The sequence below is a fragment of the Pseudomonas sp. SG20056 genome (assembly GCF_031764535.1).
Taxonomy (GTDB): Bacteria; Pseudomonadota; Gammaproteobacteria; order Pseudomonadales; family Pseudomonadaceae; genus Aquipseudomonas.
The window spans coordinates 3,997,940-4,459,312 of the sequence record NZ_CP134499.1; the positions used below are offsets into that span (position 1 = coordinate 3,997,940).

Consider the following 461,373-nt stretch of genomic DNA (forward strand, 5'->3'; position numbering starts at 1 on the left):
CGGCCTGTCGATTCCGACTCTCGGCGCCAGCGGCTTTGGCTATCAGGTGGCCAAGCAGTTCGGCCACACCCTGCTGCCGACCCGCGCCGGCCTGGTGCCATTTACCATCACCGACCCGCAACTCAAGGCGCTGTGCAGCGAGCTGTCGGGCACGTCGGTGGAAGACTGTGTGGTGAGCTGCAACGGCCAAAGCTTCAAGGAAAATATCCTGTTCACCCACCGTGGCCTCAGTGGCCCGGCGATTCTGCAGATTTCCTCGTTCTGGCAACCGGGTGCGGCTATCAGCATCAACCTGCTGCCACATATCGACCTGCCCGAGTGGCTGGAGCAGCAGCAACGCGAACGCCCGAACAGCGAGCTGAAAACCCTGCTCGCCGAGCTGTTTACCAAGAAGATGGCCGGCCTGCTGGCGGACAACTGGTTCGCCTCCAAACCGATGAAGCAGTACACCCACGCCGAACTCAGGGCGATTGCCGCGCAGCTTGGTGACTGGCAACTGGTGCCGGCTGGCACCGAGGGCTACCGCACCGCCGAGGTCACGTTGGGCGGCGTGGATACCCGCGAAGTGTCATCGAAAACCATGGAGTCGCTGAAATCGCCTGGGCTGTATTTTGTCGGCGAGGTGCTGGATGTGACGGGGCATCTGGGCGGCTTCAACTTCCAGTGGGCCTGGGCGTCCGGCTACGCGGCAGCGCAATACGCCTGAAACGTCAGAGCTCAGGCCCCGGCACCAGCGGTGGCAAGGGCTCGCCCGGTAGCCATTTCTGGTGGATCGCAGCAAAACTGCCATCGTTTTTCATGCCATCCAGCTCGCGCTGCCAGCGGGCAATCAAGGCGTCGTCGGTATCGTGCGAGAAGGCAATATAGCTGTCGCTATACACAAACTCGAAGAGCAGCTGTACCTCATTCATCTGGATATCACCCTGCGCCAGTAGCGTGCTGATCGTAAGGTTGTCCAGCACCATCAGCTTGACCCGCCCGAGCTTGAGCATGCGCACCACCTGCGCAGGCCCGGTGACTGGCGTCAGGTTAGTAAAGCCCAGCGCCTGCAAACGCTGATGGCTATACCAATCACGTGGCACGGCAATCTCTCCGTACTCACGCGCCTCATCCAGACTCTTGATCGAGAGAAACGAACTGCGCAGGGCATAGAAGCTGGCGACGCTGCGGGTAATCGGGCCGACCCACTTGAACAACGCCTCGCGCTCACGGGTACGCATGGTCACGAACAATCCGGTATTGGGACGTGTCAGGGCCTGCTGATAGCCCCGCGCCCAGGGCACCACGCTGATCGGCGCGCTCTGTCCGGTGCGCTGCATGATCACTTGCACCACTTCGGTGGCCAGCCCCGCCGGTTTGCCGTCTTCGCTGAAGTTGATCGGTGGATATTCTTCGGTGTACAGGCGCAGCGGCTCGGCCTGCAGGCTCACACACGACAGGCTGGCCAGCAGCAACGCGAGCAATCCACGCACACAGGTGTACAACACGGCAGATGCCTCGCGAATGAGTGGATAGTTTCAGCGTAGCCCGGCCGCAGTGATTCACATCAACCAGCCGATCAGCGCCACATTTTAATCAGCCGAAGCACCGCTGCCGCTGCCAAGTCGGCACAGACTCCGTTAGGCTGCTACCCGTTACGGTTGATCAAGGTCGGGCCATGCCGTCCACTGCGCTGCGCCACTCGTTTCGTCGCCTCTGGGCCCAGGACAAATTCAGCTACAGCCTGCGGGTGTTTATCGCCCTCAGCGGGGCGCTGCTGCTGTGCTGGTCGCAGGGCTGGATGCATGCGCTGATTCCGTTGTTTCTCGGCGTCATCGCCAGCGCCCTGGCGGAAACCGACGACAGCTGGCAGGGCCGCCTAGTGGCACTGCTGGTCACCCTTGGCTGTTTCAGCGTGGCGGCCTATGCGGTGGAATTCCTCTTTCCTTACCCCTGGCTGTTCGTCTGCGCCCTGGCGCTGTCGAGCTTTGCCCTGACCATGCTCGGCGCACTGGGCGAACGCTATGCCACCCTCGGCGCAGCCACGCTGATTCTCGCGGTGTACAGCATGATCGGCGTGGAGCAGCGCGGCGGCGCAGCGGGCCTCTGGCAGGAGCCGCTGCTGCTGGTGGCGGGCGCAGCCTGGTACGGCCTGCTGTCGGTGCTGTGGAATGCCCTGTTTGCCAACCAGCCGGTGCAGCACAGCCTGGCGCGGCTGTTTCGCGAGCTGGGCCAGTACCTCAAGCTCAAGGCCGCACTGTTCGAACCGCTGCGTCAGCTGGATGTGGAAGAACGCCGCCTGGCCCTGGCCAAACAGAACGGTCGCGTAGTGGCCGCGCTGAATGCGGCCAAGGAAATCATCCTGCACCGGGTAGGCAATGGCCGGCCGGGACCGAAAGTCAGCCGCTACCTGAAACTGTACTTTCTCGCCCAGGACATCCACGAACGCGCCAGTTCCTCGCATTACCCGTACAACGAACTGGCCGAAGCGTTCTTTCACAGCGATGTGCTGTTTCGCTGCCAGCGCCTGCTGCGCCTGCATGGCGAAGCCTGTCAGCGCCTGGCCCAGGCCATCGAGCTGCGCCAGCCGTTCGAGTACCGCGAGCTATGCCGCCAGGCGCTGGACGACCTGCACGACTCCCTCGAACACCTGCGCGTGCAGAGCAACCCGGCCTGGCGTCATCTATTGCGCTCGCTCGGTGCCCTGGCTGGCAACCTGCGCAGCCTGGATGCGCTGCTGGGCAACGCCAGCAACCCCGACGCCATGGCGGAGCAGCAGGACAGCAGCCTGCTCGACCGCGAGCCGCAGTCACTCAAGGATGTCTGGGAACGCCTGCGCCTGCAGCTGACGCCGACTTCGCTACTGTTTCGCCATGCCCTGCGCCTGTCACTGGCACTGGCGGCCGGCTACGGCGTGCTGCACTGGATTCACCCGACCCAGGGCTACTGGATTCTGCTGACCACGCTGTTTGTCTGCCAGCCGAACTACGGCGCGACCCGGCTCAAGCTGGTGCAGCGGATCAGCGGCACGGTGCTCGGCCTGCTGCTCGGCTGGGCGCTGTTCGACCTGTTCCCCAATCCACTGGTGCAAGCGCTGTTCGCGGTGGTCGCCGGGGTGGTGTTCTTTGCCCTGCGCAGCAGCCGCTACACCTTGGCCACCGCCGCCATCACCCTGCTGGTGCTGTTCTGCTTCAACCAGGTCGGCGATGGCTACGGGCTGTTTATTCCACGCCTGGTCGATACCTTGCTCGGCAGCCTGATCGCCGGCCTGGCCGTATTGCTGATCCTGCCGGACTGGCAGGGCCGTCGCCTGAATCGCCTGCTCGCCAGCACCCTGAGCTGCAACAGCCGCTACTTGCAGCAGATCATCGCCCAATACGCCAGCGGCAAACGTGACGACCTGGCCTACCGCCTGGCCCGGCGCAATGCACATAACGCCGACGCCACACTGTCGACCACTCTGGGCAATATGCTGATGGAACCGGGGCATTTTCGTAAGGAAGCAGATATCGGCTTCCGCTTTCTGGTGCTCTCGCACACCCTCTTGAGTTACCTCTCGGGCCTTGGCGCGCACCGCGGTGAAACCAGCCTGAGCGGCAGCGACAACCCGCTGCTGGCCAGTGCCAGCCAGTTGGCCGCCAGCCTGGACGAGATTGCCAGCTGCCTCGACGACGAACGCCCGGTGGCCATCCACAGTGACGCCGAAGAGCAGCTGGCTGCGGCACTGGAACAGCTCAGCGACTACCTGGATGACCCGCAACGTCTGGTGCAAACCCAACTGGCGCTGATCTGCCGCCAGCTCGGACCACTGCGCACCCTGGCCTCACACCTGCAAAAACGCCAACCTGAGGCTTAACCCCAGGCTATACGGCGCAGCCAGCCACTATTGGCTAGCGCATAGAGCAGGCTTTCTGCCAGTATGCCAGCGCACGCATACCACTCTGGTCGCTCTATGCTCACCGCCAGGAACACCGCTAATCGATCGCTACCTATCAGCCTAAGCAGCCTGGTTCTAGCGCTCTGCCTGCTGCTGGTAATGCCCCTGAGCCAGGCTGAAATACGCCTCGACGACCACACACCCGCGCAGAACCTCAATGATCTGGCCGATTACCTGGCGGACCCCGGCGGCACACTGACCCTGAAAGATATACGGCAGGTCGACGCCGACTTTCGTCATCGCAAGGATCTCAGCTTCGGCTACACCCGCGGGCCGGTCTGGCTGCGCCTGCAGCTGCGTTCACACACCCTGCAAGCGCGTACCTGGCGCGTAGAGCTGGACTACCCCTCGCTGGATGAAGTGCGCCTGTACGATGTCGGATCAGACGGTATACGCACGTCACGCGCTGGCGATACCGTTCCCTACTCACAGCGCAGCGTCGGCCACCGTACGCCGGTGTTCGACATACCCCTACAGCCTGGCGAACACCGAACCCTGTACCTGCGCGTCGAATCGGCTGGCAGCATGACGCTGAGCGGCAGGCTGATGTCGCTCAGCGACTTCGAGCAGCACAGCCAACGCGGCTACATGGTGCATGCCACCTACTGCGGCGTACTGATTGCCCTGGGCCTTTACAACCTTCTGCTATTTCTCGCGCTACGCGAGCGTCCCTTTCTCAACTATGTGCTGTTTATGTGCGCCTTTGCCCTCAGCGTACTGTCGCTCAACGGTCTCGGCGCGCAATACCTTTGGCCGCAGGCAGCGCCTTGGAGCAACCGCATGCTGCCCGTCAGCCTGACATTGGCAGCCCTCTTCTCGGCGATATTTGCCCGCAGCTTCCTCGACACACGTCAGTGGCTACCACGCTGGGATCGTGTACTGGTCGTGCTCTGCTTCGCGACTGCCCTGGCCGTTCTGGCCACCTTGCTGTTGCCAGTACAGCGCGCCTTACAGACCATGTCGCTGACCGGGCTGACGGTCACGGTCATGCTCCTGCTCACCAGCTTCGTCTGCGTCGGCTACCGTGTGCCAGGTGCCCGTTTATTTGCCCTAGCCTGGATGATGTTGCTGACCGGCGCAGTGCTGCTGGCACTGCGTAACTTCGCCATCATCCCATCGAATTTTCTGACGCTCTATTCCATGCAAATTGGCTCAAGCCTGGAAATGATCCTGCTGTCTTTCGCCCTTGCAGCGCGTTTCAATGAGCTGAAGCGGCAGCGAGAGGCTGCGCTGCAAAACAGCGAACGGGTACTCGAACAGCGGGTGGCCGAGCGTACCCAGGCACTTGAGGAGGCCAACCAGCGCCTTAGCGAGCAAGCCATGCGCGACCCACTAACGGGCCTTGCCAACCGTACGGCACTGCAGCAGCACCTGACCCATGCACTAAGCCGCAACCAGCGCCGCCAAGAGCTACTGGCCGTGATGCTGATTGATCTGGACGGTTTCAAACCCATCAACGACCTATATGGTCACGGCTTTGGTGACCTGGTACTGGCGGAAGTCGCCCAGCGCCTCAACCTGCAAATGCGCGAGAGTGATTTGGCGGCACGTTTGGGTGGCGATGAATTCGTGATGGTCTGCGAAAGTGTGCAGTCAGCCGAGGCCGTCCAGCAGCTTGCCGAACGCTTGCTCGACCGCCTGAATCAGCCGATGACCCTCGAAGGACACACCGTGCATGTCGCGGCCAGTATCGGCATTGCCATGAGCCATGACGGAGACGACACCACAACCCTGATTCGCCGGGCCGACGCGGCGATGTATCAAGCCAAAGCGGCAGGCCGTAACCGCACCCAGTTTGGCTGAGGCCACGCTAAAGGCATTCAGCGCCAGCATGTCAGCTACCTAATGCAGCACCCGCACGACCTTGAAGGAGCTCACCTGTAGCTGCCCGCCCCAATGCTTTTCCGCTACCCTGCACGCCTGCTCTGAAAGTGCCCGCCATGAACAAGACCGAACTGCTGAAACAGGTAATCACCCGCCTCGAAGATGACCTGCTGCAGGCCCAGCAGGCGGCGCTAACCGCCTATGAAGCGGCGACCCATGAAGAAAATATCGCCGAAAACAAATACGACACCCTCGGCCTGGAGGCGTCCTATCTGGCCACCGGGCAGACCCGTCGCGCCGCAGCCATTCGTCAGACCCTGGCCAACTGGAAGCAGCTGGTGTTACGCGCTTTTGACCCACTACTGGGCATCCAGCTCGGCGCACTGATTGAGTTGAGCGACGATGAAGATCGCCGCCAATGCCTATTCCTAGGCCCGGACGGCGCGGCGATGAAACTGCTGCAGGATGGCCAGGCCGTGCAGGTGATTGGCCCGCAAGCGCCCCTCGGACAGATACTGCTGGGCAAGACCGTTGGCGACGAAGTGACCCTGCACGTGGCCAGTGGTATGCAACTGTTGGAGATTCTGTCGGTCGACTGAAGGGCTATCAGCCGATAGCGTTAAAGGGAGACCGCTATGCAAGCCAACGTCCAAGAGCTCGAAACCCTGTTTCAACAACTGGGTCTTGAACATGATCCGATCAGCATCGACCTCTTTATCAAGCGCCACTCACCCTTGCCGAAAGACTGCCGCCTGGCCGATGCGCCGTTCTGGGACCCAGCCCAGGCCGACTTTCTGCGCCAACAGTTTTTAGCCGACGCTGAATGGGCCGAGGTGGTGGATCAGCTCAACCTGCTGCTACGGGGCTGACAATACGCCTGCTGTTCCTGGCAGTTCCCGCCAGGTCAGGTATACCCGCAAATCGAACTCCAGCTGGTGATAGCCGGGCAGCATGTATTCGCAGAGCTTGTAGAAGGCCTTGTTGTGCTCAGCCTCTTTCAGGTGCGCCAGCTCATGCACCACGATCATCTGCAAAAACTCCGGCGCGGCCTCGCGGAACAATGAGGCCACGCGAATTTCCTTCTTCGCCTTGAGCTTGCCGCCCTGCACCCGCGAAATTGCCGTGTGCAAACCGAGAGCACGGTGGGTCAGATCGAGGCGATTGTCGTAGAGCACCTTGTCGATGGCCGGGGCATTGCGCAAATGCTCCTGCTTGAGCCCCTGGATATAGGCGTATAACGCCTTGTCACTCTGAATCGTGTGCTTGCCGCTATAAGACCGCGCCAGGTAATCGCCCAGGCGCTGTTCGGCAATCAGCTGGCGAATCTTGTCTTGCAGCTGAACCGGGTAGCCTTGCAGGTATTTGAGCGGGGTCATGGTCGAATGGCGTGGGCACGATAAGGCAGTGGATTATGCCGCAAGCCGCACACAACGGGGTGCGGCTTTCATAGCGCCATTCGGCGGCGCGGTTACTGACTCGGCAGCACCCGCAGCAGCCGACCATCAGCACTATCGGTAAGCAGGTACAGCGCGCCATCCGGGCCGGCGCGCACGTCGCGAATACGCTCCTCGAGTTCCTCGAACAGTATTTCTTCACCGGCCAACTTGCCATCCTGCAGACGAATGCGGCGCACGCTGCGTTCAGCAAGGGTCGATGCAAACAGATCACCCTGCCACTCGGGGAACAGTGCGCCGCGGTACTGGGTCAGGCTCGACGGCGCTACCGATGGCGTCCATTGCAACAAGGGTTGCTGCAGGCCGGGCAGCTCGGTGTAGGGTGAAATCTGCGCACCGGTGTAATCCACACCGAAGGTGATTAGCGGCCAGCCATAGTTGTTGCCGGGCTCGATCAGGTTCAGCTCATCGCCACCGCGTGGGCCGTGCTCGTGGCTGTACAGGCGCTGCAACTGGTTGTCATAAACGATGCCCTGCACGTTGCGATGGCCCAGGCTATAGATCTCCGCCGCCGCGCCGGCCTGGCCCACCAGCGGGTTGTCCTTGGGAATACTGCCATCACGGTTGAGGCGCACGATCTTGCCGAGGTGGTTGCTCGGGTCCTGGGCTTGCTCGCGCCAATCAAAACCGTCCCCCAGGGTCAGCACCAGGCTGTTGTCCGGTAGCCAGGCCATGCGCCCACCGTAATGCGCGGCACCGGACTTGGCCGGCTGCGCAGTAAACAGCACCTGCACATCCTGCAATTGGCCATCGACCAGCCGTGCCTTGCTCAGGCGGGTGTTGTTGGCCTGGGTGGTGCCGTATGCATAGCTCAGATACAGCTGCTGATTACTGGCGAACTCCGGGTCAAGCAGCACCTCCATCAGCCCGGCCTGGGCGGCGACAAACCCCTCGGGCAGGCCGCCAACCGGTTGCGGATTAAGGCTGCCGTCCGCCTCGATGATGCGCAGGCGCCCGACGCGCTCGGTCACCAGCATGCGACCATCCGGCAGGAAGGCCAGCGACCAGGGATGCTCCAGGCCTTCGGTCACGGTTTCGATGCGGTAATCCATGGCGTGCGCCAAGCTGCTGCCAAGCAGACCAGACAACAACAGAGCGCGGGACGTATTCAGCATGATTCGGGCCTTTTGCTTGCAGAGGGATAAATCAGGATTGCGCTGACGATGAGCGCCGCACCAGCACGGCAAATAACAGCGCGCCCAAGCTGCCGCAGGCCATCAGCCCAACGGTGCCGGCAAGCGTGCGGTTGGCGCCAATCAGCGTTGGCATCGGCAGCAATGCATTAGCCAGCGCCATCGCCGCCAGCACCGCCAACGCACCGGCCAGGGTAAACAGCAACCAGCGGCCCATTGGCCAGAGGCGCGCCAGCCAGCTTGCTACCGGCAGGGCAAAGATAAAACCGAGAAGAACCAGCACCGCGAAGGTCGGGCTAAAGCCCAGCAGGTCCAGGCAGGTGGTCTGCACCCGCACACCAAGCGGCATGGGCGCGCCAAGCGCCTGCAGGTTGGCCAGATTGAACTGGGTCTGCAGCACAGTGCCCATCACACTCGCCAGCAGCACAGCCAGAAAGAAGTACAACAGAGTGCGCAATTTGCTTGGCATGCAGACAGATATCCAGAGACGACGGTGGCCCGAGTATGGACCAGCGTGCCGCGCTGCACGTGGCCGGTGTTTTACATGGTTTTACCAAGCCCACAAATGGGCGATAGGCGCAGCTACAGCTGCTGTAGCAGAATGCCAGCAGCCATCCTGCCAACAACAACCCACACAAGAACCGCACGATGAAAAAACCCCTACCCCTCTGTGCGCTGATTCTCGCGCTGCTTGCCGTGGCGTTCAGCCTCGGTCCCGTGCCACCCGTCGACACCCAACTGACAGCGATCCAGCTGCCTGCCGACCTCGACCGCTACCTGACCGAGACAGAAGCACCTTACCCGGACATCACGCCCGGCGCGGAAAAGACTATCGTCTGGGCACATCCAGACCAGCGCCAGACCGACCTGGCGATCATCTACCTGCATGGTTATTCGGCCACTCGCCAGGAAACCGCGCCGCTAAGCGATCAACTGGCCCGGCAACTGGGCGCCAACCTGTTCTACACCCGCCTGAGCGGTCATGGCCGCAGCGGCGCCGCGATGGCCGAGGCCAGCGTGCACGACTGGCTGCAGGACAGCCAGGAGGCCCTGCAGATCGGTCAACGTTTGGGTAAACAGGTGCTGGTGATCGGCACCTCGACCGGCGCCACCCTGGCCACTTGGCTGGCGCTGCAGGGCGATAACCCGCAGGTGCTGGCCTATATCATGGTGTCACCGAACTTTGCCCCCAAAGACCCGGCCGCGACCGTGCTCACCTGGCCCTGGGCGACGCACTTTGTGCCCTTGCTGCTGGGCCCGGAACATCAATGGCAACCGCGCAACGCCGAACAGGCGCGCTACTGGAGCCACCGCTACCCGGTACAGGCGCTGCTGCCGATGATGGCGCTGGTGAAATACGTGCGTGAGCAGCCGCTGGAGCAGATCAGCGCACCGATTCTCACACTCTATTCGCAGGACGATCAGGTGGTCAGCGCCCCGGCCATCGAAGCGGCTTTTGCTCGCTTTGGCTCAGCGCACAAGCAGCTGATCGCCCTCAAGTACACCCAGGACCCGTCACACCATGTGCTGGCCGGCGACATCCTCTCGCCGCAGGACACGCCTCGGGTGCAGGCGGCGATTCTGGCGTTTCTCTCCAACCTGCCGCCGCGCTAGTTGATACGGCACACCGCCGCAGAGAAGGCACAAGGTTTGTCCGCCAGGTAACTGCGGTAGATCTGCAGTAGCTGCGGGGCAGTCAGGCGACAGGTCTGCACCCGGCACTGCGCATTGAAGGCAAAGGCGCTCTGCTCGGCTTCGGCCAGACGGATATAAAGCGCCGGCCAATCAGTGACGGGCACATCGGCCGGGGTAAACAGCAAGCGCCCATCGCGCTGCACCAGCGGCGCACCGGCCGCTGCATAGTCGAAGACAAACAGCAGGGTACGCGAGACCTTGGTGGTGCACTCGGCGCGGCTATCACAGCGCTGCGGATCGCTTGCCACAAACACTGGAGCAATCGGCTCACTCACATGCGACTGAGCCGCACAGCCGGCCAACAGAACCAATGCCAGCAACAGCCCGATCGATCTGTACATCTATGCCCTCCAGATAACAAAAAGCCCCGCTTCGGCGGGGCTCTCAGTACAGCAACAGGCTTAGTTGACCTTGGCGGCCAGCTCACCTTTGGCATAACGCTGGAACATGCCTTCCAGGGAGATCGGTTTGATCTTCGAGGCGTTGCCGGCGGTGCCGAAGGCTTCGTAACGGGCGATGCAGATGTCACGCATGGCGGTGACGGTGGCGCCGAAGAACTTACGCGGGTCGAACTCGCTTGGGTTCTCGGCCATCAGGCGGCGCATGGCACCGGTAGACGCCAGACGAAGGTCGGTGTCGATGTTGACCTTGCGCACGCCGTACTTGATGCCTTCGACGATTTCCTCGACCGGCACGCCGTAGGTTTCTTTAATGTCGCCGCCGTACTGGTTGATGATCGCCAGCCACTCTTGCGGCACCGAACTGGAGCCGTGCATCACCAGGTGGGTATTGGGGATGCGCTTGTGGATTTCCTTGATGCGGTCGATGGCGAGGATGTCACCGGTCGGCGGCTTGGTGAACTTGTAGGCGCCATGGCTGGTGCCGATGGCGATGGCTAGGGCATCGACCTGGGTGCGCTTGACGAAGTCAGCGGCTTCTTCCGGATCAGTCAGCATCTGGCTGTGGTCGAGTACGCCTTCGGCGCCAACACCGTCTTCTTCGCCGGCCATGCCGGTTTCCAGGCTACCCAGGCAACCCAGCTCACCTTCCACGGAAACGCCGCAGGCGTGGGCAAACGCCACGGTCTGCTGGGTCACGCGGACGTTGTAGTCGTAGTCGGCCGGGGTCTTGCCGTCTTCTTTCAGCGAGCCGTCCATCATCACCGAGCTGAAGCCCAGCTGGATCGAACGCTGGCAGACGTCAGGGCTGGTGCCGTGGTCCTGGTGCATGCACACCGGGATGTGCGGGAATTCTTCGATAGCAGCCAGGATCAGGTGACGCAGGAACGGCGCGCCAGCGTATTTGCGAGCACCGGCCGATGCCTGAACAATCACCGGGGAATCGGTCTTGTCGGCCGCTTCCATGATCGCGCGCATCTGCTCGAGGTTATTGACGTTAAAAGCCGGCACGCCGTAACCGAATTCGGCGGCGTGGTCGAGCATCTGGCGCATGCTGATAAGTGCCATGGTGTTCTTTCTCCCGGTGGGGCTCGTTAATCGTGCAAGCCTGCCGCAGGGGCAGGCGCTATTCAAGTCATTCAGACCGGGAGCAAACCCGGCCTGTATTCAAATCGTTTCAGGGTGCCTTACAGCCACGCCCGATCAGGTCGTCGTTGGCCGTCCAGTAGACCAGCCCTTCTTCGCCCTTGGTGTGGAAAGACAACATCCCGTCACTGTACAGCGCACCCGAGCCGGCGGGCTCCTGCTGCAAGCGATAAACGATATCACCGCCGCCGAGGCGCACATCGACGGACTCTGCGCTGCTGTCGGCAAAACGCCAGAGCACTTCGGTCTGGCTGTCGCACACCCAGCGCGTCCAGGTATCCGACGGCGCAGGCTGACTGGCGCAGGCGCCAAGCAGGCTGAGCAATGCCAGCAGGGTAATCCGTTTCATTATCGGGACTCGCTCCATGATCAGGCTGTTTATGCGTTAGCGCGTTGTTCCAGCACTTCAACCGCCGGCAATACCTTGCCCTCGACAAACTCGAGGAACGCGCCGCCACCGGTGGAGATATAGCTGATCTGCGCGCCAACGCCGTATTTGTCGATGGCCGCCAGGGTGTCGCCGCCACCGGCAATGGAGAACGCCGGGCTTTCGGCGATGGCCTGAGCCAGCACCTTGGTGCCGTTGCCGAACTGGTCGAACTCAAACACCCCGACCGGGCCGTTCCACAGGATGGTTTTCGAGGATTTCAGCAACTCGGCAAACTGCGCGGCAGTTTGCGGGCCGATATCCAGAATCATGTCGTCTGCAGCCACATCGGCCACCAGTTTGACGGTGGCTTCAGCGTCTTCGGCGAAGGCTTTGGCGACGACCACATCAACCGGCAATGGCACGCTGACCTTGGCCGCGATAGCCTTGGCAGTCTCAACCAGATCGGCCTCGTACAGCGACTTGCCCACTGGGAAACCGGCAGCAGCGAGGAAGGTGTTGGCGATGCCGCCGCCGACGATCAGTTGGTCGCAGATCTGGCTCAGGCTGTTGAGCACGTCCAGCTTGGTCGACACCTTGGAGCCGGCAACGATCGCGGCCATTGGCTTGGCCGGGTTACCCAGCGCTTTGCCCAGGGCTTCCAGCTCGGCCGCCAGCAGCGGGCCTGCGCAGGCGACCTTGGCGAACTTGGCCACGCCATGGGTCGAACCTTCGGCGCGGTGAGCAGTGCCGAAGGCATCCATGACGAACACGTCGCACAGCGCGGCGTATTGCTGGGCCAGTTCATCGGCGTTCTTTTTCTCGCCCTTGTTGAAGCGCACGTTCTCGAACAGCACGATCTCGCCGGCTTTCACCTCGACGCCGCCCAGGTAGTCCTTGACCAGCGGCACGTCGCGACCCAGCGCCTTGCTCAGGTAGGCCGCGACCGGCGCCAGGCTGTTCTCTTCGCTGAATTCGCCCTCGGTCGGACGCCCCAGGTGCGAGCAGACCATGACCGCTGCGCCCTTCTCCAACGCCAGTTTGATGGTCGGCAGGGAGGCGAGGATGCGCGCGTCGCTCTTCACCGCGCCGTCTTTTACCGGCACGTTGAGGTCTTCGCGGATCAGCACGCGCTTACCGGCGAGGTCGAGGTCGGTCATCTTCAGAACGGTCATATATCAGTCCTTCACGGGGGCTGGAGTAGTCAGGGAGAGAAAGTGTTCAGCAACATCGAGCATGCGGTTGGCAAACCCCCACTCGTTGTCGAACCAGGCCAGCAGATTAACCAGACGCGGCCCGGAGACGCGTGTCTGGCTGCCATCGACGATGGCCGAATGCGGGTCATGGTTGAAGTCGCAACTGGCGTGCGGCAGTTCGGTATAAGCCAGCAAGCCCTTGAGCGGGCCGCTTTCCGCGGCCTGGCGCAACACGCGGTTGATCTCCTCGGTGGAGGTGTCACGCGCGGTCTGCAGGGTGATGTCCAGACACGACACGTTCACCGTCGGCACACGAATGGCTTTGGCCTGGATACGCCCGCTGAGTTCTGGCAGCAGGCGCTCGATACCACGGGCCAACCCGGTAGAGACCGGAATCACCGACTGGAAGGCCGAACGCGTGCGGCGCAGGTCTTCGTGGTGGTAGGCGTCAATCACCGGTTGGTCGTTCATCGCCGAGTGGATGGTGGTGATCGACACATAGTCGATGCCCACCGTCTCATTCAGCAGCTTGAGCAGCGGTACGCCGCAGTTGGTGGTGCAGGAGGCGTTGGACACCAGCTGCTCGGCGCCGCTCAGGCAATCCTGATTGACCCCGTAGACCACTGTGGCGTCGATATCCGCTTCACTGGCCATCGGCTGTGACAGCAGCACGCGCGGCGCGCCAGCCTCAATAAAGCGCTGCGCCTCGTTGCGACTGGTGTACTGACCGGAGCATTCGAGCAGCAGGTCGATATCCAGCGCCGCCCAGTCGATGGCTTCCGGGCTGGCCTGACGCAGTACTTTTACGCAGTCGCCGTTGATATGCAGGCAATCGCCGTCGACCTTCACCTCACCGGGGAAGCGCCCGTGAGTGGAGTCGAAACGGGTCAGGTATTCGATGCTGGCCTGATCGGCAAGATCATTCAGCGCGACAATTTCCAACTGCGCTCCCGCACCGCGCTCATGCAACGCACGCAGCACGCAGCGGCCGATACGGCCGTAACCGTTGAGGGCAATTCGATAGGGGCGCTTGGACATGGTGGTCTCGATAGGGAGCCGTAGGATGGGTGAGCCGCAATGCGGCATCACCCATCATTCGCCGGATCAGGCGTCGAGCAGCTCGGCGGCGGTTTCCAGGATGTTTTCGACGGTAAAGCCGAATTCCTCGAACAGCGCCGGAGCCGGGGCCGACTCACCGAAGGTGGTCATGCCGATGATGCGACCTTCCAGGCCCACGTACTTGTACCAGTAGTCGGCATGCGAGGCTTCGATGGCGATACGCGCGCTGACCTGCAGCGGCAGCACCGCCTGCTTGTAGCCGGCGTCCTGCTGGTCGAACACGCTGGTCGATGGCATCGACACGACGCGCACCTTGCGGCCCTGCTCTTCCAGCTTGGCAGCCGCCTGCATGGCCAGACCGATTTCCGAACCGGTGGCGATGAGGATCAGCTCCGGCTCGCCAGCGCAGTCTTTCAGCACATAGCCACCGCGGGCGACATCAGCCAGTTGCTGGGCATCACGGCTCTGGTGCGGCAGGTTTTGGCGGCTGAAGATCAGCGCACTCGGGCCGTCGTTGCGCTCGATGGCGTATTTCCAGGCCACGGCGGATTCCACGGCGTCGCATGGACGCCAGGTGTCGAGGTTCGGCGTGCCACGCAGGCTGGCTAGCTGCTCGATCGGCTGGTGAGTCGGGCCGTCTTCACCCAGACCAATGGAGTCGTGGGTGAATACATAGAGCACACGCTGTTTCATAAGCGCCGACATGCGCACCGCGTTGCGGGCGTATTCCATAAAGATCAGGAAGGTCGCGCCGTACGGCACGAAGCCGCCGTGCAGGGCCACGCCGTTCATGATCGCGCTCATGCCGAACTCGCGCACGCCGTAGAACATATAGTTGCCGGACGCGTCGTCAGCCGAGACGCCCTTGCAGCCTTTCCACAGGGTCAGGTTGGAACCGGCAAGGTCCGCCGAGCCACCGAGGAATTCCGGCAGCAATGGGCCAAAGGCATTCAGGGTGTTCTGGCTGGCCTTGCGGCTGGCGATGGTTTCGCCCTTCTCGGCGACGTCCTTGATATAGGCAGCGGCTTTCTCGGCGAAATCAGCCGGCAGCTCTCCGCTGATACGACGGGTAAATTCGCTGGCCAGCTCCGGGTAGGCGGCGGCGTAAGCAGCGAACTTGTCGTTCCAGGCCGCTTCGGCAGCGGCACCGGCTTGTTTGGCATCCCACTCGGCGTAGATGTCCGCCGGGATTTCGAACGGGCCATGGTTCCAGCCCAGGGTGGCGCGGGTCAGGGCGATTTCGTCATTGCCCAGCGGCGCGCCGTGGCACTCTTCCTTGCCCTGCTTGTTCGGCGAACCGAAGCCGATGGTGGTCTTGCAGCAGATCAGGGTCGGACGGTCGCTGGTCTTGCGCGCGGTCTCGATGGCCATCTTGATTTCGTCGGCGTCGTGGCCGTCGACATTGCGGATCACCTGCCAGCCGTAGGCTTCGAAGCGCGCCGGGGTATCGTCGGTGAACCAGCCTTCGACTTCGCCGTCGATGGAGATGCCGTTGTCGTCATAGAACGCCACCAGCTTGCCCAAGCCCAGAGTGCCGGCCAAGGAGCAGACTTCATGGCTGATGCCTTCCATCATGCAGCCGTCGCCGAGGAAGGCGTAGGTGAAGTGGTCAACGATCTGGTGGCCGTCACGGTTGAACTGCGCGCCCAGTACCTTCTCGGCAATGGCGAAACCGACGGCGTTGGCAATGCCCTGACCCAGCGGGCCAGTGGTGGTTTCCACGCCTGGGGTGTAGCCGTATTCCGGGTGGCCCGGGGTGCGGCTGTGCAGCTGGCGGAAGTTTTTCAGGTCTTCGATGCCCAGGTCATAGCCGGTCAGGTGCAGCAGCGAATAGATCAGCATCGAACCATGGCCGTTGGACAGCACGAAGCGGTCACGGTCGGCGAAGTTCGGGTTGCTCGGGTTGTGCTTCAGAAAGTCGCGCCACAGCACTTCGGCGATATCCGCCATGCCCATCGGGGCACCGGGGTGGCCGCTGTTGGCTTTCTGCACAGCATCCATGCTGAGGGCACGAATGGCATTGGCTCGCTCACGACGGCTGGGCATCACTGAATCTCCTGCGGGGGCTGCTTGGGCAACTGAGGGTCGAAAAAGGCGGCCATTTTCGCCCAGCGGCGCCATGGGGGCAATCACAGATGGTCGTTAACCCCAGACAATCAGCGATTAGCCCCCGGCCAGCCGCCTTAAATCGATGCTTGCGTGGCCAGACAGGGAGCGCGAAACAGCTCACCGTGCCACAAGCCGTGCAGCGTACGGCGCATCACCAGCACCCAGACCAGCACCAGCTTGGCTGCCAGCAGCAGGCCCACCCAGGTGAAGAAGGCCAGACCGATCATCTGCTGCAAGGCAAAAGTGGCCAGGGTGAACACCCCCAGCGGGAAGGTGAAGCCCCACCAGCCCAGGTTGAACGGCAATTCACGGCGCATGTAGTGCTGGGTAAACAGACTGGCTGCGACCAACCACCACAGCCCCGCCCCCCAGAGCGCCAACCCACCGACCAGGCCCAGCTGCTGCGCCATCTCGGCCGCGCCCTGCAACGCGGTGCCCTGCCAGGCCTGCGGAGCCGCCTGCCCCAGGCTGATCAGTCCCAGGCAACCGGTGGCCAGCGGCCCCAGTGGCAGCCAGCTGCTAGCGGCAAAATCCATATCCGGCAATTTGTGCAGGGCCAGGCGCAGTAGCACCAGGGCGATCAGGGCAAACGCCAGGCTCAGCGACAAACCCCACAGCACATAGCCCAGACTCAGCAGCAATTGCGCCGATTCCGCAGCCAGGTGCGGTGCCAAGGCGGCCGCGCCGCTGGCCACCACTTCGGGTGCGACAATCGGCAGCAGCCAGACCCCGGTCAGGGTTTCCAGCACATGTTTTTGCCGGGTAAACATCAAATACGGCACACCGAGCGCAGCACCCAGGGCCAAGACCAGCGCCAGCCACCACAAGCCATGGGCCAGCGTCACCAGGGCGGCGCCATGCAGCGGCACGGCAAACAGCAGCAGGCCGTTGATCACCTGCACCAGCCCCATGGGGATCGCGCCGAGAAACATCGACTGCACCGGGTGATCGAGCATCGGCCACAGCGTGTCGCGAAACAGCAGCAGGCGCGCGGCAAACAACAGACTGAACAGGCCAAACAGCAGCGCGGTCAGCCACCACAGGCCTTCGGCCAGCAGCATCTGCCCCGGGAAAGACAGCGGCAACTTGGCCACCACCTGAGCCAGCACGCCGGTGCCCATGGTCATGGCAAACCAGTTGGGGGTGAATTGACGAACAAAAGCCAGCGGCTCATGCAAACGGGTAAAGGGGCGCAACATCACGGTATTCCTCACAGACAATCGCCACTGGCGATCCATGACTGGGAGGTTAGGCAGAGCCGTGCTATAGGTAAAATACATATAAAAGATACGAGGCATACCTTCTATTTATGAATCTGCACCACCTCAAGGTTTTTCTCGCCATCGCCCAGACCGGCAGCATCAGCGCGGGAGCCGCCCGCCTGTTTATCAGTCAGCCGGCGGTGACCCGTGAGATCCGCGAGCTGGAAGCCCGCCTGCGCTTGCCGCTGTTTGACCGACAAAGCCGTGGCGTCACCCTGACCGCCGCCGGGCAACGCCTGCTGCCCTATGCCGAGCGCATCTTTGCCCTTGAGCAGGCCGCCGAGCGAGACCTGCAGGCCTTCGCCAACCTCGGCTGCGGCGAGCTGCACCTGGGTGCCAGCGCCACCCTGGGCAGCTACCTGCTGCCAGCGCTGATCGCGGCCTTTCATCAGCAGTACCCTGATCTGCAGTTGAGCCTGCAGATCGACAACACCGCAACCTGCCTGCAACAGCTGGAAGACAACACCATCACCCTGGCCTTTATTGAAGGGCCATTCACCGCGGAACAGTTCAATCACCGCCACCTGGGCACGGATGCATTGCTGCCCGTCGCCAGCCCCAAGCATCCGCTGGCCAAGCAGGCGGCCGTCAGCCCAGAGGAACTGGCCGACGCCGCCCTGCTGATCCGCGAGCCGGGCTCCGGCACCCGCGCCAGTCTGGAGCAGGCCTATCAGACGCTCGGCCTGCAACCGCGTATCGCCATGGCCCTGGGCAATAGCGAGGCACTGAAACGCAGCCTGCTGGCCGGCCAGGCCGTGGCGTGGATTTCCGAGCTGGCGGTGCAGGAGGAGCTGCGCAGCGGACAGCTGCGCCACCTGCCCGTCCGCGACCTGCAGATCAGTCGCGACCTGCATGCCGTCTGGCGCCGCGAACACAGCCTAAGTCCGGCCGCTAATGCACTGCTGGAGCAGGTGGAACATGCGCTAAGCACCAGCAAGGGCAATATCAAAACTTTTTGATATTGCCCTTGCTGGATAAAAAATGACCGACTAGACTGCCCGACCTATGAATATGCGCGCCGCCCATCTGGCCTTCGAACCTGTCGATGCCCTCGCTGCCTTGTGCAAGGCCAGCGGCGATGCGCTGCGCCTGAATATTCTGCGCGCCCTGGCCAACGACTCGTTCGGCGTACTGGAGCTGGCGCAGATCTTCGCCACCGGTCAATCCGGCATCAGCCACCACCTCAAGGTGCTGGCCCAGGCCGGGTTGGTGGCAACCCGCCGTGAAGGCAATGCAATTTTCTACCGCCGCGCCCTGGCGCAGAGCGAACAGCTGGGCAGTCGCCTGCACAATGCCCTGCTCGAAGAAATTGACAGCCTGCAATTGCCGGCCGAGGTGCAAGGGCGGATTGCCGAAGTGCATGGCCAACGTGCCGCCGCCAGCCAGGAATTCTTCGCCCGTACGGCAGCGAGCTTCCAGGCTCAGCAGGACCTGATCGCCGGCCTGCCACAGTACCGCGACAGCGTACTGGCGCTGCTCGACTCCCTGGAGTTTGCCGACGCAGCCTGCGCCGTGGAAATCGGCCCCGGCGACGGCGGTTTTCTCCCGGACCTGGCACAACGCTTCCGGCAGGTGCTGGCCCTGGACAACAGCGCAGCGATGCTCGAACTGGCGCGCCTGCGCTGCGAGCAAGAAGGCCTGGGCAATGTTCAGCTGCAACTGGCCGACGCCCTGCAGGACGACTACCCGGCCGCCGACTGCCTGGTGCTGAACATGGTGCTGCACCATTTCGCCGCCCCGGCCGAGGCGCTCAAGCAGTTGGCGCAACGTGTGAAACCCGGCGGCAGCCTGCTGATCACCGAACTGTGCAGCCACAACCAGAGCTGGGCCCGCGAAGCCTGCGGCGACCTGTGGCTGGGCTTCGAACAGGACGACCTGGCCCGCTGGGCCAGCGCAGCCGGCCTCAACACCTGCGAAAGCCTCTATGTGGGCTTGCGCAACGGCTTCCAGATTCAGGTGCGGCACTTCGCCAAACCCTCAATAACTCATGGCCTCCGGGCTGCAATTACCGGTCACCAACAGGAACCCGCACGATGAGCGAATACTCCCTCTTTACCTCCGAGTCCGTATCCGAAGGCCATCCGGACAAGATCGCCGACCAGATCTCCGATGCGGTGCTGGACGCCATCATCACCCAGGACAAACACGCCCGCGTGGCCGTGGAGACCCTGGTCAAGACCGGCGTGGCCATCGTCGCCGGCGAAGTCACCACCAGCGCCTGGGTTGACCTGGAACAAATCGTCCGCGACGTGATCTGCGACATCGGCTACACCAGCTCCGACGTCGGCTTCGACGGCGCCACCTGCGGCGTGATGAACATCATTGGCAAGCAGTCCCCGGACATCAACCAGGGTGTCGACCGCGCCAAGCCGGAAGACCAGGGCGCCGGCGACCAGGGCCTGATGTTCGGCTACGCCAGCAACGAAACCGACGTGCTGATGCCGGCACCAATCTGCTTCAGCCACCGCCTGGTGCAGCGCCAGGCCGAAGCGCGCAAGTCCGGCCTGCTGCCATGGCTGCGCCCGGACGCCAAGAGCCAGGTCACCTGCCAGTACGAAAACGGCAAAGTGGTCGGCATCGACGCCGTGGTGCTGTCCACCCAGCACAATCCGGAAGTGTCGCTGAGCGATCTGCGTGAAGGCGTGATGGAGTTGATCATCAAGCACGCCCTGCCGGCCGAACTGCTGCACAAGGACACCCAGTTCCACATCAACCCGACCGGCAACTTCGTGATCGGCGGCCCAGTGGGCGACTGCGGCCTGACCGGTCGCAAGATCATTGTCGACAGCTACGGCGGCATGGCTCGTCATGGTGGCGGCGCGTTCTCCGGCAAGGACCCGTCCAAGGTTGACCGCTCCGCCGCTTACGCCGGTCGTTATGTGGCAAAAAACATTGTTGCCGCCGGCCTGGCTGACCGCTGCGAGATCCAGGTGTCCTACGCCATCGGCGTGGCCCTGCCGACCTCCATCTCGATCAACACCTTCGGCACCCACAAGATCGCCGAAGACAAGATCATCCAACTGGTGCGTGAAGTGTTCGACCTGCGTCCGTACGCCATCACCAAGATGCTCGACCTGCTGCACCCGATGTACCAGGAAACCGCAGCCTACGGCCACTTCGGCCGCACCCCGCAGCAGAAGACCGTCGGTGACGACACCTTCAGCACCTTTACCTGGGAAAAGACCGACAAGGTCGCCGACCTGCGCGCCGCTGCCGGCCTGTAAACCCAACCTGGACTGCAGAAAAAACCCGCTACGGCGGGTTTTTTATGCGTTCAACTGCCGGCTCTCTGCACTAGGGCATCGGCGTAAACCAATAGGCGGCATTATCGAAAGGATGGTTGGAAGAGAGGTGGGGATTGGCAATTCTCAATGTGCGCCGACTATCCAGGCCAAGCTGCTGGATGGTGGTCGCATATTCCTCGGTAAACAGCCGATCCAGAGTGCCATCGGCAATCAGCGCAAGCATGCCTTCTTCGACACGCTGCGCGCGCAGCCGTCCCTCATCGGTGCGAGCAAACCAGAAGTACACCGGCAACGGGTAATACAGCAGCAACTCGCTCTCGATGGCCATCTGCGGGTATTGCTTGCGCCAATGCGCCAGCTCACCGCCAACCTCACTGACACCACGCCCAAAGGCATCGAAACGCCGCAACATCAACATATGGAACAGGCCTTCATAGCTGCTGCCAGTGACCACCGGTAAACCAGCCGCCTGGTACACCGCCACATCAGACCATTCACGCTGCTGGCCAAAGCGTAGCTGGCGAAGCTGTTCAAGAGACCGCACGTCGGCAAACCGCGGCTGATCCTCGGCCTGAATCAGAAAGACCCGATAACCGAGCAACCCCTTATCGACCGGGATTTTTACCGGCTGCAGGGCTTGTTCCAAAGTCTGCGTGGCATCCAGCACCAGGGTATTGAGCCCACCATGCGCGCGCTGCATCTCAACCACCTGCAGCTTCTCGCTCATCGGCGGGCCGGGCTCAAGTCGATAATCGCCGTACTTGCTGCGCGTCACCTCCAGCGCCGCACGCAATACGCGCCAGTGATAGGCATAGCGCTGGTCACCCTCCGTCTCCGGCGCGTTGTGCACAAACCGCCACGGAGACGCCACATCGTCGGTCGCGTACACCACGCCAAACGGCGCAAAACCTGCGACAAGCAGGCACAGCGAAATACGGCCAAACCACTGCAAAGCCACTGACATAGCGACAAGCGCCCCCAAACACACGCTAAAGCTGACCCATCAAGCATAGCTGCTACGCTGGATAAACCGCTTCCGAGCAAGGATGCTCAGCATGAAAGCCGCCCTCGCGCTGTTATTGATCGCCCTGACCCCGGACACTTTTGCCGCCCCCTGCCCAGACTGGCCGGGGCAACGCGCCGAACTGGAAATCGCGGCACTGAGCCAGCAACTGGCGATCTGGGACGACGCCTACCATCGTCAGGGCCAATCACTGGTGGCGGACGAACTCTATGATCAGGCCAGCGCCAACCTGCAGCGCTGGCGTGCCTGCTTCCCTGAAAGCACAGTGGCCACGACCGATCCACTCAGCACCAGCAACGGTCGTCATCACCATCCCACCGCCCATACCGGGCTGCGCAAGTTGGCCGATAGCCACGCCGCAGGCGCCTGGATCGCCAATCGTGAGGATTTGTGGATTCAGCCCAAAGTCGATGGGGTTGCCGTCAGTCTGGTCTATCGCGACGGCCAACTGCAGCAGCTGATCAGTCGCGGCGATGGTCGCAGCGGCCAGGACTGGAGTGCCCACGCGCGCCACCTGCCGGCGCTTCCCGCACGACTACCCGAGCCGCTTAGCCTGGTGCTGCAGGGCGAGCTGTACTGGCGCCTGCCAGGTCATATCCAACACACCTCCGGCGGCCTCGGCGCGCGCAGCAAGGTGGCCGGCCTGATGAACCGGCAAACGCTGACCACCGAGGAAGCCGCCGGTATCGGCCTGTTTGTCTGGGATTGGCCCGATGGCCCAGCACTGATGCCCCAGCGCCTGCAGCAACTGGCGGAGCTGGGCTTTGCCGACAGCCAGCAGTTCAGCCAACCGATTCGCAGCCTGGAGCAGGCCGCGCACTGGCGCGAACACTGGTACAACAGCGCCCTGCCCTTCGCCACCGATGGTGTGGTGCTGCGCCAAGGGCAACGCCCGGCGGCGGCACGCTGGCAAACCGAACCACCGCACTGGGCGGTGGCCTGGAAGTACCCGGTGAGTCAGGCCCTGGCCGTGGTACAGGCGGTGGACTTTCGCATCGGCCGCAGCGGGCGCATCACCCCGGTGCTGCGCGTACAACCGCTAAAGCTGGATGATCGGCGCATCGAATATGTCAGCGCAGGCTCGCTGCAACGCTGGCAGGCGCTGGACATCCGCCCCGGCGATCAAGTGGTGATCCGCCTCTCCGGCCTGACCATTCCAGCACTGGACAGCGTGCTCTGGCGCACCCAACAACGCGCCGCCCTGCCGGTGCCTGACCCGGCGGCCTACCACCCACTGAGCTGCTGGCGCGCCACACCAGCTTGCGCCAGCCAGTTCCGCGCACGCCTGGCATGGCTCAGCGGCAAACAGGGCCTGGCGTTGCCGGGCGTGGGTCCCGGCACCTGGGAAAAACTGCTGCGCGCGCAACAACTCGACAGTCTGCTCGACTGGCTGCACCTCTCAAACGAGCAGCTCAGCAGCGTTCCCGGCCTCGGCCCACGCAGCTCCGCCGCACTGCAACAGAGTTTTCGCCTGGCCCGCGAGCGCCCTATGCAGGACTGGCTACGCGCACTCGGCCTGCCCGGCAATGGCAATCTGGCGCTGGACGCCGACTGGGAGACCCTGGCGCAACGCAGCGTAGCCGACTGGCAACGCCAACCTGGGATCGGCCCGCAGCGCGCGGAGCAATTGCGAGCCTTCTTTCAACATCCGGAAGTCAATGCTCTGCGCGCTCAACTGCGGGCGGCGCAGGTAGCGGGGTTCTAAACACTGGTCAGAACGCGCGAAACTCTTCATGACAGGCCTTGCAGCTGTCTTCAACACGCTGCATCGGTGCGGTAAGCGCCTCAGGCTTTAACGGTTGCGCGACCGTGGCGGCCACCAGCGCCGCAGTGCTGGCCTCCATGGCCTTGGCCAGTTCCTGAAAACGCGCCTGGCGCTGCCAGACGTCATCCTTGGCGCGGTTTTCTTCACCCTCTTCGCGCACCTGCGGAAAGTGCTGCCAGGGCGTGCGGGTCAGTTGATCGAGCTTGGCGGCGCCCTCAACAAACGCCTGCTCCTTGAAAGCCAAGCGCCCGCGCAGCATGCCGCCAAGGTCTTCGCTGACCTTGAGCATCTGCTTGAAAATGCTCTGACGCTGGCCTTGCGGCGAATTGGGATCGACACCGCCGCAGCCGCTTACAGCCAGCGTCAGTACAACCAGGAACAGGGTTTTAAGCTTCATAACACCTTCAAATGCCTACAACCGGGTGGATAACGGGCGACAGTATCGCCACCCACCCGCCACCGGCCAAGCGTGGTGTTTTGCCGCAGATATCAGCACCGGCGCAGATTCTCGCGAGTAGACCTCAGGCGGAGACCACAAACAGACTGACAATCAGCGCCATACCGGCGAACCACACCAGCGAACGGATTGGCCCCCAATCGGCCAGGTAGCAGAGGAAATACAACACCCGGCTGAGCACGAATGCCATCGCCAGCTGATCCAGCAGCCCCTGCTCGGCACCGCCGGCCTGGTGGGCGATGATTACCGCTGCGGCGAATGCCGGCGTCACCTCAAAGCCGTTGAGCTGGGCATTGTTGGCACGTTTGCGCCAGCCTTCCAGACCAGAGAGAAACGCCCGCGGGTCGCTGTTGGCGCGCGGCCCATAACCGGCGCCGAGGAATTTGGCGCTGGCGGTGGCCAGGTAAGGCAGGACAATGGCAATCAGCACGCACCAGTAGGCGAGGGTCATACAGGCTCCAGAGGCTAGGACAGAGAAGCTTGCAGCCTGTCTCAGGCGCAACGCAAAGACCATGGCTGAACTGGCCAGAACACACGGCGCAACAGCCAATTAGCCCGACAGAAAGCCTTGGGCTTATGCCGCAGGCTGGCTATACTTCGCCAGCTTCATGTGGTCGGCACAGCTCCGGTCGCACCCGCCACCTGTCCGAGGGGCGCTGCAGCATGCGGTAAGTTCGCTTTGAATCCCCAAGCCTCGCATTCCAGCAATGCAATCAGGCGGATTCAAATCAAACTTCCGCCTGTCAGGCTCGGATGGGGCGTTAACCATACGCATCAACGGCGCCCATTCGCAGACAACGAATGGAGAGCTTTTTATGAGCGCCGCTTTTAACGATTTCAAAGTCGCCGACATTTCCCTGGCTGCCTGGGGCCGTCGCGAAACCATCATCGCCGAATCGGAAATGCCAGCCCTGATGGGCCTGCGCCGCAAATACGCCGGCGAGCAGCCGCTCAAGGGCGCGAAGATCATCGGCTGCATCCACATGACCATCCAGACTGCCGTGCTGATCGAAACCCTGACTGCACTGGGCGCCGAAGTCCGCTGGTCGTCGTGCAACATCTTCTCCACCCAGGATCAGGCCGCTGCCGCCATCGCTGCCGCCGGTATCCCGGTATTCGCCTGGAAGGGCGAAACCGAAGAAGAGTACGAGTGGTGCATTGAGCAGACCATCCTCAAGGACGGTAAGCCGTGGGACGCCAACATGATCCTCGACGATGGCGGCGACCTGACCGAGATCCTCCACAAGAAATACCCGCAGATGCTTGAGCGCATCCACGGCGTGACCGAAGAAACCACCACCGGCGTGCACCGCCTGCTGGACATGCTGGCCAAGGGCGAGCTGAAGATCCCGGCGATCAACGTCAACGACTCGGTAACCAAGAGCAAGAACGACAACAAGTACGGCTGCCGTCACAGCCTGAGCGACGCCATCAAGCGCGGCACCGACCACCTGCTGTCCGGCAAGCAAGCGCTGGTGATCGGCTACGGCGACGTGGGCAAGGGCTCGGCGCAGTCGCTGCGTCAGGAAGGCATGATCGTACGCGTAACCGAAGTGGACCCGATCTGCGCCATGCAGGCCTGCATGGACGGCTACGAAGTGGTTTCGCCGTTCAAGGACGGCATTAACGATGGCACCGCCGCCAGCATCGACACCCAGCTGCTGGGCAAGATCGACCTGATCGTCACCACCACCGGTAACGTCAACGTCTGCGACGCCAACATGCTCAAAGCCCTGAAAAAGCGCGCCGTGGTGTGCAACATCGGTCACTTCGACAACGAAATCGACACCGCTTTCATGCGCAAGAACTGGGCGTGGGAAGAAGTGAAGCCACAGGTGCACAAAATCCACCGCACCGGCGCCGGCAGCTTCGACCCGCACAACGATGACTACCTGATCCTGCTGGCCGAAGGCCGCCTGGTGAACCTGGGCAACGCCACTGGCCACCCAAGCCGGATCATGGATGGCTCGTTCGCCAACCAGGTGCTGGCGCAGATCTTTCTGTTCGAGCAGAAGTTTGCTGACTTGTCCGCAGACAAGAAAGCCGAGCGTCTGACCGTGGAAGTGCTGCCTAAGAAGCTCGACGAAGAAGTGGCCCTGGAAATGGTCAAAGGCTTCGGCGGCGTGGTGACCCAACTGACCAGCAAGCAAGCCGAATACATCGGTGTGCCGCAGGAAGGCCCGTTCAAGCCGCACGCTTACCGCTATTGATGCGTAGGACGGGCTGACCGCACTGCGGCCAGCCCGTCGAGAACCCCGGTGGGTTATGCCTGCGGCTGACCCACCCTACGGAATTTTCTTATGTCTCAAGAACGCCGTTACAGCTTCGAGTTCTTCCCCACCAAGACCGAAGCCGGGCACGAAAAACTGATGAACGTGGCGCGCCAACTGGCGACCTACAACCCCGATTTCTTCTCCTGCACCTACGGTGCCGGTGGCTCCACCCGCGACCGTACGCTCAATACCGTGCTGCAGCTGAATAACGATGTCGGTGTCAGCACAGCCCCGCACCTGTCCTGCGTGGGCGACAGCAAGGCCGAGCTGCGCGAGCTGCTGACCCTGTACAAGAATGCTGGGATCACGCGCATCGTCGCTCTGCGCGGTGACCTGCCGTCCGGTATGGGCATGGCCAGCGGCGAATTGCGTTACGCCAACGAGCTGGTCAGCTTTATCCGCGAAGAAACAGGTGATCACTTCCATATCGAAGTGGCCGCCTATCCGGAAATGCACCCGCAGGCACGCAATTTCGAGGACGACATCGCCAACTTCGTGCGCAAGGCCAAAGCCGGCGCGGACAGCGCGATTACCCAGTACTTCTTCAACGCCGACTGCTACTTCTACTTTGTCGACCGTGTGCGCAAGCTGGGTGTAGATATTCCAGTGGTACCGGGCATCATGCCGATCACCAACTACAGCAAGCTGGCGCGTTTCTCCGACGCCTGCGGTGCGGAAATCCCGCGCTGGGTGCGCAAACAACTGGAAGCCTACGGTGACGACACCGACAGCATCCAGGCGTATGGCGAGCAGGTCATCACTGAAATGTGCGAGCGCCTGCTGCAAGGCGGCGCCCCAGGCCTGCACTTCTACAGCATGAACCAGGCTGAGCCGAGCCTGGCGATCTGGAACAACCTCAAGCTGCCACGCTGAGGCGCACAACCCCGTCCATGGCACCGCCGGTGCCATGGACGCCCAGCGGCACATCGCCTCCCCGCGTCTGTGACCTCAACAGAGCGTCCTGCCTCAGACATATCCTGCAGCGACTCGACACCGACGCCGACCTTGACCTCAAGGTCAACCCTGCATAGCTTGAAGCTCAAGACCTCCATGGAGTTGCTCAATGGTCAGCAGAAAAACCATCAATGCCTCAGTCACCCCCAAAGGCAGCCTGGAAACCCTCTCGCAGCGTGAAGTGCAACAACTGCGCGAAACCGGTTCCGGCAGCGTCTATGCGCTGTTCCGCCAATGCGCCTTGGCCATCCTCAACACCGGATCGCACAGCGATAACGCCAAGACCATTCTGGAAGCCTACCCAGACTTCGAGATCAATATCCTGCAGCAAGACCGCGGCATTCGCCTGGAGCTGTTCAACGCCCCGGCTGATGCCTTTGTCGATGGCGAGATGATCGCCAGCACCCGCGAAATGCTGTTCAGCGCCCTGCGCGACATCGTCTACACGCAGAGCGAACTGGAAAATCAGCGCATCGATTTTGGCAGTTCTCAAGGCATCACCGACTACGTCTTCCACCTGCTGCGCAACGCCCACACCCTACGCGCCGGCGCCGAGCCGAAGATTGTGGTGTGCTGGGGCGGCCATTCGATCAGCACCGAAGAATACAAATACACCAAGAAAGTTGGCCACGAACTGGGCCTGCGCGGCCTGGACATTTGCACCGGTTGCGGCCCTGGCGTGATGAAGGGACCGATGAAAGGCGCGACCATCTCCCACGCCAAACAACGTAACGTGCATGGCCGTTATCTGGGCCTGACCGAACCCGGGATCATCGCCGCCGAAGCGCCCAACCCGATCGTCAATGAGCTGGTGATCCTGCCGGACATCGAGAAGCGCCTGGAGGCCTTCGTCCGCGTCGGCCACGGCATCATCATCTTCCCCGGCGGCGCAGGCACAGCCGAGGAGCTGCTGTATTTTCTCGGCATCCTCATGCACCCAGATAACCAGAACATCCCCTTCCCGCTGATCATGACCGGGCCACGCAGCGCCGCCGCCTACCTCGAGCAGCTGCATGAGTTTATCGGCGCGACCCTGGGTGAAGCGGCGCAGCAGCGCTATCGCATCATCATCGACAACCCCGAGCAGGTCGCCCGAGAAATGGCTGAAGGGATCAAGGCCGTCAAACAGTTCCGCCGCGAACACAACGACGCCTTCCACTTCAACTGGCTGCTGAAGATCGATGAGAGCTTCCAGCACCCGTTTGAACCAACTCACGCCAACATGGCCAGCCTCAAGCTGACTCGCGAGCAACCGGTGCATGAACTGGCCGCCAACCTGCGCCGGGCGTTTTCCGGGATTGTTTCGGGCAACGTCAAGGACAAGGGCATCCGCCTGATCGAGCAGCACGGCCCTTACGAGATCACTGGGGAGCGCGACATCATGCGCCAGCTCGACCAGTTGCTGCAGGCCTTCGTCGATCAGCATCGGATGAAACTACCCGGCAACAGCGCCTATGTACCCTGCTACAAATTGACCAGCTGAACCGTTGAAACCCGCGCCATTGCAGGCCTAGCAACGGCGCGCGACCACCGAGCAGGCAGACGCTCGCACAGACCGGCCGCTCTGTTATACTCGGGCCTTCCCGCCAGGCTTGCGCCCGGATGCTAGCCCCCAGAGGCCAGTAGTACCGGACGGGATTACGCCCCCCAAGCGTGATTCAAGCCAGGCAATACACCCCATAGGGCTGCGCCCTCACTAGACAGGATTACACATGTCCTTTGCCTCCCTCGGTCTCTCCGAGGCTTTAGTCCGTGCGGTCGAATCCGCCGGCTACACCCAACCCACTCCGGTGCAACAGCGGGCCATCCCCGCCGCGTTGCAAGGCCGCGACCTGATGGTTGCAGCCCAGACGGGTACAGGTAAGACAGGCGGTTTTGCCCTGCCGATCCTTGAGCGACTGTTCCCCAACGGTCACCCGGATCGCGAACAGCGTCACGGCCCGAAACAACCGCGCGTCCTGGTATTGACCCCGACCCGCGAACTGGCCGCCCAGGTGCATGACAGCTTCAAGCTGTATGCCCGCGATTTGAAATTCGTCAGCGCCTGCATCTTTGGTGGCGTTGGTATGAACCCGCAGGTCCAGGCCCTGGCCAAAGGCGTCGACGTGCTGGTGGCGTGCCCCGGCCGCCTACTCGACCTGGCCAACCAGCGCGCCATCGACCTTTCGCACGTGGAAATCCTCGTCCTCGACGAAGCCGACCGCATGCTCGACATGGGCTTTATCCATGATGTGAAGAAGGTCCTCGCCAAGCTGCCGGCCAAGCGCCAGAACCTGCTGTTCTCGGCGACCTTCTCGAAAGACATCACTGATCTGGCCGGCAAGCTGCTGCACAACCCGGAGCGCATCGAGGTCACGCCGCCGAACACCACGGTCGAGCGCATCGAACAGCGTGTATTCCGCGTTCAGGCCAGCCACAAGCGCGCCCTGCTCGCTCACCTGATCACCGCTGGCGCCTGGGAACAGGTACTGGTGTTTACACGTACCAAACATGGCGCCAACCGCCTGGCTGAGTACCTGGATAAACACGGTCTGCCGGCTGTCGCGATCCACGGCAACAAGAGCCAGAACGCCCGCACCAAAGCCCTGGCTGACTTCAAGGCCGGCAAAGTACGCATTCTGGTAGCCACCGATATCGCCGCCCGCGGCCTGGATATCGATCAACTGCCGCACGTGGTCAACTTCGAGCTGCCAAATATCGAAGAAGATTACGTACACCGCATCGGCCGTACCGGCCGTGCCGGTCGTAGCGGTGAGGCGATCTCCCTCGTAGCACCGGATGAAGAGAAGCTGCTCAAGGGCATCGAGCGCATGACCAAGCAGAAGATCGGTGACGGTGATCTGCTCGGTTTTGATGCCAGCACCGTTGAAGCTGAGCGTCCGGAAGTACGCGAGCCGCAGAAGCCACGTCAACCACGCGGCGCCAAGCCGGAAGGCGAACGCCATGGCGGTGGCCGCAAGGACAAAGGCAAGGACAGCGGTCGCGACAACAACCGCAGCAAGCCACAAGGCGGTCGTAACCAACAGCCACGCAACTCGTCCTCAGGCCGCGCCGCCGCACCGGCCGTGCCCGCACTCCCTCCGGACCGCGCGCCGGACGAGTTCCGCGACGATGAAATCGATAATTTCGGCAACCGTGCCGATTATGTAAGCCCGAACCAGAACAAGCAGCAGAACCGTGGCCGTCGGCCAGGTGCGCCTGCTTCAGGCCCGAGCGCGAGCAATGGTGTAGGCCAGGGCGCTCGCCCTGCCAAACCGCCGCGTAGCAATGGCGGTGGTGCCAATGCTGGCGGTCAAGGCCGTCGTCAGGGCTCAGGTCAGGGCGGTCAAGGTCGCAATGGCTCCGGCCGTGCGCGCCCACCGCGCGACACCCGCACCACATCGCTGAACCGCGATGAGTTGCCACGCCAGGAAGCAGCGGTGAAAAGCCCGCGCGATAAGCAACCGGTGATTGTGCACAAGGGCTCGCGCCTGGACCGCTTCCCGACGCCGGAGCAGCTCGACGAATTGGCGAGCGCACGTCCGCGTGGCGAAAAGCCGGCCCTGCTGACACGCAACCGCGAAGAGTCATAGTCAGCTAGCCGCACACAAAAACGCCGCCCATTGGGCGGCGTTTTTGTTGGCAGGTCTAAACAGACGGGTTATGCCCCGCCTGGCAGGCTTACTTGCGTACGCCTTCAACCGAGATGATCAGCTCAACGTCCTGAGAAGCCGGGCCGAGGTCTTTCTGGATATCGAAGTCTTTCAGCTTCAGCTTGGTGCTGCCTTCGAAGCCGGCACGGTAGCCGCCCCATGGGTCCTTGCCTTCGCCGATAAACTTGGCGGCAATCACCACCGGCTTGGTCACGCCGTTGAGGGTCAGGTCGCCAGTAATGTCGGCAGTGCCTTCACCGGTGGATTTGACCGAGGTGGAGGCGAAAGTCGCCGTTGGGTGCTTGCTGACGTTGAGGAAGTCACCGCTGCGGATGTGCTTGTCACGCTCAGCGTGGTTGGTGTCGACACTGGTGGTGTTCAGGGTGACATTGACCTTGCTGTCCTGCGGTTTGGCGGCGTCGAAGCTGAAGCTGCCGTCGAAGTCCTTGAACGTACCGTACAACCAGCTGTAGCCCAGGTGGCTGATCTTGAAATTGACGAAGGCGTGCTGGCCTTGCTTGTCGATGGCGTAATCAGCCGCCATCGCCTGACCAGCGCCGATCAATGCGCCACCAAGTGCCAGGGCTACGAGGGTTTTCTTCAACATGGGCATGCTCCTTGTGAGTGTGGGATGGGGCTAGTTCAGCCCCGGAAACAGCAAGCGAAACTAGCGACCGAACATCCGCGTAAGCGTACGGTCGCGATCAATAAAGTGGTGTTTCAACGCAGCCAGAGCATGAACGCCAGCAAAGATCACCAGCGCCCACGCCAGGTATTCATGCACCAGCCCGGCGACATCTTCCTGATCCGGAATGCTGGTCAGGCTGGCCGGCACTTCAAACAAGCCGAATACCGGGATACCGCGACCATCAGCTGTAGAAATCAGGTAGCCAGAAATCATCAGCACAAACAGCCCCAGGTAGAGAAAGCTGTGGCCCAGTTTGCTGGCCAGACGAGTCATGCGTCCATGATTAGGCAGGCTCGCCGGCGGCGGACTGAACCAGCGCCACAGCACCCGCCCGAGCATCACCGCAAACAGCACCAGGCCGATGCTCTTGTGCAGATCCGGTGCGGTCTGGCGCCAGCTGCTGTAGTAATCCAGACCGACCATCCAGTAACCCAGGCCAAACAGGCCAAACACGGCCACCGCCACCAACCAGTGCATCAGGATGCTGACCAGGCCGTAGTGAGAAGAACTATTACGCCATTGCATTGAAAACTTTCCGAAGGAAGAACCAGGACCGCGAGTGGAGCAAGACTAGCAACAAACTTATCGACTAAAAGCGGAATTTTTCGCTTTGAAATATCGAGAAATACGATGCGTCGCTCACTCACTCAACTCAGCGGAAATTAGTCTAGCGGCACCCGACAAAGTTCAGCCATCAGGCTACAAACGGCACGATAGAGCGGATCGGCGGAGGGCTGGGGTAATCACGCGTGGTTGTGCCGTCCATCCGCTGCAATGCTTCTGATAGGCTTGGTGCAGATGATTGCGAGCCGAGGAAGAAGTAGAGCGATGAGCCTGAATGACCAGTGGATGCAGCGTGACCTGAACGTGCTCTGGCACCCCTGCACGCAAATGAAGGACCACGAACAGCTGCCGCTTGTACCGATCAAGCGCGGCGAAGGCGTCTGGCTCGAGGACTTCGACGGCAAACGCTACCTCGATGCAGTCAGCTCCTGGTGGGTGAATGTCTTCGGCCACGCCAACCCGCGGATCAATCAACGCATCAAGGATCAGGTTGATCAGCTGGAGCACGTTATTCTCGCCGGCTTCAGCCATCAACCGGTGATTGAGCTGTCCGAGCGCCTGGTCAAGATGACCCCTGCGGGTCTGGACCGAGTGTTCTATGCCGACAATGGCTCGTCCTGCATCGAAGTCGCGTTGAAGATGAGCTTTCACTACTGGCTCAACGTCGGCAAACCCGCGAAGAAGCGCTTCGTCACCCTCTCCAACAGCTACCACGGCGAAACCATTGCGGCGATGTCAGTAGGCGATGTGGCGCTGTTTACCGACACCTACAAGGCACTGCTGCTCGACACCATCAAGGTGCCCAGCCCGGATTGCTACCACCGCCCCGAGGGTATGAGCTGGGAAGAACATTCGCGCAATATGTTCGCCGCTATGGAGCAGACCCTGGCCGAGCATGGCCATGAGGTCGCGGCGGTAATCGTCGAGCCGCTGATCCAGGGTGCGGGTGGCATGCGCATGTACCACCCGATCTACCTCAAGCTGCTACGCGAAGCCTGCGACCGCTACGGCGTACACCTGATCCATGACGAAATTGCCGTCGGTTTCGGCCGCACCGGGACGATGTTCGCCTGCGAACAGGCCGGCATTCGCCCGGACTTCCTCTGCTTATCGAAAGCGCTGACTGGCGGCTATCTGCCGCTGGCCGCCTGCCTGACCACCAACGAGGTGTACCAGGCGTTCTATGACGACTACTCGACCCTGCGCGCTTTCCTCCACTCGCACAGCTACACCGGCAACCCGCTGGCCTGCGCGGCGGCCCTGGCGACCCTGGACATCTTCGAACAGGACAATGTGATCGAGGCCAACAAGGCCCTGGCCGCGCGTATGGCCAGCGCCACCGCACACTTGGCCGACCACCCGCATGTCGCCGAAGTGCGCCAAACCGGCATGGCTCTGGCCATCGAGATGGTGCAGGACAAAGCCAGCAAGACCGCCTACCCCTGGCAGGAGCGGCGCGGCCTCAAGGTGTTCCAGCATGCTCTGGAGCGCGGTGCACTGCTGCGGCCACTGGGCAGCGTGGTGTATTTCCTGCCGCCTTACGTGATCACTCCTGAGCAGATCGACTTTCTCGCCGAGGTGGCCAGTGAAGGTATCGACATCGCCACCCGCACCTCGGTCAGCGTGGCGCAAGGCAATGCCAACTACCCTGGCTTTCGCGATCCGGGCTAAGTGTTCCTACCTAGCCGGCTGTATGCGGCACGCCTGAGGCGTTAAGCTTGCCGCCTCAACTGTGCCGCTGCAGCGATCAACCCATGCGCCTTTCTCGTTTCTTTATCGATGCCCACCTCTCACTCGGCCAGCACGAGCTGCCCGAAGCCCAGGCCCACTATATCGGCCGCGTGCTACGCCATGCCGTGGGCGATGCCGTGCAATTGTTCGATGGCAGCGGCCAGGAATACCGGGGCGAACTGATCGAAGTGGGCAAGAAAAGCGTACGCGTCGAATTGCGCGAAGCCTTTGCCGGCCAGGCCGAATCACCGTTGCATATTCATCTGGGCCAGGGCCTGTCGCGCGGCGAACGAATGGATTGGGCGATTCAGAAAGCCACCGAGTTGGGCGCCAATGAAATCAGCCTGATCGTCAGCGAGCGCTGCGAAGTGCGCCTCAAGGATGAGCGCGCCGACAAGCGCATAGCGCATTGGAGGCAGGTGGCGATCAGCGCCTGCGAGCAATGCGGCCGCTCGGTGCTGCCGATCATTCATCCGCCCATCAGCCTGAACGACTGGCTGGGGCAGGTAACCGCCGAGTTGAAGCTGGTGCTGCACCCCGTCGCCGAGCCTTGGGCCAGCCATCCGCAGCCTCAGTCGCTGGCCTTTCTGATCGGCCCGGAAGGCGGCCTGAGTGACAACGAAGTGAGTCAGGCAAAAACCCAGGGCTTTCATGCTGCCCGCCTCGGCCCACGGGTGCTGCGCACAGAGACCGCGCCGGTGGTGGCGTTAAGCGTGGCGCAGCAGTTGTGGGGCGATTTCTAAGCGCTACTTCAACACCATAAAAAAGCCCGCTGATGCGGGCTTTTGTTTTTCCTTCGGTCAGATCAATCCGGCATCCGCCAGCTTTTGCTCCAGACCGATCAAATCCGGGATCTTCAGTACGGCGTCGCCAAACTGCACCGCATCCAGCTCCAGCGGCGACAAGGTGACATCTGCGCGCACCAGCTCAGCGCCGACCTTGATCGAACGCGGGATGCCCTGCACCAGCACAGCAATAAACTTGACGTTCGGCCGGCCACCGAGGGCGTTGATCACTGCTACCCGCGAGCCAGGGCTGACACTGACCTGGCCATCCGATGCCGCTTCGAACGACAGCAGCGGCAGGCGCAGATCACGCCAGGCAATCTGCCCGAGGAACCAGCTGGGCATGCCTTCACTGACCTGCGGCGCGCGATAAGGGATCAGCTCGGCAACCGCCACGTTGGGCAGCAGCAGAGTACGGTCAGTCAACGGCATCAACAGACCGGTAAGGCTGTTGGCGCTGTTCTGCGTGGCGACGGCTTGGCTCATGGAAATTTCCTGTACAGGGCACAGCCCCGGATTATCGGCACTGCTCGGCCAGGTGATTGACCAGGGCTTCGGCCAGCTCACGCGGATCACCGCTGAAGCTGCTGTAGCCGCCTTCACGCAGGCTGTCCGGCATACTCGGGCTGGCGCAGCTGTCCGCACGCTGCGTCCAGATCACGCTGCCCTGGCGACGCACATAGGCGGCTGCGGCACTGCCGTCGCTGCCCATGCCACTGAAGGCGATTACACCGCTCAGCGCACCAAAATGCTGGGCCAGATTAAGCATCATCTGATCGATCGAAGGACTGTAGGGTTCAGGCCAGCCCCGCTCGGAAATCTGCATCTGACCGTCATCACTGAAACCCAGCTCATGGCTGATCGGCACCACAACCACTTCACCGCAACGCACCGCATCGCCATGCCGCGCCGGATTCACATGCCACTGGCTGTGGCGCCCCACCGCTTGCGGCAGCGCACTCTCGAAACTCGCATCGATATGCTGGGCATACACGAACCCCACCGGCAGACCACCCGGCAAAGCATCGAGAAAGGCTTTTACAGCAGCCGGGCCGCCCAGGGAGGCCGCCAGCAACCACACCTGCCGCGCCGGCTCGCCGGCTACCAGCGGGGTATCCGCCAGCGCGGCAGGCAGATCCAGTCGCGACGGACGCTGCGCTTCAGCCAGCAAAGCTTCCAAACTTGGGCCGACGGCTTGCGACGGGTCGCCCACCAACTTCTTCAATTTGCCGAACAGCCGACGCTCCCAGCGCGGGTAGTTCTCCGAATGACGTTCGGGCGCGTGACCTTCACCAAACAGCACCGGAGCCGAGGCGCTTTCCATCAGGCTGTCGACCAGCGGCAAGTCTTCCGACTGGGCGAGGTCAACCAACCACAGGTCAGTTTCGCAGGCGTTCAGGGTTTCCTGATCAAGACGCGCCGGGTCACTGTTCATCACCACCTGATAGCCGCTGCCGGTCAAAGCCTGCTGCAGCACATGGCGCTGCAGCGAGGTATCGGCAATCACCGCGATGCGGGCTGCAGTTTTCTCACTCATTGCGGTTTACCGGGTGGCGGCCCACCAGTTGCTGAATGGTTTCAAGCAACAAGGACTCCTGGTAAGGCTTACCAAGGTACTCGTTGACGCCAATGCTCATGGCCCGCTCACGGTGTTTTTCACCGGTACGCGAGGTGATCATGATGATCGGCAGGTCTTTCAGGCCTTCATCGTGGCGCACCAGGGTTGCCACTTCGAAGCCGTCCATGCGTGGCATTTCAATGTCCAGCAGCATGATGTCGGGCTTGCGCTCCTGCAGCTGCGAGATGGCATCGACACCGTCTTTGGCGGTCAGTACGTTCATGCCGTTTCGCTCGAGCAGACGGCTGGTGACCTTGCGCACGGTGACCGAATCGTCGACCACCATGACCAGCGTCGGCCGATCTGCTTCGATTTCTGCCGCCGTTGCCGACTGTTTGAGCAGACGCGGCGTCAGCTGGGTAAGCAAATGCGCATGCAGCACGCGGATAGTCGCCAGCAGGTCGAGAATCACCACGACGCGACCGTCACCTAGGATGGTTGCACCGGAAATCCCGTGAACGCCAGCGAACTGCGGGCCGAGGCTCTTCACCACGATCTCCCGCGAACCGGCCAGAGAGTCGACCTGCACGGCCACGGCGTGCTCTTTGGAGCGCACCAGAATCACCGGCAGCGGCAGGCTCTGGCCGACCAGCTTGGGCTGCTGACCATTGTTCAGCAGGTCGCCCAGGTAGCGCAGTTCATAACTCTGCCCGGCGTATTCGAAACGCGGCGCATCGGGGGCGTAATAGGCTTCCAGCTCGTAAGGCGACACCCGCACGATACCTTCGATGGTGTTCAGCGGAATGGCGTAGAGGTCTTCACCCGACAGCACCATCAGCGCGCGGTTGACCGACACGGTAAACGGCAGGCGAATGGTGAAGGTGGTGCCGGTGCCCGGAATCGACTCGATGCTCATCGAGCCACCGAGCTGCTTGACCTCGGAGTGGACCACGTCCATACCCACGCCACGCCCCGATATCTGCGTGACCTTCTCGGCGGTAGAGAACCCGGCCTCGAGGATAAACTGCAGCACTTCGTAGTCGGTCAGATCCGAGTCGGCGTCCATCAGACCGCGCTCGATAGCTTTCCGCTTGACCGCTTCCAGACGAATGCCACCGCCGTCATCGGCCAGGGTCAGGACGATGTCGCCACCCTCACGGCCCAGCGCCAGGCGAATGGTGCCCTGCTCCGGCTTGCCCGCAGCCCGACGCACGTCGGCGGCTTCGATGCCGTGGTCGACGGCGTTACGCAGCATGTGCTCCAGCGGCGCGACGATACGTTCGAGTACGGTACGGTCCATCTCGCCATCGGCGTTGCCAACAACAAACTCGACCTGCTTGCCCAACTCACCGGAAATCTGCCGCACGATACGGCGCAGACGCGGCACCAGACGGTCGAACGGCACCATGCGCGTGCGCATCAGGCCTTCCTGCAACTCGGAGTTGACCCGCGCCTGTTGCAGCAGCAGGGTTTCCGCATCGCGGTTACGCGCGGCGAGGGTTTCTTTCAGGTCGAGCAAGTCGGAAGCGGACTCGAACAGCGCGCGGGACAGCTGCTGCAGCTGCGAGTGACGGTCCATTTCCAGCGGGTCGAAATCTTCATAGCCGACACGCTCGGCTTCAGCCTGAATACGGCTGAGGATCTGCGCCTGGGTTTCGGTATCGAGGCGACGCAACTGATCGCGTACGCGGTCGATGGTGGCTTCCATCTCGCTCAGGGTGAAACCGAAGTCACTCACCTGCTGCTCAACCCGCCCGCGGAAAATCGAAGTTTCACCAGCCAGGTTGACCAGGCCTTCGAGCAACTCGGCAGGCACCTTGACCAGCTCCTGCGGCGCACGCCGCGAAGCAGCTTCCTGCGCAGCTTCTTCAGCACGACGGACGAACGGCAGCACTTTGGCCACCAACTCCTGCGCCGGCATGGCACTGGCTGCAACAATCGGGGTGCTCAGCTCCGGCAGGCGCGGAGTTTGCTCAGCCACTGGTGCAGGCGCTTGCTGGCTTGCCGTATCGGCCACTAGGCTGTCATTCAGACGCTGACGCAGCGCGTCCAGCTCCTGCTGTAAGCCTTCAAAGCCGGACTGCACATCGACAAACAGACTCTGCGGCCACGGCGCACCCTGAGCTTGCGCTTCGGTCAGGTGCTGTTCGAGACTGTGGGTCAGGTCGCCCAGGCGTTTCTGCCCAGCCAGACGCGCACCACCTTTGAGGGTATGCAGGATGCGCAGCATATCGTCGATGGCGGCGCCGTCTTCACGGTCAGCCTCCCAACGACCGATAGCGACTTCCATGGCTTCCAGCAGGTCATCACCTTCCTCAAGGAAGATGTCGAGGATGTCCGATTCGGCATCGTCGCCCTGCTGATCTTCGGCAGCCTTGAGGGCAACCGCAGACGGCATGCTCAGTTGCTCATCCGGGTTGGCACGGAAGCGCTTGATGGTTTCGATCAGCGCCTCGCCACTCGGTACGCCGCGCTTGCCGCGTACCGCTTCAAGCATCTCAGCCAGGCTGTCGTGACAGGCCTGAAGCAGGGTGAAGAGGTCCTCGCTGGCACGCAAACGCCCTTGGCCAAGACCTTCGTAGAGGAATTCCAGTTCGTGGGCCAGGTCACCGATTTCACGGATCTCAGCCATGCGTGCACCACCCTTGAGGGTGTGCAGATCACGCTGCAGCGACTCCAGCTCCAGGCTGTTGTTGACGTCACCCATCCAGCGTTGCAAAGCAGCACCGGCGCTGTCGATGATGTCGAAACCTTCTTCAAGGAAGATTTCCACCAGCTCAGGATCGCGCTCGTCATCAAATACAGCAGGCGCAGCAGCAACCGCTACCGGTTCGGGCTCGGGCTCGGGCTCGGGCTCGGGCTCGGGCTCGGGGGCAGCGTCGGGAAGTTCGGCAGACTCGACTTCGCTTTCAGCAGTAGCGTCGACCAATGGCAGCTCATCGAGCTCTACAGCAGGCAACTCGAACGCGTCGATCTCCGGCGTTTCGCTTACCAACGGTTCGCTATCCACCGGTTCCTGCGGTGCATCGGCCAGGATGCCAAAATCGATCTCTTCTTCAATCCCAGGCAGCTCAGCAGGCTCAGGCTCTGCCAGATCAAACGACTCGATCATCGGCAAGGCTTCGGCTTCGGCTTCGGCTTCGGCTTCGGCTTCGGCTTCGGCTTCGGCTTCGGCTTCGGCTTCGGCTTCGGCTTCGGCTTCGGCTTCGGCAACAGGCTCGGAGATGACCGGGCTCACTGGCAAGCTTTGCCCACCACTCTGGCGGAAGCTGCGAATGGCTTCGATCAGTTCCAGCGGCGAATGCATTGCCGCGCGCACCTGTAGCTGTTCCAGCAGTTGCGCCAGAGAGTCATGGCTCTGCTGCAGCAGATTCGCCAGTGGCTGCGAAAAGCTGTAGCGGCGGTCAACCAGACCTTCGTACAAGGATTCGAGTTCATGGGCGAGATCGCCAATCGGGCGAATCTCGGCCATGCGTGCACCACCCTTGAGGGTATGCAGATCACGTTGCAGCGAGGACAACGCGGCTTTGTTATCCGTGTCGGCCAACCAGCGTTCCAACGCCTGGCCGGCGCTCTCCAGAATATCGACCGCTTCTTCGAGGAAGATCGATACCATTTCTTCATCAAGCGATTCGTAAAGCGAAGCAGCCGGCGGTTCGGTCTGAGCTTCACTCACGGTCTCAGTAGGCGTAGGCAGTTCTTCAGCGTCAGGCGCGTCGAGCTCAAGCGGTTCGATCAGCTCATCTGGTTCAGCCAGGCCGAGCTCTTCCAGCGCAGCAGTGGCATCAGCCAGCTCAACAATGTCGATACCGCCGTCACCGTTGTTGGATAGCAACGCCAGGGTGTCTGGGTCCAGCGCTTCCATCAGCAAGTTGCGCAGGGCGGTCACGCGCTCAGGAGCGGCACTGACCTGCAGCCCAGCGGCAACCTGATCCATCATGCCAATCAGGGCTTCGTGGGCTTGTTCGGCTTCGCTGAAGAAGCGCTCGCTGACCGCCAAACGGCCTTCTTCAACCGCGCCATAGAGGTCGAGCAAGGCTTCGCAGAGTTCATCAATCTGCGGTAGCTCGGCCATCTCGGCGCCACGGCCAAGGGTGGTCAGCTCGTCCAGCAGGGAACTCAGTTCCTGACGCTCGGACGGGTGTTCGCGCCATTTGCGCAGCAGGTCCTCGGCATCCAGCAGGATATCCATGCCTTCGGCGAGGAAGATGCTGATCATCTGCGGATCGCGCTTCTCACCTTGATCACTCTGGCGGCTGTTTTCCGCATGTTCGAGACGATCACTGTGCAGCTTTTGTACGCGTTCAAGGAACTCGGCAGCACCCGGTAGAGCGGCCAGCGGCTGACTTTCCAGCTGTTCCAGCCCCAGCCGGAAGAGTTTTTCGGCGCTACTCAGCAGTTCGGCTTCGGCCAGATCCATCGGGATCAGGTTGGTTTTGAATTCCTTGACCAGTTTTTCCAGCGGCGAAGCGATCTCGGCTACTGGCTGAATACCGGCCATCGAGGCACTGCCCTTGAGGGTGTGCAAGGCACGCTGCAGGTCATCAGTGACCGGCTGCGGCAACTCCTGAGCACAATCAGCCAGGAAGCCAACCAAGGTGTCGAGGTGCATTTCAGCTTCGTTGCGGAAAATCTCCAGCAACTGCGGATCTAGCCCGTCTTCAACCTCTACAACTTCGCCGGTAGCAACTGGACTGCCCTCGGGCTCCGCTACCAGCTCAACCGGGGCTTGAGGTTTTGGGAGGCTTCGGCCTTTGGCCAAGGCGTGCGCCGTCGCGGCCAGGTGATCAACATCGTCACGCTGACGTTGCGCTTTATTGGCAAATTCATCGACCAGGGCCGGCATCAGCGCGACCACATCAGTGATCACCTGCTGAACCTCGGCACTGGGTTGAATACTGCGGTCGAGCACACGATTGAGCAGATTCTCAATCGACCAGCCCAGCTCACCAATCACCAAAGCGCGGACCATGCGCCCACTGCCCTTGAGGGTGTGGAAAGCCCGGCGGATTTCAGTCAGCGCATCCTTGTTGTCAGTGTCGGCGCACCACTGCGGGAAGTACTCGCCAATGGTTTCCAGTACCTCGCCCACTTCTTCGATAAAGACTTCCAGCAACTCTTCATCGATAGGCTCTTCATCAGCAGGGGGCGGCAGCAGGCTTGGCGGCACATCGTGGGCCGGCGGGTTAATCGCCTGCACCGGAGCGGCCATCACATCAGCCATCGACAAGGCTTTTTCGGCAACCGCCTGCTCGGGCTCTTCGTTCAGCGGGGCACTGGGCAGGTCGACCTCTGGTAACTCAAGGGCTGCCAGTTCGGCTTCATTCCAGTTGGCCGGGCTGTCACTTTCGTCGAGTTCAAAGCTGCCGAGCTGCAGCTCTTCGCCAGCAAACGGCTGTTCCTGCTGAGCTTCAGCGAGCGGCAGAGGCTCGGCGTCAGGCAGGTCGATACTAAAGTCAATCAGTTCAAGATCAGCCGACGGCGCTTCGCTAGCCCACGCAGCCTCACTGGATGGTGCTTCAATCGCTGTCGAGTCCAGATCGGCAAACTCGGCACTGAAATCGTCAGCCAGATCTAGCGGCAAAGGCTCTTCGACAAGCGACTCCAGGCTCGGCTCAATGTCGGCCGTTGCTTCCGGCTCGGCGCTGAGCACTTCCATATCGTCCAGTGGATCAGCCAGTGGCGCGAAGGACTCTGCTGGCGGCTCGACACGGTCGAGAATCGACGGTTTTTCTTTTAGCGGATAACCCAGGCTTTCCAGGCTTTCCTCTGCCACATCGAGAATCAGGTCGCCTTGGGTCGCATGGTCTTCAGCCAAGCGCTCAAGGTAGTACTCGACGCTGGTGATGGCGTCCGCCAGGGTGTCAAGGTTCTGCCAATTAGGCACGGCCTTGCGCGCCAGCAGCTGTTCCTGAATATAGCGATTGCAGGCATTGAGCAGGTCAGCAGCACGCTGCAGTGGGATCATTGCCAGACCGCCACGCACCTGAGTCAACAACTCGGGAACACGGGCCAGGTGCTCGTGGTTCCACTGCGAGGCAATAAATTCGATGATCGCGTCTTTGGCCTGTTCCAGACCGTTACGCGCCTCCTTGATCACCAACTGGTGAATCTGCGCCACGTCGGTGGTCGGCAGATGGCTTTCTTCGCGGCCACCATCCTGAGCGGGGCCGACCATGCCAGCCAGGGTGGCTTCGACGTACAGCAGAGCGCCGGCGACATCCATCAGCACCGCATCGCTCGGCTCGCCCTGGCCCTTGGCCAGACCGTTGACCACATCCAGCTGGTCGACAATAACTTTACGCGGCTGGCCAAAGCCGAGCACAGCAAGAGTGTCGGCAATCTGCTTGAGCGGCGCGGCCAGCGCATCCAGATCGGCGACCTGAGTACGGTCACTGCGCACGAACAGATCGAGGCTGTCCTTAACCCGCACCAGCTCTTCACACAGCGCGGCAACCACCGAACGCATGGCGTCGCGGTCCGGGCCCGCCAGGCGAGCCCGCTCTTCGTCGACAACATCGTTGTCCGGCAGTGCATCGTCGAGGCGATATTGCTCTTTGAGGTTGCGCACGCGCGGCGACTGCGCCGACGACTTGGCTACATAGAACAGCAGGTTCTTGCTCAGTTCGTCGGGAGCGGCCTGGTTAAGGCCATCAGCGCCTTGTTCGAGCAGGCGCTTGAGCTCCTTGTCGACCTGACGCAACAGAGTACGAATCGAGGTGCCATTGGCCACGCTGCCATTGGCCAAACCCTCGACCACGCCCGAGGCGATCTGCCACAGCGGGCCGAGCGGTGAATCCTTGCAGAGGTTTTCCAGACGCGCGAACACCCGCGCCATATAGCCCAGATTGGTTGGCAGGTCCTGATTACGGATTACCCCGACCAGGGCCATTTGCAGCATTTGCCGCAATTTACGCAACAACACCGGCAGTTCGGCGGTGCGCAGCTGATCGATGGTTTCATTAGGCAGCGCTGGCGTGCGACCGGACATATCCGGGGCAAACAGACTGGTTTCCGAGAGCAGTTTTTCCCCACGCGCAGCGCGCAGGTCGTTGAGCAGAGGCAGCACGACCATTGGCAGGTCGCGGCGAGCAGTCTGGATACGGTCGAGGTAAACCGGCAGTTGCAGAATCGACTGCATCAGCACTTCCAGGGCTTCACCCTGGTTGGTCACGCGGCCGTCGATCAGGGCACCAGCCAACTGCTCCATTTCCTCAGCCAGCAGCGCCGCGCCGAAAAACTCGACCATCTGCAAGGTGCCAAGCACCTGATGCACATAGGTCTGGCAGAAACGCATGCGCGTAGCGTCCTGGGGGTTCTCGACGAACGCCTCCAGCGCCTGACGCGCCTGCTTCAGGGTTTCCGCGATCTCGCCCTTAACCCATTCCAGGGCGACATAATCGTGCCGATCACCCATAGCCACTCCACTCATATACTTGGCTCTTCTGCCTTATCAAGCTGCTGAAAAACTACCTGCGTTGCCATTGCTGCGTTAAAAGCAGGCTCGAACTGCTCATTTACAACTCGTAAACTCCGCGTTCTCGCCGGCTTTTGCCTTGCACTGGCTGCCTCGCTTACGTTTTTCAACAGCCTGTTATCCCTTGCGGGTAAACGCCAGCACTCGCTCGTCGGCTACCGGGATCAACTCCGGATGCTGCCAACCTGCTACTTCGCCCACTCCCACCACCAGCAGCCCTCCAGGCACCAGGCGCTCGGCCAGGCGATTGAGGATCTCGCGGCGACGCCAGCGACGAAAATAGATCAACAAGTTCTGACAAAAAATAACGTCCATACCGGACATCGGCGCCTTGGCCAGCTCCAGCACATTGAGCCGGGCGCAACATACGCGCGCGGCCAGATTCGGCACCACCTTGAAACGTCCATCGTCCTGGGCCAGGAAGTAACGCTGGCACAGATCGTCATCCAACTGCTCCAGACGGCGCGCGCCGTACTGGCCATCACGCGCCTTGCTCAAGGCGTTCAGGCTGATGTCGGTGCCTGTTACCCCGAAATGATCCGGGTGTTCACTTTCACGCAACACTTCAGCCGCACTGATGGCCAGCGAATAAGGCTCTTCACCACTGGCACATCCCACGCTCCACAGCTCCCATGGCTGCGTCATGCCCTGCTGCAAACGCTCACGCAAGTAGCTTTCGAGCACTTCAAAGGACGGGCGATGACGAAAGAAACGGGTTTCCTGCACAGTCAGCCGATCCAGCAGGGTCGACCACTCCACCGCACCGCGGGGACCATCGGTTACCTGCCGGTAGTACGTGGCGTAATCCATCACGCCCAGCTCGCGCATGCGCGCACTCAGATTGGTTTGCAGAAACGCCCGTCGCCGTTCATTGAGAACGACCCCGGTGCGCTCCTCGAGCAGCGTCTGCCAGTCACGAAACTCCGTGGCTGTCATATCTGCCAGAGGCTGCAAGGCCCAGACGCCTGACTGCATGTCGTGCCCCTCGCTCACGGCCATAGCCCTTGTGCGACAGGCTTTTCAGCCTGCCGCGAAGCACCTGATTAAGCCTGTTCCCCACCCGGCAAGGTAAAGCCGGATACCGACTTACGCATCTCACTGGCCATCTTGGCCAGGTTACCAATGCTCTTGGCGGTGGCAGTGGTACCGGAGGAAGTTTGCGAGGTGATTTCCTGGATCACGTTCATCGTGTTGGAAATATGGCCCGCCGACGATGCCTGCTGGCGAGCAGCGTTGGAGATGTTCTGAATCAAAGCCGCGAGGGTCTTGGATACCTTCTCGATCTCTTCCAGTGCAACCCCGGCGTCCTGTGCCAGACGAGCACCGCGCACCACTTCGGAAGTCGTTTGTTCCATCGAGATAACGGCTTCGTTGGTGTCGGTCTGAATCGTCTTAACCAGCGCTTCGATCTGCTTGGTTGCAGCAGAGGAACGTTCTGCGAGGCGTTGTACTTCGTCCGCTACCACGGCGAAGCCTCGACCCGCGTCACCCGCCATAGAGGCCTGGATCGCGGCGTTCAGTGCGAGGATGTTGGTCTGGTCAGCAATGTCGTTAATCAGGCTAACGATGTCGCCGATCTCCTGGGACGATTCACCGAGGCGTTTAATACGCTTCGAGGTGTCCTGGATCTGCTCACGGATGTTATCCATGCCGGTGATGGTGTTGTGCACCACTTCGTTACCTTTGTTGGCGATGGCTACGGAACGTTCCGCTACCGCGGAGGACTCCGAGGCGTTCGCCGATACCTGGTCAATCGACACGGCCATTTCGTTGATCGCCGCAGAAGCACCGGCAATTTCCTGGGCCTGGTGCTCGGAAGCTTCAGCCAGGTGCATCGCTGTGGCCTGGGTTTCCTGGGCGGCACCGGCTACCTGAACGGCGGTCAGGTTGATCGTTGCTACCAGGTCACGCAGCTGGTCGATGGAGTAGTTGATGGAGTCAGCGATGGCACCGGTGAAGTCTTCGGTTACCGTCGCGGCTACGGTCAAGTCACCGTCTGCGAGGTCGGCGATTTCGTCGAGCAGTCGCAGAATAGCTGCCTGGTTACGTTCGTTCTTCTCAGCGGTGGATGCCAGACGACGGTTGGTTTCACGCACCATCACCAGACCGATCAGGATGATTGAACCCAGCGCCAGAGCACCAAGCACATAACCGATCAGGGTGTTGATGGCACGGCCAGTGGCCAGGTCATCAAAGCCGACGGCCAGGTCGGATGCCTTGTCCAACAGGGTCTGCGAGACAGTGAAGATCACGTTGGCCGACTCGCGCACCTGGAACAGTTCAGGCGAGGTTTCGAGAATCTCGTCCACCGAACCGGATACGAATTCGAACAGTTCAGAAATTTCCGCCAGACGCTCGAGGGCTTCCTCGTCGCTTACCTGAGTGATTTCCATAGCGGCGTTGCCTTCAAGCATCGCACTCAGTACACGACCGAAGAGGCTGGCATCGCGACCGAACATGTCAGCGGCCTGCACCGAGTCCTGGTCACCGGCCAGTACCTTGTTTACCGAACCCAGAATACGTTCTGCCAGCAAAGATTGACGCTGAGCTACCGAAACCTGAGCCGCCGGCGCACCACTTTCCAGCAGGATGTCGACTACTTCTTCGTACTCGACCTGCAACTGCGGAATGGTTTCTGCCAGGGTGGCAGCTACCTGGTGCAGCGACAATACGGTCTGTTCGTTGGCCAGGATGGCGTCGGTGTTCTGCCGCAGCGTATCCCAGTCCTGCTGTACTACAGCAATCTGTGGCTGCAAGGACTCCGGCGCTGCGGGCAGCCCGGTCTCCTCGTTACCGTCGGTCAGATAACCCCAGCGAGTCTGGAAGTCGTTACGCGCATCGCGCAGCAAGGCGAACGCTTCCGCCGTACCGGCCGCCGCTTCCGTAGAGTTTTTCGCGATACGCTGGGACAGTACGCGCAGCTCACCGGCGTGACCGATGTACTCCGTGTCGTAGTTGGATTGGGTGTTGATGTAGGCGAAGTTGGCGAACAACAGCACGATCGAGACGATCAGGACAATAAACAGCCCTGCGATCAATGTGCTACTGCGCGCACCTGCTAACAAATTACCTGCATTTAGTTTTTTCATTTACTGGCCCCCGCCTGGACCGACCGCACTACGGTTCCCATGTAACGCCAAAAGGCCGACAAAGCCGACCCCACCGATAAACTGTTAATACGCCACGTCGAGAAAACCCGGGTTCTGGGCCAGCGCGTGTGGGCTGAACACCAACCAGGGCTGTTCACGTTGAAATACTCCGTGGATAAAAGGTGCTATGGACGCCTCGAGCGGCGGCAGCTGCTCGGAGAAGGTATCCACAGGAAAGTGCTGCATGCCGAATACTTCATCGACCGTGAGGCCGGCAAAGACTTCCTGGTGGTCAACCACCAGCACTCGGCGTTTTTTGCGCAGTGGCGACAGCTCATTGCCGAAGAACCCACACAGGTCCATCACTGGCAGTAGGCGACCACGCACGTTGGCCACGCCCTTGACCCAGTTTTTCACGCCAGGCAACAGGGTATGGCGCGGCTCATGCAGCACCTCGCCAACTTCACCCATGGGCGCGACAAAAAAACGCTCGCCCATGCGAAAACCGATGCCGCTCCAGGTCTGCACCACCGCTTGCTGCGAAGGCAAGCCAGCAGCCAGCGAACGACAAAGCCTGTCGATATCCTGAAGGGTTTGAAAAGGTGTTTGCGCGTCCGACATGCCAGCTGCGGCCTTATTCTTTTTTAATTGCGGACTGACCCGGTCTTAGCCGGCCAATACCGCATTCAAGGTTTTAACCAGGGTTTCTTCATCAACCGGCTTGGTCAGGTAATCCTTCGCACCCTGGCGCTTGCCCCAGACCTTGTCGGTTTCCTGATCCTTGGTGGTGACGATAATCACCGGGATGTGACTGGTGTCCGCATCCTTGGTCAACTGGCGGGTCGCCTGGAAGCCATTGAGGCCCGGCATGACGATATCCATCAGCACGGCGTCGGGTTTTTCCTGGCGCGCCAGAGCAACGCCGTCGGCACCATTTTCCGCCTTGAGTACCTGATGGCCGTGCTTTTCCAGCATGGCGGTCAGTTTGTACATTTCAGTCGGCGAGTCATCAACAATCAGAATTCGAGCCATGGTGTTTCCCAATACTTTAAAAAGGCGCCCAGCTGTTCAGCCAGGCGTCAGGACGCTTGTTCCACCGGTACAAAGTCAGGCACATGGGCTTTAATCGCACCGAGCAGCTCTTCTTTACTGAAGGGTTTGGTCAGGTATTGATCGGAACCGACAATGCGACCCTTAGCTTTATCGAACAGACCGTCTTTGGAAGACAGCATGATCACCGGAGTGGATTTGAAAGCGCTGTTGTTCTTGATCAAGGCACAGGTCTGATAGCCATCGAGCCGCGGCATCATAATGTCGACAAAGATGATGTTCGGATGGGTATCGGCGATCTTTGCCAAAGCATCGAAGCCGTCAACTGCAGTAATTACCTCGCAGCCCACCTTTTTCAGCAGGGTTTCCGCGGTACGACGAATCGTTTTCGAATCGTCGATCACCATCACCCTCAAACCCTCGGAATGCTGTTCCATGTTTGCCCTACCATCGCCTCGGTGAGTCGTTATTTTTGCGTTATATCAGTGCGCCTGAGGCCCTGTCACCGACGGGCTACAACCCAATCGTCGGGCCTTTTTAGCACACTCTCCAGATGCAATCTATAAGCCGCGCGGGGCCAAGTTTTTTCCTTGACCACCCGACTTGTCAGCGCCACCCTGACGCCACATCACGTCTTAGCACACTTTAATCGCTGCCATTTTACGGAGAACACCGCCATGAGCGTCCGCCTCGGCATTGTCATGGACCCCATCGCCCAGATTGCCTTCAAGAAGGACAGCTCGCTGGCCATGTTGCTGGCCGCCCAAGCGCGCGGCTGGACCCTCTTCTATATGGAGCAGAAAGATCTTTACCAGGCCAAGGGCGAAGCACGCGCTCGACTGTCAGAGCTTAGCGTATACAACGACCCACAGCGCTGGTTCGAACTGGGTAACGAGCACGATATCGCGCTAAGCGAGCTGGACGTGATCCTGATGCGCAAGGATCCGCCCTTCGATAACGAGTTTGTCTACTCCACCTACCTGCTGGAACAAGCCGAGCAAGCGGGCGTTCTGGTGGTCAACCGCCCGCAAAGTCTGCGCGACTGCAATGAAAAGTACTTTGCCACCCAGTTCAGCCAATACACTCCGCCGACCGTGGTCAGCCGTAGGGCCGACATTCTGCGCGAGTTTGCCAAAGAGCAGCGTGACATCATTCTCAAACCCCTCGATGGAATGGGCGGTTCGATGATATTTCGCCACCGCGAAGGCGACCCCAACCTTTCCGTGATTCTCGAGACCCTGACCAACCACGGCCAGCAGCAGATCATGGCCCAAGGTTACCTGCCAGCAATCAAGGATGGTGACAAGCGCATCCTGATGATCGACGGCGAACCAGTGCCTTATTGCCTGGCGCGCATTCCCGCGGCCGGCGAAACCCGCGGCAACCTTGCCGCCGGTGGACGCGGCGAAGCCAGACCGCTGACCGAGCGCGACCGTGAAATCGCCGCCGCCGTCGGCCCGACCCTGCGCGAGAAAGGCCTGCTGTTTGTCGGTCTGGACGTGATCGGCGAGCACCTGACCGAGATCAACGTGACCAGCCCGACCTGCATCCGCGAGATCGACGCCGCCTTCGATACGCGTATCGGTGAGCAGTTGATGGACAAGATTGCCGAGAAGCTCAATGCGCGCAGTGCTTCATAGACTTTTCCATGCGCCCTCGGCAGACTGCGCGGCAACCTGAGCAGACCCGAAACGCGATGAACGCAGCAGCCCAACTCCCTGAACTTTCCAGCGCCGGCGTACAGCCGGCGGACCGCCTGGGCTTTACTCTGTTCCTCGCTGCCGTACTGCATGCCGCGCTGATCCTCGGCCTGGGCTTTACCTTGGCCGAGCCGAGCCAGATCAGCAAAACCCTGGAAATCACCCTATCCACCTTCAAGAGTGAAGAAAAGCCCAAAGAGGCCGATTTTCTCGCCCAGGACAACCAGCAAGGCAGCGGCACCCTGGAACACAAGGCCGCACCGAAAACCACCGAGCAGGCACTGTTTCAGGACAGCGAAGTCAAGCGCATCACCCCACCGGCCTCGCCGCAACAGCCAGCAGTACGCCAACAAGCACCAAAAGCGGCCGTCGCCACCCGCGCGCCTCAACAACAGAAAACCCCAGTCAAACGCGAAGAAGCCAAGCCCACGCCGCAAACCCGACCAGCACCGGTGTTCGACAGCGCCCAGTTGTCGTCGGAGATCGCCAGCCTGGAAGCCGAACTGGCTCAGGAAGTTCAGCAATACGCCAAGCGGCCGAAAATCCACCGCCTCAACGCCGCCTCGACCATGCGCGACAAAGGAGCCTGGTACAAGGATGAATGGCGCAAGAAGGTTGAGCGGGTCGGTAATCTAAATTACCCCGATGAAGCACGCCGCCAGGGCATTTATGGCAGCCTGCGTCTGCTGGTGTCGATCAACCGCGACGGCACCCTGTACGAAGTGCAGGTGCTGGAATCCTCCGGCCAGCGCCTGCTCGACCAGGCCGCCCTGCGCATCGTGCGCCTGGCCGCGCCGTTCGCCCCATTTACCGGCGACCTGGCCGATGTCGACCGCCTGGAAATCATCCGCACCTGGCGTTTCGAGCGCGGCGACCGCCTGTCGAGCAACTGAATCTGCGCGCACTGCTTGAGGCTTGTCGCTCGAAGCTCCAAACTAACGCCCATGAAAGACGCCAGCCCCAGCTACCTCAAGCATCACTTCCTGATCGCCATGCCACACATGGCCGATCCGCATTTCGCACAAACCGTTACCTACCTGATTGATCACAACGAACACGGCGCCATGGGCCTGGTAATCAACAAGCCCAACGGTCTCAACCTGGCTGATGTGCTGGAACAACTGCGCCCGGATGACGAACCGCCCGTGCTCTGCCAAAGCCTGCCAATCTTTACCGGCGGCCCGGTGCAGACCGATCGCGGCTTTGTCCTGCACCCCAGCGGCCCACAGTTTCAGGCCACCCTGGAGCTGGGCGAACTGGGTCTGTCGACCTCACAGGACGTGCTATTCGCCATCGCCGACGGCACAGGCCCAGAGAAATACCTGATCACCCTCGGCTATGCCGGTTGGGAAGCCGGGCAGCTGGAAGCCGAGCTGGCCGACAACGCCTGGCTGACCTGCCCGGCTGACCACGCGATCCTCTTCGACCTGCCGTTCGACCAGCGCCTGAACGCTGCAGCTGCACGCCTGGGCGTCAATCTCAGCCTGCTCACTTCGCAAGCCGGGCACGCCTGATGGCCGAGGCAAAACCACTACGCCTGCTGCTGGGCTTCGATTACGGCAGCAAACAGATCGGCGTCGCGGTCGGCCAGGTGATCACCGGCCAGGCCCGCGAGCTGTGCATCCTCAAGGCGCAGAACGGCGTGCCGGACTGGCAGAAAGTTGAAGCGCTGATCAAAGAATGGCAGCCGGATGCCATCGTCGTTGGTCTGCCACTGAACATGGATGGCACAAAAAGCGAGATGAGCGAGCGCGCGGAAAAATTCGCCCGCCGCCTTAACGGCCGCTTCAACCTGCCGGTACACACCCACGACGAACGCCTGACCACTTTTGAGGCCAAGGGCCAGCGTCTGCGCGAAGGACAAAGTGGCGGCTACCGCGAGCGCCCGGTCGATGCCATTGCTGCGGCGCTGCTGCTGCAAGGCTGGCTCGAAGAAAATTGCCTGGGCTAAGCCCGCACCAAGGAGTTTTGCCATGCATTTGCCCACACCCGCCGACCTGCTGCCGCAAATGGCCGCTGCGCTCAACCAGCACCTGAACAGCCGACAGATCAGCGAGCCGCGCTTTATCGGCATCCGCACCGGCGGTGTCTGGGTCGCCCAGGCGCTGCTGGAAGCCTTGGGCCGCGACGACGCACTGGGCATTCTCGATGTGTCCTTCTACCGTGACGACTTCACCCAGAACGGTCTGCACCCGCAGGTGCAACCGTCCGAGCTGCCATTCGAAATCGAAGGCCAGCACCTGGTGCTGATCGATGACGTACTGATGAGCGGCCGTACCATCCGCGCCGCGCTCAATGAACTGTTCGATTACGGCCGCCCGGCCAGCGTGACTCTGGTCAGCCTGCTCGACCTGAACGCCCGCGAGCTGCCGATCCGCCCGGACGTGGTCGGTGCCACCCTGTCGCTAGCCGCGGATCAGCGGGTAAAATTGTCCGGTCCCACGCCGCTGACCCTCGAACTCCAGACGCTTGCCCACTGAGACTCGCCAGATGACGACCATAGCCGCCAAGCGCCCGCTGCAGCTGAATGACCAAGGCCAACTGCGCCACTTCCTGTCCCTCGACGGCCTGCCGCGCGAGCTGCTGACGGAAATCCTCGACACCGCCGACTCCTTCCTCGAAGTCGGCGCCCGTGCGGTGAAGAAAGTCCCGCTGCTGCGCGGCAAGACTGTGTGCAACGTGTTCTTCGAGAACTCCACACGCACCCGCACCACCTTCGAACTGGCCGCCCAGCGCCTGTCCGCGGACGTGATCAGCCTGAACGTGTCGACCAGCTCGACCAGCAAGGGCGAAACGCTGTTCGACACCCTGCGCAACCTCGAAGCCATGGCCGCCGACATCTTCGTAGTGCGCCATGCTGATTCCGGCGCTGCACACTTTATCGCCGAGCACGTGTGCCCCAACCTGGCGATCATCAACGGCGGCGACGGCCGTCACGCCCACCCGACTCAGGGCATGCTCGACATGCTGACCATCCGCCGGCACAAGGGCAGCTTCGAGAACCTCTCGGTAGCCATCGTCGGCGACATCCTGCATTCGCGGGTAGCCCGCTCGAATATGCTTGCGCTGAAAACCCTGGGCTGCCCGGACATTCGCGTAATCGCGCCGAAAACCCTGCTGCCGGTCGGCATCGAGCAATACGGCGTGACCGTCTACAGCGACATGACCGCCGGCCTCAAGGACGTCGACGTGGTGATCATGCTGCGCCTGCAGCGCGAGCGCATGACCGGCGGCCTGCTGCCCAGCGAAGGCGAGTTCTATCGCCTGTTCGGCCTCACCGAAGAACGCCTCAAACTGGCCAAGCCGGATGCCCTGGTGATGCACCCAGGCCCGATCAACCGCGGCGTGGAGATTGAGTCGGCAGTGGCCGACGGCCCGCAGTCGGTGATTCTCAACCAGGTCACCTACGGTATCGCCATCCGCATGGCGGTGCTGTCCATGGCCATGAGCGGGCAGACCGCGCAGCGCCAACTCAATCAAGATGCCGAGGAGCAGAACTGATGCGTATCCGTATCCTCGGAGCCCGCGTGATCGACCCCAGCAGCGGCTTCGATCAGCAGACTGATCTGTACATCGAAGGCGGCAAAGTTGTCGCCATCGGCCAGGCACCCGCCAGCTTCGTCGCCGAGCAGAGCATCGAGGCCCAGGGCCTGGTTGCCGCGCCTGGCCTGGTCGACCTTAACGTCGCCCTGCGCGAACCGGGCTATAGCCGCAAAGGCAGCATCGCCACGGAAACCCTGGCCGCAGCCGCAGGTGGCGTGACCAGCCTCTGCTGCCCGCCGTTTACCAAACCGGTGCTGGATACTCCGGCCGTGGCCGAGCTGATCCTCGATCGCGCCCGCGAAGCCGGGCATACCAAGGTGTTCCCGATTGGTGCGTTGAGCAAAGGCCTGGAAGGCGAGCAGCTGGCCGAACTGGTTGCCCTGCGTGACGCCGGTTGCGTGGCCTTCGGCAATGGCCTGGACAGCTTCCGCAATAACCGCACCCTGCGCCGCGCCCTGGAATATGCAGCGACCTTCGACCTGACGGTGATCTTCCATTCCCAAGATCACGACCTCGCCGAAGGCGGCCTGGCGCACGAAGGCGCCACCGCCAGCTTCCTCGGCCTGCCGGGCATTCCGGAAAGCGCCGAGACGGTGGCTTTGGCTCGCGACCTGCTGCTGGTCGAGCAGACCGGCGTGCGCGCGCACTTCAGCCAGCTGACCAGCGCGCGCGGTGCCCAGCTGATCGCCGACGCCCAGGCCCGTGGCCTGCCGGTCACCGCCGACGTAGCGTTGTATCAACTGATCCTCACCGATGAGGCACTTGGCGACTTCTCCAGCCTGTACCACGTGCAACCGCCGCTGCGCACCGCTGCCGACCGTGACGGTCTGCGCGCGGCGGTAAAGAGCGGGGTAATCTCGGCGATTGCCAGCCACCATCAGCCGCACGAGCGTGACGCCAAACTGGCCCCCTTCGGAGCCACAGAGCCCGGTATCAGCAGCGTACAACTGTTACTGCCTCTGGCCATGAGCCTGGTGCAGGATGGCCTGCTAGACCTGCCCACCCTGCTCGCTCGCCTAAGCAGTGGTCCGGCGCAAGCGCTGCGCCTGCCGGCTGGCAACCTGAGCGTGGGTGCAGCCGCCGACTTGCTGCTGTTTGATCCTCAAGCATCGACCCTGGCTGGCGAGACCTGGTATTCGAAAGGTGCCAACTGTCCCTTTATCGGCCACTGCCTGCCGGGCGCCGTGCGTTACACCTTGGTAGACGGGCATATCAGCTACAAAGCCTGATTCATCGCCGCATAAAAATCGCCGGGAACGATGTTTGACGTCGCGCAGCGAGGGCCCGCAGGGTGATCGCCATGGATGGCAGAGCATAAAAAAGCCCGCCAATAGGCGGGCTTTTTTATGCCTGAACCTTAACCGCGCTCAGCGTTCTTGATCGACACCTGGGTATTCAGTGTCCAGAAGTCATACAGCACCCCGAGCAAGAACAGACCACCGGTAAACAGGTAGATGATCCCGGTGATCCACTTGCCCTGGTACATGCGGTGCACACCGAAAATGCCGAGGAAGGTCAGCAGAATCCAGGCAACGTTGTAGTCGGTGTCACCAGCGGTAAAACGCAGATCGGCCTCGCGATCCATCGCTGGGATCAGAAACAGGTCGACGATCCAGCCAATAAACAGCAGACCGAAGGTGAAAAACCAGATGGTGCCGGTCACCGGCTTGCCGTAATAGAAACGGTGCGCGCCGAGAAAACCGAAAATCCACAGCAGATAACCGATAAGTTTGCTGTGCGTGTCCTGTCGCTGCATGGGTGTGCCTCCTGATGGCTGGTAACGCTTTGACGCCACACTCTACGCAAGGTTCGCCGCTGGGGAAATCCGCCATGCTCCCGTCATATCAACGCTTGATGCCAGCCGTCGATTGCTAAATACTGTATGCATAAACAGTTAAGCAGGCAGCATCATGCAGCTGATCGAAAAACTCACCGTCCTCGCCGACGCCGCCAAGTACGACGCCTCCTGCGCCAGCAGCGGCGCGCCAAACCGCAGCTCCAAGGGCAAGAGCGGCATCGGCTCGACCAACGGCATGGGCATTTGCCACAGCTTTACCCCGGACGGTCGCTGCGTAGCCTTGCTGAAAATCCTGCTGACCAATTTCTGCCTGTATGACTGCCAGTACTGCGTCAACCGCCGCTCCAGCGATGTACCGCGCGCGCGTTTCACCCCCGAAGAAGTGGTCACCCTGACCCTGGATTTTTACAAGCGCAATTGCATCAGCGGGCTGTTTCTTAGCTCGGGAATCATTCGCTCAGCCGACTACACCATGGAGCAGCTGGTCCGTGTCGCCAAGCTGCTACGTGAAGAGCATGAATTCCGTGGCTATATCCACCTCAAGACCATTCCCGACGCCGACCCGCTACTGATCGCCGAAGCCGGCCGTTATGCCGATCGCCTCAGTGTGAATATCGAACTGCCCACCGAAAGCAGCCTGATCCGCCTGGCCCCGGAAAAGCAGGTGCGCACCATCAAGCAGGCCATGCACTCGATCCATCAGGGTGAGAGCGAGGCCCGCGCAGAAATACGTGCGCCGCGCTTCGCTCCTGCCGGCCAGAGCACGCAGATGATCATTGGCGCCGATGCCACCGACGACAGCACCATTTTGCACACCGCCGCCTCGCTCTACGGCAACTACCGCCTGCGTCGGGTGTATTACTCGGCGTTCAGCCCGATCCCGCAAAGCCCGAATACCGTGCCCTTTGAAGCGCCACCCTTGCTACGCGAGCACCGCCTGTATCAAGCCGACTTCCTGCTGCGCGGCTACGGATTCGAGGTGGGTGAGTTGCTCAGCGGCCCTGGCAACCTGGCGCTGGATATCGACCCGAAACTGGCCTGGGCGCTGAACAACCGTGAGCACTTCCCCGTCGACCTCAATCGCGCCGAACCGGCAATGATCGCCCGCGTGCCGGGTATCGGCGTGCTCAGTGCCAAGCGCCTGGTCGCCCTGCGCCGACAGAAACGCATTCGTTTCGACGACCTGACACGCCTGCGCTGCGCGCTGGAAAAGGCCAAGCCTTTTATCGTCACCCAGGACTATCGCCCACTGCAGGCCAGCCGCGAATCCCTGCTGCTGCGCCAGCAACTCAGCGAAACGCCGGCACAGATGGCGCTGTGGTAATGCACAGCGCGCCATTCGACGGCAGCTTTGCCGGCTGGCGAGAAGTCGCCAGAAGCCTGATACAACAGGGCGTGCCACCGCATCAGATTACCTGGCTGACGGACGACGACAGTGGTGGGCTGTTCGACCACGCACCAGCACCCAACAACGCACCACCCGTGACACCGCCACTGCGTATCCCCAAACAGCTGCTAGAACTGCTGCAAAGCGCTGCACGCTTTCGCGTCGAGGATCGCTGGAGCCTGCTCTATCGGATTCTCTGGCGAGTCGCTCAAGGCGACCGCGCCGCCATGCTGCCGGGAGACATCGATGGCAGCCAGCTGCATAAACGGCTAAAAGCGGTGCGCCGCGAAGCCCACCACCTGCATGCCTTTCTGCGTTTTCACCCGCGCCCCGAAGACGCCGAAGGCCCACAGCTGGTGGCCTGGCACGAACCGGCCCATGACATCCTCGCCAGTGCCAGCGGGCATTTTGCCGAACGCCTGGGGCGAACCACCTGGTTGATTGCCACACCGGATGACGGCGTGTATTGGGATGGCCAGCGCCTGCATTACCAGCGCCCCTGCCCGAGTGAGTGGCAACGCATGGCGCAAACGCCCGAGGATACGGGGGAAGCCTTGTGGCTGGCGTATTACGGCAGCACGTTCAACCCTGCGCGGCTCAACCGCAGCGCACTGGAAACCAGCATGCCGGTGCGCTTCTGGAGAAACCTCCCGGAAGGCCCGCTGATCCCGCAACTGATGAGCCAGGCCCGCGCCGGCGCGCAACGCGATGGCCAAGCGGAAGCGGTGTCGCGCCAGGGCGGCAAACGCATTCGCCGCACCAGCGCGCCACAGCCAGCAGTCAGCGGAAGCGCCGACCCGGATCTTCTTCGCTGACTTCCAGCGACAAGCCCTGGGCCATGCTGCTCAGGTGATCGCCATCGGTTTCCGAGCCGAGCTTGATCATCAGGCGCAGATCGTTGGCCGAATCGGCGTACAGCAGCGCATCTTCGTAGGTGATCTCACCCTGGCTGTAGAGGTTGTACAGCGCCTGATCGAAGGTCTGCATGCCCTGCTCGGTGGAGCGTTTCATCAGCGCCTTGAGTTCGTGCACCTCACCCTTGCGGATCAGATCGGCGGCCAGCGGGGTGTTGATCAATACCTCAATCACCGCACGGCGGCCTTTGCCATCCGGGGTCGGGATCAGTTGCTGGGCGACGATGGCCTTGAGGTTGAGCGACAGGTCCATCCACACCTGGTTCTGCCGGTCAGAGGGGAAGAAGTTGATGATGCGATCCAGCGCCTGGTTGGCGTTGTTGGCGTGCAGTGTGGCCAGGCACAGGTGACCGGTTTCGGCGAAGGCCACGGCATGATCCATGGTCTCGCGGGTACGCACCTCACCAATCAGAATCACGTCCGGCGCCTGGCGCAGGGTGTTCTTCAGCGCCACCTCGAAAGACTCGGTATCGATGCCCACTTCACGCTGGGTAACGATACAGCTCTGGTGCTGGTGGATGTATTCGATCGGGTCTTCGATGGAAATGATGTGGCCGCTGCTGTTCTTGTTGCGGTAGCCGATCATCGCCGCCAGGGAAGTCGACTTACCGGTACCAGTCGCACCGACAAACAACACCAGACCGCGCTTGGTCAGCGCCAGTTTCTTGAGAATTTCCGGCAGTTTCAGCTCGTCCAGCGTCGGAATATTGGTCTCGATACGACGCAGCACCATACCGGCCAGGTTGCGCTGGTAGAAGGCACTGACGCGGAAACGGCCAACACCACGGGCGCTGATGGCGAAGTTGCATTCGTGGTTCTCGGCAAAGTCGCGGCGCTGCTGCTCGTTCATCACCGAATGCACGGTTTCACGGGTCTGCTCAGGCGACATGGGCGTTTTGGTGATCGGCATGATCTTGCCGTTGACCTTCATCGACGGCGGTACGCCAGCGGTAATAAACAGGTCGGAGCCGCCCTTTTCCACCATCAGGCGCAGCAGTTTTTCGAATTCCATCGTTGTTCGCCCATGTGCATCACGCGGTTATGCAAGGCCAGCGGCAGGCGCGTGGATTGCCGCTGGGCTGAACCCGACAGGCAATTGCCCGCCGGGTACTGTCGATTTAGAAGTTTTCTGGTGTTTTGGCTTTCTCGCGCGCCGCTTCGCGGCTGACGATGCCCTTGGTCACCAGAGTTTTCAGGCAGGAATCCAGGGTCTGCATGCCCAGCGAGCCACCGGTCTGGATCGCCGAATACATCTGCGCCACCTTGTCCTCACGAATCAGGTTACGGATGGCCGGGGTGCCGATCATGATTTCGTGGGCCGCCACACGACCGCCGCCGATCTTCTTCAGCAGAGTCTGCGAGATAACCGATTGCAGCGATTCGGAGAGCATGGAGCGCACCATGGATTTCTCTTCGGCCGGGAATACGTCGACCACGCGGTCGATGGTCTTGGCCGCCGAGGTGGTGTGCAGGGTGCCAAACACCAGGTGGCCGGTTTCTGCTGCGGTCAGGGCCAGGCGGATGGTTTCCAGGTCGCGCATCTCGCCGACCAGGATGATGTCCGGGTCTTCCCGCAGTGCCGAGCGCAGGGCTTCGGAGAAGCCGAGGGTGTCGCGGTGCACCTCACGCTGGTTGATCAGGCACTTCTTCGATTCGTGAACAAATTCGATCGGGTCTTCGACCGTCAGGATGTGGTGGTACTTGTTGCTGTTTATATAGTCAAGCATCGCCGCCAGGGTGGTCGACTTACCCGAACCGGTTGGCCCGGTCACCAGCACCAGGCCGCGCGGCACATCGGAAATCTTGCGGAAGATTTCGCCCATGCCAAGGTCTTCCATGCTCAGCACTTTCGACGGAATGGTCCGGAATACCGCGCCAGAACCGCGGTTCTGGTTGAAGGCGTTAACCCGGAAACGCGCCACGCCCGGCACTTCGAAGGAGAAATCGGTCTCGAGGAACTCCTCGAAATCCTTGCGCTGCTTGTCGTTCATGATGTCGTAGATCAGCGCATGCACCTGTTTATGGTCCAGCGCAGGCAAATTGATCCGGCGAACATCACCGTCGACCCGAATCATCGGAGGCAGGCCAGCGGAGAGATGCAGGTCCGATGCACCTTGCTTGGCGCTGAAGGCCAGCAATTCAGTGATATCCATGGGACTCCCTAATGACAGACAAGCAGGTAGAATGCCGCGAAACCCAGGCGGCGGGCGCAAGTAATGTCCACGATAGCAGAGAATATTGCAAAGGTCGGAGTGCGCATCCGTGAGGCGGCGCAAGCCTCGCAGCGAGATTGTGCAGCGGTTGGCCTGCTCGCGGTGAGCAAAACCAAACCGGCCGAAGCGATTCGCCAGGCCTTTGCAGCCGGCACCTGCGATTTCGGTGAGAACTACCTGCAGGAAGCCCTGGAAAAGCAGGCCGAATTGAGCGACCTGCCGCTGACCTGGCACTTTATCGGTCCGATCCAATCGAACAAAACCAAGCCCATCGCCGAGCACTTTGCCTGGGTGCATTCGGTGGATCGCCTGAAAATCGCCCAGCGCCTGTCTGATCAGCGTCCGGCGCATCTGCCACCGTTGAATATCTGCCTACAGGTGAATGTCAGCGGCGAGGCCAGCAAATCTGGCTGCAATCCGGATGAGCTGCCGGAGCTGGCATACGCCGTTACACAACTGCCCAACCTGCGCCTACGCGGATTGATGACAATCCCCGAGCCCACCGATGACCCCAGCGAGCAACGCGCCGCCTTCGCCCGCCTGCGCGAGCTGATGCAAGGCCTGAACCTGGACCTCGACACCTTGTCCATGGGCATGAGCCATGATCTGGAAGCGGCGATTGCCGAAGGCGCGACCTGGGTACGCATCGGTACTGCACTGTTCGGCGCCCGTGATTACAGCACCAGCTGATTGAGTTTGCCTTCAGCCTTATTAAGGAAGCCCGTTATGACCACTCCCCGCATTGCCTTTATCGGTGCCGGCAATATGGCCGCCAGCCTGATCGGCGGCCTGCGTGCCCAGGGCATCGACGCCAGCGCCATTCGCGCCAGCGACCGCGGCGCCGAACAGCGCAGCAAGATCAGCGCCGAGTATGGCATCGCCACCTTCGAAGCCAATGCCGAAGCTATCCAGGGCGCAGATGTGATCGTATTGTCGGTCAAACCGCAGGTGATGAAGGAAGTTTGTCTGGATCTCGCCGCACATATCGGCGAGCAACAGCTAGTGGTGTCGATTGCCGCCGGCATCAGCTGCGCCAGCCTGGAAAGCTGGCTCGGCCCGCGCGCAATTGTGCGCTGCATGCCCAACACGCCGGCACTGCTGCGTCAGGGCGTCAGCGGCCTGTATGCCAATGCTCAGGTTTCGCCAACCCAGCGCCAGCAGGCCGAACAACTGCTCAGCGCCGTCGGCCTGGCGCTGTGGCTGGATCAGGAAGCGCAGATTGATGCCGTAACTGCCGTATCCGGCAGCGGCCCGGCGTACTTCTTCCTGCTGATCGAAGCCATGACCGCCGCTGGCGAGAAACTCGGCCTGCCGCGTGAGACCGCAGCCCAGCTGACCCTACACACCGCTCTTGGCGCCGCACGCATGGCCGTGGCCAGCGATGTTGATGCCAGCGAGCTGCGCCGCCGGGTAACCTCACCGGCCGGCACCACCGAAGCGGCAATCAAGACCTTCCAGGCCAACGGCTTTGAAGCCCTGGTCGAGAAAGCCCTGAATGCCGCCGCCCACCGCTCTGCCGAGCTGGCCGAACAACTCGGTCAATAAGGAACGAAGATGATCGGACTCAATACTGCTGCTGTTTATATCCTGCAAACCATTGGCAGCCTGTACCTGCTGATCGTGCTGCTGCGCTTTATCCTGCAACTGGTGCGGGCGGACTTCTACAACCCGGTGAGCCAGTTCATCGTGCGCGCCACTCATCCACTGCTGAAACCGCTGCGCAAGATCATCCCGAGCCTGGCCGGGCTCGATTTGGCCTCGCTGGTGCTGGCAATCGTGGTGCAACTGGTGCTGATGGCGCTAACCCTGATGCTGCTCGGCTATGGCCTGGACAATCCGCTGCAGCTACTGGTGTGGTCGATCATTGGCGTCACCGCGCTGTTCCTCAAGGTGTTCTTCTTCGCCCTGATCATCAGCGTGATCCTCTCCTGGGTCGCCCAGGGCAGCCATAACCCCACCGCCATGCTGATCAACCAGATCTGCGAGCCACTGCTGTCGCCGATCCGCCGCATCCTGCCGAGCATGGGCGGACTGGATCTGTCGCCGATCGTGGCCTTTCTGATCCTCAACCTGATCGACATGCTGGTGATCCGCAACCTGGCGATCATGACCGGCATGTACAAAGGCCTGAGCCTGGCAATCTGACCGCGAGCGCTGATGAGCCACTTTCGCTGGGACGGCGCCGACCTGATCCTCGAATGCCACCTGCAGCCCAAAGCGAGCAAAGATGAGTTCGCCGGGCTGCACGGTGAGCGGGTGAAGATCCGCCTCACGGCCCCACCCGTAGACGGCAAGGCCAACGCACAGCTGCTGGCCTTTCTGGCCAGCGTATTCGCCGTCAGCAAGAGCCAGGTCAGCCTGGAAAGCGGCCAGCAAAGCCGGCACAAACGTGTGCGTATCAAACAGCCGCAACGGCTTCCGTCGGAACTGACGCTGACCACTCAGTCACTCTGACCGACCATAAGGCGGGCGCGCGACGACATGCAATTGACGCCATAGCTGCGACCCGCATAATGCCAAGCAGGTCAATCCACGAACGTCGTGGATCTGGCGTAATTCCACAGGCTTTAAAGCGTTATCTGCCGCGCCCTCGCTGCGCGGCATCGTTCAATGTGTGCCCGACTTAACCTGGGTGCCGTATAGCCCCAGTCGCCCCACAATGGATGCGCCAACCGGAGGAAAGCCCAGGATGAGCATGGAACGTCTCAGTCAGCAGGTCGATGCTTACGTCACCTGGAAGCGCGAGCTGATGCGCGAAATCACCCGCTATCGCAGCTGGCTGGTGACCAATCGGCTGAACTCCGAGGCCGTGGAAGCCAAGCTTGAGCGCGCGCTGAAACTGCTGCGCACGGACCACATCACCCTAGCCTTTGTCGGCGAGTTCTCCCGCGGCAAGACCGAGCTGATCAACAGCCTGTTCTTCTCCTCCTACGGCCAGCGCATGCTGCCGTCCCAGGCTGGGCGCACCACCATGTGCCCGACCGAGCTGTTCTTCGACCCGCGCTCGGAACGCTCCTATATCCGCCTGCTGCCGATCGAGACCCGCGTATCCGAAGCCAGCGTGGCGCAGTTCAAACGTATTCCGCGGCACTGGGTGAATATCCCGCTGGACCTCAGCGACCCAGACAATATGGTCCAGGCCTTTATCCAGGTCGCCCGCACCAAACCCATGCCGGTCGAACAGGCGATTGCCCTGGGCTTCCACCCGGACATGCTGGAAAGCACCAACAAACCCGGCGAAGTACTGGTACCGGCCTGGCGTCACGCCATGGTCAACTTCGATCATCCGCTGCTGCGTCAGGGCCTGCGTATTCTCGACACTCCCGGCCTGAACGCCCTCGGCAGCGAGCCGGAGCTGACCCTGTCGATGCTGCCCAGCGCCCAGGCGATCATCTTCCTGCTGTCCGCCGATACAGGTGTGACTGCCAGCGACATGGCCGTGTGGCAGCAGCATATCCGCCAACTCGACGAAGACACCCAGACCAGTCTGTTCGCCGTATTGAACAAGATCGACGTGCTCTGGGATGACCTGGCCGGCGAAGCCTTTGTGCAGAACGCCATCCGCCAGATTCAGACCAGCACCGCGCGCCAGCTCGGCATCCGCGTCGAGGACGTGCTGCCGCTGTCGGCCAAGCAGGCGATGCTGGCCAAGGTGCGCAAGGACCCGGAACTGCTGGCCCGCAGCCAGATGAGCAACCTGGAAAACCTGCTCTGCGAACGCATCATCGCGCAGAAGGAACGCCTGCTCGAAGACCGCGTGGTCAATCAGGTGCTGAGGCTGCTGCAGAACAGCCAGCACGTGCTCAACCTGCGCCTGGAAAAGGTCAACGAACAGCAAGCGCTGCTGAGCAACCATCAGCACGACAACGGCCAAATGCTGTTCGAGCTGACCGCCAAGACCAAGGAAGATCACAGCCAGCACCACAAACGCCTGCTCGGCCTGAAAACCAACCAGCGTTTACTCAAACGTCAGGGCGACCTCCTGCGCCACGCCTCGCGCAGCGAGCGCCTAGACGAACACCTGAACAAGGTGCGCAAAAATCTCACCGGCAGCTGGACCACCCTGGGCATCAACCAGGCCATTCTGTATTTCTTCCGCAGCGTGGAGCAGGACCTGCACAACCTGGCCCAGGAAGCCGACATGGCCAACAAGATGGTCGCGGCCATCTACCGCCGGCACAACGAAGAAAACCCGCTGCACGGCGTCGATGCGCCGCAGTTCAACGTCAACCGCTACCTGCGTGAACTCAAGCAGCAGCAGGCCAAGGCCGACCAGTTCCGCCTGCAGCTGAAAACCCTGCTGACCGAACAGCGCAGCCTGACCAAACGCTTCTTCGCCACCCTGGTGCAGGAAGTGATCGGCCTGCACCAGCGCATGCGCCAGGAAGCCGAACAGTGGGCCAGCGATGCGCTGATGCCACTGATGCAACACACCCTGGAGCACAAGCAGCTGCTGGAAACCCACATGCTGCGGCTCAAGGCCCTGGCTCAGGAAACCCAACAGGCGCGCCAGCGCGGCCAGCAACTGGCACGTTACAGCGGCGAACTGGAGCAGCAACTGGCGCAGGCCAACGACATGCTGCGCATCCTGCGCCGCCCTGCTCCCGTGCAGCGTCAGGGTAAGGTGGTCAATCTGCCAGGGGCTGCGCGCCCGCATAGCATCGGCGAATAGACCGCAGCCTCAGCAGCACCATATCCGCCGTACCCCAGCCGCCCCATGCGCTTGCCGCCTGGGGCGGCGCATTTAGGGGCTGTTCCCGTTTCGCGCGCGGCCGCGCCGGAGCCTGTTTTAGCGCGAGGCAAGGCACGAGACACGAGGTTTGGTCGTTCCAAATGAGTGTCGAGAAACACAGCTTCGCGCTAAAACAGGCCCGTCCCTTCGGGTTGCGCGAAAAATCTCGCCATGCGGTGTTGAAGGACTTGGCAAGGGAACACCATTACCAGCGTCCTTCGCCTAGCCTGGCGAGATTTTGCGCAGCAACGCGGCTTGCGACGAAACGGGAACAGACCCTAGACTGCGGCCTTTCTTTATTGCGAGCAGGGTCGATGTCGACTGCCTTTCCCCAAGACTCTGTTGGCCTGGTAACCCCGCAGGTTCTGCACTTCGCAGAACCTCTGGCGCTGGCCTGCGGGCGCAGCCTGGCCGACTACCAACTGATCTTCGAAACCTATGGCGAACTGAATGCCACGGCAAGCAACGCCGTGCTGATCTGCCACGCCCTCTCCGGCCACCACCATGCCGCCGGTTATCACAGCGCCGATGACCGTAAACCGGGCTGGTGGGACAGCTGCATCGGCCCCGGCAAACCCATCGACACCAACAAGTTCTTTGTCGTCAGCCTGAACAACCTCGGCGGCTGCAACGGCTCTACCGGCCCCAGCAGCATCAACCCGGCGACCGGCAAACCCTTCGGCGCCGACTTCCCGGTCATGACCGTGGAAGACTGGGTACACAGCCAGGCGCGGCTGGCCGACAACCTCGGCATCCAGCAGTGGGCCGCGGTGATCGGCGGTAGCCTCGGCGGCATGCAGGCCATGCAATGGACCATCAGCTACCCCGAACGCGTGCGCCACTGCCTGGCCATCGCCTCGGCACCCAAACTGTCGGCGCAGAACATCGCCTTCAACGAAGTGGCACGCCAGGCGATCCTCACTGACCCGCAATTTCACGGCGGACACTTTCAGGAACAGGGCGTAATCCCCAAGCGCGGACTGATGCTGGCGCGCATGGTCGGCCACATCACCTACCTGTCGGATGACGCCATGGGCGAGAAATTCGGCCGGGGCCTGAAAAGCGAAAAGCTCAACTACGACTTCCACAGTGTCGAGTTCCAGGTGGAAAGCTACCTGCGCTATCAGGGTGAAGAGTTCTCCGGGCGCTTCGACGCCAACACCTACCTGCTGATGACCAAGGCGCTGGACTACTTCGATCCGGCGGCAGCCTTTGATGGCGATCTGGCCAAGACATTGGCCCACGTCAGCGCTGATTTCTGCGTGATGTCCTTCACCACCGACTGGCGCTTCTCGCCAGCACGTTCGCGGGAAATCGTGGATGCCCTGACCGCCGCGCGCAAGAACGTCTGCTACCTGGAAATCGATGCGCCCCAGGGTCACGATGCCTTCCTGATGCCGATCCCGCGTTACCTGCAGGCATTCGACAGCTATATGAAACGGATCAAGGTGTAGTCATGCGCGCGGACCTCGAAATCATCCAAGAGTGGATTCCCGCAGGCAGCCGTGTGCTCGACCTGGGCTGCGGCAATGGCGAGTTGCTCGCCTGGCTGGCCGAACACAAGCAGGTCTCCGGTTACGGCCTGGAAATCGATGCGGACAACATCGCCCAGTGCGTGAGCAAGGGCGTCAACGTCATCGAGCAGAACCTCGACCAGGGCCTGGGCAACTTTGCCAGCAACAGCTTCGACGTGGTGGTCATGACCCAGTCGCTGCAAGCCCTGCATTACCCGGACAAGGTGCTGGCGGAGATGCTGCGCGTCGGCAAGACCTGCATCATCACCTTCCCCAACTTCGGCCACTGGCACTGCCGCTGGTACCTCACCACCAAAGGCCGCATGCCGGTGTCGGATTTTCTCCCGTACACCTGGTTCAACACGCCGAACATCCACTTCTGCACCTTCGAAGACTTCGAAAAGCTGTGCCACGACCAAGGCGCGAAAGTCATGGATCGCCTGGCCGTAGACCGCGACCACCGGCACGGCTGGGCCAGCCGCATCTGGCCTAATCTGTTAGGTGAAATCGGCATTTACCGGATCAGCGGGCCTACCGCCCAGGATGCCCAATAAGCGGCCTATTCACAGGCCACTGTCTATCTGGAGAAACCATCATGCGTCGCATCGCATTTCTATTGATCGCCCTGTGCCTGAGCCTGCCAGCGCTGGCTGAACGCAAACAAACGTTCGGCGACCTCGACGTGCACTACATCGCCTTCAATTCCAGCTTTCTGCAGCCGGACATCGCCGCCGCCAACAGCCTGGTACGCAGCAAGACCCAGGGCGTGGTGAATATTTCCGTGCTCAAGGCCGGCAAGGCCAGCAGCGCCAGCGTCAGTGGCGAAGTGAAGGACCTGGTCGGGCGCAGTCAGCCGCTGACCTTCAAACAGGTCAACGAAGGTGAGGCTATTTATTACCTGGCGCAATTCACCTTCAGCCAGCGTGAAATGCTGCGTTTCACCATCAACGTGCGCGCGGCCGATGGCGTGGCGCACAGCTTCGACTTCAACCAGGAATTCTTCCCAGACGAATGATGCACTTCAACGAACTGGTGCTGGCCAGCCATAACGCCGGCAAACTCAAAGAGCTGCAAGCCATGCTCGGCAGCAGCGTACGCGTGCGTTCGGTCGGCGAGTTCTCGATGGTCGAGCCGGAAGAAACCGGCCTGTCGTTTATCGAGAACGCCATTCTCAAAGCGCGCAACGCTGCACGCCTGTCCGGCCTGCCGGCGCTGGCCGATGACTCCGGCCTGGCGGTGGATTTTCTCGGTGGCGCACCGGGCATCTACTCGGCGCGCTACGCCGATGGTCAGGGTGACGCGGCGAATAATGCCAAGCTGCTCGACGCCCTGAAAGATGTACCGGATGCCGAGCGCGGCGCGCAGTTCGTCTGCTGCCTGGCGCTGGTGCGGCATGCCGATGATCCGCTGCCGATCATCTGCGAAGGTCTCTGGCACGGACGCATCCTGCACGCTGCACAAGGCGTCGAAGGCTTCGGCTATGACCCGCTGTTCTGGGTGCCCGAGCGCGAGTGCTCCAGCGCCGAGCTGCCGGCTGCCGAGAAAAACCAGATCAGCCACCGCGCCCGCGCCATGGCCCTGCTGAAACAGCGGCTGGGTCTGGCATGACCATGGCGTCCGGCGGTGGCTTCGCGCTGCCGCCCCTTGCACTCTATGTGCACATTCCCTGGTGCGTGAAGAAGTGCCCGTATTGCGACTTCAACTCCCACACCGCCGGGCCCAACCTGCCGGAAGAAGAGTACGTCGACGCCCTGCTAGCCGATCTCGATGCTGATCTGGCGCAGGCGCATAACCGGCCGCTGAGTTCGATTTTCTTTGGCGGCGGCACTCCCAGCTTGTTCTCGGCCAAGGCCCTCGGTCGCCTGCTTGAAGGTGTGGAGCGGCGCGTGCCGTTTGCCGCCGATATCGAAATCACCCTGGAAGCCAACCCCGGCACCTTCGAACAGGCCAAGTTCAAGGACTATCGCCGCCTGGGCATCAATCGCCTGTCGATTGGCGTGCAGAGTTTCCAGGCGCCCAAGCTGATCGCTTTGGGCCGAATCCACAACGGCGACGAAGCGGTGCATGCAGCCGATATGGCCCGTGCCGCCGGCTTCGACAATTTCAACCTCGACCTGATGCACGGCCTGCCAAATCAGTCCATCGAGGATGCACTCAGCGATCTGCGCACCGCCATTGCTCAAGGGCCGACGCACCTGTCCTGGTATCAGCTGACCGTGGAGCCGAACACGGTGTTCTGGAACCAGCCACCCGAAGTGCCGGAAGACGATATTCTCTGGGACATTCAGGAAGCCGGACAGGCCCTGCTGGCTGCTGAAGGTTACGCGCAGTACGAAGTGTCGGCCTACGCCCAGGCTGGCAAAGCGGCGCGGCACAACCTCAATTACTGGACCTTCGGTGACTTTCTCGGCATCGGTGCCGGCGCTCACGCCAAACTCAGCCAGCCGGACGGGCGCATCAGCCGCAGCTGGAAAACCCGCCTACCCAAGGACTACCTCGACACCAGCAAACGCTTCAGCGCCGGCGAGCGCGTCCTTAGCGCAGATGAACTGCCCTTCGAATTTCTGATGAATGTGCTGCGCCTCACGGACGGCGTCGCCAGCGAACTGTTCACTCAGCGCACCGGCCTGCCGCTCAGCCAACTCGCCGCAGCGCGCATTGCAGCGCAAAAGCGCGGCCTGCTGCACAGCGATCCGACACGCCTGTGCGCCACCCGCGAAGGCCAGCTGTTTCTCAACGACCTGCTGCAGTATTTTCTACCCTGACGTACACGCCGCTACGGCTAAGGACACCGGATGGACCTGCTACTCGACCTGATCGTCACCCTGTCGCGCTGGAGCCGCAGCCACCTCTACGATATTTCCCTGGCGATCATGGCCACCCTGCTGGTGCTATTCGGCCCTGGCATCAACGCCTGGGTACAACGCAATACCGCCAGCATGAACTTCATCTTCCGCACACTGATCTTCGTGCTGCTCTGCGCGGTGGGCTACGGCCTGTTGATCGTCTTCGCCACGCCGTATCTGGCCAAGGGCCTGGGCTTTTTCAACAATTTCACCCTGGCCCCTGTGCTGATCCTGGTGTTCTTTATCATCGGCATCCTCGCCGACCGCAGCTAGGCTCTGGCGGACTGACGGGGGCCTGAGCATAGGCTCCCGGTTGCCGTTGCAACCATCAACTGACACCCATCACGCCCTGGCAACAAATTGCCGACCGACTGTGACGATCATCGCAGATCGCCATCACGCCTCAACAAGCGCTGTTTTTTTTCATTAGCCTTGCGCCCCCAACACTGCCCGCAGTGCTGGTTGCAGCCGTTTTCTCCCGTTCAAACAGCGCCTCCAGCCTTTCCTTGCCCGACTTTGCGTCGGCTGCGGCAGTGCATTACGGCCACACCTACTGATGCCCTAGCCATGATCACGCCAGCCCTGCGCCCGCTTCTCCGCCTGCTACTGTTGCACACCGCCCTGTTGCTGAGCATCGCCAGCCAGGCCAATGCGTCGACCGAAGCATCTGCACAGAGCGAGGACAGCTGGACCATCAATATGCAGAGTGCGGAGATTCGTGACTTTATCGAGCAGATCTCCAGCATCAGCGGGCAGACCTTTATCATCGACCCACGGGTAAAAGGTCAGGTCACCGTAATTGCTCAGCAGCCGATGAACATTGCTGAGGTCTACAAGCTGTTTCTCTCAGTGATGAGCACCCATGGTTTCGCCGTGATGCCCCAGGGCAATCAGCTGAGCATCATCCCCAGCAGCGAGGCCAAGACCACCGCCGGCAGCCGTGGCAACCTGGAAACCCGCGTGCTGCAGGTGCAGCATGGCGCCGCCAACGATTTGTTGCCGCTGATCCGCCCGCTGGTCGCCAACCATGGTCACCTGGCCGCCGTGCCTTCATCCAACAGCCTGATCATCAGCGACACTCCGGCCAATATCGCCCGCATCGACGAAATCATCCGCCAGCTGGACAGCCAGAATCAGGAAGACTTCAGCGTCTATGACCTGCGCCACGCCTGGGTCCATGAGCTGGCAGCGGTGATCAACAGTTCGCTGAAGAATGTCCAGGCCAGCGGTGCCCAGGTAATCGCCGATACCCGCGCCAACCGCCTGCTGCTGCTCGGCCCCAGCGACGCCCGCGCGCGCCTGTTGAAATTGGCACAGAGCCTCGACACGCCCAGCTCGCGTTCAACCAATACCCGGGTTATCCGCCTGCGCCATGGTGATGCCAAGGAGATGGCGAAAACTCTCGGCGACTTCGGCGACAACCTGAGCCAAAGCCAGGGCAGTGAAAACGCCACACCGCTGAAGCTGATGATCCGCGCCGATGAAAGCCTCAATGCCATCGTCATCATGGCCGAAGCCGATATCGTCAATATGTTCGAGGACCTGGTGCGCCAACTGGACATACCCCGCGCCCAAGTGCTGGTGGAGGCGGCCATCGTCGAGATGTCCGGCGATATCAATGACGCCCTTGGCGTGCAGTGGGCCATCGATGGCCGCAACGGCAGCGGTGGCCTGGGTGGCGTCAACTTCAGCAACACAGGGCTGTCGGTCGGTACCCTGCTCGGCGCCATCGCCAGCGAAAACCCCGCAGAGCTGGCCAAAGCGCTGCCCAACGGGGCGATTTTCGGGGTCGGCAACGACAATTTCGGCGCCCTGATCACCGCGCTGTCGTCGAACGGCAAAAGCAACCTGCTCTCCACCCCGACCCTGCTGACGCTGGATAACCAGGCCGCCGAGATTCTGGTCGGGCAGAACGTACCGTTCCAGACCGGTTCCTATACCACCGACGCCGCGGGCTCGAGCAACCCCTTCACCACCATCGAACGCAAGGATATCGGCGTCACCCTCAAGGTCACCCCACATATCAATGAAGGCGCCACCCTGCGCCTGGTGATCGAGCAGGAAATCTCCTCCATCGCCCCAAGCACTGGGCTGAATGCCCAGGCCGTGGATCTGGTGACCAACAAGCGCTCGATCAAGAGCACCGTGCTGGCCGATGACGGCCAGGTGATCGTGCTCGGCGGTCTGATTCAGGACGACATCACCAGCAGCGAGAGCAAGGTGCCATTGCTCGGTGATATTCCCGGAGTCGGCCGGCTATTCCGCTCGACCCGCGAAGCCCGGCAAAAGCGCAACCTGATGGTATTCCTGCGCCCGACAGTGGCGCGCGACGGGGTCGGGCTGGCCAACCTGAGCCTGGGCAAATACCGTGACCTGCGCCTACTCGGTCAGGCCAACGGTTACGACCATCTGCCGCAGCAGGCCCATGCTCTGTTCGATCAGGGCATTGAGGCACCCGCGACCGATCTGCGCCAGCCGGCCAAAGCCATCCCGGCAAAACCGAGCAAGACCTTGATCGAAACGCCAAAACCTGTCGACCACAGAACCCTGGGCGATGGCCGTGGCGGCGAAAGCAAACCCAAGGTTGCAGCGCGCCGCCATACCATCCAGCTGGTTGAAGGCAGCAGCCGCGAATTTATGCAGGCCCTGCTCGAACGCCATCCCAAACAGCCGCTGCGTCTGGCCGAACGTAATGAAGCCGGGGAAACCCGCTATGCCGTGCTTTATGGCAGTTACCCGAGCCGTGAAATGGCGCTCAAAGCCCTCGCCGCCCTGCCCGAACAGCTGCCCAAACGCAGCGCCAGCGCCCAGCCCGAGTAAGCGTAACGCCGTTGCTGCAGCGCGCAGCAACGGCATGACCGAGCTGCCTGGAACTGTGCCCCATTTCCAGCGAGACGTGGCACACCCTGCATATGAGACCAGCGTTCAAATTAAACAAGCTGGCCCTGCCCATACCCTCTGCCTGTGAACTGCATAGCGAATAACCGCACAGGCTCTACCTAGACTGCGCGACTTCAATTTCCCAGACTAATGGAGCAGTCGCATGTCAAAACGCTGGATCACAGCCGCAGTCGCCACCGCTATTGTCGGCGGCGTCTTGGGGGTCGTGCTCTCGGCTGACCTTGAGCAGCCAAAGCCAACCCAAGCAGCATCAAATGACAGCCAGAGCGGCAAACCACCCACCCCCAGCCAGAGCACTGCCGCGCCCGCAAGCCAGGCAGCCAGCCAAGGCGCCAGCGGCGTCTCCACCCTGCAGACCAAACCACCCGTGGCCACCAACAGCGCCGCGCAGACCACGCTCTGGGATGCCCAGTCGCTGCAAGAAACCGAGAGCAACGGCATCACCCAGCACCTGACCCAGGTTGATCCACAGCAACTCAACAACCTGGCGGTCGGTCAGGTGCTTTCTCTGGCACTGCCGGGGCGTAGCAGCCCAACCCGCGCCACCCTCGGCGAAACCCGCAACACCGCCGGCAGCGCCGTATGGCAAGGCAGCCTGATGGATGGCGACGAGGTGGAAAGCATGACCCTGGTCAAGGGTGCGCTGGAGACCCATATCACCGTCGCCACGCTCGACGGCAGCCTGTCGATCATCATCGATAACGCCACCGGCAAGACGGTGATCACCGATGAGAACCAGCTGGTAATGCGGGCCGATCCCAATGACCACCTGCACTACGACCATAAAGAACTGGCCCCACTGCCACCGCCCGCTCAGGGCTGATCACCGTCTTACTCAAATCGCACAAGGAACGCTGATATGAAGAAAGTGCAATGGCTCTCTGCCCTCGCACTGGCCCTGACCGCCCATAGCGCCCAGGCCAACCCGCAAACCGTCGACATCATGGTGCTCTATACCAAAGACGCGCAGAGCCTGCCCAACGGCCGCGATATCGACGCACGCATCGCCAGCTACATCGAATACACCAACACGGCCTACGCCAAAAGCGGCGTGAATATCCGCCTGCGCCTGGTACACAAGCAGCTGCTTGACTGGGCCAACTACTACGATGTGTCCGGCGCCAACCTCAACAAGTTCACCGACGACGCCCAGGTAAAGCGCCTGCGTGAACAATACGGCGCCGACGTGGTACAGCTGATCAACCGTACCACCCAGGGTCAGGGTTATGGCGTCTGCGGCATCGCCTGGATGGGCACTGGCACGAAGAACAGCGACCGCTTCAACAGCGGCGCCAAGGAAATGGCCTACGGCCTGACCGGTGTCGACTGCAGCCTCAGTACCTTCGCCCATGAAGCTGGCCACAATATGGGCCTGCGCCACTCCTACGAGCAGGACCAGCAGGAAGGCTACTACAACGCCAACGGCCATAACGGCACCCACGAATGGAGCCGTGGCTACGGTGTCCAGGGCCAGTTCAGCACCATCATGGCCTACCCCCAGGTCTTCGGCGCGCGCCGTCAGGCTCCGGTATTTTCCAACCCACGGCTGAATGACGCTGACTGCGCCAACCAGCCTTGCGGCATGCCCGATCGTTCGGATGCCGTACGCTCGCTAAATACCATGGCCGCGCAGATCGCCGCCTTCCGCGCCACCCAGGTGCCGGTCACCACTAACCCTGGTACCGGCAACCCAACCACGCCACCGGCCGAACTGCCCTGGTGCAGCAAGCCAGCGCTCAAGGGCCTGGTCAGCAACGGCGAATTCAACAGCAACGAGGGCTGGCGCGCGCTGTTCGGTCAGGCGCAGCTGAGCCTGGTCAATGTGGCCCTGAACTGCCGCGACAACGCGCTGCAGATGGATGCTCAGGCCTTCGACGTACTGGCCACACCGGTCACCGGCCTGACTACCGGCGCGAAATATCGCCTGAAAGCCAAAGCCATGCTCAAGGCCCGCGACAGCCGTGAGAACGTACGCGTGGCGATCCTGCAGGAAAGCATCGACGGCCGCTTTACCTACAGCGCCGAACAGACGGCAAACCTGTCGGTGACCGGCAACGAGTTCAGCCGCCTGGAAAAATCCTTCACCTACACAACGCCAAGCAACGTGCGCAATCTGTATGTAGCGATCTGGAGCGACAGCGGCAGCAGCCTGCTGGTCGATGAAGTCGAGCTGCAGGAAGTCCAGGCCGCTGCGCCGCCGACGCCGCCAGCACCGCCCCAGTTCGGCTGGAACTTCGAGAACGGCATTGGTGGCTGGTCAGGCTTCCATGGCAGCGCCCGCGCCAGCACGTTCGCCAACGGCAGCCGCCAGGCGCTGGAAGCCTATCAACGTCAGTACGAAGGCTCTGGCGCAAGCGTCAGCCTGCTCGGTAATGTTCAGGCTGGTAATCGTTATCGCGTCTCGGCCGACCTGAGTATTGGTCGCAGCAGTGCGGTCAGCGCCATCGCTTATGCCTACCTGTATGTCGAAGACAGCAATGGCCGTGGCCAGTACCTGCCGCTTGGTCAGCGCACCACCCGGGGTGGCAGCTGGAGCAAGTTGCAACATGAAGTACAGCTACCAGCCGGCACCCTGCGCCGCGCCGATCTGCTAATTCTTGGCACACAACGCGGGCAGTCGTTGTTTATCGACAACGTCAGCATCGGCAAGCTGTAAAACTCCGGCCCCACCAAAACCCATGGCTGCGTCAGCAGCCATGGGTTTTTTCATTGAGGAATAGCCATGTTGCAACCCAGCAAACCAGCCCTGCCAGTCGTCTCGGAGCACTTGATCACAGGCCTGTGCCTGCTGCTTCTGCTGGCTGGCAGTATCAGCCTGGCCTCTCAGGGCGCAGCGTTCTGGCGATTGCTGCAGAGCCCGGTCACTCTGGCCCCCGTGCAACAAGCTCCGCTACAGCCAGTGATAGACCAGCAGCAGCTGGCCGCGCTGTTCGGCGCACCTCTAGTCAACAGTAGCGACACGGCTCCGGCCACGTCCCTGCAACTGACCTTGATGGCCGCCTTCAATCACCCACAAAGCAGTCGCTCCAGCGCAATCATTGGCCGGGCTGGCCAAATCCCTGAGCGCTTTATGGTGGGCGCAACCATCGCTCCCGGCGTCACTCTCGACAGCGTGCAACGCCAGCACGTTACCCTGCGCCGGCATGGCCGCCGCGAGAGTCTGCACTTTCCGGACAAGTCCACTCAGCCGCTTACAAGTGCAGCCACACCCGGCGCGACAGAACTGCTCAGCCAGGCATCCAGCCACGACTAAAGGCCCGTAGCGGGTATCTCGATCGGCACGATCTCGACGCGATCCTGCTGGGATATCAGCTGAAACGCCCGCAACTTGGTCTCACCATAGCCACGCGTATTGGTGAAACGGTCGTGCACCAGCACAATCAGATCCGGATAAGGAAACACCCCAGGGTTGAAATGCCCGACCGCCAGCAGCTCGCTGGTTTCCCGCGCGACCAATGGCGGCTTCAGTCGCACCAGTTGGCCGCGATGATAAACCCGGTAATGGCTGCTCTTGCCCAAGGCAAAGCTGCTTTCGTTGAACTGGCGAATCGACCAACTGCCAGCCACCTCCTGAATGCTGCGCTCGCCTTGAGTGCTACAGCCACTCAACAACACCGCCGCCAGTAGCAGGGCCTGCCTCAACTTGCTCATATACCCTCCCTGGCATGACCTGAATGACAAATAGAAATCGACGTAACGCAGGCAGTCTCAGCCATGTGCGCTCGCATCACTGTAGTTGCCCGCCCATAAAAAAACCGCCTGCAAGAGGCGGTTTTTTCAGTGTTACCGAGGCTCAGTTACCTTCGCGACGCAGCGCCTGCGGGGTGAAATCGCGCGGCGTCAGCTTGGCGTTAAAGTTGTACATCGGCTCGTTGTTATCCAGGCCGTCAACAAAGTAACGCTTGCCCTTGAAGTCGTAGATGGTCTCCAGGGTGCTGCCGAACATCGGTACGTCGTAGTAGCTGATCGGGTGGCTTTCCTGCACACCGCTCAACTCGCCGCTCTTGTCGTAGAGGTCGGCGGCGAGAATCTGCCAGCTGTCCTCGTCGATGTAGAAGCGACGCTTGGCATACGGGTGGCTGAAGCCCTTGCGCAGCTCAGCATCGACCACCCAGACACGGTGCAACTCGTAACGCAGCAAGTCTGGATTCACAGTGTTGCTGCGCAGGATGTTGTCGTAAGGGATGCCCTTCTGGTGCACGGCGTAGCTGTTGTACGGCACCAGCATTTCCTGCTTGCCGACCAGGGTCCAGTCGTAACGGTCCGGCGCACCGTTATAGGAGTCGACCACGTCGGCGGTGGCCATGCCGTTGGTGTCCGGCTGCAGAGTGTCATAGGCCAGCATCGGCAGACGGCGCACGCGGCGCTCGCCACGGTTGAAGCGCCAGGCCTTGCGGATCGCCAGCACCTGATCGAGGGTTTCCTGCACCACCAACGCCGAGCCGGCAAGCTTGGCCGGCGCAACCACCTTGTACTTGTAGTAGAACAGGGTGTTGTCCAGGTCTTGCGGGCTGACACCTTCACGGCCGTAGAGGAAGTAGATGTCACGTTCCAGCTTGAGCAGGTTATAGGCACCATTGCTCAGTACCGCCGCCTGGTTGGTGACGAAGCTGATCTGGTCGCCACGGTAACGCATGATGTGGTTCCAGATAACTTCCTGGCCGGTCTGCGGCAGCGGGAAGGGGATACCAGCGGCAGCACCGTCGACACCGTTACCGCCGGAAATCAGCTCGGCGGTCTGCGCGTTGAAGCGCGTGGCGTCATAGATGCGCTGCGGCGCGGCGGCACTGCGACGGGTCGGGAACACCCGCAGGGCGTAGTCCGGGTTCTTTTCCAGCAGCGCCTTGAGGCCGGCCGGCAGTTGCGCCTGGTACTGCGCCAGGTTCTGACTGTTGACCTGGTACAAGGGCACATCGGCGCTGTAAGGGTCCGGGTGGTGCATGCCAGGCTGGTAGTTGGCTGGCGGCTGCGCCAGGCCACCGTCCCAGGCGGGAATGGTGCCGGCGGCGTTACCCGCGCGCTCACCGCCCAGCGGCGTCAGGTCCTGACCCAGGCGCGCAGCCTGGGCACTGTCGACTTTGGCCTGTGCCTGTAGCGCGCACGTAGCCAGCAGCAGAATTGAAAGCGTTCTCAACACAGCGATCTCCTCGCAGCCTGGCCAGAGGCAGGGCTGCTGTTCTTATGACCCGACTGTGGTAGCCGGGTAAATATGCCGTCTTGGTGAGGAGCCGTCCTGGCGGGCGTCGGATTAGTCCGATCTAGTGCAGTCATCCCTGGGCTTATGGTCTTGCTGCGCCGTTACCTCAGCGCGTAGATCAATCAGTCGATACGCTGGAACTTCAGATCCCATACGCCATGCCCCAGACGCTCGCCGCGGCGCTCGAACTTGGTGGTCGGACGCTCTGTCGGACGCGGCACATACTGGCCGTCTTCGGCCAGGTTCTGGTAGCCGGGCGCGACATTCATCACTTCCAGCATGTATTCGGCGTAAGGCTGCCAATCGGTGGCCATGTGCAGCACGCCACCGACCTTGAGCTTCTGCCGCACCAACTCGGCAAACGCCGGCTGCACAATACGCCGTTTGTTGTGCTTGGCCTTATGCCAGGGGTCCGGGAAGAATAGCAGCAGCCGATCCAGGCTGGCGTCGGCCACACAGTTGCGCAATACGTCCATCGCGTCGCAGCTGTAGACGCGCATATTGCTGAGGTTCTGCGTCATCAGGCCGTTGAGCAGCGCGCCAACACCCGGACGGTGTACCTCCACGCCGATAAAGTCCTGCTCGGGCGAGGCGGCGGCCATTTCCAGGGTGGAATGGCCCATGCCGAAGCCGATCTCGAAGGTACGCGGCGCGCTGCGACCGAACACCTGGTCGAAGTCGCGCAAGCCATCCTCCAATTGCAGACCGAACTTCGGCCAGCCCTGATCGAGGCCGCGTTGCTGGCCTTCGGTCATACGCCCGGCGCGCATCACGAAACTCTTGATCGCGCGATGCTTGGAGGTGTCTTCAGCCGGCTCAGGCTGTTGTGGCAAATCAGTCATGCTGTGCTCTTACTTGATCAGGCCATCCAGCGGCGATGAAGCGCTGGCATAGAGTTTTTTCGGCATACGCCCGGCCAGGTAGGCCATGCGTCCGGCGATGATCGCGTGCTTCATCGCCTCGCCCATCAGGATCGGGTTCTGCGCATGGGCAATCGCACTGTTCATCAGCACGGCCTCGCAGCCCAGTTCCATGGCAATCGTGGCATCGGACGCGGTGCCGACACCGGCATCGACCAATACCGGAACGGTAGCCTCTTCGAGGATGATGCGCAGGTTGTACGGGTTGCAGATGCCCAGCCCGGTGCCAATCAGCCCGGCCAACGGCATCACCGCGATGCAGCCCATGGCCGCCAGCTCACGGGCGATGATCGGGTCATCGCTGGTGTACACCATCACGTCGAAGCCGTCCTTGACCAGCACTTCGGCGGCCTTGAGGGTTTCGATGACGTTGGGGAACAGGGTCTTCTGGTCCGCCAGCACTTCCAGCTTGACCAACTTGTGGCCATCGAGCAGCTCACGGGCCAGGCGGCAGGTACGCACCGCCTCGACGGCGTCATAGCAGCCGGCGGTGTTCGGCAGGATGGTGTACTTATCCGGCGAGATCACATCCAGCAGGTTCGGCTCCCCCGGGTTCTGTCCGATATTGGTTCGACGCACCGCCACGGTGACGATCTCGGCACCCGAGGCCTCGATAGCCAGGCGGGTTTCCTCGAGGTCCTTGTACTTGCCGGTACCGACCAGCAGGCGCGACTGATAGGTACGGCCGGCCAGGGTAAAGGGCTTGTCGCTGGGCGCATGGCTCATGGGTAATCCTCGTGAAGGTGGGCGGCTGTCTGAGCGCGATAAACCGATGAGCGGGGATCAACCACCGCCAATGGCGTGGACCACTTCAACCTGGTCACCCTCGCGCAAGGCGGTGGTGGCGTACTGGCTGCGCGGCACGATATCCAGATTGAGCTCAACCGCCACGCGCCGTCCGACCAGATCCAGACGCTCGATCAACCCGGCGACGGTTTCCCCGTCGGGCAATTCGAATGCTTCACCGTTTAACTGAATACGCATGACGGGTTGGTCACAACTGGGAAAAGGGCCGGCATTCTAGCCTGATCATGGGCGCTGACCAAGGCTAAAGGCTGCCGCTCGTCCTGCTTTCTGACTTATGGGTCAGGCGCTACTGCGCGCACCCAGCTTCCAGGCCGCCAGACCCAGACACAGCCAGCCGGCGAGAAACGCCAGACCACCGAAGGGGGTGACCATGCCCAACGTACTGATACCGCTCAAGGTCAGCGCATACAGGCTACCGGAGAACAGCGCGATACCCAGGGCAAACAGCGCGCCGGCGCAATTGACCAGCGGCGCGGGCCGCAGCAAGGCCAGCAGGCCAACGCCGAACAGCGCCAGGGCGTGAATCAGTTGGTAGTGAGCACCGGTCTGGAATACCGCGAGATAGGCCGGCGTCAGCTGACTCTTCAGGCCATGCGCGGCAAAGGCGCCCAACGCGACACCGCTAAAACCGGCACAGGCGGACAGCAATAACCACAGACGAGCCATGCATCACTCCAGCTATAGAAACAGGGCTGGCTATAATGGCCGGCAAATTCATCCCGGCCAAGCACGCATGTTTCGATCCCTCTTCCGTCGACTGCTCAAACTCCTGCTTTGGCTGATGCTCGCCTCGGTTCTACTGGTGTTGTTATTCCGTTGGGTGCCGCCACCCGGCACCGCGTTGATGGTCGAGCGCAAGATCGAGTCCTGGATCGATGATCAACCCATCGACCTGCAGCACAGCTGGCGCCCATGGGGCGAACTGCCGGATGACCTGAAGATGGCCGTGATCGCCGGCGAGGATCAGAAGTTCGCCGAACACTGGGGCTTCGATGTCGCGGCTATCCAGGCCGCTCTGGAACACAACCAGCAAGGCGGTTCTCTGCGCGGCGCCAGTACCCTCAGCCAGCAAGTGGCGAAGAACCTGTTTCTATGGTCTGGGCGCAGTTGGCTGCGCAAAGGTATGGAAGTATGGTTTACCGGCCTGATCGAACTGCTCTGGCCCAAGCAACGGATTCTTGAGGTGTACCTCAACAGCGTCGAGTGGGGCGATGGCGTGTTCGGTGCCGAAGCAGCCGCGCGGCATCATTTCAAGGTCGGCGCGCCCTACCTGTCACGCCAGCAGAGCAGCCTGCTGGCCGCCGTGCTGCCCAACCCACGCGAGTGGAGCGCCAGCCGCCCGAGTGCACACATCAGCCGCCGGGCCAACTGGATTCGCCAGCAGATGTGGCAACTGGGCGGCAGCCACTACCTCAACCGCCTGCAACCCAACCGCCCCGAGTGGTGGCCGAACTGGTTAAAGGGCGTTTAGCTCAGCGCTGTTTCAGCAGATGCCGCGGCACGGCATAGAGGAAGTACAACTCGTCGTCCTGCAGGTGCGCGGTCATGCCCAGCTCGGGATACACCCAGGCCTGCCCCTCGGCCAGCTCCAGGGTCAGACGCGGCTGACCGATGCTGGCAGCCAATCGCGCAACATCCAGCGGCTCCGGTGGTAACAGGGTCAAGGCAATAATCGGACGATTGGCCAATGGCACCAGCAACTGGCTGCCCAGCGGCTGCTCCTTGTCCGTTGGTTTTAACCCTGCAGCGGCCAGCAAGCTTTCGCGCTCGCTCTTATCCAGACCGACTTCCGCCTCCAGCGACCACTTTTCATCGCCGTCCGGCAACTCACCGCGATACAGCAGGCGTGCGCCATCCAGGTTCGGCTGCAGCCAAAGCTCACCTTCCAGCGCATCGTTCAGGTGAACCAGGCTCAGCCGATCATCGGCCAGCGGCGTGAGCACCTTGGTTTGCCATTGAGCCAACCAAGACACCGGTTGCGCTGCGGATTGCCGACTCATCAGCCACGCACCCCAGGCAAAAAACAGGGCCGCGACAACGGCAAAGATCAACCAGTGCTGCAGGCGTATGGGCGGTAATTTCACGGGCTTTTCCTTAGGCAGAAAAAAGCCGCACCTGGGTGCGGCTTCTGACGGTAGCGCGACTTACGCAGCGATCGAGCCCTTGAGCTTGTTCATCGCGTTCTTTTCCAGCTGACGGATGCGCTCGGCCGAGACGTTGTACTTGGCGGCAAGGTCATGCAGCGTGGCTTTCTCTTCAGCCAGCCAGCGCTGGTAGAGGATGTCACGGCTGCGTTCATCCAGGCCTTCCAGCGCTTCGTGCAGATTGGCGGTGGAGCTGTCGCTCCAGTCGGAATCTTCCAGCTGACGCGCCGGGTCGTAGCGGTGGTCTTCCAGGTAATGCGCCGGCGACTGGAAGGCGCTTTCGTCGTCCGCCTCGGCAGCCGGATCGAATGCCATGTCATGGCCAGTCAGACGGCTTTCCATCTCGCGCACTTCACGCGGCTCAACGCCAAGGCTTTCGGCCACGGCATGCACTTCGTCGTTGTTCAGCCAGGCCAGACGCTTCTTCTGGCTGCGCAGGTTGAAGAACAGCTTGCGCTGCGCCTTGGTGGTGGCGACTTTGACGATGCGCCAGTTTTTCAGGATGAACTCGTGGATCTCGGCGCGGATCCAGTGCACGGCGAACGACACCAGGCGCACACCCATTTCCGGGTTGAAACGCTTAACCGCCTTCATCAGGCCGACGTTGCCTTCCTGAATCAGGTCGGCCTGGGCCAGGCCATAACCGGAGTAGCTGCGGGCGATATGCACAACAAAACGCAGGTGAGCCAGCACCATTTGCCGGGCGGCTTCGAGGTCTTGTTTGTAGAAGAGACTTTCCGCCAGTTCACGCTCCTGCTCAGGGGTCAACAGCGGGATGCCGTTTACCGCATGCACGTATGCTTCTAGGTTGGCACCCGGAACCAGAGCATGAACAGGTTGCAAAGAAGTGGACATTTGAATCCTCCGACTTACGAATCGTGGAGCAGTCTAGCACTGCTCCTTGGGACTTTATACCGAGGTACAAGTTCCCTTACACATAGTCAATATCAAGCAAAACAATAACTTACTATCTAGGTGCCAGCTCGCTCAAGTGCCTTGCGACCGCCAGCCAGGCGCCAATATAGCCCAACAGCACCGCGCCGAGCAGTAGCGACAGACCATCGGCCATCGGCACGCCATCCAGGGCGAAGTCGCTGCCGTACAAACCGGCCAGACGCACCACGGCGTCGTTTAGCCAGTCCAGGCCAAAGGCCAGCAACAGCCAGGCGAACACGCCCGCGCCAATCCCGTACAGCGCGCCCATATAAAGGAAAGGACGACGCACATAGCTGTCGGTGCCGCCGACCAGCTTGATCACCTCAATCTCGGTACGGCGGTTCTCGATATGCAGACGAATGGTGTTGCCGATCACCAGTAGCAGCGCCATCACCAACAGCAGGGTCAGGCCGAAAACAAAGCGCTCACCCAACTTGAGCATGGCGCTCAGGCGCTCGACCCAAAGCAGGTCCAGTTGCGCCTGCTGCACCCGTGGCAACTCGGCCAGGCGCAGGCGCAGGGCTTCCAGGGCGATTTTGTCGACCTGCTGCGGCGTGACCACGATCACCCCAGGCAGCGGGTTATCCGGCAGTTCCTTGAGCGCTTCACCCAGCCCCGACTGCTGCTGAAACTCGGCCAGCGCCTGTTCGCGGCTGATCCACTCGGCCTCTTCAACATCGTCCATCGCGGCGATCTGCTCACGCAGCGCCTGGCCCTGGGCCTCGCTGGCGTCGATCTGCAGGTACAGGGAAATCTGCGCCGCACGCTGCCAGGAAACACCCAGGCGCTCGACGTTATCCAGTAACAAGGCCAGGCCCATGGGCAGGCTCAGGGCCACAGCCATAACCAGGCAGGTAAAGAAGCTGCCGATCGGCTGTTTGCCCAGACGGCGCAGACTGTCGACCAAGCTGGCGCGGTGGTTTTCCAGCCAGGCGTGCAGCTGGTGGGTAAAGCTTGGGCCGTCATCGCCCGGGGTTGGCGCCTCGGATTTCTTCGGCGCCGCACCGACGCGTTGCGCCGGCTGCGGAGGTGGCATGCGTGTAGCACTCATACCGAGGCCTCCCCATCACCAATCAGTCGGCCGCGTTGCAGGGTCAGCATGCGGTGACGCATGCGCGCGATCAGGGCCAGGTCGTGGCTGGCGATCAGCACGGTGGTGCCCAGGCGGTTGATGTCTTCGAAAACGCCCATGATCTCGGCGGCCAGACGCGGGTCGAGGTTACCGGTAGGTTCGTCCGCCAGCAGCAAGGCCGGGCGGTGCACTACGGCGCGGGCAATGCCGACGCGTTGCTGCTGACCGGTGGACAGGTCGCCGGGGAACTGCTCGGCCTTGTCGGCCAGCGACACGCGCTCCAGCGCAGTCCGCACGCGGGTGCCGATCTCGTCCTTGGACAGGCCGAGAATCTGCAGCGGCAGTGCCACGTTGTCGAACACGCTGCGGTCGAACAGCAGCTGATGGTTCTGGAACACCACGCCGATCTGCCGACGCAGGAACGGAATCTGTGCATTGGTGATATGCGACAGGTCCTGTCCGGCCAGCAGCAGCTTGCCGCTGCTCGGCCGCTCCATCGCCAGCAACAAGCGCAATAGCGTGCTCTTGCCCGCCCCGGAATGACCGGTAACGAAGAGAAACTCGCCACGCCGGACGTGGAAGCTCAGTTCGTGCAGCCCGACGTGGCCGTTGGGGTAGCGCTTACCGACCTGCTCGAATTTGATCATCCTATTTCTCCGCGAACAGGGCCTGAACGAAGGCATCGGCCTCAAAGGTGCGCAGGTCATCAATGCCCTCGCCCACCCCGATATAACGGATCGGCAAGGCAAACTGCTTGGCCAGGGCAAAGATCACCCCGCCCTTGGCGGTGCCATCCAGCTTGGTTAGCGCCAGACCGGTGAGGTTGACCGTCTGGTTGAACTGCTTGGCCTGGCTGATGGCGTTCTGCCCGGTGCCGGCGTCCAGCACCAGCAGCACTTCGTGGGGTGCAGTGTCGTCGAGCTTACCGATCACCCGGCGGACCTTCTTCAGTTCTTCCATCAGGTTGTCTTTGGTGTGCAGGCGCCCGGCGGTATCGGCGATCAGCACGTCCATGCCACGAGCTTTGGCGGCCTGCACGGCATCGAAAATCACCGAAGCGGAATCGGCACCGGTGTGCTGGGCGATCACCGCAATCTGGTTGCGCTCACCCCACACCTGCAACTGCTCGACGGCCGCAGCACGGAAGGTGTCGCCGGCGGCGAGCATGACCTTCTTGCCGTCCTGCTGGAGTTTTTTCGCCAGCTTGCCAATGGTAGTGGTCTTGCCCGCGCCGTTTACGCCGACCACCAGAATCACATAGGGCTGTTTGCTGTTGTCGATTTTCAGCGGCTGTTCGACCGGCTTTAGCAGCGCAACCAGCTCGTCCTGCAGGGCCTTGTACAGCGCGCCGCTGTCGGCCAGCTCCTTGCGTGCGACACGCTTGGTCAGGTTACCGATTATCGCCGTGGTGGCCTCGACGCCAACGTCAGCGGTCAGCAGGCGGGTTTCCAAGTCTTCGAGCAGGTCATCGTCGATGACTTTCTTGCCAAGAAACAGGCTAGCCATCCCCTCGCCAAGGCTGGCGCTGGTTTTCGACAGACCCTGCTTGAGCCGCTCAAGAAAGCCCGTACGGCTTTCCTCGGCGCTTTTGACCGGTGCAGCAGCAGGTTGCACGGCGACTGGCTCGGCCACAGGTGGCGCGCTAACCGGCTCAACAACTACGGGCACTTCAATATGCGCATGCAACACTTCGCTGCCAGCATTGATACGGAAACGCGACGGCCGTGGCTGCGGGTTGGCTTCGCTGGCTTCAACCGGAGCAACCGGAGCAACCGGAGCAACCGGAGCAGGCTGAGGCTCGGCAGCTACCTCGGCAACAACGACCGGCTCTACGGCGGGCGCAGCAACTTCACTTACTGGCGTAACGGGCGCAGCGGCGGGCTCGATGGCAACCGCTACAACCGGCTGCTCACCAACTGGCGCTGGTTGCGGCTCAGGGTTGGCCGGCGCTTGCGGCTTTTTGCGCAGCCAGCCGAACAGATCTTTCTTCTCGGCTGGCTTCTCGGTGGATGCCGGCGCAGAGGGGGAGGTGGGCTTCTTGTCGTCGTTGGAACCAAACATGGAGACGGCTATCTCAAAGGTGCGACGCGCCGGCCACAGGCTCTGAAGGCATTACTCACGCGGCATTAAAAGCTGAAGAGTGCACGCGGAAACAATCAGAAGCCTTAGCAGGCGTGGTCGCCAGTAAAACGGATGCGTATCCTAGCACCTCCGCGCCCGCCGACGCTAAGACCAAGCGGGCCCGTCCGACAGGTCGATAACCCATGCATATGATTGCCCAACGCACTGCAGCCCTGCTGCTCGGCGTACTCTGCACACCCCTGCTGGCCTTCGCCGCAGAAACCCAGCCGACCCACGAATTCAGCCTGGACAATGGCCTCAAGGTCATCGTCCGTGAAGACCACCGTGCCCCGGTGGTGGTCAGCCAGTTCTGGTACAAGGTCGGCTCCAGCTACGAGACGCCCGGCCAGACTGGCCTGTCCCACGCCCTCGAACACATGATGTTCAAGGGCAGCCGCAAGCTCGGCCCCGGCGAAGCCTCACGCATCCTGCGCGAACTGGGCGCCGAGGAAAACGCCTTTACCAGCGACGATTACACCGCCTACTACCAGGTGCTAGCCCGCGACCGCCTGGCCATCGCCCTGGAACTGGAAGCCGACCGCCTAGCCAGCCTCAAGCTGCCGGCTGATGAATTCGCCAAGGAAATCGAGGTGATCAAGGAAGAGCGCCGCCTGCGCACCGACGACAAACCGTCGAGCCTGGCCTACGAGCGCTTCAAGGCCATGGCCTACCCCGCCAGCGGTTACCACACGCCGACCATCGGCTGGATGGCCGACCTTGAGCGCATGACCGTCGAGGAGCTGCGCGCCTGGTACGAAGCCTGGTACGCGCCAAACAACGCCACCCTGGTGGTGGTCGGTGACGTCAGCGTCGCCGAGGTGAAGATCCTCGCCGAGCGCTACTTCGGTGCCATCCCCAAGCGCACGGTACCGACGGCAAAAGCGCCGCGTGAACTGGCCGCACCGGGCGAGCGACGCATCACCCTGCACCTGAAAACCCAGTTGCCGAGCCTGATGATGGGCTTTAACGTGCCAGGCCTGGCCACCGCTGAACAACCGCGCCAGGTGCATGCCCTGCGTCTGGCTGCCGCCCTGCTCGATGGCGGCTACAGCGCCCGCCTGCCGACCCGCCTGGAGCGCGGCGAGGAGCTGGTATCCGGCGCCTCGGCTTGGTACGACGGCTTCTCCCGTGGCGACAGCCTGTTCATCCTGTCCGCCACGCCTAACGTGCAGACCGGCAAGACCTTGGAGCAGGTCGAAGCCGGCCTGTGGCGTGAGCTGGAGGACTTGAAAAACACCCCGCCGAGCGCCGAAGAACTGGCCCGCGTGCGCGCCCAGGTCATCGCCGGCCTGGTCTACGAGCGTGATTCGATCACCAGCCAGGCCACCGCTATCGGTCAGCTGGAAACCGTCGGCCTGTCGTGGAAGCTGATCGACCAGGAACTGGCCGAACTGGAGGCCGTGACCCCGGCCGATATCCAGCAAGCCGCCAGCACCTTCTTTACCCGCGACCGCCTGAGCGTCGCCCATGTTCTGCCTGAGGAGAAGCGCAATGAGTGAGCGCAATGGCCTGCGCTACGGCCTGCTCGGCCTGGCGCTACTGATATTGCTGGCGCTGCTGGCCCTGGTGATCAACCGCCCGGATAGCAGCCCAACCGCGGCTCCGGCCGCCGAATCGACCCACATCGAATCCCTGGCCGCCCTTGGCGATCAGCCGCCCAGCCGCCGCGACCTGAATATCCAGACCTGGCAAACCGCCGAAGGCGCCAAGGTGCTGTTCGTCGAAGCCCGCGAGCTGCCGATGTTCGACCTGCAACTGACTTTTGCCGCTGGCAGCAGCCATGACGACGGCACCGCCGGCCTGGCCATGCTGACCAACGCCATGCTCAACGAAGGCGTACCTGACAAGGATGTCGGCGCAATTGCCGCCGGCTTTGAAAACCTCGGCGCCAACTTCGGCAACGGTGCCTACCGCGACATGGCCATCGCCAGCCTGCGCAGCCTCAGCGCGGCGGACAAACGCGAGCCGGCGATGCAGCTGTTTAATCAAGTGCTCGGCCAGCCGACCTTCCCGGAAGAAGCCCTGGCGCGGATCAAGAACCAGCTGCTGGCCGGCTTCGAATACCAGAAGCAGAACCCCGGCAAGCTGGCCAGCCTGGCGCTGTTCGAGCGCCTGTACGGCACGCATCCCTACGCGCACTCCAGCGAAGGCAATGCCGAGTCGATCCCGGCCATCAGCCGTGAACAGCTGCAGGCCTTCCACGCCAAGGCTTACACCGCCAGCAATGCGATCATCGCCCTGGTCGGCGACCTCGCGCGCAGCGATGCCGAAGCGCTGGCCAACCAGGTGTCCGCCGCCCTGCCAAAAGGCCCGGCGCTGCCGCGTATCGCCCAGCCGGAAGAGCCCAAGCCAGGGCTGCAACACATCGAGTTCCCGTCCAACCAGACTCACCTGATGATCGCCCAGCTCGGCATCGACCGCCGAGACCCGGACTACGCCGCGCTCTATCTGGGCAATCAGGTGTTCGGCGGCGGTGGCTTCGGCACCCGCCTGATGACCGAAGTGCGCGAGAAGCGCGGTCTGACCTATGGCGTCTACTCCGGTTTCAGCGCCATGCAGGCGCGTGGCCCCTTTATGATCAACCTGCAGACCCGCGCCGAACTCAGCGACGGCACCCTGCAACTGGTCAAAAGCCTACTCGCCGACTTTATCGCCCACGGCCCGACCACTGATGAGCTGAACAACGCCAAGCGCGAGCTGGCCGGCAGCTTCCCGCTGTCCACCGCAAGCAACGCGGCAATCGTCGGCCAGCTCGGCTCCATGGGCTTCTACGACCTGCCGCTGAGCTATCTGGAAGACTTTATGCGCGACGTACAGGCGCTGAGCGTGGAGCAGGTCAAGGCCGCCATGGCCAAACATCTGAACCCCGACGCGCTGGTTATCGTGACAGCCGGGCCGACAGTGGCGCAGAAAGAACTGCCGCCCCCCACCGACACCCCCGCCGAGCAACCTACTGGCGTCCCGGAGCACTGATGAGCAAGCGACCCAAACCGCCAAAAGCCGCACCCGCCCACGGTGGCGATGGCCAACTGCGGATCATTGCCGGGCAATGGCGCTCGCGCCAGTTCAATTTCCCCATGGCCGCCGGCCTGCGGCCGACGCCGAACCGCGTGCGTGAAACCCTGTTCAACTGGCTGGCGCCCTATGTCGAGGGCGCCAAGGTGCTCGACCTGTTCGCCGGCAGCGGCGCGCTGCTCCTCGAAGCCCTGTCGCGCGGTGCCGGCAGTGCTCTGGCCCTGGACCTCAATCCAGCGGCCATCGCCAGCCTGCGCGGCCACATGCAAACGCTGAAATGCGACAACGGCCAACTACAGCAAACCGACGCCCTGCTCTTTCTGCAAAACCCGGCCGCCACACCGTTCGATCTGGTGTTTCTCGACCCGCCGTTCAACCAGAACCTGCTGCTACCAGCCTGCACCCTGCTGGAGCAGCATGGCTGGCTGGCGGCCGATGCCTGGGTCTATACCGAAAGCGAAAATTCGCCGTCCAGCCTCGGCATGCCCGGCAACTGGCGCCTGCACCGCGAACAGAAAGCCGGGCAGGTGTATTACGCACTGTGGCAGCGTACAGCCGCGTAGGGCTTTTGCAGGGTGGGTGAGCCGGAGCAGATCAGCAGGGTTTAATCCCCAGCGGGATGTGGCACAACCCACCAGGAAGCAGAACAAGCCCACCCTAAGTCAGGTTCTGTTATTCGCCCCAGTCATAGCGCTTCCGTTTCACCGCCCAAGGCCCTAGCCTGGGCGCTTTCCCTAGCGATACCAGTCCATGACCACGCCCTTCAAACCCGCCTGGTGGCTACCCGGCCCGCATCTGCAAACCCTGTGGAACCCGATGTGTCGCCAACCGGCGAAACTTGAGCGCACGCGCGAACGGTTGTGGCTGGAGGATGGCGACTTTCTCGATATGGACTGGCACGGCCCACACCAGGCCGACGCACCGCTGGTGTTGGTGCTACATGGTCTGACCGGCTCATCCGACTCACTGTACGTACTGGGGCTGCAGCAGCAACTGGCAGCTCAGGGCTGGGCCAGCGTGGCGCTGAACTGGCGCGGCTGCTCCGGCGAGCCGAACCTGCTGGCCCGTGGTTACCACTCCGGCGCCAGCGAGGACCTGGCGGAAACCGTGCGCCACCTGCGCGCACAGCGGCCGATGGCGCCGCTGTATGCCGTGGGTTATTCGCTCGGCGGCAATGTGCTGCTCAAGTACCTCGGCGAAACGGGCGCAGACAGCCAGTTGCAAGGCGCGGTGGCGGTGTCAGTGCCGTTTCGTCTGGATCAGTGCGCCGACCGCATCGGCATGGGCTTTTCCAGGGTCTACCAGAGCCACTTTATGCGCGAGATGGTGGCCTACGTGAAGGATAAGCAGCGCCTGTTCGCCCACCGGGGCATGGCCGACCGGCTGTCTACCCTGGAGAAACTCGGTCCGCTGGACAACATGCGCACCTTCTGGGATTTCGACGGGCGCATCACCGCGCCGCTGCATGGCTATGCCGATGCCGAGGACTACTACCGCCGCGCCTCCAGCCGCTACTTCCTCGGCCAGATCGAGACACCCACGCTGATTATCCAGGCCGCCGACGACCCCTTCGTCTTCCCCCACAGCCTGCCCGAAGCCAGCGAGCTCTCACCCAGCATAGAATTCGAACTGCACGCCCACGGCGGCCATGTCGGCTTTGTCGAAGGCAGCCTGGCTAAACCAGGCTATTACCTGGAACGGCGCATTCCGCAGTGGTTGGAATGGCAATTCAGCCATATGCCCGGCGCAGAAGACTGAACAACTCACTCGCTCAGTAGTGCGTTCACTTCACGTATATCCGCGTCACCTAACGAACCAGCCGCAGCTTTCAGGCGCAATAAGGACAGCATAGTGTCGTAACGCGCTCGGGATAGTTGCTGCTGGGTATCACTGAGCTGACTCTGCACCTCTAGAACATCAATGCTGATGCGTACACCGACCTTGTAGCCAAGGCGATTAGAATCAACAGCAGACTGCGCCGAGCGCATGGCTGCCTCCAATGCCTGAATCTGCGCAATACCACCAGCAACACCCAACCAGGCTTCGCGAGCTGCAAAGGCCGCAGCTCGCCTGGCATCTTCTAACTCAGCTTCGGCCTGAATTTTTAACGACTGGGCTTCACGCACAGACGAACTGGTGCGACCGCCGCCGTATAAAGGCATGCTTAGACGCAATCCCACACTGGATGACTCACTCCGTTCGGTCCCCAGGCTGGGGCGCTCGTTCATATTCTGACTCGCCACCAAATCAAGCGTCGGTAGATGTTCGGCTTGGCGACTACGTACTTCATTACCGGCGATATACAGCGAAAGCTCCTGAGCTTGTACGCTGAAATTACGCTGTATAGCCGCCTCGACCCAATCCTCAACCCTATTCGGCTGCGGTACCTCAAGAACAATTCCGGGACGCAGCCTTAGCAAATGCTCAGGTTGTCGCCCCATCACACGGGCTAGGGCATGTCTAGCCAGCTCCAAGTCACTTTGGGCCTTGATGGTTTGCGCCTGCACTCTGTCAAAACTCGCCTGAGCCTCATGCACATCAGCGATGCTGACATTGCCAATCTCAAAGCTCTTACGCGCACTGGCAAGTTGTTCTGCATCGGCGGCACGCAACTGCATAACAGCGCCCAATACATCCTCAGCATTAAGTACGTTGAAGTAGGCCTCGGCCACCCGTAATACCAACTCCTGATAGGCGATGCTTTGGCGGCTAGCGGCCAGCGCTGTCAGCTGACGACCCTGCTGGTATTGCACCCAGTTTTGCCAGCGAAAAAGTGGCTGAGCGAGCTGGATGCTATACGTGCGATTCTGCTGCCGGTACTCAACATCCCCGCTCGCGACTTCATATTGGGTCTGGTTCCACGTGTTCTGCACATCCACCGACAGCTGCGGTAAAAGCCCCGCACGACGCTGTATATGCTGTTCAATACCGGCCTGGTACTGCGCCTGGGCCGCAGCAAATTGCGCATCATGCTGTAAGGCCTCGCGATAGGCCTGCACCAAATCGGTAGCCTGTAACCGCATACTAAAAGCACAACACAGCACAGCCACGCCCAACCATCGCAACCGCTTTTTGCTCGACATCAGGCACTGGCCTGCTTCTGATCAAGGCGCACGTCCTCGACTATCGAACCCTTGTCCAGGCAGATCAGGCGCTTGGCAAAGGCGATGGTTTCTCGTCGATGGGCAATAGTGATGCGGGTCATGGGAAGATGGTGCATGGCACCGACCACATGCTGCTCGCTGTGCAGATCAAGATTGCTGGTAGCCTCATCCAACGCCAGGATCTTCGGCTGCTTGTACAGCGCACGTGCCAGCAACACACGTTGCCTCTGGCCACCGGAAAGGCCACTGCCCATTTCCGCCACTAGGGTCTGATAGCCCATAGGCATACGCCCAATGGCCTTATGGATATGCGCTTTCCGTGCGGCATCCTCTACTCGCTCCTGACACGCCTGAGGGTCGAAACAGGCAATGTTTTCCGCAAGCGAGCCGGCCAATAGCTGATCTTCCTGCATTACCGCACCGACCAGGCCACGCAATGCCTCAGGCCCAAGCTGCCTGATGGGAATACCACCAACGCGGATCGCCCCTTCCGTGGGCTCCAACAGACCCAGCATCAACTTGAATAGAGTGGACTTGCCGCAACCCGAGCGCCCGACGATGGCCACCGCATCGCCCGGTTCAATGCTCAACGACAGGTTACGCAGCACCCAGGGCTCCCCCTCGGCATAGCGAAAAGACACATCCTTCAACTCGATACGCGGTTCAATACGCTCCAGATCAGTCTCCATGCCACTTTCCGGCTCGGTGGGCTCCAAAGCGATATCGGCCAGACGCTCAGCATGCAGCGAAAGCATCCTGATCTCGATGCCCAGGTCGATCAGTTTGCTTGCGCGGCCAGTGAACTGGCTCTTGTAGGCGATAAAGGCAAGCAGCATGCCAAGCGACAGAGCCCCTTCCAGCACCGCCATGCCACCGACATACAGCAGCAACATGCCCTCAAGACCGAAAATCAGAGTATTAAAGCTGGCGAAGACCAACAGCATCTTCTGCGTGGCCACGTCACGGTTTTGCACATCAGCCATCAGGTTCTGCCAGGTCGCCAAACGCAGGGGCGTCGCGTTGAACAACTTGAGCGGCAATACCGCACGGATGGTTTCCAAGAAATAGGAGTTTTCCTTGGCTGCCAGGACAATGCGCTCCTCCGAGGCATTGCGCAGCGGCTGGTAGAACGCCAAACGCAACAGGCCGTAAAGCGCCAAAGCAACCAGCACAATGCCGGTCAACGCCTTGCTGTAAAGAAGCATCATGCCCAGGGTGATCAGGGTCACCAGACCATCCAGCACCACGGTAATGGCACCGTTGGTCAATACATTTCGGATGGCCCCCAAGGACTGAAAACGCGCAGTGATATCGCCCAGATGGCGCTTTTCAAAATAGGGAAAGGGCAAGCGCAGCAGATGGCTGAACAGATTGCCTGACCACTGCAAGGCCAGCTGCTGGTTCAGCCGCAGGTTCATCCAACCACGGGCCATACGCAGCACGAAGTCGATCAACATCAGCAGGCAGCCACCAAGCACCGCCAGCAAAAGCAGGTGATGATCCGCCGACACCAACGCACCATCCACCACCCACTGGGTCACCTGGGGCGACAGCAGCGCCACCACCTCCAACGCCAAAGCCAGCACAAAAATATTGCCCAGCGCGCGCTTGAGCCCCAGCACCCTGCCGGTCAGATCACGCAGACGCAAACGAGGTTTTTCCTGCGCGGGGCGAAAGGCCGCATTGGGCGTCAGCTCCAATGCCACACCGGTGAAATGCCGAGACGCTTCATCCAGCGCGATCACTTTGCGCCCCGTGGCTGGGTCGAGAATCACCAGCCGGTCACCGCGTACCTTTTCCAGCACCACGAAGTGGTTGAGGTTCCAGTGCAGGATGCAGGGCGTGCGCAGCTTGCATAGCTCATCCAGTTCCAGCCGCAACGGCCGGCAGGAAAACTCCAGCACCTGCGCATAGCGCATCAACTGCGCCAGGTTGGTGCCTTTAATTGAAATGGAAAAGCGCCGGCGCAGAGTGGCCAAATCCAGATGCAAACCGTGGGCGGCAGCCACCATTACCAGGCAGGCCAAACCGCACTCCTGGCTTTCCGCTTGGAGCGTTACTCTCATTGAGGATTATTCGATTAGGTAAACGAGGGTTGGGTATTCAGTGACGGAGCGCTTCAAGAACGTCCTGCCGGCACAGCTCATGCACCAATACCCGCAGCTTGTCCGCATCGATATCGGCCAGCCTGCCGACCAACTCGCCCAGACTGATTGCGGGAGACTCCGCGATACAGCGGATCAACCGCACACCGGTTTCGTCCAGATTCAGTTTGGTGCCATTGGCGATCAGGTAATTATCGGCAAGACCATATGGCTTATTGGCGCTCAGGCGAATACGGGTACTGTCCGGAATAGTTCCCGTATTGGGATTGCCAAACAGTTCGACAGCCAAGGGCGACGCGACACGAGTTGCACCGATAAACTCATCCATAAAGCGCCGATAGTTGTCGGGATCATTGATAAATTCATCAATATACCGACCCACGGCTGCAATATTTTCCTTATCCGCTCCCCAAGCGCTGAGCGACTTTCTCGCCCCGATAAAACTCGGCAATTGACGAAATGCCCACTCCATATAATCGGTGGTATAGGCCGGAAAGGTCCCCACAGCCAGATGAAAAGTCTCCTCACCAATCGGCAACGGATTATGCCACCAGCCGCGCGGCAGATAGAAGACATCGCCCGCCTCCAGAATAAAGTCCATATAGGGCTCTTTCGGACAGGGGTATAATTGCTCGACATCCTTACTTTGCTGCATATACAGAGGCGACTCGAACGACGGCTCGTAAACGATCCAGCGTTTGCGACCTATCAACTGAATAACGAATACATCACGGGTATCCCAATGCGCGCGGAATGAATCACGCTCGCCAAAGGCAGCATAGGCACTGGTTACCGTCTGCCGCCCGGTAAACTCAGCGATTTGCCTGGCCAGCGCATCCACCTTTGGCTCGTTCGCAAGCTTATTGGCGATAAGCGTGGCACCATTTTTCAGGTAGTCGTAGACCACCGGCTTGATCAGACGGTGCCGCAGAGTGCCTATATCTAGATAGCTTTCGACATATTCTTTTTTGGGGCGGATACCGTCGCAGGACAACTTAAAATCATTGGAAAAAACATTAGCCCTTTCAAATATTTCATTGGCGTCACCCCAAGCAAAATCACCTACATCCACAGCCCCCTTTAGAAGAAACGGCTTAACCTCTTCGTATTGGCTAGAAAAAACATCGCCAGAAAAATCAAATCGAATCATCATTAACCCCCAAATACTATTTTTATATCTACCCCAACCAAACTAACACCAATAATCCTGACAACTAAAAATCACACAACCATCATAAAAATGCGCCCTACAGATGCAAGGCGCTTGATCAAGTCAAACTGAAGTCCTTAGATAATTTCTCTACTCAAAAAAGCACAAACACCTGCGACTATAGCGCCTGATACTGCAAGCCAAAACCCAAGACCAGCCGCTTCCTTTGACCTAGAGAAACAGCCAAGCTTAACTGCAAAAATAGAAAGCACAACAACACCAGCACCAACTATAAACAGCGACATCGACATCATATTTAAATCACCGTAAACAACCAGAGAAGCCCTTTAACTTGTCTCAAAACGAAATCTAATTGTAGTTAGTACCATCGCAGTTAGTACCATCGTAGTTAGTACCATCTTTGAATGCATCCCCTTCAATAAGCCCATCACCAATGGCTACCCCCCCTGTATATGCCAAAGCACCAGCTGCGCCCAACCCTACCAATCCGACTGGTGTTGAGACAATAGCAACAGAAAGGGCTACGCTAGCTAAACCCGCACCAACCTCACCCCAATCAGCCCCACCAGAAACAACCTCCAAATCAACAAGGCTCAGCTCTCTCATAACTATCTCCAATTAAAAAATAAATCCCAATACATTAACAGCACAGAAAACCAAGATCACACTTCACTGCAACCCAAGCTTTAACGATGCACAATAAAATTCTGCCACATTTATACTTAAACTCCACCCTATATCTGTAGGGGGGGGGGGGGGGGGGGGGGGGGGGATATGCCAATAAAAACGCCCTTAACACCAAGAGCCACTTAAAAATTAAAATTACTACCCTCTAAGACCCTGAGGTGAATTGCAAATCTATATACACAGAATGACCAACCTAAACATACAAAACAGCCAAACACATAATCCAACTACAGAAATTAACATACTAAAACACTTACCCTATCTCACCACACCCAACATCATCATGCGCGAATAGTTAGACGGCGCTACTCCCAAGCCCCTCTACATCAGCCAGCACTTCAACGAGGTTATCCAAACTAAAGTAACGCAGCATCACTGCATTAACTTGCTCGACAGCTACCGCCGCGAATGCATTATTACGCTCCACCCAAGACTGCATGGTGAGGCCTTCATATAGCCGGCGCGGCAACCATGAAAGAACACTCTGCTCCTGGGCAACGGTCAGCTGCCGCTCATGCAGAATGGTCTGCTTGGCGCAGTCCAGTTCTTGCTCGGTAATACCGCCCTCAATTAACCTTTGCAGCTCTTCCTTGATCATGCCAGCAACTCTGGGACCATCGCCCAGAGGGTAGCTGGCTTGAATCATCAGCCAACTGGCGTCATCGAAGGTGGCAATTTTCATAGAGGACTTGATGCCATAAGTAAGACCCTCCTGCTCGCGCACACATCTGCTCAAGCGAGAGACCATCTGATTACGCCCCAGCAAGTGCTCGGCTATATATACAGGGCGGCGCTATCGACCTTCTTGCTGTTGACCTGATAGTGCAACTGACCAATGTAGACGCCGGTCTGCTCGGCATTAGCCTTGCCATGGATAGGCGCCGCTCGCCTGCCCTGGCACAACCAGCGCTTGGTACAGCCGACCGCGGGGTTCGCCAGCCAACATGTCAGGCAATGCTGCCAGCGCAATATTGGCCGGACTCGGAGGCACCTGGCAGCGGATAAGCGAGCGCCAGCCACTCGGTGCTGCCAAGTTTGAGTTGGGTGGTTACTGGTTTATCCAGCACGGGAACAGCAGGTAGCCGTTTTTTCTCGGCGCCGGCCACCACTACCAAAGGGGCAAAATGTTGCTCGATTGCGGCCGGCGTTAGCTGGCTCTCGAATTTGCCGGTAATCACGATTACCGCATTGTCGGGGCGATAGTGCTCCCGGTAGAACGCACGCAACTGTTCCACGCCGATATTCGTCAGCCCCCCCCGCGAAACCAGCACGGGCCGGCCAAAGCCCTGCCCCGGCGTGGCGGCAGCAAACATCTGCTGCCCTAATGCACCAAGCGGATTGTCCTGGGCCAGCTCCAGCTCACGCAATACCACTTCGACTTCGGCCTGCAGGTCCGCCTGATAGAACCGCGCGTTGAACATGCGATCAGCCTCAAGTGCCAACAGATGGTGCAGCTTGTCGGCATCGGCGGCTAGGAAGGCCATATAACGGGCGCGATCAAAACTGGTGGTAGCGTTGAACTTGATGCCACGCCGGCTAAGCCCTTCGACCAGTTGCGCCCCCGGTACCGTCACTGTGCCCTTGAATAGCAGATGCGCGGTACCACCTTGGCCTTGCGGGGCAGCAAGGGAGCCCGTGAGATAAATCATGTTGAAGGCAATAGCCGTGCTCTTGGCATCAGGCGCCAGAATCGCACGCAAACCGTTGGCCAAACGATATTCGCTCACGCCGTCTAGCTCGCCAACTCGTTCGGGCGCCCGGTTATCCGCCATGAGCGGCGTAACTCCGCAGCACAGCAAAGCCCACGCCAGCATGAAATACCGCGTATTCAACATAAATGACCTATAGAAATACAGATGCCAGCGGCTACCTAGATAAATATCAATTCGAGCTGGCCTATACCAAGCGACGCGCATACTAGTTGCGCATGTGATGACCGAAAACCCGACATATGTAGGGGGCAGCTATACCACCCCAAGTTGCTGGGCCTGCATGGCAATCAGCTGCATGCGGCTAGTGACGCCCTGCTTGCGCAGCAGCGAGGAGACATGATCGCGCACGGTAAAATCACTGATATTCAGCTCGAGCGCGATTTGTTTGTTGGTTTTCCCCATGGCCAACAGATGCAGAACTTCCCGTTCTCGCTTCGTCATGCTTACACCACTCCATTCTTTCTTCTAGTTATTTGCTTCACATGTATTGATCTGGAGTGAACCCTTCACTCCAGCATTTTCCCCGTGACGGAATACAGCGGTTCCAACGCCCACTCGTAGAGCCTGCGCTTATCCTGTACGACATCTGCTTCCAACAGCATGCCGGCCTGCAGTAGCTGTGCATGGCCATAGACATCCATGCTTGGCGAGTCGAGCGCGACCGTGACACGATAGAACAGCTCGCTGGGCGCCCCCACAGCCTGAATGGCGCTGACGATATGCGCAGGCAACTCCTGCGCCGCATACGGGCTTTTCGCTACATCGACCACCCGTCCACGGGCCATGCCGAACTTCTGATAGGGGTAGGCTGCGTAGCGCATCAGGACAGGCTGTCCTGGCTCAATAAAACCCGCTTGCCGTGGTGCGGCATAAAGATGGGCAGTCAAGGTAGCGCCTTGCGGAATCAGACTGGCCAGCAATGCACCAGCTGCCACCTGCTGACCTGGCTGAACACTCAGCCCCGTCAACGTTCCAGCAAAGGGGGCGACGCTGACCAATTCAGCACGCACATCGCTTTCCGCCTGTTCCTGCCTGATCAGCGCAATTCCGTTGTCGATTTCGCTCATTTCGCTGCGATGGCGCAACTCAACATCCTGGCGTTGAGCCATCAATTCGGTACGCTCTCGCTGTAAACTGGCACGGGCACGCTGAATACTTTGTTGTTGACCTTGTAGGGTCAGTAGCTCTGCCTCAGCTTGTTGCAGTTGAGCGACAGAGATAAACCCCGCATCGACCAGCTCCTGCTGCCTCCCCAGATGGGCATTGGCCAGTTCCCCACGGCGCTCGAGCAGACGTACCTCTTCGCGGAACTGAGACAGTTCACTAGCGATGGTTGCCAGACGACTATCAAGCATGCGCAACTGCCCTGCCAGACGCTCATCCGCCAATGAGCGATTGCGCTCCAGCAAAAGCAAACGCTGGCTCAGTTGCTGCGAAATCAGCTTCTGGGTTCCCCCTGCTGCGGAAAGCCGCTCGCCAGAAAGAATGAACAACGCCTCCCCAGCCTCGACCGACCGCCCCTCGACAACCCGGACATCGCTAAGAATGCCAGGACCAGGAGCTGTCAAACGCAACATACCCCTCTCTGGCATGAGCAGACCGTTGATCGTAGCTTTGCGGGTGTAGGTGCCGAAAAAAGCAAACGTAACAACTAGAAGAACCAATACACCCGCAAGGATGGCGGCCAAGCTATAGCCCCAGGGCTGGTGAATAAGGACATTACCGAAACGCTGTGCACCTTTGGCGGCCAGCGCCTCAGGGCGAAACAGGGGGACTTCATCCGTTGAAGAGGTAGACATTGGTAAAGGCTTTTTGTGAATTATCGCTATTGGAGCGCTCTACGACGCGGCGCGCACGATAATGCATCTCAAAAACAAATAGAACCTATTTATATCTTTAGGCCTGATCGAGTGATAACAAAATATGTAAAGAAAGTGTCATTCCATCGCACCCAATGCCGGCAGTTCTCAGCACTAGTTAGATCACCTGATCCAGCGGTACATGCAGCTTGGCGTACAGCGCCTCTACAGCCTCGCGCGCTTGCGGGGCGATATAGCCGCCCTCCAGCGTCAGCACCTGGTAGATGCCACGGCGTAGCATCTCTTGGCTGAGGTCGCCGGGGTTGCCGCGGGTGGTGCAGAGAAAGCGCACCCAGGAGGTCATGACGATCCAGCTGTTGAGGGTCAGCGCCTCGATCTGCGCTGCATCCATCAGCAGGATGCCGGCCTCGACAAAGCCCTGATAGATGTTCTGCGCCTGCCTCAGGCAGCGCTGGGCGAACAGCCGGTAGCGCTCGGCCAGGGCCGGGTCACTGTCGAGCAGGTGCTCCAGGTCACGGTGCAGAAAGCGGTAATGCCACATCGCTGCCAGCAGGGCTTCGAGGTAGAAGGTCTTGTCCTGCACCGTCAAGGCACGACCTTCAGGGCGGCGCAAAAAGGTGTCCACCTGGCTTTCATAGAGGGCAAACAGCTCGGCGATGATCGCCTGCTTGTTACGGAAGTGGTAGTACAGGTTGCCCGGTGAAATCCCCAGGTGCGCGGCGATATGGTTGGTGGTGACACTGCGCTCGCCCTGCGCATTAAACAGCGCCAGGCTTTCCTGAATGATGCGTTCGCGGGTTTTCAGTGGGACTGACATAACGGCTCGATCTCAACTCAAAAGCCCGGCAAAGGTACACGCAGAAACAGCCGGAGTGTTACCCGCTCGGCAATTAACACGCTGCACCAACTGTTTGATCGGCTGCGTCCGTCGGCTGACCACGGCATCCTATTTGACAGATTAGAGCAATTGCTCTAAAAATCCAGCACACCTTTCCTGCAGCGGCCTCAGCCAATCTGACGCACTGCACCGCTGGAATGCCGAGGAGCAATAACATGGTCGCCGACGTCGCTTACCTTGAACAAAGCCTGCACAACAGCCAACAACAGCTCAGCCAGTTGCAGCAGAGCTTTGCCCGGCAGCGCCAGGCCTTCAAGTCCAACCCAATGCCCTCGGCCAAGCAGCGCATCCAGTGGCTCAACGCCCTGCGCGACCTGCTCAGCAACGAGCGGGAAGCACTGATTCGCGCCATCTCCCAGGATTTCAGCAACCGCAGCGCCGATGAAACCCTGCTCGCCGAACTGATGCCCAGCCTGCATGGCATCCACTACGCCACCAAGCGCATCAAGAAATGGATGAAGCCTTCGCGGCGCAGTGTCGGCATGCAATTTATGCCGGCCTCAGCCAAGGTCATCTACCAGCCACTGGGTGTGGTTGGGGTGATCGTGCCGTGGAACTACCCGCTGTTCCTCGCCATCGGCCCACTGGTTGGCGCGCTGTCGGCCGGTAACCGGGTGATGATCAAGATGAGCGAATCGACACCGGCCACCTCGCAGCTGGTCAAGGAGCTGCTGGCCAAGGTGTTCCCGGAAGACCTGGTCAGCGTGGTCCTCGGTGAGGCGGAAGTCGGCATGGCCTTCTCCAAACTGCCGTTCGATCACCTGCTGTTCACCGGCGCCACCAGCATCGGCAAGCACGTGATGCGCGCCGCTGCCGACAACCTGACGCCGGTCACCCTGGAGCTGGGTGGCAAGTCACCGGCCATTGTCAGCGCCGACGTACCGCTGAGCGATGCCGCCGAACGTATCGCCTTCGGCAAGACCATGAACGCCGGCCAGACCTGCGTCGCCCCGGATTACGTGCTGGTACCGAAAGACCGCGTCGATAGCTTTGTCGAGGCTTACCGCAATGCAGTGCAGGGCTTCTACCCGGCGCTGGCGGACAACCCGGACTACACCGCAATCATCAACGAACGCCAGCTGCTGCGTCTGAACAGCTACCTGCAAGATGCCGAGAGCAAAGGCGCGACCATCATTCCTCTGTATCCCGAGGCCCAGGGCCGGCGCATGCCGCAGGCTGTGCTGCTCAACGTGAGCGATGAGATGAAGGTGATGCAGGACGAGATTTTCGGCCCACTGCTGCCGATCATCCCCTACAACACACTGGAAGACGCCTTCGCCTTTATCAACGAGCGTGACCGGCCGCTGGCGCTGTACTACTTCGGCTACGACAAGACCGAGCAGCAGCGCGTGCTGCACGAGACCCACTCCGGCGGCGTGTGCCTTAACGACACCCTGCTGCATGTGGCCCAGGACGACATGCCGTTCGGCGGCGTCGGCCCGTCCGGCATGGGGCATTACCACGGTCATGAAGGCTTCCTGACTTTCAGCAAGGCCAAGGGCGTGTTTATCAAGCAGCGCTTCAACGCCGCCAAGATGATCTACCCGCCTTACGGCAAAGCCCTGCAAAAGCTGGTGTACAAGCTGTTCGTTCGCTAACCCCACCCTGCCCTGGCTTGCCAGGGCAACGGCCTGATCCGGTGATAACAATAAATGCACAACACCACGTTTGACGCGCCGGCCCTGTCGCGGCGCAGCATGCTCAAGGTCGGCCTGCTCGGCACCGCACTGCTCGGTACGGCCGGGCTGACGGCTACCCTCAGCGGCTGTTCGGCCAGTACACCGAAAGCCGGCTTTGCCGTGATTCGCGAAACCGACCTGGCGTTTCTCCAAGCCCTGATTCCGGTGATGCTCGCCGGAGCGGTGCCCCCGGCGCAGATGTCCCAGGCCGTTAGTGGCACCATCGCCAGTCTTGATTACAGCCTCAACCACCTGTCGCCGGAGATGCTCAAGCTCACCGTGCAGCTGTTTGACGTGCTGGCCCTGCCGATCACCCGTGGCCCGCTGACCGGCGTCTGGGGCAGTTGGGAAAATGCGTCACCGGCCGATGTGCAGGCGTTTCTCGAGCGCTGGCAGAACAGCTCGATCGGCCTGCTGAAGATGGGCCACGCTTCGCTGCTGCAACTGGTGATGATGAGCTGGTATAGCCGAGCAGAGTCGTGGGCGCATTGCGGCTACCCCGGACCACCTACAGTCTGATCTTGCGTCATCTCTAATAAGAATTCGCCTGAGAGCACCCTAAATGCCTGTACCCGACAGCTTCAAAGAAGGCCTGGCCCGTGGCTGGAAGACTTACAACGGCTCACGCCTGGACAGCGATCTGACCCTGGAAGCCGACGTGGCCATCGTCGGCAGCGGCGCAGGTGGCGGCACCACGGCGGAGACTCTCAGCGCCGCCGGCTTCAAGGTGCTGCTGATCGAGGAAGGCCCGCTGAAGACCAGCGACGACTTCAAGATGCTCGAAGACAAGGCCTACGCCAGCCTTTACCAGGAAGGCATCGGCCGCATGAGTAAGGACGGCGCAATCACCATCATGCAAGGCCGCGCCGTGGGCGGTACCACGCTGATCAACTGGACCTCAAGCTTTCGCACGCCCGCGCCAACCCTGGAGCACTGGGCCAAGGAGCACGGCGTCAAAGGCCACAGCCCCGAGGAAATGGCGCCCTGGTTCGAGCAGATGGAGCAGCGCCTCGGTGTCGCGCCCTGGCCCGTACCGCCGAACGCCAACAACGCGGTGATCAGCAGCGGCTGCGACAAGCTTGGCTACGAGTGGCAGACGATTCCGCGCAACGTCCGCGGCTGCTGGAACCTTGGCTATTGCGGCATGGGCTGCCCGACCAACGCCAAGCAGTCGATGCTGGTCACCACCATTCCGGCCACCCTGGATAAAGGCGGCGAGTTGCTCTACCTGGCCCGCGCCGAGCGCCTGCTGATCGACGGCGAACAGGTCACAGGCATCGAATGCCTCGGCATGGATGAGCGCAGCGTTGCGCCCACTGGCCGCAAGATCACGGTCAAGGCCAAGCATTACGTCCTCTCCGGCGGCGGCATCAACACGCCCGGGATTCTCCTGCGCTCGAATGCACCGGACCCGCATAAGCGCACCGGCAAACGCACCTACCTGCACCTAGTGAACTTCTCTGCAGCCCTTTTCGAGCAGGTGATCAACCCGTTCTACGGTGCACCGCAGTCGATCTACTCCGACCATTTCCAGTGGGATGACGGCACCGCCGGGCGCCTCTCCTACAAGCTCGAAGTGCCGCCGCTGCAACCGGCGCTGACTGCCACCCTGCTCGGCCGCTTTGGTATCGACAACGCCATGCGCATGGAACAGCTACCCAACACCAACGTGATGCTCGCCCTGCTGCGCGACGGCTTCCACCCGGAGAGCGCCGAAGGCCGCGTGGAACTGCGCGGTGACGGCAGCCCGGTGCTCGACTACCAGATGACCGATTACACCTGGGATGGCGTACGTCGTGCTTTCCACAGCATGGCCGAAATCCAGTTTGCCGCTGGAGCCAAGGCGGTGCTGCCGCTGCATGCCGACGCCGGTTACGTGAAAACCCTGGCTGAGGCCAAGAGCCTGATCGACAACCTCAGCCTGGAGCTGTACCGCACCCGCCTGGGCAGTGCCCACGTCATGGGCGGTTGCGCCATGGGTGAAGACCCGCAACAAGCCGTTACCGACAGCCTGGGTCGTCACCATCAGCTGAGCAACCTGTCGATCCATGACGGCTCGCTGTTCCCCACCAGCATCGGCGCCAACCCGCAGCTGTCGATCTACGGCCTAACCGCCAAACTCGCGAGCAAACTCGCCGAGCGCCTTAAGACCGCCTGATAGCGAGGTATTCACGGGCCCTTGTCGGCCCGTGAATCGCACGGATCGACGGCACCTGACTTGGCCACGGAGAAACGCTGCGCTACCATCCGACTCCCCAACGGACCCGCCAGGACGTCACGATGAATCGAGTGTTATACCCAGGCACCTTCGACCCCATCACCAAGGGGCACGGCGACCTGGTCGAGCGTGCCGCACGGCTGTTCGACAGCGTGATCATTGCGGTGGCTGCCAGCCCGAAGAAGAACCCGTTGTTCAGCCTGGAGCAACGCGTCGAGCTGGCCCGCGAAGTCACCAAGCACCTGCCGAACGTTGAGGTCGTAGGGTTTTCCACTCTACTGGCACACTTCGCCAAGGAACAGGGCGCCAATGTCTTCCTGCGCGGTCTGCGTGCGGTGTCTGACTTCGAATACGAATTCCAGCTGGCCAATATGAACCGTCAACTGGCTCCCGATGTGGAAAGCCTGTTCCTCACCCCGTCGGAGAAGTACTCATTTATCTCGTCGACCCTGGTGCGCGAAATCGCCGCACTGGGCGGGGATATCTCCAACTTCGTCCACCCGGCAGTGGCCGCCGCGCTGACCGAACGTTTCAAACGCTAGGCCATTCACGCATGGCCGCGTGCATGCGCGGCCTCGATGCGGCACAATTTGCCCTAGCGTTCTTTATGTACACATCTAGGCTGCACCTGCGGGTCGCAGCAGGAGTGGTTCTGTCATGTCCCTGATCATCACTGACGACTGCATCAACTGCGACGTCTGCGAACCCGAATGCCCTAATGCTGCGATTTCCCAGGGCGAAGAAATTTACGAAATCGACCCCAACCTGTGCACCGAATGCGTCGGCCACTATGACGAGCCGCAGTGCCAGCAGGTGTGTCCAGTCGATTGCATCCCGCTCGACGAGAACAATGTCGAGAGCAAGGATGAGTTGATGCAGAAGTACCTGATCATTACTGGTAAAGCATGAAGACCGGCCGCCTGATCCGCGGCCACCTCCCCTTGCGCCCCCTGCTTGGTGCGCTTGCCCTACTCTGCGCCCTTGAGCTGCATGCCGCAGCCCAACCTGAACGCATCGCCATTGCCAGCGCACATCCAGCCGCCACCGTGGCCGGTCAGGAAACTCTGGCCCTGGGCGGCAACGCCTTTGATGCGGCGGTGGCCATCAGCGCCGCGCTGGCGGTGGTCGAACCTTACGGCTCGGGCCTGGGCGGTGGCGGTTTCTTTCTGCTGCGCGAAGCAGGTGACTCACCGACCTATCGCTTTCTCGATGCTCGCGAACGCGCCCCGCAAGCCGCGCATGCCGACCTGTACCGGGTCGACGGCAAGATCAACAAAGACCTTTCGCTGAATGGCGCGCTGGCCGCCGCTATTCCGGGTCTACCGGCCGCGCTGGTCGAACTGGCAGAGCGCTTCGGTCGCCTGCCATTGCGCGACTCACTGGCCCCGGCAATCCGCCTCGCCAGCAGCGGCGTGAGCATTGATCGGGTCTACCGCGAACGCGCAAGCTGGCGTCTCGAAGCCATGCGCAAGGATGTGGAAACTGCACGAATCTTCCTCGACGAAGGGAAAATCCCCGAAGAGTTCGGTCTGCTGCGCCAGCCAGAACTGGCGCGCACCCTGGAGCTGCTTGGCACAAAGGGCCTTCAGGGCTTCTACGGCGGAACGGTGGCCGAGCAATTGGTCAAGGCTGTGCATGATGCAAGCGGTATCTGGACCCTTAAGGACCTGGCCGACTACCGCATCGTTGAGCGCCAGCCATTGCGCGTTGCACTGGATCAGGGCCGCGAACTGATCAGCGCGCCGCCACCATCCGCTGGCGGCATCGCCCTGGGGCAAAGCCTGCTGATCCTGCAACAACTGCCCTGGCAACAGGTCGATAGCGTGCAGCGCACTCATCTGGTAGTGGAAACCCTGCGCCGCGCCTACCGGGATCGCGGCCTGCTGGGTGACCCCGATTTTGTCGGTAACCCGGCACAGCAGTTGCTGGCACCTGAATACCTGCGACAGCTGGCCAGCAGCATCAACCCGCAACGCGCCACCCCAAGCGACAGTCTGCCGCCCAGCAAAACCTGGCAGGAAGGTGATCACACCACCCACTTCTCGGTGCTCGACAGCGAGGGCAATGCGGTAGCGGCGACCCTGTCGATCAACCTGCCGTTTGGCGCGGCCTTTACCGTACCCGGCACCGGAGTGCTGCTGAACAATGAAATGGACGATTTTGCCGCCGATGTACAAGGCAGTAATGCCTACGGCCTAAGCGGCAGCCAGGCAAACAGCATCGCCGCCGGCAAGCGGCCGCTGTCGAGCATGAGCCCGAGCTTTATCGAAAACACTGAAGAGTTCGCTAGCTTCGGCACGCCGGGCGGCAGCCGCATACCCAGTATGGTGCTGCTGGCCATGCTGGAGTATCTGGATCAGCAGCCAATCGAACACTGGCCGGCCACGCCGCGTTTCCACCACCAGTTCATGCCCGACGTGATCGAGCATGAGCCGGACGCATTCAATCCAGCAGAAGTTGCGGCGCTAGAGGCACTTGGGCATCAATTGAAAGCAACAGGCCGACAGTACGGCAATCAGCAAGTGCTGTACTGGAACAAACAAGACGGAAAGGTTGCAGCAGCAAGCGATCCGCGCGGGATCGGTACTGCGGTGATCACACCAGTCGTACCAGAATAATGCGGATCACTGATGCGCCATATGAGCGCTTCTCAGGGCTGCCAAACCAAACACCGCGACAGCCCAGAAGCAACGAGAACTATCAGTTCTGCTTATAGCCGCTAGTCGTGCAGCCCAGGCAACGTACAAAGGCTTCTTTACCTGGTTCAACGACTAGTGCATGACCAGCCTCGCCAATATTGCCACCTGCGGCCGTGAACGGCAGGCTTACCACGAAAGCCACAGCACCAATGGCAGTTGCCCCAATCAGCAATGGCCGGGCAATCAGCAGATCGCCAATCATCGAAAACGCTTTTGGTGCGTTAGCCGTATAAAGAGGGTCGCCGCTGCTGTTCTGCTGCGCTACGTCAGCATAAGCCGGCAGCGCCAGCAGGCCAGTGGTCAGCGCCAGAGCAGCAGCGGTGGAGCGGAACAATTTCATGGGGCGATCCTTCAGCTATTAGGAGGCGGTGAGTCTAACTATAACAGCGCATTGGTAATTGTCAGCGTGACGGCCGTCAATCGCCATAAAAGGCATATTCAGGTTTTTTCGGAATAAAGGGTCGGTAAAACGCCAGAATCGCACTGATATCGGCCGCTTCATCCCCCGTCGGCACAAAAGTCGGCCCAATAAAGACGCGGCGATTCTGATAGTCCAACGCCCCCAGCACAATCGGTACACCGGCACCGAGGGCAATATGATAGAAGCCCATCTTCCAGCGCTCGACCTTCTTGCGCGTGCCTTCCGGCGAGAGGATCAGCATAAATTGCTCATGCTCGGCAAAAGCCCGTACTGCCTGCTCAACAGTATTGCCCTGGCGCTCACGGCGAATGGCGATACCGCCCCACACACGCATCAACGTGCCAAAGGGCCAGCGGAAGATCGTGTGTTTGCCGAACCAACGGGCATTGAGGCGCAAAACGAACTTCACCGCGATAAAAATCACGAAATCCCAGTTGGAGGTGTGGTGCGCACCAATCACCACAAATTTGTCGAGCTTCGGCAGCTCGCCCTCGATACGCCACCCCATCAGTTTCAGCGCCGCGCGGCCAACCCACTCGGCCAGAGGATTGCGGGGCAGATAGTTACCGGACATCAATACCTCGGTCTTTCTTATTATTGTGTAAACGGCTCAGTCATCAGCACATGACGGGAAAATCTAGCCCGGCGACCAATCCTTAGCGTTGGCAGCGCGGACAATACACACTGGCGCGCTGGCCTAGCTTGACCTCGCGCAAGGTGCTGCCACAGTGCTTGCAGAACTCACCACCACGCCCATAGACAAACAGCTCCTGCTGGAAATAACCCGGCTGGCCATCGCCACCGACAAAGTCACGCAGGGTGGTGCCACCGCGCTCGATGGCATGGGCGAGGATACGTTTGATCTCATGCGCCAGCGTCAGATAACGCGCCCGCGACACCGAGCCGGCCTCACGACGCGGGTCGATGCCCGCAGCAAACAGCGCCTCGCTGGCGTAGATATTGCCGACTCCGACCACCACGGCGTTGTCCATGATAAAGGGCTTGATCGCCATGGCGCGGCCCCTGGACAGCTGGAACAGCCGCTCGCCGTCGAACAGATCGGTCAACGGTTCCGGCCCCAGCTTGCTGAGCAAAACATGGCTCAGCGGATCACTGCTCCAGAGCAGCGCACCGAAGCGCCGAGGATCGGTGTAACGCAGCGCCAGGCCAGATTCCAGCTCGATGTCCACATGCTCATGCTTGGCTGCCGGCAGGCCCACTTCGACCAGACGCAGGCTGCCGGACATACCCAGATGGCTGATCAGGCTGCCGGTTTCGGCCTTGATCAGCAGGTATTTGGCGCGCCGTTCAACGCATTCGATACGCTGCCCGGACAGCTGAACATCCAGGTCTTCGGGGATCGGCCAGCGCAGGCGGCGCTCACGCACAATAACCCGGCTGACGCGCTGGCCTTCAAGAAATGGGGCGATGCCGCGGCGAGTGGTTTCTACTTCTGGAAGTTCGGGCATGGCAGGTCGTCAGGTGAGCCGAAAAACGGGCGCTCACCTTAGCAGGAATGGGTAAAAGCGACGAGTCAGGCAGCCCGGGCTAGCTTGCGCCCATGTCACGGATGCTCTCGCGCAGGTTCTCGAAGTCATACTCCGACAACCCGACATATTCCAGCACCAGCTGTTCGATGCTCTGCCATTCAAAGTCATCGGGCTGGTTACCCAAGACGCGATAGCTTGAGCAAATGTGCTCGGCCATTTTGAGAATCGCCAACAGGGTTTTCAGCTGCGCATCGCGGCTGGCGTCCTCAGTGAAAATAGCCAGGGCGTTGTGGTGACTGGCAATGGCTTCGCACAGGTGCAGCGGCAGGTTCCACGACTTGGCAGTGAAGTAGCCGACCACAGCGTGATTGGTATTGAGCAGACGATTCTCGGTATCTACCACGCGGCGCTCGCCGGTGGCACTGGCGTAGGCCTCTTCAAGCACGATCATGTAATTGGGAAAACGCTTGAGCATCAGCGGAATGCCGCAATTGTGGAACAGACCGAGGGTATAGGCCTCGTCCGGCGAGTGATAGCCGATGCGTTTGGCCAGGGTCAGACAGGTCATCGCCACGTCCTGAGCGGTATCCCAGAAACGGTTGAGGGTAACGATGGCTTCATCAGTCAGTTCGCCACGGATCGACTGCGCATTGATCAGGTTGATCACCGTGTTGCAGCCCAGCAGGTTGACCGCCTGCTGGATCGAGGCGATACGGTTGGTCAGACCGAAGAACGGCGAGTTCACTAGTTTCAGCAATGCACCGGACAGGCCAGGGTCCTGGCCGATCAGCTTGGCGATGGCGCGCAGGTCCGGGTTCGGCATCACCTGCTCCATCTGCAAATCCACCATGATCTGTGGCTGCGGCGGCACACTGATGCCCTGCAGCACTTGCTGGATATATTCGGCGGAAAGCTCTTGGGACATGACAGACACAACCGGTATGAGAAGTGATGCACAGTCTAGCTAAACCCCCAGCACTTCCACAGGCGACTTTTGTAACCGCCGTAAGGTCAGCGAACCCGCTATAATTCCGCTCTTTTTTCGGAGTCCCCAGCATGTCCCTGCCCAGCCTGCGCCTGAAAGCCAACGCCGATCGACGCCTGCGCGCCGGCCATCTGTGGGTGTACAGCAATGAAATCGATGTTGCCGCTACCCCGCTGAGCGGTTTTGCCGCCGGCGACCAGGCCATCCTCGAGGCGACCGGCGGTAAGCCACTGGGCGTCGTCGCGATGAGCCCGAACAACCTGATCTGCGCCCGCCTGCTGTCGCGTGACGTCAAACACGTGCTGGACAAGTCCCTGCTGGTGCATCGCCTCAACGTCGCCCTGTCGCTGCGTGAGCGGCTGTTCGACAAGCCCTGCTACCGCCTGGTGTATGGCGATTCCGATCTGCTGCCGGGTTTGGTGGTCGACCGCTTCTTCGACATTCTGGTGGTGCAACTGGCCTCCGCCACCATGGAGCGTCACAAGGATGATGTGCTCGCCGCGCTGATCCAGGTGTGCAAACCCAGCGGCATCCTGCTCAAGAACGACTCCGCTGCCCGCGATGCCGAAGGCCTCGCGCGTTATGTGGAAACCCCGTTTGGCGTGGTGCCGGAGTGGGTCGCCCTGGAAGAAAACGGCGTCAAGTTCGAAGCACCGGTCATCGAAGGGCAAAAAACCGGCTGGTTCTACGACCATCGCATGAACCGCGCGCGTCTGGCGCCTTACGTCAAAGGCAAGCGTGTGCTTGATCTGTTCAGCTATATCGGCGGCTGGGGCGTGCAGGCTGCAGCCTTCGGCGCCAGCGACGTGATGTGCGTGGACGCCTCAGGCTTCGCCCTCGACGGCGTGGAGCGCAACGCCGCGCTGAACGGCTTGACCGACCAGGTCGCCTGCGTGGAAGGCGATGTGTTTGAGGCGCTAAAACAGCTCAAGGCCTCGGAAGAGCGCTTTGATGTGATCGTCGCCGACCCGCCCGCCTTTATCAAACGCAAGAAAGACCAGAAGAACGGCGAGGGCGCGTATCGCCGCCTTAATGAGCAAGCGATGCGCCTGCTCAACAAGGACGGCATCCTGTTCAGCGCCAGTTGCTCCATGCACCTGGAAGAAGACAACCTGCAGAACATCCTGCTGACCAGCGCGCGCCATCTGGACCGCAATATCCAGCTGCTCGAACGCGGCGCCCAGGGCCCGGATCACCCGGTACACCCGGCCATCAATGAAACCCGCTATATCAAAAGCCTGACCGTACGCTTACTGCCCAACAGTTGAGCACCTGCACCTGCCGAGTGCGTGTCGGCAGGTGCTTCTTTCTCTCCCGCGCTGTTACCACTCCCCACACCCGCCTGGCGCAACCCCGTGCCTGGACTAGGCTTAGACCCCAGCACCGCAGCGTTCACAGTGTGCCGCAGTGGCCTGGCACAGTGCTTGCGTAACTTGAACATTCAAACAAGTTCCCGCCGCTACAGAGAAGCGGGGCTGCGAATTCAAGCATTCAGATAACGGCCACAAGCTGCTGTCTGTTCAGAGCACATTTGGGGAGGGGTATGGCTGACCTGGCTGGGGACAAACCGTTCCTGCAATTCACCAACGTCAAGAAGACTTACGACCACAAGAATCTGGTGGTCAAGGATTTCAACCTGGATGTGGCCAAGGGCGAATTTATCACCCTGCTCGGCCCTTCCGGCTCGGGTAAAACCACCTGCCTGATGATGCTCGCCGGTTTCGAAGACGTGACCAGCGGCGAGATCCTGATCAACGGCCGTTCGGTCACCAGCATCGCCCCCTACCAGCGCAATATCGGCATGGTGTTCCAGCAGTACGCACTGTTCCCGCACATGACCCTGCGCGAAAACCTCGCCTACCCGCTGAAAATCCGCAAACAGCCCAAAGAGGTAATTCAGGCCAAGGTCGACGAATACCTGTCACTGGTCGAGCTGCTGGATTTCGGCAACCGTTTCCCTGGCCAGCTCTCCGGTGGTCAACGCCAACGCGTGGCCCTGGCCCGCGCACTGATCTTCGCCCCCGATATCGTCCTGATGGACGAACCCCTCGGCGCGCTGGACAAGAAGCTGCGCGAGCAGATGCAGTTCGAGATCAAGCGCCTGCACGAGCAGCTCGGCTTTACCGTGATCTACGTGACCCACGACCAGACCGAAGCGCTGACCATGAGCGACCGCATCGCCGTGTTCAATAACGGCATTGTCCAGCAGTGCGCGCCGCCCCATGTGCTTTACGAGCGCCCGGCCAACCTGTTCGTCGCCGACTTTATCGGCGAGAGCAACAAGCTCAAGGGCGTGATCGAAAGTGTCGGCGAGGACAACGTGCAGGTGCGTTTGGAGGATGGCGGCCTGGTCAGCACCCTGAAAGCCAACTGCACCGAAATCGGCCAGCCCACCACCGTGTCCATTCGCCCGGAAAAGCTCAGCTTTACCGAACGCCTCGGCAGCACCGGCAATCAGGTGATGGCGCGCTTCGTCACCCGGCATTACGTCGGCGAATACATCCGCTACCACTTCGAGACCGCTGACGGCACCGAGTTGGTGGTGAAGAACATGAATGACAGCAGCGCCCCGCAACTCAGTGCCAAGGAAGAAGTAGCCCTTGCCTGGCTGCCGCAAGACAGCCAGGCACTGGATCGCCCAGTCGTCACCCCAACCTGACCCTCATAACTAGAAGCAGAAGCAATGGAGCACAGCAATGGCTAGAACACTGACCACCCGCTTTTCCACCTTCGCCCTTGCCGCCGCCCTGGGCACGGCAAGTTTTGCCGCCAGCGCCGAGGAAACCCTGACCGTGGTGTCATGGGGCGGTTCCTACGGTGCAGCCCAGCAGAAACACGTGATTGACCCGTTTATGAAAGACACCGGCAACAAGGTGTTGTTCGAGGACTACACCGGTGGCGTAGCCGAGATCAAAGCCCAGGTCGAGTCCGGCAATATTCAGTGGGACGTGGTCGACTTCGAAGTGATCGACCTTGAACGCGCCTGCTCCGAAGGCCTGCTGGAAAGCATCCCGCGTGACATCCTGCCGCCAGGCGTGGACGGCGTACCCGCCGAGAAGGACTTTATCCCCGAAGCACTGGCCAGTGAGTGCGCAGTCGGCAACATCGTCTGGTCGGTGGTGTTCGCTTACAACGAGAAAACCATCGGCGGCACCAAGGCCGCGAGCATCGCCGACTTCTTCGACACCAGCAAAATCCCTGGCAAGCGCGCCATGCGCAAACGGCCGCAGGTGAACATGGAGTGGGCCTTGCTGGCTGACGGCGTGCCGCCGGGCGAAGTCTATGACGTGCTGTCGACCCCAGAAGGCCAGGCCCGAGCCTTCGCCAAGCTGGACACCATCAAGAAGGACATCGTCTGGTTCGACTCCTGGTCGCAGGCGCCACAGCTGCTCAACGATGGTGGCGCGGTGCTGGTGCAGTCGGCTAACGGCCGTTTCTATGACGCCATCCGCCAGGAGAAAAAACCCTTCGTCATCGTCTGGGACGGCCACGTCTACGACCTCGATGCCTGGGCCATCGTCAAAGGCTCGCCGAAAAAGGACCTGGCACTGAAATTCATTGCCTACGCCACTGGCTCCACCCCGCTGGCCGGCATGCCTGACGTGGCCTACGGCCCGACGCGCAAATCCTCCATGCCACTGGCTGACCAGACCGCCGCACCGCACCTGCCAACCGCTCACCTGAGCAAAGGCATCCAGGCCGGTTCGGACTTTTGGGCTGACTACGGCGAATCCCTCGGTGAGAAATTCAACGAGTGGCTGTTGAAGTAACCCGCTATGGCCCCTCTTCTGCGGGAGAGGGGTCAGGATTTTCGGAGTAACGCCTTGTCCTCCCTCACGTCTACCGAAGCCAGCCAAGCCTCCAGCGCTCGCAACAAGAAACGCCTCACCGCCTTTCTGTTTGTCGTACCGCTGCTGGTGTTTATCCTGCTGACCTTCGTCGCACCGATTGCCAGCATGCTCTGGCGCAGCGTCCATCACCCGACGGTGGCCGCCCTGATTCCGCTGACCCTGCACGAGCTACAACGCTGGGACGGCAAAGCGATTCCTGATGATAAAACCCTGAGCGTGTTCGCCCAGGAGCTGCATAGCCTGGCCAAAGAGCGCCAGTCCGGCAAATTGGCCGAAGAGTTCAACCGTGCCTCGGCGGGCATGTCCAGCGTGGTCAAGTCCAGCGCACGCAAACTCGGCCGGCTGCAAGGCGAACAACTGCAGCAGCAGGGGGCCGAGGTCCTGCTCAAGTCGCACCGTAACTGGAGCAAGCCGGAAATCTGGTACGCCATCCAGCGCGCGGGCAAGCCTTACACCTATGACTACTACCTGACTGCACTCGACCTGGAACTGCATCCCGAGCAGGGTATTCAGGTACGCGAAGACACACAGATCTACCTGCAGCTGTACAGCAAGACCCTGACTATGGCGCTGGTCATCACCCTCTTCTGCGCGTTGCTCGGCTACCCACTGGCCTACTACCTGGCCGGTCTGCCGGAGAACCGCGCCAACCTACTATTGGTACTGGTGCTGCTGCCGTTCTGGACCTCGCTGCTGGTACGTACCACGGCCTGGATCGCCCTGCTGCAGACCAACGGCGTGATCAACTCCTTTCTGCTTGGCACCGGCCTCATCGGCCAACCCATCGAGATGCTCTACACCTCGTTTGCCACCGTAGTGGCGATGACCCATATCTTGCTGCCGTTCATGATTCTGCCGCTGTACAGCGTGATGCGCGGGATTGACCCCTGCTATCTGCGCGCGGCGCTGTCACTGGGTGCACGACCGATTCCAGCCTTTGCCCGCATCTACTTCCCGATGACCCTACCGGGCCTGAGTGCCGGCGCGCTGCTGGTGTTTATCATCTCGGTTGGCTACTACATCACCCCGGCACTGGTCGGTGGTACCGATGGGCAGATGATCAGCAACATCATCGCCTTCCATATGCAGCGCTCGAACAACTGGGAACTGGCTGCCGCGCTGGGCTCCCTGCTGCTCGGCCTGATCCTGCTGCTGTACTGGCTGTACGACCGTTTTGTCGGCGCCAGCAATATCAAACTGGGCTAAGGAACTGACCATGAAGATTCCCGCCTACTACGGCTTCTGGCATCACCTCGGCGCCTGGTTACTGAAGACCAGCTCCTGGCTGGTGCTGCTGTTTCTGATTCTGCCGATCCTGGTGATCATCCCGCTGTCGTTCAACGTCGAGCCGTTCTTCAGCTTTACCGAAGGCATGCTCACCCTGCAGCCCGAGGCTTATTCGCTGCGCTGGTACACGGCCCTCTTCAACGATGACAAATGGCTGCTGGCAATCAAGAACAGCTTTCTGATTGGCATCTTCGCCACCCTGATCGCCACTGTACTGGGCACCTGCGCGGCAGTAGGGCTGGCGCGTGACGACATGCCGATGCGCCGGCTGATCACCGCCCTGCTGCTGTCACCAATGATCGTGCCGCTGATCATCACCGCCGCCGGGATGTTCTTCTTCTATTCGGATCTGGGCCTGGCCGGCAACTACCTCGGGGTGATCATCGCCCACGCCGCACTGGGCACACCGTTTGTGATCATCACCGTCACCGCTACCCTCACCGGCTTCGACTACAGCCTGGCGCGCGCGGCGCTGAACCTGGGCGCTACGCCGCTGCGGGTGTTCTTCGACATCATCATGCCGCTGATCCGCCCGGGCGTAATTTCCGGCGCACTGTTCGCCTTTATCACCTCATTCGACGAGGTGGTGGTGATCCTGTTTATGGCCGGCCCGCAACAACGCACCATCCCCCGGCAGATGTTCTCGGGCCTGCGCGAGCAGATCAACCCAAGCATCCTGGCCATCGCCACCCTGCTGATTCTGGTGTCCATCGCCCTGTTGGTGACCATCGAACTGCTGCGCCGCCGCGCCGAACGCATGCGCGGCATCGAACAGATCAGCTAACGCACCGGCCGAACCGCGCTCGCCACTGAGCGCGCCGGCCTTCCTTGCGAACGCGCCAAGGGATTAGAATCGGCGCTCTCCTGCCCTATCCAGGCGGACCTTGTAGCCCAGCCACGCCAGCGCCCACCCCGCGCCAGGCAGCGCCCCGGCCCGACAAATGCGCACTTGCGTTTGCCTTGGGCCTGAACCCGGCTCAACATACGCATCAACAGCCCGTTGCCCGCACAGCGTTATCGCCTGTGCACGCGTGACCTGAATAGCCTTTGCAGGATTTATCGCCATGCCTGACTACCGCTCGAAGACCTCCACCCACGGCCGCAATATGGCCGGCGCTCGCGCCTTGTGGCGTGCCACCGGGATGAAGGACGAAGACTTCAAGAAGCCGATCATCGCCATCGCCAACTCCTTCACCCAGTTCGTGCCCGGCCACGTGCACCTGAAGGACATGGGCCAGCTGGTCGCCCGCGAGATCGAAAAACACGGCGGCGTGGCCAAGGAATTCAACACCATCGCGGTCGACGACGGCATCGCCATGGGTCACGACGGCATGCTCTATTCGCTGCCAAGCCGCGAGATCATCGCCGACTCCGTCGAGTACATGGTCAACGCCCACTGCGCCGACGCCATCGTCTGCATCAGTAACTGCGACAAGATCACCCCCGGCATGTTGCTGGCATCGCTGCGCCTGAACATCCCGGTGATTTTCGTGTCCGGCGGCCCAATGGAAGCGGGCAAGACCAAGCTGGCCAGCCACGGTCTGGACCTGGTCGACGCCATGGTGATCGCCGCCGACGACACGGCCAGTGACGAAAAAGTTGCCGAATATGAGCGCAGCGCCTGCCCGACTTGCGGCAGCTGCTCCGGCATGTTTACCGCCAACTCGATGAACTGCCTGATGGAAGCCCTGGGGCTGGCCCTGCCGGGCAACGGTTCGACCCTGGCCACCCACAGCGACCGCGAACAGCTGTTCCTGCAAGCCGGCCGCACCGCCGTCGAGCTGTGCAAGCGCTACTACGGTGAAGGTGACGCGTCGGTGCTGCCGCGCAACATCGCCAACTTCAAGGCGTTCGAGAACGCCATGACCCTGGACATCGCCATGGGTGGTTCAACCAACACCATCCTCCACCTGCTGGCCGCAGCGCAGGAAGGTGAAGTCGATTTCGACCTGCGCGATATCGACCGTCTGTCGCGCAAAGTACCGCAGCTGTGCAAAGTCGCGCCGAACATCCAGAAGTACCACATGGAAGACGTGCACCGCGCCGGCGGCATCTTCAGCATCCTCGGTTCGCTGGCCCGTGGCGGCCTGCTGCACACTGACCTGCCGACCGTACACAGCAAGTCCATGGCCGAAGCCATCGCCAAATGGGACATCACCCAGACCGACGATGAAGCCGTGCATACCTTCTTCCGTGCAGGCCCGGCAGGCATTCCGACCCAGACCGCGTTCAGCCAGAGCACCCGCTGGGACACCGTGGATGATGACCGTGAAAACGGCTGCATCCGCAGCGTCGAGCATGCGTACTCGCAAGAAGGCGGCCTGGCCGTGCTCTATGGCAACATCGCTGTTGACGGCTGTGTGGTGAAAACCGCTGGTGTGGATGAGTCCATCCACGTCTTCGAAGGCACCGCGAAAATCTTCGAGAGCCAGGACAGCGCCGTGCGCGGCATCCTCGCCGACGAAGTGCAGGCTGGTGATATCGTCATCATCCGCTACGAAGGCCCGAAAGGCGGCCCGGGCATGCAGGAAATGCTCTACCCGACGTCCTACCTGAAGTCCAAAGGCCTGGGCAAAGCCTGCGCCCTGCTCACTGACGGCCGCTTCTCCGGTGGTACCTCGGGCCTGTCCATCGGCCACGCCTCGCCTGAAGCCGCAGCAGGTGGTGCCATCGGTCTGGTGCGCGAAGGCGACAAGATCCTGATCAACATCCACGAGCGCAGCATCAACCTGCTGGTCAGCGATGAAGAGCTGGCCGCACGCCGCGTGGAACAGGACAAGAAAGGCTGGAAGCCAGTGGAAGTGCGCCCGCGCAAAGTCACCACAGCGCTCAAGGCCTACGCCCTGCTCGCCACCAGCGCCGACAAGGGTGCAGTGCGTGACAAGGCCCTGTTGGACAAACTGGTGCCGTAATCAACATCAGGAAACGCAAAAAGCCCGGTCTGGATACCGGGCTTTTTGCTTTCGGCACAACAGACCCGCGCTGTATCCTGCCAGGCACGCAGGCTTCAAGGACAAGGGACAATGCTGGTAGCCAGACGCGTACAGAAAACCGCTGAGAATCAGGACGAAGAGAGAGAAGAGCTACCACTCAGCGACTTTCGGCATACGCCTGCTTGGGTGCTGCTCGGTGAGCCGGGTGCAGGCAAGAGCCAAGCCTTGAAGCAAGAGGCTCAAGAAGTCGGTGGCGAGTACGTCACGGTGAGCGAACTTGTAGTAACAACACCTCCGCTGGAGGAGTGGCACGGCAAGACTCTGTTCATCGACGCGCTGGATGAAGCCCGAGCTGCAGGTTCAGAGAGCCTGATTCTGCGTATCCGTCAGCAGCTACGTCAACTTGGAAAGCCAGCCTTCCGCCTTTCTTGCCGCGCTGCAGACTGGCATAGCTCGACCGATACTAGCGAGCTGCAGAGCATCAGCCCGGATAACCAACTGACCGTATTACAGCTATGTCCGCTGAGTGATGACGACATCCAGCAAATCCTGCAACACCAATACAACGTTGCCGAGCCCAAAGTTTTCATCGAACAAGCCGAGCAACATGGAATAGCCCCGCTGCTCAGCAACCCGCAGATGCTGGGGCTGATGGCCAGAGCAGTCAGCGGCGGATGCTGGCCGGAAAGCCGCAGCGAGGTTTATCGACTGGCCTGCGAGAAGCTGGCACAAGAGAGCAACGCCCTCCACCGGCAAGCCAGCGTGGCCAATGCAGTCGATAGCGAAACATTGTTGAAGGCTGCAGGGCAGCTATTTGCCGTACAGCTGCTGTCAGGAACGACAGGCATTGCCACCGATCTGAACGCCAGCAATACCGCAAATCCAGAATTAGATCAGTTCAAACCAGAGATCCCCGCTGCAGCCAGAAAAGCCCTGCAATCTGCTTTGTTCACTCCTGCTCCCGGTCAGGTTGAGCGCCTGGCGCCCTGCCACCGCAGCGTTGCCGAGTTTCTGGCAGCCAAATGGCTGGCAGACAAGCTGGATCGAGAGAGCCTGCCACACGGCCGATTGCTCAAGCTGCTGCTTGGCTTTGATGGCGGTGTAGTGGCCGATTTACGCGGCCTGCTCGCTTGGCTGGCCCGGTACAGTACTTCGATACGCACACGACTTATTGACGTCGATCCGCTGGGTATCGTGCTGTATGGCGATGTCCGTCAATTCAGCGTGACAGACAAGCGCCATCTATTGCAGGCCCTACGGCAACAGGCGGAGCGATTTCCCGGGTTCCGCTGGAACATCTGGCAGGACATGACCGGATTCCGCGCACTGACCGATTCGGCCTTGATCGAAGACTTCATTTGCATCCTTAAAGCCCCTGAGCGTGATGAGGCTACCCAGTCCCACATGGACTGTGTGCTGGATATCCTCGAATACGGCCATCCCTATACCGATATGGCGGCCCCACTGCTTGCAGTTATCAAAGATGCATCGTTTTGGCCAAGACTCCGATATAGCGCACTCAGGGCCTGGCTCAGGATGGCCACTCCTGCAGAGAGCAAAGCCTTGTTGTCACAGATTTGCAGTGGCCAGGTTGAGGACGAAGATGACGAACTGCTGAGTCGCCTACTGGATCGGCTATATCCGGAGTTTTTGATACCGGACGAACTACTCCAATGCCTTCATCCCCCAAAGGACACACATCTGATCGGCGGCTATCGGATGTTCTTAGAACATGGATTATCAGAACGAGCGCCAGCAGATCAGTTGCCGGCCCTGCTGGATGGGCTATGTACGAACAAAGATTATCTTGATGAAGACAGAACCGAGGGGATGATTTCCCGCTCGGTCGATAGGTTGCTTGTTCGTACCCTCACTGAGTTCGGTGAACTCGCTACAGACGAGCAGCTCTTAAACTGGCTGGGGGTTGGTACTAATAAGCATGGTTACTTCAACAGGGATCATGATTCTCGAACACAAATCCAGCGCTGGCTCGAACAGCGTCCTGAGAAATACAAGGCCGTGCTTGCGCAATGCATCGAAGCCAATGCACGCGGCAGCAAACATGCCTCCGACCTCCTTTTGCATGATGCCGCCCCACCAGCAGACATAGGCCTTTGGCATCTCCATCTGGCCGGCATACCAGAGGAAGCGACAGCAAGAATCCATGCTCAGTACGCAACTCACGCCCTAATGCAACAGCGTGGTGCCGAGGGTCTATCTCTGGAAGCGCTTGAGGCGTGGGCACGGGACTTTCCAGAACGGGCAGACTGGTTAAACGAAGGACTGGTTTGCGACCTGGAACGAGTGAGCTGGCGCCTGAAAGACGCAGCAAGTACCCGCGCCTACAGAGAACGGCAAGCCGAAGAGCGTCGCCAACGAACTCAAGAGATTACTCCCGAGCTGCCCGCCATTGCTGCCGGCACAGCTTCAGCACACCTGCTGGAACATCTTGTAAGGGTTTGGCTAGATCACTTCTCGGATATCCACGGGGACACAATTAGCGCGCGCTTTGCCAGTTATAGCGATCTCGGTGATTCCCTCGTGCGGGCAGCCGAGTCGGGCTTCCGTAAATGCTTACACCGCCCTGACCTGCCCTCGACCACAGAGGTTATCAACCTGAGTCAAGCCGGAAAGCGTTATTACATCAGCCTGCCGTGCCTACTTGGTCTGCAACTGAACTGGGCAGATGCACCCGAGCAAGTCGCGGCACTGCCAGATGATCAGGTTGAGCTACTGCTGGTTATCTATCTCTGCACACCGCATTTCGGGCTGGATGGTCTGAGCGACTGGTGCGCGCAAACCGCACAACAACGCCCCGAATTGTTTTCCCGTGTACTGATTCACCAAGCCACTAGAGCGTTTGCTGCGGGTAATACTTCTGCAGGTATGACGCATTTACTGGCCAGAGATGCTACCTATGCGAAGGTCGCTCAGCTGGCTAGCCCGGAATTGCTGCGGCAATTCCCCGAAAACGCCACCGAGCAACAGCTCCACGACCTTCGGCAACTAATGAGAGCAACTCTAGAGACAGCGCCTGAACGCCTTGCTGCACTGGCTCTAAATAAGCTGAACTCGCCACAACTCAATACTGAGCAGCGCCCTCTATGGCTGGCTCTACAGCTACTTACGGGAACCCCCGAAAACGAGGATGAGTTCTGGCAGCACCTTGGCAAAACAGATAAAGCCAATCCAGCCATGCAGCTGGTAGTTGAAGTCATGATGCAGGGCATTCAACTGCAAACGCTGCAGCCTTTCCAACCGGAGCGGATTGTGGGGCGCTTGATAGAGACACTTACTCCTCATGCCGAACTGGAGCGCCACAGAGGGGGAGGGCTCGCAATGGATCTTGGTGACGAGCTGCGCGGCATGATCGACTGGCTTGGTGCACAACCTACAGCTGAGGCCCGTGACGAGCTTCAGCGCTTGCTCGCTTGCCCAGTGCTAGCAACTCAGCGCTACAGAATTCAGAGCACATTGGAACAGCAACAGGCGCACCGACGAGAGGCCGAGTTCAAGTTCCTTGACCTCAAGGCAGTGGCAGATGTGCTGGCTAATCAGGCTCCGGCGAATGTGGCGGATCTGACTTATCTGACACTGAATTACCTCGACGACATTGTCCATGAGCTTCGCAATACCAATGACGACGGCTATCGGATGTTCTGGAACATCACAAAGGCTCAGCCGACTGGGCGGCGAGAAGAGAACCTGTGCCGTGATGTACTGCTGAGCCGCCTACGCTCGCGCTTGACTGCACACGGCATCAGCATCGCACCTGAATATGACCATGCGGGAGACAAGCGTGCCGATCTGTATCTGGACTACCGCAATCAGTTGGCCCTGCCAATTGAGATCAAGCGCGATGACCATGCAAATCTCTGGACCGCACTGCGCGACCAACTGATCACGCAATATGTCGATGCCCCCAAGTCGGAAGGTCACGGCATCTACCTGGTGCTCTGGTTTGGCGACAGCAAGAAACTAAAAAATCCCCCTAACCGCCAGCCAAAACCAACTACGCCAGCCGAGCTAAAAACCAAGCTCGAAGCTCAACTGACAAGTGAGGAGCAGCAAAGGGTATTTGTGCGTGTGTTGGATGTGAGCTGGCCGACCTGACGCCCTTTCAGCTCACGCCCATATAGCGCCCGGCGCGGTGGTTGATCGCCAGCACCATATTCAGCGCCAGCGCGCCGAGGATCGACAGCGCCACCTTGTCCAGCGGCACGACCATCACCGCACCCAGCACGATCAGCACATCAATGGCCATCTGCACCTTGCCGGCGCGCAGACCGAAACGTTCCTGCAGGTACAGCGCGAGGATATTCACCCCGCCGAGGCTGGCGCGGTGACGGAACAGCATCAACAGCCCCAGGCCCATGGCGAAACCACCAAACAGCGCGGCATACACCACGTTCAGGTGAGTGAAGCCAATCCACTGCGGCGTCAGTTCAGCCAACAGCGATACCATCCCCACCGCACAGAAGGTGCGCAGGGTGAACGGCCAGCCCATGCGCCAGATGGCCAGGGCGTAGAACGGCAGGTTGATCAGAAAGAACACCAGACCAAACGGCCAGCCGAGCAGGTACTTCATCAAGAAGGCCAACCCCACGGTGCCGCCAGTCAGCAAACCGGCCTGGCTGTAGAGGGTAATCCCCAGCGCCACCATGGCCGTGCCCAACAGCAGCGCCAGGGCATCTTCCCAGAGCGGGTGGCGAATAAAGATCGCGGCAATACGATCAGGCTCGGCGTGATCGGTATCAGCGTCATGCATGGGAAACAACCTGTAGAGGGCAAACGACAAAGACAGCGTAGCGGCCAGCAAGGCAGCGCCTGGCATGGATTAACGCTACACAAGAATGACCCGCAGGGTGGCACGCCATATCGGCGCCCACCCTGGCGGAGATCAATGCAGCGCGGAAAAACTCAGCCCGAACGGGCTATTTGCGATCCCATACCTCAAACACGTAGCCCGGTGTTTCCAGGCCTTCCGGGTGTTCGATGGCGGAAGACAGGTGCCAGTCAGCCTCGGCCACTTCGGGAAAGTAGGCATCGCCCTGCGGACTGATGCCGACGCGGGTCAGATACAGGCGTTCGGCCTGTGCCAGGCCCAGCTCGTAGAGTTGCGCGCCGCCGATCAGCATAAGCTCCTCGGCATCTTCCTCACGCGCCCAGGCATCGGCACGCTCAAGCGCAGCGTCGAGGCTGGCGAACACTTCTGCACCTTCCAGCTGCAAGCCGGGCTGACGACTGACCACCAGATTAAGCCGACCGGGCAAGGGGCGACCGAGTGAATCCCAGGTCTTGCGACCCATGATGATCGGCTTGCCCAGAGTCAGCGCCTTGAAGTGCTTGAGGTCCGCCGGCAGATGCCAGGGCAGTTGATTATCACGGCCGATCACGCGGTTTTCCGCGAGGGCGGCGATTATGCAGAGAGGCAGGGAATTTTTCATAGCCGCGAGAATACCGTCTGCGTGGCGATCATTGAAGCCTTCCCTCCGAAGCGGTTCGCCGTTCAGTTCGCTTAACCATCCTGGCGCTTACCCACCACGCGATTGCGCCCTTGCTCCTTGGCCAGGTAGAGCGCGACATCTGCCAGGCGCAAGGCATCGCCCAGGCTCTGATGCGGCTGCGGGGTGAGGTAGGCCATGCCGATGCTCAGCGTGACCACGCCGGCGGCATCCGAATGAGCATGCGTCAGGCCCAGGGCTTCGATGGCGCTGCGAATGTCCTGCAGAATCGCCAGCAGCTGCACCTCATCCAGGCCATACCAGACGCCGACAAACTCCTCACCGCCATAACGCGCCGCGCAATCCAGCGGTCGCCGGGCATACTCGCCGATCACCCGTGCTACCTGGCGCAACGCCTCGTCGCCGGCCGCATGGCCATAGTGGTCGTTGTAACGTTTGAAGAAGTCCACATCCATCATCACCACGCCCAGGGCCTGCTTTTCCCGCTGCGCCTGACGCCAACTGCGCTCGGCGCGTTCGGTAAAGGCGCGGCGATTGAGCAATCCGGTGAGGAAGTCCTTCTCGGCCAGGTCCTGCAACAGGCCATGGGCGAGGAAATTCTGCCGCGTGGCATATTCGAGTGAGTAGCAGCCCACCGAACCGATGATGTTGGCCAGGGCGAGAAACAAGGCATTGTTCAGCAGCGTCTCGCCCGCCAGGCCGATGCTCAACTCCACAGCCAGATATGCCACGAAAGTCCCCCAGCCGCACAGCACGGCTGTGGTAAAGCGCAGCCCCGTGAGGAAGTAGAAGAACACCGTAACCAGGATGATGCCCTCATAGGGCAACGCAAACCCGTGAAAGCGGGCCAGGCCGATGATCCCCGCCACGGCCAGACCGGAGAGCAACGCCACGATGCCACCGATCAGCTGCAGATGATCACGCAAGCCCGGTCGATAGGTGGCCAGCCAGGCCAGCAACAGCATCGGCTGAATGACTCCCAGGCGCAGGGCGAGTATCCGACCGCGCAGTGGGTCCGGCAGGTTGATCGCATCCAGCAGCACGAACAGCAACGCCAGCAGCGTGGCCACCAGCAATGACCAGCGCATACGGCGCAGGAACACATTGGCGTGATAACGCTTGAACGCCTGCTCCAGCTCATCGTCAAAACTCAGCGCGCGAAAGCCCTGCTGATGCTGACGCAGGTACGGCGAATCCTGATTGACCCACTCCAGATGCGGTAACTTCACGATGGCACTCGCTTTTATTGTTATGCGTTCAGAGGCTGCTAAGCGAAACACTCGGCAACCCGCTGGCCACAGCCTAGCCGGACTGGCCACAGGAGTACACGCGCGCGCCGCTGTGCCATGTGTCGGCTGCTGCGGTTATGCTCTGGCTTCCACTCGTTAATGGAACACCGCGTGAGCCCACTCGACCGACCTACGCCCAGCCGCCTGCAGCGCCTCTGGCTCAGTGAAACCATCCGCCTGCGCGAGGAACATGCCGGCCCGCTGGAGGACAGCGAAGCCAACCGCCGCGCCCAAGCCAAAGGCGGCGCACTCGGCGAACGCATCCAGACCCGCGCCTGGTTGCTGGGCGAACGTGACGGCCAGGTGCAGGCGCTGCAGCACTGGCTTCAGGGCGCGCGTCTGGCCGGGTTGCTGCTGGTACTGCTGGCCATCCTCAGCGGCAGTGGCTTGGCAGTGGCTGCTTTGGGCGATGGTTTGCGCCCGGTCAATGTGTTCTGGGCCCTGGGCAGCCTGCTCGGGCTGAACCTGCTTCTGCTGCTGGGCTGGGCGCTGGGTCTGCTGCTAAGCCGCGACAGCGCGGGCGCCCTTGGCCATCTGTGGTTGTGGCTGAGCGCCAAACTCGCCCGCGATGCCCAGGCCGCACAACTAGCCCCTGCCCTGCTGTTGATGTTGCAACGCCAGGGCCTCAGCCGCTGGGGCCTGGGCGTTCTGGTGCAGGGCTTCTGGCTGCTGACCCTGCTTACCGCGCTGCTGACCTTGCTGGCTCTGCTGGCCACCCGCCGTTACGGCTTTGTCTGGGAAAGCACCCTGCTCGGCGGCGACAGCTTTATCGCCATGACCCAGGCCATCGGCAGCTTGCCGGCGTTGCTCGGCTTCAGCCTGCCGGATGCCGAACTGATCCGCGCCAGCGGCGACAGCGCCCTGGCCAACGAAAGCGCGCGGCTAAGCTGGGCCGGCTGGCTGGTGGGTGTGCTGGTGGTCTACGGCCTACTGCCGCGCCTGGGCCTGCTGCTGCTCTGCCTATGGCGCTGGCGCCGCGGTTGTGCGGTGCTGAGCCTGGACCTCAGCCTGCCTGGCTACAGCCTGCTGCGCGAACGCCTGCAACCGAGCAGCGAACGCCTCGGCGTGTGCGATGCCGCGCCAGCACAGTTGCACCAAACCCAAGCGGGCAACCACAGCGCAGGCAGCCAGGGCGCGCTATTGGTCGCAATCGAACTGGACCCGCAACGCAACTGGCCACCCGTTCTACCCAAGGGCATCGGCGATGCCGGGGTGATCGACAGCCGCGAGCAGCGCAACCAGCTGCTCGACCAGCTCAACCGCTTCCCGCCGGCACGCCTGCTGATTGCCTGCGACCCGCGCCGCTCGCCAGATCGCGGCAGCCTGGCACTGCTCGGCGAATTGGCGCGCAGCGCAGCCGCCACGCGCATCTGGCTGCTGCCACCGCCACCCGGCGAAGCCCTCGACAGCGCGCGTTTGGGCGACTGGCACCGTGCACTGGAGCAACTGCAACTGAGCTACAGCGACAGTGCGCCGTTCAACTGGCTGGAGCATGGCCATGACTAAAGCCCTCAAGCTGGCCGTGGTCGGCCACACCAATGTCGGCAAGACCTCGCTGCTACGCACCCTGACCCGCGATGTCGGCTTCGGCGAGGTGTCCCATCGCCCCAGCACCACCCGCCACGTCGAAGGCGCGCGGCTGTCGGTGGACGGTGAAGCGCTGCTGGAGCTGTACGACACCCCCGGCCTGGAAGACGCCATCGCCCTGCTCGATTATCTCGAACGTCTGGATCGCCCTGGCGAACGCCTGGACGGCCCGGCAAGGCTGGCGCGCTTTCTCGACGGCAGTGAAGCACGCCAGCGTTTCGAGCAGGAAGCCAAGGTACTGCGCCAGCTGCTGGCCTCGGATGCCGGACTCTATGTGATCGATGCGCGCGAACCGGTGCTGGCCAAATATCGTGATGAGCTGGCCGTACTGGCCATGTGTGGCCGGCCCTTGCTGCCAGTGCTGAATTTCGTCAGCAGCAGCCAACACCGCGAACAGGATTGGCGCGACGCCTTGGCCCGCCTTGGCCTGCATGCCCTAGTGTGTTTCGACAGCGTGGCGCCACCGCTGGATGGCGAGCGCCGCCTGTACGACAGCCTGGCGCTGCTGCTGGAAAAAGCCCGCCCGCAACTGCAACGGCTGATCGACGATCACCTGGCGCAGCGCCAATTGCGCAAAAGCAGCGGCGCGCGGCTGATCGCCGAGCTGCTGCTCGACTGCGCCGCCTGCCGCCGTAGCGTGGCCGCGCAAGCGGTGCTGGAACAGGGCGCCATCCGCGACCTGCATCAGACCATTCGCCAGCGCGAACAACGCTGCGTGGAGGCTCTGCTGCGTTTGTACGCCTTCCGCCAGGACGACGCCAAGGCCGGCGACCTGCCCTTGCTCGACGGCCGCTGGGGTGACGACCTGTTCAACCCGGAAACCCTCAAGCAGCTCGGCATCAATATCGGCGGCGGCATGGCGGCGGGTGCGGCCACCGGGGTGGGCGTCGATCTGCTGGTCGGCGGCATCACCCTCGGTGCAGCCGCGCTGATCGGCGCCGTGCTCGGCGGCAGCGCGCAAACCCTGCGCGGCTATGGCGCGCGGCTGAAAGGCAAACTCAAGGGCCAGCGCGAGCTGACCGTGGACGACGCCGTGCTGCGCCTGCTCGCCCTGCGTCAACAGTTGCTGCTGCAAGCGCTGGAAGCCCGTGGTCATGCCGCCGTCGAGGCCATCAGCCTGAGTACGCCGCAGGACACCAGCTGGCGCGAAGGCAAGCTGCCGGAGGCCCTGCACAAAGCCCGCGCGCATCCGGAATGGTCATCGCTCAACCCCGGCGCGACGCTGGAAGACGGTGAGAGGCAGGAGCAGGTGCAGCAGTTGGCGGCGGAGTTGCTCTAACCGCTCAAAGCGTCGCGGCTAAAGCCCCTCCCACATGGATAACATCTATCCGTGGGAAGGGCCGGGCGGCGCTCCGCTTTAGCCGCGAACAATAGAGGGCAGATCAGACCGCAACCGGCGCCGGGATATGCGGATGCGCCTGATAACCGACCAGCTCGAAGTCCTCGAACTTGAACGCCAGCAGGTCCTTCACTTCGGGGTTGAGCTTCATCACCGGCAGCGGCAGCGGCTCGCGGCTCAGCTGCAGGTCGGTCTGCTCGATATGGTTGGCGTACAGGTGGCAGTCGCCGCCGGTCCAGATGAAATCCCCCGGCTGCAGACCGCAGACCTGGGCGACCATCAGCGTCAGCAGCGCATAACTGGCAATGTTGAACGGCACACCAAGGAAGATATCCGCGGAGCGCTGATACAGCTGGCAGCTCAGCTTGCCGTCGGCCACATAGAACTGGAACAGCGCATGACATGGCGGCAGGGCCATCTGCTCGACCAGCGCCGGGTTCCAGGCGGAGACGATCAGGCGGCGCGAGTCCGGATTTTTCTTGATCATCTCGATCAACTTGCTGATCTGGTCGATCGACTCGCCGTTCGGCGCCGGCCAGCTGCGCCACTGGTAGCCGTACACCGGGCCGAGGTCGCCGTTTTCGTCGGCCCACTCGTCCCAGATGCGTACGCCGTTGTCCTTCAGGTATTTGATATTGGTATCACCCTGGAGGAACCACAGCAGCTCGTGGATGATGGATTTCAGGTGGCACTTCTTGGTGGTCACCAGCGGGAAGCCGTCGGCCAGGTTGAAGCGCATCTGATGGGCAAAAATACTGTAGGTGCCAGTGCCCGTGCGGTCACTCTTGAAGGTGCCGGTTTCACGCACCAGGCGCATCAGGTCGAGGTACTGTTTCATTGCACGGCCTCCTGCGCCGCCTGGCGCTTGTAGGCATAGGCGATCAGACCCAGGCCCCCGAGCACCATCGGCACGCAGAGCACCTGGCCCATGGTCAACCAGCCGCCTGCCAGGTAACCAAGCTGAGCATCCGGCACACGGACAAACTCAACGATAAAACGGAAGATCCCGTAGCACATGGCAAACATGCCAGACACGGCCATGGTCGGGCGAGGTTTGCGCGAGTAGAACCAAAGGATGGCGAACAGTGCCACACCTTCCAGGGCGAACTGGTACAGCTGCGAGGGGTGGCGCGCCAGCTGCTGCGGGTCAGTGGGGAAGATCATTGCCCACGGCACGTCGGTGGCCTTGCCCCACAGTTCGGCGTTGATGAAGTTGCCGATACGCCCGGCGCCCAGGCCAATCGGCACCAGCGGGGCAATAAAGTCCATCAGCTCAAAGAAACTCTTGTTGTTGCGCTTGCCAAACCACCAGGTGGCCAGCATTACGCCGATCAAGCCGCCGTGGAACGACATGCCACCTTCCCAGATGCGCAGCATGCGCACCGGCTCGGCGATATAAGCGGCCAAATCGTAGAACAGCACGTACCCCAGGCGGCCACCGAGGATCACGCCCATGGCCACCCAGAACACCAGGTCGGAGAGCTTTTCCTTGTTCCAGGTCGGCGCGAAGGCGTTGACCCGGCGCGAGGCCAGCCACCAGGCACCGCCGATGCCGATCAGGTACATCAGGCCGTACCAATGGATTTTCAGCGGGCCAAGGGCCAGTGCAACCGGGTCGATCTGCGGGTAAGGCAGCATCAAAAACTCCTTAGATCAGGAAACTTAAGCCCACGCTAAACAGCAGCAGGGCAAACAGACGCTTGAGCAGGCGCGGCGACAGCTTGTGCGCCAGGCGTGCGCCGACACGGGCAAAGTACATGCTGGGAATCGCAATCCCCAGCAGCGCCGGCAGGTAGACAAAACCCAGACTCCACTCCGGCAGCGCGGTTTTATCCCAGCCCAGCCAGATAAAACTCAGGGCACTGGCGATGGCAATCGGCAAGCCACAGGCCGAAGAAGTAGCCACCGCCTGCTGCATAGGCACGCTACGCCAGGTCAGGAACGGTACGGTCAGCGAGCCGCCGCCAATCCCGAAAATCGCCGAAGCCCAGCCAATCACGCCACCGGCCAGGGTCAGTGCCGGCTTGCCTGGGACAGTGCGGCTGGCCTTGGGTTTCAGTTCCAGGGCCATTTGCACGGCAATAATGATCGCGAACACGCCGATGAACTTCTGCAACAGCGGCCCCTGAATCGCCGCTGCAGTCATTGCCCCAAGCCCTGCGCCGAGCAGAATACCCAGGGTCATCCAGGCAAATACCGGCCACAACACGGCGCCTTTACGCTGGTGCTCCAGCACCGAGTTGATCGAGGTGAAGATGATCGTCGCCAGCGAGGTGCCTACCGCCAGGTGGGTCAGAATCATCGGATCAAAGCCCTGCGCAGCAAAACTCAACACCAGCACCGGCACGATGATAATGCCGCCGCCCACGCCAAATAACCCGGCAAGCGTTCCGGCGGCAGCCCCCAGGACCAAATACAGCAGCAGTTCCATCAGCACCCCCGCAAACAATCCGGCATGGTAACGGATGCACAGGGCCGGACTCTACTTTGGGCGATGGATGTCCGCCCACGCTTTGCGTAAAGTGCCTTCCATCGCCTGTGGAATAGACCAACATGCGCCCAACCCTGTACCTGAAGCTGAGTTGTAACCAGATGCACCTGACGCATCTGCAAAGTGGTCGCTCGCTCCACCTGCAGGCTGATCCAGCGTTCAGCAACCAACGCCTGCTGGTAGCGGATTTTGCGGCGGCGCAACAACTGCTTCAGCGCGGCGTCGAGGAAATCCTGCCCAAGCGTTTTCTGCGCCTGAGCCGACCGCCGCAGCTGTTGATTCAACCGCTGGAGCGTCTGGAAGGCGGCCTGTCACAGGTCGAAGAGCGCATCTTGCTGGAACTCGGCCTCGGTTGCGGCGCGCGCAAGGTACGCCTGCATCTGGGCAACGAACTGGACAACGCCGGCGTGCTGGCCAAGTTAAGGAGCTAACTTATGTGCCTGATCGTCCTGGCCTGGCGACCGGGCCATGCCCAGCCGCTGCTGCTGGCAGCCAACCGTGATGAGTTCTATGAACGCCCCAGCCAACCGTTGGCTGAATGGCCCGATGTGCCGGGGGTAATTGCCGGACGCGATCTGCAGGCCGGCGGCACCTGGCTTGGCGTCGGCCCCGACGGGCGCTTTGCAGCCCTGACCAATATTCGCGACCCCGGCCAGGCTCAAGGCAGCCGCTCGCGAGGCGAGTTGCCGGTGGCCTTTCTTGCTGGCAGCCACAGCGTCGAAGATTTTCTGCATCACCTGCACGAGCAGCGTCGGCACTACAGCGGCTTCAACCTGCTGCTCGGTGACAGCCAGCAACTCTGGCACTTCAACTCCCTAAGCGGACGCGCCAAGCCGCTGGCGGAAGGCGTACACGGCCTGTCGAATGCCGATCTGGACACGCCATGGCCCAAGCTGCAACGGGCCAAGCAGGCGCTGCACAACAACTTGCATCAACCGCATCCACAGACGCTGCTCAAGCTGCTGGCCGACCCCACCCGCGCGGCGGACGCTGAGCTGCCACAAACCGGCATCGGCCTGACCGGCGAGCGGCTGCTGTCCAGCATATTTATTGCCAGCGTCACCTACGGCACCCGCGCCAGTACGGCGTTGATCGTCAATGCCGACGGCAGCCGCGTGATGGCCGAGCGCACGTTCGGCAGCAATGGCAGCTGTTTGGGTGAAGTGGTGTTGCAGTGCTGAAGTGGTTCAGTCGCTGCAGGTCAATTCGCTGAATCGATCAAGGGTAAACAGCGGTGAGGCAATCGCCGGATCGTCGGCATCGGCCACCAGCAGCGGCTGACCATCGGCGTGGAAGGCCAACCCCTCGATCTTCACCACAGGCGCCAGACGGTTCAGCCCAACAACGACCAGCTGCGCGTCGAGCCGCCCAAGCACGCTGCCGACACAGGCACCGTCCAGGTAGCTGGAATCGGTGGCCTCCGCCGTCGCGGTGAAATACAGCGTGCCACTGGGCGCCATGCTGAGATCGGTGAGGCTTAGTGGCACGCCGTCCAGCTCCGGTAATTGCAGCGGCACAATCCGCTGCAGCGCGGCGGCGCTCAGTTGTCCATCCTGCAGATCGCGCAGCACCTGGGTCAGGTCGAGCAGTACCAGAGCATTTTCTCGGCCACGACCATTGCCACGCTGCGCCAGCAGTAACTGCCTGCCATAGGCCACACCGCCTTCGATATTCAGATCCTGAAAGCGCTCAGCGAGCGCCCCATACAAGGGGCTGAGGTCGATAACGCGCACACTGCCAGACTCAACCAGACAACCGCGGCAGCGGCGCTCAGTGGAGCCCGAGCCCAGAGCCAACAGGCCGTCACCTGGCAATGACAACAGTGCTTCGAAATCAGGTTTAAGGCGTTTGCGTTGCTTGGCGTCGGCGGGCAACTCACCTGGCAGCAACGTAAGCTCGGCCTGCCAGTCGCCATTCAGGTTGTAGCGTTGCAGCACCAGTGCATCGTCAGCCAGTACCCAGAGGTTCTGGCCCTGACACACCAATGCACTGGCCGCCGACAGGTGCAGGGTGGCGAGTTGGCGCAGCTGCAGAAAGTTATCCGCGAGGTTCAGCACGAGCTGCGTGCACTCACGCCTGGATATCCGACGCCGGATTGATCATGCGACCCAGGCCGAGGTTGCGCAGGGCCAGTTGCAGGGTGCTGTGGATCACCTGCGGGTTGTCGATGCTCATCACCTGACCGAGCAATTCCTGGGCCTTGCCCATGCTGATCTGGCGTAGCAGCCATTTCACCTTGGGCAGGTTGGTGGCGTTCATCGACAGGCCATCGAAGCCCATGGCCATCAGCAACACGGCGCACGCCGGGTCACCGGCCATCTCGCCGCAAATGCTCACCGGCTTGCCTTCGGCATGGGCGCCGGCCACCACTAGGCGTAACGCCTGCAACACGGCTGGGTGGAGGAAGTCGTAAAGGTCAGCGACGCGCGGGTTGTTACGGTCCACGGCCAATAGATATTGGGTCAGGTCATTCGAGCCAACCGAGAGGAAGTCGACTTGGCGTGCCAGTTCGCGCACTTGATAGACCGCCGCCGGAATCTCGATCATCACCCCGACCGGTGGCAGCGGCACGTCGGTGCCTTCGTCGCGCACTTCGCCCCAGGCGCGGTGAATCAGGTGCAGCGCTTCTTCCAGTTCCTGAATCCCGGAAATCATCGGCAGCAGAATGCGCAGGTTGTTCAGCCCTTCACTGGCCTTGAGCATGGCGCGAGTCTGCACCAGGAAGATTTCCGGGTGGTCGAGGGTGACCCGGATACCGCGCCAGCCGAGGAAGGGGTTGTCTTCCTTGATCGGGAAATAGCTCAGTGCCTTGTCGCCGCCGATATCCAGGCTGCGCATGGTCACCGGCAGCGGGTGGAAGGCAGCCAGCTGTTCACGATAAATCGCCAGCTGTTCCTTCTCGCTGGGGAAGCGCTCCTTGATCATAAAGGGCACTTCAGTGCGGTACAGGCCAACACCTTCGGCGCCGCGCTCCTGAGCGCGTTTTACATCGGCGAGTAGGCCGGTGTTGACCCACAGCGGCATGCGGTGGCCGTCGAGGGTTTCGCAGGGCAAGGCACGCAGCGCGTCGAGGCCCTGGGCCAGCTGACGCTCTTCCTCGACCACTTCGGCGTATTGCTTGCGCAACACTTCGCTGGGGTTGGTAAACACCTCGCCGTGGTAGCCATCGACGATCAGCTGAATGCCGTCGATCTTCGAATACGGCAGGTCGACCACGCCCATGACCGTGGGGATACCCATGGCACGGGCAAAGATCGCCACATGCGAGTTACCAGAGCCCTGTACCGAAACCAAGCCGACCAACTTGCCTTCCGGCACCTCGCCAAGCATCGCCGGCGACAGCTCTTCGCTGACCAGAATGCAGTTGTCCGGATACACCAGAGTTTGCTGACGAGCCTGCTGCAGGTAAGCGAGCAGGCGCCGGCCGAGGTCTTTGACATCGCTGGCGCGCTCACGCAGGTAGGCGTCGTCCATCAACTCGAAACGGTTGATGTGTTCGCCAATCACCTGCCGCAGTGCGCCTTGGGCCCACTGGCCGGTACGGATGACCTTGACCACCTCGTTACCCAGAGCGGCGTCTTCCAGCATCATCAGGTAGACGTCGAACAGCGCGCGCTCTTCGGGGCGCAGCTGAGTGGCCATCTTCGCCGACAACGCGCGCATGTCGCTGCGCACACCTTCCAGAGCGTTGTTGAACAGGCTCAGCTCAGCAGCGATATCGTCGACAGTCTTATCGGGTACCACTTCCAGATCGGCCGGCGGCAATACCACCACCGCCGTGCCCACGGCCGCGCCAGGCGAACCCGGTACGCCGATGAACTTGGCTTCCTGAATGCCCTTGCCCTGCCGACCCAGGCCGCGAATCGAGCCCGTGGCTTCAGCGTGGGCGATAACTCCGGCGAGCTGCGCGCTCATAGTGACCAGGAAGGCTTCTTCGCCCTCGTCGAACTGGCGCTGCTCTTTCTGCTGGATGACCAATACACCCATCACCTTGCGGTGGTGAATGATCGGCGCACCCAGGAATGAGGCGTAACGCTCCTCACCGGTCTCGGCAAAGTAGCGATAGCGCGGGTGTTCGGAGGCGTGTTCGAGGTTAAGCGGCTCTTCGCGCGTACCAACCAGGCCGACCAGACCTTCATTGGGCGCCATGCTGACTTTGCCGATGGCCTTCTTGTTCAGACCCTCGGTGGCCATCAGCACAAAGCGATTGCTTTCCGGGTCGAGCAGGTAGACCGAGCAAACCTGGCTACCCATGGCCTCGCGCACTCGCTGCACGATAATGCCCAGCGCCGCCTTGAGGTCCTTGGCGGCATTTACTTCCTGGACAATCTTGCGCAGCGTATTGAGCATGCTTGGCTCTAGCCTGTGTCAGTCGCGCGCCAAAAGGCGCGGAGCGAGTTCCTTGAGGGCGCGACGGTAAACCTCGCGCTTGAATGTCACCACCTGGCCCAGCGGGTACCAGTAACTGACCCAGCGCCAGCCGTCGAACTCCGGCTTACCGGTCAGGTCCATGCGCACCCTATCCTCTGCACCAGTCAAACGCAGAAGGAACCACTTCTGTTTCTGCCCGATGCACAGCGGCTGGCTGTGCGTGCGCACCAAGCGCTGGGGCAGACGATAACGCAACCAGCCCCGGGTGCAGGCGAGAATTTTCACATCCTGCTGCTCCAGGCCCACTTCTTCGTTCAATTCGCGGTACAGCGCCTCTTCCGGCGACTCATGGTCATTGATCCCACCTTGTGGGAACTGCCAGGCGTCCTGGTTTATCCGACGCGCCCACAGCACCTGGCCGACATCATTGGTCAGGATGATGCCGACATTCGGGCGAAAACCATCGGAATCGATCACGGCACACAACCTCGTAAACGCCTGAATTTAAGACATGCTGGCATTGTTCCACAAAGGCCGAGGCAGCAGCAACGCGAGCGGCCCGCGTAATAGGATTGACCTATAAAAGCCGTTATTCTGGCCGCCTTTCGTGGCTGGCTATTTAAAGGGGCTCCCGTGCGTTTGGCTTTATTCGATCTCGACAACACCCTGCTCGGTGGCGACAGCGACCACGCCTGGGGCGATTACCTGTGTGAACGCGGCATCCTCGATGGCATTGCCTACAAGGCGCGCAACGACGACTTCTATCAGGACTACCTGGCCGGCCGCCTGAACATCACCGATTACCTGAATTTCAGCCTGGAAATCCTCGGCCGCACGGAAATGGCCCAACTGGCGCAGTGGCACCGCGAATTTATGCGCGATTGCGTCGAGCCGATCATACTCGCCAAGGGCGAAGCGCTGCTCGCCGAACACCGCGAGGCCGGTGACAAGCTGTTGATCATCACCGCGACCAACCGCTTCGTCACGGCGCCGATTGCCGCGCGCCTGGGCGTCGACACCCTGCTGGCCACCGAATGCGAAATGGTCGACGGCCGCTACACCGGACGCACCACCGACGTGCCTTGCTTCAAGGAAGGCAAGGTCACCCGTCTGAACCGCTGGCTGGCGGAAAGCGGCCTGAACCTCAACGACAGCTACTTCTACAGCGACTCCATGAACGACCTGCCGCTGCTGGAGCAAGTCACTCACCCCTTCGCCGTAGACCCCGACCCGAAACTGCGCACCGAAGCGGAAAAGCGCGGCTGGCCCGTGATCTCACTGCGCTAAATCCCCCGCAACTAAAAACGCCGCCTGATCAGGCGGCGTTTTTAGTTGGATGTTGATCAGACCGGCTTGGCACCCATCAGCCCCATAATCACCAGCAACAGCAGCACGATCAGCCCAGCATACACCGCACACCAACGCAGCAACTTGGCCGGTGCGGGGCTAGCGCCCAACGCCTGCCAGGCCGCCAGACGACCATTGAGCAGCAGGCCAATCAGCACCAGCACACCGAACAGCACACTGCTGACCAGCAGCCAGGTCTGCCCCAGCGGAAAACCCGCCAGATTGACCAGCCACCAGCCGCTGACCGGCAGGCTCAGGGCCAGCAGGCCGAACACTGGCAGGCTGATCAGCCGCGTGCGTTTGAGCTTGCGCTGCAGCAGCGCGTTGTCGCCGCCACGCGACGCCTTCCAGAGCATAAACACGTGCGCCAGCACGCCCAGCAGCAACAGCACGCCCGGTGCACTGTGGAGAATTTTCAGCAGTGGGTAATGTTCCATCGATCAGCTCCTGCCGATTAACCTAAAAAGAGTTTGTACGCCGGGTTGTCGCTCTCATCCCAATAGGGATAGCCGATGGCTTCCAGCGCCGCCGGCACCAGATCACGCTCCGCCTGAGGCACCTGCAGGCCCGCCACCACGCGCCCATCAGCCGCGCCGTGGTTGCGATAGTGGAACATCGAGATATTCCAGCGCCCACCCAATTTCTGTAAGAAATTGAACAGCGCACCCGGCCGTTCGGGAAACTCGAAGCGGTACACACACTCATCCGGCACCGCCGCCGCATGGCCGCCGACCATATGGCGGATATGCAACTTGGCCAGTTCGTTGTCAGTCAGGTCCAGCACCGGGAAACCCTGGTCACGCAGGCCCTGCACCAGCGCTGCTCGTGGGTCGTTTTCCGGGTGAGTCTGCACGCCGACAAAAATGTGCGCTTCCTTGTCCTCGTGATAGCGGTAGTTGAACTCGGTGATCTGCCGCTTGCCGATGGCTTCGCAGAACGCCTTGAAACTGCCCGGCTGCTCGGGGATGGTTACGGCGATGATCGCTTCGCGTTTCTCGCCCAGCTCGGCACGCTCGGCAACGTGGCGCAGGCGATCGAAGTTGACGTTGGCGCCCGAATCGATGCCGACCAGCACGCGCCCACTGCAGCCTTCGCGCTCCACGTACTTCTTGATTCCAGCCACACTCAGCGCACCGGCCGGCTCGGTGATCGAACGGGTGTCGTCGTAGATGTCCTTGATCGCCGCACAGATTTCGTCGGTGCTGACGGTGATCACCTCGTCGACATGGTCCTTGCAGACATCGAAGGTGTGCTGACCGATCTGCGCCACCGCCACGCCATCGGCAAACAGCCCGACGCTCGGCAGTACCACGCGCTCACCGGCGGCCATCGCGGCTTGCAGGCAGTTGGAATCGTCCGGTTCGACACCGATGACCTTGATCTCCGGGCGCAGGTATTTGACGTAGGCGGCGATACCCGCAATCAGGCCGCCGCCGCCCACCGGCACAAAGATCGCATCGATTGCGCCCGGCTGCTGACGGAGGATTTCCATAGCCACGGTGCCCTGGCCGGCGATGGTGTGCGGATCATCGTAGGGGTGGATATAGATGTAGCCCTTCTCGTCCACCAGTTTCAGCGAATAGGCCAGTGCTTCGGGAAAGCTGTCGCCGTGCAGAACCACCTTGCCGCCGCGCGAGCGCACGCCCTGCACCTTGATCTCCGGGGTGGTCTTGGGCATCACGATGGTCGCCTTGACCCCCAGCACCTTGGCCGCCAGTGCCAGGCCCTGAGCATGGTTGCCGGCCGAGGCGGTCACCACGCCACGCGCCTGTTCTTCGGCCGAGAGCTGCGCCAGCTTGTTGTAAGCGCCACGAATCTTGAACGAGTACACCGGCTGCAGGTCTTCGCGCTTGAGCAAAATCTGGTTAGCCAGCCGCTCGGAAAGCTGGTTGGCGGCTTGCAGCGGGGTTTCCACCGCTACGTCATAGACGCGCGAGGTGAGGATTTTCTTGACGTACTGTTCGAGCATGGCGTGATCGCAGGCGGCTTTTCAGGGAGTCCGCGAGTCTACCCCAGCGTTGCGCCGAACGACCATACAAGCTACGGGGTTTTCCCGGCCAGCGGCCCGCTGGCGCCTCAGTCAGGCTATAATTCGCGCCTTTCCACCATCCCACAATCCCACACCAGGCCTAAAGATGAATCAGGATCAACTCAAGCAAGCCGTCGCCCAGGCTGCCGTCGACTTTATTCTCCCCAAACTCGACGCCAAGAGTGTGATCGGAGTCGGCACCGGCTCCACCGCCAACTGCTTTATCGATGCCCTGGCCAAGCACAAGATGGAATTCGACGGTGCCGTGGCCAGTTCCGAAGCCACCGCCGCACGCCTCAAGGGCCATGGCATTCCGGTGTATGAGCTGAATACCGTCAGCGATCTGGAGTTCTATGTCGACGGCGCCGACGAGAGCGACGAGCACCTCAACCTGATCAAGGGCGGTGGCGCGGCCCTGACCCGCGAGAAGATCGTCGCGGCCGTGGCACAGACCTTTATCTGCATCGCCGACGCCAGCAAGCTGGTGCCGGTGCTGGGTGCCTTCCCACTGCCGGTGGAAGTGATCCCGATGGCGCGCAGCCATGTCGCCCGCCAATTGGTCAAACTCGGCGGCGACCCGGTGTACCGCGAAGGCGTGGTGACCGACAACGGCAATATCATTCTCGACGTGTTCAATCTATCGATCACCAACCCGGTGGAGCTGGAAAGCCAGATCAATGCCATCGTCGGCGTGGTCACCAACGGCCTGTTCGCCGCACGACCGGCTGACCTGCTGCTACTTGGCACCGCAGAAGGTGTGAAAACCCTTAAGCGCGCCTGACATCCGTAACGGTAAGGGCTGGCGGCTGTGCAAAAATGGATCAAGTCGGCAGACAGCTCGCCCCCTTGGCGTCATGCTGCTGATATTGCTTAGTTATCAGGATCGTCAGGGAGCTTTATGTCCGCATTCGTCTCGTCCGCCCATGATCGCCAGTTGGAACTCGCCGACCTGCTGCGTGAGCTGGTCGCCCAAGGCCGAACCGATCAGGACAATGCCGAACAATGTCTGACGATCCGCCGCAGCGCGGTCAACAATAAGCAGCACCCGCTGGAATTTCTCGCAGCCCAACAACTCGACGACCTGAAAAAGCCCGGCAAGAAGCTTGAACTGGAAGACCTGACCGTCTGGTTGGCGGAGCAATCCGGCCAGCCATATTTACGAATTGACCCACTGAAGATTGATGTCGCCGCCGTCACCCCACTGATGTCCTACGCCTTCGCCCAGCGCCACAAGATTCTTGCCGTGGCGGTGGACAACGACAGCGTGACCATCGCCAGCAGTCAGCCCCTGGTGCACAGCTGGGAAGCCAACCTGATCCACGTGCTCAAGCGCCCGATCAAGCGCGTGGTCGCCAGCCCGACGGAGATCCAGCGCTTTACCGTGGAGTTCTACCGCCTGGCCAAATCGGTCAGCGGCGCCTCGGCCGGTGATATGAAAATCAGCGGCGCCGGTAACTTCGAGCAACTCCTCAACCTCGGCGCCCAGGATCAGGAGCCAGATGCCAACGACGCGCATATCGTCAATATCGTCGACTGGCTGTTCCAGTACGCCTTTACCCAACGCGCCAGCGATATTCATATCGAGCCGCGCCGCGAGCAGGGCAGCGTGCGCTTTCGCATCGACGGCGTACTGCACACCGTCTATCAATTTCCGCCGCAGGTCACCATGGCCATTGTCAGCCGCCTGAAAAGCCTGGGCCGGATGAACGTTGCAGAAAAACGCAAACCGCAGGACGGCCGGGTCAAGACCAAAACCCCGGACGGCGGCGAAGTGGAACTGCGCCTGTCGACCCTGCCCACCGCCTTTGGCGAGAAGATGGTGATGCGGATCTTCGACCCGGAAGTGCTGCTGAAAAGCTTCGATCAGCTGGGTTTCTCCGCCGATGACCTGAAACGCTGGCAGAGCATGACATCGCAGCCCAACGGCATCATTTTGGTCACCGGCCCCACCGGCTCGGGCAAGACCACCACCCTGTACACCACGCTTAAGCAGTTGGCCACGCCTGAGGTCAATGTCTGCACCATCGAAGACCCGATCGAGATGATCGAGGGCACCTTCAACCAGATGCAAGTGCAGAGCAATATCGACCTGACCTTCGCCAGCGGCGTACGCGCACTGATGCGCCAGGACCCGGACATCATCATGGTCGGCGAAATCCGCGACCTGGAAACCGCCGAGATGGCGATCCAGGCCGCGCTCACCGGCCACCTGGTGCTCTCAACCCTGCACACCAACGACGCGCCCAGCGCCATCACCCGCCTGCTCGAACTGGGCGTACCGCATTACCTGCTCAAGGCCACCCTGCTCGGTGTAATGGCCCAGCGCCTGGTGCGCACCCTGTGCCCGCACTGCAAAGCCCCCCAGGAATTGGATGAAGACGGCTGGCAAAGCCTGACCAAACCCTGGAGTGCACCACTGCCGACTCAAGCCTGCAGCGCTGTCGGCTGCCTGGAATGCCGCGACACCGGCTACCGTGGCCGCGCCGGTGTCTATGAAATCATGCTGATCAATGACGCAATGAAGCCGCTGATTACCGCCGACACCGACCTGATTGCCCTGCGCCGGCATGCGTTCAAAGAAGGTATGCGCAGCCTGCGCCTATCCGGCGCGCAGAAAGTCGCTGCCGGCCTGACTACCATTGAGGAAGTGCTGCGGGTTACCCCGCAGAGCGAGCAGAAATAGCGCCGGCGGATGTCTCAGCTTCTGGGCAAACGCTGCTGGCGGGCGAGGATGCTCGCCACCCGCTGCGGTTTGCAATCTAGGTAGGCGGAGGCTTGCAGCAAGCGCCGATTGGAATGCCAGGCGAAGAGAAACTGCCCACCCTTGAGCTGATCGACCACCATCCGCGCCACTTCCGGACGCACCGCCGGGCAACCCAGGCTACGGCCGATGCGCCCATGTTTCTGTGCCCAGCGCGGGCTGACATAACCGGCGCCGTGAATCACGATGGCACGCTCGCGGGCCAGGTCATTCAGCCCAGGCTCCAGACCATCCATGCGCAGGGAATAGCCATGCTTGCCGCGGTAGCTTTCCGCCGTGCGGAACAGCCCCAGACTGGATTGGTGGCTGCCCAGACGATTGGAAAACGCTTCGGCAAAGTTCTCCCCGGATTTGCGCCCGTGGGCGACATAGTCACGCAATAGCAGACGCTTGCGCTGCAGATCAAAGATCCACAACCGCCGTTCGGTAGAAGGCCGCGAATAATCGATTACGGCGAGACGACGCGCTGGATCAGCGCCATGATTGACCGCACACTGCATGGCCGCCAGCGCATGCTGCAGCGCCTGCTGATTGAGCCCAGGCGCAATCCGCGCCAGATCCCTGAGCAAGCCATCCTGCTCGGTTGCAGTCGCCGACAAGGGCATGCAAGAAAGCCAAAACCCGATCAGGCAGAACCTGCCAAGACGTCCAAACATTGCGCAAATACCTCAAGGTACTGACCCCAGGACGTCCTGTCACAAGATCCAACTACGGCCTGTCTATACTTTTTGTGTTAAATCCCACCTGCGGGATTCTATTCAGAGCCAAGGACTGGAGCAGTAGATTGTTCAAAAAATGCACACTCTACCTGAGCGCTGCCCTGCTCACCCTGCCATTGGTCGCCAATGCCACCCATGCGTCCTTTGCCACCAGCGCCGACCTGCGCCCACTACTGGCTCAGGTGACGCAGCGCTGCAGCCCACTCCCCACAAGCCTAGACGAGAATGCTCAGCGTCTGCTGCAGGCTTTTTATGCGCAACGCGACGGCCAGCCGGCCTGGCAGAGCAGCGAGCAGCTGCTGCAATTGCGCGAACAGCTGGCGCAACTGGCCGATGATGGCCTGCAGCCCAGCGACTATCTGCTGCCCAGCCTGGTTGCGGAAAACTTCGACCTGCAGCGCGACTGCGCGGAACTGCTGACCAGCCACAGCTACCTGCAGGCCCTGCTGCACCTGCGCCGCGGCCGCTTGCTGCAACAACGTCTGGAACCACTGTGGCAGGCGCCAGGGCAAACCAACCCGGACCCGCAACTGGCCACCCTGTCGCTCGCTCTGCTGCATCTGCACACGCCATCCCTGGCCTTTGCCAGCGCACGGCCGGCCACCGCGCAATACCAGCGGCTACGCAGCGCCTATGCGCAACAACGCCTACAGCCACTGCAGGCGTGGGCAACGCTGGCCAGCGGGCCACTGCTCAAACCCGGCGGCAAGGATGCGCGACTGCCAGCTTTGCGCGCACGCCTGATCGCCCAGGGCTACCTGGCTGTACCACCAGAAGAACTGGGCAGCACCTATGATCTGGCTACACAAATCGCGCTGGAGAACTTTCAACGCGACCACGGCCTTAACCCGGATGGCATTCTCGGCCCCGCCAGCCTGACCGAGCTGAATGTCAGCCCACAGCTGCGTCGCGAGCAGCTGCGCGCCAACCTTGAACGCCTGCGCTGGCTGGCCGACTCTATGCGCGATGTCGAAGTGCTGATCAATGTCGCCGCCGCCGAAATTCAGGTACGGCGCAATAACCAACTGCTCTGGCGCAGCCGCACCCAGGTCGGCCGCGCCGAACGGCAAACGCCGCTGCTCGCCTCCCGCATTGTGCGGCTGACCCTCAACCCGACCTGGACTGTGCCACCGACCATTCTGCGCGAAGACAAACTGCCGGCTATTCGCGACGACATCAGCTACCTGGAGCGCCATCAGATGAGTGTGCTCGACCGTGACGGTAACCTGCTCGATCCGCAAAGCATCGACTGGGAAAGCCCCGGAGCGATCCACCTGCGCCAATCGGCCGGCAGCCATAACCCGCTCGGCCGCGTCGCGGTGCGCTTTGACAATCCATTTGCGGTCTATCTGCACGACACGCCCAGCCAGCAGCTGTTCAGCAAGGCGCCGCGCGCCTTCAGCTCGGGCTGCGTAAGGGTCGAGGCGGTCGACACCCTGCTCGCCTGGCTACTCACCCCGGATGAGCTGAGCAGCGTGCAAACGCGTATCGCCAGCGGCGAAACCCAGCAATACCGCCTGCAGCATCCGGCGCCACTGCTGATTGCCTACTGGACAGTCGAAGCCAGCAAGGACGGGGCCCTGCGCTACTACCCGGATATCTACACGCGCGACGCGCACCTGATAAAAGCCCTGGCGCCAAGCGTGCACTGATCGGCAGCTATGACCGTTGATCGGCACACTCTGCAACGCCATCGACAGCAGCGCCAACGCCAACTGTGCTTAGATACCTGAACAGCTAATCCGCAGACTAAAATCCGCCAAGGAACTACACCACATGGAAATCGGCAGCGTCATTTTTCTCTTTGTCGGCCTCGCCGTCGCCATCGTCTTTATGGGCTTCAAGGTCGTGCCGCAAGGCTTCGAGTGGACGGTGGAGCGCTTTGGCCGTTACACCAACACCCTCAAGCCGGGCCTGAACATCATCGTCCCGGTGATGGACAAGATCGGCCGCAAGCTCAATGTGATGGAAAACGTGCTGGATATTCCACCCCAGGAAGTGATCACCGCCGATAACGCCACGGTGCAGATCGACGCCATCTGCTTCTTTCAGATCATCAACTCGGCCCAGGCCGCCTACGAGGTGAACAACCTCGAACACGCCATCCGCAACCTGGTGATGACCAATATCCGTACCGTGCTCGGCTCCATGGAGCTGGACGCCATGCTCGGCCAGCGCGACGCCATCAACGAACGCCTGCTACGCACCGTCGATGAAGCCACCGCACCCTGGGGCATCAAGATCACCCGGATCGAAATCAAGGACATCAGCCCACCCGCCGACCTGATGGCCGCCATGTCCGGGCAGATGAAAGCCGAGCGGATCAAGCGCGCACAGATTCTCGAAGCCGAAGGCCTGCGCGCCGCTGCCATTCTCACCGCCGAAGGGCAGAAGCAGGGCGACATCCTCAAGGCCGAAGGCCAGCGCCAGGCTGCCTTCCTCGAAGCCGAAGCGCGCGAACGTGCCGCCCAGGCAGAAGCCGAAGCCACGCGCATGGTTTCCGAAGCCATCGCCCAGGGCAACGTGCAGGCGGTCAACTACTTCGTCGCGCAGAAATACATCGAAGCCCTCGGCCAACTGGCCAGCGCCAATAACAGCAAAGTCATCCTGATGCCGCTGGAAGCCAGCCAGGTGATCGGCGCAGTGGGTGGTATCAGCGAAATTGTCAAAGCCACCTTCGGCGAGAAGAAGGGTTAAACCATGTGGGACTTTTTACAGCACCTGTCGTACTGGAACTGGCTGGCGTTCGGCACGCTGCTGCTGATTCTCGAAGTGTTTGGTGCCGGCGGTTACCTGCTGTGGATCGGCCTGGCCGCCGCCAGCGTCGGCCTGCTGACCTTTATCTTCCCCGGTCTGCCATGGGCTGCGCAGTTCATCCTGTTCGGCCTGCTCTCGATACTCACTGCAGTGTTCTGGTGGCAACGTCAGCGCAGTGCTGCCAAGCCTTCCGACCAGCCGGGGCTGAACCAGCGCGGCAGCGAATTCGTCGGCCGCACCTTTGTTCTGCACGAAGCGATCAGCGGTGGACGCGGCAAGATCAAGGCCGGCGACAGCCTGTGGCTGGTAATTGGCGCGGATCTACCAGCCGGCACGCCAGTGCGGGTGGTGGGCCAGGATGGCGTGCTGTTGCGAGTTGAGGCCGAGCACGCAAGTTAAGCCCCACGAGGTGGCCGGATGAGCGGATGGCCTGTGTTACTGGCCGCTGCGCTGCTGCTCAGTAGCGGCTGCAGCCTGCTGAAACTGAATAAGGAAATGCAGCAGGCCCGCCAGGAGCTGCTGCTGATTCCCGGCCAGCTGCAAATTTCGGATTCCGGCCGCAGCGCGCTGGTCGCGCTGCTTGATGCAGACAGCAAACTGATCGCCTACCGTATTGCCGCTCCCGGTGAGACCTTTTACTTCACCGCCGCGCCGGCTGCTTACCAGTTGCTGGGTTTCGATGACCGTAACGGCAACTTCATCCTCGATAGCGACGAGCCCCGTCACTGGCTGAGCAATGCCCAGAGCGCACCTCTTAGCGTGCAACCGAAAGCGGACGAGCGAGCACGCTTGAGTCAGCTCAACCCACTGCGCCTCACTGCCTCTGACTTGCAGCAAGCCCCGGCGCTGGACCTCAGCCTGGAGGTGCTGTACCACGAACAACCGCGCATGCAGAGCAACTACCTGCAACCGGTAAGCTTCGATGACACGCGTTTCAACGATAACAATGTGCGCCTGGGTGCCTGGCAACCACTGACCTTTATGCGCGAACAGGGCTATGGCCTGTACCTGCTCGCGCCTTGGGATAAGCACAAGGAACCGATCGTTCTGGTCCACGGCATCAACTCCTCGCCACGCGTCTGGCAGGCACTGGCCGCAAACCTCGACCTGCAGCGTTACCAGCTGGTGCTCTACCACTTCCCCAGCGGCCTGCCGCTAAGCAACAGCGCCTATATGCTCAGCGTCGCCATCCGTGATCTGCAGTTACGCCACACACCGCCGCGTCTGCATGTGTTTGCCCACAGCATGGGCGGCCTGGTGGCGCGGCGTGCCGTGCAGCTGTTGAGCGCGGATGACAACCAACGCCTCTGCCTCTTTATCACGTTGTCGACACCCTGGGATGGCCACCCCTCGGCGGCTAGCGGAGTGCGTGACGTGCCGCTGGATATTCCAGTGTGGCGCGATATGGCGCCGGGCAGCCCTTACCTGCAACGCCTGTTTGCCACGCCGCTGCCGACGCATATGCGCCAATGGCTGCTGGTCAGCTATGCCGGCAACACACGCCTGCTGCCCAATCCGAATGACGGCACAGTGCCCCTGGCCAGCGCACTGCGTGCCGCCGCCCAGGATGAAGCTGAACGCCTGTACCTGCTCGACGAAACCCATACCAGCATCCTCAACAGCAGACGCAGCCATGCCTTGCTTGAGCGGGCCCTAAGCAGCCTACCCGCTCACGGCTGCAAACCCGCGAACGATACCTGACCGCTACCGCACACCTGCATAACAGGAGAGCCATCATGTACTGCGTGTCCATCGCTTACCCACAGACAGCCGGTGCCCGCTTCGACTTCAGCTATTACCTCGAACAGCACACCCCCATGGTCACTCGCCTGCTCGCCGGCAACTGCCTCAACAGCCAGGTACGCAAGGGCCTAGCGACACCGGATGGCGCACCGGCGGCGTTCATCTGCCTGGCGAATATCTGGATAAGCTCGGTTGAAGCGTTTCAGGCGACGTTGGCGCAACACGGCCCAACCATCATCGGCGACATCGCCAACTTCACCGATATCCAGCCACTGCTGCAGATTGATGAAGTGCTCATCTAGTGCGACACGCAGACGCCAATACCCCACAACAAGGCCGCCCATTGGCGGCCTTGTTACACCACGCCAATGCATCCGTTATCGCGGCAATGCGTAGACCTTGAACAACACCTTGACCATCTCACCCGGCTCACCCAGGTGGCGGCGGTAGATTTTCTCCAGCTCGCCGGAACGGTAGCTTTCACTCAGCGCGGTATCCACCAACAGGCGCAGGTCTTCATCATCACGGGCCAGGGCCATGGCCACCGGGGCGAATTCGTAAATGCGCTCCAGCACCCTCATCTCGCTGGCATCCTTGTTCTTGGCCAGGTAGTTCTGCAGCAGGATGCGCTCAGAAAAGAACGCATCGGCCTTGCCATCCGCCACCAGTTGCACTCCCTGCTCCGGGTTAACGACCGTCACCAGAGTGGCAACCACGCCCAGCTGGTTCTGCTGCTGACGCACCCAGGCTTCGGTCGCGCCGCCCTCGGTTACCGCATAGGTATGATTGGCCAGGCCGCGGTTGATGGTGGCTCGCCAGGTCGGGCCACTGTGCGCCACTTTGCCGTTAAGCACATTGATCAGCGCCGGCGAGGCATCCTCACGCACCAGTGCGGCAAGGCCGGCGGTGTAGATCGGCAGCGAGAAGCTCACCGCCTTGCGCTCTGTCAGCGTTTCTAGGGTCGGCGAGCAGAGAATGTCGATGCTGCCCGCGCTGACCGCGGCGATGCTCTCGGCCTCCTCCAACGCCTGGTAACGCACCTGCAGATCGGCCAGACCCAGCTCGGATTTAATATGCGCGGCAACCTGCTCGCACAGTTCGATGGCATAGCCGCTGGGCTGGCCGTCCTGCTGGCTGCTGAAGGGCGCGATATCCGGCAGGTAACCGAGGGTCAGGCTGTTGCTGCTGCGCACGCGTTCCAGCGTACTGGCGCCAGCCAACAGCGGCATAGCGAGCAGGCAGGCCAGCAGCAGATTGATGGGTTTTAGCAGTTGTCCGTTCATGTCCATATCCCCAGATTCAGATGGCTTGGCAGTCCGCTTTCATACTCGCGCCTTACCGGGCGTGGGTTGCTCGGCAACAAAGCGCTTGGCGATAAAGCCGTACAGCAGGTAGCCCAGCGCCAGCACCAGCATCGCGCCGAACACCGCATCCTTGCCCGAGGCATACAGGGCGTAGAAGCAATAGACCATCGCCACCATCAGCACCACGAGGTTGCGCGTGTACACCGCCGCGCTGACCCGCGCCTTGTACATGATCACCAACAACCCGGAGAGCGCCGTGACATAGGGGATCAGGTTGGTGACGGCCGCCAGATTGACCAACTTGCTGAACTGCGCGCTGGCGTTCGGCGAGATGGTCGAAAGCGCCAACAGGGTTTGCAGCACCCCGCACACGATCATGCCGATCACCGGTGCATTGGCTGCCGTGACCTTGCCGAACAGTTTGAGGAACATGCCCTGGTCCGCCGTGACCTTGGCCGTTTGCGCCAAAGTGAACTGCCAACCCAGCAGCGAGCCGATACAGGCCATGACAGCCAGGCCCATGATGATGTTGCCGATAAAGGGGTTGAACATCTGCGCATAGACATAGGCAAATGGCGCGCTGGAGTTGGCCAGTTCGGCATTCGGCACAATGCCCTGAATCACCGTGGTCGACAGCACATACACCACGGCTGCGCCGAGGGTGCCGAACAGGCAGGCCAGTGGCACATTGCGCTCTGGATTTTCCACCGCATCGGAGTTCTGCGCCGCCGATTCCATACCGAGGAAGGCCCACAGGGTCAGCGGAATACTCTGCGCAATGGCATCGCTGATCTTCAGGCTGTGCGGGTTCCAGGCCTCCTTCAACACCGCCGGATCAAACCAGAACCAGCCGATCAGGCTGAGTCCCGCCACCGGAATGATCACCCCCCAGACAGTGATCGCGCCAATTCTGCCAGTGATACGCGGGCCGCCGAAGTTGGCCACTGTGGTCAGCCAGATCAGCCCGACCGTGCCGACAAACAGCGGAATCGCGCCACTGCCCAGCCAGGGGAAGAACGGCGTGAGATAACCCACCGCAGAAATGCCGATGGCCACGTTGCCGATGGCCAGCGAAAGGAAATACAGAAACGAACAGAGAAAGAACGCCGACTTGCCGTGCGCCTCCTCGGTATAGGCCGACATACCGCCCGAGCGGTGGCAGTAGATGCCGCACTGGGCGAAACAGTAGGCAATGGCCATGGAGCCGACTGCCGTGATGATCCACGACAGCAGCGAAACTGCGCCCAGCTGGGCCATGCTCGACGGCAACATGATGATGCCGGAGCCCATCATGTTAACCGACACCAGGGTGGTGAGCCCCACCAGGCTCATCTTCTTGCTTGACTCAGCCATCGACCTCTCCTTGTTCTTTGCGTGGCACTGGCGCGGCCAGCAGCCAAGGCTGCCGGCCGGGAGTGGCTAAGCGTTACTGTTTGACCACATAGACCCTGTACGTCAGCCCGCCCTGGCCATCGCGCTCAATCTCGACGCCATGGTTGTCGTGCTCGAAACCGGGGAAGTGGCTGTCGAACAGCTCCATCGCCAGCAGGTAATCGATGATCGCTTGCTTGTCCGCGCCAGCCTTCTCCCCCGGCATCATCAGCGGGATGCCCGGTGGATACGGCACAACCTGTACGGCCACGGTGCGGTCCAGCATGTCACGCACGGCGATCTGCTCAATCTGGCCTTTCACCAGTTTGGCAAACGTCGCCCGCGGCGAACTCACCACATCCGGCAGCAGGCTGAAGGCGGCGTCCATGTTGTGCAGCAGCTTGGAGGCGAGCATGTCCTGGTGCATGGCGTCGGCCAGGTCCTTGAGGCCCATGCCGGCGTAGCGTTCGCCGTGGTTGGCGACCAGCTCAGGCATCACCAGTTCCAGCGAGGCGTTGCTGTCGTAGTGCTTCTTGAACTCCATCAGCCCGGCGACCAGCGAACCCCACTTGCCCTTGGTTACGCCCAGGCTAAACAGCAGCAGAATCGAATACGGCTCGGTCTTTTCCACCACGATGCCGCGGCTGGCAAGGAACGACGACACCAGCGGCGCCGGAATGCCGCCGGCCTCCATCTGCCCTTCCAAGGTCTGCCCAGGAGTCAGCACGGTGACCTTGATCGGGTCGAGCATGCAGTAATCACGGCCCAGGTCGCCGAAGCCATGCCAGCTGGCGTTCGGCTTGAGCACCCAGGCATCGCCCTGGCGCAAGGTCTGCGGGTCGAGGTCGGCAAAGGGCACGCCGTTGACCTCATCCGGTTGCCACACGCCAAACCACCAATCCTGCGGTTTGCGCTTACGCACCTCATTACCCAGGCGCACCATGGCCTGACGAAAGGCGATGGCTTCACCGATGGACTCATCGGTGAGGTACTCGCCGGCATCGTCCATCATCTTCGCCGACACATCGGTGGAGGCAATGATGCTGTACTGCGGCGAGGTCGAGGTGTGCATCATGAACGCCTCGTTGAACAGCGCCGGCTTGACCGGCACCTTGCCCGAACGGATATGGATCATCGAGGCCTGCGACAGCGCCGCCAGCAGCTTGTGGGTCGAGTGGGTAACGGTCACCGTGGCGTCATCGGCATGCCGTTCGCCACGGTGCATGCCGTAGCGACCTTCATACAGCGGATTGAAGCGCGCGTAGGCGTACCAGGCTTCGTCGTAGTGAATCCGCTCGACGCTCTGGCTCAGTTCGCGGGTGGTGGTCTGCACGTTGTAGCAGAGGCCGTCGTAGGTCGAGTTGGTCAGCACCGCCAGTACCGGACGGGCCTGCTTGTCGGTCATCAGCGGACTTTCGGCGATTTTCTGCGCCACCGCCTCGGGCGTCAGCTCGCTGCGTGGCACCGGGCCGATCAGCCCGCGGGCGTTACGCCGTGGGCGCAGGTACAGCGGCACCGCACCGGACATATTCAGCGCGTAGTTCAGCGACTTGTGGCAGTTGCGATCGACCAGCACCGCATCGCCATCGGTGACCGCCGAGTGCAGGACGATCTCGTTGCTGGCTGAACTGCCGCCGACCGAGAAGAAGGTGTAATCGGCGCCAAACACCCGCGCAGCATTCTTTTCCGCCTCGGCAATCGGCCCGGAGTGGTCATTCAGCGAACCCAGCTCACCCACCGACACACTGAGGTCGGAGCGCAGCATCTGCTCGCCGTAAAAGTCCAGAAAGCTGCGCCCCACGGCGGTCTTCATAAAGGCCGTGCCGCCGGTATGCCCTGGGGTGTGCCAGGAGTATTCATGGGTGTCGGCGAAGTTCACCAAAGCGCCGAAAAATGGCGGCAGGATGCTGTCCAGATAACGCCGGGCAGCGGCTTCGATGCGGCCGGCGACAAACTCCGGGCTGTCTTCTGGCTGCCAGATAAAGCCGTCGATATTTTCGACAAACTCCAGCGGCACCCGGCTCTGATGCGCCTGGCTCATGCCAAGCATGATCGGCAGCTGTGCGGTGCGCTGGCGGATCAGCTGAATCAGGTGCAGCGCTAACGGCAGGTTTTCCTCACACAAGCCCCAGCCGAGGATGACGCAGCAATAGGCTGGGTCGGCGCGAAAGGCGATTTCCGCGTCATCCAGCGAGCTGACTCGCTCAACCTCCAGGCCATGTTGCTGCAAGGCCCGACCCACCTCCTCGGCGCTGCGCAGAACGATGCTGTCCGGGTGCTCCAGGGTGTTGACCACAATCAGCACCGGGTAACGCTGAGCGAGGGATGCCGGCAACGGCACTTTGGCGTGACTCATGATGAACTCCTTGTAATAGACCTGATGGGTGCCAGCCCTTAGCGCTTGAGGCACCAGAAGTGGTAACCGCCGTCCTGATGCACGGCGCCCTCTACCTCTTTCTCGAAACCGGGGAAGTGCTTACCCCAATCCTGCAGGGCCTGGATATAACGAATCCACGGGCCATCCAGCGGACCGAGGTTCTCGCCGGGCATGACAATCGGGATGCCCGGTGGATACGGCATGATGCCGACCCCGGTAACCCGCCCAGCCGCCTGTTGCAGCGGCAACAGTTCGACCTCGCCGGTTTGCAGCGCCTGGAATGCAGCACGCGGGGTTGTTTCGATCAGCGGCAGGTTGCCGAAGGCTTCGGCCTGCAGGGCGTCCATGCGGCTGCTGCGCATGTACTCGAACATCTCGTTGCTGAGGTCACGCAGGCCCATGCCGCGGTAGCGCTCAGGCGCCTGGGCGACCAGATCAGGCAGCACCCTTTCCAGCGCCACATTGCCGTCGTAGTGGCGCTTGAAGGCCAGCAGCACGTTGATCAGCGTGCCCCACTTGCCCTTGGTTACGCCGATGCTGAACAGGCACAGCACCATAAAGTCGGTGATGCGCGACGGCACGATATTGTTGCGGTAGAGAAAAGCACCGAGGATTGGCGCGGGGATGCCCTCCGCCAACAGCTGGCCGTCGGCGCCCATGCCCGGCACCATGATGCCGACCTTGATCGGGTCGAGCATGCACCAGCCTTTTTCCAGGCCTGCAAAGCCATGCCATTCAGCGCCTGGCTCCAGCTCCCAGCAGGCGGGATCGCTGGTCAGTTGTTCGGCATCGGCATCGGCAAAATCAACCGTCTTGCCGGTTTTGCTATCGCAGACCTGCGGCGCGTTCCATGGCTGGAAGAACCAGTCGCCACGGCTGGCAAACTCGCGATGGGTACGCGCCAGCGCCTGGCGGAAATCCACCGCCTCGCGCAGCGAATCCTGGGTCAGGCTATAGCCGCCGTTGCCGTCCATCATCGCCGCGCCCACCTCGTTGGAGGCGAACAGCGCGTACAACGGCGAGGTACTGGCCTGAATCACGAAGGATTCATTGAAGCGGCTGTGCTCGACCGGATTGCGGCCGTTGCGGATATGGATAAACGAGGACTGCGACAGCGCCGCCAGCAACTTGTGGGTCGAGTGGGTGGCAAACACCGTAGGGCCATCGGCCGGGTGGCGTGCTGGATCGCCACGCATGGCGTAACGCCCCTGGTACAGCGGATTGAAGCGTGCGTAGCCGTACCAGGCTTCATCGAAGTGAATGCGCTCGCTGCTCTGCGCCAGCATGCCCTCGGCGCGTTCGGCGTGCAGGCACATACCGTCGTAGGTGCAATTGGTGACCACGGCATACACGGGCTTGCTGCCCTTGGCCTGGGCACGCAACGGATGGTTGGCAATGGCGACCTGGATGCGCTGCGCATCGAACTGCGCGGGCAGCAACGGGCCGATAATCCCGTAGCGGTTGCGTGTCGGCGTCATATACAGCGGCAGGCCGCCAGTCAGCACCAGGCCCTGCTCGATGGATTTGTGGCAATTGCGGTCGCACAGGGCGAACTGGTTTTCACCAACGCAGGCCATGAAGATCGCACGGTTGGAGCCCGAGGTGCCGTTGAGTACCGAATAGCTGGCGTGGGCGCCAAAGATCCGCGCCACATAGGCTTCGGAGTCTGCCACTGGGCCGCTGTGATCGAGCACTGAACCGAGGCTGCCGCGTTCGATACCGCTGTCGGTGCGAAACAGGTTTTCCCCGAAGAAGTCGAAGAACACCCGGCCCACCGGTGACTTGGTAAAGGCAATCCCGCCCTGATGCCCCGGCGCAGCCCAGGAATGCTCATCTTTCATGGTGTAGCGCAGCAGTGCATCGGTAAACGGCGGCAGTAGGTGCTCAAGGTAGCGGTTGATCGCGGCAATCACCCGACCGACGACAAAGGGCGCGGTGTCTTCGAGCATCCAGACAAACTCATCGGCCAGCCCCATGGCCTCCACCGTGATGCTCTTCTTGGCATTACGGTCGGCCATCAGAAATACCGGAACGTTTTCGTTGCGCTGGCGAATGCTGCGCAGCAACTCCAGCGCCTGGGCGTGGGAGCTGTCGTCATTCTTGCCCAGGGTCCAATCAACGCAGATGCAATGCAGCGCCGCATCGGACATCACCGCCGCCAACCCATCCTCGTAGGAGGTGGCCTTGATCAGCTCGGCATTGCGGCTGGCAAACTCGTCGACCAGCTCGTTGAGCACGCGCCCACGCATGCTAGCGGGGCTGCCGAGGTCGTCGTCGACCATCAGTACGCGCATTTTCAGGGGTTTGTTGGTTCGTCCAATCATCAACCTGCCTCCATCGTCCTTTGGTGCAAGCGCAGTCGCCCTGCCCATACCCTGGCACCCAGTAACCGTGCAGGGGTTAGTGCATTGAAACCGGGGAATTGGTGCATGCCTGCTTGCCCCACTATGCGCCAAGTGGGGAAACATCGTGTGACATGGATCAACAGCCTAGTCAGCATCGCGGGCCGCGCAAACTTTCTGACCGAACAAACAACTGGGCACGACGAATCGCCGTGCTAGAGCGGCACAGTGCCATTACGCGAGAGAGTTAAAGGCCCAGAAACAACCAAGCCCCGCGAGGCGGGGCTTGGTTTTGCAGCAGGGCGGGCGGTTTAGGCGTCGCTGTCGGCGGCGGCCTTGTAAGCGGCCGCATCCAGCAGCTTGTCCAGCTCGCTGGCATCGCTCGGCTTGAGCTTGAAGAACCAGCTGCCGTAAGGATCGCTGTTGACGCTTTCCGGGCTGTCGGCCAGGCCGTCGTTGATCGCGATCACTTCACCGGAGACCGGTGCGTAGATGTCGGACGCGGCCTTGACCGATTCCACCACCCCGGCTTCCTGACCGGCATTCAGGCTCTTGCCGACTTCTGGTAGCTCGATGAATACCACATCACCCAGGGCTTCCTGCGCGTGATCGGAAATGCCTACGGTAACGCTGCCATCGGCTTCCAGGCGCGCCCACTCGTGGCTGGCGGCGTAACGCAGATCGGCGGGGATATTGCTCATGTGTCGTTCCTCATCTGACATGACGGCGACCACGCCGTCATGGAAATTTAGCAGGCCTTGGCCATACCGAAAGAAAGTCTTTAAAAACCTAGCGAGCCGCTCCAAAACGGGCGCTCTCGACCATCCATGGCTAACTCAAGGCTTAGATAAGCGCCTTGCCGTTACGCACAAAACTCGGCTTGACCACCCGCACCGGGTACCACTTGCCGCGAATTTCTACCTCGGCACGTTCGTTGGTAGCCGCCGGCACACGGGCCAGGGCAATGGATTTACCCAGAGTCGGCGAGAAGCTACCACTGGTGATCTCACCTTCGCCCACTCCTTCAACCCGCACCACCTGATGCGCACGCAGCACGCCGCGCTCTTCCAGCACCAGGCCCACCAGCTTAGAGGGAACGCCTTCGGCCTTCTGCTTCTGCAGCGCGGCACGACCAACAAAGCCACGGCTGGCCGGCTCCCAGGCGATGGTCCAGGCCATGTTGGCGGCCAGTGGGGTCACACTTTCGTCCATATCCTGGCCGTAAAGGTTCATCCCGGCTTCCAGGCGCAGGGTATCGCGCGCGCCAAGACCGATCGGGGAAATACCGGCACCGACCAGCTCATTAAGGAAGGCCACCACTTCGCTGGCGGGCAGCATGATTTCCAGGCCGTCTTCGCCGGTGTAACCGGTGCGGGCGATAAACCACTCGCCATCGGGCTGGCCTTCGAACGGCTTGAGGCTCTGAATCAGGTTGGCGCGCGACTGGCTGACCAGCTCGGCAGTCTTGCTGCGCGCATGCGGGCCTTGAATGGCCAGCATCGCCAGCTCGGCGCGCTCTTGCAGCTGCACGTCAAAGTCGACGCTCTGCAGGCGCATCCAGGCCAGGTCCTTGTCGCGGGTCGAGGCATTCACCACCACGCGGTAACCAAAGTCGGTGAGGTAGACGATCAAATCATCCACCACCCCGCCCTGCTCATTGAGCATGCCGCTGTAGAGGGCTTTACCGATGCTTTGCAGGCGCTCGATGTCATTGGCCAGCAGGTGTTGCAGATAGGCCTTGGCCTGGCTGCCACTGACATCCACCACGGTCATGTGCGACACATCGAACACCCCGCAGTCGCGACGCACCTGATGGTGCTCCTCGACCTGCGAGCCATAGTGCAACGGCATGTCCCAACCGCCGAAGTCGACCATCTTGGCACCCAGAGCGAGGTGCAGGTCATAGAGCGGTGTGCGCTGTCCCATAAGTGTCTCCTTGCGGGCTGGGCAGTGCAGCGGCAACCCGGCTGAGCCCACACAATCGGGCACTGGCACGGGCTATCAAGATGATCGGCCGCTGCGAATGGCGCGCATTGTAGCCGCAACACCGGGGGCGGTCATCCCAACGTAGCAGCCTGTCGCGCAGGCCCGTTTGGCTAACCGTGACGGCGCGCCGAACGGCGGATAAGCAAAATCACCGGCAGCAGACCGACCAGCACCAGGGTCAGGGCCGGCAGCGCAGCGCGTGCCCACTCGCCTTCACTGGTCATTTCAAACACCCGCACCGACAGCGTGTCCCAGCCAAAGGGGCGCATCAGCAGGGTGGCAGGCATTTCCTTGAGCACATCGACGAACACCAGCAGCGCCGCCGACAGCGCACCCGGCACCAGCAGGGGCAGGTAGACCTTGAAAAACAGCCCGATACCGCCGACGCCCAGGCTGCGCGACGCTTCCGGCAAGGACGGGCGGATGCGCGCCAGGCTGTTTTCCAGCGGCCCGTAGGCCACCGCCATAAAGCGGATCATATAGGCCAGCAGCAGCGCCGACAGGCTGCCGAGCAGAATCGGCTTGCCCGCACCGCCCAGCCAGCTAGACAGCGGAATCACCAGCTCACGGTCCAGATAACTGAAGGCCAGCATAATCGCCACCGCCAGCATCGAACCCGGCAGGGCATAGCCGAGGTTGGCCACTCCGACGGTTCCGCGCATCAAACGGGTCGGGGTCAAGCGCCGGGAGAACGCCAACAGCAAAGCCACGCTGACGGTGATCAGCGCCGCCATCGCGCCCAGGTAGAGGGTGTGCAGGATCAAGGCGCTGTAGCGCTCATCCAGATCGAAACGACCGCGCTGCCAGAACCAGACAATCAGCTGCAGCACCGGGATAACAAAGCCGCAGGCGAACACCAGGCCGCACCAGGTGCTGGCAGCCAGCGCCTGGCCGCCCTTGAGGTGATACAACGCCTTGCTGCGTGCCCGCTCATTCACCGGACGCACCGCACCACGGGCGCGACGCTCGCCATAGAGCACCAGCATCACCGCCAGCAGCAGTAGGCTGGCCAGTTGCGTGGCGCTGGTCAGGCTGTAAAAGCTGTACCAGGTCTTGTAGATGGCCGTGGTGAAGGTGTCGAAGTTGAACACCGAGACCGCGCCGAAATCCGCCAGAGTTTCCATGATGGCCAGCGCCAGACCGGCGCCAATCGCCGGGCGCGCCATCGGCAAGGCTACGCGCCAGAACGCTCGCCAGGGGCTCAGACCAAGCACTCGCGCCGCTTCCATCAAGCCCTTGCCCTGGGCCAGAAAGGCATTGCGCGCGAGCAGGTAGACGTAGGGGTAAAACACCAGCACCAGCACGATGATCACCCCGCCGGTGGAACGCACCCGGGGAAAGCGCACGTCACTGCCGAACCACTCGCGCAGCAGGGTCTGCAGCGGGCCGGCAAAATCCAGCAGGCCGACAAACACGAACGCCAGCACATAGGCGGGAATGGCAAATGGCAGCATCAGCGCCCAGTCCAGCCAGCGCCGACCGGGAAACTCACAGAGGCTGGTGAGCCAGGCCAGGCTCACGCCAAGCAGCGTCACACCCACGCCCACCCCCAGGACCAACACCAGGGTATTGCCGAGCAGACGCGGCAACTGGGTTTGCCACAGGTGCGCCCAGATCTGCTGGTCGACCTCGTGCCAGCTAAACATCAGCACGCTCAGCGGCAGCAGCACCAGCAAGGCAACGGCAAAGGCGATGGGGTACCAGCGGCGCTGGGCAGGATGGGCCACGCAGAGTCCTCTACAGCGGAAAAGACAACGCCCCGCAAGGGCGGGGCGTCGGCAGTATAAAGCCAGCGCGTTGCAGGGTGGAAAACCGTGACGGCTTTTCCAACTGCCGGCTTAGCCCTGGCTTAGTTCCAGCCAGCGCGATCCATCAACATGGTCGCTTCAGCCTGGCGCTTACCAGCTACTTCGGTGGCGATCGAGTCAGCCTTGAAGGTACCCCACGCGGCGACTTCCTTGGACGGTGCAACCGACGGGTTGGCCGGGAACTCTTGGTTAACGCCGGCGAAGATGGTCTGCGCTTCTTCGGTGGTCATCCATTCCAGCAGCTTGCGGGCGGCTTCGGCGTTTGGCGCGTACTTGGTCACACCGGCACCGGCCAGGTTGACGTGCACGCCACGGTCGTTCTGGTTCGGCCAGTACGGCTTCACTTTCAGATCAGGCTGCTGCTGGTGCAGGCGGCCGTAATAGTAGGTATTGGTGATGCCAACGTCGCACTGGCCTGCGTCGATGGCTTGCAGCAGCGCGGTGTCATCGGCAAATACGTCAGTCGCCAGGTTGTTGACCCAACCCTTGACGATTTCTTCAGTTTTGGCCGCGCCATGGGTTTCGATCAGGGTGGCGGTCAGCGACTGGTTGTAGACCTTCTTGCTGGTACGCAGACACAGGCGGCCTTCCCAGTTCTTGTCAGCCAGGGCTTCGTAGGTGCTCAGCTCGCTCGGTTTAACCCGCTCGGTGGAGTAGAAGATGGTCCGCGCACGCAGCGACAGGCCAGTCCAGCTGTCAGTGCTGGAGCGATACTGAGCCGGGATATTGGCGTTGATCAGCTCAGATTTGGTCGGCTGCAGCACGCCTTCCTGCTCGGCTTGCCAGAGGTTGCCGGCGTCGACGGTGATCAGCAGGTCAGCCGGGGTATTGGCGCCTTCAGCCTTCAGACGCGCGATCAGCGGCGCTTCCTTGTCAGTGATGAACTTGACCTTGACCCCAGTTTTGGCGGTGTAGGCGTCGAATACTGGCTTGATCAGCTCGTCGATACGCGAGGAATACACCACCACTTCATCGGCGGCCTGCGCTGTGCTGGCGAGCGCAGTGAGTGAGAGTGCGGCGAACAAGCCTTTGCTTACCTGCATGGTGTAATGCCTCTTGGTATAGACGAGTTAAGGTGCCAAATAGTAGTGAATGGCATTTAGGTTCTCAACTCGTTATCTATTTAAACCTGTAACAAGTGCCTTCAATCCACCTATGCCACCGCCTGCTGCGCGGCTAACTGCTTGGCCTGCTCACGCAGGACAAACTTCTGTACCTTGCCGGTGCTGGTTTTCGGCAGGCTGGTAAACACCACACAGCCCGGTACCTTGAAGCGCGCCATGCGCTGCTGACAGAAGACGATTACTTCCTCGGCCGTCAACTCGGCACCCGGTTTGAGGGTGACAAAGGCGCACGGCGTTTCGCCCCATTTGGCATGGGCCATGGCCACCACAGCGGCTTCCAAGATAAGCGGATGGCGATATAGCACGTCTTCCACCTCGATGGAGGAGATGTTCTCGCCGCCGGAAATGATGATGTCCTTGCTGCGATCCTTGATCTCGACATAGCCGTCAGCGTGCCACACCGCCAGATCGCCGGAGTGGAACCAGCCACCGGCAAAGGCCTCGGCGGTGGCTGAGGGGTTCTTCAAATAGCCTTTCATCACCACGTTGCCGCGCATCATGATTTCGCCGATGGTCTGACCGTCTTTTGGCACCGGTTGCAGGGTGTCCGGGTCGGCCACCATCAGGCCGTCGAGCAGCGGCGCTCGCACGCCCTGGCGGGATTTCAGGCGCGCACGCTGTTCCGGGCTTTCGCTATCCCACTCGCTTTTCCATTCGCAGGCCACGCTGGGGCCGTAGGTTTCGGTCAGGCCGTATACGTGGGTCACGCGAAACTCCAGGGCTTCCATGGCCTCGATTACCGCTGCGGGTGGTGCGGCGCCGGCGGTGAGCACTTTCACTGGACGGGTTTTCAGGACTTTCAGCGCGTCATCGGCATTAGCCAGCATATTCAGCACGATAGGCGCGCCGCAGAAATGGTCGACGCCATGTTCGGCAATCGCCGGGTAGATGGCCTCGGCGCGTACATGGCGCAGGCACACATTGACGCCGACATAGGCGGCCAGCGCCCAAGGGAAGCACCAGCCATTGCAGTGGAACATCGGCAGCGTCCACAGGTACACCGGGAAGCGGCTCATGTCCCAGCACATGGCGTTGGACAGGGCATTCAGGTGTGCGCCGCGGTGGTGGTAGACCACGCCTTTGGGGTTGCCGGTGGTGCCGGAGGTGTAATTGAGGGAGATCGCCTGCCACTCATCCGCCGGCAGCTGCCAGGCATAGTCCGGGTCGCCTTCGGCCAACAGCGCCTCGTACTCCAGCTGACCAATCAGCATACCCTCTGCATATTCCGCATCATCGATGCCAATCACCAACGGCGGCTGTGGCAAGTGGCCGACCACGCGCTGGGCCAGCTCGCCGAACTCCTTGTCCACCAGCAGCACCTTGGCTTCGCCGTGCTGCAGGATAAAGGCGATGGCTTCGGCATCCAGACGGGTGTTGATGGCATTCAGCACCGCGCCACACATCGGCACGCCAAAATGCGCCTCGAACATCGCCGGACCGTTGGGCGCGATCACTGCCACGGTATCGCCCAAACCGATGCCGCGCTGAGCCAAGGCCGAGGCCAAACGAATACTGCGGCTATAGGTTTCGCCCCAGGTCTGCCGCAGGCTGCCGTTAATCAGCGCCAGGCGCTGCGGGTAGACGCTGGCGGCGCGCTCAAGAAAGCTCAGCGGGCTGAGCGCCTGAAAATTTGCCGCATCACGGGGCATGCCGTATTCGTAGGGATTGACGCTGTGCATTGTTGTTCTCCAGCTGGGCGTTGTGCGCAGAGACCATAGCAGCCGTAAGGTTTTTGCGATGCGCGACCTTGGTCGAAACCGTGACTCGCAAGTCAGCAATCACGTCAGCATAGGCATCCGAACAGCCATGCTGGGCGCTTGATCGCGGCGCAATAACCGCCGCAGAGCGTTCCAGACTGCGTGACAAGCCTCCATAGCCTTATCTCGGTTTGTCTGGCGTTATCTTTTCAAGGAGTTATCGAGTGACCTCACGCTTACCTGTGATCGTTGGTTTTGGTGGCTATAACGCGGCTGGGCGCAGCTCCTTCCACCATGGTTTCCGCCGCACCGTGATCGAGTCCATGGACACGCCTGCGCGCCAGCAGACCCTTGCCGGCCTGGCGGTGATGATGAAACTGGTCAAGGTGGTTGATGGCCACTATCAGGATGACCCCGGCAACACCCTGAGCCTGGCCGAGATCGACAGCCGCTTCGCCGAGCAGATTCTTGCCTCGACCCTGGTGCGGCGGATCGAGAAGCAGCACCTGGATGTCGACGCGGCGCACTGGCAGAAGACCATCGATATCAGCGCCACCGCCGGTCAGCCGCTAAGCTTTATCACCCTGCGCAAGCACCTGCCCGAGCCGCTGCCATCCGACTGGACGGTGGACGAGTTGAACGCCAGCGAAGTGCTGGTGACCCTGCACGACAACTGCGAATTCAAGGTCGACAGCTACCGCGCCCTGCCGGTGAAATCCGCCGGCCAGCTGCCCACAGGCTTCGAACCGAGCGAGCTGTACAACGCGCGCTTCCACCCGCGCGGTCTGGCTATGACCATCGCCGGCGTCACCGACGCGCTACGCGCCACCGGCATCGATTGGCAAACCATCATGCAGCACGTGGCCCCGGACGAAGTCGCGGTGTTCTCCAGTTGCATCATGAGCCAGCTCGACGAAAACGGCTTCGGCGGCCTGATGCAGTCGCGCCTCAAGGGCGGCCGCGTCACCGCCAAGCAACTTGCCCTGGGCCTCAACACCATGTCGGCGGACTTTATCAACGCCTACGTGCTGGGCAGCGTCGGCACCACCGGCGCCATCACCGGCGCCTGCGCCACCTTCCTCTATAACCTGCAGAAGGGCATCGAACAGATTGCCAATGGCAAAGCGCGGGTAGTCATCATTGGCAGCAGTGAAGCGCCGATCAATCAGGAATGCATCGAGGGTTACGGCGCCATGGGCGCGCTGGCCACCGAAGACGGCCTGCGCCAGATCGAAGGCAAGGACTCGGTCGACTTCCGCCGCGCCAGCCGCCCGTTTGGCGAAAACTGTGGCTTTACCCTGGCCGAGGCCTGCCAGTTTGTGGTGCTGATGGATGATGAACTGGCTCTGGAGCTGGGCGCCGATATTCATGGCGCGGTGCCGGATGTGTTTATCAACGCCGACGGTTTCAAGAAATCCATTTCCGCACCCGGCCCCGGCAACTACCTGACAGTGGCCAAAGCCGTGGCCAGCGCCGTGCAACTGCTGGGCATCGACGCGGTGCGTGAGCGCAGCTTTGTGCATGCCCACGGCTCCAGCACCCCGGCCAACCGGGTGACCGAATCGGAAATCCTCGACCGCGTGGCCTCAGCCTTCGCCATCGAGCAATGGCCGGTGACGGCGGTCAAGGCCTTTGTCGGCCACTCCCTGGCCACCGCCAGTGGCGACCAGGTGATCTCAGCCCTGGGCAGCTTCAAGTACGGCATCATCCCCGGCATCAAGACCATCGATGCGGTGGCTGAAGACGTGCACCAGCAGCATCTGAGCTTCGCCACCAGCGACCGCACCCGCACGCCCGAGCAGCTCGACGTCTGCTTTATCAACTCCAAGGGTTTTGGCGGCAACAACGCCAGCGCCCTGCTGCTGGCGCCGCATGTAGCCGAACGTATGCTGCGCAAGCGCCACGGCGAAGCGGCCTTTGCTGCCTACCTGCAGCGCCGCGAAGTCACCCGCAACGCCGCTCAGGCCTACGACGCGCAGGCGCTGCTGGGGGATTTGGGGATTATCTATAACTTCGGCAACGACCTGATCGACGATAAGCAGATCGAGATCAGCGCCGAGCAGATCAAGGTGCCGGGCTTCGCCCAGCCGCTGCTGTTCAAAAAGGACGAACGCTACGGCGATATGCTCGACTGAGCATCAGTGATGGGTTGGCCTGCGGCTAACCCATCCTACGGCCTTGGCTTAATCCAGCGCGCGGGCCAGCTGGATCAGCTCGGCGCGCCAGGCAGCGGCCGCTGGCAGCGCCAGAAAATACGGATTGAGCAACGACTCACGCGCTTCATAGGTCAGCGCCTCGCCCTTAAGCGTCAGCACTTCACCGCCCGCCCCTTCTAAAACACCCTGTGCCGCTGCGGTGTCCCACTGCGAGGTTGGCGCCAGGCGCGGGTAACAATCGGCGTTGCCTTCAGCAAGCTGGCAGAATTTCAGCGAGCTGCCGACATTGGCCAGTTGCAGATCACCAAAGCGCTCGCTCAACCCGGTCAACAACGCTTCCTGCGCCGGGCTGGAATGGCGACGGCTAGCCACCAGGGTAAAGGCCTCTTGCGGGGCCAAACGCACACGAATCGGCTCAACCTTACCCGCCGCATCGGCGCGCCAAGCCCCAAGACCGGCACCGCCGTAATAGCACTGACCGGTGGCCGGAATGCCGACCACGCCGAATACCACGCGGCCCTGCTCGATCAGCGCGACGTTGACGGTGAACTCTTCGGAGCCGGCGATAAATTCCTTGGTGCCATCCAGCGGGTCGACCAGCCACCAGCGGCTCCACTGCCCGCGCTCGCTCAGGGCAATATCCGCCGCCTCTTCGGAAAGCACCGGAATATCTGCGGCAAGGGCCAGCAGGCCGTCATTAAGAATATGGTGCGCAGCCAGATCGGCCGCAGTCACCGGCGAGGCGTCAGCTTTTTCATTGACCGTCACATCGGCGCGCCAATGCGGCAGCGTCGCCACGCCAGCCTGACGCACCAGTTCAATCACAGCGGGAATCAGCGGATGGCTCATGGCTTAAAGATCCCACGCTGAGTCAGTACATCGCGGGCCAGGTACAGCGCCGCCAGGGCGCGACCTTCGGTGAATTGCGGGTGCTGAATCAGGCTCGATAGCTCGCGCAGACTGGTCTGATCGACGCGCATCGGCTCCGGCTCATCGCCGGGCAGGCGTTCTTCATAGAGGTCCGAAGCCAGCACCACCTGGATTTTCTGGCTCATATAACCTGGCGACAGGCTCAATTCGGCAAGCAGCTCCAGCTGACGCGCACCGAAGCCGGCTTCTTCCTTCAGCTCACGGTTGGCCGCCACCAACACGTCCTCACCGGGTTCGATCAGCCCTTTGGGCAGCGACAACTGATAGTCATCGGTGCCGCCGCAGTATTCCTCGACCAGCAGGGCGTGCTCGGCATCGACCATCGCCACCACCATCACCGCGCCATAACCTGCGCCCTTGCCCACCAGTCGCTCATAGGTGCGCTCCACGCCATTGCTGAAGCGCAGCTGCAGCTCCTCAACGCGGAACAGGCGGCTGCTGGCGACAATTTCGCGAGCGAGTACGGTGGGTTTCTGACGCATGGGGCGGCTCCTGGGCAGGACATAGCGGGTTATCATAGCGCGGCTTTTCCTATTATCTGCGTAGGAGATTGCGCGATCACGACGCCCACGGCGCAAATCGCGACCGCCTGCGCATCTACCAGAAGAACTGCGCATGCCTGCCTTGCCCTGGAACGCCATCGACACCGTCCTGCTGGATATGGACGGCACCCTGCTCGACCTGCACTTCGACAACCACTTCTGGCTGCAGCACCTGCCGCAGCGCTATGCCGAGCTGCATGGCGTCAGCCGCGCGCTGGCCGAGGCCGAGCTGCTGCCGCTGTTTCGCGAGCACGCCGGCACCCTCAACTGGTACTGCACGGATTTCTGGAGCCGCGAGCTGAACCTGTCGATCCGCGATCTCAAGCGCGAAGTGGCGCACCTGATCGCCCTGCGCCCGGACGCCGACACCTTTATTCAGGCCCTGCGCACCGCCGGCAAACAGGTGGTGCTGATCACCAACGCGCACCGCGATTCGCTGTCGTTGAAGCTGGAACGCATCGAGCTGGCGCCTTATTTCGACCGGCTGATCAGCTCCCACGACTATGGCTTCCCCAAGGAAGACCAGCAGTTCTGGCACGCCCTGCAGCAAGACATCAACTTCGAGCCGGCGCGCAGCCTGTTTATCGACGACAGCCTGCCAATCCTGCGCAGTGCCGGACGCTTCGGCGTCGGCCACCTGCTCGCCGTGCGCCAGCCCGATAGCCAGGCGGGACCGAAGGACACCGAGGAGTTTGCTGCGGTGGAGGATTATCGGGAATTGCTGCGCGACCTTAACGGGAGCGACTGATGATGTGTGGGAGGGGCTTTAGCCGCGACGGTCGCCACTGAAGCGCCTCCCATAAGTGTCACCTACTCGGGAATACGCAGCACCTGGCCCGGATAGATCTTGTCCGGGTGGCTGAGCATCGGCTTATTGGCTTCAAAGATTTTCGGGTAGGCATTGGCGTTGCCGTATTCGGCCTTGGCAATCGCGCTCAGGGTGTCGCCCTTCTTCACCGTGACAAAACGTGCCGCCGGGGCCGGCGTAGTTACACTGATATGGTCTTCCACTTCGGCCACGCCAGCGACGTTACCCAGGGCCAGCAGAATTTTCTCCTTCTCTTCCTGACTGGCCACCTCGCCTCGGGCGATGACTTTATCGCCCTCGACGCTGACCTGGATATTCGGATTCCCCAAGCCCACCTTGGCCACATGCGCGGTCAGTGATTCGGCCGCCTGGGCCTCCTGGCCGACCAGCGACTCCCAGAGTTTGGTCCCGGCTTCTTTAACAAAGGCAAACAGACTCATAAGGCTTCCTCTTGATTCCTTGGAAAGTGGCCGGGCACGCCGCCCGGAGCCAGAAGTCTAGACCCTGATTCGTGACAAAGGTGCCAGGCCCAGCACTGTCGCTGCAGGCCGCGCCCTAGGCCGTATTCAGCGCCAGGAAGCGTTTCACGTCCTGCTAGAATCGGAAAAACTCAGGGCGTTGAAGGATTCATCGTGGATATCAAACAGCTGAAGTTCCTCATCGCCCTGGATGAAACCCGCCACTTCGGCCAGGCCGCCGCGCGCTGCCATATCACCCAGCCAACCCTGTCGATGCGCCTGCGTCAGCTGGAAGACGAGCTGGGCCTTGAGCTGGTTCGACGCGGCCAGCGTTTCGAGGGTTTCAGTGCCGAGGGTGAGCGCATTCTGGCCTGGGCGCGCAGCCTGATGGCCGCGCACGATGGCCTGTATGCGGAAGCGGCCGCCTGCCGTGGCCAGTTGGTCGGCACCCTGCGACTGGGCGTGGTGCCGCTGGCCGGCTTTGATCCGATGCGTCTGGTGCAGTTCTTTGCTGAGCAGCATGCCGGGCTGCGCTTTCAGTTGTTTGCCCTGAGCAGCGAGGAGATTCTCGAACGCCTGGGGCGTAATCAGCTCGACCTCGGCCTGTCCTATCTCGACCGCCTCAACCCGGAGCATTTCGACAGCCTGGAGCTGGCGGAAACGCGCATGGGCCTGCTGTATGACCGCCGGCATTTCCAGTTCACCCGTCCGGCGCTACGCTGGGAAAGCCTGATCGACCTGCCGCTGGGCCTGCTCTCGGCCGGCATGCATTTTCGCCAATCCATCGACCACAGCTTCCGCTCCCGTGGCCTGACGCCCAACCCACGGCTGGAAACCGATGCTGTGCATCAACTGCTGCAAGCGGTCAGTGCCGGGTTGTGCTGCGCGATCATGCCGCTCAACGGCGGCCTGGCCGAGTTCACCGAGCACCTGGCGCTAACGCCCATCGAAGACGCCCACACCCTCGCCCCGCTGGGCCTGATCCTGCGCCGCAGCGCGCCGCGCTCGGCCCTGGCCGAGGCCTGCTTTGCCGAAGCGCACAAGCTGCTGGCCACGGCTGCGGGCTGAAAGGCCCGGACTTGAGACCTTGATAGACCGCATCGATCAATAGATCGGCAACAGCGATTAGACGCCCTCGGCAGAGCGGCCTAGGCTGGCGAAGAAACCACGTCGCCGGGAAGCCTGCTCATGCCACGCCACGCCCCTGCCACCCTCAAAGATAACGCCCCGGTGCTGCTACCGGCGCCCACCTACAGCTATGTCGAACTGGCGGACGCACAGCAGGATGGCGCTGCCGCGCTGGCCAACGAAACCGCCCTGGCGATCAGTTACAACGGCATCAGCCACAGCGTGATGATGGTCTCGCCCAGCGACCTTGAAGACTTTATCTACGGATTCAGCCTGAGCGCCGGCCTGATCGATAGCTTCGATGAGATCTACGATATCCGCCTGCAGCAGCACGACAGCGCCATCAGCGCCGAGGTGCAGGTCAGCAACCGCGCCTTCTGGGCGCTCAAGCAGCAGCGCCGCACCCTGGCCGGCAACAGCGGTTGCGGCCTGTGCGGGGTCGAAGCGCTGGAACAAGCCCTGCCGCAACTGCCCAGCCTCACGCCCGGTCCCCTGCCAGCAGCCGCCCACCTGCAAGGCCTGCGTACGCGAATTCAGGCCGTACAAACGATGGCCCGCCACAGCGGCGCTGTGCATGCCGCGCTGTTTGTTGATGAACAGGGGCAGATCCGCCTGTGCCGCGAAGACATCGGCCGGCATAACGCCCTCGACAAGCTGCTCGGCGCCTTGCATCGCGCAGATGACGACCCGCGCCAGGGCTTTGCCGTGGTCACCAGTCGCTGCAGCCTGGAGCTGATCCACAAGGCCCTGCGCGCCGGCATCGGCACCTTGGTCAGCCTGTCTGCGCCGACCACCCTGAGCGTGCAGTGGGCACGCCAGCACAACCTCAACCTGATCCATCTGCCCCAGCACAGCGCGCCACGGGTCTACAGCCCGGCCGCATCCGGAGTCGCCCAGCCATGAGCCTGCAACCGATCAATCCGCGCTATCAACCGTACAAGGGCGCAGCCGCCGGCTGGGGAGCGCTGCGCAGCGTGACGCACTTCTGGCTGGACAGTAAGCAGCCGTTCAAGAACCTGCGCGCCCTGCTCAAGACCAACCAGCACGGCGGTTTCGACTGCCCCGGCTGCGCCTGGGGTGATTCGCCGGAAGACGGGCGGATCAAGTTCTGCGAGAACGGCGCCAAGGCGGTTAACTGGGAAGCCACCAAACGCCGGGTGGACGCGGCTTTCTTCGCCCGTTACAGCGTCAGCCAACTGCGTGAACAAAGCGATTACTGGCTTGAATACCAGGGCCGCCTGACCGAACCGATGCGTTATGACGCTGTCAGCGATCACTACCAACCGATCAGCTGGGACGCCGCCTTCGCTCTGATCGCCGAGCGTTTAAAGGCACTGGAAAGCCCCAATCAGGCCGAGTTCTACACCTCCGGCCGCGCCAGTAACGAGGCGGCCTACCTGTATCAGCTGTTCGTCCGCGCCTTTGGCAGCAACAACTTTCCCGACTGCTCGAACATGTGCCACGAAGCCAGCGGCGTGGCCCTCGGCCAGAGCGTGGGCGTCGGCAAGGGCAGTGTGACCTTCGCCGACTTCGAGCACAGCGATGCGATCTTCGTGCTCGGGCAGAACCCCGGCACCAACCACCCGCGCATGCTTGAACCGCTGCGCGAGGCGGTTAAACGCGGCGCCCAAGTGGTGTGCTTTAACCCGCTGAAGGAGTGCGGTCTGGAGCGTTTTCAGCACCCGCAACATGCGTTGGAGATGCTCAGCAACGGCTCCGAACCGCTCAACACCGCGTTCTTCCGCCCGGCGTTGGGCGGTGATCTGGCAGCCCTGCGCGGCATGGCCAAGTTTCTGTTGCAGTGGCACCGCGAAGCGCTGGCCCAGGGCGAACCGGCGGTGTTCGACCTGGCCTTTATCGCGGAACACACCCACGGCGTGGACGACTATCTAGCGCTGCTGGACGCCAGCAGCTGGGAGTCGCTGGTCGAGCAATCCGGCCTGAGTCTGGACGAGTTGCAACACGCCGCCCTGCTCTACCGCCGTGCCGAGCGGGTGATCATCTGCTGGGCCATGGGCATCACCCAGCACCACAACTCGGTGGCAACCATTCAGGAGATCGTCAATCTGCAACTGCTGCGCGGCAACCTCGGCCGCCCCGGCGCCGGCCTGTGCCCAGTGCGCGGCCACAGCAACGTGCAGGGCGATCGCACCATGGGCATCAATGAGCGCCCGTCGGCGGCTTTTCTCGATGCGCTGGAGCAACGCTTTAACTTCCAAGTGCCGCGCGCGCAGGGCCACAACACCGTCGAGGCGATCAACGCCATGCTCGACGGTCAGGCCAAGGTGTTTATCGGCCTGGGCGGCAACTTTGCCCAGGCCACTCCGGACAGCCCGCGCAGCCATGCCGCGCTAAGCCGCTGCGCGCTGACCGTGCAGATCAGCACCAAGCTCAACCGCAGCCACCTGACCACCGGAGCCGACGCGCTGATTCTGCCGTGCCTGGGCCGCACCGATATCGACCAGCAGGCCGGCGGCCCGCAGGCGGTGACCGTGGAAGACTCGTTCAGCATGATCCACGCCTCTTACGGCCAGCTCGAACCGCTGTCGGCGCAGATGCGTTCGGAGCCGGCGATCATCGCCGGTATCGCCAAGGCCACCCTGGGTAACCATCCGGCGGACTGGGACGCGCTGATTGCCGATTACCGGCGCATCCGCGAACTGATTGCCGAGACCATTCCCGGTTTCAGCGATTTCAACCAACGCCTGCAACATCCCGGCGGCTTCTACCTGGGCAACGCCGCTGCCGAACGGCGCTGGCTGACCGCCAGCCACAAAGCCAACTTCAAGGCCAACCCGCTGCCCGCCGACCTGCTGCCGCCGCAAGTGCGCAGCAGCGGGCAAACGCCGGATCTGATCCTGCAGACGCTGCGCTCTCACGACCAGTACAACACCACCATCTATGGCCTGGATGACCGCTACCGTGGGGTCAAGGGCCAGCGCCAGGTACTGTTCGTCAATGAGGCGGACATTCTGCGCCTGGGCTTTCAGCCGGGGCAGCAGGTCGATATCCAGTCCATCTGGGATGACGGCATTGAGCGCAAGGTCGAGGGCTTTACCCTGCTGGCTTTCGACATCCCCGCCGGCCAGGCCGCCGCTTATTACCCAGAGGCCAACCCGCTGGTGCCGTTGCAGAGTTTTGGTGCGGGCAGCTTTACTCCGACCTCGAAGTACGTAGCCATCCGCTTGCAGGCCCATCAGGCCGCTGCGCGCATTCTTTAAGCGAATCTGTGGCGGCGATCACAGCGGCGACCAGCGGCAGGGAATTTTTCGGCAAATCGCCCTCTAAGACTGTGCGCGGACAAATCATCCTTTAGAAACAAAGGCCTAGCTCCGCACACCCATTTAGTCGAGAAGGTCTGCCGTATGCGTACATTATTTTCTGCGCTGGTATTCAGCGCCCTGGCTTCGCCCCTGGCCCTGGCGGGCGATACCGGCAAGGTCGCCATCGGCGGCGGTATTGGTGGTGCCCTGGGCAACGTAATCGGTCAACAGGTCGGTGGCAGTACCGGCGCGGCGATTGGTGCAGGCCTGGGCGGCGCGGCAGGTGGCGTCATTACCGCCCGCGACGGTAACAAGACCGAAGCCGCATTGGGCGGCGGCCTGGGCGCAGCCGGTGGCTCGGTACTGGGTAACAAGGTCGGCGGCAGCACCGGTTCAACCATCGGCGCCGGCCTGGGCGGCGCGGCCGGTGGCGCATTGGCTAATGAATACGCAGGCGGCAGCGAACGTGATCGCGGCCATTACCATGGCAAGAAACACAAGAAGCATAAAAAGCACAAACACCACTGAGTGCTGACAGCAAAAAGCCGCCTAACAGCGGCTTTTTGTGTGTGTGTGGTAAGCGCCTTAGCCGCGACACCAGCCTGGCGGCGCGCAGTTCAAGCGCAGCTATGCAGACGGTTCCATCAATAGCACCGTCAGCGCCGCCCGCAGGTTCTCGGGAATGCTCGTCGGGCGGTTGCTGCTGCGGTCGACGAAGACATGCACAAAACGTCCGGCCGCGCAGGCTTCATCTTCATCGGCCTTGAACACGGCCAGCTCGTACTGCACCGAGCTATTGCCCAGCTTGCCGACGCGCAGGCCGATCTCGATGCGTTCGGGGAAGGCGATGGAAGCGAAGTAGTCGCAGCTGGAGCTGACCACAAAACCGACCACCTCGCCGTGATGGATATCCAGGCCGCCGACGTCGATCAGGTAGGTGTTCACCGCACTGTCGAAGAAGCTGTAGTAGGTGACGTTGTTGACGTGACCGTAGACGTCGTTGTCATGCCAGCGCGTGGTGATCGGCTGGAAATGTCGGTAATCGCCGCGCAGGTGTTGGGGTTGGCTCATCGGAAGTCCTTGAGGTTGGCGAGGCGGCTTAATAGGCCACCTGGTAGATGGCCAGGGCATGGGCCTCGGTCATTTCCCGTGGGTTGTTCACCAGCAGGCGCTGTTGCTGCATGGCGTCGCGGGCCAGGGTCGGCAGCATGTCTTGCGGCACACCGGCATCACGCAGGCGCGTGGGTAGGCCGCTGCGCACGCTGAAATCGGCCAGCGCGCCGATCAACTGCTCGGTCTGCTGCAAAACACTGCCGGCCCTTAGCTGATCGCCCAGCACCAGCGGCGCCAGCTCGGCATACAACGGCGCGGCCGCATTGCCGTTGAAGCCCAGCACATGCGGCAGCACCAAGGCGTTACTCAATCCGTGGGGAATATGGAAATGCCCGCCCAGCGGATAAGCCAGCGCATGCACTGCCGCCACCGGCGCATTGGCAAACGCCTGACCGGCCAGACAGGAACCCAGCAACATGGCCTGACGCGCCTCGCGGTTGCCGCCGTTGTGAACCACTTCATCCAAGTTGGCCGCCAGCAGACGCAACGCTTCGCGGGCCAGCAGGTCGGACAGCGGGTTCTTTTTCAGCGCGCTGGTGTAGGCCTCAATAGCATGCACCATGGCGTCGATTCCGGTGGCAGCGGTCACCGCTGGCGGCAGGCCGAGTGTCAGCTCAGCATCGAGCAGCGCCAGGTCCGGCAGCAGCAGCGGCGAGACCACGCCCATCTTGGTGGTTTCGCCAGTGGTGATGATGGAAATCTGCGTGACTTCCGAACCGGTACCGGCGGTGGTCGGCACCAGAATTAGCGGCAAACGCTGACCCCGGGCATTACCGACGCCGTAAACCTGCGCCAGTTCCTGGCCACAATCGGGATGCGCCAGCAGCGCCACCAGCTTGGCCACGTCCATCGAACTGCCGCCGCCAAAGCCGACGATCAGTTGCGCCTTGAGCGCGCGGGCCTGCTCGACCGCTGCCAACAGAATGGACTCGGGCGGGTCGGCGACCACCTGATCGAATACCTCAACGGTCAGCTCGGTGCGAGCAAAGCCTGGGAGCACGTCCGCCAGCAGGCCGAGCTTGCTGATGCCCGGATCGGTGACGATCAGCACCCGTTGCGCGCCGCGCTCGCGGCACAGCTCGGCCAGACGCAGGGATGCACCGATCTCGCACAAAATCTGCGCCGTGGTGGCAAAGCTAAAGGGCAGCATGGGAGTGATCCTCTTGTTGTAATGATTGGCTCGCGCCGCAGCGTGGCGTGCACCCACGCTACGCGCTTCGCTCAGAAGGCGAAACTCGCCTCATCCATGGCCATCAGGCAGTCGGCACCGCCCAGCAGGGACTCGCGATGAGCGCTGGCCCGAGGCAACACCCGGCGCAGGTAGAAGTCGGCCGACTGCAACTTGGCCTGGTAGAACGCCGCTTCGCCATTGCCCGCCTCCAGGGCATCCTGCGCCCGCGCCGCCGCCTGCAGCCAAAAACCGGCCAGCAGCACATAGGCTGAATACTGGAGAAAATCCACCGAAACCGCGCCGATCTCCTGCACATCGCGCTGACTGGCCGCAATCACTGCGCTGCTCAACTCGCGCCACTCGCCCAGACGCGCCTGCACCGTTTGAGCCAGCGCGGCCAGCGCCGGGCGGCCAACCTGAGCGTCGCACAGCGCGCTGAACTCGGCCTGCAGCGCCGACAATTCCGCACCGCCGTCACCGAGCACCTTGCGGCGGATATAGTCCAGCGCCTGAATGCCGTTGGTGCCCTCATACAACTGGGTAATACGGCTGTCGCGCATCAGCTGCTCAATGCCCCACTCGCGGATAAAGCCGTGGCCGCCGTACACCTGCACTGCATGGCTGGCGACTTCCTGGCCCATATCGGTAAAGAAGGCTTTGACGATCGGGATCAGCAGCGCCGCGCGCTTGCCGGCGGCCTTGCGTGCCTTGGCGTCCGGGTGAGCGTGCTCCAGATCAAGCTGACGCGCGCAGTAGACAGCGAGCATGCGGCTGCCTTCGACCAGGCTCTTCTGCGTCAGCAGCATGCGCCGCACATCGGGGTGCACAATAATCGGATCGGCCGCCTTGCCCGGCTCAGCCGGCCCGCTCAGCGCGCGCGACTGCAGGCGCTCGCGGGCATAGCGCAGTGCGCCCTGAAAGGCCGCCTCGCCGATGCCTAAGCCCTGCAAACCGACCTGAAAGCGCGCGTCGTTCATCATGGTGAACATGCAGGCCAGGCCCTGGTTGGCTTCACCGATCAGCCAGCCGGTGGCGCCGTCAAAGTTCATCACGCAGGTGGACGCGCCCTTGATACCCATCTTGTGCTCGATGGCACCGCAGGACAGCGCGTTGCGCGCGCCCGGCGTGCCATCGGCGGCGGCGATAAATTTCGGCACCAGCAGCAGGCTGATGCCCTTCACCCCGGCTGGCGCATCCGGCAGACGCGCGAGCACCAGATGAATGATGTTTTCCGAGAGGTCCTGCTCACCGCCACTGATAAAGATCTTGCTGCCGCTGACCTTGAAGCTGCCGTCGGCTTGCGGCTCGGCCTTGGTGCGCAGCAGGGCCAGGTCGGTGCCGGCCTGCGGTTCGGTGAGGCACATGGTGCCGGCCCATTGGCCACTGACCAGTTTGTGCAGGTAGGTGTCTTTCAGCGACTCGCTGCCGTGCTTGTACAGCGCCAGCACCGCGCCTTCGGTGAGCCCGGAATACACCCGGAATGACAGCGAGGCGCCCATCAGCATCTCGTGAAAGTTGCACGCAAGCATCTGTGGCAGCGCCTGACCGCCGTATTCGCTCGGCCCGGTCATACTCGCCCAGCCGTTATCGACATATTGCTGATAAGCCTCAGCAAAGCCGTCCGGCGTGCGCACCTGGCCATCACTCAGCTGGCAGCCCTGCTCGTCGCTGTTGCGATTGAGCGGCGCCACCACCTCGGCGGCGTAACGTGCGCCCTCCTCCAGCACGCCGTCGATCAGCTCGCGGTCAAGGCCGTTGCCGAGCAGCTCACAGTGGCCACTGATATCGAACAGTTCGTGCAGCACAAAGCGCATATCGCGCAGCGGAGCCTGATAACTCATACCCGGCCCTCCTGCACGTCAGCAAAGCGCTGGCCGTTGCTGGCCAGTTTTTCAATCAGGCGCGCCGGCAGCCAGTGCTCACCGAACGCCGCCTGCAGCGCCTTCAAACGGTCATGAATCGCCGCCACACCCTGGCTATCCGCCCAGCTCATCGGCCCGCCTTTGTCGGCGGGGAAGCCGTAGCCGTTTAGGTAGACCAGATCGATGTCGTGGCTGTTGGCGGCGATGTTCTCTTCGAGGATTTTTGCGCCCTCGTTAACCAGCGCAAGCAGGCAGCGCTCGAGAATCTCCGACGGGTCAATGTCGCGGCGCGTGAAGCCCAGCTGCTCGGATACCTGCAGCACCAGCGCATCCACTTCAGGATCGTGCTCGGCCTGGCGACTGCCTTCGGCGTAGCGGTAATAACCCATGCGCGCCTTCTGGCCGAACCGACCAAGGCCGCACAGGCGGTTATCCACCTGCACCGCCGGATCATCCTGGCCCTTGCCGGCCAGCTCGCGGGCGCGCCATTCCAGGTCGATGCCGACCACGTCATACATGCGGAACGGGCCCATGGCGAAACCAAAGCCCTGCAACGCGGCGTCAACCTGATGCGGATAAGCCCCTTCGAGCAGCAGCATGCGCGCCTCGCGGACATAGGTGTGCAGCATGCGGTTGCCGATAAAACCGTCGCAGTTACCCGCCACCACGCTGACCTTGCCGATACGCTGACCAAGGGCCAGTGCCACGTCCAATACCGCCGGCGCGGTTTTGGCGCCACGCACGATTTCCAGCAACTTCATGATGTGCGCCGGGCTGAAGAAGTGCAGGCCGAGCACGTCCTGCGGGCGTTTGGTCACGGCGGCAATCGCGTCGATATCTAGCGCCGAGGTGTTGCTGGCGAGGATAGCACCGGGCTTCAGGGTGGCATCCAGCGTACGGAAGATCTGCTGCTTGAGTTCAAGGTTCTCGTACACCGCTTCGATCACCAGATCGGCATCCGCCAGCGCGGCGTAGTCGCCCACCGGGGTGACGCAGGCGAGGCGCGCGGCCGATTGCTCGGCGCTGATCCGCCCCAGCTTGAGGTTGTGGGCATTGGTCTCGGCCACCACCTGCATGGCCTGCTCGAGCATCTGCGGGTTGTTGTCCAGCCACAGCACCTGAATGCCGGCGTTGGCCAGGCTCATGACGATACCGCGACCCATGGTGCCCGCGCCGATCACGGCGGCCTGTCGAACCTCGAATGCCTTGCTCATGCCCACTCCTCTGATTGGTGCTGAATGAAATGCCTGTGCTGCAAAGAAAATTCGCCAGCCACCTTAAGCAAGGCGCTACTATTTTTGAAATTTAGTCTTGTGATAAGTCGTATTCAGCATATGAATTTCTCTACCTTCGATCTCAACCTGCTGCGCGTATTCGATGCGCTGATGCGTGAGCAGAACGTTTCCCGCGCGGCCGAGCGCCTGGCCCTGAGCCAGCCGGCGGTGAGCAACGCACTGAATCGCCTGCGCGAACTGCTCGATGACCCGCTGCTGGTGCGGGTGGGCCGCAGCATGCAGCCCACGCCGCGCGCCCAAGCGCTGGAAACGCCGATCCGCGCGGCCCTGCAGCAACTGGAACAGAGTCTCAGTGCCGGCGACGTGTTCGATCCGGCCAGCAGCCGCCAGCACTTCAGCATCGCCGTCACCGACTATGTTGAGCTGATCTGCATGCCGCGCCTGCTTGAACAACTCAGCCAGCAAGCCCCCGGCATGCGCATCGACATCCGCCACCTGAGCCCCAGCCTGCCGGCCGAAGCGTTGGACAAGGGCGAGCTGGACCTGGTGCTGGGGCGTTTCGAGGACATCCCTGCACGCTTTGCCCGCCAACACTGGATGAGCGAAACGCTGCAACTGGCGCTGCGCCGCGACCATCCGCTGGGCAACCAACCGATGGACCTGCCGACCTTTCTGCAGCTGCGCCACCTGTGGGTACACGGCGGACAGACGCGCGGCATGGTCGACCAATGGCTGGGCGAACAGGGCCTGTGCAGGGAGATTCGCTACACCACGCCCAACTACCTGCAGGCCGCGCATATCGTCGCCAGCAGCGAACTGGCTGCCGTACTGCCGACCCAACTGGCGCGCCACTTTGCCCGCCTGCTGCCGCTGCAACTGTTCGAGCTGCCGTTCGCCCTCGGCCCGTTTCACCTGGAAATCGTCAGCCTGGCCCAACGCCAACGTGACCCGGCGCTGCATTGGCTGATTGAACAGATCCAGCAGATCGATCAGCGCTGATCATCCGGCAGTCGGGCAAAGCCTTCCTATACTGACGGCTACTGTCGTACGGTCTTGGGGGATCAATCATGCTGAAATCGGCGTTGGCACTGCTGTTGGTGCTGCTGGGCACACTGGCGCAGGCCCAGAATCTGCAGATCGTGCTGCTCGATAATCAGGGCCAACCGCTCCGCGACGCCGTGCTGTGGATCGAACCCGGTCCTGCGCAAAGCCAACCCGCCACGGCGGTAATGGACCAGCAGAAGCGCCAGTTCACCCCCTATGTTCTGCCCGTACAGGTCGGCACCACGGTGAGCTTCCCCAATTCCGACCCGATCAACCACCACGTCTATTCCTTCTCGCCGGCCAAGCGTTTCGAGCTACGCCTGCACCAGCAGAAAGCCGCACCACAGGAGATGCGCTTTGACCAGCCCGGCCTGGTTACCCTGGGCTGCAATATCCATGACTGGATGCTCGGTTTTATCCTGGTACTCGACACCCCCTGGTTTACCAAGACTGACGAGCAGGGCAAGGCCCGCCTGACCTTCGATGCAGCCGCCGGGCAAACCCTGCAGCTCTGGCACCCGCGCATCGCCGATCCGCAGGAAGCCCTGAGCCGTGCCGTACCCAGCGACGGCACCTTGACCTGGCAACTGACCGGCACGCTTAAACGCGATCCACGGCCGAAAGCACCCGCCTTGCGTCCACAGGGTAAAGGCGGCTACGTGCCATGACCCTGCGCGGCAAGATTCTCGGCTTCTTTCTGCTGCTGTTGCTGGCGGTAATGGTGCTGCTACTGGCATTGGTTTACCGCTCCACGTATCAGCACACCCTGAGCCAGGTGGCCGGGCAACTGAACTTCGCCCATGCGGTGTTGAGCAATGAGCTGCAGAGCCGCCGTCAGGCGCAGAGCGCCATGGCCGATCTGATCGCCAAGGACTTCACCCTGCTCGGTGAAATCGCTGACCTGATCGCCAGCCCTCAACAAGAAGCGCAATCGCTGTCCGCCGCCTTGGAATCGTTTGCCTCACGCAGCCAGGCCAGCTTTGCCTTGGTCAGTGCGCCCGAGGGGCTGATTCTCGCGGGCACCAGCGGTGAACTGCTGCCGGGCGCACAATTGCCCTGGAACGACCTGCTCGACGCAGACGATGCACAGAGCAAAGAACGTCTGGTGGTATTTGGTGAACGGGTACTGCATATCAACGCCACACCAATCTTCGCCCCGCGCCCCAACCTGATGGGCTGGCTGCTGATGGCTTTTGAGCTGGACGATCAGGCCACCGCACACCTGGCCCGACTCAGTGGCGCCGATGTCGCGTTGCTCGACGGCAGCCCTGGCCAGTACCGGGTACTGGCCAGCAACCTGCAGGCACTGCCAAGGGCTGAACTGGCTGGCCAGTTACTGACGAATGCTGAAGGGGTATTTCGTTTTGAATTACAGGGCCTGGAGCAGGTGGCCCTGCGTGCGCCGCTGATCGGCACCAGTAGCGAATTGCAGGTGCTGCTGATGCGCTCGCTGTCCGCTGAGCTGGCCGATTACCAGCCACTGCAATGGCAGCTGGCAGCCATCTTCGCCATCGCCCTGCTGCTAGCCGGACTCGGCGCGCTATGGATCGCCAATACCGTCAGCCGGCCGCTGAGTCAGATGGTCGACAACGTGCGGCGCATCGCCAGTGGCGACTATCAGGTACCAATGGAAACGCAGGCGAGCGGCGAAGTCGGCTTGCTCGCCCGCGAATTTGTCGCCATGCAGCAGGGCATTGCCGAGCGCGAAACCACCATCAGCTTTCTCGCTTACCGCGACCCGCTGACCGAACTGGCCAACCGCAACCGCTTTGTTGCCGAGCTGCAACAGGCTTTGCAGCAGTGCCCGCCAGAGGCTGGCGTCGCCGTGCTGCTGATGGATTTGGATAACTTCAAGGACCTTAACGACACCCTCGGCCACGACGCCGGCGACCAGCTGCTCTGCCTGCTCGCCGCCCGCCTGCAAACGCTGCTACGCCCCGGCGAGCAACTGGCGCGCCTCGGTGGTGACGAGTTTGCCTTGCTGATCAGCCCCTGCCAGCCCGGCTGGCTGATCCCTGCCGCCGAGCATTACCGCGCCGCCCTGCACGAGCCATTCGCCGTACGCGGGATCAGCATGACCCTCAACGCCACGATTGGCATCGCCCTGTATCCGGATCATGGTGAAAGCGCCGGCAGCCTGCTGCAGCATGCCGAGGTGGCGATGTACCTGGGCAAACAGCAGCGTTCACCCTACGCCCTCTACCGCCCGGAGCTGGACCGCCACAGCCTGCTGCGCCTGGCGCTGATGAGCGAATTGAAAGGCGCGGTGGAAGGCGGGCAGCTCAGCCTGTACTTCCAGCCGAAACTGAATATCCGCGCGCGCAGCCTGTATGGCGTGGAATGCCTGGTGCGCTGGATTCACCCGGTACACGGGTTTATTCCGCCGGACGAATTTATCCCCTTGGCCGAACAGACCGGCAACGTCTGCGCCCTGACCCGCTGGGTGGTACGCACCGCCGTGACACAAAGCCGCGCCTGGCAGGAACAGGGGCTGGAACTGAAGACGGCGATCAATATCTCCGCACTGGATCTGGCCGATCCCGGCTTTGCTGGCTTTATCGCCGCGCAACTGGCCGAACAGGGCGTGCCGCCATCCGCCCTGATTGTGGAAATCACTGAAAGCGCGGTGATGGCTGACCCGGAACTGGCCATGGGGCAATTGCAGGAATTGTGCGAGTTGGGCGTGAAACTGTCGATCGACGACTACGGCACGGGTTACTCAAGCATGGCCCAGCTCAAGCGCCTGCCGGTACATGAGCTGAAGATCGACAAGTCCTTCGTGCTGGACCTGCTGAGCAACCCTGATGACGACATCATCGTCCGCTCGACCATCGAACTGGGCCACAACATGGGCCTGAAGATCGTCGCCGAAGGGGTGGAAACCGAGGCCATCCTCGACCGTCTGGATCAGCTCGGTTGCGATATCGCCCAAGGCTACTTGCTGAGCAAACCGCTGCCACCCGCCGCATTTGCCAGCTGGCTGGAGAACTGCCAGTGGCACTTACCCACTACACCTACTGAAGGCGCTGCTCGCCAACCGCTACCACCGGGCAATTAACAATAATCCCACTGGCTCTCACACTGACCAAGCCTTGCTCCTGCGCTTGCAACACGGCATCAGCCGAACGCAACGGGCTGCCTGGCGTACCACTCAACCAGCGCACCTCATAGACATGCCACAACGGGCTGTAGGCCGTGTCCTGGTTATCCCCACCTAACGGCAGCGGGATAGACGGGAACACACTGGCCTGGCTGTCATCAACAAACTTGTAGACCCGATCATAAGTCGCCAACGGGTGCGGGCCGGGCATGTCGGGCAACGCATTGGCCAGTCGCGGCACGTAGTTGGCCTGCATCACTGTCGCCATCTGCGCATCCGAAATATCGGTGGTCAGGTAGTAAACCTGCTCACCGTTGTACCAACCCGGTAACACCGGCAGGCTCATATGAGTGAAATGCGAACTGCCACAACCGCTCAACAACAGGGTTAACAACGACAAACCAAGCAAAGCACGCATGCACAGCTCCCTTAGACTTTTCCAGTGATCAGGCCAGTAGAGTCTGATTGTCCGGCGTTATTACAGATTCAGACATAACCCACCTTGGCCCGTGCCAACAGCACGGCGGTACAGGCATAGCTGTCGCCAGTAAGCGCCTTAAAAATTCAACACGCACAAAAAAGGCCGCTGCCGATCATCTTGATCAGCAGCGGCCCGGGAAAACGGTGGGGCGCAGGTTAAAACGCGTTATCACCAATCAACATGCCGTGCACAACCATATAGGTCTTGCGCCCGGACTGCAGAGTCAGTGGGCTGCGCTCGGCAATGACCCAGCCTTTGGCCAGCAGTTTGTCGATATGCGCCCGCAGCTCTGGCAGGTAGCGTTGCTCTTGCTGAAGCGATTCCATTCTTTTCATCCTCTAGAGGACTCCTTTGCGACAGCAGCCAGGTATACCGGCCCGTTCATCCGTGAAAGCTGTCACAAAAGCATAGTGGCCCTATGCCTGCTTCTAAAGCGGCAAATGGCCACATCTCTGTAGGCATAACGCGCCAAGCAGCTATAGCGTTTGGCTTACATTGTTTGGCAGTTTAGACCGCTGTGGCTGTGCTGGAAGATTCGCCGACATGCGGTGAACTGAACTCCAGGTATCCGTCCTCAACCTTGCCATAACGCAGCAGCGCCAGGTCCAGCAGGTAGTTCTGGTAGAGCTTCCACGGCGCGCGATCCCCCTGGCTGGGGATCTTGTCAGCAGCGCGTTTGATATAGCCGGAGGCTAGGTCCAGGAACGGCGCATTCTTGACCTGCCGCGCCGTGTCGCGCGGGGTGCATTGGCGCATGCCGTTGGCATCCATATGGTTGATCAGGCGGCAGAAGTATTCGCTGGAGAGGTCCGCCTTGAGCGTCCAGCTGGCGTTGGTGTAGCCCAGCACCACGGCGGCATTGGGCAGGTCACGCAGCATGATGCCGCGATAACCCATGCTCTTGGACGCGTCAAACGGCTGCCCGTCGACCGTCACCTGCATACCGCCAAACAGCTGCAATTCCAGCCCGGTGGCGCTGATGATCACATCCGCCGGCAGCTCCTTACCGGACTTCAGGCGGATGCCCTTGGCGGTAAAGCCGTCGATATGCTCGGTGACCACCGAGGCCTTGCCATTGCGCAGCACCTTGAACAGATCGCCATTGGGCACCGCACAGACCCGCTCATCCCAGGGTTTGTAGCGCGGGCTGAAGTGGCGCATGTCGAAATCCTTACCCAGCTGATGCCGGGCCAGGCCCAGCAACGCCTTGCGCACCAGGTTGGGGAAGGCCTTGGCGAGCTTGTAGAAGCCCAGCTGTATCGCCACCTGACGGGTGCGCGCCAGACGATAGACCCAGGTTTCCGGCAAGAACTTGCGCAGCACGTCAGAGATCGGATCACCCTGCGGCAGGCTCACCACATAGGTCGGTGAGCGTTGCAGCATAGTCACGTGCCTGGCCTTGTCGGTCATCGCCGGCACCAGGGTCACGGCCGTCGCGCCGCTGCCGATCACCACCACGTTCTTGCCGCTGTAATCGAAGTTTTCCGGCCACAGCTGCGGGTGGATAAAGTCGCCCTTGAATAGTTCGCGACCTTTGAACTCGGGGGTGTAGCCTGCTTCGTAGCGGTAATAGCCGGTGCACATCAGCAGGTGCTGACAACTCAGTTTGATCGGCTCCGGTTCATCGCCGCGCTGCACCTGCAGGGTCCAGGTGGCGCGTTCACTGCACCAGTCGGCCTTGAGTACCTTGTGGCGGAAGCGGATCTTTTCCTGAATACCGTTTTCCTGGGCCGTTTCCTCGATGTAGCTGCGGATCGACGGGCCGTCGGCAATCGCCAGCGGATTGGTCCAGGGTTTGAAGTTGTAGCCGAGGGTGAACATATCCGAGTCGGAACGGATGCCCGGGTAACGGAACAGATCCCAGGTACCGCCCAGGGCTTCCCGACCTTCGAGGATGGCGAAGCGCTTGCCGGGGCAGTGTTTCATCAGGTGATAGGCCGCACCGACGCCGGACAAGCCGGCACCGATGATCAAGACATCCAGATGTTCGACAGACATGGGGGCTCCTCAGGCTTCTTCTTATGGCTGCAGATCGATGCATCGATCTGTGATGCCCGCCAGATTCACCCCCAATAGCGCGTTTGTCATCCAACCTTTAGTGGTGTGATCAGGCGCAGGCTGACCACAGTTATGGCTGAAGAATGACTAGAGCGCTCAACAACCTACCCAGCGATCAGAAACGGTTGCGCAACACCACTTCGTTGTACGGCAGTTTGCCGATGCGCGGCTTGGGTTCAATGGTCTTCTTGCCGACGGCGACCATCAGGGCGATGACATGGTTTTCAGGCAAGTTGATCAGCTTGGCTACGGCATCGAAATCGAAACCATCCATCGGGCAGGAGTCGAGGCCTTTGCCGCGTGCGGCGAGCATCAGGGTCTGCGCCATCAGGCCACAGCTGCGCATGGTTTCATCGCGCTGCACCTGCGGTTTGTAGCGGTAGTAGGTGTCGATGGCGCCAGCCATGTAGGCCTGCACTTCTTGCGGAGCGCCTTCCCAGACGCGGCCGACATCTTCCTGCCAGCTGTCGAGTTTGGCGCACACCACCACCAGCATTGAGGCGTCGGTCACCTGCGCCTGGCCCCAAGCCACGTCACGCAGCTGCTGGCGCAGTGCGGGATCGCTGACTTCAACCAAACGCACGTGCTGCAGGTTGAACGCCGATGGCGCGAGCAGCGCCAGCTGCAGCAGTTCATCCTTCTCGGCATCACTCAGAGTAAATGCCGGGTCATAGCCTTTGACGGCGCGGCGGCTGCGGATGGCTTCGTCGATGTGCATGGGCGTTCCTTATGTGCAGAGTGTGAAAGAGGGCAATGCTAGGCACTCGGCAGCACGAATGCCAAACGCCATTAACGATAGAAACTATCGAAACAGGCGATGGGAGTGGCCCGCCTGTTAAAATCCGCACCCCGCAAACAGGTCCCGACCATGCAAGCAACCGCCCTTGTCACCCTGCAGCAACACCTGCTCGACGCCCTGACTGCACCGCCCAGTGAAACTCGCCGGCTGTTTCACGGCAGAGGCCGCTGCTGGCCGGGGTTAGAGCAGATCACCGTGGATTGGTTGCAAGGCGTGCTACTGGTGGCGCTGTTCAAGCCGGTGAGCGATACCGAACTGGCCGCGCTGCAGCAGATGCTGCTCGACCTCGGCCACTCCAACGCCTGGCAGCAAAGTGGCGCACACAGCCTGTTGCTGCAACTGCGCTACCTGCCGGAAAGCCCCACGCAGTGGCTGCTCGGCGAACCGGTCGAGCACTGGGATATCTGTGAGCACGGCCTGCACTACCGCCTCGACCTGGGCAAAAAGCAAAACAGCGGGCTGTTTCTCGATATGCGCTATGGCCGTCAATGGGTACAGGCGCAGGCAGCGGGCAAGCGCGTGCTCAACCTATTCGCCTACACCTGCGGATTTTCCGTGGCGGCACTGGCCGGCGGCGCGCACCAGGTGATCAATCTGGATATGGCCAGGGCTGCTCTCAGCCGTGGCCGTGACAATCACCGGTTAAACCAGCACGACCTCAGCCAGGTGGTGTTTCTCGGCCACGACCTCTTCAAATCCTGGGGCAAGGTGGCCAAGTACGGCCCTTATGACCTGATCATCATCGACCCACCGTCGTTCCAGCGCGGCAGTTTCGTGCTGAGCAAGGACTACCCGAAGGTGCTGCGCCGCCTGCCTGAACTGCTGAGTGCGAACGGAGTGGTGCTGGCCTGTAGCAATGAGCCGGAAATAGGCCCCGATTACCTGATCCAGGCCATGGCCGCTGAAGCACCAAGCCTGCGCTTCAGCGAACGCCTGGAAAACCCGCCGGAGTTTCCCGACAGCCAGCCGGACAGCGCTCTCAAGGCCCTGGTTTTTCGCCACGGGCAAGGCCTGCATATGCCGCACTAGAGGGCTCGCCAGGGCAAACCATGGCGCATTACAAACTGGTCTACAGTTAGGCAACCATCCCTCGCGAGATCATTGCAATGACGCTGAAAACCCTTGGCCTTGCCCTGTCCGCCACCCTGTTACTGGCCGCTTGCGCCAGCAAAACCACGCAACCGTCGCAGTATTCGGGCTTCCTCAGTGACTACTCACAACTGCAGCCTGCACAGTCGGCCAGCGGCGCGCCGGTGATGCGCTGGGTATCGCCGGATTTCAAACCGGAAAACTACCGCTCGGTGCTGGTAGAAAGACCGGTGTTCTACCCTGCACCAACCGCAACTGCACAGGTCAGTCAGCAGACTCTCGACGAAATCGCCCTCTACCTGCAGCAGGCCATGCGCCTTGAGCTGGCCGGACGACTGAAGGTTGTCGAATATGCAGATCGCGACACCCTGGTACTGCGCTCAGCCATAACTGCGGTCAACCTGTCGCCGGAAGGGTTGAAAGTCTATGAAGTGGTGCCGATTGCTCTGGTAGCCGCAGCCGCCAGCACCGCCGCCGGCACCCGCGACCTCAACAGCAGTATTTATGTCGAACTGGAAGCCATCGACGGCCGCAACAGCCAGCCGATGACCCGCGTGGTGCGCAAGGGCCATGGCCTGCAGCTGGAAAACGACAGCACTCAACTCAGCCTCAAGGACATCAAGCCGGCGCTGGATGAGTGGGCCAAGGATGCGCGCAACTTCAAACCCTAAGGTTTAACGGCTCAGGCAAAGACAAAGTATTTGCGCACCGTCTCAACAACTTCCCAGGTGCCCTTCATCCCGGGTTCGACGATAAAGATATCGCCGGCGCGCAGGTGAATCGGCGCCTGGCCTTCCGGGGTGATGATGCAATACCCCTCCTGGAAGTGGCAGTACTCCCATTTTTCATAGGCCACCTGCCATTTGCCGGGTGTGCAAATCCAGGTGCCCATGATCTTGCTACCGTCCTCAGAGGTGTAGGCGTTGAGGTTGACGGTGTGCGGCTCGCCGGCGATGCGCGTCCACTTGCAGGCATCCAGCAGCGGAATCGGCTGGGTATCACGCAGTACGGTAATCGGTGACATGGGTGGTGGCTCCTGAGGTCGGTAGAACAACAAACGCCAGCCTAGAACCGCCGCCTTGCCGGGACTGTCCTGAAGTCGACCTGCAACTGCCTGGAAACGCAGCCCCTTCGCCCAGGCTGATGGGCAAACTGCGTGCTACCTTGAAAGGGGCCTGTTGGTTTATTCCCGCCGCTTGCCCGATCCGGAGATGCTTTATGTCCAGTCTTTACCGCTTGGTCACCCGCAGTGATTTTGACGGCCTGGTGTGCGCCGCTCTGCTCAAACACCTCAACTTGATCGACGACATCCTCTTCGTCCACCCCAAGGACATGCAGGACGGCAAAGTGGCGATCACCAGCAATGACATCACCACCAACCTGCCCTATGTGCCTGGCTGCCACCTGGCCTTCGACCACCACCTCAGCGAAACCATTCGCAACCAGCCGGCGAGTAATCACCTGATTGATGCCGATGCGCCTTCGGCGGCGCGGGTGGTGTGGAAGCACTACGGTGGCCACGAGGCCTTCCCACGGGACTGGGACGAAATGATGGAGGCCGTGGACAAGGCTGACGCTGCGCAATTCAGCCGTGACGATATCCTCGACCCGCAAGGCTGGGAGCTGCTGAGCTTTATCATGGATGCGCGCACGGGCCTCGGGCGTTTCCGCGACTTTCGCATCTCCAACTACCAGCTGATGATGCAGCTGATCGACTTCTGCCAGACCCACGGCATTGACGAAATCCTCCAACTGCCGGACGTCGATGAGCGCGTTGCGTTGTACCTGGAGCACCAGCGCGAGGCCAAGGCGCAGATCCAGCGCTGCGCCACGGTCTACCACAACCTTGCGGTGCTCGATTTGCGCAACGAGGAGACGATCTACGCAGTCAACCGCTTCGTCATCTACGCCCTGTACCCACAGTGCAATATCTCGATCCACGTGATGTGGGGCGTTAAACAGCAGAACACCGTGTTCGCCATCGGCAAATCGATCCTAGACCGCAGCTCCAACACCAATGTCGGCGAACTGTGCCTGAGCTACAACGGCGGCGGCCACGCCAATGCCGGCACCTGCCAGGTGGCCAACGAGGACGCCGAAGCAGCGCTGCGCGAGCTGATTGCCGAGATCACCGCAGACGGTTAGGCCTGTTTCAGTACGCTCAGTCAACGCTCTCTCCCCCGGACGCTGGGCGGATGCGCCGCGACAAGGGTAAGCTGTGGCGCATGAGCACAGCCCCCTTTATCACGCCGCTTGAATCCAGCCGCACGGATGCGCCCTCTGGCTTGCGCATCGGCGGCGACTGGACGCTGCCTCACTACGCCCGCCTGGAAGCCGAAGTGCTGGCACTGCGCGGCACCCTGAACAAGGCCGCGAGTATCGACTTGCAAGGCCTCGGCGCGTTGGATACCGCCGGTGCCGCGCTGTTGGTGGAGTTGCTCGGCAGTCAGCGCCTGGCGCAACTGGCCCAGGATGCACCAGGCCTGGCCAGCGAGCGCCGCGCGTTGTTGCAGGCAGTGGGCAGCGCAATTGCCGATGTGGGCGATGCCCTGCCAACCAAACGCATTCCGGCCTGGCGCGAATTCTTCGGGCAAATCGGCCAAGCCATAGAGGAACTCTGGCAGCAGGGCGTGGCGCTGCTCGGTTTTATCGGCATGACCCTGGCGGCGATGTTCGCCATCCTTCTGCGCCCCGGCCGCTGGCGCATCACCTCGCTGGTCGCGCATTTGCAACAGAGCGGCCTGAATGCCGTACCCATCGTCGCCCTGCTGACCTTTCTGGTCGGCGCGGTGGTGGCCTTTCTCGGCGCTACGGTGCTCGCCGATTTTGGCGCAAGCATCTACACGGTCGACCTGGTGGCGTTTTCCTTCTTGCGCGAGTTCGGCGTGCTGCTCACCGCCATTCTGATGGCCGGGCGCACCGCCAGCGCCTTTACCGCGCAGATCGGCTCGATGAAGGCCAACGAGGAAATCGACGCCATTCGCACCCTCGGCCTCAACCCGCTGGAACTGCTGGTGCTGCCACGGGTGTTCGCCCTGCTGATCGCCCTGCCGATCCTGACCTTTATTGCCATGCTCAGCGGCATCCTCGGCGGCGCAGTGGTTTGCGCCCTGAGCCTGGACATTCCCCCGGCCATGTACCTGGCCATGCTGCAGGAAAACATCGCCCTCAAACACTTTGTCGTCGGTATGGCCAAAGCCCCGCTGTTTGCCTTCCTGATCGCGGTGATCGGCTGCCTGGAAGGCTTCAAGGTCACCGGCAGCGCGCAATCGGTGGGCGAGCGCACCACCTCCAGCGTGGTCCAATCGATTTTCGTGGTGATCGTGCTCGACGCTCTGGCTGCGCTGTTTCTGATGGAGATGGGCTGGTGACGGGCGAAGCGATTATCGAGGTACGCAACTTGGTCAACCGCTTCGGCGCGCAGACCGTGCACCAGGACCTGGCGCTGAACCTATACCGCGGCGAAGTGCTTGGCGTGGTCGGCGGCTCGGGCACCGGCAAGTCCGTGCTGCTGCGCAGTATTCTCGGCCTGCGCCGGGCCAACTCCGGCACCGTGCGGGTATTTGGTGAAGAACTGCTGAGCCTGCCGCCCGAGCGCCGCTCGCAGCTGGAACGACGTTTCGGTGTGCTTTATCAACGCGGCGCGCTGTTTTCCTCACTGACGGTGACCGAGAACATCGCCCTGCCGCTGCTCGAACATACTGGCCTCAAGCGCCCAGCCGCCGAGCGCCTGGCTCAGGTCAAACTGGCGCTGGTCGGCCTGCCGCGTGAGGCCGGCGACAAATACCCGACCGAACTGTCCGGCGGCATGATCAAACGTGCGGCCCTGGCCCGCGCGCTGGCGCTAGAGCCGGACATCCTGTTTCTCGACGAGCCCACCGCCGGGCTCGACCCGATTGGCGCGGCGGCCTTCGACCAACTGATCCTGACACTGCGCGACGCCCTTGGGCTCAGCGTGTTTCTGGTCACCCATGACCTGGACACGCTCTACACCATCTGTGATCGGGTGGCCGTGCTGGCGGAAAAGCGCGTGCTGGTGGCCGACCGCCTGGACGTTGTAGCCGCCACCGACAACCCTTGGATTCACGAGTATTTTCACGGCCCGCGCGGACGCGCAGCCGAACAGGCCGCCAGCGGCGCGCCAGGGAGCAACTGAATGGAACCGCGTGCGCACCACGTGTTGATTGGCCTGTTTACCGTGCTGATGGTGGCCGGCGCACTGGGCTTTGCCCTGTGGCTGAGCAAAGCCAGCTCGGATCAGGAACTCAATGATTACGATGTGATTTTCACCGAGGCCGTCAGCGGCCTATCCCAGGGCAGCGCCGTGCAATACAGCGGGATCAAGGTCGGCGACGTGATCAGCCTGCGCCTCGACCCGCAAGACCCGCGCAAGGTACGCGCACATATCCGCGTCAACGCGAACACGCCGATCAAGGAAGACACCCGTGCCCGTCTGTCGATTACCGGGATCACCGGTGCCTCGCTGATCCAGCTGCACAGTGGCTCTCCGGAAAGCCCCATGCTGATCAGCAAGGGCGATCAGCGCGCAGAAATCATCGCCGACCGCTCACCGCTCTCTAGGCTGATGTCCAATGGCGAAGACCTGGTACTCAGCGTCACGCGCCTGCTCAACCGCGCCAACCAGCTGTTCTCTCGCGACAATATCGGGCGCATCTCGCGCACCCTGGAAAACATCGAACAGACCAGCGCCAGCGTCGCCGAACAGCGCGACGAGCTGCGCACGGCACTGCAACAGATGAGCACGGCCAGCCAGGAAGCCGCCAACCTGATGCGCAACGCCAACCAGTTGCTCAGTGGCCCAGGCCACGACGCCGTCAGCAGCGCCAATCGCCTGATGGCCTCATTGGAGCGCAGCAGCAGCAGCGTCGAACGCTTGTTAGCGGATAACCACAGCACCCTCAACAACGGCATGCAAGGCATCGGCGAATTAGGCCCGACCATTGTCGAACTGCGCGAAACTCTCAGCGCCCTGCGCTCCTTCGCCCGCCGCCTGGAGGAAGACCCGGCCGGCTACCTGCTGCGCAGCGATACCATCAAGGAGTTTCAACCATGAGCCGTCTTCGCCTGCTCGCCGCCCTGCTGCTGATCGGCAGCCTGACCGCCTGCTCGGTCTTGCCGAAAAGCCAGGTGCTGAGCATCTACCGCCTGCCCGCCAGCAGCCTGCCCAGCCACGACGTCAGCGCCGATTGGGCGTTGCGGGTGAACAAGCCCTACAGCAGCCAGCTGCTCGACAGCACGCGAATTGCCGTATTGCCGCCCGGCGACCAGATCAGCGCCTACCAGGGTGTGCGCTGGAGCGACCGCGCGCCACTGCTGCTGCGCGACCGGCTGATCGACGCCTTCCTCGACGACGGCCGCCTCAAGGCGGTGAGCAGCGATGACAGCCGCCTGCAAGCCGATCTTGAACTGGACGGCGACCTGCGTGCCTTCCACAGTGAATACCAAGACGGCCGCCCAGCCGCGCGCATCCTGTTCGAAGCCCGCCTGGTGCAGAGTGGCAGCCTGCGCATCCTCGCCAGCCGGCGTTTCGAAGTCAGCCAGGCGGCCAGCGACACCTCGGTGCCGGCGGTGGTCAACGCCTTCGGCCAGGCCGGCGACCAACTGGCCCGCGAGGTGCTGGAGTGGACTTTGACCCAAGGTCAGACCGCGCAGCAAAAATGAACTGAGTTGTTCCAGCGAGGGGCGAACCATGGACACATTTATGCAAGCGGCCATCGACGAAGCCCGCCAGGGCCTGGCCGAAGGCGGCATCCCGATCGGCTCGGTGCTGGTGCATAACGGCCAGATTATCGGCCGTGGCCATAACCGTCGCGTACAACAAGGCAGCGCCATCCGCCATGGTGAAATGGACGCCTTGGAAAACGCCGGCCGGCAGAGCGCGCAGACCTACCGCGAGTCGGTGCTCTACACAACTCTTTCACCCTGCGCGATGTGCAGCGGAGCCATCCTGCTGTATGGCATCCCCAAGGTGATCATCGGCGAAAACCAGACCTTCCTCGGCGAAGAAGCCCTGCTGCGCGAGCGTGGCGTGCAGCTCGATGTGCTGCACAACAACGAATGCCTGCACCTGATGCAGGCCTTTATCGCCGCCCAACCGACGCTGTGGAACGAGGATATCGGCGAGTAATCCCAACCCGGCGCCGCGCTCTGGCAGTTAAAGCGGATCATGTACCCGGCGTGAGTCGCTCGGCGCCTGGTCGCGCTCATGCAGGCCATAGTCGCGCACCACCTCGGCCACCCGCAGCCGGTAGTCAGCGAACACGCCACTCCGCCCGGCGGCCTGGGCATGGCGATGCACCTCCAGGGTGCGCCAACGCTTGACCGCCGCCTCGTCCCGCCAGAACGACAACGACAGCAGCTTGCCCGGCTGGGAGAGGCTGGCAAAGCGCTCCACCGAGATAAAGCCATCCACCTGTCCGAGTTGCTCGCGTATCGCCGCTGCCGTATCCAGATACTCCGACTCCCGGCCAACCTGGGGCTGCACCTCGAAGATCACCGCGATCATGCTGCAACCCCCGCGAAGCTCGGCTGAACGCTCAGGGTGCCCTCGACGCCTTCAACGAAGGAGCGCTCTTCACGCAGGATAAAGCGCATCTGTTGGGCCATGGCGAAGTTGGCGCTCCCTTCTGGATCATCCTTGAGCCGCGCCCGATAGGCCTCGTAAGCAGCCAGGCTGGCAAAGCCGATCAAGCCCCAGGCCACATAGTTACTGCCCTCATGCGGCAGGAAGTAGCCAAGCAGCTGGCCGCCGCAACGCGGAATGATGCGCCCCCAGTTCTCCGAATACTCCTTGAAGGCGGCGCGCTGAAACGGGTCAATTTCATAGCGGATTACACACGTGATTTGCATGGGGTCACTCCTGTGGTTAGTGGAGGAGACCTTAGCCAATTGCCGCTGCTATATGGTTCGACTAGCATCGAACCATGATCGAAGGCCCCAACATCACCCGTATCGCCGCCCTGCTCGGTGACAACGCCCGCGCAGCGGTGCTGTCCGCACTGATGGCTGATCGCGCGCTGACCGCCACCGAGCTGGCCGATATCGCCGGCGTGACCAAACAGACCATCAGCTCACACCTGGGCAAATTGCTCGACGCCGGCCTGCTCAGCGTCGACCAGCAGGGCCGGCATCGCTACTTCCGCCTGGCTGGCCGGGAAGTCGCGCAACTGCTCGAATCGATGATGGGCCTCGCCTTGCGCGCCGGACCGCCGCTGCCACGCACCGGACCACGTGACCTGGCCTTGCGCCGCGCACGGGTCTGCTACGACCATCTGGCCGGTGAACTGGGGGTGCTGGCTTACGAGGGACTGCTGCGCCGCGAGCTGCTGCAACAGCTGGACGCAGGGCCAGCGCTCACCAACAGCGGGCGTCAGTGGTTTCACAAGATTGGTATCGACACCGACGCCCTGGCGATGCAACGCCGTTCATTCTGCCGGTCCTGTCTGGACTGGAGCGAACGCCGCCATCATCTGGCCGGCGCGCTCGGCACCGCCCTGTTTGTGCGGATCCAGGAGCTTGGCTGGGCCAAGTGCGTGGGCGACTCGCGCGTGGTGGCGTTCACTGCGGCTGGCGAGCGGTCATTCCGCGCATGGTTCCAACCATTGCCTGACGAGCCGCTCAGCCATCCTGCGGATATTGAAACCACAGCGCTGGACGCACTCGTTTAGTAGCCGCTGCAGCACTCCTTCCTAGGCCTGGAGCCATTCACGCACCTCGGCGTAGGGATAATCTTCCAGCGCGGCAAACCCGCCGAGCTGGCGCGCCTTGAGCTTGGTAAACAGCGGCACGCTGATACCGCAGAGGTAGCGCGTCAGGCATTCAGTGCTCGGCGCAACGCCCTTGAGCTCCTGGTGTTTGCGCACAAAGCCGTCGCATAGCCCGCGTGCATCCTGCTCCGCCAGCGGCGGCAGGGCTGGCGGCGCGGGCAGCCTAGCCACTTGTCCACGACACACCGAACAATGTCCGCATTGTTGCGGAGCATTGGCATCGCCGAAATAGGCGGCCAAACGCTGACTCAGGCACTGCTCGCTGGCAAACAGCGCGAGCATGGCGTGAATCCGACTGATCTCGCTGGCCTCCTGCTGGCTGAAATAGCCATGCAGTTCGACGCTCAAGACCGCCGGATCGAAGCCGGGATCTAGCAGCGCGTAGACCTCAGTCATCTGCTTGCTTTCCAACTCGACCCAGCCCTTTTCCTGGAAGTAATCCAGAGCGTTGATCACCCGACCGCGCTCGGCCTGATGTTGCTGGTAGAGCTGGTCGAAGTCCACGGTGCACCAGGTACGGGCACGCTGCGAGGTGCTGATCAATGCCTCGACAAATTGCCGCCGCTCACCCTCGAACTGCTCCAGCAGGGCTTCAGGCTCCAGCAGGTATTTGAAGCGATACTCGGCGAAGTAGGCGTAACGCGGGGCGATGATGCCACGTAGTTCCAGCTGTACCAGCAGGGTCTTCAGCGGCAGCTGACGAATATTGCTCTGCTCGGAGAGCTGGTTAAGCATCAGCTCCCATGCGCCGTTCTGGCTGCTATTTAGCAGATCGTCGAGCACACAACGGATGCCGTCCAGCTCCGGCGTATCGCCATACACGAAGTTTTCCAGCACGTTGAGGCTGTCGCGGTTGGCCAGCACCAGGCAGTCGGAAGGCTGACCATCGCGGCCGGCACGGCCGATTTCCTGGCTGTAATTCTCGATGGATTTGGGCAGGTCGAAGTGCAGCACATTGCGGATATCCGCCTTGTCGATGCCCATGCCGAAGGCGATGGTGGCGACGATGCAGTTGATCTGCCCGGCCATAAACTGCCGTTGAATCGCCTCGCGCGCATCAGAGGCCATGCCGGCGTGGTAGGCGCTGGCAGCAATTCCGCGCTGGCTCAGGCGCGCGGCCACCTGCTCGGCGGTCTTCTGCTGGGTCACGTAGATGATGCTCGGCTGCCCGGCCTTGGCGCCCAGCCACTGTTCCAGGCGGCGCTGCTTGTCGGCGCCGCTGACGGGCTCCACCAGCAGGTTGAGGTTGGCGCGATAGAAACCTGTGGTGACCACATCATCAGCGGCGATGGCAAACTTCTGCTGCATATCGGCAATCACCGGCGGCGTGGCCGTGGCAGTGAGCAGCAGCACCTGCGGGATGCCGAACTGGCGCTGATAGTCCGGCAGTTTGAGGTAATCCGGGCGGAAGTTATGCCCCCACTCGGAGATGCAGTGGGCCTCGTCGATCACCAGCAGGGAAATCGGTACCTGGGCGATAAAGTTGCGAAAGCGCTCGTTCTTCAGCCGTTCGACCGAGATCATCAGAATCTTCAGCTCGCCGGATTTCGCCCGCGCCATCACCGCGCTGGCCTCCTCGCGGCTTTGCGCCGAATCGATACTGGCGGCGCTGATGCCACGGCCATGCAGGAACGCCAGCTGGTCCTGCATTAACGCCAGCAAGGGCGAGACCACCAGTGTCAGGTGCGGCAAATGCAAAGCCGGCAGCTGGTAGCACAAGGACTTGCCCGATCCCGTGGGGAAAATCGCCGCCGCCGAACGTCCAGCGAGTACAGCCGTGACCACGCGCTCCTGACCGGGGCGCAATTGCTTGAAGCCAAATACACGTTCCAGGGTACTCATGGCTGTCACTCCATTGACCGCACGGGCGGCAAACAATGATTAATTCCTACAGGCCGCACCGCTATTGCCAATCCAACTAACACCACGGGCAACACAGGCGTACATTCAAACCATGCCAATAAAAAAGGAGATGAGTATGCAGGTATCTGGTTTCAGCGGCAGCTTGCCGGTTATCCACTAGATCGCTCACCACCCAGGCCAGATGGCCGCGCAGCAAAGACCCCGGCGGAACCGGAGTAGCTGATGCGAGCCTCAGGCCGGTGCGCAGTCTGGCGGAAACCTCAGGTTCGCCGTGAGTTGTGCCAAACCATAGACCTAACGCCGCCATACAACTCGAAAGCGCCAGCGCTCACCCGCGACATATCGACACCTACCTGGCAGTAGCCAGTCATGCTGAAGTCGACAGCCGCAGACAAAGGCCCTGGAAATCGCCTGAGTTGCCAACCCCGTTAGCGCTGTGGCCCGAGACAGCCATACAGCAACAGCAAAGGCCGTGCAGAGCGGCCACCTGAGCAACAATGCAACGCGCAACACTCGCAAACGTGCCTGATCTGTTAGCAGATACGCACCCAAAGCCGCTTTCGGGCGGCTTTTCCGTTTTTTATCGCATCACAGATGCATTGTGGGAGGGGCTTCAGCCGCGACGGCCCCTCATATCGAAAGCTCGCCGCTAAAGCGCCTCCCACAGATTGGCGCATGCATAAAAAAACCGCCGATTAAGGCGGTTTTTTTTCAACTCGGCAGTTACAACTTAGAGTTGCGGGCCAGCGTTGCGGATGGCGTCGGACACATCGAACTTCTTGAAGTTGTCGATGAACAGACCGGCCAGGCCTTTCGCCGCTTCGTCGTAGGCGTTTTTGTCTTCCCAGGTGTTGCGTGGGTTGAGCAGATTGGTTTCGACGCCCGGTACCGACTTCGGCACGCTCAGGTTGATGATCGGCAGCAGCTCGGTTTCGGCACCGATCAGCGCGCCGCTCTGGATGGCTGCAATCACGCCACGGGTAGTCGGGATGTTGAAGCGCTTGCCCACGCCGTAGCCACCGCCGGTCCAGCCGGTGTTGACCAGATAGACTTTGGAGTTGAAACCACGGATACGCTTGATCAGCAGCTCAGCGTACTCGCCAGCCGGACGCGGGAAGAACGGTGCGCCGAAGCAGGTGGAGAAGGTCGACTTGATGCCGCCGCCGCTGCCCATTTCGGTGGAACCGACCAGCGCGGTGTAACCGGAGAGGAAGTGGTAAGCCGCTTGCTCTTCGTTGAGGATCGACACCGGCGGCAGTACGCCAGTCAGGTCGCAGGTCAGGAAGATCACCGCGTTCGGCTCGCCGCCGAGGTTCTTCTCGCTGCGCTTCTCGACCAGCTCCAGCGGGTAAGCCGCACGGCTGTTCTGGGTCAGGCTGTCATCGGCGTAGTTCGGTACGCGGTTTTCATCAAGCACCACGTTTTCCAGTACGGCGCCGAACTGGATGGCTTTCCAGATCACCGGCTCGTTCTTCTCGGACAGGTCGATGCACTTGGCATAGCAACCGCCTTCGATGTTGAACACCACGCCCACACCCCAACCGTGCTCGTCGTCGCCGATCAGGTAGCGGCTTGGGTCAGCGGACAGGGTGGTCTTGCCGGTGCCGGACAGACCGAAGAACAGGGTCACGTCGCCTTCTTCGCCGATGTTGGCGGCGCAATGCATCGGCAGCACGTCGGCGTCAGGCAGCAGGAAATTCTGCACGCTGAACATGGCTTTTTTCATTTCACCGGCGTAACGCATACCGGCGATCAGGACTTTCTTGGCGGCGAAGTTGAGGATCACGCAGCCATCGGAGTTGGTGCCGTCACGCTCCGGTACGCACTCGAAGTTGGCAACGTTGAGGATCTGCCACTCGTCTTTGCCGGCCGGGTTGTACTGCTCCGGGTTGATGAACAGGCAACGGCCGAACAGGTTCTGCCAGGCGGTGGCGGTGGTCATCTTGACCGGCAGGTAGTGCGCGTCGGCAGAACCTACATGAACGTAGGACACGAAGCTGTCCTGGGCATCGGAGAACGCCTGCACGCGGTCCCACAGGGCGTCGAACTTGTCAGCCGGGAACGGACGGTTGATTGCGCCCCAGGCGATTTTCGCCTCGGTGCTCGGCTCTTGCACGATGAAGCGATCAGCCGGCGAACGACCAGTGCGATGGCCTGTGCGTACGACCAGCGAGCCGTTGGCGGCCAGCTCGCCTTCACCGCGACGAAGGGCTTCTTCGACCAGTTGGGCAGCGCTGATGTCGGTGTACACGGCGTTGTTGGCTTGCGTCATGTGGGTCCCCGTCGGCCACGTGGCCGAGTCTTCCGAACGTTTTGTAGTAGAAAGTGGAGCACTACTACAGCGAAAAAGTGCGCGGATTATGCCAGAAAAATTTAGCTGCGGGTGCAGCCTCTGATCAGTTCTCCGCGCCTCGTTTTAGAGCCGCGCGCCCTAGTGGCGCGTGTCTGACGGCGCATCGGTACTGCCGTCGATAAACAGTTGCAGCACATCGGCGGCATCGAACAGGTAGCGTTCGTTGCAGAACTGACAGTCGATTTCCACGCTACCGCCATGCTCCTGCACCAGTGCCTCAGCGTCAGCCTGGCCGAGGCTGATCAGTGCGCGGCTGGAGCGCTCACGCGAGCAGCTGCAGCGAAACTGCAGGGCGCGCGGGTCAAACAGACGCAGTGCTTCCTGGTGATACAGACGGTGCAGCAGGGTTTCGTTATCCAGACCGAGCAGTTCCTCGGCCTTCAAGGTATCGGCCAGGGCCATAGCATGCTGCCAGCTGGCCTCACGCTCATCGGCTTCCTTCAGGCGGTCGGCCGGCAGCTGCTGCAGCAGCAGGCCGCGCGCACGCTGGCCATCGGCACTGAGCCAGAAGCGCGTGGGCAACTGTTCGGAGGTGGCGAAGTAGTTGGTCAGGCAATCGGCCAGGGTTTCCCCTTCCAGATCGACGATACCCTGATAACGCTGCCCGGATTTCGGGTCGACGGTCATGGCCAGCACGCCATCGGGCATCAACTCGCACAGGTTGGCATCAGCCGTGATCTGCTCGGCGTGATAACGGGCGATACCACGCAGCTCACCTTCGCTGGAGCATTCGACCATCAGCAGGGGCACGGCACCGGAGGAGCGCGCCTGCAGGATCAGCAGGCCTTCGAACTTCAGCGTACCGATCAGCAGTGAAGCAGCTGCCAGCAGCTCACCCAGCAATTGGGCGACCGGTTGCGGGTAGGTGTGTTTGGCCAGCACATGGCTGTAGCTGTCGGTCAGACCGACCAGTTCGCCACGGATATCGCTGTCGTCGAACAAGAAGCGTTGGGAAAAATCAGACATGCCAACTTCACTGAATGTGACTCGGCCCGCGATTTTAGGCGCAAACGTCCAGCCGACCAAGCGCCTCTTATCTATCAGCCTCGCGGGCGGAAGCTATCGATACAAAACCGGGTCACAGTTGTCGACAAAAGATAGGGCGAAATTTTGCATTCTCGGCAGCAAATCCCTAGGATGCCGGCCGCTTTAAAGCCCACAGATGACAAGGATGCCACTGCATGCCCGCTTCTTTTATTAACCCGCACTGGCGCATTCGTCCGCTGGTTGCGTGCCATATCGTTGCCCTGCTACTGCTCGCCAGCTGGCTGTGGGCGTCTAGCCGCGCGCTCTGGGACCAACTTGATCTGCACCTGTTTGCCCTGCTCAACGAGCCCGTGCACAGCGCCGGGTTGTGGGCGCAAACCTGGGCGATCGGCAGTATGCGGCCGGTGGACATGGGGGTTGGCGTGCTGATGCTGGCCGTGATGCTCAAGGCCGATCTGGTATTCAGCGGCGCCCAAGTGCGCAAGGCGCTGTATGCCTTTCTCGCCGCGCTGATCGTGATGCTGCTGTTTCGCGTCGGTTTCGCCGAACTGGTCAAGCTGATGGGTTGGCAACGCCCGAGCGCATCCCTGGTGGTGGAAGGCGCCGCACGCCTCACCGAGCTCTTCCCGGACTGGGAAGAACGCTGGGATATGAAGGACAGCGCCACCCGCAGCTTCCCCGGCGATCACGCGTCGGTGCTGTTGATCTGGGCGATGTTTATGAGTTTCTTTGCGCGCAACTGGCGTTTGCTGCTGGTCTGGAGCATGGCGGTGATCTTTATGCTGCCGCGTCTGGTGGCGGGTGCACACTGGGGTTCGGATGCCCTGGTCGGCGGCGTGTTCCTTGCGTTGCTGGGCCTGGCCTGGTCCTGCTTCACCCCGTTTGCCTACAAAACCAGCGAATGGCTGGAATATGTTACCCAGCCGCTGATCAAGAGCCTGGCCAAGCTGCCATTGCTGGGGCGATTGAGCGTTATCAGCGGCCGCTAGGCGTAGGCTGCGCCGTGCGTAGCTGAACAGTGCAGCGCCGCTGAGCAAGGCGGTTGGCGACACACGGCCTAGAACTCGTCGTCAGCCCAGGGATGGCGCAAGCCGCCATCCTGCCGCTCATTGAAATCGTGAATCTGCCGGCGCTGTTTCTTGCTCGGCCGGCCATCGGTCTGCATGCCCAAGGCCCCGGCCTTGCGCTGCACTGCCGCCTGTTCACGGCGCGCGATGCTTTCTGCCGTTTCGGCATACAGCGTCTGCGCCTCTGGCGCGCCGCGACGCACCACGGAAAGCGCCTGCACCACCACGCTGCGTTCCTCGAAACCCGTGCGAATCACATAGATATCGCCAATTTTCGGCTCCTTGCCGGGTTTGCAACGCTCACCACGGTGGTGCACCTTGCCACCTTCAATAGCCGCTTTGGCCAGGGCGCGGGTTTTATAAAAGCGCGCGGCCCACAGCCATTTATCCAGGCGTACCTTATCGTCGTCTTTATCGCTCATCTGATCCCCGCTGATACCTGCTAGGCAGGCGGACATTTTGCCTGATGCAGTTGTCATAAGGGCCAACTAGAATGCCCGCAAATATGACGGATGGCCCTGTGAAGACTTTCGACCAACTTGGCGTAATCGGCCTGCGCGAATGGATCAACCTGCCGGAACTGGGCATGGTCGGCCTGCGCGCCAAGATTGATACCGGGGCCAGCACCTCCAGCCTGCATGCCAGCGATATTCAACCGTTCGACCGCGATGGCGAGCCTTGGGTGCGCTTTACCGCCCACCTCGGCACAGTGGTGCAGCGTCGGCATCGCTGCGAGGCACAACTGGTTTCAGTGAAAACCATCAAAAGCTCCAATGGCCACAGTCAGTCGCGCTATGTGATTCGCACCCCTCTGACCCTGGGCGAACGCGAATGGCCGGTCGAATTCACCCTGACCTGCCGCAAAACCATGCGCTACCGCGTGCTGCTTGGCTCCAAGGCACTGATTGCCGGGCAGTTGCTGGTCAACCCAGCGCTGACCTATGTACAAAACAAACCCACCCTTGCTGACCCTTCTGGTGACCAATGAAGATCGCCGTGCTGTCGCGCAACCCGCGCCTGTATTCCACCCGCCGCCTGGTAGAAGCCGGGCAACTGCGGGGCCACGAGATGGTGGTGATCGACACCCTGCGTGCCTATATGAACATTGCCAGCCACAAGCCGCAGATCCACTACCGCGGCAAGCCGCTGGAAGGCTTCGATGCGGTTATCCCACGGATTGGCGCGTCGGTGACGTTTTACGGCTGCGCGGTGCTGCGCCAGTTCGAGATGATGGGCGTATTCCCGCTTAACGAGTCGGTGGCCATCGCCCGCTCGCGGGACAAGCTGCGCTCGCTGCAATTGCTGTCTCGTCGCGGCATCGGCCTGCCGGTGACCGGTTTCGCTCACTCCCCGGATGACATCGCCGACCTGATCGACATGGTCAATGGCGCGCCGCTGGTGATCAAGGTGCTGGAAGGCACCCAGGGCATCGGTGTGGTGCTGTGTGAAACGGCGACGGCGGCCGAATCGGTGATCGAGGCCTTCATGGGCCTCAAGCAGGACATCATGGTGCAGGAATACATCAAGGAAGCCGGCGGCGCGGATATCCGCTGCTTTGTGGTCGGTGACAAGGTGATTGCGGCGATGAAGCGTCAGGCCAAGCCTGGCGAATTCCGCTCCAACCTGCACCGTGGCGGCAGCGCCAGCCTGATCAAGATCACCCCGGAAGAACGCATGACCGCCATCCGTGCGGCCAAAGTGATGGGGCTGAGCGTGGCCGGGGTGGATATCCTGCGCTCCAACCATGGCCCGCTGGTGATGGAAGTGAACTCGTCGCCGGGCCTGGAAGGCATTGAAACCACCACCGGCAAAGATGTCGCCAGCCTGGTGATTCAGCATCTGGAGAAAAACAGCGGCCCGCACCTGACGCGCACCAAGGGCAAGGGCTGAGCCTCACAGAAGTGGCGGAGGGCCCTGATGCTGCTGCATCCAGGCCTGAAAATCCGCTTCTTTCAACGGCCGGCTGAAGTGATAGCCCTGCCCCAGCGAGCAGCCATGCCGACGTAAACAATCGAGCTGCCACTGGCTTTCGATGCCTTCGGCCACGCATTCCAGCCCCAGATTGCGGGCAATCACCAGAATGGTCTGTACCAGCATCAGGCCGCTACCGTCTTCACCGTCCATGTCCCAGGTAAAACTGCGGTCGATCTTCAACCGATCCAGCGGCAGGCGCTTGAGGTAAGTCAGCGAGGAGTAGCCGGTGCCGAAATCATCGATGGCGAAACGCACACCCAGCGCCTTGAGCGCCTGCATATTGCTGATGCACTGCTCGACTTCCTCCAACAGCACGCCTTCGGTGATTTCCAGCTCCAGCGCCGTGGCAGGCACCTGATGGCGCTGCAGGCACTCACTGATGCGCGCCACACAACTGCGCTGGCGCAGCTCGCGCGGGCTGAGATTGACCGCCAGCACCAGCTGTGGCCACTGCGGTAACCAGCGTGCCAGAGCGGCGCAGGCCTGCTCCAGCACCCAGGCACCCAGCTCTTCGATCAGGCCGGTTTCTTCGGCCAGCGGAATAAAGTCGCCGGGCATCACTTCGCCGCGTTCCGGGTGAACCCAGCGCAGCAGCACTTCCGCACCAGCAATGCGTTCGGTGGCCAGCGCCAGTTGCGGCTGAAACACCAGGTACAGCTGGTTACGTTGCACCGCCTGACGCAGATCGCTCTGCATCTGCAAGCGCTGATCAATGGCCGCCTGCATCTCCGGGGCGAAGAAGTGCAAGGCATTGCGCCCGCCCTGCTTGGCCCGGTACATGGCGGTATCCGCCTGTTTCAGCACATCAGCAGCCACCTGGCTGCCGAACGGATGTAAAGCGATACCGATGCTGGCGCTGATCGATAACTCATGGCCATCAATCCAGCAGGTGCCAACCAGACTTTTCAGCAGTTTTTCCGCCGTAACGGCCGCCGCTTCTGCCGCCAGTTGCGGATTGCTGTCGAGCCCTTCGAGCAGCACCACAAACTCGTCGCCGCCCATCCTCGCCAGGGTGTCTTCAGCGCGCAGGCCGCTGGCCAGCCGCGCGGTGACCTCACGCAACAGACCATCACCGACCAGATGACCGAGGCTGTCGTTGACCGTCTTGAAGTGATCGAGATCGATAAACAACAGTGCGCCCAGGGTGTTTTCGCGCTGCTCGCGATCCATCGCGTGCTGCAGACGGTCAAGCAGTAAGCGTCGATTAGGCAGGCCGGTGAGTTCGTCACTGAACGCCAGCCGTTCAATCTCGCGCTGATAACGCTGACGATCGGAAATATCGGTGACGCTGCCGCGAATCAGCACCGGCTCGCCGGGCATGCGCACCAGACGCACCTCGCAAGGAATCTGCCGGCCCTTGCTGTCGCGGTGCAACCAGTCAAATACCGGCGCTTCGCCGGCCATCGCCCGTTTTAGATAGACCTTGCCGAGCTCGGCGGTCAGCTGGCCATCCGCCTGCTTGCTCGGGCTCAGATCAAAGACGCGTTTGCTGGCGATTTCCTCGCGGCTGTAACGCAGCAAACGCAGGGCATTGTCATTGCACTCGACCAGCGTGCCGTCCAGGTCGAACAGCATGATCGCCTCGGGCGCATTCTCGACGATGGTGCGGTAGCGCGCCTCGGCCTGCAGGCGTTGGCTGATGTCTTCGACCAGCAGCAGAAACATGCGCACCCGGCCGGTGCTGTGGCGCACCGCACGCAGACTGACGCGGGTATGCACCAGGCTGTCGTCGGGGCGGCGAAAGCGTTTTTCCAGCTCAAAGCCTTCCCGAAGGCCGCTAAGTACCTGATCGAGCAGCGGCAGCTCGTTGTGCAAGTCGTCTTCCAGCGACAGCTCTTCCCAGCTCGACGCCAGCAACTGTTCGCGCGAGCGCCCGAGAATGCTGCAGAGTTTGTGGTTGACCTCCTCCCAGGCAAAGTTCGGGCTGGTCAGGGCCATACCGATCAGCGGTGCCTCGAAGAACAGACGCAGACGCTCATCCCGTTCGCGCAGTTGCTGCTCGGCGTATTTACGCGCACTGACATCCTGCAGCGCACCATACACCCGCACCAGCTCAGCCCCATCGCGCTCGGTAATGCCACGAATGCGCAACCAGCGCGTCTTGCCCTTGGCGGTGAGCAGGCGCACTTCAATGTCGAATTGTTCCAGCCCATCGATCAGCTGTTGCAGTACTTGCTCGGCCAACACTCGGCCGCTGGCATCCAGATAGCTCAGGGCGCCATTGAGATCAGGCGTGCCGTTTTTCGGGTCCAACTCGTAGATGCGAAAGCAGCCGGCGCTCCAGTCCATATCCTGCTCTGGCATGTTCAGCACCCAACCGCCAAGGTTGGCGATGTGCTCGGTCTGGCTGAACAGATAGCTCTGCTTGAGCAGCTCGTCGCTCTGCGAACGTACCTGGGTGGCCAATTGTTCGCGGGCAGTGACATCGCTTTGCAGGGCGACAAAATGGCTGATGCCCTGATCGTCGCGCATCGGTGCCAGGGTAAATTCGTTCCAGAACTGCTGGCCGTCCTTGCGGTAGTTACGCAGCACCACATCGCAGCCCATGCCTTCGCGCACCGCCTGCTGCAAACGGCTCAAGCCCTGTTGCTGCTGGTCATCACGCAGCAGGAAGTTCCAGTTGTTGCCCAGGGTCTCCTCGCGGCTGTAGCCGGTAATCTGCTCGAACGCCGGGTTGCAGTAGATCAGCGGCAACGCCGGCTGGCGCGCATCGGCAATGATCACCCCCAGCGGGCTGGCTTCCAGCGCCAGATTGGCCAGGGCCAGTTGCTGCTGCATCTGCGCACTGCGCGCCAACGCCTGACGCAAATCACTCAGGCTGCGCCCCACCAGCAGGGTAGCGAGCATGAATAGCAACACGCTGAAGTGCAGCTCCATGCGCTGTGGATCGAGCCAACCGGCACTGTTCACCAGGCCGCGCAGCAGCGGCAGGATCAGCACCATCAACACGCTGAGCACCGCACCACAGAGGCCGCCAGCAAAACCCCAGACCAGCGCCAGGCCCAGCATCATCACGCCAATCAGCGGCAGATTGAGGGTCAGCGGTAACACCCCAAGCAACCAGGGCATGCCGATCAACAGCAGCACTAGCAGCGGCCAGGGCGGCAACTGACGCAAGGCCTCGGGCACCTGCTCGCAACCGCTGAGCAGCGGCGCAGCCAGCCAACCACGCCTGCGCAACCAGGGCGTCAGGTAAACCAACAAGGGGATGGCAATGGCCAGGACGGTGAGGCTATCGGCCAGCCACAACGTCATGCTGCCCGAAGGCAGATCCTCCAGCGGCGCATGGCCGAGTAGCCAGAGATTGCCCTGCACCCCCAACGCCATGGGGATAATCGGAAGCAGCACGCCAAGCAGCATAAAGCGCAGCAAATGGCTGAGGTCAGGCAGGGCCGGATCAAACGGCCGCTGCCGCAGCAACAGCCAGGCCAGCGCTACACCAAGGGTTTCCGGCAGGGCATAGAGCGGCGCCCACTGCCACTCCAGGCCCCAGAGCGGGATCGACAGCATGGCATTGAGGTACACCGCCAACAGCACCCGCGGGCCCCACCACAGGGCAAACACCAGCGCCAGGGCAAACGGTGGATACCACAGCGCCGCCCCGTCGGTGAACTGAGTCGCCAGGGAAAGCCAGGTGGCCAGATGGAGCAATGGCAGCGGCAGCAACCAGGTCCATGGTGAGAGGCGGTGGGGAACTGCAGGCATGCTGACCTCATGTCATCGCGCTGATAAAGCATAGTTCAGCGCAGTGATGACAGTATGCCAGTGCCTTCTAAACCGCGTCGCGCGGCAACAGTAGCCCCAACGGCAGGCAAACCCGCGCTTCCAGGCCGCCGCCGCTGCGGTTGCGCAATTCAACGCTGCCACCGTGCAAGGCGGCGATGCGCTTGACGATGGCCAAGCCCAACCCGGCGCCCTGCCCGCCACGGGCGCGGTCGCCACGGATAAAGGGGTTGACGATGCTGCCCAGCTCGGCCGGATCAATGCCCGCACCGCGATCCAGCACACTCAGTACCACATAAGGCGCGCTTTGATCGCCGGACAGGGAAACCGCCACCTCTACCGCATTGCCGCCATAACGCAGAGCGTTTTCGATCAGGTTGACCAGCAGCCGCTTGAGCGATACCCGGCGCAGCGGGAAAGCCGGCACCGCCTCCAGGCACAGGCGCACCATCTCCTGCTTCTGGTTGTAGGGCGCGACCACTTCACGGATCAGTTCGAGCAGATCAAGCTGCTCCAATGGCTCATCACGGCCATCACGGATAAAGGCGAGGAACTGATCAAGGATCGCGTCCATGTCCTCGATATCGCGCACCATATCCTCGGTCAGCTCCGAATCGGTGTGCAGAAATTCCAGGGACAGGCGCAGGCGGGTCAGCGGCGTACGCAGGTCATGCGAGACCCCGGCAAGCATCAGCTCACGCTCACGGGCGGCCTGTTCGACGTCTTCGGCCATCTGATTGAAGGCGCGGTATACCTCGGCCATCTCGCTCGGCGTATCACCCACTGGCAGGCGCACGCTGCGCCCCTTACCAATCTGCCGGGCGGCGAATACCAGGCGCTTGAGTGGTGCGCTGAGCTGGCGTACGAAAATCCACGCCGCCGCCGTCGACAAAAGACCGATGGCCAGGAACCAGCCCAGCACACTCCAGATCCGCTGGCCGCGCAGCGGATGTGGGTACAACGGCACCCGCAGCCAGTCATCGCCCAGCGCCGGCGCATGCACCCAGAGCGCTGGCGGGCTCTTGGCACGCACCCGCACTTCGGTATCCGGGCCCAGCTCAGTCTGCATCTGCCGGGCAAAAATCTCGCTATACGGCCAATGCTGCTCGGTGGCCGGCACCTGCTCGTGCGGCACGCGCTTGAGCCCGGCCGCTTCGGCGATGGTGGCGCGATCTTCCGGGTCCGCCGCCCAATAGGCGCGCAGGGTCAGTGCGGCGCCGTGGCTGTATTGGCGGTCGACCAGCACATCTTCGTTCATCATCAGATAAACCAGGGTCAGCGCCTTGGAGAACAGCACCACGATCAGCACCAGCCACAGCGTGCGGGCGAAGAAGCTTTGCGGGAACCAGAGAGGGGTTTTCATGCATCAGACCGTAAGCGAACAGGGAAACCGCACCGCTGTATAAGCGGCCATACATTCTGGCCAGCCAGAGACAATGCAAAACCTGCCGTGGAGCAAAAGAGCAGCAGTGCCCAGCGATAAGGGTGAGCCCAAGGAGCAAAGGGGTTCGCCAACAGCGCTACAAACCCCGCGAAGGTCAGCCAGACCAACACAGCCAACCTTGTTCGTCTGGCAGGCCAACGCACTGCAGCCGCATTTTGCAGCACCGACAGGGCAACAAAAACATACAGCGCAAGGTGCAGCGCAATGCCCCAGCTGACCCCGCCACGCAGGCTCAGCCCACGTGACGCCGCCTCTGACACAGCGGTTTCATGCAGATACACGAACAACAGAACAGCCGCAGCGCTTAGCAACAAAGTCTGCACACACGCCGCGAGAAACACGCGCCATGTCACTTATTGCCATCCGGCACAAACACATAACCCACGCCCCAGACCGTCTGGATATAGCGCGGTTTGGACGGATCGGGTTCGATCAAGCGGCGCAGACGGGAAATCTGCACGTCGATGGAACGCTCCAACGCATCCCACTCGCGGCCCCGGGCCAGGTTCATCAGCTTGTCACGGGTCAGCGGCTCGCGGGCGTGCTGCACCAGGGCCTTGAGTACGGCGAACTCACCGGTGGTGAGCATGTGCACTTCCTCACCTTTCTTCAGTTCGCGGGTAGCCAGGGACAGTTCGTAGTCGCCGAAACTCACACTCTCGTCTTCGCTGCCCGGCGCGCCCGGCACGACCGGTGCCTGGCGACGCAGCACGGCCTTGATGCGCGCCAGCAGTTCACGCGGGTTGAACGGCTTGGCCAGGTAATCGTCGGCGCCCAGCTCCAGGCCTTGAATACGGCTGGCTTCATCGCCCTTGGCGGTGAGCATGATGATCGGCACCTGATTGTTCGCTTCACGCAGGCGGCGGCAGGCGGACAGGCCGTCCTCGCCCGGCAGCATCAGGTCGAGCACCACCAGATTGAACAGTTCGCGGGCCAGCAGACGGTCCATCTGCTCGACGTTTTCCACCGCACGCACGCGGTAGCCCTGCTCGTCGAAGAAGCGCTCAAGCAGGCGACGCAGGCGCGCGTCGTCATCGACGATCAGGATTTTTTCGCCTTCAACGGGAAGTGCAGTGCTGCTCATTCAGGGCTCCTTGTCCAGGCATCCGCCGGGCGCGGGCGCGCTGGCAGTGTGCAATGGCCGGCATTATGGCTCAGGAGCCGCAACCGACGTGCAGCCCATTGTTAGCAGATTTTTCCCCGACTGGTTCCCGGCGCGCTACCGGGCAGTGTTTATAATGCGCGGCTTTCGTGTCTGGCCCGTGCTCTGCGTGGCCGGTTTTTCGTTTCCGTGTGGGTAGCTTTTTCTATGCTCAGCATCAACAACCGCATCGCCGAAGAACTGGGCGTACGCCCGCAACAGGTCGCCGCCGCCGTGGCGCTGCTCGACGAAGGCTCTACCGTGCCGTTTATCGCACGCTACCGCAAAGAGGTCACCGGCAGCCTCGACGACACCCAGTTGCGCACCCTGGAAGAGCGCCTACGCTACCTGCGCGAGCTGGACGAGCGCCGCGCCAGCATCCTCGCCAGCATCGAGGAACAGGGCAAACTGACCCCTGAGCTGACCCGCGACATCAACCTGGCTGACACCAAGACACGCCTGGAAGACCTCTACCTGCCGTTCAAGCAGAAGCGCCGCACCAAGGGCCAGATTGCCCTGGAAGCCGGCCTCGGTGAGCTGGCCGACGCGCTGTTTAACAACCCTGAGCTGAATCCCGAAAGCGAAGCCGAGCGCTTTATCGACGCTGAAAAAGGCTTTGCCGACGTCAAGGCCGTGCTCGAAGGCGCCAAATACATCCTGATGGAGCGCTTCGCCGAGGACGCCAATCTGCTGGCCAGCCTGCGCAGCTACCTCAAGGACAACGCCACCCTCAGCGCCCGCGTAGTCGCCGGCAAAGAGAGCGAAGGGGCCAAATTCCGCGATTACTTCGAGCACGACGAGAAGCTCAAGGGCGCCCCGTCGCACCGCGCCCTGGCGATTTTCCGTGGCCGTAACGAAGGCATCCTCAGCGCCAGCCTGAAAGTCGGCGACGAGCTGCCCGGCAGCATGCACCCGTGCGAAGGCATGATCGGCGAGCGCTTCGGCATCAGTGCCCGTGGCCGCGCCGCCGATAAATGGCTGGGAGAAGTGGTGCGCTGGACCTGGAAGGTCAAGCTCTATACCCACCTGGAAACCGACCTGTTCGGCGAGTTGCGCGAAGCCGCCGAAGACGAAGCGATCAACGTGTTCGCCCGTAACCTGCACGACCTGTTGCTGGCCGCGCCCGCCGGCCCGCGCGCTACCCTGGCGCTGGACCCGGGCCTACGTACCGGCTGCAAAGTCGCAGTGGTCGATGCCACCGGCAAGGTGCTGGAAACCGCCACGGTTTACCCCCACGCGCCACGCAATGACTGGGACGGCACCCTGGCGATCCTCGCCAAGCTCTGTGCCAAACACAGTGTCGACCTGATCTCCATCGGCAACGGCACCGCCAGCCGCGAGACCGACAAGCTGGCTGCCGACCTGATCAAGAAGCTGCCGGGCCTGAAGCTGACCAAAGTCATGGTCAGCGAGGCCGGCGCCTCGGTGTATTCCGCTTCGGAACTGGCCGCCAAGGAATTCCCGGATATGGACGTGTCGCTGCGCGGCGCCGTGTCCATCGCCCGCCGCCTGCAGGACCCGCTGGCCGAGCTGGTGAAGATCGACCCGAAATCCATCGGTGTCGGCCAATACCAGCACGACGTATCCCAGCTGAAACTGGCGCGTTCGCTGGATGCAGTGGTGGAAGACTGCGTAAACGCCGTCGGCGTCGATGTGAACACCGCCTCCGCAGCCCTGCTGGCGCGCATCTCCGGGCTGAATACCACCCTGGCGCAGAATATCGTCGCCTTCCGTGACGCCAACGGCGCGTTCAACAGCCGCGCCGACCTGCTCAAGGTGCCGCGCCTGGGTGACAAGACCTTCGAACAGGCCGCCGGCTTCCTGCGTGTAATGAACGGCAGCAACCCGCTGGACGCCTCCGCCGTGCACCCGGAAACCTACCCGCTGGTGCAGCGCATCGCTGCCGACACCGGCCGCGATATCCGCTCGCTGATCGGCGATTCAAGCTTCCTCAAGCGCCTCGACCCGAAGCAGTTCACCGACGATAAATTCGGCCTGGTGACCATCGGCGATATCCTCAGCGAGCTGGAAAAGCCCGGCCGCGACCCGCGCCCGGAGTTCAAGACCGCCGAGTTCCAGGAAGGCGTGGAAACCCTCAACGACCTCAAACTGGGGATGATGCTCGAAGGTGTGGTGACCAACGTGACCAACTTCGGCGCCTTCGTCGATATCGGCGTCCACCAGGACGGCCTGGTGCATATCTCGGCGCTGTCGGAAAAGTTCATCAAGGACCCACACGAAGCGGTCAAGGCCGGCGACGTGGTCAAGGTCAAGGTCATGGAAGTCGACATCCCGCGTAACCGTATCGCCCTGTCGATGCGCATGGGCGACACCCCCGGCGAGAAAATCGAAGGCCCGCGTGGCGGTCAATCCCGAGGCGGCAAACCCGCCGGTAATGCGCCGCGTAGCGAACGCCATTCCAGCCAGGACAAGCCCGCACCGGCCAGCGGCGGCATGGCGGCGCTGTTTGCCAATGCCAAGCAACTGAAGAAATAAGCCAACGCCCACGGACATAAGCACTCTGTCCGTGGGCGACGTACCCGCCCTGCCGCGTCGCCCTGACGCAAAAGCACAGCGCCCAGCTATAACCTTCTTCACCCGCGCCGGGTTATAAAGCGCTATCACCGCCGAGCGCGGTTTTCTCGCCCCCTTGTAGATCATGCGTGTCGTCCCCATATTGAGGCGACCGATGCGTGAAGGAATGCAATCTTGAGCGACCTGTTAACCCGCCGCCTGGCCCAGCTTGGCGAGCGCGCCAACCTCTCCCTGCTTTCCCAGTGCCTGCACGGTATCGAGCGCGAATGCCTGCGCGTGGACGGCAACGGCCAGTTGGCCCTGACCCCGCACCCCGCTGCACTCGGCTCGGCGCTGACCCACGCGCAGATCACCACCGATTACTCCGAATCGCTGCTGGAATTTATCACCCCGGCCGAGCCTGACCCGGCCGCAACGCTGGCCGATCTGGAGCAGATCCACCGCTTCGCCTACAGCAAGCTGGACGGCGAATACCTGTGGAGCCCGTCGATGCCCTGCGCCCTGCCGGACGAGGAGACGATCCCAATCGCCCGTTATGGCAGCTCGCATATCGGCGAGCTCAAGTACGTGTACCGCAAGGGTCTGGCCCTGCGTTACGGCAAGACCATGCAGTGCATCGCTGGTATTCACTACAACTTCTCCCTGCCGGAAGCGCTGTGGCAGCTGCAGCAGCAGGCCGAAGGTGATACGCGCAGCGCGCGGGACTATCAGTCGGCGCGTTATATCGCGCTGATCCGCAATTTCCGCCGCTACAGCTGGCTGCTGATGTACCTGTTCGGTGCCTCACCAGCGCTGCATAAGGGTTTTATGCGCGGCCGCCCGCATCAGTTGCAGGAACTGGACGCAGAAACCCTCTACCTGCCCTACGCCACCAGCCTGCGCATGAGCGATCTGGGCTACCAGAGTACCGCCCAGTCCGGCCTGACACCCTGCTACAACGACCTGGCCAGCTACACCGACAGCCTGCGCCAGGCCGTCGGCACGCCCTACCCGCCCTATGTGGACATCGGCGCGAAGAAGGATGGCGAGTGGCTGCAGCTGAACACCAATATTCTGCAGATCGAAAACGAGTACTACTCGAACATCCGCCCCAAACGCGTGACCTACAGCGGCGAGCGGCCGATTCAGGCACTGATGGCCCGTGGCGTGCAGTACGTCGAAGTGCGCTGTCTGGACATCAACCCGTTCCTGCCGCTGGGTATCGACCTGAGCGAATCGCGCTTCCTCGACGCCTTCCTGCTGTTCTGCGCGCTGACCGACAGCCCGCTGCTGGAAAGCGGCGAATGCCATGCCTGCACCGATAACTTCCTGGCCGTGGTCAAGGAAGGTCGCCGGCCGGGCCTGCACCTGCAGCGCAATGGCCAGCCGGTGGTGCTGCAGGCCTGGGCTGATGAGTTGCTGGAGCAGATCCGTCCGCTGGCCGCGTTGCTCGACCAGGACCTCGGCGACAACGCCCATAGCCTGGCCTTGCAGGCGCAACAGGCCAAGGTTGTCGATCCCAGCCTGACTCCGTCCGCCCAGGTGTTGGCGCAACTGCAACAGGGGCAGAGCTTTACCGAGTTCGCCCTGCGCCAGAGCAAGCTGCACGCCGAGTACTTCCGCAGCCAGCCATTGAGCGCTGAACAGCAAGCGGCCTTCGAAGCCAGCGCCGCCCAGTCGCTGCAGGACCAAACGGAACTGGAGGCCCAGGAAGAAGGCGATTTCGACAGCTTTGCCGCAGCCTATCAGGCCAGCATCCTGGCCCACGCGGTCTAACCCCCGAAAAAATGCCGGCTCGCATGCGGCCGGCATTTCGCCAACTGCATCACATAAACCGCCAGCGGTGGCAAAAGCGGGATCAGCGGCGCAGCCCTGCCCAGGTGATACGGCTAGCATTGCACGGGTACATCCACTGCGAGCTGCCGCCATGGCCTGCGCCGACCTCAACACGGAAGATGACCAGCACTGGAGCCTGGAAAGCCTCAACAAGGCTTACCAACAAGGCTACATGGCAGGGCTGACCGGGCAAACCAACACCCCACGCGCGCTCGCCGCCGATGTGCTGATCGCCGCCTGGGAAGCCGGCTGGGACGACGGCCACGAGCAATTCGAGCTGCACAAACGCTACAGCGCCTGACCCCTCGCTTACCCAACTCTCACCCGCACACCCCTTCACGCCCGCAGCACTTCAGTCTGCGCGGCGGTGTTTCGCCTTGCCTTTGATCGGAGCTCGCTTTGCCATAGCGCATTAATTCGATTTTTATTCGATATAAATCGATAAAATACCGTTAATCGTCTTATATTTTGCTTTTAAAGCCGATTTTTATCGTATATAAATAGGCCATCCACTGCCATGACTCGCCCGCGAGGCATGGCACAGTCGCCGGCCTCTGCTAGTGTCAGATGACCGCCCCAACTGCTCTTGAGGTGCCAAATCATGCCCCGTATCGTTACCGTCGCCGCCACCCAGATGGCCTGCTCCTGGGACACCGCTGCGAATCTCGCCAACGCCGAGCGCTTGGTGCGTCAGGCCGCCGGCAAGGGCGCACAGATCATTCTGCTGCAAGAGCTGTTCGAGGCGCCGTACTTCTGCCAGAAGCCCAACCCGGACTACCTGCAGCTGGCCACGCCGGCCGAGAGCAACCCGGCGATCCTGCACTTCCAGAAAATCGCCAAGGAGCTGCAGGTGGTCCTGCCGATCAGCTTCTATGAACTGGCCGGTCGCGCGCGTTTCAACAGCATCGCGATCATCGACGCTGACGGCAGTAACCTCGGGATTTATCGGAAAAGCCATATCCCGGACGGTCCGGGCTACCACGAGAAGTACTACTTCAACCCCGGCGACACCGGCTTCAAGGTGTGGAACACCCGCTACGCCAAGATCGGCGTGGGCATCTGCTGGGATCAGTGGTTCCCCGAGTGCGCGCGCAGCATGGCGCTGCTCGGTGCCGAGATTCTGTTCTACCCAACCGCCATCGGCAGCGAGCCGCATGACCCAAGCATCAGCTCGCGCGACCATTGGCAGCGCGTGCAGCAGGGCCACGCCGGCGCCAACCTGATGCCGCTGATCGCCAGCAACCGCATCGGCCGTGAAGACCAGGGCGATTACCACATCAACTTCTATGGCTCCTCGTTTATCGCCGACCAGTTCGGCGCCAAGGTGCAGGAAGCCAACGAAACCGATGAGGCGGTGCTGATGCACAGCTTCGACCTGGACCAGCTGGAGCATATCCGCAGCGCCTGGGGCAGTTTCCGCGACCGTCGCCCGAACCTCTACGGCCCGCTAAAAACCCTCGACGGCCATCTGGCCTCCGAGTAACACCACCTCGTAGGATGGGTTGAGACGCGCAGCGTTAATACCCATCCGTCCCCGCTCAATGTTTTGGTGAATTTATGACAACCCTGACAACTACCCCACGCGCCGACGGCTTCCGCATGCCCGCCGAGTGGGAAAGCCACAGCCAAACCTGGATGGTCTGGCCTGAACGCCCGGACAATTGGCGCCTCGGCGGCAAGCCTGCGCAAGCCGCGTTCACTGCAGTGGCCAGGGCAATTGCCGAATTTGAACCAGTGACTGTGTGCGTGTCCGCCGGCCAGTATGAGAATGCCTGCGAACGCCTGGCCCACGGAAATATCCGTGTGGTGGAAATCACCACCGACGACGCCTGGGTGCGCGACACCGGACCGACCTTCGTCACCAACAACAGCGGCGAAGTGCGCGGTGTGGACTGGGCGTTCAACGCCTGGGGCGGGCTAAATGGTGGCCTTTATGCCAACTGGGTACGTGACGATCAGGTAGCCCGCAAGATTCTGCAGATCGAAGGCTGCGCGCGTTATCGCACCGATGAGCTGATCCTCGAAGGTGGCTCAATCCATGTCGACGGCGAAGGCACCCTGATCACCACCGAGGAATGCCTGCTCAACCCCAACCGCAACCCGCACCTGAACCGTGAGCAGATCGAGCAATACCTGGCCGATCACCTGGCAATCGACAGCGTGATCTGGCTTCCAGACGGCCTGTTCAACGACGAGACCGACGGCCACGTCGACAACTTCTGCTGCTACGTGCGCCCTGGCGAAGTGCTGCTGGCCTGGACCGATGACGTCAACGACCCCAACTACCCACGTTGCCAGGCCGCCATGCGCGTGCTGGAAAGCGCTCGTGATGCCAAGGGCCGTCAGCTGATCGTGCACAAGATGCCGATTCCCGGCCCGCTGTATGCCAGCGATGAAGAGTGCGCCGGGGTTGATCTGGTGGCTGGCACTCAGGAGCGTGATCCGTCGATCCGCCTGGCTGGCTCCTACGTCAACTTCCTGATCGTCAACGGCGGCATCATCGCGCCCAAGTTCGACGACCCCAAGGATGCTGAGGCCGAAGCCATCCTGCGTCGCCTGTTCCCCGAGCACCGCGTGGTGATGGTCCCGGGGCGGGAGATTCTGCTGGGTGGCGGCAATATCCACTGCATCACCCAGCAGCAGCCTGCGCCAAGAAAAACCGATTAAACATTCGAGAGGGGATGTAAAGTTACACCCTGCCAGTCCGATACAGTTCTGGTGCGCGCCAGCAGGCTGGCAGGGGGAATGATGTTCAACAAGGCAATTAAACAAGCGCTAAGCAGCGCACTGGCTAAACTGCGTGCCGCAGAAGCCAGGAAGATGGCTGTCGATCGTTCGACCGCCATGATTGAATTCAAACCTGACGGCGCCATCGTCAGCGCCAACGAAAACCTGCTGGCCACAATGGGCTACAGGCTTGAAGAAATTGTTGGCCAACACCACCGCCTCTTCTGCTTCCCCGAATACCAAGCCAGTACCGACTACCGGAAATTCTGGCAGCGCCTGGCCGCGGGGGAGTTCATCCGCGAACGTTTCCTCAGACGCCACAAGCAAGGCCAGGAAATCTGGCTAGAGGCCAGTTACAACCCAATCAAAGGCCCTAATGGCCGTATTGAAGGTGTGCTCAAACTGGCCACCGACATTACCGCGCAGGTAGCCCGCGAGCAGGAACAGAACAGCATGGTCGAGGCCATTGGCCGCTCCATGGCAGTGATCGCCTTCAACCTCAAAGGCGAAGTGCTCGAAGCCAATGAAAACTTCGAGCAAACCATGGGTTATCGCCTGAATGAGATTCGCGGCAAACACCACCGCATGTTCTGCACCCGAGAGGAGGCGGACTCCGCCGAATACCGCCAATTCTGGGAGCGTCTGAACAAAGGCGAGTTCTTCTCCGGTCGTTTCCAGCGCATCAATCGGCATGGCGACACCATTTGGCTGAGCGCCACCTATAACCCAGTGTTTGACGCCAGCGGCAGGCTCTACAAAGTCGTCAAATTTGCCCGTGATGTCACCGGCCTGGTGCGTCAGCAGCAAGCCGAATCAGAGGCCGCCAAGCTGGCCTACGACATCTCCCAGCAAACTGATGAAAGCGCCCGCCATGGTGCCAAGGTGATTCGCGAAACCGTTGATGTCGTGCGCGGCATCGCCGATGAGCTGTCACGCGCCGCCGAAGGCATCACCGCTGTCAGCCAGCAATCGGAGATGATCAGCAGCATCGTTCAGGTGATCCGCGGGATTGCCGAGCAAACCAACCTCTTGGCGCTCAATGCGGCCATCGAAGCGGCGCGTGCCGGTGAGCAAGGTCGCGGCTTTGCCGTGGTGGCGGATGAGGTGCGCAACCTGGCGGCGCGCACCAGCCAAGCCACCGTGGAGATTGTCGAGGTCGTCAAGCGCAACCATGAACTGGCGCAGGTTTCGGTCGATAGCATGCAGGCAAGCCGCCACAAGGTTGATCAAGGGGTGAACCTGGTCAACCAGGCCGGTGATGTCATCGAAGAAATCCAGAACGGCGCACGGCAAGTGGTGGATGCCGTACGCCAGTTCGCCGACGCCTTAGAAAAGCACTGATTGCGGCGCGTGAGCCGCGCCGCTAGACCGCTGAGAGCAGCATGCCCGGCCGTCAGCGACTGAGCATGCCTCAGTCCTGCATGGCCTGGGTAAATTGCCCAATGGCATCCACCACGCGCTGCGCCTCATCGCGGATTTCCAGCATCACCTCGCCCGCCTTGTTGGCCAATAGCACGCCCTGTTCCGTTTTCTGCTTGCTGCCATCCATGCCACTGACCGCCTTCAGCGCCAGGTCATGGTTGAGACGCACAACGTCGTTAATCTCGACCGTCGCCTGGCTGGTGCGCGCGGCCAGGTTGCGCACCTCATCCGCCACCACGGCAAAGCCGCGGCCTTGTTCACCGGCTCGTGCCGCCTCGATGGCCGCATTGAGCGCCAAGAGGTTGGTTTGTTCGGCAATCCCGCGGATAACCTGAACGATGCTGCTGATACGCTCGGACTGCGCGCTCAACGCGCCAATATTCTCGGAAACATGCGTCAGCTCAGTGGCAATACCACGCACCACCTGCATGGTTTCTTCGACCGTTTCAGCGCCCTTGATCGCGCTTTCATCGGTTTCCCGAGCGATATCAAAGGCCAGCTGGGCAGCGGCGGATTCGGCCTCGCGGTGCTCCACCTGGTTGGTGATGTCACTGGCAAACTTGACCACCCCATACAGCCGACCACCTGCGTCATACAGCGGATTATAAGTGGCGCGCAACCACACCACGCGGCCGCTTTTGGTCACGCGTTTGAAGCGATCAGCAATAAACTCGCCCTGGTTCAGACGCTGCCAGAAGCGCCGATAGTCATCACTGGCAGCCTCCTCATGGGTGCAGAACTGGCGGTGATGGACGCCACGCACTTCCTCCAGGCGATAGCCCATGGTGCTGAGGAAGTTCTCATTGGCATCCTGCACCTCGCCGGCCAGATTGAACTCGATCACCGCCGTCGAGCGGTTGATCGCCTTCAGGTAACTATCATGCTGATGCTCGGCATGCATGCGCTCGGTGATGTCGGCAGCCAGTTTGATGACCTTGATGACCATTCCCTGGGCGTCGCGCACTGGCATATAGCTGGCCTCCAGCCAGACCTCGCGGCCGCCCTTGGCAATGCGCATATAGCGGTCACTGAAGCTCTCACCATCAGCCAGACGCCGCCAGAATTGCGCATAAGCAGGGCTCGCCACCTGCTCCTTGCTGCAGAACATGCGGTGGTGCTGACCGCGTACTTCTTCCAGGCGATAGCCCATGGTTGCGAGAAACGGCGCGTTGGCATCGAGAATCTCACCCTGGGCGGTGAACTCGATCATGGCGAAGGTTTGTCGAATGGCACCGACAACCTGCTGGCTGGTTGCCAGTTGCAGCAGGCACTGCTGCAACTCACTGCGAAGCTGTGAACCGAACATACGAAGCGCCTCAGAAAGGGCAATATTTGCTCAGGGCACACGGCAATCAATTCATCCCTGACCCACCAGCGTATCGACACGCGGTGCTTAACGTTTAGCTCAGATTCATTGCGCGCGCATGGCCCGCGCCGTACTTTCTTCATCCAGAGCGCGCAAAGCCTGGTACTGGCTGACAAATACCTGCCCGCCAAAGCGCTGCAGAAACTCCGAGCGTTGTAGCCGATCCATCACCGGCCCCTTCACTTCTGCCAAATGCAGCTGCACGCCTGCGCTGTGTAAGCGCTCGCTGATCGCCTCCAGGGTATCCAGAGCGCTGGCATCAATCTGATTGACCCCGGAGCACATCAGCACCAGATGCCGCACGCTGGAGCGTTTGGCGATCAGCGCGCCGATACGCTCTTCCAGAAACCGCGCATTGGGGAAGTACAGGCTTTCATCGACACGCAGCGACAGCACGCTGGGGCTTTCCACGACCTGATAGCGCTCGACATTGCGAAAGTGCTCGCTGCCGGGTAGCTGGCCGACCACCGCCATATGCGGCCAGCTGGTACGCCAGAGAAACAACAGGAGCGACAGACTTACCCCGAGCAGAATGCCGGCCTCGACACCGTACAACAGCACGCCGACCAGCGTTGCCAGCTGCGCCACCCCTTCCTGCGGCGAGTAGCGCCAGGTGCGGCGCAGGCCGGAGACATCAATCAGCCCCACTACCGCGACAATAATGCTCGCGGCCAATACCGCTTGCGGCAGGTGCTGCAGCAACGGCGCCAGCCCCAGAACTGCAGCCAGCATCAACCCCGCCGCAAACACACCCACTAACGGCGTGGCTACATTGCTTTGCAGCGCCAGCGCCGAGCGCGAAAAGCTCGCCGCAACCGGCATGCCGCCACTGCATGCGGCAGCGATGTTGGCGGCGCCCTGACCGAGCAGTTCCTGGTCAGGGTTGATCGACTGACGCTTGCGCATCGCCTGGCTCTGGGCAATGGAGACCGACTCGACAAAACCCACCAGGGCAATCAACACGGCTGCCGGCAATAGCTCGCGCAGCAATCCCAGCTCCAGGCTTGGGAACGCCAGCGGCGGCAAGCCCGCCGCCACCGTGCCGACAACACGCACGCCATACGCCTCCAGCTGCAGCACCGCGCCGAGGGCCATCGCCAATAGCATCAGCAGCAACGCACTCAACTGCCTGATACGCAGCGCCAGCGCCTCAGGCACACCGAACATGCCCAGGTTACGCAGCAGCACCAGCAGCGCCAGGCTGCCCAGCCCCAACAGCAACGTCGGCAGGTGCAGCGCCGGCAACTGCGTATACAGCGCGGGCAACACCTGCAACAGGGTCAGCCCGTCGGCGGAGATACCCAATAAATGCTTGAACTGGCTGACTGCAATCAGCAACGCCGAGCCGCTGACAAAACCGGAAATCACCGGATGGCTGAGAAAATTGGCGACAAAGCCCATCCGCAACAGCCCCATCAGCAACAGCAATACGCCGACCAGCAGGGTCAAGGTGGCGGCCGCTGCCAGATACGCCGCAGTACCAGCGGCAGCCACCGGGGCCAAGGCCGCCGCAGTCATCAGCGCCAGCACCGCCACCGGGCCGAACGACAGTGCCACGCCGGGGCTCGCGCCAATCAAGGCATAAACGACCAGCGGCAGAATGCTCGCGTACAACCCCGCCACCGCCGGCAACCCAGCCAGCTGCGCATAGGCCAACGCCTGTGGCACCAGCAGCAGACAGACCAGGCAGGCGGCGAGCAGATCGCGGCCTGCCTGATCGCGGTCGTAACGACGCAAGGTAGTCAGCAGCGTCCACCTAGAGAACATTCAGCGGCACCTTGAGGTAACGCACACCATTGTCTTCGGCGGGCGGCAGATGGCCGGCGCGCATATTCACCTGCACCGAGGGCAGCATCAGCGCCGGCATGCCCAGGCTGGCATCGCGGGCCTGACGCATGGCGACAAAGGCCTCCTCGTCGACGCCCTGGTGCACATGCACGTTATGCGCGCGCTGCTCGGCCACGGTGGTCTGGTAGCGATGCTGCTCACGCCCCGGCGCCAGGTAGTCGTGGCACATGAATAGTCGGGTGCTGTCAGGCAGGGCAAACAGCCGGCTAATCGAACGGTACAACGCCCGCGCATCGCCACCGGGAAAGTCGCAGCGCGCGGTGCCGTAATCCGGCATAAACAGGGTGTCGCCGACAAACGCTGCATCGCCGATCAGGTAGGTCATGCAGGCTGGTGTATGCCCAGGGGTATGTAGGGCGCGGGCATTTAGCGAGCCGAGCTGAAACACCTGCTCATCGCGGAACAACTGATCGAACTGACGGCCATCAACGGCGAACTCGCTACCGGCATTGAACAACTTGCCGAAGGTGTTCTGCACCACGCGGATCTGCTCACCGATTGCCAATTGCCCACCCAGGGCAGCCTTGAGATAGGGCGCGGCGGACAGGTGGTCGGCATGCACATGGGTTTCCAGTAACCATTGCACGCTCAGGCCCTGCTCGCGCACGTAGGCGATCAAGCGGTCGGCACTGGTGGTAGCGGTTCGCCCGGCCGCCGCATCGTAATCCAGCACCGAGTCGATAATGGCGCACTGCGCAGTAGCTGGATCGCTGACGACATAACTGTAGGTCGAGGTGGCAGGGTCGAAAAAAGCCTGAATGAACGGGGACATGGCAGCTCCAACCGACCAGCGGCGAAACCGGTCGGTATTGCAGTGGGTTAAGCCTTGGTCTTGCAGGTGCTGATACCCAGCAGCGGGTACAGCGGACAGAAGCGAAACAGACCGGTTGCCAGCGGCACGATGCCGATCAGCCCCCAGAGGCCAATCACGCCGCTCAGGCTCAAGCCCAACAGAATCAGACCTGCGGCAATGCGCAGGCTACGGTCGAGGGTGCCAACATTTGCTTTCATAGTGATCTCCCGATCATCAATTACCCGCGCTGGCGTTCCAGCGCAGCAAACACAACCATTCCCACCAGCATGGCCGCCACGAACAGCAGCACCTGCCAGCGCCCGGTGAGCAGAATCGCCACGGCCGGGCCTGGGCAAATGCCAGCAATCCCCCAGCCGATACCGAACAACAGGCTGCCGCCGATCAACCGCCGATCCAGCTCACGTTTGCCCGGTAACTGCATCGGCGCACCGAGCAGACTGCTGCGCTGCAAGCGCGCCCAACTGAACGGTAGAAATGCCACACCAATCGCAGCCACCATCACCAGGGCCAACGATGGATCCCAGGCGCCGGCCAGGTCGAGAAACGCCAGCACCTTGGCCGGGTTGGCCATGCCTGCGCTCAGCAGGCCGATGCCAAAGGTCACACCGGCAAGAAAGGCCAACAGTTTGCGCATGTTCAAGCCCCCAGCAGATGACGCAGGACAAACACCGTGGCGAAACCGGCGGCCATAAAACTCAAGGTGGCAGCCAGGGAACGCGGTGACAGCCGCGATAAACCACAGACGCCATGCCCGCTGGTGCAACCTGCGCCATAACGGGTGCCGACACCGACCAGCAGACCGGCAACCGTCAGCGCCAGCCAGCCGCTGTCGATCTGAATCTCGGGCAGACGGCTAAACAGCTGCCAGAGCAGCGGCGCGAGCAGTACGCCCAGCAGAAACAGACCCTTCTCGCCCCACCCTTCACCACGCTCAAGCAAACTGCCGAGCAGGCCGCTAATACCGGCCACACGGCCATTCATTACGGCAAACAAGCTGGCAGCCAGGCCAATCAATGCGCCACCCGCCAGGGCGCTCCAGGGCGTGAAGTTGTACCAATCGATACTCATTGCTCACCTGCGCAGAACAGCTGATACAGAGTGTTGATCACCGCCAGCGCCGCCGGGCTGCTGATGCAGTAATAGATCTGCTTACCCTCACGACGCGTCGCCACCAGCCCCTCACGGCGCAACACCGCCAGCTGCTGCGACAACGTCGGCTGTTGAATACCCAGCAGCGTTTCCAGCTCGCTGACATTGCGTTCGCCCTGGGAGAGCTGACACAGCAGCAACAGGCGATCCGGATTGCCCAGAGCCTTGAGCAACTGCCCCGCCGCATCGGCATTGGCGCGCAATTGCTGGATATCGAGTGGCGGGTGCTCAGGCGTCATGGCAAGCATCTCAATTAAGATAAAAACAATCTATTCTTTTATATATTGAATAGCAAGCACTGCCCGCGACACCACACAGAGGTTAATCACAGGCGATAAAAAACCCGGAACAGAGTCCGGGTTTCGTTTGCTGCTCAGGCTGAGATGGATGCAACAGCTCAGCCTGAAACCGCCACAATTACAGCAGTGGCAGGGTGTAGCTGACGATCAGACGGTTTTCGTCGATGTCACGGCTGAAGTTGTTGCGCATGGTCGCGTTGCGCCACTTGATACCGAGGTTCTTGAAGGTGCCTTCCTGAACCACATAGGCGATATCCATGTTGCGCTCCCACTCTTTACCTTCTGAGGCTGCGCCGCGATCAATATTGTCGCCAGTCAGATAGCGGGTCATAAAGGTCAGGCCGGGGATGCCAACGGAAGCGAAATCGAAGTCATAACGTGCCTGCCAGGATTTCTCGTCCTTGGCAGCAAAGTTGCCGATTTGCACATAGTTGACCAGGAACGGATCAGTACCACCGACATAGGCAAAACCGGTGTCACCGCTCATTTTCTGGTAGCCAAGGCCAAATTTATGGCCGCTCAGCGCATAGGTCACCATCGCGCCGAATGCCTTGTTATCGACATTGCTCAGGCCGTCATCGGTGGAGCGGGCATAACGCACGTCGGTCTTCAGGCTCTGCTTGTCGCCCAGCGGCAGTACATGCACCAGGTTGAAGGAATGCTGTTTGTACAGGTCTTCCAGATTGGAATAGTAATAACCCGCAGTCAGATCCTTGGTGAGCTTGTAGTTACCGCCAGCAAAGGCGAACTCGTTGGACTGATTGACGGCACCACCCTTAATTTTGATACCACTCAAGGAGTAGGTATTCAGGGTCATGTCTTCATAGTCTTGCGAGTTGCGGTTGTTGACCTCATCGAGGTAACCCGCATCCAGGGTCAGACCATCAATTTCCTGGGATACCAGGTTACCGCCGCGGAAAATTTGCGGCAGCAAACGGCTATCGCTGGAGGCGATCGCCTGATTCTTGAACTGCATCTGGCCGACGCGCAGGGTGCTTTTGGAAACCTTGGCCTTGGCAGCTACAGCCAGACCGGAGTAGTTATCTTGGGAGCCCTTGGAGGAACTATCCGGAACCAGCAGACCACTACCTGCAGTGCCATCTCCCGAATCCAGCTTGAAGCCGAGCATGCCGATGGCGTCGAGACCGAAACCGACGGTGCCTTCGGTGAAGCCCGACTCAGCGCGCAGGATAAAACCTTGAGCCCACTCTTCGGACTTGTGCTGACCCGCGTCTTCACGGAAGTCGCGGTTGTAGTAGAAGTTGCGCGCTTCGAGGCTGGCTTTGCTGTCGCCGATAAAGTCGGCATGGGCGATTTGGCTCAGGGACAAGCCCAGGGTGCTGGCAGCAACGGCCAGGGCCAGGGAGGTCTTTCTCATTATGTGTTCTCCAGTTGTGTGTGGGTTGCACATCGGTGCGGGTACTGTCTTCAGCCTGTGAAGCGGCAGGCGCGCACCGAATTCGGGGAGTTATTGCAGGGCCAGACGCCGGGCAGGCGAACAGCTGCCGCAGCCAGGGCCGGCCGTGCAATAAGCGAAATCAGGTGAGCGCGTGAAGGCAGTCAGCGCGAACTGGGGAATGAGGACATAGCAGCGGACAGGTAAAAATCATGGCGCAGGTCTCTTCATTTTTATTGTCGGCCGATAATCTCGGCCGTTATACGCTGAGCCCTACGCAGATACTGTGCCAGCTGCCCAAAACAGCTCGCCGAGGCGTCTATTACAAGGTTTTACAGGTTTGTGACGAGGCCCTTGCAGGCCTGACAAAGAAGCAATAAGCGGTTTTTTGCCGACGGCAAAAAGCAAAAAGGCGGGTTATCGCCAGCGCATCGAACCAACAGCATGCTCGCGCGCGTGATCAATCCACCACGATCTGATTTTTGCCCTGACGTTTGGCTCGATACATCGCGGCATCGGCGCGCGCATACAGAGCATCCAGGCTGGTATCTTCAGGTCGCAGACTGGTCAGGCCCTGGCTCAGGGTCACGCCGAAAGTGCTGCCCTCGTGATTGAAACTCAGGCGGCGCACCTCGCGCTGCAGACGTTCGGCAATCTGCTCGGCCAGTTCCGGCTCACAGCGCGGAAACAGCGCGGCAAACTCCTCACCACCGATGCGGCCGAACAGATCACCACGGCGCAAGGTGGTAGCGCCGCTATAGGCCAGACGCTGCAACACCTGATCGCCCATCTGGTGGCCATAACGATCATTGATCTGTTTGAAATCGTCGAGGTCGAACAGCAGAAAGGCCAGCGGACTACCGTATTCGCGGGCCTGCTCGAACTCGCGCTGGGCGCATTCGAAGAAGTGCCGACGGTTGCTGCTTTGGGTCAGTACATCAGTGGTGGCCAGACGGTGTAACTCGCCCTCCAGCTGCTTCTTCTCGGTGATGTCTTCGGCGATGCCAACGATGATATGCGGCTTGCCCGGCGAGCTTTCGCGGCTGACAAAACACTTGTCGCTAAGCCAGCGCAGTTGGCCGTCACCACGGATGATGCGGTATTCGCGGGCTTCGACCGCACCGGTTTCCAGCACCTGGGCAAAGCTTTCGGCGGCGTAATCCAGGTCGTCGGGGTAGATGCTGTTGCGCCACTCTTCATAACCGCCCAGCAGCAGCGCGGCGGAGCGCCCGAAAACCCGCTCGTAGGCTGGGCTGACGTAGATCACTCGCTTGGCATCCCAATCAAACGCCCAGAGCACCGCATTGACGCTGCCCAGCAAGGTGCTGAACAGCTGCTCGCGTTCCTGCAGGCGCGCCACCTCGGCGCGGGTGTGCAACAGCGCCAGGGTCAACTCTTCCTGTTCGAGCTGCTTTCTGCTGACTTCATCCATAGCCATCGCCATTGCACTCAGTTACCGGGCAATGGCTGAAGCATACGCCAGAAATAAACAATGGTCGGGAGGCATTTGCATCATCACGCCGCGACAACCTGCCGGGCGCAGCTCAGATAGCAAAAGCCCGCCGAGTGGCGGGCTTGAGCTACAGCGCAGGCGTTAGACGGCCCCAGCTGGACGCAGCGAGTAGGTTTTCAGTTGCTCGGCAAACTCGCGCAGTGACTGAATACCGCTGGCTTCGGCATCACTGACCCAGTGCTTGATGGCTTCAAGCATGTCGTGGCCATTGGCGCTGGTTTTCACCCAGATCTGCTGCAGGGCAAGGCGCTTCTCGTAAATCACCTTGAGCGCCTGGCTCTGCTCCAGCATGCGCTGGATACGCGCCTGGTGACCTTCATCAAGCAGGCTCGGCTCACGCGAGAGCAGACGCTTGGCACGGTGGAAATGGTGACGCACCGAGGCATCGGCCTTGGCCAGTTCCTGCTGCACCAGCGGCGCGATCACCAGCTTGCGGTACTGTGCCATGATCTGGAAGCGGTTGTTGAGGATGGCCATTGCAGTGTCCATGTCCAGGCTGCGCTTGCCTTCTACCCGGTGGGCAATCGGCGCAACGCGCTGCACCTGGGCCAAACCAAGCAGACTGAACAGCTTGATCCAGAACCAGCCCATGTCGAACTCCCACTTCTTCACCGACAGCTTGGCCGAGTTCGGGTAGGTGTGGTGGTTGTTATGCAATTCTTCCCCACCGATCAGGATGCCCCAGGGCAGCAGATTGGTCGCCGCATCGCGGCACTCGAAGTTGCGATAGCCGACCGCATGACCAAGACCGTTGATCACGCCTGCCGCCCACACCGGAATCCACATCATCTGGATCGCCCAGATGGTGATGCCGGCAGCGCCGAACAGGGCCAGGTCGATGGCCCCCATCAGCGCCACGCCGCCAACCGGGAAGCGCGAGTAGAGGTTGCGCTCGATCCAGTCTTCGGGGCAGTTCTTGCCGTAGATGCGCAGGGTTTCCGGGTTCTGCGCTTCTTCGCGGTACAACTCCGCACCCTTGCGCAGCACGGTGCTCAGGCCCTTGATCACCGGGCTGTGCGGGTCATCGACGGTTTCGCATTTGGCGTGGTGCTTACGGTGAATCGCGGTCCACTCGCGGGTGTTCTGCGCCGTGGTCAGCCACAGCCAGAAGCGGAAGAAGTGTTTCAGCGCCGGATGCAATTCGAGGGCGCGGTGCGCCGAGTAGCGATGCAGATAAACCGTGACGCTGACGATGGTCACGTGCGTCATCAGCAGGGTGACCGCGATCAACTGCCAGACCGACAGGTCAAGAAAACCGTTGTACCACATGGATCGTGTGCCTCGTGCAGAAAGAAAGACGCCGCTTATTGTTAGCACACGTCGCCGACCATTATCCCTGACCGGGATCAGAAAACCAGTTGGTCTTTTGCATAAGAATGCCGCCCCCTTATCAGCATCTATACTGCCGACCTTAGGCAAAGGACTGATTTTTATCCCATGAATGCTTCACAAGGCGCCTGGCGCCTGACCCTCAGCTATATGCTAGCCGCAGCCCTCTGGGTGTCATTCAGCGACGGATTGCTGGTTTCCATGGGCCTGTCGCTCGCACAACTGGAACGCGCACAACTGCTCAAGGGCCTGGCGTTTGTGCTACTCACCGCCGGCCTGCTGTATGCCGTGCTGCGCACTCACCACGAACAGCAGAGCCTGGCGCACCGGGCATTGCAGCGCAGCGAGAAACGTCTGCAGCAGGCGCTGGAAGCGGCCAAAGACGGCATGTGGGACTGGGATCTACAGACGCAAACGCTGTATTTCTCCCCAGGTTATACGGCTCTGCTCGGCCTGCCCCCCGATGCTCTGGGCACAGACCCACAACGCTGGCTGCAACGCCTGCACACCGATGACCGCGCCAGTTTCGACAGCAACCTGGCGCAGCGCCTGGCCGCGCGCAACCCGGCGCCTTACGAGGTCAACTATCGCCTGCTGCATGAGGATGGCAGCTACCGCTGGATTCAATCACGCGGCCGCCTGCTGCTCGACGATCACGGCCAGGCCGAACGCCTGATCGGCACCGCCAGCGACATCACCCAGCGGCGCAAGGATGAAGACAGCCTGCGCCAGGCCGCGGCGGTATTCGATGCCACCCAGGAAGGTGTGCTGGTCACCGATGCGCAGCAGCGCATCGTCCACTGCAACCCGGCCTTTAGTCGCATCACCGGCTACAGCCAGGCGGAAATCCTCGGCCAGTCACCGAGCATGCTGAAATCCGGGCGGCACGATAAAGGCTTCTATGAAAGCCTGTGGAATGCCCTGCAAAGCCGTGGTGCCTGGAGTGGCGAGGTATGGAACCGGCGCAAGAGCGGCGAGATTTACCCGCAGTGGCAATGCATCCGGGTGATTCATGATGAACTGGGCGAAATCAGCCACTACGTCGCGGTGTTCTCCGATATCAGCGCACTGAAACGCTCACAACGCGAGCTGGATTACCTGGCGCATCACGACCCGTTAAGCAACCTGCCCAACCGCCTGCTGTTCACCGAACGTGTCGAGCGCGCCCTCGAACGTGCCAAGCACGATGAGCTGAGTGGTGCGGTGCTGTTGATCGACCTCGACCACTTCAAGCACATCAACGAAAGCCTCGGCCACACCATCGGCGACCTGCTGCTCAAGGACGTCGGCGAGCGCCTTAGCCAGCAACTCGGCAAGCGCATGACGCTCGCGCGCCTGGGCGGCGACGAGTTTGGCCTGCTCGACGAAACCTGCGCTAGCGCCGAACAGGCCGCAGTCATGGCGCAGCGCCTGCAGGCCTGTCTGACCCCGGCGTTCCAGATCGCCGATAAACAGCTGTTTGTCACCGCCAGCATCGGCATCAGCCTGTACCCCAGTGAGGCCGGCGATGTTGGCCAGGTGCTGCGCAATGCCGATTCGGCCCTGTTCAAAGCCAAGAGCAGCGGCCGCGAAAGCTACGCCTTCTATAGCCAGGAGTTGACTGAGCACGCCAGCCAACGCGTCGAGCTGGCCAGCGCCCTGCGCCATGCCCTGGATCATCAGGAGCTGCGCGTGCATTACCAGCCGCTGATCTGCCTGAATAGCCAGGAGCTCATCGGCGTCGAAGCCCTGGTGCGCTGGCAACATCCACAACGCGGGCTGGTGGCGCCTGGCGAATTTATCCCGGTTGCCGAAGAAACCGGGCTGATCGGCGCCATCGACGCCTGGGTGCTGGAGCAGAGCTGCCGGCAGATGGTTGCCTGGCATATCGCCGGGCATAAACTGAAGTTTGTCGCAGTGAACATCTCCAGCCGCCTGTTCAGCCGCGGCGAGCTGGATCAGCGGGTAGCCGAAGTGCTACGCAATACTGGCCTTGATCCAGCCCATCTGGAATTGGAAGTCACTGAAAGCGCGGTGATGGATAATCCCGACGCCGCCCTGGCCTTGCTCGAACGCCTGCGTGCACTCGGTATCCGCCTGGCCATTGATGACTTCGGTACCGGCTACAGCTCCCTGGCGCGCCTCAAGCGCTTGCCGGTGCACAAACTCAAGATCGATCAAAGCTTTGTCAGCGGCCTGCCGCATGATCAGGACGATGTGGCGATCACCCGCGCAGTGATCGCCCTTGGCCACAGCATGGGTCTCAAGGTGCTGGCTGAAGGCATTGAACAGCCCGAGCAGGCCGCACTGCTGCGGCAACTCGGCTGCGATCATGCCCAAGGCTACTATTTTGGCCGCCCGCAACCAGCAGAACAGCTGGCCACACAATGGGCGCTAAGCCCCGCGACCACGAAATAAGGCACCACGCATGCGCGTCATGATTCTGGAAGACGACGGCTGGATTGCCGATCTGCTCAAACAGATCGTCCTCAGTCTGCGGCCCGGCAGTCAGGTGATATGCCTGGAAAGCGTCAGCGCGGCCCTGCGCGAATGGCAGCAGCGTCCGGCCGACATGCTCATCTGCGACTGGAATCTGCCAGATGGCCCCGGCACTCGCCTGCTCGAACAGGTACGTCGCGACAACGGCAGCACGCCGCTGGTCGTCATCACCGGTCGCTCTGATCGCGCCAGCGTCATGGCCGTGCGTGCCTTGAAGATCAACGCGTTTATCAGCAAGCCCTTCCAAGCCACGCATGTCGCCGCCAGCCTGGAAACCCTGCTGCCTGCAGACAACGGCGAGCCACCACCTCAGCCCGCAGACCCGCACAGCGACCTGCTTGCATACCTGCACAGCCTACCCAGCAGCGCCTTGCAATTACCGCTTACGGCGCCTGTACGCGATCACCTGCTGCAAAGCTTCAAAGGCGAGCAGATTGATCTGCGCAAGCTGGCAGGTGAGTGGCAGCACGACCCGGCACTGACCGCCCGCCTGCTCGCTGTAGCCAACAGCAGCGCCTACAACCAGGCCGGCAAACCCTGCACCAGCCTGCTTGAAGCACTGCACAAGCTCGGCGCGGCCAACAGCCTGAATCTGGCGCTAGGCCTGGCACTGCGCCAATGCAGCGCGCTGGATAACGCTCTGCTGCGGCTGTTTGCCCAGGCGCACCTGGACAGTACCGAGCAACTGATCGAGCGCAGCACCCAGCTCGCGCGCGAATGCGCGCTGAATCCCGCGCCCTTCCATACCGCCGCCCTGCTGCACCGCATGGGCGAACTGTGCGTGCTGTACCTGACGCAGCAGTGGCAAGACAGTGGGCAGCGTTTCAGCGAAGCCCAGCTCATGCAGGCGCTTGACCAATTCAGTGGTCCCTTTGCCATCAGCATCAAGGCACAATGGCAATTGCCAATGCAGCTGCGCGAGCTGATCGGCGCGTGCTACAACCTGCCGGCCAACAACGTCAAACGCGAGAACATCCTCATGCGCCTGGCCGCCTGCGAACTCAACAGTGCACCTGATGACCCCGAGCTGGCTCGCCTGCGCCGGCTGGCAGGGCTGACCTGAATGACGTTCTACATGCCTAGCCAGGCGATGGAGCGGATGGATGCTTAAGTCGTTCAAACCCAACACCATTCACTGGATCGTCGGCCTCGGCAGCCTGGGCCTGGCGCTATTTTTCAGTGTGCTCGGCGGCTTTGCTCTCAACGAGCGGGAAACCCTGTGGAACCTGCAAATCGCCAAACAGCACGAGCTGCAGAACCTGACCCTGCGCAACAGCCAGCATGAGCTGCAGCAACAGGCGCAGTTGCTGGCCGAAACCATTGCCGCCGACGCCTGGCTAGTCGAGCTGGTGCGCCAGGCCCAGGCGCTACAGAGCAGCAACCCGGCAGACGCACACAGCCTGAGTGCCATCCGTAATCAGCTGTATTCCCGCCTCGCCCCGCGCTGGCGCAACCTGCAAGGCATTCGCCCATTCGCCCTGTATGTGCACCTGGCGCCTACGGCCGAGGTACTGCTGCGCGTGCATGAGCCGCAGTGGTTTGCCGACTTCCCTGCCGCGCAGCGCCCCATGCTGCTCGATAGCCTGAACCAGGCGTCAACAAGCGCCGGCCTGGCGGCCAATGGCGACAGCCTGAGCATGCGCGCCATCGTCCCGCTGCAGGTGGAAAGCCTTGATGGCCCGCTGAATGTCGGCGCGCTGGAGGTCAGCCTGGATGTGCTGAATAACTTGCAACAGCTGGACCGCGAACTGGATGCCGGGGTCGCCCTGCTGTTCAAACGCCAGGCGCAAGCGCCCGGCAGCAGCGGTGAAGTGCTGCGCGCACCGGCTACCGAGCGTGATTACTGGCACCTGGCCGGGTTTTCCCAGGTGCAGGTGCAGCACTGGCAAGCGCAACATCGCCTGCCCGCCCCGGATGCGGGCAACACCTTCAAGCTACTCGACGATCAAGGCCGCACTTACCTGCTCAACCAGATGCGTTTAAGCGGCTATCAGGCCGACCCGGCCAGCACCGGCAGTCCGGTACTGGCACTGACCTGGCGCGACATCACCGCGCTGTACAACCTGCACCAGCGCGACAAACGCTGGTTGGTCATCAAGTGGCTGCTGGCCTGGCTCGCCGCTGAAATGCTCTTGCTACTGCTGTTGCTGGCCACAAAGCACAGCAGCCAACTGGTCATGCGCCGCCACCACGCCGAGCTGCAGAACAAGCACCAGCAATCCGAAGAGGCGCGCCAGTTGCTGGCATTGATCACCCAGACCCAGGCGGCCTATATCAACGCAGACAACCAGCGTGAGGCTTTCGAGACCCTGCTCGGGCGGATTCTCGAGGTCAGCGCCAGCCAGTTCGGCTTTGTCGGGGAAATCCGTTATGACGAAGCCGGCGCACCTTTTCTGCGCACCTTCGCCATCAGCAATATCGCCTGGGACGCACAAAGCCGCGCCTTCTATGCCGCCCATGCGCCGCAGGGCCTGGAATTTCGCAACCTCGACACCCTGTTCGGCCAGGTGATCCGCAGCGGTCAGATGCTGATCAGCAACGACCCGAGCCATCACCCGCACAGCGCCGGCCTGCCGCCGGGGCATCCACCGTTGCTGGCGTTTGCCGGCCTGCCCATTCACGCCAACGGTGAGCTGCGCGGCATGCTCGGCCTGGCCAACCGCACAGGCGGCTACGACGAACAGTTCGCCGCCCAACTGCAACCACTGCTGACCACCCTCGGCCAGTTACTTGAAGCCCTGCGCCGCGATACCCAGCGCGCGCAGACCCAGCAGCGCATGCAGCGGCAGCAGGCGGCCCTGCGCGCGCTCAACGAGATTGCCGCCCTGCCTAAACTGAGCACCCACGAGCAACTGCGCCAGGCCCTGCAACTGGGGTCCGAGTTCTATGGCATGCCGATCGGCATCATCAGTCAGATCGACGCAGACACCTACCAGGTGAGGGTGCAGGTGTCGCCGCCAGACACCCTGCAGGACGGCCAATGCTTTGCCCTCGGCGAGACCTATTGCAGCATCACCCTGCGCAGCAACGATGTGCTGGCCATTGCCGTGATGGGCCAGAGCGAACATGCCGCCCACCCCTGCTACCCGCTGTTCGCCCTGGAAAGCTATATCGGCACCAGCGTCTGGGTTGCTGGCCAGCGCTTCGGCACCCTGTGTTTCGCTTCAAGCGAGGCCCGCGACAGGCCATTTGACGATGCCGACGAAGAATTCATGCGCCTGTTCGCCCGCTGGGTCGGCGCCACCTTGGAGCGCATGCGCCATGAAGAGCAGACCCGTGAGGCACGACGCTTCCTGCAAGCGGTGCTCGACTCGGCCACCGGTGTGGCGATCATCACCAGTGACCGCGACGGCCTGATCACCCTGTTCAACTCCGGCGCCGAACGCCTGCTGGGTTATCGCAGCGCAGAAGTCATCGGCCGGCATAACCCAGCATTGTTCCACCTGAGCGAGGAAATAGAGGCACGCGGCCGCCAGCTAAGCCGCCAGCTCGGCAGCGAAGTCAGCGGTTTTGAGGTGTTTACCCGGCTCCCCGACCTGGGCGAGCCGGAAACCCGCCAATGGACCTACCGGCGCAAAAACGGCGAGCAACGCATCGTCAACCTCACCGTCAGCGCCATGCGTGATGCCGAAGGGGTGATCAGCGGTTACCTGGGCATCGCCAGCGACATCAACGACCTGCACCAGACCACCCGCGCCCTGCAAAAGAGCGAAAGCCGTTTCCGCGGCCTGGTCAGCAGCCTGCCTGGCGCGGTGTACCGTTGCCGCAATGATGAAAACTGGTCGATGAGCTACCTGAGCGAGGAGATGTATGCGCTCAGCGGCTACCCTGCACACGACTTTATCAACAACCGCGTGCGCAGCTTCTCCAGCGTGGTGCACCCGGATGACCTGCCGATTACCTACCGCGCAGTGGCTGCGGTTGAGCGCAAAGAGTCCTTCGAGCTGACCTACCGCCTGCTGCATGCCAACGGCCACAGCGTCTGGGTACGGGAAAAGGGCCGCGGCGAATACGACAGCCACGGCGAGCTGCAATGGATATCCGGCTTTATCTGGGACATCAGCGACCGCAAGGCCGTGGAAGACCAGCTGCGCCTCAGTCAACAGCGTTTCAGCAGCGCCTTCAGCACCGCCCCCCAGGGCATGGCGCTGGTCTCGCTGCAAGGGCAGTGGCTGGAGGTCAATGAAGTGCTCTGCGAGATGCTCGGCTACAGCCGCGAAGAGCTGCTGCGCAGCAGCTTCCAGCAGATCACCCACCCTGACGACGTGGATGCCGACCTGTTGCATATCGAAGAGCTGCTGGCCGGTGAGATCAGCACCTACCAGATGGAAAAGCGCTACCTGGACAGCCAGAGGCGGATCATCTGGGTGCTGATGAGCGTGTCACTGGTACGCGACAGCAACGATGCGCCGGTGCACTTTGTGGTGCAGATTCAGGACTTCAACGAACGTATCGCATCCGAAATGGCCATCCGTGAGCGCGAGGATTACCTACGAGCTCTGCTCGACAACGTACTGGATGCGATCATCACCATCGATCAGCAGGGCTATATCGAAACCTTCAACCACGCCGCCGAGCGCATCTTCGGTTACAGCCACCTGGAAGTTTCCGGACATCGTGCGACCTTGCTCTTGCCCGAACCACAACGCTCGATGCGCGCCCGCTACCTCAGCCACTTCCTGAAAACCGGCATCCAGCAGATGCTCGGCAAGGAAATCGAGCTGACCGCCATGCGCAGCACTGGCGAGACGTTCACCATCGAACTGGCCATCTCGCAGATCAGCCACCAGGGCGAGCGGCGTTTTATCGCGGTAATTCGTGATATCGAAGAGCGCAAACGCATCGAGCGGATGAAAAACGAATTCGTCTCCACCGTCAGCCATGAACTGCGCACCCCGCTCACCGCGATTGCCGGCTCCCTCGGCCTGGTCAACGGCGGCGCCCTCGGCGCGGTGCCGGCAAGCATGCAGCAGATGCTGCAGATCGCCCAGGACAACAGCCAGCGCCTCAACCTGCTGATCAACGACCTGCTCGACATGGACAAACTGGTGGCTGGCAAGATGCTCTTCGAACTGCAGGACGAAGTGCTGCAACCACTCTTGGAACAGGCCATCGAAGAAAACCAGCCATACGCCGACCACTACCAGGTGCAATTACAGCTGCAAGGGCCGCCGACCCAGGCCCGCGTGCGCGTCGACAAACTGCGCCTGGCCCAGGTGCTGGCCAACCTGCTGTCGAATGCGGCGAAATTCTCGCCCCAGGGGCAGGCCGTGAACGTGCGGGTAGAGCAACACGACGCGCTTATCCGCGTCAGCGTGAGCGACCACGGCCCCGGTGTGCCGGAAAACTTTCAGGCGCGAATTTTCAGCAAATTCTCCCAGGCCGACGCCACCGACACCCGGCAGAAAGGCGGCACCGGCCTGGGCCTGGCGATCAGCAAGGAAATCATCGAACGCATGGGCGGAAAGATCGGTTTCAACTCCAGCCCCGGTCACGGCGCGACTTTCTGGTTCGAACTGACTACCCTGGCCCTAGAGGCGCCGCCCGAATCACCCGCCAGTCCCGAGGAAAATCGGCATGCCTGAGTTGCAACGCATCTTGCACGTGGAAGACGATCCATCGATCCAGGCCGTGGCCAAGCTGGCACTCGAAGCGGTGGGTGGCTTTCAGGTACTCAGCTGCTCATCCGGCCAGGACGCCCTGGATCAACTGCAGGGCTTTGCCCCGGACTTTATCCTGCTGGATGTAATGATGCCGGACATGGACGGCCCGCAAACCCTGGCGCAGATCGCCCGACTGATCGACATCAATCAGGTGCCAGTGGCCTTTATGACTGCCAAGGTGCAACCGGCGGAAATCGCCCATTACCGCAGCCTCGGCGCCCGCGATGTGATCATCAAACCCTTTGACCCCATGCAGCTGGCCGCGCAGGTGCGCAAGATATGGAGCCTGGCCCATGAGTAAAGGCACAAGCACCGCCGATGAACTGCAGCAACATCTGCAGCAGTTGAGCAATGCCTTCGCCGTGCGCCTGCAGGTAGAACTGCCCGCCCTCGCACAGAACGCTGAACGCCTATTGCACGCTGCCGACCCGCAGGAGCAGCTCCAGCATCTGCAAAGCCTGCGCGACCAATTGCACAAACTGGCTGGCGCCGCCGGCACCTTCGGTTTCAGCAGCCTCGGCCAGCGCGCCCGTGAGCTGGAACAGGAAGCCGATCAGTGGCTGGAAACCCTGCAGAAGGAACAACAGAGCCTGCAGGACTTCAGCCGCAGCCTGCAGCAACTGGCACGCCAGCAGTTCCAGGCCGAACGCAGCCAGGAGGCTGCTACCCGCGCGGTCAAGCCGCCACGGCCGAACAGCAGTGCGCGGCGTATCTATATCCTCGAAGACCAGCTGTCGATTGGCGAAAACATGCGCCTGACGCTGAACAACTTCGGCTATCACGCCGAACATTTCAGCCGTATCAGTGAGCTCGACGCCGCCCTGCAAGAGCAACTGCCGGACGCGCTGATCGTCGACGTCAACCTGCCCGACGAAAGTCTCACCGGCCTGGAATACGCCGCCAGCCTGCAACAACGCCTGGACGAGCCACTGCCGCTGCTGGTGATCACCACCCAGGACGATTTCGCCACCTACCTGGAAGCCGTGCGCGTCGGCGCCATGGGCTTTTTCACCAAGCCGGTGGACATCCCACAACTGGAAAACCGTCTGGAACGCTGCTTTGCCCAACAACAGGGTGAGCCTTACCGGGTGCTGATCATCGACGACGACCGCGAGCTGGCCAGCCGTTTCAGCCTGATCCTACGCGGCGCCAATATGCTGGTGGAGATGCTCCACGAGCCGGCAGATATCTTCGCCCGCATGCGCAGCTTCAACCCCGAAGTGGTGCTGCTGGACGTGAGCATGCCCAACTGCACCGGCCCGGAACTGGCGCAGATCATCCGCATGAACGACGACTGGCTGCGCGTGCCGATCGTCTATCTGTCGGCGGAAACCGACATCAACCGGCAGATGAATGCCCTGATCAAGGCCGGCGATGATTTCGTCACCAAACCGATTTCCGACAATGGTCTGATTGCCGCCGTGTTCTCCCGTGCCCAGCGTGCACGCCTGCTGAGCAATGCGCTGTCGCGCGACAGCCTCACCGGGCTGCTCAAGCACGCCGATATCAAAGAGCAGGCTGCGGTTGAACTGGAGCGCGCACAACGCAGCGGCAAACCGACCAGCGTGGCGATGCTGGATATCGACTTCTTCAAGAAGGTCAACGACAGCTACGGCCATGCCGCCGGCGACAACGTGATCCGCGCCCTCGCCAACCTGCTGCGCCAACGCCTGCGACGCATCGACAGCCTAGGCCGTTATGGTGGCGAGGAATTCCTCGTGGTGCTGCCGGACTGCCCATCTGACCAGGCGCTGCGTATTCTCGATGAAATCCGCCAGCGCTTTGCCGAGCTGCAGTTTATCGCCGGTGGCCAGCAGTTCTCGGTAACCCTGAGCGCCGGCATCGCCTCCACCGAAGACGCACCGACTGGTGCTGACGACCTGCTGGAGAAAGCCGACCGCGCGCTGTACGCCGCCAAACACAACGGGCGCAATCAGGTGCGCTGAACCCGCCGATGAAGCCTCCCATTCTTATCCGCGCGAGCAGCGCGGCGCAGCAGCCGCTGGCCCTGCTGCTCGAAGCCGATCCGCATCTGCCATTTGTGCAGGCTTACCTGACGGACGGTCACTGCTACCTCGCCGAGCGCGATGGCGTGACCGTCGGCGTCTATGTACTGCAAGCACGCAGTACCGGCACACTGGAGCTGATGAATATCGCCGTAGCGCCACACTGCCAGGCCCAGGGCATCGGTACGCAACTGCTGCAACATGCCCTGCACAGCGCCAGGCAGCTGGGCGCTACACGCCTGGAAGTGGCCACCGGCAGCTTCGGCCATCAGTTGACCTTCTACCAGCGCGCGGGCCTGCGGGTATATGCCATCGAGCCAGACTATTTCCTCCAGCATTACCCCGAACCATTGTTCGAACAGGGCCTGCAGCATAAGGATCGCCTGCGTTTGGCCATCGACTTCTAGAGTCCAGAAGCCTTCGCGCTTGGCTTTGTGAAATTTATCGCGTAGATTTTCATGAAATTATTTAAATAGAATTTCATGAGGCGCGCCATGTTCAAACAATCCGCCCAGCACATCGGCACCTACTACGCCGGCACCTACCCCGGCGCCATCCCGCTGCGCCCGCGCCTGCAGGAAGCGTTGCGATGCGATGTGCTGATTATCGGCGGTGGTTTCAGCGGCCTGCACACGGCGCTGCGCCTGGCCCTGGCGGGTAAAAAAGTGGTGCTGCTGGAGGCCAGTCGCCTGGCCTGGGCCGCCTCCGGACGCAACGGCGGTCAGGCGCTACCGGGTTGGTCGTGCGATATGCCGCCATTTGAGAAGGCATTAGGCCTGGAGCGCGCCCGGCGCCTGTGGGACAGCATGGTCTGGGCCGCCGAGGAAATGCGTGAACTGCCCGAGCGGCACAACTTCGATATCGATTACCGCACCGGCGCGATCTATACCGCCGTGCTGCCGCGCCGTATGCGCCAGTTGCAGGACAGCCTGGAAGAAGCCGAGCAGAAGTACGGCTATACGCAGCTGAGCTTTATCCCCAAGGAAGAATTGCCGCAGTGGATCGCCAGCCCACGCTACCTGGCCGCCCTGCATGACAGCGGCGCCGCGCACCTCAACCCGCTGAAACTCGCCCAGGGCCTGGCCGATGCCATCGAGAAGGCTGGCGGCAAAATCTTCGAGCAGAGCAAGGCGCTCGAATACCACGAAACCGCCGAAGGCTATGTAGCGCGTACTGAGCACGGCGAGGTGCGCAGCGACGTGCTGGTACTGGCCTGCAATGCCTATATCGACAAGCTCGATCCGCAACTGTCGAAACGCCTGCTGCCGGTCGGTTCCTACCAGGTCGCCACTGCGCCACTGGACCCGGAGCTGGCGCGCTCGCTGTTCCCGCGCGGCACCTGCGCCATCGACAACCAGTTCGTGCCCGACTATTTCCGCGTCACCCCGGACAACCGCCTGCTGTTCGGCGGCGGCTGCACCTACCTTGGCGGCATCCCGGCGGACGTGCCGGCGGCCACCCGGCCTTATCTGGAGCGGGTCTTCCCGCAACTACGCGGCGTACAGATCGACTACGGCTGGGGCGGGCATATCGACTGCACCATGCAGCGCACCCCGGATGTCGGCCGCAGCGGGCAGAAGTACTGGCTGCAGGGCTTCTCCGGCCACGGCATCCTGCCGACCTTGGCTGCCGCCCGCGCAGTCAGCGACGCGATCCTCGGTGACACCGACCTGCTTGAGCTGTACCAGGGCCTGAGCAACCCACGCTTCCCCGGCGGTGATCTGCTGGCGGCGCCGATCGAAGCCGTCGGCAAGGCCTGGTATCGCCTGCGCGATGTGATTTAAGGAAGGTGCCTATGGATATGCAGGAAGAAGTCGAAGGTCTGGCGATCCTGATCCGCGACCTGCGCAAGCACAAGAACCTCACCCTGGGTGAGCTGGCCGCGCGCATCGACCGTTCCGTGGGCTTTCTCTCCCAGGTCGAGCGCGGCCTGTCGCGCCCAACCGTGGCTGACCTCACCGCGATCAGCGAAACCCTCGGCGTGCCGACCACCTATTTCTACAGCCTGAGCAAGCCGCGCGACGTGCCCTGGGTCACCCGTCCCGGCGAGCGCCGCACCCTGTATTACGCCGGTGGCATCACCGATGTACTGGCCTCACCGACCATGGCTGGCGGCTTCTCCATGCTCGAAAGCCGTTTGGACCCGGGCGCCACCAGCGGCGACGGGCACTTGAACGACAGCTCCGAACAAGGCGGCTTTGTCCTCGAAGGCGAGCTGACCATCTGGTACGGCGACGCCGCAGAGCCAGTCACCCTCGGCCCGAACGACAGCTTCCAGTTACCGCCGCACGCGCAGTTTCGCTACGCCAACCTTTCCGATTCCCCCACACGAGTGCTCTGGGTCTTCACCTGACCCGCGCAGATAGCCGCCATGACAATAACAACAGCATTCCCCGACCTGCTCAGCGAAGTCCGTGCCTTTCGTAGCGCCCACCCCGAAGTACGCTATGTCGACCTGATCAGCCTGGATATTCCCGGGCATTTCTACGGTAAGCGCTACCCCATCGACATGCTCGAGAAGGTCGCCGCCGGCAGCCCGCTGAAAATCCCGCAGAACTGCGTGCTGCTCGGCGTGCAGGGCGGCCTGCACCCGATTGGCGATTACTGTTTCAATGACGGCGACCCGGATGCACCGCGCCGGCTGATCCCCGGCACGCTCAAGCCGGTGCGCTGGGAAAGCCAGCCGCTGGGGCAGATGCTGATCAGCTCCGACGGCACCGCCGCACCGATCGAGTTCGAACCGCGCGAAGTGCTCGCCCGCGTGCTCAAGCGCCTGGCCGCACGCGGTATCCGCCCGGTGGTGGCGTTCGAGCTGGAGTTCTACCTGTTTGATCGCAAGCTGCAGGACGGCCTGCCGCAGTTCCCCCGCGACCCGCTGTGCGGCGATGCCGATGACCAGCCGAATATGCATATCGAACGCCTGTCGCGTTTTGCCGATGTGCTGCACGAGATCGTCGACGCCGCTAATGAGCAGGGCGTGGACGCCAACGTGATCACCGCCGAACTCGGCCCCGGCCAGTTCGAGATCAACTTTGGCCATTGCGACGACGGCCTACGCGCCGCCGACTGGGCCGCCCTGTTCTGTCGCAGCACCCGTGGTGTGGCGCTCAAGCACGGCCAGCGCGCCAGCTTTATGAGCAAGCCTTATTTGCACGCGCCGGGCAGCGGCATGCACGTGCACGTCAGTCTGTACGACGCGACCGGCAACAACCTGCTCGACGGCGACAACCAGCGCCCGCTGCGCCACGCCGTGGCCGGTTGCCTGGAGCTGCTGCCGCACTGCATGCCGATCTTCGCCGCTAACCACAACGCCTTCCGCCGCTACGGCGCCATGGTCAACGCCGCCAGCCGTGCCAGTTGGGGGTATGAGGACCGCGATGCGTGCATCCGCATTCCCGAATCGGACGGCAAGAACCTGCGCATCGAACACCGCCTGGCCGGCGCCGACGCCAACCCCTATCTGGTGCTGGCCGCAATCCTCACCGGTATGGAGCACGGCCTGGATGCGGGTAAAGAGCCGATTGCGCCGCTCAACGAAAACCGCCAGAGCGGCATCGACTTCCCTCAGGACATGCTCGGCGCGGTCAGCGCCATGCGCGATCATCCGGTGGTCAATCAGGGACTGGGCGAGGAATTCGTGATGGTCTACTGCGAGAACAAGCGCCAGGACCACCTGGCTTTTATGCAGGAAGTCAGTGCGCGGGAATACCGCTGGTTTCTCTAACAAACAGCGCGCCCGTTGCCTCGGCAGTGGGCGCGCGACTTCAACGCAGCAGATACACCGCCAGCCCGGCCAACGCCGACACCAGCAGCACCTCCATCACCCCACGTTTGAAGTGCAGCAGAGCCAGCGCCGCGCCCACGGCCAATAGCGCCGACGGCCAGTCGAAAGTGCCGGTAAAACCCTGCGGCCAGAACACGTGATAGGCAAAGAACAGCGCCAGATTAAGGATCACCCCCACCACTGCCGCAGTAATCGCGGTCAGGGGTGCGGTGAATTTCAGCTCGCCGTGGGTGGATTCCACCAGCGGCCCGCCGGCGAGGATGAACAGAAAGGACGGTAAAAAGGTGAACCAGGTGACCAGCGCTGCCGCCAGCGCACCACTGACAAAACCCGAATCGCCGCCGAACACCGGCTGCAGATAAGCCCCGACAAACGCCACGAACGCCACCACCATGATCAGCGGCCCCGGCGTGGCTTCCCCTAGCGCCAGGCCGTCGATCATCTGCGTCGGGGTCAGCCAGCCGTAATGGCCAATGGCGCCCTGGTAGACATAAGGCAGCACCGCATAGGCGCCGCCAAAGGTCAGCAGCGCCGCCTTGGTAAAGAACCAGGCCATCTGCGTCAGCGTGCCGTCCCAGCCGAACAGCCAGGTCAGCAGGCCCATCGGCAGCAACCAAAGCAGCGCTCCCACCACCAGCAGCAGCGCCAGGCGTGATGCGCGAAAGCGCGTATGCGCCAGCGGCGGGCTGTCATCATCGATCAGCGCCGGGCCATAGGATTTGCCCTGTTGCGCATGTCCGCCGCCCAGGCTGAACTGCTGCGGCAGTAGGCGGCCACCGAGGTAGCCGAGCAGCGCCGCGCCAAGCACGATCAACGGAAACGGCAGATTGAAGGCAAAGATGGCGACAAAAGACGCCCCGGCAATACCCCACAGCCAGTTGTTCTTCAGCGCCCGTGAGCCGATGCGCCAGGCCGCCTGCATGACGATGGCGGTGACCGCCGGTTTGATCCCGTAGAAAATCCCCGCCACCAGCGGCACATCACCGAAGGCGATATACAGCCAGGACAGGCCGATCAGGATAAACAGCGACGGCAGCACAAACAGCACCCCGGCAATCACCCCACCCCAGGTGCGGTGCAGCAGCCAGCCGATATAGGTGGCCAGCTGCTGCGCCTCCGGCCCCGGCAGCAGCATGCAGTAGTTCAGCGCATGCAGAAAACGCCGCTCGGACAGCCAGCGGCGCTTCTCCACCAACTCCTGATGCATGATCGCGATCTGCCCAGCTGGCCCGCCGAAGCTGATCAGCCCCAGTTTCAGCCAAAACCAGAAGGCCTCGCCCAGGCCGACGGCGGGCGGTGCTGTACGCGTAGACGACTCGGACATAGGGCACTCGCGGCATTAAGAACGCTCGCACTATAACGCGCCGCCATGACGATTTAAGCGCGCACCGCTCAAGCCCGGACGCAGATTTCCGTATACTGAGCGCCGCTGCATCCCCTTCAACCTGCCCGTGAAGCGCCCCGTGAAAATCCGCCAATCGATAGTAAGCCTGCTGCTGATTTGCAGCTGCGTTGTAGTTGCATCGAACACCCAGGCTGCACCCGCCAAACAACAGGACCTGGCCGCCGGCAGCGCGCTGCTGGTCGATCTGCAAACCAATCAGGTGCTCTACGAGCGCAACGCCGACAGCGTGGTGCCGATTGCCTCGGTGACCAAGCTGATGACCGCCATGGTCACCATCGACGCCAAGCTGCCGCTGGATCAGCAGCTGCCGATCATGATTCGCGACACCCATGACATGCGCGGTGTGTTCTCCCGCGTGCGCGTGGGCAGCGAGCTGAGCCGCCGCGACATGCTGCTGTTGGCCCTGATGGCCTCGGAAAACCGCGCGGCAGCTAGCCTGGCGCACCACTATCCGGGTGGCCACGCGGCCTTTGTCGCGGCGATGAATGCCAAGGCCCGCGCCCTGGGCATGAAGCATTCGCGCTTTGTCGAGCCCACCGGCCTGTCGGAGCACAACGTCTCCAGCGCCCGCGACCTGGTGCTAATGCTCAAAGCCGCGCGCCAGTACCCGCTGATCAACCAGTTCAGCACCACCTCGGAAAAGACCCAGGCGTTCCGCAAACCCAACTACACCCTGGGCTTTCGCAACACCAACAACCTGGTGCGCAAACCCGGCTGGAGCGTGCAACTGAGCAAAACCGGCTATACCGGCGAAGCCGGCCGCTGCCTGGTGATGAATACCGTGATGAATAACCGTCCGGTGGCGTTCGTGGTACTGGATGCCTTCGGCAAATACACCCACATGGCCGACGCCAACCGCCTCAAGCGCTGGCTGGAAACCGGCAAGGTCACCGCCGTGCCGCCAGCAGCTATCAGCTACCGCCAGCAGAAACTGGCGCAGCGCCAGGCCAATGCCGCGCAGTAAAGCCTTAAAAAAGGCCCGCAGCAAGTGCGGGCCTTTTTCCATCAGCGAGTAGCTCAGCTGTTGCTCAGACCAAACAACGGCTGGCGCATGCCAAACACCAGAAAGCGCGCCAGTTCGTTGAGCGGCAAAGCCTTGCTGATCAGGTAGCCCTGAACCTGATCGCAGCCGTATTGACGCAGCAGCGCCAGCTGTTCGGCGTTTTCCACACCCTCGCCCACCACCTGCAGGTTGAGGTTGTGCGCCAGGTTGATCATCGCCCGCACCAGCTGACGGTTCTCCGCGCGCTCGCCCATGCCGCCGACAAAGCTCTTGTCGATCTTCAGTAGGGTGATCGGCAGGTTGTTCAGGTGCACGAAAGAAGAGAAACCAGTGCCGAAGTCGTCCAGCGAGAAACGCACGCCGAGGCGACCGAGGGCCAGCATGGTCTGCTGCACCTGATCACTGCGGCGCATTACGGCGGTTTCGGTCAACTCGAATTCCAGCCACTGCGCATCGACGCCGCGCTCTTCGATCAGGCGACTGAGGGTCGGCAGCAGCTGGCTGTCCTGAAACTGGCGAAATGACAGATTGATCGCCATATGCAGCGCCGGCAGGCCACGTCCGCGCAGCCACTGCATATCACGCAGCGCGCGACTGATCACCCAGTAGCCGAGCGGCACGATCAGCCCGCTCTCTTCGGCCAGCGGCACGAATTCGTTGGGCGACAGCAGGCCATGCTCACTGTGGCGCCAGCGCACCAGCGCTTCCAGGCCGACGATGCGCCCGGTCTGCAGGCACAGACGCGGCTGGTAATGCAGCTCCAGCTCGTCGCGGCGCAGGGCGCGGCGCAACTCGCTTTCTAGGTCGGCCTGGTTGCGTGCGCTGCGGTTGATCCGCTCGTCATAGATATGAAAGGTGCAGCCCTGCTGACTCTTGGCCTGTTGCATGGCGATATGCGCGTGCCACATCAGCGGATCGGCGCTGCCCTCGGCACGGGAGTGGGCCAGGCCCAGGCTGCAACCGATCAACAGGCTTTCGCCATCAATCCAGTAGGGCTCGCCCAGGGCTTCGGTAATCTGCGCGGCCAGCCGTTCGGCGCGTTGCGGGTCGCGGCGGCTGTCGAGCAGCAAGGCAAATTCATCGCTGCCCAGCCGCGCCACCTGGTCGCCAGCCTGCAGCTGCGCCTTGATCCGCGCCACCACCTGCAGAATCAGGCTGTCGCCACCCTGATAGCCAAGGGCATCGTTGGCGTGACGAAAGTTGTCCAGATCGAGATGGCCGAGGGTCAAACCGCGGCCTTCGTATTCAGCCAGGCGCGCGGCCAGCAATGTCTGAAAGCCCTGGCGGTTGGCGATACCGGTGAGGGCATCCTGTTCGGCCAGGCGGTGCAGGGTATCTTTCAGGTTGCCCTGCTCGCGCGCATAGCGCAGGCAACGGCGCAACACTTCGGCGCTGAGCTGGTCGCGCACCAGCCAGTCGCACACGCCCTCAGGCTCGGCTTCAGGCTCGGCATCCAGCAGCAGGACAATGGGTAGGGAACAGCGCCCGGAGGCAGGCAGGTATTTCGCGGTGGTCAGGAGCAGGGCGTTACTGGGTTTATCGAACAGCGCGCTGGCTGCCTCCCAGGACGGTGCGGTAATCAGCGCATAACCACTGCCGAGCGCACTCAGGCGCTCGCGCAGCAACTGCGCCCAGCCTGGCGTTTCCGCCAGCAAAAGCAACCGTAATGGTTCGACGAACGCGGACAAACAACTTCCCCCACTGCACAAATAAAGAGCATTGAACCCGCTCGGATGCGTCGTAATCGACGTCTAATCACGCACATCCTTGTGTCAGTGGCGCGCCCTGCGGCATGGCAAGGACCCGAAAGTGGCACCAGAGTACTGGATTAGGAAAATTAACCAAGCCTGGCTGTTTGCCATTATGTGCACTGCAACACACTTTCAGATGGTCACGGCAGAAAGCGCCAGGCCTGTTAAAATGCGCGCCCATTCCCCCTGACGATTGCTCCCATGTCCCGACTGAACCCCCGGCAGCAGGAAGCCGTGAACTATGTCGGCGGCCCACTTTTGGTGCTCGCCGGTGCAGGCTCCGGCAAGACCAGCGTGATTACCCGCAAGATCGCCCACCTGGTACAGAACTGCGGCATCCAGGCCCGCCACATTGTCGCCATGACCTTTACCAACAAGGCCGCGCGCGAGATGAAGGAGCGCGTCAGCAGCCTGCTCAAGGGCCCCGAAGCCCGCGGCCTGACCGTGTCGACCTTCCACAACCTGGGCATGAACATCATCCGCAAGGAATACGCGCGCCTGGGCTACAAGCCGGGTTTCTCGATCTTCGATGACGGCGATATCAAGGCGCTACTCACCGACATCATGCAGAAGGAATATGCCGGTGATGATGGTGCGGATGAGATCAAGAACTACATCGACAGCTGGAAGAACGACCTGATCCTGCCCGAGCAGGCACTGGCTAACGCGCGTAACCCTAAGGAGCAGACCGCCGCCATCGTCTACCTGCACTACCAGCGCACCCTGCGCGCGTACAACGCAGTGGACTTCAACGACCTGATCCTGCTGCCGGTGATGCTGTTTCAGGAGCACGCCGACATCCTGGAAAAATGGCAGAACCGCATCCGCTACCTGCTGGTCGACGAATACCAGGACACCAACGCCAGCCAATATCTGCTGGTGAAGCTGCTGGTGGGTATGCGCAACCAGTTCACCGTGGTCGGCGACGACGACCAGTCGATCTACGCCTGGCGCGGCGCGCGTCCGGAAAACCTGATGCTGCTGAAAGAGGATTACCCCTCGCTCAAGGTGGTGATGCTGGAGCAGAACTACCGCTCCACCAGCCGCATCCTCAAGTGCGCCAACATCCTCATTGCCAACAACCCGCATGCCTTCGAGAAACAGCTGTGGAGCGAGATGGGCATGGGCGATGAGATCCGCGTGATCCGCTGCCGTAACGAAGACGCCGAGTGCGAACGGGTGGCCCTGGAAATCCTCACCGAGCACCTGCGCACCCAGCGCCCCTACAGCGATTACGCCATCCTCTATCGCGGCAACTACCAGGCCAAGCTGATGGAGCTGAAACTGCAGCACCATCAGATTCCCTATCGCCTGTCGGGCGGCACCAGCTTCTTCGCCCGCCAGGAGGTGAAGGACCTGATGAGCTACTTCCGCCTGCTGGTCAACCCGGACGATGACAACGCCTTCCTGCGCGTGATCAACGTGCCACGCCGCGAAATCGGCTCGACCACCCTGGAAAAGCTCGGCAACTACGCCACCAGCCGCAAGATCAGCATGTACGCCGCCGCCGGCGAAATCGGCCTCGGCGAGCAACTGGATGCGCGCTACACCGAGCGCCTGGCACGTTTCACCCAATGGATGGACCGGGTGCGCCAGGAATGCGCGCAGAACGACCCGATTGCCGCGATCCGCAGCATGGTGATGGACATCGACTACGAGAACTGGCTTCGCCAGAACGCTTCCAGCGACAAGGTCGCCGAGGCGCGCATGGGCAACGTCTGGTTCCTCGTCGAGGCGCTGAAGAACACCCTTGAGCGCGACGAAGACGGCGAAATGACCATCGAGGACGCCATCGGCAAACTGGTGTTGCGCGACATGCTCGAACGTCAGCAGGAAGAGGAAGAAGGCGCCGAAGGCGTGCAGATGATGACCCTGCACGCCTCCAAGGGTCTGGAGTACCCGTCGGTGTATATCCTCGGTGTGGAGGAGGAAATCCTTCCCCACCGCTCCAGCATCGAAGCCGATACGGTCGAGGAAGAGCGGCGCCTGGCCTACGTTGGCATCACCCGCGCCAAACGCAACCTGACCATGACTTTCGCCGCCAAGCGCAAACAGTACGGCGAAATCATCGACTGCTCACCGAGCCGTTTCCTTGATGAATTGCCGCCAGAGGATCTGGTCTGGGAAGGCCTGGAAGACGCTGCACCGGAGGTCAAGGCCGCCACCGGCAACTCGGCCCTGGCCAATATGCGCGCGATGCTGAAGAAATAACCGGCAACGGTGCGCGGGCGCAGACAGACGTATTTCGTCAGCTCCTTCATCCGCGCTACGCTGCACCATTACATCCCGGCGCAGACCGGGCATCAGAAAGAACGACGAGGGTAACCGCGTGGAAGCGCTGAAACAGAAAATTCGCGATGAAGGCACCGTGCTCTCGGAGCATGTACTCAAGGTCGATGCCTTTCTCAATCACCAGATCGACCCGGCACTGATGCAGCAGATCGGCAACGAATTCGCCCAGCGCTTCGCCGGCCAGGGCATCACCAAGATCGTCACCATTGAAGCCTCGGGCATTGCCCCGGCGGTGATGGCCGGCCTGGAGCTGGGCGTGCCGGTGATCTTCGCGCGCAAGTACCAGTCGCTGACGCTCAAGGACGACCTGTACATCTCCAAGGTGTTTTCCTTCACCAAGCAGACTGAAAGCACCCTGGCCATCTCGGCCAAGCACCTGGGCGCCCACGACCATGTGCTGCTGATCGACGACTTCCTGGCCAACGGTCATGCCGCCCGCGCCCTGATCGACCTGATCGGCCAGGCTGGCGCCAGCATCGCCGGGATCGGCGTGGTCATCGAAAAGTCCTTCCAGCGCGGCCGCGCCGAACTGGATGCGCAGGGCTATCGGGTCGAGTCACTGGCGCGCATCGGCTCACTAGCCGATGGTCAGGTCAGTTTTATTGATTAGATCAGGCACACACATGGATCGTGATTACCAAAAGGCGACTAAGCACGTGCGCAAGCATGCTGCCAAGACCCTAGACAAGATGCCCTGGATTGCCGGCGCTTTGCTCGGCCTGCTGACTGTGAGCCTGGCGACGGCCCCACCCTCACTGCCTCTGCTAGCCGCTAATGCGCTGCTGGGCGGTCTGTTTCTGGCGGCCTATGCCTTCAGCCTGAAACGCCCAGAGTGGCAATGGCTGACAGGCATGCTAGCCCCAATACTCATCTCACTTATCTCGGTCAGGCTTAGCGAAAAACTCGGTTCAAGCGCCTGGTATCTGCTGCAAGGCCCGCTGGCGCTATTCGCTACGTTTAGCCTGCTGGCACTGCTGATGCGCCCACATCTGCGCCGACTGGCTGGAATACCGATAAAACGTCGGCACAAAAAAGCCGCCTGAATAGGCGGCTTTTTTACAGCAGCGTCAGGCGTATTACAGGCCAGACATCTTCTGAATCGCTTCACGCAGCTCGTCGTCCGAGCAATCAGCGCAGGTACCTTTTGGCGGCATGGCGTTGATACCGGAAATCGCCTTGGCCAGGATGCCGTCAAGACCACCCTCTGCATCAGCACGGGCTTTCCAGGCTGCAGCGTCGCCAATTTTCGGCGCACCCAGAATACCTGGGGTATGGCAGGCACCGCAGTGCTTGGCAATGATGTCATCGGCAGTACGCGCAGCGCCGCCGGTTGTGGCTGCTACAGCGCCCACGCCCTTGCATTCTTCGCCCATCACACAGACTTGGCCGACCGGCTTCAGTCGCTCGGCAATGGCTTCGTCGGTCGTGGCTTGAGCAGTCACTGCCCACAGGGCCAATACGGTAGCCGGTGCTACCAGGAGCTTTTTAATCAGGTTCACGGTACACCCTCTTCGTGGCTAGTCACGCTCGCGGCCACGGTTTCGCGAGCGGGCGACAGTATAACGGCAAGCCGCTGCCGCCGAAACAACCCATATTGTCGCAGGGTTATTTGTGTTTCAGCAGACAGGCCCGGTAGAACCTGTTTTCGATCTCGCGAGCTAGGCCCTGTTTTTAACGCCGCAGGGCCGACGCGCAGCAGATCGTAAGCAGGTTCTTAGAAATTGGCCGGCGTAGTGGCACTGATAAGACGCGCTGGCTGCTCGAACGGATTACGGAAACGGTGCGGCTTGCTGCTCTCGAAATAGTAGCTGTCACCTGGCTCAAGGATAAACACCTCGTCACCCACGGTCAGCTCCAGCTTGCCCTCGACCAGCATGCCGGCCTCTTCACCTTCGTGGGCGTACATTTCGTCGCCGGTGTCGGTGCCGCTGGGGTAGGTTTCATCAAGAAAGGAAATAGCTCGGCTCGGATGCGCCTTGCCCACCAGCTTCATGGTGATGGCCCCGCTGCAGATATCGGTGAGTTCGGCGGCGCGATAGACCACCTGGGCCTGGCTATCCTGCTCCACGTCCAGGGAGAAGAACTCCACCAGTGACATGGGAATACCCGCCAACACCTTTTTCAACGAGCTGATCGAAGGGCTTACGCTGTTCTTCTCGATCATCGAAATGGTGCTGTTGGTGACGCCCGCCCGTTTGGCGAGTTCACGCTGGGAAAGGCCTTTGAGTTTGCGAATGGATTGCAGGCGTACACCGACGTCCAATGCTGGAGTCCCCCTTGGGAGTGATACGGAAAAGTCGCCGTATCATGGCATAGCGTTCAGAATTTACAACACTCGCGTTCAAACTCGTCTACAGCGTGGCTGTTAGTGCCCGAGGTAGAGCAGCGGCACCCTTCGCAGGTTGCAGAAAAGCTGGTAGGGAATGCTGCCGGCCTGGGTGGCAACATCGCTGGCCAGCACCTGTTTGCCCCAGAGCTCAACGCGACTGCCCTGGCCCGCTTGTGGCAGATCGGTCAGGTCGACAGTGAGCATGTCCATCGACACGCGGCCGATCAGGCGGGTCAGTTGGCCGTCCACCGCCACGGGTGTGCCGGTAGGCGCGTGACGCGGATAGCCGTCGGCATAGCCCATGGCGACCACACCGACGCGGGTTGGCCGCTCGCTGACAAAGCGCGCGCCATAGCCCACCGGCTCGCCGGCCGGCAGTTCGCGCACGCTGATGATCTTCGATTCCAGGGTCATTACCGGTTGCAGCCGCGCGGCCACGGCCTGTGCCTGCTCGAACGGGGTGGCGCCGTAAAGCATGATGCCAGGGCGCACCCAGTCGCTCGGCACGCTCGGCCAGCCCAATACGGCAGGCGAGTTGCGCAGGCTGACCTCGGCGACAATGCCCTGGCGCGCCTGCTGAAAAACCGCCAACTGTTCAGCACTGCGCGGGCAATCCAGCTCGTCGGCACGGGCGAAGTGACTCATCAGAACAATCTTCGCCACCTTGCCACTGGCCAGCAGGCGCTGGTAGGCCGCCTGATAATCGGCCGGGTGCAGGCCGACGCGGTGCATGCCGCTGTCCATCTTCAGCCAGACCGTCAGCGGGCCGCGCACAGCGCTGCGCTCAATCGCTTCCAGCTGCCACAGTGAATGCACGACACACCAGAGGTCGTGCTGCTCGATCAGCGGCAACTCGTCGGCCTCGAAGAACCCTTCCAGCAACAGAATTGGCCCGCTAATGCCGGCCTCGCGCAGCTGCAGCGCTTCCTCGATGCAGGCCACGGCAAAACCATCGGCCTGCTCCTGCAACGCCTGAGCACAACGCACCGCGCCATGGCCGTAGGCATCCGCCTTGATCACCGCCAGCGCGCGCGCGCCGCTGACCTCGCGGGCCAGTTGGTAGTTGTGACGCAAGGCTTGCAGGTCGATCAGAGCACGGGCAGGACGCATGATGTTCTCGGCTATCAGCAGTTTTCAGGCTATAAAAAAGCCCGGGGTGATGGCCGGGCAAACACTTATCGCAAACGGGACGGGCCGATTTACAGGGCGGCCACGATCATCATTTCCACCAGCACCTCAGGCTTGTACATCTTCGCCTCGACACAGGCCCGTGCAGGCGCCGCGCCTGGCGCGACCCAGGCATCCCAAACCTGATTAAGCCCGGCGTAATCGCGGTCCATGTCCTTCAAGTAGATGGTCACGGAGAGGATCTTCGACTTGTCGCTGCCGGCCTCGGCCAGCATGCGGTCGGTGTTGGCCAGGGTTTCGCGGGTTTGCTGCACGATGTCGCCGCTGTAGTCGTCCGCCAGTTGCCCGGCCAGGTAGACCGTGCCGTTATGGATGACGATTTCGCTGTAACGACTTTCAGTGTGCAGGCGCTGTACTGACATGCTTATGACTCTCCTGGAAACGGCTGTAACGGGAAATATCCAGGCCTTCGGCGCTGATCTGCGGGCGCTTTTTCGCCATCAGATCGGCAAGCAGGCGACCGGAGCCGCAGGCCATGGTCCAGCCCAGTGTGCCGTGACCGGTGTTGAGGAACAAATTGCGCAAGCCGGTGGCGCCAACAATCGGCGTGCCATCCGGAGTGGCCGGACGCAGGCCGGTCCAGAATTCGGCCTGGCGCAGATCGCCGCCCTGCGGGTAGAGGTCGGCGGTAATCATTTCCAGGGTTTCGCGGCGACGCGGATTGAGGCTCAGGTCGAAACCGGCGATCTCGGCCATGCCGCCCACGCGGATGCGGTTGTCGAAACGGGTGATCGCCACTTTGTAGGTTTCATCGAGGATGGTCGAAGTCGGCGCCATCGCCGCATTGGTGATCGGTACGGTCAGCGAATAGCCCTTGAGTGGGTACACCGGTGCTTTGATACCCAGCGGCTTGAGCAATTGCGGGCTAAAGCTGCCGAGGGCCAGCACGTAGCGGTCGGCAGTTTCCAGCTTGCCGTCGATCCACACGCCATTGACCCGATCACCCACGGCGTCGATACGCTGGATGTTCTGGCCGAAGCGGAATTCCACACCCAACGCCTTGGCCATCTCGGCCAGTTTGCTGGTGAATAGCTGACAGTCGCCGGTCTGGTCATTCGGTAGACGCAGCGCGCCGGCCAGTTTGTCGGTGACTGCAGCCAGGGCCGGCTCAACGCGGGCGATGCCGGCGCGGTCGAGCAGCTCATAGGGCACGCCGGACTGCTTGAGTACGGCAATGTCTTTCGCCGCGTTATCCAATTGCGCCTGGGTGCGGAACAGCTGGGTGGTGCCCAGGCTGCGGCCTTCATAGGCGATGCCGGTTTCCGCACGCAGCTCGTCGAGGCAGTCGCGGCTGTACTCGGACAGACGCACCATGCGCTCCTTGTTCACCGCGTAACGGCTGGCGGTGCAGTTGCGCAGCATCTGCGCCATCCACAGGTACTGGTCGATATCGGCAGTGGCCTTGATCGCCAGCGGCGCGTGCTTTTGCAGCAGCCACTTGATGGCTTTCAGCGGCACGCCCGGCGCAGCCCACGGCGAGGCGTAGCCAGGGGACACCTGGCCGGCGTTGGCGAAGCTGGTTTCCATGGCCGGGGCGTGCTGCCGGTCAACCACCACCACTTCAAAGCCCTGACGCGCCAGGTAATACGCACTGGCTGTACCAATCACACCGCTACCGAGAACTAAAACCCGCATGCCGCTCTCCTCGCCGCGACAATGCGCGACGGATAATTCCTGAGATCACAATTGAGCGCAGTATAGGAAGAGATCAGCAGTGCTTTTCACTATATAAATAGCTATATTTGGCGACAATTCTTGGCAAAATCGCCTTCTACAGAGGGGTATCCACCGTGCGCACCCAACATCAGAGCCGCCGTGAGCTGGACAAGATCGACCGCAATATCCTGCGCATCCTGCAGGAAGACGGGCGCATCAGCTTTACCGAGCTGGGTGAGCGGGTCGGCCTGTCGACCACACCCTGCACCGAGCGCGTACGCCGCCTGGAGCGCGAAGGGATCATCATTGGCTACCACGCCCGGCTCAACCCGCAGCAGCTCAAGGCCAGCCTGTTGGTGTTTGTCGAGATCAGCCTGGACTACAAGTCCGGCGATACCTTTGAGGAGTTCCGCCGCGCGGTGCTCAAGCTGCCGCACGTGCTCGAATGCCACCTGGTGTCCGGCGACTTCGACTACCTGGTGAAGGCGCGGATCAACGAAATGGCCAGCTACCGCAAGCTGCTCGGCGACATCCTGCTCAAGCTGCCGCACGTACGCGAGTCGAAGAGCTACATCGTGATGGAGGAAGTGAAAGAAAGCCTGAGCCTGCCGATTGCTGACTAGCAGTCAGACTAGAACTTGGCGGGTAGTCGCAATCAACTGATGCACCTGCTTTGCCACCGCCGGTTCAATCATCTGCTCCGGGCCCTGGCCGCGAGGGCACGGCAGGCTCGGCGTGGTGCCAAACAGGCGGCAGATCAGCGGGCGTTGGTCATACACCGTGCACCCTTGCGGGCCGAGGTGTACGCAGTTGTACTCGGCCAGCGCGGCATCATGCTCGGCATCACTCTTTACCGGCAGCCGCGCCATTTCCTCGGATGACGCGGTGACCGGCCCGCAGCAATCGTGGCAACCCGGTACACAGGCGAAGCTGGGAATCTGCAAACGCAGCTGGTCGATCTTGCGGCTGGTGCAACTCATCGGCGTGATCCTGAAACACAGGCCGGCATAGTAACCGCGCCCAGGGTTGAATCGCGGCAAGTGCCAGGGCTAACCGACGAAAATCCGCTTATTTCGCGATTGCCTCTTGGCGTTTGGCAAATCTCACGCTTATCCTTCGTAAAATTTTCCAAACACAATAATCAGGATTCCACACATGAACGCCCGCGTTCACCAGCCGGCTCACAGCAGCCAGCACGCCAATTCCTATTACGCCGCCAGCGCCAATCGCCAACTCGACTACCCCGCCCTGGGCGGTGAGTTGCGCGCCGATGTATGCATCGTCGGCGGTGGTTTTTCCGGCCTTAACACCGCCATCGAGCTGGCGCAGAAAGGCCTCTCGGTGGTGCTGCTGGAAGCGCACAAGATTGGCTGGGGCGCCAGCGGGCGCAACGGCGGCCAGCTGATTCGCGGCGTCGGCCATGGCGTGGAGCAGTTCGAATCGGTGATTGGCGCGCAGGGCGTGCGCGAACTGAAACTGATGGGCCTGGAAGCGGTGGAAATCGTCCGCCAGCGCATCGAGCAGTTCAACATCGACTGCGACCTGACCTGGGGCTACTGCGACCTGGCCAACAAACCCAGCCACCTCGCCGACTTCGCCGAAGACATGGCCGAACTCAAGCAGTTGGGTTATCGCCATGAAATGCGCCTGCTGCAACCGGAGCAGATGCACGAAGTGGTCGGCTCCAAGCGCTACGTCGGCGGCATGATCGACATGGGCTCCGGCCACCTGCACCCGCTTAACCTGGCACTCGGCGAAGCTGCGGCTGCGCAGAGCCTGGGCGTGCAGCTGTTCGAGAACTCGGCAGTAACGCGCATCGACTACGGCAGTGAGGTCAAGGTACACACCGCCCAGGGCGTGGTGCGCGCCGCTACCCTGGTGCTCGGCTGCAACGCGTACCTGAATGGCCTGAACAGCAACCTGGGCGGCAAGGTACTGCCCGCCGGCAGCTACGTGATTGCCACCGAGCCGCTGTCCGAAGCCGAAGCGCGGGCGATCATTCCGCAGAATATGGCCTTGTGCGACCAGCGCGTGGCCCTGGATTACTACCGCCTTTCTGCCGACCGCCGCCTGCTGTTCGGCGGTGCCTGCCACTATTCCGGTCGCGATCCGGCGGACATCGCCGGCTATATGCGGCCTAAAATGCTGGAAGTCTTCCCGCACCTGAAAGACGTGAAAATCGACTACCAGTGGGGCGGCATGATCGGCATCGGTGCCAACCGCCTGCCGCAGATCGGCCGTCTCAAGGAACAGCCCAACGTGTATTACGCCCAGGCCTACTCGGGCCACGGCGTAAATGCCACGCACCTGGCCGGCAAACTGCTCGGCGAGGCCATCGCCGGCCAGGCCAGCAGCGGTTTCGACCTGTTCGCCAAGGTGCCGCACATGACCTTCCCCGGCGGCAAACACCTGCGCTCGCCGCTGCTCGCCCTGGGCATGCTCTGGCACCGGATGAAAGAACTGGTCTGATCGCCCCATGCAGCAGGCCGCCAAGGCCTGCTGCGCGCCCCCTCACAGCTTCCAGAACGGCAGCAGCGCCTCGCGTAGGGCCTGCTCGCGGCTCAGGCCGATATCATTGAGCTGCTCGTCAGTCAGCCTCAGCAGCGCCCGACGAGTGGTCAGGCGCAGCCAGAATGCGTTCCAGCGGCGTACAGCTGGCTTCGCCGCCCCCACCTGAACATACAGATGCCCGCCAGGGGCCTCTTGCTGCAGCTCGCCTGCTTTCATTGTCAGCCTGACATCACTCAACCCGTTCATCGCCTGCTCTCCTGCTCGTAAGCCTGATGGGAGAACATGATGAGCGACACGAGAAAAGCATGACAGATTCAAAAATATACTTTTAAATCCATACAGATTTCCGAAACCAGACTCTGAATGGTGGATTTATCGTCTATCTGTACTGTCTTGGCGCAGCACAAAGAGAAATTGCGAGGCAACTGTTATGACGCTTTACGTCAACCTAGCCGAATTGCTCGGTGCCCGTATCGAGCAGGGCCTGTATCGCCCCGGTGATCGCCTGCCCTCCGTGCGCGCCCTCAGCCTGGAACATGGTGTCAGCCTGAGCACCGTGCAGCAGGCCTATCGCCACCTGGAGGATCAGGGCCTGGCCACGCCCAAGCCCAAGTCCGGCTACTTTGTGCCCCAAGCGCGCCAGCAGCCGGCGCTGCCGATGGTCAGCCGCGCCGCCCAGCGACCGGTGGATATTTCCCAGTGGGACCAGGTACTGGAACTGATCAGCCGGCCGCCAGGCGGTGATGTGCTGCAACTGGGGCGTGGCATGCCGGATATCAGCAGCCCAACCCTGAAACCGCTGCTGCGCACCCTGTCGCGCATGAGCCGCCGCCAGGAGGTCAAGGAGCTGAGCTATGGCAGCCTGTATGGTGACCCTGGCCTGCGCGCACAACTGTCGCGGCTGATGCTCGACTCCGGCTGCCAGATCGCCATTGAAGAGATCGTCACCACCACCGGCTGCCACGAAGCCCTGTCCGTGGCCATTCGCGCGGTGTGCGCGCCGGGCGACATCGTGGCCGTGGATTCACCGAGCTTTCATGGCGTGATGCAGGCACTCAAGGGCTACGGCATGAAGGCCCTGGAGCTGCCCACCGACCCGCTCACCGGCATCAGCCTGGAGGCATTGGAACTCGCCCTGGAGCAATGGCCAATCAAGGCCATCCAGCTCACCCCCAACTGCAACAACCCGCTCGGCTACATCATGCCGGAGGCCAACAAGCGCGCCCTGCTGGCCCTGGCGCAGCGCTATGACGTGGCGATTATCGAGGATGACGTCTACGGCGAGCTGGCCTACAGCTACCCACGCCCGCGCAGCATCAAATCATTCGACGAGGACGGTCGCGTGCTGTTCTGCAGCTCGTTTTCCAAGACCCTGGCGCCCGGCCTGCGGGCCGGCTGGATTGCCCCGGGCCGCTACCTGCAACAGGTGCTGCACCTTAAATACATGAGCACCGGCATGGCCGCGCAGCTGCCACAACTGGCCCTGGCCGAATTTATCGCCAGCGGTCATTACGAACCGCACCTACGCCGCATGCGCAGCCAGTACGCGCGCAATCGCGACTGCATGATCGACTGGGTCAGCCGCTATTTCCCCGCAGGCACGCGGGTCAGCCGGCCCCAGGGCGGCTTTATGCTATGGCTGGAGCTACCGCAGGGTTTTGACAGCCAGCGCCTGAACCGCGCACTGCTGCCACACAACATCCAGATCGCGCCCGGCAGCATCTTTTCCGCCGCCGGCAAATACCGCAATTGCCTGCGCATCAACTACGCCAGCCAACCCAGCCCAGCGCTTGAACAGGCGATTCGCCAGGTCGGCGAATGCGTGGCCGCGCTGCTCGCCGAGCAACAACTCGTACACAACAGCGCAGAGGGTGCGGTCACGCCTTGATGGCCGCCACCTCGCTGAATGCACCGCGCTGAAACGCCAACCAGACAAACAGCGCCGCGCCAATCGCCATCAGGATCGGCAGCGCATGGCCGCTGACCCACTGGCTCGCCGCACCGGTCGACAGCGGCCCAAGCAGACAGCCCGCGCCCCAGAGCAGGGCGATATGCGAGTTGGCGCGCACCAGGGCGTCGTCGCGGTAACGCTGCCCGACCAGAATCAGCGACAAGGTATACAGACCGCCCGCACTGGCACCGAACAGCACCAGCACCACCCAGATCAGCGGCGTGTGCAGCAATGCGGGAATGCTCAGGCTCGACAGCAACAGCACCACCCCACAGCAACGGAACAGCGTCTGCCGAGGTACGCGGTCGGCCATCCAGCCAATCGGCAACTGCAGCGCCGCATCACCGACCACCACCACGCTGACCATGATCAACGCCATTTGCTGGGCAAAGCCTTCGCGCACCAGATACACCGGCAACAACGTCAGCACCATGGCTTCGAATCCGGCAAACAGCACCACGGCCCAGGCAATTGCCGGCGAAGTGCGGCAGAACGCCAGAATGCCGCGCCCGGAAGCACTTTGCGCATCGACCTCAGGCGCGCCATCGCGACCCAATAGCAGCAAGCTGCCACCCACCAGCAGCGCGGCGGAACACCAGAAGCCGCGATCACTTTCCGTGCCTAGCAGGGTGAGCAGCAGCGGCCCGCACAGCTGGCTGAGCGCAAAGCCGGTGCCATACAGCGCCACCAGACGGCCGCGCAGACGGTCCTCGACCAGCTGATTGATCCAGCTTTCGCCGAGCACAAACACCACGGTCAAGGAGATGCCAATCAGCAGACGCAGCAGCAGCCACAGCGGATAGCTCGGCATCACGCTCAGCAGCGCAACCGACGCCGCACTGGCCAGCAGGCACAGGCGCAGGGTCTGCGGCGTGCCGAACCAGCCGGCCATGTGCCCAGTGAGACGCGCCCCGACCAGCACGCCAATCGCCGGCATGCCCGCCATCACGCCAATGGCAAAGGGGCCATAACCCCAGGCTTCAAGGCGAAACGACACCAGCGGCAGCGTCACGCCCAGCGCCAACCCGACGATCACCACCGCCGCGCTGACGGCGAAATAGGTCATCCAATTCATTTTTTCACTCCATTCCCTGGCCCGCGTGGCACCCGCTGCACAGATGCAAAACGGCCGGACTCCATAGGAACCCGGCCGCAAATGGATTTAATGGAGCCAACCCCGTCAGAGCTACGGGACTAAGGCCAGGACCAACGACCAGCGGGAGTAACAGCCGCAGGCTGGCCCGCAGGATGAGCGCCAGCGAATCAGGCGTCCCGGAGCTTTTAAGCGCAGCGTACTGCAGTACGTGAGCATTAAAAGCGAGGACGCCACGCAGCATGGCCGACGGCCCGGAGGTCGTCCCGGTAGCGTTACAGCTTGATCCAGGTCGCCTTGATCTCGGTGTACTTGTCGAAGGCATGCAGGGACTTGTCGCGGCCATTGCCCGACTGCTTGAAGCCACCGAACGGCGCGGTCATGTCACCACCGTCGTACTGGTTGACCCACATGCTGCCGACGCGCAGCGCCTTGGCGGCCAGGTGCGCCTTGGACAGGTTGCTGGTCCAGATGGCGGCCGCCAGGCCATAGATGCTGTCGTTGGCAATCGCGATAGCTTCTTCAGTGCTGTCGAACGGAATCACCGTCAGCACCGGGCCGAAGATTTCTTCCTGCGCGATGCGCATGGCGTTGTGTGCGTCATCGAAGATGGTCGGCTCAACATACTGGCCACCCGTTTCTTCCAGGGTGCGCTTGCCGCCGCAGAGCAGCTTGGCCTGATCCTTGTGGCCGGCATCGATATAGCCAAGCACGGCATTCAGGTGACCCGCATCGACCAGCGCGCCGACCTTGGTGTCCGGGTCCAGGGCGTGACCGGCTTTCCAGTCCTGCATGGCTTCCAGCACCATCGGCATGAATTTATCTTTGATCGAACGCTCTACCAGCAGACGCGAGCCAGCGGTGCACATCTCGCCCTGGTTGAAGCAGATCGCTGCAGCAGCAGCCTCGGCTGCGGCCTTGAGGTCCGGCGCATCGGCGAAGACGATATTCGCGCTCTTGCCGCCGGCCTCCAGCCAGACGCGCTTCATGTTCGATTCGCCAGCGTAGATCATCAGCTGCTTGGCGATCTTGGTCGAACCGGTGAACACCAGGGTGTCGACATCCATATGCAGCGCCAGCGCCTTGCCAACGGTATGACCGTAACCCGGCAGCACGTTGAGCACGCCCGCCGGAATGCCGGCATCCAGCGCGAGCTGGGCCATGCGCAGAGCGGTCAGTGGGGATTTCTCGGATGGTTTGACGATCACCGAGTTGCCGGTGGCAAGGGCCGGACCGAGCTTCCAGGCGGTCATGATCATCGGGAAGTTCCACGGCACGATGGCCGCCACCACGCCCACCGGTTCGCGGGTCACCAGGCCCAGCTCGTCGTGCGGAGTAGCCGCCACTTCATCGTAGATCTTGTCGACCGCTTCACCACTCCAGCGAATCGCCCGCGAGGCACCTGGCACGTCGACACCCAGCGCGTCGCTGATCGGCTTGCCCATGTCTAGGGTTTCCAGAAGGGCCAACTCTTCAGCGTGCTGATCCATCAGGTCGGCAAAACGGATCATGATGCGCTTGCGCTGCGCCGGTGCCATACGCGACCAGACGCCAGACTCGAAGGTGGCGCGGGCATCCGCGACGGCCAACTCGGCATCGGCCAGGTCACAGCTGGCTACCAGGCCGAGCAGGCGTCCGTCGACCGGGCTGATGCACTCAAAGGTGGCCCCGGAGACAGCGGCGCGGTACTCGCCATGAACAAAGGCACGGCCTTCGATCTTCAGGTTCTTAGCGCGCTGCTCCCAGTCGGCACGAGTCAGGCTAGTCATTGCTACATCCTCTATCGCTAGTAAAGCGCCGCAGGTCGGCCGCACGCGCTGTCAATTATTCTGCATGGGACCTTACGGCCCAATCCTGTCGGCAACACTAAACTAGAGCCCTGCACACTTCCAATATTTTTTACAAAAACTGGCAAACCCGCCTTGTTATGTGTGCTTTATTAAACATAGACTGCCGAAATCGTCACCCCAACCGACAACAAGCCTGGCCTTAACAGGCGCTCAATCCCTACCGGACATGCTTATGAACATCGAAAAGATCGTCGACTTCGCCACCGCCACCACCGCCCCGGAGCACTATCGCCCAGCGGCGGAAAAAGTCCTCAAGGGTGACCCCGAGCAAAGTGTGCGCAACCACTACGGCAGCCCGTGTGGGCAGTTCAATGCAGGGATCTGGGAAGGCGACATCGGCCACTGGACCATCAACTACACCGAACACGAATACTGCGAGATTTTGCAGGGTGTCTCGGTGCTGCGCGACAAGGACGGCAACGCCAAGACCCTACGTGCCGGCGACCGCTTCGTGATCCCGGCCGGTTTCTCCGGCACCTGGGAAGTGCTGGAACCCTGTCGCAAGGTCTATGTGATCTTCGAGCAAGCCAGCCACTGATCGCTATTCATGCGTCACCCTTCGCCCGCCTTGCGCGGGCTTTTTATTGCCTGTGACTCCAGCGACCAGTTGCGGACAATGCGAAATCCAAGCACCTCACTCACCTCTGACGCCAAGCTGCCTGAGCTGAATGCCGGGCAAGAAAAAGCCCGCCATATAGGCGGGCTTTTTCGGCAAGGAGCCAGATCAATTACTTGATCTTACCTTCCTTGTAGATCACGTGCTTACGCACAACCGGATCGAATTTTTTGATTTCGATTTTGTCCGGAGTGGTGCGCTTGTTTTTGTCGGTAGTGTAGAAGTGACCAGTACCGGCACTCGAGATCAAACGGATCAATTCACGCATGACTTTCCCCTTAAACCTTTTCGCCGCGAGCACGCAGCTCGGACAGAACTACGTCAATACCACGCTTGTCGATGCAACGCATGCCTTTGGCAGAAACGCGCAGACGTACGAAACGGTTCTCAGACTCGACCCAGAAGCGATGATGCTGCAGGTTCGGCAGGAAACGACGACGGGTTTTGTTGTTTGCGTGGGAAATGTTATTCCCGGTTACCGGACCCTTACCGGTAACTTGACAGACTCTCGACATGCCTCAGCCCTCTAAAACCACATGCCCAACCCGGCATGGGTTGGCCGCTAATATTCAATCTTGGCGCTTAACGCCGCGTATCTCGAGGGTCTTACCGGCCGTACCTGAAAGCGCAAGAACCGGGCCCCTACAAAAGAGCGCTGCTTTATACCAGAAACCCCCCAGCGCAACAAGGTTAAACGTACTTTACCCGGCAAAGACCAACTCGCAATTCCAGCGCCCAGGCCAGCAGGTAGCGGCAATAGCGCAGATCGACCACTCGTCGCCAAGACAGATTGCTCTGCCGCCGGATTATGGCCTAGGGTAAGACCCTCGCCCGCGCACCATCCTGTTCAGGAGTTTGCCATGCGTCTTGCCGCCCTACCGTTATTGCTCGCCCCGCTACTTGCTCCGATTCTGGCCCAGGCCAGCACGCTCAGCGTCTGTACAGAAGCCAGCCCGGATGGTTTCGACGTGGTGCAGTACAACTCGCTGACCACCACCAACGCCTCGGCTGACGTATTAATGAACCGCCTGGTGGATTTCGATGCTGTCAGCGGCACATTGCAGCCGAGCCTGGCACAGGCCTGGGAGGTCAGCCCGGATGGCCTGAGCTACAGCTTCACCCTGCGCCCGGACGTGCAGTTCCACCAAACCGACTATTTCAGCCCCAGCCGCCCGCTGAATGCCGATGACGTGCTATTCAGCTTTCAGCGCATGCTCGACCCGACCCACCCCTGGCACAAGGTCGCCCCCAGTGGCTATCCACACGCCCAGTCGATGCAGCTGCCGAGCCTGATCAAAAGCATCGACAAGACCGGCGAACACAGCCTGCGCTTTAGCCTTAACCGCGCGGATGCGACCTTCCTCGCCACCCTGAGCATGGGCTTCGCTTCTGTTTATTCCGCCGAATACGCCGCGCAACTGCTGGCGGCCGGCACCCCGCAAGCGCTCAACAGCCAGCCGATTGGCAGCGGGCCGTTCGTCTTCAAGCGTTTCCAGAAGGACGCCAGCGTGCGCTACAGCGCCAACCCGAACTACTTCGCGGGCAAGCCTGCGGTGGACAACCTGGTGTTCGCCATCACCCCGGACGCCAACGTGCGCCTGCAGAAGTTGCGCCGCGGCGAATGCCATATCGCCCTGTCGCCGAAACCGCAGGACGTGCAGTCGATCAGCGGCGATAGCAATCTACAGAGCGCGCATACCGCTGCCTTTATGACCGCATTCGTCGGCATCAACAGCCAGCACCCGCCGCTGGACCAGCCCGCCGTGCGCCAGGCAATCAACCTGGCCTTCGACAAAGCCAGCTACCTGAAAGCGGTATTCGAGAACAGCGCCGAGGCCGCTAACGGCCCCTACCCGCCGAATACCTGGAGCTACGCCAGCGAGCTGCCTGGATACCCGCACAACCCGGAGAAAGCCCGCGAACTGCTGAAGTCTGCCGGTCTGGCCGATGGTTTCACCACCACCATCTGGACTCGCCCTACCGGCAGCGTGCTCAACCCCAACCCGAGCCTGGGCGCACAACTGCTGCAGGCAGACCTCGCCAAGGTCGGCATCAAGGCGGAAATCCGTGTGATCGAGTGGGGCGAGCTGATTCGCCGCGCCAAGGCCGGCGAGCACGACCTGCTGTTTATGGGCTGGGCCGGTGACAACGGTGATCCGGACAACTTCCTCACCCCGCAATTTGCCTGCGCCTCGCTTGAGTCCGGGCTGAACTTCGCCCGTTATTGCGACCCGCAACTGGACAAGCTGATCGCCGATGGCAAAAGCACCAGCGACCAGACTCAGCGCAGTCAGATATATAAAGAAGCGCAGCAGATCATCCAGCAGCAGGCGCTGTGGCTACCACTGGCCCACCCGACCGCCTATGCGCTGACGCGCAAACAGGTCGAGGGTTACCAGGTCAGTCCGTTCGGTCGCCAGGACTTTTCCAAAGTGCGCCTGAAGCCTTAGAGCCAACCGTACTCGGCCATCGACAGCGGCTCACCGTCGCCGACGATAAAGTGGTCGAGTACGCGCACGTCCACCAGCTCCAGCGCTTCTTTCAGGCGGCGGGTCAGCACCCGATCCACCTGACTGGGCTCGGCGACACCGGATGGATGGTTGTGGGTCAGGATCAACGCCGCCGCGTTATGCGCTAACGCGCGTTTGACCACCTGCCGGGGATAGACACTGGCACTGTCGATGGAGCCGTGAAACAGCGCTTCGAACGCCAGCACGCGGTGCTTGGCATCGAGAAACAGGCAGCCAAACACCTCGTGAGGCTCATGGCGTAACAGAGCTTTCAGGTAATCACGCACGGCCTGCGGGCTTTCCAGCGCCGAATCGCGGCGCAATTGCTCGGCCAGGTGTCGTCGTGCCATCTCCAGCACCGCCTGCAACTGGGCGAATTTGGCCGGCCCCAGCCCCAGGCGCTGGCTGAACGACGGCAGATCAGCCTGCAACAGGGCGCGCAGGCTACCGAAATCACCCAAGAGATGCCGCGCCAGGTCGACCGCACTCTGCCCGGCCACCCCGGTACGCAGGAAAATCGCCAACAGTTCGGCGTCGGTCAAGGTGACGGCACCCTGAGCCAGAAGTTTTTCCCGCGGCCGCTCGGCCGCCGGCCAATCACGAATACTCATCACACCTCCATGTGTGCTAAAAGGCGCGACAACGCGCCACGCCAGCGCGCGCAAAGCCAAGCCAGGCAAGCACTTGGCAGCGCTACTCGCATACAACCCTTGTGCTATCGTAGCCCAACTTTTGCGCGGCGCCTGACCTGGGGAGGTGTCAGCGTCGCGGTGTATATCCATCTTCATAAAAGGCAGGCCTATGCAGCGGCTGTATCGGAAACGCATCATTGTTGGCGTGGGCGGCGGTATTGCCGCATATAAGAGTGCCGAGCTGATTCGCCGACTCAAGGACCAGGGCGCCGACGTGCGCGTGGTCATGACCAAAGGTGGTCGCGAATTCATCACCCCGCTAACCCTCCAGGCCCTCTCCGGGCATCCGGTACACCTCGATCTGCTCGACCCTGAAGCCGAAGCCGCGATGGGCCATATCGAGCTGGCGCGCTGGGCTGACCTGGTGCTGATTGCCCCGGCCACGGCCGACCTGATGGCGCGCCTGGCACAGGGCGTGGCCGATGACCTGCTGACCACCCTGGTGCTGGCCACCGATGCCCCCGTCGCCCTGGCACCGGCAATGAACCAGGCAATGTGGCGCGACCCGGCCACCCAGGCCAACGCCGCACTGCTGGCCGCACGCGGGCTGCACCTGTTCGGCCCAGCCGCCGGCAGCCAGGCCTGCGGCGATGTTGGCCTAGGCCGCATGCTTGAAGCCGAACAACTGGTGCAATGCGCCGCCGATTGCTTCCAGCACCAGGCGTTGACCGGTAAACATGTGCTGATTACTGCCGGCCCAACCCAGGAAAACATTGATCCGGTGCGCTATATCACCAACCACAGCTCCGGCAAGATGGGCTTTGCTCTCGCCGAAGCGGCCGCCGAGGCCGGTGCCAAAGTCACCCTGATCAGCGGCCCGGTGCACCTGCCCACCCCCGAGCGCGTTACTCGCATCAACGTCACCAGCGCCCGCGACATGCTCGCCGCCTGTGAAGCTGCGATGCCCTGCGACCTGCTTATCGCCGCCGCTGCGGTGGCCGATTACCGCCCGGAAGTGGTCGCCCAGCACAAATTGAAAAAAGACCCCACCAGCGGCGACGGCCTGCTCCTGCAAATGGTGCGTAACCCAGATATTCTCGCCACCCTGGCGGGGCGTAGCGACCGGCCGTTCAGCGTCGGTTTTGCCGCCGAAACCGAGAACCTGCTGGAATACGCCTCGCGCAAGCTGCGCGACAAGAATCTCGACCTGATCGTCGCCAATGACGTGGCCAATCCCAGCATCGGCTTCAATAGCGAAGAAAACGCCATCACCATCATCGACCGTGAACTTCAACAAAGCAGCTTCGCCCAGACCAGCAAAAGCAAGATTGCCCGCCAGCTGGTGAGTTTTATTGCCGAGCGCATGGCCAGCTGCTGACGCCCACTTACCGAACAGAGCCCGATATGCACGCCTTACAAGCCAAGATCCTCGACCCGCGCCTGGGCACCGAATTTCCGCTGCCGCACTACGCCACACCGGGCTCCGCCGGCCTCGACCTGCGTGCCATGCTCAAGCAGGATCTGGTGCTGGAGCCTGGGCAAACCGTGTTGATCCCCACCGGCCTGTCCATCTACATCGGCGACCCTGGCCTCGCCGCGATGATCCTGCCGCGCTCGGGCCTGGGTCACAAACACGGCATCGTGCTGGGAAACCTCGTCGGACTGATCGACTCGGACTATCAGGGCGAATTGATGGTGTCCTGCTGGAACCGCGGGCAGAGCGCCTTCACCGTCGCAATCGGCGAGCGTATTGCCCAACTGATTCTGGTACCGGTGGTACAGGCGCATTTCGAACTGGTTGAACAGTTCGATGAGAGCCAGCGCGGCGCAGGCGGCTTCGGCCACTCCGGTAGCCATTGATTGCCTTAATCTAATTCCAGGATGAATTGCCGAGGAGGCGTTGCATGAAACTCTTCAAGCGCACGGCCAAGGACACTGACGGGGCAACCCCCAGCGCCCAACTGACCAGCGCCCCCGCCGAAGCCAAAACGGCCAAGAACAGCCCCAACGCCCTGTTACCGGGTGTGATGGCGGCGTTGGTCGGCATCATCCTGGCCGGCGCACTGCTCTGGTTTGGCCCGCTTAACAGCGCCTACCAGCAGCAGTTGCAGCAACTCAGTCAGGCCTGGGGCGGCGGTCAGGCGACCGTACTGCAGAAAGCCCTGCAACAACTGAGCGCCGATACTCAGGCGGCTGCGCGCAACCCACAACTGCTGCAAGCCCTGCAAAGCCAGGACATCAATCAGATCCGCGATGCCGAGCGTAACCTCACCTACTGGTACGGGGTGGCCGATGCACACCTCAATGCCCGCGGCCAGGCTGTGCAGGACATGGGGCGCAGCGCGCCGATGAACTTCGCCGCGCTGGACATGCTGCGCCGCACAGAAAACGGTCAGACACCCGCCCCCGAGGCCTACAAGGTCGGCCAACGCTGGCTGGTGTATAGCGCAGCACCGCTGCGCCTGAACGAAGGTGATCCCCTGCATGGCACCTTGCTTCTGGCTGTAGACCTGGAGCGTCTGCTCGCTAGCCTACCGGTGATGCCTGCCGAAATCGGCCAGATCCAGCTGATCCAGCAATTCAACAACACCGCGGCCCAAGTCCTCGCCCAGCGCGGTGACGCACAAGGCACCGCACAATCATTCAGCACCGGCAACCCCAACTGGACGGTCAGCTTTACCCCTGGCCCGTCATTGACCAACCCGGTGTTCTCGCCGCTGCTGCTGGCCATCGCCGGGCTACTGGCTCTGGCTGGCGCCATTACCGGCCTTTACCTGCTGCAGAGCAGCCTGCAACGCCACCTGCGTGATGACGTGCTGCAGCTGGGGCAGATGCTCAAGGAGCTGTCCGCCGGCAAGGCAGTCAAGGCGTTCAGCCTGAGCCTGCCTGCCCTGGATATCCTGGCGCAAAACCTTGCACGCATGCCGCGCCGCGCCACGGAACAGGCCGCCGCCCCGACTGCCAATGCAGGCGCAGCCAATCCAGGCGTCGCCGCTATGCAGACGCCTGCCAGCGCCATGGTCGACCCACTGTTTCAGGACACCGACATCCTCGATATCGATATTCTCGATGAAGACCAGGACCTGCTCGGCCTCGATGAACCGGCGCCAGCCCCCGTGCAGGCGAAAGCACCCAAACTGCCGGCCGATATCTTCCGCGCCTACGATATTCGTGGCGTAGTCGGTCGCACCCTGAATGCCGAAACAGCCTACTGGATCGGCCGCGCCATCGGCTCGCAAAGCCTGGCCCAAGGCGAGCCGAACATCGCTGTCGGCCGTGACGGCCGTCTGTCTGGCCCAGAGCTGACGCAGCAGCTGATCCAGGGCCTGCTGGACTGCGGCTGTAACGTCAGCGATGTCGGTATGGTGCCAACGCCCGTGGTGTATTACGCCGGGCATATCCTCACCGGCAAATCAGCGGTGATGCTCACTGGCAGCCACAACCCACGCGATTACAACGGCTTCAAGATCGTCATCGCCGGCGACACCCTGGCCAACGAACAGATCCAGGCCCTGAAAGCACGCATCGACAACAACGATCTGGCCAGCGGCGTCGGTACCGTCGAGCAGGTTGATGTGCTGGAGCGCTACTTCAAGCAGATCCGCGACGATATCGCCATGGCCAAGCCCATGCGCGTGGTAGTCGATTGCGGCAACGGCGTAGCCGGAGTGATCGCGCCGCAATTGATCGAGGCCCTGGGCTGCTCGGTTATTCCGCTGTACTGCGAAGTCGACGGCAACTTCCCCAACCATCATCCGGACCCCGGCAAGCCAGAAAACCTGGCGGACCTGATCGCCAAGGTGAAAAGCGAGAAAGCCGATATCGGCCTGGCCTTCGACGGCGACGGCGACCGCGTCGGTGTGGTGACCAATACCGGTACCGTTGTCTACCCCGACCGCCTGCTGATGCTGTTCGCCAAAGACGTGGTGTCACGCAACCCCGGTGCGGACATCATCTTCGACGTTAAATGCACGCGCCGCCTGACCCCGCTGATCAGCGGCTACGGCGGCCGCCCGGTGATGTGGAAAACCGGCCACTCGCTGATCAAGAAAAAAATGAAGGAAACCGGCGCGCTGCTGGCCGGCGAAATGAGCGGGCATATCTTCTTCAAGGAACGCTGGTTCGGCTTTGACGATGGCATCTATGCCGCCGCCCGTCTGCTGGAAATCCTCAGCCAGGATCGCCGCGACGCCGAACACGTGTTCAGCGCCTTCCCCAATGACATTGCCACCCCGGAAATCAATATCCAGGTCACCGAGCAGAGCAAGTTCAGCATCATCGAACGCCTGCAGCGCGACGGCGTATGGGGCGAAGGCAATATCACCAACCTCGATGGCGTACGCGTCGACTACCCCAAAGGCTGGGGCCTGGTACGCGCCTCCAACACCACGCCGGTGCTGGTACTGCGCTTCGAGGCGGAAACCGAACAGGAACTTGAACGGATCAAGGAAGTCTTCCGCGCCCAGCTGTACAGCACGGTGCCCGACCTCGATCTGCCGTTCTGATTGATTAGCGAATTTTCTACTGGAGCCCCGCATGACCCTCGAACGTGATGCCGCCACCAACGTCGCCAAGGTACTGTCCGAAGCACTGCCGTATATCCGCCGCTTCGTCGGCAAGACGCTGGTAATCAAATACGGCGGCAACGCCATGGAAAGCGAAGAGCTCAAGCAAGGCTTCGCCCGCGATATCGTGCTGATGAAGGCGGTGGGCATCAACCCGGTAGTCGTCCACGGCGGCGGCCCGCAAATCGGTGATCTGCTCAAGCGCCTGAGCATCGAAAGCCACTTTGTCGACGGCATGCGCGTCACCGATACTGCGACCATGGACGTGGTGGAAATGGTCCTCGGCGGCCAGGTCAACAAGAGCATCGTCAACCTGATCAACCAGCACGGCGGCAGCGCCATCGGCCTGACCGGTAAGGATGCCCAGCTGATCCGCGCCAAGAAACTGACCGTGACCCGGCAGACACCGGAGATGACCCAGCCGGAAATCATCGATATCGGCCATGTCGGCGAAGTCACCGGGGTCAACATCGACCTGCTGAACATGCTGGTCAAGGGCGACTTTATTCCGGTCATCGCACCGATTGGCGTCGGTCCGGACGGCGAGTCCTATAACATCAACGCTGACCTAGTGGCAGGCAAAGTCGCTGAAGCCCTGAAAGCCGAGAAGCTGATGCTGCTGACCAATATCGCCGGACTGATGGATAAGCAAGGCCAGGTGCTGACGGGCCTGACCACCGAACAGGTCGATAGCCTGATCGCCGACGGCACCATTTATGGCGGCATGCTGCCGAAGATCCGTTGCGCCCTGGAAGCGGTGCAAGGCGGGGTGACCAGCGCACATATCATCGACGGTCGCGTACCAAACGCCGTGCTGCTGGAAATCTTCACCGACAGCGGTGTGGGTACCCTGATCTGCAACCGTAAGCGCCACTGAGAACCTATTTACGATCTGCTGCGCGTCGGCCCTACTGCGTTAAAAACAGGCTCGGAATGCTCATGTACAAAAGTACACTCCGCTTCCTCGCCTGTTTTCGCCTTGTAGGACTCTAGCTCGCGAGATCGTAAACAGATTCTAAAACGGCCAGTAAGCAAATCAGTCGGCTAATCCTGGCTGATTCAGCCGCCTGATAGCCTGCTGCAACCCTTGCAGCAGGGCGACGCAACACCGAAGCTCAGTGATCACACTGCCAGCCAGAGGTGTACCGCATGCCAACCGCGCCATCCCGTGAAATCTTCAGCTTTTTCCACACGCTGCGCGTGCGCTGGGCTGAAGTCGACCCGCAGAGCATCGTGTTCAATGGTCACTACCTGACCTACGCCGATGTCGCTATCACCGAATATTTCCGAGCCCTGGACATCCGGTATCCGGACGATTTGAGCCACGACGGCGGGGATTTCTTCGCCATCAAGACCGTACTGGAGTACTTGGCCCCCGCCCGTTTTGATGACGAGTTGAACATTGGCATCCGCGTCGCCCGCCTGGGCTGCTCCAGCCTGAGTTTTGCCATGGGCATCTGGCGCGGCGAGCAGGCGCTGACCGCCGGTGAAGTAATTTATGTGCACGCGGACAGTGCAAGCCGCAGCAGCAGTCCGTTACCGGCATGGTTGAGGGGGAAGATTCTGGCCTTTGAGCGCTGCGCGCCCGAGCAATAAGGCTACCGGTTGCGGCTCAGCAGCTCCTTGAGCCGATCACGGTCGGCATTGAAGCTGCTGTCAGCCTCTTTGCGCGCGGCCTGATAGCGCTGGATGTCGCCCTTGAGTCGCACTTGTTCGGCTTTCTGGTTATCGATCTGTGCCAACAGATGCGCCGGCACCGCACGCCCAGCGCGCTCGTGGTCAGCGGCCTGGCTCTGCAGATTGGCCTGCTGCGTGCGCACCGACTGCAAGTTGCCGCGCGCCACACCGATCAGACCATCCAACTCGGCCAGCTTACGCTCACGTGCGCGCTCGACGTCATCCGGCGTGCTGTAAAGACGCAACAGCTGCGCATCAGAGCTGGCGCGGGCTTTTTCGGCAAGAATGCGCTTCATCTCTTCAGGGCTCGGGGCAGGCGGGATCACCTGAATCACTCGACCCTGCTCATTCAGCACTTCATAGCCCTTGCTGATGTGCTCCGGCGGCACACCCTGACGGCTAAGCACCGTGGTGCCCTTGTCATCGACGTAGCGGTACAACTCAGCCGCGCCCGCCACAACCGGCAGCAGTAGGCCTAGCAACAGCGAACAGCAGGTCTGGGCAGGTCTATGCATCGATGCAGCACCTTCTCGGCAGGTTAGATTCCGTATTCGGCGCGGTAGGCTTGTACCGCCGGCAGATACTGCTTGAGTTCAGCATCCTCTGCCAGATATTCCAGTACCTGTTCGAGTGACACAATGCTCACCACCGGCATGCCGTAGTCGCGCTCGACCTCCTGAATCGCCGACAACTCGCCTTTACCACGCTCCTGGCGATTCAGGGCGATCAGCACACTGGCGGCCTGTGCGCCCTGGGCCTGGATGATCTGCATCACTTCACGAATCGCCGTGCCAGCGGTAATCACGTCATCGATGATCAGCACACGACCCGCCAGCGGAGCGCCCACCAGGGTGCCACCTTCGCCGTGATCCTTGGCTTCCTTGCGGTTGAAACACCAGGGCATATCACGCTGATGGTGCTCGGCCAGCGCCACCGCCGTAGTCGCCGCCAGCGGAATACCCTTGTAGGCCGGACCAAACAGCACGTCGAAGTCGATACCGCTGTCCACCACTGCGGCGGCGTAAAAACGCCCGAGTTGGGCCAAGGCCAAACCGCTGTCAAACAACCCGGCATTGAAGAAATAAGGACTGATGCGCCCGGATTTGAGGGTGAACTGACCGAAGCGCAGAACCCCACGTTCGATGGCAAAACGGATGAAATCACGTTGATACGCTTGCATTAAAAAGCCCCGGACAGCACGGATTTACTAGGTAATTTAGCTAATAGAGGTGAGCTCGGGTATCATACACGCACGTGATTTTGGGGGCCATTTATGCGGATCATCAGTGTGAACGTGAATGGTATTCATGCGGCAGTCGAGCGCGGTTTGCTCAGTTGGCTGCAAGCACAGAATGCCGACGTCATCTGCCTGCAGGACACCCGCGCCTCCGCCTTTGAACTGGACGACCAAGCCCTCCAACTGGATGGCTATTTCCTCTATGCCTGCGATGCAGAAGTGCCCAGCCAAGGTGGCGTGGCGCTGTATTCGCGGTTGCAACCCAAGGCGGTAATCAGCGGCCTCGGCTTTGAAATGGCCGATCGCTACGGGCGCTACCTGCAGGCCGATTTCGACAAAGTAAGTATTGCCACCATGCTGATGCCTTCGGGGCAGCAGGGTGATGAAAGCTTGAATCAGAAATTCAAGTTTATGGACGACTTCACCCATTATTTGGACAAGCAGCGCCGCAAGCGCCGCGAGTACATCTATTGCGGCTCGTTCTATGTGGCACATCAGAAGCTCGACGTGAAGAACTGGCGCGACTGCCAGCAGTCACCGGGCTTCCTTGCCCCGGAACGCGCCTGGCTGGATGAAGTAATTGGCACCATGGGCTATGTAGACGCGCTGCGCGAAGTCAGCCGCGAAGGCGACCAGTTCAGCTGGTGGCCGGACAGCGAGCAGGCCGAGATGCTTAACCTCGGCTATCGCTTCGACTACCAGCTGCTCACGCCCGGCATGCGCCGCAGCATCCGCAGTGCACGCCTGCCGCGTCAGCCACGCTTCTCGCAGCACGCGCCGCTGATCGTTGATTACGACTGGATGCTCAGCGTTTAACCTGATCAGCAGACAATAAAAAGCCGGCTAAGCGCCGGCTTTTTATGCTGTGCCATCCCTGGCCACCACCCTACGGGCCGTCGCTATGCGACGTTAAAAATCGCTCCCGGCGATTTTTTGTTGTCTGCATAACGCTTATTTCACCAAGCGCCAAGCAAAGGGATAACGGTAAGCCTGGCCTTCATTGGCCTTGATCCCGGCAATGACCGTCAGCACCAGCGCCGCAATGCTGACCAACACCAACAGCGGGAAACCGATCACCACCACCATCAGCAGGAAACACAGCAGCGCAGCCAGAGCCACGCTGATCTGGAAATTCAGCGCTTCCTTGCCCTGCGCATCGACGAACGGGTCAAGGTCCTTCTTGATCTGCCATACGATCAACGGCCCAAGCAGGTTGCCAAAGGGAATCACCAACCCAAGAAAGGCAGCAAAGTGGCAGAACATCGCCCACTGGCGGGCTTCAGGGCCGGGAACCGGCTGTGGCGCTTGGGACTCGTCGCTCATGGTGCATCTCCTTGCTTGATGGACTTGTAGTACAGCTCAATCAGTCAGCCAGAGCCGCTTGCTGCAGCTCGAACAGCTCAGTCATGCCTTTCTGCGCCAACGCCAACATGGCATTCAGCTCGGCCGGCTGGAACGGAGCGCCTTCGGCGGTGCCCTGCACTTCGATAAAGCCGCCAGTGCTGGTCATCACCACGTTGAGGTCGGTTTCCGCTGCGGAATCTTCCAGATAATCCAGATCGAGCACTGGCTCGCCCTGATACATCCCCACCGATACCGCGGCAATCATCTGCTTGAGCGGATCGCCGCCTTTCAGGCCGCCACGCTTCTTGATCACTTTAAGCGCATCAATCACCGCCACCATGGCGCCGGTGATAGATGCGGTGCGCGTGCCGCCATCCGCCTGGATCACATCGCAGTCGACGTACAAAGTGTTCTCACCGAGCTTCGACATATCCAGCGCGGCGCGCAGCGAACGGCCGATCAGACGCTGGATTTCCAGGGTGCGGCCGCCCTGCTTGCCACGGCTGGCTTCACGCTGGTTACGGTCGCCAGTGGCGCGCGGCAGCATGCCGTACTCGGCGGTCAACCAACCCTGGCCTTGGCCTTTGAGAAAGCGCGGAACGCCAGACTCGACACTGACCGTGCAAATCACTTTGGTATCGCCAAATTCCACCAGCACCGAACCCTCGGCATGCTTGGTGTAGTTGCGGGTGATGCGAATCGAGCGCAACTGATCGGCGGCGCGGCCACTTGGACGTTTCATCTAGGAATTCCTGCTCTGAATAAAAAATCTGCTCGGCATTATAGGGCCGTAAGCCCGTAGCGGGTGCGCCGAATTGGGAGCGGCCGACGCACTGCGCTACAATCCTGCGCCTTTCGTTCCGACTTTTCGCGAGGTTCACCCATGATCCACAGCATGACAGCCTTCGCCCGCGCCGAGCAGGCCGGTGCCAATGGCACCCTGAGCTGGGAGCTGCGCTCGGTCAACCATCGCTATCTGGAACCTCATCTGCGCCTGCCGGAAAGCTTCCGCGACCTCGAAGGCGCGGTGCGCGAAGCGCTGCGTAACGGCCTGTCGCGCGGCAAAGTCGAATGCACCCTGCGTTTTAGCGACGACAATGCCGGCAAAGCCCTGCAAGTGGACCTTGAACGCGCCGCCCAACTGGTCGCCGCCGCCGAAAGCGTAGCCGGTTTGATCAAGCAACCTGCCGCACTCAACCCATTGGAAGTGCTCGGCTGGCCAGGCGTACTGGTGGCCAATGCTGCCGACCCACAAGCCCTCAACCAGAGTGCACTGGCGCTGTTCACTGAGGCGTTGAACGAACTGAAGAACGGCCGCGAACGCGAAGGCAGCGAACTGGCCAAACTGCTCAATGAGCGCCTGGACAGCATTCTTGAACAAGTAGTCGCCCTCCGCGAACTGGTGCCGCAGATGCTTGCCGGACAACGCCAGAAGATTCTCGACCGCTGCGCCGAGATGCAGGCCGAGCTGGACCCGCAGCGCCTGGAACAAGAGCTGGTGATCCTGGCGCAAAAAAGCGATGTCGCCGAAGAACTGGACCGTCTCAGCACCCATGTCAGCGAAGTGCGACGCGTACTGAAAACCGGCGGGCAAGCCGGCCGGCGCCTGGACTTCCTGATGCAGGAACTCAATCGTGAAGCCAACACCCTCGGCTCCAAGGCCTTCGACACCCGCAGCACCCAGGCGGCGGTAAACCTCAAAGTGCTGATCGAGCAGATGCGCGAACAAGTGCAGAACATCGAATAAGCCCGACCGCCACTGCTACTCTCTGAACAACGCGTTCCAGGATTGATCCATGAGCATAACCACCGGCACCCTTTACATCATTTCCGCCCCGTCCGGCGCGGGCAAGACCAGCCTGGTCAAGGCGCTGATCGACAGCGAGGCGCAGATTCGCGTGTCCGTATCGCACACCACCCGCGCCATGCGTCCGGGCGAAGTGGATGGGGTGAACTACCACTTCGTCAGCCGCGAGCAGTTCCACGCCATGCTCGACAAGACCGAGTTCCTTGAGCACGCGGAAGTCTTCGGCAACCTCTATGGCACCTCGCAGGAATGGGTCAAACAGACCCTGCGCGACGGCTTCGACCTGATTCTGGAGATCGACTGGCAAGGCGCGCAGCAGGTCCGCCGGCTGATGCCGGAAGCCAAATCCATCTTTATTCTGCCGCCGACCCAGGAAGCGCTGCGCCATCGCCTGACCAATCGCGGCCAGGACAGCGGCGAGATCATCGAGCGACGCATGCGTGAAGCCGTCAGCGAGATGAGCCACTACGTCGAATACGACTACCTGCTGATCAACGATGACTTCGCCCACGCTCTGAGCGATCTGAAGGCGATTTTCCGCGCCAATCAACTGCTGCAAGGCCCGCAACAGCAACGCCACAGCGGTTTGCTCAGCGAGTTACTGGTCTGACTTATCGCGCTGCGGCAAATCAAAGCTTCCCTTAATGCTGGTGATTTTTTAGACTATCCAGTCCGCTCGCCCATTTGGGCCCAGCTCTATTACGCATTTGCTACGAGGAACACCATGGCCCGCGTTACCGTCGAAGATTGCCTGGATCACGTTGATAACCGCTTCGAGCTGGTCATGCTCGCTACCAAGCGCTCGCGCCAACTGGCTACCGGTGGCAAAGAGCCGAAGCTGGCTTGGGAAAATGACAAGCCGACCGTAGTCGCGCTGCGCGAAATCGCCGCTGGCCTGATGAGCTACGACGTCATCGCGCAAGACGATATCGTCGAAGAAGAACCACTGTTTGCTGCATTCGAGGAAGAGGCTAACGAGCCTCTGTAAGCCTATGCCGGGTCGACGTCGTCAGGCGCAGGGTCATCTGAATCGGCAAGGGGAACGCCCATGCCGAGCATAGACGCCCTCGCCGACAGACTTTCGACCTACCTCGACGGCGACCAGGTCAACCTGGTTCGCCGCGCTTATTTCTACGCCGAACAAGCCCACGACGGCCAACGCCGCCGCAGCGGCGAAGCTTACGTCACCCATCCCCTGGCAGTGGCGAGCATCCTGGCAGACATGCACATGGACCATCAGAGCCTGATGGCCGCGATGCTGCATGACGTGATCGAAGACACCGGTATTGCCAAAGAAGCCCTGGACGCGCAGTTCGGCGAATCCGTGGCAGAACTGGTTGATGGGGTCAGCAAGCTGACCCAGATGAACTTCGAGACCAAGGCCGAAGCCCAGGCCGAGAATTTCCAGAAGATGGCCATGGCCATGGCCCGCGACATCCGAGTGATCCTGGTCAAACTGGCCGACCGTCTGCACAACATGCGCACCCTGGAAGTGCTGTCCGGCGAAAAACGCCGGCGCATCGCCAAAGAAACCCTGGAAATCTACGCACCGATTGCCAATCGCCTGGGCATGCACAGCATGCGCATCGAGTTCGAAGACCTAGGCTTCAAGGCCATGCACCCGATGCGCTCCGAGCGCATCCGCACAGCGGTCAAGCGGGCTCGGGGCAACCGCAAGGAAATCGTCAACAAGATCGAAGAGTCGATCACCCACTGCCTGGCCCGCGAAGGCATGGAAGGCGAGGTGATGGGCCGCGAGAAGCACCTCTACGGCATCTACCAGAAGATGCGTGGCAAGCGCCGGGCGTTCAACGAAATCATGGACGTCTACGCCTTCCGCATCGTCGTCGACAAGGTCGACACCTGTTACCGCGTGCTCGGCGCCGTGCATAACCTGTACAAACCCCTGCCCGGCCGCTTCAAGGATTACATCGCAATCCCCAAGGCCAACGGCTACCAGTCGCTGCACACCACGCTCTTCGGCATGCACGGCGTACCGATCGAGATCCAGATCCGTACCCGCGAGATGGAAGAACTGGCCAACAACGGCATTGCCGCGCACTGGCTGTACAAATCCAACGAGGAAGACCAGCCCAAGGGCAGCCACGCCCGTGCGCGGCAGTGGGTCAAGGGCGTGCTGGAGATGCAGCAACGCGCCGGCAACTCGCTGGAATTTATCGAAAGCGTGAAGATCGACCTGTTCCCCGACGAGGTCTACGTGTTCACGCCCAAGGGCCGCATCATGGAGCTGCCGAAAGGCTCCACGGCGGTCGACTTCGCATACGCGGTGCACACCGACGTCGGTAACACCTGCATCGCCTGTCGCATCAACCGCCGCCTGGCGCCGCTGTCGCAAGCCCTGGAAAGTGGCTCGACGGTGGAAATCGTCACCGCGCCTGGTGCACGACCAAACCCGGCCTGGCTGAGCTTCGTGGTTACCGGCAAGGCCCGCACGCATATTCGTCACGCCCTGAAACTGCAGCGCCGCTCGGAATCCATCAGCCTTGGCGAACGCCTGCTGAACAAGGTGCTGGCCGGTTTCGACAGCCGCGTCGACAAGCTCTCGCCCGAGCGGGTGCAGGCGGTGCTCGCCGAATACCATCAGGACGTCATCGAAGACCTGCTGGAAGACATCGGCCTGGGCAACCGCATGGCCTATGTAGTGGCGCGCCGCCTACTCAGTGACAGCAACGAAGCGCTGCCGAGCAGCGAAGGGCCGCTGGCGATTCGCGGCACTGAGGGCCTGGTGCTGAGCTACGCCAAGTGCTGCACGCCAATTCCAGGCGACCCGATTGTCGGCCACCTGTCCGCCGGCAAAGGCATGGTGGTGCACCTGGAAAGCTGCAAGAACATCGGCGAAATTCGCCACAACCCGGAAAAATGCATTCAGCTTTCCTGGGCCAAGGACGTTACCGGCGAGTTCAATGTCGAACTGCGTGTCGAGCTGGAGCACCAGCGCGGTCTGATCGCCCTGCTGGCCGGCAGCGTGAATGCCGCCGACGGCAACATCGAGAAAATCAGCATGGACGAGCGCGATGGCCGCATCAGCGTCGTGCAGCTGGTGGTCAGCGTGCATGACCGTGTGCACCTGGCCCGCGTGATCAAGAAGCTGCGCGCCCTGACCGGGGTAATCCGCATCACCCGCGCGCGCGCCTGATCGGCCAACTTCAAAATTGAACAGCGCAATCAGCCACCAGCTGTACTTTGACAGCCGCTGTGGCTTTCACCCAACCTAGGCAATCTAACTGGCAGTGCGCCGATGTGCGCTGCAGTGTTCCTCCACTCAGTTTTACAGGAGTTCCCATGAGCAAAAGCGTTATCACCAGCGACAAGGCCCCGGCCGCAATCGGCACCTATTCCCAGGCGATCAAGGCGGGCAACACCGTGTACATGTCCGGGCAGATCCCGCTGGACCCGAAAACCATGGAGCTGGTGGAAGGATTCGAAGCCCAGACCGTGCAGGTATTCGAGAACCTCAAGGCCGTGGCCGAAGCCGCTGGCGGTTCGTTCAAGGACATCGTCAAGCTGAACATCTTCCTCACTGACCTGTCGCACTTCGCCAAGGTCAATGAAGTCATGGGCCGTTACTTCGAGCAACCCTACCCGGCCCGTGCCGCCATCGGCGTAGCAGCCCTGCCACGTGGCTCGCAGGTAGAAATGGACGCTATTCTGGTTCTCGAATAAGCCCCTCGGCGGGGCCGCGGTCCCGCCCTTCTCTCTTGAGGACGCCGCATGCGTTGCCTGTTTGTTGCCCTGCTCACCGGCGTCCTGCTCAGCGGTTGCGCCAGCACACCGCAAGACCCAAGCGGCACCTGGATCAACCAGGCCGCCATTGAAGCCGCCGTCGAAAGCGGCAATCTGCGCGAAGCCCTGCTGGCCTACGGTCCCAATCTGGAATGGCAACTCGACAACCAGCGCCAGCTGGCCAGCTTCAGCAATGGTTTCGAGCGCGGTGAAGGCAGCTTCGAGCGCCAGGCCGATGGCCAACTGCGCGTGCAGTTCTACGGTGATTTCCAGGAAAACCTGAGCCTCAGCGGCAATGAGCTGATTCAAGCGCAAAGTGATACCTGGCCGGAGCAACGCTTTGTCCGCGCACCTGCCGCGCCAGGCCCGCTCGCTCCACCGGGAAGCAGCTTCGAACAGGCGTTATACCGCGCTTATCTGGGTGGCACCTGGCTGATCAAGGAAGGCCTGGGCGAAGGCGGCCTGGTGCTGTTTCAGGCCGATGGCAGCCTGCAGGGGCTGCCAGGCGCGGAACGTTATGCGTTGTGTCTGGCAGGTGACTGTGCGGCCATGAGCGGCGAGTTCGACAGCCTCTGGCTGCAGCTGGGCGACCAGGGGCAGAGCTGGCTGTTCGAGCGTGACGGCGATCAGTTGCGCGTCTTTGAAGCGCTCAATCGCTCACAGATCGATGAAATGCCCAACTACTACAAAGGCCAGCAGCGCTGGCTGTTGGTCAAACGCTAAACCCGCGCAAAACGCCAAGCTACAGCTGCTGCAGAATCGCCCGGTAACCCTCGCGGTAGCTCGGGTACTGCGGCGCCCAGCCTAGGGCACGAGCGCGGGCGTTAGTGCAACGTTTGCTGCCGGAGCGGCGCACCGTCGATTGCTCGGACCAATGGCTAACATTCAGCTGCTCGCGCAACCAGGCCACCACCTCGTGCAGCGGCGCTGGCTGATCATCGACGCCGATATAGCAGTTATCCAGCGCCACACCACGGGCATCGGCCTGCAACAGATAGGCCAGTAGCCCCGCCGCGTCATCGACATGGATACGGTTGCCGTACAACGGCGGCTCGCTGACTACCTGATAACCCTGGCGCACCTGCTTGAGCAACCATTCGCGGCCTGGGCCATAGATGCCGGTAAGGCGCACCAGGCTGGCGGGCAGCCCGCTATTTAACGCCAGCTGCTCGGCCTCACGCATGATACGTCCGGAGTAGCTATCGGCCTCAGCGGGCGAGTTTTCATCCACCCACTCGCCAAGCTGCTGGCCATACACGCCGCTGCTGGAGACAAACAGCAGGCGCTCGGGCCGTTGGCCCCGTTGCGCCAGCCAATCGAGCACGCGGCGCAGACCGTCGACATAAGCGGCGCGATAGCCGGCCTCATCGTGCTCGGTGGCGGCCGCGCAATACACCAGGTAATCCAGCGGTTCGCTCGGCCAGGCGGCCGGGCAGGCATCGGCATGCAGATCACCGGCAACAGGGCGAATGTCCTGTGGCAACAACGCCACGCTGCGGCGCAGGCCGTACACCGTCCAGCCCGCAGCGTTCAGCTGCTGACCCAGACGGCTGCCGACATCACCACAGCCGGCAATCATCAGTGTCTTACTCATCGTTGCGTATTCCTTAGGGTCTGTTGCTTATCAGGGCAACAGTGCCACCAAGCTGGCCTGTTGCACCAGCTCGAGCAGCGGCTGCGGATACACACCGAGGAAGAATGCCAGCACGGCGACAAACAACAGCATGATGCCGCCGGCACGCTGCGCCCAGTTGAACGGCGCATCGTGACGGCGCAGGTTCGGCTCCACCATAAACAGGGTGACCATCACCCGCAGGTAATAGAACACGCCGATAGCGCTGCCGATTACCAGGGCGGCGAGCAGCCACCACTGCTGCGATTGCACGCCCGCGGCGACCACGTAGAACTTACCGATAAACCCGGCTGTCAGCGGAATGCCAGCCAGCGACAGCATCATCACGGTGAGCACAGCAGTCAGGTACGGACGGCGCCAGAACAGCCCACGGTATTCATACAGGGCATCGGCATCACGGCCGCTGTAGGGCGTCGACATCAAGGTAATCACGCCAAACGCCCCCAGGCTGGTCAGCACATAGGTGGCCAGGTACACGCCCACGGCTTCCACGGCCAGGCCCTTGCTGGCGATCAGCGCCACCAACAGGTAACCGAAGTGGGCGATGGAGGAATAACCGAGCAGACGCTTGAGGTTGTTCTGCAGCAGTGCCAGCAGGTTGCCGAAGAGGATCGAGGCGATGGCGATCAGCGTCAGCAGGTCATTCAGCCAGCCGCCGGCAGCCGCTGGCGATACCTGATACAGGCGCAGCAGCACGGCAAACACCGCCACTTTGCTGGCTGTAGCGAGGAAGGCGGCCACTGGCGCAGGGGCGCCTTCATAGACGTCCGGGGTCCACAGGTGGAACGGCACCAGCGACAGTTTGAACGCCAGACCGATCAACATCATGCCCATGCCAATCTGCGCCAGCATGCTCGGCAAACCATCGGCGGCCAGCTTGGCACCGATACCGGCGAAGGTCAGGTTGCCCGACTCGGCATACAGCAGCGCCATGCCGAACAGCAGAAATGCCGAACCGGCGGCGGACAGCACCATGTACTTGATGCCGGCTTCCAGCGAACGCTTGTTGAAGAAGGCGTAGGCGATCATGCCGTAGGTCGGCACCGACAGCAGTTCCAGGCCGATGAACAGGCCCGCCAAATGCTGCGCACTGACCAGCACCAGACCGCCAGCGGCGGACAGCAGCATCAGCAGGTACAGCTCTTCACGGTTGCCTGGATAGCCCTTGCCGGACTCACCGCCCAGGTAGGCGTGAATCAGCGTCACACAGGCCAGGGTCGCCGCCAGCACCAGGGCCATGTAGTAGCAGGCGAATTTATCCACCAGCAACAACGGCGTGACCTCGATGGGCGTCACGTCCAGAGCCGGCAACAGCGACAGCAGGGCCAGGTTGAGGCCCAGCACCGAGAGGCCGAAGGTCATGGCGTGATTGCGCTTCCAGGCAATCGCCAGCATCACCAGCACGATGGTGGCACTGGTGATCAGCAGCGGCAGCAGCGCGATAAAGTGTTGATTCGTGAATTCCACAGCGTGATGTTCCATAAGTCTACCGGGCCGAGGCAAGTTGATTGAAGGCACCGCCCAGCCATTGCTGCACGCCTTGCATGCTGGCGGCAGAGGTGTCGAGCACCGGCTGCGGGTAGACGCCGAGCAGGATCAGCAGCACAGCCAGGCCCAGCACCATGCTCAGCTCGCGCAACTGCAGGCCTGGCAAGGCAGTCTCTGCCTTGGCTGGGCCGAAATAGGCACGGTGAATCATGATCAGCGAGTAGACCGAGCCAAACACCAGGCCAGTGGCGGCCAGCACGGTGACCCACGGCGCGCTCTGGAAGCTGCCGATCAGAATCAGGAACTCACCCACGAAGTTGCCGGTGCCCGGCAAGCCCAGGGCCGCAGCAGCGAAGAACAGGCTGATCGCCGGCAGCCAGGGCATGCGTGCCCAGATACCGCCCATTTCGCGCATGTCGCGAGTGTGCAGACGCTCATACAGCTGGCCGCAGAGGATAAACAGTGCCGCAGCGGACAGGCCGTGGGCCATCATCTGCACCACCGCGCCCTGCAGGGCGATCTCGCTGGCCGAGTAGATGGCGATCAGCACAAAGCCCATGTGCGAAACGCTGGAGTAGGCCACCAAGCGCTTGATATCGGTCTGCGCAAACGACAGCAACGCGCCGTAGATGATGGCAAACACGCCGAGCCACTGGGCGATTGGCGCAAACTCCGCCGAGGCATTGGGGAACAATGGCAGGGCAAAGCGCATCAGGCCGTAGGCTGCAGTTTTCAGCAGGATACCGGCCAGGTCCACGGAGCCGGCGGTTGGTGCCTGGGCGTGGGCATCGGGCAGCCAGGAGTGGAACGGCACTACTGGAAACTTCACCGCGAAGGCGATAAAGAAGCCGAGCATGAGGATGTACTCAGTGCCCGGTGCCAGCTCGGTTTTCAGCAGATCGGCGTAGTTGAAGGTCAGCACGCCGGTCTGCTCGAAGTGCACGAACACCAGACCGAGGATCGCCAGCAGCATGATCAGGCCGCTAGCCTGGGTGAAGATAAAGAACTTGGTGGCGGCGGTGATGCGGGTCTTGCCATCACTGCCGCTATGACCCCAGAGCGCGATGAGGAAATACATCGGCACCAGCATCATTTCCCAGAAGAAGAAGAACAGGAACAGGTCGACCGCGAGGAACACACCAACCACGCCGCCGAGAATCCACATCAGGTTGAGGTGGAAGAAGCCAACACGGTTCTGGATCTCGTTCCACGAGCAGAGTACCGAGAGCACACCGAGCAGACCGGTGAGGCTGATCATCAACACCGACAGGCCGTCCAGCGCCAGGTGAATGCTGATGCCAAACCGCTCGATCCATGGCACTTGGAACTCCGCCGCCCACTGCGGCGCAGCGCCCGGGGCCGGAGCCAGGCTGAAGTCGCCGGTGGCCCACAGCCACAGGCCAAGATCGAACAGCAGGCCCATGGTCAGCAGGGCAATCCAGCGTGGCAGGGTGTTGCCGAAACGCTCGCACTGCCAGCACAGCAGGCCGCCAATAAAGGGGATCAGGATTAGCCAGGGCAGAATCATCAGGCTGTTTTCCTTAATTCAGAAACAGGAGGACGGCGAGCACCAGCACGGCACCCCCGGCAATCGAAGTGGCATACCAGCGCACCTGGCCAGTCTCACTACTGGCCAGCAAGGCGTTGCCGCCTCGCGCCAGACGAGGAATCAGGCCAATGCTGCGGTCAATCGGATCACGCCCGAGCAGCCGGCAAAGCAGTAGGTACGGCTGCACAAACAGCTTGTCGTAGAGCCAGTCGAAGCCCCAGGCGGCGAACCACCAGGCCGACAGGAAGCGCCCCGGTGCACTCTGCGCCACCGCCGTGGCGAAACTGCGCTTGCCGAGGAACAACAGCGCGGCCAAGACGATGCCGATGATGGCGATGGCCCCGGAGACGATTTCCAGGCTGTGCTTGGCCTCACCGCCAGCATGGCCAACGCTTTGCGGCAGCACACCGGCCAGCGGCGGGCTGATCAGCGCACCGATGAAGGTCGACAGCACGATCAGCGTCACCAGCGGCAGCCAGTGAGCCACGCCATGGCCGGCATGGGCTTCGGTCTTCTGCTCGCCATGGAAGGCGATAAAGATCAGGCGGAAGGTGTAGATCGAGGTCAGGAAGGCGCCCGCCAGGCCGGCGTAGAGCAGCCACTGATGACCGCTGGCAAAGGCTTCCCAGAGGATTTCATCCTTGGAGTAGAAACCGGCGGTGATCAGCGGCAACGCCGCCAGCGCCGCGCCACCGACGATAAAGCTGGCGTAAGCCAACGGCAATTTCTTCCACAGGCCGCCCATCTTGAAGATGTTCTGCTCATGGTGGCAGGCGTTGATCACCGCACCGGAGGCGAGGAATAGCAGGGCCTTGAAGAAGGCGTGGGTCATCAGGTGGAAGATCGCCGCATCCCAGGCACCCACGCCGAGGGCGAGGAACATGTAACCGATCTGGCTCATGGTCGAGTAGGCGAGGATGCGCTTGATGTCGGTCTGCACCAGGGCGGCGAAACCGGCCAGCACCAGGGTCACACCGCCGACGATACCGACCAGCTCGAGGATGTCCGGGGTCAGCAGGAACAGGCCATGGGTACGGGCGATCAGGTAAACACCCGCCGTCACCATAGTCGCCGCGTGGATCAGTGCGGAGACTGGGGTCGGGCCGGCCATCGCATCCGCCAGCCAGGTTTGCAGCGGCAGCTGAGCGGATTTACCCACCGCACCGCCAAGCAGCATCAGCGTGGCGATCCACAGCCAGCTGTCACCTTCAACGTACTTCTGCGGTGCCAGCGCCATCAGCTCCTGAATATTCAGGGTGCCCAGGTGCAGGAACAGGATGAACAGGCCGATGGCCATAAACACATCACCGATACGGGTGACGATAAAGGCCTTCAGCGCTGCATTGCCGTTCGGCGTGTGTTTGAAGTAGAAGCCGATCAGCAAGTAGGAGCACAGCCCTACACCTTCCCAACCGAAATACAGCAGCAACAGGTTATCGCCCAGCACCAGCAGCAACATGCTGAAGATAAACAGGTTGGTGTAGGCGAAGAAACGCGAGTAGCCCTCTTCACCGCGCATGTACCAGCTGGCAAACAGGTGGATCAGAAAGCCCACACCCGTCACCACGCCGAGCATGGTCACGGACAGGCCATCCAGGTAGAGGGTGAAGCTCGGCGCGAAACCGGCCACGCTCATCCACTGCCACAGCACCTGGGTGAATACGCCATTTTCCGGCGGATTGAGGTTGAACTGCACGATCACCCAGGCTGCGGTCAAGGCAGACAGGCCCACCGAGCCCACGCCAATCAGCGCCGCGAGGTTTTCCGAGAAACGCCCGCGCGAAAAGGCCAGGAGAAACCAGCCCAGCAGCGGAAATACACAGGTCAGGAATAGAAGGTTCATCCGCGCATCTCGCTGGCAGCGTCGACATCGAGGGTGTTGAAGCGGCGATACAGCTGCAACAGGATCGCCAGGCCAATACTGGCTTCGGCGGCCGCCAAGGTGATCACCAGGATAAACATCACCTGGCCGTCAGGCTGAGCCCAACGGCTGCCGGCCACGATAAAGGCCAGAGCGGTGGCGTTCATCATCACCTCCAGGCTCATCAGCACGAAGAGGATGTTGCGCCGCACCATCAGGCCGATCAGGCCCAAGCTGAACAGCACGCCGGCCAGTGCCAGGCCGTGCTCCATGGGAATCGCATTCATGCGGTTGGCTCCTTGGCATCGTGACGGCCGAGGTGATAAGCCGCGACCAATGCGCCGAGCAGCAGCATCGAGGCCAGCTCCACCACCAGCAGATAAGGCCCATACAGCGCTATACCGACAGCCTTGGCATCAACGGTCTGCAAACCCAACGCCGCGCCACTGGGCGACTCGAACAACACATACAGCAGCTGACCCAGCAGCAGCGCCGAAAGCAACGCCGGGCCGAACCAGATGCCGGGCCTCAGCCACTGCCGCTCCTGCTCGACCGCCGCTGGGCCGAGGTTGAGCATCATCACCACAAAGACGAACAGCACCATGATCGCGCCGGCGTAGACGATGATCTCCAGGGCACCGGCAAAGGGCGCGCCGAGGGCGAAGAAAGTCATCGCCACCGCCAGCAGCGAGACGATGAGGTAGAGCAAGGCATGCACCGGGTTGGTGTTGGTAATCACCCCCACCGTCGATGCCACCGCCACACCGGCGGCGAAGTAGAACGCGAATTCCATATAGATCCTCTATATCTCCGTAGGAGTCTGTTTAGGCCGTCGCGAGCGCAGCTGAGACAAGGCGAAAACAGGCGAGGAAGCGGAGTGTACTTTTGTACATGAGCATTCCGAGTCTGTTTTCAACGCAGTTTCAGCAAGCGCAGCAGGCATTAAACGGACTCCTTAGGGCAGCAGGCCTTTGACGTTGATGGGCTCGGCTTCGTTTTGTGCGGCGCCTTTCGGCTTGCCGGCAATGGCCATACCGGCGACGCGGTAGAAGTTGTAGTCCGGGTTCTTGCCCGGGCCGCTGATCAGCAGGTCTTCCTTCTCGTACACCAGGTCCTGGCGCTTGAACTCGCCCATCTCGAAATCCGGGGTGAGCTGGATCGCCGTGGTCGGGCAGGCTTCTTCGCACAGACCGCAGAAGATGCAGCGCGAGAAGTTGATGCGGAAAAAATCCGGATACCAGCGGCCATCCGGAGTTTCCGCCTTCTGCAGCGAGATGCAGCCCACCGGGCAGGCTACTGCACAGAGGTTGCAGGCCACGCAGCGCTCTTCGCCGTCGGGGTCGCGAGTCAGGACGATGCGGCCACGGTAGCGCGGCGGCAGGTACACGGCTTCTTCCGGGTATTGCAGGGTATCGCGCTTGCGAAAGCCATGGCTGAAGACCATGACCATGCTGCGCAGTTGGGTGTAGGTGCCGTGCACCACATCCCGTATGTATTTGAACATTCTGTGGTTCTCCTTACTGGGCCGCGGCCAGCACGAATGCGCCGGTCACCAGCAGGTTGATCAGGGTCAGCGGCAGGCAGAACTTCCAGCTGAAGGCCATGACCTGGTCATACCGAGGGCGCGGAATCGAAGCGCGCAACAGGATGAAGATCATGATGAAGAAGCAGGTTTTCAGGGCGAACCAGAAGAACGGGATCTGCGGCAGGAGGCCGAACGGGCCGTGCCAGCCACCGAAGAACAGCGTCACCAGTAACGCCGACACCGTGACGATGGCCACGTATTCGCCGACGAAGAACATGCCCCATTTCATCCCGGCATATTCGATGTGGTAACCGTCAGCCAGCTCCTGCTCCGCTTCCGGCTGGTCGAACGGGTGACGGTGGGTCACGGCGACGGCAGCGATAAAGAAGGTACAGAAGCCGAAGAACTGCGGGATGATGAACCACAGGTTCTCGGCCTGGTAATCGACGATATCGCGCATGTTGAACGAGCCAACCTGCGCCACCACGCCCATCAGCGCCAACGCCAGAAACACCTCGTAGGACACCGTCTGCGCCGAAGCACGCAGCGCACCGAGCAGGGCGAACTTGTTGTTACTGGCCCAGCCGGCAAACAGCACCGCATACACCGACAAACCGGCCATGGCGAAGAAGAACAGAATGCCGATGTTCAGGTCCGCCACGCCCCAGGTCGGGGTGATCGGGATGATTGCAAAAGCGATCAGCATGGCCGAGAACGCAATCATCGGCGCCAGGATAAAGATGAACTTGTCGGCGAACGGCGGCGTCCAGTCCTCCTTGAAGAACATCTTGATCATGTCGGCGGCGATCTGAAACATGCCGAACGGCCCGACCCGGTTGGGGCCGTAACGGTCCTGCCACCAGCCCAGCAGACGGCGCTCGACAAAACTCAGCAGCGCGCCGCAGATCACCACCACCAGCAGAATCACGATGGCCTTGAGTACGGCGATCAGCACATCCAGCACATCAGGCGTCAGCCAGCTCATTGCGCGGCCTCCTCAACGCGGGTGACCACGGCACCGGCGATTTGCGCCGGGATACCTGCCAGGCCCACCGGCAAGCCAACGACACCGATGGCCAGCTCTTCGGTGATCTGCAATGGCAGGCGCAGGGTCTGCCCAGCGACGGCCAGGCTGAGCAGCGCGCCGTCACTTACCCCCAGACGATCCGCTTCGGCCTTGGCCAGCAGCGCATAAGGCGCGGGAATGCGCTCTTGCAGCGGCGCGGCGCCGGCCGAGGTTTCCTCGCTGCCGAACAGGTGATGCAAGGCCACGGCCTGCAAGGTGCCCGACGCCGGGTTGAAAGCCGCCGGTACGCTGAACCAGGGCAATGCCACGCCTTTGGCTTCCAGCAGACGCACACCGGGGTCACCAGCGCGCAAATGGCCGCCGACTTCGTCCTGAAACTTGTTCCAGGCTTGCGGCGAGTTCCAACCTGGCGACCAGGCGAATGGAATCTGCTGACGATCTTCCTTGCTGCCGGCATAGCCTTCCATGGAGAAGGCAAAGGCCGAGTCCTGGTCCTGCGGCTGACGCGGCTCGTGCACGCTGATATTGGCGCGCATGGCGGTGCGACCGCTGTAACGGTGCGGTTCACGGGCCAGCTTGAGACCCTTGATACGGAACGAGGCCTTAGGGGCCGCGTCGACGATGCGTGCCAACTCACGGTTGCTCGCAGCAACAGCCGTGGTCACTGCATCCAGCTGGGTCCAGTCGAGCGGCTTGCCCTGCAGGGTGCTGTGCAGCGCATGCAGCCAGCGCCAGCCTTCACGAATCAGGATGTTGGCGTCGTAGTAGCTCGGTTCGAACACCTGGAAGAAGCGCTGGGCGCGGCCTTCAAAACTGACCAGGGTGCCATCGCCTTCGGCGAAGCTGGCCACTGGCAGCAGCAGGTGGGCTTTTTCGCTGGTGGCGGTGTGCTGATGGTCAGCGACGATCACCAACTTGGCCGCTGCCAATGCGGCATCAACCTGAGCTGCAGCGGCTCTTCGGTACAGGTCGTTCTCCAGCACGATCACAGCATCGGCCTGGCCAGTCGTCAGCGCTTGCAGCGCAGCATCGACAGACTCGCCGCCCAGCAGGGCCAGGCCCATGCTGTTGGCTTCCGGTACTACCAGGCTGATGGAGGCGTTCTTTTCGCGATTCTTCAGCGCGCTGGCAATATTCGCTGCGGCCTCGATCAGGCTCTTCTCGCCCAGCGAGGCGCCGGAGACGATCAGCGGACGCTTGGCTTCAAGCAGCGCTTCGGCAATCAATTGCACCAGCTCAGCGGCATCGGCATCCAAACCGCTTACTGCCGGGGCACTCGGGTCGATGGCATGGGCCACGGCAAAACCGATACGCGCCAGGTCCGCCGGGGCCGCATGCACGCAGGCTTCAGCCACATCATCCAGGCGGGTCGCGGTGACGCTGGCGATAAACAGCGGGTTCAGCGCGTCCTGTGCAACGTTCTGCACGGCAGCCATGTGCCAATCCTGAATCTTCATCGACGCAGCGATTTCAGTGGCCTTGCCTTTGACCGCCTGACGCAGGGCCAGGGCCATGCGTGCAGCGGTCTGGGTCAGGTCCTCACCGAGGATAAACACCGCATCGTGCAGCTCGACTTCACGCAGGGTCGGCACCGGCAGCGGGCCGCTCTGCAGGATGTCGCGGATCAGGCGGATATTTTCCAGCTCGCCTGCAGCGATACCGGAGTAGTAGTTGGCCTCGCCGACCAGCTCACGCAGGGCAAAATTGCTTTCCAGGCTGGCGCGCGGCGAGCCAATGCCGATGACGCGTTTGCCCTTGAGCAGCTCGGCAGCCTTGTCCAGCGCTGCATCGATGCCGAGCTTTTCGCCACCGTCTTTATTCACCAGCAGCGGCTGACGCGGGCGATCAGTGCGGTTGACGTAGCCGTAACCGAAACGGCCACGGTCGCAGAGGAAATACTGGTTCACATCACCGTTGAAGCGGTTTTCGATGCGCCGCAGTTCGCCATAACGCTCGCCGGGACTGGTGTTGCAGCCGCTGGCGCAGCCGTGGCAGATGCTCGGGGCGAACTGCATGTCCCACTTGCGGTTGTAGCGCTCGGAGTGGGTCTTGTCGGTAAACACACCGGTCGGGCAAACCTCGACCAGGTTGCCGGAGAACTCGCTTTCCAGCACGCCGTCTTCGACGCGGCCGAAGTACACGTTGTCGTGCGCGCCATACACACCGAGGTCAGTACCGCCGGCGTAATCCTTGTAGTAACGCACGCAGCGGTAGCAGGCGATGCAGCGGTTCATCTCATGAGAGATAAACGGGCCGAGCTGCTGGTTCTGGTGGGTGCGTTTGGTAAAGCGATAACGGCGCTGGTTGTGGCCGGTCATCACCGTCATGTCTTGCAGGTGGCAATGGCCACCCTCCTCGCACACCGGGCAGTCGTGCGGGTGGTTGGTCATCAGCCACTCGACGACGCTGGCGCGAAACGCCTTGGATTCTTCATCGTCGATGCTGATCCAGGTGTTGTCGGTGGCCGGCGTCATGCACGACATGACGATGCGACCGCGCGTATCGTTTTCATCGGTGTACTGCTTGACCGCGCACTGGCGGCAGGCGCCGACGCTACCGAGCGCCGGGTGCCAGCAGAAGTAAGGGATATCGAGACCGAGGGACAGACAGGCCTGCAGCAGGTTGTCCGCCCCATCGACTTCGAAATCTTTGCCGTCTACGTGGATAGTGGCCATGGTTCAGGTTTCTTCTTTGCCCACCGAAGCGGGCTTGGCTAATGGAATCACGTTGTGCTGCGGGGCCAGGTCAGTGGCCGCCAGAGCGCCATTTTTTACGCGGGAACGAACTGCCCCGTCGTTGCCGGAGCCGCCGAGCTGGCCACGCCAGCCTCGAACTCCGAACGGAAATACTTGATCGCACTGCCCAACGGCTCAACCGCACCTGGTGCGTGAGCGCAGAAGGTTTTGCCGGGGCCAAGGAAATTGACCAGGCCGAGCAGCGTGTCGATGTCCTGCTGCGTGCCTTGCTTGCGCTCCAGGGCGCGGAGGATCTTCACGCTCCACGGCAGGCCATCGCGGCATGGCGTACACCAGCCGCAGGATTCGCGAGCGAAGAACTCTTCCATATTGCGCAACAGCGAAACCATGCTGATGCTGTCGTCCACCGCCAGCGCCAGGCCAGTGCCCATGCGCGTACCGACCTTGCCGATTCCGCCGGCATACATCAGCGCATCCAGGTGCTCGGGCAGCAGAAAGCCGGTACCGGCACCGCCGGGTTGCCAGCACTTGAGGGTGTAGCCATCGCGCATGCCGCCGGCGTAGTCCTCGAACAGCTCGCGGGCGCTGATGCCGAAGGGCAGTTCCCACAGGCCGGGGTTTTTAACCTTGCCGGAGAAGCCCATCAGCTTGGTGCCGTGGTCTTCACTCTCGGGGCGGGCCAGGCTCTTGTACCAGTCCACGCCATTACCGACGATGGCCGGCACGTTGCACAGGGTTTCGACGTTGTTTACACAGGTCGGCTTGCCCCACACGCCGACGGCTGCCGGGAACGGTGGCTTGGCACGCGGGTTGGCGCGGCGGCCTTCGAGGGAGTTGATCAGTGCGGTTTCTTCACCGCAGATATAGCGCCCGGCACCGGTGTGCACGAACAGTTCGAAATCGAAACCGCTGCCGAGGATGTTCTTGCCCAGCAGGCCGGCGGCCTTGGCTTCCTCGATGGCGCGATTCAGATTCGCCGCCGCATCGACGTACTCGCCGCGCAGAAAGATGTAGCCGCGATAGGCTTTCAGCGCACGCGCACTGATCAGCATGCCCTCCACCAACAAGTGCGGCAGCTGCTCCATCAGCATGCGGTCCTTCCAGGTATTCGGTTCCATCTCGTCCGCGTTGCACAGCAGGTAGCGGATGTTCATGGATTCGTCGGCCGGCATCAGGCCCCACTTCACCCCGGTGGGGAAGCCGGCACCGCCACGGCCCTTGAGGCCGGAATCTTTCACCGTCTGCACGATGTCGGCCTGGGCCATTTCGCTCAGCGCTTTGCGTGCGGCGGCGTAGCCGTTCTTCGCTTGGTATTCCTCCAGCCATACGGGCTGGGCGTCGTCACGCAGGCGCCAGGTCAGCGGATGAGTCTCTTCACTGCGGGTGATGCGGTTGGCCGGGCCGATGGAGGTCAGCGTTTTCATACCATTCATTGGTAGACCTCCAGCAGTTGAGCCACGCCACTTGGTTGCACGTCGCCAAAGGTGTCGTCATCGATCATCAGCGCCGGGGCCTTGTCGCAGTTGCCCAGGCAGCACACCGGCAGCAGGGTAAAGCGGTTGTCGGTGGTGGTCTGACCGAGGCCGATACCGAGCTGTTTCTGCATCTCAGCGACGACCGACTCATGGCCACCGACATAGCAGGTCATGCTGTCGCATACACGGATGATGTGGCGGCCCACCGGCTGACGGAAAATCTGACTATAGAAGGTGGCTACGCCTTCGACATCGCTGGCGGGAATACCGAGGATTTCGCCAATCGCATCGGCGGCACCATCCGGCACCCAGCCGCGCTCTTTCTGCACGATTTTCAAGGCTTCGATGGACGCCGCGCGCGGGTCTTCGTAATGGTGCATTTCGTGTTCGATGGCCGCACGCTCGGTTTCGCTCAGAGCAAAACGGTCGGTTTGAATCAGGGTTGTCTGGCTCATATCAGCGGTCCACGTCAGCCATAACGAAGTCGATACTGCCCAGGTACGCGATCAGGTCGGCGACCATGCTGCCGCGAATCACCGAAGGGATCTGCTGCAGGTGCGGGAAGCTCGGCGTACGAATGCGCGTGCGGTAACTCATGGTGCTGCCGTCGCTGGTCAGGTAGTAGCTGTTGATGCCCTTGGTCGCCTCGATCATCTGCAAGCTCTCGTTGGCCGGCATGACCGGGCCCCAGGAAACCTGCAGGAAGTGGGTGATCAGGGTTTCGATATGCTGCAGCGTGCGCTCTTTAGGCGGCGGCGTGGTCAGCGGGTGATCCGCCTTGTACGGGCCTTCCGGCATATTGCGCAGGCACTGGTCGATGATTTTGATGCTCTGGCGCATCTCTTCCACGCGCACCATGCAGCGGTCGTAGGCATCGCCATTGGCGGCCAGCGGCACTTCGAACTCGAAGTTCTCGTAGCCGGAATACGGCCGCGCCTTGCGCAGGTCGAAGTCGCAGCCAGTGGCGCGCAGACCGGCGCCAGTGGTGCCCCACTCCAGCGCTTCCTTGGTGTTGTACTGCGCCACACCGATGGTCCGCGCCTTGAGAATGCTGTTCTTCAGCGCAGCTTTCTCATATTCGTCGAGGCGCTTGGGCAGCCAGTCGACGAACTCCTTGACCAGTTTGTCCCAGCCGCGCGGCAGGTCATGGGCGACACCGCCAATGCGGTACCAGGCCGGGTGCAGGCGGAAACCAGTGATGGCTTCGATCACCTTGTAGGCGCGCTGGCGGTCGGTGAAGGTGAAGAACACCGGAGTCATCGCGCCGACGTCCTGGATATAGGTACCGAGGAACAGCAGGTGACTGGTGATGCGGAAGAACTCGGCCAGCATGATACGAATCACGTCGACCCGCTGCGGCACGGTGATGCCCGCGAGCTTTTCCACCGCCAACACATACGGCAGGTTGTTCATCACCCCGCCGAGGTAGTCGATGCGGTCGGTGTAGGGAATAAAGCTGTGCCAAGACTGGCGCTCGGCCATTTTCTCGGCACCACGGTGGTGGTAACCGATTTCCGGTACGCAATCGACGATCTCTTCACCGTCGAGCTGCAGAATGATGCGGAAGGCACCATGGGCCGACGGGTGGTTGGGGCCGAGGTTGAGGAACATATAGTCCTCATGCTCGCTGCCGCGCTTCATGCCCCAGTCTTCCGGCTTGAAGCGCGCGGCTTCTTCTTCCAGCTGCTGCTTGGCCAGGGTCAGGCTGAACGGATCGAACTCGGTGGCGCGCGCCGGGTAGTCCTTGCGCAGCGGGTGACCTTCCCAGGTCGGCGGCATCATGATCCGCGTCAGGTGCGGGTGGCCGCTGAAGTGGATGCCGTAGAGGTCCCAGACTTCGCGCTCATACCAGTTGGCGTTGGGCCAGATGCTGGTGACGCTGGGTAGATTGAGGTCACGCTCGGACAGAGCGACCTTGATCATCACGTCGCTGTTCCGCTCCAGCGACATCAGGTGATAGAACACGGTGAAATCCGCATCCGGCAGACCGCGACGCTGGGTGCGCAGACGCTCGTCGACGCCATGCAGGTCATACAGCATGACGTAGGGACGCGGCAGGTTGCGCAGAAAGGTCAGTATCTCGACCAGGCGCTCGCGGACCACCCACAGCACCGGCATGCCGGTACGGGTGCTCTGTGCGGTAAAGGCCTCGGCGCCAAAACGGGAATTCAGTTCGACGACCACATCTTGGTCGTCAGCCTTGTACGGCGGTATGGACAGAATGCTGTCTGCAGTCATGGTCTCGGTCGCTATCGGTCAACGGCGTCAGTAGGCGGGCTCAGTCGAGCCCAGGCTCACACTTCGTCGGGGCTGCGCAGATTGGTCACGGCGATGCGCTCGGCGCGGCGCTGTTCTTTCTGCGAAGGCATGTCGGCACGGTAAACACCCTGATCACCGACCACCCAGGACATCGGCCGGCGCTCCTGACCAATGGATTCCTGCAGCAGCATCAAGCCCTGCAGAAATGCCTCCGGACGCGGCGGGCAACCGGGAATATAGACGTCGACCGGCAGGAACTTGTCGACTCCCTGGACCACGGAGTAGATGTCGTACATGCCGCCAGAATTGGCGCAGGAGCCCATCGAGATCACCCACTTGGGTTCTAGCATCTGCTCGTACAGGCGCTGGATGACCGGAGCCATCTTGATGAAGCAGGTGCCGGCGATGACCATGAAGTCCGCCTGGCGTGGGGAGGCTCGAATCACTTCCGCACCAAACCGCGCCACGTCATGCGGCGCAGTAAAGGCGGTGGTCATTTCCACATAGCAGCAGGACAAACCGAAGTTATACGGCCACAGGGAGTTCTTGCGCCCCCAGTTCACTGCGCCATTGAGAACATCGGCAAGTTTGCCCATGTAGATGTTCTTGTGGACTTGATCGTCTAACAGCGGGTCGGAAACAGTCTCCCGCTCGCCGACCGGATAGCGCTCATTGGGCGCATCCGGATCGATCCGAGTAAGTTTGTAGTGCATCGCCAAAGCCTCATTGTTTTAGCTTCGCCTGCCGCTCGCGACGGCCCTGAGGTGCCCAATCGAGCGCCCCGATCCGCCAAAGGTAGACAAGACCTGCCAACAGAATTGCTATAAAGACTGTAGCTTCGATCAGCCCAGCCCAGCCGCTTTCGCGCACCGAAACTGCCCAAGCGAAGAGAAAGAGGGCTTCAACGTCGAAGATCACGAAGAGCATCGCGACCAGATAGAATTTGGCTGACAAGCGCAGACGCGCGCTGCCGACGGGCAACATGCCGGACTCAAAGGGCTCATTCTTGCTGCGACCCCAGGCTTTGCTACCCAGCAGGCTGGACAGCCCAAGCATGAACGCAATGAGCCCGAAGACTCCCAGCAGGAACACAGCAAAAGCCCAGTTATGGGACATGGTCGTTACCGCATCAGGCATGCCGGTACTCCTTGGGTGAAAGGAACGGCTTGTATAATTTTATTGTGGCGAACGCAAAACCCGGCCTGGGTCGCTCGCAAAGTATGGTCGCAATTCTATGCGCACAACGCTTTAGTAACTAATTATTTTCTGTTCACAAAGCGACATTAAAGCGTAGCCAATCGCCAAAACTGCTTCGCCTCTTCAACCACGGGGGCTGAAGCGCATCAACAGTTGGTTCCATTGAATACAGCCGCTATGCTTGGCTGCATCTCAATGGATAAAGACTATGACCCTCACCGAACTGCGCTACATAGTCACCCTCGCTCAGGAACAGCACTTCGGCCGCGCCGCCGAGCGTTGCCATGTCAGCCAGCCGACGCTGTCGGTGGGGGTGAAGAAGCTCGAAGATGAGCTGGGCGTGCTGATCTTCGAACGCAGCAAGAGCGCAGTGCGCCTGACTCCGGTCGGTGAGGGCATCGTCACCCAGGCGCAGAAGGTGCTGGAGCAGGCCCAGGGCATTCGCGAGCTGGCCCAGGCCGGCAAGAACCAGATGGCTGCGCCGCTGAAAATCGGCGCAATCTACACCGTCGGCCCTTATCTGTTCCCGCATCTGATTCCGCAACTGCATCGCGTCGCCCCGCAGATGCCGCTATATATCGAAGAGAACTTCACCCACGTACTGCGCGACAAACTGCGCAACGGCGAGCTGGATGCGATCATCATCGCCCTGCCCTTCCACGAAGCCGATGTGCTGACCAAGCCGCTGTACGACGAGCCGTTCTACGCCCTGCTGCCAGCCGGCCACCCCTGGGCCGCAATGAAGACTATCGACAGCAAGCTGTTGAATGACAAGAGCCTGCTGCTGCTCGGCGAAGGTCACTGCTTCCGCGATCAGGTGCTGGAAGCCTGCCCGACCCTGCGCAAGGGCGGCGAAGACAGCGTCAAGCACACCACGGTGGAATCCAGCTCGCTGGAAACCATCCGCCATATGGTCGCCTCGGGCCTCGGCGTATCGATCCTGCCGTTCTCTGCGGTCGACAGCCACCACTACGCTCCCGGCGTGATTGAAGTGCGTCCGCTTAGCGCGCCCGCGCCATTCCGCACCGTGGCCATCGCCTGGCGTGCCAGCTTCCCGCGGCCGAATGCCATCGAAGTGCTGACCGACTCGATTCGCCTATGCTCGGTGGCCAAACCACTGCCCAAGAGCAGCTAAAACAGGCCATGACCGAACTGGCCGCGGTTTCTGTCACCGCGCTGAAAGGCGTGGGGGCGGCCCTGGCCGAAAAGCTCGCCAAGGTTGGCCTGGAAACCCTGCAGGACGTGCTGTTTCACCTGCCGCTGCGTTATCAGGACCGCACCCGCATCGTGCCGATTGGCGCGCTGCGCCCTGGTCAGGATGCCGTGGTGGAAGGGATTGTCGCCGGCGCCGATGTGGTGATGGGGCGCCGCCGTAGCCTGCTGGTACGCCTGCAGGACGGCAGCGGCACCCTCTCCTTGCGCTTCTACCATTTCAGCCAGGCACAGAAGGAAGGCCTCAAGCGCGGCACCCAGGTCCGCTGCTACGGTGAAGTACGCCCCGGCTCCTCGGGCCTGGAAATCTATCACCCGGAATACCGCGCGCTGTCCGGCAGCGAACCGATTGCCGTGGAACAGACCCTGACGCCGATCTACCCGACCACCGAAGGCCTGACCCAGCAGCGCCTGCGCCAGCTCAGTGAACAAGCCCTGGCACGCCTCGGCCCGCACAGCCTGCCGGATTGGCTGCCGCGCGAACTAGCTGACGATTACCAGCTCAGCCCGCTCGACCAAGCCATCCGTTACCTGCATCGACCGCCGCCGGATGCCGACCTGGAAGAACTCGCCGAAGGCCGCCACTGGGCCCAGCACCGCCTGGCGTTCGAAGAGTTGCTGACCCACCAACTGTCGCTGCAACGCCTGCGCGAAAGCGTGCGCGCGCAGCAGGCTCCAGCGCTGCCCCTGGCGAAACGCCTGCCGCAGCAATACCTGGCCAACCTGGGCTTTACCCCGACCGGTGCACAGCAGCGCGTCGGCGCGGAAATCGCCTATGACCTCAGCCAGAACGAGCCGATGCTGCGCCTGGTGCAAGGCGATGTAGGCGCCGGCAAGACCGTGGTCGCTGCCTTTGCCGCACTGCAGGCGCTAGAAGCCGGTTATCAGGTCGCGCTGATGGCGCCGACCGAGATTCTTGCCGAGCAGCATTTCATCAACTTCAGCAAATGGCTGGCGCCGCTGGGCATCGAAGTCGCCTGGCTGGCCGGCAAACTCAAGGGCAAGGCCCGCGCCAGCGCTTTGGAGCAAATCGCCGCCGGCGCGCCCATGGTAGTTGGCACCCACGCACTGTTTCAGGATGAAGTGCGCTTTGCCAAGCTCGCCCTGGTGATCATTGATGAACAGCACCGCTTCGGCGTGCAGCAGCGCCTGGCCCTGCGGCAGAAAGGCATCGGCGGACGTATGTGCCCGCACCAATTGATCATGACCGCCACACCAATCCCGCGAACCCTGGCGATGAGCGCCTACGCCGACCTCGACACCTCGATCCTCGACGAGCTGCCGCCCGGCCGTACGCCGGTGAACACCTTGGTGATCGCCGACAGTCGCCGCCTGGAAGTAGTCGAGCGCGTGCGCCTGGCCTGCAATGAAGGGCGTCAGGCTTATTGGGTGTGCACGCTGATCGAGGAATCCGAAGAGCTGACCTGCCAGGCCGCGGAAACCACTTTCGAGGATTTATCGGCGGCGCTCGGCGGGCTGAATGTCGGACTGATTCACGGACGCATGAAGCCTGCGGAAAAAGCCGCAGTGATGGATCAGTTCAAGCAGGGTCAACTGCAGCTGCTGGTGGCCACCACGGTGATCGAAGTCGGCGTCGACGTGCCCAATGCCAGCCTGATGATCATCGAGAATCCGGAACGCCTGGGTCTGGCCCAGCTGCATCAGCTGCGCGGCCGGGTCGGGCGCGGCAGTGCCGCCAGCCATTGTCTGCTGCTCTATCACCCGCCGTTATCGCAGCTGGGCCGTGAACGTCTGGCAATCATGCGCGAGACCTGCGATGGCTTTGTTATCGCCGAAAAAGACCTGGAGCTACGCGGCCCCGGCGAGATGCTCGGCACCCGCCAGACCGGCTTGCTGCAGTTCAAAGTCGCCGACCTGATGCGTGATGCAGACCTACTTCCATCAGTGCGCGATGCCGCGCAAGCGCTGCTGGAACACTGGCCGCAGCATGTCAGCCCCTTACTTGAACGCTGGCTACGACATGGCCAACAATACGGACAAGTGTGAACCGACGCACAGGACAACCGTCGCCTGCGCCGCATTTTACTCATCCCGCTGTTTATACTCGGGGTACTGCTACTTCTGCTGGATACCGTCATGACCGAACTTGCCCTTGCTCCCGACACCGCTCCGCGCCCGCCAGCGGTGATTCTGCAGTTGCTGGAGAAGCTCGGCCTGCCCTACCAAATCTGTCGCGACCTGCCCGGCCTGCCAGTCGCTCAACGCCTGCAAGCGGTATTGCTGGATGACGCGGTGGGCGCACTACTGGTGCTTTATCCGCAGAGCCAGCTACTCGACCTCAATCGCCTGACCGAACTGACCGGCCGCCAACTGACCGCAGTCAAGCCAGAGCGTCTGGAGCGCATGCTAGGCAAACACAGCCTGAAGGTGTTGCCTGGCCTGCCACCGCTAACCAGCTCGCCCTGCCTGTATGACGAACGCCTGCTGCAGGTGCCCAGCCTGTATATCGAATCCGGCCAGCCTGGTGTATTGCTGGAGTTGAATACCGAGGCTTTCAAGAGCCTGCTAAGCAAGGCCAGTGCCGCACGTTTCGGCGAGCCGCTGAGCAATATCCGCCTGAACCTCGATCGCCCGGACGACGACCGCGCCGAGATCACCCAGGCGGTGCAGGCCTTTACCGCACGACGCATCCAGCAACGCCTGGAAGAAACCATCGAAATTCCGCCGCTGCCGGAAACCGCGCAGAAAATCATCAAGCTACGTGTCGACCCGGACGCCACCGTGGATGACATCACCGGCGTAGTCGAAACCGACCCGGCGCTGGCCGCCCAGGTGGTCAGCTGGGCGGCCTCGCCCTACTACGCCGCGCCGGGCAAGATCCGTTCGGTGGAAGATGCCATCGTTCGCGTGTTGGGCTTTGATCTGGTAATCAACCTGGCTCTCGGCCTGGCCCTGGGCAAGACTTTGAGCCTGCCCAAGGATCATCCACAACAGGCCACCCCCTATTGGCAGCAGGCGATCTACAGCGCTGCGGTGATTGAGGGACTGACCCGCGCCATCCCGCGCGCGCAGCGTCCGGAAGCAGGCCTGACCTACCTGGCCGGCTTACTGCACAACTTCGGTTATCTGGTGCTGGCGCATGTGTTTCCGCCGCATTTCTCGCTGATCTGTCGCCATCTGGAGGTCAACCCGCACCTGTCGCACAGCTATATCGAGCAGCATCTACTCGGCATCAGCCGCGAACAGATCGGCGCCTGGCTGATGCGTTACTGGGATATGCCGGAAGAGCTGGCCAGCGCCCTGCGCTTCCAGCACGACCCTGAGTACAGCGGCGCACATGCCACCTACCCGAACCTGGTGTGCCTGTCGGTCAGCCTGCTGCGCAATCGCGGCATCGGTGCCGGCCCGCAGAGCGAGATTCCGCAAAGCCTGTTCGACAACCTCGGCATCAGCCGCGAGAAAGCCGAAGAAGCCGTAAGCAAGGTGCTGGCCGCCGAAGTCGCGCTGCGCGAACTGGCCGCGCAATTCCATCCAGCCCACTAAAGCTGCAGAAAACACAAAGGGGCCTGCGGGCCCCTTTGTCGTTTCAGTCGAATGATTACTTCTTTAGCTGTGCACGTCGTGCGGCGAACAGTTCCGGCAGCACCTGCACGCTACCGTCGAGCAACTGCGCCACGGCTGGCTGCTCATACAGGGCAGCATAGTCGGCCAGTTTTTCGCTGGGCATCTGCCGGTAGGCATAGAGCATAAAAGACTCCACCGCCTCGGCGCTGGAGGCTCGCAGCGCATCTTCCTGCGCCTTGGTCTGAGCGCTCAGGGCCTTCTCATCGATGCTTTCACCACGGCCCTGCAAGGCCAGAAACGCTTGGGTCTTGCCGACTTCATAGCGCAACAGGGTGGCCAGGGTGGTGGTGTGTGCGGCGGCATCCAGACGCCGCACCAGAGCCATGCGCTCCTCACGCGGCGGGCGCTCGCCCAGTTGTTTGCGATAGGCCGCCAGACCGTCTGCACCGCCCTCGCCCACAGCACGCTCGGCGGCGGTAAATCCCTGCGCCAGCGGGCTTTCCAGCAGACTCTTGGCCTGTTCCAGCTGGGTTTGGTCGAGCTTGCCGGTCAGTTTCTTGGCCAAGTCCAGACACAGCGCATCGGCGGCAAACACCTTAGCCAACTGCGCTTGCTGTTTATCGCTCAGACCACGCTGCACCAGCGGGGCGCTCTGCTCGCAAAGCAAACGAATACCGGCCAGCTCGAATAACGGCGCAAAGGCTTCGGCTTTGGGAGGCGCGGCATGGGCAAGGGAGGTGGAAAACAGCAGGGCACTCAGCAGCAGACGCATGGGCAAACTCTCACTAGGGCTATGCCCAGCCTAGCGAATGCAGTGCGCGCAGGCCAGCCCTGGCGCGCACTGCTGCGAATCAGGCAGCTTTTTTGGCAGCGTCTTTCTTTTTCGGCATCAGGTATTTGGTCAGACCCTGGAACCAGATCACCAACGCCGGGTTGCCTTGAATCTGGATATCCTTGTTCTGGATGCCCTGCATAAACGCCAACTGCTTGTTTTTCGCGTTCATGGTGGCGAAGCCGTAGGCGGCATCTTTGAAGCCAAGGGCGAAGGCAGGCTCAATAGCCGGGCCGCGCTTGCTGGTGATGCGCTGGTCTTTGACGATGAAGTGACGGGCGACTTTACCGTCCAGAGTGTGCAGCTGAAAGACCATATTGCGGTCAGCCAGTTGCTGTTGGAATGCCGGGTTTTCACGGCTGGCCTTGGCCATCAGACGGCCCAGCATCCACAGAAGAAAACGGAATTTCATGCGCGAGGCCTCGCAAAGGGTAGGGAAAAGGCGGCGCATTGTAGCGGCTTGCGGCAGGTACTACATCCGGCTGAAAGAAGGGCGTGAACACGCTGGCCGGGATGGTGCAGCCCGAGGCCAAAGGCCCCGGGCCTGAGGACTCAGTTGACCGCGTCTTTCAGGGACTTGCCCGGTTTGAAGGCGACGGTGTTGCTGGCCTTGATCTTTACCGGCTCGCCGGTTTGCGGATTTTTACCGGTGCGAGCACCGCGGTGGCGTTGCACGAAAGTACCGAAGCCCACCAGGGTGACGCTGTCCTTGCGGTTCAGTGCGTTGGTGATTTCTTCGAGTACCGCGTTAAGTACACGGTTTGCCTGATCTTTAGTCAGATCCGCCTTATCGGCGATGGCGGCGGCGAGTTCCGGTTTACGCATAAATGCCTCTTTACGGTTTTTTGTTGTTGTGTCCGGGCTGCTCTGCGCGAGCAGATACCAAGGCGCCGCAACAGCTCTAGGCTGCGGCAGACTGAGGGAGGATGGCATGCCATTGGGCCCTGCGCCAGTCTTGTCCGACAGTTAAACCAGGCAATTTTGTGGCATATCCGACAGAACGACCGCCATTCAGGCCAAAAGCGCAGGCAATAGCTTATTCAGGGCCAATTTATCCTGCACGGCCGTACCGGTGAGCGCGTAGCCGAGTAGCGCGCCACTGCTGTCATGGCACAGCGCCTTTATATCGGCGCCGCTGCCTTCAACGCTCCACTCGCCTTGCAGGCCGCGCGGTGGCGGCGATACCACCAGCGGACAGACCGGGGTTTTTACCGTGACCGGCATCGGCCCGTAGCTTACCGCCGTCGGCGTACCAGCCAGGGTTTGCGCCAGGGCACGGGCGCTGGTCATCAGCGGCATGACATAGAGCAGGTTGATCCCATCAACCTCAGCGCAATCGCCCATGGCATAGATATTGGCGTGGGAGGTACGCAGCTGGCGGTCGACCACCACCCCGCGATTGACCGCCAGCCCGGCGGCAGCGGCCAGCTCAATACGCGGACGTAGGCCTACAGCTGACAGCACCAGGTCGCACTCAATCAGCGTGCCGTCGGACAGATGCGCTTCCAACGCATCACCTTTGTGATTCAGGCTGGCCAACACCGGCCCGAGGTGGAAACGCGCGCCCAACCCTTCCAGACCGGCTTGAACCGCGGCGGCGGCAGCCGGATGCAGCAGGCCGGGCATTACCTGCTCGCAGGGTGCCACCAGCTCGACCTGATAGCCGCCCAGGCTCAGGTCATTGGCAAACTCACAACCGATCAGCCCGGCGCCCAATAGCAGAACGCGCTGCTTGCCTGCAGCGGCGCTACGAAAACGCGCGTAATCCTCCAGATCATTGATCGAGAAAATCGCATCATCGGCATCACCTTCGACCGGCACACGAATCACCTCGGCGCCCCAGGCCAGGATCAGGTCGCGATAAGGCACAGCCTCTTCGCCGATCCACAGCTGCTTGTGGCCCGCATCGATGCCGCTGATGCGGGTATGGGTGCGAATTTCCGCGTTGAGCTGATCGGCCATGGCGCCCGGTTCGGCCATGCTCAGGCCATCGGCATCCTTGTTTTTGGCAAAGCCGGTGGACAGCATGGGTTTGGAATACGAGCGACCGTCGTCAGCGGTGATCAGCAGCAGCGGAGTCTCGCTGTCCAGCTTGCGGAACTCACGGGCCAGGTTGTAGCCGGCCAGGCCGGTGCCGACGATGACGACAGGTGCACTCATACTGCATTCCTCACACAGGCCGCGCACTGCAGCGGCCGTAATAGATTTTGGGGCTGACGCGGCTCAGGCGATTTCGATCATCTCGAAATCCAGCTTGCCGACGCCACAATCAGGGCACAGCCAATCGGCGGGAATGTCTTCCCAGGCCGTACCAGGGGCGATGCCTTCCTCGGGCAGGCCGAGGGCTTCGTCATAGATAAAACCGCACACCACACACTGCCACTTACGCATAACCACCTCGTCGCTTATTCAGCTCGTTGGGGTATTCAGTATGGGCACTCGCCAAACAAAACGGCGACCCTTGGGTCGCCGCCTAGAGCAGTATCTACTTAGAACCTGTTTCAGATCTCGCGAGCTAGAGCGATGCAAGGCAAAAACAGGCGAGAAAGCGAAGTTTACGGCTGTAAATGAGCATTTCGAGACGCCGCGTCCCGGCCTGTTTTTAACGCAGCAGCGCCGACGCGCAGCAGATCGGAGACGGTTCTTAGCCGATTTCGATCATTTCAAAATCCAGCTTGCCCACGCCACAGTCAGGGCACAGCCAGTCTTCCGGGACATCTTGCCAGAGTGTACCGGCGGCGATGCCTTCATCAGGCCAGCCTTGGCTCTCGTCGTAAATCAGTCCACAGACCACACATTGCCACTTCTTCATAACTACCTCAGGCGGATCACACGGCTATTGCGCCGGGGAAACTACCGTATATGCGCAGGTGCGCCAAGCCGGCGGGCGATGAATAGCGCGCCATCGAGGCCAACCAAAGTCGGGTTGTGCACTGCATGGCGGCCAAGCGCCGCGCCTTGCACCATCTCTCCGGGCAGAGGGGTCATGTTAGACTCGCGCGCCCCTGCCTACGGTGAAACCTGCCCGTGCCCCACACCGCTCTCGCTCATCCGCCGCGCTGGCTGACTGCCAGCCAACTGCACCCTGCGCCCACTGCTGCGGTGCGCGACTGGCTGTTCAATGAGGACTCGCTGACGCGGCGACTGACCGCTCTTTCCGCCAATGGCTTCAGCGTCACCCCGCTGCACGAAGGCTGGCAGCGCCTGCGCAACGATGAGTGCAGCGCACTGGGCGTAGTCAACGGTAGCCAGGGCTGGGTGCGCGAAGTGTACCTGCGCGGCCACGACCAGCCCTGGGTCTTTGCCCGTAGCGTGGCAGCCCGTAGCGCACTGGAAGGTTCCGGCCTGGCGCTGGACCAACTCGGCAGCCGTTCACTGGGTGAGTTGCTGTTCAGCGACCGCGCCTTTGACCGTGGCGAACTGCAGGTGTGCCGCTACCCGGCGCAGTGGCTGCCAGCGGAAGCCTACAGCGAGCGCCTGTGGGCGCGGCGTTCGTGTTTTAGCCGTGGTGCTTTGGGCGTGCTGGTGGCCGAGGTCTTCCTCCCCGCGTTCTGGCAAGCCACCGAGGTCGACACGCCGTAGGGCAGATGACGCGTCACCCATCCATCGTTGCGTCCTGGGGTGGATGAAAAGCGCCCGGTCTCACCTCGCTATCCACTGCCGGCTTCCCCGTATAATCAGCCGCACCTCGCATGGAGACGCGCTCGATGTATACCCGCCTGCTGCATTCACTCAACCGCCTGCACCCACGCGCCTGGGACTTTATCCAGCTGATGCGCCTGGACAAGCCCATCGGCATCTATTTGCTGCTGTGGCCAACGCTGTGGGCCTTGTGGGTGGCGGCCGAAGGCGTACCGAGCGTGAAAAACCTGCTGATCTTCGTGTTCGGGGTGATTCTGATGCGCGCCGCCGGCTGCGTAATCAACGACTACGCCGACCGCAACTTCGACGGCCATGTCAGCCGTACCAAGGCCCGCCCGCTGGCCAGTGGCAAGGTACAGCCACGGGAGGCGCTGATCCTGTTCGCTGTACTGGTAGCAGCCAGCTTCGTACTGGTGCTGTTTACCAACGCCACCACCATCTGGCTGTCCTTTGGTGGGCTGGCCCTGGCCGCCTGCTACCCCTTTATGAAGCGCTACACCTTCTACCCGCAGGTAGTGCTGGGTGCGGCATTTTCCTGGGGTATGCCCATGGCTTTCACTGCCGAAACCGGCAGCCTGCCAGCGGAAGCCTGGCTGCTGTATATCGCCAACCTGCTGTGGACAGTGGCCTACGACACCTACTACGCCATGGCCGACCGCGAGGACGACCTGAAGATCGGCGTGCGCTCTACCGCCATTCTGTTTGGCGATGCCGACCGCCTGATCATCGTCATCCTCCAGGGCCTGGCGCTGCTCTGCCTGCTGCTGGCGGCGGCGCGCTTCGAGCTGGGCTTGTACTTCCACCTCGGTCTGCTGGCCGCGGCCGGCTGCTTTGCCTGGGAGTTTCACAAGACCCGCAACCGCAAGCCAATGGCCTGCTTCAATGCCTTTCTGCACAACCATTGGGCTGGTCTGGCAATCTTTATCGGCCTGGTAGTGGACTACGCTGTGCGCGGCTAGAAAGAAGCTTTGCCGCGCGCTTGTCATATCGCTGCAATAATTCCGTTATCTAATGCAGCCCATTACAGCGAGATGACCCGAGGCTTGACCCATGGTTGGCAAGAACATCCTGATCGTCGATGACGAAGCACCGATCCGTGAAATGATCGCCGTGGCCCTGGAAATGGCCGGCTACGAGTGCCTGGAAGCGGAAAATACCCAGCAGGCACATGCCATCATCGTCGACCGCAAACCCGATCTGATCCTGCTTGACTGGATGCTCCCTGGCACCAGCGGCATCGAACTGGCGCGTCGCCTCAAGCGCGATGAGCTGACCGGCGACATCCCGATCATCATGCTCACCGCCAAGGGCGAAGAGGACAACAAGATCCAGGGCCTGGAAGTCGGTGCCGACGACTACATCACCAAGCCGTTCTCCCCGCGCGAACTGGTCGCCCGCCTGAAAGCCGTGCTGCGCCGCGCTGGACCGACCGACAGTGAAGGGCCGATCGAAGTCGGCGGCCTGCTGCTCGACCCAGTCAGCCACCGCGTCACCATCGACGGCAAACCGGCCGAGATGGGCCCCACCGAATACCGCCTGCTGCAGTTCTTTATGACTCACCAGGAGCGCGCCTACACCCGTGGCCAGCTGCTGGATCAGGTCTGGGGCGGCAACGTGTATGTCGAGGAGCGCACTGTCGACGTGCATATCCGTCGCCTGCGCAAAGCCCTCGGCGAGGTTTACGAAAATCTGGTGCAAACCGTGCGCGGCACCGGCTATCGTTTTTCCACCAAGAGCTAAGACGGTTAGGATGGCCTGCAGACCCAACTTGGGGCTGCATAAAGGATTGATTGGCGGATGAGCTCGAATTGAATCAAGACTGGCGCGGCCCCCTGATACGTCGCTTGTTGCTTCTGGTCGGTGTCTGCCTGCTGCTCGGGCTGATTACCGGCGAATATGCCTGGACCCTGCTCCTCGGCCTGGCCGGCTACCTCGGCTGGCACCTGCAGCAACTGCTGCGCCTGCACAAATGGCTGCGCACCCGCCAGGGTGACGAAGCGCCGCCCGATGGCTACGGCCTGTGGGGCGAAGTGTTCGACAGCATCTACCACCTGCAGCGCCGCGACCAGAAAGTCCGCGGCCGCCTGCAGGCGGTAATCGACCGCGTGCAGGAGTCCACCGCTGCGCTTAAAGATGCGGTGATCATGCTCGACCGCGACGGCAACCTGGAATGGTGGAATATCGCCGCTGAGAAACTGCTGGGCCTGAAAACCCCACAGGACAGCGGCCAGCAGATCACCAACCTGGTACGCGACCCGCGATTTATCGAATATTTCGAGAACCACAACTACAACGAGCCGCTGGAGCTGCCCTCACCGGTCAGCGATCGTGTGCGCCTGCAATTCCATATCACCCAGTACGGCAACCGCGAACACCTGATGCTGGTGCGCGACATCACCCGCCTGTATCAGCTGGAGCAGATGCGTAAGGACTTCGTTGCCAACGTCTCCCACGAGCTGCGCACCCCACTGACAGTGATAAGCGGCTACCTGGAAACCCTGCTGGATAACGTCGAGGACGTGAATCCGCGCTGGCTGCGCGCCCTGCAGCAGATGCAGCAGCAAGGCGGACGCATGCAGAACCTGCTCAACGATCTGCTGTTGCTGGCCAAGCTGGAAGCCACCGATTACCCCTCGGACAACCAGCCAGTGGCCGTCGATCTGCTGCTGCTGAGCATCAAGAACGATGCCCAGGCGCTGTCCGGCGAGCGTCATCACCGCATCAGCCTGGAAGCAGACCCGCACCTCAAGCTCAAGGGCAGCGAAACCGAGCTGCGCAGCGCCTTCTCCAACCTGGTGTTCAACGCGGTGAAATACACCCCGGATGAAGGCAGCATCCAGATTCGCTGGTGGGGCGATGAACAGGGCGCGCACCTCAGCGTGCAGGACAGCGGCCTGGGTATCGAAGCCAAACATCTGCCGCGTCTGACCGAGCGCTTCTACCGGGTCGATTCCAGTCGCGCCAGCAACACCGGCGGCACAGGTCTGGGCCTGGCCATCGTCAAGCATGTACTGCTGCGCCACCGCGCGCGGCTGGATATCGTCAGCAACCTGGGCAAGGGCAGCACCTTCACCTGCCACTTCCCCACGCAGCAAGTGGTACGGCGCGGCCAGTAACCGCGCCCTACTTGCAAAGCCGGCTGTCAGCCCCCACCCTTTAGCGGTCATTCACTACCCGAACCCTTTATGGACCCCTCCACGAGTTACGTCGCCAGCAACTATTTCGCCGATTTCGGCCTCGTTCTATTCGCTCTGTTTCTAGTGCTGCTCAACGGCTTCTTCGTTGCTGCCGAGTTCGCCATCGTCAAACTGCGCGCCACCAAGGTCGATGCCCTGGCGGAAAAAAATGGCTGGCGCGGACATATCCTGCGCACCGTACACAACCAGCTCGACGCCTACCTCTCAGCCTGTCAGCTGGGTATCACCCTGGCCTCCCTCGGCCTCGGCTGGGTCGGCGAACCGGCCTTTGCCCACCTGCTCGAACCGCTGCTGGCGAGTATCGGCATTGAATCGCCGAAGCTGGTGCATGGCATCGCCTTCTTTACCGCGTTCTTTATCATTTCCTACCTGCATATCGTGGTCGGCGAGCTGGCGCCCAAGTCCTGGGCCATCCGCAAACCCGAGCTGCTGTCGCTGTGGACGGCCGCGCCGCTGTACATGTTCTACTGGGCCATGTACCCGGCGATCTTCCTGCTCAACGCCAGCGCCAATGCCATTCTGCGCGTGGCCGGCCAGGGCGAGCCGGGGCCGCACCATGAGCACCACTACAGCCGCGACGAACTCAAGCTGATCCTCCACTCCAGCCGCGCCAGCGACCCCAGCGACCAGGACATGCGCGTACTGGCCTCGGCCGTGGAGTTGGGCGAACTGGAAGTAGTGGACTGGGCCAACTCCCGTGAGGACCTAGTGTCCCTGCCGCTCACAGCCGCACTGGATGAAGTGTTCAGCGTATTCCGCCGGCACAAGTACAGCCGCTACCCGATCTACGACGACACCAGCGGCGAATACGTCGGCGTGCTGCATATCAAGGACCTGCTGCTGCACCTGTCGCTGCTGGAAATGCTGCCCTCGGCGCTGAAACTGGCCGAACTGATGCACCCGATCGAGCGAGTCGGTCGGCATATGCCGCTGTCCACCCTGCTGGAGCAGTTCCGCATCGGCGGCTCGCACTTCGCCCTGGTCGAAGAAGCCGATGGCAAGGTGATCGGCTACCTGACCATGGAAGACGTGCTGGAAGCTCTGGTTGGCGATATTCAGGACGAACACCGCAAGGCCGAACGCGGCATCCTCGCCTATCAGCCTGGCAAACTGCTGGTGCGCGGTGATACGCCACTGGCCAAGGTCGAACGCCTGCTCGGCGTCGACCTCGATCACGTCGAAGCGGAAACCCTTGCAGGACTGATCTACGACACGCTCAAGCGCATGCCCGAGGAAGAGGAAGTGCTGGAAGTCGACGGCCTACGGATCATCGTGAAAAAGATGAAAGGCCCGAAGATCGTACTGGCCAAAGTGCTGAAGCTGGATTGATTGCCGCGCCCAGGCCAAGTCCGGCCTAGGCGTTATTCGCCGCCAACGGCGAAGTTAGGCAGGCTGTTGACCGGCTGGGCGAAGTTGAAGGGGATCGACTCCAACGCCAGGCCGACATTGCGTTGCACCACGAAATGCAGGTGCGGGCCGGTACTGTTGCCGGTATTGCCGGAACGCGCGAGCATACTGCCGGCACGCACGCGGCTGCCTTCGCTGACCGCCACCGAGCCCTTCATCAGGTGCAGGTAAACGCCCATGGTGCCGTCGTCATGCAGGATGCGCACATAGTTGCCAGACGGGTTGTTGCCGCGCCCGCTCTGCTGATTCTCGGTTTTCACCACAATGCCGCCGCGTGCCGCAACAATCGGCGTGCCTTCGGGCATGGCGATATCCATGGCGTAACGGCCTTTGGGGGTGAAGTGGCTGTACTTGCCATTGGCACCCTGGGTCAGGCGGAACGGACCGCCGCGCCATGGCAGCGGGTAGCTCTTCTGCGTCGGCAGCAGGCGCGGATCGCCCATGGCGTAGCGCAGCTTGGGGGTATAGCGCATGGGTTTGCTGGCATCACGCGGGGCCAGGGTGGCCAGGCGGATATTGCTGCGCGGCGGCAGCACCCAACTGATCGGCTTGTTCGGCACACCGGTGACGTTATCCGTGGCCTCCAGACGCAGTTCGATCTGCACGGGGGCATGCAGGTCGTTACGTACCAACAGGGTTTCACCGGCTTCGTGCTTCTTGGTTTCCAGCTTTACCTGGTTGTCCAGGCGCTCAACCATGCGGTCGCGGAACACGAATACCTGCGCACCGGGCGCGGCCTGGTCGGTATAGGTGACCACGCCGTTGGCATCGGTGTACTTGTAAATAGTCAACGCCGCTGCCTGGCCGGCAAGGGTCAACAAACTGCAGAGAAGTATCAGACGCCCTAGCATAACGACTCGGATCTTATGATTTGTCTGTGTCCGGACCGTTGAGATTAGCAGCGGAACCCAGGCGACGCGAACCGGCGCGCCAGGGTTGTGAGCCATCTCGCATGCACCGGTAGGAATGGGTTTGCTTAGGCGCCGGGGCTGAAGTGCTTCTGCGCAGTTCCCCGGGCGATCAGCCGGGAGATGTAGTCGAGCTTCTGCGGGTCGCGGTCGACAAATCTGAAGGTCAGTTGCAGCCACTCGCTGTCCGGTTTTGGCTCAAAGGCCGCGACAGCATGCAGGTAGCCGTTGAGCCGTGCGGTTTCCGCCGCTTCGCCCTGCTCCAGATCGAGCACGGCGCTTTCCAGCACCTGCGGCAGCTCCTCGGTGCGTTTGACCACCAGCAGCGCTTCCTTGAGGCTCAGCGCCTTGATCACGCAGGACATGCTGGCACCGCCAGGCAAACGCAACTGGCCCTGACCACGACCGCTCGGCGCGCTGACGGCAGGTGCTTTGGCCGTAGGTTTGCCGGCAAAGGCCGCAGCGGCTTGTACGGCTGGCCCTGCTGCGGGCTTGACCACATCGGCCTTGCCGCCAGTCAGTGCGGATAACGAGTCGTTGGCGAAGGCGCCGCTGCTGAGCATTTTCGGCGGGGCACTGGACATCAGGGCCTGCAACTTGCCGGCACGGCTGAGGGCCTTCTTCACCTTGGTGATCAATTGCTCATTGGAAAAGGGTTTGCCGATAAAGTCGGAAACGCCGGCCTGAATCGCCTGCACCACGTTTTCTTTGTCACCGCGGCTGGTGACCATGATAAACGGGACGATTTTCAGGCTGTCCTGTTCGCGGCACCAGGTGAGCAGTTCTAGGCCGGACATTTCCGGCATTTCCCAGTCACAAAGAATCAGGTCGACCGGCTGGCGTGTCAGCATCTGCAGGGCTTTGCGCCCGTTGACGGCTTCTTCGATCTGGATGCCTGGAAAGTGGTCGCGCAACCCCTTTTTCACCAAATCGCGGATAAAGGTTGCGTCGTCCACTACCAGCACGCTGACTTTGCTCATCGGCCACTCCTGTTCTGATGGCCTTAAGCATAGTCACGGCTACTGGCCAAAGGCCAACCGAAATGCACCATATGTCGCGATCAGGTGCATCTTTGCCATGCAGCGCCGTACAGGGCAGCGCGGCAACACCGCCCGTAACAGCCGCCTCAGTTGCCCTTGCCGGTGCCCTGCACTTCTTCCTGCATGCGGGTCAGGCCGATGTGTTTCACGTCGGTGCCGCGTACCAGGTAGATCACCAGTTCGGCGATATTGCGCGCGTGGTCGCCGATGCGCTCCAGCGAACGCAGGGCCCAGATGATGTTGAGCACTCGGGCGATCGAGCGCGGGTCTTCCATCATGTAGGTGACCAGCTCACGCAGCGCGGTCTTGTATTCGCGGTCGACGGTCTTGTCGTACTGCGCCACCGACAGGGCCAGGTCAGCGTCGAAACGGGCGAACGCGTCCAACGACTCCTGCACCATCCGGCGCACCTGATCACCAATGTGCCGCACTTCCACATAGCCGCGCGGTGCTTCGCCTTCTTCGCACAGCAGGATGGCGCGCTTGGCGATCTTGGTGGCTTCGTCGCCGATACGTTCGAGATCGATTACCGACTTGGAGATACTGATGATCAGGCGCAGGTCGGACGCGGCAGGCTGACGACGAGCGAGAATGCGCACGCATTCTTCGTCGATATTGCGTTCCATCTGGTTGATCTGGTCATCGATCTCGCGCACCTGCTGAGCCAGACCGGAGTCGGCGTCGATCAGTGCGGTCACCGCGTCGTTGACCTGCTTCTCGACCAGGCCGCCCATGGCCAGCAGGTGGCTGCGCACCTCCTCCAGCTCGACGTTGAACTGCTGGGAGATATGCTGGGTAAGGTTTTCTTTGTTGATCATGTGCAAACCCTTGAATTAACCGAAAACGTCTCTGCTTAGGATGGGCTTTGCCAGAGCGTGTCGGGCAAGGCAGCGAAGCGCAGACAGTACGATTTGTACGGCAAGCTTCGCCAACGCCGCCCGGCGCGTTCTGGTGTGGCCATCAACCGTAACGGCCGGTGATGTAGTCTTCTGTCTGCTTCTTCGCCGGGTTGGTGAACAGCGTATCGGTATCACCGAACTCGATCAGTTTGCCCATGTACATAAACGCCGTGTAATCCGAGACCCGCGCCGCCTGCTGCATGTTGTGGGTCACGATGACGATGGTGTATTTGGATTTCAGTTCGTAGATCAGCTCTTCGACTTTCAGTGTCGAGATCGGGTCCAGCGCCGAGCACGGTTCGTCGAGCAGCAGCACTTCCGGCTGCACCGCCACGGTCCGGGCGATAACCAGACGCTGTTGCTGACCGCCGGACAGGCCGAGTGCCGACTCGTGCAGACGGTCTTTGACCTCATCCCACAGTGCTGCGCTTTTCAGTGCCCATTCCACGGCCTCATCAAGCACGCGCTTCTGGTTGATGCCCTGGATGCGCAGGCCGTAGACCACGTTCTCGTAAATGCTCTTGGGGAACGGGTTGGGCTTCTGGAACACCATGCCGACGCGACGACGCAGCTCGGCGACGTCTTCGCCCTTGCGGTAGATGTTCTTGCCGTCGAGGTTGATTTCGCCTTCTACGCGGCAGCCGTCAACCAGATCATTCATGCGGTTGAAGGTGCGCAGCAGGGTCGACTTGCCACAACCAGACGGGCCGATAAAGGCCGTGACGCGCTGGTTGGGGATAGTCATCTGCACGTCGAACAGCGCCTGCTTCTCGCCGTAGTACAGGTTCAAACCCGGTACGTCGATGGCCACGCGTTCGTTGGCCATATTCAAGCCCTGGCGGTCGCGGCCGAGGGCCGCCATGTCGATACCGTGTGTGTGTGCTTCGTGCTGCATGGGATGCTCCCTACGCTAACAAATGCGTTAAGCCGCCACGGCCAGCGGGCCGTGGCGCAATGATTAGTGATCCAGCGCCTTGTACTTCTCGCGCAGGTGGTTGCGGATATAAACCGCCGACATGTTCAGCACCACGATGACCAACACCAGCAGCAGCGCAGTGGCGTACACCAGCGGCCGCGCGGCCTCAACGTTGGGGCTCTGGAAGCCGACGTCGTAGATGTGGAAGCCCAGGTGCATGATCTTCTGGTCAAGGTGCAGATAAGGGTAGTTGCCATCCACCGGCAGGCTCGGGGCAAGTTTGACCACGCCCACCAGCATCAGCGGCGCTACTTCGCCAGCAGCGCGAGCCACGGCGAGGATCAGACCGGTCATCATCGCCGGGCTGGCCATTGGCAGCACCACGCGCCAGAGGGTTTCCACCTTGGTCGCGCCGAGGGCCAGGGAGCCTTCGCGTACAGCCCGTGGAATCCGCGCCAGGCCTTCTTCGGTGGCGACGATCACCACCGGCAAGGTGAGGATCGCCAGGGTCAACGAGGCCCAGAGCAGGCCCGGCGTGCCAAAGGTCGGCGCCGGTGCGGCTTCCGGAAAGAACAGGCGATCCAGCGAGCCGCCCAGCACATAGACGAAGAAGCCCAGGCCGAACACCCCGTAAACGATGGCCGGAACGCCCGCCAGGTTGTTTACCGCGATACGGATTACCCGGGTCAGCGGGCCCTGCTTGGCATATTCACGCAGGTAGATGGCCGCCACCACACCGAACGGAGTAACGATCACCGCCATGATCAGGGTCATCATCACCGTACCGAAAATCGCCGGGAAAATGCCACCTTCAGTGTTGGCTTCACGCGGGTCATCGCTGACGAATTCCCACAGCTTGGCGAGGTAGAAGCCGAGCTTGTCACCCAGGCCCATGGCATTCGGCTGGAAGGCCCGCACTACCTTGCCCAGGCTGATGGTCACTTCACGGCCATCGGCGGTCTTCAGGGTGACGCTGTCGCGGTTGAACGCCTGATTAAGGGCGATCAGCTCGGTTTCCAGCACCTTGTACTCGGCATCCCACTGCGCGCGCTCGGCGTCCAGTTCCGCCTGGGCAACCTCGTCCAGCTTGCCTTGCAGTTCCAGCTTGCGGGTTTGCAGACGGATGCGTTCCAAACCGGCGTTGATCCGCCCGATGTCTTTCTTCTCCAGACGCACCAGTTGTTTGTGCAGCTGCTCGACGCGCTCAAGACGCTCCTGCAGTGCAGGCCAGCTGGCATCGCCTTCAGCAACCAGTTCGCCACTTTCCTTGACGTTGACCAGGTAGCCGTAGAAGTTGCCCCACTCGCGGCGCTCCAGCGCCGTGAGGTTTTCCGGGGTGCGCAGATTGCTCAGCCACTCGCCGACCACCCAAGTGAAGTCCGCGCCATACACATCGCGGTTACCCACTTTGAACAGTTCGCGGGTCATGAATTCGCCGCCTTCAGCCTCCACCGGCAAGCCGGAAGCGGCCAGACGGGCACGCGGCACTTCTTCTATCTGGGTGATCTCACCGGCCATCACCTTGGCTTGCTGACCAGGGATCTGGTAGTCGGCCTCAACGATATCCGCCGGCCAGAAGTGGCCGAGGCCGCGCACGGCAATCACCATCATCAGACCCAGGGTCATGATCACGGCGATCGACACTGCACCGGCGTTCATCCAGATCCACGGCGTACCGCTCTTGAACCAGGTTTTCAGGTTGTTCTGTTTCACGGACATATACCTTCCCAAGCCTTAGAGCGAGGCGTACTTGACGCGCAGACGCTGGCGCACCAGCTCCGCCAGGGTGTTCATGACAAAGGTGAAGCCGAGCAGCACCAGCGCCGAGAGGAACAGCACGCGGTAGTGGGTACCACCGACTTCCGATTCAGGCATTTCCACCGCCACGTTGGCGGCCAGGGTGCGCAGACCTTCGAAGATGTTCATGTCCATGATCGCGGTGTTGCCGGTGGCCATCAGCACGATCATGGTCTCGCCAACGGCGCGACCCATACCGATCATCACCGCCGAGAAGATGCCTGGGCTGGCGGTGAGGATCACCACACGAGTCAGGGTCTGCCACGGCGTGGCACCGAGAGCCAGGGAACCGAACGTCAGACTTTTCGGCACGCTGAACACGGCGTCTTCGGCAATCGAGTAGATGGTCGGGATCACCGCAAAGCCCATGGCCAGGCCGACGACCAGAGCGTTGCGCTGGTCGAACGGAATGCCCAGGTCATTGCTCAACCACATACGCATATTGCCGTCGAACAGCCAGTTCTCCACGTGACCGCTCATGGCCAGCGACACATAGCCCACCAGCAGGATTACCGGGATCAGCATTGCCGACTCCCAGCCATCCGGCACGCTCAGGCGGATCGACTCCGGCATGCGGCTCCACAGGTAACCGGCCAGCAGAATGCCGATCGGGGTGAACAGCAGCAGGCTGAAGATGCCCGGTAGATGGCCTTCGACATAGGGTGCGAGGAACAGGCCAGCAAAGAAGCCGAGGATCACCGTTGGCAGTGCTTCCATCAGCTCGATCACCGGTTTGACCTTGCGACGCAGCGCCGGGGCCATGAAGTAGGCGGTGTACAGCGCAGCCGCGATGGCCAGCGGAGCCGCCAGGAGCATGGCGTAGAACGCGGCTTTCAGGGTACCGAAGGCCAGCGGCGCAAGGCTCAGCTTGGGTTCGTTGTCAGTGCTGGCGGACGTCGACTGCCAGACGTGGCCGGGCGCGTCATAGTTCTCGTACCAGACCTTGCCCCACAACGAGCTCCAGGAGATTTCCGGGTGCGGGTTGTCGATGATCAAACGCTGCAGCTGGCCATCGCTCTCCACCAACACGCGGTTGGCGCGCGGCGACAAGGCGGCCAGAGCCTGGCCCTCAGCAACTGGCTCGACCAGCAGGGTGCGGTGCGCGGTGCTGTGGAAGATACCCAGGTTGCCTTTGACATCCAGGGCGAAGAAGCCCTTGCGGCGCTCTTCCGGGAGAATCTGGATGATCGGGCTGTCAGCCAGCTGGAAGCTACGGATCGACTTCAGCACGGCCTTGCCGTCTGCTTCGCGCACCATGAACCACTGAGCGATGCCGCCGCTGCTGTCACCGATCATCAGCGAGATACCGCCGAGCAGCGAGGTAGCGTTGCTGACTTCCAGCTTGCCGTCTTCCAGCAGCTTATAACGGCCGTTGAGGCTGTTGCTGCGCATGTCGAAGACATCAGCCGTGGCGCGGCCGTTGACCACATACAGCCACAGGTGGCGTGGGTCGATGATCAGTGCCTTGATCGGTTCGGCGATCTGCGGCAGGGCGACGCGCTCTTCGCTGAGGGTCACCTCGCCGGTCATCATGTTTTCTTCGCGACCCAGGCTCAGCACGTGCAGCTCGGTGCCGGTGGAACCCGCCAGCATCAGCGTGCCGCTATTCAGGCTGACGCCCATGTGATCGAGCTCGCGGCCCTGAGGGTCGAGCTCGATCGGCGCTTCGCCGAACGGGTACTCGATGCTCGGCGTGATGGTTTGCACATCATTCGGGTAGCTGAGTTTGTAGACATGCTGGAACACCAGCACCTGCCCATTGGACAGGCCCAGGGCGACGCGGTTGCTGCCTGGCTGGTCCTGGCCGACCGAAGCAATCCGCGCATCCGCCGGGATCGGCAGCTTGACGGTGCTCAGCGGCTGCATCTTCTTCGCATCGAAGAACTGCACCTGACCGCTCTGGTCCAGGCGCATGGCCATCTGGTTCTGTTCTTCCAGGGTCAGCAGCAGTGGCGCGGCGGCTTCATTCAACCAGGCAACCTGCACGGGCTTGCGAGTATCCAGGCTGGCGCCCTGGAACATCGGCAGCACCACGTAGGCCAGGTAGAAGAAGATCAGGGTGATGGCGCCGAGCACGGCCATACCACCGATGGATACCGCCCAGCGGGCGAAACGATCTTTCAGCGCGCGGATACGCCGCTTGCGCTGCAGGGCCGGGGTGTTGAAGTCCAGCCCGAGGGATTTGGATGTGGCGGTCATGGTTTCACTAGCCAAGTCATTCATAGGTAAGAGCGTCTCTGCGCAGCCATGAGCGCGCCATAGTGATTTCTGTCGCTATACGAGGCGCTAACTCTAGCCGCCCTATGTGACAGAAAAGTTACAGCGCTTTGACAAAGCAACGCCCACCTGTCGTAAACGAAGGCGGGCGTGCGACTTACTTAGGCGTCCTTGCCTGTACCGGGATTACTCCAGGCCCAGCTCCTTCAGGGTTTTCGCAGCCACTTTGCTTGGCAGCGGGATGTAGCCGTCTTTCACAACCACTTCCTGGCCTTGCTTGGACAGCACCAGCTTGACGAACTCGGCGTCCAGCGGGCTCAGCGGCTTGTTCGGCGCCTTGTTGACGTAAACGTAGAAGAAGCGAGCCAGCGGGAACTTGCCAGCCAGGGCGTTTTCTTCGTTGGCGTCAAAAGCTTCGCCGCCTTTCTTCGACAGAGGCACAGTCTTCACGCTGGAAGTCTTGTAGCCGATGCCCGAGTAACCGATGGCGTTGATGGTGCTGGAGATCGACTGCACCACGGAAGCCGAACCTGGCTGCTCGTTGACGTTAGCCTTGTAGTCGCCTTTGCACAGGGCTTCTTCTTTGAAGTAACCGTAAGTGCCGGATACCGAGTTACGACCGAACAGCTGGATCGGCTTGGCAGCCCACTCGCCGGTCATGCCCAGGTCACCCCAGGTTTTGATATCGGTAGCGCCACCGCACAGGCGGGTGCTGGAGAAGATCGCGTCAACCTGAGCCATGTCCAGGCTCTTGATTGGGTTGTCTTTGTGCACGAATACCGCCAGGGCGTCGATGGCCACTGGTACGGCAGTCGGCTTGTAGCCGTATTTCTCTTCGAACGCCTGGATCTCGGCATCCTTCATTGGGCGGCTCATCGGGCCCATGCTGGCGGTGCCTTCAGTCAGAGCGGGCGGCGCGGTGCTCGAGCCGGCGGCCTGGATCTGGATGTTGACGTTCGGGTATTCCTTTTTGAACTCTTCAGCCCACAGAGTCATCAGGTTGGCCAGGGAGTCGGAACCAACGCTGGACAGGTTGCCCGATACGCCGGAAGTTTTGGTGTAGCTCGGCAGAGCCGGATCGACAGCAGCAACCGCAGTGGCGGTAGCCACGCCAGCGGCGACAAAAGTCATGGCCGCCATCAAACGCTTCAGTTTCATGCCTTACTCCTAGCAGACTAGTGTTGGATTGAACGGGGCCAAGTATCTGTAGGCCGCATGACGACTGTATGTATGCAATGTGACAGTTAGATGAACGCTGCTGAAATTTTGCCGCAGTCGATGGCCTGGCGTGCAAAACCCAGGCGGCCAAGTGCCATGGTCGCCCTGCGACTGCCGAGTCGCTATACTCGCTGCGCCCGCACTCCCGCGGGCCTGCTGGGCCGAACCGCGATAGCCGCAGAGCCTGACTCGCCGCCACCGCCAAGCCCCGCACCGCGCCAATAAAAACAACCGCGCCGCGAGCCTATCCGATGCACGATTTCGAACAGGAAGACCCCATTCCGCAAGGCGACCTGGCTTTGCAGATCACCGCATTGCCCCGTGAAACCAACGGTTTTGGCGATATCTACGGCGGCTGGCTGGTATCGCAGATGGACCTGGCCGGCACGGCCATGGCCTGCAAGGTTGCCGGCGGGCGAGTAGCCACCGTGGCTATCGATCGCATGGCCTTTCTGGTGCCGGTGGCGGTTGGCGCGCAACTGTCCTTCTATACGCAAACCGTGGAAGTGGGCCGCAGCTCGATTCAGATGCTGGTTGAAGTGTGGAGCGACGATCCACTGTCCAGCGAATGGCGCAAGGTCACCGAGGCGGTCTTCGTCTTTGTCGCCATCGACGGCAGTGGCCGTACGCGCCCGGTGCCTGCGCGTCGCTAATACCAGACGCACAAACGAAAACGCCGGCTGAATAGCCGGCGTTTTGCTATGCGCTAAGAACCTGTTTCTGATCTCGCGAGCTAGAGCGAGACAAGGCAAAAACAGCCGAGGAAGCGGAGTTTACTGGTTGTAAATGAGCATTCCGAGGCTGTTTTTAACGCAGTATCGCCGACGCGCAGCAGATCCGAGACAGGTTCTAGGTTAGCCGCGGATGTTGTAGATATCCTTCTCGTTCAGCTCGGCGTAGTCGTACAAACGCTGCAAATAAGCCTTCTGCTGCGCCCACACCTTGCTCGCTACCGGATCGGCGGCGGCGCTGGCGTCGACCACTTCGGCGGCCACTTCCTTGAGTTTGGCCAGCACTTCATCTGGCAGACGGCGTACTTCCACGCCCTCGCCTTTGAGCTGCTCCAGGGCTTCCATGTTCTTCGCGTTGTAATCGTCGAGCATGTCGCCATTCACTTCGCGAGCGGCGGCGCGGACGATAGCTTGCAGATCAGCCGGCAGGGTTTCCCACGCTTTGATGTTGATATCCAGCTCGAAGGTGACGTTCGGCTCTTGCCAGCCCGGGGTGTAGTAGTACTTGGCGGCTTTATGCAGGCCCAGGGCCTGGTCGTTGTATGGGCCGATCCACTCGGTGGCATCGATAGCACCAGTTTGCAGCGCAGTGAAGATTTCACCGGCCGGCATATTGACCACAGTACCGCCCATCTTGGTCAGCACTTCGCCGCCCAGGCCTGGGGTACGCATCTTCAGGCCCTGGAAGTCGGCGACGCCGTTGATTTCCTTGTTGAACCAACCCGCGGTTTGCACACCAGTCGCGCCACAGGCCATCGGCAGTACGCCGAACGGCTTGTAGGTTTCTTCCCACAGCTGCATACCGCCGCCCTTGTGCAGCCAGGCATTCATTTCCTGGGCATTGGGGCCAAAAGGCAGGGCGCAGAAAAACTGTGCGGCCGGCACTTTGCCTTTCCAGTAGTAAGGCGCACCGTGGCCCATTTCGGCGGTGCCACGGCTCACTGCATCGAATACTTCTAGCGCCGGCACCAGCTCGCCAGCGGCATAGACCTTGACCTTCAAGCGGCCGTTACTCATTTCTTCAACCAGCTTGGCGAAGCGCTCAGCTCCGACACCTACGCCGGGGAAGTTCTTCGGCCAGGAGGTGACCATTTTCCAGTTGAAGGTTTGGCTGCTCGCGCCTTCTTGGGGCTTACCAGCGGTTTCAGCCTCTTGTTTGCAACCGGCCAGTGCCGTGGCTGCAAGGCCTACGCCTGCTGCTGCGAGAATTTGACGACGTTTCATGCAAAGCTCCTTTATTGTTGTAGTGGTCTGACCACAGGATCGCTGCGGACCCACCGCGCCTGAGTAACATAGGGGTAAGTGACTCTCAAGCCTAGCGGATACGACTAAAGTTGTAGTGCCATTGCCGCACGTGCCCGGGCCTGCCTAGAATCGCCGGCCTGCCTGCCCAGAAAGCCCATAACCATAAGGACTCAAAATGTCCGATAAACCTCCTCTGCTGCTCGGCCTTGCTCATCTGATTGATTCATTCAACGCCCGTTTCGGCAAGGCCTGCGCCTGGCTGACCTTGTTTCTGGTGCTGGGCACCGCCATCGTGGTGGTCCTGCGTTACGGCTTCGGCATCGGCGCCACCGCCCTGCAGGAAGCCGTGCTGTATAGCCACGCACTGGTATTCATGGGCGCTGCCGCCTGGGTGTTGCAACGCAACGGCCATGTGCGCGTGGACATCTTCTATCAGAAGTTCAGTGCCAAACGTAAAGCCCTGGTCGACAGCCTCGGCACCTTGCTGTTTCTGCTGCCGGTATGCCTGTTCCTCGGCTGGGCCAGCTGGGATTACGTCAGTAATTCCTGGTCGACCCTGGAGGGCTCCAGCGAGTCGGGCGGCCTGAAATTCGTCTACCTGCAGAAGAGCATCATTCTGGTGCTGGTGGTCAGCCTGGTCTTACAAGGAATCTCCGACTTGATCAAATTCGCCAATATCCTCACCGGCCGCCTGCAAGCCGCGGAGGTGAACCATGGCTGAGTTGATGGCGATTCTGCTGTTTATCAGCATCTGTGCGGCCCTGATGGCCGGCTACCCGGTGGCCTTCACGCTGGGCGGTGTGTCGCTGCTGTTTGCCGGTATCGGCATCCTCACCGGCACATTCGATGGCGGCTACCTGAGCGCCCTGCCCAACCGCCTGTTCGGCATCATGAACAACCAGACCATGCTGGCGGTGCCGCTGTTCGTGTTTATGGGGGTGATGCTGGAGAAGTCCAGGGTCGCCGAAGACCTGCTCGAATCCATGTCCCGGCTGTTCGGCACCCTGCGCGGCGGTCTGGCGATTTCCGTGTGCGTGGTCGGCGCGCTGCTGGCGGCATCTACCGGTATTGTCGGTGCCACCGTTGTGACCATGGGCCTGCTGGCCCTGCCAACTATGCTGCGCCGCGGTTATGACCCAGCGATTGCCACGGGCACCCTGGCCGCCACCGGTACCCTAGGGCAGATCATTCCGCCGTCCATCGTGCTGGTACTGCTGGGCGACGTGATGTCCAGTGCCTACCAACAGGCGCAGCTGAAGATGGGCATCTTCTCGCCGAAGACCGTCTCGGTTGGCGACCTGTTCGTCGGTGCGCTGATCCCCGGCTTGATGCTGGTGGGCATGTACATCCTCTACATCATCGGCGTGGCGATTCTGCAACCGAAGAAGCTGCCGGCCCTGCCGCAAGAAGAGCTGGGCCCGATCGAATGGGGCAAGCTGATCAATGCCCTGGTACCGCCGCTGCTGTTGATCGGTGCGGTACTCGGCTCGATCCTCGCTGGCTACGCCACCCCGACCGAAGCCGCTGCACTCGGCGCCCTCGGCGCCATGCTGCTGGCCTTCTACAAGGGCAAGCTGAACTTCGGCCAGCTGCGCGAAGTGGCCTACGGCACCACCGAAATCAGCGCCATGGTGTTCCTCATCCTGATCGGCGCCTCGCTGTTCTCCCTGGTGTTCCGCGGCTTTGGCGGCGAGGCGATGATCGAGGACATCTTTGCCCAACTACCGGGTGGAGTGCTTGGCGCGTTCTTCCTGGTAATGGTGGTGATCTTCCTGCTCGGCTTTATCCTCGACTTTATCGAGATCACCTTCGTGGTGGTGCCGATTGTCGGCCCGGTATTGCTGGCCATGGGCCTAGACCCGGTGTGGCTGGGCGTGATGATTGCGCTGAACCTGCAGACCTCCTTCCTGACTCCGCCGTTCGGCTTTGCGCTGTTCTACCTGCGCGGGGTCACGCCGGCGTCTGTGCCTACCAGTACCATCTATAAGGGTGTGCTGCCGTTTATCCTGATCCAGATCCTGCTGCTGGTAATTGCCTACCAGTTCCCGGGGCTGATCACCTGGTTGCCGGAACAGGTCTACGGCAAGTAAGCCTGGCTCCAGCCACAGAACGCCCGTCACTGACGGGCGTTTTGCTTTCTGCGCACAAGCTGGGCTCCAATAGCCTTCTTTATTCTTTCTTTTACGAGTACACCAATGGCCAGATCCCATGTTGCACGCCTTGAGCTGGATGAGCTGACCTGCTGGCGCGCACGCGTTGGTGCCCGCGAGCTGCTGATCAGTCAGCAAGGCGCGCAAATACTCAGCTACCAGGAAGATGACCAGCCGCCGCTGATCTGGCTCAGCGAGCAAGCGGCCTACAAGCGCGGCCAAGGTGTGCGCGGCGGCGTGCCAGTGTGTTGGCCCTGGTTCGGCAGCCTGCAACGCAACCCGCAGGCGGTGCAGGCTATGCATCTACAGCCCGACACTGCGCCCGCCCACGGCCTGGTGCGCAACCTCGACTGGCAGCTACAGGGCATCGACAGCCACGATGACGGCATCCAGCTGGAGTTCGTCTACAACAGCGCCACCCAGCCCCTGGCCGACTGGCCCCACGCTGCCGAACTGTGCCTGAGCATTCGCCTGGATGAACGCCTGCATATCCAGCTAAGCAGCCGTAACCTGGGCGATACGCCGCTGGCCATCAGCCAGGCGCTGCACAGCTATTTTGCTGTCAGCGATATCCGCAACGTCGCAGTCGAAGGCCTGCACGGCTGCCGCTATATCGAAACCCTGGAAGACTGGCAGCAACGCCAGCAGGACGGCCTGCTGCAGTTCAGCGGCGAGACCGACCGCATCTACCAGGGCACCCCGGCACAGCTGAGCATCCTCGACCGCGCCTGGCAGCGGCGCATCCAGCTGCACAGCAGTGGCTCAAACTCGGCCGTGCTGTGGAACCCCTGGATCGACAAGGCGCAGCGCCTCTCGCAATTCGCCGCCAATGCCTGGCACGACATGCTGTGTATCGAGCACGCCAATGTATTGGATGACATCCGCGTGCTGGCAGCAGGTGAGCAACATCAGCTCGATTTGAGTCTGTGGTCCGAACCCTACAGCGATTAACCGACCAACGGTTCACCCCTTCCCAGCGCCGAGACCGCCCGGCCTCGGCCGTAGCACAGCGGTCACAGGCCAACCCGGCAAAACCTGCACTACGTCACACTAACTTGCAGTAATCAGACAACTTCTGTGACGCGCCACTAATTTGCCAGTAAGCAATTACTTACATATATAGAGCCATATCCCTACACAACTTTTCAGACCCATCTTATTGTGACGAAACACCCATAATTTTTAGGAACTATCGTTCCAGTTAATAATCGTTGAATATCTCTCACTGTTACATAATTCACACTTTCAACGGTTGTCCGACACTCGCCATAGGGCTAGGATGCCCACCTCACTAGGACGTGCGCAACTTGTTGCACATTTAAGTGCGCAATTTCTTGCGCACCTGCAGCGCAGCAAGATGATCTTCGCAAGCTTCGCCGGCTTCTCCGAAGTTACCCGCAGCGATAATCGAGTCATGGAATGACCTATTCAAACAAACTCACTGCTCATTATTTAGAGCTGGCAAAACTCCCTATAAATGAAGGGAACTTTGCCGGTAATGACGTGCGTTATTCCAGCGAATATGAAGTTCTCGAAAATGAGCTGGGCAAGGCCACCGCGCTGCACGAAACGGCGGCGATCGACTGGCAAAAGGTTCGTGAAAACAGCGAGATACTGCTCAGTGCCCACTCCAAGGATTTACGTGTTGCCGCCTGGCTGATCTGGGGGCTTTACCAGCGTGAATCCTTCCCCGGCCTGCAGGCCGGTTTCAGCCTGCTGCACTACCTGTGCCTCAACCACTGGGCCGAGCTGCACCCCCGCAAATCGCGTACCCGCGCCGCCGCCATCAGCTGGCTGATTCCGCGTCTGGAGCAGGCGCTGGCCGAACATGTGCCGATTGGCGAACAGCTGGCACTGTTCCGCAGCCTTGCCGAACAACTGCGCGCTCTGGAAGCCTGCCTGGCCGAGCACCTGGGCGAAGATGCACCGCTGCTGCTGCCGCTGTGCCGGCGCTTGGATGAGCTGGTCAAGCGCGCCAGCCAGGGCCAGCCAGAACCCGGTTCCGTCGGCGCGGCGATTGCCCAGGTCAAACAGGCCGCCAGCCAGATGCTCACCCCTGGCGCCCCGGTGGAAAGCGAAAAGGAAGCACATAAAAGCCTGCGCAGCCTGCAAGACCAGGCCCGCCCGCTCTGCGCCTATTGGCTGAAACAGAAAGCCAGCGACCTGCGCGCCCTGCGCCTGGCGCGCACCCTGCTCTGGCTGCCCATCGACAGCCTACCGGAACGCAACGCCGAACAGATCACCGCCCTGCGCGGCCTGCCGGCGGACAAGCTGGCCAGCTATCAAGAGCGCTACCAGAACGGCCAATACGCCGATCTGCTGGTCGACCTGGAAGCCAGCATCGCCCGCGCGCCCTTCTGGCTCGACGGCCAGCATCTGGTCTGGCAGTGCCTGCATGAGCTGGATGCCGAGCAGGCGATGCGCGAAGTGGAAATCCAGCTCGCGCTATTTATGCAGCGCATGAGCGGCCTGGAAGAACTGCGCTTCCATGATGGCAGCGCCTTTGCCGATGCGCAGACCCGCGCCTGGCTCAGCTCCCATGTGATGCCGCACGTGCAGGCACCGGTCAGCGAAAGTGCGCCCACCGCCAGCGAAGGTGGCAGCTTGCCGGCCTGGGATATCGCCCTGCAGGAAACCCTACCCAAGCTGCGCAAAGACGGCCTGAAATCCGCCGTACAGCAACTCAAGCTCGGCCTAGCCAAGGCACGCGGCGGCCGCGAACGCTTCTTCTGGCAGCTGACCCTGGCGCGCCTGTGCTACAGCGCGAAGAAATACGAACTGGCCAAGACCCAACTCGAATCGCTCGACCAGACGCTACAGGCCACCGGCCTCGGCGACTGGGAACCCGATCTCGCCCTGGACGTACTGCGCATGCTGCACAGCTGTTGTGAGCTGTTGCCGCAGAACCACGCAGTGCGTGAAAGCAAGGAAGAGATCTACCGCAGGTTGTGCCACCTCGATCTTGAAGTGGTACTGGACTAGGCCCTCGGGCCATAACCGTAACGGAGAATGACCATGGCCAAAGAAGGCTCGGTAGCCCCCAAGGAACGCATCAACGTCACTTTCAAACCCGCCACCGGCGGTGCTCAGGAAGAGATCGAACTGCCACTGAAACTGATGGTTCTGGGTGACTTCACCCAACGCGCCGACGATCGCAAGATCGAAGACCGCAAGCCGATCAGCATCGATAAAAACAGCTTCGACGAAGTGCTGGCCAAGCAGGAACTCAACCTGACCTTCGCCGTGCCTAATCGCCTGCAGGACGACGCTGAAGGCGACGACATGGCCGTGCAGCTGCGCATCAACTCGATGAAGGACTTCAACCCGGCCAATGTGGTCGACCAGGTCCCTGAGCTGAAAAAGCTGATGGAGCTGCGCGACGCCCTGGTGGCTCTGAAAGGCCCACTGGGCAACGCCCCGGCCTTCCGCAAGGCGATCGAAAGCGTGCTGGCTGACGACGACTCGCGTGACCGCGTACTCGGCGAACTCGGCCTGGCTGCCCAAGGCAAGCTGGACTCCTGATTCAATTAACAAGGAAGCTAATTCATGAGCACTAGTGCAGCAGTAGAAAGCGGTCGCAGCGCCGCCGACCTCGGCATCCTCGACCGCATCATTGCCGAGACCAAACTGACTCCGGACGACGAAGCCTATGACATCGCCAAGCGTGGCGTGTCGGCCTTTATCGAAGAGTTGTTGAAGCCGCAGAACGAAAATGAGCCCGTGAAAAAGGCCATGGTCGACCGCATGATCGCGGAGATCGACGCCAAGCTCAGCCGGCAGATGGACGAAATTCTCCACAACGCCGAATTCCAGGCGCTGGAGTCCTCCTGGCGCGGCCTCAAGCTGCTGGTGGATCGCACCAACTTCCGCGAAAACATCAAGCTGGAGATCATCAACGCCTCCAAGCAGGATCTGCTCGATGACTTCGAAGACAGCCCGGAGATCACCCAGTCCGGCCTGTACAAGCACATCTACACCGCCGAATACGGCCAGTTCGGTGGCCAGCCAGTCGGCGCGCTGATCGCCAACTACTTCTTCGACCCGAGCGCTCCGGACGTCAAGACCCTGCAATACGTTGCCAGTGTCGCCAGCATGTCCCACGCGCCGTTTATCGCTGCTGCCGGTCCGAAATTCTTCGGCCTGGAAAGCTTCACCGGCCTGCCGGACCTGAAGGATCTGAAAGATCACTTCGAAGGCCCGCAATTCGCCAAATGGCAGAGCTTCCGCGAGCAGGAAGATGCCCGCTACGTCGGCCTGACCGTACCACGCTTCCTCCTGCGCAACCCGTACGACCCGGAAGACAACCCGGTGAAGACCTTCGTCTACAAAGAGAACGTCGCCAACAGCCACGAGCATTACCTGTGGGGCAACACCGCCTACACCTTCGCCTCCAAGTTGACCGACAGCTTCGCCAAGTTCCGCTGGTGCCCGAACATCATCGGCCCGCAGAGCGGTGGCGCGGTAGAAGACCTGCCGCTGCACCATTTCGAAAGCATGGGCGAAATCGAAACCAAGATCCCGACCGAGGTGCTGGTCTCCGACCGTCGTGAATACGAGCTGGCCGAAGAAGGCTTTATTGCCCTGACCATGCGCAAAGGCAGCGACAACGCCGCATTCTTCTCCGCCAACTCGGCGCAGAAGCCGAAGTTCTTCGGCATCAGCGAAGAAGGAAAAACGGCTGAACTGAACTACAAGCTAGGCACCCAGCTGCCGTACATGTTCATCATCAACCGTCTGGCCCACTACCTGAAAGTGCTGCAGCGCGAGCAGATCGGCGCCTGGAAAGAGCGCACCGACCTGGAACTGGAACTCAACAAGTGGATCCGCCAGTTCGTTGCCGACCAGGAAAACCCGAGCTCCGAAGTACGTAGCCGCCGTCCGCTGCGCGCCGCTCAGGTGATCGTCAGTGATGTTGATGGTGAGCCGGGCTGGTACCGCGTCAGCCTCAACGTGCGCCCGCACTTCAAGTACATGGGTGCCGATTTCACCCTGTCGCTCGTCGGCAAGCTGGACAAGGAATAAGCATCCTTATGGCCGGGTACGGAAGCCTATTCGAACGCCTCGGCGGTGAAGCCAGCCAACGCGCTGGCTGGAGCCGCGAGGTCGCCGCCATGGCGTCGGTGGCGACCCACCTGGCAAAAATGCTCAGCACCCGGGCGGGCAGCGTGCAAACGCTGCCCGACTACGGGTTGCCCGATCTCAACGATATGCGCCTGTCGCTGCACGATTCACTGCAGCAGGCGCGTATCGCCATCGAACGCTTTATCGAAGCGTACGAACCGCGTTTAAGCGAAGTGCGGGTGATTTCCCTGCCCCGCGACAACAACCCGCTGAGCCTGGCCTTTGCCATCGAAGGCCTGCTGGAAGTGGACGGCTTTAAACGCCAAGTCAGTTTCTCCGCGCGCCTGGACGGCAGCGGACAGGTCAAGGTCAATTAAGGAGAGCCCATGTCCGGTAAACCCGCAGCCCGCGTCAGCGACCCAACCGCCTGCCCGATTCCCGGTCACGGCACCAATCCGATTGTCGCCGGTTCCCCCGACGTGCTGTTCGACAGCCTGCCCGCCGCCCGCATGGGCGACCCCACCGGCTGTGGCAGCGCCCTGGCCAGCGCGGTAATCCCTACCGTGCTGATCAATAACAAGCCAGCCACCGTGCTCGGCACCGTGGGTAGCCATGGCAATCCGGTTATCGCCGGTTCCGGCACCGTGCTGATTGGCGGCTGAGCCGACACAGCCACAAGGACGAACTGCTGAATGTCTTTTAACCACTACTACCAGAGCGAACTCACCGCCCTGCGCCAACTCGGCAAGCGTTTTGCCGAGCGCAGCCCGGCGCTGGCGCCGTTTCTCGGCCAGGCCGGGCGCGACCCGGATGTCGAGCGGCTGCTGGAAGGTTTCGCCTTTCTTACCGGGCGTCTGCGGCAGAAGCTCGATGACGAGTTGCCGGAGCTGACTCATTCGCTGATGCACCTACTGTGGCCGAACTATATGCGTCCGCTGCCGGCGTTCAGCATGTTGCAGTTCGACCCACTCAAGCGTCCGGGCGGAGCCTTGTTGGTGCCACGGCATACGCCGGTGGAGTCCAAGCCGATCCAGGGCGTGACCTGCCGCTTCCGCACCGCCTTTGCCACCGAGGTGCTGCCACTGGCGCTGAATGGTCTGGATTACTCGGTCAAGGGTGACGGTGCGCTGCTCAGCCTGCGTCTGGCGATGAGTGCCGATGGTCATCTGGGTGATCTCAACCTCAAGCAGTTGCGTCTGCACCTTTCCGGTGAGCGCTATATCAGCCAGTTGCTGTACTTGAGCCTGTTGCGCCATCTCGGCGGTGTGCAGCTGGTGCTGCTGAATGCGGCTGGCAAGCCGCTGCAAGGGCCTGATGAGCGTCCATTGATACCGCTGCAGCTGCCGGCCAGCAACGTTCAGCCGGTGGGTTTTGCCGAAGATCAGGCACTGATCCCCTACCCGCTGAACACCTTCCGCGGGTACCGCTACCTGCAGGAATACTTCGCCTTTCAGGACAAGTTCCTGTTCGTCGACCTGCTCGGCCTGGATGTACTCAAGCGCGTTCCCGAGGACGTGCTCAAGCAGGCGCGCGGCATCGAGCTGCGTTTCGATATCCACAAGGCCGGCGTGCAACGTATCCGCCCGACCCTGGATAACGTGCGCCTGTATTGCACGCCGGTGGTCAACCTGTTCGCCCATGACGCCATCCCGATTCGCCTCGACGGTAAACAGGATCAGTACCTGCTGCTGCCTTCGGAACTCGACTCCGAGCATTGCGGGGTGTTCTCGGTGGATCGCGTCACCGGCTGGAAGCCCGGCGGCAAAGGTTACGAAGAGTACGTGCCGTTCGAATCCTTCGAGCACGACGCCAGCTTCGATGTGCCCCTGGCGCGCCCGCACTACAGCGTGCGTCAGCAACCTTCGCTGCTTGGCGACGGCCTGGAAACCTACCTGAGCTTCGGCCTGCGTAACCTCGATCAGCACGAAACGCTGTCCATCGAGCTGACCTGCACCAATCAGAACCTGCCACGTCAGCTGGGCCTCGGTGATATCTGCATGCCCTGCGAGGACACCCCGGAGTTCCTCACCTTCCGCAATATCAGCGCAGTCACGCCGAGCTATGCGCCGCCGCTGCACCGCGATTTCCTCTGGAAACTGATCAGCAACATGTCGCTGAACTACCTGTCGCTGGCCAACGTCGACGCGCTCAAGGTGATCCTGGAAACCTACGACCTGCCGCGCTACTACGACCAGCACGCGGAGAAGGTCAGCAAGCGCCTGCTCGACGGCCTGAAAAGCATCAGCCACCAGCACGTCGACCGCCTGCATCGCGGCCTGCCGGTGCGCGGTGTACGCACGCAATTGACGATCAACCCCGAGGGTTATGTGGGCGAGGGTGACCTGTTCCTCTTCGCCACCGTACTCAATGAATTTTTCGCCCTGTATGCCAGCTTGAACTCGTACCACGAGCTGCGCGTACAGAGCACACAGGGAGAGGTGTACCAATGGACGCCGCGCATGGGGCTACAGCCCCTGCTCTAAACCGGCTTAGCCGGGGCATCCGCGAGTACAGCCTGTTTCAGGGTGTGCAGCTGGTGCTGGAACGCTTGCACGCCGCCCATCCTGAACTGGATGAGGAAGCGCTGTACCAGCGACTGGAACTGCAGGCCAACCCGAGCATGGGCTTTCCCGGTAGCGATATCGATCGCGTGCATTTTTTCGAAGAGCACGGCGAGCTGCGCGCGCGCATGCGCATCAACCTGGTCAGCCTGTTCGGTGCCGGCTCGCCGCTGCCGGCGTTCTACGGTGAACAGGCGCTGGGCGACAGCGAAGACGGCAACCCGACTCGGGATTTCCTCGACCTGTTCAACAACCGTCTGCAGCGCCTGCTGCTGCCGACCTGGCAGAAATACCGCTACCACACACGTTTCCAGAGCGGCGCGGTCGACCCGTTCTCCGCGCACCTGTTTGCCCTGATCGGCCTGGGCGGCGAAACCATTCGCAGCGCCTCCGAGCTGAACTGGAAGCGCCTGCTGCCCTACCTCGGTCTGCTCAGCCTGCGTGCCCACTCGGCAGCGCTGATCGAGTCGGTGCTGCGTTACTACTTCAAGCACGCCGACCTGCATATCGAGCAATGCCTGGAGCGTCAGGTGGAAATCCTTGGCGAGCAGCGCAACCGCCTCGGCCTGGCCAACAGCCAACTGGGCGAGAGCCTGGTGCTCGGCGAGTTCGTACGTGATCGCGGCGGCAAATTCCGCATTCACGTGCAGCAGCTGAACTGGGATCGCTTCCATGAATTTCTGCCCATTGGCAGCGGCTACCAACCGCTCTGCGCGCTGGTGCGCTTCACCCTGCGCGACCCACTGGATTACGACATCCGCCTGGAACTGCGCCAGGACGAAATACGCGAATTGCGCCTCGGCGCGGACAACCCCTGCCTGCTGGGCTGGACCACTTGGCTGGGGCGTGACAACGCCGATGGCGTGGTCACCCTCGGCAGCCAAGCTCATTAAGGATTGATGAAATGATCAACGTCGATTTACAGCAACTGGTGCAAGCCCTCGACGCTGCCAGCAAACAGGACCTGGAAACCGCTGCCGAGCGCTGCGTAGTCCGCGGCGGCAGCAAGATTCTGGTGGAAGACCTGTTGCTCGGCCTGCTCGAGCGTCCCGAAGGCTTGCTGCCCCGCGCTCTGCAGGATGCCGACGTAGACGCCGGCGAGCTGGCCCGTGCGCTGCAACCGCGTGGCGAACACAGCGAATCGCGCAACCCGGTGTTTGCCACCGAACTGGTGCAATGGCTGCAGGACGCTCTGCTGGTTGCCAGCCTGGAACTCGGCCAGAGCCAGGTCGATGAAGCCGCGCTGATCCTCGCCCTGCTGCGCAACCCGATGCGCTATGCCGGCAGCCACTACCAGCCACTGCTGGCCAAGCTGAATGCCGAGCGCCTGCGCGAATTCGCCATGGCCCAGCAGCCGCAAACTGCCGCAGGTAAACCCGCAGCCGGTGGCGAATCGAACCTCTCGCGCTTCACCCACAACTTCACCCAGCAGGCCCGTGACGGCAAGCTCGACCCGGTGCTGTGCCGCGACGGCGCAATCCGCCAGATGATCGACATCCTCGCCCGCCGCCGCAAAAGCAACCCGATCGTGGTTGGCGAAGCCGGTGTTGGTAAAACGGCCATCGTCGAAGGCCTGGCCCTGCGCATCGCCGCCGGTGAAGTGCCGACAGCGCTCAAGGGTGTCGAACTGCTGTGCCTGGACCTCGGCCTGCTGCAAGCCGGCGCCAGCGTCAAAGGCGAATTCGAACGCCGCCTGCAAGGCGTGATCGATGAGGTCAAAGGCTCGCCCAAGCCGATCATTCTGTTTATTGATGAAGCCCACACCCTGATCGGTGCCGGCGGCCAGGCCGGCAGCGGTGATGCCGCCAACCTGCTCAAGCCCGCCCTGGCGCGTGGCGAGCTGCGCACCATCGCGGCCACCACCTGGAGCGAATACAAGAAGTACTTCGAGAAAGACCCGGCCCTGGCCCGACGCTTCCAGCCGGTGCAGCTGCATGAGCCGACCGTCGATGAGGCCGTGACCATCCTCCGCGGCCTGGCGCCGGTTTACGAGAAAAGCCACGGCATCTACCTGCGCGATGACGCCGTGGTCGCTGCTGCCGAACTGTCCGCACGCTATCTGGCTGGCCGTCAGCTGCCGGACAAAGCCGTCGATGTCCTCGACACCGCATGCGCCCGCGTGCGCATCAGCCTGGCCGCTGCGCCGGAAGCGCTGGAGCGCCTGCGCGGCGAGATCGCCGAAGGCGAACGACAGAGCGGGGCCATGGGCCGCGATATGGAAGCCGGCCTGAACATCGACAGCGAAAGTCTCGAACAGCTCGAAGCACGCCTGAGCCAGGCCCGCGCCGAACTGGAGCAGATCGAAACCCGTTGGGCGGTGCAGCGCGAGCTGGCCGAGCGCTTGCTGGAATTGCGCAAGCAATGCGCCAGCCTGCGCCAGAATCCTAGCGACGCAGAGAACAGCGACGGCCAAGCCGCTCAGCTGGAACAACTGGAAGGCGAACTGCGCGCCGTGCAAGCCGAGCTGGCCAGCGCTCAGGTGAATGAGCGCCTGGTCAGTTTCGAAGTCTGCCCGCGCCTGGTGGCCGAAGTGATCAGCCACTGGACCGGCGTACCGCTGAGCCAGCTGGCCCGCGAGCACAACAGCAAGGTGCTGACCTTCGCCAGCGACCTGCGCCAGCGTGTACGCGGTCAGGAGCAAGCCATCGCCGCGCTGGACCGCTCGATGCGTGCCACCGCCGCCGGCCTCAACCGCGCCGATGCACCGGTCGGCGTATTCCTGCTGGTCGGCCCCAGCGGCGTCGGTAAAACCGAAACCGCCCTGGCCCTGGCGGATCTGCTGTATGGCGGCGAGCGCTTCCTCACCACCATCAACATGTCCGAATTCCAGGAGAAGCACACCGTTTCCCGCCTGATCGGCGCGCCGCCCGGCTACGTCGGCTATGGCGAAGGCGGCATGCTCACCGAAGCCGTGCGGCAGAAGCCCTACTCGGTGGTGCTGCTCGATGAAGTGGAAAAAGCCGATCCGGACGTGATGAACGTCTTCTATCAGATCTTCGACAAGGGCGTGGCCAACGACGGCGAAGGCCGCGAGATCAACTTCCGCAATACGCTGATTTTGATGACCAGCAACCTGGCCAGCGAGCGTATCGCCAGCCTCTGCCAGGGTGGCCAGCGCCCGGATGCAGAAGACCTGGAACTGGCGATTCGCCCGACGCTGACTCAGCACTTCAAACCGGCGCTGCTCGGCCGCATGCGCGTGGTGCCGTACTACCCGATCAATGGCGAGGTGCTCAACGAGCTGGTCGGCCTCAAGCTCGCGCGCTTTGGCGAGCGCCTACAGCGCCGTCAGCTGCAGTTCAGCCATTGCCCGGCACTGCTGGAGAACCTCGCCGAGCGTTGCAGCCACAGCGACAGCGGCGCACGCCTGATCGATCACCTGATCGACCAGCACCTGCAACCGCTGGTGGTCGATCGCCTGCTCGACGCCATGGCCAGCGGCGAAAGCCTGCAACGCGTGCACGCCACCCTGAACGGCGAAGGGACGGTGGTCTGTGAGTTCACTTAACGTGTCGCTGATGTTCAGCCAGGTGCCGCAGCCACTGCGCTATGCCGAAGCACTTTTGCAACGCTTCGCCACGCTGGCGCGCGCGGCCAATAGCGACGCCCTGCTCGGCGGCCTTGTGGAAAGCGCCGCGCAGCTGTCGGGCAGCGAATTGAGCCAGCTGTACCTGCTCGACGACACCCACACACGCCTGACCCTATCCGCCGAATGGCAGGACGGCCTGTTGCAGCCGCGCGCGGACGCCAGCCTGTCCAGCGACTACGACGGCGAACAACTGCTGCAGTACTGCCTGTGCCAGAACCAGACGCTGAGTCTCAATGAACTGGACAGCAGCCTGCACCAGACCGGCTTCCTCCCCGAGGCTCAAAAACCCTGGCGCAGCCTGCTGTGCCAGCCGCTACTGGATGAACAGAAAGGCGTCACCGGCCTGCTGTTGATTGCCAGCCAGCGCTCGCGTGAACTGCAGGGGTTTGCCGACTCGCTCGGCCATCTGGGCAGCTTTGTTGTCGCCCAACTGCACCTGCTGCAGCGCCTGCGTTCGCCGCGCAGCGAGCAGCCGGTTGCCGTGGTCAGCACGCCCTGCGCCAGCGGCTATGGCCTGATTGGCGACAGCCCGGCGATGCGCAGCGTCTACCAGCTGATCAGCAAAGTGCTGCACAACCCGGTCAGCGTTTTGCTGGCGGGCGAAACCGGCACCGGCAAGGAGTTGGTGGCCCGCGCCATCCACGATTGTGGTTTCCGCCGTAGCAAGGCCTTTGTCGTGCAGAACTGCGCCTCGCTGCCGGAAAACCTGCTGGAGAGTGAGCTATTCGGCTACCGCAAAGGCGCCTTCAGCGGCGCCGACCGCGACCATCAGGGCCTGTTCGATGCGGCCAATGGCGGCACCCTGTTTCTAGATGAAATCGGTGATATGCCGCTGAGCCTGCAAGCCAAGCTGCTGCGCGTATTGCAGGAAGGCGAAGTGCGCCCGCTGGGCTCCACCGCTACGCACAAGGTCGATGTGCGCATCGTCGCCGCCACCCACCACAACCTGCGCAACCTGGTGGAAGAAGGCCGTTTCCGCGAGGACCTGTTCTATCGCCTGGCGCAGTTCCCCATCGAACTGCCGGCCCTGCGTGAGCGCGATCAGGACATCCTCACTCTGGCGCGCTACTTCGCCGACAAGGCCAGCAGCTTTCTGCAGCGCAATCAATGCCGCTGGGCCGACAGCACCCTCGATCACCTGGCCCGCTACCCCTTCCCCGGCAACGTGCGCGAGCTCAAAGGCCTGGTCGAACGCGCCGTGCTGCTGTGCGAAGGCGGCGAGCTGCTGCCGGAACACTTCGACCTGCGCCAGGCAGGCAGCAACGATGACCCCGGCATGAACCTGCGCGAGCGCATGGAGCGCGTCGAACGCAGCCTGCTGCTCGACTGCCTGCGCAAGAACCGTGGCAACCAGACCAGCGCCGCCTGCGAACTCGGCCTGCCGCGCCGCACCCTGCTGTACCGCATGCAGCGGCTGAATATCAGCCCGGCTGACGTGTAAGGCTTAAGGAGAAGAGCATGTTCAACGCCGCCAATCAGAGTTACGTCAATCCCGTCAGCGCTGTGCTTGTCCAGCCGCAACGTGGTCATGTAGGAGTCTTCGCGTGAAACCTACTCCAGCGAACGCAACCGCTCTCGGCGAACATTTCTATCTGTTCCAGAAGTCCTCTGGGCAGCCAAGCAAGAAACTGATCATCACCAGCCATGGCGCTTATATGCCTGGCATGCACTTGAACGTGCCCGCCAACACCTCGCTGGTGTTTTATGGCCCGGACGGTAAAACCCTGCAAGACCCCGGCCTGGGCAAGGTGATGCGCGGTGAAATCGCGCCGCACGAACAGAAAGGACCGGGGGAATCCACGCGGAACTACCTGGTTTCCAAGTACAGCGACGACCAGTACTCGAGCATTGCCTACGGTGCCAAGCTCGAAGGCGTCGATATCCTCACCGTGCGCAACCGCAAAACCCCGACCCTGTTGTTACAGAACAGCACCATAGCGCTGAGCGATGTATTCAGCGAGTTGAGCAAACACGGCCTGCAGTACGACGAAATCCACTGTGTGTTTTGCCGTAATTTTCTCTTTCACCCCAAGCCCGCAACCCATATTGCTCCGGCCGCGACGACCCAGCCGCCGGCTGAGGCTGTTACAGCCAATGCCAGAAGCAGCGCGGTATCGGCCTCCGCAGTCGTTCGCGCCTTGACCGGCAACGCCGCCAACCTTGCCACAAGCCTGGCGCCAAACCGCTTTACCCTGGCCATCGACGGCCTCGGCCACGATCTGCAAGTGCTTGAATTTAAAGGCCGTGAGGCCATCAGCCAACCCTTTGCATTCGAACTCGAGCTGATCAGTGAACGCCCTGACCTTGATCTGGAAAGCCTGCTACATCAGCCCGCCTTCCTCGAATTCACAGCCGATGGCGGCGGCATTCATGGCCTGGTTTATCGCATAGCCCAAGGTGACTCAGGCAAGCGCCTGACTCGCTATCACATCACCCTGCGCCCGCAACTGGCGTACCTGGCACACCGCATCAACCAGCGCATCTTTCAGCACCTGACGGTAGAAAAGATCATCAGCCAGGTGCTCGAAGAACATGGCATCCAGAGCAACGCCTATAAGTTCGAGTTCGGCCAGACCGTCTACCCAGAGCGCGAATACTGCGTGCAGTACGACGAGTCCGACCTGCACTTTATCCAGCGCCTGTGCGAGGAAGAAGGCATTCATTACCACTTCCAGCACAGCGAGCAAGGCCATGTACTGGTCTTCGGTGATGACCAAACCGTCTTCCCCAAACTCGCGCCAACGGCCTACCAGCAGGACACAGGCCTGGTGGCCGATGAGCCGGTGGTCAAGCGCTTCGCCTTACGCCTGGAAACCCGCACCAGTCGCGTAACCCGCCGCGACTACGACTTCGAAAAACCCAAGCTGTTGATGGAAGCTGCTTTTACCAGTGAGTTCAGCCCCGACCTGGAAGACTACGATTACCCCGGCCGCTTTGTTGAGCGTGAACGTGGCAAGCACCTGGCCAAACGCAACCTCGAACGTCATCGCAGCGATTACGAATTAGCCCAGGGTGAAAGCGACCAACCGCTGCTTGTCAGCGGCCACTTTCTCAACCTCAGCGACCACCCGCGTAGCGACTGGAACCAGCTGTGGCTGCTGACGGAAATCCACCACGAGGGCAAACAGCCGCAGGTGCTGGAAGAGTCCGTCACCAGCGACACCCAAACCAGCGACGGCTTCCAACAGGGCTACCGCAACCGCTTCAGCGCCACGCCTTGGGACGTGCTGCACCGCCCCGCACTTAAGCATGCAAAACCCAAAGTCTTGGGCAGCCAGACGGCCGTAGTCACGGGGCCCGCCGGTGAAGAAATTCACTGCGACCAATACGGCCGGGTCAAAGTGCAATTCCACTGGGACCGTGAAGGCCAAGCCAATGACACCACCAGTTGCTGGCTGCGCGTCAGCTCCAGCTGGGCTGGCGACCGCTATGGCGCTATCGCCATCCCGCGCATCGGTATGGAAGTGCTGGTGACCTTCCTCGAGGGCGATCCTGATCAGCCTCTGGTCACCGGCTGCCTGTACCACGCCGAACACGTGGTGCCTTACGAACTGCCCGCCAACAAAACCCGCAGCGTCTTCAAAACCCTGAGCAGCCCCGGCGGCGCTGGCTACAACGAACTGCGCATCGAAGACAAAAAAGGCGAGGAGCAAATTTACCTGCACGCCCAGCGCGACTGGGATGAAAACATCGAACACGACCAGAAAATCCGCGTCGGCTTTGAGCGCCACGACACCGTCGCAGCCAACAGCTACAGCGAATTCCAGGCCGAAGAAAACCGCACCACCCACGCCGACCGCAAAGTGGAAACTCGCAGCAACGACCACCTCACCGTCGGGCAAAAACAGCATGTGAAAGTCGGCACTGGCCAATTCGTCGAAACCGGCAACGAAATCCACTACTACGCCGGCAGCAAAGTGGTGATCGATGCCGGCATGGAACTCACCGCCAGCGGCGGCGGCAGCTTTCTCAAGCTTGATCCGGGTGGCGTCACGCTAAGCGGTGCGACGATCAAGATCAATTCGGGGGGGGCGCCGGGTAAGGGTTCGGGCATCGCGATTCTGCCGCCCACTATTCCGGGCGCGGCGGATGCGGATAAGGCAGGTGTGGTGACGCAACCGGCATTGTCTAACAGCCCTATGCGCCTGCGCTCAATTGCCAAAGACGATCTGCTGCTGAGTGCCCAGTGTCATCAACAACCTAATGGAACTTGCCCCTTGGAGACCTGCCCATGCGGCAAGAACAGCCAAATTATTTGAACGTGGCACAGCACGAGCACTTGCCCACAAACAATGGGCAACTCCACATTCTGCTGGATGGCGCTCTGTTGGACGCAGCACGGTTTGCATACACACATGACGACAACCCGACGCTGCAAAAGCTTTACGCCGGGACTCGCCACAACAATGCCATTGAGGTCAGCCCGTGCCTTATCCAGCCGTCTGCGGCAAGCCGTCTATGGGATGTAGAAGATCAATGGCGTGACTTCGGTATCGTTCTACAGAGTAATGCCGAGCCTAATGTGCTTGCCGAGCATTTACGTAGCCTGATCAGCATACGTCTGCCATCGCGCCAGCTTGCTTACTGCCGCTTTTATTCGCCCAAGTGGATAGGTCGGCTTCTAGAAAGCTGTACAGAAGGCGAACTAAAAGCTTTCTCCGGCCCAATACAACGCTGGTTCGCTTACGAGCACATGGCTTGGCTCAGCCTTGCGCCGACCATCACAGATCAATCGCGTCCCGCCAGCGAAGAAGGTTGGTTCTGCCTACGTCAGCAACAGCTTGATCTGTTTCAAGCAGCAGAAGAGCAGCGCTATGTCGAGCGCATGGCAAGCCACTTTGATTGCCCCTCCATGACGACTACAGAAGGAACCGCTGCCCGCGATCAGCTGGGGCAGTTAATCCTGCAAGCCCGGCAGTACGGGTTTACCCAGGAGCATCAGTGCACCCACTACCTCGAACTGGCTTGGCGCTTCCCCGAGGAACTCAAGACTCCGGAACTTGGCAGCCTGATGGCAGACCAAAGCCTGGCTACGGATACACGCCTGGAGCAAGCCGAAAGTCGCTTGTTCGGCTTGGTATAAGGAATATTTGGATATGGATTATCTGGTAAAGGCCGGCGACACCTTGAGCATGATTGCTCGCAGCCATAACACCACCGTCGCCACCCTGATGCGCCTCAACCCGCAAATAGAAAACGCCGACCGCATCAGCCCCGGCCAGAGCATCAAACTTCCGGGTCAACAAACTCAGCAACGACAAACCCGCAGCGTTGGACAAGTGGCCGACTGCAGCCAATGCGCAGACACATATGTCGACTTGGTACATCAGGCCAACGAACGACTATTCATACCGCTAACAGCAGAAATGCAGCGCGCCTTCCAACAAGAAGAAGCACGCCTTGAACAACTGATCGCGCAGTTTTATGCAGGGTTGCAAGGCAGCGCAGAGGCTATCCGTGAACACAAGAATGCCTTTGTAGCCAGACTCGAACAGGAGCGCGTCATCGACGACGCCAAGCCCAGCGAACCGTTCCGTCTGACCGAGATCCGTCGCCTCAAAGGCGACAAACATTACAACTACGTGCGTCGCGATGATTTCTGGCAACCGGTTAAACGCCACCGTTCATACAACATCAAGTCGCAAGACGAAGCCAACCGCCAAGGTTGGTACGACCCTGCCAGCGGCAAGCTTGATAAAGCCAAACTGATTGAGTCGATTGCCGACGATTTGAAAAAGCCCGAGCTAAAAGCATCCCTGACGCTATACGAGGAATTCGCCGACTGGTGCCTGCTGGAATGGCAAAGTGATCCGGTTAGCTGGCAGCCTATCGATGGCATGGACCCCATCACTGTGAATGCCGAAGCCCAAGCCATGCGCTTCGCCATTGGCGCCAGCATGAGCACGGGCTTCGACCCAATCGAACGCAACGCCCATATTGCCGCTCAAGCCAGCACCAGCATGAGCCTAGTAGAAGCCAAAGGCAGCATGAGCACCGCCTGGCCGGCTGAAGAACATACCGAATGGAAAATCATCTACCTCGACGATAACGACCAGGAACAGGAATCCTCACTGGGTAAATTCCGTGGCAAGTTGGAGCTGGAAATAACCGGTTTCGCCGGAGCCAGTGCCTTGCTAGCGGCCGATGTACAGATCGACATGGAAGGAGGTATTCCACGCCTGAAAGGTGTGGGTGGCGATAAATATCAAAAAGCCGATGAAGGCCCGGCCAAACTGGCCGCGAGTGCCTTCGCCGGGGTGCGCGCCGACGGCAAGCTGGAAGGCAGCATCGAATGGCAGGACACCCTTGCAAGCGATGCTGAATGGAGTGCCATCTGTACCCTTGGAGTGGGTGCAGGAGCGGCTTTGGGACTGGGGGGGGATGCACGGATCTTGCTGAAATGGAGCCCTGAGACAGGCAAGTTCTACTTCAATGTGCATGCCGGACTCGTAGCAGGTGCCGGTGCCTCCGGAGAAGTGGGTGCCGAGGTGGATGTTGGGGAATTCGTCACCATGTTGCATTGCGTCTATAACGCTTTGCTGGAAGTCGACTTCAGGCATGTTAAAAGCATTGACATACCTGCCTTCAAACAGCTTTGCAACTTTGCACTACTGAACTTGATAAATGGCTCACCCATTAACTCGGCCATCATAAGGCTTGGCAGCTACCTATCCGAAGTACTCGCAACTGAAATAAGAAATATTTATATAGCACACCAATCAGCTAAAAAACGTGAAGAACTAGCCATCAAGACGGCAGAAAATATTCTGCGTGATGTTAAGCAAGGACAAACCAGCTGGGTACGCCATGCCCCCCCCGAGGTAAAAGGGCGTTTGCTGGATATTATCTGCTATGAGTACCGCTTAACGCCTTTCGACTATTACACCCTCGGCTCGAACTCTCGGGAACAGGCCATTTTGACAATTTTAGAAAGCAGTCAAAGTTGGCGCGATTATGAAGAAACCGTAAGTCGGATGAACCCTGAAGGCGAGAAAGGCGACTTTGACGCCAATCGTGAACGTATTGAAGGCTTTATGCGCCCATATAAAGGTCGTCTGATAGGGCCGATTGAGACACGCTTAAAACCCACAAAACCCGTGGCTAATCAACCAGTACGGGTTGCCCGACATATTGAGCTCAGTGGAACCCGTTATGCGTAAGATCTTAAGAAAGACTGCTTGCCTACTGCCTCTGCTATTGGCGGCCTGCCAAGCAGCCGATCCACCACCAAGAGACGCATTCGACCAAGAATTGGCAGCGAAACTGCCGAATGCAAATTATGAAACTCGGCAAAAGGTACGAGAAATACTCCGTGAAACAGTGGCCAATCAAATCTTTATTGAGGGTGGGACTTTCACTATGGGTGACTGGGGTGCCGTCGGCGACGACGGTGTCTGGAGACCTTACTTTCCCCCAACAGCAGAAAAAAACAAGGCACATCAAGTGACCCTAAGCAGTTACAACTTAGGAAAATATGAAGTCACCGGAGAAGAGTACGATACTTTTTTATTGGCCACAGGCAGACCAGTAATTATTAGAGCAAACATTATTGGCGGGGAAATGGGTGGCACCCCCATTGTTATTGAAGAACAAGAAAGAACACCATATGAGCAAAACCCAGAAGCTTTCGATTACATCAAAAAACCCGCGATGGATCGATGGCAAGATGCCAAAGATTACTGCTTATGGCTGGGCGAAATTAGCGGTTTGTCATTTGACTTGCCCACCAATGCGCAGTTTGAATACGCCGCTCGAAATCGCGGGGAAAAGTGGCTGTTCGCCACTTACGACGGAAATCCAGTCAATTATGGTCATCCCTATATAGATCGCCTGAAAATATTCAGCACACCAGTTGGAACTCAACTGCCTCAAAATCCGCTGGGCTTATATGACATGGGCGAGAATGCCCCTGAATGGGTCAACGACTGGTACTCCCCGAGCTATTACAGCAAAAACCCGAAAATTACTGACCCTCAAGGACCGACCAGCGGTACAGAAAGAACGGTGAGAAGTCTGGGCGTTAGTTCTTTAGCGTTTAGCTTTAGCCGCAGCAAGGCACCTGAGATACGGAAAGATGGTTACCTAGTTACCAATGGCTTTCGCTGCGCAGTCAACAGCCCCGCACCCGTGACATTGGAAATCCCCGAATGACGCTGAGTGCTAATCACACCCGATCCACGGTAGCCCTGGTTCTCGTTTCAAGGAATCTGAAGGACCGTTTCATGAACCGGATCAACCCCTAAAAGCCAAGTATTGAACTCCAATACTCGACCAAAGATGTCATTTAGCCAGCACATTGCTAATGAGTACTTCGACTCACACATTCAAGGAGGAAATCCGCATGCACTTACCCCGTCACACCCTCGCCCTGCTCGCCCTGGCTCTATGCCTCTCCGCCTGCAGCGGCAATTACAAGTTCAACGATGACGAATACCGCCCGCTGGGCGAACCGCAAGCAGTGAAACGCGGCAACTGACCGCAAGGAGTTAACAACCATGGAACTGGTCTTCGATGTGGTCAGTGCACAGCAGTTCGTGCCAGGTCTATTGACCACAAAAACCTTCAAGCAGGCCGGCGGCATTATTGGCCGGGCGGAGGAATGCGACTGGGTGATTCCGGATCGCAAGCGTGTGCTATCCAGCCGGCATGCCGAGGTGAGCTATCGCAATGGCTCCTTCTACCTGACCGACACCAGCAGCAATGGCATCCAGCTGAAAGACAGCGGCGCCAGCCTGCGCAAGGGCGAGGCCCAGCGTATCGAGCATGGCAGCGTGTATTGCTTTGGCGATTTCGAGCTTCGTGCGCGGCTGATTCAGGACCCGGCCATGTTTGCTGGCGATATCGGCCGTGCCCAGCCCGCTGGCAGCATCATTCCGGACGATGCCTTTCTCGACCTCGATCCGCTGACTGCCATCGACCAGCAGGAGCGTGTATACGCCGAGGTCGATGACCTGACGGCGATTCTGCGTCCGCATAACGTGCAGGCGCAGCAGCGTGACTATGCGCAGATTGATGAAGAAAACCTGCTGGTGCCTGCGCTGGTAATGCCCACGCCTGAGCCGCAGCCCAAGCGTGCACCGGAACCGGTGCGACTGCCGCCGACCTTCTGGGAAAAATTCTCCGAGGCCCTCGGGGTCAAACTCGATGATCTCGATGACGATGCCCGCGAAGCCCTGGCCATCCACAGCGCCAAGCTACTTAAGCAGAGCATCGGCAGCCTGCAGCAAAGCCTGCGCACCCGCAGCGAGCTGAAGAACGAACTGCGCCTAGCCCTGACCACCGTTCAGAGCGCCGGCAACAACCCGCTCAAGCACACCGCCGACAGCAGTGAAGCGCTGAGCGCACTGCTGCGTGGCGGCAAGACCGGGCAACTGAGCGCTGAGCAGACCATCAGCCGCAGCTTCCGCGATCTGCAAGCGCACCAGGTGGCATTGCTCGCCGCCAGTCGCGCGGCCGTCAAAGGCATGTTCGAGCAACTGTCGCCGGAGCAGCTGAGCCTGCGTTTCGAGCGTGAAGGCCGCAAGCCGCTGATCGCCACCGCTGGCAGCCGCTGGCGCGCTTACCGTCGCCTGCACAGTGCATTGGAGCAGAACGACGACTGGAGCGACCGCCTGTTCGCCCGTGACTTCGCCCACACCTACGAAGAACAGGTTCGCCTGATCGCCACCCTCAACACCGATGTTCAAGGATGATCTCCATGCACCGTTTCACCTGCCTGGCCCTGTTGGCCGCCCTGCTCAGCCTGACCGGTTGCGCCGCACTCTCGCCCTATTCGGACATGACCAAGCTCGACCTGACCCTCAACGGCAGCGATGAGCTCAACCCGGATCTCAATGGCCGCCCCTCGCCGATCGTCCTGCGCCTGATCGAGCTGAAGCACCCGGTGGCCTTTGAGACCGCCGATTTCTTCTCGCTTTATCAGCGCCCGAAAGAAGCCCTGTCGCCGGACATGGTGGTGCTCGAAGAGCTGGAACTGCGTCCGGGCGAGCAGCGCGAAATGAAGCTCTCGGTACAGCCGGGCAGCCGCTATGTCGGCGTGCTGGCGGCTTATCGCGACCTGCCGGAAAGCAACTGGCGCGTGGTAATTCCGCTGCAGGAAAAAGAGCGCAACAGCAGCGTACTGACCCTCAATGCCCTGGGCATCAAAACCCAGGACGACGCCAACAAGGAAGAGGAATAAGCCATGGCCATGCATAAAGTGGTCTGGCAAGAAGGCATGTTGCTGCGCCCGCAGCACTTCCAGCAGAACGACCGTTACTACGACTACCAGCTGAAAACCCGCACGCAGAAGCTCGACAGCTATGCCTGGGGCTTTTTCGAGCTGGAGATCGACCGCCAGTTCCTCAATATGGGCAAGCTGGTAGTGAGCAAGGCCAGCGGCATCCTGCCCGATGGCACCCTGTTCGACATTGGCGCCGAACGCGAGCCGCTGGCCCTCGACGTGCCGCCGAACACCGGCAACACCCCGGTGTACCTGGCCCTGCCGCTGGTGACCGGCAACCATATCGAAAGCCGCCGCCCTGAACAGCAGGATGTGCTCGCGCGCTTTACCGCCTTCGATGAAGAAGTCACCGACTCCAACGCCGGCGACAGCGCATCGAGCCAGGTCAGCTGCGGCCGCCCGGATTTCCGTCTGCTGCTCGGCGAGCAACAGAGCGACCAGGCTTACGTCAAACTGCAGCTGTGCGACGTACTCGATACCACCCCGGACGGGGTGATCAGCATCGATCCGGAATTTATTCCGACCTACGTCAACTTCCAGGCTTCCGGCTACCTGCTGAGCTGCCTCAAGGAAGTGATCAGCATGCTCGCCCACCGTGGCGACATTCTTGCCGAACGTATTCGCGCCACCGGCAAGGTCGGCGGTGCGGAAGTAGGCGACTTTATGATGCTGCAGCTGATCAACCGCTTCGAGCCGGTGCTGCGTCATTACCTGGGCATCGAGCAGGTGCACCCGGAGCAGATCTACCGCGAATTGCTCGGCCTGCTCGGTGAGCTGGCGACCTTCTCCAGCGAGATCAAACGCCCGCGCCTGGAAGGCCGTTATCTCCACAGCGACCAGGGCGTGAGTTTCCGCAAGCTGATGGATGCGATCCGCCAGGTACTGTCGATGGTGCTGGAACAGCACGCCATCGAAATGCTCCTGCAGCAGCGTCAGTACGGCATTCAGGTGTCGCCGCTGCACGACCACAAGCTGCTCGCCACCTCCACCTTCGTCCTCGCCGCCAGCGCCCAGTGCGACTCGGAAGAGCTGCGCCAGCGCCTGCCGGCACACCTCAAGGTCGGCCCGGTGGAGCAGATTCGCCAACTGGTCAACCTGCACCTGCCAGGCATCAAGGTCAAACCGATGCCGGTGGCGCCACGGCAGATCCCCTTCCATTCAGGGAAAACCTACTTCGCCCTGGAACTGGGCTCCGAAGAACTGGCGCAGCTGGAACGCTCCGGTGGCTTCGCTTTCCACGTGTCCGGCGAGTTCTCCGGGCTTGAGATGAAATTCTGGGCGATCAGGAACTGACGATGACCACCAAGGAAATGGAATACGGCCAGGACGACAAAACCGTCATCCTCAACCGCAAAGGTGATGCCCCCGCGCACAGCCCGCTGACTGACTTCGCCGCGCCGCCGAAATTCGAGCAGCTGGAAGAGCGGATGATCTACGCCGCGCGCCTGCGCCCGGCCGAGAGCTTCAATATCAGCCTCAACCCGTTGGTCGCAGCCGCCGCCACCCTGCTCTCGGAAGTGGTGCGTCTCAAGCACAGCTTCGACAGTGAAGACATGCACGCCCTCAACCAGCGCCTGTCCAGCGCCATCAAGCTGTTCGAACACCGCGCCCTGCATGAAGGCGCGGAAAGCAGCCAGGTGATGGCCGCGCGTTACGTGCTGTGCACCGTGGTCGATGAGGCCGTGGTGACCACGCCCTGGGGCAACGAGAGCGAATGGTCGCAGATGAGCCTGCTGTCCTCGTTCCACAACGAGACCTTCGGCGGCGAGAAGTTCTTCCAGCTGCTCGAGCGCCTGTCGCGCAACCCGGTCAAGCACTTGCCGATGCTCGAGCTGATGTACCTATGCCTGTCCCTCGGTTTCGAGGGCAAGTACCGCGTGCTGCCGCGCGGCATGCTTGAGCTGGAAGCGGTACGCGACAGCCTTTATCGCCAAATCCGCCAGATGCGCGGTGACGTGCCGCGCGAGGTTTCGCCGCACTGGCAGGGCCTGAAAGACACCCGCCGGCGCCTGGTGCGCATCGTGCCGTGGTGGTTGGTGGCGCTGTTTACAGTGGTTTGCCTGGTGGTGATGTACAGCGGTTTTGCCTGGGTCTTGGGCGAGCAGCGCGAAACGATTCTGCAGCCGTACGAGCAACTCGACCCGTCTGCGGGTGTAAGCATGGATGATCTGAAATGAAGCCTTTTTTCGGCAAGTTAGCCGCATTTTTCCGCAAGACCTGGGTATGGAGCCTGTGTCTGGTATTGGTCCTGGCGCTGCTGGTGTGGTTTGTCGGCCCGCTCCTGGCGGTCAACGATTACAAGTTCTGGGAATCGGCCACCAGCCGCCTGCTGAGCATCAGCGGGTTGTTCCTGGTCTGGGGCCTGGCCATGGTGTTCGCCAGCTGGAAAGCCACCGCCCGCAAGCAGGCCGAGGAAGACGATGCCGACGCCCAAGAGCGCCTGCGCCGCGAAGGCCTGATCAACGAGGAGCAGCTCGAGCTGCGCAATCGTTTCAAGCAGGCCCTGCACACCCTCAAACGCTCCAGCCTGTACCGCGGCCGTAGTGAGAAGTGGCGCAATGAGCTGCCCTGGTACCTGCTGCTCGGCCCGCAGAGCAGTGGCAAGACCAGCCTGCTGGACTTCTCCGGCCTGGATTTCCCGCTTAATCGCGGTGACCAGCAACGCCTGACCAAAGACGTTTCCGGCACCCGTTATGCCGACTGGTATTTCGCCGACCACGCCGTGCTGATCGACACCGCCGGGCGCTACCTGACTCAGCCCGACCCAGCCATCGACAGCCGCGCCTGGGACACCCTGCTGGGCCTGTTGCGCAAACGCCGCGCGCGCCCGCTGAATGGCGTGCTGGTGAACATTCCGGTGGAGCAGCTGCAAGGCGGCAGCGAAATCGAACTGGAAAACCTTGCCCGCCAGACCCGTCAGCGTCTACAGGATATTCACCAGCGCCTGGGTGCCGATGTCCCGGTGTACCTGGTGCTGAGCAAAGCCGACAAGGTGTTGGGCTTCGATGAATTCTTCGACCAGCTGTCACGCGAAGAAAGCGACCAGGTACTCGGCGCCAGCTTCCGCAAGGAACAGAACGCTACTGATGTGCAAGTGATTCGCCAGGAATTCGAAGAACTGCTGCGCCGCCTCAACAGCCAGGTGATCCTGCGCATGCACCAGGAGCGCGACACCCAGCGCCGTGGCCGCATCCTCGATTTCCCGCACCAGTTGGGTCTGCTCGGTGAGCGTCTGTGCCTGTTCAGCGAACTGGCTTTCAGCGGCAACCGCTACCAGCGCGCCAGCCAGCTGCGTGGTTTCTACCTGACCAGCGCGCCGGAACTGAACGATCAGCTCGACCCGAGCACCAGCAGCATCGGCCGCAACCTGGGCCTGTCCAGCAGCGCCCTGCCGACCTTCCGCACCGGTCGTGCACGCTTTATCAATCACCTGCTCAGCCGGGTAATCTTCCCCGAAGCCGATCTTGCCGGCCTCGATCAGAAGGAAGTGCATCGTATCGACTGGGGCCAGCGCGCCATGTATGCCACCGCCCTGGTGGTGCTCGGCATATTCGGTGTGGTCTGGGCCGGCGGCTTCTCTGGTAACCACGGCCGCCTGGAGCAACTGCGCGACCTCGCTCAGCAACTGACCCAGCAACACAACAGCCTCGGCGCTCAGGACGATGCCCTGCGTACCCTCAAGGCGCTGGACCACAGCTACGCCGCCACCCAGGTGTTCCCGCCGGTGGATGAGGTGTCCTACCTGCAACGCGGCGGTCTGTACCAGGGCGAGAAAGTCGACCCAACGCTGCAACAGGCCTACCGCGCCGAGCTGGAAAACCTGCTGCTGAGCCGCGTCGGACGCCAGCTGGAAGCGCAAATACGCGCCAACCTGGGTGACCGTGAGCGCCTGCTCAACAGCCTGCGTGCCTATCTGATGCTCAATCTGGAAGAACGCCGCGACAAGGCCTTCCTGCAGGAGTGGCTGGCGGCCGACTGGTCGCTGCGTTACGCCGGCAACAGCGTCGGCCAGCGCGGCCTGAATGAGCACTTTGAGCGTCTGTTGTCCGAGTCGTTTGCACCCTACTCGCTGAATGAACCGCTGGTGGCCCAGGCCCGGCAGATCCTGCGCAGCGAGTCGCTGGCCAACGTGGTCTACCGCATGCTGCGGGATCAGGCGCGCAGCCTGCCGGAATATCGCCTGAGCCAGAAACTCGGCCCGCAGGCCGGGCTGTTCGTTGGCAGCGACTACGCCATTCCGGGTTTCTATACCCAGGTTGGCTACCAGAAAACCTTCACCGCCAAGGGCGCCGACCTGGTGCGCGACCTGCTGCGCGACAACTGGGTACTCGGCGAAGGCGACACCCTGAGCTCGGGCGACCTCAGCCGTCTGCTGGTGGAAATGGAGCAGCTGTACTTCCGCGATTACGCCAACTACTGGGGCGAAGCCCTCGCCCAGCTGTCACTGGACCCTATCGGCAGCGCTGGCCAGGGTGCCCTGCAGCTGGCCGGCCTGACCGCCGCCAACTCGCCGCTGCTGCAACTGCTGGTGGAAGTGCGCGACAACACCCGCTTCAAAGGCATGGCCGAAGCCGCCGATGATGCCGGTGCCGCCGCCGAAGCGCTGGAAGGCGCCAAGGGCAAGCTGGGCAAAGTTGCCAAGCTTGCCGGTGCTGCCGCCGAACAGGCGCAAGCGGCACTGGTGAAAAATCTGCCGGACACCGCACGGAAAACCCTGGAACGCCGCTTCGAACCACTGCACCGCCTGCTTGATGAAAACGGCGGTGCCGGCCCGGAACTGGCCACCACCCTGCAGGCGCTGGATGCCCTGCAACTGCAACTGGCCAGCCTGGCGCACGCCAGTGCGCCGGAGCAGGCCGCATTCGAGCTGGCCAAGGCGCGCATGGCCGGCCAACGCGATGCGATCAACCAGGTGCGCAGCAGTGCCGCACGTCTGCCACAACCGGTCGGCAACTGGCTCGGTCTGCTCGCCGAAGACAGCTGGATGCTGGTGCTCAACGACGCCTACCACTATCTCAATCAGCGTTATAAGAGCGAGCTGTACGCCGCGTATGACGGCTCGTTGAAGCAGCGTTATCCGTTCAGCGCACACAGCGAAAGCGATGTGGCGATTGCCGATTTCCGCGAGTTCTTCAAGGCTCAGGGGATTGCCGAGCGCTTCTTCGACAACTACCTCAAGCCGTTCGTCAGCGGTACCGCCGGCCAGTATCAACTGCGCCGCGTGGATGGCCGTGGCCTGCCGTTGTCGCGCGAGTTCCTGCTGCAGATGAGCCACACGCAAACCATCCGCCGCAGCTTCTTCGCCGAGAACCCCAACGAGCCGAAAGTGCTGTTCAAGCTGGAACCCTACTCGCTGGACTCCAGCCTGGGTCGCGCCGATTTCCGCTTCGGCAACCAGCAAATGGAATACCGCCACGGGCCAATCGTGCAGACCGCCTTCAGCTGGCCGGCTGAAGCCAATGAAGGGCGCACCAGCCTGGTGGTCGAAGAGCTCGGTGGACGCAAGGTGGGTATCGAGAAGAACACCGGCCCCTGGTCGCTGTTCCGCCTGCTCGACCTGATGAGCGTGGACTACCACAGCGGCCGCGACGTGCTGATGCTCAAGGCCGACCTCGGCGGTCTGCGCGCCAACTATCTGTTGCACAGCCAGCGCTCGCCGAACCCGTTTGACCTGGACCAGCTGCGCAGCTTCAAACTGCCGGCCACGCTCTGATGCAGGAGGTTGCCAACCTCTGGCGCAGCGCTGCGCGTACCGACACCGGCAAGGTGCGGGCGCGCAACGAGGATGCCTTTCTGGCCCTGCCAGAGCAGGGCCTGTGGGTGGTTGCCGACGGCATGGGCGGGCACCAGAACGGTGCCCTGGCCAGCCGCCTGATTGTCGAGCAGTTGGCCGAGCCGAGCGCAGGCGATTTGCCGCAGCGTCTGGATGAGCTGCGCAAGCGCCTGCACGCCCTCAACCGCCGCCTGGGTCAGGAACTGACGGTCACCGCCGCCCATCCGGACCCGGTGATCGGCAGCACGGTGGTGGCGCTGCTGATCGAAGGCGACCGCGCCGCCTGCGTGTGGGCCGGCGACAGTCGTTGCTACCTGTGGCGCGGCAGCCGGTTGTATCAACTCAGCCGCGATCACTCGCTCTTACAGCAACTTATTGATGAACAGCAACTCAGCCCCAGCGAAGCTGCACGGCATCCGGCAGCGCACGCCCTGACCCGCGCCATCGGTGCCAGTGACGAGCTGAAGCTGGAAATTCTCGAACTCGATGTGCTGCCCGGCGATGCCTTTCTGCTGTGCAGCGATGGCCTTTACCAAGGTCTTTCGGCCGATGCTTTGGGGGCTGCGCTGAACCTGCCTTCACCGCAGCTGACGCTGAATCGGTTGTTCCAGCAGGCCCTCGACGGCCCGGCGCGGGACAACCTGAGTGCAGTGGTGATTCGCCGATGAGGACTCACGGATGAGTGAACAGCTGCTCGACGAACTGCAGCAGGCCAACAGCCCGGCCAGCGACCTGACCTACTTCGCCCTGGCCGCGACGGCTGCCAAACCGGTAGCGCAAGCCCCGCGCGAAGTACTCAGCGAACTGCCGGAAGTGCTCGGCGGCCGCTACAAGATCGAGCGCCTGCTCGGCGTCGGCGGCATGGGTGCGGTGTATCGCGCTCGTGATCTGCTGCGCGAACAGTTCGGTGATCCCGAGCCCTATGTGGCGCTGAAAACTCTCAGCGATGACTTCGCCGAATACCCGGACGCCAACGCGCTGCTGTACAGCGAGTTCGCCCTCACCGCGCGGCTGAATCACCCGCATGTGGTGCGCCTGTTCGGCTTCGAGGTGGATGTGCCAAGCCAGCGCGCCTTCCTCACCCTGGAGCTGCTCAAGGGCCTGACGCTTGATCAGCTGCTTAGCGAACGCCCCGAAGGGCTGCCCTGGAGCGAGCTGCAGGAAATCGCCATCGCCCTGCTCGACGCCCTGAGCTATTCGCACAGCCTCGGCGTGCTGCATGGCGACCTGAAACCCAGCAATGTGATGCTCGCCGAAGACGGCCTGCGCCTGTTCGATTATGGTCTCGGCCAGCCCGTGGAAGGTCTGCTGCCTGGCCTGCCGCGCCTGTGCCGCAACCGTTTTACCGCCTGGACGCCGCGCTACGCCGCCCTGGAATTGCTCGACGGTGCGCCGCTGAACGCCGCTGCCGATGTCTATGCCGTGGCCTGTGTGCTGTATGAGCTGGCCAGTGGACGCCACCCGTTCAGCCGGCAGAGCGCCAAACAAGCCAAGGCCATGGAGCTGGATAAACAGCTGCAACGCCCCGAGCAGTTACCGGCGCATTGCTGGCCCGCCCTGCGCACCGCGCTGGCGTTCGATGAAGCGCAGCGCAATATCAGTTGCGCACAATTGCTCGAAGTATTTTGCCAGCCCACGCCCAGCGGCTGGCGGCGCTGGCTACGGCGCAGTTGAACGCAGCACGCGCACAGCAGCATCAATGGATGATCTTTTAACAAGGAAATGACCATGTTCAACCCGGCCAATGAAACCCACTTCAGCCTAAGCATCGAAGGCCTTGAGCACGACCTGCAAGTGCTCGAGTTCAGCGGCCGCGAAGCGATCAGCCAGCCCTATCGTTTCGAGGTGGAACTGATCAGCGAGAACGCCGAGCTGGATCTGCAAAGCCTGCTGCATCAACGCGCCTTTCTCGCCTTTACCCCAGACGGTTTGGGCATTCACGGGCTGATCTATCAGGTCGCCCAAGCCGAATCCGGCAAGCGCCTGACCCGCTACAAACTGAGCATCGTGCCGCAGCTCAGCTACCTGGCCCTGCGCACCAACCAGCGCATTTTCCAGCACCTGACGGTGCCGCAGATCGTTGCTCAGGTGCTGCAAGAGCACGGCATCGTCGAAGGCGGCTACCAGTTCCTGCTCGGCCCCACGGTTTACCCCACGCGCGACTACTGCGTGCAGTACGACGAGAGCGACCTGCACTTCATCCAACGTCTGTGCGAAGAGGAAGGCATTCACTACCACTTCCAGCACAGCACCCAGGGCCATGTACTGACCTTTGGCGATGACCAGACTGCGTTTGGCAAACTCGGCCAACCCACCGCCTACCTGCAAGACAACGGCATGACCGCCGATGAGCCGGTGATCAAGCGCTTCGCCGTACGCTTGGAAACCCGCACCAGTCGCATTACCCGCCGCGATTACGACTTCGAACAACCGCGCCTGCTGATGGAAGCCGCTTTCAAGGAAGATCGCGATCCCGAGGCCAAGCCGCTGCCGGATCTTGAGGATTACGACTACCCCGGCCGCTTTGTCGACCGCGCACGCGGCAAACACCTCAGCCAGCGCAATCTCGAACGCCACCGCGCTGATTACCGCCTGGCCGAAGGGCGTGGCGATCAGCCAAAACTGCTCAGCGGGCACTTTCTCGAGCTCTCCGATCACCCGCGCCAGGACTACAACGACCTCTGGCTGCTGCACGAGGTCATCCACCAGGGCAAACAACCGCAGGTGCTGGAAGAGTCGGTCACCAGCCATACCGCAGCCAGCGACGGTTTCCAGCAAGGCTACCGCAACCACTTCACCGCTACACCCTGGGACGTGCCCTTCCGCCCGCCACTGGAACACCCAAAACCCAAGGTGCTCGGTAGCCAGACCGCCGTAGTCACCGGCCCAGCAGGTGAGGAAATCCACTGCGACGAATACGGCAGGATCAAGGTGCAGTTCTTCTGGGACCGCGAAGGCCAGGCCGACGACAAAACCAGCTGCTGGCTGCGCGTGGCCTCCAGCTGGGCCGGTGATGGCTACGGCGGCATCGCCATCCCGCGCATCGGCATGGAAGTACTGGTGACCTTCCTCGAAGGCGATCCCGATCAGCCACTGGTGACCGGCTGTCTCTACCACGCCGAACACGTCGTGCCTTATGACCTGCCGGCGAACAAGACCCGCACCGTGTTCAAAACCCTCAGCACACCGGGCGGTGGCGGTTACAACGAGCTGCGCATCGAAGACAAGAAAGGCGCCGAGCAGATCTACCTGCACGCCCAGCGCGACTGGGACGAAAACATCGAGCACGACCAGAAGATCCGCGTCGGTAACGAACGCCACGACACCGTCGAAGCCAACAGCTACACCGAGCTGCAGGCCGAAGAAAACCTCACCGTCAAAACCGAGCGCAAGGTCGAGGTCAAACTCGATGACCACCTCACCGTCGGGCAGAACCAGCACATCAAACTCGGCACCGCCCAACTGACCAAAGCCGGCCGCGAAATCCACCTCAAAGCCGGACAAAAGATGGTCATCGAAGCCGGCACCGAACTGACCCTCAAAGCCGGCGGCAGCTTTATCAAACTCGACCCCGGCGGCATCACCCTCAGCGGCCCACTGGCCAAAATCAACGCTGGCGGCGCGCCGGGCAAAGGCTCAGGGATCAAGATCAAACCACCGGTACTGCCCGGTGCGGCGGATAGTGATAAAGCGGGGAATTTGCTGGATGAGGCGCTGGTGAACTTACTGCAAAAGACTGAAAAACAGCCGCAAACATTCTTCCTGTTTTCCGAATAATTACCTAGAGACAACCCTATGAATCGAAGCATGACCTCTCTGATGACTTACCTGCCTCTGTTATTCCTCTGCACGGCCTGTGCAGTGGCACCACAGGCCGAGAAACCTGCCATCCAGTTACAGAGCCTTTCCTACGACGAAGCATTGCAGGCCTATCGCAGTGCCGCACGCGACGAAAACTACCGTTGTATCCACCAAGCTGCAGACGACCTCTACAAATCCAGTACCGATGCCCAAATTTTGGCGATCGTGATCGATGACGTGCTGTATCTGAAACGTGATGGGGTTTTGTTGGAACTGGAACAAGTGGAAATCAGCGAACAGGCTGCCCACTACACGAGCGCTGATGCACGAGTCGAGGCCGGTTACTCGATCATCAAGCAGTTCAATTTTTCGGAGTACAACGAGTCAGATGACCGCAATGTCGATCTGTGGGTAAAAACACCCGAAGGCACACGGCATTTGAAGACATTCGGCAACCGTTGTGGGATCTGATCACGCTGGCAATCGCTCACATGCCAGCCTGAAGAAGTCAAGGAAGAGTCATGTCTAACCGATACACAATTGTTGAAAGCGTTGGCAGTGCCATCCAGTCAGTCACGTCTTTTGATGACTTGGAAAAGCACCATCCATCTTCAGGACAAGAGGCAGGGCGAGACTACGAGACCATCGATGGTGATTTTGAGGAAGTTCGTAAAACTTCAGATGGCCGCACACTGATTAAGAAAGACTTCGTGCTTTTGATCAATGGCAGCAACAAGTCCGTCCCCGTGCCTTGCCCTATTTCCGGTTACGTTAAAACGAAGGTAGCAAATGGAACCGTTTCGATTTACGACAGTCCCGGCGGAAAGCTACTGGGGCAAGTGCTCCACCTGAACACAGCGTTCAAAGTCAAGGATGGTGACTTCATCAAGTATGGCCAGCCAGTGGGTATTCAGTCCGGTACCGGAGCTACAGGCACCGTTACCTATGCAATTCACGCCCACGTCGAGCTGGAAAAAAGCCAGTTCGTAAAGTACATCGCCGATATCGTCAGCGGGGCAATAACCCCGAACGCCGGAGCATCCGGTGCCTCTTCAAACAATGAACCACCCTTTCAATTCCCTATCCGTAAACCCGACGGCAGCCACTATCAGCTAGAAGAGCTCTACAAGGAACTGGAGAAAGAAACCTCTGGCCATTACCTGCTGGGCAACCATGGCTTCTGGCATGGCGGCATCCACTTCAGCGATGCCAGCGTGCCACATGCCAAGCTCAAACAGGCCGTGCGCTGTATGGCAGATGGCGAAGTGGTCGCTTACCGGCTGAACAAGAATTATCTATCGTCCACATTCATGGGCGAACAAAGCTGCGACAACCTGCGCTACTCCACGTCTTTCTGCCTGGTTCGCCATACCTATGAATCGCAAAAGCGTCCGGCGGAGAGCAAACCTGCTGCCAAAATCGAGTGGGTAGGTAAGACCGTGCAACTCACCAGCTCGCGCTATGGACGCGATATCGCAAGCACAGTCCTGGGTAATACGGGTAACTTCGAAGCGCTTATGCCGGCAGGCACAGAGCTGCAGATTCTCAAAATCCATGACACCAAAGATATGCGTTTCGCCTTGGCCACGATCAAGACTGCATTGCCCGGTAAAGATCGAGCTGGTAATCCGGTAACTCGTGCCGCAACGAGCGAAATCTGGTTCGCCGCATTCGACAAACAAGATGCGATTCTCAAGGATCGAAACAAGCAAGCCATCTTCAAGGATGTAACGCCTGCGCCCCCAGCTGAAGCGAAGACAGAAGACAAGAAGCCAGAAACCAACAAACTTGAATTCTTCAGCCTGTATATGCACCTGCTGCCTTTTGAGCATTACCCGCTACAGGATGGTGAGAGTCAGCGCCGTTTCAAGGTAAAGGTCAAAGGCCGCAATGTACGCAAGGAAGCGAACCTGACTGGTACCGTACTAGGGCAGATTGATAGCGGTGCGGAATTCGAGTTGATCTCAGTCACATCCGGGCACCAGATAAAGCCCGGTGATACCGCTACCTATGAACTGGCTCAGATAAAGATTCTCAGCAAGGGCGTAAAAAAGAGCGGCGTACAAACAGCCAAAGAAGGTGACGTGGTCTGGATGGCCATCAGCAAGGCGGAACCAGGCAAAGCAGACGAGCACTATGCGGAAGAAATCCCGCCACAAAAACGCATTCGCCCCACCTACTGGAAAGGCCAGGTCAAAGCTCAACTGAAAAAACGAGTTCCTGCCTTCAATAAACCAGAAGACCCAGTCGATAAAAAAATCGGCTTGCTTGCAGAAAATACCGTATTGGAATATGCCACAGGCACAGTAAAGCGAGTCATTCAGGCAGGCCGCCCGCAGATCATGGCCCCCTGTACCATTGTTAGCGGAGGATTCTGGGACACCCCAATGTGTCCTTCAGGCCCTATTTGGGTCGTCATCGATACTGATGCGGCTGAGCTTAAACCCGATGATCCAAGCGACTTCGACTCTGTCGTCACCTGCGCAATCCCAATCAAAGCAGGTGATCCTATTGGCTACCTCGGTCTCTACGAGACACTCGCCAGCGCCAAAGGCGGGGTGAAAAGCCGACATCAGGTTCACGTAGAGCTGTTCTCTACAGACCCCAATCTGGAAGCATTCCTGAAGAACCCGGCGGGATTGAAGGACGGTAAGCAATACTTACGCGTTGCCAAGGGCAAGACCATATATAACAAAGGCGGTACTGCAGAAACCCCGACGTTTACACCCAGCGGACTGGTCATAAACGAGAACTACCTGATTGCTGCGAGCCAGGCAAAGTTGCTCAAGGCCCCAGACAGCAAAGAGTGGTACCCGATCAAAGTCAACAGCGCCACCACCCCCGTGGATGGTTATATCGCCAAGGCTGATGGAGAAATTATCAGCCAGCACGATAGGGAAAAATTGGGCTTCCAAATTATCAAGGAAAGCAACGATAACGCCGACGGCTTTCTCGACCCGAAGAAAATGCCGGATTTCTTTCAGAACCTCTACCTAAAGATCGATCAACTGGGTAACAAGGATGGCAAGGTCACTGCTGACGAAATATCCCTTGCCTTGAAAAATCACAAGCTCCGCGACCGTTGGTCGAAACTAATTGGCTACCATCCGACCGAGTGGCAAGCAAAATCATCTGCTCCTAAATGGCAGCGATTAGAAGAGTTACTCAAGGATGTCCCGGAAGTGCTCCGCCATGAAAAAGAACGTATTGATAATCTGGTGTTCTGGGATGAGCTGGCTGGGGCAATGCAAGTTGCGTTACCAAAGCAGGTTCACCATTTTCACCCGCTCGCGTTTATTGACACAGTACAAAATAACGGGAAGAAATCCGGCTGGGCGCATAGCGTATTTGCCGATTTACTCGGCAAGGTTGAATCGAAAAATGATTACTCTGCCTACAACCGAACGTACCCCGCCCCGCTCAAATCATTCTACAAAACCGACCTGACAACCTTGACCATCGCAGAGGTACAGAAGAAACAGGCTGATCGGGACATGTTTGCCACAGGCCGCTACCAGCTTATTCCCGACACACTTTCCGCAGCGGTTAAACACTTAGGACTCGATACCTCATTAAAATATGACGAAACATTGCAGGACAATATTTTCGAAAATTACCTGATCAAAGTTAAGCGCAAGGCTTTCATAAATTACCTAGAGGGGGACGGCAGTGTCGAAGATGCAATTTATGCCTGGGCCATGGAGTTCGCCTCCGCAGGGGTACGCAAGGGCAAGAGCATCAGCCCTGTCAAAAAGCGCGATGAGAACGGAAAAGTAGTTAAAGAAAACGGCAAAGTGGTATGGCTTACACGAACAGCCAGCACTGAAGGGTTGTCATACTATGCAGGTGATGGCCTGAACGTTGCTCATATCACCCCGGATGAAATGGTTAAGGCTTTAGAGGAGTCAAAGAAAAATGGCAAATAATGCGGCCCTCGGATTTATATCGCTGCTCGGCAGCCTATTAATTTCACTCAGCAGTTTCGCGGCCGATCCGAAGTTCGAGGAATATAAGGTCGAGCAGATTTTTCAGGGCGATAATCACAAGCTCGTAATTGAAGACGATAACGACGATAACTGGTCGCTCTACCGCAAACAAGCTATTAAGAAACCGATAAATTTCGCCGGCCATTACATTGTTTTTGCCACTGGCTGCGGAGGCGGTGCCATATGCGGCGAAATACTTGATGCACAGACCGGAAAAATCGCAGCATCTTTCCCTAATGCTTATGAAATTGATAGCGCCGATGGCAGCTATTACGATGCCAGTTTCAGGCTGGATAGCCGCCTTATCGTGATCAGCGGCATAGCCGCTGATCCAGAGCGAGGAATGAATGGTGAGTTTTTAGCTAGCGCTAACAGGACACGCTACTTTGAGCTTAAAGATAATCAATTAAAACTTCTAAAGATCATTGAAGAATAAAATTTCAATATTTATTGAAAGTACAGATTTATTTATTGCCAAAATAAATTTGTTCCATTTTTTCCTTCAGACGGCACCGACACTATCGGTTAGGTGCCGTACAACTTGCCCCAACGCCAGCTATTCAACATCTCAGGTGACATTGAGTACCCCAAAGAACTGAATTTCGATACATAATTCGCATCCAAACATGAAATTTGCTTAGGTCGCTGAGAATTCAGCAGTGTTTTTTAACAGCAAAGATTGCATATAAAATTATACATTTAATATGATATTAAAAACGCACTTATAACTCACCAATCGTCAGCAATGACGATTACAGACTCTATAAAGGCTAGCTTACTGGCTCTGTCTATTTCAGCGACGAACATATGCTCTGCCGAGAATTACTCGGAAAGCCTCGAAATCTCAGGCAGCGAATGGCGGGTCGAAAGTCGATGCTCGACCGTAGCCCAAGCCACCCAGTGCACGATTTCCGTCAACGATGGTAATACGGAAGAGAAGGTACTTAACTACCCTGCCCCTCCAGCATCAGCAAGCTATGAAGCACACATTTTCCTACTCACTTTCGGCTGCGGCACTGCATGCTCAGCAACCTATGCCTACAAATTAGGAGGATCTCTAGGGGGACCATTCCCGCTGGTAGAAGCTACTGATAATGAGCGTGAAGTGGTAATGAGCCTGGGCGCTAAGTCTGTGCTCTTCTATCGTATGTTTGACAATAGCGATGCGCCCTTACATGAAATCACTCCCGACCTGAACGATGCCAACTTACTGGACGTCGTTGATGACAGCAGCCTCGAAGACCATATATTCCGCCTGTCATATCGCACAGAAAATGGCCTGAAAGAATTGCAATACGAAGCGCCGCAATAAGCATTAATCGCGTATTTGGAGCAGATGTGGGGTAACGGTGTGCCGAAAGACCGCCGGCACACGACCGTTAAAGATCGCTTTCCTCCACCACCCTCACCACCCCCGCATCCAACGCATACGCCGCATCCGCCAGTTCATTATTGACCTGTTCAATCTTCAGCGTACCGCTGACCCAGAGCGGGGCGTAGATGTCTTCGAGTTCGATGCCTTTGGGGTAGCGCACCAGCACCAGTTGATTGGGCGGTGGCGGCGGTACGTGGATGCAGGCGCCGGGGTAGGGAACCAGGAAGAACAGCGTGCTGTGGCCCTTGCTGTCGGTTTCCAGTGGCACGGGATAGCCGCCCAGGCGCACCGCCTTACCATCGAAGGCGGCGACGGTTTTCGTCGAGTACATCACCGCCGGCAAGTTCTGATCCTGCTGCTTGAGGCCACCGGGGTTATAGAAGCCGCTGTCCTGCTCAAGGCCTTGGTGGCTGATCTCGGGCATGTCTTCCAGGGCCTGGCGATCTTCCGGTGGCATCAGCTCCAGCCAATCGGTTTCCGGAAGTTCGGCACAGGCCAGGGTGCTGAGCAGCAGCAGAGGTAACAACAGGTAGCGCATCGGTGGGCTCACAGGGCAGCGAAGTGACAGGGCCTTAGCCCTTTTTAACAGCGCCGTAGATTACCAGCAGCACCACCGCGCCGATCACTGCACCGATAAAACCAGCAGACTCGCCCACCTTGTAGATGCCCAGCGCCTGGCCGCCATAGGTCGCAGCAATCGAGCCGCCGACGCCCAGCAGGATGGTCATGATCCAGCCCATGCTGTCGTTACCCGGCTTGATAAAGCGCGCGATAAGACCGACGATCAAACCGATAAAAATGATGCCAATAATGCTCATGCGAGCCTCCTCAGTGGACGGTGGGATTTGCTACCGTTGATCTGACCACGGGAAATGCTGGCAGTTCGCTACTCTTCGGTTTCTGGCGGTGCGACGCCGTAGCGGTGGTAGATGCGGGCAATTTCGCCACTCTCGCGCATGCCGCGCAGCGTCTGTCCCAACTGCTCGTAGAGGGTCTTTTTGTCACCCTGATAGTGGCGCTTCGAGGCACCGTAATAGTTACCAACGGATTGCTCGTACTGGTAGTCGGCATAGCTGTAGTCGCTGAAGCCAATCTTGTGGAACTGCGCCTCAATGGCTTCGGCATCCAGCACCACCATCACATCCAGGCGCCCGGCACGAAACATCCCGGCCAGCAGGTAGTCGTCCGTCGCCAGGCTTTTTGTCAGGGCACTGTCGCCGTCGAACTGATCGAAATAAGCGGTACCGCGTTTGACCCCGATCACCTTGCCCTGCAGATCGGCATAGCTGCGCAGGCTGGCCTGTTGCCCGGCCTTGATGATAAAGCGGATGCTTTTGCGCTGGGTGCCGATGGACGGCAGAAAATGCACGTAGTCCTTGCGCTCAGTGGTGAACAAAACACGGGGGGCTAGATCAATCCGCCCGGATTTGAGGTCTTCCAGGCTGCGCACGAAGGGCGCGTAACGCCATTCGATTCGCGCACCGACGCGTTGCGCAGCCGTATCCAAGACCTCAATCAACGGGCCAACGGGCAGCGCGTCGATGGCCTGCATCTCTGGCGGGCGCTCGCGGTAATCGGCGCGCAACACCTGTTCGGCATGGCACAACGGCAGGAAGAAGAGAGACAACAGCAGTAGACACTTCATGACTAGGCTCTTGTGTGTTCTACGCAAGAGCCTAGTCACAAAGCAGGGGTCAGGCCTTAGCGATCAGCGCTTCGACAGCCGCGATCTGCTTATCCAGAGTGGCGCGATCCGCACAGCGCAGGGTGGCGTGACCGACCTTGCGCCCAGCCTTGAAGGCCTTGCCATAGTGGTGCAGGCGGCAGTCGGCGATGGCGATAACCTGCTCCACCGGCGGAACCACGCCGATAAAGTTAAGCATGGCGCTCTCACCGACCTTGGCAGTCGAACCCAACGGCAGGCCGGCGACGGCGCGCAGATGGTTTTCGAACTGGCTGCACTCGGCGCCTTCGATGGTCCAATGCCCGGAGTTGTGCACGCGCGGGGCGATTTCGTTGGCTTTCAGGCCGCCATCAACTTCGAAGAACTCGAAGGCCAGCACGCCGACATAGTCGAGCTTGGTCAGCACACGGCTGACGTAATCTTCGGCCAGCACCTGCAGCGGGTGATCGGTGCTGGCGATGGACAACGCCAGCACGCCGCTGTCGTGACGGTTGTGCACCAGCGGGTAGAAGCGCGTTTCGCCATCACGGGCACGCACCGCCACCAGCGACACTTCGCCGGTAAACGGCACGAAGCCTTCGAGGATGCACGGCACACTGCCCAGTTCGGCAAAGGCGCCGACTACATCTTCTGCTTTGCGCAGGACCTTCTGGCCCTTGCCGTCGTAACCCAGGGTGCGGGTCTTCATCACCGCCGGCAGGCCAATGCTCGCCACGGCGGCGTCGAGGTCGGCTTGCGATTGGATATCGGCGAAATCCGGGGTCGGAATGCCGAGGTCCTTGAACATGGATTTTTCAAACCAGCGATCACGGGCGATACGCAGCGCGTCCGCGCTCGGGTAAACCGGGACGAACTGCGAGAGGAAGGCCACTGTCTCGGCCGGCACGCTTTCAAACTCGAAGGTCACCAGATCGACTTCATCCGCCAGCTGACGCAGGTGATCCTGATCGCCGTAATCGGCGCGGATATGTTCGCCCAGCGCTTGCGCGCAGGCATCCGGCGCGGGGTCGAGGAAAGCGAAGTTCATCCCCAGCGGCGTGCCTGCCAGGGCCAACATGCGGCCCAGCTGGCCGCCACCGATTACGCCGATTTTCATGGGTTAGGCCTCACGCGGGTCCGGATTTTCCAGCACGGATTCGGTCTGCTCGGTGCGGAACGCCTTCAGCCGCTCGTGGAACTGCGGATGCTGGTGACCGAGGATGCTCGCAGCGAGCAGCGCGGCGTTGACGGCACCGGCCTTGCCGATGGCCAGGGTGGCGACCGGAATACCGGCGGGCATCTGCACGATCGACAGCAGCGAATCGACGCCCGAGAGTACGGCCGACTGCACAGGCACACCGAGTACCGGCAGGTGGGTCTTGGCCGCACACATGCCCGGCAGATGGGCCGCGCCGCCAGCACCGGCGATGATCACCTGAATGCCGCGCTCTTCAGCCTGCTCGGCGTACTGGAACAGCAGGTCCGGGGTGCGGTGGGCGGACACCACCTTCACTTCGTACGGAATGCCCAGCTTGTCCAGCATCTCGGCGGTGTGGCTAAGGGTGGACCAATCGGACTTGGAGCCCATGATCACGCCAACCAGTGCGCTCATCGTCGTGCCTCTTCTTCATCAAGTGCCCGTAGGCGCTGCAGAAACTAACAAGCCACGCTGGAAACCAGGCGTGGCTTGTTAGTGTATGAATTATGGCGGTGCGAACCGCCAAAGGCCGCGCAGTATACCGTAAAGCCTTGGCTGGCGTGCACCCCAGCGCGCCGTTTGTCGCGGGCCGCCCGCCGTGATGCCGAGTGGCAGGTCAGTGAACGCCACGAGCAGACCTGGCGCACAAATCGCGGACGGTGGCCTGGCTATACTGGGCGTTCTTTTAATTACCAAGGACACCACCATGACAAGGCTGTCACTGCTTCTCACCGCGTCGCTGTTCACCCTCAACGCCAGCGCCCTCGAACTGGCCAAGTACCCGCAAGTATTCGATGCCGGCAAGGGCATCAGCGTGACCGTCGCGCCCAGCAGCGATGGCAAGCAGGCGCTGATCCAGGTCAGCGGCATCAACCACCCATTGGATGAAGTGGTGCTGCTGAGCACGGTCAACGAGCGCGGCAACGATGAGCGCGATTACACCACCACCCTCGACGGCAGCGCCTACAACATGCTGATCAAGCGCCAGGGCTGGGGGGGCGAGCAATACCAGCTGTACCTGCCAAGCACCGACGGCTTTGAGCTGGGTTTCGATGAAGCCAAGAGCAAAGAGGCCAAACCAGCCAACCTGCTGGCGCTCTACGAGCAGCAGAAGAAAAAAGGCATTCAGGACAAGCTGAGCCGCTTCGACCGGGAAAAGCGCGTGGCCGACTTCAGCGCCCAGCTGCAGCAGATCGACCAGGACGCCTCGAAGGCCTGCAACACACCGCTGACCACCCAGGTTGAGTGGAACGCCATCGACGACGACACGCTCAAGCGCCTGAGCGTGCCGAGCTTCTGCGGTGAAGTGGTCAGTCAGTTGGCCAACCTGTGCCAAAACGGTGATGAGCAACAGGCTGTCGCCAAGGGCCTGAAAACCGTGCAGTGCAGCTTTGCGCAGAAGCTCAAACTGCGCGAAAACGAGGCGACGCTGACCTTCACTACCCATGAAAAAGCACCCAATCAGGGCGACTTTATCAACGCATTCCTGCGTAATCGCTAAACCTGGCTAAAGCGCAGCGGCCCGGATCAGCCCCGGCCGCTGCGGTGCTGCGGCATAGTTCTTGCCTCCTCCAGGCATTCTGAACTGTTGCGGTCGCCCCGATGTTGCACGCCCACCTGACCACCCTGCATGTGGTTTCGCAGATCCTCGAAATATTTGCCACTCAACCCGAACTGACCGAGCAGCTATTGGCCAGCAGCGGTATTGCTACGACTGATCTGGCCTGCGCCGACACGCGCATCACCCGCACCCAGGAGTTGCAGGTCTGCGCCAATGCCCTGCTGCTGCGCAGTGATCTGGGTCTGGAACTGGGCCGGCGCATGCATGTATCGGCCTATGGCATGGTCGGTTACGCCGCGCTCTCCAGTGCCACCTTTGGTGACGCCTGGCGGCTGATGCTGCAGTACCCGGCACTGCTCGGCACCTACTTCAAGCTGGATATGCACCTCGAAGGCGAGCTGGCCTGGGTCAGCGCCAGCGACTATCAGCACGCACCCGCGCTGGAAGTGTTCAACCTGGAAATGTGCCTGGCCTCGCTCAAATTGATCAGCGACGACCTGCTAGGGCAACCTCTGCCGCTCAGCGCCGCGCAGTTTCGCTACAGCGAGCCGGACTACAGTGCGCGCTACCCGCACAGCTTCGCCTGCCCGCTGCAGTTCGATGCCGCGCGCAATGCTTTTGCCTTCCCCGCCAGCTGGTTACAGCACCCTCTACCGCTGGCCGATACGGTGACCCACCGGGAAATGCTCGAACGCTGCCGCAAGCAGAATAGCGAGTTCAATACCCGCCAGGCCTGGCTCACGCGCATCCGCCAACTCCTGGCCGAACAGCTGACCGCACCTCCTGGTCTGGAGCAATTAGCGCAGCAGATGCACTGCTCGCCGCGCACTCTGCGCCGGCACCTGCAGGAACTCGGCACGCACTATCAGGAACTGCTCGATGAGCTGCGTTTCGAGCGGGCAAAAACCCTGCTTGGCCAAGAGGATTGGCCGATCTGCCGCATCGCCGAATACCTCGGCTTTAGCGAAACAGCCAGTTTCCGCCACGCCTTCCAGCGCTGGAGTGGCGTGCCGCCGAGCCGCTTTCGCGCCTGACCCTGCGCCTTACGTTGGTTCCTACAGAGCTCTACCCTGGCCGCGCAATTTATGGCTTCCATCCCTGACAACCACCCTACGGGTCATCGCTGCGCGACGTTAAAAAACGCTCCCGGCGATTTTTTTGGCCATTTCGATCCCCTTTTGGCCGTTGTCAGCGTTCTTTCATAACGCCATACGGGCGAACAATGGTTGCCAGAACAACAAGCCTGGGAGCCACCTGCATGCTGACCTTTTACAGCGACGACCATCACCTGCACCACGGCAGCTGCGAGCTGATCGACGGCCAGTTGATGCCCTGCTTCGAGAAACCACAACGCGCCGACCATATCCTCCAGCGCGTCAAAGATCGCCAGCTCGGCGAAGTCCGCCCGCCACAGGATTTCGGCCTGGCGCCGATTGAGCGCATCCACAGCGCGGCCTATCTGAACTTCTTCAAGGGTGCCTGGGCGCGCTGGCAGGCGCAGAACGGCAGCGGCGATCTGCTGCCCTTTACTTGGCCGGCGCGCACCCTGCGCCAGGTAATCCCCAGGGATTTACACGGCCAGCTCGGTTATTACAGCTTCGACGGCGGTGCGCCGATCACCGCCGGTACCTGGCAGGCGGCATACAGCGCTGCACAAGTGGCGCTTAGCGGCCAGCAGGCAATTGCCAACGGCGCCCATAGCGCCTTTGCCCTGTGCCGCCCGCCAGGCCATCACGCCGCCGGCGAGTTGATGGGCGGCTACTGCTACCTGAACAACGCCGCCATCGCCGCCCAGGCGTTCCTCGATCAGGGCCACAAGAAGGTGGCGATCCTCGACGTCGACTACCACCACGGCAACGGCACTCAGGACATCTTCTACAGCCGCAATGATGTGCTGTTCGCCTCGATCCACGGCGATCCGGCCGACGAGTTCCCGTTCTTCCTCGGCTACGCCGATGAACGCGGCGAAGGCGCCGGTGAAGGCTGCAACTTCAACTACCCGCTGGCCATGGGCAGCCCATGGGCGGTGTGGAGCGCCGCGCTGGATGAAGCCTGCCAGCGGATTGCCGAATACGGTGCTGAAGTGATCGTAGTGTCACTGGGCGTGGACACCTTCAAGGATGACCCGATTTCCCAGTTCAAGCTCGACAGCCCGGATTACCTGGCCATGGGCAAGCGCATCGCCGCCCTCGGCAAGCCGACCCTGTTCGTTATGGAAGGCGGTTATGCGGTGGAAGCCATCGGCGTCAACGCAGTCAACGTACTCGAAGGGTTCGAAGCCGCACACGCATAAGCCGCACAGGCCAGGCCAACACAACATCAATAATGATTCAGGGGTGAGACACGATGAACACGATCAAACACCTGCTCGCCGTCGCCATCTGCGGCGCAACCCTGCTGGCCACGGCGGCCCAGGCGCAAACAGCGGAGAAACCGCGCGAGCTGCGCGTGTACAACTGGGCCGACTATATGCTGCCGGCGGTGCCCAAAGAGTTTCAGGAAAAAAGCGGCATCAAGCTGACCTGGGACGTGTTCGACACCAACGAAGCGCTGGAAGCCAAGCTGCTGACCGGCAACTCCGGCTACGACCTGGTCGTGCCGACCAACACCTTCCTCGACACCCAGATCAAGGCCGGGGTATTCCAGAAGCTGGACAAGAGCAAGCTGCCCAACTGGCAGCACCTCGACCCCGGCCTGCTGCAGCTGATGACCGCCAACGACCCCGGCAACCAGTACGCCGTGCCCTACATGTACGGCACCGTGCTGATCGGCTTCAATCCGGACAAGGTCAAGGCCGTGCTCGGCACCGATGCACCGGTGGACAGCTGGGACCTGATCTTCAAGGAGGAGAACATCAGCAAGCTCAAGCAGTGCGGCGTGGCCATGCTCGATTCGCCCGGCGATATCCTGCCAATCGCCCTGCATTACCTGGGTCTGGACCCCAACAGCAGCAAGCCTGAGGACTACGAGAAAGCCAGCGCGCTGATGCTGAAGATTCGCCCCCACGTGGCCTACTTCCACTCGGCCAAGTACATGACCGATATCGCCAACGGCGACATCTGCGTGGCCATCGGCTATTCCGGCAGCTTCTACCAGTTCGCCAACCGCGCCAAGGAAGCCGGCAACGGCGTGGTGGTCGACTGGCGTCTGCCGAAGGAAGGTGCGCCGCTGTGGTACGACTCCTTCGCCATCCCGAAAAGCGCCCTGAACGTTGCCGAGGCCCATGAGTTCCTCAACAACCTGCTCGACCCGAAAGTGGTGGCACCGATCAGCGACTTCCTCGGCTACCCCAACCCGAACAAAGACGGCATGCCGCTGGTGGGAGCGGAGATCCGCGACAATCCCGGCCTGACCCCAACCGCCGAAGCACAGAAGACCCTCTACGTGCTGCAGCCGCTGCCGCAGAAGATCGAACGCGTGCGTACGCGAGTGTGGAACACCATCAAGTCGGGTACCTGATGGCAACCCGGCGCAGCGGGTAAACCGCTGCGCCGGCTGTTCAACGCAAAGGCTTTAGCGGCCCACTTCGCCGCTTTCCAGCTTGCGCCAGAGCAAACGTACCGACGCCTTGCGTACCAGCGCGCAGCGGTACAGACGAATCTCCAGCGGCGCCTGCCACTGTTCGTCGCCGCACACCACCAACTCACCCCGAGCCAGTTCGGCCGTCACACTCAACCTCGGCACCCAGGCCACGCCCATGCCCTGCAAGGCCATGCTCTTCAGGCTATCGGCCATCGCCGTTTCGTATACCGTGGTCGAGCGCAGCGCGCGCTGGCGAAGCAGCAGGTTGACCGAGCGACCGAGAAACGCCCCGGCGCTGTAGGCCAGCAGCGGCACACTCTGGCCGTTGTTGAGGTCGAACAACGGCGCACCGTTTTCGCCCACCGCGCACACAGGGAGCATTTCCGTGCGCCCCAGATGCAGTGAGGGAAATATCTCCGGATCCATCTGCAATGCAGCGTCCGGGTCGTAGTAGGCAAGGATCAGGTCGCATGCGCCTTCACGCAGCGCATGCACCGCCTCGCCAACGTTGGTTGCCACCAAGCGGGTGGTCAACGGCAGCCCTTCACGGCGCAGGCGGGCGATCCATTCGGGGAAGAACCCCAGGGTCAGCGAATGCGCGGCGGCAATCTGCATCACTTCACCCTGCTGGCCTTCGAGGTTATGCAGATGGCGCACCACCTCGCCGAGCTGCTCAACCATGCTGCGGGCCGTGACCAGAAACAGCTGGCCGGATTCGGTCAGCTCGATGGGCGTGCAGGCACGGTTGACCAGGGTCAGGCCGAGCATGCTCTCCAGGCTGCGAATCCGCCGACTAAACGCCGGCTGAGTGACAAAGCGCTTCTGCGCTGCCTGAGAAAAACTACGGGTAGCGGCCAGGGTGACAAAGTCTTCCAGCCATTTGCTTTCGAGGTTCATGGATCAGCCCTTGTGCATGCGAACACGTCGGGCGACCTTGGGCGGTCACGCCAACGTTATGCCGATTATGCATGACCCAGCGCTTAACAGCATTGGCCAGCACCAAGCTGCAGCCCCTAATCTACGGGCCATCGCGGCATATGCCGTATTTCCTGAGACGACCTTGATCATGTCCCCTGCTGCATCTACTCGCCTTGAAAAAGACCTGCTCGGCACCCTCGACGTTCCCGCTGACGCCTATTATGGCATCCAGACCCTGCGCGCCGTGCAGAACTTCCGCCTGTCCGGCGTGACGCTGTCGCACTACCCGAAACTGGTGATTGCCCTGGCCATGGTCAAGCAGGCCGCTGCCGACGCCAACCGCGAGCTGGGCCACCTGTCTGCCGCCAAGCACACAGCGATCAGCACCGCCTGCGCACGCATCATTCAGGGCGAGTTTCACGACCAGTTCGTGGTCGACATGATCCAAGGCGGCGCGGGCACCTCGACCAATATGAATGCCAACGAGGTGATTGCGAATATTGCCTTGGAGGCCATGGGCTTCGAGAAAGGTGACTACAAGCAGCTGCACCCGAACAACGACGTGAACATGGCACAGTCGACCAACGACGCCTACCCGACCGCCATCCGCCTCGGCCTGCTGCTCGGCCACGACAGCCTGCTGACCGCGCTGGACAAGCTGATCCAGTCGCTGTCGAAAAAGCACCTGGAATTCAGCCACGTATTGAAGATGGGCCGCACCCAGCTGCAGGACGCCGTACCGATGACCCTCGGTCAGGAATTCCGCGCCTTCGCCACCACCCTTGGCGAAGACCTGCAGCACCTCAAACTGCTCGCCCCGACCCTGCTCACCGAAGTGAACCTGGGCGGCACCGCGATTGGCACCGGGATCAACGCCGACCCGCAATACCAGCTGATGGCGGTCAAGCGCCTGGCGATTATCAGCGGCCAGCCGCTGACTCCGGCCGCCGACCTGATCGAAGCCACCTCGGACATGGGCGCCTTCGTGCTGTTCTCCGGCATGCTCAAGCGCACGGCGGTGAAGCTGTCGAAGATCTGCAACGACCTGCGCCTGCTCTCCAGCGGCCCGCGTACCGGGATCAACGAAATCAACCTGCCGCCGCGCCAGCCGGGCAGCTCGATCATGCCGGGCAAGGTCAACCCGGTGATCCCGGAAGCGGTCAACCAGGTGGCTTTCGAAGTGATTGGCAACGATCTGGCGCTGACCATGGCAGCCGAAGGCGGCCAGTTGCAGTTGAACGTGATGGAGCCGCTGATCGCCTACAAGATCTTCGACTCGATCCGCCTGCTGACCCGCGCCATGGATATGCTGCGCGAGCTGTGCATCGACGGCATCACCGCCAACGAAGCGCGCTGCCGTGAACTGATGGAAAACTCCATCGGCCTGATCACCGCACTCAACCCCTATATCGGCTACGAGAACGCCACGCGCATCGCCAAAGTAGCGCTGGAAAGCGGCCGTGGCGTGCTGGAACTGGTGCGCGAGGAGAAGCTGCTGGGCGACGCCGAGCTGGCCGACATCCTGCGCCCGGAAAACATGATCGCCCCGCGCCTGGTGCCCCTCAGCCAGTAAGCGAACCCCTGCGTAACAGGAGGCTCCCCCGCCTCCACTCCTCAAGGGATGGCCACGGCCATCCCTTTTTTTGCCTGGCGCTAAGGCGCATTCCAGGCCTGGCGCAAGGCTGCCAACGCCTCATTAATCTGCGCCTCGGGCACTGCGGCAAAGCCCAGCACCAGCCCGGCGCGCTGATCTTCTGGCGTGGCGCTACCTGGCAGCCAGTAACTGCTGAGCGCGCTGATCTCCACGCCAACCCTTTCGGCGGCGCTGATCAACTCACGCTCGCGGGCCAGGCTGTCGACCCGCACACACAGATGCAACCCGGCTTCCACCACCGGCAACGGCGCGCAGCCCGGCACCGACTCAGGCCAGCCGGCTAGCAGCGCATCGCGCCGGCTGCGGGCGGCCGTGCGCATACGGCGGATATGCCGCTGAAAATGCCCGGCGGCGATAAATTCGGCCATCACCGCTTGGGTGCCGATTTCCGAATGGCGCATATCCAGGGCGCGACGCTGGGCAAAGGCTTCGGCCAGCGCGGGTGGCAATACCAGATAACCCAGACGCAACGCTGGAAAGGCAATCTTGCAGAAGGTGCCGACATACAGCACGCGGCCCTGGCGGTCGAGCGCCGCCAGCGGGGCCAGCGGCGTGCCGCTGTAGCGGTACTCACCGTCATAGTCGTCCTCGATGATCAGGCCGTTATGGTGCTCGGCCCACTCCAGTAACTGCAGGCGCCGCGCCAGCGACAGGGTGACGCCGGTCGGGTACTGGTGCGAGGGCGTGACATAGACCAACCGGCAGTCCTCAAGCTGCGCCAACGCCGGAACATCTAGACCTTCGCCATCCACCGCCACGCCGCACAGCTGCGCCCCGGCTATCGCCAGAGCATGGCCGGCGGCACGGTAGCCGGGGTTTTCCACGGCCACCCGTGCACCCGGCGTGACCAGCAACTGCGCGCATAGGCTGATGGCCTGCTGCGCGCCATTGGTGACGACGATCTGCGCCGGGTCGCAGTGCAGTCCGCGACTGTTGCGTAGATAGGCGGCAATCAGCTCGCGCAGCTGCCAGTCGCCAGCCGGGTCGCCGTAGCCCAGGCGCGCCGGCGATGGCTTGCGCCAGAAGCGCGCGGACAAACGTGCCCAGGTCTCGAAGGGAAACAGATCAAAGGCCGGCACACCGACGCGAAAAGCCCGTGGCGCGCCGCTCAATGGCGGGTACAGATGATGCTTCTGCAACAGCTCCAGCGCCGGGCTCTGCGTGCTGACGAGTGGCTGCGCGGGCGCCGGCCGCTTCACCGCACTCAGCTCAGCTACGTAAGTGCCGGCACCGATACGCCCCTCGATATAGCCCTCGGCGTACAGCTGATCGAAGGCGCGCGTCACGGTATTGCGCGAGATACCCAGCAGGTTCGCCAGATCACGGCTGGCCGGCAGGCGTGTGCGGCTTTGCAGACGACCATCGAGGATGCGCTCGCGCAGCGCCTGATACAGCTGACGCGCCAGGCCGCGCTGTGGGTCGAGGTGAATGCCGGACAGATCGACCGGCAGCGGCGCAGCGGACGGAATGGCCATGCCGATTGGCTCCATAGAAGTCGCAGAAAGTGGATCTTACAACAGGCCAATAGGCGGCCTAGCATGGCTCCACCCGTTCAGGAGCAAATCTATGTATACGCCCGCCGCCTTTCGCCAGGACGACCTCGCCACGCTGCACCAGCAGATACGCGCCACGCGCCTGCCTACGCTGGTCAGCCATGGAACTCAGGGCCTGCTCGCCAGCCATCTGCCGTTGCTGCTGGAACCTGGCGAGAGCCAATACGGCACGCTGTACGGCCATTTCGCCAAGGCCAACCCGCAGTGGCGCGATTTGGCTGAGGGCAGCCCGGCGCTGGTGATCTTCCAGGGCGCAGAGGCCTATATCAGCCCGTCCTGGTACGCGGCCAAGGCCGAGCACGGCAAGGTGGTGCCGACCTGGAACTACATCAGCGTGCAGGCCCATGGCCACGCGGAAGTGTTCGATGACGCCGAGCGTCTGCTGCAGCTGGTCAGCCGCCTCAGCGATCAGCATGAAGCCAAGCGCCCGCAGCCCTGGGCCGTCAGCGATGCACCGCGCGAGTACATCGACAGCATGTTGCGCGCCATCGTCGGCTTCGCCCTGCCCATTGAGCGCCTTGAAGGCAAATGGAAGCTCGGGCAGAACCGCAGCCAGGCCGACCAAACCGGCGTACGCGACGGCCTGCACGCCAGCCATGACCCACGCGACCGCGAACTGGCCGCACAGATCAATAGCCAACACTTAGCCAAGGAAGCGCCATGAGCATTGAAATCCGCCCCGTCAGCCCTGCCGATCACGCCGCCTGGTGGCCGCTGTGGCAGGGCTACCTGCACTTCTACCAGAGCGCGTTGCCCGCCGAGGTCAGCGCCATGACTTGGCAGCGCTTTCTCGACCCGAACGAGCCGACCCATGCTGCTCTCGCCTGGCGCGACAGTCAGGCCGTGGGGCTGGTGCAGTGGATCTTCCACCGCACTAATTGGTCGGTGGAACACAGCTGCTACCTGCAGGATCTGTTTGTCAGCGCCGATCAGCGCGGCGGCGGCATCGGCCGGCTGCTGATTGAGCACGTCTATGCCCAGGCCCAGGCGGCCGGCAGCAGCCGCGTGCATTGGCTGACCCAGGAAACCAACTACACAGGCCGTCAGCTCTACGACCGCATCGCCGAACGCTCTGGCTTTATCCAATACCGCAAACAGTTCTAAACAGGAGCCGCCGCATGCCCCAGCAACCGCTACACGACTGGCAGCCCGTGCCTACACCGGCCCATAAACCCTTGGACGGCCAGTATGTGCGCGTCGAGCCCCTCGACCCGACGCGCCATAGCGACGACCTGTGGCAGGCGTTGCAAGGCCCGGACAGTGACCCACGACTATGGGACTACCTGCCTTACGGCCCCTTCAGCGAGCGCGCAGCGTTTGATACCTGGCTAAGCGGCCAGGCCGCCAGCCGCGACCCGCTGTTTTTCAGCGTTATCGACCTACGCCAGCAGCGCGCCGTCGGCCTGCTGAGTTTTCTGCGCATCACACCCAAGGATGGCTGTATCGAGATCGGCCATATCGCTTTCGGCCGTGCCATGCAGCGCAGCCCGGCGTCGACCGAAGCGGTGTATCTGCTGGCCAAGCTGGCCTTGGGCGAACTGGGCTACCGCCGCCTGGAATGGAAGTGCAACGCCGCCAATGCCCGCTCAATGCGCGCGGCCAAGCGTCTGGGCTTCAGCTACGAAGGGCTGTTTCGCCAGCATATGGTGGTCAAGGGAGAGAACCGCGACACCGCCTGGTTTGCCATCCTCGACAGCGAATGGCAGGCCTGCAACGCGGCCTTCAAACACTGGCTGGCGGCGGACAACTTCAACGCCAACGGCCAACAGCAACAGCGCCTGGAAGATATGCGGAACTAGGCTCTGTTCGGCGTGAGCGCAGCCCAACGCTGCGCCCGGTCTCGATGCGGATAGGGTTTGCGCCCAAGACCATCATGCGATCAAGCGCTTATTCGATCTCGAACAGGCCGTTCTTTAGCGGTGCGTCGGCCAGGCGCTGACGCACGTCATCGTCGATGCGCGGATCATCCGGGCGATACAGGCGCACCTGACGGTAGGCGCTGATGCGGTTGATTTCGGTGCCCAGGTATTCCCACACCACGCGGGTACAAGCCGGGCTACGGCGGTCGCCGCTGGAGACGCCGGTCTTCAGGCCGTTGAGGCGGGTAATGCGGCTCTTGTAGCTGGGGATGAGGATGGTCTGGCTCATCTCGTTGAGGGTCAGCGATTCGTAGTCCATCAGAAACAGCCGGTCCTGCAGCTGGAATGCAGCGCCCAGGTAACGGCAACGCACCCAGTCTTCGGCTTGCACGTCAGTACTGGCCGAACGCTCCTGACGCTCCTGGCGCTCGAACAGGAAATCGCCGTCCTCCTCCCACAGATGCACCAGCGACAGCAGCACGGTGCCCGGCACCGACATGCAGTTGGAATATTCGAAGTAGTAGCCGCAATAGCGCGACAGGTTGCCGGCATGTGCGCGCAGCGGTTTGAGTAATTCCATCAGCGCGTCGCTGCGCGTGCCTGCATCCTGGCCCGGTGCGCGTGCGCCAATCAGATCGGCAAATTGCTCGGCGGGCAGGCTCAGCTCGTAGGCTTCGACGCCAAAAAAATCGCAGATCCGCTTGAGGTTATAGGCCGTTGGTCGGCTCTGTCCGCTCAGGTATTTATTGAACTGGGCGCGATTGATCGCGAGCTTGCGACAAACCTCGGCGATCGACCGGTAATGGCTGCACAACAGCTTTAGATTGGGCCCTAGATGGTCAGACATGCGAATTTCCTGGTGATGCGAGCGACGCGATTCTAGCATCAACTCGCATCAGTTCGCCGCCACCCGCGAAATTGCACCACGGCCGCGTCTGCTCAACCATTCGGCCCCGCCTATATTTCCTTCACAAAACAACAAGAGAGACCTCACTGCCATGCTCGATATTCTCAACGACCTGATCTGGAGCAAGCTCCTGATCGTGATGCTGATCGGCCTTGGTCTGTACTTCACCATCGCCTCGCGTTTCGTCCAGTTCCGTTACTTCGGCAGCATGTTCCGTATCTTCGCCGAAGCCTTCCAGCGCCAGCCCGGCCAGCTCAGCTCGTTCCAGGCGCTGATGCTCTCGGTAGCCGGCCGCGTCGGTGCCGGCAACATCGCCGGTGTCTCGGTGGCGATCATGCTCGGTGGCCCGGGCGCGATCTTCTGGATGTGGGTCGTAGCCCTGGTCGGCATGGCCACCAGCTACTTCGAGTGCTCCCTGGCGCAGCTGTACAAGCGCCGTGAAGACGACGGCACCTACCGCGGTGGCCCGGCCTTCTATATCCAGCACGGCCTGGGCCAGCGCTGGTTGGGCATCGTCGTATCGATCCTGCTGCTGGTGACCTTCGGCTTCGGCTTCAACGCCGTACAGTCGTTCACCGTGGCCAGTTCGCTGCATGACACCTTCGGTCTGCCAACCATCGCCAGCGGCCTGATCCTCACCGTGGTGATCGGTCTGATTATCTTCGGCGGCATCAAGCGCATCGCCAAGTTTGCTGACGTACTGGTACCGGTGATGGCGTTCGCCTACATCGGCATGGCGCTGGTGGTGATCGGCCTGAACCTGAGCGAAGTGCCAGCGGTATTCGCCCTGATCGTCAAGAGCGCCTTCGGCCTGGAGCCTGCGTTTGCCGGTGGTATCGGTGCGGCAATCATGATGGGCGTTAAGCGCGGCCTGTTCTCCAACGAAGCCGGTCTCGGCAGTGCGCCGAACGTCGCTGCAGTCGCCCAGGTCAAGCACCCGGCGGCGCAGGGCATCGTGCAATCGCTCAGCGTATTTATCGACACCCTGCTGGTCTGCACCAGCACCGCACTGATCATCCTGCTCTCGGGCGTGTATCAGCCAGGTAGCGAAATGGCTGGCGTAGTGCTGACCCAGACCGCTCTGGCCGCCGTAGTCGGTGAGTGGGGCCGGGTGTTCGTCAGCATCGCGCTGCTGCTGTTCGTCTTCACCACCCTGATTTACAACTACTACCTCGGCGAAAACGCCCTGGGCTTCTTCAGCAAGAAGCGCGCGCCGGTGGTGGTCTACCGTGTGCTGGTAGTGGCTCTGGTACTCTGGGGTTCGGTACAGGATCTGGGCACGGTGTTCGCCTTCGCCGACGTGACCATGGGTCTGTTGGCCATCTGCAACCTGATTGCCCTGACGCTGCTGTTCAAGGTTGGTCTGCGCCTGATGCGCGACTACGACAACCAGATCAAGGCTGGCGTAGAGTCGCCAGTGTTCGATGCGAAGAACTTCGCTGATCTGGACCTCGACCCAGCCGCCTGGCCAAACGCGACGCAAAACGCCCCGGCCAACCATGCGGAAATCGGCAACAGTGTTCACCAGCGCTAAGCCGCTGCTAAAGCTGCATTAGCTGTAATAAACAGGGGGCTAAGCCCCCTGTTTTCTTATAGAGCCTGTTTACGATCAGCTGCGCGTCGGCCAGCCTGCGTTAAAAACAGCCTCGGAATGCTCATTTACAGCTCGTAAACTCCGCTTCCTCGGCTGTTTTTGCCTTGCCTGGCTCTAGCTCGCTAGACCGTAAACAGGCTCTAAGAACAATAAAAAATGGAGACCCCTGATGGGTTGTAGCAATCTTCTGGTGCTCTACACCGGTGGCACCATCGGCATGCAAATGAGCGCTACGGGCCTGGCCCCGGCGTCCGGCTTCGATGAACGCCTGCGCCGCCAGCAAGTGCTGGAGTCCCAGCCGCTGCCGCAATGGACCTTCCGCGAGCTGCTGCCGCCAATCGACAGCGCCAATATGAACCAGAGCAACTGGCTGGCGATGGTCGCGGCGATTCGCACCGGCATCAAGCAGGACGGCTGCGACGGCGTACTGCTGCTGCACGGCACCGACACCCTGGCCTACAGCGCCGCCGCCCTGAGCTTTCTGTTGCTGGGTTTGCCAGTACCGGTGATTCTCAGCGGCTCGATGCTGCCGGCCGGTGCCGAGGGCAGCGATGCCTGGGGCAATCTGTTCGGCGCCATGCGTGCGCTGCAGGCGGGCGTCACCCCGGGCGTGCATCTGTATTTCAATGGCGCGCTGCTGCATGGCGCGCGGGTCAGCAAGCTGCGCAGCGATGCCTTCGACGCCTTCCACGTGCTGCCGCGCCAGCGCCAGAGCCCACGCGCCGAGAGCATCCCGGCGAGAATCGATTACCGCCAGCCGCGCCAGCCGGTCAATCTGGCCGTGCTGCCGTTTTACCCGGGCATCCAGGCAAGCCATGTACGCGCCCTGCTCGGCAGCGGCGTGCAAGGTCTGCTGCTGGAATGCTACGGCAGCGGCACAGGCCCGTCAGACAACGCTGAACTGCTGGATGTGCTCAAGGCCGCCCATGCACGCGGCGTGGTGCTGGCCGCGATCAGCCAGTGCCCGCACGGCCATGTCGAATTCGGCGTGTATGCCGCTGGCAGCCAACTGGCCAGCGCCGGGCTGATTTCCGCCGGCGGCATGACCCGCGAAGCGGCACTGGGCAAGCTGTTCGCCCTGCTTGGCGCGGGCCTGAGCCAGGCCGAGGTGGAGCACTGGTTTGCCTTGGATCTGTGTGGTGAACGGGCCGATTAAGTAGCTGCTTGCCGACGAACAAGTCGCTATAGTCGCGCCCCCGGCGAGCCTGCTCGCCAACCTACAGACCATCAACCATCCGATTTACAAGGACGTTCTGCATGTCATCGCTTCGCCTCGCCACGTTTCTACTTCTCGCGCTCACCATCTCTGGCTGCTCCACCAAGGCCTGGTTCAAGCTGCCGGAGCACAGCACCATCAGCGTCAACCAACGCACCGAACAGCACCCGCAAGGCCTGGTGAAAACCCGCCCGTTCTTCTGGAACCGTACAGCAGGCGTGCCGTATCGGCTAACCAGCGCCACCGGCGAAACCCTGAGCGAAGGCAAACTACGCACGCGCTTTCGCGTGGTGTCGATCTTCTGGCCGCCCTACAGCATCATTTACTGGCCCATGGGCTTCGGTCAGCGCTGCTATGACCTGAGCAGCCACCTGCCGGCCGAATGCTCGCGTGAAGACCTGGTCAGCCTGATCAAGGACTATCGCGCCACACGTTAATGGAGTGAATGGCGGCAAACAGGGTCAAACCATCTACCCTGTTTGCAACACCTATAACCCAGCTAATGACGCCAAGGAGGTTGCCGCCATGCCCGTGCGCATTCCCGTCGAAATCCGTCCGATCACCGACGCCGACCATGCTGCCTGGCTACCCTTGTGGCAGGGCTATCAACGCTTCTATATGACCGAGATAGGCGCCACGACCAGCGACATCACCTGGCAGCGCTTCCTCGACCCGGCCGAGCCGATGCACGCCGCGCTAGCCTGGCATGACGGTCAGGCGATTGGCCTGGTGCACTGGATCTACCACCGCTCGACCTGGACCACCGGCGACTACTGCTACCTGCAGGACCTGTTTATCGCCAAGGACATCCGCAGCAGCGGTGCCGGCCGTCAGCTGATCGAGCACGTTTACCGCGAAGCCCAGACTCAGGGCTGCTCACGCACCTACTGGCTGACCCACGAGAGCAACAGCAAGGCCATGCTGCTGTATGAGCGCATCGCCGAGCGCTCGGGCTTTATCCAGTACCGCAAGCTGTTCTAAGCACTGACCTGCTGGTCAGAAATTCTGTTCTGCAGTCTTGCCGCTGGCAGATTACGGCGTTATCTTCTGCGCCACGCCCGGCCACCTGCGCCGGCCGCGCACCTGGATCAGCAGACAGGGTAAACACTGAGCTGGCTAACCTGAACCCTACTTCAGAGGAGCCAACTCAATGGCTGCTACACGTATCTGGATCAAGAACCCCCTCGCCATCTTCACCGCCAATACCCTCGACGCCGCCGGCGGCCTGGTGATTGAAGACGGTGTAATCGTCGAGCTGCTCAAGGCCGGCCAACAGCCAGCCCAGCCGTGCAACCGCACCTTCGATGCCCGTGAGCATGTGGTGCTGCCGGGCTTGATCAACACCCACCACCACTTCTATCAGACCCTCACCCGCGCCTGGGGCCCGGTAGTCAATCAGCCGTTGTTCCCCTGGCTGAAAACCCTCTACCCGGTGTGGGCCCGCCTGACCCCCGAGAAACTCGCCCTGGCCAGTAAAGTGGCCCTGGCCGAACTGTTGCTGTCTGGTTGCAGCACTGCGGCAGATCACCATTACCTGTTCCCGGGTGGCCTGGAAAACGCCATCGACGTGCAGGTCGAAGCCGTGCGCGAACTGGGCATGCGCGCCATGCTCACCCGTGGCTCGATGAGCCTGGGCGAAGCCGATGGCGGCCTGCCGCCGCAGCAGACGGTGCAGGAGGGTGAAGTGATCCTGGCCGACAGCCAACGCCTGATCCACGACTACCACCAGCGCGGCGACGGCGCGCAGATCCAGATCGCCCTCGCGCCCTGCTCACCGTTCTCGGTGACCCAGGAAATCATGCGCCAGAGCGCCGAGCTGGCTGAAGAGCTGGACGTACGCCTGCACACCCACCTGGCGGAAACCCTCGACGAAGAAGATTTCTGCCTGCAACGCTTCGGCCTGCGCACCGTGGATTACCTGGACAGCGTCGGCTGGCTCAGCTCGCGCACCTGGCTGGCCCACGGCATCCACTTCAACCCGGATGAAATCGCCCGCCTGGGTGCAGCCGGCACCGGCATCTGTCATTGCCCAAGCTCGAACATGCGCCTGGCTTCGGGCATCTGCCCGACCCTCGACCTGGAAGCCGCCGGCGCACCAATCGGCATCGGTGTAGATGGCTCGGCCTCCAACGACGGCTCGAACATGATCCTCGAAGCGCGCCAAGCCCTGTATATCCAGCGCCTGCGTTACGGCGCCGAAAAAATTACCCCGGAGCTGGTACTGGGCTGGGCCAGCAAAGGCTCGGCCAAACTCCTCGGCCGCACGGATATCGGCGAACTGGCCGTGGGCAAGCAGGCCGACCTGGCCTTCTTCAAACTGGACGAGCTGCGCTTCTCCGGCAGCCACGACCCGATTTCCGCGCTGCTGCTGTGCGGCGCCGACAAGGCCGACCGGATGATGATCGGTGGCCAGTGGCGAGTGATCGACGGCCAGATCGAAGGCCTCGACGTGGCCAAGCTGATCGCCGATCACCGTCAGGCGGCCAAGGAGCTGATTGCTGGCTAAAACGCCGACTATTCCAGCGTATTGTCAGGTGACAAACACCAGGCAAAAAAAGACCGGCCCCAGGGCCGGTCTTTTTTATCGCGCAGATCAGTGCCACATGCCCTTGATCTGACTCAGCGTCAGACCGTTGATCAGGCAGTGGTTGGGGTTACCACGCAGTGGGTCCTTGACCACATGGCCACCGAAGTTGATCACGGTGGTGGTGTTGCCGCTCATATAAGCGCCCCAGACTCGAGTGGTATCCGTGGCTACCAGGGCGGCAGCCGTCTGGCTGCCGCTGCTGGCACAAAGGGCGGAGACCTGACGCAACCGGCCATTACTGTCCTGGTCTTCCTTGTCGTAGTTAGCGTTCGTGTTGGCGGCGCCGCCGCGCACGATCAGCACGCCCTTAGCAACGTCTTCGGCCTGCGCTGGCGATACGCTGCCCGCGCACAGCGCGGCAAGCAGGATGCAGGCGGCAAGATTTTTGTGGCTATCGAGAAATTTTTGCATGGTTGCAGCCCTCCATGGGCTAAGCGATTCGATTGATGCTGGAGCCTGAACGTCTGCCCCGGCTCCGAGCCGATGTCACATGGCGATATCGTTGGCGTGAGTCTGGCCCGGCCAGACACCGGTCATCTCGATCTCGCGCTGGCCGGTCAGCCACTGGCCAAGCGGGTTCGGCCACTTGAAGCTGTACTTGTCGCTGTTGATCACACCCTTAAAGCTGATATCGGCGACGATGTTGGTGGCGTTCAGCGGGATATTGCCGACGGTCTTGGACAGGCCACCGCTCAACGAGAACGACTGGTGCTGCGGCCCCTGCGGGGTGTCGTAGCTCAGCTTGATATCAGTGATGTAGGTGCAGCCCGGTTTGTTGTTGAACAGTATCTGCAGCGAACCCAGGCGGGTAATCCAGTTGGGGATCAGCAGATTGCCGTCGTAGGAGGCGAAGGTGTAGGCAATTGGCACCGAGCCGTTGGGCAGGCTGTTCGGGTTGATCGGCCAAAGGTGCTGGTCGACCTGCTTGCTCTCCTTGGAGGAGACAAACGAGCCCTTGCCGTTGGCCCCGGCCAGCATGTCCTGCACCGCACCGACCGAGCCGGAGATGGAGAAAGACGAACTGTTGTCCTGGGAGCCGATATTCAGGCCGCTGTTGGCATAGATCACGCTGGTGACTACGCCAAAGCCCTGGGCGATATTGCCGCTGCTGCCCATGCTCACCGAGGCAGCCTGCTGCGCCATCCAGTTCAGGGTTTCCGGCTTGCTCAGCACGGTGAGGTCACTGATAAAGCTCTCGCTGGAAATACCGAACTCCGAAGCCATCGAACCGACATTGGCGAAGTCCCAGGTGATTTCCGTACCCGCAGTGATCTTGGTGCCGGTCTCCGGGTCAGTGGCCGAACCATCCAGGTTGATGTTGGCCTGGCTGCGTTTGACGTTGCTGGAGGACAGCTTCCACTGGTTGGGCACACCACGACTGCTGATGGCGATACCCGGCGTGGCTTCCTGCACCAGGGTGAAGTCCCCGCTATCCGGAGAAACAATGCCCACGGCGCCAACCTTGAACTTGGGATCAAGGGTCCAGTTGCCCCAATAAGCCGGACGGCCAGCGCGGATAAGATCGGTAAACGTACGATTCCAATTCATGACTGTAATCCTTGCAGTTATCTAAATGGAGTGCGCCGCAACTCATGTCGTGGCGCGTACGCCGAATAAGGCAACTCACGTTCAGCCCTGGCGAGCCCCATTGAGTTAGTCGACGAATAAATCCTGGCGACTATGCGAATAACTGTGTATTGGGCAAATTCGGTATATCTGGGGAAGTATTTCCATCTCGGTTTATGACGAGTCGAGTTTTAACTTTCGATCCTCTCTGCCATGCCAGAAAGGATTCGCAGTGTGCTTACACCACGGGAGCTACAGACCCTTTCTCTTATCGCCCGTGGCTGCACGGACCGGGATATATCTGCACTGCTGTGCGTCTCCCTGAGTACGGCCAGAAAACATCGAGAACATTTACACAGCAAACTTGCACTGAACAAATCCACACAACTGGTTATTTATTATTTAGAAACTTTCCCCGCACCCGAACCGATTAATAACGCACAACCAAAGAACGCTAAGTTGAGTGAGCGAGAAGTGCAGGTAGTGCAGTTATTTGCCTTGGGTTTGAGCGATAAGGAAGTTGCCCGCAGACTTGGCATCAGCGACCTGACCGTGCGTAAACACCGCAGCAATATGCAGGGCAAGCTGGCCGCTTCAAATATCTGCGGATTGCTCTATAAGGCGGTGGCAAGCGGTTGGCTGGCGTTGCCACTGAAAGCACCAGCGACAGCGGAAAACGCAGCTGATCGGGCAACCCCCGCAACGGTTGGACAAGGCCACGGGCGGCTGCTTAGTTGATTATTCGGGTCGCCAGTGAACGGGGCGGCCCAGACCCGCCTCCCTGCCTGGAGCCACAGCATGAACAAACTGCCAACCCTGACTGCCCTGTTAACCGCCAGCGGCATCGCCCATGCCGCCAATCTGCCGGCATTCGAGGTCACCTGCCCGACCGATCTCAGCGTGCGTGCCGAGGCCGGCGGCCCGGTCTACGTCAACGATAAGCCACTCGTTCTGCACAAGCTCAGCGAGCAATTCTTCGAGGCCAAGGGCGAGGGAATAACCCTGTCCATCAGCCTGAATGCCGCAGGCGCGCCGACGGTGTCCTACACCGGCAAACAAGGCGCCAATGGCATCTGTGAAAAAACCGAGCAAGCACTGCAGGAAGAGACACCAGCGCCTGACGAATCAGCCGAGCCAATGGCCGATTGATCAGATGTAGTCGCAGGCTCGTCAGAACACCGACCAGCCAATCCGCTCGCTGAGCAGCTCCAGGGCCTTGATTCCGGCCAGGGAGTTACCGGCAGCGTTCAGCTCCGGCGACCACACGCACACGCTGAAACGCCCTGGCACCACGGCGACGATGCCGCCACCGACGCCGCTCTTGCCCGGCAGGCCGACGCGGTAGGCGAAGTTGCCCGCCTCGTCATACAGGCCGCTGGTGGCCATGATCGCGTTGACCTGCTTGCTCTGCCGCGCACTGAGAATCTGCTGGCCGCTGTGCTTGCAAAAGCCGTCGTTGGCCAGAAAGCAAAAGGCCCGCGCCAAGTCGACGCAGCTCATGCGCAGCGCGCAGTAGCTGAAGTAGCTGCGCAGCACCGCCTCGACATCATTGTGAAAATTGCCGAAGGACTGCATCAGATAAGCCGCCGCCGCATTGCGCGCGCGGTGCTGGTATTCCGACTCAGCCACGTGCCGATCCACTACCACCTCGGGATTGCCGGCCAAACGCCGCACAAAGTCGCGCATCGACAGCACCGGCGCGGCAAAGCGCGACTGATTGATGTCGCAGATCACCAGAGCGCCGGCATTGATAAACGGGTTACGCGGCTTGCCCCGCTCGAACTCCAGCTGCACCAGCGAATTGAACGGCTGCCCGGACGGCTCATGACCCAGGCGTTGCCAGATATCCTCACCGGAATGCTCAATCGCCTGCACCAGGCTGAACACCTTGGAAATGCTCTGCACCGAGAACGGCGTGTGTGAATCGCCGGCGCAGTACAGCTCACCGTCGTTGCTGTACACCGCAATGCCCAGCTGGTTGGCCGACACACCAGCCAGCGCCGGGATGTAATCGGCCACCTTGCCCTGGCCGATCAGCGGGCGGACTTGATCCAGAATTTCATTCAACAGCGCTTGCATGCTCAGGCTCGCACAAGGTCCGAGCGCGCCTCGGACGATGGCAGATAGACGCTTGCCTGGCGGCGCTGATCACACGCCTAGAACTTTTCCGCGCGCAGCACTTCCACCTGGGCCAGGTAGCAGACCATGGCGTAGTTGGCGTAGTAGCGCGCCTGCAGGTGGCCGGCGATGCGCTCGGCGATATCACGGGTGCAGATGATCTCCACACGGATATTGCCTTCGGTGTCCCAGCCGGCGCTGCGCACGCCACGGCCACCCCGGCCACGGGCGTCGGAGATGGTCCAGCCCGGCGCGCCGAGCTGTTCCAGGTCAGCCACCAGCTTTTTCTCCAGCGCGGCTTCGCAGATCACGGTGAGCAGGGTGCGGGTATGCGCGTCCATCTAGAGCCCCCAGGCCATCAGCTGTTCGGCCAGCATCAGGTACAACGGGATGCCGACGATGATATTGAAGGGAAAAGTGATACCCAACGACGCCGTCAGCGACAGCGACGGGTTGGCCTCGGGCAAGGCCAGACGCAAAGCCGCCGGCACCGCGATATAGGACGCAGATGCCGCCAGCGTAGCCAGCACCGCTGTACCGCCGAGACTCAGGCCCATAAAACGACCGAGCAGTGCGCCGATCAACGCACCGAACAACGGCATCAGCAAGGCAAAACCTAGCAGGCGCAGACCGAACTGCCTGAGCGCGCCGAGCTGACCGGAGGCAATCAGGCCCATCTCCAGCAGGAACAGCGCCAGCACCGGTTTGAACATGCTGGTGTAGAACGGCTCCAGCGGCTTGATTGCCTCTTTGCCGGCAATCGCACCGATGATCAGGCCACCGAGCAGCAGCATGATGCTCTTGCCGAGAAAAATCTCCCGGCCCAGCTCGCCCCAGTCGGTGTCGCGGGCAATGCCCTTGGCCAGCAGGATGCCGACCAGAATCGCCGGAATCTCCAGGATGGCGACAAACAGCGGCATATAGCTTTCGAACTCGATGCCTTTGGCCAGCATGTAGGCCACCACCACGGCGAACGTACCGGCGCTGACCGAGCCATAGTGCGCCGCCACTGCCGCCGCGTTGACTCGGTCGAAACCCAGACCGCGCAGCACCGCAAAAGCCAGCAGCGGCAGCGCCACACCCAGGCCCAGCACCCAGGCCGCCTGGCCGAGCAACTGCCCGCTGGCCTGCTCGGCCAGTTCCACACCGCCGTGCAGACCAATCGCCAGCAACAGAATGATCGACAGCGTTTCATACAGTGCGGGCGGCAGCTTCAGCTCGCTTTTCAGCAGACCGGCCAACAGGCCGAAGACAAAGAACAGCACCACCGGATCCAGGCTCACCGCGCATTGCTCCCGTATTGAACTGCCATTAAGACGCCTGCTGCGTCACCACCTGCTCGAATAAAAGGTCATGCCCCCACCACGCGTTGTGCTGATACCCGCAGTTTTGCCCAGTCTCCTGCTGAGAACAGCAGAACCCTGCACAGCGGGGCATAACCGAAAAAAAGGAGCCGTGCGGCTCCCAGGGGACTCAGGCAACAAGTACCTACGCACTTGGCCCAAAACCCTTGCCGGCGCAGCAAATGAGCCACGCCGGCGGTGTAAAAAGAAGCCCCAAAAAAGCCATTCAAATGCCTGTTCAAACAGCCGGGGCTTCCGAGGTTAACCTTCGATTTCCACCAGTACGTCACCCGGATTGACCCGGTCGCCCTTGGCCACATGCACCGCCTTCACGGTGCCGGCAATCGGCGCCTGCACTTCGGTTTCCATCTTCATCGCTTCGCTGATCAGCACCGCCTGACCGGCCTTGACCGTGTCACCGACCTTGACCAGCACATCGACGATATTGCCCGGCATGCTGGTGCTGACATCACCCGGCGCGCTGGCTTGCTTGCGCTTGCCGCTGGCACCCGCGACGAAATCATTCAGCGGTTCAAACACCACTTCTTCCGGCATGCCGTCGATGGACAGGTAGAAGTGGCGCTTGCCGTCGCTCTTCACACCAACGCCGGTGATGTCGACGCGGTAGCTTTCACCGTGCACGTCCACCACGAACTCGGTCGGCACGCCTTCGCCACCGGCCGGGGCCACGCCGCCGGCCTCGGGAATCGGCAGCAGTACTTCCGGAGTCAGGGTGCCGGCGGCACGTTCTTCAAGGAACTTGCGCCCGATATCCGGGAACATGGCGTAGGTCAGCACGTCTTCTTCAGACTTGGCCAGGGCACCAATTTCTTCACGCAGCTTGGCCATTTCCGGCTTGAGCAGATCGGCCGGACGCACTTCGATCACGTCTTCGCTGCCAATCGCCTGCTTGCGCAGCTGCTCGTTTACCTTGCCCGGTGCCAGGCCATAACGGCCCTGCAGGTACAACTTCACCTCGTTGGTGATGGTCTTGTAACGCTCGCCGGCGAGCACGTTGAACACCGCCTGGGTGCCAACGATCTGCGAGGTCGGCGTCACCAGCGGCGGGAAGCCAAGGTCTTCGCGCACCCGTGGGATTTCCGCGAACACTTCGTTGATACGGCTCAGCGCGCCCTGCTCTTTGAGCTGGTTAGCCAGGTTGGACATCATCCCGCCCGGCACCTGGTTGACCTGCACGCGGGTGTCCACGGCGGTGAATTCGCTTTCAAACTGGTGGTACTTCTTGCGCACGGCATGGAAGTACAGGCCGATCTCCTGGATCAGCGCCAGGTCCAGTCCAGTGTCGTAGGGGCTGCCCTTGAGCGCCGCGACCATCGACTCGGTGCCGGGATGACTGGTGCCCCAGGCGAAGCTGGAAATCGCCGTGTCGATATGGTCGGCACCGGCTTCGATAGCCTTGAGCTGGCACATCGAGCCCATGCCGGCAGTGTCGTGGCTATGGATAAACACCGGCAGGTCGACGTCCGCTTTCAACGCCCGCACCAGATCGGCGGTGGCATAAGGCGTCAGCAAACCGGCCATGTCTTTGATCGCGATGGAGTCGATGCCCATGGCCTGCATAGCCTTGGCCTGCTTAACGAACGCTTCGACGGTGTGCACCGGGCTGGTGGTGTAGGCGATGGTGCCCTGGGCGTGCTTGCCTGCGGCCTTCACCGCCTCAATGGACACACGCAGGTTACGCACATCGTTCATCGCATCAAAGATGCGGAACACGTCGATGCCATTGACCGCTGCCTTGGCCACGAAAGCGCGGACCACGTCGTCGCTGTAGTGGCGATAACCGAGCAGGTTCTGCCCGCGCAACAGCATCTGCAGACGGGTGTTGGGCAAGCCGGCCTTGAGCTTGCGCAGACGCTCCCACGGGTCTTCCTTGAGGAAGCGCACACAGGCATCGAAGGTCGCGCCGCCCCAGACCTCCAGCGACCAGTAGCCAACCTGATCAAGCTTGGCGCAGATCGGCAGCATGTCGTCCAGGCGCATACGCGTGGCGATGATCGACTGGTGGGCATCACGCAGGATGGTATCGGTGACGGTAATTTTTTTACTCATGATCTGATTCCTTCCCCTACAGGCCGGCGTGGGCAGCAATGGCGGTGGCAATGGCGATGGCCAGGTGCGACGGGTTGCGCTTGATCGAGTACTCGGTCAGCTCCGGGTGCGCCTCGACGAAACTGGTGTTGAACTGACCGCTGCGAAATTCCGGGTTGCGCAGGATTTCCTGATAGTAGGCGGCGGTGGTCTTCACCCCTTGCACGCGCATGTCATCCAGGGCACGCAGGCCACGGGCCAAAGCCTCTTCCCAGGTCAGCGCCCAGACGATCAGCTTCAGGCACATGGAGTCGTAATAGGGCGGAATGGTGTAACCGGTGTAGATCGCCGTGTCGGTGCGCACGCCGGGGCCGCCGGGCGCGTAGTAGCGGGTGATCTTGCCGAACGAGGGCAGGAAATTGTTCTTCGGGTCTTCGGCGTTGATGCGGAACTGCAGGGCAAAACCGCGGTGGATGATGTCGTCCTGCTTGATCGACAGCTCCAGGCCCGAGGCAATACGAATCTGCTCGCGGACGATATCGATGCCGGTGATTTCTTCGGTGATGGTGTGCTCCACCTGCACCCGGGTGTTCATCTCCATGAAGTACACCTCGCCCTCGGCGAGCAGGAACTCCACGGTGCCGGCGTTCTCGTAGCCCACGGCTTTAGCCGCACGCACGGCCAGGTCGCCGATGTAAGCACGCTGCTCGGGGGTCAGCTGCGGGCTGGGGGCGATTTCGATCAGCTTCTGGTTACGCCGCTGGATCGAGCAATCGCGCTCATACAGGTGCACCACATTGCCGAAGCTGTCGCCGAGGATCTGCGCCTCGATATGTTTGGGGTTGACGATGCATTTTTCCAGGAACACCTCGGCGCGCCCGAAGGCCTTGGTCGCCTCGGAGATCACCCGCGGGAACGCCTGCTCCAGTTCCTCACGGCTGTTGCAGCGACGAATACCGCGACCGCCGCCACCGGAAGTGGCCTTGAGCATCACCGGGTAACCGATACGGTCGCCCTCGTTCAGCGCCTCGGTGATATCCGCCACGTTGCCTTCGGTGCCTGGGGTGACCGGCACGCCAGCCTTGATCATGCTACGCCGCGCTTCGGTCTTGTCGCCCATGCGGCGGATCACTTCCGCACTCGGGCCGATAAACTTGATCCCACGTTCAGCGCAGATGTCCGCCAGTTCAGCGTTTTCCGAGAGAAAGCCATAACCGGGGTGCAGCGCATCACAGCCGGTTTCCACCGCCAGATTGACCAGCTTGCGCGGGTTCAGATAACCGGCCAGCGGCTCTTCACCGATGCTGTGGGCCTCGTCCGCACGCTTGACGTGCAAGGCATGGCGGTCGGCATCGGCATACACCGCCACCGAGCGGATGCCCATTTCGGCGCAGGCTCGCACGATGCGTACGGCGATCTCACCGCGGTTGGCTATCAGAATTTTCTTGATCACGAGCCAGCATCCTCGATCACGTGAACAGGCAACCGACAAAAACGGTCGACGTATGACCGCAGCAGCAAAAGCGGTCAGGCACTCACGCTACGCCGGCTTGGTGATTAACCAAAATCAATATTTATTGGGTTAGCCATTAGCTAAAGCTTATAGTTGAGCCTGATCGACTCCATTACACAGGTGCTAATCGTGCGTAAGTCTTTGTTGCGTATGACTTTTCGTCAAATTCAGGTGTTTCGCTCGGTGTGCAGCCATCTCTCCTACAGCCGCGCCGCAGAAGAAATGGCCCTGACCCAGCCGGCGGTCAGCCTGCAGATTCGTCAGCTGGAGGAGCTGATCGGCCAACCGCTGTTCGACTATGTCGGCAAAAAACTCTACCTGACCGAGGCTGCTGAAGCGCTGCAACGCGCCAGCGCGGATATTTTTGGCCGCCTGGAGAGCCTCGACATGCAGCTGGCCGACCTGCAAGGCTCGCTGCAGGGACAACTGAGTTTGGCCATCGAATCCAGCGCCAAGTACTTCGTTCCACACCTATTCGCCGCTTTTCGCCAGCACTACCCGGAAGTCAACTTACAGCTGGTGGTCACCAATCACACCCAGGCGCTCAAGCGCCTGAACGCCAACCGCGATGACCTGCTGATCATGTCGCGGGTGCCGACGGACATGAATCTGGAGTTTCTACCCTTCCTTAATAACCCGATCATCGCCGTGGCACCGCCCGATCACCCGCTGTGCACGCAGGGGCCGCTGAGCCTGCAGGACCTCACCGCCTTTCCGCTGCTGATCCGCGAAGCCGGCTCCGGCACACGCCAGGCCTGCGAGGAGTATTGCCATCAGAAACGTGCGCACTTCGCCCAGACGCTGGAAGTCGGCTCCATGGAAGGCCAGTGCGAAGGGGTCATCGCCGGCCTTGGCCTGGCTCTGCTACCACGCCACGCGGTGCGCCGCGAGCTGGAATGCGGCGCCTTGCGCGAACTGCCTGTGACCGAGCTGCCACTGCTGCGTAGCTGGTGCCTGGTGCACCCGCGCAGCAAATATCTGTCACCGGTGGCCCAGGCGTTTTTCGCCTTCGTGCGCGATCAGCGCAGCCTGATCAATGCCCTGGCTGAACGGTTTGCCGAGCCTATCGGCGACGCTACTCCCAGGCATATAACCAACCCACCGCACTGACTCGCCCTCCGCTGAAGGCCACCAGCAGCTGATCATGCTGGCCGCGCCAGTGGTAGCTCCAGAGCAGCGGCCCTGGGCTGCCCTGCCATTCGGTGCGGCGCTGCCAGTCGGCGTAGTCCGCTTGATCGACCGTGACCTTGGCATCAGGCTCGCCCAGCAGCGCCAGCACTGTCGACGTATCGCTGCGCGCAGTCAGCACCTCTGCGGCCAGCCCCTGCATCAGCTGATGCTTGCGCCCCTGCCAGGCATCCAGATCCTGGCGCCACTCGCCACCAGCAAAATGCCCCTTGGCCTGCCGCAGCTGCGTCCACTCGGCCGCCATCGTGCGCCCCTCATCAGCGCTCTCCTGCTGCTCGGCTCCGCCTGAAGCACAGCCCAAGGCCAACCCGAGGGTCAGCAGCAACATGCCGATCCGCAATCCATTGATTCCTTGCATAAATCCCTCCTTGCACGGTTGCCATACATAGCCAGTAGCCATCATTTAAGTCGGCATCGTGTCGGCTATATGCCGTGAAAATGCGAAAAACGACAGCGATCTACGAAGAAATTGACAGGCACTAAAGTGCCTTCTAATTTCCTTTGCACTCTTGTACCAGATCGGCCTGCCTCTCATAACAAGATGTTCGGAGGCATGCAGTAGCGCCAACGCATTCGGCATCAAGAGCTTCCACTGCCAAACATCCCGCGCCCTCCACAAGGGGGCAAAAAGCACACCGTTTCCTTACCAGGGGCGGATAAACAATAAGTAAAGGATAGGAATCTCAAGAATGAGAAAGCGGAAGTTAACCCTCGCCATCAGTGCCAGCATCACCGCGCTCTGCATGCTCAACACGGTTCAGGCACACGCCCACCCCCAAGAAGACTTTATGCTGCTGGAGCAGGAAAAAGCCGCCAACCAGGTGTACAAGGCGTTTTTCCCCAACGAAGACATCGCCCGCAAAGCGGCCATCAGCTTCCACGGTCAACTGCTTGAATCGCACTATAAACAGGGCTACCTGATCATGGAGCTGACCGAAGAAGAACAGGAGAAACTCGCGGCCTTCGGTTTTACCTTCGCACCGGCCAACGAGTTTATTGCCAAGCGCAATGAAGTCCTCACGCTGATCCAGAATCGCCTGCAACAGCGCAGCCTGAAAAGCGCCACGGCGATGAGCGACGCAAGCCTGGCCAGCATCCCCGGCTACGCCTGCTATGAAACCCTGGAAAGCACCTACAGTGTGGCCAGCGGCATGGCCAGCCAGTTTCCCGGCATCGCCGAATGGCTGCTGGTTGGCCAGTCCTGGGAAAAACTCAACGGCCAGGGTGGACACGACATCGGTGTGCTCAAGCTGACCAACAAATCCATTACCGGCAATAAGCCCAAGCTGTTTATCAACAGCGCCATCCATGCCCGCGAATACACAACCGCACCGCTGGTGCTGGATTTCGCCCGCTGGCTGGTCAACGGCTACGGCACCGATGCCGACGCCACCTGGATTCTCGATCACCACGAAGTCCATCTGATGCTGCAGACCAACCCGGACGGTCGCAAGAAAGCCGAAACCGGGCTGTCCTGGCGCAAGAATGCCAACCAGAACTATTGCGGCGCCAACAGCAACAGCCGCGGCGCCGACCTCAACCGCAACTTCACCTTCGGCTGGAACAGCACCAACGGCCAAGGCTCCAGCGGCAATGCCTGCAATGACACCTACCGTGGCCCAAGCGCCGGCTCCGAGCCGGAAATCCAGACTCTGGAAGCTTATGTGCGCAGCCTCTGGCCGGACCGTCGCGGCCCCGGCAAGAATGACGCAGCGCCAAGTGATACTAGCGGCATCCACCTGGATATCCACAGCTACAGCGAACTGGTTCTATGGCCGTGGGGCGATACCAGCCAGGCCGCACCCAACGGCACTGCGCTGCAGACCCTGGGACGCAAATTCGCCCTGTTCAATGGCTATTCGCCACAGCAGTCCATCGGCCTCTACCCGACCGACGGCACCAGTGATGGGGTCAGCTATGGCGAGCTGGGTGTCGCTGCCTACACCTTCGAGTTGGGTACGCAGTTCTTCCAGAGCTGTTCGGTCTACCAGAACACCATCAAACCGAAGAACCTGCCAGCCCTGATCTATGCGGCCAAGGTTGTCCGTACGCCCTATGTCACCCCGGGCGGCCCGGATATCAGCAACCTTGCGCTGAGTGGTAATGCGTCCAGCGGCGTGCCGTCCGGCACTCTGGTTACGCTGAGTGCCACCGCGAGTGACCTGCGCTTCAGCACCCGCAACGGCACCGAGCCGACGCAGAACGTCACCGCCGCCGAGTACTACATCGACAAGGCGCCCTGGGAGTCAGGCGCTCAGGCGATGCCATTGCAACCCCTGGACGGCAGCTTCAACGGCAAGACCGAAGGCCTGACCGGCAGCATCGCCACCACTGGGCTGCAGCCCGGCAAGCACACCGTATATGTCCGCGCGCGGGATGCGTCCGGCACCTGGGGTGCGGTCTCGGCGGCATTTCTGGTGATCGGCACCGGTACGCCGCAGCCAAACTACTGCAGCGCGGCCAGCGGTAATGCCAACGATGAGTGGATCAGCCAGGTCAGCTTCGGCAGCTTTACCCGCAGCTCAGCCGCCAGCACCTACAGCGACTTCACCGAGCCGCGGATCGGCCAGGTGGTGAACCTGCAACGGGGCAGCAACAGCCTGCGCCTGACGCCGCAATTTGCCGGCACGGCGTACAACGAGTACTGGAAGGTCTGGATCGACCTGAACAAGGACGGCGACTTCACCGATGCCGGTGAAGAACTCTTCACTTCGGCACGCGCGCTCAGCACGGTGGTGAACGGCAACCTGGTGATCCCTGCAGGCGCCGCCACCGGGAAAACCCGCCTGCGGGTAGCCATGCGCTACAACACCGCACCCGTGCCGTGTGGCACCTTCAACTACGGTGAAGTGGAGGATTACACCGTCAATATCGAGTAAGGCCTGGCAACCTGGAGCCGTTTTATACGGTTCCAGGTTCGCCTCCAGCCCTCGCGCATTCAGCGCGCCGTCGCTGATGCATCCTTCTTCGACCCCACCTGCAGACTGTGCAGGTAGCTGGTCGCGATCAACTCCGGAAAATCGATCAACTCATGCTGCAGCTGACGCTGCTCGGCATAGCTTTCAATCGCGCGGCGGTATTCCATGCGGCGCTGATCCAACAACTTGCGCCGGGCCTTGGCGTCGCTGCTTTCGTGAGACTGCGGTTTATCCAGATAGCCAGACATAGGGTGCAACTCCCAAGCTGAATAAGGGGAGTACCAGCATCGACCCTGGATATGACGCTTTGATGGCCACGCGATAACGTGGCGATGAAATCAGTCTTCGCTGTTCTTATGCGCCTTAGGCGACAGCCGCAGGCTGCGCAGACTGCGCTTGACGCTCTTGAGATGGTTAACCAGGCCTGGGCCGCGGGCCATCGCCACGCCCATGGCGAGCACGTCGATCACCACCAGGTGAGCGATACGCGAGGTCAGCGGGGTGTAGATTTCGGTGTCTTCCTGCACGTCGATGGCCAGATTGACCGTGGCCAGGTCAGCCAACGGCGTCTGGCTCGGGCACAGAGTGATCAAGGTCGCACCGGTTTCACGCACCAGGTTGGCGGTGATCAGCAAGTCCTTGGAGCGCCCGGACTGGGAGATGCAGATGGCCACGTCGGTAGGCTTCAAGGTCACCGCACTCATCGCCTGCATATGCGGGTCGGAATAGGCGGCGGCCGTGAGCAGCAGGCGGAAGAACTTGTGCTGGGCATCCGCCGCCACCGCGCCGGACGCGCCGAAGCCGTAGAACTCCACGCGCTGGGCATTGGCGATGGCCGCGATGGCCTGCTGCAGGGCCTGGGTGTCGAGCTTCTCGCGCACCTCGATCAGGGTATGCAGGGTGGTGTCGAAGATCTTCAGGCTGAAGTCGGCCACCGAATCGTCTTCATGGATGGCGAACTGGCCGAAGCTGGCGCCGGCGGCCAGGCTCTGCGCCAGTTTCAGCTTGAGGTCCTGAAAACCGGTGCAGCCAATCGCTCGACAGAAACGCACGATGGTCGGCTCGCTGATGCCGACGCTGTGCGCCAGCTCGGCCATGGAGCTGTGCATGACCGACGCCGGGTCGAGCAGAACATGGTCGGCAACCTTGAGTTCCGATTTGCGGAGTAGATGACGCGACTGGGCAATGTGCTGCAACAGGTTCACAGGTTTAGGCTCGGCTTTTGGCTAACGAATCCATCTAGCACGCCGCATCGGAGTCATGACTCGGTTATGATCGGCGTAAGACGGGTTGTAGTGGTCTTGTAGTTATACTACATGGCCGCCGCCCTCGCACGGTTAAACCGAGTCGGAGTTCCCACCTTGAGCATTCCCTGCGACATGCTGGTGTTTGGCGGCACCGGCGACCTGGCCCTGCATAAACTGCTGCCAGCGCTCTATCACCTGCATCGCGCTGGTCGTCTGCATGGTGACACGCGGATTCTCGCCCTGGCCCGTAGCGCCCATAGCCGTACAGCCTTTCAGGCCCTGGCCGAGCGCCATTGCCGTGCTCAAGTGGCGCGTAACGACTTCGACAACGACACCTGGGCCAGCTTCGCCGCACGCCTCGACTACTTCGCCATGGACGCCAGCCAGAGCGCCGATTTCGGCCGCCTGGGCAAGCGCCTGGGGAACGATCCAGAGCGGGTGCGCATTTACTACCTGGCCACCGCGCCGGATCTGTTTGAAGACATCGCCTCGCACCTGAAAATCGCCAGCCTGGCTGGGCCCAAGGCGCGCATCGTGCTGGAAAAGCCGATTGGCCATTCGCTGGAGTCAGCGAAGGCCATCAACGCGGCCATTGGCGCCGTGTTCGATGAGTCGCGGGTGTTCCGCATCGACCACTACCTGGGCAAGGAGACAGTACAGAACCTGATGGCACTGCGCTTTGCCAACGCCCTGTTCGAGCCGATCTGGCGCGCCGGGCATATTGATCACGTGCAGATCAGCGTGTGCGAAACCCTCGGCGTGGAAAACCGTGGTGCCTACTACGAAAAAGCCGGCGCCATGCGCGACATGATCCAGAACCACCTGTTGCAACTGCTCTGCCTGGTGGCCATGGAAGCGCCGGTGCGTTTCGACGCCGAGGCAGTGCGCAACGAGAAGGTGAAAATCCTCGAAGCGCTGAAGCCCATCACCGGCCTCGATGTGCAGGACAAGACCGTGCGCGGCCAGTACACCGCCGGCAAGATCGGCGGCCAGGAAGTGCCGGCCTACTACTTCGAAAAGAACGTCGACAACGACAGCGACACTGAAACCTTTGTCGCCGTGCAGGCCGAGATCGACAACTGGCGCTGGGCCGGCGTGCCGTTCTATCTGCGCACCGGTAAACGCCTGGGGCACAAGACCTCGGAAATCCTCATCCAGTTCAAGCCAGTACCGCACCAGCTGTTCGGCGGCGGCGAAGCCAATCGCCTGCTGATACGCCTGCAACCGGAAGAACGCATCAGCCTGCAATTGATGGGCAAGAGCCCCGGCAAGGGCATGCACCTGCAGCCGGTTGAGCTCGACCTCAACCTGGCTGATGCCTTCCACAAGCAGCGCCGCTGGGACGCCTACGAACGCCTGCTGCTCGACGTGATCGAAGGCGATTCGACGCTGTTTATGCGCCGCGATGAAGTGGAAGCCGCCTGGAACTGGGTCGACCCGATCATCAAGGGCTGGCACCAGCACTACCAGAGCCCGCGCCCCTACCCGGCCGGCAGCGACGGCCCGGAGCAGGCCAGCAATCTGCTGGAACGTCACGAGCGGCAGTGGATGGAATAGCCGCTAGGCCAGCTGTTTTTCAAACAACTCCAGCACCGCCTCCGGCAACTGCTTGCGCAGCCCCTCACCGCTGATCAACAGCAGCAGCGGCAGCAGTTGCCGCAACGTGCTCGGCTGCAAGCCGGCGCACACATCGGCCTGCCGCGCCAGTGACAGGCCGCCGAGCACCTGGGCGGCCACCGGCAGATTGCGATCCAGCACTGCCGCTTCGGTGAGCTTGCACAGATAACCGGTGGAGAAGCTGCGCAGGCTCTCGCTGATCAGCGGCATATCGACGATATGCCGAGCTATCTGCAGCACATGGTCAACATCGTTAATGCCGTAGATCAGCACCTTGATCTGCTTGGCCGACAGGCACTCGGCGTAACGCGCCGCCGTGGCAAAGGCGCCATCGGCGCAAAGCTGGCGCGCTACCTCCAGGTGCAGGCTATCGGGCAGGCTCAGGTAGGTATCGAGAATCAGCCGTGGGTCGAGGTGGGTGGTTACCTCGGCGGCAAACTCGATGGGCATGACCATGATCAGCTCACGCAACTGCCCCGGCGGCATATGCGGCGCCAGCAGCGCGGCCTTCTCCGCTCCCAGTTGCTGCACCAGCCCCAGCTTGACGCTTAACGGGGCCATGGCCTGGGACGCCAACAGCAGGCGCAGGCCGACACTCAGGCTCGCGGGTTTGCGCATACGCACCTCTATTCAATCCGGACAGGCCCGCAGGATTGCCCGCCCGAGGCGCAAAGACAGCCATCTTTGATCCGGTTGCGCACCCTCCGGGCAGGCAGCACCCGGCGCAGGTGGGAATAGACGAAACACCCCGGCGAAAAGCCAGCGACTTATGCCGCGCTGGCCGCCGGCCGTGCGCCACGCCAGAAGTACAGCAGCACGATGGGCAGCGCCAGCAGCCCCAGCACGCCGGCACTGATAAACAGATTGGCAAAACCCAGCTGCTCGGCCAGCCAACCGCTGGTGGCACCCACCAACCCGGCCAATAGCAGCTGCACACTGGCCTGCAGGGTAAAATCCGCGCCCTCATGCTCGGGCCGGCACTGGCGCATCATCACCGCGAACAGCGCCACCGTGGACATGCCATCGGCGGTCTGCTCGAACAACGCCACCAGATAGACCAAGCCGATGCTGCCGCCGGCATTTACTAGCAGAGCCATGGCGGCGATCCCGCATGCCTGCAACAGACCGAACAGCAGCAGCGCCCGTAACGCGCCGATGCGTGCATACAGCAGACCGCCGAGAAACGCGCCGGCGATGCCCGCCAGACTGCTGATCAGGGTCAGCTGGCCCAGCTCGGCATTGCTCCAGCCCTGATCCACCAGCATCGGCTTGATCATCGGCGAACCCAGCGCATCGCCCAGCTTGAAGCTCAGCAGCACCGCCAGCCAGAACAGCATGCCGGACTGCAGCAGCAAGCCACGGTAATGCCGCAGCAACAATCCCGGCCCGGCCGGTTCTGCCTGGGCCGGCTGAAATGGCAACTCGCGCCGCTCGTTAAAGCGCCAGATGGGCAACGTCATCAGCACCAGCAGCCCCGCTACCAGTGCCACACTCAGGTTCCAGCCCAGCGCATCCATCGCCAGCAGCAAACCACTGCCGCTGACCAGCATACCGACCTTGTAACCGCCCACCTGCAAGCTGTTGCCCAGCCCGCGCCAGCGCTCGGGCAGCAGGCGTACGGCCAGGCCATCAGTGGCAATGTCCTGAGTCGAGGCAGCCAGGTTGACCAGCAGTAACAGGCCAATCAGCAAGAAAAAATGACTGTCGAACAACCGCTCGGGACTCATCAGCGCCAGCGTCGCAATCACCGTAATGACGCCAAGCTGCAACGGCAGAATCCAACCGCGGTGATGACCCAAACGCGGCGAAGCCAGCCGATCCACCCACGGCGCCCAGAGCACCTTGAGCAACCAGGGCAAGGCCAACAACTTGAGCAAGCCGATCAGCGCCAGATCAACGCCGTGCTGACGCAGCAACACCGGCAGCGAATGGGCCAGTAACCCCGAGGGCAAGCCCTGGGCGCAATACAGCGAGGCCAGCAGAATCAGCGTGGCATTGGCCGGGCGCGCTGCGGGAGCGGAAGAAGTGGGCTGCATGGCGCATCCTGCAAATCAGCGAAAGCGCGACAGTAGCGGCCAGGCTGGCGGTAGACAAGCCGCCAGCCTGGCAATCAGAACTTGTCGACCTGCTCGCGCAGCAGCTGGGCGAATTGTTCGGCCGGCACCGGTTTGCTGATCAGGTAACCCTGGATCTCGTCGCAGCGCTGGCTCTTGAGAAAATCCATCTGCGCCTGGGTTTCCACACCCTCGGCGACCACCTTGAGCTCCAGACTGTGGGCCATGGCGATGATCGCGCGGGTGATGGCGGCGTCTTCGCTGCCGGGGGTCAGATCGCGGATAAAGGTCTGGTCGATCTTCACGTAATCCACCGGAAAGCGCTTGAGGTAGCTGAGCGAGGAATAGCCAGTGCCGAAGTCGTCAATCGCCAGTTTGACGCCCAGTTCGCGCAGTTGCTGGAAGGTGCTGATCACGCTTTCAACGTTGTCCAGCAGTTGGCTTTCGGTCAGTTCCAGCTCGAGGTACTGCGCCTCAAGGCCGGTTTCATCGAGCACTTGGCGCACCAGACTGAGCAGGTTGCCCTGGCGCAGCTGGTGCACCGAGAGGTTTACCGACACGCGAATATGCGCCAAGCCCTGCAACTGCCAGGTACGCGCCTGCAAGCAGGCCTGGCGCAGGACGAATTCACCAATCGCGCCAATCAGTCCGGTTTCTTCGGCCAGACCGATAAAGTCGCTCGGCGGCACTAGGCCCAGTTCCGGATGCCGCCAGCGCACCAACGCCTCGGCGGCGTTGAGGCTGTCGGCGGCCAGGCACAGTTTGGGCTGGTAGAACACCTCCAGCTGGCCTTCGTTGATGCCCTTGCGCAGCTGGTTTTCCAGCTGCAGGCGCTCCAGGGTGCAGGCCTGCAGGTTGTCAGTGAAGAACTGGAAGGTGTTGCCGCCCAAATGCTTGGCGTGTTGCATGGCCATATTGGCCTGGCTGACCAGGGCGGAAATCTCCCGCGCGTTATCCGGCAGCAGGCTGATGCCCAGAGAGGCGCTGACCACCAGTTCATGCCCGCCCACGGTCATCGGCACGCGCAGCTTGCTCAGTAGACGGCTGGCCAGCCGTGCCAGGCTGGAGAGGCTGCCGTATGCGTCAATGAGGATGGCGAATTCATCACCGGACAGACGCGCCAGGGTATCGGCCTCCGGCACGGCCTGAGTCAGACGGCGGCTGACCTGGCGCAGCAGCTGGTCGGCAACTTCATGGCCGAGGCTGTCGTTGAGCAATTTGAAGCGGTCCAGGTCGACGTGCAGCAAGGCGATACTGCGCCCGCTCTGTCGCGCCCGCTGGCTGGCTTCGTGCAGGCGCTCCTTGAACAGGCTGCGGTTGGCCAGGCCGGTCAGCTCGTCGTAATGCGACAGGTAGCGCAGGCGCTCTTCGGCCTCGCGCCGTGACGACAGATCGGCGAAGAAGCCGACGATATGGCTGACACTGCCCCGCGCATCGCGCACCACGTTGAGCTGCAGCCACTGCGGATACAGCTCGCCGTTCTTGCGCGTTTCGATCAGCTCACCGCGCCAGGTGCCGCTGTGCTCCAGTTCCAGGCGGATCATCTGGTACTGCCGGCGGCTGTCGCCACTGCTGATCAGGCTGATCACGCTTTTGCCGACCACTTCGTCCTGGCGATACCCCGTCACGTCGCTGAAGGCCTGGTTGACCGACAGCAAGCGATAGTCCGGGTCGAGAATCACGATGCCTTCGCTGGCGGCCTCGAACACCGTGGCGGCCAGCTGTTGCTGTTGCTCCTGCACTTTGCGCGCGCTGATGTCGCGGCGCGTGCCGAGCATGCGCAGCACGCGGCCCTCTGCATCGCGCTCAACCGCCCGGCCACGGTCTTCGATCCACACCCAGTGGCCAGCCGCGTGCTTGATACGGTATTCGACCTGATAGTCATCGCTGCGCCCCTTCATATGCTCGACCAAGGCGCGGCGCAGCACCGGCAGATCATCCGGGTGCAGGCGTGGCTTGAGGTCGCGCAGCATCACCTGCACGGCGTGCGGCTCCAGGCCGAAGATTTCCTTGAGCCGCGAGTGGTGCACCTCATCGCTCTGCAGGTCCCAGTCCCACAGGCCCAGTTCGCTGGCTTCAATGGCCAGGGTCAGGCGTGCGCGACTCTTGCTCAGGGCGTAGGTGGTTTCATCCAGTTCCAGGGTGCGCTCGGCCACGCGCATTTCCAGCTCGCTATGGGCCAGGCGCAATTCACGCTCGGCGCGGCGGCGCTGTTCCACTTCATGGGCCAGCTCACCATTGAGCCCTTCCGCCTGCAACTTGGCGTGTTCCAGATTGCTGATCAGCGCCTGATTGTGGAAGCGCTGCAAAAGACTGCGCTGCACCAGCCGATTGACCTGCCAGGCCACCACCAGCAAGGCCAGCAGCAGGATACTGCCGAGCAGGCCCCAGCCTTGTTGCAGCGGGTTATCGCTGAGCAGCAGATAGCCCACCGAAGGCAGCAGGCAAGGCAGGGCAAAACTGAGAAAAGCGGTAAAGCTGATGGCATAGGCCACACTGGCCGAGAGGATCGCCGCAGCAATCAGGCCGTAAACCAGCGCTTGCAGGTAGAACACATCCGCTGGCACCAGGGCGATGGCGGCAAACGCCAGGGTCAGCCCGGAAGCGCCGGCACCAAACAGGAACAGCCGGCGCCAATGGCGTTCGGCCTGTCGACTGGGCAAGGCGTTATTGAAGGCGCGCACCTGCACCAGACGCAACACGGCGAGAATCAACAGCCAGATTGACCAGCTGACCAGCAACGCATGTGGCAGCCCACCCCATAACAGGAAGGCACACACCACACCGCTAAGCAGCATGAACAGGGTCGGCACCTGCGAGCCCTGATAGAGCATGCGGGTGCGTTCGGCGGCGATGTCTGTGGCAAACAGCTGGGCCACTTCCCGCCCGGAAGTCGGCTTGAAGCCGTTGGCGTCAGCGTATGAAGTCGATGCGGTCATAGGCGATTTTCTTATAGTGGTTGCCTAAACGTCGGCGCAGCATACGCGAGCTAGACGCTTCGCCCAAGCCAGACGTGCGCTAATTCACATTACAAATACCCAACTTTCGGTGAGCGCGGCCATAGCCCATCTACGCTCGTTGAGCTGACTCACCAGTCGTCCACTAAACCCCTGGTTTGCCCTGCCTGGCGCAGCCCCCTAGAATGCCGCGATGCAAAATGACCCCGAACTCCTGATTGCCTCTCTTAACGATGCCCAGCGCCAGGCCGTCGCCGCGCGCGTGGGCCGCCAACTGGTGCTGGCCGGTGCTGGCTCTGGTAAAACCCGCGTGCTGGTACACCGCATCGCCTGGTTGATCCAGATCGAGAATGCCTCGCCGCACAGCATTCTGTCGGTGACCTTTACCAACAAGGCCGCCGCCGAAATGCGTCACCGCATCGAGCAGATGCTCGGCCATAACCCGGCCGGCATGTGGGTGGGCACCTTCCACGGCCTGGCTCATCGCCTGTTGCGCGCGCACTGGCAGGAAGCCGGCCTGGCCGAGAACTTCCAGATTCTCGACTCCGACGACCAGCAGCGCATCGTCAAGCGAGTGATCCGCGACCTCGGCCTGGATGAACAACGCTGGCCGCCGAAACAGGCGCAGTGGTTTATCAACGGGCAGAAGGATGAAGGCCGGCGGCCGAAGAACATCCAACCCGGCGGCGACCTGTTCCTCGCCACCATGCTGAAGATCTACGAAGCCTATGAGGCCGCCTGCGCCCGCGCCGGGGTGATCGACTTCTCCGAGCTGCTGCTGCGCGCCCTCGATCTGTGGCGTGACAAACCGGGTCTGCTGGAGCATTACCAACGGCGCTTCCGGCATATCCTGGTCGATGAATTCCAGGACACCAACGCCGTGCAGTACGCCTGGCTGCGCCTGCTCGCCAAGGGCGGCGACAGCCTGATGGTGGTCGGCGATGACGACCAGTCGATCTACGGCTGGCGCGGGGCGAAGATCGAGAACATCCAGCAGTTTTCCGACGACTTCAGCGATGCCGAAGTGATCCGTCTGGAGCAGAACTACCGCTCCACCGCCGGCATCCTCAAGGCCGCCAACGCGCTGATCGCCAATAACCAGGGCCGTCTCGGCAAGGAACTGTGGACCGAAGACGGCGACGGCGAGCCGATCAACCTGTACTCGGCGTTTAACGAGCACGACGAAGCGCGCTATGTGGTCGAATCGATTGAAGACGCCCTGCGCAAGGACGGCCTCAAGCGCAGCGAGATCGCCATTCTCTATCGCTCCAACGCCCAGTCGCGGGTGCTTGAAGAAGCGCTGCTGCGCGAGAAAATCCCCTACCGCATCTACGGCGGCCAGCGCTTCTTCGAGCGCGCGGAAATCAAGAACGCCATGGCCTACCTGCGCCTGCTTGATGGCCGCGGCAACGATGCCGCGCTGGAGCGGGTGATCAACGTGCCGGCGCGCGGCATTGGCGAGAAGAGCGTCGAGACCATCCGCGAATACGCGCGCGCCCATGATGTATCGATGTGGGAAGCGATTCGCCTGATGGTCGCCGCCAAGGCCCTGCCTGGCCGTGCGTCGAGCGCGCTGGCCGGGTTTATCGAACTGATCGAAAACCTCGCCGCCAAGGCGCTAAGCATGCCGCTGCACCTGATGACCCAGACCGTCATCGAGCAAAGCGGACTGATTGCCTACCACAAGGCCGAAAAAGGCGAAAAAGCCCAGGCACGTATCGAAAACCTTGAGGAACTGGTCAGCGCCGCGCGCACCTTCGAGAACAACGAAGACGACGAACTCAGCCCGCTGCAGGCCTTTCTGACTCACGCTTCACTGGAAGCTGGCGACACCCAAGCTGCGGAAAACGAGGACAGCGTGCAGCTGATGACCCTGCACAGCGCCAAGGGCCTGGAGTTCCCCCAGGTATTTCTGGTGGGCATGGAAGAAGGCCTGTTCCCGCACAAGATGAGCCTGGAAGAGCCCGGCCGCCTGGAAGAAGAGCGGCGCCTGGCCTACGTCGGCATCACCCGCGCCATGAGCAAGCTAGTGATTACCTACGCCGAAACCCGCCGTCTTTACGGCAACGAGACCTACAACAAGGTGTCGCGTTTCGTCCGTGAGATTCCGCCGCAGCTGATTCAGGAAGTACGCCTGTCCAATAGCGTCAGCCGGCCATTCGGCGCGGTCAGCCGCAATATGGGCGGCAACAGCATGAGCGGCGACAGCATGTTCGCCGGCAGCGCCGTGCCGGACACCGGCTTCAACCTCGGCCAGCGCGTGCAGCATTCGCTGTTCGGCGAAGGCACCATCCTCAACTTCGAAGGCTCCGGCGCCCAGGCGCGGGTGCAGGTGAATTTCGAGAACGAGGGCAGCAAGTGGTTGATGCTCAGCTATGCCAAGCTGCAACCCCTTTAGAGACAGGCCGTAGGAGCGGGCCATGCCCGCGATGGCTTTTGCCGGCGCCACTGTCGCGGCCATGGGCCGCTCCTACAGGTGCCCAAGCGTGACTGATCGTTTATTCAAATAACAAGGAGCCTCCATGATCCGCCGTCCTCTGCTGCTTGCCAGCGCCCTGCTCGCCGCCATCGGCCTGAGCGGTTGCAAGGAAGAGTCTGCTGCACCGCAAGCCGCAGCAACGCCTGCCGCAGAAAGCTTCCACTGGAAGATGGTTACCGCCTGGCCGAAAAACTACCCCGGCCTGGGCACTGCCGCTGAGCGCTTGGCCGAGCGGGTCAAGGCCATGAGCAACGGCCGCCTGACCATCAAGGTGTATGCCGGCGGCGAGCTGGTGCCGCCGCTGGAAGTGTTCGACGCCGTGTCGCGCGGCACTGCCGAATTGGGTCACGGCGCGGCCTATTACTGGAAGGGCAAGGTGCCGGCGGCGCAGTTCTTCACCGCCGTGCCATTCGGCCTGTCCACCAGCGAAATGAATGCCTGGCTGAGCAAGGGCGGCGGTCAGGCGCTGTGGGACGAAGCCTATGCCCCCTATGGGGTAAAACCCATGGTGGTGGGCAACACCGGCATGCAGATGGGCGGCTGGTACAACAAGGAAATCAACTCGCTGGATGACCTCAAGGGCCTGAAGATCCGCATGCCCGGCCTGGGCGGCGAAGTGCTGAGCAAGCTCGGCGCGACCACCGTAAACCTGCCGGGCGGCGAGGTATTCACCGCCTTGCAAACCAACGCCATCGACGCCACCGACTGGGTCAGCCCCTACAACGACTTGGCCTTCGGCCTGCACAAGGCGGCCAAGTTCTACTACTACCCAGGCTGGCAGGAGCCGCAGGCGGTGCTCGAACTGCTGATCAACCAGAAAGCCCTCGACAGCCTGCCGGCCGATCTGCAGGCAATCCTCACGGAAGCCGCCCGCGCCGCCAGCCAGGACATGCTCGACGACTACGTCTACCACAACGCCATGGCCCTCGATGAGCTAAAGCAGCAAGGCACCTTGCTCAAACGCTTCCCCGACGATGTACTCGCTGCCATGCAGCGCGAGTCCGCCGTGGTGCTCGGCGAACTGGCCGCGCAGAGCGAGCTGAACGGCCGCATCTGGGCCTCGATGCAAGCCTTCCAGGCCCAGGTCAGCCAGATGCACCAGCTGTCAGAGAAAGAGTTGCACAACTGGCGCTGACAGCTGACTGCAATCACCACAAGCGGAACCTTCGGGTTCCGTTTGTCGTTTCAGGTCGGCCCTGCCGTGCTCGCCGCCCATACTGCTTGGCGAGGTGAGCCGATGAAACGCGCAACTGTCTCCGCGTCACAGATACTCGATAGCGCCCTGCGACTGGCCGATGTTTGCGGCTGGGAACGCCTGCATCTGTTCGATGTAGCCGCTGATCTGGGCGTAGGCCTGGATGCCATCGCCGCGCATTACCGCGAGAAGGATCAACTGGTCGAAGCCTGGTTCGACCGTGCCGACCAGGCCCTGCTGGCGCGCGGCAACGCCGCAGATTTATTGACGTTAGAGCCCGCCAAACGTCTGGAAGAACTGCTGATCACCTGGCTCGACAGCCTGGCCGCGCACCGCTCAGTCAGCGGGCAGATGCTGCTGTACAAACTCGAACCGGGGCATATCCACCTGCAGATTGGCGGTCTGCTACGCATCAGCCGCACCGTGCAGTGGTGGCGTGAAGCGGCGCGGCGGGAAACCCTACACCTGTGCCGCATCGCCGAGGAAAGCCTGCTGACCGGCGTCTACCTGCGCTGCTTTATCCACTGGCTGCGCCACCTCGAGGAAAACCCCGCCGACTTCCGCGCCCTGCTGCGCCGGCAGTTACGCTGCGGACCGCTGCTGGTGCTGCTGCGCCGCTGACTCAGGCGCACGGGCAAAAGCTCGAAACATTCTAGGCCTAGCCAGCGCCGCTCACGCCGGGCAAGATGCCGCGCGTAGATCCAATCACCAAGAGACAGCTAACCATGCAGCGTTTCCTTAGCATCGCCCTGGCCATGTTCCTCAGCCTGGGACTGACCACCATGAGTTTCGACGCCGAAGCCAAACGTATGGGCAGCGGCAAATCCTTCGGTTCCGCGCCAAGCCACCAGGCTCGCCAAGCGCCAGCCCAGCAAAGTGCAGCACCTGCAGCGGCCGGCCGTCAGCCTGCAGCAGCCAGCGGTGCATCGAAGTGGTTGGGCCCATTGGCCGGTCTGGCCGCAGGTGGTCTGCTGGCCTCGATGTTTATGGGTGACGGCTTCGAAGGCCTGCAGATCATGGACATGCTGATCTTCGGCCTGATCGCCTTCCTGCTGTTCCGCTTCCTCGCCGCTCGTCGTCAGCAAGCCAGCCCGGCGACTGCCAACGGCGCACCGATGCAGCGTGAAATGCCAGCGGCTCCAGCCTCGATCTTCGGCGGTAGCAGTGCAGCGGCTGCGATCAAACCGGTGATCAATGCCCCGGCCTGGTTCAACGAGCAGAGCTTTATCAGCGCCGGTCGTGAGCACTTCCTCAGCTTGCAACAGCACTGGGATGCCAACGAGATGGACAAGATCGCCGAGTTCGTCACCCCGCAGCTGCTGGAGTTCCTCAGCCGCGAGCGTGCAGACCTGGGCGATGGCTTCCAATCCACCTACGTCGATAACCTCGATGTGCAGCTGGATGGCGTCGATGACCTCAGCGACAAGACCGTCGCCACCCTGACCTTCACCGGCGTGGCCAAGACCTCGCGTTTTGACCAGGGCGAAGTATTCAGCGAAAGCTGGCGTCTGGAGCGGGCCGTTGGTGACAACCAGCCGTGGCTGGTTGCCGGTATCCGCCAGAACGGCTGATCCCTCGCTATGCTGAGAAAACCCGGGCAAGTCCCGGGTTTTCTTTGTCTATCATTCAGCAACTGTATGAACTGGCGCGCGGCCTACTCAAAGTGCAATCTGATCCGCGCCAAGCACACCATCCTGAGGATTAAGCAATGATCGGATACACCACTGTGGGCACCACCGACATGGAGAAAGCCAAGTCGTTCTACACCCCTTTGCTGGCAGAGATGGGTGCCAAAATCGTCATGGATTTGGGCCGCATCGCGTTCTATGGCATCGCCAAGGGGCAACCGATGTTTGCCATCTGTATTCCCCATGACAAGCAAGCACCGACGCCAGGTAATGGCCAGATGATCGCGCTGCCAGGCGGATCACGCGAAGGGGTCGACAAACTCTATGCCAAGGCCATTGAGCTGGGCGCAAGCTGTGAAGGCAAACCCGGCGAACGCATACCGGGCTTCTACGGCGCCTATTTCCGTGATCTGGATGGCAATAAGCTGGCCTTCTACCACATGGGCTAGTTGACGCTCTTACCCGGCGGCTTGGCCGCCGGGGCAGGCTGCTGGGCCTTGTCGCTCCAGGCCTGGATATCTTCACTGCGTTTGCGACTGTTGAGCTGAGCACGGTCAATCGCTTCTTCGTAATGCGCCAGCCAACTGCGCGAGCCTGGCAGCATATTGGCCAAATCGCGCATACCAACCTTCAGGCCCTGCATTACCTGCTGGTAATCGCGCTCCTGAGCCTGCAGCACCTTGCTCACTTCAGCGATGCTATCCGGGTTCTCCACGCGCTCGAACATTCCCGTCAGCTGCGATGCCTGCTGACTGGCCAGCAGCTCTTCCTGGTTACTCAATGCGGTCTGCTGCACCGCCAGCTGCTGCTCAAGCCGCAGTATCTGCTGTTCCAGCGCCTGGATACGCGGTTCATCACCGGCACTGAACACGCTGTGAATATTCAGCCCGACCGAAACCAGCATCAGGCTACCCAGTACTCCGGCCAGCGCCAGGATAAACAGGCGGTTGCGCTTGCCAGCCGTGGTCAGCAGCTGTAACCGCTCTTCCTCGCTGAGTGCAGTGCTTTCGGGCTCTTGCGTTTGGCTTTTCATAACAAGACCATTTTTATGACGTTAAAAAATTGACACGCCGTTGAGCTGAACGATAGCACTTTGCCAGCTTTTTGCTTAGACCCGTCTAGGGTATAAGACGCTCCCGTATACCCCGTAATAAATGAGGCAGACACAGTGGAAGAAGTCATCGAACAGTTGCGCGAACTCAACGAGCCGGTGCCCGTCCCGCTGGAGTTGCCGGAAGAAGAAACCCTGGTAGAGATTCAGGAGCAGATCCTGATCCATCTGCCCTACGGCCTGCGCGAATTTCTCTTACAGGTCAGCGATGTGGTCTACGGCCGCCTGGAACCGGTAACCGCCAGCGACCCGCAATCGCATACCTACCTGCCGGAAGTCGCTGCCACCGCCTGGTCCCTGGGCGTGCCGCGCGAATTCGTGCCGCTGTGCGAAGACCACGGCAACTACTACGTGGTCGAAGAAGACGGCACCGTGCTGCTGTGGGAAGCGGAAACCGGCGAAATCAACGAAGACGAAACCTGGGAATCGGTCTGGCACTGGGTGCGTGACGTCTGGCTGGAAAGCTAAGCGTTTTTTACGGCCTTAGTGCGGCCCTGCGGCGCTATACACACCGCAGGGCCGCAGTCGTTTCAAGGCAGATAAATCCTAAATACCCCACCACCCAGCGGTGCACCGTTGGCCAGTTCGATATGCCCGCGCACGCCCTGGCGTTCGTGCAGCTCGGCGATACGGCCGGCGAAGTAGAGGCCCAGGCCGGTGCTGCCGGTGCTGTGCTTGAGGCCGAGGGCGTAGTTGGATTGCTGGCTGAGCATCTCCTGCGGGTAGCCCTGGCCGTCGTCGCAGATCGCCAGCACCAGCTTGCCGCCTTCCTCCCAGGCCCGAATCAGCAAGGCGCTGTGGGCGTAGCGGATGGAGTTGGTGATGATGTTGGCGACCACCGAGCCGAGTAGCTCTTCATCGAAGAAGCCCATCAGATCGAAACTTTCTACCTCGCAACGGGCACTGATCTGCCGGCTTTGCAGCACCTCGAAGTGCCGCGCCAGCTGCGCCTGCAGGAAATCCTCAACTTCGTGATAACCGGGGCGCATGGGCAGCTGGTTGACGCCGAGCTTATACAGGCCGAGCAGTTGCACGAGCATGCCGTTGAGGCGGGCAAACTCGTACTCGATCACGCCCTGCTCGCTGGCCTGCTGCTGTTCCGGCGGCAGCTGCGCCTGCCACTGCGCATGGGCGCGGGTAAGCATGGCCAGGGAGTTTTTCATGTCGTGCACGGTGGAGGCGATCACCGTAGAGAAGTCCAGTCCGCCAGGGGAATCACTCATTGGCCGGACGCCCGCCGCTGCAGTTGCAGGTAACGCGCATGCCGGGCATCCGTCTCGGGCATCTGGCTGACCATCTCCAGGCAACGCCGGCATTCGTCCAGCAGAGTCGCCGACATCTCGCCGCCGGCCGATTGCAACAGCGATTGCGCAGTGTTGAGGGCGATGCTGATGTTCTTCGGTTGCAGGGCAAAGGCCTGACGGAACAGCCTGAGCGCCTCGTCGAACTGCTTCTGCTGGTAGCAGCGTACCCCCTGGCGGTTGAGCTCCACGGCCTCTTTGCCGCCGGAGAGAATCTCGGCGTTGTCGGTCTGCCGAGCGACGCCTTGCATCACCTGCGGGTCGTCGCCGTATACCTCGACACAGCTTTTCAGCAACGCATCACTGGCTGCCGTCTGGCCGAGCGCGCGCAGCTGGCTGGCGACGCTGAGGGCAGTATCGGCGGCAAACAGCTGCGGCAGCTTTTCCATCGCCGCAGCGGCTTCGGCGGCCAGTTGCGCAGCACGCTTGGGCTCGCCGGATTTATTCAAGCTGCTGGCCAGGGCCAGGCGAGAGCGCACCTGCACATTGGGGTCATGGGCATAGATTTTATCCAGCTCACCGAGGGCCTGGCTGACCTCGATCTGCAAGCGCTTGTCGAGCGAGCCATCGCCGGCCTGAGCGGTGATCGCCTGGGCCAAACCGAGGTAGTTTTCCGGGCTCTTGAATTTGGAGGTGCGACCCTGCTCCATGGCCTGCCGATAGGCCTTGCCGGCACTGTCGAAGTCCTGGTTATCCAGCGCCAGTTTACCCAGCTGCATCTGCCGGCGAATCGCCAACGGAGCCAGTTTGACTGCATCTTCCAGGGCTTGCTGAGCGCGTTGGCTCTCGCCCTGTGCCAGCAGCACGGCGGCCAGGCCGTCATACAGTGCCGGCATCATCGGAAACAGCTGCAAACCCTTCTCGTAGAGGCTCTGCGCGCGGCTCAGGTCGCCGCGTTTGTGCATCAGACCGGCCAGCGCCACCTGCGCCCAAGGCAACGGTCGCTCGGCCAATACACCATTGAGCAGCTGCTCCAGCTCATCCAGCCGGCCCAACTCGCGCAGCGCCGTGGCCTGGTAGCGCTGACACAGCGGCAGATAGCGTTTGTCCTGCTGGCTGAGGGTTTTGCAGGCATCCAGTACGGCGGCTGGGTCCTGTTTGTCGAGGCCTTGAAGAATGCCCTTGAGCGCAGTCTTGCGCTCCACCAGCTTGTCCAGGCGCTGATCGAGGCTGGCGCGGTTGAACGGCTTGGTCAGGTAGGCATCCGGCTCATGCTCAAGAGCGCTGAGGACCATGGCCTGGCTGCTTTCGGCGGTGACCATGACAAAGATGCACTGATGACTGATCAGCTTGCCGGCGATCAACTCTTCCAGCACCTGCTGGCCGTTCTTGCCGCCACCCAGGTTGTAGTCGTGCAGGATGATGTCGTAGCGCTTGTTGCGGCACATGCTCAGGGCTTCTTCGCCGCGGTCGGCGGTGTCCACATCCCGCGCGCCCATATCGCGCAGCATGGCCTTCAGCGAGCTGCGAAAGTCGGTGAAGTCATCGACGATCAGAATGCGTTTACTGCCGTAATCCAGCATTGAAGAGCCCTTGTACTGTCGTCTCAGAATCGCATCAGTGTAGTTGTCGGCTATCGCGCTGCCAGCGCTTCAGCATCCAGTCAACGCTGGCCCGGCTCAAGGTCGAGCAGGTTGAGCAGAAAGCGCGCGAAGTAAGTCAGGTCCTGCTCCATGGCCTGGCGCGCAGCCTTGGCATCACCGGCTTCGATGGCGGCAAAGGCTTCCTCGTGAAAGTCATTGAGGCGCAGCGACAGATCGGCACCGGTGAACAATCGGTTGAAAAACGGCCCAACCTGCAACCACAACGACTCGATTGAGCGCAGCAACACCGGGTTGCCGCAGGCGCTGTAGAGGTGCAGGTGGAACTGGCTGTTAGCATCCAAATAGGCCTGCACCTGCCGCTGCTCGATGGCCTGATCCATGCGCGCCACGCATTCGCGCAACTCGGTCAGGTTGGCCGCAGTCAGGCGCGGGGTAGCCAGTTCTACAGCCAGACCTTCAAGGCCCAGACGCACCTGGAAAATGTCCTGGTAACGCTCGCGGGTCATCGGCGGCACGCGCACCGAGCGCTGTGGCTCGCCTTCCAGCGCACCCTCAGCGACCAGCCGCTGCAAGGCGCCGCGTACCGGCATCGGGCTGGTGCCCCACTCGGCAGCCAGATCACGGATTTTCAAGCGCTCACCGGGCTGAAAGCGCCCAGCCAGCAAACCTTCTCGAATACGTTGGTAGAGCTGATCCTGCAGGTTATCGGCCATGGTTCAGCAGCATCCTTGTGCCGGCGGTGCAGGGAGTTGGGCAAGTGTCAGCGAGCAGTTGCGCATGGGTATTCCTTCTAACGAAGAGCGCCGCAATTGAGCGGCGGCATGAATTCTACTGGTTCACGGTGCCTTGTTTTCGATCAGGCAGTTCCCGCCATCCACCACCAGCACTTCACCGGTGATGTAACTGGCTTCCGGTGACGCAAGAAAGGCCACGGCGGCAGCCACTTCTTCGGGGCGGCCGGCACGGCGCATCGGCGTGTACTCAGCCGCATGGCGCTCCTCCTCGGTACTGGAGCCGGTGGCAATCCAGCCCGGCGCCACGCTGTTGACCGTGATGCCCTGCTTGGCCACTTCCAGCGCCAGGCCCATGGACAAACCGAGCATGCCAGCCTTGGCCGCGCTGTAAGCAGACTCACCGGGGTTGCTGCCACGGGTGCCGGTGGTCGAGCTGATATTGACGATGCGCCCGTAACCGCGCGCCCGCATGCCCGGCAGCACCGCGCGGGTAAGCAGAAACGCCGTGCCGAGGTTGCGCGCGATGGACAGATTCCAGGTGGCCAGGTCCATGTCCGCCAGTTCGGCGAAGGGCTCGGGGCTGCCTTGCATGGCCATACCGGCGTTGTTCACCAGAACGTCGATCTGCCCCCACTGCGCCTGCGCCCAGTCGAGCAATTCAGCGACCTGCCGCTCATCGGTCAGGTCAGCTGCGCGGCCACGTGCTTGAATACCTTCAGCGCACAACTCGGCGACCCGTTGCTCGACCCGCGCGCTGCTGGCAGTCAGCAATACCCGCGCGCCGGCACGACCCAGGCGGCGCGCAATGGCCAAGCCGATGCCCGAGCCACTGCCCGCACCGCTGATCAATGCAACGTGCTGTTGAAAGACCATTGCACAATATCCTGTGATCACAAATATGGCGATAATCTAGCAATAAAGCCTGATCAAACCAATGCTTGAGTTTTCTGTGATCACAAAATAGCATGTGCAGATATTCGAACGAGGTGTTCAACATGACTGCCAGTGGTATCAGCCCATCCGCCGTAGAAGCCTTCGCCCAGCGTGAGCGTGAGCGTTTTATCGCGCGCAACCCGAAATCCGTAGCCCTGGCCGAGCGCGCGCGCCACTCGCTGTACGGCGGCGTGCCGATGCACTGGATGGCCGACTGGTCGACCCCGGTGCCGCTGTTCGTCGAGCGGGCCAAGGGCGCGCGCTTCTATGACGTCGACGGCCATGAGTACATCGACTTCTGCCTGGGCGACACCGGCACCATGTTCGGCCACTCGCCGGATCCGATCGCCAAGGCCATTGCCGAACAAGGCAACAACGGCCTGACCACGATGCTGCCGGGCGAGGACGCGGTGGTCTGCGGCGAGCTGCTGGCCGCGCGCTTCGGCCTGCCGTTCTGGCAGGTCACCGCCACCGCCACCGACTCCAACCGCTATGTGCTGCGCTGGGCGCGGGCGATTACCGAGCGCAAGACCCTGCTGGTGTTCGACGGCTGCTACCACGGCACCGTGGATGATGTGATGGTGCGCTGCATCGACGGCGAAACCGTGCCGCGTTCCGGCCTGGTTGGCCAGGCTTACGACCTGACCCAGTACAGTCGCTCGATCCCGTTCAACGACGTGGCTGCGCTGGAAGCGGCGCTGGCTAAGGGCGACGTCTGCGCCCTGCTCTGCGAGCCGGCGATGACCAATATCGGCATGGTACTGCCCGAGCCGGGCTTTATGCAGCAATGCCGCGAGCTGACGCGTAAATACGGCGCGCTGCTGATCATCGACGAGACCCACACCATCTCCACCGATATGGGTGGCTGCACCAAATTGTGGAACCTCGAGCCGGACTTCTTCGTGGTCGGCAAGCCGATTGCCGGCGGCGTGCCGTGCGGCATCTTTGGTTGCAGCGCGGCAATGGCCGGGGCCATGACCGCCGCGCGCCAACGCGCCAGCGAAGGCAGCCACGGTCATGGCCACAGCGGCATGGGCACCACACTGTCGGCCAACGCCTTAGCCATGCACTGCATGCGCGCCAACCTGGAACAGGTGATGACCGAGGCCGCCTACGCGCATATGTTGCCGCTGGCCAAGCGCCTGGCCGATGGTTTCCGTTCTCTGATCGGCAAGCACGACCTCAAGTGGTCGGTGACCGAGCTGGGCGCGCGCAGCGAATTCCAGTTCTGCCCGGTATCGCCGAAGACCGGCGCCGAGGCCGAAGCAGCGTTCCACGACGAGCTGCAGATGGCCCTGCACCTGTACCTGATCAACCGCGGCATCCTGATCACCCCGTTCCACAACATGACCCTGTGCTGCCCGAGCACCACAGCGGACGATGTGGACAAGCTGATCAGCATGCTCGACCAGGCCCTGACCGAGCTGCTGGCCATCCCCGACGCCCGCGAGTAATTCATCGATCAGCCTGTGGGAGGGGCTTCAGCCGCGACAATCGCCGCTAAAGCGCCTCCCACGAAATGACGACTCACTGTGAGAATCACCATGCAATTCGCCAATCCCCAGGAAGCCCGCGACTTTCTCGCCGCCCATCCCGACGTGCGCCTGATCGAACTCATGTTGATCGATGCCAATGGCATCCCGCGCGGCAAGCTGCTGCACCGCGACGAACTGCTGGCCATCTACGAGAACGGCCGGCCGCTGCCCAGCTCGATCCTGGCATTGACCATTCAGGGCGAGGACGTGGAAGAAAGCGGCCTGGTCTGGGAAGTCGCCGACGCCGACTGCTGGACCTACCCGCTGCCCGGCAGCCTGACACTGCAACCCTGGCGCGCCACGCCCACCGGCCAGCTGCAGGTGAGCATGCACCCCACCCAGGGCCTGCCCGCCGCACCGGCCGACCCACGGCATGTACTGGTGCGCGCCATCGACCGTCTCAAAGCCGACGGCTATCACCCGGTAATGGCGGTGGAGCTGGAGTTCTACCTGCTGGACAAAACCCGCGACGCTAATGGCCGTCCGCAGCCGGCGCTGCAAGCCAACGGTGCCCGCCCGCAGGCACCGCAGGTGTATGGCGTGCTGGAGCTGGAGCAGCAGCAAGCCTTCCTCGACGACCTCTACGCCGCCTGCGAAGTGCAGGGCCTGCCAGTGCGCACGGCGATCTCTGAATACGCGCCCGGCCAGCTGGAGCTGACCCTGGAGCACCGCTTTGACGCGTTGCAAGCGGTGGATGAAGGCGTGCGCTACAAGCGCCTGGTCAAGGGCGTGGCCAACAAGCACGGGCTGCAGGCCTGCTTTATGGCCAAGCCATTTGGCGACCTGGCCGGCAGCGGGATGCACATGCACGTGTCGCTGGCCGATGAACAGGGCAACAATTTAATGGCCTCGGAAGACCCACACGGCACGCCGCTGCTCAAGCACGCCATCGGCGGGATGATGGCCACGCTGAATGATGCCCTGGCGATCTTCTGCCCCAATGCCAACTCGTTCCGCCGCTTCCAGGCCAACAGCTATGCGCCGCTGGCCAAGAGCTGGGGGGTGAACAACCGCACCGTGTCGTTCCGCGTACCGGGCGGCCCGGCCAAGAGCCGGCATGTCGAGCACCGCATCTGCGGCGCCGACGCCAACCCGTACCTGGCCGCGGCGGCGATTCTTTCTGGCATCCACCACGGCATCCAGAACCAGATCGATCCGGGCGAGGAAATCATCGGCAACGGCTACGAGCAGGCCCGCGAAACCCTGCCCACCGACTGGTTGACCGCCCTGCGCGCACTGGAGAGCTCGGCCTGGGCCAAGGACGCATTCGGCGAGGACTTCCTCAAGGTGTTCCTGGCGATCAAATGGAACGAGTTCCGCCAGTTTATGGGCGAAGTCGGCGAGCAGGATTGGCGCTGGTACCTGACCCACGCCTGACGGCCGGGGCGCTACCAGCTACGCTGTACAGATTCTGAGCACCCTGGAGTGGCCCATGCGCCTCTGCATTATCCTGGCCTGCTGGCTGTACAGCACACTCGCACTGGCCGACCCCTTACGCGTAGGCCTGGAGAACCACGACTACTATCCCTATTACAGCGCGGTAGAGGGCCAAAGCATTGATGGCTACTGCATCGCCCTACTGCAGGCCTTCGCCAAGCGCGAGGGCCTTGAGCTGGAGCTGCGCCCGCAGCCGGTCAACCGCCTTTACCGCAATTTGCTCAGCGGGCAGAACCTCGACCTGCTGTTCCCCGACAACCCGGCCTGGCCACGTGAAGCCCGCGATGGCCGGGCGCTGTATTACAGCCAGCCGGTGGTAGAGATTGTCGACGCCACCCTGGTCCGCCCCACGCGGCTCGGCCAGGGCCTGACGGCGATCAAACGCCTGGGCATCGTCCGTGGCTTTACCGCCGAGGCCTGGCAGCCACTCCTGGCCAAGGGCGGCATCGAACTGGTGGAAGTGCAGGATATCCACAGCCTGATCCGCATGCTCGAACGGGGCCGCCTGGATGCCATCTACGCCAACCCGCGAGTGGTACAGCACCAGCTGCGCCAACTGGGCCTCGACGCCGCACACGTACAGCTCGACCCGCAACTGCCGCAGGTCAACACCAGCTTTCACCTGAGCAGCTACCAACACGCCGATCTGATCAAACGCTTCGACCGTTTTCTGCTTGAGGATGCCACGCAGTTAAGCCAGCTACGCCAGCAGTTCAACCTGCCCTAAAGCAGCGCCAAGCGCGCCTTAAACGCAGCCAACGGTCAGTGCCAGCTGCTATGGTTGGGCAAATCCCTGCACAGAGCCTGTTATGGAACCCGGAAACGCCCAGCTGACGATGACCGTACTGATGACCCCGGACATGGCCAACTTCTCCGGCAATGTGCACGGCGGCACCCTGCTCAAATACCTTGATGAAGTCGCCTATGCCTGCGCCAGCCGCTATGCCGGCTGTTACGTGGTAACCCTGTCGGTGGATCAGGTGGTATTCCTCAAACCCATACACGTCGGTGAACTGGTGACCTTTCTCGCCTCGGTCAACTATGCGGGGCGCACCTCGATGGAAGTCGGCATCAAGGTGATCACCGAGAACATCCGCGAACGCTCGGTGCGCCACACCAACAGCTGCTTCTTCACCATGGTCGCGGTGGATGAACAGGGCAAACCCGCACCGATCCCGGCTCTGGAGCCAAGCACCGCCGACGCCGAACGCCGTCAGCGCCAAGCCCTGCAGCGCCGGCAGATCCGCCACGAACTGCAACAGCGCTACCAGGCGCTGAACGAAGAAAAAAACTGAGCAAGCAGACAACCACACACGTCCCCGGCACAATCGCGCCCTGTGCATAACACCGAGTAAGGCCATGGAAAGCCTGTATTTTTCCCCCATGCTGCTGGGCCTGAACCTGATGCTGGCGAGCGCCATTGCCTGCAGCGGGCTCTGGTATTTTTCCCGCCCCTACCGTGGCCCCGGCTTGTGGATGCTGGGCAGCTGGACCCTGATCATTGGCATCCTGCTGTTTATGGGTTTTATGGCCAGTGGCAGCAAACTGCTGAATATTCTCGGCAATGCCCTGCAACTAGCCGGAGAGGCGATCATCCTGCTCGGCGTGTTCCGCTTTCTCGGCCGGCCGCTGCCCTGGTGGAGCGTGCCCGCCAGCGCCGGGGTGATGAGCCTGGCCCTGAGCTGGCACTGGTGGCTCAGCCCCATCAATTCGGAATACCTCGTCGCGCTGTACGCTGCCATTGGCGGCCTGCTGCCCCTGCAAGCCTGTTATGCGCTATGGCGTGGGACTAACGAAGTGGAACTGCGCGGCGTCTGCCAGTTTGTCGCCATCGCCTTGCTCGGTTATGCCCTGGTCACCCTGCTGCGCGGCGTGATCGGCCTGCACGATGGCCTGCAAGGCATCGTCCATGAGGACGTCACGCGCTCGGTAAGCTACCTGCTGCCCTACAACTTCGGCATTCCCCTGTGGCTTATGGCCCTGATCGGCCTGGTGCTGCTGACGATGCGCCGCATCCTCGCCGACAGCCAGCGCAACGCCCAGCAGGCGGCTGCCAACGCCGAGCGTTTCGAACGCCTGATGAGCGTGAGCAACGCCGGGGTGATGGTGCTCGACGGCGAACGCATCATCGACAGCAACCCCAAGCTGGAACAGCTGTTTGCGCAAACCCGTGAGCAACTGCTCGGCCAACCGCTATCGCGGCTATTCGACAGCAGCAGCCAACAGCCGCTCAGTGACCTGCTGCACCAGGCCGATGGCCGCCCCCACGACCTGCTCGCCCTGCGTGCGGACGGCCAGATATTTGCCGCCGAGCTGAGCATCGCGCGCCTGGCCGAAGCCCAGCAGCAGGTTGCCGAGATCCGCGATGTCAGCCAGCGCAAGGTTCTGGAAGAGCAGCTGCGCCAACTCGCCACCACCGACCCGCTGACCAACGCCCTGAACCGCCGCGCCTTCCAGCAGCGCGCCGAACACGAACTGCAACGCAGCCAGCGCCAGGGCACGCCGCTGTGCCTGGCAATGCTCGACCTTGACCACTTCAAACGGGTCAACGACCAGTACGGCCATGCCGTCGGCGATCAGGTGCTGGTGGAGTTCAGTGCCCTGTGTCGACAGCAGGCGCGCAGCACCGACCTGTTCGCCCGCTTCGGCGGTGAAGAATTTGTCATCCTCCTGCCCGACAGCGACCTCAACGCTGCGCAGCAGCGCCTGGAACGCCTGCGCAGCGACCTGCACACGCAGCCCATCGACACGGTTCAGGGCCAGTTGAGCATCAGCGTCAGCATCGGCCTGGCCAGCAGCCGTCCGCATGAAACCCTGGAGCAGCTGCTACAGCGCGCCGATACCCAGGTGTACATCGCCAAAGCGCAGGGGCGTAACCGTATTGCTACAGAGCAATGACGGTCACTCGTGCCCGATATAGAACAACAGCTCGCGCCGCTGTGGGTGATCCTTCAGCCAGCTTCGAATATCGTCCGCACGGGCAATGGCTTCATCGCCGACCAGGCGGGCGAAGCGTTGCCGCCGCGCCTCCTCGGAGGCTTGCTGGCGTACCTTGCGTTGCCAGGCTTCGGTGAAGATGCTCGGCATCTTGTGGCTGAGTTCCAGCGCCTTGAGCAACTGCCATTCGCCATTATCCAACCAGGCCTCATCACAGCTGCTGCAAACATCCAGGCGGTTACCGAGGGTGCCGCTTATCTGGAATTTGCTCATCAATTTGGCGCATTTGGGGCAGCTCAGAGCCTGCTGGCTCTCGCTGGCCGCCTCAACGGCAACCTGCGCCTGCGGCTCATCATTCTGTGGCTGACGCTCAGCCCAGTCGCGGTAATACAACAAGGCCACCAGCGCGCCAGAGCACTGCGGGCAGCCGTGGGCCAGCAGGCCGTCATCCAGCTTGGTGGGTTGCAACGGGGAGGTACGGCAGGCAGGACACTGCATGGGAAATTCCTTTTCGGGTGGGCGTGCGCGGACGCTAGGGTCTGTTGCCGTTTCGTCGCGAGCCGCGTTGCTGCGTAAAATCTCGCCAGGCTAGGCGGAGGACGCAGGTAATGGTTGTTCCCTTGCCAAGTCCTCCAACACCGCATGGCGAGATTTTGCGCGCAACCCGTAGGGACGGGCCTGTTTTAGCGCGATGCTGCGTTTCTCGACACTCATTTGGGACAACCAAACTTCGTGTCTCGTGCCTTGCCTCGCGCTAAAACAGGCTCCGGCGCGGCCGCGAACGAAACGGCAACAGACCCTAAAGCAACTGCTTAACGGCGACAAGTCCGGCACCAAGAACTGTGCGGCAATCGGTTAAGCTCTGCACTCTGCCGCGGAGCCACCATGATCGACCTCTTCGATGTATTTCTGCTGATGCTGTTCGCCACCGCCTGCGCCTGGCTATGGCATGCCCATGGCCTGCGTGAGCGCGCGTTGACCCTGGTGCAGCAGCACTGCGCCAAGGCTGATGTGGAGTTGCTCGATGGCAATGTTGCCCTGCGCCGGCTCGCCCTGTTGCCCGATGCTCGTGGACGCAAGCGTCTGGCGCGGGTGTATGGCTTCGAATTCACGGTAACCGGTGAGCAGCGTCATGCCGGCAGCATCGTGATGTTCGGCAAGCAGGTGGGGCGTATCGAACTGGCGGCCCACCCCTTCCGCGAACCGCCGGCAGACAGTGCCCAGGTGATTGAAATGGCACAGTGGCGCAACCAGCGCCATTTGCCCGACGACAGCAGCCCGCACCAGTAAAAACACCGCCCCACTCGCCATAAGCGGCACTGCCAAAGCGCTAAATCGAACCGCCCGCAGGTGGCTCGGCCAAGTACCCGAGAATCTGCTGCCATTCACTCTGGCAGCCGTAGGTCATCGGCCAGCGCAACAACCGGCATTTGCAGCGATGCCAGCGCCCACGCTGCTGGTTGCGCCGGCAACCGGCGAGCAACCACTGCGAATCGAAGCCGCCCCACACACCGGTAAAGTTCCAGTGATTGAGCCAGACCACGGGGGCCACTTCATACAACCAGATTGCCTCCAGCTGCGCCCTGCTCAGGCCGCTACGCCGCAATACATCAGCAATCCCTGCCAGCCAGCGCTGATCCAGCTCGGTATCCAGCCACAGGTCGGACAACATCAACCAGACGTCCTCCCGAGTAGCGGCCTGCATGCTCAGCCACGCTGCAGCAGAAAGTCGCTAACGCGCGCTGCAGCGGCCTCTGGCTGCTCCTGCATAAAACAGTGCCCACCGGGCACCACATGGCCGCTGACATGCCCATTGCTGGCGCACCAACGGGCCACCGACTTGGCCACAAAGGGATAGCTGCGCTCGCCATAGAGCACCTGGGTCGGGGTAGAGACTTTGCCCAGCGACGGCCACAGACGCTTGGGGAATGAGCTGAAAATATCCGCCTCGCGACTCGGCCGGCAGCGCAGCTCGGCGCCTTTGTCGCTGTCCTTCAAGGCATGCTGGATATAGGCAGCAAAGGCCTCTTCGGTCCAGCCGCGAAACATCCCACGGCCATGCAGTGCCGCGTGGGCGGCGGCGCGGTCCGGCCAGCTGCTGCGGCGCTTGAGCGCCTTGCTGGCCAGGGTGGTACGCCGGCTCAAGCCCACCACATCGGACAACGCCATCACCCCGATCATCGCCGGGCTGAACAGCACCGGATCGAGCAAAACCGCACGCTGGAATAGCGCTGGATGACGCGCCAGGATCAGGCTAGTCAGTACCCCGCCAAAGCTGTGGCCCAGCGCATAGACAGGGACATCGGCAAAGCGCTCACGCCCAGCGGTAAATGCTTCAACTGCCAGTTCGGCGCTGCGGTTCCAGCCATGAAAGCGTCCGCCGTGATCGCTCTCACCATGACCCTGCACATCGCACAGCCACAGATCAAAATCCTCGGCCAACAGCGCCAACATCGGCGTATACACCCGCCCGCAATAGCCGTTGCCATGCAGAAAGTGCAGCACGGGTTTACCCGTAGGCGGCGTATACCAGCCACGCAGGGTGAAACCGGCGCTGCTGTCGTGGGACCAGGGTTGGAGGTGCATGGGCGTGATCCAGAGAAAAGTAGCCGCAGTTTATCAACACCCGGCAGCCGTTCGCCTCAGGCTAATCGGCACTGGGCGAACCCCGCTTGCAGAGTGGCGATGTCTTGCGCCTCACTGAAGATCAACTCCAGCCGCGAGTCCTTGCGCCATTCGCTGTTTTGCCAGTGCAGGGCCTGGCCATTGAGAGCGTTGGCGGACAGCCAGCCGGCGTTGGTGTGCAGCACCAACTTGGCGCGGCGCCAGGGCAGCCCACTCAGCCACTGCTGCACGCGCAACAGCTCGAACTGCTGACTGGGGTGCCAGCGCCAGCCGATGCTCCAGCCTTCGGCCTGCTGTTGCACCTGGCAGATCGGCTCGCGTGGACTGCGCCACAGTAGCGGCAGCGGCGCGCTGCCACTGGGCAGGTTGTCCAGCGTGCCCGCGCTCTCGGCCTGGGCGCTAAAACCGGGCAGTTCTGCCAGTGGCAATGCACCCTGGCGGGTCCAGTAAATCGGTCGCGCGGGCAGTTGCAGCTGAATGCGCGCCTGGGTAGCCTCATCCAGCCCTTCGGCCTTGTTCAACAGCAGCAGCCCGGCGTGGCCAAGCGTCGCCTGCTGACTCTCTGGCAGCGCAACACCGGCGGCCAAAGCCTGAGCATCCAGCACCAGCAACGGCTCCTGCACCGCCAACACGCCAGCCCAGGGCGCTTCGCGCAGCTGTTCGAGCAATACCAGCGGATGGCCGAGGCCGGACGGCTCGATCAGCAGGCGGTCCGGTTTGGCCTTGCGCAACAGCCGGCTAAGCCCAACCTGAAACGGCACGCCGTTAACGCAGCACAGGCAGCCACCCGCCACTTCACCGAGGGCCACTCCGTCGTCGTCGGTGGTCAGCAGCGCGGCATCCAGGCCGATCAGGCCGAATTCATTGATCAGCACCGCCCAGCGCTCATGCGCCGGGCGCTGCGCCAGCAGGTGGCGAATCAGGCTGGTCTTACCGGCACCGAGCGGCCCGGCGATCAGATGAGTGGGGATATTTTTCAGCATGGGCCTATGGTGCGGGTTTGCCGGCCCAGGGAGAACCCCGATCCAGAGCGCAGACTGAATAAAAGCTGCATGCTAGAGTCGCCGGCATATTTTTTGGGGGATCGGTCGATGCGTGTTTTTCTGTTGCTGAGCCTGTTTACACTGTCCGGCCTGGCCTGGGGTGAAGCCTGTGTGGTGCATAGCCAGGCCGAGCGCCTAGATGTGAAGGTCTGCCAGCAGAACCGCAGCATCCCGCCCAACCTGTTCCGCACCGGTTTCTGCCAGCCGCAGCTGCAGGGTCAGAAGGTCGAGGTGGAGTTTGTCGAGCAGTGCCCGATGGGCGCCTTTGGCGTATGCCGCAACGCCACGGTAGGCGGCACGCCTTACCAGCAGGATGTGCACTATTACGGCGTCGCCACGGATGCCACCTACCTCAAGCCCTTCTGCGAAAAGCAGAGCAAGGGTGTGTGGATGGCGCGCTAACCGGCCGTTGAAAAACGTTAGCCAGGCAGCCTGTTTTTAACGCCGCAATGGCAACGTAGGTAGTTTTTCAACAGCCTGCGAGCCGTCATCAAAGCGTAACCCTGTCTATGTTCTAGTGGCCTTGGGTACCTCACCCCTGCATGCCGGGTCACGCGCCGGTGTGCCTTTCTGGTGCTTAAGGCTGCTTTCTCGCAGCCTATTTTTTGCCTGAAATTTAAGCCAGCCAGTCCAGGGTCAGGAGCAATCGCCCCTCACCGGCCGCTGGTTGCGGCGAGCGGTGGATCAAGCCGCCGCCCTCGTTGCCTATCCATTTTTCACCCTTGGCCAGCAGCACATGGCCAGCCTCGGCGCGCTGGATCAGGGCCGGATCGCTCGGTTCAGCGCCAAGGTCGCCCAAGCGGCGGCGCGCCATCACGCCTTCTTCCAGCCACTCACTACCGACCCCGGCGTAGCTGGTAATCAGCCGTACCGGCACATGATCAACGTGGAAACGCGGGCACATGGCCTTGTCGAGAATACGCAGGCGCAGGCCGATGCGTTTGGCGTCGAACAGACAGGCGAAGGCGCTGACCAGCCAGCTGACGTCCTGCAAAAAGGCCGCCTGCCCCGGCAAATCGCTGTAGGTATCGACCAGACCGCTCAGGTTCGGCTCACTCTCCGGGCTGGCCAACTCCAGCACGATGGATTGCCCCAGCGGCTCGCCCTGAGCTAACAGGGCGTTGGCAAAATCGCTGATCTGCGCGGGCAGCTGGCGCTGCCAGAGCGCCAGGTTGACCTCATCACGCAGCACCTCACCGAATACATCAATCTGCTCGCTGGCGATCTGCTGCAGCGGCTGGCGCAACACCTGCGCGAGCATCAGGCTGCCTCCTCATGCCAGGGGCCAAACGGGTCGGGCAGTGCACGCCAGGCATCAACACCGAGGGCCATTTCCGCCTCGGTGAGCAGACAGGCATCCAGTTCGGCGGTCAGTCGAGCAAAGTCGATGTTCTGGCCGATAAACACCAGCTCCTGACGGCAGTCACCGGTCTGGGCTTGCCAGTTTTTCATGATCGCCTGCAGGCCCTCCTCATCCTGTGGCCACTGCGCCTTGGGCACAAAGCGCCACCAGCGCCCGGCAAAACCATGGCGCATCAGACCGCCCGCCTGGGACCAGCTGCCGGCTTCCTGATACTTGCTGGCCAGCCAGAAGAAGCCCTTGCTGCGCAGCAGGCGGCCATTGCGCCATTCACGGTTGATAAAGTTGAAGAAGCGCTCTGGATGCAGCGGCCGACGCGCCCGGTAAGCGGTGGAGGCAATGCCGTATTCCTCGGTTTCCGGGATGTGTTCACCGCGCAACTCTTTAAGCCAACCCGGCGCCTGAGCAGCGCGCTCGAAGTCGAAACGACCGGTGTTGAGGATCTTCTCCAGCGGCACAGCGCCCATGGCCATCGGCACGATTTCGGCGTGGGTGTTGAGGCCCTTGAGAATGGCCATCAACTCCTCGCGCTCATGGCTGCTGATCAGGTCGATTTTGCTGATCAGCAGCACATCGGCGAATTCCACCTGTTCGATCAGCAGGTCAGTGATTGAGCGCTCATCCTCTTCACCGAGAGTTTCGCCACGGCTGGCCAGGCTTTCGGCCTCGTGGAAATCGCGCAGAAAATTCACCCCGTCGACCACTGTCACCATGGTGTCCAGGCGCGCCACATCGGCCAGGCTCTGGCCGTCTTCACCGCGGAAGGTGAAGGTCTCGGCCACCGGCAGCGGTTCGCTTATCCCGGTGGATTCGATCAGCAGATAGTCGAAGCGGCCATCACGGGCCAGGCGGCCGACTTCTTCCAGCAGGTCTTCGCGCAGGGTGCAGCAGATGCAGCCGTTGCTCATTTCCACGAGCTTTTCTTCGGCGCGGTTCAGGCTGACATCACGCTGAACTTCGCTGCCATCGATATTGATCTCGCTCATATCGTTGACGATCACCGCCACTTTCAGGCCCTGACGGTTTTTCAGGATGGCGTTGAGCAGGGTGCTTTTACCGGCACCGAGAAAGCCGGACAGCACGGTTACGGGAAGGCGATTGGTCATGGTTTCAGTCTCCATCAACGTGGCGCAGGTGTTTTTCGCGTTGTTCCTGACGCTCTTTGGCTTCGATGCACAGGCTGGCGGTAGGCCGTAGCAGCAGACGCTTGAGGCCGATTGGCTCACCGGTCTCGACACACCAGCCGTATTCGCCGCGAGCCAGGCGGTCGAGCGCTTCATCGATCTTGTCGAGCAGCTTCTTTTCCCGCTCCAGCAGGCGCAGTTGCCACTGGCGCTGCTCTTCGGCGCTGCCAATGTCGGCGGGGTCGCTGCTGGTTTCGCGTTCGCGCAGGGTTTCGAACTCCTCGGCTATACGGTTTTGCAGTTCATCGCGCTGGCTGAGCAGCAGCGTGCGGAAAAACTGCTGTTGCGCGGCGTTCATGTAGTCATCCGCCGGCTGGGCGAGCAGCTCGGCGTGGGTGAGCGGTGTTTCGGTCATCGTCAGGATTCACTGGCTTTGTAATTTACTTGTTATAACATAACACTTAAACCCACAGCCGAGCGGCAGATTTCTGATGAACGCACTGACCTTGCCGGACATAGCCGCGCAAACACCCGACCACACACAGGCGCTGGACTGGGTTGGCATGCAGGGCATCGCGCTGCCAATCAATCTGGCTGGGCAACGCATCAATGCCAGCGCCGATGTCGGGGTTAGCCTGGATGATGGCCATGCGCGCGGCATACATATGTCGCGCCTGTACCTGGCGCTGCATCGGCTGGAACAGCGCGAACTGAGCCCGTCGACGTTGCGAGAGTTGCTGAACGAGTTTCTGCACAGCCATCAGGACCTGTCGCGGCAGGCGTCCATCACCTTGCGCGGCGAGGCCTTGCTCAGCCGCCCGGCACTGGTCAGCCCTCTGGCAGGATGGAAGTCTTACCCCTTCGAAGTGCGTGCACGCCAGGATTCATGGGGGTTTCACGTGGAACTGCAGGTAGAAGTGGCCTATTCCTCGACCTGCCCGTGCTCCGCTGCCCTGGCGCGCCAGCTGATTCAGCAGCGCTTTGTCGAGGACTTCGCCGACCAGCCGCTGGATCACACACAACTGCTAGCCTGGCTCGGCTCACCCCAGGGCATCGTCGCCACGCCACACAGCCAGCGCAGTTTCGCCACTTTGCAGGTGCGCCTGCACAGCGACAGCGCGGAGTTGCCACTGGTTGCACTGATCAATATTGCCGAACAAGCCCTCGGCACCGCCGTGCAGACGGCGGTAAAGCGCGCCGACGAGCAGGCCTTCGCCTTGGCCAACGGGCAAAACCTGATGTTCTGCGAAGACGCCGCCCGCCGCCTGCACAGCGCCTTGCGCGAACAGCCTGCGTTCCGCGCCTTCCAGCTGCGCGTGGTACACGCAGAAAGCCTGCACGTCCACGATGCTGTTGCCGCCAGCACTTGGAACTGGCGCTGAAGCGATTTACCTAGCGCATACGCGGCGCTAACCTGCCGGGCGAACCCTTGCAGACCACTCCGATGACAACCCAGCCGTCCGCCGCGTTCAATTTACGGGCCTACCAGCCTCAGGATCTATCCGCCCTGGTCGCCCTGTTTCAGGCATCGGTCAGCCAGTTGACCACCCAGCACTACGACACAGCGCAGCGACAAGCCTGGTCTCCCGAGGTCGCGGACATGCTTGCCTGGCAAACACGTTTTGCCCAACTTGAGTTACTTATCGCCGAAGATGGCTGCGCTATAGCCGGCTTTATCGGCTTTAGTCTGGATGGGCATATCGACCTGCTGTACTGCGCGCCCAGCCATGCCCGTCAAGGTGTCGCCAGCGCCTTGTATGCCGCTGCCGAGCAACGCTTGCGCGCAGCGGGGGTGCGCGAGCTGTTTACCGAGGCAAGTCTGGTGGCCCAAGCGTTTTTTGCCGCACAGGGATTTTCTGTGCAGCAGGCACAGACGGTGACGCGCGGCGCTGCTATGTTGCCGCGCATGCTGATGGGCAAAACGCTGGAGCGCCGATGAACACCCTGACCATTATCGTGCTGAGCGCCGTGGTACTGGCCGCCTGCGCCCTGGCGCTGTGGAGCTGGTTTAACCAGCGCAAGCTGGAAAAGCTCGATGAGCGGATCAACCGGCAGAGCGAACTGATCGCGCAACTCGACAGCGTGCTGGAAAACCCGCAGCTCAGCGAAGCCGAGCAGTTGGCGAAAAGCGAAGCCTTGCTGGCCAAACTGCAGGAAACCCGCAAGCCCTAGGGTTGTGACAGGGTTCAACTGTCACAACCCTGTAGGAACCGCGGGGATGCCTAATCCATGCGTGCGAATCGCGGGCATGGCCCGCTCCTACAAGCCGATGGCCGAACCAGCCTTGGCCGCGATGTTGTTGGATTGACTGTGATCGCGGGCAATAACTGGGCGTCCCCCCCGCTCCTACAAAAGCTGAACCGCGCCCTACCAACCGCCGCCGCCACCGCCACCGCCGCCGCCACCTGACGAACCACCGCCGGATGAACCGCCCCCACCTGACGAGCTGCTCGACGGTGGCGATGAAGCCAGTGCCGTGGCGCTGCTCAGGCCAGCAGCCAGAGCGGCGCTCATCGCCAGTGGTGTGCTGAATGAGCTGCGGCTGTGGTACCAGTCCGGTTGATAGTCACGCTGCGCCGGGTCGATCAGGCCATTGGCCAACGCCGTACTGAAGCGCGCGCTCCACTTGTCCTCCACGCCCAGGGCCATGGCGTAAGGCAGGTGCTTTTCGTACAACGCAATGCTCATCGCCGGGGCATTGCCGGCCAGGGCCAGTGCCTCACTTTCCGCCAGTTGCAGGTAGTCGCGATAGCCTTCCAGCTGATCGAGCAAACGCCGCCCTTCAACCGATGGCGCCGGCAACAGGTAATAGAACAGCACCACCACCAGCACATACACGCAAAGCAGCAGCAAGGCCGGCACCGACGCCGCATCACTGAGCATCCACAAGCCAATCGGCACTGGCCAGACAAACATCAACCCCGCCAGGCCCAGGCCGATCTGCTTGCCCAAACTGGGCTGATTCCAGGCCATGTACAGCACAAACAACGACGGCACGCCAAAGCCCAGGGTGAACACCACACCGGCCAGGCCGACAGCCACATCGTCCTCGTTACGCGCGCCGGTCAGCACCATTACCAGGCAGCCGACCACCGCCCACACCAGCCCCCAGGTCCAGATGCCACGGTTATTGCTGAACCAGGCCTTGCCCTCGGTTTGCAGCTGGGTTTTCAGCCCAGCCACGGCATCGGCCAGGCGCGGCTCGTAGTCGCTGCCAATCTCCAGGGCGATACCTTCCTTGTTGGCCGGAAACAGGCGCTTGCGCAGCTCGCGATCAGCCTCACTGAAGTCAGCGCGCTCACCCGTGCCGCGGGCCAGGCTAAAACCGCCACCGCGCGGTTTGTCTTCGAGGTGCAGATGCTTGCGGATAGCCATATCGGTGAGCCACACACTGAACGCCCGCGCATCCTGATACGCGCCCTTGAAACCGCGATGCCAGAGGTAGCCGGCCTGCACCGCGCTCATGCCTTTCGGAGCTTCGAACAGTGGAATGATCAGACCTTTTTCGGGGTCACGGCCGACTCGATCCCAGGTACGCATATAAAAGATCACCAGACCAACCAGCAGCAGCGCGCCCAGGCACAGGCCAAGGTTATCCAACAGCATCGAGCCCAGGCGCTGCATTACACCCGGCCGCGCCACCAGGCCGGCAGGCCAATCCACGGCAACAGTCAGGCCGTGATAGGCCGGCAAGGCTTGGGTGGTGGCCAGACGCAGGGTGTCGTCGCGCTGTTCGAGCACCTCATAGGCTTTGCCCTGATCACCGCCGGCTCCGGTATAGGCGGCCACATCCCCCATCCGCGCACCCGGCGGCAGTTTGACCTCGACCGAGGCCTTGAGAATCGGAAAGACCCACTGATTACCGGTGACGTTCCAGTACAGCTCATCGGTATTGAGGTGGTGCAACAGCTGGCGCTCAACCCGGTAACGCAGTTCGTACTGATAGCGTCCCGGCTGCAGCAGCTGGTTGGCCGAGCCTAGGTAATAGCGCACCCAGCTGCCGTTCTGCTCGACCCGCGCCCGCTCCGCCTGACCATCGCGACTCACCGCAAGCAGGGTGATCGGGCTGCTCTGCAACAGGCCGAGGGGCAAGCTGTAGCTGACCGGCAGATCGCGGTAGATGCCGCGCTTGATCTGCTCACCCTCGGCCTGCACGGTGATCCGCTCGGTCACCAGCAGGTTGCCGTCCGCCTGCACCTGCAGGGTCACGGCAAAGTCTTCAATCACCTCGGCTGCTGCAGCCCACAGCGGCAGCAGGCACAGGCTCAACAGGGCAAAACGCAGCACTCGCAGCATGTCAAAACTCCATTTTTGGCGACTGGGCATCACGCGGGTCATCCAGGCTGAAGTACTCCGCCTGGGTAAAGGCAAAAGGCCGCGCCACCATGTTGCTCGGCACCGACTCCACCAGCACATTCAACTCGCGCACCGCGCCGTTGTAGTAACGCCGGGCCATCTGAATATGCTCCTCGACCTCGGTGATATTGCGTTGCAGGTCGAGAAATTGACCATCGGCCTTGAGCGCCGGGTAATCCTCGATCAAGGCAAACAACTGGCGCAGCTGCGTGCCCAGATGCGCCTCTACCGGGCCCCGCGCACCCGGCGGTGAATCGGCCAGCTGCACCGCACGCATGCGCTCCTGTACCAGCGCCTGCAGGGTGCTCTGCTCGTAGCTCATGTACTGGCGCACACACTCGACCAGTGCCGGAATCAGGCTGGCGCGGCGCTTGAGCTGCACATCGATACCACTCCAGGCCTCGGCCACCCGCGCGCGGTTGAACACCAGGCGGTTGTAGTAATAAATCGCCAAACCAGCGAGCGCCGCCAGCAGCGCCAGCACCACCCAGAATCCCGCCCCTTGCATAGCCACTCCTTGATAAAAACCCGCTGATCGCCTGCGCTATCTGCTTACCACCTCACACCATAGCCGGCGTCGACCGCGCTTGCTGGCACACCCGGTAACGCCAGCAAGGCGGACAGCACCGGACAATCGCCGTATCCTCTAGGGCCAGCCACTGCGAGGCACCCCATGCAGATCGAGTTACTGGAAATCCGCGATCACCTGCAGCGCTTCCCGCCCTTCGATGCGCTGCCCGACGAAAGCCTGGACGCCATCGCCCGGCAGATCGAGGTGGCCTACTTCAAGGCCGGCAGCGACATCCTGCTGTACGGCGCGGCGATTCACGAGCTGCACTATGTACGCAGCGGCGCGGTGGAAATCTACCGACGCAACGGTGCGCTGTACAACCGCCTGAGCGAGGGCGATATCTTCGGCCAGGCCGGCCTGCTGCGCAGCAACAAGGTGCGCTTCCCGGCGCGGGCGATTGAAGACAGCCTGATCTACTTTATCCCCGCCACCCTGTTCGCCCAGCTCTGCGAAGAGCACGACGGCTTTGCCGAGTTCGTCGAGGCCGAAGGCCAGTCGCGGCTGAAATCTGCGGTGGAAAGCCAGGGCCAGGCCAGCGAGCTGATCCAGCTCAAGGTGCGCAAACTGATCTCCCGCCAGGCGGTCAGCGCGGCACCGCACACCACCGTGCAGCAGGCCGCGCAGCTGATGACCGAGCAGAGCGTGTCCTCACTGGTGATCGTCGACGACAGCGCATCTTCGGCCGGCATGGTCGGCATCCTCACCGACCGCGACCTGCGCACCCGCGTGCTCGCCGTTGGGCTGGACAGCGCCACGCCGGTCAGCGAGGTGATGTCGCCAAATCCCATCACCGTTCAGGCGGATGACAGCGTATTCGACGCCATGCTGTGCATGCTCCGCCATAACATCCACTACCTGCCGGTGATGCAGCGGCGTCGGCCGATTGGCCTGATCAACCTCAGCGACATCATCCGCTACGAGTCGCAGAGCAGCCTGTACCTGGTCAACTCGATCTTCAACCAAACGGATGTCGCCGGCCTGCAGAGCCTGCTGGCGGACCTGCGCGGCACCTTCGTGCGCATGGTCAACGAACAGGCCACCGCGCATATGGTCGGCAGCGCCATGGCCGGCATCGGCCGCGCCTTTACCCAGCGCCTGTTGGAGCTGGCCGAACAGCAACTCGGCCCGCCGCCGGTGCCTTACTGCTTTATGGTCGCCGGCTCCATGGCCCGTGATGAACAGCTGCTGGTCACCGATCAGGACAACGCCCTGGTGCTCGATGACCGCTTCGATCCGGCGCAGCACGATGCCTACTTCGCCGCCCTCGCCCAGTTCGTCAGCGACGGCCTGGCCGCCTGCGGTTACAGCTATTGCAAGGGCGGCATAATGGCCAGCAACGCCCAGTGGCGGCAGCCGCTGAGTGTCTGGCGCGACTACTTCCAGCAGTGGATCGACCAACCCAAGCCGCAAACCCTGCTCAACAGCTGCATCTTCTTCGACCTCGACGGCGTGTATGGCGAGGTCGAACTGGTGGAAAACCTCAAAGACCTGCTCGCGCAGAAAGCCAGCAGCAACCCGGCCTTCCTTGCCGCCCTGGCGCGCAACGCCCTCAACCGCACGCCACCGCTGGGCTTCTTCCGCACCTTTGTGATGGAAACCGACGGCCAGCAGAAGCACATCATCAACCTCAAGGGCCGTGGCACCGCGCCGCTCACCGACCTGATCCGCGTGCACGCCCTAGCCTGCGGCAGCAAAGCGCAGAACTCCCTGGAGCGCTTGGACGCCATCGGCAAAACCAAACTGCTGCAGCCCGAAGCCATCAGCCAGCTGCGCTACGCTTTGGAGTTTCTCAGCCTGGTGCGGGTGCGCCACCAAGCCCTGGCCGTGGCCGAAGGGCGCCCGCCGGGCAACTACATCGAACCGGCAACGCTGTCCGCCAGCGAACGGCACACCCTCAAGGAAGCCTTTGGCGTGCTCAGCAACGCGCAGAAATTCCTGCGTTTCCGCTACCCTGCACAACCGGGCAAAACCCTGTGACCGCCACAGCACTGGACTGGGCCGCGCGCTTTGCCGAACTCGCCAGCAGCGCCCGCGACCCACGCCTGCAAGCCTTCTACCGGGCCGGCTGCGTAACCGCCGACACCCCGCTGGAGCAGGTGCCGCTACTGGCCCTGGACGTGGAAACCACCGGCCTGGACGCCAACCAGCACGCCATCGTCAGCCTCGGCCTGCTGCCCTTCAGCCTGCAACGCATCCGCTGCGGCGCAGCACGCTACTGGGTGGTCAAACCGGCCAGCGAGCTGAGCGGCGAATCGGTGACCTTCCACCACATCACCCACTCCGACATCCGCCACGCGCCGCGCTTAGAGCAAATCCTCGACGAGCTGCTGACGGTCATGGCCGGCAAGGTGATGGTGGTGCACTACCGCAACATCGAGCGCAGCTTTCTCGACCAGGCGCTGCGCCAGCAAGTGGGCGAAGGTTTGCAGTTCCCGGTGATCGACACCATGCAGCTGGAGGCGCGCCTGTATCCCAAGCGCCAACCGGGCTGGCTGGGCCGCTTGCTGGGCCGCCAGCCGGTGTCGATCCGTTTGGCTGATACCCGCCTGCGTTACAACCTACCGCTGTACCAGGCGCACCATGCGTTGACCGATGCGCTGGCCACTGCCGAATTGCTGCAGGCGCAGGTGGCGACGCGCTATGCGGCGGATACGCCGGTGGGGGAATTGTGGAGTTGAGGCCGCTACTCGGAATCGACTTGGGCGGCACACACCACCACGCTTGATTTATACGCTGAACAAGCCTTCTAAATAACCCAGCCCGGATTTACGACTTAGAGAACTCAGGATGACTAGTTTCGACTGGCACAGCGACAGAATAACGGCAGAAACACCGATCACTACGACCTATCGAAATACACAGAATGTTCGCCGTTTTTGACGGAAGCTTGCGGCCCAGGTTTCCAATTTAATCGCGCGTTTATGGCGTGGATAAAAGATGGGTCGCCCAAAACAATGGGCGACGTGGCCGCTGAATGGCTGCGGCGCCAGCAGCAGTAGCGAAGAGACAAGCAACACCGTTGTCCGTCGCCGCTGCACCCAAACGCCGGGCATAAAAAAGCGCGCCCAAAGGCGCGCTCTTGTACTACCTGCCAACAGCGGTCAGCGCGGTTCGCTCATCAAGCCTTTGACGATCGACACACAGCCCACCAGCAGCACGATGGTAAACGGCAACCCCGTCGACACCGCCATGGCCTGCAGGGCTACCAGGCCGCCGCCGAGCAGCAGGGCGATGGCGATGATGCCCTCGATCACCACCCAGAACACCCGCTGCGGCACAGGCGCGTTGACCTTGCCGCCGGCGGTGATGGTATCGATCACCAACGAGCCGGAGTCCGACGAGGTGACGAAGAACACGATCACCAGCACGATGCCGATAAACGAGCTGATCTCCGCCAACGGCAGTTCCGCCAGCATGGCAAACAGCTTCAGCTCCAGCGCGGCGTCCTGCACACCGGTAAAGCCATCGCTGACCAGCTGACTGATGCCGGTGCCACCGAAGGCGGTCATCCACAGCACCGACACCAGCGACGGCACCAGCAGCACGGCAATCAGAAACTCACGCACGGTGCGGCCACGGCTGACGCGGGCGATAAACATGCCCACGAACGGCGACCAGCTGATCCACCAGGCCCAGTAGAAGGCCGTCCAGCCTTGGCTGAAGTTGGCGTCTTCACGGCCGACCGGATTGGACAGCGCCGGCAGATGCTGCAGATAAGCGCCGAGGTTGTCGAAGAAGCCGGTGAGGATGGCCAGGGTCGGCCCGGCGATGATCACGAACAGCAGCAACAAAATGGCCAGGCCCATGTTCAGCTCGGACAGGCGTTTGACGCCCTTGTCCAAACCCGCCAGTACCGACACCAGGGCGATGGCGGTGATGCCGATAATCAGCAGTACCTTGCTCGCGTCTGTGGCGGCGATGCCGAACAGTTTGTCCAGGCCGGCAGCTGCCTGTTCCGCACCCAGGCCGAGGGAGGTGGCCAGGCCGAACAGGGTGGCGAACACCGCGAGGATGTCGATGATATGCCCCGGCCAGCCCCACACGCGCTCACCGAGAATCGGATAGAAGATCGAGCGGATCGACAGCGGCAGGCCCTTGTTGAAGGAGAACAGCGCCAGCGCCAGGGCGACTATGGCGTAGATCGCCCAGGGGTGCAGGCCCCAGTGGAAGATGGTCGCGGCCATACCCAAGCGCGCTGCGCCTTCGGCATCACCGGCAGCGCCAGCCAGGGGCGCCCAGTCGGTGCGTAAGCCGTCTTCACCGACGCTGACCCCGCCCATGGCTGCCGAGAAGTGCGACATCGGCTCGGCCACGCCGTAGAACATCAGGCCGATGCCCATACCGGCGGCGAACAGCATGGAGAACCAGCCGACGTAGCTGTAGTCCGCCGTGGCATCCATACCGCCGAGGCGTACCTTACCCAGCGGCGAGACGATCAGGCCGAGGCAGAGCAGTACGAAGATGTTCGCCGAACCGAGGAAGAACCAGGCCAGGTGATGGGTGAGCCAGCCGCGCATGGCGCTGAACAACGGCTCCACCTGGTTTTGCAGGGCCAGGGTCAGCACCACAAACAGCACGATGGTCAGTGCCGAAATGCTGAAAACCTTGCCGTGGATGTCGAGGGAGAAAGAGAACTGCCCTTTGATGTTGTCCTGACCGATGACGTAGTCGGTATCGATCAGATTAGCCTCGCCCGAAGGGGCGGGGATGCCGTCCAGAATTGCCGCTTCTGGTTGCGGGGTCGTGTCAGACGAAGGGTCTTTTTCCATATGGAATGCTCCTTTGGCGTGTGGCACGCATTACGCGCACGAGGACGGATTGCCCTACTCGTACAGCCGCAAAACCGGCGGCTGCGGGGTACAGGGTAACAGCCATAGCTCATTCGTGCAGGCGCAAGGCCAGTATTGGCGGCCATTACGGCCCTTTACCCGGCGGTTTTTTGCACTTTGGGTCAGATTATCTCTGTGGCAAAACTCCCGCTTTGCCGAGCTATTAGCTATGGTTTGGCTAAGGCCTTAGGGTCGCTGTACGAGATGTCGTCCATGAGACTCCTGCTGCCCTTGCTGGCATGCCTGTCATTCCAGCTGCTGTCGTCGGCACAGGCAGAGACCTTCAAGATCGGGGTCGAGCTGCAGCCCTACCTGCCTTACTCCAACGTGCAGGATGGTCAATATCTGGGTTACGGCCGCGACCTGCTCGACGCCTTCGCCACGCACCAGGGCCATGAATTTATCTACCAACCACTGCCGGTGCGGCGCCTGCTTAGCGAATTTCTCAGCAACCGGGTGGATTTCAAATACCCGGACAACCCGCGCTGGAATGGCGACCTGAAACAAGGCCACACCCTGCATTACAGCCAGGCAGCGGCGCCGGCCATCGATGGCGTGCTGGTCAAGCCGCAGTTTCTCGGCAAGGGCACACAGCGCCTGCGCCGCCTCGGCACCCAGCGCGGCTTTACCCCCTGGCCGTACTTGAATGACATCAAGGCCGGCAAGATCCTGCTGATCCAGGCCAACCAGATCGACTCGCTGCTGGCCATGGCCATGAGTGACCGCGTCGACGGCGTTTACCTCAACCCGCAAGTGGTGCGTCATCAGTTCTACAACAGCGCGGAAAACAGCCTGGTGTTCGACCCCAAACTGCCCTATCAGAATGACCACTACTTCCTTTCCAGCATCAACCACCCCAAAGTGATCAAGCAGTTCGACGCCTTCCTCACCAGCCAGGCCGAGCTGGTGCAGACGCTGAAGGAACGCCACGGCATCAGCGACCCGCTTAACGGCCAGTGACTCACCTCAGCGGCTTACTGCGGCTGCAACGTCCCGCAATCCGCCGCCACCCAGCGCGCGTGGCTTTGCATGCTGCTGCTCTGGCCGTCGAAGGTGCCGTTGACCGTTGAAGTGAATTCCTTGTCGCTGACAAAGCGCGTCTCCCCTTCGCCCTGGCCGTTGGGGCAGCTGAAGCGGAATTTCCACAGCTCGTCGCTGCGCTCGGTGACTTCATTGCTGCAGCCGGACTCGGGGTCTTGCATGGGGATCTGCTGGGCTTTGATCTGCGCTTCGCTCATGCAGATGCGCACGCCCTTGTCGCCCAGTTGCACGCCTTGCTGGGCCATCATCTGCTCCATCATTTGCCGTTGCTCGGGCGGCAGGTTTTTCATCTGCTCGAGCATCTGTTCCATCCCCGACACTGCCTGGCCGCCGACCTGCATATTGTTCGAGCTGATTTCCCAGAGGCCGGGCTGGATGTCCACCGCGCTGGCCAGGGCGGGCAACAGGCAGAGGCTGAGTAACAGGGGGTTGCTAAGAACGCGGTGCATAAGCGGCTCCTGAAATAAGTGGGCGACCCTGCAAGCGTAGACCCTCTTAGGACGCGTCCACCTCGACCTCTTCACGGTAGATACGCAGGCCGCGCGCCTGGTAGTTGGCCAGCGCGCTGGGGTGATCCAGGCTGCAGGTATGCACCCAGACCTTGGTGGTGCCGGGCCAGGCCCAGGCAGATTGCAGGGCGTGAGTCAGCAGCGGGCCGCCAAAACCCTGGCCGAAGAAGGCCTCAGCCAGGCCGAAATAGAGAATCTCCACCGCGCCGTCGGCATCGCGCAGCAGCTCGTAATAGCCGGCGATGGCGCCCTGGTGATAGGCCACCCAGGTGCGGTGATTGGGCTGCTCAATCAGTTCGCGCCACTGCGCGTCCGTCCAGCTGAGTTTGTCGGTCCACTGCCAGGGCTCACCAACCAGCTGGTAGAGAAAGCGGTTGAGCTGAAACTGCTTGAGATGGCATTCCACCACGCTCAGGTCAGCCGGCAGCGGCTTGGCGCGGATCTGCTCGGGGTGCTGCATGTCCAGGTAATAGGTGATGGTGCTCATAACATCCTGCTTGTCAGTCAATCGGCTGAAGCTAACCCTTACTGCAAACGAACAAAACCCCCACCGGCTGGGCCAAATGGGGGTTCTCCTCTACAACAACCAGGGCTTGTGGCCCGGGAGCAGACGCCGCCTTAGCCGTCGTCCTGGCCTGCCGCCGAGGCGGCCGGGGAGCTTTGCTCACAGCTCCAGAGTTCCAACGCCGGCTGGGTCGCTTGTGGCGGGCCGAGCCATTCACTCATCGAGTGGCAACGCTGGTTGAAACACAGTTGATAATCCCCTGCCTCGGGGGTTCGCCCCAAACGCAGTGGTTGCAAGGGTGGTAGCTGACGCTGGTAATGCCAGCTGCCCTCGCGCAGTTCGGCGCCGTCTGGAATCTCCATACCGGCCCCGGAACCCTTGACCCGCGCTTCGCCGAGCAGCAATCCCTCAGGCGTCACGCGGTAATCCTCTTCCCAACGAATCTTCTCTATCGTGTGTGTCCAGGCCAGGGTAAAGCTGGGCGTGGGCACTTCTGCCCATACCGCGCCCGCCAAACCCAGGCACAGGCCGATCACGCCGCCGCTACCTGGGCGCGATGCGCACGCCAGAAGTGCTGGGCGATAAACAGCGCAGCCAGGGCGAAGCCGATCTCGTCACTCATCGGTGTCGCCAGGATCAGGCTGGCACCGGCAGCAAAGCCCAGCGCGCGCTCCCACCAGCTCAGTTTGGCCTGCAGGTAACCGGTAAACACCACTCCCCAGATGCCGATGGCCAGCAGTGCCTTGAGCACCACATAAAGGGTGGCCAACAGACTGTCGCCCTGCAGCATCAGCGCCGGCTCATAGACCGCCATAAACGGCACCACAAACCCGGCCACGGCGATGCGAATCGCCCACAGGCTGATCTTCAGGCCGCTTTCCTTGGCAATCGGTGCGGCTGCGAAACAGGCCAGCGCCACCGGCGGCGTAAGGTCGGCCATGATGCCGAAATAGAACACGAACATGTGTGACACGATCAGCGGCACGCCCAGCTCCAGCAGCGCCGGCGCAGCAATCGAACTGGTGATGATGTAGTTGGGAATGGTCGGGATGCCCATGCCCAGCACCAGGCAGGTGAGCATGGTCAGCACCAGCGAGAGGAACAGGTTGTCCTGGCCGATGGCGAGGATGTAGCCGGCAAAAGTCGAAGCCACCCCGGTCAGCGAGACCACGCCGATAATTACCCCCACCAGGGCGCAGGCAATGCCCACCGGCACGGCATGGCGTGCGCCTTCCACCAGCGCATGCAGGCAGATCACCAGGGTGTCGCGGCCGCCTTTGATAAACCAGCACACCGCCACCAATAGCGCGACGACGCCAAACACCACACCGATACCGAGCTGGAAGAAGCCGGCGCAGAGCACGCCCAGGGCAATCCAGAAGGCAAAGCGCATGACCTTGGACGACACCCGCAGGATGATCGCCGAGCCGAGAATCACGATGGCGGTCAGGGCCAGGCCGACCATGCCGGAGAACAGCGGCGTGCGTCCGGAGAACAGCAGGTAGATGAGGATGAACAGCGGAATCAGCAGATACCAGCGCTCTTTGATCGCCGTCCAAGGATTCGGGCACTGGTCTTTCGGCAGCCCCTGCAGGTTGGCGCGCTTGGCTTCCAGGTGAACCATCCAGAACACCGAACCGAAATACAGCAGCGCCGGAATCAACGCGGCCTTGGCCACCTCGAAGAACGGCACGTTAATCGTCTCGGCCATGATAAAGGCCACCGCACCCATGATCGGCGGCATGATCTGGCTGCCCATCGACGAGGTCGCTTCCACGCCACCGGCAAACGCCGGCTTGTAGCCGAAACGCTTCATCAGCGGGATGGTGAACTGGCCGGTGGTGACCACGTTGGCCACGCCCGAACCGGTGATGGTGCCCATCAGCGCCGACGACACCACCGACACCTTGGCCGGGCCGCCGAGTTTGTGGCCGAACAGGCCCATGGCGAAATCGGTGAACAGCTTGATCATCCCGGCCTGTTCGAGGAACGCGCCGAACAGGATAAACAGGAAGATATAGGTGGCCGATACATAGGTCGGCGTGCCGTACAGCCCCTCGGTGCCGAAGGCCAGCTGGTTAACGATCTGGTCGATGGCATAGCCACGGTGCATCAGGTCGCCCGGCAGGTACTGGCCGAACAGGCCGTAGGCGAGAAACAGCGCGCAGATCAGCGGCAGGGCAATGCCCATCACCCGCCGAGCGGCTTCAAACACCAGCACGATCAGCACCAGGCCGACGACCATGTCGCTCTGGGTCAGATCACCGGAACGCTGAATCAGATCGGCTTCGAAATACCACTGGTAAAACGCCGTGGCCATGCCGGCCATGCCCAGTAGCCAGGCCAGCGGCTGCCAAGGCTGCTCCTTGCCACGGGCGGGAAAACAGAGAAACACCACCAGCAGCAGAAAGCCCACATGCACGGCACGCAGAATCTGGCTGGATACCGGGTGGAAGGCCGCGGTGATGATCTGGAAGATGGAGAACAGCAGCGCGACATAAAACAGCGCTTTCGGCCAATCGCTGGGGTTGGCGGCGAGGCCTTGGTTTTGCTCACTCATGAAGGTCACACCCTCGTTACAACGTCGATAGCGCAAGAGTCGCCAACAAAACCTGCCGTGGCCTGCACGCCGGTTTTATTCGCAGCTCTAGCTCGTGTCCGGAGAGGTTGACGCTGCGCACAGCGCCAACCTACACCCTCAACCCTTCAGCAGCCTTACAGTGCGCCGGCTTCTTTGTAGAAGCGCTCGGCACCCGGATGCAGCGGAATCGGTAGGCCCTTGGCGGCGCCTTCCAGCTTGATGTCCTTGGCCGCCGAGTGGGCGTTGCCCAGGCGCTCGAGGTTATCGAACATCAGTTTGGTCATCTGGTAGGCCACTTCATCGGATACGCCGTCATGGCTGACCAGGATGTTGGTGATGGCCACGGTCGGTACATCGCTGTCCTGACCGTCATAGGTGCCGGCTGGAATCGAGGCAGCCTGGTAGGCGGCGTTGTCGATCTTCGCGGTGATCTCCGCCGGGATGGCGACAAAGTTGATCGGCAGAGTCGCGGCCAGGTCGCGAATCGCCGCCATGCCCAGGCCCGAGGACTGCAGGGTGGCATCCAGCTGACGGTTCTTGATCAGCTCGACCGACTCGGCGTACGGCAGAAACTCCACCTTGCCCATGTCTTCATAGCTCAGGCCAGCGGCCTTGAAGATGGCGCGGGCGTTCAGCTCGGTGCCGGATTTCGGCGCGCCGACGGAGATGCGCTTGCCTTTCAGATCCGCCAGGGTGGTGATACCGGATTCCTTGCTGGCAACGATCTGGATGTAGTTCGGGTAGGTGCCGGCAATCGCCCGCAGCTTGCTCAGCGGCGCCTTGAAGCCGGCGTCTTCCACGCCATTCCAGGCATCGGCTACCGAGTCGCCGAGGGCGAAGGCCAGTTCACCGCGACCGGCTTGCAGCAGGTTGAGGTTTTCCACCGAGGCCTTGGTCGCCTGCACCGAGGTTTTGGCGCCGTCGATGCCGTTGCCGTAGAGCTGCGACAGGCCTACGCCAATCGGGTAGTACACACCGCTGGTACCACCGGTCAGCACGTTGATAAAGGTCGGGGCGGCGAGTACCGCGGTGCTCGCGGTAAAGGCTGCGGCAGCAGCAAACAGGCTGAATCGTTTGGTCATTCGCATGGAAGAATCTCCGTCGTTGTTATGGCTTTATGCAGAGGTTTTCACTGTAGACGCTGCGCGCCACCCAGGTGGCAATGCAGCGCCGGGACTAACGCAATGGCGAAAAGGAGCAGAGGCTCACGCGCGGCCTGAGCCGAGCGCACAAGAGATGGGCAGTGGATGCCGAGCGCGACAGGCGCGCAGATGCTGCGGGGCAGTGCATGGGATTCACCTCTTGTCTTTCTTATGAGGCCGAGGCAATCGAGTGCCTGGCTGACAAGAGCTATAGCAGATGCCGTGCCAGTGAGAGAAAAGCCCGTGCTAGAGCCTTTAACCTGCCAAACACGGCCCGCCTGGCGGCGATGGTGAGCGGAAATCCGCCAGTGCAAAAACCTGGATAAGCGAAATTCCGCCGACTAGTTCTCACTCGTCATCAGCACTGCCGGCCGGCCGATAGCTGCTGCGCAGTAGACCGTGGCGCTGCATCTTCTCGTTAAGGGTGCGGCGTGGCAGCTGCAGCAGTGTCATGACTTCGGCGATATTGCCCTGGCAATGCTGCAGGGCGCGGTGCAGGCACTGTGCTTCGAAAGCCTCCATCTGCTCGGCCAGCGACTGTTGCGGCAGGCCATCGTCGCCCTCCACACCGCCACTCAAGCCCAGGGCATGGCGTTCGGCAGCGTTGATCAGCTCGCGCACGTTGCCCGGCCAGTCGTGCCCGAGCAGCCGGGTCAGCTCGCTCGGTGCCAGGCTCGGTGTCTCACGGCCATGGCGTTGCGCGGCCTGGTTGGCGAAGTGTTCGAACAGCAGCGGAATATCTTCACGGCGCTCGCGCAGCGGCGGAATGCGCAGGGTGGCGACATTCAGCCGGTAGTAGAGGTCTTCACGGAAACGCCCAGCCTTGACCTCATCGAGCAGATCCGGCTTGACCGCGCTGATCACCCGCAGGTCGACCTGGATGCTGCGGTTGGAACCGAGGCGCTCCAGGGTTTTCTCCTGCAACACGCGCAGCAGTTTGACCTGCTGGGCCAGCGGCAGGCTTTCCACCTCATCGAGGAACAACGTGCCGCCGTCGGCATGTTCGATGCGGCCAATACGCTTGCCCTGGGCGCCGGTAAAGGCGCCGCTTTCATGGCCGAACAGCTCGCTCTCGAACAGGTGCTCGGGAATCGCCGCGCAGTTCAGCGCGACAAACGGCTTGCCGGCGCGGTTGCTGAAATCATGCAGGCAACGGGCAACCCGCTCCTTGCCGCTGCCGGTGTCGCCACGCAGGAGGATATTCACCGAGGTGCCGGCCAGTTCGAGGATCTGCCGACGCAGGGTTTCCATCGACCGCGAGACGCCGAGCAGCTGCGCCTCGATATGGTCCTTGAGGGCGAACTGCTGACGCAGCTGGCGGTTCTCACAGACCAGACGGCGTTTGTCCAACGCGCGGCGCACGCTGTCGAGCAGGCGTTCGGGGGTAAAGGGCTTTTCGATAAAGTCATAGGCGCCCTGGCGCAGCGCCTGCACCGCCATCGGCACATCGCCATGCCCGGTGATCAGAATCACCGGCAAGTCGCGGTCGCGCTCCAGCACGCTGTCGAGCAGCTGTAGGCCATCGGTGCCGGGCATGCGCACATCGCTGATGATGATGCCGGGGTAGTCACGGTCGACCAGCGCCAGCGCGGCCTGCGCCGTGGCACAGCTGTGCACGCGAAAGCCGGACAGCTCCAGCCACTGCTGCACGGCCTCGCGGATTGCCGCTTCATCGTCGACGACTATTACCTGCCCAGTCATGGCATTTCCCCCTCTTTAAATCGGCGGGCAGTGTAGCCCGGAAGGAATCTGGGAAAACAACACTCCTGTGGCGATTCAGCAACTGACGATGGAATACCGCCTAGAGGGAGGGGCTTTAGCCGCGACAAAGACACCCGTGTTTCGCGGCTAAAGCCCCTCCCACATGATTTAGGGTGCGGCCGGCAGGCGCAGGGTAAACACCGCGCCCTGCTCGCCATTGGCCGCCTCCAGGCTGCCGCCCAGTTCGCGGACGATACCGTAGGACACCGCCAACCCCAGGCCCAGTCCGGCACCCACCGGCTTGGTGGTAAAGAACGGCTCGAACACATGCTCCAGCGCCTCGCTGGCAATGCCGCCGCCGCTGTCGGCGATGCTCAGCAGGCACTGCTCGGCCTGGCGCTCGATACGAATCTGCAGTTGCCGCACGGTGCTGTCCGCCATGGCATCCAGGGCATTGTTCAGCAGATTGAGCAGCACCTGTTCCAGGCGAATCGCGTCACCCAGCACCCGCGCCTCGCTGTCGATCTCGCTGTGCAGCTGCACCTGTTCGCTGCGCAGGCGCGGCGCCAGCAATTGCAGCGCCTGCTCCAGCACATCGCTCAAACGCAGACGCTCGCTGAGACCCGCCGGGCTTTTGCGGGCAAAGGTTTTCAGGTGACCGGTGAGCCCAGCAATGCGTTGCAGCAGGCCATCGATACGCTGCAGCCCTTCGCGCACATCGTCCTGGCGACCGCTATCGAGCAGCAAACGTAGGCTGCCAAGCTGCATCTGCATGGCAGTCAGCGGTTGGTTGATTTCATGGGCCATGGCCGCCGACATCTGCCCCAACGCCGCCATCTTCGCCGCATGCACCAGGCCTTCCTGAGCCTCGCGCAACTCGGCGGTACGCAGCGCCACTTCACGCTCCAGGCGTTCACGAATGCCGGCCTGCAGACGCTGAGTCTTACGCCGCTGGGCCAGGTAGAGCAGCAGAAACGCCAGGGTCATCCACACCCCGGCGGCGGCCAGGCGGTAGCTGCGCACGCTGTCGACCAGGGTTTTCGGCTCGTGCAGCAGGTGCAGGGTCCAGCCTTCATCGCCCAGGGCCTGGCGTTGCCAGAGATAATCACGCGGGCCATCCGGGCCATCGACCCGGCGCCACTGGCTGTCGCTGTCGATCTGGCGGCGCAGCGTGCTGGCCAGCGGCTGCAACGCCTGTTCGGCGTATTTGCGCACCTCCACCAGCTCGGCGCGGGCCTGCTCGCTCAAACTGTCGAGGGCGAGAAAACGCCAGGCCGGGCGGTTGCTGAGGATAACCACCGAGTAGCTATCGGCCACCAGCAGCACGCCGGGCTGGCTGGCCCATTCGCGCTGCAACTCTTCCAGCTCCAGCTTGACCACCAGCACGCCGAGCACCGTGCCGTCGTCGTCGCGCACCGCATGGGAGAGAAAATAGCCGGGGATGCCGGTGGTCACGCCCACCGCAAAATAGCGCCCGGAGGACTGGCGAACGGCATCCTGAAAATACGGGCGGAAGGCGTAGTTGTTGCCGACAAAACTGCTCCAGTCACGCCAGTTGCTGGCCACCAGGGTTTCGCCTTTCGCGTTGAGCAGGTACAGCACGTTGGAACCGGCGGCGCTGTTGAGCTGTTCCAGGCGCTCGTTGAGCTTGCTGCGCAGCAGGCTATCGGTCGGCGCACGCAGCAGCGACTTGATATCGCTGTCCAGCGCCAGCACTTCGGGCACCGAGCGGAAGCGCTCGACCAGGGTGTGGATCGACTGCGCATATAGCTGCAACTGTCCGCGCGCCTCCAGGCTGCGAATCTGCCAGGCGCGCTGCTCGGCATAACGCCCGGCCAGCCAGATGCTCGCCAGCAGGCCGAGCAGAATCAGCAGGACGATCAGGGCAACGCGGTAACGCAACAAAAATGCAGACATGCGCGGCTCGCAACAAGGCGGAGCCGGCATGGTAAGACAAAGCACCGCGCCGTGCAGAGCGCAGCGGCTCGACTGTTTGAACAAGCGCCTGCGGCCGCTATAGTCAGCGCTGGCTATACGACGATTACGCCAGGGACGCATGATGAGCACTGAGCAACAGGCCACCACCCCACGCTTCTGGCGCGACCCGGCGCTGCCCTTCGTGGAAACGCGCGAAGCCCTCGATGGCCGTCTGTTGTGCTACGCCAAGCATTCCCATGAGTGCTTTTCGATTGGCACCATCACCCAAGGCCGCAGCACCTACCTCAATGAAAAGGCGCGCGAGCAGGTCGCGGCCGGCACGCTGGTACTGATGAACCCGGGTGACGTGCATGCCTGCAACCCCGTGGATGGGCAGCCCTGGTCGTATCGCATGTTCTATATCGACAGCGCCTGGCTGGGCGAGCTGCAACACCAGCTGGGGTTCGGCCACAACCCGCAACTGCAGCCCTTCTCCGCCATCCTCAGCCGCGACCCTGAACTGTTCAACGGCCTCAATCAGCTATACGACCTGCTCAACGCCGCGTCGGTCGATCAGCTGCGCAAAGAGTGCGCCCTGATCGACTATTTCAGCACCCTGCAACAGCGCCTGGCCCCCGCACCGGCTCCGATCCGCGAGGACAACCCGCGCATTCGTCTGGCCGCAGAATTTATCCGCGCGCACTGCACCCAAACGCTCAAGCTGGAAGACATCTGCAGCGCCGCCGAGCTATCGCCCTCGTACCTGATTCGCAGTTTCCGCCAACACTACGGCATGACGCCGCATGCCTACCTGCTCAACTGCCGCGTGCAAGTGGCCCAGGCCGGGCTGAAACGCGGCGAGTCGATTGCCGAGGTGGCGCTGGACGCCGGCTTTGCCGACCAGGCGCACTTGCAGCGCACCTTCAAACAGCTGCTCGCCGCCACCCCCGGGCAATACCGCCGCGCCTGATCAGACCAGCAGATAAACCGCCGACAGCACCAGCAGCAAGGCCAGGCCGCGATTGAACCGGCGCAGGTACAGCGGATTCTCCAGGTACTGGCGCAGGTAAACCCCGGCCAGCGCCCAGCAACTGATCGACAGATAACAGATCACGAAATACAGCGCCGCGAACTGCCCCACCCGCCACAGATCACCATCTGCCGCATAGGCGCCCATGCCTGCCATCGAGGCCAGCCAGGCCTTGGGGTTGAGCCACTGCATCAGCGCGCCCTTGAACAGCGACGGGCGCTGCTGCGCGGCGTTGCCACTCAGCTGCCCGTCAGCCCGGGCCAGACCGTAGGCCATGTACAACAGAAAGGCGACGCCAAACCAGGCCACCCATTGCGTCAGCACCGGCCACTGCTGCAACAGCTGTTGCAAACCCAGGCCCATAGCCAGCAACAACGCGGTAAAGCCGAACGTCGCCCCCGTGACATGGCGCATGCTGCTGCGCAGCCCATGGGTCGCGCCGGCACTAAGCGCCAGCAGGTTGACCGGGCCGGGAGAGATCGAAGCAGCGAGGGCAAAACCCGCCATGGAGTAAAACAGCGTATTCATCACACACCTGTCAGCACAACCAAAGGAGGTGCCAGGCTGACAGGCGCACGGCGCAGGGTATTGAAGGAAATTGCCCTGTCAGGACAGAGCACTCAACGCGAGAGGTGATCCGCCCGCTGCAACAGCCCATCCGCCAGCCACTGACGCAACCAGCTCACCGCCTGCACGGGTGCCTGTTCGCCCAGGTTCGCCAGCTCGCCGCACAGCTCGGCGAAATTCCAACCCTGCACAGTCATGCCCTGCAGTGCCGCCGCTTCATCGGCCGCCAGGCTGCGGTAGCGGGTAATCAGCTGATCACGCCAGACCACACAGGTCTCTGTCGCAACCAGTGGCTGGCTGCCGGGGAAGTCATCCTGCTCCTTGCCCGCACGCCAGATCGCCAGACTGTTATGCCGGCACGCCAGCCACTGCACGCTCGGTAGCAAACGCACCTGCAGGGTCGGCCAATCTTCGGCCGGCAGTTCGGCCATCTGCGTCAGGCTCAGGGGCTGGCCTTCAGGTGCATCAAAGGCCAGGGTAAAGGCCCATTCCAGCCGCGCCAGCTCGCTGAGCGGCGCGGCCTGTGCGGGAATCAGGTAGCCGTCGATAAAGTCCGCCAGCTTTGCGCCTAACCAGCGCAGGCTGAAATGCTGCGAGGGGTGCGCGTCGAGATAGGCCAGAGCCAGGGCATCGAATTCCTCATCACCGAGCCAGCCATGCACCGCCGGATAGTCACCACGCAAGGCCTCCAGCAGACGCGCGCGGTAGGCGTTGTGGTAAATCGCCAGGCCCTGTTCGGCACTCAGCGCCGCACTACCCAGCAGACTGGCCTGCAGCGCCGGATTAGGCTGGGCATCGGGGCCCTGCAGGTAGGCCTGCACCTGCGCCTGCCAGTCACTCAGGCGCATTGCGCTGTGCCTTGCAGTGCTTGGGCGGCAAACCGGCGCGCGGTATTCAGCTCGTCGAGCAGCACATCCAGATCGGGGAAATGATCGTCACGCTCCAGCAGCGTGGACACCGGGCCGAGGTGCTGCAGGGTGCGTTGATAAAGCTGCCAGACCGGATCACTGACCGGCTGATCATGGGTGTCGATCAGGTAGCTGCCGTAATCGCTGTGGCCGGCCAGGTGCAGCTGACGAATGCGCTGCTTGGGCAGGCTGCTGATAAAAGTCCAGGCATCAAAGCCATGGTTGCGTGCACTGACGTAGACATTGTTGACGTCCAGCAACAGCTCGCAACCACTCAACTCGCTGAGCGCGGCGAGAAACTGCCATTCGCTGAACTGATCATCGGCGCAGCGCAGGTAACTGGAGACGTTTTCCAGCACCAGCGGCCGCTCGATCACGTCCTGCACCTGGCGCACCCGCGCGGCCACATGCTGCAGGCTCTCCTCGGTGTAGGGCAGTGGCAGCAGGTCATGCAGCTGGTGGGCATTGCCCCGGCTCCAGCACAGGTGATCGGAGATCCACGCCGGCTGCACGCGCGCGGCGAGGTGTTTGAGCTGGCGCAGGTAGTCGCGGTCCAGCTCATGCGGGCCGCCAATTGACAGCGACACGCCATGCATCACCAGCGGGTACTGCTCGCCGATGGCATCGAGAAAGTAGAGGGCCTTGCCGCCCGCTACCAGATAATTTTCCGAGACGATCTCGAACCAGTCGATCGCCGGCCGTTGTTCGAGAATGGCTTGGTAATAGGTGCTGCGCAGGCCCAGGCCGAAACCAAGATTGCCGCGTTGAGCATTCATTGCTGGCTCCTTGCAGGGTGATGCGGGGCAACCGCACGGCGGCCGCCCCGGCTCACTTACTCGCCGACAGTACCTTTGGCGGCATTGCACTCAGCGAGGGTCATCGACTTGAAGCCGTGACCTTTGCAGGCACCCTGACCTTTGCAGCTGTTTTCGGCGGTCTTGCAGTCATTCTGGCCTTTGCAGGACGTGACGCCGTAACAATGTACTTTGGCTTCTTCAGCCACTGCTACGGTGCTTGAGAGACCAGCGAACAGGCTGGCAGCAGCGAAAGCGATAGCAGCACCAGTAGCAGCGGTAGATTTCATGTTCATGTGCGTATCCTCGGGTGATCTGGGTTGGCCGGACGAAAAGGGTTTTGTGTGCCGGCATTCAACTAGAGCGACGAGACGAACAGGCGTTACAGCAGCGCTGAAAAAAACTTTAGCGATTCAGCGCCGACGCAGTAAAAGCACGAAAAACACCCCACCAATCGCCGCAGTGGCGATGCCGATGGGCAGGTCCTGTGGGGCCAGCAGGGTGCGCGCGGCGACATCCACCCAGACCAGAAACAGCGCGCCAAGCAGCGCACTCACCGGCAGCAGGCGACGGTGTTCGGCGCCCACCAGAAAGCGCGCCACGTGCGGCAGGATCAGCCCGACAAAGCCGATGGCACCGCTCAGCGACACCAGCACCCCGGTCAGCAGCGAGGCGCAGACAAACACCAGCAAACGCACCCGACGTGGCTCCAGGCCCAGGCTGACGGCGCTGTGTTCACCGGCCATCAGCGCATTCAGCGCCCGCGCCAGACCGAGCAACAGCAGCAGGGCCAGCGCCAGGCACAGCGCCGGCAGCCACAGCAGTTCCCAGCGCGCCAGACCAAGGCCGCCGAGCATCCAGAAGATCACCGAACTGGCGGCATGGTGATCACCGAGAAACAGCAGCAGGTTGCTCGCTGCCATCATCACAAACGACACCGCCACCCCGGCCAGCAACAGGCGATCACTCTCCAGCCGACCGCCGCGACTGGCAATCGCCAGCACCAGCAGCATGCTCACCAGTGCGCCGACAAAGGCCGCCAACGGCAGGCTGAGCAGGCCGATAAACTCACCCAGATAGAGCACCACAATCACCGCGCCGAGCGCCGCACCGGAGCTGACCCCAAGCAGATGTGGATCAGCCAGCGGATTGCGCGTCACCGCCTGCAACGCCGTGCCGACCAGCGCCAGCCCGGCCCCCACCAGTGCACCGAGCACCACCCGTGGCGCACGGATCAGCCAGACGATGCTGTCCTGGGCGCTGCTCACCGCCTGCGCCGGCTGCAAGTCAAACAGGCGCTGGCCGAGGATCTCCAGCACACTCGGCAAGGGCACCGGCGCGGCGCCAAAGCCCAATGACGCGGCGCAGGACAGCGCCAGCGCCAAGGCCAGCACCAGCAACAACAGGCGGTAGGCGCGCGGGCTGCGAATCATTGACCGAACGCCTGCGGGTGCAGTGCGGCGGCCAGGGTTTCGATGGCGGCGGCGTTGTCCAGGCTCGGAGTGACGGCCAGGTACGGCAGCACCACAAAGCGCTGTTCACGGATCGCCGTCAGCCCCTGCAAGGCCGGGTGCTGCAGCAGAAAGTCACGCTTCTGCGCCGCGCTGCGCTCGCCGTAATCGACGATCAGAATCACCTCGGGGTCGCTGCTGATCACCGCTTCCCAACCAACGCGCACCCAGCTCGCGGCCAGCTCATCCATCACATTGCGCCCGCCAGCGGCTTCGATCAGCGCCTGTGGCATGGCCAGGCGGCCGGCGGTAAACGGGCTTTCCTCGCCGCTGTCGTAGAGAAACACCCGTGGCGCCGGGCCGCTATCGGCCAGGCGTGCACGCACCGCCGCCACCCGTTGCTGCATGCCCTGCACCAGCGCCTCAGCGCGAGGCTGCACGGCGAAGATGCGGCCAAGGTTGTGCAGATCGTTGTAGACATCCTCCAGGCTGGCCACCCGGCGTGGCATGACATGGGCGCAGGACTCGCTCAGCTCATACACCGGAATGCCGAACCGCGCCAGGCTGGCCGGGGTGACTTCACCACCGACGCGCATGCCGTAGTTCCAGCCGGCGAAGAAGAAATCCGCCTCGGCGTTGAGCAAGTTTTCCAGCGACGGATGCCGCGCGGCCAACTCGGGCAAGTCGGCCAGCTGCGCCATCAGCTCGGGGTTGGGAGTTTTCCAGGCGCTGATGCCGCTGTAACCGACCATCCGCGATTTCAGCCCGAGGGCCAGCAGCATGCCGGTCAGGTTGATGTCCTGACTGACTGCGCGCTGCGGCGGTTGTTCGATGGTCAGCTGACGGTCGCAGCTGGTGACGGTAACCGCCTGGGCAGACAGGGCCGCGCCCAGCAGCGGCAGGCAGAGGGCGTAATGCAGAAAACGCTTCATGGATTGATCCAGGTAATACGCGGGTGCCCCGCGAGGGGATGACGGTCGACCAGCGCCTGCACGCCATACACCTCGGCCAGCAGCGCTTCCGTCAGCACTTCGGCGGGGGTGCCGCTGGCCACCACGCGGCCATGGTCGAGCACATACAGGCGGTCGCAAAAGGCCGCTGCCAGGTTGAGATCATGGAAGCTGGCCAGGGTTGCCAGGCCAAGGTTTTTGATCAGCCGCAACAGCTCCAGCTGGTAGCGCGGGTCGAGGTGATTGGTCGGCTCGTCGAGGATCAGCAGCGTCGGTTGCTGCACCAACGCGCGGGCCAGCAGCACACGTTGCTTCTCGCCGCCGGAAAGGTGGGCGAAAGCCTGGCGCTTGTGCTCGGTCAAACCCACCCGCGCCAATGCCTGCTCGACCAGGGCGAGATCGGCCTGATCATCGCCATCGAACAGGCCCTTGTGCGGCGTGCGGCCCATGGCGGCGACTTCGGCCACGGTGAGGCCGAAGTCCTGGGGAAACTCCTGCAACACCACCGCCACCCGCTGCGCGCACCAGCGCGGCGAACGGCTCCACAGCGCTTCGCCGTCCAGCTCGACACAGCCCTGATCAGGCCGCTGAAAACGGTAGGCGCAGCGCAGCAGGCTGGTCTTGCCGCTGCCGTTGGGGCCGAGCAGACCGACCAGCTGGCCGTCGCCCACCGCCAGGTCGATGCCGTCGAGCAAGGCCTGCTCGCCGTTGGGCGACCAGGCCAGGTCGCTGATCTGCAAGTGCGGCATCAGAAACGGTAATCGGCAGTGACGAACAACGAACGCGGCGCGCCTAGGTACCACTGCTGGCCATCGCTGCTGCCGGTGGTGGCGTACTGGCGGTCGAACAGGTTGTTCAGCTCCAGCCCCAGACGCACGTCCGCCAGCACTTGCCAGCCGATGTTGGCATCGACCACGGTGTAGCTCGGCAGCGTCACGTTGTTCGCCGTGTCGGCGTAGCGCGCATCGACATAACGCGCGCCGACACCGGCCTGCACCTGCTCGCTCAGCGCCTTGCTCAGCCACAGGTTGGCGGTGCGCCGTGGCACGTTGGTCGGCCGATTGCCGCTGCGGTCACCACCGGCTTCCGTGAAGTCGTCGTACTCGGCGCGCACCCACGCGGCGTTGGCCGACACCTGCCAGCCCTGCCCCAGCGCCAGCTCCAGGGTGGCTTCCAGGCCGTCGGACGACTGCTGGCCGATCTGCTCGGTCGACGCGGTCGGGGTGGCGCGGCTGAGCAGCTTCTCCTTGACGATATGGTAAGCAGCCAGCGTCCATTCGCCCTGGCCATTCCAGAACGCCTGCTTGAGGCCGATTTCGGTTTGCTTGGCCTCGCTCAGGTCGAACTGCTGCTGGGTCGGGTTGAGTGTCAGCAGGTTGCTCACGCCCTCGGTGCTAGTGGCATACTGACCATACAGCGACAGCTCGGGCGTGACCTCGAAGACCAAGCCGGCGCGCCAGTTATCGCCGCTGAGGCTGCGGTCCTTACGCGAGTCATCAACCAGGTTACTGCGGTCGATATGTACCTGATCGCGGCGCACACCGCTGACCAGCGACAGGCGCTCAGTCAGCTGGGTGCGGTTCTCGGCGAACAGCGAGAATTGCCGCGCCAGATTGCGTTCGCGCGGGCCGTACCCCAGTGGATCGGTGCTCTGGTACTGGCCACCACCGCTGCCGGCGAGCGGCACGCTGTCAGTAAAGCTGCTGGCAAAGTCGTGCTGACGGGCGAAGTGAATACGGTTGTAGTCCACGCCCACCACGCTGCGGCTATCCAGACCGAAAAGGGCGTGCTCCAGGGTGAAGGTCTGACGGTCGCCGACCTGCTCCTGGGTGTGCTTGATCTCGTAGAAATCGCTGCGCTTGACCTGATCACCCGGCTGCCAGCGGTAGGACTCAGCATTGCGCCAGTAGCGCTGGGTTTTGATGTAGTAGAGCTGGTTGCTGGCGCTCAGGGCATCGTTGATCCGCCAGTCGCTGACCAGTCGGGTGATCTGGTCGTTGTAGCGAATCTCGGCGTTATCGACGTTGTAATTGCTCTCGCGCAGGCTCTCGCGGTACTGGCCGGCGACCAGCGGCGTGCCCAGGTAGCGCTGCGGGTCCTGATCGCCCTGATCATGGGACAGGGTGAAACTCAGCGCATCGCTGGCATCCCAGCGCAGGGCCGCGCTCAACGCCTGGCTCTGCGACTCGCCGTCATCGACCCAGCCATTGCTGGCCTGCTGATTGAGGTTGAGCCGGTAGCTCAACGCATCGCTGAGCGAACCACCGCTGTCCAGCGCGGCCTGGCGGCGATCGTCGCTGCCGTAACCGAAGCGCAGCTGGTTGCTGATGGCGCCGGTAAAGGGCTTTTTCGGCACCACGTTGATCACCGCGCCGGTCGCGCCTTCGCCGTACAGCACCGAGGCCGGGCCGCGCAGCACGTCGACGCGCTCCACCGACCAGGTGTCGACCGGGAAGGTCACGGTGCCGGCCCCGACATACTGACGGGTGCCGTCGTACAGCTGCATGGTCGCGCTGTGCCCGGTAAAGCCGCGCGCCGACAGTGCGGTGCCGCCATTGCCGGGGCTGCCAATGCTGCTGATGCCAGGGGTGCGGGTGACCGCGTCCTGCACGCTGAGGTTGTTGCGCCCGCGCACCTGCGCGCCGCTCAGGCTGCTGGTGCTGGCAGGGGTTTGCAGGGCCGTCAGGCCCAAGCGCGAACCACTGCTGCTGGGCGTATGCAGATCGCTTTCGCCCTCCGCAGCAGCCTTGGCCTGAATGGTCGTGGCCGGCAAATTGACCGGGGACTCGCCCGCCACAGCCGTACCGGCCAGGCACAGGGCAAGGGAAACAGAGAGTTGAGACAGGGGATAGCGCGCCATGATGCTTCCATCGCAAAAGGGATAGGCACGGCAATCCCGATGGAAACGCGCAACAGCAAAACACGGGCGCACAGGCACCCACGATCGGCGTCAACGCCCGCCCACCGCGGGTTGCCAAACAGTTGGGAGTTGCCGCTGCATCACTGGCAGCGCACAACATCCCTAAGAACCTGTTTACGATTCCGCGAGCTAGAGCAATGCAAGGCAAAAAGAGGCAAGGAAGCGGAGTGTACTTTTGTACATGAGCATTCCGAGCCTGTTTTTAACGCAGCAGTGCCGACGCGCAGCAGATGGTAGACAGGTTCTAAGAATCAGGCCGGTCTCCGGGCTTACGAGGGTCATGAAGCCATCGCCTTCCCATGCAGAAACTGCACAGTGGCATCGTGATGACGTCGCTCGCTTACCGTTGCGGGGGCAGCGTCGGACTAGCCCAAAGGGCGCACCGACTTCCCGTTTAACCTCACGCACGGCGGCGTGAGACACCTGAAACGGCGCGGATATGACCATCCGCGCCAGCACAAGTCAAGACGTGAACTCGACAAGGCCGCCCGCTCAAGGACGAGGGTTACATCTGTGGGAGGCGCTTTAGCGGCGACTTCTGATAAGTGATAGAGCGGCTGTAGTCGCGGCTAAAGCCCCTCCCACACTCAGCTCTGATCAATGCGCAGCTCGGGCACGGCGCGGCCGGCCACCAGGCGCTCATCGACCAGGCGGATCAGCTCGGCTTCATCGCGCACGCGGAACCACTCACCGGCCGGATAAAGGCTGGCCGTCGGGCCCAGATCACAGGGGAACTGGCACTGCGTACGGGTGATATGCACGCCGCCTTCGCACTCCAGTTTGCCGGCGGCCTTGAGGCGCTGACGCAGGGTTTTCCACAGGTCCAGCGCACCGCGCCGGGTGCAGCGCGGGCCGTTGCACAACAGCAGGCGCTGCGCATGCGGCGGAATCTGCGACCAGGCGTGATGCCCCGGCACCGCGGCCACACCGACACAAGGCAGGTGCAGCTCGGGGCGCTCGATCAGCGCGCAGGCGGCCTCCACCGGCAAGCCCTCGGCCTGGCCAATCGCACTGGCGACAAACAGCTGATCGGGATTGGCCTGCTGGCCTAGCTCGCTGCGCAGCCAATCGAGGTGCGGGCTGCTGCTCTGCGGCTCCAGATCAATCACCAGCAACGGCCGCTCGCCCTCGGTAACCCGCTGCCAGAGCGGCGCATAGCCTGCGCTGGTATCGACGATATCGGCCAACGCCGCTTCCCCGCGCAGCTCAGCCAAGCGCCGGCGGAACAGCTCAGCAAACGCGCCCTCGGCCAGGTCAGGGCCGACAAACAGAATGCGGGCGTAAGGGGAAACGGACGTGGTCATGGCGGCCTCCAAAGCGGGGCGGCAGTCTAACAGGGGATTTTTTGCCTTGGGGGGCAACCGCTCGGCGGCCAACTTGCCCTATAACTGCAGCGCCTCGGTCAGCGCTTCGAGGCTAACAAACTCGCGGTCCACACTCGGCAAGAGCGGCCGGCGCAGCAGCAATACCGGCAAACCCAACTCGCGCGCCACCTGCAATTTCGGCTCGGTGGACTGGCTGCCACTGTTCTTGCTGATCAGCACATCGGTGCCCAGGCGAGCGAATAACGCGCGTTCCTCGTCCAGCGCGAACGGCCCGCGCGCCCCGATAATCTCGGCACGCGGCACGCCTTGCTGGGCCGTCAGACAACGTACGGTCCAGTGCTGATGCAGGGGTATCTCGTGCAGGTGTTCCAGCGGCTCGCGGCCCAGGGTAAACAGCGGACGGCGGAAATCCTTCAGGGCTTCGACCAAACCGGCCCAGTTATCCACTTCACGCCAGTCATCACCCTCGCCGGCTTGCCAGCCGGGACGACGCAGCGCCCAGCAGGCGATTCCGCTCAACTCGGCGGCGCGGACGGCATTGGCGCTGATCTGTGCGGCATAGGGGTGGGTCAGATCCAACAGCAGTTCGATGCACTGCTCGCGGATAAACTCCGCCAATCCTTCGGCCCCGCCAAAGCCACCAACGCGCACCTGGCAGGGCAAGTCATCCGGCACCCGACCCAGCCCGGCCAGGCTGTAGATGGCTTCGGGGTTTAAACGGCGCGCCAGACGCAAGGCCTCGGTAGTGCCGCCAAGCAGCAGGATGCGCGGGCTCACGGCTTGCGCACCTCCAGCAGAGTGATCGGCAAGGCGCTGCGCCAGGTGTCGAAACCGCCCAACGGCTGCGCCTGGGCCACGCTGATACGGGTCAACTCACCGCCCACCTGCTCGCGCCAGGCCACCAGTGCCGCTTCGCTTTGCAGGGTCACGGCATTGGCCACTAGGCGCCCGCCCGGTTTCAGGCTGGCCCAGCACTGCTCCAGCACGCCGGGGATGGTCACGCCGCCACCGATAAAGATCGCATCCGGCGCAGCCAATCCGGCCAAAGCTTCGGGCGCGCGGCCGGCGACCAGTTGCAGACCCGGCACGCCGAGAGCATCGCGGTTGTGCTGGATATGCGCCTGACGGCCGGCATCAGCCTCAATGGCCAGCGCCCGGCAGCTGGGGTGCGCGCGCATCCACTCGATGCCGATGGAACCGCAGCCGGCACCGACATCCCAGAGCAGCTCACCGGGTTGCGGCGCCAGGCGCGCCAGGGTGATAGCGCGCACGTCGCGCTTGGTCAGCTGGCCATCGTGCTGATAGGCATCATCCGGCAAACCCGGCGTCAGCGGCAGCAGGCGCGCCTCAGCGCCCGCCACACAGTCGATTGCCAACAAATTAAGGTCGGCCGCGCGCGGCAATGCCCAATCGCTGGCCAGACCATCGATGCGCCGTTCCTGATCGCCGCCCAGGTGCTCCAGAACGGTCAAACGGCTGGGACCAAAACCGCGTTCACGCAGCAGCTCGGCCACCGCCGCCGGGCTGTCGCCGTCATTGCTCAACAGCAGCAGCCGCGCGCCGGGGAAAATCTGCGCCTGCAGCGCCGCCAACGGCCGCGCCACCAGCGACAGCACCGTCACGTCCTGCAGTGGCCAACCCAGGCGAGCAGCAGCCAGTGAGACGGATGAGGGCGCAGAGAACACCTGCAATTCCTCAGCCGGCAGCTGCCGCGCCAGGCTCGCACCCACGCCATAGAACAGCGGATCACCGCTGGCCAGCACGCACACCGGCGTACCGTGCCGCGCCAGTACCGGCTCCAGGCTAAAGGGGCTCGGCCAGCGTTCGTGCTGCCCTGGCAGATTGCTGGGCAACAGCGCCAGCTGCCGTGGGCTGCCAACAATCCACTGCGCCTCGCCCAGCGCCCGACGCGCCGCCTCACCCAGGCCGGCATAACCGTCTTCACCAATGCCCACCAGGGTTAACCAGGCTGTCATACCCACTCCTCTGCCCCCGCCCGACAAGCTAGGGTGTCAGCGCATCAAACAAAGCGGGCATAATACAGCCTTCGTCGGTGCCCACCGCCATGGTGCGAGGGGCCTAAGAGGGAATCCGGAGCGATCCGCTGATCGTGACCGAGCTGCCCCCGCAACTGTAAACAGCGAGTCTGCCGCAACTGCGCCACTGGGAAACTGGGAAGGCCGCGCCAGATGATGACCTGTCAGCCAGGAGACCTGCCGACGACGCTAGTCGCGAGTGCCAACATCGGGCGGGGTGTACCGATGCCATGAAATCCCCTGTGGGCGGATTTCGCTGGTTCGGTCGCCGCGTCTTTGTTGTTGGTGACCCTTTTTGCACGACTGTCCAACCTCCGCCGACCTGCCCGACCCACGCCCTAGCGCGTGCCCCGGCCTGCTGCGCATCGTACAGGCGCTGGATGGCGGCATCTGCCGGGTCAAGCTGGCCGGCGGCGTACTCAGCAGTCAGCAGGCTCGCGCCATCGCCGAGGCGGCCGAGCGCTGCGCCAGCGGTGTGCTGGAGCTGACCAACCGCAGCAATCTGCAAATTCGCGGCGTACTGCCAGGCCAACAGACCGAACTGATCGAACGCCTGCTCGCCGCCGGCCTTGGCCCGAGCAACCCAGCCTCCGACGATGTACGCAACCTACTGCTCAGCCCCGCCGCCGGCCTCGACCCGCAGGCCCTGCTCGATACCCGCCCGCTGGCCGCCGCGCTGCTCGACCTGCTGCAAAACACCCCGGCGCTGCATGGGCTGTCGGCCAAGTTCGCCCTGCAGCTGGACGGCGGCGAAGCCCTGGCCATGCTCGAACACCGCCACGATATCTGGCTAAGCGCCCTGCCTGGCACGCCAACCCGACTGGCCTTTGGCCTGGCCGGCTGCCCGACTGACCGGCCGCTGGGCGTGGTCGAGGCTGAGCAAGTCATGCCGCTGGTGGAACAATTGCTAAGGCTGTTTATCGAACTGGCTGGCAGCGAACACAGCCGGATGCGCCAGCTGCTGAGCGTGATTCCCGCCCACCAACTGCTGCAACAGCTGCAAACGCGCCTGCCCTTTACCGTTCAGGCGCCACCGACCGATTGGCAACACAAACCAGTCAGCCCACGCGCGCCGATGGGCATTTATCCACAGCAGCAAAACGCCCTTTGCATGGTTGCCGCCGCTTCACGTCTGGGTCGAATCGACGCCGCACAACTCAACGCCCTGGCCGATCTGGCCGAGCAGCACGGCGATGCCAGCCTGCGCCTGACGCCCTGGCAGGGCCTGCTGCTGCCAAATATCCCCGAGCGCTCGGCAGACAACCTGCTGCACAAACTGGCCGAACTGGGCCTGCTGATCGATGCACAGGAACCGCTTAGCCAGCTGATCGCCTGCACCGGCTCCAGCGCCTGCGGCAAAGGCCTGGCCGACAGCAAGGCCGATGCCCTGCATCTCGCCGAGCGCCTAGGCGCCAGCAGCGCACGGCCGCACGTGCATCTCAGCGCCTGCCCGCGCTCCTGCGCCGCCGCGCATACCGCGCCCTTTACCCTGCTGGCCAGCAGCGCCGGGCATTACCAGCTCTATCAACGCACGCCCGAGGCGGCCGGTTTCGGCCAACTGCTGGCCAGCGCCATGACTATCGACGAGGCCGGCGACTGGTTCGCCGCCCACTGCGCAACAGGAAACAGCGATGCTTGAGTACATCCGCGACGGCCAGGAAATCTACCGCCAGTCCTTCGCCACCATCCGCGCCGAGGCCGACCTGTCGGCGATCCCGGCAGACCTGGAAAAACTCGCAGTGCGCGTGATCCACGCCTGCGGCATGGTCGATGTGGTGCAGGATCTGCGCTTCTCCGCCGGGGCCGGTGCTGCCGGCCGCGCCGCCCTGGCCAAGGGCGCGGCAATTCTCTGCGATGCGCGGATGGTCGCCGAGGGCATCACCCGTCCGCGCCTGGCCGCCAACAACCCGGTGATCTGCACCCTGCATAACGACGGCGTGATCGAGCAGGCCCGCGCGCTGGGCAATACCCGTTCGGCAGTTGCATTGGAACACTGGCGCGAGCACCTGGAAGGCAGCGTGGTGGTGATCGGCAACGCCCCCACCGCGCTGTTCTATCTGCTGGAAATGCTCGACGCCGGCGCGCCGAAACCGGCGCTGATTATCGGCATGCCAGTGGGCTTTATCGGCGCGGCGGAGTCCAAGGACGCTCTCGCTGCCGACAGCCGTGGCGTGCCCTATGTAATTGTGCGTGGCCGTCGCGGCGGCAGTGCCATGGCGGTGGCGGCGGTCAACGCCCTGGCCACGGAGGTGGAGTGATGACTGTGCAAAAAGGCCGCCTGCTCGGCATAGGCGTCGGCCCCGGCGACCCGGAGCTGATCACCCTCAAGGCCCTGCGCCTGCTGCAATCGGCCGCCGTGGTTGGCTACTTTGTGGCCAAGGCCAAAGCCAACAAGGGCCAGGGCGGCAACGCCTTCGGCATCATCGAACAGCACCTGACGGACACGCAGCAGCGCCTGCCGCTGGTCTATCCGGTGACCACGGAAAAACTCGCCACGCCGCTGAGCTATGAAGATGTGATCAGCGACTTCTACGACACCTGCGCGGTGCAGATCGCCGCCCGGCTCGACGCCGGCCAGGACGTGGCGGTGATCTGCGAAGGCGACCCGTTCTTCTACGGCTCCTATATGTACCTGCACGACCGCCTGGCCGACCGTTACGACGTGGAAGTGGTGCCCGGCGTGTGCTCCATGCTCGGCTGCGCCTCGGTGCTCGGCACCCCGTTGGTGTACCGCAACCAATCCTTGAGCGTGCTCTCCGGCGTGCTGCCCGAAGCCGAGCTTAAGCAGCGCTTGAAAGATGCAGAGGCCGCCGTGGTGATGAAGCTGGGGCGCAACTTCGAGAAAGTCCGCCGTGTGCTGCAGGAGCTGGGCATCGACCAGCGCGCCCATTACGTCGAACGCGCCACCATGGGCAACCAGCGCATCGTGCCGCTGGATGAAGTGGAGCCAATGTCTTCACCGTACTTCTCGATGATCGTGATTCCCGGCGAGAAATGGCGCGGTTAACCGCCTGCAAATAACCCGTGGGAGGGGCCGGACGGCGATCCGCTTTAGCAGCGACATGCCTTATGTAGCTCGCGGCTAAAGCCCCTCCCACAGAACAGATGGAACACCTTATGACCAGCGTCCCCGCCATCATTATCCTCGGCCCCTCCGCCCTGCCCTGCGCACGGCGCATCCAGGCGTTGTATCCACAGGCTGAGATCCACGGCCTGCACAGCCGAGTGACGGACGCTGAGCGCACCTATGAAGACTTTGGCGACACCCTGCGCACGCTCTACCGCGCCGGTACGCCGCTGATCGTGCTGTGTGCCGCCGGTATCGTGATTCGCAGCCTGGCCGCCGTGCTCGGCGAGAAAGACAGCGAACCGCCGGTGCTGGCCGTGGCCGAAGATGGCAGCGCCGTGGTGCCGCTGCTTGGCGGCTTGGGCGGGGTCAACCGCATGGCGCGGGAGCTTGCCGCGCACCTGCAGGTCAGCGCGGCGATCACCACCAGCGGCGAACTGCGTTTTGGCACCTGCCTGCTGGAGCCGCCGGCCGGCTATGTGCTGGCCGATCTTGAGCAAGGCAAGGGTTTTGTCAGCGACCTACTCGGCGGCCAGGCCGTGCGTATCGAAGGCGACGCGCCCTGGCTGGCTCAGGCCAAACTGCCGGTGGATAACCACGCCAACCGGGTTATCCATATCAGCCCGCACAGCCGCGCGGCCAATGCCGATGAACTGCTGATCCATCCGCAGCAAGTCGCTGTATGGGTCGAGCATGCCGGCGCCGATTTACTTAGCGAACTGCAGCAGGCGCTGCAAACCAGCAACCTGGCACCGCAAAGCCTGGCCTGCCTGCTGGCCGAACCAGAACTGATGGCCAAAGCCGAGCTGCACCACGCCGCCGCACAACTCAAATTACCGCTGCGCTTTATCGACGACGCGCAGCAACTGCCGCCGCTGCACAGCCAGCACGCCAACCTGCGCCTGCTGCTGGCCGCTGCACCCATCGACGCCAATCAGCTCGGTCGGCCCCGTGGCCGCCTGACGGTGATTGGTCTCGGCCCCGGTGCCGCCGAATTTATGGTGCCCGCCGCACGCCAGGCGCTGGATGAAGCGCAGGACCTGCTCGGCTACGAAACCTATATCAATATGGCCGGCCCGCTGCGCCCGGAGCAGGTGCGCCACTGCACCGATAACCGCGAAGAAATGCAGCGCGCCCGCCATGCCTTTGAGCTAGCCGCCAGCGGGCGGCGCGTGGTGGTGGTGTCGTCCGGCGACCCTGGGGTGTTCGCCATGGCCGCCGCCGTGCTGGAAGCCCTGCATGAATCAGCCGACGCAGAATGGCAGCGGGTCGACCTGCAGGTGTTCCCTGGCGTTTCCGCTGCGCTGGCCACCGCAGCCAAGGCCGGCGCACCACTGGGCCACGACTTCTGCCTGATCTCCCTATCGGACAACCTCAAGCCCTGGGCGATTATCGAAAAACGCCTGGCCCACGCCGCCGCCGCTGACTTGGTGATGGCCTTCTACAATCCCATCTCCAAAGCCCGCCCTTGGCAGCTCGGCGCTGCGCTGGAGATCATCCGCCAGCAACGCACCCCGGAAACCCTGGTGGTGCTAGGCCGCGATATCGGCCGCCCCGGCGAAACCCTGCGCACACTCACCCTCGGAGAACTCACCCCAGAGATGGTCGATATGCGCACTCTGGTAATAATCGGCTCCAGTCAGACCTGCCGCTTTCCGCGTGCTGAGGGTGGGGAGTGGGTGTATACGCCGCGGAGTTATCCACAGTCGTAGGATGGGTTAAGCCTGCGATACCCATCGCCGGCATCAAGTGGTGGGCTGAAAACGGCCAAAGCGGTCTCTCGCGGACAATAACGCTCCCGCCAGCACAGGATATGGACACGTTGCCAACGACTTCGTAACCTCCCGTCTACTTTTGTCGCTTTTCCATCAGCCCCATGTCGCGTTTTGAGTGATCGGCTAAATTAGATCTGGGGTTACAGGTGAGCCACGGATGTAATACGACACAAATGGTGTAAGAATCACCTCACATGTGCCAGCTACTTATAATTATGTTTTCGAAATATTAAGAAGAGGCGCCATTGAAGCAACTCTTTAAATACATGAGCGAACCTCGTGACTTTTTCGATGAGGGATTTATTCGTCTTTCGCAACCAAGCGTATTGAATGATCCTTTTGAGGCGGCATTCTGTCGTAAAAGTTTAGATGAAATGGCCAGCCATTTTGATGAGCCAACTTCTTGGGATCCGAAGTTTGGCGAGTTGAAATTTTCGCAGTATGTTGATTTGAGGATGCACCACATAGGTGTAATCAGCTTCACTGAAAGTAAAGAAAATCTTCTAATGTGGGCGCATTATGCCAACGAACACAAAGGGATTGTTGCTGGCGTAGCATACTTTCCTCAAATAGGTTCAATTTTTGAGCGACTATTTAGGGCAGATTGCTTGATAAACTCTGCCTGGGGCCAGAAATGGTCGAAGTTCGATGGCACTCCCACGCCTGTTTCTTATAGAAAGGGCTTGAGATACCGAAACGATAAGTTTGATTATGATTATTCAAATATATCGGCAGAGGGTGCCGACAGGGTTCTATATGAGATTTTTTTACAAAAGAGTGATGAGTGGGTTTATGAACAAGAGCATCGCGTGATTCTTAGGTTAGAGCAAGCTGATCGAGTGATAATTCCAGATATACGTTCTGTTGGTAATCTGAACATACAAAATAGAATAAAAAATGCTAGATATTCAACTTTAGACATCAATACAGGCTCATGCGTTGTTAATCTCTTTGAGGTTGCCGACGACGCTGAGCGAACGGCTGTAGCAATGGAGCTGGCCAAGCTAAGCAAAAATCCCAAGACGATATATCTGATGAAATTATCATCCAGCTCAATAAATAATTGCTTGATAGGTTTAAATTCGAAGTTCACCAAAGCTGACATTCAAGGAAAGCACGCCTGCTCTACCGGATATTTGGATATATGGAAAGCCACCAGAAATATGGACTATTACAGCATTGAGTTTGAGGAAATATAAGCAAGTAGCCCGGATAACCAATGGTGGACAACGCTTTGCTTGTCCACCGCCCAGCTTAAACGCTCTCCCTCTCCCGTTTCCGCAGCAAGTAGCTATCCATAATCCACCCATGCTGCTCCCGCAGCTCTGCACGGCGAGTGCGAATAGTCTCAGCGACCTCGCTTAGCGGGCCGGCAATCATCACTTCGTCCGGGGTGCCGATATAGGCGCCCCAGTAGATATGCATGGGCTGGTCGACAAAGCGTTGGTATGTGTCCTGGGCGTCGAGCATGACCAGCACGCTATCCAAACCCTCGGGAAAGCCGCCTTCGGCCAGGCGGCGCGCCGGGGTGATCTGGAAGGCCTGGCCGATGCTGTTAAAGCAGACCTTATGCTTGGCCGCCAGGGCTTGCAGACTGGTGATGCCGGGGATCACCTCGTACTTGATCTGCTCGCTGCTGTTGCTAACTATCTGTTCGACGATGCGCAGGGTGCTGTCGTACAGCGCCGGGTCGCCCCAGACCAGAAAGGCGCCGGTTTCGCCGTCGCGCATCTGCTCGCGGATCATGCCTTCGAACACCTGCTGCTTGTCCTGATTCAGATCGACCACGCTGCCGCGATAGTCCGGCACATCGCGCACCCGCTCCGGGCAGTCGGCGCTGACAAAGCGGTAGTCGCGGCCCTGGATAAAGCGCTCGCAGATGGTCTTGCGCAGGCCAATCAGGCTGTCCTTGGCGCTGCCCTTGTCCATCAGAAAGAACACGTCCGTGCGGTTAAGCGCGTTGATCGCCTGCACGGTCAGGTAGTCCGGGTCGCCGGCGCCGATGCCGATTATCAGCAGGGTTTTCATAAGGCAGTCTCCAGGCTGCCGGCCATAGCCGGCAGCGAATCGATATGTCGGTAGTCGGCGCCCAGCTCAGCGGCCAATTGGCGCGCGCGGCCGAGACGGATCGGCGCGCTTTCGATATCCACCAGCAGCGCCGGGCAGGCGCTCGGGGTTAAGGCCGGCCAATCGCGCAGGCGGCCATCGGTGATGATCAGCAAACGCTGACGCTCGGCCTGATGCAGCCGCTTCCGCCGCGCCTGCCAGTCGGCGGCCTGCTGCAAAGCATCAAACAGCGGCGTGCCGCCGCCCGCGCCCAGCTCGGCCAACCACTGCTGCAAGGCCTGGGAGGCTTTCTGCCCTTGCCAGAGCCATTGCGCCTGGCGGCCGGTGGCGTGCAGCAAAGCCAGGCGCGCACGTTGCCGGCGAGCCTGCTCGAACACTTCACTAAGCAAGCCTTTGGCTTTGCTCAGCGCGCCATGGCGGCGGGTCGAGGCCGAGGCATCGACTATCACCAGCCAGAATTCCGCCGGCTTGGCGCTGCGCGGACGCAGCACGAGATCCTGACGGCTGCGCGGGCGGCCCTTAAGCAGGCTCGCCGGCCAGTCGATACTCCCCGTCGCGCCACTGCGACTGGCACCGTTGCGACCATTGCCGAGTGTGCCGGGAGCGGCCCGGGCATCCGCGCCTGGGGCTGTGCGCGGGCGGATGCCTAGGGCTTTTTTGCCCAGCGCGGCGGTTCACGCCGGACGCCGAGGCTCTGCGCCTGGGCGGGTAATTCGCCCCACTGGCCTTCGCCTTGCGGCTCCTCGCTAGGCTTATCGCTGCTGGGCTGAGATTGCGACTGGGGTTGTGGCGGTTGTGCGACAGGCGGCGGATTCTGCCGGCGACGGTGACGCAGCACGAAGTCTTCCACCGCATCGATATCCACAGATTCAATGTGTTCGGCACCGCGCCAGGCGGCATGCGCACGGGCGGCGCGCAGCCAGACCAGATCGGCGCGCAGGCCATCGACGGCAGCGGCGAAACAGCGCTGGCTGATCTCCTCCAGTGCGGCGTCATCCAGCGCAATCGCCGCCAGTCGCACACGGGCGCTCTGGCAACGTTCACGCAGCTGATCCTGCTGCGCCTGCCAGCGCTGTAGAAACGCCTGCGGATCAGCATCGAAGGCCAGGCGGCGGCGAACGATTTCGGCGCGCTGGGCCGGTTGCGGTTGGGCGTCCAGGGCCAGGTTAAGGCCGAAGCGATCCAGCAGTTGCGGGCGCAGTTCGCCCTCCTCCGCGTTCATCGTGCCGATCAGTACAAAGCGCGCGGCATGCCGATGCGAAATACCGTCGCGCTCGATATGGTTGACCCCGCTGGCGGCGGCATCCAGCAGCAGGTCGACAAGATGATCGGGCAGCAGATTGACCTCATCGACGTACAGCACGCCGCCATTGGCCTTGGCCAGCAGGCCGGGGCTGAACTGCGCGCGGCCCTCGCCCAGGGCGGCGTCGAGATCGAGGGTGCCGACAATGCGCTCCTCGCTCGCGCCCAGCGGCAGGGTGACAAAGGTACCGCTGGCGAGCAGGTCGGCCAGGCCACGGGCCAGGGTCGATTTGGCCATACCGCGCGGCCCCTCGATCAGCACACCGCCAATCGCCGGATCGATGGCCGCCAGGCACAGCGCCAGTTTCAAGTCATCGGCGGCGACCACGGCGGCGAGGGGGAAGTGATGAACGGTCATGGCAGGGTCCGTTTCGCTAAAAGATGAAGGGTCACTGGCCGATACCGAACACGGCAAAGGGCAGCAAGACGATGCCAATAACTTTTGGCCAGATGGCGCCCAGCACCGCACCGACGCAGGCACCGAGCCCTGCCCAGATAAACAAGTCAACCAGCGGAGTTGGCAACGGGCCGAGAACCAGGCCAGCCAGTAGGCCCAGCCAGAAACCACCAAACAGGCCGATACCGGCGGCGCCGATGCGCTCCTTGCGAGTAACTGGCCTGCGCCACCAACACACCAAGCGATGTCGCAAGCGTTGCGACATCGCTTGGTGTGGCTGTTTGCTCTCGCTCATGCTTCCTCGCTATCAATCAGCAGGTTTTCCAACGCTTCGCGGTACTCGCCGGGATCTTGCCAGAGGCCGCGTTGCTGGGCTTCGAGCAGGCGTTCGAGGATATCCTGCAGGGCGCCGGGGTTGTGTTGCTGGATAAAGTCGCGGGTGTTTTTGTCGAGCAAATAGGCATCGGTGAGTAACGCGTACTGGTGGTCATCGACCAGCTCACTGGTGGCATCGAAGGCGAACAGGTAGTCGATAGTCGCAGCCAGTTCGAACGCGCCCTTGTAGCCGTGGCGCTTCATGCCGTCGATCCACTTGGGATTGGCCGCGCGGGCGCGCACCACGCGATTGAGTTCTTCCTTCAGGGTGCGGATGCGCGGGGTGTCGGGCTGGCTGTTGTCGCCGTGGTAGCTGGCCACCTTGGCGCCGCGCAGGGTTTCCACGGCCGCGAGCATGCCGCCCTGGAACTGGTAGTAGTCGTTGGAATCGAGAATGTCGTGCTCGCGGTTGTCCTGGTTGTGCAGCACCGCCTGCATCTGCTCCAGGCGCTCGGCGAACTGCGCGCGCGCCGGGGTGCCTTCGCTGTGGGTGCCGTAGGCGTAGCCGCCCCAATTCAGATAGACCTCGGCGAGGTCTTCGCGGGTTTGCCACAGGCGTTCTTCGATGGCGTTCTGCACGCCCGCGCCATAGGCGCCGGGCTTGGAACCGAACACTCGCCAACCGGCCTGTTTACGCGCCTCGGCTTCATCCAGGCCGCTGTCCTGCAGGGTCAGGGATTCGCGCCAGACCCGCGCCGACAGCGGGTTCATCTCTTCCGGCTCATCGAGATCAACCACCGCCTGTACCGCGTCGTCGAACAGGCGAATCAGGTTGCTAAAGGCATCGCGGAAGAACCCGGACACGCGCAGGGTCACGTCCACCCGTGGGCGGCCGAGTTGCGCCAGCGGCAACACTTCAAAGCGCTCGACGCGCTGGCTGCCGGCCTGCCACACCGGGCGCACGCCCATCAGCGCCAGGGCCTGGGCCATATCGTCGCCGCCGGTGCGCATGGTCGCCGTGCCCCACATCGACAGGCCGAGCTGACGCAGGTGGTCGCCGTGATCCTGCAGATGCCGCTCCAGCAGGCGATCCGCCGCCTGCACGCCAATGCGCCAGGCGGTCGGTGTGGGCAAATTGCGCACATCGACGCTGTAGAAGTTGCGCCCGGTGGGCAGTACATCGAGCCGCCCGCGACTCGGCGCGCCACTCGGCCCGGCCGGGACAAAACGCCCGCTTAGCGCTGCCAGCAATCCGTGCATCTCGGCCGGGCCGCAGGCATCCAGCAGCGGCGCGATCTGCTCACGCAAACGTTGCAGCACCTGGGTGCTTTCCGCACCAACGGATTCAAAATCCGCCGCACCAATCAGCTGCAAGGCCAGCAGCTCCAACCGTTCACGGGTATCGCCGGCGCTGCGCCAGCTATCATCGCTGAGGCTCTGTAACAGCGCCGGGCGCGGGCCCTGCCAGGGCGCGGCCATCTCGCAGTCGAGCGGATCGAAGTCCAGTTCCAGATCGTGGGCCAGGGCGCGCAGCAGGCTGGCGTTGCCGCCCTGGCCGTCGCCACGGGGAATACGCAGCAGTGCCAGCAAGGTGTCGCGGCGTAGGGTACCGGCCGGCGATTCGCCGAATACGTGCAGGCCATCGCGGATCTGCGATTCCTTGAGGTCGCACAGGTAGGCATCCAGCTGCGGCAGCCAGCTATTGGGGTCTTCGTTAAGTTGCAGGCCCAGCTCGCGGTCGAGGCTGGCCTCACGCACCTTGAGCAGAATCTCGCCACGCAATTCGGCGGCGCGACGCAGGTCGAGCTGGCTGGCTTCGTAATACTCGTCGGCCAGGCGCTCCAGATCGCGCAGCGGGCCGTAGCTTTCGGCGCGGGTCAGCGGCGGCATCAGGTGGTCGATAATTACCGCCTGGGTACGGCGTTTGGCCTGGGCGCCCTCGCCCGGATCGTTGACGATAAACGGGTAGATATTCGGCAAAGGGCCGAGAATCGCGCTCGGCCAGCATTGTTCGGACAGGCCGACGCTCTTGCCCGGCAGCCATTCCAGATTGCCGTGTTTGCCTACGTGTATGACGGCGTTCGCCGCAAATGCCGTACGAATCCAGCAATAAAACGCCAGGTAGCCGTGCGGCGGAACCAGATCGGGGTCGTGATACACCGCTGCCGCGTCCAGCTGATAACCGCGCGCCGGCTGGATGCCGACAAAGGTCAGGCCGAAGCGCAGGCCGGCGATCATCAGCCGACCGCTGCGGAACATCGGGTCCTGCTGCGGCTCGCCCCAACGTTCGCGCACCGCCTGCTGGTTGGCTGCGGGCAAGCTGTGGAAAAACGCCAGATAGTCATCCAATGCCAGGCTCTGGGCGCAAGGCCGCGCGTCGAGCATGTCCAGATCATTGGTCACGCCGCCAAGCAGCTGATGAATCAGCGCGGTGCCGCTGTCGGGCAAGCCTTCCACCGGATAACCCTGCTGTTGCAGCGCCTTGAGGATATTTAGCGCCGCCGCCGGGGTGTCCAGGCCGACGCCATTGCCGATACGGCCGTCGCGGGTCGGGTAGTTGGCGAGGATCAGGGCGATGCGCTTGTCGGCGTTGCCTTTGTGCGCCAGCGCCATCCAGTTGCGCGCCAGCTCGGCGACGAAATCCATCCCCGGCAGATGCGGCTGGTAACAAACCACATCGCTCTGGCTGCGCTCGCTGCGCCAGGCCAGGCCCTTGAAGCTGATCGGCTGGGTGATCAGGCGGCCGTCCAGCTCGGGCAGCACGATATGCATGGCCAGGTCACGCGAACCCAGGCCCTGGGCATTGGCCTGCCACTGTGCATGGTTATCCAACGAACAAATGGCTTGCAGCACCGGAATATCGCGGCGGAAAGGCCGTGCGCTCGGCGCTTCCGGGTTAGACAGGGCGAATGCCGTGGTGTTGATAATCAGGCGGGCATCGGCTTCGTCCAGCCAGCCCTCGACCTGGGCCAGGCAGGCGGCCTCCTTAAGGCTGGCCACGGCAATCGGCAGCGGATTAAGGCCTTGGGCCTGCAAGCGCTGGCAGAACACATCGATAAACCCGGTATTCGCCGCCTGCACCTGGGTGCGGTAGAACAGCAGCGCCGCCACCGGCGCATCAACCTGCCAGTTGGCTTGCCAATCGGCCAGGCTCGGATTGGCCAAATGCGGGTGATAGAGGCCCACGCGCGGCAAGGCCTGGGGTTCTACCCAGGAATAATCGCGCTGTAGCCACTGGCTGGCGATGCAGTTAAACAGCTGCAGCGCATTGCCTGCACCGCCCTGGCGGAGAAACTGCCAAAGCCGTTCGGCCTCGGCCACTGGCACGTTGCTCAGGGCCATCAGCTCCGGATCGGGGTTGTCGCACCCCGGCACCATAATCACCCGCGCGCCGCGCTCGGCCAGTTCGACCAGGCGCTCGATGCCGTAGCGCCAATAGCTGACGCCGCCGTGCACGGAAATCAGGATGACCTTGGCGTGCTGCAGCACCTGCTCAACGTAGAGATCCACCGAGGCGTGATTGCTCAGCTGCGCCGGGCTGGCCAGACGCAAACTGGGGTAATCCGCCGGCAGCTGCCGCGCCACTTCGGCCAGCAACGACAGGTGCGAATCGCCGGTGCACAGAATCACCAGCTCGGCCGGGGTCTGGCCGAGGTCGGCAATGCTGTCGACCGGCAGCTGGCTGCCGGGCTGGGTGCGCAATAGATGCATGGGGAATTCACCTGTGGGAGGGGCTTTAGCCGCGACAGGCCCTATAAGGCTCGCGGCTAAAGCCCCTCCCACATTTCCATCAGGCCAATGCCGTCTGCAGCTCGGCTTCGATAGCGGCTTGATCCAGCGTCTGGCCAATCACCACCAGGCGGGTGATGCGCGGCTCATCGGCCTGCCAGGCGCGGTCGAAGTGTTTATCGAAACGTTGGCCAACGCCTTGCAGCAGCAGGCGCATCGGCTTGCCGGGAATCGCGGCGAAACCCTTGATGCGCAGAATGCCGTGTTTGCTGACCGCCTCCTTCAGCGCTTGCAGCAGACACGCTTCCTCGGCTTCAGGCAGTTCCA

At 61.7% G+C, this 461,373-nt stretch carries 417 protein-coding genes, 5 pseudogenes and 3 riboswitches (2 of these 425 only partly in view); of the genes and pseudogenes, 211 read left to right on the forward strand and 211 right to left on the reverse strand.

Annotation, left to right across the window (positions count from 1 at the left end):
• A protein-coding gene (locus RHP75_RS18915) for an NAD(P)/FAD-dependent oxidoreductase (protein ID WP_409079678.1) crosses the window boundary here: on the forward strand, positions 1–706 show its 3' portion. 485 nt of this gene lie to the left of the window's left edge; the window shows 706 of its 1,191 coding nt (coding positions 486–1,191); the start codon falls outside the window, past its left edge; it ends in the stop codon at positions 704–706.
• 4 nt (positions 707–710) lie between these two features.
• Here the strand turns inward: RHP75_RS18915 and RHP75_RS18920 are convergent, their stop codons facing one another.
• The gene (locus RHP75_RS18920; RefSeq protein ID WP_311089552.1) at positions 711–1,487 is read right to left on the reverse strand and encodes a transporter substrate-binding domain-containing protein; all 777 of its coding nucleotides are present in this window, start codon (positions 1,485–1,487) and stop codon (positions 711–713) included.
• A 170-nt stretch (positions 1,488–1,657) separates the two neighbouring features.
• Here RHP75_RS18920 and yccS point away from each other — a divergent pair, with 170 nt between their 5' ends.
• The 4 genes from yccS (at position 1,658) to RHP75_RS18940 (ending at position 6,609) form a co-directional block, all read left to right on the forward strand.
• On the forward strand, positions 1,658–3,835 hold the full coding sequence (gene yccS, locus RHP75_RS18925; RefSeq protein ID WP_311089553.1) for a YccS family putative transporter: 2,178 nt from the start codon (positions 1,658–1,660) through the stop codon (positions 3,833–3,835).
• 180 nt (positions 3,836–4,015) lie between these two features.
• The gene (locus RHP75_RS18930; RefSeq protein WP_311089554.1) at positions 4,016–5,719 is read left to right on the forward strand and encodes a diguanylate cyclase; all 1,704 of its coding nucleotides are present in this window, start codon (positions 4,016–4,018) and stop codon (positions 5,717–5,719) included.
• Between the two features lie 137 nt (positions 5,720–5,856).
• Positions 5,857–6,339: a GreA/GreB family elongation factor gene (locus RHP75_RS18935; RefSeq protein ID WP_311089555.1), complete on the forward strand. Its 483-nt coding sequence runs from the start codon at positions 5,857–5,859 to the stop codon at positions 6,337–6,339.
• 36 nt (positions 6,340–6,375) lie between these two features.
• Complete coding sequence (locus tag RHP75_RS18940) at positions 6,376–6,609, forward strand: DUF2789 domain-containing protein (protein ID WP_311089556.1); 234 nt, start codon at positions 6,376–6,378, stop codon at positions 6,607–6,609.
• Here the strand turns inward: RHP75_RS18940 and RHP75_RS18945 are convergent.
• From RHP75_RS18945 to RHP75_RS18955, 3 genes are all read right to left on the reverse strand, one after another.
• Positions 6,598–7,116, reverse strand: coding sequence for a M48 family metallopeptidase (locus tag RHP75_RS18945; protein WP_311089557.1), 519 nt, complete (start codon positions 7,114–7,116; stop codon positions 6,598–6,600). The genes RHP75_RS18940 and RHP75_RS18945 overlap by 12 nt on opposite strands.
• A 92-nt stretch (positions 7,117–7,208) precedes the next feature.
• Entirely contained in the window at positions 7,209–8,309 is a 1,101-nt protein-coding gene (locus RHP75_RS18950) for a PQQ-dependent sugar dehydrogenase (RefSeq protein ID WP_311089559.1), read from the reverse strand.
• Positions 8,310–8,340: 31 nt separating this feature from the next.
• Positions 8,341–8,796, reverse strand: a complete 456-nt coding sequence (locus RHP75_RS18955; RefSeq protein WP_311089561.1) for a hypothetical protein — start codon at positions 8,794–8,796, stop codon at positions 8,341–8,343.
• Positions 8,797–8,975: 179 nt separating this feature from the next.
• Here RHP75_RS18955 and RHP75_RS18960 point away from each other — a divergent pair, with 179 nt between their 5' ends.
• The gene (locus RHP75_RS18960) at positions 8,976–9,941 is read left to right on the forward strand and encodes an alpha/beta fold hydrolase (protein WP_311089562.1); all 966 of its coding nucleotides are present in this window, start codon (positions 8,976–8,978) and stop codon (positions 9,939–9,941) included.
• Here RHP75_RS18960 and RHP75_RS18965 read toward each other — a convergent pair.
• The 7 genes from RHP75_RS18965 to RHP75_RS18995 all read right to left on the reverse strand — a co-directional run bounded on the left by RHP75_RS18965 (position 9,938) and on the right by RHP75_RS18995 (position 17,496).
• Positions 9,938–10,363: a hypothetical protein gene (locus RHP75_RS18965; protein WP_311089563.1), complete on the reverse strand. Its 426-nt coding sequence runs from the start codon at positions 10,361–10,363 to the stop codon at positions 9,938–9,940. The genes RHP75_RS18960 and RHP75_RS18965 overlap by 4 nt on opposite strands.
• Before the next feature lie 60 nt (positions 10,364–10,423).
• Positions 10,424–11,488, reverse strand: coding sequence for a class II fructose-bisphosphate aldolase (gene fba, locus RHP75_RS18970; RefSeq protein WP_090250017.1), 1,065 nt, complete (start codon positions 11,486–11,488; stop codon positions 10,424–10,426).
• A 109-nt stretch (positions 11,489–11,597) separates the two neighbouring features.
• Positions 11,598–11,915 (reverse strand): MliC family protein, encoded by a 318-nt coding sequence (locus RHP75_RS18975; protein WP_311089564.1) that lies wholly within the window; start codon positions 11,913–11,915, stop codon positions 11,598–11,600.
• 29 nt (positions 11,916–11,944) lie between these two features.
• Entirely contained in the window at positions 11,945–13,108 is a 1,164-nt protein-coding gene (locus RHP75_RS18980) for a phosphoglycerate kinase (protein ID WP_311089565.1), read from the reverse strand.
• A 3-nt stretch (positions 13,109–13,111) separates the two neighbouring features.
• The gene (gene epd, locus RHP75_RS18985; RefSeq protein WP_311089567.1) at positions 13,112–14,167 is read right to left on the reverse strand and encodes an erythrose-4-phosphate dehydrogenase; all 1,056 of its coding nucleotides are present in this window, start codon (positions 14,165–14,167) and stop codon (positions 13,112–13,114) included.
• Positions 14,168–14,233: 66 nt separating this feature from the next.
• Positions 14,234–16,234, reverse strand: coding sequence for a transketolase (tkt, locus tag RHP75_RS18990; protein WP_311089568.1), 2,001 nt, complete (start codon positions 16,232–16,234; stop codon positions 14,234–14,236).
• A gap of 137 nt (positions 16,235–16,371) precedes the next feature.
• The gene (locus RHP75_RS18995) at positions 16,372–17,496 is read right to left on the reverse strand and encodes a C4-dicarboxylate ABC transporter (protein WP_311089569.1); all 1,125 of its coding nucleotides are present in this window, start codon (positions 17,494–17,496) and stop codon (positions 16,372–16,374) included.
• Between the two features lie 110 nt (positions 17,497–17,606).
• Between RHP75_RS18995 and RHP75_RS19000 the strand changes: the two genes are divergently transcribed.
• The 3 genes from RHP75_RS19000 to metK are packed head-to-tail and all read left to right on the forward strand — an operon-like array spanning position 17,607 to position 20,783.
• Positions 17,607–18,518 (forward strand): LysR family transcriptional regulator, encoded by a 912-nt coding sequence (locus tag RHP75_RS19000; protein ID WP_311089570.1) that lies wholly within the window; start codon positions 17,607–17,609, stop codon positions 18,516–18,518.
• 46 nt (positions 18,519–18,564) lie between these two features.
• Positions 18,565–19,596, forward strand: coding sequence for a metalloregulator ArsR/SmtB family transcription factor (locus RHP75_RS19005; RefSeq protein WP_311089571.1), 1,032 nt, complete (start codon positions 18,565–18,567; stop codon positions 19,594–19,596).
• Positions 19,593–20,783: a methionine adenosyltransferase gene (gene metK, locus RHP75_RS19010; RefSeq protein WP_257776787.1), complete on the forward strand. Its 1,191-nt coding sequence runs from the start codon at positions 19,593–19,595 to the stop codon at positions 20,781–20,783. The genes RHP75_RS19005 and metK overlap by 4 nt, the downstream gene beginning before the upstream one ends.
• A gap of 70 nt (positions 20,784–20,853) precedes the next feature.
• Here metK and RHP75_RS19015 read toward each other — a convergent pair whose 3' ends face one another.
• Positions 20,854–21,768 (reverse strand): hypothetical protein, encoded by a 915-nt coding sequence (locus tag RHP75_RS19015; RefSeq protein ID WP_311089572.1) that lies wholly within the window; start codon positions 21,766–21,768, stop codon positions 20,854–20,856.
• Positions 21,769–21,850: 82 nt separating this feature from the next.
• On the opposite strand from RHP75_RS19015, the gene ligB reads away from it, so the two are divergent.
• On the forward strand, positions 21,851–23,533 hold the full coding sequence (gene ligB / locus RHP75_RS19020) for an NAD-dependent DNA ligase LigB (protein WP_409079679.1): 1,683 nt from the start codon (positions 21,851–21,853) through the stop codon (positions 23,531–23,533).
• Positions 23,534–23,540: 7 nt separating this feature from the next.
• Here ligB and RHP75_RS19025 read toward each other — a convergent pair whose 3' ends face one another.
• Positions 23,541–23,990 (reverse strand): cytochrome c, encoded by a 450-nt coding sequence (locus RHP75_RS19025; protein ID WP_311089574.1) that lies wholly within the window; start codon positions 23,988–23,990, stop codon positions 23,541–23,543.
• 124 nt (positions 23,991–24,114) lie between these two features.
• Positions 24,115–24,501 (reverse strand): MAPEG family protein, encoded by a 387-nt coding sequence (locus RHP75_RS19030; protein WP_311089575.1) that lies wholly within the window; start codon positions 24,499–24,501, stop codon positions 24,115–24,117.
• Positions 24,502–24,692: 191 nt separating this feature from the next.
• Positions 24,693–24,843, forward strand: a riboswitch (S-adenosyl-L-homocysteine riboswitch).
• 22 nt (positions 24,844–24,865) lie between these two features.
• Between RHP75_RS19030 and ahcY the strand changes: the two genes are divergently transcribed.
• The 4 genes from ahcY to RHP75_RS19050 all read left to right on the forward strand — a co-directional run bounded on the left by ahcY (position 24,866) and on the right by RHP75_RS19050 (position 30,849).
• Positions 24,866–26,260 (forward strand): adenosylhomocysteinase, encoded by a 1,395-nt coding sequence (gene ahcY, locus RHP75_RS19035; protein ID WP_311089576.1) that lies wholly within the window; start codon positions 24,866–24,868, stop codon positions 26,258–26,260.
• Between the two features lie 90 nt (positions 26,261–26,350).
• Positions 26,351–27,196 (forward strand): methylenetetrahydrofolate reductase [NAD(P)H], encoded by an 846-nt coding sequence (metF, locus tag RHP75_RS19040; protein ID WP_257776781.1) that lies wholly within the window; start codon positions 26,351–26,353, stop codon positions 27,194–27,196.
• Positions 27,197–27,386: 190 nt separating this feature from the next.
• Positions 27,387–28,760 (forward strand): nucleotide 5'-monophosphate nucleosidase PpnN, encoded by a 1,374-nt coding sequence (gene ppnN / locus RHP75_RS19045; protein ID WP_311089577.1) that lies wholly within the window; start codon positions 27,387–27,389, stop codon positions 28,758–28,760.
• 229 nt (positions 28,761–28,989) lie between these two features.
• Positions 28,990–30,849, forward strand: coding sequence for a DEAD/DEAH box helicase (locus RHP75_RS19050; protein WP_311089578.1), 1,860 nt, complete (start codon positions 28,990–28,992; stop codon positions 30,847–30,849).
• 88 nt (positions 30,850–30,937) lie between these two features.
• Here RHP75_RS19050 and RHP75_RS19055 read toward each other — a convergent pair whose 3' ends face one another.
• Together RHP75_RS19055 and RHP75_RS19060 are read right to left on the reverse strand one after the other, a co-directional pair.
• Complete coding sequence (locus RHP75_RS19055; protein ID WP_090250063.1) at positions 30,938–31,516, reverse strand: YceI family protein; 579 nt, start codon at positions 31,514–31,516, stop codon at positions 30,938–30,940.
• 60 nt (positions 31,517–31,576) lie between these two features.
• The gene (locus RHP75_RS19060; protein WP_311089579.1) at positions 31,577–32,122 is read right to left on the reverse strand and encodes a cytochrome b; all 546 of its coding nucleotides are present in this window, start codon (positions 32,120–32,122) and stop codon (positions 31,577–31,579) included.
• Positions 32,123–32,425: 303 nt separating this feature from the next.
• Here RHP75_RS19060 and RHP75_RS19065 point away from each other — a divergent pair, with 303 nt between their 5' ends.
• Both RHP75_RS19065 and RHP75_RS19070 read left to right on the forward strand, forming a co-directional pair.
• Positions 32,426–33,832, forward strand: coding sequence for an adenosylmethionine--8-amino-7-oxononanoate transaminase (locus tag RHP75_RS19065; protein WP_311089580.1), 1,407 nt, complete (start codon positions 32,426–32,428; stop codon positions 33,830–33,832).
• A gap of 83 nt (positions 33,833–33,915) precedes the next feature.
• The gene (locus tag RHP75_RS19070; RefSeq protein ID WP_311089581.1) at positions 33,916–34,635 is read left to right on the forward strand and encodes a 16S rRNA (uracil(1498)-N(3))-methyltransferase; all 720 of its coding nucleotides are present in this window, start codon (positions 33,916–33,918) and stop codon (positions 34,633–34,635) included.
• Positions 34,636–34,692: 57 nt separating this feature from the next.
• On the opposite strand, the gene RHP75_RS19075 is transcribed toward RHP75_RS19070, so the two are convergent.
• The 8 genes from RHP75_RS19075 to pilG form a co-directional block, all read right to left on the reverse strand.
• Positions 34,693–35,163 carry a chemotaxis protein CheW gene (locus RHP75_RS19075; protein WP_311089582.1) on the reverse strand — a complete coding sequence of 157 codons (471 nt, stop codon included), beginning with the start codon at positions 35,161–35,163 and terminating at the stop codon, positions 34,693–34,695.
• Positions 35,164–35,194: 31 nt separating this feature from the next.
• Positions 35,195–36,214 carry a chemotaxis protein CheB gene (locus RHP75_RS19080; protein ID WP_311089583.1) on the reverse strand — a complete coding sequence of 340 codons (1,020 nt, stop codon included), beginning with the start codon at positions 36,212–36,214 and terminating at the stop codon, positions 35,195–35,197.
• Positions 36,207–43,652 (reverse strand): Hpt domain-containing protein, encoded by a 7,446-nt coding sequence (locus RHP75_RS19085; protein ID WP_311091997.1) that lies wholly within the window; start codon positions 43,650–43,652, stop codon positions 36,207–36,209. Before RHP75_RS19085 ends, RHP75_RS19080 begins: the two co-directional genes overlap by 8 nt.
• 177 nt (positions 43,653–43,829) lie before the next feature.
• Positions 43,830–44,687, reverse strand: coding sequence for a protein-glutamate O-methyltransferase (locus RHP75_RS19090; RefSeq protein ID WP_311089584.1), 858 nt, complete (start codon positions 44,685–44,687; stop codon positions 43,830–43,832).
• Positions 44,688–44,755: 68 nt separating this feature from the next.
• A complete protein-coding gene (locus RHP75_RS19095; RefSeq protein WP_311089585.1) occupies positions 44,756–46,801 on the reverse strand; it encodes a methyl-accepting chemotaxis protein in 2,046 nt (681 codons plus the stop codon).
• Between the two features lie 84 nt (positions 46,802–46,885).
• Complete coding sequence (locus RHP75_RS19100; protein ID WP_269379756.1) at positions 46,886–47,422, reverse strand: chemotaxis protein CheW; 537 nt, start codon at positions 47,420–47,422, stop codon at positions 46,886–46,888.
• 45 nt (positions 47,423–47,467) lie between these two features.
• On the reverse strand, positions 47,468–47,833 hold the full coding sequence (gene pilH, locus RHP75_RS19105) for a twitching motility response regulator PilH (protein WP_108485952.1): 366 nt from the start codon (positions 47,831–47,833) through the stop codon (positions 47,468–47,470).
• 47 nt (positions 47,834–47,880) lie between these two features.
• Positions 47,881–48,288, reverse strand: a complete 408-nt coding sequence (pilG, locus tag RHP75_RS19110; RefSeq protein ID WP_160012893.1) for a twitching motility response regulator PilG — start codon at positions 48,286–48,288, stop codon at positions 47,881–47,883.
• 240 nt (positions 48,289–48,528) lie between these two features.
• Between pilG and gshB the strand changes: the two genes are divergently transcribed.
• From gshB to RHP75_RS19145, 7 genes are read left to right on the forward strand one after another with little or no spacing between them, the layout of a single operon-like run.
• Positions 48,529–49,491: a glutathione synthase gene (gshB, locus tag RHP75_RS19115; protein WP_311089586.1), complete on the forward strand. Its 963-nt coding sequence runs from the start codon at positions 48,529–48,531 to the stop codon at positions 49,489–49,491.
• A 56-nt stretch (positions 49,492–49,547) separates the two neighbouring features.
• Entirely contained in the window at positions 49,548–50,444 is an 897-nt protein-coding gene (locus RHP75_RS19120) for an energy transducer TonB (protein ID WP_311089587.1), read from the forward strand.
• A 51-nt stretch (positions 50,445–50,495) separates the two neighbouring features.
• Positions 50,496–51,065, forward strand: coding sequence for a YqgE/AlgH family protein (locus RHP75_RS19125; protein ID WP_311089588.1), 570 nt, complete (start codon positions 50,496–50,498; stop codon positions 51,063–51,065).
• Positions 51,065–51,502 carry a Holliday junction resolvase RuvX gene (gene ruvX / locus RHP75_RS19130; protein WP_233683404.1) on the forward strand — a complete coding sequence of 146 codons (438 nt, stop codon included), beginning with the start codon at positions 51,065–51,067 and terminating at the stop codon, positions 51,500–51,502. The genes RHP75_RS19125 and ruvX overlap by 1 nt, the downstream gene beginning before the upstream one ends.
• A 22-nt stretch (positions 51,503–51,524) precedes the next feature.
• Positions 51,525–52,031 (forward strand): bifunctional pyr operon transcriptional regulator/uracil phosphoribosyltransferase PyrR, encoded by a 507-nt coding sequence (pyrR, locus tag RHP75_RS19135; protein ID WP_311089589.1) that lies wholly within the window; start codon positions 51,525–51,527, stop codon positions 52,029–52,031.
• 10 nt (positions 52,032–52,041) lie between these two features.
• Entirely contained in the window at positions 52,042–53,052 is a 1,011-nt protein-coding gene (locus tag RHP75_RS19140; protein ID WP_311089590.1) for an aspartate carbamoyltransferase catalytic subunit, read from the forward strand.
• Positions 53,052–54,323, forward strand: a complete 1,272-nt coding sequence (locus RHP75_RS19145; protein ID WP_311089591.1) for a dihydroorotase — start codon at positions 53,052–53,054, stop codon at positions 54,321–54,323. The genes RHP75_RS19140 and RHP75_RS19145 overlap by 1 nt, the downstream gene beginning before the upstream one ends.
• Positions 54,324–54,451: 128 nt before the next feature.
• On the opposite strand, the gene RHP75_RS19150 is transcribed toward RHP75_RS19145, so the two are convergent.
• Positions 54,452–54,850 (reverse strand): TM2 domain-containing protein, encoded by a 399-nt coding sequence (locus tag RHP75_RS19150; RefSeq protein ID WP_311089592.1) that lies wholly within the window; start codon positions 54,848–54,850, stop codon positions 54,452–54,454.
• 154 nt (positions 54,851–55,004) lie between these two features.
• Between RHP75_RS19150 and RHP75_RS19155 the strand changes: the two genes are divergently transcribed.
• Together RHP75_RS19155 and RHP75_RS19160 are read left to right on the forward strand one after the other, a co-directional pair.
• Positions 55,005–56,216 (forward strand): putative DNA modification/repair radical SAM protein, encoded by a 1,212-nt coding sequence (locus RHP75_RS19155; RefSeq protein WP_311089593.1) that lies wholly within the window; start codon positions 55,005–55,007, stop codon positions 56,214–56,216.
• Positions 56,216–57,094 carry a TIGR03915 family putative DNA repair protein gene (locus RHP75_RS19160; RefSeq protein ID WP_311089594.1) on the forward strand — a complete coding sequence of 293 codons (879 nt, stop codon included), beginning with the start codon at positions 56,216–56,218 and terminating at the stop codon, positions 57,092–57,094. The genes RHP75_RS19155 and RHP75_RS19160 overlap by 1 nt, the downstream gene beginning before the upstream one ends.
• Here RHP75_RS19160 and RHP75_RS19165 read toward each other — a convergent pair.
• Both RHP75_RS19165 and RHP75_RS19170 read right to left on the reverse strand, forming a co-directional pair.
• Positions 57,060–58,205: a PilT/PilU family type 4a pilus ATPase gene (locus RHP75_RS19165; RefSeq protein ID WP_311089595.1), complete on the reverse strand. Its 1,146-nt coding sequence runs from the start codon at positions 58,203–58,205 to the stop codon at positions 57,060–57,062. The two genes, RHP75_RS19160 and RHP75_RS19165, sit on opposite strands and share 35 nt — an antisense overlap.
• 106 nt (positions 58,206–58,311) lie before the next feature.
• Positions 58,312–59,346, reverse strand: coding sequence for a type IV pilus twitching motility protein PilT (locus RHP75_RS19170; RefSeq protein WP_090250115.1), 1,035 nt, complete (start codon positions 59,344–59,346; stop codon positions 58,312–58,314).
• Between the two features lie 63 nt (positions 59,347–59,409).
• Between RHP75_RS19170 and RHP75_RS19175 the strand changes: the two genes are divergently transcribed.
• The 15 genes from RHP75_RS19175 (at position 59,410) to RHP75_RS19245 (ending at position 74,652) form a co-directional block, all read left to right on the forward strand.
• Positions 59,410–60,096, forward strand: coding sequence for a YggS family pyridoxal phosphate-dependent enzyme (locus RHP75_RS19175; RefSeq protein WP_311089596.1), 687 nt, complete (start codon positions 59,410–59,412; stop codon positions 60,094–60,096).
• Positions 60,097–60,132: 36 nt separating this feature from the next.
• The gene (gene proC, locus RHP75_RS19180) at positions 60,133–60,951 is read left to right on the forward strand and encodes a pyrroline-5-carboxylate reductase (RefSeq protein WP_311089597.1); all 819 of its coding nucleotides are present in this window, start codon (positions 60,133–60,135) and stop codon (positions 60,949–60,951) included.
• Positions 60,952–60,960: 9 nt separating this feature from the next.
• Positions 60,961–61,551 (forward strand): YggT family protein, encoded by a 591-nt coding sequence (locus tag RHP75_RS19185; protein ID WP_311089598.1) that lies wholly within the window; start codon positions 60,961–60,963, stop codon positions 61,549–61,551.
• A 12-nt stretch (positions 61,552–61,563) separates the two neighbouring features.
• Complete coding sequence (locus RHP75_RS19190; RefSeq protein WP_311089599.1) at positions 61,564–61,860, forward strand: DUF167 domain-containing protein; 297 nt, start codon at positions 61,564–61,566, stop codon at positions 61,858–61,860.
• Between the two features lie 235 nt (positions 61,861–62,095).
• The gene (locus RHP75_RS19195; RefSeq protein WP_311089601.1) at positions 62,096–64,078 is read left to right on the forward strand and encodes a dynamin-like GTPase family protein; all 1,983 of its coding nucleotides are present in this window, start codon (positions 62,096–62,098) and stop codon (positions 64,076–64,078) included.
• A gap of 374 nt (positions 64,079–64,452) precedes the next feature.
• Complete coding sequence (locus tag RHP75_RS19200; protein WP_160085799.1) at positions 64,453–65,592, forward strand: homoserine O-acetyltransferase; 1,140 nt, start codon at positions 64,453–64,455, stop codon at positions 65,590–65,592.
• Positions 65,593–65,594: 2 nt separating this feature from the next.
• Positions 65,595–66,206 (forward strand): methionine biosynthesis protein MetW, encoded by a 612-nt coding sequence (gene metW / locus RHP75_RS19205; protein ID WP_311089602.1) that lies wholly within the window; start codon positions 65,595–65,597, stop codon positions 66,204–66,206.
• A 41-nt stretch (positions 66,207–66,247) separates the two neighbouring features.
• On the forward strand, positions 66,248–66,667 hold the full coding sequence (locus tag RHP75_RS19210; protein WP_311089603.1) for a DUF4426 domain-containing protein: 420 nt from the start codon (positions 66,248–66,250) through the stop codon (positions 66,665–66,667).
• Entirely contained in the window at positions 66,664–67,260 is a 597-nt protein-coding gene (gene rdgB, locus RHP75_RS19215) for an RdgB/HAM1 family non-canonical purine NTP pyrophosphatase (protein WP_257776751.1), read from the forward strand. Before RHP75_RS19210 ends, rdgB begins: the two co-directional genes overlap by 4 nt.
• 2 nt (positions 67,261–67,262) lie before the next feature.
• The gene (gene hemW / locus RHP75_RS19220; RefSeq protein WP_311091998.1) at positions 67,263–68,417 is read left to right on the forward strand and encodes a radical SAM family heme chaperone HemW; all 1,155 of its coding nucleotides are present in this window, start codon (positions 67,263–67,265) and stop codon (positions 68,415–68,417) included.
• A gap of 30 nt (positions 68,418–68,447) precedes the next feature.
• The gene (locus tag RHP75_RS19225; protein WP_233683385.1) at positions 68,448–68,771 is read left to right on the forward strand and encodes a DUF3392 domain-containing protein; all 324 of its coding nucleotides are present in this window, start codon (positions 68,448–68,450) and stop codon (positions 68,769–68,771) included.
• A 294-nt stretch (positions 68,772–69,065) separates the two neighbouring features.
• Complete coding sequence (gspD, locus tag RHP75_RS19230; protein WP_311089604.1) at positions 69,066–71,318, forward strand: type II secretion system secretin GspD; 2,253 nt, start codon at positions 69,066–69,068, stop codon at positions 71,316–71,318.
• 223 nt (positions 71,319–71,541) lie between these two features.
• Positions 71,542–72,222 carry a hypothetical protein gene (locus RHP75_RS19235; protein ID WP_311089605.1) on the forward strand — a complete coding sequence of 227 codons (681 nt, stop codon included), beginning with the start codon at positions 71,542–71,544 and terminating at the stop codon, positions 72,220–72,222.
• Positions 72,223–72,258: 36 nt separating this feature from the next.
• On the forward strand, positions 72,259–74,055 hold the full coding sequence (locus RHP75_RS19240) for a zinc-dependent metalloprotease family protein (protein ID WP_311089606.1): 1,797 nt from the start codon (positions 72,259–72,261) through the stop codon (positions 74,053–74,055).
• Positions 74,056–74,121: 66 nt separating this feature from the next.
• Positions 74,122–74,652, forward strand: coding sequence for a type II secretion system protein N (locus tag RHP75_RS19245; protein WP_311089607.1), 531 nt, complete (start codon positions 74,122–74,124; stop codon positions 74,650–74,652).
• Here the strand turns inward: RHP75_RS19245 and RHP75_RS19250 are convergent.
• From RHP75_RS19250 to RHP75_RS19275, 6 genes are all read right to left on the reverse strand, one after another.
• Complete coding sequence (locus tag RHP75_RS19250) at positions 74,649–75,050, reverse strand: hypothetical protein (protein ID WP_311089608.1); 402 nt, start codon at positions 75,048–75,050, stop codon at positions 74,649–74,651. The genes RHP75_RS19245 and RHP75_RS19250 overlap by 4 nt on opposite strands.
• Before the next feature lie 142 nt (positions 75,051–75,192).
• Positions 75,193–76,536 (reverse strand): DUF1329 domain-containing protein, encoded by a 1,344-nt coding sequence (locus RHP75_RS19255; RefSeq protein WP_311089609.1) that lies wholly within the window; start codon positions 76,534–76,536, stop codon positions 75,193–75,195.
• 182 nt (positions 76,537–76,718) lie between these two features.
• Positions 76,719–77,438: a tRNA (guanosine(46)-N7)-methyltransferase TrmB gene (gene trmB / locus RHP75_RS19260; RefSeq protein WP_311089610.1), complete on the reverse strand. Its 720-nt coding sequence runs from the start codon at positions 77,436–77,438 to the stop codon at positions 76,719–76,721.
• A 9-nt stretch (positions 77,439–77,447) separates the two neighbouring features.
• Positions 77,448–78,242 carry a thiazole synthase gene (locus tag RHP75_RS19265; RefSeq protein ID WP_090250159.1) on the reverse strand — a complete coding sequence of 265 codons (795 nt, stop codon included), beginning with the start codon at positions 78,240–78,242 and terminating at the stop codon, positions 77,448–77,450.
• A 57-nt stretch (positions 78,243–78,299) separates the two neighbouring features.
• Entirely contained in the window at positions 78,300–78,500 is a 201-nt protein-coding gene (thiS, locus tag RHP75_RS19270) for a sulfur carrier protein ThiS (protein ID WP_311089611.1), read from the reverse strand.
• Positions 78,501–78,602: 102 nt separating this feature from the next.
• Positions 78,603–78,989: a DUF423 domain-containing protein gene (locus RHP75_RS19275; RefSeq protein ID WP_311089612.1), complete on the reverse strand. Its 387-nt coding sequence runs from the start codon at positions 78,987–78,989 to the stop codon at positions 78,603–78,605.
• A gap of 67 nt (positions 78,990–79,056) precedes the next feature.
• On the opposite strand from RHP75_RS19275, the gene mtgA reads away from it, so the two are divergent.
• A complete protein-coding gene (gene mtgA / locus RHP75_RS19280) occupies positions 79,057–79,794 on the forward strand; it encodes a monofunctional biosynthetic peptidoglycan transglycosylase (RefSeq protein ID WP_311089613.1) in 738 nt (245 codons plus the stop codon).
• A 1-nt stretch (position 79,795) separates the two neighbouring features.
• On the opposite strand, the gene RHP75_RS19285 is transcribed toward mtgA, so the two are convergent.
• The 5 genes from RHP75_RS19285 to ftsY all read right to left on the reverse strand — a co-directional run bounded on the left by RHP75_RS19285 (position 79,796) and on the right by ftsY (position 84,536).
• On the reverse strand, positions 79,796–80,407 hold the full coding sequence (locus tag RHP75_RS19285) for a hypothetical protein (protein ID WP_311089614.1): 612 nt from the start codon (positions 80,405–80,407) through the stop codon (positions 79,796–79,798).
• Between the two features lie 60 nt (positions 80,408–80,467).
• The gene (gene rpoH / locus RHP75_RS19290) at positions 80,468–81,322 is read right to left on the reverse strand and encodes an RNA polymerase sigma factor RpoH (RefSeq protein ID WP_160012860.1); all 855 of its coding nucleotides are present in this window, start codon (positions 81,320–81,322) and stop codon (positions 80,468–80,470) included.
• Positions 81,323–81,434: 112 nt separating this feature from the next.
• Complete coding sequence (gene ftsX / locus RHP75_RS19295) at positions 81,435–82,454, reverse strand: permease-like cell division protein FtsX (RefSeq protein ID WP_233683377.1); 1,020 nt, start codon at positions 82,452–82,454, stop codon at positions 81,435–81,437.
• On the reverse strand, positions 82,451–83,122 hold the full coding sequence (ftsE, locus tag RHP75_RS19300) for a cell division ATP-binding protein FtsE (RefSeq protein WP_233683376.1): 672 nt from the start codon (positions 83,120–83,122) through the stop codon (positions 82,451–82,453). Before ftsE ends, ftsX begins: the two co-directional genes overlap by 4 nt.
• Before the next feature lies 1 nt (position 83,123).
• Positions 83,124–84,536 carry a signal recognition particle-docking protein FtsY gene (gene ftsY / locus RHP75_RS19305; RefSeq protein ID WP_311089615.1) on the reverse strand — a complete coding sequence of 471 codons (1,413 nt, stop codon included), beginning with the start codon at positions 84,534–84,536 and terminating at the stop codon, positions 83,124–83,126.
• Positions 84,537–84,739: 203 nt separating this feature from the next.
• Here ftsY and RHP75_RS19310 point away from each other — a divergent pair, with 203 nt between their 5' ends.
• The 4 genes from RHP75_RS19310 (at position 84,740) to RHP75_RS19325 (ending at position 89,369) form a co-directional block, all read left to right on the forward strand.
• The gene (locus RHP75_RS19310) at positions 84,740–86,095 is read left to right on the forward strand and encodes a pitrilysin family protein (RefSeq protein WP_311089616.1); all 1,356 of its coding nucleotides are present in this window, start codon (positions 84,740–84,742) and stop codon (positions 86,093–86,095) included.
• Positions 86,088–87,569: a pitrilysin family protein gene (locus tag RHP75_RS19315; protein ID WP_311089617.1), complete on the forward strand. Its 1,482-nt coding sequence runs from the start codon at positions 86,088–86,090 to the stop codon at positions 87,567–87,569. The genes RHP75_RS19310 and RHP75_RS19315 overlap by 8 nt, the downstream gene beginning before the upstream one ends.
• Positions 87,569–88,174: a 16S rRNA (guanine(966)-N(2))-methyltransferase RsmD gene (gene rsmD / locus RHP75_RS19320; protein ID WP_311089618.1), complete on the forward strand. Its 606-nt coding sequence runs from the start codon at positions 87,569–87,571 to the stop codon at positions 88,172–88,174. The genes RHP75_RS19315 and rsmD overlap by 1 nt, the downstream gene beginning before the upstream one ends.
• 187 nt (positions 88,175–88,361) lie before the next feature.
• Positions 88,362–89,369 carry a hydrolase gene (locus RHP75_RS19325; RefSeq protein WP_311089619.1) on the forward strand — a complete coding sequence of 336 codons (1,008 nt, stop codon included), beginning with the start codon at positions 88,362–88,364 and terminating at the stop codon, positions 89,367–89,369.
• A 5-nt stretch (positions 89,370–89,374) separates the two neighbouring features.
• Here RHP75_RS19325 and RHP75_RS19330 read toward each other — a convergent pair whose 3' ends face one another.
• From RHP75_RS19330 to RHP75_RS19370, 9 genes are all read right to left on the reverse strand, one after another.
• A complete protein-coding gene (locus tag RHP75_RS19330; protein WP_311089620.1) occupies positions 89,375–90,694 on the reverse strand; it encodes a TolC family outer membrane protein in 1,320 nt (439 codons plus the stop codon).
• Positions 90,694–92,781: a peptidase domain-containing ABC transporter gene (locus RHP75_RS19335; RefSeq protein ID WP_311089621.1), complete on the reverse strand. Its 2,088-nt coding sequence runs from the start codon at positions 92,779–92,781 to the stop codon at positions 90,694–90,696. Before RHP75_RS19335 ends, RHP75_RS19330 begins: the two co-directional genes overlap by 1 nt.
• Positions 92,782–92,818: 37 nt before the next feature.
• Entirely contained in the window at positions 92,819–93,970 is a 1,152-nt protein-coding gene (locus RHP75_RS19340) for a JmjC domain-containing protein (protein WP_311089622.1), read from the reverse strand.
• A 369-nt stretch (positions 93,971–94,339) separates the two neighbouring features.
• The gene (locus tag RHP75_RS19345) at positions 94,340–94,597 is read right to left on the reverse strand and encodes a hypothetical protein (RefSeq protein WP_311089623.1); all 258 of its coding nucleotides are present in this window, start codon (positions 94,595–94,597) and stop codon (positions 94,340–94,342) included.
• Positions 94,598–94,973: 376 nt separating this feature from the next.
• A complete protein-coding gene (locus tag RHP75_RS19350) occupies positions 94,974–95,402 on the reverse strand; it encodes a hypothetical protein (protein ID WP_311089624.1) in 429 nt (142 codons plus the stop codon).
• Positions 95,403–95,625: 223 nt separating this feature from the next.
• Positions 95,626–96,594 (reverse strand): pitrilysin family protein, encoded by a 969-nt coding sequence (locus RHP75_RS19355; protein WP_311089625.1) that lies wholly within the window; start codon positions 96,592–96,594, stop codon positions 95,626–95,628.
• Positions 96,595–96,642: 48 nt separating this feature from the next.
• The gene (locus RHP75_RS19360; protein ID WP_160013618.1) at positions 96,643–96,831 is read right to left on the reverse strand and encodes a LuxR C-terminal-related transcriptional regulator; all 189 of its coding nucleotides are present in this window, start codon (positions 96,829–96,831) and stop codon (positions 96,643–96,645) included.
• A 65-nt stretch (positions 96,832–96,896) separates the two neighbouring features.
• A complete protein-coding gene (locus RHP75_RS19365; RefSeq protein WP_311089626.1) occupies positions 96,897–98,189 on the reverse strand; it encodes an HlyD family efflux transporter periplasmic adaptor subunit in 1,293 nt (430 codons plus the stop codon).
• Positions 98,190–98,367: 178 nt separating this feature from the next.
• Positions 98,368–99,027 (reverse strand): TetR/AcrR family transcriptional regulator, encoded by a 660-nt coding sequence (locus RHP75_RS19370; RefSeq protein WP_311089627.1) that lies wholly within the window; start codon positions 99,025–99,027, stop codon positions 98,368–98,370.
• A 236-nt stretch (positions 99,028–99,263) separates the two neighbouring features.
• Between RHP75_RS19370 and RHP75_RS19375 the strand changes: the two genes are divergently transcribed.
• From RHP75_RS19375 to ggt, 6 genes are all read left to right on the forward strand, one after another.
• Positions 99,264–100,706 (forward strand): coniferyl aldehyde dehydrogenase, encoded by a 1,443-nt coding sequence (locus RHP75_RS19375; RefSeq protein ID WP_311089628.1) that lies wholly within the window; start codon positions 99,264–99,266, stop codon positions 100,704–100,706.
• 54 nt (positions 100,707–100,760) lie between these two features.
• Positions 100,761–101,306, forward strand: coding sequence for a twin-arginine translocation pathway signal protein (locus RHP75_RS19380; RefSeq protein ID WP_311089629.1), 546 nt, complete (start codon positions 100,761–100,763; stop codon positions 101,304–101,306).
• A 43-nt stretch (positions 101,307–101,349) separates the two neighbouring features.
• Positions 101,350–102,945: a GMC family oxidoreductase gene (locus RHP75_RS19385; RefSeq protein WP_311089631.1), complete on the forward strand. Its 1,596-nt coding sequence runs from the start codon at positions 101,350–101,352 to the stop codon at positions 102,943–102,945.
• Positions 102,946–103,067: 122 nt separating this feature from the next.
• The gene (coaD, locus tag RHP75_RS19390) at positions 103,068–103,547 is read left to right on the forward strand and encodes a pantetheine-phosphate adenylyltransferase (protein WP_090380261.1); all 480 of its coding nucleotides are present in this window, start codon (positions 103,068–103,070) and stop codon (positions 103,545–103,547) included.
• 115 nt (positions 103,548–103,662) lie between these two features.
• Positions 103,663–103,914 carry a YfhL family 4Fe-4S dicluster ferredoxin gene (locus RHP75_RS19395; RefSeq protein WP_090250215.1) on the forward strand — a complete coding sequence of 84 codons (252 nt, stop codon included), beginning with the start codon at positions 103,663–103,665 and terminating at the stop codon, positions 103,912–103,914.
• On the forward strand, positions 103,911–105,623 hold the full coding sequence (gene ggt / locus RHP75_RS19400) for a gamma-glutamyltransferase (protein ID WP_311089632.1): 1,713 nt from the start codon (positions 103,911–103,913) through the stop codon (positions 105,621–105,623). Before RHP75_RS19395 ends, ggt begins: the two co-directional genes overlap by 4 nt.
• Positions 105,624–105,705: 82 nt before the next feature.
• On the opposite strand, the gene RHP75_RS19405 is transcribed toward ggt, so the two are convergent.
• From RHP75_RS19405 to RHP75_RS19420, 4 genes are all read right to left on the reverse strand, one after another.
• Positions 105,706–106,044 (reverse strand): multidrug transporter, encoded by a 339-nt coding sequence (locus RHP75_RS19405; RefSeq protein ID WP_269379709.1) that lies wholly within the window; start codon positions 106,042–106,044, stop codon positions 105,706–105,708.
• Positions 106,045–106,120: 76 nt separating this feature from the next.
• A complete protein-coding gene (locus RHP75_RS19410; protein WP_311089633.1) occupies positions 106,121–106,699 on the reverse strand; it encodes a lysophospholipid acyltransferase family protein in 579 nt (192 codons plus the stop codon).
• A gap of 82 nt (positions 106,700–106,781) precedes the next feature.
• Entirely contained in the window at positions 106,782–107,594 is an 813-nt protein-coding gene (gene mutM, locus RHP75_RS19415; protein WP_311089634.1) for a bifunctional DNA-formamidopyrimidine glycosylase/DNA-(apurinic or apyrimidinic site) lyase, read from the reverse strand.
• Between the two features lie 79 nt (positions 107,595–107,673).
• Positions 107,674–108,486, reverse strand: a complete 813-nt coding sequence (locus tag RHP75_RS19420; protein WP_311091999.1) for an HDOD domain-containing protein — start codon at positions 108,484–108,486, stop codon at positions 107,674–107,676.
• A gap of 185 nt (positions 108,487–108,671) precedes the next feature.
• Here RHP75_RS19420 and RHP75_RS19425 point away from each other — a divergent pair, with 185 nt between their 5' ends.
• From RHP75_RS19425 to RHP75_RS19455, 7 genes are all read left to right on the forward strand, one after another.
• A complete protein-coding gene (locus RHP75_RS19425; protein WP_311089635.1) occupies positions 108,672–109,868 on the forward strand; it encodes a class I SAM-dependent rRNA methyltransferase in 1,197 nt (398 codons plus the stop codon).
• 275 nt (positions 109,869–110,143) lie between these two features.
• Positions 110,144–111,259, forward strand: a complete 1,116-nt coding sequence (locus RHP75_RS19430; RefSeq protein ID WP_311089636.1) for an ABC transporter ATP-binding protein — start codon at positions 110,144–110,146, stop codon at positions 111,257–111,259.
• 37 nt (positions 111,260–111,296) lie between these two features.
• Entirely contained in the window at positions 111,297–112,370 is a 1,074-nt protein-coding gene (locus RHP75_RS19435) for an ABC transporter substrate-binding protein (protein WP_311089637.1), read from the forward strand.
• A gap of 54 nt (positions 112,371–112,424) precedes the next feature.
• Positions 112,425–113,657 carry an ABC transporter permease gene (locus tag RHP75_RS19440; RefSeq protein ID WP_311089638.1) on the forward strand — a complete coding sequence of 411 codons (1,233 nt, stop codon included), beginning with the start codon at positions 112,425–112,427 and terminating at the stop codon, positions 113,655–113,657.
• 10 nt (positions 113,658–113,667) lie between these two features.
• Positions 113,668–114,522, forward strand: coding sequence for an ABC transporter permease (locus RHP75_RS19445; protein ID WP_311089639.1), 855 nt, complete (start codon positions 113,668–113,670; stop codon positions 114,520–114,522).
• Positions 114,523–114,802: 280 nt separating this feature from the next.
• Positions 114,803–116,650, forward strand: a complete 1,848-nt coding sequence (ilvD, locus tag RHP75_RS19450; RefSeq protein ID WP_311089640.1) for a dihydroxy-acid dehydratase — start codon at positions 114,803–114,805, stop codon at positions 116,648–116,650.
• A 111-nt stretch (positions 116,651–116,761) separates the two neighbouring features.
• On the forward strand, positions 116,762–120,784 hold the full coding sequence (locus tag RHP75_RS19455; RefSeq protein ID WP_311089641.1) for a hypothetical protein: 4,023 nt from the start codon (positions 116,762–116,764) through the stop codon (positions 120,782–120,784).
• Between the two features lie 7 nt (positions 120,785–120,791).
• Here RHP75_RS19455 and RHP75_RS19460 read toward each other — a convergent pair whose 3' ends face one another.
• The 3 genes from RHP75_RS19460 to RHP75_RS19470 form a co-directional block, all read right to left on the reverse strand.
• The gene (locus RHP75_RS19460; RefSeq protein WP_311089642.1) at positions 120,792–121,439 is read right to left on the reverse strand and encodes a YitT family protein; all 648 of its coding nucleotides are present in this window, start codon (positions 121,437–121,439) and stop codon (positions 120,792–120,794) included.
• A gap of 166 nt (positions 121,440–121,605) precedes the next feature.
• Positions 121,606–122,130 carry a dihydrofolate reductase gene (locus RHP75_RS19465; RefSeq protein ID WP_311092000.1) on the reverse strand — a complete coding sequence of 175 codons (525 nt, stop codon included), beginning with the start codon at positions 122,128–122,130 and terminating at the stop codon, positions 121,606–121,608.
• A gap of 59 nt (positions 122,131–122,189) precedes the next feature.
• Entirely contained in the window at positions 122,190–123,365 is a 1,176-nt protein-coding gene (locus RHP75_RS19470) for a GGDEF domain-containing protein (protein ID WP_311089643.1), read from the reverse strand.
• Between the two features lie 171 nt (positions 123,366–123,536).
• Here RHP75_RS19470 and RHP75_RS19475 point away from each other — a divergent pair, with 171 nt between their 5' ends.
• Both RHP75_RS19475 and RHP75_RS19480 read left to right on the forward strand, forming a co-directional pair.
• Positions 123,537–124,931, forward strand: coding sequence for a DUF2868 domain-containing protein (locus RHP75_RS19475; RefSeq protein WP_311089644.1), 1,395 nt, complete (start codon positions 123,537–123,539; stop codon positions 124,929–124,931).
• Positions 124,924–126,291 (forward strand): DUF3482 domain-containing protein, encoded by a 1,368-nt coding sequence (locus tag RHP75_RS19480; protein WP_311089645.1) that lies wholly within the window; start codon positions 124,924–124,926, stop codon positions 126,289–126,291. Before RHP75_RS19475 ends, RHP75_RS19480 begins: the two co-directional genes overlap by 8 nt.
• Before the next feature lie 103 nt (positions 126,292–126,394).
• Here RHP75_RS19480 and RHP75_RS19485 read toward each other — a convergent pair whose 3' ends face one another.
• The 3 genes from RHP75_RS19485 to RHP75_RS19495 are packed head-to-tail and all read right to left on the reverse strand — an operon-like array spanning position 126,395 to position 128,782.
• Complete coding sequence (locus RHP75_RS19485) at positions 126,395–127,189, reverse strand: thymidylate synthase (protein ID WP_090250272.1); 795 nt, start codon at positions 127,187–127,189, stop codon at positions 126,395–126,397.
• Positions 127,186–127,989, reverse strand: a complete 804-nt coding sequence (lgt, locus tag RHP75_RS19490) for a prolipoprotein diacylglyceryl transferase (protein ID WP_311089646.1) — start codon at positions 127,987–127,989, stop codon at positions 127,186–127,188. The genes RHP75_RS19485 and lgt overlap by 4 nt, the downstream gene beginning before the upstream one ends.
• 10 nt (positions 127,990–127,999) lie before the next feature.
• On the reverse strand, positions 128,000–128,782 hold the full coding sequence (locus tag RHP75_RS19495; RefSeq protein WP_311089647.1) for a sulfite exporter TauE/SafE family protein: 783 nt from the start codon (positions 128,780–128,782) through the stop codon (positions 128,000–128,002).
• Positions 128,783–128,904: 122 nt separating this feature from the next.
• Here RHP75_RS19495 and RHP75_RS19500 point away from each other — a divergent pair, with 122 nt between their 5' ends.
• Together RHP75_RS19500 and RHP75_RS19505 are read left to right on the forward strand one after the other, a co-directional pair.
• The gene (locus RHP75_RS19500; RefSeq protein ID WP_311089648.1) at positions 128,905–129,273 is read left to right on the forward strand and encodes a hypothetical protein; all 369 of its coding nucleotides are present in this window, start codon (positions 128,905–128,907) and stop codon (positions 129,271–129,273) included.
• Positions 129,274–129,276: 3 nt separating this feature from the next.
• Positions 129,277–130,023: an NRDE family protein gene (locus RHP75_RS19505; protein WP_311089649.1), complete on the forward strand. Its 747-nt coding sequence runs from the start codon at positions 129,277–129,279 to the stop codon at positions 130,021–130,023.
• Positions 130,024–130,029: 6 nt separating this feature from the next.
• On the opposite strand, the gene RHP75_RS19510 is transcribed toward RHP75_RS19505, so the two are convergent.
• Genes RHP75_RS19510 through RHP75_RS19520 form a run of 3 tightly spaced genes read right to left on the reverse strand, consistent with a single transcriptional unit; the run spans position 130,030 to position 133,690 of the window.
• Positions 130,030–130,899, reverse strand: a complete 870-nt coding sequence (locus tag RHP75_RS19510) for a DUF6929 family protein (RefSeq protein WP_311089650.1) — start codon at positions 130,897–130,899, stop codon at positions 130,030–130,032.
• A 13-nt stretch (positions 130,900–130,912) separates the two neighbouring features.
• Positions 130,913–133,192 carry a phosphoenolpyruvate--protein phosphotransferase gene (ptsP, locus tag RHP75_RS19515; RefSeq protein WP_311089651.1) on the reverse strand — a complete coding sequence of 760 codons (2,280 nt, stop codon included), beginning with the start codon at positions 133,190–133,192 and terminating at the stop codon, positions 130,913–130,915.
• 18 nt (positions 133,193–133,210) lie between these two features.
• A complete protein-coding gene (locus tag RHP75_RS19520; RefSeq protein ID WP_090251327.1) occupies positions 133,211–133,690 on the reverse strand; it encodes an RNA pyrophosphohydrolase in 480 nt (159 codons plus the stop codon).
• A gap of 156 nt (positions 133,691–133,846) precedes the next feature.
• On the opposite strand from RHP75_RS19520, the gene RHP75_RS19525 reads away from it, so the two are divergent.
• A complete protein-coding gene (locus tag RHP75_RS19525; RefSeq protein WP_311089652.1) occupies positions 133,847–134,500 on the forward strand; it encodes an HAD family hydrolase in 654 nt (217 codons plus the stop codon).
• 56 nt (positions 134,501–134,556) lie between these two features.
• Here the strand turns inward: RHP75_RS19525 and RHP75_RS19530 are convergent, their stop codons facing one another.
• Both RHP75_RS19530 and ilvA read right to left on the reverse strand, forming a co-directional pair.
• A complete protein-coding gene (locus tag RHP75_RS19530) occupies positions 134,557–134,997 on the reverse strand; it encodes a DUF2269 family protein (protein WP_311089653.1) in 441 nt (146 codons plus the stop codon).
• Positions 134,998–135,014: 17 nt separating this feature from the next.
• The gene (gene ilvA, locus RHP75_RS19535; RefSeq protein ID WP_311089654.1) at positions 135,015–136,529 is read right to left on the reverse strand and encodes a threonine ammonia-lyase, biosynthetic; all 1,515 of its coding nucleotides are present in this window, start codon (positions 136,527–136,529) and stop codon (positions 135,015–135,017) included.
• Positions 136,530–136,695: 166 nt separating this feature from the next.
• Here ilvA and rpiA point away from each other — a divergent pair, with 166 nt between their 5' ends.
• The gene (rpiA, locus tag RHP75_RS19540; RefSeq protein WP_090250294.1) at positions 136,696–137,370 is read left to right on the forward strand and encodes a ribose-5-phosphate isomerase RpiA; all 675 of its coding nucleotides are present in this window, start codon (positions 136,696–136,698) and stop codon (positions 137,368–137,370) included.
• A gap of 117 nt (positions 137,371–137,487) precedes the next feature.
• Positions 137,488–139,272 carry an ATPase, T2SS/T4P/T4SS family gene (locus RHP75_RS19545; protein ID WP_311089656.1) on the forward strand — a complete coding sequence of 595 codons (1,785 nt, stop codon included), beginning with the start codon at positions 137,488–137,490 and terminating at the stop codon, positions 139,270–139,272.
• A 14-nt stretch (positions 139,273–139,286) separates the two neighbouring features.
• Here RHP75_RS19545 and RHP75_RS19550 read toward each other — a convergent pair whose 3' ends face one another.
• Positions 139,287–140,006 carry a murein L,D-transpeptidase catalytic domain family protein gene (locus RHP75_RS19550; protein WP_409079681.1) on the reverse strand — a complete coding sequence of 240 codons (720 nt, stop codon included), beginning with the start codon at positions 140,004–140,006 and terminating at the stop codon, positions 139,287–139,289.
• Positions 140,007–140,134: 128 nt separating this feature from the next.
• On the opposite strand from RHP75_RS19550, the gene RHP75_RS19555 reads away from it, so the two are divergent.
• From RHP75_RS19555 to RHP75_RS19575, 5 genes are all read left to right on the forward strand, one after another.
• Positions 140,135–141,721, forward strand: a complete 1,587-nt coding sequence (locus RHP75_RS19555) for a L,D-transpeptidase family protein (protein WP_311089658.1) — start codon at positions 140,135–140,137, stop codon at positions 141,719–141,721.
• 124 nt (positions 141,722–141,845) lie between these two features.
• Positions 141,846–142,766 (forward strand): SPFH domain-containing protein, encoded by a 921-nt coding sequence (locus RHP75_RS19560; protein WP_090380173.1) that lies wholly within the window; start codon positions 141,846–141,848, stop codon positions 142,764–142,766.
• Positions 142,767–142,769: 3 nt separating this feature from the next.
• The gene (locus tag RHP75_RS19565) at positions 142,770–143,225 is read left to right on the forward strand and encodes an NfeD family protein (RefSeq protein ID WP_311089659.1); all 456 of its coding nucleotides are present in this window, start codon (positions 142,770–142,772) and stop codon (positions 143,223–143,225) included.
• Between the two features lie 18 nt (positions 143,226–143,243).
• A complete protein-coding gene (locus tag RHP75_RS19570) occupies positions 143,244–144,527 on the forward strand; it encodes an alpha/beta fold hydrolase (protein ID WP_311089660.1) in 1,284 nt (427 codons plus the stop codon).
• A 35-nt stretch (positions 144,528–144,562) separates the two neighbouring features.
• On the forward strand, positions 144,563–144,871 hold the full coding sequence (locus RHP75_RS19575; RefSeq protein ID WP_311089661.1) for an EthD family reductase: 309 nt from the start codon (positions 144,563–144,565) through the stop codon (positions 144,869–144,871).
• A 75-nt stretch (positions 144,872–144,946) separates the two neighbouring features.
• On the opposite strand, the gene RHP75_RS19580 is transcribed toward RHP75_RS19575, so the two are convergent.
• The 9 genes from RHP75_RS19580 to RHP75_RS19620 form a co-directional block, all read right to left on the reverse strand.
• Complete coding sequence (locus RHP75_RS19580; protein WP_160013653.1) at positions 144,947–145,852, reverse strand: amino acid ABC transporter substrate-binding protein; 906 nt, start codon at positions 145,850–145,852, stop codon at positions 144,947–144,949.
• Positions 145,853–145,891: 39 nt separating this feature from the next.
• Complete coding sequence (gene potE / locus RHP75_RS19585; RefSeq protein ID WP_311089662.1) at positions 145,892–147,226, reverse strand: putrescine-ornithine antiporter; 1,335 nt, start codon at positions 147,224–147,226, stop codon at positions 145,892–145,894.
• A 73-nt stretch (positions 147,227–147,299) separates the two neighbouring features.
• Positions 147,300–149,600, reverse strand: a complete 2,301-nt coding sequence (locus RHP75_RS19590; protein WP_311089663.1) for an Orn/Lys/Arg decarboxylase N-terminal domain-containing protein — start codon at positions 149,598–149,600, stop codon at positions 147,300–147,302.
• 38 nt (positions 149,601–149,638) lie between these two features.
• Positions 149,639–151,945 (reverse strand): Orn/Lys/Arg decarboxylase N-terminal domain-containing protein, encoded by a 2,307-nt coding sequence (locus tag RHP75_RS19595; protein WP_311089664.1) that lies wholly within the window; start codon positions 151,943–151,945, stop codon positions 149,639–149,641.
• Between the two features lie 329 nt (positions 151,946–152,274).
• Positions 152,275–152,664 carry a glycine cleavage system protein GcvH gene (gcvH, locus tag RHP75_RS19600; protein ID WP_311089665.1) on the reverse strand — a complete coding sequence of 130 codons (390 nt, stop codon included), beginning with the start codon at positions 152,662–152,664 and terminating at the stop codon, positions 152,275–152,277.
• A 142-nt stretch (positions 152,665–152,806) separates the two neighbouring features.
• Positions 152,807–153,889, reverse strand: a complete 1,083-nt coding sequence (gene gcvT / locus RHP75_RS19605; protein WP_311089666.1) for a glycine cleavage system aminomethyltransferase GcvT — start codon at positions 153,887–153,889, stop codon at positions 152,807–152,809.
• 170 nt (positions 153,890–154,059) lie between these two features.
• Positions 154,060–155,676 carry an iron ABC transporter permease gene (locus RHP75_RS19610; RefSeq protein WP_311089667.1) on the reverse strand — a complete coding sequence of 539 codons (1,617 nt, stop codon included), beginning with the start codon at positions 155,674–155,676 and terminating at the stop codon, positions 154,060–154,062.
• A gap of 122 nt (positions 155,677–155,798) precedes the next feature.
• The gene (locus tag RHP75_RS19615; RefSeq protein WP_311089668.1) at positions 155,799–156,800 is read right to left on the reverse strand and encodes an extracellular solute-binding protein; all 1,002 of its coding nucleotides are present in this window, start codon (positions 156,798–156,800) and stop codon (positions 155,799–155,801) included.
• Between the two features lie 110 nt (positions 156,801–156,910).
• Complete coding sequence (locus tag RHP75_RS19620) at positions 156,911–158,560, reverse strand: acyl-CoA synthetase (protein WP_311089669.1); 1,650 nt, start codon at positions 158,558–158,560, stop codon at positions 156,911–156,913.
• Between the two features lie 242 nt (positions 158,561–158,802).
• Here RHP75_RS19620 and RHP75_RS19625 point away from each other — a divergent pair, with 242 nt between their 5' ends.
• Positions 158,803–160,713 (forward strand): beta-ketoacyl synthase, encoded by a 1,911-nt coding sequence (locus RHP75_RS19625; protein WP_311089670.1) that lies wholly within the window; start codon positions 158,803–158,805, stop codon positions 160,711–160,713.
• A gap of 48 nt (positions 160,714–160,761) precedes the next feature.
• Here the strand turns inward: RHP75_RS19625 and cysQ are convergent, their stop codons facing one another.
• Together cysQ and nudE are read right to left on the reverse strand one after the other, a co-directional pair.
• Positions 160,762–161,583 carry a 3'(2'),5'-bisphosphate nucleotidase CysQ gene (cysQ, locus tag RHP75_RS19630; protein ID WP_311089671.1) on the reverse strand — a complete coding sequence of 274 codons (822 nt, stop codon included), beginning with the start codon at positions 161,581–161,583 and terminating at the stop codon, positions 160,762–160,764.
• Positions 161,580–162,146, reverse strand: coding sequence for an ADP compounds hydrolase NudE (gene nudE / locus RHP75_RS19635; protein WP_311089672.1), 567 nt, complete (start codon positions 162,144–162,146; stop codon positions 161,580–161,582). Before nudE ends, cysQ begins: the two co-directional genes overlap by 4 nt.
• A gap of 133 nt (positions 162,147–162,279) precedes the next feature.
• On the opposite strand from nudE, the gene yrfG reads away from it, so the two are divergent.
• A complete protein-coding gene (yrfG, locus tag RHP75_RS19640; RefSeq protein WP_311089673.1) occupies positions 162,280–162,954 on the forward strand; it encodes a GMP/IMP nucleotidase in 675 nt (224 codons plus the stop codon).
• A 62-nt stretch (positions 162,955–163,016) separates the two neighbouring features.
• On the opposite strand, the gene lysM is transcribed toward yrfG, so the two are convergent.
• On the reverse strand, positions 163,017–163,454 hold the full coding sequence (lysM, locus tag RHP75_RS19645) for a peptidoglycan-binding protein LysM (RefSeq protein ID WP_311089674.1): 438 nt from the start codon (positions 163,452–163,454) through the stop codon (positions 163,017–163,019).
• A 192-nt stretch (positions 163,455–163,646) separates the two neighbouring features.
• Between lysM and RHP75_RS19650 the strand changes: the two genes are divergently transcribed.
• From RHP75_RS19650 to RHP75_RS19665, 4 genes are all read left to right on the forward strand, one after another.
• Positions 163,647–164,540 carry a LysR family transcriptional regulator gene (locus tag RHP75_RS19650; RefSeq protein ID WP_311089675.1) on the forward strand — a complete coding sequence of 298 codons (894 nt, stop codon included), beginning with the start codon at positions 163,647–163,649 and terminating at the stop codon, positions 164,538–164,540.
• Positions 164,541–164,660: 120 nt separating this feature from the next.
• A complete protein-coding gene (gene fdhD, locus RHP75_RS19655) occupies positions 164,661–165,503 on the forward strand; it encodes a formate dehydrogenase accessory sulfurtransferase FdhD (protein ID WP_311089676.1) in 843 nt (280 codons plus the stop codon).
• Entirely contained in the window at positions 165,500–167,821 is a 2,322-nt protein-coding gene (locus RHP75_RS19660; RefSeq protein WP_311089677.1) for an FdhF/YdeP family oxidoreductase, read from the forward strand. The genes fdhD and RHP75_RS19660 overlap by 4 nt, the downstream gene beginning before the upstream one ends.
• Positions 167,822–167,965: 144 nt before the next feature.
• Positions 167,966–168,391: a glycine zipper domain-containing protein gene (locus tag RHP75_RS19665; RefSeq protein ID WP_311089678.1), complete on the forward strand. Its 426-nt coding sequence runs from the start codon at positions 167,966–167,968 to the stop codon at positions 168,389–168,391.
• Positions 168,392–168,490: 99 nt separating this feature from the next.
• Here the strand turns inward: RHP75_RS19665 and RHP75_RS19670 are convergent, their stop codons facing one another.
• The 4 genes from RHP75_RS19670 to RHP75_RS19685 all read right to left on the reverse strand — a co-directional run bounded on the left by RHP75_RS19670 (position 168,491) and on the right by RHP75_RS19685 (position 173,223).
• A complete protein-coding gene (locus tag RHP75_RS19670; protein ID WP_311089679.1) occupies positions 168,491–168,934 on the reverse strand; it encodes a thioesterase family protein in 444 nt (147 codons plus the stop codon).
• Positions 168,935–168,962: 28 nt separating this feature from the next.
• Positions 168,963–170,126, reverse strand: coding sequence for an iron-containing alcohol dehydrogenase (locus tag RHP75_RS19675; protein WP_311089680.1), 1,164 nt, complete (start codon positions 170,124–170,126; stop codon positions 168,963–168,965).
• 71 nt (positions 170,127–170,197) lie between these two features.
• The gene (locus tag RHP75_RS19680; RefSeq protein ID WP_311089681.1) at positions 170,198–171,988 is read right to left on the reverse strand and encodes an acyl-CoA dehydrogenase C-terminal domain-containing protein; all 1,791 of its coding nucleotides are present in this window, start codon (positions 171,986–171,988) and stop codon (positions 170,198–170,200) included.
• A complete protein-coding gene (locus RHP75_RS19685; RefSeq protein WP_311089682.1) occupies positions 171,985–173,223 on the reverse strand; it encodes a 3-hydroxyacyl-CoA dehydrogenase NAD-binding domain-containing protein in 1,239 nt (412 codons plus the stop codon). Before RHP75_RS19685 ends, RHP75_RS19680 begins: the two co-directional genes overlap by 4 nt.
• Before the next feature lie 120 nt (positions 173,224–173,343).
• On the opposite strand from RHP75_RS19685, the gene RHP75_RS19690 reads away from it, so the two are divergent.
• The 3 genes from RHP75_RS19690 to RHP75_RS19700 all read left to right on the forward strand — a co-directional run bounded on the left by RHP75_RS19690 (position 173,344) and on the right by RHP75_RS19700 (position 177,346).
• Positions 173,344–174,243, forward strand: a complete 900-nt coding sequence (locus tag RHP75_RS19690) for a LysR family transcriptional regulator (protein WP_090250359.1) — start codon at positions 173,344–173,346, stop codon at positions 174,241–174,243.
• Between the two features lie 68 nt (positions 174,244–174,311).
• The gene (locus RHP75_RS19695) at positions 174,312–174,956 is read left to right on the forward strand and encodes a methylamine utilization protein (protein ID WP_311089683.1); all 645 of its coding nucleotides are present in this window, start codon (positions 174,312–174,314) and stop codon (positions 174,954–174,956) included.
• Complete coding sequence (locus RHP75_RS19700; protein WP_311089685.1) at positions 174,953–177,346, forward strand: EAL domain-containing protein; 2,394 nt, start codon at positions 174,953–174,955, stop codon at positions 177,344–177,346. The genes RHP75_RS19695 and RHP75_RS19700 overlap by 4 nt, the downstream gene beginning before the upstream one ends.
• Here the strand turns inward: RHP75_RS19700 and RHP75_RS19705 are convergent.
• The 4 genes from RHP75_RS19705 to RHP75_RS19720 all read right to left on the reverse strand — a co-directional run bounded on the left by RHP75_RS19705 (position 177,303) and on the right by RHP75_RS19720 (position 180,645).
• Entirely contained in the window at positions 177,303–177,806 is a 504-nt protein-coding gene (locus RHP75_RS19705; protein ID WP_311089686.1) for a hypothetical protein, read from the reverse strand. The genes RHP75_RS19700 and RHP75_RS19705 overlap by 44 nt on opposite strands.
• A gap of 218 nt (positions 177,807–178,024) precedes the next feature.
• Entirely contained in the window at positions 178,025–178,195 is a 171-nt protein-coding gene (locus RHP75_RS19710; protein WP_167143638.1) for a hypothetical protein, read from the reverse strand.
• A 181-nt stretch (positions 178,196–178,376) separates the two neighbouring features.
• Positions 178,377–179,867 (reverse strand): NAD(P)/FAD-dependent oxidoreductase, encoded by a 1,491-nt coding sequence (locus RHP75_RS19715; protein ID WP_311089688.1) that lies wholly within the window; start codon positions 179,865–179,867, stop codon positions 178,377–178,379.
• Positions 179,868–180,042: 175 nt separating this feature from the next.
• Positions 180,043–180,645 (reverse strand): nitroreductase family protein, encoded by a 603-nt coding sequence (locus RHP75_RS19720; protein ID WP_311089689.1) that lies wholly within the window; start codon positions 180,643–180,645, stop codon positions 180,043–180,045.
• Positions 180,646–180,795: 150 nt separating this feature from the next.
• On the opposite strand from RHP75_RS19720, the gene RHP75_RS19725 reads away from it, so the two are divergent.
• Both RHP75_RS19725 and RHP75_RS19730 read left to right on the forward strand, forming a co-directional pair.
• Positions 180,796–181,755 carry a class I SAM-dependent methyltransferase gene (locus tag RHP75_RS19725; RefSeq protein ID WP_311089690.1) on the forward strand — a complete coding sequence of 320 codons (960 nt, stop codon included), beginning with the start codon at positions 180,796–180,798 and terminating at the stop codon, positions 181,753–181,755.
• A 77-nt stretch (positions 181,756–181,832) separates the two neighbouring features.
• Positions 181,833–182,486: a DUF3313 domain-containing protein gene (locus tag RHP75_RS19730; RefSeq protein WP_311089691.1), complete on the forward strand. Its 654-nt coding sequence runs from the start codon at positions 181,833–181,835 to the stop codon at positions 182,484–182,486.
• An 11-nt stretch (positions 182,487–182,497) separates the two neighbouring features.
• Here RHP75_RS19730 and RHP75_RS19735 read toward each other — a convergent pair whose 3' ends face one another.
• Positions 182,498–182,839 (reverse strand): cupin domain-containing protein, encoded by a 342-nt coding sequence (locus RHP75_RS19735; RefSeq protein WP_310284786.1) that lies wholly within the window; start codon positions 182,837–182,839, stop codon positions 182,498–182,500.
• Between the two features lie 194 nt (positions 182,840–183,033).
• On the opposite strand from RHP75_RS19735, the gene RHP75_RS19740 reads away from it, so the two are divergent.
• From RHP75_RS19740 to RHP75_RS19765, 6 genes are all read left to right on the forward strand, one after another.
• Entirely contained in the window at positions 183,034–183,960 is a 927-nt protein-coding gene (locus tag RHP75_RS19740; protein WP_311089692.1) for an exopolyphosphatase, read from the forward strand.
• An 80-nt stretch (positions 183,961–184,040) separates the two neighbouring features.
• Entirely contained in the window at positions 184,041–185,186 is a 1,146-nt protein-coding gene (locus tag RHP75_RS19745; protein ID WP_311089693.1) for an ABC transporter permease, read from the forward strand.
• Positions 185,183–185,971 carry an ATP-binding cassette domain-containing protein gene (locus tag RHP75_RS19750; RefSeq protein WP_311089694.1) on the forward strand — a complete coding sequence of 263 codons (789 nt, stop codon included), beginning with the start codon at positions 185,183–185,185 and terminating at the stop codon, positions 185,969–185,971. The genes RHP75_RS19745 and RHP75_RS19750 overlap by 4 nt, the downstream gene beginning before the upstream one ends.
• Entirely contained in the window at positions 185,972–186,889 is a 918-nt protein-coding gene (locus tag RHP75_RS19755) for an MlaD family protein (protein WP_311089696.1), read from the forward strand.
• On the forward strand, positions 186,886–187,497 hold the full coding sequence (locus RHP75_RS19760) for an ABC-type transport auxiliary lipoprotein family protein (RefSeq protein WP_311089697.1): 612 nt from the start codon (positions 186,886–186,888) through the stop codon (positions 187,495–187,497). Before RHP75_RS19755 ends, RHP75_RS19760 begins: the two co-directional genes overlap by 4 nt.
• A 28-nt stretch (positions 187,498–187,525) precedes the next feature.
• On the forward strand, positions 187,526–187,963 hold the full coding sequence (locus tag RHP75_RS19765; protein WP_311089698.1) for a nucleoside deaminase: 438 nt from the start codon (positions 187,526–187,528) through the stop codon (positions 187,961–187,963).
• Positions 187,964–187,990: 27 nt separating this feature from the next.
• On the opposite strand, the gene RHP75_RS19770 is transcribed toward RHP75_RS19765, so the two are convergent.
• Positions 187,991–188,341: an antibiotic biosynthesis monooxygenase gene (locus RHP75_RS19770; protein WP_311089699.1), complete on the reverse strand. Its 351-nt coding sequence runs from the start codon at positions 188,339–188,341 to the stop codon at positions 187,991–187,993.
• Positions 188,338–188,685, reverse strand: a complete 348-nt coding sequence (locus RHP75_RS19775) for an NIPSNAP family protein (protein ID WP_311089700.1) — start codon at positions 188,683–188,685, stop codon at positions 188,338–188,340. Before RHP75_RS19775 ends, RHP75_RS19770 begins: the two co-directional genes overlap by 4 nt.
• A 74-nt stretch (positions 188,686–188,759) precedes the next feature.
• Here RHP75_RS19775 and RHP75_RS19780 point away from each other — a divergent pair, with 74 nt between their 5' ends.
• Entirely contained in the window at positions 188,760–189,503 is a 744-nt protein-coding gene (locus RHP75_RS19780; RefSeq protein WP_311089701.1) for a winged helix-turn-helix domain-containing protein, read from the forward strand.
• A 21-nt stretch (positions 189,504–189,524) separates the two neighbouring features.
• Here RHP75_RS19780 and RHP75_RS19785 read toward each other — a convergent pair whose 3' ends face one another.
• From RHP75_RS19785 to hslO, 3 genes are all read right to left on the reverse strand, one after another.
• Positions 189,525–191,444 (reverse strand): RecQ family ATP-dependent DNA helicase, encoded by a 1,920-nt coding sequence (locus tag RHP75_RS19785; RefSeq protein ID WP_311089702.1) that lies wholly within the window; start codon positions 191,442–191,444, stop codon positions 189,525–189,527.
• A gap of 751 nt (positions 191,445–192,195) precedes the next feature.
• The gene (locus RHP75_RS19790) at positions 192,196–193,737 is read right to left on the reverse strand and encodes a phosphoenolpyruvate carboxykinase (RefSeq protein ID WP_233683288.1); all 1,542 of its coding nucleotides are present in this window, start codon (positions 193,735–193,737) and stop codon (positions 192,196–192,198) included.
• A gap of 159 nt (positions 193,738–193,896) precedes the next feature.
• Positions 193,897–194,784 carry an Hsp33 family molecular chaperone HslO gene (gene hslO / locus RHP75_RS19795; protein WP_311089703.1) on the reverse strand — a complete coding sequence of 296 codons (888 nt, stop codon included), beginning with the start codon at positions 194,782–194,784 and terminating at the stop codon, positions 193,897–193,899.
• A gap of 215 nt (positions 194,785–194,999) precedes the next feature.
• On the opposite strand from hslO, the gene RHP75_RS19800 reads away from it, so the two are divergent.
• On the forward strand, positions 195,000–195,794 hold the full coding sequence (locus RHP75_RS19800) for a phosphatase PAP2 family protein (RefSeq protein ID WP_311089704.1): 795 nt from the start codon (positions 195,000–195,002) through the stop codon (positions 195,792–195,794).
• Between the two features lie 68 nt (positions 195,795–195,862).
• Here the strand turns inward: RHP75_RS19800 and RHP75_RS19805 are convergent, their stop codons facing one another.
• Entirely contained in the window at positions 195,863–196,294 is a 432-nt protein-coding gene (locus RHP75_RS19805; RefSeq protein WP_090387693.1) for an RNA-binding S4 domain-containing protein, read from the reverse strand.
• A gap of 164 nt (positions 196,295–196,458) precedes the next feature.
• Between RHP75_RS19805 and RHP75_RS19810 the strand changes: the two genes are divergently transcribed.
• Both RHP75_RS19810 and rimK read left to right on the forward strand, forming a co-directional pair.
• Positions 196,459–196,860, forward strand: a complete 402-nt coding sequence (locus RHP75_RS19810) for an ATP-dependent zinc protease (protein ID WP_311092001.1) — start codon at positions 196,459–196,461, stop codon at positions 196,858–196,860.
• Positions 196,857–197,762 (forward strand): 30S ribosomal protein S6--L-glutamate ligase, encoded by a 906-nt coding sequence (gene rimK, locus RHP75_RS19815; protein WP_090380038.1) that lies wholly within the window; start codon positions 196,857–196,859, stop codon positions 197,760–197,762. Before RHP75_RS19810 ends, rimK begins: the two co-directional genes overlap by 4 nt.
• 3 nt (positions 197,763–197,765) lie before the next feature.
• On the opposite strand, the gene RHP75_RS19820 is transcribed toward rimK, so the two are convergent.
• The 3 genes from RHP75_RS19820 to ompR form a co-directional block, all read right to left on the reverse strand.
• Positions 197,766–201,551, reverse strand: a complete 3,786-nt coding sequence (locus RHP75_RS19820) for an EAL domain-containing protein (protein ID WP_311089705.1) — start codon at positions 201,549–201,551, stop codon at positions 197,766–197,768.
• A 67-nt stretch (positions 201,552–201,618) separates the two neighbouring features.
• Complete coding sequence (locus tag RHP75_RS19825) at positions 201,619–202,932, reverse strand: ATP-binding protein (RefSeq protein ID WP_311089706.1); 1,314 nt, start codon at positions 202,930–202,932, stop codon at positions 201,619–201,621.
• A 430-nt stretch (positions 202,933–203,362) separates the two neighbouring features.
• Positions 203,363–204,097, reverse strand: coding sequence for a two-component system response regulator OmpR (gene ompR / locus RHP75_RS19830; protein WP_233683281.1), 735 nt, complete (start codon positions 204,095–204,097; stop codon positions 203,363–203,365).
• Between the two features lie 225 nt (positions 204,098–204,322).
• Here ompR and RHP75_RS19835 point away from each other — a divergent pair, with 225 nt between their 5' ends.
• From RHP75_RS19835 to RHP75_RS21390, 7 genes and pseudogenes are all read left to right on the forward strand, one after another.
• Positions 204,323–206,650: a Tex family protein gene (locus RHP75_RS19835; RefSeq protein ID WP_311089707.1), complete on the forward strand. Its 2,328-nt coding sequence runs from the start codon at positions 204,323–204,325 to the stop codon at positions 206,648–206,650.
• A gap of 213 nt (positions 206,651–206,863) precedes the next feature.
• On the forward strand, positions 206,864–208,444 hold the full coding sequence (gene gshA, locus RHP75_RS19840; protein ID WP_311089708.1) for a glutamate--cysteine ligase: 1,581 nt from the start codon (positions 206,864–206,866) through the stop codon (positions 208,442–208,444).
• Positions 208,445–208,595: 151 nt separating this feature from the next.
• On the forward strand, positions 208,596–208,805 hold the full coding sequence (gene rmf, locus RHP75_RS19845) for a ribosome modulation factor (protein ID WP_160085920.1): 210 nt from the start codon (positions 208,596–208,598) through the stop codon (positions 208,803–208,805).
• 300 nt (positions 208,806–209,105) lie between these two features.
• Complete coding sequence (gene aguB, locus RHP75_RS19850; RefSeq protein ID WP_160085922.1) at positions 209,106–209,987, forward strand: N-carbamoylputrescine amidase; 882 nt, start codon at positions 209,106–209,108, stop codon at positions 209,985–209,987.
• A 74-nt stretch (positions 209,988–210,061) separates the two neighbouring features.
• Positions 210,062–211,171: an agmatine deiminase gene (gene aguA / locus RHP75_RS19855; RefSeq protein WP_311089709.1), complete on the forward strand. Its 1,110-nt coding sequence runs from the start codon at positions 210,062–210,064 to the stop codon at positions 211,169–211,171.
• Positions 211,172–211,348: 177 nt separating this feature from the next.
• Positions 211,349–211,981, forward strand: a pseudogene (locus tag RHP75_RS21385) (PAS domain-containing protein); the annotation flags it as partial.
• Positions 211,982–212,128: 147 nt separating this feature from the next.
• Positions 212,129–212,572, forward strand: a pseudogene (locus RHP75_RS21390) (methyl-accepting chemotaxis protein); the annotation flags it as partial.
• Positions 212,573–212,642: 70 nt separating this feature from the next.
• Here the strand turns inward: RHP75_RS21390 and RHP75_RS21395 are convergent.
• The 11 genes and pseudogenes from RHP75_RS21395 to desA all read right to left on the reverse strand — a co-directional run bounded on the left by RHP75_RS21395 (position 212,643) and on the right by desA (position 222,307).
• Complete coding sequence (locus tag RHP75_RS21395) at positions 212,643–213,083, reverse strand: methyl-accepting chemotaxis protein (protein ID WP_409079751.1); 441 nt, start codon at positions 213,081–213,083, stop codon at positions 212,643–212,645.
• A gap of 147 nt (positions 213,084–213,230) precedes the next feature.
• A pseudogene (locus tag RHP75_RS21400) lies at positions 213,231–213,959 on the reverse strand (PAS domain-containing protein); the annotation flags it as partial.
• Positions 213,960–214,064: 105 nt separating this feature from the next.
• A complete protein-coding gene (locus RHP75_RS19870) occupies positions 214,065–215,786 on the reverse strand; it encodes a sulfate permease (protein ID WP_311089712.1) in 1,722 nt (573 codons plus the stop codon).
• Complete coding sequence (locus RHP75_RS19875; RefSeq protein WP_311089713.1) at positions 215,776–216,639, reverse strand: MBL fold metallo-hydrolase; 864 nt, start codon at positions 216,637–216,639, stop codon at positions 215,776–215,778. Before RHP75_RS19875 ends, RHP75_RS19870 begins: the two co-directional genes overlap by 11 nt.
• Positions 216,640–216,686: 47 nt before the next feature.
• Entirely contained in the window at positions 216,687–216,878 is a 192-nt protein-coding gene (locus tag RHP75_RS19880; RefSeq protein ID WP_090250448.1) for a DUF2892 domain-containing protein, read from the reverse strand.
• Positions 216,879–216,898: 20 nt separating this feature from the next.
• Positions 216,899–217,315 carry a DUF6691 family protein gene (locus RHP75_RS19885; protein WP_311089714.1) on the reverse strand — a complete coding sequence of 139 codons (417 nt, stop codon included), beginning with the start codon at positions 217,313–217,315 and terminating at the stop codon, positions 216,899–216,901.
• Between the two features lie 2 nt (positions 217,316–217,317).
• On the reverse strand, positions 217,318–217,749 hold the full coding sequence (locus RHP75_RS19890; protein ID WP_160085938.1) for a YeeE/YedE family protein: 432 nt from the start codon (positions 217,747–217,749) through the stop codon (positions 217,318–217,320).
• On the reverse strand, positions 217,746–218,069 hold the full coding sequence (locus tag RHP75_RS19895; protein WP_160085940.1) for a helix-turn-helix transcriptional regulator: 324 nt from the start codon (positions 218,067–218,069) through the stop codon (positions 217,746–217,748). Before RHP75_RS19895 ends, RHP75_RS19890 begins: the two co-directional genes overlap by 4 nt.
• 178 nt (positions 218,070–218,247) lie before the next feature.
• Positions 218,248–219,507: an OprD family porin gene (locus RHP75_RS19900; protein ID WP_311089715.1), complete on the reverse strand. Its 1,260-nt coding sequence runs from the start codon at positions 219,505–219,507 to the stop codon at positions 218,248–218,250.
• Positions 219,508–219,985: 478 nt separating this feature from the next.
• Positions 219,986–220,957 (reverse strand): sensor domain-containing diguanylate cyclase, encoded by a 972-nt coding sequence (locus RHP75_RS19905; protein ID WP_311089716.1) that lies wholly within the window; start codon positions 220,955–220,957, stop codon positions 219,986–219,988.
• Positions 220,958–221,119: 162 nt separating this feature from the next.
• Complete coding sequence (gene desA / locus RHP75_RS19910) at positions 221,120–222,307, reverse strand: delta-9 fatty acid desaturase DesA (protein ID WP_311089717.1); 1,188 nt, start codon at positions 222,305–222,307, stop codon at positions 221,120–221,122.
• Positions 222,308–222,475: 168 nt separating this feature from the next.
• On the opposite strand from desA, the gene dibA reads away from it, so the two are divergent.
• The 9 genes from dibA (at position 222,476) to RHP75_RS19955 (ending at position 236,238) form a co-directional block, all read left to right on the forward strand.
• Positions 222,476–224,764: a phosphodiesterase DibA gene (dibA, locus tag RHP75_RS19915; protein ID WP_311089718.1), complete on the forward strand. Its 2,289-nt coding sequence runs from the start codon at positions 222,476–222,478 to the stop codon at positions 224,762–224,764.
• Positions 224,765–224,774: 10 nt separating this feature from the next.
• A complete protein-coding gene (locus RHP75_RS19920; RefSeq protein ID WP_311089719.1) occupies positions 224,775–225,908 on the forward strand; it encodes an HDOD domain-containing protein in 1,134 nt (377 codons plus the stop codon).
• A 40-nt stretch (positions 225,909–225,948) separates the two neighbouring features.
• Complete coding sequence (locus tag RHP75_RS19925) at positions 225,949–230,430, forward strand: PAS domain S-box protein (protein ID WP_311089720.1); 4,482 nt, start codon at positions 225,949–225,951, stop codon at positions 230,428–230,430.
• On the forward strand, positions 230,423–230,809 hold the full coding sequence (locus RHP75_RS19930; protein ID WP_311089721.1) for a response regulator: 387 nt from the start codon (positions 230,423–230,425) through the stop codon (positions 230,807–230,809). The genes RHP75_RS19925 and RHP75_RS19930 overlap by 8 nt, the downstream gene beginning before the upstream one ends.
• Positions 230,802–232,454: a diguanylate cyclase gene (locus RHP75_RS19935; protein WP_311089722.1), complete on the forward strand. Its 1,653-nt coding sequence runs from the start codon at positions 230,802–230,804 to the stop codon at positions 232,452–232,454. Before RHP75_RS19930 ends, RHP75_RS19935 begins: the two co-directional genes overlap by 8 nt.
• An 8-nt stretch (positions 232,455–232,462) precedes the next feature.
• On the forward strand, positions 232,463–232,921 hold the full coding sequence (locus RHP75_RS19940; RefSeq protein WP_311089723.1) for a GNAT family N-acetyltransferase: 459 nt from the start codon (positions 232,463–232,465) through the stop codon (positions 232,919–232,921).
• Between the two features lie 87 nt (positions 232,922–233,008).
• On the forward strand, positions 233,009–234,298 hold the full coding sequence (locus tag RHP75_RS19945) for an FAD-binding oxidoreductase (RefSeq protein ID WP_311089724.1): 1,290 nt from the start codon (positions 233,009–233,011) through the stop codon (positions 234,296–234,298).
• Between the two features lie 11 nt (positions 234,299–234,309).
• On the forward strand, positions 234,310–234,867 hold the full coding sequence (locus RHP75_RS19950; RefSeq protein ID WP_160085955.1) for a helix-turn-helix domain-containing protein: 558 nt from the start codon (positions 234,310–234,312) through the stop codon (positions 234,865–234,867).
• A gap of 24 nt (positions 234,868–234,891) precedes the next feature.
• Positions 234,892–236,238 carry a glutamine synthetase family protein gene (locus RHP75_RS19955; protein WP_311092002.1) on the forward strand — a complete coding sequence of 449 codons (1,347 nt, stop codon included), beginning with the start codon at positions 234,892–234,894 and terminating at the stop codon, positions 236,236–236,238.
• Positions 236,239–236,278: 40 nt separating this feature from the next.
• On the opposite strand, the gene chrA is transcribed toward RHP75_RS19955, so the two are convergent.
• Positions 236,279–237,622 carry a chromate efflux transporter gene (gene chrA / locus RHP75_RS19960; RefSeq protein WP_311089725.1) on the reverse strand — a complete coding sequence of 448 codons (1,344 nt, stop codon included), beginning with the start codon at positions 237,620–237,622 and terminating at the stop codon, positions 236,279–236,281.
• A 139-nt stretch (positions 237,623–237,761) separates the two neighbouring features.
• Here chrA and pbpG point away from each other — a divergent pair, with 139 nt between their 5' ends.
• Positions 237,762–238,667, forward strand: coding sequence for a D-alanyl-D-alanine endopeptidase (gene pbpG / locus RHP75_RS19965; RefSeq protein ID WP_311089726.1), 906 nt, complete (start codon positions 237,762–237,764; stop codon positions 238,665–238,667).
• Between the two features lie 53 nt (positions 238,668–238,720).
• Here the strand turns inward: pbpG and RHP75_RS19970 are convergent, their stop codons facing one another.
• Positions 238,721–240,394, reverse strand: a complete 1,674-nt coding sequence (locus RHP75_RS19970) for a bifunctional diguanylate cyclase/phosphodiesterase (RefSeq protein WP_311089727.1) — start codon at positions 240,392–240,394, stop codon at positions 238,721–238,723.
• Between the two features lie 264 nt (positions 240,395–240,658).
• On the opposite strand from RHP75_RS19970, the gene rep reads away from it, so the two are divergent.
• The 3 genes from rep (at position 240,659) to RHP75_RS19985 (ending at position 243,792) form a co-directional block, all read left to right on the forward strand.
• Positions 240,659–242,668, forward strand: a complete 2,010-nt coding sequence (gene rep, locus RHP75_RS19975; RefSeq protein WP_311089728.1) for a DNA helicase Rep — start codon at positions 240,659–240,661, stop codon at positions 242,666–242,668.
• Positions 242,669–242,786: 118 nt separating this feature from the next.
• Entirely contained in the window at positions 242,787–243,359 is a 573-nt protein-coding gene (locus RHP75_RS19980; RefSeq protein WP_311089729.1) for a xanthine phosphoribosyltransferase, read from the forward strand.
• A gap of 46 nt (positions 243,360–243,405) precedes the next feature.
• Positions 243,406–243,792 (forward strand): hypothetical protein, encoded by a 387-nt coding sequence (locus tag RHP75_RS19985; protein ID WP_311089730.1) that lies wholly within the window; start codon positions 243,406–243,408, stop codon positions 243,790–243,792.
• A 33-nt stretch (positions 243,793–243,825) separates the two neighbouring features.
• On the opposite strand, the gene RHP75_RS19990 is transcribed toward RHP75_RS19985, so the two are convergent.
• From RHP75_RS19990 to dadA, 5 genes are all read right to left on the reverse strand, one after another.
• Positions 243,826–244,248 carry a c-type cytochrome gene (locus RHP75_RS19990; RefSeq protein ID WP_311089731.1) on the reverse strand — a complete coding sequence of 141 codons (423 nt, stop codon included), beginning with the start codon at positions 244,246–244,248 and terminating at the stop codon, positions 243,826–243,828.
• A gap of 215 nt (positions 244,249–244,463) precedes the next feature.
• On the reverse strand, positions 244,464–245,012 hold the full coding sequence (locus tag RHP75_RS19995; protein WP_090250501.1) for a cupin domain-containing protein: 549 nt from the start codon (positions 245,010–245,012) through the stop codon (positions 244,464–244,466).
• 102 nt (positions 245,013–245,114) lie between these two features.
• Entirely contained in the window at positions 245,115–246,188 is a 1,074-nt protein-coding gene (gene alr, locus RHP75_RS20000; RefSeq protein ID WP_311089732.1) for an alanine racemase, read from the reverse strand.
• Between the two features lie 89 nt (positions 246,189–246,277).
• Positions 246,278–246,628, reverse strand: a complete 351-nt coding sequence (locus RHP75_RS20005) for a RidA family protein (protein ID WP_090250506.1) — start codon at positions 246,626–246,628, stop codon at positions 246,278–246,280.
• Positions 246,603–247,901, reverse strand: a complete 1,299-nt coding sequence (gene dadA, locus RHP75_RS20010; RefSeq protein ID WP_311089734.1) for a D-amino acid dehydrogenase — start codon at positions 247,899–247,901, stop codon at positions 246,603–246,605. The genes RHP75_RS20005 and dadA overlap by 26 nt, the downstream gene beginning before the upstream one ends.
• A gap of 155 nt (positions 247,902–248,056) precedes the next feature.
• Between dadA and RHP75_RS20015 the strand changes: the two genes are divergently transcribed.
• Positions 248,057–248,545 (forward strand): Lrp/AsnC ligand binding domain-containing protein, encoded by a 489-nt coding sequence (locus tag RHP75_RS20015; RefSeq protein WP_311089735.1) that lies wholly within the window; start codon positions 248,057–248,059, stop codon positions 248,543–248,545.
• A gap of 3 nt (positions 248,546–248,548) precedes the next feature.
• Here RHP75_RS20015 and RHP75_RS20020 read toward each other — a convergent pair whose 3' ends face one another.
• Complete coding sequence (locus RHP75_RS20020; protein WP_311089736.1) at positions 248,549–248,902, reverse strand: YkgJ family cysteine cluster protein; 354 nt, start codon at positions 248,900–248,902, stop codon at positions 248,549–248,551.
• Positions 248,903–249,077: 175 nt separating this feature from the next.
• Here RHP75_RS20020 and RHP75_RS20025 point away from each other — a divergent pair, with 175 nt between their 5' ends.
• Positions 249,078–250,391: an FAD-binding oxidoreductase gene (locus RHP75_RS20025; protein WP_311089737.1), complete on the forward strand. Its 1,314-nt coding sequence runs from the start codon at positions 249,078–249,080 to the stop codon at positions 250,389–250,391.
• Between the two features lie 42 nt (positions 250,392–250,433).
• Here RHP75_RS20025 and RHP75_RS20030 read toward each other — a convergent pair whose 3' ends face one another.
• The gene (locus RHP75_RS20030; protein WP_311089738.1) at positions 250,434–250,679 is read right to left on the reverse strand and encodes a DUF1127 domain-containing protein; all 246 of its coding nucleotides are present in this window, start codon (positions 250,677–250,679) and stop codon (positions 250,434–250,436) included.
• 184 nt (positions 250,680–250,863) lie between these two features.
• On the opposite strand from RHP75_RS20030, the gene RHP75_RS20035 reads away from it, so the two are divergent.
• Complete coding sequence (locus tag RHP75_RS20035; protein ID WP_311089739.1) at positions 250,864–252,321, forward strand: PLP-dependent aminotransferase family protein; 1,458 nt, start codon at positions 250,864–250,866, stop codon at positions 252,319–252,321.
• Here RHP75_RS20035 and RHP75_RS20040 read toward each other — a convergent pair.
• Positions 252,311–253,459: an MFS transporter gene (locus tag RHP75_RS20040; protein WP_311089740.1), complete on the reverse strand. Its 1,149-nt coding sequence runs from the start codon at positions 253,457–253,459 to the stop codon at positions 252,311–252,313. The two genes, RHP75_RS20035 and RHP75_RS20040, sit on opposite strands and share 11 nt — an antisense overlap.
• A gap of 293 nt (positions 253,460–253,752) precedes the next feature.
• Complete coding sequence (locus tag RHP75_RS20045; protein ID WP_311089741.1) at positions 253,753–255,246, reverse strand: aldehyde dehydrogenase; 1,494 nt, start codon at positions 255,244–255,246, stop codon at positions 253,753–253,755.
• A gap of 253 nt (positions 255,247–255,499) precedes the next feature.
• On the opposite strand from RHP75_RS20045, the gene RHP75_RS20050 reads away from it, so the two are divergent.
• Positions 255,500–255,865 carry a cupin domain-containing protein gene (locus RHP75_RS20050; RefSeq protein WP_311089742.1) on the forward strand — a complete coding sequence of 122 codons (366 nt, stop codon included), beginning with the start codon at positions 255,500–255,502 and terminating at the stop codon, positions 255,863–255,865.
• 190 nt (positions 255,866–256,055) lie between these two features.
• Here RHP75_RS20050 and rpmG read toward each other — a convergent pair whose 3' ends face one another.
• A complete protein-coding gene (gene rpmG, locus RHP75_RS20055) occupies positions 256,056–256,211 on the reverse strand; it encodes a 50S ribosomal protein L33 (RefSeq protein WP_007894709.1) in 156 nt (51 codons plus the stop codon).
• 10 nt (positions 256,212–256,221) lie between these two features.
• A complete protein-coding gene (gene rpmB / locus RHP75_RS20060) occupies positions 256,222–256,458 on the reverse strand; it encodes a 50S ribosomal protein L28 (protein ID WP_090240685.1) in 237 nt (78 codons plus the stop codon).
• Between the two features lie 345 nt (positions 256,459–256,803).
• Here rpmB and RHP75_RS20065 point away from each other — a divergent pair, with 345 nt between their 5' ends.
• On the forward strand, positions 256,804–258,393 hold the full coding sequence (locus tag RHP75_RS20065; RefSeq protein ID WP_311089743.1) for an ABC transporter substrate-binding protein: 1,590 nt from the start codon (positions 256,804–256,806) through the stop codon (positions 258,391–258,393).
• On the opposite strand, the gene radC is transcribed toward RHP75_RS20065, so the two are convergent.
• Positions 258,390–259,064, reverse strand: coding sequence for a RadC family protein (gene radC, locus RHP75_RS20070; RefSeq protein WP_311089744.1), 675 nt, complete (start codon positions 259,062–259,064; stop codon positions 258,390–258,392). The genes RHP75_RS20065 and radC overlap by 4 nt on opposite strands.
• 190 nt (positions 259,065–259,254) lie before the next feature.
• Here radC and coaBC point away from each other — a divergent pair, with 190 nt between their 5' ends.
• The 5 genes from coaBC to RHP75_RS20095 all read left to right on the forward strand — a co-directional run bounded on the left by coaBC (position 259,255) and on the right by RHP75_RS20095 (position 265,246).
• Positions 259,255–260,463, forward strand: coding sequence for a bifunctional phosphopantothenoylcysteine decarboxylase/phosphopantothenate--cysteine ligase CoaBC (gene coaBC / locus RHP75_RS20075; protein WP_311089745.1), 1,209 nt, complete (start codon positions 259,255–259,257; stop codon positions 260,461–260,463).
• A 26-nt stretch (positions 260,464–260,489) separates the two neighbouring features.
• Entirely contained in the window at positions 260,490–260,945 is a 456-nt protein-coding gene (dut, locus tag RHP75_RS20080; RefSeq protein ID WP_160013739.1) for a dUTP diphosphatase, read from the forward strand.
• Positions 260,946–260,989: 44 nt separating this feature from the next.
• The gene (locus RHP75_RS21405) at positions 260,990–263,590 is read left to right on the forward strand and encodes a phosphomannomutase/phosphoglucomutase (RefSeq protein WP_409079683.1); all 2,601 of its coding nucleotides are present in this window, start codon (positions 260,990–260,992) and stop codon (positions 263,588–263,590) included.
• Between the two features lie 31 nt (positions 263,591–263,621).
• Complete coding sequence (argB, locus tag RHP75_RS20090) at positions 263,622–264,527, forward strand: acetylglutamate kinase (RefSeq protein WP_160013741.1); 906 nt, start codon at positions 263,622–263,624, stop codon at positions 264,525–264,527.
• 272 nt (positions 264,528–264,799) lie between these two features.
• The gene (locus RHP75_RS20095) at positions 264,800–265,246 is read left to right on the forward strand and encodes a thioesterase family protein (protein WP_311089747.1); all 447 of its coding nucleotides are present in this window, start codon (positions 264,800–264,802) and stop codon (positions 265,244–265,246) included.
• Positions 265,247–265,248: 2 nt separating this feature from the next.
• Here the strand turns inward: RHP75_RS20095 and RHP75_RS20100 are convergent, their stop codons facing one another.
• Together RHP75_RS20100 and pyrE are read right to left on the reverse strand one after the other, a co-directional pair.
• Positions 265,249–265,842 carry a DUF4124 domain-containing protein gene (locus RHP75_RS20100; RefSeq protein ID WP_311089748.1) on the reverse strand — a complete coding sequence of 198 codons (594 nt, stop codon included), beginning with the start codon at positions 265,840–265,842 and terminating at the stop codon, positions 265,249–265,251.
• 23 nt (positions 265,843–265,865) lie between these two features.
• Positions 265,866–266,507: an orotate phosphoribosyltransferase gene (gene pyrE, locus RHP75_RS20105; RefSeq protein WP_311089749.1), complete on the reverse strand. Its 642-nt coding sequence runs from the start codon at positions 266,505–266,507 to the stop codon at positions 265,866–265,868.
• Positions 266,508–266,600: 93 nt separating this feature from the next.
• On the opposite strand from pyrE, the gene RHP75_RS20110 reads away from it, so the two are divergent.
• A complete protein-coding gene (locus RHP75_RS20110) occupies positions 266,601–267,380 on the forward strand; it encodes an exodeoxyribonuclease III (RefSeq protein WP_090250555.1) in 780 nt (259 codons plus the stop codon).
• Between the two features lie 135 nt (positions 267,381–267,515).
• Here RHP75_RS20110 and RHP75_RS20115 read toward each other — a convergent pair whose 3' ends face one another.
• Positions 267,516–267,887 (reverse strand): DUF4870 domain-containing protein, encoded by a 372-nt coding sequence (locus RHP75_RS20115; protein WP_311089750.1) that lies wholly within the window; start codon positions 267,885–267,887, stop codon positions 267,516–267,518.
• 40 nt (positions 267,888–267,927) lie between these two features.
• Positions 267,928–268,650 carry a ribonuclease PH gene (gene rph, locus RHP75_RS20120; protein ID WP_090379746.1) on the reverse strand — a complete coding sequence of 241 codons (723 nt, stop codon included), beginning with the start codon at positions 268,648–268,650 and terminating at the stop codon, positions 267,928–267,930.
• A 141-nt stretch (positions 268,651–268,791) separates the two neighbouring features.
• On the opposite strand from rph, the gene RHP75_RS20125 reads away from it, so the two are divergent.
• The 6 genes from RHP75_RS20125 to RHP75_RS20150 all read left to right on the forward strand — a co-directional run bounded on the left by RHP75_RS20125 (position 268,792) and on the right by RHP75_RS20150 (position 274,182).
• The gene (locus RHP75_RS20125) at positions 268,792–269,655 is read left to right on the forward strand and encodes a YicC/YloC family endoribonuclease (RefSeq protein ID WP_311089751.1); all 864 of its coding nucleotides are present in this window, start codon (positions 268,792–268,794) and stop codon (positions 269,653–269,655) included.
• 49 nt (positions 269,656–269,704) lie between these two features.
• On the forward strand, positions 269,705–270,325 hold the full coding sequence (gene gmk, locus RHP75_RS20130) for a guanylate kinase (RefSeq protein ID WP_090250563.1): 621 nt from the start codon (positions 269,705–269,707) through the stop codon (positions 270,323–270,325).
• A 114-nt stretch (positions 270,326–270,439) separates the two neighbouring features.
• A complete protein-coding gene (gene rpoZ / locus RHP75_RS20135; protein WP_090250565.1) occupies positions 270,440–270,703 on the forward strand; it encodes a DNA-directed RNA polymerase subunit omega in 264 nt (87 codons plus the stop codon).
• Positions 270,704–270,763: 60 nt separating this feature from the next.
• Positions 270,764–272,872 (forward strand): bifunctional GTP diphosphokinase/guanosine-3',5'-bis pyrophosphate 3'-pyrophosphohydrolase, encoded by a 2,109-nt coding sequence (gene spoT, locus RHP75_RS20140; RefSeq protein WP_311089752.1) that lies wholly within the window; start codon positions 270,764–270,766, stop codon positions 272,870–272,872.
• A 146-nt stretch (positions 272,873–273,018) separates the two neighbouring features.
• On the forward strand, positions 273,019–273,399 hold the full coding sequence (locus tag RHP75_RS20145) for a RidA family protein (protein ID WP_090250570.1): 381 nt from the start codon (positions 273,019–273,021) through the stop codon (positions 273,397–273,399).
• A gap of 48 nt (positions 273,400–273,447) precedes the next feature.
• Positions 273,448–274,182 (forward strand): hypothetical protein, encoded by a 735-nt coding sequence (locus RHP75_RS20150; protein WP_311089753.1) that lies wholly within the window; start codon positions 273,448–273,450, stop codon positions 274,180–274,182.
• A 19-nt stretch (positions 274,183–274,201) separates the two neighbouring features.
• Here the strand turns inward: RHP75_RS20150 and RHP75_RS20155 are convergent, their stop codons facing one another.
• From RHP75_RS20155 to RHP75_RS20220, 14 genes are all read right to left on the reverse strand, one after another.
• The gene (locus RHP75_RS20155) at positions 274,202–275,053 is read right to left on the reverse strand and encodes an SDR family oxidoreductase (RefSeq protein ID WP_311089754.1); all 852 of its coding nucleotides are present in this window, start codon (positions 275,051–275,053) and stop codon (positions 274,202–274,204) included.
• A 30-nt stretch (positions 275,054–275,083) separates the two neighbouring features.
• Positions 275,084–276,559: an NADH-quinone oxidoreductase subunit NuoN gene (gene nuoN, locus RHP75_RS20160; protein ID WP_311089755.1), complete on the reverse strand. Its 1,476-nt coding sequence runs from the start codon at positions 276,557–276,559 to the stop codon at positions 275,084–275,086.
• Between the two features lie 19 nt (positions 276,560–276,578).
• Complete coding sequence (nuoM, locus tag RHP75_RS20165) at positions 276,579–278,108, reverse strand: NADH-quinone oxidoreductase subunit M (RefSeq protein WP_311089756.1); 1,530 nt, start codon at positions 278,106–278,108, stop codon at positions 276,579–276,581.
• 13 nt (positions 278,109–278,121) lie between these two features.
• Complete coding sequence (gene nuoL / locus RHP75_RS20170; RefSeq protein WP_311089757.1) at positions 278,122–279,972, reverse strand: NADH-quinone oxidoreductase subunit L; 1,851 nt, start codon at positions 279,970–279,972, stop codon at positions 278,122–278,124.
• Positions 279,969–280,277, reverse strand: a complete 309-nt coding sequence (gene nuoK / locus RHP75_RS20175) for an NADH-quinone oxidoreductase subunit NuoK (RefSeq protein ID WP_160013754.1) — start codon at positions 280,275–280,277, stop codon at positions 279,969–279,971. The genes nuoL and nuoK overlap by 4 nt, the downstream gene beginning before the upstream one ends.
• Positions 280,274–280,783: an NADH-quinone oxidoreductase subunit J gene (gene nuoJ / locus RHP75_RS20180; protein WP_160013755.1), complete on the reverse strand. Its 510-nt coding sequence runs from the start codon at positions 280,781–280,783 to the stop codon at positions 280,274–280,276. The genes nuoK and nuoJ overlap by 4 nt, the downstream gene beginning before the upstream one ends.
• 162 nt (positions 280,784–280,945) lie before the next feature.
• Positions 280,946–281,494 (reverse strand): NADH-quinone oxidoreductase subunit NuoI, encoded by a 549-nt coding sequence (gene nuoI / locus RHP75_RS20185; protein ID WP_160086025.1) that lies wholly within the window; start codon positions 281,492–281,494, stop codon positions 280,946–280,948.
• Positions 281,495–281,507: 13 nt separating this feature from the next.
• A complete protein-coding gene (gene nuoH / locus RHP75_RS20190; RefSeq protein WP_233683219.1) occupies positions 281,508–282,500 on the reverse strand; it encodes an NADH-quinone oxidoreductase subunit NuoH in 993 nt (330 codons plus the stop codon).
• Entirely contained in the window at positions 282,497–285,217 is a 2,721-nt protein-coding gene (nuoG, locus tag RHP75_RS20195) for an NADH-quinone oxidoreductase subunit NuoG (RefSeq protein WP_311089758.1), read from the reverse strand. Before nuoG ends, nuoH begins: the two co-directional genes overlap by 4 nt.
• 95 nt (positions 285,218–285,312) lie before the next feature.
• On the reverse strand, positions 285,313–286,662 hold the full coding sequence (gene nuoF / locus RHP75_RS20200; RefSeq protein WP_311092004.1) for an NADH-quinone oxidoreductase subunit NuoF: 1,350 nt from the start codon (positions 286,660–286,662) through the stop codon (positions 285,313–285,315).
• Between the two features lie 5 nt (positions 286,663–286,667).
• Entirely contained in the window at positions 286,668–287,168 is a 501-nt protein-coding gene (nuoE, locus tag RHP75_RS20205) for an NADH-quinone oxidoreductase subunit NuoE (protein ID WP_257776595.1), read from the reverse strand.
• A 1-nt stretch (position 287,169) separates the two neighbouring features.
• Positions 287,170–288,951, reverse strand: a complete 1,782-nt coding sequence (gene nuoC / locus RHP75_RS20210) for an NADH-quinone oxidoreductase subunit C/D (RefSeq protein WP_311089759.1) — start codon at positions 288,949–288,951, stop codon at positions 287,170–287,172.
• A 56-nt stretch (positions 288,952–289,007) separates the two neighbouring features.
• Positions 289,008–289,685, reverse strand: a complete 678-nt coding sequence (locus tag RHP75_RS20215) for an NADH-quinone oxidoreductase subunit B (protein WP_311089760.1) — start codon at positions 289,683–289,685, stop codon at positions 289,008–289,010.
• Between the two features lie 10 nt (positions 289,686–289,695).
• Entirely contained in the window at positions 289,696–290,109 is a 414-nt protein-coding gene (locus RHP75_RS20220) for an NADH-quinone oxidoreductase subunit A (RefSeq protein ID WP_090379694.1), read from the reverse strand.
• Between the two features lie 268 nt (positions 290,110–290,377).
• Here RHP75_RS20220 and RHP75_RS20225 point away from each other — a divergent pair, with 268 nt between their 5' ends.
• The 3 genes from RHP75_RS20225 (at position 290,378) to RHP75_RS20235 (ending at position 294,885) form a co-directional block, all read left to right on the forward strand.
• Positions 290,378–291,304, forward strand: a complete 927-nt coding sequence (locus RHP75_RS20225) for a hydrogen peroxide-inducible genes activator (RefSeq protein WP_311089761.1) — start codon at positions 290,378–290,380, stop codon at positions 291,302–291,304.
• Between the two features lie 8 nt (positions 291,305–291,312).
• On the forward strand, positions 291,313–293,388 hold the full coding sequence (gene recG, locus RHP75_RS20230; RefSeq protein ID WP_311089762.1) for an ATP-dependent DNA helicase RecG: 2,076 nt from the start codon (positions 291,313–291,315) through the stop codon (positions 293,386–293,388).
• Between the two features lie 90 nt (positions 293,389–293,478).
• Positions 293,479–294,885, forward strand: coding sequence for an HDOD domain-containing protein (locus tag RHP75_RS20235; RefSeq protein WP_311089763.1), 1,407 nt, complete (start codon positions 293,479–293,481; stop codon positions 294,883–294,885).
• Between the two features lie 55 nt (positions 294,886–294,940).
• Here the strand turns inward: RHP75_RS20235 and RHP75_RS20240 are convergent, their stop codons facing one another.
• The 7 genes from RHP75_RS20240 to RHP75_RS20270 all read right to left on the reverse strand — a co-directional run bounded on the left by RHP75_RS20240 (position 294,941) and on the right by RHP75_RS20270 (position 298,726).
• Positions 294,941–295,678: a hypothetical protein gene (locus tag RHP75_RS20240; RefSeq protein WP_311089764.1), complete on the reverse strand. Its 738-nt coding sequence runs from the start codon at positions 295,676–295,678 to the stop codon at positions 294,941–294,943.
• A gap of 79 nt (positions 295,679–295,757) precedes the next feature.
• A complete protein-coding gene (locus RHP75_RS20245; protein WP_311089765.1) occupies positions 295,758–296,150 on the reverse strand; it encodes a helicase in 393 nt (130 codons plus the stop codon).
• A gap of 140 nt (positions 296,151–296,290) precedes the next feature.
• A complete protein-coding gene (locus RHP75_RS20250) occupies positions 296,291–296,563 on the reverse strand; it encodes an HU family DNA-binding protein (RefSeq protein WP_090250753.1) in 273 nt (90 codons plus the stop codon).
• 186 nt (positions 296,564–296,749) lie between these two features.
• Positions 296,750–297,898, reverse strand: coding sequence for an FAD-dependent oxidoreductase (locus RHP75_RS20255; RefSeq protein WP_311089766.1), 1,149 nt, complete (start codon positions 297,896–297,898; stop codon positions 296,750–296,752).
• Between the two features lie 63 nt (positions 297,899–297,961).
• Positions 297,962–298,129, reverse strand: a complete 168-nt coding sequence (locus RHP75_RS20260) for a rubredoxin (protein WP_090379673.1) — start codon at positions 298,127–298,129, stop codon at positions 297,962–297,964.
• A gap of 253 nt (positions 298,130–298,382) precedes the next feature.
• Positions 298,383–298,550, reverse strand: coding sequence for a rubredoxin (locus RHP75_RS20265; protein WP_090240746.1), 168 nt, complete (start codon positions 298,548–298,550; stop codon positions 298,383–298,385).
• Positions 298,551–298,591: 41 nt separating this feature from the next.
• A complete protein-coding gene (locus tag RHP75_RS20270) occupies positions 298,592–298,726 on the reverse strand; it encodes a hypothetical protein (protein WP_311089767.1) in 135 nt (44 codons plus the stop codon).
• Between the two features lie 39 nt (positions 298,727–298,765).
• Here RHP75_RS20270 and RHP75_RS20275 point away from each other — a divergent pair, with 39 nt between their 5' ends.
• From RHP75_RS20275 to RHP75_RS20295, 5 genes are all read left to right on the forward strand, one after another.
• Positions 298,766–299,320: a chorismate lyase gene (locus tag RHP75_RS20275; protein WP_311089768.1), complete on the forward strand. Its 555-nt coding sequence runs from the start codon at positions 298,766–298,768 to the stop codon at positions 299,318–299,320.
• A gap of 125 nt (positions 299,321–299,445) precedes the next feature.
• Positions 299,446–300,339 (forward strand): 4-hydroxybenzoate octaprenyltransferase, encoded by an 894-nt coding sequence (gene ubiA / locus RHP75_RS20280; RefSeq protein WP_311089769.1) that lies wholly within the window; start codon positions 299,446–299,448, stop codon positions 300,337–300,339.
• Positions 300,340–300,430: 91 nt separating this feature from the next.
• Positions 300,431–301,120: a phosphate regulon transcriptional regulator PhoB gene (phoB, locus tag RHP75_RS20285; RefSeq protein ID WP_090379663.1), complete on the forward strand. Its 690-nt coding sequence runs from the start codon at positions 300,431–300,433 to the stop codon at positions 301,118–301,120.
• A gap of 68 nt (positions 301,121–301,188) precedes the next feature.
• Positions 301,189–302,496: a phosphate regulon sensor histidine kinase PhoR gene (phoR, locus tag RHP75_RS20290; protein ID WP_090387683.1), complete on the forward strand. Its 1,308-nt coding sequence runs from the start codon at positions 301,189–301,191 to the stop codon at positions 302,494–302,496.
• A 69-nt stretch (positions 302,497–302,565) separates the two neighbouring features.
• The gene (locus tag RHP75_RS20295; protein WP_311089770.1) at positions 302,566–303,906 is read left to right on the forward strand and encodes a hemolysin family protein; all 1,341 of its coding nucleotides are present in this window, start codon (positions 302,566–302,568) and stop codon (positions 303,904–303,906) included.
• Positions 303,907–303,938: 32 nt separating this feature from the next.
• Here RHP75_RS20295 and RHP75_RS20300 read toward each other — a convergent pair whose 3' ends face one another.
• From RHP75_RS20300 to RHP75_RS20330, 7 genes are all read right to left on the reverse strand, one after another.
• Complete coding sequence (locus RHP75_RS20300) at positions 303,939–304,835, reverse strand: peptidoglycan DD-metalloendopeptidase family protein (protein WP_311089771.1); 897 nt, start codon at positions 304,833–304,835, stop codon at positions 303,939–303,941.
• 125 nt (positions 304,836–304,960) lie between these two features.
• On the reverse strand, positions 304,961–305,872 hold the full coding sequence (locus RHP75_RS20305; RefSeq protein WP_311089772.1) for a response regulator: 912 nt from the start codon (positions 305,870–305,872) through the stop codon (positions 304,961–304,963).
• A 146-nt stretch (positions 305,873–306,018) separates the two neighbouring features.
• The gene (phoU, locus tag RHP75_RS20310) at positions 306,019–306,750 is read right to left on the reverse strand and encodes a phosphate signaling complex protein PhoU (protein ID WP_311089773.1); all 732 of its coding nucleotides are present in this window, start codon (positions 306,748–306,750) and stop codon (positions 306,019–306,021) included.
• A 142-nt stretch (positions 306,751–306,892) separates the two neighbouring features.
• Positions 306,893–307,726, reverse strand: coding sequence for a phosphate ABC transporter ATP-binding protein PstB (gene pstB / locus RHP75_RS20315; protein ID WP_160013771.1), 834 nt, complete (start codon positions 307,724–307,726; stop codon positions 306,893–306,895).
• A gap of 63 nt (positions 307,727–307,789) precedes the next feature.
• The gene (gene pstA, locus RHP75_RS20320) at positions 307,790–309,466 is read right to left on the reverse strand and encodes a phosphate ABC transporter permease PstA (RefSeq protein ID WP_311089774.1); all 1,677 of its coding nucleotides are present in this window, start codon (positions 309,464–309,466) and stop codon (positions 307,790–307,792) included.
• A gap of 15 nt (positions 309,467–309,481) precedes the next feature.
• Positions 309,482–311,767: an ABC transporter permease subunit gene (locus RHP75_RS20325; RefSeq protein WP_311089775.1), complete on the reverse strand. Its 2,286-nt coding sequence runs from the start codon at positions 311,765–311,767 to the stop codon at positions 309,482–309,484.
• 180 nt (positions 311,768–311,947) lie between these two features.
• Positions 311,948–312,919 carry a PstS family phosphate ABC transporter substrate-binding protein gene (locus RHP75_RS20330; RefSeq protein ID WP_160013773.1) on the reverse strand — a complete coding sequence of 324 codons (972 nt, stop codon included), beginning with the start codon at positions 312,917–312,919 and terminating at the stop codon, positions 311,948–311,950.
• 311 nt (positions 312,920–313,230) lie between these two features.
• On the opposite strand from RHP75_RS20330, the gene RHP75_RS20335 reads away from it, so the two are divergent.
• Complete coding sequence (locus tag RHP75_RS20335) at positions 313,231–313,632, forward strand: acyl-CoA thioesterase (RefSeq protein ID WP_090250791.1); 402 nt, start codon at positions 313,231–313,233, stop codon at positions 313,630–313,632.
• Positions 313,633–313,833: 201 nt separating this feature from the next.
• On the opposite strand, the gene RHP75_RS20340 is transcribed toward RHP75_RS20335, so the two are convergent.
• Positions 313,834–314,934, reverse strand: coding sequence for a TRAP transporter substrate-binding protein (locus tag RHP75_RS20340; RefSeq protein ID WP_090250792.1), 1,101 nt, complete (start codon positions 314,932–314,934; stop codon positions 313,834–313,836).
• Between the two features lie 196 nt (positions 314,935–315,130).
• Here RHP75_RS20340 and RHP75_RS20345 point away from each other — a divergent pair, with 196 nt between their 5' ends.
• The 30 genes and pseudogenes from RHP75_RS20345 to RHP75_RS20485 all read left to right on the forward strand — a co-directional run bounded on the left by RHP75_RS20345 (position 315,131) and on the right by RHP75_RS20485 (position 353,410).
• A complete protein-coding gene (locus tag RHP75_RS20345) occupies positions 315,131–315,676 on the forward strand; it encodes a TRAP transporter small permease subunit (protein ID WP_311089776.1) in 546 nt (181 codons plus the stop codon).
• The gene (locus RHP75_RS20350) at positions 315,669–317,045 is read left to right on the forward strand and encodes a TRAP transporter large permease subunit (protein ID WP_160086068.1); all 1,377 of its coding nucleotides are present in this window, start codon (positions 315,669–315,671) and stop codon (positions 317,043–317,045) included. Before RHP75_RS20345 ends, RHP75_RS20350 begins: the two co-directional genes overlap by 8 nt.
• Positions 317,046–317,150: 105 nt before the next feature.
• On the forward strand, positions 317,151–318,056 hold the full coding sequence (locus RHP75_RS20355; protein WP_311089777.1) for a D-hexose-6-phosphate mutarotase: 906 nt from the start codon (positions 317,151–317,153) through the stop codon (positions 318,054–318,056).
• Positions 318,057–318,524: 468 nt separating this feature from the next.
• On the forward strand, positions 318,525–320,087 hold the full coding sequence (gene tssA, locus RHP75_RS20360; RefSeq protein ID WP_311089778.1) for a type VI secretion system protein TssA: 1,563 nt from the start codon (positions 318,525–318,527) through the stop codon (positions 320,085–320,087).
• Positions 320,088–320,120: 33 nt separating this feature from the next.
• Positions 320,121–320,627, forward strand: a complete 507-nt coding sequence (gene tssB / locus RHP75_RS20365; RefSeq protein ID WP_090379617.1) for a type VI secretion system contractile sheath small subunit — start codon at positions 320,121–320,123, stop codon at positions 320,625–320,627.
• Positions 320,628–320,651: 24 nt separating this feature from the next.
• Entirely contained in the window at positions 320,652–322,127 is a 1,476-nt protein-coding gene (tssC, locus tag RHP75_RS20370) for a type VI secretion system contractile sheath large subunit (protein ID WP_108489172.1), read from the forward strand.
• A gap of 8 nt (positions 322,128–322,135) precedes the next feature.
• Positions 322,136–322,543 carry a type VI secretion system baseplate subunit TssE gene (gene tssE, locus RHP75_RS20375; protein ID WP_160013781.1) on the forward strand — a complete coding sequence of 136 codons (408 nt, stop codon included), beginning with the start codon at positions 322,136–322,138 and terminating at the stop codon, positions 322,541–322,543.
• Positions 322,544–322,552: 9 nt separating this feature from the next.
• Positions 322,553–322,828, forward strand: a complete 276-nt coding sequence (locus RHP75_RS20380; protein WP_275960178.1) for a PAAR domain-containing protein — start codon at positions 322,553–322,555, stop codon at positions 322,826–322,828.
• A 30-nt stretch (positions 322,829–322,858) separates the two neighbouring features.
• A complete protein-coding gene (tssF, locus tag RHP75_RS20385; protein ID WP_311089779.1) occupies positions 322,859–324,649 on the forward strand; it encodes a type VI secretion system baseplate subunit TssF in 1,791 nt (596 codons plus the stop codon).
• Positions 324,613–325,620, forward strand: coding sequence for a type VI secretion system baseplate subunit TssG (gene tssG, locus RHP75_RS20390; protein WP_311089780.1), 1,008 nt, complete (start codon positions 324,613–324,615; stop codon positions 325,618–325,620). Before tssF ends, tssG begins: the two co-directional genes overlap by 37 nt.
• A gap of 11 nt (positions 325,621–325,631) precedes the next feature.
• Positions 325,632–328,235: a type VI secretion system ATPase TssH gene (gene tssH, locus RHP75_RS20395; RefSeq protein ID WP_311089781.1), complete on the forward strand. Its 2,604-nt coding sequence runs from the start codon at positions 325,632–325,634 to the stop codon at positions 328,233–328,235.
• Positions 328,236–328,245: 10 nt separating this feature from the next.
• Entirely contained in the window at positions 328,246–329,757 is a 1,512-nt protein-coding gene (locus RHP75_RS20400) for a sigma 54-interacting transcriptional regulator (RefSeq protein ID WP_311092005.1), read from the forward strand.
• A gap of 223 nt (positions 329,758–329,980) precedes the next feature.
• Positions 329,981–330,271: pseudogene (locus RHP75_RS21410) on the forward strand (putative adhesin); the annotation flags it as partial.
• 216 nt (positions 330,272–330,487) lie between these two features.
• Entirely contained in the window at positions 330,488–332,575 is a 2,088-nt protein-coding gene (locus tag RHP75_RS20405; RefSeq protein ID WP_311092006.1) for a type VI secretion system tip protein VgrG, read from the forward strand.
• On the forward strand, positions 332,548–333,399 hold the full coding sequence (locus tag RHP75_RS20410; RefSeq protein WP_311089782.1) for a DUF4123 domain-containing protein: 852 nt from the start codon (positions 332,548–332,550) through the stop codon (positions 333,397–333,399). Before RHP75_RS20405 ends, RHP75_RS20410 begins: the two co-directional genes overlap by 28 nt.
• Before the next feature lie 13 nt (positions 333,400–333,412).
• Positions 333,413–335,476, forward strand: coding sequence for a LysM domain-containing protein (locus RHP75_RS20415; protein WP_311089783.1), 2,064 nt, complete (start codon positions 333,413–333,415; stop codon positions 335,474–335,476).
• Positions 335,469–336,467 carry an SUMF1/EgtB/PvdO family nonheme iron enzyme gene (locus RHP75_RS20420; protein ID WP_311089784.1) on the forward strand — a complete coding sequence of 333 codons (999 nt, stop codon included), beginning with the start codon at positions 335,469–335,471 and terminating at the stop codon, positions 336,465–336,467. Before RHP75_RS20415 ends, RHP75_RS20420 begins: the two co-directional genes overlap by 8 nt.
• Before the next feature lie 190 nt (positions 336,468–336,657).
• Positions 336,658–336,792: a type VI secretion protein gene (locus RHP75_RS20425; protein ID WP_311089785.1), complete on the forward strand. Its 135-nt coding sequence runs from the start codon at positions 336,658–336,660 to the stop codon at positions 336,790–336,792.
• 19 nt (positions 336,793–336,811) lie between these two features.
• Entirely contained in the window at positions 336,812–338,008 is a 1,197-nt protein-coding gene (gene tagH, locus RHP75_RS20430; RefSeq protein WP_311089786.1) for a type VI secretion system-associated FHA domain protein TagH, read from the forward strand.
• 5 nt (positions 338,009–338,013) lie between these two features.
• The gene (gene tssJ, locus RHP75_RS20435) at positions 338,014–338,496 is read left to right on the forward strand and encodes a type VI secretion system lipoprotein TssJ (protein ID WP_311089787.1); all 483 of its coding nucleotides are present in this window, start codon (positions 338,014–338,016) and stop codon (positions 338,494–338,496) included.
• Between the two features lie 3 nt (positions 338,497–338,499).
• Positions 338,500–339,831 (forward strand): type VI secretion system baseplate subunit TssK, encoded by a 1,332-nt coding sequence (tssK, locus tag RHP75_RS20440; protein WP_160086100.1) that lies wholly within the window; start codon positions 338,500–338,502, stop codon positions 339,829–339,831.
• A gap of 2 nt (positions 339,832–339,833) precedes the next feature.
• The gene (gene icmH / locus RHP75_RS20445; protein ID WP_167144047.1) at positions 339,834–340,715 is read left to right on the forward strand and encodes a type IVB secretion system protein IcmH/DotU; all 882 of its coding nucleotides are present in this window, start codon (positions 339,834–339,836) and stop codon (positions 340,713–340,715) included.
• Positions 340,712–344,251, forward strand: coding sequence for a type VI secretion system membrane subunit TssM (gene tssM, locus RHP75_RS20450; RefSeq protein ID WP_311089788.1), 3,540 nt, complete (start codon positions 340,712–340,714; stop codon positions 344,249–344,251). Before icmH ends, tssM begins: the two co-directional genes overlap by 4 nt.
• Positions 344,251–344,979 carry a PP2C family serine/threonine-protein phosphatase gene (locus RHP75_RS20455; protein WP_160086106.1) on the forward strand — a complete coding sequence of 243 codons (729 nt, stop codon included), beginning with the start codon at positions 344,251–344,253 and terminating at the stop codon, positions 344,977–344,979. The genes tssM and RHP75_RS20455 overlap by 1 nt, the downstream gene beginning before the upstream one ends.
• A gap of 10 nt (positions 344,980–344,989) precedes the next feature.
• Positions 344,990–345,985, forward strand: a complete 996-nt coding sequence (locus RHP75_RS20460) for a serine/threonine-protein kinase (RefSeq protein ID WP_311089789.1) — start codon at positions 344,990–344,992, stop codon at positions 345,983–345,985.
• A 54-nt stretch (positions 345,986–346,039) separates the two neighbouring features.
• Positions 346,040–348,088 (forward strand): type VI secretion system tip protein TssI/VgrG, encoded by a 2,049-nt coding sequence (gene tssI / locus RHP75_RS20465; RefSeq protein ID WP_311089790.1) that lies wholly within the window; start codon positions 346,040–346,042, stop codon positions 348,086–348,088.
• A 30-nt stretch (positions 348,089–348,118) separates the two neighbouring features.
• Positions 348,119–348,583 (forward strand): hypothetical protein, encoded by a 465-nt coding sequence (locus RHP75_RS20470; protein WP_311089791.1) that lies wholly within the window; start codon positions 348,119–348,121, stop codon positions 348,581–348,583.
• A gap of 50 nt (positions 348,584–348,633) precedes the next feature.
• Positions 348,634–352,038: a hypothetical protein gene (locus RHP75_RS20475; protein WP_311089792.1), complete on the forward strand. Its 3,405-nt coding sequence runs from the start codon at positions 348,634–348,636 to the stop codon at positions 352,036–352,038.
• Positions 352,028–352,534 carry a hypothetical protein gene (locus RHP75_RS20480; protein WP_311089793.1) on the forward strand — a complete coding sequence of 169 codons (507 nt, stop codon included), beginning with the start codon at positions 352,028–352,030 and terminating at the stop codon, positions 352,532–352,534. Before RHP75_RS20475 ends, RHP75_RS20480 begins: the two co-directional genes overlap by 11 nt.
• A 309-nt stretch (positions 352,535–352,843) precedes the next feature.
• Complete coding sequence (locus tag RHP75_RS20485; protein WP_311089794.1) at positions 352,844–353,410, forward strand: hypothetical protein; 567 nt, start codon at positions 352,844–352,846, stop codon at positions 353,408–353,410.
• A 67-nt stretch (positions 353,411–353,477) separates the two neighbouring features.
• Here the strand turns inward: RHP75_RS20485 and RHP75_RS20490 are convergent, their stop codons facing one another.
• From RHP75_RS20490 to purE, 5 genes are all read right to left on the reverse strand, one after another.
• Complete coding sequence (locus tag RHP75_RS20490; RefSeq protein ID WP_311089795.1) at positions 353,478–354,011, reverse strand: DUF3299 domain-containing protein; 534 nt, start codon at positions 354,009–354,011, stop codon at positions 353,478–353,480.
• A 34-nt stretch (positions 354,012–354,045) separates the two neighbouring features.
• Positions 354,046–354,291: a GlsB/YeaQ/YmgE family stress response membrane protein gene (locus tag RHP75_RS20495; RefSeq protein ID WP_090250808.1), complete on the reverse strand. Its 246-nt coding sequence runs from the start codon at positions 354,289–354,291 to the stop codon at positions 354,046–354,048.
• A gap of 68 nt (positions 354,292–354,359) precedes the next feature.
• Positions 354,360–355,118 (reverse strand): ABC transporter substrate-binding protein, encoded by a 759-nt coding sequence (locus RHP75_RS20500; RefSeq protein ID WP_311089796.1) that lies wholly within the window; start codon positions 355,116–355,118, stop codon positions 354,360–354,362.
• Between the two features lie 49 nt (positions 355,119–355,167).
• On the reverse strand, positions 355,168–356,253 hold the full coding sequence (locus tag RHP75_RS20505; protein ID WP_311089797.1) for a 5-(carboxyamino)imidazole ribonucleotide synthase: 1,086 nt from the start codon (positions 356,251–356,253) through the stop codon (positions 355,168–355,170).
• A 3-nt stretch (positions 356,254–356,256) separates the two neighbouring features.
• Positions 356,257–356,748, reverse strand: coding sequence for a 5-(carboxyamino)imidazole ribonucleotide mutase (purE, locus tag RHP75_RS20510; protein WP_311089798.1), 492 nt, complete (start codon positions 356,746–356,748; stop codon positions 356,257–356,259).
• Positions 356,749–357,040: 292 nt separating this feature from the next.
• Between purE and RHP75_RS20515 the strand changes: the two genes are divergently transcribed.
• From RHP75_RS20515 to RHP75_RS20530, 4 genes are all read left to right on the forward strand, one after another.
• On the forward strand, positions 357,041–357,835 hold the full coding sequence (locus RHP75_RS20515) for a hypothetical protein (protein ID WP_311089799.1): 795 nt from the start codon (positions 357,041–357,043) through the stop codon (positions 357,833–357,835).
• Between the two features lie 101 nt (positions 357,836–357,936).
• Entirely contained in the window at positions 357,937–358,929 is a 993-nt protein-coding gene (locus RHP75_RS20520) for an AraC family transcriptional regulator (protein ID WP_311089800.1), read from the forward strand.
• A 224-nt stretch (positions 358,930–359,153) separates the two neighbouring features.
• Positions 359,154–360,188: a histone deacetylase family protein gene (locus RHP75_RS20525; RefSeq protein WP_311089801.1), complete on the forward strand. Its 1,035-nt coding sequence runs from the start codon at positions 359,154–359,156 to the stop codon at positions 360,186–360,188.
• A gap of 53 nt (positions 360,189–360,241) precedes the next feature.
• Positions 360,242–361,354, forward strand: a complete 1,113-nt coding sequence (locus tag RHP75_RS20530; protein WP_311089802.1) for a polyamine ABC transporter substrate-binding protein — start codon at positions 360,242–360,244, stop codon at positions 361,352–361,354.
• A 54-nt stretch (positions 361,355–361,408) separates the two neighbouring features.
• Here RHP75_RS20530 and RHP75_RS20535 read toward each other — a convergent pair whose 3' ends face one another.
• Positions 361,409–362,314 (reverse strand): LysR substrate-binding domain-containing protein, encoded by a 906-nt coding sequence (locus RHP75_RS20535; RefSeq protein WP_311089803.1) that lies wholly within the window; start codon positions 362,312–362,314, stop codon positions 361,409–361,411.
• Positions 362,315–362,483: 169 nt separating this feature from the next.
• Between RHP75_RS20535 and RHP75_RS20540 the strand changes: the two genes are divergently transcribed.
• A complete protein-coding gene (locus tag RHP75_RS20540; RefSeq protein ID WP_311089804.1) occupies positions 362,484–363,908 on the forward strand; it encodes an aspartate ammonia-lyase in 1,425 nt (474 codons plus the stop codon).
• Positions 363,909–363,988: 80 nt separating this feature from the next.
• Here the strand turns inward: RHP75_RS20540 and RHP75_RS20545 are convergent, their stop codons facing one another.
• Positions 363,989–365,464 (reverse strand): PLP-dependent aminotransferase family protein, encoded by a 1,476-nt coding sequence (locus tag RHP75_RS20545; RefSeq protein ID WP_409079685.1) that lies wholly within the window; start codon positions 365,462–365,464, stop codon positions 363,989–363,991.
• A 91-nt stretch (positions 365,465–365,555) separates the two neighbouring features.
• On the opposite strand from RHP75_RS20545, the gene RHP75_RS20550 reads away from it, so the two are divergent.
• The 3 genes from RHP75_RS20550 to RHP75_RS20560 are packed head-to-tail and all read left to right on the forward strand — an operon-like array spanning position 365,556 to position 367,341.
• Positions 365,556–366,206, forward strand: coding sequence for an FMN-binding negative transcriptional regulator (locus RHP75_RS20550; protein ID WP_311089805.1), 651 nt, complete (start codon positions 365,556–365,558; stop codon positions 366,204–366,206).
• Positions 366,203–366,646, forward strand: coding sequence for a GNAT family N-acetyltransferase (locus RHP75_RS20555; RefSeq protein ID WP_311089806.1), 444 nt, complete (start codon positions 366,203–366,205; stop codon positions 366,644–366,646). The genes RHP75_RS20550 and RHP75_RS20555 overlap by 4 nt, the downstream gene beginning before the upstream one ends.
• A 14-nt stretch (positions 366,647–366,660) precedes the next feature.
• The gene (locus RHP75_RS20560) at positions 366,661–367,341 is read left to right on the forward strand and encodes a GNAT family protein (protein WP_311089807.1); all 681 of its coding nucleotides are present in this window, start codon (positions 366,661–366,663) and stop codon (positions 367,339–367,341) included.
• Positions 367,342–367,429: 88 nt separating this feature from the next.
• Here the strand turns inward: RHP75_RS20560 and RHP75_RS20565 are convergent, their stop codons facing one another.
• On the reverse strand, positions 367,430–368,248 hold the full coding sequence (locus RHP75_RS20565) for a helix-turn-helix domain-containing protein (RefSeq protein WP_311089808.1): 819 nt from the start codon (positions 368,246–368,248) through the stop codon (positions 367,430–367,432).
• Positions 368,249–368,399: 151 nt separating this feature from the next.
• Here RHP75_RS20565 and RHP75_RS20570 point away from each other — a divergent pair, with 151 nt between their 5' ends.
• From RHP75_RS20570 to RHP75_RS20590, 5 genes are all read left to right on the forward strand, one after another.
• Complete coding sequence (locus RHP75_RS20570; protein WP_311089809.1) at positions 368,400–369,842, forward strand: alanine/glycine:cation symporter family protein; 1,443 nt, start codon at positions 368,400–368,402, stop codon at positions 369,840–369,842.
• A gap of 229 nt (positions 369,843–370,071) precedes the next feature.
• On the forward strand, positions 370,072–371,058 hold the full coding sequence (locus RHP75_RS20575; protein ID WP_311089810.1) for an asparaginase: 987 nt from the start codon (positions 370,072–370,074) through the stop codon (positions 371,056–371,058).
• 101 nt (positions 371,059–371,159) lie between these two features.
• Positions 371,160–371,555, forward strand: a complete 396-nt coding sequence (locus tag RHP75_RS20580; protein WP_311089811.1) for a hypothetical protein — start codon at positions 371,160–371,162, stop codon at positions 371,553–371,555.
• Positions 371,556–371,643: 88 nt separating this feature from the next.
• Positions 371,644–372,099: a GNAT family N-acetyltransferase gene (locus tag RHP75_RS20585; protein WP_311089812.1), complete on the forward strand. Its 456-nt coding sequence runs from the start codon at positions 371,644–371,646 to the stop codon at positions 372,097–372,099.
• Positions 372,100–372,268: 169 nt separating this feature from the next.
• Positions 372,269–373,624 carry an 8-oxoguanine deaminase gene (locus tag RHP75_RS20590; RefSeq protein WP_311089814.1) on the forward strand — a complete coding sequence of 452 codons (1,356 nt, stop codon included), beginning with the start codon at positions 372,269–372,271 and terminating at the stop codon, positions 373,622–373,624.
• Between the two features lie 87 nt (positions 373,625–373,711).
• Here the strand turns inward: RHP75_RS20590 and RHP75_RS20595 are convergent, their stop codons facing one another.
• Both RHP75_RS20595 and RHP75_RS20600 read right to left on the reverse strand, forming a co-directional pair.
• Complete coding sequence (locus RHP75_RS20595; protein WP_311089815.1) at positions 373,712–374,116, reverse strand: hypothetical protein; 405 nt, start codon at positions 374,114–374,116, stop codon at positions 373,712–373,714.
• A gap of 75 nt (positions 374,117–374,191) precedes the next feature.
• Entirely contained in the window at positions 374,192–375,253 is a 1,062-nt protein-coding gene (locus RHP75_RS20600; RefSeq protein WP_311089816.1) for a hypothetical protein, read from the reverse strand.
• Between the two features lie 252 nt (positions 375,254–375,505).
• Between RHP75_RS20600 and RHP75_RS20605 the strand changes: the two genes are divergently transcribed.
• Together RHP75_RS20605 and RHP75_RS20610 are read left to right on the forward strand one after the other, a co-directional pair.
• Entirely contained in the window at positions 375,506–376,009 is a 504-nt protein-coding gene (locus RHP75_RS20605; RefSeq protein WP_311089817.1) for a LuxR C-terminal-related transcriptional regulator, read from the forward strand.
• A 60-nt stretch (positions 376,010–376,069) separates the two neighbouring features.
• On the forward strand, positions 376,070–376,420 hold the full coding sequence (locus RHP75_RS20610) for a hypothetical protein (protein ID WP_311089818.1): 351 nt from the start codon (positions 376,070–376,072) through the stop codon (positions 376,418–376,420).
• A gap of 21 nt (positions 376,421–376,441) precedes the next feature.
• On the opposite strand, the gene glsB is transcribed toward RHP75_RS20610, so the two are convergent.
• From glsB to RHP75_RS20635, 5 genes are all read right to left on the reverse strand, one after another.
• Positions 376,442–377,350, reverse strand: coding sequence for a glutaminase B (gene glsB, locus RHP75_RS20615; RefSeq protein ID WP_311089819.1), 909 nt, complete (start codon positions 377,348–377,350; stop codon positions 376,442–376,444).
• Positions 377,351–377,427: 77 nt separating this feature from the next.
• A complete protein-coding gene (locus RHP75_RS20620; RefSeq protein WP_311089820.1) occupies positions 377,428–377,730 on the reverse strand; it encodes a DUF3240 family protein in 303 nt (100 codons plus the stop codon).
• Positions 377,731–378,672 carry a sodium-dependent bicarbonate transport family permease gene (locus tag RHP75_RS20625; RefSeq protein ID WP_311089821.1) on the reverse strand — a complete coding sequence of 314 codons (942 nt, stop codon included), beginning with the start codon at positions 378,670–378,672 and terminating at the stop codon, positions 377,731–377,733.
• A 321-nt stretch (positions 378,673–378,993) separates the two neighbouring features.
• Positions 378,994–380,802 carry a sodium-extruding oxaloacetate decarboxylase subunit alpha gene (gene oadA, locus RHP75_RS20630; protein ID WP_311089822.1) on the reverse strand — a complete coding sequence of 603 codons (1,809 nt, stop codon included), beginning with the start codon at positions 380,800–380,802 and terminating at the stop codon, positions 378,994–378,996.
• A gap of 16 nt (positions 380,803–380,818) precedes the next feature.
• A complete protein-coding gene (locus tag RHP75_RS20635) occupies positions 380,819–382,234 on the reverse strand; it encodes an acetyl-CoA carboxylase biotin carboxylase subunit (RefSeq protein WP_311089823.1) in 1,416 nt (471 codons plus the stop codon).
• A gap of 189 nt (positions 382,235–382,423) precedes the next feature.
• On the opposite strand from RHP75_RS20635, the gene RHP75_RS20640 reads away from it, so the two are divergent.
• Positions 382,424–383,404: a LysR family transcriptional regulator gene (locus RHP75_RS20640; protein WP_311089824.1), complete on the forward strand. Its 981-nt coding sequence runs from the start codon at positions 382,424–382,426 to the stop codon at positions 383,402–383,404.
• Here the strand turns inward: RHP75_RS20640 and RHP75_RS20645 are convergent.
• Positions 383,370–383,840, reverse strand: coding sequence for a hypothetical protein (locus RHP75_RS20645; protein ID WP_311089825.1), 471 nt, complete (start codon positions 383,838–383,840; stop codon positions 383,370–383,372). The genes RHP75_RS20640 and RHP75_RS20645 overlap by 35 nt on opposite strands.
• A gap of 331 nt (positions 383,841–384,171) precedes the next feature.
• Between RHP75_RS20645 and RHP75_RS20650 the strand changes: the two genes are divergently transcribed.
• Positions 384,172–386,361, forward strand: coding sequence for a M14 family zinc carboxypeptidase (locus tag RHP75_RS20650; RefSeq protein WP_311089826.1), 2,190 nt, complete (start codon positions 384,172–384,174; stop codon positions 386,359–386,361).
• Between the two features lie 59 nt (positions 386,362–386,420).
• Here the strand turns inward: RHP75_RS20650 and RHP75_RS20655 are convergent, their stop codons facing one another.
• Both RHP75_RS20655 and hexR read right to left on the reverse strand, forming a co-directional pair.
• The gene (locus RHP75_RS20655) at positions 386,421–386,648 is read right to left on the reverse strand and encodes a PA3496 family putative envelope integrity protein (RefSeq protein WP_269379500.1); all 228 of its coding nucleotides are present in this window, start codon (positions 386,646–386,648) and stop codon (positions 386,421–386,423) included.
• 90 nt (positions 386,649–386,738) lie between these two features.
• Complete coding sequence (gene hexR / locus RHP75_RS20660; RefSeq protein ID WP_311089827.1) at positions 386,739–387,605, reverse strand: transcriptional regulator HexR; 867 nt, start codon at positions 387,603–387,605, stop codon at positions 386,739–386,741.
• A 111-nt stretch (positions 387,606–387,716) separates the two neighbouring features.
• On the opposite strand from hexR, the gene zwf reads away from it, so the two are divergent.
• A complete protein-coding gene (gene zwf, locus RHP75_RS20665; protein ID WP_311089828.1) occupies positions 387,717–389,204 on the forward strand; it encodes a glucose-6-phosphate dehydrogenase in 1,488 nt (495 codons plus the stop codon).
• A 3-nt stretch (positions 389,205–389,207) separates the two neighbouring features.
• On the opposite strand, the gene RHP75_RS20670 is transcribed toward zwf, so the two are convergent.
• From RHP75_RS20670 to RHP75_RS20680, 3 genes are all read right to left on the reverse strand, one after another.
• Positions 389,208–389,882, reverse strand: coding sequence for a hypothetical protein (locus RHP75_RS20670; protein ID WP_170049789.1), 675 nt, complete (start codon positions 389,880–389,882; stop codon positions 389,208–389,210).
• 149 nt (positions 389,883–390,031) lie between these two features.
• Complete coding sequence (locus tag RHP75_RS20675) at positions 390,032–391,300, reverse strand: MFS transporter (protein WP_311089829.1); 1,269 nt, start codon at positions 391,298–391,300, stop codon at positions 390,032–390,034.
• A gap of 74 nt (positions 391,301–391,374) precedes the next feature.
• Positions 391,375–394,257, reverse strand: a complete 2,883-nt coding sequence (locus RHP75_RS20680; protein ID WP_311089830.1) for an EAL domain-containing protein — start codon at positions 394,255–394,257, stop codon at positions 391,375–391,377.
• 211 nt (positions 394,258–394,468) lie between these two features.
• Here RHP75_RS20680 and uvrD point away from each other — a divergent pair, with 211 nt between their 5' ends.
• From uvrD to RHP75_RS20705, 5 genes are all read left to right on the forward strand, one after another.
• Positions 394,469–396,673: a DNA helicase II gene (gene uvrD / locus RHP75_RS20685; RefSeq protein WP_311089831.1), complete on the forward strand. Its 2,205-nt coding sequence runs from the start codon at positions 394,469–394,471 to the stop codon at positions 396,671–396,673.
• Between the two features lie 124 nt (positions 396,674–396,797).
• Complete coding sequence (locus RHP75_RS20690) at positions 396,798–397,889, forward strand: TRAP transporter substrate-binding protein (protein WP_311089832.1); 1,092 nt, start codon at positions 396,798–396,800, stop codon at positions 397,887–397,889.
• Positions 397,890–397,991: 102 nt separating this feature from the next.
• The gene (locus RHP75_RS20695; RefSeq protein WP_311089833.1) at positions 397,992–398,570 is read left to right on the forward strand and encodes a TetR/AcrR family transcriptional regulator; all 579 of its coding nucleotides are present in this window, start codon (positions 397,992–397,994) and stop codon (positions 398,568–398,570) included.
• A 104-nt stretch (positions 398,571–398,674) separates the two neighbouring features.
• Entirely contained in the window at positions 398,675–399,520 is an 846-nt protein-coding gene (locus RHP75_RS20700; protein ID WP_090250906.1) for a Tim44 domain-containing protein, read from the forward strand.
• 137 nt (positions 399,521–399,657) lie between these two features.
• Positions 399,658–400,026: a VOC family protein gene (locus RHP75_RS20705; protein ID WP_311089834.1), complete on the forward strand. Its 369-nt coding sequence runs from the start codon at positions 399,658–399,660 to the stop codon at positions 400,024–400,026.
• Here RHP75_RS20705 and RHP75_RS20710 read toward each other — a convergent pair.
• On the reverse strand, positions 400,023–400,610 hold the full coding sequence (locus RHP75_RS20710; protein WP_311089835.1) for a hypothetical protein: 588 nt from the start codon (positions 400,608–400,610) through the stop codon (positions 400,023–400,025). The two genes, RHP75_RS20705 and RHP75_RS20710, sit on opposite strands and share 4 nt — an antisense overlap.
• A 135-nt stretch (positions 400,611–400,745) precedes the next feature.
• Between RHP75_RS20710 and RHP75_RS20715 the strand changes: the two genes are divergently transcribed.
• On the forward strand, positions 400,746–401,156 hold the full coding sequence (locus RHP75_RS20715) for an SMI1/KNR4 family protein (protein ID WP_311089836.1): 411 nt from the start codon (positions 400,746–400,748) through the stop codon (positions 401,154–401,156).
• 62 nt (positions 401,157–401,218) lie between these two features.
• Here the strand turns inward: RHP75_RS20715 and RHP75_RS20720 are convergent, their stop codons facing one another.
• The 4 genes from RHP75_RS20720 to RHP75_RS20735 form a co-directional block, all read right to left on the reverse strand.
• Complete coding sequence (locus RHP75_RS20720) at positions 401,219–401,911, reverse strand: HAMP domain-containing sensor histidine kinase (protein WP_311089837.1); 693 nt, start codon at positions 401,909–401,911, stop codon at positions 401,219–401,221.
• Positions 401,908–403,512, reverse strand: coding sequence for a response regulator (locus RHP75_RS20725; RefSeq protein WP_311089838.1), 1,605 nt, complete (start codon positions 403,510–403,512; stop codon positions 401,908–401,910). Before RHP75_RS20725 ends, RHP75_RS20720 begins: the two co-directional genes overlap by 4 nt.
• Positions 403,513–403,592: 80 nt before the next feature.
• Positions 403,593–404,246 carry a GntR family transcriptional regulator gene (locus tag RHP75_RS20730; RefSeq protein ID WP_311089839.1) on the reverse strand — a complete coding sequence of 218 codons (654 nt, stop codon included), beginning with the start codon at positions 404,244–404,246 and terminating at the stop codon, positions 403,593–403,595.
• A gap of 123 nt (positions 404,247–404,369) precedes the next feature.
• The gene (locus RHP75_RS20735) at positions 404,370–405,140 is read right to left on the reverse strand and encodes an SDR family NAD(P)-dependent oxidoreductase (RefSeq protein WP_311089840.1); all 771 of its coding nucleotides are present in this window, start codon (positions 405,138–405,140) and stop codon (positions 404,370–404,372) included.
• A 122-nt stretch (positions 405,141–405,262) separates the two neighbouring features.
• On the opposite strand from RHP75_RS20735, the gene RHP75_RS20740 reads away from it, so the two are divergent.
• From RHP75_RS20740 to RHP75_RS20760, 5 genes are all read left to right on the forward strand, one after another.
• Positions 405,263–406,654: an aspartate aminotransferase family protein gene (locus tag RHP75_RS20740; protein ID WP_311089841.1), complete on the forward strand. Its 1,392-nt coding sequence runs from the start codon at positions 405,263–405,265 to the stop codon at positions 406,652–406,654.
• 90 nt (positions 406,655–406,744) lie between these two features.
• Complete coding sequence (locus RHP75_RS20745) at positions 406,745–408,112, forward strand: glutamine synthetase family protein (protein WP_311089842.1); 1,368 nt, start codon at positions 406,745–406,747, stop codon at positions 408,110–408,112.
• Between the two features lie 55 nt (positions 408,113–408,167).
• Positions 408,168–408,899 (forward strand): transporter substrate-binding domain-containing protein, encoded by a 732-nt coding sequence (locus RHP75_RS20750; RefSeq protein ID WP_311089843.1) that lies wholly within the window; start codon positions 408,168–408,170, stop codon positions 408,897–408,899.
• An 82-nt stretch (positions 408,900–408,981) separates the two neighbouring features.
• Positions 408,982–409,467: an acyl-CoA thioesterase gene (locus RHP75_RS20755; protein WP_311089844.1), complete on the forward strand. Its 486-nt coding sequence runs from the start codon at positions 408,982–408,984 to the stop codon at positions 409,465–409,467.
• 64 nt (positions 409,468–409,531) lie between these two features.
• The gene (locus tag RHP75_RS20760) at positions 409,532–411,070 is read left to right on the forward strand and encodes a sensor domain-containing diguanylate cyclase (protein ID WP_311089845.1); all 1,539 of its coding nucleotides are present in this window, start codon (positions 409,532–409,534) and stop codon (positions 411,068–411,070) included.
• Between the two features lie 3 nt (positions 411,071–411,073).
• On the opposite strand, the gene RHP75_RS20765 is transcribed toward RHP75_RS20760, so the two are convergent.
• Positions 411,074–411,607: a zf-TFIIB domain-containing protein gene (locus tag RHP75_RS20765; RefSeq protein WP_311089846.1), complete on the reverse strand. Its 534-nt coding sequence runs from the start codon at positions 411,605–411,607 to the stop codon at positions 411,074–411,076.
• 387 nt (positions 411,608–411,994) lie between these two features.
• Here RHP75_RS20765 and RHP75_RS20770 point away from each other — a divergent pair, with 387 nt between their 5' ends.
• Positions 411,995–412,399, forward strand: a complete 405-nt coding sequence (locus RHP75_RS20770) for a DUF3301 domain-containing protein (protein ID WP_311089847.1) — start codon at positions 411,995–411,997, stop codon at positions 412,397–412,399.
• A gap of 40 nt (positions 412,400–412,439) precedes the next feature.
• Here the strand turns inward: RHP75_RS20770 and RHP75_RS20775 are convergent, their stop codons facing one another.
• From RHP75_RS20775 to RHP75_RS20785, 3 genes are read right to left on the reverse strand one after another with little or no spacing between them, the layout of a single operon-like run.
• Entirely contained in the window at positions 412,440–412,781 is a 342-nt protein-coding gene (locus RHP75_RS20775; protein WP_311089848.1) for a hypothetical protein, read from the reverse strand.
• A gap of 35 nt (positions 412,782–412,816) precedes the next feature.
• A complete protein-coding gene (locus RHP75_RS20780) occupies positions 412,817–413,695 on the reverse strand; it encodes an alpha/beta hydrolase (RefSeq protein WP_311089849.1) in 879 nt (292 codons plus the stop codon).
• 56 nt (positions 413,696–413,751) lie between these two features.
• Positions 413,752–414,717: a CobW-like GTP-binding protein gene (locus tag RHP75_RS20785; RefSeq protein WP_311089850.1), complete on the reverse strand. Its 966-nt coding sequence runs from the start codon at positions 414,715–414,717 to the stop codon at positions 413,752–413,754.
• A gap of 108 nt (positions 414,718–414,825) precedes the next feature.
• On the opposite strand from RHP75_RS20785, the gene RHP75_RS20790 reads away from it, so the two are divergent.
• A complete protein-coding gene (locus tag RHP75_RS20790; protein ID WP_233683121.1) occupies positions 414,826–415,179 on the forward strand; it encodes an NADH:ubiquinone oxidoreductase in 354 nt (117 codons plus the stop codon).
• Positions 415,180–415,393: 214 nt separating this feature from the next.
• Here the strand turns inward: RHP75_RS20790 and RHP75_RS20795 are convergent, their stop codons facing one another.
• Genes RHP75_RS20795 through dksA form a run of 3 tightly spaced genes read right to left on the reverse strand, consistent with a single transcriptional unit; the run spans position 415,394 to position 417,676 of the window.
• The gene (locus RHP75_RS20795; RefSeq protein WP_311089851.1) at positions 415,394–416,038 is read right to left on the reverse strand and encodes a DUF1826 domain-containing protein; all 645 of its coding nucleotides are present in this window, start codon (positions 416,036–416,038) and stop codon (positions 415,394–415,396) included.
• Positions 416,038–417,243, reverse strand: coding sequence for a zinc metallochaperone GTPase ZigA (zigA, locus tag RHP75_RS20800; RefSeq protein WP_311089852.1), 1,206 nt, complete (start codon positions 417,241–417,243; stop codon positions 416,038–416,040). The genes RHP75_RS20795 and zigA overlap by 1 nt, the downstream gene beginning before the upstream one ends.
• A gap of 4 nt (positions 417,244–417,247) precedes the next feature.
• Positions 417,248–417,676, reverse strand: coding sequence for an RNA polymerase-binding protein DksA (gene dksA / locus RHP75_RS20805; protein ID WP_311089853.1), 429 nt, complete (start codon positions 417,674–417,676; stop codon positions 417,248–417,250).
• 76 nt (positions 417,677–417,752) lie between these two features.
• On the opposite strand from dksA, the gene folE2 reads away from it, so the two are divergent.
• The 3 genes from folE2 (at position 417,753) to RHP75_RS20820 (ending at position 419,433) form a co-directional block, all read left to right on the forward strand.
• Positions 417,753–418,643, forward strand: coding sequence for a GTP cyclohydrolase FolE2 (gene folE2 / locus RHP75_RS20810; protein ID WP_311089854.1), 891 nt, complete (start codon positions 417,753–417,755; stop codon positions 418,641–418,643).
• A gap of 62 nt (positions 418,644–418,705) precedes the next feature.
• Positions 418,706–419,200: a GNAT family N-acetyltransferase gene (locus RHP75_RS20815; RefSeq protein ID WP_311089855.1), complete on the forward strand. Its 495-nt coding sequence runs from the start codon at positions 418,706–418,708 to the stop codon at positions 419,198–419,200.
• The gene (locus RHP75_RS20820) at positions 419,197–419,433 is read left to right on the forward strand and encodes a hypothetical protein (protein WP_311089856.1); all 237 of its coding nucleotides are present in this window, start codon (positions 419,197–419,199) and stop codon (positions 419,431–419,433) included. The genes RHP75_RS20815 and RHP75_RS20820 overlap by 4 nt, the downstream gene beginning before the upstream one ends.
• A 195-nt stretch (positions 419,434–419,628) precedes the next feature.
• Here the strand turns inward: RHP75_RS20820 and RHP75_RS20825 are convergent, their stop codons facing one another.
• Positions 419,629–421,557: a DUF2207 domain-containing protein gene (locus tag RHP75_RS20825; RefSeq protein WP_311089857.1), complete on the reverse strand. Its 1,929-nt coding sequence runs from the start codon at positions 421,555–421,557 to the stop codon at positions 419,629–419,631.
• A 1-nt stretch (position 421,558) separates the two neighbouring features.
• Positions 421,559–422,125 carry a LemA family protein gene (locus RHP75_RS20830; RefSeq protein WP_311089858.1) on the reverse strand — a complete coding sequence of 189 codons (567 nt, stop codon included), beginning with the start codon at positions 422,123–422,125 and terminating at the stop codon, positions 421,559–421,561.
• 165 nt (positions 422,126–422,290) lie between these two features.
• Between RHP75_RS20830 and RHP75_RS20835 the strand changes: the two genes are divergently transcribed.
• The 3 genes and pseudogenes from RHP75_RS20835 (at position 422,291) to RHP75_RS20845 (ending at position 425,187) form a co-directional block, all read left to right on the forward strand.
• Entirely contained in the window at positions 422,291–424,165 is a 1,875-nt protein-coding gene (locus RHP75_RS20835) for a DUF294 nucleotidyltransferase-like domain-containing protein (protein WP_311089859.1), read from the forward strand.
• Positions 424,162–424,866, forward strand: coding sequence for a 3'-5' exonuclease (locus RHP75_RS20840; RefSeq protein ID WP_311089860.1), 705 nt, complete (start codon positions 424,162–424,164; stop codon positions 424,864–424,866). Before RHP75_RS20835 ends, RHP75_RS20840 begins: the two co-directional genes overlap by 4 nt.
• Positions 424,867–424,975: 109 nt before the next feature.
• A pseudogene (locus RHP75_RS20845) lies at positions 424,976–425,187 on the forward strand (DUF6434 domain-containing protein).
• 102 nt (positions 425,188–425,289) lie between these two features.
• On the opposite strand, the gene RHP75_RS20850 reads toward RHP75_RS20845, so the two are convergent.
• The gene (locus RHP75_RS20850) at positions 425,290–426,957 is read right to left on the reverse strand and encodes a BCCT family transporter (protein ID WP_311089861.1); all 1,668 of its coding nucleotides are present in this window, start codon (positions 426,955–426,957) and stop codon (positions 425,290–425,292) included.
• 273 nt (positions 426,958–427,230) lie between these two features.
• On the opposite strand from RHP75_RS20850, the gene RHP75_RS20855 reads away from it, so the two are divergent.
• Positions 427,231–427,977 carry a hypothetical protein gene (locus RHP75_RS20855; RefSeq protein WP_311089862.1) on the forward strand — a complete coding sequence of 249 codons (747 nt, stop codon included), beginning with the start codon at positions 427,231–427,233 and terminating at the stop codon, positions 427,975–427,977.
• A 14-nt stretch (positions 427,978–427,991) separates the two neighbouring features.
• Here the strand turns inward: RHP75_RS20855 and RHP75_RS20860 are convergent, their stop codons facing one another.
• From RHP75_RS20860 to RHP75_RS20890, 7 genes are all read right to left on the reverse strand, one after another.
• Positions 427,992–428,507 carry a DUF3617 domain-containing protein gene (locus RHP75_RS20860; RefSeq protein WP_311089864.1) on the reverse strand — a complete coding sequence of 172 codons (516 nt, stop codon included), beginning with the start codon at positions 428,505–428,507 and terminating at the stop codon, positions 427,992–427,994.
• Positions 428,508–428,553: 46 nt separating this feature from the next.
• A complete protein-coding gene (locus tag RHP75_RS20865; RefSeq protein WP_311089865.1) occupies positions 428,554–429,054 on the reverse strand; it encodes a GNAT family N-acetyltransferase in 501 nt (166 codons plus the stop codon).
• Positions 429,055–429,185: 131 nt separating this feature from the next.
• On the reverse strand, positions 429,186–429,608 hold the full coding sequence (locus RHP75_RS20870) for a DUF1850 domain-containing protein (protein ID WP_090250993.1): 423 nt from the start codon (positions 429,606–429,608) through the stop codon (positions 429,186–429,188).
• A complete protein-coding gene (locus RHP75_RS20875; RefSeq protein WP_311089866.1) occupies positions 429,605–431,632 on the reverse strand; it encodes a TRAP transporter permease in 2,028 nt (675 codons plus the stop codon). Before RHP75_RS20875 ends, RHP75_RS20870 begins: the two co-directional genes overlap by 4 nt.
• 155 nt (positions 431,633–431,787) lie before the next feature.
• The gene (locus RHP75_RS20880) at positions 431,788–432,741 is read right to left on the reverse strand and encodes a TAXI family TRAP transporter solute-binding subunit (protein WP_311089867.1); all 954 of its coding nucleotides are present in this window, start codon (positions 432,739–432,741) and stop codon (positions 431,788–431,790) included.
• A 402-nt stretch (positions 432,742–433,143) separates the two neighbouring features.
• On the reverse strand, positions 433,144–434,496 hold the full coding sequence (locus tag RHP75_RS20885; protein ID WP_311089868.1) for a sigma-54 dependent transcriptional regulator: 1,353 nt from the start codon (positions 434,494–434,496) through the stop codon (positions 433,144–433,146).
• A gap of 168 nt (positions 434,497–434,664) precedes the next feature.
• Positions 434,665–436,413, reverse strand: a complete 1,749-nt coding sequence (locus tag RHP75_RS20890; RefSeq protein WP_311089869.1) for an ATP-binding protein — start codon at positions 436,411–436,413, stop codon at positions 434,665–434,667.
• Positions 436,414–436,555: 142 nt separating this feature from the next.
• Here RHP75_RS20890 and RHP75_RS20895 point away from each other — a divergent pair, with 142 nt between their 5' ends.
• Positions 436,556–437,383 (forward strand): AraC family transcriptional regulator, encoded by an 828-nt coding sequence (locus RHP75_RS20895; protein WP_311089870.1) that lies wholly within the window; start codon positions 436,556–436,558, stop codon positions 437,381–437,383.
• On the opposite strand, the gene RHP75_RS20900 is transcribed toward RHP75_RS20895, so the two are convergent.
• From RHP75_RS20900 to cbiE, 11 genes are all read right to left on the reverse strand, one after another.
• Entirely contained in the window at positions 437,384–437,971 is a 588-nt protein-coding gene (locus RHP75_RS20900; protein WP_311089873.1) for a LysE family translocator, read from the reverse strand.
• Between the two features lie 92 nt (positions 437,972–438,063).
• Positions 438,064–438,858, reverse strand: coding sequence for a DNA-binding domain-containing protein (locus tag RHP75_RS20905; RefSeq protein ID WP_311089874.1), 795 nt, complete (start codon positions 438,856–438,858; stop codon positions 438,064–438,066).
• A complete protein-coding gene (locus tag RHP75_RS20910; RefSeq protein WP_282874527.1) occupies positions 438,849–439,694 on the reverse strand; it encodes a DUF692 domain-containing protein in 846 nt (281 codons plus the stop codon). The genes RHP75_RS20905 and RHP75_RS20910 overlap by 10 nt, the downstream gene beginning before the upstream one ends.
• Positions 439,695–439,750: 56 nt before the next feature.
• A complete protein-coding gene (locus RHP75_RS20915) occupies positions 439,751–440,008 on the reverse strand; it encodes a hypothetical protein (protein ID WP_090378569.1) in 258 nt (85 codons plus the stop codon).
• 117 nt (positions 440,009–440,125) lie between these two features.
• A complete protein-coding gene (locus tag RHP75_RS20920) occupies positions 440,126–441,145 on the reverse strand; it encodes an iron ABC transporter permease (RefSeq protein ID WP_311089875.1) in 1,020 nt (339 codons plus the stop codon).
• The gene (locus RHP75_RS20925; protein ID WP_311089876.1) at positions 441,142–442,095 is read right to left on the reverse strand and encodes an ABC transporter substrate-binding protein; all 954 of its coding nucleotides are present in this window, start codon (positions 442,093–442,095) and stop codon (positions 441,142–441,144) included. The genes RHP75_RS20920 and RHP75_RS20925 overlap by 4 nt, the downstream gene beginning before the upstream one ends.
• Positions 442,092–442,862, reverse strand: coding sequence for an ABC transporter ATP-binding protein (locus RHP75_RS20930; RefSeq protein ID WP_311089877.1), 771 nt, complete (start codon positions 442,860–442,862; stop codon positions 442,092–442,094). Before RHP75_RS20930 ends, RHP75_RS20925 begins: the two co-directional genes overlap by 4 nt.
• A complete protein-coding gene (locus RHP75_RS20935) occupies positions 442,862–444,973 on the reverse strand; it encodes a TonB-dependent receptor (protein WP_311089878.1) in 2,112 nt (703 codons plus the stop codon). Before RHP75_RS20935 ends, RHP75_RS20930 begins: the two co-directional genes overlap by 1 nt.
• A gap of 296 nt (positions 444,974–445,269) precedes the next feature.
• A riboswitch (cobalamin riboswitch) is annotated at positions 445,270–445,475 on the reverse strand.
• 145 nt (positions 445,476–445,620) lie between these two features.
• Positions 445,621–446,337, reverse strand: a complete 717-nt coding sequence (locus tag RHP75_RS20940; protein WP_311089879.1) for a (2Fe-2S) ferredoxin domain-containing protein — start codon at positions 446,335–446,337, stop codon at positions 445,621–445,623.
• 78 nt (positions 446,338–446,415) lie between these two features.
• The gene (locus RHP75_RS20945; RefSeq protein ID WP_311089880.1) at positions 446,416–447,135 is read right to left on the reverse strand and encodes a cobalt-precorrin-6A reductase; all 720 of its coding nucleotides are present in this window, start codon (positions 447,133–447,135) and stop codon (positions 446,416–446,418) included.
• Positions 447,132–448,334, reverse strand: a complete 1,203-nt coding sequence (gene cbiE, locus RHP75_RS20950) for a precorrin-6y C5,15-methyltransferase (decarboxylating) subunit CbiE (protein WP_311089881.1) — start codon at positions 448,332–448,334, stop codon at positions 447,132–447,134. Before cbiE ends, RHP75_RS20945 begins: the two co-directional genes overlap by 4 nt.
• A 58-nt stretch (positions 448,335–448,392) precedes the next feature.
• Positions 448,393–448,594, forward strand: a riboswitch (cobalamin riboswitch).
• A 95-nt stretch (positions 448,595–448,689) separates the two neighbouring features.
• Between cbiE and cobG the strand changes: the two genes are divergently transcribed.
• From cobG to RHP75_RS20975, 5 genes are all read left to right on the forward strand, one after another.
• Positions 448,690–450,033, forward strand: a complete 1,344-nt coding sequence (cobG, locus tag RHP75_RS20955; protein WP_311089882.1) for a precorrin-3B synthase — start codon at positions 448,690–448,692, stop codon at positions 450,031–450,033.
• Positions 450,026–450,652 (forward strand): precorrin-8X methylmutase, encoded by a 627-nt coding sequence (locus RHP75_RS20960; RefSeq protein ID WP_311089883.1) that lies wholly within the window; start codon positions 450,026–450,028, stop codon positions 450,650–450,652. Before cobG ends, RHP75_RS20960 begins: the two co-directional genes overlap by 8 nt.
• Positions 450,649–451,401, forward strand: a complete 753-nt coding sequence (locus RHP75_RS20965) for a precorrin-2 C(20)-methyltransferase (protein ID WP_311089884.1) — start codon at positions 450,649–450,651, stop codon at positions 451,399–451,401. The genes RHP75_RS20960 and RHP75_RS20965 overlap by 4 nt, the downstream gene beginning before the upstream one ends.
• Before the next feature lie 110 nt (positions 451,402–451,511).
• Entirely contained in the window at positions 451,512–453,173 is a 1,662-nt protein-coding gene (gene cobJ / locus RHP75_RS20970; protein ID WP_311089886.1) for a precorrin-3B C(17)-methyltransferase, read from the forward strand.
• Positions 453,174–453,481: 308 nt separating this feature from the next.
• Complete coding sequence (locus tag RHP75_RS20975) at positions 453,482–454,435, forward strand: DUF2971 domain-containing protein (RefSeq protein WP_311089887.1); 954 nt, start codon at positions 453,482–453,484, stop codon at positions 454,433–454,435.
• Positions 454,436–454,490: 55 nt separating this feature from the next.
• Here the strand turns inward: RHP75_RS20975 and cobF are convergent, their stop codons facing one another.
• From cobF to cobW, 6 genes are all read right to left on the reverse strand, one after another.
• On the reverse strand, positions 454,491–455,264 hold the full coding sequence (cobF, locus tag RHP75_RS20980) for a precorrin-6A synthase (deacetylating) (RefSeq protein ID WP_311089888.1): 774 nt from the start codon (positions 455,262–455,264) through the stop codon (positions 454,491–454,493).
• A complete protein-coding gene (locus RHP75_RS20985) occupies positions 455,261–455,947 on the reverse strand; it encodes a VWA domain-containing protein (protein ID WP_311092008.1) in 687 nt (228 codons plus the stop codon). The genes cobF and RHP75_RS20985 overlap by 4 nt, the downstream gene beginning before the upstream one ends.
• A 2-nt stretch (positions 455,948–455,949) precedes the next feature.
• Entirely contained in the window at positions 455,950–456,963 is a 1,014-nt protein-coding gene (locus RHP75_RS20990) for an AAA family ATPase (RefSeq protein ID WP_311089889.1), read from the reverse strand.
• 31 nt (positions 456,964–456,994) lie between these two features.
• Entirely contained in the window at positions 456,995–457,297 is a 303-nt protein-coding gene (locus tag RHP75_RS20995; protein ID WP_311089891.1) for a hypothetical protein, read from the reverse strand.
• Entirely contained in the window at positions 457,294–461,028 is a 3,735-nt protein-coding gene (gene cobN, locus RHP75_RS21000) for a cobaltochelatase subunit CobN (RefSeq protein WP_311089892.1), read from the reverse strand. Before cobN ends, RHP75_RS20995 begins: the two co-directional genes overlap by 4 nt.
• A 79-nt stretch (positions 461,029–461,107) precedes the next feature.
• Positions 461,108–461,373, reverse strand: the end of a protein-coding gene (gene cobW / locus RHP75_RS21005) for a cobalamin biosynthesis protein CobW (RefSeq protein WP_311089893.1). 787 nt of this gene lie beyond the right edge of the window; only the last 266 of its 1,053 coding nucleotides appear in the window; its start codon lies beyond the right edge, outside the window; it ends in the stop codon at positions 461,108–461,110.

Bases quoted from the DNA above. Each gene is read 5' to 3' on its own strand.
- RHP75_RS20825 (WP_311089857.1), bottom strand. From the start codon at position 421,557: ATGCTGCGAGTGCTGCGTTTTGCCCTGTTGAGCCTGTGCCTGCTGCCG.
- RHP75_RS18950 (WP_311089559.1), bottom strand. From the start codon at position 8,309: ATGCTGAATACGTCCCGCGCTCTGTTGTTGTCTGGTCTGCTTGGCAGC.
- RHP75_RS18995 (WP_311089569.1), bottom strand. From the start codon at position 17,496: ATGTTGCGCCCCTTTACCCGTTTGCATGAGCCGCTGGCTTTTGTTCGT.
- RHP75_RS19410 (WP_311089633.1), bottom strand. From the start codon at position 106,699: ATGTCCGGTAACTATCTGCCCCGCAATCCTCTGGCCGAGTGGGTTGGC.
- RHP75_RS20815 (WP_311089855.1), top strand. From the start codon at position 418,706: ATGACAACCCAGCCGTCCGCCGCGTTCAATTTACGGGCCTACCAGCCT.
- tagH (WP_311089786.1), top strand. From the start codon at position 336,812: ATGGAACTGGTCTTCGATGTGGTCAGTGCACAGCAGTTCGTGCCAGGT.
- RHP75_RS20495 (WP_090250808.1), bottom strand. From the start codon at position 354,291: ATGAGCATTATTGGCATCATTTTTATCGGTTTGATCGTCGGTCTTATC.
- RHP75_RS20325 (WP_311089775.1), bottom strand. From the start codon at position 311,767: ATGAATGACTTGGCTAGTGAAACCATGACCGCCACATCCAAATCCCTC.
- dksA (WP_311089853.1), bottom strand. From the start codon at position 417,676: ATGACCGAAACACCGCTCACCCACGCCGAGCTGCTCGCCCAGCCGGCG.
- RHP75_RS19140 (WP_311089590.1), top strand. From the start codon at position 52,042: ATGACGACCATAGCCGCCAAGCGCCCGCTGCAGCTGAATGACCAAGGC.
- RHP75_RS20235 (WP_311089763.1), top strand. From the start codon at position 293,479: ATGACCGAACTTGCCCTTGCTCCCGACACCGCTCCGCGCCCGCCAGCG.
- RHP75_RS20860 (WP_311089864.1), bottom strand. From the start codon at position 428,507: ATGCACCGCGTTCTTAGCAACCCCCTGTTACTCAGCCTCTGCCTGTTG.
- trmB (WP_311089610.1), bottom strand. From the start codon at position 77,438: ATGACTGATTTGCCACAACAGCCTGAGCCGGCTGAAGACACCTCCAAG.
- RHP75_RS19680 (WP_311089681.1), bottom strand. From the start codon at position 171,988: ATGAGTTATCAGGCTCCGCTGCGCGATATGCGCTTTGTGCTGCACGAA.
- RHP75_RS20145 (WP_090250570.1), top strand. From the start codon at position 273,019: ATGAGCAAAAGCGTTATCACCAGCGACAAGGCCCCGGCCGCAATCGGC.
- RHP75_RS20725 (WP_311089838.1), bottom strand. From the start codon at position 403,512: ATGCTGGATTACGGCAGTAAACGCATTCTGATCGTCGATGACTTCACC.
- recG (WP_311089762.1), top strand. From the start codon at position 291,313: ATGACCGAACTGGCCGCGGTTTCTGTCACCGCGCTGAAAGGCGTGGGG.
- RHP75_RS20330 (WP_160013773.1), bottom strand. From the start codon at position 312,919: ATGAAACTGAAGCGTTTGATGGCGGCCATGACTTTTGTCGCCGCTGGC.
- RHP75_RS19695 (WP_311089683.1), top strand. From the start codon at position 174,312: ATGCTGAAATCGGCGTTGGCACTGCTGTTGGTGCTGCTGGGCACACTG.
- nuoE (WP_257776595.1), bottom strand. From the start codon at position 287,168: ATGAGCCAGACAACCCTGATTCAAACCGACCGTTTTGCTCTGAGCGAA.
- RHP75_RS20765 (WP_311089846.1), bottom strand. From the start codon at position 411,607: ATGCAGTGTCCTGCCTGCCGTACCTCCCCGTTGCAACCCACCAAGCTG.
- nuoH (WP_233683219.1), bottom strand. From the start codon at position 282,500: ATGAGCTGGCTGACGCCTGATGTGCTGGATGTGCTGATCGCCGTACTC.
- RHP75_RS19820 (WP_311089705.1), bottom strand. From the start codon at position 201,551: ATGCCTGCAGTTCCCCACCGCCTCTCACCATGGACCTGGTTGCTGCCG.
- RHP75_RS20550 (WP_311089805.1), top strand. From the start codon at position 365,556: ATGTATACGCCCGCCGCCTTTCGCCAGGACGACCTCGCCACGCTGCAC.
- ilvA (WP_311089654.1), bottom strand. From the start codon at position 136,529: ATGCTCGAACAGTACGTCAAGAAAATCCTCACCTCGCGCGTCTATGAC.
- RHP75_RS20345 (WP_311089776.1), top strand. From the start codon at position 315,131: ATGTCCGATAAACCTCCTCTGCTGCTCGGCCTTGCTCATCTGATTGAT.
- RHP75_RS20610 (WP_311089818.1), top strand. From the start codon at position 376,070: ATGAACAAACTGCCAACCCTGACTGCCCTGTTAACCGCCAGCGGCATC.
- RHP75_RS20505 (WP_311089797.1), bottom strand. From the start codon at position 356,253: ATGAAAATCGGCGTAATCGGTGGCGGCCAGCTGGGCCGCATGTTGGCC.
- RHP75_RS20110 (WP_090250555.1), top strand. From the start codon at position 266,601: ATGCGGATCATCAGTGTGAACGTGAATGGTATTCATGCGGCAGTCGAG.
- RHP75_RS20485 (WP_311089794.1), top strand. From the start codon at position 352,844: ATGACGATTACAGACTCTATAAAGGCTAGCTTACTGGCTCTGTCTATT.
- RHP75_RS20040 (WP_311089740.1), bottom strand. From the start codon at position 253,459: ATGAATTGGATGACCTATTTCGCCGTCAGCGCGGCGGTGGTGATCGTC.
- RHP75_RS19480 (WP_311089645.1), top strand. From the start codon at position 124,924: ATGACTAAAGCCCTCAAGCTGGCCGTGGTCGGCCACACCAATGTCGGC.
- RHP75_RS19150 (WP_311089592.1), bottom strand. From the start codon at position 54,850: ATGCAGCGACAGGACACGCACAGCAAACTTATCGGTTATCTGCTGTGG.
- purE (WP_311089798.1), bottom strand. From the start codon at position 356,748: ATGAGCGCACTGGTTGGCGTGATCATGGGCTCCAAGTCCGATTGGTCC.
- RHP75_RS19940 (WP_311089723.1), top strand. From the start codon at position 232,463: ATGAAGCCTCCCATTCTTATCCGCGCGAGCAGCGCGGCGCAGCAGCCG.
- RHP75_RS19360 (WP_160013618.1), bottom strand. From the start codon at position 96,831: ATGACGAAGCGAGAACGGGAAGTTCTGCATCTGTTGGCCATGGGGAAA.
- tssK (WP_160086100.1), top strand. From the start codon at position 338,500: ATGGCCATGCATAAAGTGGTCTGGCAAGAAGGCATGTTGCTGCGCCCG.
- ahcY (WP_311089576.1), top strand. From the start codon at position 24,866: ATGAGCGCCGCTTTTAACGATTTCAAAGTCGCCGACATTTCCCTGGCT.
- mutM (WP_311089634.1), bottom strand. From the start codon at position 107,594: ATGCCCGAACTTCCAGAAGTAGAAACCACTCGCCGCGGCATCGCCCCA.
- RHP75_RS20920 (WP_311089875.1), bottom strand. From the start codon at position 441,145: ATGATTCGCAGCCCGCGCGCCTACCGCCTGTTGTTGCTGGTGCTGGCC.
- RHP75_RS19755 (WP_311089696.1), top strand. From the start codon at position 185,972: ATGGAACCGCGTGCGCACCACGTGTTGATTGGCCTGTTTACCGTGCTG.
- RHP75_RS20730 (WP_311089839.1), bottom strand. From the start codon at position 404,246: ATGGCCGATAACCTGCAGGATCAGCTCTACCAACGTATTCGAGAAGGT.
- RHP75_RS19395 (WP_090250215.1), top strand. From the start codon at position 103,663: ATGTCCCTGATCATCACTGACGACTGCATCAACTGCGACGTCTGCGAA.
- RHP75_RS19790 (WP_233683288.1), bottom strand. From the start codon at position 193,737: ATGACGCAAGCCAACAACGCCGTGTACACCGACATCAGCGCTGCCCAA.
- RHP75_RS20400 (WP_311092005.1), top strand. From the start codon at position 328,246: ATGTTCAGCCAGGTGCCGCAGCCACTGCGCTATGCCGAAGCACTTTTG.
- RHP75_RS20795 (WP_311089851.1), bottom strand. From the start codon at position 416,038: ATGCTCGCGCAGGTGTTGCGCCAGCCGCTGCAGCAGATCGCCAGCGAG.
- RHP75_RS19775 (WP_311089700.1), bottom strand. From the start codon at position 188,685: ATGCAAATCACGTGTGTAATCCGCTATGAAATTGACCCGTTTCAGCGC.
- RHP75_RS19595 (WP_311089664.1), bottom strand. From the start codon at position 151,945: ATGATTGGACGAACCAACAAACCCCTGAAAATGCGCGTACTGATGGTC.
- RHP75_RS20095 (WP_311089747.1), top strand. From the start codon at position 264,800: ATGCCAACCGCGCCATCCCGTGAAATCTTCAGCTTTTTCCACACGCTG.
- RHP75_RS19760 (WP_311089697.1), top strand. From the start codon at position 186,886: ATGAGCCGTCTTCGCCTGCTCGCCGCCCTGCTGCTGATCGGCAGCCTG.
- metW (WP_311089602.1), top strand. From the start codon at position 65,595: ATGCGCGCGGACCTCGAAATCATCCAAGAGTGGATTCCCGCAGGCAGC.
- RHP75_RS19740 (WP_311089692.1), top strand. From the start codon at position 183,034: ATGTCCAGTCTTTACCGCTTGGTCACCCGCAGTGATTTTGACGGCCTG.
- pstA (WP_311089774.1), bottom strand. From the start codon at position 309,466: ATGTCCGTGAAACAGAACAACCTGAAAACCTGGTTCAAGAGCGGTACG.
- RHP75_RS20565 (WP_311089808.1), bottom strand. From the start codon at position 368,248: ATGTCTGACCATCTAGGGCCCAATCTAAAGCTGTTGTGCAGCCATTAC.
- RHP75_RS20225 (WP_311089761.1), top strand. From the start codon at position 290,378: ATGACCCTCACCGAACTGCGCTACATAGTCACCCTCGCTCAGGAACAG.
- RHP75_RS20910 (WP_282874527.1), bottom strand. From the start codon at position 439,694: ATGAATGCTCAACGCGGCAATCTTGGTTTCGGCCTGGGCCTGCGCAGC.
- RHP75_RS20915 (WP_090378569.1), bottom strand. From the start codon at position 440,008: ATGAACATGAAATCTACCGCTGCTACTGGTGCTGCTATCGCTTTCGCT.
- RHP75_RS19015 (WP_311089572.1), bottom strand. From the start codon at position 21,768: ATGTCAGTGGCTTTGCAGTGGTTTGGCCGTATTTCGCTGTGCCTGCTT.
- RHP75_RS19770 (WP_311089699.1), bottom strand. From the start codon at position 188,341: ATGATCGCGGTGATCTTCGAGGTGCAGCCCCAGGTTGGCCGGGAGTCG.
- fdhD (WP_311089676.1), top strand. From the start codon at position 164,661: ATGCCACGCCACGCCCCTGCCACCCTCAAAGATAACGCCCCGGTGCTG.
- RHP75_RS19430 (WP_311089636.1), top strand. From the start codon at position 110,144: ATGGCTGACCTGGCTGGGGACAAACCGTTCCTGCAATTCACCAACGTC.
- RHP75_RS20720 (WP_311089837.1), bottom strand. From the start codon at position 401,911: ATGAGTGATTCCCCTGGCGGACTGGACTTCTCTACGGTGATCGCCTCC.
- RHP75_RS20035 (WP_311089739.1), top strand. From the start codon at position 250,864: ATGACGCTTTACGTCAACCTAGCCGAATTGCTCGGTGCCCGTATCGAG.
- RHP75_RS20340 (WP_090250792.1), bottom strand. From the start codon at position 314,934: ATGAAACGTCGTCAAATTCTCGCAGCAGCAGGCGTAGGCCTTGCAGCC.
- RHP75_RS19730 (WP_311089691.1), top strand. From the start codon at position 181,833: ATGACGCTGAAAACCCTTGGCCTTGCCCTGTCCGCCACCCTGTTACTG.
- RHP75_RS19705 (WP_311089686.1), bottom strand. From the start codon at position 177,806: ATGCGTGCTTTGCTTGGTTTGTCGTTGTTAACCCTGTTGTTGAGCGGT.
- RHP75_RS18930 (WP_311089554.1), top strand. From the start codon at position 4,016: ATGCCCCTGAGCCAGGCTGAAATACGCCTCGACGACCACACACCCGCG.
- RHP75_RS19900 (WP_311089715.1), bottom strand. From the start codon at position 219,507: ATGAGAAAGACCTCCCTGGCCCTGGCCGTTGCTGCCAGCACCCTGGGC.
- rdgB (WP_257776751.1), top strand. From the start codon at position 66,664: ATGATGCACTTCAACGAACTGGTGCTGGCCAGCCATAACGCCGGCAAA.
- RHP75_RS20855 (WP_311089862.1), top strand. From the start codon at position 427,231: ATGAGACTCCTGCTGCCCTTGCTGGCATGCCTGTCATTCCAGCTGCTG.
- RHP75_RS19725 (WP_311089690.1), top strand. From the start codon at position 180,796: ATGCAAGCAACCGCCCTTGTCACCCTGCAGCAACACCTGCTCGACGCC.
- RHP75_RS19340 (WP_311089622.1), bottom strand. From the start codon at position 93,970: ATGATTCGATTTGATTTTTCTGGCGATGTTTTTTCTAGCCAATACGAA.
- RHP75_RS20695 (WP_311089833.1), top strand. From the start codon at position 397,992: ATGAAACGCGCAACTGTCTCCGCGTCACAGATACTCGATAGCGCCCTG.
- fba (WP_090250017.1), bottom strand. From the start codon at position 11,488: ATGGCACTTATCAGCATGCGCCAGATGCTCGACCACGCCGCCGAATTC.
- RHP75_RS20030 (WP_311089738.1), bottom strand. From the start codon at position 250,679: ATGAACGGGTTGAGTGATGTCAGGCTGACAATGAAAGCAGGCGAGCTG.
- RHP75_RS20925 (WP_311089876.1), bottom strand. From the start codon at position 442,095: ATGAAGCGTTTTCTGCATTACGCCCTCTGCCTGCCGCTGCTGGGCGCG.
- RHP75_RS19315 (WP_311089617.1), top strand. From the start codon at position 86,088: ATGAGTGAGCGCAATGGCCTGCGCTACGGCCTGCTCGGCCTGGCGCTA.
- cbiE (WP_311089881.1), bottom strand. From the start codon at position 448,334: ATGACAGCCTGGTTAACCCTGGTGGGCATTGGTGAAGACGGTTATGCC.
- RHP75_RS20755 (WP_311089844.1), top strand. From the start codon at position 408,982: ATGGAACCCGGAAACGCCCAGCTGACGATGACCGTACTGATGACCCCG.
- RHP75_RS20645 (WP_311089825.1), bottom strand. From the start codon at position 383,840: ATGCAAGGAATCAATGGATTGCGGATCGGCATGTTGCTGCTGACCCTC.
- RHP75_RS19145 (WP_311089591.1), top strand. From the start codon at position 53,052: ATGCGTATCCGTATCCTCGGAGCCCGCGTGATCGACCCCAGCAGCGGC.
- RHP75_RS20045 (WP_311089741.1), bottom strand. From the start codon at position 255,246: ATGACTAGCCTGACTCGTGCCGACTGGGAGCAGCGCGCTAAGAACCTG.
- nuoM (WP_311089756.1), bottom strand. From the start codon at position 278,108: ATGATTCTGCCCTGGCTAATCCTGATCCCCTTTATTGGCGGCCTGCTG.
- RHP75_RS19060 (WP_311089579.1), bottom strand. From the start codon at position 32,122: ATGCAATGGCGTAATAGTTCTTCTCACTACGGCCTGGTCAGCATCCTG.
- rep (WP_311089728.1), top strand. From the start codon at position 240,659: ATGTCCCGACTGAACCCCCGGCAGCAGGAAGCCGTGAACTATGTCGGC.
- RHP75_RS20155 (WP_311089754.1), bottom strand. From the start codon at position 275,053: ATGAGTAAGACACTGATGATTGCCGGCTGTGGTGATGTCGGCAGCCGT.
- RHP75_RS19685 (WP_311089682.1), bottom strand. From the start codon at position 173,223: ATGAGCAAGGCATTCGAGGTTCGACAGGCCGCCGTGATCGGCGCGGGC.
- RHP75_RS20540 (WP_311089804.1), top strand. From the start codon at position 362,484: ATGTCCCCTGCTGCATCTACTCGCCTTGAAAAAGACCTGCTCGGCACC.
- RHP75_RS19495 (WP_311089647.1), bottom strand. From the start codon at position 128,782: ATGGAACTGCTGCTGTATTTGGTCCTGGGGGCTGCCGCCGGAACGCTT.
- RHP75_RS18945 (WP_311089557.1), bottom strand. From the start codon at position 7,116: ATGACCCCGCTCAAATACCTGCAAGGCTACCCGGTTCAGCTGCAAGAC.
- RHP75_RS19720 (WP_311089689.1), bottom strand. From the start codon at position 180,645: ATGCACATCGACGAAGCCATCCGCAGCCGCCGCGCCGTCAAAGGCTAT.
- oadA (WP_311089822.1), bottom strand. From the start codon at position 380,802: ATGAGTAAAAAAATTACCGTCACCGATACCATCCTGCGTGATGCCCAC.
- RHP75_RS20020 (WP_311089736.1), bottom strand. From the start codon at position 248,902: ATGAGTTGCACCAGCCGCAAGATCGACCAGCTGCGTTTGCAGATTCCC.
- RHP75_RS19245 (WP_311089607.1), top strand. From the start codon at position 74,122: ATGTTGCAACCCAGCAAACCAGCCCTGCCAGTCGTCTCGGAGCACTTG.
- cysQ (WP_311089671.1), bottom strand. From the start codon at position 161,583: ATGAGCCATCCGCTGATTCCCGCTGTGATTGAACTGGTGCGTCAGGCT.
- RHP75_RS19240 (WP_311089606.1), top strand. From the start codon at position 72,259: ATGAAGAAAGTGCAATGGCTCTCTGCCCTCGCACTGGCCCTGACCGCC.
- RHP75_RS20880 (WP_311089867.1), bottom strand. From the start codon at position 432,741: ATGCGAATGACCAAACGATTCAGCCTGTTTGCTGCTGCCGCAGCCTTT.
- RHP75_RS18960 (WP_311089562.1), top strand. From the start codon at position 8,976: ATGAAAAAACCCCTACCCCTCTGTGCGCTGATTCTCGCGCTGCTTGCC.
- RHP75_RS19620 (WP_311089669.1), bottom strand. From the start codon at position 158,560: ATGCACAGCGTCAATCCCTACGAATACGGCATGCCCCGTGATGCGGCA.
- RHP75_RS20125 (WP_311089751.1), top strand. From the start codon at position 268,792: ATGATCCACAGCATGACAGCCTTCGCCCGCGCCGAGCAGGCCGGTGCC.
- RHP75_RS19370 (WP_311089627.1), bottom strand. From the start codon at position 99,027: ATGTCAGTCCCACTGAAAACCCGCGAACGCATCATTCAGGAAAGCCTG.
- RHP75_RS20240 (WP_311089764.1), bottom strand. From the start codon at position 295,678: ATGCGTCTGCTGCTGAGTGCCCTGCTGTTTTCCACCTCCCTTGCCCAT.
- nudE (WP_311089672.1), bottom strand. From the start codon at position 162,146: ATGCGTCAGAAACCCACCGTACTCGCTCGCGAAATTGTCGCCAGCAGC.
- RHP75_RS19080 (WP_311089583.1), bottom strand. From the start codon at position 36,214: ATGAGTGAGAAAACTGCAGCCCGCATCGCGGTGATTGCCGATACCTCG.
- RHP75_RS19120 (WP_311089587.1), top strand. From the start codon at position 49,548: ATGAACGCAGCAGCCCAACTCCCTGAACTTTCCAGCGCCGGCGTACAG.
- RHP75_RS19275 (WP_311089612.1), bottom strand. From the start codon at position 78,989: ATGGCTCGTCTGTGGTTATTGCTGTCCGCCTGTGCCGGTTTTAGCGGT.
- RHP75_RS19025 (WP_311089574.1), bottom strand. From the start codon at position 23,990: ATGAAGCTTAAAACCCTGTTCCTGGTTGTACTGACGCTGGCTGTAAGC.
- RHP75_RS19920 (WP_311089719.1), top strand. From the start codon at position 224,775: ATGCGCGTCATGATTCTGGAAGACGACGGCTGGATTGCCGATCTGCTC.
- RHP75_RS20940 (WP_311089879.1), bottom strand. From the start codon at position 446,337: ATGACCACGTCCGTTTCCCCTTACGCCCGCATTCTGTTTGTCGGCCCT.
- RHP75_RS20555 (WP_311089806.1), top strand. From the start codon at position 366,203: ATGAGCATTGAAATCCGCCCCGTCAGCCCTGCCGATCACGCCGCCTGG.
- nuoF (WP_311092004.1), bottom strand. From the start codon at position 286,662: ATGAAAACGCTGACCTCCATCGGCCCGGCCAACCGCATCACCCGCAGT.
- zwf (WP_311089828.1), top strand. From the start codon at position 387,717: ATGGCCGCCGCCCTCGCACGGTTAAACCGAGTCGGAGTTCCCACCTTG.
- RHP75_RS20895 (WP_311089870.1), top strand. From the start codon at position 436,556: ATGAGCACTGAGCAACAGGCCACCACCCCACGCTTCTGGCGCGACCCG.
- RHP75_RS20420 (WP_311089784.1), top strand. From the start codon at position 335,469: ATGCGTAAGATCTTAAGAAAGACTGCTTGCCTACTGCCTCTGCTATTG.
- RHP75_RS19005 (WP_311089571.1), top strand. From the start codon at position 18,565: ATGAATATGCGCGCCGCCCATCTGGCCTTCGAACCTGTCGATGCCCTC.
- RHP75_RS19210 (WP_311089603.1), top strand. From the start codon at position 66,248: ATGCGTCGCATCGCATTTCTATTGATCGCCCTGTGCCTGAGCCTGCCA.
- dibA (WP_311089718.1), top strand. From the start codon at position 222,476: ATGAATGCTTCACAAGGCGCCTGGCGCCTGACCCTCAGCTATATGCTA.
- RHP75_RS19460 (WP_311089642.1), bottom strand. From the start codon at position 121,439: ATGCATGACGCTGATACCGATCACGCCGAGCCTGATCGTATTGCCGCG.
- RHP75_RS19050 (WP_311089578.1), top strand. From the start codon at position 28,990: ATGTCCTTTGCCTCCCTCGGTCTCTCCGAGGCTTTAGTCCGTGCGGTC.
- radC (WP_311089744.1), bottom strand. From the start codon at position 259,064: ATGAGTATTCGTGATTGGCCGGCGGCCGAGCGGCCGCGGGAAAAACTT.
- tssI (WP_311089790.1), top strand. From the start codon at position 346,040: ATGTTCAACCCGGCCAATGAAACCCACTTCAGCCTAAGCATCGAAGGC.
- RHP75_RS20475 (WP_311089792.1), top strand. From the start codon at position 348,634: ATGTCTAACCGATACACAATTGTTGAAAGCGTTGGCAGTGCCATCCAG.
- rsmD (WP_311089618.1), top strand. From the start codon at position 87,569: ATGAGCAAGCGACCCAAACCGCCAAAAGCCGCACCCGCCCACGGTGGC.
- RHP75_RS19950 (WP_160085955.1), top strand. From the start codon at position 234,310: ATGGATATGCAGGAAGAAGTCGAAGGTCTGGCGATCCTGATCCGCGAC.
- RHP75_RS19615 (WP_311089668.1), bottom strand. From the start codon at position 156,800: ATGCAGGTAAGCAAAGGCTTGTTCGCCGCACTCTCACTCACTGCGCTC.
- RHP75_RS19835 (WP_311089707.1), top strand. From the start codon at position 204,323: ATGCTCAGCATCAACAACCGCATCGCCGAAGAACTGGGCGTACGCCCG.
- potE (WP_311089662.1), bottom strand. From the start codon at position 147,226: ATGGCTGAGTCAAGCAAGAAGATGAGCCTGGTGGGGCTCACCACCCTG.
- RHP75_RS19160 (WP_311089594.1), top strand. From the start codon at position 56,216: ATGCACAGCGCGCCATTCGACGGCAGCTTTGCCGGCTGGCGAGAAGTC.
- RHP75_RS19325 (WP_311089619.1), top strand. From the start codon at position 88,362: ATGACCACGCCCTTCAAACCCGCCTGGTGGCTACCCGGCCCGCATCTG.
- RHP75_RS19765 (WP_311089698.1), top strand. From the start codon at position 187,526: ATGGACACATTTATGCAAGCGGCCATCGACGAAGCCCGCCAGGGCCTG.
- zigA (WP_311089852.1), bottom strand. From the start codon at position 417,243: ATGACCAATCGCCTTCCCGTAACCGTGCTGTCCGGCTTTCTCGGTGCC.
- rimK (WP_090380038.1), top strand. From the start codon at position 196,857: ATGAAGATCGCCGTGCTGTCGCGCAACCCGCGCCTGTATTCCACCCGC.
- RHP75_RS18980 (WP_311089565.1), bottom strand. From the start codon at position 13,108: ATGACCGTTCTGAAGATGACCGACCTCGACCTCGCCGGTAAGCGCGTG.
- RHP75_RS20380 (WP_275960178.1), top strand. From the start codon at position 322,553: ATGTCCGGTAAACCCGCAGCCCGCGTCAGCGACCCAACCGCCTGCCCG.
- RHP75_RS19225 (WP_233683385.1), top strand. From the start codon at position 68,448: ATGGACCTGCTACTCGACCTGATCGTCACCCTGTCGCGCTGGAGCCGC.
- ftsE (WP_233683376.1), bottom strand. From the start codon at position 83,122: ATGATCAAATTCGAGCAGGTCGGTAAGCGCTACCCCAACGGCCACGTC.
- RHP75_RS20350 (WP_160086068.1), top strand. From the start codon at position 315,669: ATGGCTGAGTTGATGGCGATTCTGCTGTTTATCAGCATCTGTGCGGCC.
- RHP75_RS20670 (WP_170049789.1), bottom strand. From the start codon at position 389,882: ATGCGCAAACCCGCGAGCCTGAGTGTCGGCCTGCGCCTGCTGTTGGCG.
- RHP75_RS20890 (WP_311089869.1), bottom strand. From the start codon at position 436,413: ATGTCTGCATTTTTGTTGCGTTACCGCGTTGCCCTGATCGTCCTGCTG.
- RHP75_RS20960 (WP_311089883.1), top strand. From the start codon at position 450,026: ATGCTTGAGTACATCCGCGACGGCCAGGAAATCTACCGCCAGTCCTTC.
- tssC (WP_108489172.1), top strand. From the start codon at position 320,652: ATGAGCACTAGTGCAGCAGTAGAAAGCGGTCGCAGCGCCGCCGACCTC.
- RHP75_RS20500 (WP_311089796.1), bottom strand. From the start codon at position 355,118: ATGAAGTGTCTACTGCTGTTGTCTCTCTTCTTCCTGCCGTTGTGCCAT.
- RHP75_RS19185 (WP_311089598.1), top strand. From the start codon at position 60,961: ATGATCGGACTCAATACTGCTGCTGTTTATATCCTGCAAACCATTGGC.
- RHP75_RS19405 (WP_269379709.1), bottom strand. From the start codon at position 106,044: ATGAAATTGTTCCGCTCCACCGCTGCTGCTCTGGCGCTGACCACTGGC.
- cobN (WP_311089892.1), bottom strand. From the start codon at position 461,028: ATGCATCTATTGCGCACCCAGCCCGGCAGCCAGCTGCCGGTCGACAGC.
- hemW (WP_311091998.1), top strand. From the start codon at position 67,263: ATGGCGTCCGGCGGTGGCTTCGCGCTGCCGCCCCTTGCACTCTATGTG.
- RHP75_RS20760 (WP_311089845.1), top strand. From the start codon at position 409,532: ATGGAAAGCCTGTATTTTTCCCCCATGCTGCTGGGCCTGAACCTGATG.
- RHP75_RS21405 (WP_409079683.1), top strand. From the start codon at position 260,990: ATGAAACTCTTCAAGCGCACGGCCAAGGACACTGACGGGGCAACCCCC.
- nuoK (WP_160013754.1), bottom strand. From the start codon at position 280,277: ATGAATGCGATTCCCATGGAGCACGGCCTGGCACTGGCCGGCGTGCTG.
- RHP75_RS20335 (WP_090250791.1), top strand. From the start codon at position 313,231: ATGCACGATTTCGAACAGGAAGACCCCATTCCGCAAGGCGACCTGGCT.
- RHP75_RS19235 (WP_311089605.1), top strand. From the start codon at position 71,542: ATGTCAAAACGCTGGATCACAGCCGCAGTCGCCACCGCTATTGTCGGC.
- RHP75_RS21395 (WP_409079751.1), bottom strand. From the start codon at position 213,083: ATGCAGGTGGTGCGTGGTATTGCCACTGAGCTGACGCATGTTTCCGAG.
- uvrD (WP_311089831.1), top strand. From the start codon at position 394,469: ATGCAAAATGACCCCGAACTCCTGATTGCCTCTCTTAACGATGCCCAG.
- proC (WP_311089597.1), top strand. From the start codon at position 60,133: ATGACCACTCCCCGCATTGCCTTTATCGGTGCCGGCAATATGGCCGCC.
- RHP75_RS20570 (WP_311089809.1), top strand. From the start codon at position 368,400: ATGCTCGATATTCTCAACGACCTGATCTGGAGCAAGCTCCTGATCGTG.
- RHP75_RS20830 (WP_311089858.1), bottom strand. From the start codon at position 422,125: ATGCAAGGGGCGGGATTCTGGGTGGTGCTGGCGCTGCTGGCGGCGCTC.
- RHP75_RS20735 (WP_311089840.1), bottom strand. From the start codon at position 405,140: ATGGTCTTTCAACAGCACGTTGCATTGATCAGCGGTGCGGGCAGTGGC.
- RHP75_RS20770 (WP_311089847.1), top strand. From the start codon at position 411,995: ATGATCGACCTCTTCGATGTATTTCTGCTGATGCTGTTCGCCACCGCC.
- RHP75_RS19735 (WP_310284786.1), bottom strand. From the start codon at position 182,839: ATGTCACCGATTACCGTACTGCGTGATACCCAGCCGATTCCGCTGCTG.
- RHP75_RS20215 (WP_311089760.1), bottom strand. From the start codon at position 289,685: ATGCACTACAAACTTACTCGGATCGATCCGGATGCGCCCAATGAGCGC.
- RHP75_RS19880 (WP_090250448.1), bottom strand. From the start codon at position 216,878: ATGAAAGCAAATGTTGGCACCCTCGACCGTAGCCTGCGCATTGCCGCA.
- RHP75_RS20935 (WP_311089878.1), bottom strand. From the start codon at position 444,973: ATGGCGCGCTATCCCCTGTCTCAACTCTCTGTTTCCCTTGCCCTGTGC.
- RHP75_RS19665 (WP_311089678.1), top strand. From the start codon at position 167,966: ATGCGTACATTATTTTCTGCGCTGGTATTCAGCGCCCTGGCTTCGCCC.
- RHP75_RS19090 (WP_311089584.1), bottom strand. From the start codon at position 44,687: ATGCAGTCAGGCGTCTGGGCCTTGCAGCCTCTGGCAGATATGACAGCC.
- tssE (WP_160013781.1), top strand. From the start codon at position 322,136: ATGGCCGGGTACGGAAGCCTATTCGAACGCCTCGGCGGTGAAGCCAGC.
- RHP75_RS19710 (WP_167143638.1), bottom strand. From the start codon at position 178,195: ATGGAATCGCTTCAGCAAGAGCAACGCTACCTGCCAGAGCTGCGGGCG.
- RHP75_RS19870 (WP_311089712.1), bottom strand. From the start codon at position 215,786: ATGTTCTCTAGGTGGACGCTGCTGACTACCTTGCGTCGTTACGACCGC.
- RHP75_RS18940 (WP_311089556.1), top strand. From the start codon at position 6,376: ATGCAAGCCAACGTCCAAGAGCTCGAAACCCTGTTTCAACAACTGGGT.
- RHP75_RS20740 (WP_311089841.1), top strand. From the start codon at position 405,263: ATGACTGCCAGTGGTATCAGCCCATCCGCCGTAGAAGCCTTCGCCCAG.
- ligB (WP_409079679.1), top strand. From the start codon at position 21,851: ATGCTCAGCATGAAAGCCGCCCTCGCGCTGTTATTGATCGCCCTGACC.
- tssF (WP_311089779.1), top strand. From the start codon at position 322,859: ATGTCTTTTAACCACTACTACCAGAGCGAACTCACCGCCCTGCGCCAA.
- RHP75_RS20680 (WP_311089830.1), bottom strand. From the start codon at position 394,257: ATGACCGCATCGACTTCATACGCTGACGCCAACGGCTTCAAGCCGACT.
- RHP75_RS19945 (WP_311089724.1), top strand. From the start codon at position 233,009: ATGTTCAAACAATCCGCCCAGCACATCGGCACCTACTACGCCGGCACC.
- RHP75_RS20990 (WP_311089889.1), bottom strand. From the start codon at position 456,963: ATGACCGTTCATCACTTCCCCCTCGCCGCCGTGGTCGCCGCCGATGAC.
- RHP75_RS19385 (WP_311089631.1), top strand. From the start codon at position 101,350: ATGCCTGTACCCGACAGCTTCAAAGAAGGCCTGGCCCGTGGCTGGAAG.
- RHP75_RS20820 (WP_311089856.1), top strand. From the start codon at position 419,197: ATGAACACCCTGACCATTATCGTGCTGAGCGCCGTGGTACTGGCCGCC.
- ftsX (WP_233683377.1), bottom strand. From the start codon at position 82,454: ATGAGTGCTACACGCATGCCACCTCCGCAGCCGGCGCAACGCGTCGGT.
- RHP75_RS19125 (WP_311089588.1), top strand. From the start codon at position 50,496: ATGAAAGACGCCAGCCCCAGCTACCTCAAGCATCACTTCCTGATCGCC.
- RHP75_RS20270 (WP_311089767.1), bottom strand. From the start codon at position 298,726: ATGACCCCTCTGCCCGGAGAGATGGTGCAAGGCGCGGCGCTTGGCCGC.
- RHP75_RS19165 (WP_311089595.1), bottom strand. From the start codon at position 58,205: ATGGAATTCGAAAAACTGCTGCGCCTGATGGTGGAAAAGGGCGGCTCC.
- RHP75_RS20875 (WP_311089866.1), bottom strand. From the start codon at position 431,632: ATGAGTGAGCAAAACCAAGGCCTCGCCGCCAACCCCAGCGATTGGCCG.
- RHP75_RS19745 (WP_311089693.1), top strand. From the start codon at position 184,041: ATGAGCACAGCCCCCTTTATCACGCCGCTTGAATCCAGCCGCACGGAT.
- RHP75_RS19530 (WP_311089653.1), bottom strand. From the start codon at position 134,997: ATGGAACATTACCCACTGCTGAAAATTCTCCACAGTGCACCGGGCGTG.
- RHP75_RS19485 (WP_090250272.1), bottom strand. From the start codon at position 127,189: ATGAAACAGTACCTCGACCTGATGCGCCTGGTGCGTGAAACCGGCACC.
- epd (WP_311089567.1), bottom strand. From the start codon at position 14,167: ATGTCCAAGCGCCCCTATCGAATTGCCCTCAACGGTTACGGCCGTATC.
- RHP75_RS20515 (WP_311089799.1), top strand. From the start codon at position 357,041: ATGACAAGGCTGTCACTGCTTCTCACCGCGTCGCTGTTCACCCTCAAC.
- RHP75_RS19375 (WP_311089628.1), top strand. From the start codon at position 99,264: ATGGTCGCCGACGTCGCTTACCTTGAACAAAGCCTGCACAACAGCCAA.
- ubiA (WP_311089769.1), top strand. From the start codon at position 299,446: ATGTATACCCGCCTGCTGCATTCACTCAACCGCCTGCACCCACGCGCC.
- RHP75_RS19780 (WP_311089701.1), top strand. From the start codon at position 188,760: ATGATCGAAGGCCCCAACATCACCCGTATCGCCGCCCTGCTCGGTGAC.
- RHP75_RS20790 (WP_233683121.1), top strand. From the start codon at position 414,826: ATGCGTGTTTTTCTGTTGCTGAGCCTGTTTACACTGTCCGGCCTGGCC.
- gcvT (WP_311089666.1), bottom strand. From the start codon at position 153,889: ATGGGACAGCGCACACCGCTCTATGACCTGCACCTCGCTCTGGGTGCC.
- RHP75_RS20520 (WP_311089800.1), top strand. From the start codon at position 357,937: ATGTTGCACGCCCACCTGACCACCCTGCATGTGGTTTCGCAGATCCTC.
- RHP75_RS19570 (WP_311089660.1), top strand. From the start codon at position 143,244: ATGAGCGGATGGCCTGTGTTACTGGCCGCTGCGCTGCTGCTCAGTAGC.
- nuoL (WP_311089757.1), bottom strand. From the start codon at position 279,972: ATGAACCTTCTATTCCTGACCTGTGTATTTCCGCTGCTGGGCTGGTTT.
- thiS (WP_311089611.1), bottom strand. From the start codon at position 78,500: ATGCGTATTCAGTTAAACGGTGAAGCATTCGAATTGCCCGACGGGGAA.
- RHP75_RS18965 (WP_311089563.1), bottom strand. From the start codon at position 10,363: ATGTACAGATCGATCGGGCTGTTGCTGGCATTGGTTCTGTTGGCCGGC.
- RHP75_RS20050 (WP_311089742.1), top strand. From the start codon at position 255,500: ATGAACATCGAAAAGATCGTCGACTTCGCCACCGCCACCACCGCCCCG.
- RHP75_RS19560 (WP_090380173.1), top strand. From the start codon at position 141,846: ATGGAAATCGGCAGCGTCATTTTTCTCTTTGTCGGCCTCGCCGTCGCC.
- glsB (WP_311089819.1), bottom strand. From the start codon at position 377,350: ATGCAAGCGCTGTTGAATGAAATTCTGGATCAAGTCCGCCCGCTGATC.
- RHP75_RS20865 (WP_311089865.1), bottom strand. From the start codon at position 429,054: ATGAGCACCATCACCTATTACCTGGACATGCAGCACCCCGAGCAGATC.
- rpoZ (WP_090250565.1), top strand. From the start codon at position 270,440: ATGGCCCGCGTTACCGTCGAAGATTGCCTGGATCACGTTGATAACCGC.
- RHP75_RS20245 (WP_311089765.1), bottom strand. From the start codon at position 296,150: ATGAAATTCCGTTTTCTTCTGTGGATGCTGGGCCGTCTGATGGCCAAG.
- RHP75_RS19170 (WP_090250115.1), bottom strand. From the start codon at position 59,346: ATGGATATCACTGAATTGCTGGCCTTCAGCGCCAAGCAAGGTGCATCG.
- pstB (WP_160013771.1), bottom strand. From the start codon at position 307,726: ATGCAGCACGAAGCACACACACACGGTATCGACATGGCGGCCCTCGGC.
- RHP75_RS19700 (WP_311089685.1), top strand. From the start codon at position 174,953: ATGACCCTGCGCGGCAAGATTCTCGGCTTCTTTCTGCTGCTGTTGCTG.
- ppnN (WP_311089577.1), top strand. From the start codon at position 27,387: ATGGTCAGCAGAAAAACCATCAATGCCTCAGTCACCCCCAAAGGCAGC.
- rpmG (WP_007894709.1), bottom strand. From the start codon at position 256,211: ATGCGTGAATTGATCCGTTTGATCTCGAGTGCCGGTACTGGTCACTTC.
- tssH (WP_311089781.1), top strand. From the start codon at position 325,632: ATGATCAACGTCGATTTACAGCAACTGGTGCAAGCCCTCGACGCTGCC.
- RHP75_RS20005 (WP_090250506.1), bottom strand. From the start codon at position 246,628: ATGTCAGTACAGCGCCTGCACACTGAAAGTCGTTACAGCGAAATCGTC.
- RHP75_RS19070 (WP_311089581.1), top strand. From the start codon at position 33,916: ATGCGCCTTTCTCGTTTCTTTATCGATGCCCACCTCTCACTCGGCCAG.
- RHP75_RS19800 (WP_311089704.1), top strand. From the start codon at position 195,000: ATGCCCGCTTCTTTTATTAACCCGCACTGGCGCATTCGTCCGCTGGTT.
- RHP75_RS19935 (WP_311089722.1), top strand. From the start codon at position 230,802: ATGAGTAAAGGCACAAGCACCGCCGATGAACTGCAGCAACATCTGCAG.
- RHP75_RS19675 (WP_311089680.1), bottom strand. From the start codon at position 170,126: ATGCTGCCCTTTAGCTTTGCCACCACGGCGCAGATTTTGTGCGAGATC.
- RHP75_RS20675 (WP_311089829.1), bottom strand. From the start codon at position 391,300: ATGCAGCCCACTTCTTCCGCTCCCGCAGCGCGCCCGGCCAATGCCACG.
- RHP75_RS20455 (WP_160086106.1), top strand. From the start codon at position 344,251: ATGCAGGAGGTTGCCAACCTCTGGCGCAGCGCTGCGCGTACCGACACC.
- RHP75_RS20480 (WP_311089793.1), top strand. From the start codon at position 352,028: ATGGCAAATAATGCGGCCCTCGGATTTATATCGCTGCTCGGCAGCCTA.
- RHP75_RS19030 (WP_311089575.1), bottom strand. From the start codon at position 24,501: ATGACCCTCGCCTACTGGTGCGTGCTGATTGCCATTGTCCTGCCTTAC.
- pilH (WP_108485952.1), bottom strand. From the start codon at position 47,833: ATGGCTCGAATTCTGATTGTTGATGACTCGCCGACTGAAATGTACAAA.
- lysM (WP_311089674.1), bottom strand. From the start codon at position 163,454: ATGAGTCTGTTTGCCTTTGTTAAAGAAGCCGGGACCAAACTCTGGGAG.
- RHP75_RS20525 (WP_311089801.1), top strand. From the start codon at position 359,154: ATGCTGACCTTTTACAGCGACGACCATCACCTGCACCACGGCAGCTGC.
- RHP75_RS19905 (WP_311089716.1), bottom strand. From the start codon at position 220,957: ATGGATGAAGTCAGCAGAAAGCAGCTCGAACAGGAAGAGTTGACCCTG.
- RHP75_RS20745 (WP_311089842.1), top strand. From the start codon at position 406,745: ATGCAATTCGCCAATCCCCAGGAAGCCCGCGACTTTCTCGCCGCCCAT.
- phoB (WP_090379663.1), top strand. From the start codon at position 300,431: ATGGTTGGCAAGAACATCCTGATCGTCGATGACGAAGCACCGATCCGT.
- argB (WP_160013741.1), top strand. From the start codon at position 263,622: ATGACCCTCGAACGTGATGCCGCCACCAACGTCGCCAAGGTACTGTCC.
- aguA (WP_311089709.1), top strand. From the start codon at position 210,062: ATGACAACCCTGACAACTACCCCACGCGCCGACGGCTTCCGCATGCCC.
- RHP75_RS19590 (WP_311089663.1), bottom strand. From the start codon at position 149,600: ATGAGTCACGCCAAAGTGCCGTTGCCGGCATCCCTCGCTCAGCGTTAC.
- RHP75_RS20900 (WP_311089873.1), bottom strand. From the start codon at position 437,971: ATGAATACGCTGTTTTACTCCATGGCGGGTTTTGCCCTCGCTGCTTCG.
- RHP75_RS19345 (WP_311089623.1), bottom strand. From the start codon at position 94,597: ATGAGAGAGCTGAGCCTTGTTGATTTGGAGGTTGTTTCTGGTGGGGCT.
- nuoJ (WP_160013755.1), bottom strand. From the start codon at position 280,783: ATGGAATTCGCGTTCTACTTCGCCGCCGGTGTGGCGGTGGCATCGACG.
- tkt (WP_311089568.1), bottom strand. From the start codon at position 16,234: ATGCCCAGCCGTCGTGAGCGAGCCAATGCCATTCGTGCCCTCAGCATG.
- RHP75_RS20575 (WP_311089810.1), top strand. From the start codon at position 370,072: ATGGGTTGTAGCAATCTTCTGGTGCTCTACACCGGTGGCACCATCGGC.
- RHP75_RS18935 (WP_311089555.1), top strand. From the start codon at position 5,857: ATGAACAAGACCGAACTGCTGAAACAGGTAATCACCCGCCTCGAAGAT.
- RHP75_RS20580 (WP_311089811.1), top strand. From the start codon at position 371,160: ATGTCATCGCTTCGCCTCGCCACGTTTCTACTTCTCGCGCTCACCATC.
- aguB (WP_160085922.1), top strand. From the start codon at position 209,106: ATGCCCCGTATCGTTACCGTCGCCGCCACCCAGATGGCCTGCTCCTGG.
- rph (WP_090379746.1), bottom strand. From the start codon at position 268,650: ATGAAACGTCCAAGTGGCCGCGCCGCCGATCAGTTGCGCTCGATTCGC.
- RHP75_RS18955 (WP_311089561.1), bottom strand. From the start codon at position 8,796: ATGCCAAGCAAATTGCGCACTCTGTTGTACTTCTTTCTGGCTGTGCTG.
- RHP75_RS20705 (WP_311089834.1), top strand. From the start codon at position 399,658: ATGATCGGATACACCACTGTGGGCACCACCGACATGGAGAAAGCCAAG.
- ompR (WP_233683281.1), bottom strand. From the start codon at position 204,097: ATGAGCAGCACTGCACTTCCCGTTGAAGGCGAAAAAATCCTGATCGTC.
- ilvD (WP_311089640.1), top strand. From the start codon at position 114,803: ATGCCTGACTACCGCTCGAAGACCTCCACCCACGGCCGCAATATGGCC.
- gspD (WP_311089604.1), top strand. From the start codon at position 69,066: ATGATCACGCCAGCCCTGCGCCCGCTTCTCCGCCTGCTACTGTTGCAC.
- gcvH (WP_311089665.1), bottom strand. From the start codon at position 152,664: ATGAGCAATATCCCCGCCGATCTGCGTTACGCCGCCAGCCACGAGTGG.
- desA (WP_311089717.1), bottom strand. From the start codon at position 222,307: ATGTGGTACAACGGTTTTCTTGACCTGTCGGTCTGGCAGTTGATCGCG.
- RHP75_RS20850 (WP_311089861.1), bottom strand. From the start codon at position 426,957: ATGGAAAAAGACCCTTCGTCTGACACGACCCCGCAACCAGAAGCGGCA.
- coaD (WP_090380261.1), top strand. From the start codon at position 103,068: ATGAATCGAGTGTTATACCCAGGCACCTTCGACCCCATCACCAAGGGG.
- chrA (WP_311089725.1), bottom strand. From the start codon at position 237,622: ATGTCCGAGTCGTCTACGCGTACAGCACCGCCCGCCGTCGGCCTGGGC.
- RHP75_RS19100 (WP_269379756.1), bottom strand. From the start codon at position 47,422: ATGTCGGACGCGCAAACACCTTTTCAAACCCTTCAGGATATCGACAGG.
- spoT (WP_311089752.1), top strand. From the start codon at position 270,764: ATGCCGAGCATAGACGCCCTCGCCGACAGACTTTCGACCTACCTCGAC.
- RHP75_RS19565 (WP_311089659.1), top strand. From the start codon at position 142,770: ATGTGGGACTTTTTACAGCACCTGTCGTACTGGAACTGGCTGGCGTTC.
- rpiA (WP_090250294.1), top strand. From the start codon at position 136,696: ATGAATCAGGATCAACTCAAGCAAGCCGTCGCCCAGGCTGCCGTCGAC.
- rpmB (WP_090240685.1), bottom strand. From the start codon at position 256,458: ATGTCGAGAGTCTGTCAAGTTACCGGTAAGGGTCCGGTAACCGGGAAT.
- cobF (WP_311089888.1), bottom strand. From the start codon at position 455,264: ATGAAAACCCTGCTGATAATCGGCATCGGCGCCGGCGACCCGGACTAC.
- RHP75_RS20995 (WP_311089891.1), bottom strand. From the start codon at position 457,297: ATGAGCGAGAGCAAACAGCCACACCAAGCGATGTCGCAACGCTTGCGA.
- RHP75_RS20460 (WP_311089789.1), top strand. From the start codon at position 344,990: ATGAGTGAACAGCTGCTCGACGAACTGCAGCAGGCCAACAGCCCGGCC.
- icmH (WP_167144047.1), top strand. From the start codon at position 339,834: ATGACCACCAAGGAAATGGAATACGGCCAGGACGACAAAACCGTCATC.
- yccS (WP_311089553.1), top strand. From the start codon at position 1,658: ATGCCGTCCACTGCGCTGCGCCACTCGTTTCGTCGCCTCTGGGCCCAG.
- RHP75_RS19250 (WP_311089608.1), bottom strand. From the start codon at position 75,050: ATGAGCAAGTTGAGGCAGGCCCTGCTACTGGCGGCGGTGTTGTTGAGT.
- RHP75_RS19075 (WP_311089582.1), bottom strand. From the start codon at position 35,163: ATGAGCCAAGCCGTCGCCACGCAGAACAGCGCCAACAGCCTTACCGGT.
- RHP75_RS20530 (WP_311089802.1), top strand. From the start codon at position 360,242: ATGAACACGATCAAACACCTGCTCGCCGTCGCCATCTGCGGCGCAACC.
- RHP75_RS19575 (WP_311089661.1), top strand. From the start codon at position 144,563: ATGTACTGCGTGTCCATCGCTTACCCACAGACAGCCGGTGCCCGCTTC.
- RHP75_RS20780 (WP_311089849.1), bottom strand. From the start codon at position 413,695: ATGCACCTCCAACCCTGGTCCCACGACAGCAGCGCCGGTTTCACCCTG.
- RHP75_RS20255 (WP_311089766.1), bottom strand. From the start codon at position 297,898: ATGAGTGCACCTGTCGTCATCGTCGGCACCGGCCTGGCCGGCTACAAC.
- RHP75_RS19425 (WP_311089635.1), top strand. From the start codon at position 108,672: ATGTCCCTGCCCAGCCTGCGCCTGAAAGCCAACGCCGATCGACGCCTG.
- coaBC (WP_311089745.1), top strand. From the start codon at position 259,255: ATGCAGCGGCTGTATCGGAAACGCATCATTGTTGGCGTGGGCGGCGGT.
- RHP75_RS19155 (WP_311089593.1), top strand. From the start codon at position 55,005: ATGCAGCTGATCGAAAAACTCACCGTCCTCGCCGACGCCGCCAAGTAC.
- RHP75_RS20775 (WP_311089848.1), bottom strand. From the start codon at position 412,781: ATGTTGTCCGACCTGTGGCTGGATACCGAGCTGGATCAGCGCTGGCTG.
- RHP75_RS19550 (WP_409079681.1), bottom strand. From the start codon at position 140,006: ATGTTTGGACGTCTTGGCAGGTTCTGCCTGATCGGGTTTTGGCTTTCT.
- RHP75_RS19335 (WP_311089621.1), bottom strand. From the start codon at position 92,781: ATGAGAGTAACGCTCCAAGCGGAAAGCCAGGAGTGCGGTTTGGCCTGC.
- RHP75_RS20620 (WP_311089820.1), bottom strand. From the start codon at position 377,730: ATGGACGCGCATACCCGCACCCTGCTCACCGTGATCTGCGAAGCCGCG.
- yrfG (WP_311089673.1), top strand. From the start codon at position 162,280: ATGCCTGCCTTGCCCTGGAACGCCATCGACACCGTCCTGCTGGATATG.
- RHP75_RS19930 (WP_311089721.1), top strand. From the start codon at position 230,423: ATGCCTGAGTTGCAACGCATCTTGCACGTGGAAGACGATCCATCGATC.
- RHP75_RS20025 (WP_311089737.1), top strand. From the start codon at position 249,078: ATGAACGCCCGCGTTCACCAGCCGGCTCACAGCAGCCAGCACGCCAAT.
- RHP75_RS19095 (WP_311089585.1), bottom strand. From the start codon at position 46,801: ATGAAAAAACTAAATGCAGGTAATTTGTTAGCAGGTGCGCGCAGTAGC.
- rmf (WP_160085920.1), top strand. From the start codon at position 208,596: ATGGCCTGCGCCGACCTCAACACGGAAGATGACCAGCACTGGAGCCTG.
- dut (WP_160013739.1), top strand. From the start codon at position 260,490: ATGCACGCCTTACAAGCCAAGATCCTCGACCCGCGCCTGGGCACCGAA.
- nuoI (WP_160086025.1), bottom strand. From the start codon at position 281,494: ATGTTCAAATACATACGGGATGTGGTGCACGGCACCTACACCCAACTG.
- rpoH (WP_160012860.1), bottom strand. From the start codon at position 81,322: ATGTCCACTTCTTTGCAACCTGTTCATGCTCTGGTTCCGGGTGCCAAC.
- cobJ (WP_311089886.1), top strand. From the start codon at position 451,512: ATGACCAGCGTCCCCGCCATCATTATCCTCGGCCCCTCCGCCCTGCCC.
- RHP75_RS20355 (WP_311089777.1), top strand. From the start codon at position 317,151: ATGGCCAGATCCCATGTTGCACGCCTTGAGCTGGATGAGCTGACCTGC.
- RHP75_RS20885 (WP_311089868.1), bottom strand. From the start codon at position 434,496: ATGACTGGGCAGGTAATAGTCGTCGACGATGAAGCGGCAATCCGCGAG.
- RHP75_RS19545 (WP_311089656.1), top strand. From the start codon at position 137,488: ATGTCCGCATTCGTCTCGTCCGCCCATGATCGCCAGTTGGAACTCGCC.
- RHP75_RS20750 (WP_311089843.1), top strand. From the start codon at position 408,168: ATGCGCCTCTGCATTATCCTGGCCTGCTGGCTGTACAGCACACTCGCA.
- RHP75_RS20300 (WP_311089771.1), bottom strand. From the start codon at position 304,835: ATGCTAGGGCGTCTGATACTTCTCTGCAGTTTGTTGACCCTTGCCGGC.
- RHP75_RS20590 (WP_311089814.1), top strand. From the start codon at position 372,269: ATGGCTGCTACACGTATCTGGATCAAGAACCCCCTCGCCATCTTCACC.
- RHP75_RS19890 (WP_160085938.1), bottom strand. From the start codon at position 217,749: ATGAGTATCGATTGGTACAACTTCACGCCCTGGAGCGCCCTGGCGGGT.
- RHP75_RS20560 (WP_311089807.1), top strand. From the start codon at position 366,661: ATGCCCCAGCAACCGCTACACGACTGGCAGCCCGTGCCTACACCGGCC.
- RHP75_RS19500 (WP_311089648.1), top strand. From the start codon at position 128,905: ATGCGCCCAACCCTGTACCTGAAGCTGAGTTGTAACCAGATGCACCTG.
- RHP75_RS19190 (WP_311089599.1), top strand. From the start codon at position 61,564: ATGAGCCACTTTCGCTGGGACGGCGCCGACCTGATCCTCGAATGCCAC.
- nuoC (WP_311089759.1), bottom strand. From the start codon at position 288,951: ATGACTGCAGACAGCATTCTGTCCATACCGCCGTACAAGGCTGACGAC.
- RHP75_RS19065 (WP_311089580.1), top strand. From the start codon at position 32,426: ATGAGCCTGAATGACCAGTGGATGCAGCGTGACCTGAACGTGCTCTGG.
- RHP75_RS20535 (WP_311089803.1), bottom strand. From the start codon at position 362,314: ATGAACCTCGAAAGCAAATGGCTGGAAGACTTTGTCACCCTGGCCGCT.
- RHP75_RS18975 (WP_311089564.1), bottom strand. From the start codon at position 11,915: ATGAAACGGATTACCCTGCTGGCATTGCTCAGCCTGCTTGGCGCCTGC.
- RHP75_RS19895 (WP_160085940.1), bottom strand. From the start codon at position 218,069: ATGACGCCTGAGCACCCGCCACTCGATATCCAGCAATTGCGCGCCAAT.
- RHP75_RS19825 (WP_311089706.1), bottom strand. From the start codon at position 202,932: ATGAAAACCCCTCTCTGGTTCCCGCAAAGCTTCTTCGCCCGCACGCTG.
- RHP75_RS19690 (WP_090250359.1), top strand. From the start codon at position 173,344: ATGAATTTCTCTACCTTCGATCTCAACCTGCTGCGCGTATTCGATGCG.
- RHP75_RS19455 (WP_311089641.1), top strand. From the start codon at position 116,762: ATGCTGGTAGCCAGACGCGTACAGAAAACCGCTGAGAATCAGGACGAA.
- RHP75_RS20425 (WP_311089785.1), top strand. From the start codon at position 336,658: ATGCACTTACCCCGTCACACCCTCGCCCTGCTCGCCCTGGCTCTATGC.
- RHP75_RS20785 (WP_311089850.1), bottom strand. From the start codon at position 414,717: ATGCTGAAAAATATCCCCACTCATCTGATCGCCGGGCCGCTCGGTGCC.
- RHP75_RS19805 (WP_090387693.1), bottom strand. From the start codon at position 196,294: ATGAGCGATAAAGACGACGATAAGGTACGCCTGGATAAATGGCTGTGG.
- folE2 (WP_311089854.1), top strand. From the start codon at position 417,753: ATGAACGCACTGACCTTGCCGGACATAGCCGCGCAAACACCCGACCAC.
- phoU (WP_311089773.1), bottom strand. From the start codon at position 306,750: ATGATCAACAAAGAAAACCTTACCCAGCATATCTCCCAGCAGTTCAAC.
- RHP75_RS19670 (WP_311089679.1), bottom strand. From the start codon at position 168,934: ATGAGCCAACCCCAACACCTGCGCGGCGATTACCGACATTTCCAGCCG.
- RHP75_RS20150 (WP_311089753.1), top strand. From the start codon at position 273,448: ATGCGTTGCCTGTTTGTTGCCCTGCTCACCGGCGTCCTGCTCAGCGGT.
- tssJ (WP_311089787.1), top strand. From the start codon at position 338,014: ATGCACCGTTTCACCTGCCTGGCCCTGTTGGCCGCCCTGCTCAGCCTG.
- RHP75_RS19380 (WP_311089629.1), top strand. From the start codon at position 100,761: ATGCACAACACCACGTTTGACGCGCCGGCCCTGTCGCGGCGCAGCATG.
- RHP75_RS20265 (WP_090240746.1), bottom strand. From the start codon at position 298,550: ATGAAGAAGTGGCAATGTGTGGTCTGTGGACTGATTTACGACGAGAGC.
- RHP75_RS20650 (WP_311089826.1), top strand. From the start codon at position 384,172: ATGAGAAAGCGGAAGTTAACCCTCGCCATCAGTGCCAGCATCACCGCG.
- RHP75_RS19365 (WP_311089626.1), bottom strand. From the start codon at position 98,189: ATGTCTACCTCTTCAACGGATGAAGTCCCCCTGTTTCGCCCTGAGGCG.
- RHP75_RS19355 (WP_311089625.1), bottom strand. From the start codon at position 96,594: ATGCGCGTCGCTTGGTATAGGCCAGCTCGAATTGATATTTATCTAGGT.
- RHP75_RS20100 (WP_311089748.1), bottom strand. From the start codon at position 265,842: ATGCATAGACCTGCCCAGACCTGCTGTTCGCTGTTGCTAGGCCTACTG.
- RHP75_RS19810 (WP_311092001.1), top strand. From the start codon at position 196,459: ATGGTCGGCCTGCGCGCCAAGATTGATACCGGGGCCAGCACCTCCAGC.
- alr (WP_311089732.1), bottom strand. From the start codon at position 246,188: ATGCGTCCTGCCCGTGCTCTGATCGACCTGCAAGCCTTGCGTCACAAC.
- RHP75_RS20250 (WP_090250753.1), bottom strand. From the start codon at position 296,563: ATGCGTAAACCGGAACTCGCCGCCGCCATCGCCGATAAGGCGGATCTG.
- gmk (WP_090250563.1), top strand. From the start codon at position 269,705: ATGAGCATAACCACCGGCACCCTTTACATCATTTCCGCCCCGTCCGGC.
- gshB (WP_311089586.1), top strand. From the start codon at position 48,529: ATGAGCGTCCGCCTCGGCATTGTCATGGACCCCATCGCCCAGATTGCC.
- mtgA (WP_311089613.1), top strand. From the start codon at position 79,057: ATGTTTCGATCCCTCTTCCGTCGACTGCTCAAACTCCTGCTTTGGCTG.
- RHP75_RS20220 (WP_090379694.1), bottom strand. From the start codon at position 290,109: ATGCCTGATGCGGTAACGACCATGTCCCATAACTGGGCTTTTGCTGTG.
- hslO (WP_311089703.1), bottom strand. From the start codon at position 194,784: ATGTCTGATTTTTCCCAACGCTTCTTGTTCGACGACAGCGATATCCGT.
- RHP75_RS20490 (WP_311089795.1), bottom strand. From the start codon at position 354,011: ATGCGCTACCTGTTGTTACCTCTGCTGCTGCTCAGCACCCTGGCCTGT.
- RHP75_RS20295 (WP_311089770.1), top strand. From the start codon at position 302,566: ATGGACCCCTCCACGAGTTACGTCGCCAGCAACTATTTCGCCGATTTC.
- ggt (WP_311089632.1), top strand. From the start codon at position 103,911: ATGAAGACCGGCCGCCTGATCCGCGGCCACCTCCCCTTGCGCCCCCTG.
- RHP75_RS19265 (WP_090250159.1), bottom strand. From the start codon at position 78,242: ATGAGCCATGCGCCCAGCGACAAGCCCTTTACCCTGGCCGGCCGTACC.
- RHP75_RS20690 (WP_311089832.1), top strand. From the start codon at position 396,798: ATGATCCGCCGTCCTCTGCTGCTTGCCAGCGCCCTGCTCGCCGCCATC.
- RHP75_RS20930 (WP_311089877.1), bottom strand. From the start codon at position 442,862: ATGCCGCACTTGCAGATCAGCGACCTGGCCTGGTCGCCCAACGGCGAG.
- RHP75_RS19660 (WP_311089677.1), top strand. From the start codon at position 165,500: ATGAGCCTGCAACCGATCAATCCGCGCTATCAACCGTACAAGGGCGCA.
- RHP75_RS20545 (WP_409079685.1), bottom strand. From the start codon at position 365,464: ATGGCCATTCCGTCCGCTGCGCCGCTGCCGGTCGATCTGTCCGGCATT.
- RHP75_RS20470 (WP_311089791.1), top strand. From the start codon at position 348,119: ATGACCTCTCTGATGACTTACCTGCCTCTGTTATTCCTCTGCACGGCC.
- RHP75_RS19310 (WP_311089616.1), top strand. From the start codon at position 84,740: ATGCATATGATTGCCCAACGCACTGCAGCCCTGCTGCTCGGCGTACTC.
- RHP75_RS20905 (WP_311089874.1), bottom strand. From the start codon at position 438,858: ATGCGCCTGAGTGACTGGCAGGCGCAGGTGCAGGCCTACCTGCAGGGC.
- RHP75_RS19195 (WP_311089601.1), top strand. From the start codon at position 62,096: ATGAGCATGGAACGTCTCAGTCAGCAGGTCGATGCTTACGTCACCTGG.
- RHP75_RS20595 (WP_311089815.1), bottom strand. From the start codon at position 374,116: ATGCAAAAATTTCTCGATAGCCACAAAAATCTTGCCGCCTGCATCCTG.
- ruvX (WP_233683404.1), top strand. From the start codon at position 51,065: ATGGCCGAGGCAAAACCACTACGCCTGCTGCTGGGCTTCGATTACGGC.
- RHP75_RS20410 (WP_311089782.1), top strand. From the start codon at position 332,548: ATGCGGCAAGAACAGCCAAATTATTTGAACGTGGCACAGCACGAGCAC.
- RHP75_RS19435 (WP_311089637.1), top strand. From the start codon at position 111,297: ATGGCTAGAACACTGACCACCCGCTTTTCCACCTTCGCCCTTGCCGCC.
- pyrE (WP_311089749.1), bottom strand. From the start codon at position 266,507: ATGCAAGCGTATCAACGTGATTTCATCCGTTTTGCCATCGAACGTGGG.
- ftsY (WP_311089615.1), bottom strand. From the start codon at position 84,536: ATGTTTGGTTCCAACGACGACAAGAAGCCCACCTCCCCCTCTGCGCCG.
- RHP75_RS19715 (WP_311089688.1), bottom strand. From the start codon at position 179,867: ATGTCTGTCGAACATCTGGATGTCTTGATCATCGGTGCCGGCTTGTCC.
- RHP75_RS19505 (WP_311089649.1), top strand. From the start codon at position 129,277: ATGTGCCTGATCGTCCTGGCCTGGCGACCGGGCCATGCCCAGCCGCTG.
- RHP75_RS19875 (WP_311089713.1), bottom strand. From the start codon at position 216,639: ATGTCCCCGTTCATTCAGGCTTTTTTCGACCCTGCCACCTCGACCTAC.
- tssG (WP_311089780.1), top strand. From the start codon at position 324,613: ATGGACGCCGCGCATGGGGCTACAGCCCCTGCTCTAAACCGGCTTAGC.
- RHP75_RS20585 (WP_311089812.1), top strand. From the start codon at position 371,644: ATGCCCGTGCGCATTCCCGTCGAAATCCGTCCGATCACCGACGCCGAC.
- RHP75_RS20600 (WP_311089816.1), bottom strand. From the start codon at position 375,253: ATGAATTGGAATCGTACGTTTACCGATCTTATCCGCGCTGGCCGTCCG.
- pilG (WP_160012893.1), bottom strand. From the start codon at position 48,288: ATGGAACAGCATTCCGAGGGTTTGAGGGTGATGGTGATCGACGATTCG.
- RHP75_RS19085 (WP_311091997.1), bottom strand. From the start codon at position 43,652: ATGGGTGATCGGCACGATTATGTCGCCCTGGAATGGGTTAAGGGCGAG.
- RHP75_RS19000 (WP_311089570.1), top strand. From the start codon at position 17,607: ATGAATCTGCACCACCTCAAGGTTTTTCTCGCCATCGCCCAGACCGGC.
- RHP75_RS19055 (WP_090250063.1), bottom strand. From the start codon at position 31,516: ATGTTGAAGAAAACCCTCGTAGCCCTGGCACTTGGTGGCGCATTGATC.
- RHP75_RS19785 (WP_311089702.1), bottom strand. From the start codon at position 191,444: ATGAGTACCCTGGAACGTGTATTTGGCTTCAAGCAATTGCGCCCCGGT.
- RHP75_RS20115 (WP_311089750.1), bottom strand. From the start codon at position 267,887: ATGAGCGACGAGTCCCAAGCGCCACAGCCGGTTCCCGGCCCTGAAGCC.
- dadA (WP_311089734.1), bottom strand. From the start codon at position 247,901: ATGCGGGTTTTAGTTCTCGGTAGCGGTGTGATTGGTACAGCCAGTGCG.
- RHP75_RS20655 (WP_269379500.1), bottom strand. From the start codon at position 386,648: ATGTCTGGCTATCTGGATAAACCGCAGTCTCACGAAAGCAGCGACGCC.
- RHP75_RS19445 (WP_311089639.1), top strand. From the start codon at position 113,668: ATGAAGATTCCCGCCTACTACGGCTTCTGGCATCACCTCGGCGCCTGG.
- metK (WP_257776787.1), top strand. From the start codon at position 19,593: ATGAGCGAATACTCCCTCTTTACCTCCGAGTCCGTATCCGAAGGCCAT.
- RHP75_RS20700 (WP_090250906.1), top strand. From the start codon at position 398,675: ATGCAGCGTTTCCTTAGCATCGCCCTGGCCATGTTCCTCAGCCTGGGA.
- pyrR (WP_311089589.1), top strand. From the start codon at position 51,525: ATGCATTTGCCCACACCCGCCGACCTGCTGCCGCAAATGGCCGCTGCG.
- RHP75_RS20260 (WP_090379673.1), bottom strand. From the start codon at position 298,129: ATGCGTAAGTGGCAGTGTGTGGTGTGCGGTTTTATCTATGACGAAGCC.
- RHP75_RS20710 (WP_311089835.1), bottom strand. From the start codon at position 400,610: ATGAAAAGCCAAACGCAAGAGCCCGAAAGCACTGCACTCAGCGAGGAA.
- RHP75_RS19925 (WP_311089720.1), top strand. From the start codon at position 225,949: ATGCTTAAGTCGTTCAAACCCAACACCATTCACTGGATCGTCGGCCTC.
- tssM (WP_311089788.1), top strand. From the start codon at position 340,712: ATGAAGCCTTTTTTCGGCAAGTTAGCCGCATTTTTCCGCAAGACCTGG.
- tssA (WP_311089778.1), top strand. From the start codon at position 318,525: ATGACCTATTCAAACAAACTCACTGCTCATTATTTAGAGCTGGCAAAA.
- RHP75_RS19580 (WP_160013653.1), bottom strand. From the start codon at position 145,852: ATGAACGGACAACTGCTAAAACCCATCAATCTGCTGCTGGCCTGCCTG.
- RHP75_RS20305 (WP_311089772.1), bottom strand. From the start codon at position 305,872: ATGAGCAAAGTCAGCGTGCTGGTAGTGGACGACGCAACCTTTATCCGC.
- tssB (WP_090379617.1), top strand. From the start codon at position 320,121: ATGGCCAAAGAAGGCTCGGTAGCCCCCAAGGAACGCATCAACGTCACT.
- ptsP (WP_311089651.1), bottom strand. From the start codon at position 133,192: ATGCTCAATACGCTGCGCAAGATTGTCCAGGAAGTAAATGCCGCCAAG.
- RHP75_RS20415 (WP_311089783.1), top strand. From the start codon at position 333,413: ATGGATTATCTGGTAAAGGCCGGCGACACCTTGAGCATGATTGCTCGC.
- RHP75_RS20065 (WP_311089743.1), top strand. From the start codon at position 256,804: ATGCGTCTTGCCGCCCTACCGTTATTGCTCGCCCCGCTACTTGCTCCG.
- RHP75_RS19885 (WP_311089714.1), bottom strand. From the start codon at position 217,315: ATGCGCAAACTGTTGGCCTTTCTTGCCGGTGTGACCTTTGGCATCGGC.
- RHP75_RS19200 (WP_160085799.1), top strand. From the start codon at position 64,453: ATGTCGACTGCCTTTCCCCAAGACTCTGTTGGCCTGGTAACCCCGCAG.
- RHP75_RS19330 (WP_311089620.1), bottom strand. From the start codon at position 90,694: ATGTCGAGCAAAAAGCGGTTGCGATGGTTGGGCGTGGCTGTGCTGTGT.
- RHP75_RS19175 (WP_311089596.1), top strand. From the start codon at position 59,410: ATGTCCACGATAGCAGAGAATATTGCAAAGGTCGGAGTGCGCATCCGT.
- lgt (WP_311089646.1), bottom strand. From the start codon at position 127,989: ATGCTGCCTTACCCGCAGATCGACCCGGTTGCACTGGCCCTTGGCCCG.
- nuoG (WP_311089758.1), bottom strand. From the start codon at position 285,217: ATGGCCACTATCCACGTAGACGGCAAAGATTTCGAAGTCGATGGGGCG.
- metF (WP_257776781.1), top strand. From the start codon at position 26,351: ATGTCTCAAGAACGCCGTTACAGCTTCGAGTTCTTCCCCACCAAGACC.
- RHP75_RS20835 (WP_311089859.1), top strand. From the start codon at position 422,291: ATGCAGATCGAGTTACTGGAAATCCGCGATCACCTGCAGCGCTTCCCG.